The sequence below is a fragment of the Caballeronia sp. ATUFL_M2_KS44 genome, from assembly GCF_023630965.1.
In the GTDB taxonomy this organism is placed as follows: domain Bacteria; phylum Pseudomonadota; class Gammaproteobacteria; order Burkholderiales; family Burkholderiaceae; genus Caballeronia; species Caballeronia concitans.
The window spans coordinates 1-454,057 of sequence record NZ_JALQEA010000039.1 but is presented as its reverse complement, the minus strand read 5'-3'; the positions used below and the strand labels follow the sequence as shown (position 1 = coordinate 454,057).

The 454,057-nt window shown below is 63.5% G+C and carries 412 protein-coding genes, 2 tRNA genes, 6 pseudogenes and 1 riboswitch (1 of these 421 cut by a window edge); of the genes and pseudogenes, 185 read left to right on the top strand and 235 right to left on the bottom strand.

Annotated elements, in window-relative coordinates; genetic code table 11:
- From NCR39_RS17470 to NCR39_RS17460, 3 genes are all read left to right on the top strand, one after another.
- A protein-coding gene (locus NCR39_RS17470) for an efflux transporter outer membrane subunit (RefSeq protein ID WP_250453327.1) crosses the window boundary here: on the top strand, positions 1 to 1,148 show its 3' portion. Its footprint begins 322 nt before the window's first position; 1,148 of the gene's 1,470 nt are visible here — the last part of the coding sequence; the start codon falls outside the window, past its left edge; its stop codon occupies positions 1,146 to 1,148.
- A gap of 18 nt (positions 1,149 to 1,166) precedes the next feature.
- A complete protein-coding gene (locus tag NCR39_RS17465) occupies positions 1,167 to 1,880 on the top strand; it encodes a heavy metal response regulator transcription factor (protein WP_040052145.1) in 714 nt (237 codons plus the stop codon).
- A gap of 95 nt (positions 1,881 to 1,975) precedes the next feature.
- Positions 1,976 to 3,373, top strand: coding sequence for a heavy metal sensor histidine kinase (locus tag NCR39_RS17460; protein WP_250453664.1), 1,398 nt, complete (start codon positions 1,976 to 1,978; stop codon positions 3,371 to 3,373).
- A 12-nt stretch (positions 3,374 to 3,385) separates the two neighbouring features.
- On the opposite strand, the gene NCR39_RS17455 is transcribed toward NCR39_RS17460, so the two are convergent.
- From NCR39_RS17455 to NCR39_RS17435, 5 genes are read right to left on the bottom strand one after another with little or no spacing between them, the layout of a single operon-like run.
- A complete protein-coding gene (locus tag NCR39_RS17455; RefSeq protein ID WP_502800231.1) occupies positions 3,386 to 6,127 on the bottom strand; it encodes a molybdopterin-dependent oxidoreductase in 2,742 nt (913 codons plus the stop codon).
- A gap of 11 nt (positions 6,128 to 6,138) precedes the next feature.
- On the bottom strand, positions 6,139 to 7,395 hold the full coding sequence (locus tag NCR39_RS17450) for an NAD(P)/FAD-dependent oxidoreductase (RefSeq protein WP_250453325.1): 1,257 nt from the start codon (positions 7,393 to 7,395) through the stop codon (positions 6,139 to 6,141).
- A complete protein-coding gene (gene nirD, locus NCR39_RS17445; RefSeq protein ID WP_250453324.1) occupies positions 7,392 to 7,736 on the bottom strand; it encodes a nitrite reductase small subunit NirD in 345 nt (114 codons plus the stop codon). The genes NCR39_RS17450 and nirD overlap by 4 nt, the downstream gene beginning before the upstream one ends.
- Before the next feature lie 16 nt (positions 7,737 to 7,752).
- The gene (gene nirB, locus NCR39_RS17440) at positions 7,753 to 10,293 is read right to left on the bottom strand and encodes a nitrite reductase large subunit NirB (RefSeq protein ID WP_250453323.1); all 2,541 of its coding nucleotides are present in this window, start codon (positions 10,291 to 10,293) and stop codon (positions 7,753 to 7,755) included.
- Positions 10,294 to 10,307: 14 nt separating this feature from the next.
- A complete protein-coding gene (locus tag NCR39_RS17435; RefSeq protein ID WP_250453322.1) occupies positions 10,308 to 11,633 on the bottom strand; it encodes an MFS transporter in 1,326 nt (441 codons plus the stop codon).
- A gap of 641 nt (positions 11,634 to 12,274) precedes the next feature.
- Here NCR39_RS17435 and cobA point away from each other — a divergent pair.
- The 9 genes from cobA to NCR39_RS17390 all read left to right on the top strand — a co-directional run bounded on the left by cobA (position 12,275) and on the right by NCR39_RS17390 (position 23,770).
- Positions 12,275 to 13,030 carry a uroporphyrinogen-III C-methyltransferase gene (cobA, locus tag NCR39_RS17430; protein ID WP_250453321.1) on the top strand — a complete coding sequence of 252 codons (756 nt, stop codon included), beginning with the start codon at positions 12,275 to 12,277 and terminating at the stop codon, positions 13,028 to 13,030.
- A gap of 94 nt (positions 13,031 to 13,124) precedes the next feature.
- On the top strand, positions 13,125 to 13,700 hold the full coding sequence (locus NCR39_RS17425; RefSeq protein ID WP_040052138.1) for an ANTAR domain-containing response regulator: 576 nt from the start codon (positions 13,125 to 13,127) through the stop codon (positions 13,698 to 13,700).
- Between the two features lie 24 nt (positions 13,701 to 13,724).
- A complete protein-coding gene (locus NCR39_RS17420; RefSeq protein WP_250453320.1) occupies positions 13,725 to 14,852 on the top strand; it encodes a CmpA/NrtA family ABC transporter substrate-binding protein in 1,128 nt (375 codons plus the stop codon).
- A gap of 81 nt (positions 14,853 to 14,933) precedes the next feature.
- Positions 14,934 to 15,419 carry an adenosine-specific kinase gene (locus NCR39_RS17415; RefSeq protein WP_250453319.1) on the top strand — a complete coding sequence of 162 codons (486 nt, stop codon included), beginning with the start codon at positions 14,934 to 14,936 and terminating at the stop codon, positions 15,417 to 15,419.
- Positions 15,420 to 15,911: 492 nt separating this feature from the next.
- The gene (locus NCR39_RS17410; protein WP_250453318.1) at positions 15,912 to 16,496 is read left to right on the top strand and encodes a DUF2760 domain-containing protein; all 585 of its coding nucleotides are present in this window, start codon (positions 15,912 to 15,914) and stop codon (positions 16,494 to 16,496) included.
- Positions 16,493 to 18,376: an Hsp70 family protein gene (locus NCR39_RS17405; RefSeq protein ID WP_250453317.1), complete on the top strand. Its 1,884-nt coding sequence runs from the start codon at positions 16,493 to 16,495 to the stop codon at positions 18,374 to 18,376. The genes NCR39_RS17410 and NCR39_RS17405 overlap by 4 nt, the downstream gene beginning before the upstream one ends.
- Complete coding sequence (locus NCR39_RS17400) at positions 18,377 to 21,193, top strand: Hsp70 family protein (RefSeq protein ID WP_250453316.1); 2,817 nt, start codon at positions 18,377 to 18,379, stop codon at positions 21,191 to 21,193. It begins immediately after the preceding gene.
- Positions 21,194 to 21,345: 152 nt separating this feature from the next.
- A complete protein-coding gene (locus tag NCR39_RS17395) occupies positions 21,346 to 21,504 on the top strand; it encodes a hypothetical protein (protein ID WP_159459354.1) in 159 nt (52 codons plus the stop codon).
- 271 nt (positions 21,505 to 21,775) lie between these two features.
- Positions 21,776 to 23,770 carry a hybrid sensor histidine kinase/response regulator gene (locus tag NCR39_RS17390; protein WP_250453315.1) on the top strand — a complete coding sequence of 665 codons (1,995 nt, stop codon included), beginning with the start codon at positions 21,776 to 21,778 and terminating at the stop codon, positions 23,768 to 23,770.
- A gap of 14 nt (positions 23,771 to 23,784) precedes the next feature.
- On the opposite strand, the gene NCR39_RS17385 is transcribed toward NCR39_RS17390, so the two are convergent.
- The 5 genes from NCR39_RS17385 to NCR39_RS17365 all read right to left on the bottom strand — a co-directional run bounded on the left by NCR39_RS17385 (position 23,785) and on the right by NCR39_RS17365 (position 27,357).
- Complete coding sequence (locus tag NCR39_RS17385) at positions 23,785 to 24,462, bottom strand: alpha/beta hydrolase (RefSeq protein ID WP_250453314.1); 678 nt, start codon at positions 24,460 to 24,462, stop codon at positions 23,785 to 23,787.
- 16 nt (positions 24,463 to 24,478) lie between these two features.
- Positions 24,479 to 24,868 (bottom strand): MAPEG family protein, encoded by a 390-nt coding sequence (locus NCR39_RS17380; protein ID WP_250453313.1) that lies wholly within the window; start codon positions 24,866 to 24,868, stop codon positions 24,479 to 24,481.
- A gap of 49 nt (positions 24,869 to 24,917) precedes the next feature.
- Positions 24,918 to 25,790: a metallophosphoesterase family protein gene (locus NCR39_RS17375; protein WP_250453312.1), complete on the bottom strand. Its 873-nt coding sequence runs from the start codon at positions 25,788 to 25,790 to the stop codon at positions 24,918 to 24,920.
- The gene (locus NCR39_RS17370; RefSeq protein ID WP_250453311.1) at positions 25,787 to 26,797 is read right to left on the bottom strand and encodes a diacylglycerol/lipid kinase family protein; all 1,011 of its coding nucleotides are present in this window, start codon (positions 26,795 to 26,797) and stop codon (positions 25,787 to 25,789) included. The genes NCR39_RS17375 and NCR39_RS17370 overlap by 4 nt, the downstream gene beginning before the upstream one ends.
- A 119-nt stretch (positions 26,798 to 26,916) precedes the next feature.
- Positions 26,917 to 27,357, bottom strand: coding sequence for a CBS domain-containing protein (locus tag NCR39_RS17365; RefSeq protein ID WP_250453310.1), 441 nt, complete (start codon positions 27,355 to 27,357; stop codon positions 26,917 to 26,919).
- A gap of 297 nt (positions 27,358 to 27,654) precedes the next feature.
- Between NCR39_RS17365 and NCR39_RS17360 the strand changes: the two genes are divergently transcribed.
- Positions 27,655 to 28,614, top strand: a complete 960-nt coding sequence (locus tag NCR39_RS17360) for a chemotaxis protein (RefSeq protein ID WP_250453309.1) — start codon at positions 27,655 to 27,657, stop codon at positions 28,612 to 28,614.
- A gap of 106 nt (positions 28,615 to 28,720) precedes the next feature.
- On the opposite strand, the gene NCR39_RS17355 is transcribed toward NCR39_RS17360, so the two are convergent.
- The 3 genes from NCR39_RS17355 to NCR39_RS17345 all read right to left on the bottom strand — a co-directional run bounded on the left by NCR39_RS17355 (position 28,721) and on the right by NCR39_RS17345 (position 30,131).
- Positions 28,721 to 28,996: a hypothetical protein gene (locus NCR39_RS17355; protein WP_250453308.1), complete on the bottom strand. Its 276-nt coding sequence runs from the start codon at positions 28,994 to 28,996 to the stop codon at positions 28,721 to 28,723.
- A 295-nt stretch (positions 28,997 to 29,291) separates the two neighbouring features.
- Entirely contained in the window at positions 29,292 to 29,723 is a 432-nt protein-coding gene (locus tag NCR39_RS17350) for a response regulator (RefSeq protein WP_040052126.1), read from the bottom strand.
- Between the two features lie 63 nt (positions 29,724 to 29,786).
- The gene (locus NCR39_RS17345; RefSeq protein WP_250453307.1) at positions 29,787 to 30,131 is read right to left on the bottom strand and encodes a hypothetical protein; all 345 of its coding nucleotides are present in this window, start codon (positions 30,129 to 30,131) and stop codon (positions 29,787 to 29,789) included.
- Between the two features lie 181 nt (positions 30,132 to 30,312).
- Here NCR39_RS17345 and NCR39_RS17340 point away from each other — a divergent pair, with 181 nt between their 5' ends.
- Positions 30,313 to 31,335 carry a transporter gene (locus tag NCR39_RS17340; RefSeq protein ID WP_250453306.1) on the top strand — a complete coding sequence of 341 codons (1,023 nt, stop codon included), beginning with the start codon at positions 30,313 to 30,315 and terminating at the stop codon, positions 31,333 to 31,335.
- Between the two features lie 12 nt (positions 31,336 to 31,347).
- On the opposite strand, the gene NCR39_RS17335 is transcribed toward NCR39_RS17340, so the two are convergent.
- Positions 31,348 to 31,815, bottom strand: coding sequence for a nuclear transport factor 2 family protein (locus NCR39_RS17335; RefSeq protein WP_250453305.1), 468 nt, complete (start codon positions 31,813 to 31,815; stop codon positions 31,348 to 31,350).
- Between the two features lie 83 nt (positions 31,816 to 31,898).
- On the opposite strand from NCR39_RS17335, the gene NCR39_RS17330 reads away from it, so the two are divergent.
- Entirely contained in the window at positions 31,899 to 32,480 is a 582-nt protein-coding gene (locus tag NCR39_RS17330) for a TetR/AcrR family transcriptional regulator (RefSeq protein WP_250453304.1), read from the top strand.
- A gap of 6 nt (positions 32,481 to 32,486) precedes the next feature.
- Here NCR39_RS17330 and NCR39_RS17325 read toward each other — a convergent pair whose 3' ends face one another.
- The 10 genes from NCR39_RS17325 to NCR39_RS17280 form a co-directional block, all read right to left on the bottom strand.
- Complete coding sequence (locus NCR39_RS17325) at positions 32,487 to 33,818, bottom strand: TolC family outer membrane protein (RefSeq protein ID WP_250453303.1); 1,332 nt, start codon at positions 33,816 to 33,818, stop codon at positions 32,487 to 32,489.
- Positions 33,811 to 35,931, bottom strand: coding sequence for a peptidase domain-containing ABC transporter (locus tag NCR39_RS17320; protein ID WP_250453302.1), 2,121 nt, complete (start codon positions 35,929 to 35,931; stop codon positions 33,811 to 33,813). Before NCR39_RS17320 ends, NCR39_RS17325 begins: the two co-directional genes overlap by 8 nt.
- A gap of 1 nt (position 35,932) precedes the next feature.
- Positions 35,933 to 37,162: an HlyD family secretion protein gene (locus NCR39_RS17315; RefSeq protein ID WP_250453301.1), complete on the bottom strand. Its 1,230-nt coding sequence runs from the start codon at positions 37,160 to 37,162 to the stop codon at positions 35,933 to 35,935.
- A 31-nt stretch (positions 37,163 to 37,193) separates the two neighbouring features.
- The gene (locus NCR39_RS17310) at positions 37,194 to 37,931 is read right to left on the bottom strand and encodes a lysophospholipid acyltransferase family protein (RefSeq protein ID WP_250453300.1); all 738 of its coding nucleotides are present in this window, start codon (positions 37,929 to 37,931) and stop codon (positions 37,194 to 37,196) included.
- 1,324 nt (positions 37,932 to 39,255) lie between these two features.
- Complete coding sequence (locus tag NCR39_RS17305) at positions 39,256 to 39,774, bottom strand: fimbrial protein (protein ID WP_250453299.1); 519 nt, start codon at positions 39,772 to 39,774, stop codon at positions 39,256 to 39,258.
- Positions 39,775 to 39,850: 76 nt separating this feature from the next.
- Positions 39,851 to 40,933, bottom strand: a complete 1,083-nt coding sequence (locus tag NCR39_RS17300; protein WP_250453298.1) for a fimbrial protein — start codon at positions 40,931 to 40,933, stop codon at positions 39,851 to 39,853.
- 36 nt (positions 40,934 to 40,969) lie between these two features.
- Entirely contained in the window at positions 40,970 to 43,561 is a 2,592-nt protein-coding gene (locus NCR39_RS17295) for a fimbria/pilus outer membrane usher protein (RefSeq protein WP_250453297.1), read from the bottom strand.
- Positions 43,562 to 43,702: 141 nt separating this feature from the next.
- Positions 43,703 to 44,446, bottom strand: a complete 744-nt coding sequence (locus tag NCR39_RS17290; RefSeq protein ID WP_250453296.1) for a fimbria/pilus periplasmic chaperone — start codon at positions 44,444 to 44,446, stop codon at positions 43,703 to 43,705.
- Positions 44,447 to 44,553: 107 nt separating this feature from the next.
- Positions 44,554 to 45,099 carry a fimbrial protein gene (locus NCR39_RS17285; protein WP_250453295.1) on the bottom strand — a complete coding sequence of 182 codons (546 nt, stop codon included), beginning with the start codon at positions 45,097 to 45,099 and terminating at the stop codon, positions 44,554 to 44,556.
- 444 nt (positions 45,100 to 45,543) lie between these two features.
- Positions 45,544 to 48,084 (bottom strand): adenosylcobalamin-dependent ribonucleoside-diphosphate reductase, encoded by a 2,541-nt coding sequence (locus tag NCR39_RS17280; RefSeq protein ID WP_250453294.1) that lies wholly within the window; start codon positions 48,082 to 48,084, stop codon positions 45,544 to 45,546.
- A gap of 139 nt (positions 48,085 to 48,223) precedes the next feature.
- Here NCR39_RS17280 and mobB point away from each other — a divergent pair, with 139 nt between their 5' ends.
- On the top strand, positions 48,224 to 48,748 hold the full coding sequence (gene mobB / locus NCR39_RS17275) for a molybdopterin-guanine dinucleotide biosynthesis protein B (RefSeq protein WP_250453293.1): 525 nt from the start codon (positions 48,224 to 48,226) through the stop codon (positions 48,746 to 48,748).
- Here the strand turns inward: mobB and NCR39_RS17270 are convergent.
- Positions 48,745 to 49,242: a cupin domain-containing protein gene (locus NCR39_RS17270; RefSeq protein WP_250453292.1), complete on the bottom strand. Its 498-nt coding sequence runs from the start codon at positions 49,240 to 49,242 to the stop codon at positions 48,745 to 48,747. The genes mobB and NCR39_RS17270 overlap by 4 nt on opposite strands.
- 95 nt (positions 49,243 to 49,337) lie before the next feature.
- On the opposite strand from NCR39_RS17270, the gene NCR39_RS17265 reads away from it, so the two are divergent.
- The 3 genes from NCR39_RS17265 to NCR39_RS17255 all read left to right on the top strand — a co-directional run bounded on the left by NCR39_RS17265 (position 49,338) and on the right by NCR39_RS17255 (position 53,583).
- On the top strand, positions 49,338 to 50,078 hold the full coding sequence (locus NCR39_RS17265; protein WP_250453291.1) for an ABC transporter substrate-binding protein: 741 nt from the start codon (positions 49,338 to 49,340) through the stop codon (positions 50,076 to 50,078).
- A gap of 7 nt (positions 50,079 to 50,085) precedes the next feature.
- The gene (locus NCR39_RS17260; protein WP_250453290.1) at positions 50,086 to 50,505 is read left to right on the top strand and encodes a GNAT family N-acetyltransferase; all 420 of its coding nucleotides are present in this window, start codon (positions 50,086 to 50,088) and stop codon (positions 50,503 to 50,505) included.
- A 180-nt stretch (positions 50,506 to 50,685) separates the two neighbouring features.
- Positions 50,686 to 53,583 (top strand): sensor domain-containing phosphodiesterase, encoded by a 2,898-nt coding sequence (locus tag NCR39_RS17255; protein WP_250453289.1) that lies wholly within the window; start codon positions 50,686 to 50,688, stop codon positions 53,581 to 53,583.
- Between the two features lie 14 nt (positions 53,584 to 53,597).
- On the opposite strand, the gene NCR39_RS17250 is transcribed toward NCR39_RS17255, so the two are convergent.
- Positions 53,598 to 53,834 carry a hypothetical protein gene (locus NCR39_RS17250; RefSeq protein ID WP_250453288.1) on the bottom strand — a complete coding sequence of 79 codons (237 nt, stop codon included), beginning with the start codon at positions 53,832 to 53,834 and terminating at the stop codon, positions 53,598 to 53,600.
- A 127-nt stretch (positions 53,835 to 53,961) separates the two neighbouring features.
- Here NCR39_RS17250 and NCR39_RS17245 point away from each other — a divergent pair, with 127 nt between their 5' ends.
- From NCR39_RS17245 to pqqA, 3 genes are all read left to right on the top strand, one after another.
- Positions 53,962 to 54,195 carry a DUF2795 domain-containing protein gene (locus NCR39_RS17245; protein ID WP_250453287.1) on the top strand — a complete coding sequence of 78 codons (234 nt, stop codon included), beginning with the start codon at positions 53,962 to 53,964 and terminating at the stop codon, positions 54,193 to 54,195.
- Positions 54,196 to 54,215: 20 nt separating this feature from the next.
- Positions 54,216 to 54,416 carry a hypothetical protein gene (locus NCR39_RS17240; RefSeq protein WP_250453286.1) on the top strand — a complete coding sequence of 67 codons (201 nt, stop codon included), beginning with the start codon at positions 54,216 to 54,218 and terminating at the stop codon, positions 54,414 to 54,416.
- Positions 54,417 to 54,579: 163 nt separating this feature from the next.
- Complete coding sequence (gene pqqA / locus NCR39_RS29660; protein WP_008353049.1) at positions 54,580 to 54,654, top strand: pyrroloquinoline quinone precursor peptide PqqA; 75 nt, start codon at positions 54,580 to 54,582, stop codon at positions 54,652 to 54,654.
- Between the two features lie 63 nt (positions 54,655 to 54,717).
- On the opposite strand, the gene NCR39_RS17230 is transcribed toward pqqA, so the two are convergent.
- The 9 genes from NCR39_RS17230 to ehuR form a co-directional block, all read right to left on the bottom strand.
- Complete coding sequence (locus NCR39_RS17230; protein WP_250453285.1) at positions 54,718 to 55,041, bottom strand: hypothetical protein; 324 nt, start codon at positions 55,039 to 55,041, stop codon at positions 54,718 to 54,720.
- A gap of 130 nt (positions 55,042 to 55,171) precedes the next feature.
- Complete coding sequence (locus NCR39_RS17225) at positions 55,172 to 56,581, bottom strand: aspartate aminotransferase family protein (protein ID WP_250453284.1); 1,410 nt, start codon at positions 56,579 to 56,581, stop codon at positions 55,172 to 55,174.
- Between the two features lie 37 nt (positions 56,582 to 56,618).
- On the bottom strand, positions 56,619 to 58,097 hold the full coding sequence (locus tag NCR39_RS17220) for an NAD-dependent succinate-semialdehyde dehydrogenase (protein ID WP_250453283.1): 1,479 nt from the start codon (positions 58,095 to 58,097) through the stop codon (positions 56,619 to 56,621).
- 135 nt (positions 58,098 to 58,232) lie between these two features.
- Entirely contained in the window at positions 58,233 to 58,706 is a 474-nt protein-coding gene (locus NCR39_RS17215; protein ID WP_250453282.1) for an Lrp/AsnC family transcriptional regulator, read from the bottom strand.
- A 3-nt stretch (positions 58,707 to 58,709) separates the two neighbouring features.
- Positions 58,710 to 59,732 carry a N(2)-acetyl-L-2,4-diaminobutanoate deacetylase DoeB gene (gene doeB, locus NCR39_RS17210; protein WP_250453281.1) on the bottom strand — a complete coding sequence of 341 codons (1,023 nt, stop codon included), beginning with the start codon at positions 59,730 to 59,732 and terminating at the stop codon, positions 58,710 to 58,712.
- Positions 59,733 to 59,736: 4 nt separating this feature from the next.
- On the bottom strand, positions 59,737 to 60,954 hold the full coding sequence (gene doeA, locus NCR39_RS17205; protein ID WP_250453280.1) for an ectoine hydrolase DoeA: 1,218 nt from the start codon (positions 60,952 to 60,954) through the stop codon (positions 59,737 to 59,739).
- 11 nt (positions 60,955 to 60,965) lie between these two features.
- Positions 60,966 to 61,976: a cyclodeaminase gene (locus NCR39_RS17200; protein ID WP_250453279.1), complete on the bottom strand. Its 1,011-nt coding sequence runs from the start codon at positions 61,974 to 61,976 to the stop codon at positions 60,966 to 60,968.
- Between the two features lie 3 nt (positions 61,977 to 61,979).
- The gene (eutB, locus tag NCR39_RS17195) at positions 61,980 to 62,945 is read right to left on the bottom strand and encodes a hydroxyectoine utilization dehydratase EutB (RefSeq protein ID WP_250453278.1); all 966 of its coding nucleotides are present in this window, start codon (positions 62,943 to 62,945) and stop codon (positions 61,980 to 61,982) included.
- Between the two features lie 86 nt (positions 62,946 to 63,031).
- Positions 63,032 to 64,429, bottom strand: coding sequence for a MocR-like ectoine utilization transcription factor EhuR (gene ehuR, locus NCR39_RS17190; RefSeq protein WP_250453277.1), 1,398 nt, complete (start codon positions 64,427 to 64,429; stop codon positions 63,032 to 63,034).
- Positions 64,430 to 64,639: 210 nt separating this feature from the next.
- On the opposite strand from ehuR, the gene ehuB reads away from it, so the two are divergent.
- The 9 genes from ehuB to NCR39_RS17145 all read left to right on the top strand — a co-directional run bounded on the left by ehuB (position 64,640) and on the right by NCR39_RS17145 (position 70,936).
- Positions 64,640 to 65,491 carry an ectoine/hydroxyectoine ABC transporter substrate-binding protein EhuB gene (ehuB, locus tag NCR39_RS17185; RefSeq protein WP_250453276.1) on the top strand — a complete coding sequence of 284 codons (852 nt, stop codon included), beginning with the start codon at positions 64,640 to 64,642 and terminating at the stop codon, positions 65,489 to 65,491.
- 50 nt (positions 65,492 to 65,541) lie between these two features.
- Positions 65,542 to 66,225 carry an ectoine/hydroxyectoine ABC transporter permease subunit EhuC gene (gene ehuC, locus NCR39_RS17180; protein WP_250453275.1) on the top strand — a complete coding sequence of 228 codons (684 nt, stop codon included), beginning with the start codon at positions 65,542 to 65,544 and terminating at the stop codon, positions 66,223 to 66,225.
- Positions 66,222 to 66,890, top strand: a complete 669-nt coding sequence (ehuD, locus tag NCR39_RS17175; RefSeq protein WP_250453274.1) for an ectoine/hydroxyectoine ABC transporter permease subunit EhuD — start codon at positions 66,222 to 66,224, stop codon at positions 66,888 to 66,890. Before ehuC ends, ehuD begins: the two co-directional genes overlap by 4 nt.
- Before the next feature lie 79 nt (positions 66,891 to 66,969).
- A complete protein-coding gene (ehuA, locus tag NCR39_RS17170) occupies positions 66,970 to 67,794 on the top strand; it encodes an ectoine/hydroxyectoine ABC transporter ATP-binding protein EhuA (protein WP_250453273.1) in 825 nt (274 codons plus the stop codon).
- A 106-nt stretch (positions 67,795 to 67,900) separates the two neighbouring features.
- Positions 67,901 to 68,518 (top strand): UdgX family uracil-DNA binding protein, encoded by a 618-nt coding sequence (locus tag NCR39_RS17165; RefSeq protein ID WP_250453272.1) that lies wholly within the window; start codon positions 67,901 to 67,903, stop codon positions 68,516 to 68,518.
- Between the two features lie 13 nt (positions 68,519 to 68,531).
- The gene (locus NCR39_RS17160; RefSeq protein ID WP_250453271.1) at positions 68,532 to 68,915 is read left to right on the top strand and encodes a DUF3175 domain-containing protein; all 384 of its coding nucleotides are present in this window, start codon (positions 68,532 to 68,534) and stop codon (positions 68,913 to 68,915) included.
- Between the two features lie 61 nt (positions 68,916 to 68,976).
- Positions 68,977 to 69,144, top strand: coding sequence for a hypothetical protein (locus tag NCR39_RS17155; protein ID WP_250453270.1), 168 nt, complete (start codon positions 68,977 to 68,979; stop codon positions 69,142 to 69,144).
- Positions 69,144 to 70,463 carry a PQQ-dependent sugar dehydrogenase gene (locus tag NCR39_RS17150; RefSeq protein ID WP_250453269.1) on the top strand — a complete coding sequence of 440 codons (1,320 nt, stop codon included), beginning with the start codon at positions 69,144 to 69,146 and terminating at the stop codon, positions 70,461 to 70,463. The genes NCR39_RS17155 and NCR39_RS17150 overlap by 1 nt, the downstream gene beginning before the upstream one ends.
- Positions 70,463 to 70,936, top strand: coding sequence for a hypothetical protein (locus tag NCR39_RS17145; protein ID WP_250453268.1), 474 nt, complete (start codon positions 70,463 to 70,465; stop codon positions 70,934 to 70,936). Before NCR39_RS17150 ends, NCR39_RS17145 begins: the two co-directional genes overlap by 1 nt.
- 9 nt (positions 70,937 to 70,945) lie before the next feature.
- Here the strand turns inward: NCR39_RS17145 and NCR39_RS17140 are convergent, their stop codons facing one another.
- The gene (locus tag NCR39_RS17140) at positions 70,946 to 73,135 is read right to left on the bottom strand and encodes a hybrid sensor histidine kinase/response regulator family protein (protein WP_250453267.1); all 2,190 of its coding nucleotides are present in this window, start codon (positions 73,133 to 73,135) and stop codon (positions 70,946 to 70,948) included.
- A gap of 94 nt (positions 73,136 to 73,229) precedes the next feature.
- The gene (locus tag NCR39_RS17135) at positions 73,230 to 74,432 is read right to left on the bottom strand and encodes an ammonium transporter (RefSeq protein ID WP_250453266.1); all 1,203 of its coding nucleotides are present in this window, start codon (positions 74,430 to 74,432) and stop codon (positions 73,230 to 73,232) included.
- Between the two features lie 489 nt (positions 74,433 to 74,921).
- Here NCR39_RS17135 and NCR39_RS17130 point away from each other — a divergent pair, with 489 nt between their 5' ends.
- Positions 74,922 to 77,183, top strand: a complete 2,262-nt coding sequence (locus NCR39_RS17130; protein ID WP_250453265.1) for a TonB-dependent receptor — start codon at positions 74,922 to 74,924, stop codon at positions 77,181 to 77,183.
- 81 nt (positions 77,184 to 77,264) lie between these two features.
- The gene (locus NCR39_RS17125) at positions 77,265 to 77,948 is read left to right on the top strand and encodes a Fe2+-dependent dioxygenase (protein ID WP_250453264.1); all 684 of its coding nucleotides are present in this window, start codon (positions 77,265 to 77,267) and stop codon (positions 77,946 to 77,948) included.
- Between the two features lie 4 nt (positions 77,949 to 77,952).
- Here NCR39_RS17125 and NCR39_RS17120 read toward each other — a convergent pair whose 3' ends face one another.
- Positions 77,953 to 78,942: a LysR family transcriptional regulator gene (locus NCR39_RS17120; RefSeq protein ID WP_250453263.1), complete on the bottom strand. Its 990-nt coding sequence runs from the start codon at positions 78,940 to 78,942 to the stop codon at positions 77,953 to 77,955.
- A gap of 168 nt (positions 78,943 to 79,110) precedes the next feature.
- Here NCR39_RS17120 and NCR39_RS17115 point away from each other — a divergent pair, with 168 nt between their 5' ends.
- The 4 genes from NCR39_RS17115 (at position 79,111) to NCR39_RS17100 (ending at position 83,834) form a co-directional block, all read left to right on the top strand.
- Positions 79,111 to 81,204: an FUSC family protein gene (locus NCR39_RS17115; RefSeq protein WP_250453262.1), complete on the top strand. Its 2,094-nt coding sequence runs from the start codon at positions 79,111 to 79,113 to the stop codon at positions 81,202 to 81,204.
- Between the two features lie 126 nt (positions 81,205 to 81,330).
- A complete protein-coding gene (locus tag NCR39_RS17110; protein WP_250453261.1) occupies positions 81,331 to 81,501 on the top strand; it encodes a hypothetical protein in 171 nt (56 codons plus the stop codon).
- 343 nt (positions 81,502 to 81,844) lie between these two features.
- Complete coding sequence (gene scpC / locus NCR39_RS17105) at positions 81,845 to 83,341, top strand: succinyl-CoA:acetate CoA-transferase ScpC (RefSeq protein WP_250453260.1); 1,497 nt, start codon at positions 81,845 to 81,847, stop codon at positions 83,339 to 83,341.
- 136 nt (positions 83,342 to 83,477) lie between these two features.
- Positions 83,478 to 83,834, top strand: coding sequence for a host attachment protein (locus NCR39_RS17100; protein WP_250453259.1), 357 nt, complete (start codon positions 83,478 to 83,480; stop codon positions 83,832 to 83,834).
- A gap of 54 nt (positions 83,835 to 83,888) precedes the next feature.
- Here the strand turns inward: NCR39_RS17100 and NCR39_RS17095 are convergent, their stop codons facing one another.
- Complete coding sequence (locus tag NCR39_RS17095; protein ID WP_250453258.1) at positions 83,889 to 85,274, bottom strand: FAD-binding oxidoreductase; 1,386 nt, start codon at positions 85,272 to 85,274, stop codon at positions 83,889 to 83,891.
- 352 nt (positions 85,275 to 85,626) lie between these two features.
- Between NCR39_RS17095 and NCR39_RS17090 the strand changes: the two genes are divergently transcribed.
- Both NCR39_RS17090 and NCR39_RS17085 read left to right on the top strand, forming a co-directional pair.
- A complete protein-coding gene (locus NCR39_RS17090) occupies positions 85,627 to 85,998 on the top strand; it encodes a hypothetical protein (protein WP_250453257.1) in 372 nt (123 codons plus the stop codon).
- Positions 85,999 to 86,110: 112 nt separating this feature from the next.
- Positions 86,111 to 86,320 (top strand): hypothetical protein, encoded by a 210-nt coding sequence (locus tag NCR39_RS17085; RefSeq protein WP_250453256.1) that lies wholly within the window; start codon positions 86,111 to 86,113, stop codon positions 86,318 to 86,320.
- A gap of 9 nt (positions 86,321 to 86,329) precedes the next feature.
- On the opposite strand, the gene NCR39_RS17080 is transcribed toward NCR39_RS17085, so the two are convergent.
- Positions 86,330 to 86,827: an LEA/WHy family protein gene (locus tag NCR39_RS17080; RefSeq protein WP_250453255.1), complete on the bottom strand. Its 498-nt coding sequence runs from the start codon at positions 86,825 to 86,827 to the stop codon at positions 86,330 to 86,332.
- Between the two features lie 74 nt (positions 86,828 to 86,901).
- On the bottom strand, positions 86,902 to 87,408 hold the full coding sequence (locus NCR39_RS17075) for a metal-dependent hydrolase (protein WP_250453254.1): 507 nt from the start codon (positions 87,406 to 87,408) through the stop codon (positions 86,902 to 86,904).
- A 231-nt stretch (positions 87,409 to 87,639) separates the two neighbouring features.
- Between NCR39_RS17075 and NCR39_RS17070 the strand changes: the two genes are divergently transcribed.
- Positions 87,640 to 88,146 carry a YgjP-like metallopeptidase domain-containing protein gene (locus NCR39_RS17070; protein WP_040052081.1) on the top strand — a complete coding sequence of 169 codons (507 nt, stop codon included), beginning with the start codon at positions 87,640 to 87,642 and terminating at the stop codon, positions 88,144 to 88,146.
- Here the strand turns inward: NCR39_RS17070 and NCR39_RS17065 are convergent.
- From NCR39_RS17065 to NCR39_RS17055, 3 genes are read right to left on the bottom strand one after another with little or no spacing between them, the layout of a single operon-like run.
- On the bottom strand, positions 88,109 to 88,810 hold the full coding sequence (locus NCR39_RS17065) for a 4'-phosphopantetheinyl transferase family protein (protein ID WP_250453253.1): 702 nt from the start codon (positions 88,808 to 88,810) through the stop codon (positions 88,109 to 88,111). The two genes, NCR39_RS17070 and NCR39_RS17065, sit on opposite strands and share 38 nt — an antisense overlap.
- 11 nt (positions 88,811 to 88,821) lie before the next feature.
- Positions 88,822 to 89,208 carry a tautomerase family protein gene (locus tag NCR39_RS17060; protein WP_250453252.1) on the bottom strand — a complete coding sequence of 129 codons (387 nt, stop codon included), beginning with the start codon at positions 89,206 to 89,208 and terminating at the stop codon, positions 88,822 to 88,824.
- Between the two features lie 12 nt (positions 89,209 to 89,220).
- Positions 89,221 to 89,673, bottom strand: a complete 453-nt coding sequence (locus tag NCR39_RS17055) for a DUF3293 domain-containing protein (protein ID WP_250453251.1) — start codon at positions 89,671 to 89,673, stop codon at positions 89,221 to 89,223.
- 99 nt (positions 89,674 to 89,772) lie between these two features.
- Between NCR39_RS17055 and NCR39_RS17050 the strand changes: the two genes are divergently transcribed.
- Positions 89,773 to 89,982 (top strand): DUF1059 domain-containing protein, encoded by a 210-nt coding sequence (locus tag NCR39_RS17050; protein ID WP_250453250.1) that lies wholly within the window; start codon positions 89,773 to 89,775, stop codon positions 89,980 to 89,982.
- A 22-nt stretch (positions 89,983 to 90,004) separates the two neighbouring features.
- Here NCR39_RS17050 and NCR39_RS17045 read toward each other — a convergent pair whose 3' ends face one another.
- Positions 90,005 to 90,886 carry a GNAT family N-acetyltransferase gene (locus NCR39_RS17045; protein ID WP_250453249.1) on the bottom strand — a complete coding sequence of 294 codons (882 nt, stop codon included), beginning with the start codon at positions 90,884 to 90,886 and terminating at the stop codon, positions 90,005 to 90,007.
- A 126-nt stretch (positions 90,887 to 91,012) separates the two neighbouring features.
- The gene (locus tag NCR39_RS17040) at positions 91,013 to 91,252 is read right to left on the bottom strand and encodes a hypothetical protein (protein WP_250453248.1); all 240 of its coding nucleotides are present in this window, start codon (positions 91,250 to 91,252) and stop codon (positions 91,013 to 91,015) included.
- 443 nt (positions 91,253 to 91,695) lie between these two features.
- Here NCR39_RS17040 and NCR39_RS17035 point away from each other — a divergent pair, with 443 nt between their 5' ends.
- Positions 91,696 to 91,953, top strand: coding sequence for a DUF4148 domain-containing protein (locus NCR39_RS17035; protein WP_250453247.1), 258 nt, complete (start codon positions 91,696 to 91,698; stop codon positions 91,951 to 91,953).
- A 37-nt stretch (positions 91,954 to 91,990) separates the two neighbouring features.
- Here NCR39_RS17035 and NCR39_RS17030 read toward each other — a convergent pair whose 3' ends face one another.
- The 3 genes from NCR39_RS17030 to NCR39_RS17020 are packed head-to-tail and all read right to left on the bottom strand — an operon-like array spanning position 91,991 to position 94,584.
- Positions 91,991 to 93,163, bottom strand: coding sequence for an acyl-CoA dehydrogenase family protein (locus NCR39_RS17030; protein ID WP_250453246.1), 1,173 nt, complete (start codon positions 93,161 to 93,163; stop codon positions 91,991 to 91,993).
- A 57-nt stretch (positions 93,164 to 93,220) separates the two neighbouring features.
- Complete coding sequence (locus NCR39_RS17025; RefSeq protein ID WP_250453245.1) at positions 93,221 to 93,589, bottom strand: nucleotide pyrophosphohydrolase; 369 nt, start codon at positions 93,587 to 93,589, stop codon at positions 93,221 to 93,223.
- 11 nt (positions 93,590 to 93,600) lie between these two features.
- Positions 93,601 to 94,584 (bottom strand): 2-dehydropantoate 2-reductase, encoded by a 984-nt coding sequence (locus NCR39_RS17020; protein ID WP_250453244.1) that lies wholly within the window; start codon positions 94,582 to 94,584, stop codon positions 93,601 to 93,603.
- 253 nt (positions 94,585 to 94,837) lie between these two features.
- Here NCR39_RS17020 and NCR39_RS17015 point away from each other — a divergent pair, with 253 nt between their 5' ends.
- The 4 genes from NCR39_RS17015 to NCR39_RS17000 all read left to right on the top strand — a co-directional run bounded on the left by NCR39_RS17015 (position 94,838) and on the right by NCR39_RS17000 (position 97,094).
- On the top strand, positions 94,838 to 95,272 hold the full coding sequence (locus tag NCR39_RS17015; RefSeq protein WP_250453243.1) for an Hsp20/alpha crystallin family protein: 435 nt from the start codon (positions 94,838 to 94,840) through the stop codon (positions 95,270 to 95,272).
- A 21-nt stretch (positions 95,273 to 95,293) separates the two neighbouring features.
- The gene (locus NCR39_RS17010; RefSeq protein ID WP_250453242.1) at positions 95,294 to 95,698 is read left to right on the top strand and encodes an Hsp20/alpha crystallin family protein; all 405 of its coding nucleotides are present in this window, start codon (positions 95,294 to 95,296) and stop codon (positions 95,696 to 95,698) included.
- 134 nt (positions 95,699 to 95,832) lie between these two features.
- Complete coding sequence (locus NCR39_RS17005; RefSeq protein ID WP_250453241.1) at positions 95,833 to 96,612, top strand: ABC transporter substrate-binding protein; 780 nt, start codon at positions 95,833 to 95,835, stop codon at positions 96,610 to 96,612.
- Between the two features lie 179 nt (positions 96,613 to 96,791).
- The gene (locus NCR39_RS17000; RefSeq protein WP_250453240.1) at positions 96,792 to 97,094 is read left to right on the top strand and encodes a hypothetical protein; all 303 of its coding nucleotides are present in this window, start codon (positions 96,792 to 96,794) and stop codon (positions 97,092 to 97,094) included.
- Between the two features lie 4 nt (positions 97,095 to 97,098).
- On the opposite strand, the gene NCR39_RS16995 is transcribed toward NCR39_RS17000, so the two are convergent.
- The gene (locus NCR39_RS16995) at positions 97,099 to 98,505 is read right to left on the bottom strand and encodes an aminotransferase-like domain-containing protein (protein WP_250453663.1); all 1,407 of its coding nucleotides are present in this window, start codon (positions 98,503 to 98,505) and stop codon (positions 97,099 to 97,101) included.
- Positions 98,506 to 98,639: 134 nt separating this feature from the next.
- Between NCR39_RS16995 and aptA the strand changes: the two genes are divergently transcribed.
- Positions 98,640 to 99,968, top strand: a complete 1,329-nt coding sequence (gene aptA / locus NCR39_RS16990; RefSeq protein ID WP_250453239.1) for an omega-aminotransferase AptA — start codon at positions 98,640 to 98,642, stop codon at positions 99,966 to 99,968.
- Between the two features lie 113 nt (positions 99,969 to 100,081).
- Entirely contained in the window at positions 100,082 to 100,618 is a 537-nt protein-coding gene (locus NCR39_RS16985) for a carboxymuconolactone decarboxylase family protein (RefSeq protein WP_250453238.1), read from the top strand.
- Here NCR39_RS16985 and NCR39_RS16980 read toward each other — a convergent pair.
- Genes NCR39_RS16980 through NCR39_RS16970 form a run of 3 tightly spaced genes read right to left on the bottom strand, consistent with a single transcriptional unit; the run spans position 100,615 to position 103,299 of the window.
- Positions 100,615 to 101,394, bottom strand: coding sequence for a slipin family protein (locus tag NCR39_RS16980; RefSeq protein ID WP_250453237.1), 780 nt, complete (start codon positions 101,392 to 101,394; stop codon positions 100,615 to 100,617). The two genes, NCR39_RS16985 and NCR39_RS16980, sit on opposite strands and share 4 nt — an antisense overlap.
- Positions 101,395 to 101,407: 13 nt before the next feature.
- Complete coding sequence (locus tag NCR39_RS16975) at positions 101,408 to 102,766, bottom strand: NfeD family protein (RefSeq protein ID WP_250453236.1); 1,359 nt, start codon at positions 102,764 to 102,766, stop codon at positions 101,408 to 101,410.
- A gap of 29 nt (positions 102,767 to 102,795) precedes the next feature.
- Entirely contained in the window at positions 102,796 to 103,299 is a 504-nt protein-coding gene (locus NCR39_RS16970) for a BON domain-containing protein (RefSeq protein WP_250453235.1), read from the bottom strand.
- 83 nt (positions 103,300 to 103,382) lie between these two features.
- On the opposite strand from NCR39_RS16970, the gene NCR39_RS16965 reads away from it, so the two are divergent.
- Together NCR39_RS16965 and NCR39_RS16960 are read left to right on the top strand one after the other, a co-directional pair.
- Complete coding sequence (locus NCR39_RS16965; RefSeq protein ID WP_040052064.1) at positions 103,383 to 103,802, top strand: secondary thiamine-phosphate synthase enzyme YjbQ; 420 nt, start codon at positions 103,383 to 103,385, stop codon at positions 103,800 to 103,802.
- A 70-nt stretch (positions 103,803 to 103,872) separates the two neighbouring features.
- Entirely contained in the window at positions 103,873 to 105,111 is a 1,239-nt protein-coding gene (locus NCR39_RS16960; protein ID WP_250453662.1) for an aspartate carbamoyltransferase, read from the top strand.
- 10 nt (positions 105,112 to 105,121) lie between these two features.
- Here the strand turns inward: NCR39_RS16960 and NCR39_RS16955 are convergent, their stop codons facing one another.
- The 17 genes from NCR39_RS16955 to NCR39_RS16875 form a co-directional block, all read right to left on the bottom strand.
- A complete protein-coding gene (locus tag NCR39_RS16955) occupies positions 105,122 to 105,898 on the bottom strand; it encodes a CDP-diacylglycerol diphosphatase (protein WP_250453234.1) in 777 nt (258 codons plus the stop codon).
- Between the two features lie 164 nt (positions 105,899 to 106,062).
- Positions 106,063 to 106,389, bottom strand: coding sequence for a DUF4148 domain-containing protein (locus NCR39_RS16950; protein ID WP_250453661.1), 327 nt, complete (start codon positions 106,387 to 106,389; stop codon positions 106,063 to 106,065).
- 312 nt (positions 106,390 to 106,701) lie between these two features.
- Positions 106,702 to 107,514 carry an N-formylglutamate deformylase gene (gene hutG / locus NCR39_RS16945; RefSeq protein ID WP_250453233.1) on the bottom strand — a complete coding sequence of 271 codons (813 nt, stop codon included), beginning with the start codon at positions 107,512 to 107,514 and terminating at the stop codon, positions 106,702 to 106,704.
- Positions 107,515 to 107,617: 103 nt separating this feature from the next.
- The gene (locus NCR39_RS16940; protein WP_250453232.1) at positions 107,618 to 108,184 is read right to left on the bottom strand and encodes a HutD/Ves family protein; all 567 of its coding nucleotides are present in this window, start codon (positions 108,182 to 108,184) and stop codon (positions 107,618 to 107,620) included.
- A complete protein-coding gene (gene hutC / locus NCR39_RS16935) occupies positions 108,184 to 108,879 on the bottom strand; it encodes a histidine utilization transcriptional repressor HutC (RefSeq protein WP_250453231.1) in 696 nt (231 codons plus the stop codon). Before hutC ends, NCR39_RS16940 begins: the two co-directional genes overlap by 1 nt.
- Complete coding sequence (hutH, locus tag NCR39_RS16930; RefSeq protein ID WP_250453230.1) at positions 108,876 to 110,414, bottom strand: histidine ammonia-lyase; 1,539 nt, start codon at positions 110,412 to 110,414, stop codon at positions 108,876 to 108,878. The genes hutC and hutH overlap by 4 nt, the downstream gene beginning before the upstream one ends.
- Positions 110,415 to 110,545: 131 nt before the next feature.
- Positions 110,546 to 111,019 carry a GNAT family N-acetyltransferase gene (locus NCR39_RS16925; RefSeq protein WP_250453229.1) on the bottom strand — a complete coding sequence of 158 codons (474 nt, stop codon included), beginning with the start codon at positions 111,017 to 111,019 and terminating at the stop codon, positions 110,546 to 110,548.
- 127 nt (positions 111,020 to 111,146) lie between these two features.
- Positions 111,147 to 111,524 (bottom strand): fluoride efflux transporter CrcB, encoded by a 378-nt coding sequence (crcB, locus tag NCR39_RS16920; protein WP_250453228.1) that lies wholly within the window; start codon positions 111,522 to 111,524, stop codon positions 111,147 to 111,149.
- 9 nt (positions 111,525 to 111,533) lie between these two features.
- Positions 111,534 to 111,761, bottom strand: coding sequence for a hypothetical protein (locus tag NCR39_RS16915; protein ID WP_250453227.1), 228 nt, complete (start codon positions 111,759 to 111,761; stop codon positions 111,534 to 111,536).
- Positions 111,762 to 111,812: 51 nt separating this feature from the next.
- Entirely contained in the window at positions 111,813 to 112,646 is an 834-nt protein-coding gene (locus tag NCR39_RS16910) for a M55 family metallopeptidase (RefSeq protein ID WP_250453226.1), read from the bottom strand.
- Positions 112,643 to 113,665, bottom strand: coding sequence for a DmpA family aminopeptidase (locus NCR39_RS16905; protein ID WP_250453225.1), 1,023 nt, complete (start codon positions 113,663 to 113,665; stop codon positions 112,643 to 112,645). Before NCR39_RS16905 ends, NCR39_RS16910 begins: the two co-directional genes overlap by 4 nt.
- Positions 113,665 to 114,555 (bottom strand): glutathione ABC transporter permease GsiD, encoded by an 891-nt coding sequence (gene gsiD / locus NCR39_RS16900; RefSeq protein ID WP_250453224.1) that lies wholly within the window; start codon positions 114,553 to 114,555, stop codon positions 113,665 to 113,667. The genes NCR39_RS16905 and gsiD overlap by 1 nt, the downstream gene beginning before the upstream one ends.
- Positions 114,556 to 114,562: 7 nt before the next feature.
- Positions 114,563 to 115,483, bottom strand: coding sequence for a glutathione ABC transporter permease GsiC (gsiC, locus tag NCR39_RS16895; protein WP_250453223.1), 921 nt, complete (start codon positions 115,481 to 115,483; stop codon positions 114,563 to 114,565).
- A gap of 21 nt (positions 115,484 to 115,504) precedes the next feature.
- Positions 115,505 to 117,061: a glutathione ABC transporter substrate-binding protein GsiB gene (gene gsiB / locus NCR39_RS16890; protein WP_250453222.1), complete on the bottom strand. Its 1,557-nt coding sequence runs from the start codon at positions 117,059 to 117,061 to the stop codon at positions 115,505 to 115,507.
- A gap of 52 nt (positions 117,062 to 117,113) precedes the next feature.
- Complete coding sequence (locus NCR39_RS16885) at positions 117,114 to 119,015, bottom strand: dipeptide ABC transporter ATP-binding protein (protein ID WP_250453221.1); 1,902 nt, start codon at positions 119,013 to 119,015, stop codon at positions 117,114 to 117,116.
- Positions 119,012 to 119,980, bottom strand: coding sequence for an isoaspartyl peptidase/L-asparaginase family protein (locus tag NCR39_RS16880; protein ID WP_250453220.1), 969 nt, complete (start codon positions 119,978 to 119,980; stop codon positions 119,012 to 119,014). Before NCR39_RS16880 ends, NCR39_RS16885 begins: the two co-directional genes overlap by 4 nt.
- Entirely contained in the window at positions 119,977 to 120,930 is a 954-nt protein-coding gene (locus tag NCR39_RS16875) for a MurR/RpiR family transcriptional regulator (protein WP_250453219.1), read from the bottom strand. The genes NCR39_RS16880 and NCR39_RS16875 overlap by 4 nt, the downstream gene beginning before the upstream one ends.
- A 178-nt stretch (positions 120,931 to 121,108) precedes the next feature.
- On the opposite strand from NCR39_RS16875, the gene NCR39_RS16870 reads away from it, so the two are divergent.
- Entirely contained in the window at positions 121,109 to 122,374 is a 1,266-nt protein-coding gene (locus tag NCR39_RS16870) for a mechanosensitive ion channel family protein (RefSeq protein ID WP_250453218.1), read from the top strand.
- 132 nt (positions 122,375 to 122,506) lie between these two features.
- Positions 122,507 to 123,490, top strand: coding sequence for a LysR family transcriptional regulator (locus NCR39_RS16865; protein ID WP_250453217.1), 984 nt, complete (start codon positions 122,507 to 122,509; stop codon positions 123,488 to 123,490).
- A 13-nt stretch (positions 123,491 to 123,503) separates the two neighbouring features.
- Here NCR39_RS16865 and NCR39_RS16860 read toward each other — a convergent pair whose 3' ends face one another.
- Positions 123,504 to 123,800, bottom strand: coding sequence for a YciI-like protein (locus NCR39_RS16860; RefSeq protein WP_250453216.1), 297 nt, complete (start codon positions 123,798 to 123,800; stop codon positions 123,504 to 123,506).
- Positions 123,801 to 124,376: 576 nt separating this feature from the next.
- On the opposite strand from NCR39_RS16860, the gene NCR39_RS16855 reads away from it, so the two are divergent.
- Entirely contained in the window at positions 124,377 to 126,212 is a 1,836-nt protein-coding gene (locus NCR39_RS16855; protein WP_250453215.1) for an OmpA family protein, read from the top strand.
- Between the two features lie 86 nt (positions 126,213 to 126,298).
- Here the strand turns inward: NCR39_RS16855 and NCR39_RS16850 are convergent, their stop codons facing one another.
- A complete protein-coding gene (locus NCR39_RS16850; RefSeq protein WP_250453214.1) occupies positions 126,299 to 126,787 on the bottom strand; it encodes a hypothetical protein in 489 nt (162 codons plus the stop codon).
- Between the two features lie 223 nt (positions 126,788 to 127,010).
- Between NCR39_RS16850 and NCR39_RS16845 the strand changes: the two genes are divergently transcribed.
- Positions 127,011 to 127,265, top strand: a complete 255-nt coding sequence (locus tag NCR39_RS16845; RefSeq protein ID WP_040052043.1) for a GlsB/YeaQ/YmgE family stress response membrane protein — start codon at positions 127,011 to 127,013, stop codon at positions 127,263 to 127,265.
- A 44-nt stretch (positions 127,266 to 127,309) separates the two neighbouring features.
- Here the strand turns inward: NCR39_RS16845 and hutI are convergent, their stop codons facing one another.
- Together hutI and hutU are read right to left on the bottom strand one after the other, a co-directional pair.
- Positions 127,310 to 128,530: an imidazolonepropionase gene (gene hutI / locus NCR39_RS16840; protein ID WP_250453213.1), complete on the bottom strand. Its 1,221-nt coding sequence runs from the start codon at positions 128,528 to 128,530 to the stop codon at positions 127,310 to 127,312.
- Positions 128,527 to 130,200, bottom strand: coding sequence for a urocanate hydratase (hutU, locus tag NCR39_RS16835; protein ID WP_250453212.1), 1,674 nt, complete (start codon positions 130,198 to 130,200; stop codon positions 128,527 to 128,529). Before hutU ends, hutI begins: the two co-directional genes overlap by 4 nt.
- Positions 130,201 to 130,399: 199 nt before the next feature.
- Here hutU and NCR39_RS16830 point away from each other — a divergent pair, with 199 nt between their 5' ends.
- A complete protein-coding gene (locus tag NCR39_RS16830) occupies positions 130,400 to 130,609 on the top strand; it encodes a hypothetical protein (protein WP_250453211.1) in 210 nt (69 codons plus the stop codon).
- A gap of 33 nt (positions 130,610 to 130,642) precedes the next feature.
- On the opposite strand, the gene NCR39_RS16825 is transcribed toward NCR39_RS16830, so the two are convergent.
- The 4 genes from NCR39_RS16825 to NCR39_RS16810 form a co-directional block, all read right to left on the bottom strand.
- Entirely contained in the window at positions 130,643 to 133,600 is a 2,958-nt protein-coding gene (locus NCR39_RS16825; RefSeq protein ID WP_250453210.1) for an EAL domain-containing protein, read from the bottom strand.
- A gap of 185 nt (positions 133,601 to 133,785) precedes the next feature.
- Complete coding sequence (locus tag NCR39_RS16820) at positions 133,786 to 134,562, bottom strand: N-acyl amino acid synthase FeeM domain-containing protein (RefSeq protein WP_250453209.1); 777 nt, start codon at positions 134,560 to 134,562, stop codon at positions 133,786 to 133,788.
- A complete protein-coding gene (locus NCR39_RS16815) occupies positions 134,550 to 134,819 on the bottom strand; it encodes a hypothetical protein (protein WP_250453208.1) in 270 nt (89 codons plus the stop codon). Before NCR39_RS16815 ends, NCR39_RS16820 begins: the two co-directional genes overlap by 13 nt.
- A gap of 258 nt (positions 134,820 to 135,077) precedes the next feature.
- Positions 135,078 to 135,500, bottom strand: a complete 423-nt coding sequence (locus tag NCR39_RS16810) for a hypothetical protein (RefSeq protein ID WP_040052037.1) — start codon at positions 135,498 to 135,500, stop codon at positions 135,078 to 135,080.
- Positions 135,501 to 135,780: 280 nt separating this feature from the next.
- Here NCR39_RS16810 and NCR39_RS16805 point away from each other — a divergent pair, with 280 nt between their 5' ends.
- Complete coding sequence (locus tag NCR39_RS16805; protein WP_250453660.1) at positions 135,781 to 137,025, top strand: EAL domain-containing protein; 1,245 nt, start codon at positions 135,781 to 135,783, stop codon at positions 137,023 to 137,025.
- Between the two features lie 14 nt (positions 137,026 to 137,039).
- On the opposite strand, the gene pip is transcribed toward NCR39_RS16805, so the two are convergent.
- Positions 137,040 to 138,029 (bottom strand): prolyl aminopeptidase, encoded by a 990-nt coding sequence (pip, locus tag NCR39_RS16800; protein WP_250453207.1) that lies wholly within the window; start codon positions 138,027 to 138,029, stop codon positions 137,040 to 137,042.
- Between the two features lie 140 nt (positions 138,030 to 138,169).
- On the opposite strand from pip, the gene NCR39_RS16795 reads away from it, so the two are divergent.
- Positions 138,170 to 138,883: a lysophospholipid acyltransferase family protein gene (locus NCR39_RS16795; protein WP_250453206.1), complete on the top strand. Its 714-nt coding sequence runs from the start codon at positions 138,170 to 138,172 to the stop codon at positions 138,881 to 138,883.
- 31 nt (positions 138,884 to 138,914) lie between these two features.
- Here the strand turns inward: NCR39_RS16795 and NCR39_RS16790 are convergent, their stop codons facing one another.
- Positions 138,915 to 139,283 carry a response regulator transcription factor gene (locus NCR39_RS16790; protein ID WP_250453205.1) on the bottom strand — a complete coding sequence of 123 codons (369 nt, stop codon included), beginning with the start codon at positions 139,281 to 139,283 and terminating at the stop codon, positions 138,915 to 138,917.
- Positions 139,284 to 139,489: 206 nt separating this feature from the next.
- Complete coding sequence (gene pcaQ / locus NCR39_RS16785; protein WP_250453204.1) at positions 139,490 to 140,428, bottom strand: pca operon transcription factor PcaQ; 939 nt, start codon at positions 140,426 to 140,428, stop codon at positions 139,490 to 139,492.
- 112 nt (positions 140,429 to 140,540) lie between these two features.
- On the opposite strand from pcaQ, the gene pcaH reads away from it, so the two are divergent.
- From pcaH to NCR39_RS16770, 3 genes are all read left to right on the top strand, one after another.
- Positions 140,541 to 141,242: a protocatechuate 3,4-dioxygenase subunit beta gene (gene pcaH, locus NCR39_RS16780; RefSeq protein WP_250453203.1), complete on the top strand. Its 702-nt coding sequence runs from the start codon at positions 140,541 to 140,543 to the stop codon at positions 141,240 to 141,242.
- 4 nt (positions 141,243 to 141,246) lie between these two features.
- The gene (gene pcaG, locus NCR39_RS16775) at positions 141,247 to 141,837 is read left to right on the top strand and encodes a protocatechuate 3,4-dioxygenase subunit alpha (RefSeq protein WP_250453202.1); all 591 of its coding nucleotides are present in this window, start codon (positions 141,247 to 141,249) and stop codon (positions 141,835 to 141,837) included.
- An 84-nt stretch (positions 141,838 to 141,921) separates the two neighbouring features.
- Positions 141,922 to 142,245 (top strand): DUF2288 domain-containing protein, encoded by a 324-nt coding sequence (locus NCR39_RS16770; protein ID WP_250453201.1) that lies wholly within the window; start codon positions 141,922 to 141,924, stop codon positions 142,243 to 142,245.
- Here the strand turns inward: NCR39_RS16770 and NCR39_RS16765 are convergent.
- A complete protein-coding gene (locus NCR39_RS16765) occupies positions 142,242 to 143,324 on the bottom strand; it encodes an AI-2E family transporter (RefSeq protein WP_250453200.1) in 1,083 nt (360 codons plus the stop codon). The genes NCR39_RS16770 and NCR39_RS16765 overlap by 4 nt on opposite strands.
- A gap of 169 nt (positions 143,325 to 143,493) precedes the next feature.
- On the opposite strand from NCR39_RS16765, the gene NCR39_RS16760 reads away from it, so the two are divergent.
- Positions 143,494 to 144,018 carry an OmpA family protein gene (locus tag NCR39_RS16760; RefSeq protein ID WP_250453199.1) on the top strand — a complete coding sequence of 175 codons (525 nt, stop codon included), beginning with the start codon at positions 143,494 to 143,496 and terminating at the stop codon, positions 144,016 to 144,018.
- On the opposite strand, the gene NCR39_RS16755 is transcribed toward NCR39_RS16760, so the two are convergent.
- The 3 genes from NCR39_RS16755 to NCR39_RS16745 are packed head-to-tail and all read right to left on the bottom strand — an operon-like array spanning position 144,015 to position 148,818.
- Positions 144,015 to 146,009: an acetyl/propionyl/methylcrotonyl-CoA carboxylase subunit alpha gene (locus tag NCR39_RS16755; protein ID WP_250453198.1), complete on the bottom strand. Its 1,995-nt coding sequence runs from the start codon at positions 146,007 to 146,009 to the stop codon at positions 144,015 to 144,017. The two genes, NCR39_RS16760 and NCR39_RS16755, sit on opposite strands and share 4 nt — an antisense overlap.
- 10 nt (positions 146,010 to 146,019) lie before the next feature.
- Positions 146,020 to 147,627, bottom strand: a complete 1,608-nt coding sequence (locus tag NCR39_RS16750; RefSeq protein WP_250453197.1) for a carboxyl transferase domain-containing protein — start codon at positions 147,625 to 147,627, stop codon at positions 146,020 to 146,022.
- Between the two features lie 9 nt (positions 147,628 to 147,636).
- Complete coding sequence (locus NCR39_RS16745) at positions 147,637 to 148,818, bottom strand: isovaleryl-CoA dehydrogenase (protein ID WP_250453196.1); 1,182 nt, start codon at positions 148,816 to 148,818, stop codon at positions 147,637 to 147,639.
- Positions 148,819 to 148,985: 167 nt separating this feature from the next.
- On the opposite strand from NCR39_RS16745, the gene NCR39_RS16740 reads away from it, so the two are divergent.
- A complete protein-coding gene (locus tag NCR39_RS16740; protein ID WP_250453195.1) occupies positions 148,986 to 149,711 on the top strand; it encodes a TetR/AcrR family transcriptional regulator in 726 nt (241 codons plus the stop codon).
- On the opposite strand, the gene NCR39_RS16735 is transcribed toward NCR39_RS16740, so the two are convergent.
- Both NCR39_RS16735 and NCR39_RS16730 read right to left on the bottom strand, forming a co-directional pair.
- The gene (locus NCR39_RS16735; RefSeq protein WP_250453194.1) at positions 149,704 to 150,597 is read right to left on the bottom strand and encodes a ferritin family protein; all 894 of its coding nucleotides are present in this window, start codon (positions 150,595 to 150,597) and stop codon (positions 149,704 to 149,706) included. The genes NCR39_RS16740 and NCR39_RS16735 overlap by 8 nt on opposite strands.
- Before the next feature lie 85 nt (positions 150,598 to 150,682).
- On the bottom strand, positions 150,683 to 152,122 hold the full coding sequence (locus NCR39_RS16730) for an MFS transporter (RefSeq protein ID WP_250453193.1): 1,440 nt from the start codon (positions 152,120 to 152,122) through the stop codon (positions 150,683 to 150,685).
- Between the two features lie 424 nt (positions 152,123 to 152,546).
- Here NCR39_RS16730 and NCR39_RS16725 point away from each other — a divergent pair, with 424 nt between their 5' ends.
- Together NCR39_RS16725 and NCR39_RS16720 are read left to right on the top strand one after the other, a co-directional pair.
- Positions 152,547 to 153,338 carry an ABC transporter substrate-binding protein gene (locus NCR39_RS16725; RefSeq protein ID WP_250453192.1) on the top strand — a complete coding sequence of 264 codons (792 nt, stop codon included), beginning with the start codon at positions 152,547 to 152,549 and terminating at the stop codon, positions 153,336 to 153,338.
- A gap of 219 nt (positions 153,339 to 153,557) precedes the next feature.
- Positions 153,558 to 154,673 carry a succinylglutamate desuccinylase/aspartoacylase family protein gene (locus NCR39_RS16720; protein WP_250453191.1) on the top strand — a complete coding sequence of 372 codons (1,116 nt, stop codon included), beginning with the start codon at positions 153,558 to 153,560 and terminating at the stop codon, positions 154,671 to 154,673.
- A gap of 13 nt (positions 154,674 to 154,686) precedes the next feature.
- Here NCR39_RS16720 and NCR39_RS16715 read toward each other — a convergent pair whose 3' ends face one another.
- On the bottom strand, positions 154,687 to 155,055 hold the full coding sequence (locus tag NCR39_RS16715; protein WP_250453190.1) for a nuclear transport factor 2 family protein: 369 nt from the start codon (positions 155,053 to 155,055) through the stop codon (positions 154,687 to 154,689).
- A gap of 263 nt (positions 155,056 to 155,318) precedes the next feature.
- Here NCR39_RS16715 and NCR39_RS16710 point away from each other — a divergent pair, with 263 nt between their 5' ends.
- A complete protein-coding gene (locus tag NCR39_RS16710) occupies positions 155,319 to 156,491 on the top strand; it encodes a porin (protein ID WP_250453189.1) in 1,173 nt (390 codons plus the stop codon).
- 64 nt (positions 156,492 to 156,555) lie between these two features.
- Here the strand turns inward: NCR39_RS16710 and NCR39_RS16705 are convergent, their stop codons facing one another.
- The 5 genes from NCR39_RS16705 to NCR39_RS16685 form a co-directional block, all read right to left on the bottom strand.
- Complete coding sequence (locus tag NCR39_RS16705) at positions 156,556 to 158,199, bottom strand: bifunctional aspartate transaminase/aspartate 4-decarboxylase (protein WP_250453188.1); 1,644 nt, start codon at positions 158,197 to 158,199, stop codon at positions 156,556 to 156,558.
- Between the two features lie 65 nt (positions 158,200 to 158,264).
- Positions 158,265 to 159,956, bottom strand: coding sequence for an aspartate-alanine antiporter (gene aspT, locus NCR39_RS16700; protein WP_250453187.1), 1,692 nt, complete (start codon positions 159,954 to 159,956; stop codon positions 158,265 to 158,267).
- Positions 159,957 to 160,345: 389 nt separating this feature from the next.
- Complete coding sequence (locus NCR39_RS16695; RefSeq protein ID WP_250453186.1) at positions 160,346 to 161,407, bottom strand: alkene reductase; 1,062 nt, start codon at positions 161,405 to 161,407, stop codon at positions 160,346 to 160,348.
- 59 nt (positions 161,408 to 161,466) lie between these two features.
- Complete coding sequence (locus tag NCR39_RS16690) at positions 161,467 to 161,760, bottom strand: ArsR/SmtB family transcription factor (protein WP_040052016.1); 294 nt, start codon at positions 161,758 to 161,760, stop codon at positions 161,467 to 161,469.
- Positions 161,761 to 161,858: 98 nt separating this feature from the next.
- Positions 161,859 to 162,815 (bottom strand): LysR family transcriptional regulator, encoded by a 957-nt coding sequence (locus NCR39_RS16685; RefSeq protein WP_250453185.1) that lies wholly within the window; start codon positions 162,813 to 162,815, stop codon positions 161,859 to 161,861.
- Positions 162,816 to 162,952: 137 nt separating this feature from the next.
- On the opposite strand from NCR39_RS16685, the gene NCR39_RS16680 reads away from it, so the two are divergent.
- Positions 162,953 to 164,017, top strand: a complete 1,065-nt coding sequence (locus tag NCR39_RS16680; RefSeq protein ID WP_250453184.1) for an Ldh family oxidoreductase — start codon at positions 162,953 to 162,955, stop codon at positions 164,015 to 164,017.
- A 43-nt stretch (positions 164,018 to 164,060) separates the two neighbouring features.
- Here NCR39_RS16680 and NCR39_RS16675 read toward each other — a convergent pair whose 3' ends face one another.
- Together NCR39_RS16675 and NCR39_RS16670 are read right to left on the bottom strand one after the other, a co-directional pair.
- Complete coding sequence (locus NCR39_RS16675; protein ID WP_250453183.1) at positions 164,061 to 165,413, bottom strand: MFS transporter; 1,353 nt, start codon at positions 165,411 to 165,413, stop codon at positions 164,061 to 164,063.
- A gap of 200 nt (positions 165,414 to 165,613) precedes the next feature.
- A complete protein-coding gene (locus NCR39_RS16670) occupies positions 165,614 to 166,327 on the bottom strand; it encodes a DUF4396 domain-containing protein (protein WP_250453182.1) in 714 nt (237 codons plus the stop codon).
- Positions 166,328 to 166,477: 150 nt separating this feature from the next.
- Between NCR39_RS16670 and NCR39_RS16665 the strand changes: the two genes are divergently transcribed.
- Together NCR39_RS16665 and NCR39_RS16660 are read left to right on the top strand one after the other, a co-directional pair.
- Complete coding sequence (locus tag NCR39_RS16665; protein WP_250453181.1) at positions 166,478 to 166,894, top strand: MarR family winged helix-turn-helix transcriptional regulator; 417 nt, start codon at positions 166,478 to 166,480, stop codon at positions 166,892 to 166,894.
- Between the two features lie 201 nt (positions 166,895 to 167,095).
- Complete coding sequence (locus NCR39_RS16660) at positions 167,096 to 167,497, top strand: DUF6232 family protein (RefSeq protein ID WP_250453180.1); 402 nt, start codon at positions 167,096 to 167,098, stop codon at positions 167,495 to 167,497.
- A gap of 24 nt (positions 167,498 to 167,521) precedes the next feature.
- Here the strand turns inward: NCR39_RS16660 and NCR39_RS16655 are convergent, their stop codons facing one another.
- Positions 167,522 to 169,975: a glycogen/starch/alpha-glucan phosphorylase gene (locus NCR39_RS16655; protein WP_250453179.1), complete on the bottom strand. Its 2,454-nt coding sequence runs from the start codon at positions 169,973 to 169,975 to the stop codon at positions 167,522 to 167,524.
- 362 nt (positions 169,976 to 170,337) lie between these two features.
- Here NCR39_RS16655 and NCR39_RS16650 point away from each other — a divergent pair, with 362 nt between their 5' ends.
- Complete coding sequence (locus NCR39_RS16650; protein ID WP_040052009.1) at positions 170,338 to 170,529, top strand: hypothetical protein; 192 nt, start codon at positions 170,338 to 170,340, stop codon at positions 170,527 to 170,529.
- A gap of 91 nt (positions 170,530 to 170,620) precedes the next feature.
- Positions 170,621 to 171,511, top strand: coding sequence for a DMT family transporter (locus tag NCR39_RS16645; protein WP_250453178.1), 891 nt, complete (start codon positions 170,621 to 170,623; stop codon positions 171,509 to 171,511).
- Between the two features lie 7 nt (positions 171,512 to 171,518).
- Here the strand turns inward: NCR39_RS16645 and NCR39_RS16640 are convergent, their stop codons facing one another.
- The 3 genes from NCR39_RS16640 to NCR39_RS16630 form a co-directional block, all read right to left on the bottom strand.
- Entirely contained in the window at positions 171,519 to 172,715 is a 1,197-nt protein-coding gene (locus NCR39_RS16640; RefSeq protein ID WP_250453177.1) for a L,D-transpeptidase, read from the bottom strand.
- 117 nt (positions 172,716 to 172,832) lie between these two features.
- Complete coding sequence (locus NCR39_RS16635) at positions 172,833 to 173,360, bottom strand: hypothetical protein (protein ID WP_250453176.1); 528 nt, start codon at positions 173,358 to 173,360, stop codon at positions 172,833 to 172,835.
- Positions 173,361 to 173,471: 111 nt separating this feature from the next.
- Positions 173,472 to 176,708 (bottom strand): ATP-binding protein, encoded by a 3,237-nt coding sequence (locus tag NCR39_RS16630; protein ID WP_250453175.1) that lies wholly within the window; start codon positions 176,706 to 176,708, stop codon positions 173,472 to 173,474.
- 255 nt (positions 176,709 to 176,963) lie between these two features.
- Between NCR39_RS16630 and NCR39_RS16625 the strand changes: the two genes are divergently transcribed.
- The 3 genes from NCR39_RS16625 to NCR39_RS16615 all read left to right on the top strand — a co-directional run bounded on the left by NCR39_RS16625 (position 176,964) and on the right by NCR39_RS16615 (position 180,068).
- Entirely contained in the window at positions 176,964 to 178,121 is a 1,158-nt protein-coding gene (locus NCR39_RS16625) for a porin (RefSeq protein ID WP_250453174.1), read from the top strand.
- Positions 178,122 to 178,256: 135 nt separating this feature from the next.
- A complete protein-coding gene (locus NCR39_RS16620) occupies positions 178,257 to 178,760 on the top strand; it encodes a hypothetical protein (protein ID WP_250453173.1) in 504 nt (167 codons plus the stop codon).
- A 15-nt stretch (positions 178,761 to 178,775) separates the two neighbouring features.
- Positions 178,776 to 180,068: a DUF2325 domain-containing protein gene (locus NCR39_RS16615; RefSeq protein ID WP_250453172.1), complete on the top strand. Its 1,293-nt coding sequence runs from the start codon at positions 178,776 to 178,778 to the stop codon at positions 180,066 to 180,068.
- 36 nt (positions 180,069 to 180,104) lie between these two features.
- Here the strand turns inward: NCR39_RS16615 and terL are convergent.
- From terL to NCR39_RS16595, 4 genes and pseudogenes are all read right to left on the bottom strand, one after another.
- A pseudogene (terL, locus tag NCR39_RS16610) lies at positions 180,105 to 180,578 on the bottom strand (phage terminase large subunit); the annotation flags it as partial.
- A 662-nt stretch (positions 180,579 to 181,240) separates the two neighbouring features.
- Positions 181,241 to 182,662, bottom strand: coding sequence for a phage portal protein (locus tag NCR39_RS16605; protein WP_250453171.1), 1,422 nt, complete (start codon positions 182,660 to 182,662; stop codon positions 181,241 to 181,243).
- A 41-nt stretch (positions 182,663 to 182,703) separates the two neighbouring features.
- Positions 182,704 to 183,162 (bottom strand): anti-CBASS protein Acb1 family protein, encoded by a 459-nt coding sequence (locus NCR39_RS29800; protein ID WP_250453170.1) that lies wholly within the window; start codon positions 183,160 to 183,162, stop codon positions 182,704 to 182,706.
- Between the two features lie 177 nt (positions 183,163 to 183,339).
- Complete coding sequence (locus NCR39_RS16595; protein WP_250453169.1) at positions 183,340 to 183,738, bottom strand: hypothetical protein; 399 nt, start codon at positions 183,736 to 183,738, stop codon at positions 183,340 to 183,342.
- A 55-nt stretch (positions 183,739 to 183,793) separates the two neighbouring features.
- Between NCR39_RS16595 and NCR39_RS16590 the strand changes: the two genes are divergently transcribed.
- Positions 183,794 to 184,351 carry a hypothetical protein gene (locus tag NCR39_RS16590; protein ID WP_250453168.1) on the top strand — a complete coding sequence of 186 codons (558 nt, stop codon included), beginning with the start codon at positions 183,794 to 183,796 and terminating at the stop codon, positions 184,349 to 184,351.
- A 234-nt stretch (positions 184,352 to 184,585) separates the two neighbouring features.
- On the opposite strand, the gene NCR39_RS16585 is transcribed toward NCR39_RS16590, so the two are convergent.
- From NCR39_RS16585 to NCR39_RS16575, 3 genes are read right to left on the bottom strand one after another with little or no spacing between them, the layout of a single operon-like run.
- Complete coding sequence (locus tag NCR39_RS16585) at positions 184,586 to 184,978, bottom strand: winged helix-turn-helix domain-containing protein (protein WP_250453167.1); 393 nt, start codon at positions 184,976 to 184,978, stop codon at positions 184,586 to 184,588.
- Positions 184,979 to 185,002: 24 nt separating this feature from the next.
- On the bottom strand, positions 185,003 to 185,575 hold the full coding sequence (locus NCR39_RS16580) for a nitrogen fixation protein NifQ (protein ID WP_250453166.1): 573 nt from the start codon (positions 185,573 to 185,575) through the stop codon (positions 185,003 to 185,005).
- Entirely contained in the window at positions 185,572 to 186,045 is a 474-nt protein-coding gene (locus NCR39_RS16575; protein ID WP_250453165.1) for a molybdopterin-dependent oxidoreductase, read from the bottom strand. The genes NCR39_RS16580 and NCR39_RS16575 overlap by 4 nt, the downstream gene beginning before the upstream one ends.
- A 215-nt stretch (positions 186,046 to 186,260) precedes the next feature.
- On the opposite strand from NCR39_RS16575, the gene NCR39_RS16570 reads away from it, so the two are divergent.
- On the top strand, positions 186,261 to 187,250 hold the full coding sequence (locus NCR39_RS16570) for a molybdopterin-dependent oxidoreductase (protein WP_250453164.1): 990 nt from the start codon (positions 186,261 to 186,263) through the stop codon (positions 187,248 to 187,250).
- A gap of 42 nt (positions 187,251 to 187,292) precedes the next feature.
- On the opposite strand, the gene NCR39_RS16565 is transcribed toward NCR39_RS16570, so the two are convergent.
- From NCR39_RS16565 to NCR39_RS16550, 4 genes are all read right to left on the bottom strand, one after another.
- Positions 187,293 to 189,017: a S10 family peptidase gene (locus NCR39_RS16565; RefSeq protein WP_502800240.1), complete on the bottom strand. Its 1,725-nt coding sequence runs from the start codon at positions 189,015 to 189,017 to the stop codon at positions 187,293 to 187,295.
- Between the two features lie 56 nt (positions 189,018 to 189,073).
- The gene (locus NCR39_RS16560) at positions 189,074 to 190,675 is read right to left on the bottom strand and encodes a S53 family peptidase (RefSeq protein WP_250453162.1); all 1,602 of its coding nucleotides are present in this window, start codon (positions 190,673 to 190,675) and stop codon (positions 189,074 to 189,076) included.
- 219 nt (positions 190,676 to 190,894) lie between these two features.
- Entirely contained in the window at positions 190,895 to 191,815 is a 921-nt protein-coding gene (locus NCR39_RS16555) for a DUF72 domain-containing protein (protein ID WP_250453161.1), read from the bottom strand.
- Positions 191,812 to 192,210: a GFA family protein gene (locus tag NCR39_RS16550; protein ID WP_250453160.1), complete on the bottom strand. Its 399-nt coding sequence runs from the start codon at positions 192,208 to 192,210 to the stop codon at positions 191,812 to 191,814. The genes NCR39_RS16555 and NCR39_RS16550 overlap by 4 nt, the downstream gene beginning before the upstream one ends.
- 133 nt (positions 192,211 to 192,343) lie before the next feature.
- On the opposite strand from NCR39_RS16550, the gene NCR39_RS16545 reads away from it, so the two are divergent.
- The 10 genes from NCR39_RS16545 (at position 192,344) to NCR39_RS16500 (ending at position 203,751) form a co-directional block, all read left to right on the top strand.
- Complete coding sequence (locus tag NCR39_RS16545; protein ID WP_250453159.1) at positions 192,344 to 193,663, top strand: GNAT family protein; 1,320 nt, start codon at positions 192,344 to 192,346, stop codon at positions 193,661 to 193,663.
- Between the two features lie 400 nt (positions 193,664 to 194,063).
- Complete coding sequence (locus NCR39_RS16540) at positions 194,064 to 194,759, top strand: (2Fe-2S)-binding protein (protein WP_250453158.1); 696 nt, start codon at positions 194,064 to 194,066, stop codon at positions 194,757 to 194,759.
- Positions 194,760 to 194,768: 9 nt separating this feature from the next.
- On the top strand, positions 194,769 to 195,758 hold the full coding sequence (locus NCR39_RS16535) for an FAD binding domain-containing protein (protein ID WP_250453157.1): 990 nt from the start codon (positions 194,769 to 194,771) through the stop codon (positions 195,756 to 195,758).
- Positions 195,755 to 197,977 carry a xanthine dehydrogenase family protein molybdopterin-binding subunit gene (locus NCR39_RS16530; protein WP_250453156.1) on the top strand — a complete coding sequence of 741 codons (2,223 nt, stop codon included), beginning with the start codon at positions 195,755 to 195,757 and terminating at the stop codon, positions 197,975 to 197,977. Before NCR39_RS16535 ends, NCR39_RS16530 begins: the two co-directional genes overlap by 4 nt.
- A 118-nt stretch (positions 197,978 to 198,095) precedes the next feature.
- Positions 198,096 to 198,677, top strand: a complete 582-nt coding sequence (locus NCR39_RS16525) for a nucleotidyltransferase family protein (protein ID WP_250453155.1) — start codon at positions 198,096 to 198,098, stop codon at positions 198,675 to 198,677.
- Positions 198,678 to 198,794: 117 nt separating this feature from the next.
- Positions 198,795 to 200,315 (top strand): UdgX family uracil-DNA binding protein, encoded by a 1,521-nt coding sequence (locus NCR39_RS16520; protein WP_250453154.1) that lies wholly within the window; start codon positions 198,795 to 198,797, stop codon positions 200,313 to 200,315.
- Positions 200,316 to 200,466: 151 nt separating this feature from the next.
- Positions 200,467 to 200,961: a hypothetical protein gene (locus NCR39_RS16515; RefSeq protein WP_250453153.1), complete on the top strand. Its 495-nt coding sequence runs from the start codon at positions 200,467 to 200,469 to the stop codon at positions 200,959 to 200,961.
- A gap of 288 nt (positions 200,962 to 201,249) precedes the next feature.
- Positions 201,250 to 201,855: a glycosyltransferase family 9 protein gene (locus NCR39_RS16510; protein WP_250453152.1), complete on the top strand. Its 606-nt coding sequence runs from the start codon at positions 201,250 to 201,252 to the stop codon at positions 201,853 to 201,855.
- 19 nt (positions 201,856 to 201,874) lie between these two features.
- On the top strand, positions 201,875 to 202,036 hold the full coding sequence (locus NCR39_RS16505; RefSeq protein ID WP_187605169.1) for a hypothetical protein: 162 nt from the start codon (positions 201,875 to 201,877) through the stop codon (positions 202,034 to 202,036).
- Between the two features lie 173 nt (positions 202,037 to 202,209).
- Complete coding sequence (locus NCR39_RS16500; RefSeq protein WP_250453659.1) at positions 202,210 to 203,751, top strand: methyl-accepting chemotaxis protein; 1,542 nt, start codon at positions 202,210 to 202,212, stop codon at positions 203,749 to 203,751.
- 9 nt (positions 203,752 to 203,760) lie between these two features.
- On the opposite strand, the gene NCR39_RS16495 is transcribed toward NCR39_RS16500, so the two are convergent.
- Complete coding sequence (locus NCR39_RS16495) at positions 203,761 to 204,957, bottom strand: M20 aminoacylase family protein (protein WP_250453151.1); 1,197 nt, start codon at positions 204,955 to 204,957, stop codon at positions 203,761 to 203,763.
- Positions 204,958 to 205,236: 279 nt separating this feature from the next.
- Between NCR39_RS16495 and NCR39_RS16490 the strand changes: the two genes are divergently transcribed.
- Positions 205,237 to 206,532, top strand: coding sequence for a 4-aminobutyrate--2-oxoglutarate transaminase (locus NCR39_RS16490; RefSeq protein ID WP_350029682.1), 1,296 nt, complete (start codon positions 205,237 to 205,239; stop codon positions 206,530 to 206,532).
- Positions 206,533 to 206,542: 10 nt separating this feature from the next.
- The gene (locus NCR39_RS16485; RefSeq protein ID WP_250453150.1) at positions 206,543 to 208,003 is read left to right on the top strand and encodes an NAD-dependent succinate-semialdehyde dehydrogenase; all 1,461 of its coding nucleotides are present in this window, start codon (positions 206,543 to 206,545) and stop codon (positions 208,001 to 208,003) included.
- Between the two features lie 3 nt (positions 208,004 to 208,006).
- On the opposite strand, the gene NCR39_RS16480 is transcribed toward NCR39_RS16485, so the two are convergent.
- A complete protein-coding gene (locus NCR39_RS16480; RefSeq protein ID WP_350029681.1) occupies positions 208,007 to 208,621 on the bottom strand; it encodes a hypothetical protein in 615 nt (204 codons plus the stop codon).
- A gap of 252 nt (positions 208,622 to 208,873) precedes the next feature.
- Here NCR39_RS16480 and NCR39_RS16475 point away from each other — a divergent pair, with 252 nt between their 5' ends.
- Positions 208,874 to 210,034 (top strand): metallophosphoesterase, encoded by a 1,161-nt coding sequence (locus NCR39_RS16475; protein ID WP_250453149.1) that lies wholly within the window; start codon positions 208,874 to 208,876, stop codon positions 210,032 to 210,034.
- 208 nt (positions 210,035 to 210,242) lie between these two features.
- Here NCR39_RS16475 and msrB read toward each other — a convergent pair whose 3' ends face one another.
- From msrB to NCR39_RS16460, 3 genes are all read right to left on the bottom strand, one after another.
- Complete coding sequence (gene msrB / locus NCR39_RS16470) at positions 210,243 to 210,749, bottom strand: peptide-methionine (R)-S-oxide reductase MsrB (protein ID WP_250453148.1); 507 nt, start codon at positions 210,747 to 210,749, stop codon at positions 210,243 to 210,245.
- An 85-nt stretch (positions 210,750 to 210,834) separates the two neighbouring features.
- A complete protein-coding gene (locus NCR39_RS16465; protein WP_250453147.1) occupies positions 210,835 to 211,596 on the bottom strand; it encodes an ABC transporter permease in 762 nt (253 codons plus the stop codon).
- Positions 211,593 to 212,519, bottom strand: a complete 927-nt coding sequence (locus NCR39_RS16460) for an ABC transporter ATP-binding protein (protein WP_250453146.1) — start codon at positions 212,517 to 212,519, stop codon at positions 211,593 to 211,595. Before NCR39_RS16460 ends, NCR39_RS16465 begins: the two co-directional genes overlap by 4 nt.
- 117 nt (positions 212,520 to 212,636) lie before the next feature.
- Between NCR39_RS16460 and NCR39_RS16455 the strand changes: the two genes are divergently transcribed.
- Positions 212,637 to 213,122, top strand: a complete 486-nt coding sequence (locus NCR39_RS16455) for a 2,4'-dihydroxyacetophenone dioxygenase family protein (protein WP_250453145.1) — start codon at positions 212,637 to 212,639, stop codon at positions 213,120 to 213,122.
- 23 nt (positions 213,123 to 213,145) lie between these two features.
- Here NCR39_RS16455 and NCR39_RS16450 read toward each other — a convergent pair whose 3' ends face one another.
- Together NCR39_RS16450 and NCR39_RS16445 are read right to left on the bottom strand one after the other, a co-directional pair.
- A complete protein-coding gene (locus tag NCR39_RS16450; protein ID WP_250453144.1) occupies positions 213,146 to 214,303 on the bottom strand; it encodes a DUF2827 domain-containing protein in 1,158 nt (385 codons plus the stop codon).
- A complete protein-coding gene (locus NCR39_RS16445) occupies positions 214,300 to 215,436 on the bottom strand; it encodes a DUF2827 domain-containing protein (RefSeq protein ID WP_250453143.1) in 1,137 nt (378 codons plus the stop codon). Before NCR39_RS16445 ends, NCR39_RS16450 begins: the two co-directional genes overlap by 4 nt.
- A 214-nt stretch (positions 215,437 to 215,650) precedes the next feature.
- On the opposite strand from NCR39_RS16445, the gene NCR39_RS16440 reads away from it, so the two are divergent.
- A complete protein-coding gene (locus NCR39_RS16440) occupies positions 215,651 to 216,502 on the top strand; it encodes a 3-hydroxybutyryl-CoA dehydrogenase (RefSeq protein ID WP_250453142.1) in 852 nt (283 codons plus the stop codon).
- A gap of 13 nt (positions 216,503 to 216,515) precedes the next feature.
- On the opposite strand, the gene NCR39_RS16435 is transcribed toward NCR39_RS16440, so the two are convergent.
- The 3 genes from NCR39_RS16435 to NCR39_RS16425 are packed head-to-tail and all read right to left on the bottom strand — an operon-like array spanning position 216,516 to position 219,500.
- Entirely contained in the window at positions 216,516 to 217,169 is a 654-nt protein-coding gene (locus NCR39_RS16435) for an ankyrin repeat domain-containing protein (RefSeq protein ID WP_502800229.1), read from the bottom strand.
- A gap of 10 nt (positions 217,170 to 217,179) precedes the next feature.
- A complete protein-coding gene (locus NCR39_RS16430) occupies positions 217,180 to 217,758 on the bottom strand; it encodes a c-type cytochrome (RefSeq protein ID WP_502800228.1) in 579 nt (192 codons plus the stop codon).
- Positions 217,758 to 219,500 (bottom strand): pyrroloquinoline quinone-dependent dehydrogenase, encoded by a 1,743-nt coding sequence (locus NCR39_RS16425; protein ID WP_502800227.1) that lies wholly within the window; start codon positions 219,498 to 219,500, stop codon positions 217,758 to 217,760. Before NCR39_RS16425 ends, NCR39_RS16430 begins: the two co-directional genes overlap by 1 nt.
- A gap of 243 nt (positions 219,501 to 219,743) precedes the next feature.
- Between NCR39_RS16425 and ydiK the strand changes: the two genes are divergently transcribed.
- Together ydiK and NCR39_RS16415 are read left to right on the top strand one after the other, a co-directional pair.
- On the top strand, positions 219,744 to 220,916 hold the full coding sequence (gene ydiK, locus NCR39_RS16420; protein ID WP_250453140.1) for an AI-2E family transporter YdiK: 1,173 nt from the start codon (positions 219,744 to 219,746) through the stop codon (positions 220,914 to 220,916).
- Between the two features lie 185 nt (positions 220,917 to 221,101).
- Positions 221,102 to 221,668, top strand: a complete 567-nt coding sequence (locus NCR39_RS16415) for a DUF6572 domain-containing protein (RefSeq protein WP_250453139.1) — start codon at positions 221,102 to 221,104, stop codon at positions 221,666 to 221,668.
- A 77-nt stretch (positions 221,669 to 221,745) separates the two neighbouring features.
- Here the strand turns inward: NCR39_RS16415 and NCR39_RS16410 are convergent, their stop codons facing one another.
- From NCR39_RS16410 to NCR39_RS16400, 3 genes are all read right to left on the bottom strand, one after another.
- Positions 221,746 to 222,447: a hypothetical protein gene (locus NCR39_RS16410; RefSeq protein ID WP_250453138.1), complete on the bottom strand. Its 702-nt coding sequence runs from the start codon at positions 222,445 to 222,447 to the stop codon at positions 221,746 to 221,748.
- A 137-nt stretch (positions 222,448 to 222,584) separates the two neighbouring features.
- A complete protein-coding gene (locus NCR39_RS16405) occupies positions 222,585 to 224,312 on the bottom strand; it encodes an AMP-binding protein (RefSeq protein ID WP_250453137.1) in 1,728 nt (575 codons plus the stop codon).
- A gap of 13 nt (positions 224,313 to 224,325) precedes the next feature.
- Positions 224,326 to 225,459, bottom strand: a complete 1,134-nt coding sequence (locus NCR39_RS16400; RefSeq protein WP_250453654.1) for an acyl-CoA dehydrogenase family protein — start codon at positions 225,457 to 225,459, stop codon at positions 224,326 to 224,328.
- 187 nt (positions 225,460 to 225,646) lie between these two features.
- Between NCR39_RS16400 and NCR39_RS16395 the strand changes: the two genes are divergently transcribed.
- On the top strand, positions 225,647 to 225,805 hold the full coding sequence (locus NCR39_RS16395; protein WP_250453136.1) for a hypothetical protein: 159 nt from the start codon (positions 225,647 to 225,649) through the stop codon (positions 225,803 to 225,805).
- A 21-nt stretch (positions 225,806 to 225,826) separates the two neighbouring features.
- Here the strand turns inward: NCR39_RS16395 and NCR39_RS16390 are convergent, their stop codons facing one another.
- Both NCR39_RS16390 and NCR39_RS16385 read right to left on the bottom strand, forming a co-directional pair.
- Positions 225,827 to 226,504 carry a hypothetical protein gene (locus NCR39_RS16390; RefSeq protein ID WP_250453135.1) on the bottom strand — a complete coding sequence of 226 codons (678 nt, stop codon included), beginning with the start codon at positions 226,502 to 226,504 and terminating at the stop codon, positions 225,827 to 225,829.
- A gap of 206 nt (positions 226,505 to 226,710) precedes the next feature.
- Entirely contained in the window at positions 226,711 to 228,006 is a 1,296-nt protein-coding gene (locus NCR39_RS16385; RefSeq protein WP_250453134.1) for an MFS family transporter, read from the bottom strand.
- A gap of 293 nt (positions 228,007 to 228,299) precedes the next feature.
- On the opposite strand from NCR39_RS16385, the gene NCR39_RS16380 reads away from it, so the two are divergent.
- The gene (locus tag NCR39_RS16380) at positions 228,300 to 229,322 is read left to right on the top strand and encodes a DUF2891 domain-containing protein (RefSeq protein WP_250453133.1); all 1,023 of its coding nucleotides are present in this window, start codon (positions 228,300 to 228,302) and stop codon (positions 229,320 to 229,322) included.
- 23 nt (positions 229,323 to 229,345) lie between these two features.
- Here NCR39_RS16380 and NCR39_RS16375 read toward each other — a convergent pair whose 3' ends face one another.
- Entirely contained in the window at positions 229,346 to 229,663 is a 318-nt protein-coding gene (locus NCR39_RS16375; RefSeq protein WP_250453132.1) for a YnfA family protein, read from the bottom strand.
- A gap of 95 nt (positions 229,664 to 229,758) precedes the next feature.
- Between NCR39_RS16375 and NCR39_RS16370 the strand changes: the two genes are divergently transcribed.
- Both NCR39_RS16370 and NCR39_RS16365 read left to right on the top strand, forming a co-directional pair.
- Complete coding sequence (locus NCR39_RS16370) at positions 229,759 to 231,123, top strand: MATE family efflux transporter (protein WP_250453131.1); 1,365 nt, start codon at positions 229,759 to 229,761, stop codon at positions 231,121 to 231,123.
- Between the two features lie 460 nt (positions 231,124 to 231,583).
- Entirely contained in the window at positions 231,584 to 232,414 is an 831-nt protein-coding gene (locus NCR39_RS16365; RefSeq protein ID WP_250453130.1) for an FkbM family methyltransferase, read from the top strand.
- A gap of 360 nt (positions 232,415 to 232,774) precedes the next feature.
- Here the strand turns inward: NCR39_RS16365 and NCR39_RS16360 are convergent, their stop codons facing one another.
- Positions 232,775 to 233,824 carry an alpha/beta fold hydrolase gene (locus NCR39_RS16360; RefSeq protein ID WP_250453129.1) on the bottom strand — a complete coding sequence of 350 codons (1,050 nt, stop codon included), beginning with the start codon at positions 233,822 to 233,824 and terminating at the stop codon, positions 232,775 to 232,777.
- 182 nt (positions 233,825 to 234,006) lie between these two features.
- Here NCR39_RS16360 and NCR39_RS16355 point away from each other — a divergent pair, with 182 nt between their 5' ends.
- Genes NCR39_RS16355 through NCR39_RS16345 form a run of 3 tightly spaced genes read left to right on the top strand, consistent with a single transcriptional unit; the run spans position 234,007 to position 235,529 of the window.
- Positions 234,007 to 234,765, top strand: a complete 759-nt coding sequence (locus NCR39_RS16355; RefSeq protein WP_250453128.1) for a DNA/RNA non-specific endonuclease — start codon at positions 234,007 to 234,009, stop codon at positions 234,763 to 234,765.
- Positions 234,758 to 235,018 carry a hypothetical protein gene (locus NCR39_RS16350; RefSeq protein ID WP_040053699.1) on the top strand — a complete coding sequence of 87 codons (261 nt, stop codon included), beginning with the start codon at positions 234,758 to 234,760 and terminating at the stop codon, positions 235,016 to 235,018. Before NCR39_RS16355 ends, NCR39_RS16350 begins: the two co-directional genes overlap by 8 nt.
- Before the next feature lies 1 nt (position 235,019).
- Positions 235,020 to 235,529 (top strand): methylated-DNA--[protein]-cysteine S-methyltransferase, encoded by a 510-nt coding sequence (locus tag NCR39_RS16345; RefSeq protein WP_250453127.1) that lies wholly within the window; start codon positions 235,020 to 235,022, stop codon positions 235,527 to 235,529.
- 73 nt (positions 235,530 to 235,602) lie between these two features.
- Here NCR39_RS16345 and NCR39_RS16340 read toward each other — a convergent pair whose 3' ends face one another.
- Positions 235,603 to 236,145 carry an OmpA family protein gene (locus NCR39_RS16340; protein ID WP_250453126.1) on the bottom strand — a complete coding sequence of 181 codons (543 nt, stop codon included), beginning with the start codon at positions 236,143 to 236,145 and terminating at the stop codon, positions 235,603 to 235,605.
- Between the two features lie 100 nt (positions 236,146 to 236,245).
- On the opposite strand from NCR39_RS16340, the gene NCR39_RS16335 reads away from it, so the two are divergent.
- The 5 genes from NCR39_RS16335 (at position 236,246) to NCR39_RS16315 (ending at position 239,415) form a co-directional block, all read left to right on the top strand.
- Complete coding sequence (locus tag NCR39_RS16335) at positions 236,246 to 236,506, top strand: hypothetical protein (protein ID WP_250453125.1); 261 nt, start codon at positions 236,246 to 236,248, stop codon at positions 236,504 to 236,506.
- A 161-nt stretch (positions 236,507 to 236,667) separates the two neighbouring features.
- A complete protein-coding gene (locus tag NCR39_RS16330) occupies positions 236,668 to 236,946 on the top strand; it encodes a hypothetical protein (protein WP_250453124.1) in 279 nt (92 codons plus the stop codon).
- 206 nt (positions 236,947 to 237,152) lie between these two features.
- Positions 237,153 to 238,664: an ATPase domain-containing protein gene (locus NCR39_RS16325; RefSeq protein ID WP_250453123.1), complete on the top strand. Its 1,512-nt coding sequence runs from the start codon at positions 237,153 to 237,155 to the stop codon at positions 238,662 to 238,664.
- Positions 238,661 to 239,017, top strand: a complete 357-nt coding sequence (locus NCR39_RS16320) for a response regulator transcription factor (protein ID WP_250453122.1) — start codon at positions 238,661 to 238,663, stop codon at positions 239,015 to 239,017. The genes NCR39_RS16325 and NCR39_RS16320 overlap by 4 nt, the downstream gene beginning before the upstream one ends.
- Before the next feature lie 143 nt (positions 239,018 to 239,160).
- Entirely contained in the window at positions 239,161 to 239,415 is a 255-nt protein-coding gene (locus NCR39_RS16315) for a CsbD family protein (RefSeq protein WP_040053695.1), read from the top strand.
- A 97-nt stretch (positions 239,416 to 239,512) separates the two neighbouring features.
- Here NCR39_RS16315 and NCR39_RS16310 read toward each other — a convergent pair whose 3' ends face one another.
- From NCR39_RS16310 to NCR39_RS16295, 4 genes and pseudogenes are all read right to left on the bottom strand, one after another.
- Positions 239,513 to 240,292 carry a fumarylacetoacetate hydrolase family protein gene (locus NCR39_RS16310; RefSeq protein WP_250453121.1) on the bottom strand — a complete coding sequence of 260 codons (780 nt, stop codon included), beginning with the start codon at positions 240,290 to 240,292 and terminating at the stop codon, positions 239,513 to 239,515.
- Positions 240,293 to 240,345: 53 nt separating this feature from the next.
- A pseudogene (locus NCR39_RS16305) lies at positions 240,346 to 240,571 on the bottom strand (acetate--CoA ligase family protein); the annotation flags it as partial.
- A 139-nt stretch (positions 240,572 to 240,710) separates the two neighbouring features.
- On the bottom strand, positions 240,711 to 241,970 hold the full coding sequence (gene frc, locus NCR39_RS16300; protein ID WP_250453120.1) for a formyl-CoA transferase: 1,260 nt from the start codon (positions 241,968 to 241,970) through the stop codon (positions 240,711 to 240,713).
- A gap of 150 nt (positions 241,971 to 242,120) precedes the next feature.
- Positions 242,121 to 242,435, bottom strand: a pseudogene (locus tag NCR39_RS16295) (thiamine pyrophosphate-binding protein); the annotation flags it as partial.
- Between the two features lie 309 nt (positions 242,436 to 242,744).
- Between NCR39_RS16295 and sucC the strand changes: the two are divergent.
- Both sucC and sucD read left to right on the top strand, forming a co-directional pair.
- Entirely contained in the window at positions 242,745 to 243,947 is a 1,203-nt protein-coding gene (gene sucC, locus NCR39_RS16290) for an ADP-forming succinate--CoA ligase subunit beta (RefSeq protein ID WP_250453119.1), read from the top strand.
- A complete protein-coding gene (gene sucD / locus NCR39_RS16285) occupies positions 243,944 to 244,816 on the top strand; it encodes a succinate--CoA ligase subunit alpha (protein WP_250453118.1) in 873 nt (290 codons plus the stop codon). Before sucC ends, sucD begins: the two co-directional genes overlap by 4 nt.
- A 76-nt stretch (positions 244,817 to 244,892) precedes the next feature.
- On the opposite strand, the gene NCR39_RS16280 is transcribed toward sucD, so the two are convergent.
- The 5 genes from NCR39_RS16280 to oxlT form a co-directional block, all read right to left on the bottom strand.
- Positions 244,893 to 245,618, bottom strand: a complete 726-nt coding sequence (locus NCR39_RS16280; protein WP_040053689.1) for a GntR family transcriptional regulator — start codon at positions 245,616 to 245,618, stop codon at positions 244,893 to 244,895.
- Positions 245,608 to 245,829 (bottom strand): hypothetical protein, encoded by a 222-nt coding sequence (locus NCR39_RS16275; protein WP_250453117.1) that lies wholly within the window; start codon positions 245,827 to 245,829, stop codon positions 245,608 to 245,610. Before NCR39_RS16275 ends, NCR39_RS16280 begins: the two co-directional genes overlap by 11 nt.
- Positions 245,830 to 245,943: 114 nt before the next feature.
- Entirely contained in the window at positions 245,944 to 246,957 is a 1,014-nt protein-coding gene (locus NCR39_RS16270) for a 2-dehydropantoate 2-reductase (RefSeq protein ID WP_250453116.1), read from the bottom strand.
- Positions 246,958 to 247,113: 156 nt separating this feature from the next.
- Positions 247,114 to 248,061: a LysR family transcriptional regulator gene (locus tag NCR39_RS16265; protein ID WP_250453115.1), complete on the bottom strand. Its 948-nt coding sequence runs from the start codon at positions 248,059 to 248,061 to the stop codon at positions 247,114 to 247,116.
- An 11-nt stretch (positions 248,062 to 248,072) separates the two neighbouring features.
- Positions 248,073 to 249,425, bottom strand: a complete 1,353-nt coding sequence (gene oxlT / locus NCR39_RS16260; RefSeq protein WP_250453114.1) for an oxalate/formate MFS antiporter — start codon at positions 249,423 to 249,425, stop codon at positions 248,073 to 248,075.
- A 387-nt stretch (positions 249,426 to 249,812) separates the two neighbouring features.
- On the opposite strand from oxlT, the gene NCR39_RS16255 reads away from it, so the two are divergent.
- Both NCR39_RS16255 and NCR39_RS16250 read left to right on the top strand, forming a co-directional pair.
- The gene (locus NCR39_RS16255) at positions 249,813 to 250,757 is read left to right on the top strand and encodes a LysR family transcriptional regulator (RefSeq protein WP_250453653.1); all 945 of its coding nucleotides are present in this window, start codon (positions 249,813 to 249,815) and stop codon (positions 250,755 to 250,757) included.
- A 97-nt stretch (positions 250,758 to 250,854) separates the two neighbouring features.
- Positions 250,855 to 251,196, top strand: a complete 342-nt coding sequence (locus NCR39_RS16250) for a hypothetical protein (RefSeq protein ID WP_250453113.1) — start codon at positions 250,855 to 250,857, stop codon at positions 251,194 to 251,196.
- Between the two features lie 120 nt (positions 251,197 to 251,316).
- On the opposite strand, the gene NCR39_RS16245 is transcribed toward NCR39_RS16250, so the two are convergent.
- Positions 251,317 to 252,768: an aldehyde dehydrogenase family protein gene (locus NCR39_RS16245; protein WP_250453112.1), complete on the bottom strand. Its 1,452-nt coding sequence runs from the start codon at positions 252,766 to 252,768 to the stop codon at positions 251,317 to 251,319.
- Positions 252,769 to 253,035: 267 nt separating this feature from the next.
- Here NCR39_RS16245 and NCR39_RS16240 point away from each other — a divergent pair, with 267 nt between their 5' ends.
- Positions 253,036 to 253,434: an RcnB family protein gene (locus tag NCR39_RS16240; protein ID WP_250453111.1), complete on the top strand. Its 399-nt coding sequence runs from the start codon at positions 253,036 to 253,038 to the stop codon at positions 253,432 to 253,434.
- A gap of 65 nt (positions 253,435 to 253,499) precedes the next feature.
- Here the strand turns inward: NCR39_RS16240 and NCR39_RS16235 are convergent, their stop codons facing one another.
- Together NCR39_RS16235 and NCR39_RS16230 are read right to left on the bottom strand one after the other, a co-directional pair.
- Positions 253,500 to 254,237 (bottom strand): H-NS histone family protein, encoded by a 738-nt coding sequence (locus NCR39_RS16235; protein WP_250453110.1) that lies wholly within the window; start codon positions 254,235 to 254,237, stop codon positions 253,500 to 253,502.
- Positions 254,238 to 254,559: 322 nt separating this feature from the next.
- Positions 254,560 to 255,588 carry a DUF1214 domain-containing protein gene (locus NCR39_RS16230; protein WP_250453109.1) on the bottom strand — a complete coding sequence of 343 codons (1,029 nt, stop codon included), beginning with the start codon at positions 255,586 to 255,588 and terminating at the stop codon, positions 254,560 to 254,562.
- Between the two features lie 400 nt (positions 255,589 to 255,988).
- Here NCR39_RS16230 and NCR39_RS16225 point away from each other — a divergent pair, with 400 nt between their 5' ends.
- From NCR39_RS16225 to NCR39_RS16220, 3 genes are all read left to right on the top strand, one after another.
- Entirely contained in the window at positions 255,989 to 256,261 is a 273-nt protein-coding gene (locus NCR39_RS16225) for a putative hemolysin (RefSeq protein WP_350029680.1), read from the top strand.
- A gap of 115 nt (positions 256,262 to 256,376) precedes the next feature.
- Complete coding sequence (locus NCR39_RS29650; protein WP_284507241.1) at positions 256,377 to 256,511, top strand: hypothetical protein; 135 nt, start codon at positions 256,377 to 256,379, stop codon at positions 256,509 to 256,511.
- Positions 256,512 to 256,694: 183 nt separating this feature from the next.
- Positions 256,695 to 256,943 (top strand): hypothetical protein, encoded by a 249-nt coding sequence (locus NCR39_RS16220; RefSeq protein WP_250453107.1) that lies wholly within the window; start codon positions 256,695 to 256,697, stop codon positions 256,941 to 256,943.
- Between the two features lie 43 nt (positions 256,944 to 256,986).
- On the opposite strand, the gene NCR39_RS16215 is transcribed toward NCR39_RS16220, so the two are convergent.
- The 11 genes from NCR39_RS16215 to NCR39_RS16165 all read right to left on the bottom strand — a co-directional run bounded on the left by NCR39_RS16215 (position 256,987) and on the right by NCR39_RS16165 (position 269,851).
- Entirely contained in the window at positions 256,987 to 257,412 is a 426-nt protein-coding gene (locus NCR39_RS16215) for a PGDYG domain-containing protein (protein WP_250453106.1), read from the bottom strand.
- Entirely contained in the window at positions 257,409 to 259,352 is a 1,944-nt protein-coding gene (locus NCR39_RS16210) for a hypothetical protein (protein WP_250453105.1), read from the bottom strand. Before NCR39_RS16210 ends, NCR39_RS16215 begins: the two co-directional genes overlap by 4 nt.
- Before the next feature lie 99 nt (positions 259,353 to 259,451).
- Positions 259,452 to 260,159, bottom strand: coding sequence for a S1 family peptidase (locus NCR39_RS16205; protein WP_250453104.1), 708 nt, complete (start codon positions 260,157 to 260,159; stop codon positions 259,452 to 259,454).
- Positions 260,160 to 260,169: 10 nt separating this feature from the next.
- Entirely contained in the window at positions 260,170 to 260,676 is a 507-nt protein-coding gene (locus NCR39_RS16200) for an RT0821/Lpp0805 family surface protein (RefSeq protein WP_250453103.1), read from the bottom strand.
- Positions 260,677 to 260,715: 39 nt separating this feature from the next.
- A complete protein-coding gene (locus NCR39_RS16195) occupies positions 260,716 to 262,140 on the bottom strand; it encodes a TIR domain-containing protein (protein ID WP_250453102.1) in 1,425 nt (474 codons plus the stop codon).
- Positions 262,141 to 262,627: 487 nt separating this feature from the next.
- Positions 262,628 to 264,091, bottom strand: coding sequence for a purine-cytosine permease family protein (locus NCR39_RS16190; protein WP_250453101.1), 1,464 nt, complete (start codon positions 264,089 to 264,091; stop codon positions 262,628 to 262,630).
- Positions 264,092 to 264,094: 3 nt separating this feature from the next.
- Complete coding sequence (locus NCR39_RS16185; protein WP_250453100.1) at positions 264,095 to 264,883, bottom strand: creatininase; 789 nt, start codon at positions 264,881 to 264,883, stop codon at positions 264,095 to 264,097.
- 2 nt (positions 264,884 to 264,885) lie between these two features.
- The gene (glyA, locus tag NCR39_RS16180) at positions 264,886 to 266,169 is read right to left on the bottom strand and encodes a serine hydroxymethyltransferase (protein WP_250453099.1); all 1,284 of its coding nucleotides are present in this window, start codon (positions 266,167 to 266,169) and stop codon (positions 264,886 to 264,888) included.
- 80 nt (positions 266,170 to 266,249) lie between these two features.
- Entirely contained in the window at positions 266,250 to 267,461 is a 1,212-nt protein-coding gene (locus NCR39_RS16175; RefSeq protein ID WP_250453098.1) for a M24 family metallopeptidase, read from the bottom strand.
- Between the two features lie 171 nt (positions 267,462 to 267,632).
- Entirely contained in the window at positions 267,633 to 268,646 is a 1,014-nt protein-coding gene (locus tag NCR39_RS16170; protein ID WP_250453097.1) for a GlxA family transcriptional regulator, read from the bottom strand.
- Between the two features lie 80 nt (positions 268,647 to 268,726).
- On the bottom strand, positions 268,727 to 269,851 hold the full coding sequence (locus NCR39_RS16165; RefSeq protein ID WP_250453096.1) for a porin: 1,125 nt from the start codon (positions 269,849 to 269,851) through the stop codon (positions 268,727 to 268,729).
- Between the two features lie 308 nt (positions 269,852 to 270,159).
- Between NCR39_RS16165 and NCR39_RS16160 the strand changes: the two genes are divergently transcribed.
- From NCR39_RS16160 to NCR39_RS16150, 3 genes are all read left to right on the top strand, one after another.
- Positions 270,160 to 270,921 carry an N-acyl amino acid synthase FeeM domain-containing protein gene (locus NCR39_RS16160; RefSeq protein ID WP_250453652.1) on the top strand — a complete coding sequence of 254 codons (762 nt, stop codon included), beginning with the start codon at positions 270,160 to 270,162 and terminating at the stop codon, positions 270,919 to 270,921.
- A 157-nt stretch (positions 270,922 to 271,078) separates the two neighbouring features.
- Positions 271,079 to 274,054, top strand: a complete 2,976-nt coding sequence (locus NCR39_RS16155) for a putative bifunctional diguanylate cyclase/phosphodiesterase (RefSeq protein WP_250453095.1) — start codon at positions 271,079 to 271,081, stop codon at positions 274,052 to 274,054.
- A gap of 83 nt (positions 274,055 to 274,137) precedes the next feature.
- Positions 274,138 to 274,214: transfer RNA gene (locus NCR39_RS16150), tRNA-Val, on the top strand.
- Positions 274,215 to 274,315: 101 nt separating this feature from the next.
- Here NCR39_RS16150 and NCR39_RS16145 read toward each other — a convergent pair.
- The 3 genes from NCR39_RS16145 to NCR39_RS16135 all read right to left on the bottom strand — a co-directional run bounded on the left by NCR39_RS16145 (position 274,316) and on the right by NCR39_RS16135 (position 278,321).
- Positions 274,316 to 274,534: a hypothetical protein gene (locus NCR39_RS16145; RefSeq protein ID WP_250453094.1), complete on the bottom strand. Its 219-nt coding sequence runs from the start codon at positions 274,532 to 274,534 to the stop codon at positions 274,316 to 274,318.
- Positions 274,535 to 274,703: 169 nt separating this feature from the next.
- Complete coding sequence (locus tag NCR39_RS16140) at positions 274,704 to 276,902, bottom strand: TonB-dependent receptor (protein ID WP_250453093.1); 2,199 nt, start codon at positions 276,900 to 276,902, stop codon at positions 274,704 to 274,706.
- 195 nt (positions 276,903 to 277,097) lie between these two features.
- Complete coding sequence (locus tag NCR39_RS16135; RefSeq protein ID WP_250453092.1) at positions 277,098 to 278,321, bottom strand: PepSY-associated TM helix domain-containing protein; 1,224 nt, start codon at positions 278,319 to 278,321, stop codon at positions 277,098 to 277,100.
- 256 nt (positions 278,322 to 278,577) lie between these two features.
- Here NCR39_RS16135 and NCR39_RS16130 point away from each other — a divergent pair, with 256 nt between their 5' ends.
- The gene (locus NCR39_RS16130) at positions 278,578 to 279,489 is read left to right on the top strand and encodes a sterol desaturase family protein (protein ID WP_250453091.1); all 912 of its coding nucleotides are present in this window, start codon (positions 278,578 to 278,580) and stop codon (positions 279,487 to 279,489) included.
- A gap of 74 nt (positions 279,490 to 279,563) precedes the next feature.
- On the opposite strand, the gene NCR39_RS16125 is transcribed toward NCR39_RS16130, so the two are convergent.
- Positions 279,564 to 279,755 carry a hypothetical protein gene (locus NCR39_RS16125; protein ID WP_250453090.1) on the bottom strand — a complete coding sequence of 64 codons (192 nt, stop codon included), beginning with the start codon at positions 279,753 to 279,755 and terminating at the stop codon, positions 279,564 to 279,566.
- A gap of 265 nt (positions 279,756 to 280,020) precedes the next feature.
- Entirely contained in the window at positions 280,021 to 280,287 is a 267-nt protein-coding gene (locus NCR39_RS16120; RefSeq protein ID WP_284507240.1) for a DUF3253 domain-containing protein, read from the bottom strand.
- A 155-nt stretch (positions 280,288 to 280,442) separates the two neighbouring features.
- On the opposite strand from NCR39_RS16120, the gene NCR39_RS16115 reads away from it, so the two are divergent.
- On the top strand, positions 280,443 to 280,916 hold the full coding sequence (locus tag NCR39_RS16115; protein WP_250453088.1) for an Lrp/AsnC family transcriptional regulator: 474 nt from the start codon (positions 280,443 to 280,445) through the stop codon (positions 280,914 to 280,916).
- A gap of 8 nt (positions 280,917 to 280,924) precedes the next feature.
- Here the strand turns inward: NCR39_RS16115 and NCR39_RS16110 are convergent, their stop codons facing one another.
- The 3 genes from NCR39_RS16110 to NCR39_RS16100 form a co-directional block, all read right to left on the bottom strand.
- Positions 280,925 to 281,335, bottom strand: a complete 411-nt coding sequence (locus NCR39_RS16110; RefSeq protein WP_250453087.1) for a DUF2000 domain-containing protein — start codon at positions 281,333 to 281,335, stop codon at positions 280,925 to 280,927.
- Between the two features lie 440 nt (positions 281,336 to 281,775).
- Positions 281,776 to 283,089: a PQQ-dependent sugar dehydrogenase gene (locus NCR39_RS16105; protein ID WP_502800226.1), complete on the bottom strand. Its 1,314-nt coding sequence runs from the start codon at positions 283,087 to 283,089 to the stop codon at positions 281,776 to 281,778.
- On the bottom strand, positions 283,082 to 283,534 hold the full coding sequence (locus NCR39_RS16100; protein WP_250453086.1) for a DUF2231 domain-containing protein: 453 nt from the start codon (positions 283,532 to 283,534) through the stop codon (positions 283,082 to 283,084). The genes NCR39_RS16105 and NCR39_RS16100 overlap by 8 nt, the downstream gene beginning before the upstream one ends.
- 284 nt (positions 283,535 to 283,818) lie before the next feature.
- Here NCR39_RS16100 and NCR39_RS16095 point away from each other — a divergent pair, with 284 nt between their 5' ends.
- Positions 283,819 to 286,032: a GAF domain-containing protein gene (locus NCR39_RS16095; protein WP_250453085.1), complete on the top strand. Its 2,214-nt coding sequence runs from the start codon at positions 283,819 to 283,821 to the stop codon at positions 286,030 to 286,032.
- 11 nt (positions 286,033 to 286,043) lie between these two features.
- Here NCR39_RS16095 and NCR39_RS16090 read toward each other — a convergent pair whose 3' ends face one another.
- The 9 genes from NCR39_RS16090 to NCR39_RS16050 all read right to left on the bottom strand — a co-directional run bounded on the left by NCR39_RS16090 (position 286,044) and on the right by NCR39_RS16050 (position 296,269).
- Entirely contained in the window at positions 286,044 to 286,568 is a 525-nt protein-coding gene (locus NCR39_RS16090; protein WP_250453084.1) for a DUF4142 domain-containing protein, read from the bottom strand.
- 65 nt (positions 286,569 to 286,633) lie between these two features.
- Positions 286,634 to 288,148, bottom strand: coding sequence for an ATP-binding cassette domain-containing protein (locus tag NCR39_RS16085; protein WP_250453083.1), 1,515 nt, complete (start codon positions 288,146 to 288,148; stop codon positions 286,634 to 286,636).
- Positions 288,145 to 289,071 (bottom strand): branched-chain amino acid ABC transporter permease, encoded by a 927-nt coding sequence (locus tag NCR39_RS16080; protein WP_250453082.1) that lies wholly within the window; start codon positions 289,069 to 289,071, stop codon positions 288,145 to 288,147. The genes NCR39_RS16085 and NCR39_RS16080 overlap by 4 nt, the downstream gene beginning before the upstream one ends.
- 2 nt (positions 289,072 to 289,073) lie before the next feature.
- The gene (locus NCR39_RS16075) at positions 289,074 to 289,949 is read right to left on the bottom strand and encodes a branched-chain amino acid ABC transporter permease (RefSeq protein WP_250453081.1); all 876 of its coding nucleotides are present in this window, start codon (positions 289,947 to 289,949) and stop codon (positions 289,074 to 289,076) included.
- A gap of 106 nt (positions 289,950 to 290,055) precedes the next feature.
- Complete coding sequence (locus tag NCR39_RS16070; RefSeq protein WP_250453080.1) at positions 290,056 to 291,294, bottom strand: ABC transporter substrate-binding protein; 1,239 nt, start codon at positions 291,292 to 291,294, stop codon at positions 290,056 to 290,058.
- 215 nt (positions 291,295 to 291,509) lie between these two features.
- Positions 291,510 to 292,937, bottom strand: coding sequence for a cytochrome P450 (locus NCR39_RS16065; protein ID WP_250453079.1), 1,428 nt, complete (start codon positions 292,935 to 292,937; stop codon positions 291,510 to 291,512).
- Positions 292,938 to 293,315: 378 nt separating this feature from the next.
- Positions 293,316 to 294,638, bottom strand: coding sequence for an MFS transporter (locus NCR39_RS16060; protein ID WP_250453078.1), 1,323 nt, complete (start codon positions 294,636 to 294,638; stop codon positions 293,316 to 293,318).
- Positions 294,639 to 294,701: 63 nt separating this feature from the next.
- Complete coding sequence (locus tag NCR39_RS16055; protein ID WP_250453077.1) at positions 294,702 to 295,064, bottom strand: 5-carboxymethyl-2-hydroxymuconate Delta-isomerase; 363 nt, start codon at positions 295,062 to 295,064, stop codon at positions 294,702 to 294,704.
- A 26-nt stretch (positions 295,065 to 295,090) separates the two neighbouring features.
- Positions 295,091 to 296,269 (bottom strand): mandelate racemase/muconate lactonizing enzyme family protein, encoded by a 1,179-nt coding sequence (locus tag NCR39_RS16050; protein WP_250453076.1) that lies wholly within the window; start codon positions 296,267 to 296,269, stop codon positions 295,091 to 295,093.
- Between the two features lie 140 nt (positions 296,270 to 296,409).
- Between NCR39_RS16050 and NCR39_RS16045 the strand changes: the two genes are divergently transcribed.
- Positions 296,410 to 297,159: a GntR family transcriptional regulator gene (locus NCR39_RS16045; RefSeq protein ID WP_250453075.1), complete on the top strand. Its 750-nt coding sequence runs from the start codon at positions 296,410 to 296,412 to the stop codon at positions 297,157 to 297,159.
- A gap of 71 nt (positions 297,160 to 297,230) precedes the next feature.
- Here NCR39_RS16045 and NCR39_RS16040 read toward each other — a convergent pair whose 3' ends face one another.
- Complete coding sequence (locus NCR39_RS16040) at positions 297,231 to 297,683, bottom strand: SDR family NAD(P)-dependent oxidoreductase (RefSeq protein WP_250453074.1); 453 nt, start codon at positions 297,681 to 297,683, stop codon at positions 297,231 to 297,233.
- A gap of 124 nt (positions 297,684 to 297,807) precedes the next feature.
- Positions 297,808 to 298,686, bottom strand: coding sequence for an SDR family oxidoreductase (locus NCR39_RS16035; protein WP_250453073.1), 879 nt, complete (start codon positions 298,684 to 298,686; stop codon positions 297,808 to 297,810).
- Positions 298,687 to 298,861: 175 nt separating this feature from the next.
- On the opposite strand from NCR39_RS16035, the gene katE reads away from it, so the two are divergent.
- Positions 298,862 to 300,982: a catalase HPII gene (gene katE / locus NCR39_RS16030; RefSeq protein ID WP_250453072.1), complete on the top strand. Its 2,121-nt coding sequence runs from the start codon at positions 298,862 to 298,864 to the stop codon at positions 300,980 to 300,982.
- A 54-nt stretch (positions 300,983 to 301,036) separates the two neighbouring features.
- On the opposite strand, the gene NCR39_RS16025 is transcribed toward katE, so the two are convergent.
- Both NCR39_RS16025 and NCR39_RS29645 read right to left on the bottom strand, forming a co-directional pair.
- Positions 301,037 to 302,116 (bottom strand): catalase family protein, encoded by a 1,080-nt coding sequence (locus NCR39_RS16025; protein WP_250453071.1) that lies wholly within the window; start codon positions 302,114 to 302,116, stop codon positions 301,037 to 301,039.
- Positions 302,117 to 302,233: 117 nt separating this feature from the next.
- The gene (locus tag NCR39_RS29645) at positions 302,234 to 302,356 is read right to left on the bottom strand and encodes a hypothetical protein (protein WP_284507238.1); all 123 of its coding nucleotides are present in this window, start codon (positions 302,354 to 302,356) and stop codon (positions 302,234 to 302,236) included.
- Between the two features lie 229 nt (positions 302,357 to 302,585).
- Between NCR39_RS29645 and NCR39_RS16020 the strand changes: the two genes are divergently transcribed.
- Together NCR39_RS16020 and NCR39_RS16015 are read left to right on the top strand one after the other, a co-directional pair.
- Positions 302,586 to 304,073, top strand: coding sequence for a SulP family inorganic anion transporter (locus tag NCR39_RS16020; RefSeq protein ID WP_250453070.1), 1,488 nt, complete (start codon positions 302,586 to 302,588; stop codon positions 304,071 to 304,073).
- Positions 304,074 to 304,204: 131 nt separating this feature from the next.
- The gene (locus NCR39_RS16015; RefSeq protein ID WP_250453069.1) at positions 304,205 to 305,383 is read left to right on the top strand and encodes an acyl-CoA dehydrogenase family protein; all 1,179 of its coding nucleotides are present in this window, start codon (positions 304,205 to 304,207) and stop codon (positions 305,381 to 305,383) included.
- Here NCR39_RS16015 and NCR39_RS16010 read toward each other — a convergent pair.
- Both NCR39_RS16010 and NCR39_RS16005 read right to left on the bottom strand, forming a co-directional pair.
- Positions 305,374 to 306,693: an MFS transporter gene (locus tag NCR39_RS16010; protein ID WP_250453068.1), complete on the bottom strand. Its 1,320-nt coding sequence runs from the start codon at positions 306,691 to 306,693 to the stop codon at positions 305,374 to 305,376. The two genes, NCR39_RS16015 and NCR39_RS16010, sit on opposite strands and share 10 nt — an antisense overlap.
- 83 nt (positions 306,694 to 306,776) lie before the next feature.
- Positions 306,777 to 307,736 carry an MBL fold metallo-hydrolase gene (locus NCR39_RS16005; RefSeq protein ID WP_250453067.1) on the bottom strand — a complete coding sequence of 320 codons (960 nt, stop codon included), beginning with the start codon at positions 307,734 to 307,736 and terminating at the stop codon, positions 306,777 to 306,779.
- A 180-nt stretch (positions 307,737 to 307,916) separates the two neighbouring features.
- Between NCR39_RS16005 and NCR39_RS29915 the strand changes: the two are divergent.
- Positions 307,917 to 309,525, top strand: a pseudogene (locus NCR39_RS29915) (IclR family transcriptional regulator).
- 4 nt (positions 309,526 to 309,529) lie between these two features.
- On the opposite strand, the gene NCR39_RS15990 reads toward NCR39_RS29915, so the two are convergent.
- From NCR39_RS15990 to mntP, 4 genes are all read right to left on the bottom strand, one after another.
- Positions 309,530 to 309,751 carry a DUF2783 domain-containing protein gene (locus NCR39_RS15990; RefSeq protein WP_250453065.1) on the bottom strand — a complete coding sequence of 74 codons (222 nt, stop codon included), beginning with the start codon at positions 309,749 to 309,751 and terminating at the stop codon, positions 309,530 to 309,532.
- Between the two features lie 7 nt (positions 309,752 to 309,758).
- Positions 309,759 to 311,453, bottom strand: a complete 1,695-nt coding sequence (locus tag NCR39_RS15985) for an FAD-dependent oxidoreductase (protein ID WP_250453064.1) — start codon at positions 311,451 to 311,453, stop codon at positions 309,759 to 309,761.
- Positions 311,454 to 311,559: 106 nt separating this feature from the next.
- Positions 311,560 to 312,588 (bottom strand): YncE family protein, encoded by a 1,029-nt coding sequence (locus NCR39_RS15980; protein ID WP_250453063.1) that lies wholly within the window; start codon positions 312,586 to 312,588, stop codon positions 311,560 to 311,562.
- Positions 312,589 to 312,651: 63 nt separating this feature from the next.
- A complete protein-coding gene (gene mntP, locus NCR39_RS15975; protein WP_250453062.1) occupies positions 312,652 to 313,221 on the bottom strand; it encodes a manganese efflux pump MntP in 570 nt (189 codons plus the stop codon).
- 11 nt (positions 313,222 to 313,232) lie between these two features.
- Positions 313,233 to 313,398: riboswitch (yybP-ykoY riboswitch) on the bottom strand.
- Between the two features lie 130 nt (positions 313,399 to 313,528).
- Here mntP and NCR39_RS15970 point away from each other — a divergent pair.
- From NCR39_RS15970 to NCR39_RS15950, 5 genes are all read left to right on the top strand, one after another.
- The gene (locus NCR39_RS15970) at positions 313,529 to 314,131 is read left to right on the top strand and encodes a phosphatase PAP2 family protein (RefSeq protein WP_250453061.1); all 603 of its coding nucleotides are present in this window, start codon (positions 313,529 to 313,531) and stop codon (positions 314,129 to 314,131) included.
- Between the two features lie 352 nt (positions 314,132 to 314,483).
- A complete protein-coding gene (locus NCR39_RS15965; RefSeq protein ID WP_250453649.1) occupies positions 314,484 to 314,837 on the top strand; it encodes a TadE/TadG family type IV pilus assembly protein in 354 nt (117 codons plus the stop codon).
- A gap of 11 nt (positions 314,838 to 314,848) precedes the next feature.
- Positions 314,849 to 315,922 carry a TadG family pilus assembly protein gene (locus tag NCR39_RS15960; protein WP_502800239.1) on the top strand — a complete coding sequence of 358 codons (1,074 nt, stop codon included), beginning with the start codon at positions 314,849 to 314,851 and terminating at the stop codon, positions 315,920 to 315,922.
- Between the two features lie 191 nt (positions 315,923 to 316,113).
- Positions 316,114 to 316,554: a YsnF/AvaK domain-containing protein gene (locus tag NCR39_RS15955; RefSeq protein WP_250453059.1), complete on the top strand. Its 441-nt coding sequence runs from the start codon at positions 316,114 to 316,116 to the stop codon at positions 316,552 to 316,554.
- Between the two features lie 100 nt (positions 316,555 to 316,654).
- On the top strand, positions 316,655 to 317,563 hold the full coding sequence (locus tag NCR39_RS15950) for a YsnF/AvaK domain-containing protein (protein WP_250453058.1): 909 nt from the start codon (positions 316,655 to 316,657) through the stop codon (positions 317,561 to 317,563).
- Between the two features lie 86 nt (positions 317,564 to 317,649).
- Here the strand turns inward: NCR39_RS15950 and NCR39_RS15945 are convergent, their stop codons facing one another.
- The 3 genes from NCR39_RS15945 to NCR39_RS15935 form a co-directional block, all read right to left on the bottom strand.
- A complete protein-coding gene (locus tag NCR39_RS15945) occupies positions 317,650 to 318,105 on the bottom strand; it encodes a hypothetical protein (RefSeq protein ID WP_250453057.1) in 456 nt (151 codons plus the stop codon).
- A 91-nt stretch (positions 318,106 to 318,196) separates the two neighbouring features.
- Positions 318,197 to 318,706 carry a hypothetical protein gene (locus NCR39_RS15940; protein ID WP_250453056.1) on the bottom strand — a complete coding sequence of 170 codons (510 nt, stop codon included), beginning with the start codon at positions 318,704 to 318,706 and terminating at the stop codon, positions 318,197 to 318,199.
- Positions 318,707 to 319,408: 702 nt separating this feature from the next.
- Entirely contained in the window at positions 319,409 to 321,388 is a 1,980-nt protein-coding gene (locus tag NCR39_RS15935; protein WP_250453055.1) for a PhoX family protein, read from the bottom strand.
- 258 nt (positions 321,389 to 321,646) lie between these two features.
- Here NCR39_RS15935 and NCR39_RS15930 point away from each other — a divergent pair, with 258 nt between their 5' ends.
- A complete protein-coding gene (locus tag NCR39_RS15930) occupies positions 321,647 to 322,285 on the top strand; it encodes a LysE family translocator (RefSeq protein ID WP_250453054.1) in 639 nt (212 codons plus the stop codon).
- Positions 322,286 to 322,330: 45 nt separating this feature from the next.
- Here the strand turns inward: NCR39_RS15930 and NCR39_RS15925 are convergent, their stop codons facing one another.
- The 4 genes from NCR39_RS15925 to NCR39_RS15910 form a co-directional block, all read right to left on the bottom strand.
- Positions 322,331 to 322,711 (bottom strand): RT0821/Lpp0805 family surface protein, encoded by a 381-nt coding sequence (locus NCR39_RS15925; RefSeq protein ID WP_250453053.1) that lies wholly within the window; start codon positions 322,709 to 322,711, stop codon positions 322,331 to 322,333.
- Positions 322,712 to 322,757: 46 nt separating this feature from the next.
- Positions 322,758 to 323,699: a DUF2950 domain-containing protein gene (locus tag NCR39_RS15920; protein WP_250453052.1), complete on the bottom strand. Its 942-nt coding sequence runs from the start codon at positions 323,697 to 323,699 to the stop codon at positions 322,758 to 322,760.
- A gap of 10 nt (positions 323,700 to 323,709) precedes the next feature.
- Positions 323,710 to 324,945, bottom strand: coding sequence for a DUF3300 domain-containing protein (locus tag NCR39_RS15915; protein ID WP_250453051.1), 1,236 nt, complete (start codon positions 324,943 to 324,945; stop codon positions 323,710 to 323,712).
- 247 nt (positions 324,946 to 325,192) lie between these two features.
- Positions 325,193 to 325,882 (bottom strand): CBS domain-containing protein, encoded by a 690-nt coding sequence (locus NCR39_RS15910; protein WP_284507234.1) that lies wholly within the window; start codon positions 325,880 to 325,882, stop codon positions 325,193 to 325,195.
- 379 nt (positions 325,883 to 326,261) lie between these two features.
- Between NCR39_RS15910 and NCR39_RS15905 the strand changes: the two genes are divergently transcribed.
- A complete protein-coding gene (locus tag NCR39_RS15905) occupies positions 326,262 to 326,852 on the top strand; it encodes a BPSL1445 family SYLF domain-containing lipoprotein (protein ID WP_250453648.1) in 591 nt (196 codons plus the stop codon).
- 61 nt (positions 326,853 to 326,913) lie between these two features.
- On the opposite strand, the gene NCR39_RS15900 is transcribed toward NCR39_RS15905, so the two are convergent.
- The 3 genes from NCR39_RS15900 to NCR39_RS15890 all read right to left on the bottom strand — a co-directional run bounded on the left by NCR39_RS15900 (position 326,914) and on the right by NCR39_RS15890 (position 330,312).
- Complete coding sequence (locus NCR39_RS15900) at positions 326,914 to 328,254, bottom strand: ArsB/NhaD family transporter (RefSeq protein ID WP_250453049.1); 1,341 nt, start codon at positions 328,252 to 328,254, stop codon at positions 326,914 to 326,916.
- A 17-nt stretch (positions 328,255 to 328,271) separates the two neighbouring features.
- On the bottom strand, positions 328,272 to 329,309 hold the full coding sequence (locus NCR39_RS15895; protein ID WP_250453048.1) for an amino acid ABC transporter substrate-binding protein: 1,038 nt from the start codon (positions 329,307 to 329,309) through the stop codon (positions 328,272 to 328,274).
- 112 nt (positions 329,310 to 329,421) lie between these two features.
- A complete protein-coding gene (locus NCR39_RS15890; protein WP_250453647.1) occupies positions 329,422 to 330,312 on the bottom strand; it encodes a hypothetical protein in 891 nt (296 codons plus the stop codon).
- Positions 330,313 to 330,523: 211 nt separating this feature from the next.
- Here NCR39_RS15890 and NCR39_RS15885 point away from each other — a divergent pair, with 211 nt between their 5' ends.
- The 4 genes from NCR39_RS15885 (at position 330,524) to NCR39_RS15870 (ending at position 334,535) form a co-directional block, all read left to right on the top strand.
- On the top strand, positions 330,524 to 331,036 hold the full coding sequence (locus NCR39_RS15885; protein ID WP_502800225.1) for a hypothetical protein: 513 nt from the start codon (positions 330,524 to 330,526) through the stop codon (positions 331,034 to 331,036).
- Positions 331,017 to 332,126, top strand: coding sequence for an AI-2E family transporter (locus NCR39_RS15880; protein ID WP_250453047.1), 1,110 nt, complete (start codon positions 331,017 to 331,019; stop codon positions 332,124 to 332,126). Before NCR39_RS15885 ends, NCR39_RS15880 begins: the two co-directional genes overlap by 20 nt.
- A gap of 25 nt (positions 332,127 to 332,151) precedes the next feature.
- The gene (locus tag NCR39_RS15875) at positions 332,152 to 333,858 is read left to right on the top strand and encodes a SulP family inorganic anion transporter (RefSeq protein ID WP_250453046.1); all 1,707 of its coding nucleotides are present in this window, start codon (positions 332,152 to 332,154) and stop codon (positions 333,856 to 333,858) included.
- Between the two features lie 74 nt (positions 333,859 to 333,932).
- Positions 333,933 to 334,535 carry a VIT1/CCC1 transporter family protein gene (locus NCR39_RS15870; protein ID WP_250453045.1) on the top strand — a complete coding sequence of 201 codons (603 nt, stop codon included), beginning with the start codon at positions 333,933 to 333,935 and terminating at the stop codon, positions 334,533 to 334,535.
- A 29-nt stretch (positions 334,536 to 334,564) separates the two neighbouring features.
- Here NCR39_RS15870 and NCR39_RS15865 read toward each other — a convergent pair whose 3' ends face one another.
- A complete protein-coding gene (locus NCR39_RS15865; protein WP_250453044.1) occupies positions 334,565 to 334,726 on the bottom strand; it encodes a hypothetical protein in 162 nt (53 codons plus the stop codon).
- Between the two features lie 330 nt (positions 334,727 to 335,056).
- Between NCR39_RS15865 and ptsP the strand changes: the two genes are divergently transcribed.
- Positions 335,057 to 337,588, top strand: coding sequence for a phosphoenolpyruvate--protein phosphotransferase (ptsP, locus tag NCR39_RS15860; protein ID WP_250453043.1), 2,532 nt, complete (start codon positions 335,057 to 335,059; stop codon positions 337,586 to 337,588).
- 12 nt (positions 337,589 to 337,600) lie between these two features.
- Positions 337,601 to 339,391: a PTS glucose transporter subunit IIBC gene (ptsG, locus tag NCR39_RS15855; protein WP_250453042.1), complete on the top strand. Its 1,791-nt coding sequence runs from the start codon at positions 337,601 to 337,603 to the stop codon at positions 339,389 to 339,391.
- Between the two features lie 101 nt (positions 339,392 to 339,492).
- Here ptsG and NCR39_RS29910 read toward each other — a convergent pair.
- The 5 genes and pseudogenes from NCR39_RS29910 to NCR39_RS15830 form a co-directional block, all read right to left on the bottom strand.
- A pseudogene (locus tag NCR39_RS29910) lies at positions 339,493 to 339,600 on the bottom strand (AraC family transcriptional regulator); the annotation flags it as partial.
- Between the two features lie 255 nt (positions 339,601 to 339,855).
- Positions 339,856 to 341,226 (bottom strand): sigma-54-dependent transcriptional regulator, encoded by a 1,371-nt coding sequence (locus NCR39_RS15845; RefSeq protein ID WP_250453041.1) that lies wholly within the window; start codon positions 341,224 to 341,226, stop codon positions 339,856 to 339,858.
- Entirely contained in the window at positions 341,211 to 342,695 is a 1,485-nt protein-coding gene (locus NCR39_RS15840; protein ID WP_250453040.1) for a sensor histidine kinase, read from the bottom strand. The genes NCR39_RS15845 and NCR39_RS15840 overlap by 16 nt, the downstream gene beginning before the upstream one ends.
- A gap of 89 nt (positions 342,696 to 342,784) precedes the next feature.
- Entirely contained in the window at positions 342,785 to 343,450 is a 666-nt protein-coding gene (locus NCR39_RS15835) for an HAD family hydrolase (RefSeq protein WP_250453039.1), read from the bottom strand.
- A 403-nt stretch (positions 343,451 to 343,853) separates the two neighbouring features.
- Complete coding sequence (locus tag NCR39_RS15830; protein ID WP_250453038.1) at positions 343,854 to 345,107, bottom strand: right-handed parallel beta-helix repeat-containing protein; 1,254 nt, start codon at positions 345,105 to 345,107, stop codon at positions 343,854 to 343,856.
- Positions 345,108 to 345,761: 654 nt separating this feature from the next.
- Between NCR39_RS15830 and NCR39_RS15825 the strand changes: the two genes are divergently transcribed.
- The 3 genes from NCR39_RS15825 to NCR39_RS15815 all read left to right on the top strand — a co-directional run bounded on the left by NCR39_RS15825 (position 345,762) and on the right by NCR39_RS15815 (position 348,103).
- Positions 345,762 to 346,466 carry a hypothetical protein gene (locus NCR39_RS15825; RefSeq protein ID WP_250453645.1) on the top strand — a complete coding sequence of 235 codons (705 nt, stop codon included), beginning with the start codon at positions 345,762 to 345,764 and terminating at the stop codon, positions 346,464 to 346,466.
- A 97-nt stretch (positions 346,467 to 346,563) separates the two neighbouring features.
- A complete protein-coding gene (locus tag NCR39_RS15820) occupies positions 346,564 to 346,980 on the top strand; it encodes a ribbon-helix-helix domain-containing protein (protein WP_250453037.1) in 417 nt (138 codons plus the stop codon).
- A 34-nt stretch (positions 346,981 to 347,014) separates the two neighbouring features.
- Positions 347,015 to 348,103: an extracellular catalytic domain type 1 short-chain-length polyhydroxyalkanoate depolymerase gene (locus NCR39_RS15815; RefSeq protein WP_250453036.1), complete on the top strand. Its 1,089-nt coding sequence runs from the start codon at positions 347,015 to 347,017 to the stop codon at positions 348,101 to 348,103.
- Between the two features lie 92 nt (positions 348,104 to 348,195).
- Here NCR39_RS15815 and NCR39_RS15810 read toward each other — a convergent pair whose 3' ends face one another.
- Both NCR39_RS15810 and NCR39_RS15805 read right to left on the bottom strand, forming a co-directional pair.
- A complete protein-coding gene (locus tag NCR39_RS15810; RefSeq protein WP_250453035.1) occupies positions 348,196 to 349,293 on the bottom strand; it encodes a nickel/cobalt efflux transporter in 1,098 nt (365 codons plus the stop codon).
- Between the two features lie 13 nt (positions 349,294 to 349,306).
- Positions 349,307 to 349,579: a metal/formaldehyde-sensitive transcriptional repressor gene (locus NCR39_RS15805; RefSeq protein WP_250453034.1), complete on the bottom strand. Its 273-nt coding sequence runs from the start codon at positions 349,577 to 349,579 to the stop codon at positions 349,307 to 349,309.
- Positions 349,580 to 349,620: 41 nt separating this feature from the next.
- Here NCR39_RS15805 and NCR39_RS15800 point away from each other — a divergent pair, with 41 nt between their 5' ends.
- A complete protein-coding gene (locus NCR39_RS15800; RefSeq protein ID WP_250453033.1) occupies positions 349,621 to 350,835 on the top strand; it encodes an MFS transporter in 1,215 nt (404 codons plus the stop codon).
- Between the two features lie 14 nt (positions 350,836 to 350,849).
- Here the strand turns inward: NCR39_RS15800 and NCR39_RS15795 are convergent, their stop codons facing one another.
- On the bottom strand, positions 350,850 to 353,165 hold the full coding sequence (locus NCR39_RS15795) for a PAS domain S-box protein (RefSeq protein WP_250453032.1): 2,316 nt from the start codon (positions 353,163 to 353,165) through the stop codon (positions 350,850 to 350,852).
- A 424-nt stretch (positions 353,166 to 353,589) separates the two neighbouring features.
- On the opposite strand from NCR39_RS15795, the gene NCR39_RS15790 reads away from it, so the two are divergent.
- The 3 genes from NCR39_RS15790 (at position 353,590) to NCR39_RS15780 (ending at position 358,010) form a co-directional block, all read left to right on the top strand.
- Entirely contained in the window at positions 353,590 to 355,230 is a 1,641-nt protein-coding gene (locus NCR39_RS15790; protein ID WP_250453031.1) for an L-lactate permease, read from the top strand.
- Between the two features lie 117 nt (positions 355,231 to 355,347).
- Positions 355,348 to 355,749, top strand: a complete 402-nt coding sequence (locus tag NCR39_RS15785; protein WP_040053600.1) for a heme-binding protein — start codon at positions 355,348 to 355,350, stop codon at positions 355,747 to 355,749.
- Between the two features lie 92 nt (positions 355,750 to 355,841).
- The gene (locus NCR39_RS15780; protein WP_250453030.1) at positions 355,842 to 358,010 is read left to right on the top strand and encodes a malate synthase G; all 2,169 of its coding nucleotides are present in this window, start codon (positions 355,842 to 355,844) and stop codon (positions 358,008 to 358,010) included.
- 55 nt (positions 358,011 to 358,065) lie between these two features.
- Here NCR39_RS15780 and glcC read toward each other — a convergent pair whose 3' ends face one another.
- On the bottom strand, positions 358,066 to 358,821 hold the full coding sequence (gene glcC / locus NCR39_RS15775; protein WP_040053598.1) for a transcriptional regulator GlcC: 756 nt from the start codon (positions 358,819 to 358,821) through the stop codon (positions 358,066 to 358,068).
- Positions 358,822 to 359,056: 235 nt separating this feature from the next.
- Between glcC and glcD the strand changes: the two genes are divergently transcribed.
- The 7 genes from glcD (at position 359,057) to NCR39_RS15740 (ending at position 370,150) form a co-directional block, all read left to right on the top strand.
- Complete coding sequence (gene glcD / locus NCR39_RS15770) at positions 359,057 to 360,556, top strand: glycolate oxidase subunit GlcD (protein ID WP_250453029.1); 1,500 nt, start codon at positions 359,057 to 359,059, stop codon at positions 360,554 to 360,556.
- Positions 360,556 to 361,629, top strand: a complete 1,074-nt coding sequence (glcE, locus tag NCR39_RS15765) for a glycolate oxidase subunit GlcE (RefSeq protein WP_250453028.1) — start codon at positions 360,556 to 360,558, stop codon at positions 361,627 to 361,629. Before glcD ends, glcE begins: the two co-directional genes overlap by 1 nt.
- 26 nt (positions 361,630 to 361,655) lie before the next feature.
- Positions 361,656 to 362,873 carry a glycolate oxidase subunit GlcF gene (glcF, locus tag NCR39_RS15760; RefSeq protein WP_250453027.1) on the top strand — a complete coding sequence of 406 codons (1,218 nt, stop codon included), beginning with the start codon at positions 361,656 to 361,658 and terminating at the stop codon, positions 362,871 to 362,873.
- Between the two features lie 45 nt (positions 362,874 to 362,918).
- Complete coding sequence (locus NCR39_RS15755) at positions 362,919 to 364,247, top strand: MFS transporter (protein WP_250453026.1); 1,329 nt, start codon at positions 362,919 to 362,921, stop codon at positions 364,245 to 364,247.
- Positions 364,248 to 364,658: 411 nt separating this feature from the next.
- Entirely contained in the window at positions 364,659 to 366,146 is a 1,488-nt protein-coding gene (locus NCR39_RS15750) for a diguanylate cyclase domain-containing protein (RefSeq protein ID WP_250453025.1), read from the top strand.
- A gap of 65 nt (positions 366,147 to 366,211) precedes the next feature.
- A complete protein-coding gene (locus NCR39_RS15745; protein ID WP_250453024.1) occupies positions 366,212 to 368,545 on the top strand; it encodes a putative bifunctional diguanylate cyclase/phosphodiesterase in 2,334 nt (777 codons plus the stop codon).
- Positions 368,546 to 368,971: 426 nt separating this feature from the next.
- On the top strand, positions 368,972 to 370,150 hold the full coding sequence (locus NCR39_RS15740) for a porin (protein WP_250453023.1): 1,179 nt from the start codon (positions 368,972 to 368,974) through the stop codon (positions 370,148 to 370,150).
- Positions 370,151 to 370,299: 149 nt separating this feature from the next.
- On the opposite strand, the gene NCR39_RS15735 is transcribed toward NCR39_RS15740, so the two are convergent.
- From NCR39_RS15735 to NCR39_RS15695, 9 genes are all read right to left on the bottom strand, one after another.
- The gene (locus NCR39_RS15735) at positions 370,300 to 371,772 is read right to left on the bottom strand and encodes a mechanosensitive ion channel domain-containing protein (RefSeq protein WP_250453022.1); all 1,473 of its coding nucleotides are present in this window, start codon (positions 371,770 to 371,772) and stop codon (positions 370,300 to 370,302) included.
- Between the two features lie 99 nt (positions 371,773 to 371,871).
- Positions 371,872 to 373,161 carry an MSMEG_0569 family flavin-dependent oxidoreductase gene (locus NCR39_RS15730; protein ID WP_250453021.1) on the bottom strand — a complete coding sequence of 430 codons (1,290 nt, stop codon included), beginning with the start codon at positions 373,159 to 373,161 and terminating at the stop codon, positions 371,872 to 371,874.
- Positions 373,162 to 373,185: 24 nt separating this feature from the next.
- On the bottom strand, positions 373,186 to 373,470 hold the full coding sequence (locus tag NCR39_RS15725; protein ID WP_250453020.1) for an MSMEG_0570 family nitrogen starvation response protein: 285 nt from the start codon (positions 373,468 to 373,470) through the stop codon (positions 373,186 to 373,188).
- Positions 373,471 to 373,483: 13 nt separating this feature from the next.
- A complete protein-coding gene (locus NCR39_RS15720) occupies positions 373,484 to 374,671 on the bottom strand; it encodes an MSMEG_0565 family glycosyltransferase (RefSeq protein ID WP_502800224.1) in 1,188 nt (395 codons plus the stop codon).
- Complete coding sequence (locus tag NCR39_RS15715; protein WP_250453019.1) at positions 374,659 to 375,609, bottom strand: sll0787 family AIR synthase-like protein; 951 nt, start codon at positions 375,607 to 375,609, stop codon at positions 374,659 to 374,661. Before NCR39_RS15715 ends, NCR39_RS15720 begins: the two co-directional genes overlap by 13 nt.
- Positions 375,606 to 376,166: an MSMEG_0567/Sll0786 family nitrogen starvation N-acetyltransferase gene (locus NCR39_RS15710; protein WP_250453018.1), complete on the bottom strand. Its 561-nt coding sequence runs from the start codon at positions 376,164 to 376,166 to the stop codon at positions 375,606 to 375,608. The genes NCR39_RS15715 and NCR39_RS15710 overlap by 4 nt, the downstream gene beginning before the upstream one ends.
- A gap of 2 nt (positions 376,167 to 376,168) precedes the next feature.
- Positions 376,169 to 377,239 (bottom strand): MSMEG_0568 family radical SAM protein, encoded by a 1,071-nt coding sequence (locus tag NCR39_RS15705; RefSeq protein ID WP_250453643.1) that lies wholly within the window; start codon positions 377,237 to 377,239, stop codon positions 376,169 to 376,171.
- Positions 377,232 to 378,239: a Nit6803 family nitrilase gene (locus NCR39_RS15700; RefSeq protein ID WP_250453017.1), complete on the bottom strand. Its 1,008-nt coding sequence runs from the start codon at positions 378,237 to 378,239 to the stop codon at positions 377,232 to 377,234. The genes NCR39_RS15705 and NCR39_RS15700 overlap by 8 nt, the downstream gene beginning before the upstream one ends.
- Positions 378,240 to 378,244: 5 nt before the next feature.
- Positions 378,245 to 378,727, bottom strand: a complete 483-nt coding sequence (locus NCR39_RS15695) for an MSMEG_0572/Sll0783 family nitrogen starvation response protein (RefSeq protein ID WP_250453016.1) — start codon at positions 378,725 to 378,727, stop codon at positions 378,245 to 378,247.
- A gap of 381 nt (positions 378,728 to 379,108) precedes the next feature.
- Between NCR39_RS15695 and NCR39_RS15690 the strand changes: the two genes are divergently transcribed.
- The 9 genes and pseudogenes from NCR39_RS15690 (at position 379,109) to NCR39_RS15650 (ending at position 387,962) form a co-directional block, all read left to right on the top strand.
- The gene (locus NCR39_RS15690; RefSeq protein ID WP_250453642.1) at positions 379,109 to 380,500 is read left to right on the top strand and encodes an aminotransferase-like domain-containing protein; all 1,392 of its coding nucleotides are present in this window, start codon (positions 379,109 to 379,111) and stop codon (positions 380,498 to 380,500) included.
- Positions 380,501 to 380,585: 85 nt separating this feature from the next.
- Positions 380,586 to 381,290: pseudogene (locus NCR39_RS15685) on the top strand (GNAT family N-acetyltransferase); the annotation flags it as partial.
- Positions 381,291 to 381,347: 57 nt separating this feature from the next.
- Complete coding sequence (locus tag NCR39_RS15680) at positions 381,348 to 381,803, top strand: cupin domain-containing protein (protein ID WP_250453014.1); 456 nt, start codon at positions 381,348 to 381,350, stop codon at positions 381,801 to 381,803.
- 94 nt (positions 381,804 to 381,897) lie between these two features.
- Positions 381,898 to 382,893 carry a porin gene (locus NCR39_RS15675; RefSeq protein WP_350029686.1) on the top strand — a complete coding sequence of 332 codons (996 nt, stop codon included), beginning with the start codon at positions 381,898 to 381,900 and terminating at the stop codon, positions 382,891 to 382,893.
- Positions 382,894 to 383,162: 269 nt separating this feature from the next.
- Positions 383,163 to 383,558 carry a DUF2946 domain-containing protein gene (locus NCR39_RS15670; protein ID WP_250453013.1) on the top strand — a complete coding sequence of 132 codons (396 nt, stop codon included), beginning with the start codon at positions 383,163 to 383,165 and terminating at the stop codon, positions 383,556 to 383,558.
- A gap of 95 nt (positions 383,559 to 383,653) precedes the next feature.
- Complete coding sequence (locus NCR39_RS15665) at positions 383,654 to 384,568, top strand: hypothetical protein (RefSeq protein ID WP_250453012.1); 915 nt, start codon at positions 383,654 to 383,656, stop codon at positions 384,566 to 384,568.
- A complete protein-coding gene (locus NCR39_RS15660) occupies positions 384,565 to 384,939 on the top strand; it encodes a copper resistance CopC family protein (protein ID WP_250453011.1) in 375 nt (124 codons plus the stop codon). Before NCR39_RS15665 ends, NCR39_RS15660 begins: the two co-directional genes overlap by 4 nt.
- Before the next feature lie 308 nt (positions 384,940 to 385,247).
- Complete coding sequence (locus tag NCR39_RS15655; RefSeq protein WP_250453010.1) at positions 385,248 to 386,750, top strand: MmgE/PrpD family protein; 1,503 nt, start codon at positions 385,248 to 385,250, stop codon at positions 386,748 to 386,750.
- Positions 386,751 to 386,885: 135 nt separating this feature from the next.
- Entirely contained in the window at positions 386,886 to 387,962 is a 1,077-nt protein-coding gene (locus NCR39_RS15650) for a Kelch repeat-containing protein (protein WP_250453009.1), read from the top strand.
- 171 nt (positions 387,963 to 388,133) lie between these two features.
- On the opposite strand, the gene NCR39_RS15645 is transcribed toward NCR39_RS15650, so the two are convergent.
- Positions 388,134 to 389,987: a thiamine pyrophosphate-binding protein gene (locus tag NCR39_RS15645; RefSeq protein WP_250453008.1), complete on the bottom strand. Its 1,854-nt coding sequence runs from the start codon at positions 389,985 to 389,987 to the stop codon at positions 388,134 to 388,136.
- Between the two features lie 330 nt (positions 389,988 to 390,317).
- Here NCR39_RS15645 and NCR39_RS15640 point away from each other — a divergent pair, with 330 nt between their 5' ends.
- From NCR39_RS15640 to NCR39_RS15630, 3 genes are read left to right on the top strand one after another with little or no spacing between them, the layout of a single operon-like run.
- Positions 390,318 to 393,245, top strand: coding sequence for a molybdopterin oxidoreductase family protein (locus NCR39_RS15640; protein ID WP_250453007.1), 2,928 nt, complete (start codon positions 390,318 to 390,320; stop codon positions 393,243 to 393,245).
- Between the two features lie 11 nt (positions 393,246 to 393,256).
- Positions 393,257 to 393,991, top strand: a complete 735-nt coding sequence (locus tag NCR39_RS15635; protein ID WP_250453006.1) for a 4Fe-4S dicluster domain-containing protein — start codon at positions 393,257 to 393,259, stop codon at positions 393,989 to 393,991.
- A gap of 18 nt (positions 393,992 to 394,009) precedes the next feature.
- Complete coding sequence (locus tag NCR39_RS15630) at positions 394,010 to 394,948, top strand: dimethyl sulfoxide reductase anchor subunit family protein (RefSeq protein WP_250453005.1); 939 nt, start codon at positions 394,010 to 394,012, stop codon at positions 394,946 to 394,948.
- A 34-nt stretch (positions 394,949 to 394,982) separates the two neighbouring features.
- Here NCR39_RS15630 and NCR39_RS15625 read toward each other — a convergent pair whose 3' ends face one another.
- The 4 genes from NCR39_RS15625 to sauS all read right to left on the bottom strand — a co-directional run bounded on the left by NCR39_RS15625 (position 394,983) and on the right by sauS (position 400,044).
- Complete coding sequence (locus NCR39_RS15625; protein ID WP_250453004.1) at positions 394,983 to 395,459, bottom strand: GNAT family N-acetyltransferase; 477 nt, start codon at positions 395,457 to 395,459, stop codon at positions 394,983 to 394,985.
- A 46-nt stretch (positions 395,460 to 395,505) separates the two neighbouring features.
- On the bottom strand, positions 395,506 to 396,837 hold the full coding sequence (locus NCR39_RS15620) for an MFS transporter (RefSeq protein ID WP_250453003.1): 1,332 nt from the start codon (positions 396,835 to 396,837) through the stop codon (positions 395,506 to 395,508).
- A gap of 109 nt (positions 396,838 to 396,946) precedes the next feature.
- Positions 396,947 to 398,584 (bottom strand): AMP-binding protein, encoded by a 1,638-nt coding sequence (locus NCR39_RS15615; RefSeq protein ID WP_250453002.1) that lies wholly within the window; start codon positions 398,582 to 398,584, stop codon positions 396,947 to 396,949.
- Complete coding sequence (gene sauS, locus NCR39_RS15610) at positions 398,581 to 400,044, bottom strand: acylating sulfoacetaldehyde dehydrogenase (protein WP_250453001.1); 1,464 nt, start codon at positions 400,042 to 400,044, stop codon at positions 398,581 to 398,583. The genes NCR39_RS15615 and sauS overlap by 4 nt, the downstream gene beginning before the upstream one ends.
- A 213-nt stretch (positions 400,045 to 400,257) precedes the next feature.
- Here sauS and NCR39_RS15605 point away from each other — a divergent pair, with 213 nt between their 5' ends.
- Positions 400,258 to 401,019, top strand: coding sequence for an IclR family transcriptional regulator (locus NCR39_RS15605; protein WP_250453000.1), 762 nt, complete (start codon positions 400,258 to 400,260; stop codon positions 401,017 to 401,019).
- A 43-nt stretch (positions 401,020 to 401,062) separates the two neighbouring features.
- Here the strand turns inward: NCR39_RS15605 and NCR39_RS15600 are convergent, their stop codons facing one another.
- From NCR39_RS15600 to NCR39_RS15580, 5 genes are all read right to left on the bottom strand, one after another.
- A complete protein-coding gene (locus NCR39_RS15600; RefSeq protein WP_502800223.1) occupies positions 401,063 to 402,490 on the bottom strand; it encodes an amino acid permease in 1,428 nt (475 codons plus the stop codon).
- A gap of 122 nt (positions 402,491 to 402,612) precedes the next feature.
- A complete protein-coding gene (locus NCR39_RS15595) occupies positions 402,613 to 403,002 on the bottom strand; it encodes a nuclear transport factor 2 family protein (protein ID WP_250452998.1) in 390 nt (129 codons plus the stop codon).
- Positions 403,003 to 403,037: 35 nt separating this feature from the next.
- Positions 403,038 to 404,387 (bottom strand): NAD(P)/FAD-dependent oxidoreductase, encoded by a 1,350-nt coding sequence (locus NCR39_RS15590; RefSeq protein ID WP_250453640.1) that lies wholly within the window; start codon positions 404,385 to 404,387, stop codon positions 403,038 to 403,040.
- Between the two features lie 407 nt (positions 404,388 to 404,794).
- Complete coding sequence (locus NCR39_RS15585; RefSeq protein WP_250452997.1) at positions 404,795 to 406,528, bottom strand: cobaltochelatase CobT-related protein; 1,734 nt, start codon at positions 406,526 to 406,528, stop codon at positions 404,795 to 404,797.
- Positions 406,525 to 407,511, bottom strand: a complete 987-nt coding sequence (locus NCR39_RS15580; RefSeq protein WP_250452996.1) for an AAA family ATPase — start codon at positions 407,509 to 407,511, stop codon at positions 406,525 to 406,527. Before NCR39_RS15580 ends, NCR39_RS15585 begins: the two co-directional genes overlap by 4 nt.
- 150 nt (positions 407,512 to 407,661) lie before the next feature.
- Here NCR39_RS15580 and NCR39_RS15575 point away from each other — a divergent pair, with 150 nt between their 5' ends.
- The 11 genes from NCR39_RS15575 to NCR39_RS15525 all read left to right on the top strand — a co-directional run bounded on the left by NCR39_RS15575 (position 407,662) and on the right by NCR39_RS15525 (position 421,138).
- On the top strand, positions 407,662 to 408,414 hold the full coding sequence (locus NCR39_RS15575; RefSeq protein WP_250452995.1) for an IclR family transcriptional regulator: 753 nt from the start codon (positions 407,662 to 407,664) through the stop codon (positions 408,412 to 408,414).
- 115 nt (positions 408,415 to 408,529) lie between these two features.
- The gene (locus tag NCR39_RS15570) at positions 408,530 to 409,378 is read left to right on the top strand and encodes an IclR family transcriptional regulator (RefSeq protein ID WP_250452994.1); all 849 of its coding nucleotides are present in this window, start codon (positions 408,530 to 408,532) and stop codon (positions 409,376 to 409,378) included.
- Between the two features lie 213 nt (positions 409,379 to 409,591).
- Positions 409,592 to 411,433, top strand: a complete 1,842-nt coding sequence (gene xsc, locus NCR39_RS15565; protein WP_250452993.1) for a sulfoacetaldehyde acetyltransferase — start codon at positions 409,592 to 409,594, stop codon at positions 411,431 to 411,433.
- 63 nt (positions 411,434 to 411,496) lie between these two features.
- The gene (gene pta, locus NCR39_RS15560; RefSeq protein WP_250452992.1) at positions 411,497 to 412,510 is read left to right on the top strand and encodes a phosphate acetyltransferase; all 1,014 of its coding nucleotides are present in this window, start codon (positions 411,497 to 411,499) and stop codon (positions 412,508 to 412,510) included.
- A 7-nt stretch (positions 412,511 to 412,517) separates the two neighbouring features.
- On the top strand, positions 412,518 to 413,342 hold the full coding sequence (locus NCR39_RS15555) for an IclR family transcriptional regulator (RefSeq protein ID WP_250452991.1): 825 nt from the start codon (positions 412,518 to 412,520) through the stop codon (positions 413,340 to 413,342).
- Positions 413,343 to 413,563: 221 nt separating this feature from the next.
- Entirely contained in the window at positions 413,564 to 415,237 is a 1,674-nt protein-coding gene (locus NCR39_RS15550) for a GMC family oxidoreductase (RefSeq protein WP_250452990.1), read from the top strand.
- Between the two features lie 48 nt (positions 415,238 to 415,285).
- On the top strand, positions 415,286 to 416,590 hold the full coding sequence (locus tag NCR39_RS15545) for an MFS transporter (protein ID WP_502800238.1): 1,305 nt from the start codon (positions 415,286 to 415,288) through the stop codon (positions 416,588 to 416,590).
- A 182-nt stretch (positions 416,591 to 416,772) separates the two neighbouring features.
- Positions 416,773 to 418,290 carry a MocR-like pyridoxine biosynthesis transcription factor PdxR gene (gene pdxR, locus NCR39_RS15540; protein WP_250452988.1) on the top strand — a complete coding sequence of 506 codons (1,518 nt, stop codon included), beginning with the start codon at positions 416,773 to 416,775 and terminating at the stop codon, positions 418,288 to 418,290.
- Positions 418,291 to 418,446: 156 nt separating this feature from the next.
- Positions 418,447 to 419,304, top strand: coding sequence for an ABC transporter permease (locus tag NCR39_RS15535; RefSeq protein ID WP_250452987.1), 858 nt, complete (start codon positions 418,447 to 418,449; stop codon positions 419,302 to 419,304).
- Positions 419,305 to 419,328: 24 nt separating this feature from the next.
- On the top strand, positions 419,329 to 420,348 hold the full coding sequence (locus tag NCR39_RS15530) for a taurine ABC transporter substrate-binding protein (protein ID WP_250452986.1): 1,020 nt from the start codon (positions 419,329 to 419,331) through the stop codon (positions 420,346 to 420,348).
- Positions 420,349 to 420,400: 52 nt separating this feature from the next.
- A complete protein-coding gene (locus NCR39_RS15525; protein ID WP_250452985.1) occupies positions 420,401 to 421,138 on the top strand; it encodes an ABC transporter ATP-binding protein in 738 nt (245 codons plus the stop codon).
- 319 nt (positions 421,139 to 421,457) lie between these two features.
- Here NCR39_RS15525 and NCR39_RS15520 read toward each other — a convergent pair.
- The 6 genes from NCR39_RS15520 to fdhE all read right to left on the bottom strand — a co-directional run bounded on the left by NCR39_RS15520 (position 421,458) and on the right by fdhE (position 428,689).
- Positions 421,458 to 421,553 (bottom strand) — tRNA-Sec (locus NCR39_RS15520).
- 87 nt (positions 421,554 to 421,640) lie between these two features.
- Positions 421,641 to 422,255, bottom strand: coding sequence for a DedA family protein (locus tag NCR39_RS15515; RefSeq protein ID WP_250452984.1), 615 nt, complete (start codon positions 422,253 to 422,255; stop codon positions 421,641 to 421,643).
- A gap of 22 nt (positions 422,256 to 422,277) precedes the next feature.
- Positions 422,278 to 424,281: a VTT domain-containing protein gene (locus NCR39_RS15510; protein ID WP_250452983.1), complete on the bottom strand. Its 2,004-nt coding sequence runs from the start codon at positions 424,279 to 424,281 to the stop codon at positions 422,278 to 422,280.
- Positions 424,282 to 424,317: 36 nt separating this feature from the next.
- The gene (gene selB / locus NCR39_RS15505) at positions 424,318 to 426,246 is read right to left on the bottom strand and encodes a selenocysteine-specific translation elongation factor (RefSeq protein WP_250452982.1); all 1,929 of its coding nucleotides are present in this window, start codon (positions 426,244 to 426,246) and stop codon (positions 424,318 to 424,320) included.
- Entirely contained in the window at positions 426,243 to 427,682 is a 1,440-nt protein-coding gene (selA, locus tag NCR39_RS15500; RefSeq protein WP_250452981.1) for an L-seryl-tRNA(Sec) selenium transferase, read from the bottom strand. Before selA ends, selB begins: the two co-directional genes overlap by 4 nt.
- On the bottom strand, positions 427,679 to 428,689 hold the full coding sequence (fdhE, locus tag NCR39_RS15495; protein WP_250452980.1) for a formate dehydrogenase accessory protein FdhE: 1,011 nt from the start codon (positions 428,687 to 428,689) through the stop codon (positions 427,679 to 427,681). The genes selA and fdhE overlap by 4 nt, the downstream gene beginning before the upstream one ends.
- A 199-nt stretch (positions 428,690 to 428,888) precedes the next feature.
- Here fdhE and NCR39_RS15490 point away from each other — a divergent pair, with 199 nt between their 5' ends.
- Together NCR39_RS15490 and NCR39_RS15485 are read left to right on the top strand one after the other, a co-directional pair.
- Positions 428,889 to 429,140, top strand: coding sequence for an AbrB/MazE/SpoVT family DNA-binding domain-containing protein (locus NCR39_RS15490; RefSeq protein WP_250452979.1), 252 nt, complete (start codon positions 428,889 to 428,891; stop codon positions 429,138 to 429,140).
- On the top strand, positions 429,134 to 429,484 hold the full coding sequence (locus NCR39_RS15485; protein WP_250452978.1) for a type II toxin-antitoxin system ChpB family toxin: 351 nt from the start codon (positions 429,134 to 429,136) through the stop codon (positions 429,482 to 429,484). The genes NCR39_RS15490 and NCR39_RS15485 overlap by 7 nt, the downstream gene beginning before the upstream one ends.
- An 8-nt stretch (positions 429,485 to 429,492) precedes the next feature.
- Here NCR39_RS15485 and NCR39_RS15480 read toward each other — a convergent pair whose 3' ends face one another.
- From NCR39_RS15480 to fdnG, 3 genes are read right to left on the bottom strand one after another with little or no spacing between them, the layout of a single operon-like run.
- On the bottom strand, positions 429,493 to 430,143 hold the full coding sequence (locus NCR39_RS15480) for a formate dehydrogenase subunit gamma (RefSeq protein WP_040050248.1): 651 nt from the start codon (positions 430,141 to 430,143) through the stop codon (positions 429,493 to 429,495).
- Positions 430,130 to 431,062, bottom strand: a complete 933-nt coding sequence (gene fdxH, locus NCR39_RS15475) for a formate dehydrogenase subunit beta (RefSeq protein ID WP_250452977.1) — start codon at positions 431,060 to 431,062, stop codon at positions 430,130 to 430,132. The genes NCR39_RS15480 and fdxH overlap by 14 nt, the downstream gene beginning before the upstream one ends.
- Before the next feature lie 9 nt (positions 431,063 to 431,071).
- Positions 431,072 to 434,140: a formate dehydrogenase-N subunit alpha gene (gene fdnG, locus NCR39_RS15470; protein WP_250452976.1), complete on the bottom strand. Its 3,069-nt coding sequence runs from the start codon at positions 434,138 to 434,140 to the stop codon at positions 431,072 to 431,074.
- Positions 434,141 to 434,444: 304 nt separating this feature from the next.
- Between fdnG and NCR39_RS15465 the strand changes: the two genes are divergently transcribed.
- Both NCR39_RS15465 and NCR39_RS15460 read left to right on the top strand, forming a co-directional pair.
- Complete coding sequence (locus tag NCR39_RS15465) at positions 434,445 to 435,713, top strand: YihY/virulence factor BrkB family protein (protein WP_250452975.1); 1,269 nt, start codon at positions 434,445 to 434,447, stop codon at positions 435,711 to 435,713.
- A gap of 298 nt (positions 435,714 to 436,011) precedes the next feature.
- Positions 436,012 to 437,196: a porin gene (locus NCR39_RS15460; protein WP_250452974.1), complete on the top strand. Its 1,185-nt coding sequence runs from the start codon at positions 436,012 to 436,014 to the stop codon at positions 437,194 to 437,196.
- 174 nt (positions 437,197 to 437,370) lie between these two features.
- Here the strand turns inward: NCR39_RS15460 and NCR39_RS15455 are convergent, their stop codons facing one another.
- The gene (locus NCR39_RS15455) at positions 437,371 to 438,243 is read right to left on the bottom strand and encodes a proteasome-type protease (protein ID WP_250452973.1); all 873 of its coding nucleotides are present in this window, start codon (positions 438,241 to 438,243) and stop codon (positions 437,371 to 437,373) included.
- A 182-nt stretch (positions 438,244 to 438,425) separates the two neighbouring features.
- Between NCR39_RS15455 and NCR39_RS15450 the strand changes: the two genes are divergently transcribed.
- Positions 438,426 to 439,982 (top strand): 3'-5' exonuclease family protein, encoded by a 1,557-nt coding sequence (locus tag NCR39_RS15450; RefSeq protein ID WP_250452972.1) that lies wholly within the window; start codon positions 438,426 to 438,428, stop codon positions 439,980 to 439,982.
- Here the strand turns inward: NCR39_RS15450 and NCR39_RS15445 are convergent.
- Positions 439,979 to 440,722, bottom strand: a complete 744-nt coding sequence (locus NCR39_RS15445) for an SDR family oxidoreductase (RefSeq protein WP_250452971.1) — start codon at positions 440,720 to 440,722, stop codon at positions 439,979 to 439,981. The two genes, NCR39_RS15450 and NCR39_RS15445, sit on opposite strands and share 4 nt — an antisense overlap.
- A 144-nt stretch (positions 440,723 to 440,866) precedes the next feature.
- Here NCR39_RS15445 and NCR39_RS15440 point away from each other — a divergent pair, with 144 nt between their 5' ends.
- Positions 440,867 to 441,757: a LysR family transcriptional regulator gene (locus NCR39_RS15440; protein ID WP_250452970.1), complete on the top strand. Its 891-nt coding sequence runs from the start codon at positions 440,867 to 440,869 to the stop codon at positions 441,755 to 441,757.
- A gap of 96 nt (positions 441,758 to 441,853) precedes the next feature.
- On the opposite strand, the gene NCR39_RS15435 is transcribed toward NCR39_RS15440, so the two are convergent.
- The 3 genes from NCR39_RS15435 to NCR39_RS15425 form a co-directional block, all read right to left on the bottom strand.
- Complete coding sequence (locus NCR39_RS15435) at positions 441,854 to 442,321, bottom strand: HU family DNA-binding protein (RefSeq protein ID WP_250452969.1); 468 nt, start codon at positions 442,319 to 442,321, stop codon at positions 441,854 to 441,856.
- Positions 442,322 to 442,527: 206 nt separating this feature from the next.
- A complete protein-coding gene (locus tag NCR39_RS15430) occupies positions 442,528 to 443,286 on the bottom strand; it encodes an endonuclease/exonuclease/phosphatase family protein (protein WP_250452968.1) in 759 nt (252 codons plus the stop codon).
- Positions 443,283 to 445,583 (bottom strand): VTT domain-containing protein, encoded by a 2,301-nt coding sequence (locus tag NCR39_RS15425; RefSeq protein ID WP_250453639.1) that lies wholly within the window; start codon positions 445,581 to 445,583, stop codon positions 443,283 to 443,285. The genes NCR39_RS15430 and NCR39_RS15425 overlap by 4 nt, the downstream gene beginning before the upstream one ends.
- 233 nt (positions 445,584 to 445,816) lie before the next feature.
- Here NCR39_RS15425 and NCR39_RS15420 point away from each other — a divergent pair, with 233 nt between their 5' ends.
- The 4 genes from NCR39_RS15420 (at position 445,817) to NCR39_RS15405 (ending at position 448,473) form a co-directional block, all read left to right on the top strand.
- Entirely contained in the window at positions 445,817 to 446,845 is a 1,029-nt protein-coding gene (locus tag NCR39_RS15420) for an aldo/keto reductase (protein ID WP_250452967.1), read from the top strand.
- A gap of 143 nt (positions 446,846 to 446,988) precedes the next feature.
- A complete protein-coding gene (locus NCR39_RS15415; RefSeq protein WP_250452966.1) occupies positions 446,989 to 447,603 on the top strand; it encodes a LysE family translocator in 615 nt (204 codons plus the stop codon).
- Between the two features lie 290 nt (positions 447,604 to 447,893).
- Positions 447,894 to 448,064: a hypothetical protein gene (locus NCR39_RS15410; RefSeq protein WP_250452965.1), complete on the top strand. Its 171-nt coding sequence runs from the start codon at positions 447,894 to 447,896 to the stop codon at positions 448,062 to 448,064.
- A gap of 247 nt (positions 448,065 to 448,311) precedes the next feature.
- Positions 448,312 to 448,473, top strand: coding sequence for a DUF1328 domain-containing protein (locus NCR39_RS15405; protein ID WP_035967564.1), 162 nt, complete (start codon positions 448,312 to 448,314; stop codon positions 448,471 to 448,473).
- An 84-nt stretch (positions 448,474 to 448,557) separates the two neighbouring features.
- On the opposite strand, the gene NCR39_RS15400 is transcribed toward NCR39_RS15405, so the two are convergent.
- Positions 448,558 to 449,688 carry an MBL fold metallo-hydrolase gene (locus tag NCR39_RS15400; protein WP_250452964.1) on the bottom strand — a complete coding sequence of 377 codons (1,131 nt, stop codon included), beginning with the start codon at positions 449,686 to 449,688 and terminating at the stop codon, positions 448,558 to 448,560.
- Positions 449,689 to 449,932: 244 nt separating this feature from the next.
- On the opposite strand from NCR39_RS15400, the gene NCR39_RS15395 reads away from it, so the two are divergent.
- Complete coding sequence (locus NCR39_RS15395) at positions 449,933 to 450,268, top strand: hypothetical protein (RefSeq protein WP_250452963.1); 336 nt, start codon at positions 449,933 to 449,935, stop codon at positions 450,266 to 450,268.
- Between the two features lie 3 nt (positions 450,269 to 450,271).
- On the opposite strand, the gene NCR39_RS15390 is transcribed toward NCR39_RS15395, so the two are convergent.
- The 3 genes from NCR39_RS15390 to NCR39_RS15380 form a co-directional block, all read right to left on the bottom strand.
- Complete coding sequence (locus NCR39_RS15390) at positions 450,272 to 452,056, bottom strand: IlvD/Edd family dehydratase (RefSeq protein WP_250452962.1); 1,785 nt, start codon at positions 452,054 to 452,056, stop codon at positions 450,272 to 450,274.
- Between the two features lie 106 nt (positions 452,057 to 452,162).
- Positions 452,163 to 453,161 carry a LacI family DNA-binding transcriptional regulator gene (locus NCR39_RS15385; protein ID WP_250453638.1) on the bottom strand — a complete coding sequence of 333 codons (999 nt, stop codon included), beginning with the start codon at positions 453,159 to 453,161 and terminating at the stop codon, positions 452,163 to 452,165.
- 47 nt (positions 453,162 to 453,208) lie between these two features.
- Entirely contained in the window at positions 453,209 to 453,883 is a 675-nt protein-coding gene (locus NCR39_RS15380; RefSeq protein ID WP_250452961.1) for an SEN1982 family lipoprotein, read from the bottom strand.
- Positions 453,884 to 454,057: the final 174 nt, after the last annotated feature.

Genomic DNA, 454,057 nt, shown 5'->3' with positions numbered 1-454,057 from the left:
CGCGCTCGCGCATATCGAAGAATCGGCCGGCGAATAGCTATACGACGCTGAACATGTCCACGGTGCAGAACGACTTGAAGCTCGCGCCGACCATCGATTACGACATCGATCTCTTCGGGCGCATTCGTCGCGAAGTGGAAAGCGCGCAGGCATCGGCGGATCAGTCGCGCGACGATCTCGCCAACGCGCGGCTCGTGCTGACCACGGACCTTGCAAGCGATTACTTCTCGATGCGCGAACTCGATGCGGAGATCGACGTATTGAATCGCTCGGTGGACCTTCAGAAGAAAGCGCTCGACTATGTGACGACGCAGCATGATCTCGGCGCGGTATCCGGCCTCGACGTGCTGCAACAGCAATCGCAACTCGATTCCACACGCGTGCAGGCGCAATTGCTCGTCAATCAGCGCGCGCAATTCGAGCATGCGATCGCGGCGCTCGTCGGCACGCCTGCGCCGCAGTTTTCGCTTGCGCCCGTGGCCGACGACCACCCTATTCCTTCGATCCCGCTCGGTTTGCCGAGCGACGTGCTGCAACGCAGGCCCGATGTCGCATCCGCAGAACGCGCGATGGCCGCGGCGAACGCGCAGATCGGCGTCGCGAAGGCCGCGTTCTTTCCGAGCCTCACGCTCAACGGCACGATCGGCTGGGAAAGCACGGCCTTGGCGAGTCTCGTCTCCGCGCCTAGTCTCTTATGGACGATCGGCACGATGGCGAGCCAGGTCGTCTTCGATGGCGGCCGCCGTTCCGCAGCGGTGACGTTCGCAAGCGAGGGCTATCGCGCGACCGAAGCGAACTATCGTCAGACCGTGCTCAACGCATTCGAGCAAGTGCAGGACGGTATCGTCGGATTGTCGGTGCTCGATGGCGCAGCGAAGCAGTCGCATGCCGCTGTCGTCGATGCGCAGCGTCTTCTTTCGCTCGCGAACGATCGTTATTCGGGCGGTCTCGTGGCGTATCTCGACGTCATCACCGCGCAGCAGCAACTGCTCACGAGCGAGCGCCAGGACGTGCAGATACGCGGGCAACAGCATACGGTTTCGGTTGCGCTCGTGAAGGCGCTCGGCGGAGGATGGAACGTCGATGATGCGGCGAGCACGGCAGGCTCGTATAGTGTCGGAAGTAGTCATGTTGAAAGCACAAATTAAACACGCACAGGTGCAGGCATGAAAGTCCTGATAGTGGAAGACGAACACAAGGTGGTGGACTATCTGCGCTCGGGTCTGACCGAGCAAGGATGGGTCGTCGATATCGCGATGGACGGCGAAGAAGGCACGCATCTCGCCATCGAATACGACTACGACGTGATCGTGCTCGACGTCATGCTGCCGCGCCGCGATGGCTTCGCCGTGCTCAAGGCGCTGCGTCTGCAGAAATCGACGCCGGTCATCATGCTCACGGCACGCGATCACATCAACGATCGCGTGCGCGGACTGCGCGAAGGCGCGGACGACTATCTCACGAAGCCTTTCTCCTTTCTCGAACTCGTCGAACGATTGCACGCGCTTGCACGCAGAACGCGCGCGCAGGAATCCACGCTCATTTCGGTCGGCGATTTATATGTCGATCTGATCGGGCGACGCGCCACGCGCGATGGCGTGAGGCTCGATCTCACCGCGAAAGAGTTTCAGCTATTGAGCGTGCTCGCGCGCCGTCATGGCGACATTCTCTCGAAGACCGCGATTACCGAACTCGTCTGGGAAGTCGATTTCGAAAGCCATACGAATGTGGTCGAAACCGCGATCAAACGCCTTCGCGCGAAACTCGACGGCCCGTTCCGCACGAAACTGCTGCACACCGTACGCGGCATGGGCTATGTGCTCGAAGTGCGCGAGCCGCGTGACATGCGCGAAACGAGAGAAGACGCGAGGCCATCATGAACGTGCCGTGGGCGGCATTGCGCGAAGGTCCGCGCTCGCAGTCATCGCAAGGCTCGCAACGTTCGCAGCGTTCCATCGCGCGGCGGCTCGCGGTCATGTTCGCGCTCGTCGCGTTGTTCGTGTTTTCGCTCGTCGGCTCGGGGCTTTTTCTCGTGCTGCGCGTGCAGCTCGAACAGCATTTACGCGATTCGCTCGATAACCGCGCGGAGATTGCGCGGCTCATCGTTTCGCATGCGTCCAATCCGGACAAGTGGAAGATGGCGAAGGAAAAGCTCGCGGACATCACGCCGCGCGACGGCTCCACGCTCTTCGCGGTCACGAGCAACGATGACCGCTTCAGCTATGGATTGCCGCCCGCCGGCCACGTCGTGAAGGAAGTGCTCGGCGGCTATGTGCGCTTCAGGCCCGAGGACCGCGCCTATGACATGCTGATGACCACGCTCACCATTCCGCCCTACGCGGACCGCCCGCCGCTTCAGTTGTTCGTCGCCGTCGATTGCTCGCCGAACGTCCGCACGATGCGCGTCTTCGGCGTGGCGCTTGCGGCGTTGCTTGCGCTTGCCACGGTGACGGTGCTGCTACTGAGTTATTCGGTGGCGCGCCTCGGGCTTGCGCCGCTCACGCGGCTCACGCGCGATGCGCAGAACGTGCGGCCCAACAATCGATCGCAACGGCTCGATACACGTTCGTTGCCCTTCGAACTCGAAGACCTCGCGAAGTCGTTCAACGGCGCGCTGGAGCGGCTCGATCATGCGTATGGACGCCTCGAATCGTTCAATGCGGATGTCGCGCATGAACTGCGCACGCCGGTCACCATTCTCATCGGTCAAACCGAAGTGGCGTTGACGCGCGATCGTTCCATCGAAGAATTGCGTCACACGTTGCAGTCCAATCTCGAAGAGTTCGAGCGCGTGCGCGCGATCATCAACGACATGCTGTTTCTCGCGCGCGCCGATCAGGGCGAACGCGCGACGGGACTCGTCGAAGTATCGCTGGCGGGCGAAGTGCATCGCACGCTGGAATTCCTGGAGATTCCGCTGGAAGATGCGCAGGTGCGCGCCGTATCGAATGGCGATGCACGCGCGTTCGTCAACACGTCGCTGTTCGGCCGCGCGCTGTCGAATCTCGTGATGAACGCGATTCAGCATTGCACGCCGGGCGCCACGATACATGTGTCGATCACGCGCGAACATGGACGCGTTCGCGTGGCCGTCGCGAATCCGGGCGAGCCGATTGCGCCGCATATCATGGAGCATCTCTTCGATCGCTTCTATCGCGCGGAAAGCTCGCGCACGAATAGCCGCGAGAATCATGGGTTGGGACTCGCCATCGTGAAGGCGGTGGCGGAGATGCATCGCGGCACGGTAGCCGCGACGAGCGCGAACGGTATCAACACGTTCTCGTTTTCCATTGCACGCTTCGGCAACGAGCATCGACCCGTCGATGCCGTGCCTGTTGCGGGCGTGCCGCATAAGCGCGAAGCAAGCGCGTGATTCAACGAAACGTCATACGGTGCTCAACCGCGCCATCTCCGTTTCGACGATCAGCTTCTTCAACTCCGGCACGCACGAACCGCAGTTGCCGCCCGCCTTCACGCATGCGGTGACTTCAGCCGCTGTTTTAAGGCTCTTTTCGCGGATCGCGTTGCAGATCGTATTGCGGCCCACGCCGAAGCATGAACACACGGTCGGCCCGGTGTCCTCGCTCTTGCCGACGGGTTGACCGAGCAAGAGGCTCACGCGGTCTTCTTCATCTAGCCGATCCTTCGAGAACAAACTTGCAAGCCACGCGCGCGCCGGCAGGTCAGGACGCTCGGAGATGAACACGCAATGCTCGATGCGATCGTTCACCACATGCGCCGCGCGATACACGCCCGCGCTCTTGTCCTCGTATTCGATCCAGTCCGCATGCGGATCGTCGATATTGAAGAGCGCGCGCGCCCATTCACGATGATCCCCATGTGACGCATCGAATCGATTGCGCCCCGCGAGTTCATGACGCACGAAACGCGCGCCATGCACGCGCGTCCAGTGCGTGACGGCATCGAGCGCGGGAACGTCGCGCGAAAGCGAGAAGCCGTGCCATGTCACATGAAATTTTTCGATAGCGACGGGCGTGTGCTTGAACTCCGGCTCGCCGGATATTGGATCGACAACAGGATTCACCACCGCGCCCACGCGCGCATCCGATGCGACCTGATCGTTCCAGTGGATCGGCACGAACACACTGCCGCGCGGCATGCCGCCGCCATGTTGCACGCGCGCGATCATCGAACCCCATCGGCTCGTGATGCGCGCAAGCTCGCCCTCGCGAACGCCGCATGCAAGCGCATCTTGCGGATGCATGTCGATGAACGATTCGCTGATATGTCCCGCGAGTTTTTCTGAACGGCCCGTGCGCGTCATCGTGTGCCATTGATCGCGCACGCGGCCCGTGTTGAGCACGAGCGGATAGTCGGCATCGGGCGCGTTGACCGGCGCGCGCGGCGGAGTCGCGACAAAGCGTGCGCGGCCATCGGCGTGGCTGAAGCGGTGTGTTTCGAAAAGGCGAGCGTCGCCTGATTCGCCCTTCGAACGCATCGGCCATTGCACCGGCTCCAAAGCATCGTATTGCTCGCGATTCAATCCGCTCAAACCGCCGATATGAAACGCGCGATGCACGCCATCGGCCGCATCGTTGCGATACGCCGAGAGCCGCGCATGTTCGTCGAAGATCTGATGCGGGCCTTCGAAGTCGAAGCCATCGAAGCCCATGCGACGCGCTACATCGCAGATGATTCGCCAGTCCGCGCGCGCATGTCCCGGCGCGGGCAGAAACGCACGCTGCCGCGATATGCGCCGCTCCGAGTTCGTCACGGTGCCGTCCTTTTCGCCCCAGCCGAGCGCGGGCAAAAGCACGTGAGCGAACGCATTCGTATCCGTCTTCTCGATGATGTCCGAACTCACCACAAGTTCGCACTTATCGAGCGCGCGCTTCACGCGATCTCCATCGGGCAAGCTCACGACCGGATTCGTGCCCATGATCCATACAGCTTTCACGCGGCCCGCCTCGATTGCATCGAAGAGGTCGACGGCCTTCAACCCGGCGCGCTGCGCGATACGCGGCGAGTTCCAGAAAGTCTGCACCATCGCGCGATGCGCTTCGTTATCCAGTTCCAGATGCGCGGCAAGCGTGTTCGCGAGGCCGCCGACTTCACGGCCGCCCATTGCATTCGGCTGGCCGGTGAACGAGAACGGCCCCATGCCCGGCTTGCCGATACGCCCCGTCGCAAGATGGCAGTTGATGATGCTGTTCACCTTGTCGGTGCCCGCGCTCGACTGATTCACGCCTTGCGAATACACCGTCACCACGCGTTCGGTGCGCGCAAATAGGCGATAAAACGTCGTCAGGTCATGCGTATCGAGCTTGCAGTCCTTCGCGATCTGCGCGATATCGGCAGGCGTGGCCGATGCAAGCGCGGCATCGTAACCGTTCGTGTGGGCATCGATGAAAGCGGCATTCGTTGCGCCGTGTTCGGCGAGAAACGCGAGCAGTCCGTTGAAGAGCCGCACGTCGCTGCCCGGCTTCAGCGGCAAATGCAGATCGGCCATTTCGCATGTGGCCGTATAGCGCGGATCGATCACGACGATCTTCACATCGGGCCGCGTCTCCTTCATCTTCACCATGCGTTGAAACAGGATCGGATGACACCACGCCGTGTTCGACCCCACGAGCACGATCAGATCCGCGAGTTCGAGGTCTTCATAGTTCATCGGCACGAGGTCTTCGCCGAACGCGCGCTTGTGCCCCGCCACCGACGATGACATGCATAGCCGCGAGTTCGTGTCGATGTTCGCGCTGCCGATATAACCTTTCATCAGCTTGTTGGCGACGTAATAGTCTTCCGTGAGCAATTGCCCCGACACATACAGTGCGACCGCATCCGGACCATGTTCGTCGATGATGCGCGCGAAGCCGCTCGCGACGCTGCCAATCGCGTCGTCCCATGAGACATCGGTGAGTGCGCCCGTTGTCTTGTCGCGTATCTTCGGACTAAGCAGGCGCCCTTCGAGCCCGACGGTTTCGCCGAGCGCCGATCCCTTCACGCAGAGCCGCCCGAAGTTCGACGGATGGCGTTCGTCGCCCGCGATGCCGACATCGATGTCGCTGCGAGGCGTCGCCTTCACGCCGCAGCCCACGCCGCAATAAGGGCACGTCGTGCGCACGGAAGCCGGCTCGTTCGGGATGATGGGAATGCTCGCTTTCATATCCATGCCGTCTATGCGCCCGCTTCGCAAAGCGTCTTGCCGAACAACAAACGCCCGCGCAGATGCGATACATCCGTGCGGCTTTGAATGAGATCGAAGTACCACGCGCCGTCTTTCACGTCGCCATAAAGCACCGCACCGATCACGCGTCCCGCCTTAAGCACAACGCGCTTATAAACACCACGACGCGGATCGCGCAGCACGAGGTCTTCGCTATCGTCGCCGCCGATGAAATCGCCCGCGGAATACAGGTCCACGCCCGTGACCTTGAGCTTCGTTGCCGTCGCGCGCTGCACATAACGCCGATGCCCCGCGCCCGCGAGATGCGCGCCCGCCACGCGCGCCTGATCCCAGATCGGCGCAACGAGACCGAACGTGGCCGAACGATGCTGCACACATTCGCCCACTGCATACACGCGCGGATCGAAAGTCTGGAGCGTGTCGTCGACGACGATCGCGCGCTCGCAATAGAGCCCCGCCGCCTTCGCAAGCGCGATGTTCGGGCGCACGCCCGCCGTCATCACGACGAGGTCCGCGTCGATCTCCGTGCCGTCGGCGAAGCGCACCGCGCGAACGCGATCGTCGCCGACGATCTCCGTGGTCTGCGCGGCCATCGCGAAACGCAGGCCCTTCGCTTCGAGCGAACGCATGAGCAACGCCGATGCGCTCGCATCGAGTTGACGATCCATCAGGCTATTGCTCGCATGCACGACCGTCACCGACATGCCCTGCCGTTGCAGGCCGTTGGCCGCTTCGAGCCCGAGCAATCCGCCGCCGATGATCACCGCATCACGATGATCGCGCGCCGCGTTCAACATCGATTCGACATCCTTAATATCCCTGAACGCGATCACGCCGGGCAGACTGGAGCCAGGTACCGGAATGACGAACGGATTGGATCCGGTCGCAATGAGCAGCCGGTCGTAACGCGCCTCGACGCCCTTCTCCGATCGCACGATGCGCCTCGCCCGATCGATCTCGACGACCGCATCGCCGGCATGCAGCGTGATGCCGTTCGCGGCATACCATTCGCGTGTATTGATGATGATGTCGTCCATGCTCTTCTCGCCTGCCAGCACCGGCGAGAGCAGGATGCGGTTGTAGTTGCCATGCGGCTCCGCGCCGAACACGGTGATCTCGTACAGCTCGGGCGCGATCTTCAGCAACTCTTCGACGGTGCGCATGCCCGCCATGCCGTTGCCGATGACCACGAGCCGCTGACGCGCCACCACGCCCGCCGCAGCCGCAACCGCGTATTCGGTCTTCATGCCGCGATCCACACCTTGCCGCCCGCGACGCGCGCGCGATACGCGTTCACCGAACGCTCGGGCGCTTCGAGGCATTCGCCCGTGCGCAGATCGAAGTGCTGCTTGTAGATGGGCGACGCCACGACGATGCGCTCGCCCAGACTGCCGACGATGCCGCGCGAGAGCACCGCCGCTTGCGAATGTGGATCGAAGTTGTCGATGGCATACACGGACGACGATTCGCCCGCGACGTGAAACACGGCTACTTGTGCGCCGTTGACGAGCGCGCAGACGCCCGTGTCGGGCACGATTTCGTCGAGTGCGCAAATGGGCGTCCAGTCCTTTTCGATGCGGTCGTTCATGGCGTGTTCCTCTCGTTCAGACGGTTTCAACGGTGACGGGAATATCGATGCGCTTCATCGTGCGTTCTTCGAGCGTCGCGGGACGAATCTGGCCGCGCTCTTCGACGAAGCGCACGTTTTCATCGCTCTGTTCGCTGTTCACGAAGTGACGGAAGCGCTTGCGCGTGTCGGGATCGGTGACGGCCTTCTTCCACTCGTCCTCGTAGCTATCCACCACATGCTGCATCTCCGCTTCGAGTTCGGCGGCGATATCGAGCTTGTCGTTCACGACGACATCGATCAGATAATCGAGGCCGCCTTCGAGGTTGTCGCGCCACACGCTCGTGCGTTGAAGACGATCCGCCGTGCGCACATAGAACATCAGGAAGCGGTCGATGAAGCGCACGAGCATGGCCTGATCCAGATCGGATGCGAGCAGCTCCGCATGACGCGGCTTCATGCCGCCGTTGCCGCAGACGTAGAGATTCCAGCCCTTTTCCGTCGCGATGATGCCGATGTCCTTGCCTTGCGCTTCAGCGCATTCACGTGTGCAGCCCGATACCCCGAACTTGATCTTGTGCGGCGTGCGTAGACCTTTGTAGCGGTTCTCCAGTTCAACCGCGAGGCCGACGGAATCGCCGACGCCATAGCGGCACCACGTGGAACCGACGCACGACTTCACCGTGCGCAGCGCCTTGCCATACGCATGTCCCGATTCGAAGCCCGCTGCAATCAGCTCTTCCCAGATGAGCGGCAATTGCTCGACGCGCGCGCCGAACATATCGACACGCTGACCGCCGGTGATCTTCGTATAAAGACCGTACTTCTTCGCGATCTGTCCGACCGCGATAAGACCATCGGGCGTTACTTCGCCACCGGGCATGCGCGGCACGACCGAGTACGTGCCGTCGCGCTGAATGTTGGCGAGGTAATAGTCGTTCGAATCCTGAAGGCTCGCGTGTTCCTTCTTCAACACGAATTCGTTCCAGCATGAAGCGAGAATGTTCGCGACGGCCGGCTTGCAGATATCGCAGCCCAGTCCCTTGCCATGCTTCGCGAGCAACGATCCGAACGTGCGATGCCCTTCCACGCGCGCGATGTGATACAGCTCCTGACGCGAATACGGGAAGTGCTCGCAGAGATGATTGTTCACGGCCATGCCCTGACGCTGCATCTCCGACTTCATCACTTGCGTGACGAGCGGCACGCAGCCGCCGCATGTCGCGCCTGCCTTGCACGCGCTCTTCAACGCGCCGATGCTCGTCGCGCCCGCGCATACCGCTGCGCAGATTTCGGCCTTGCTGACGTTGTTGCAAGAACAGATTTGCGCGGCATCGGGCAATGCTTCGACGCCGAGCGCGGGCTTCGCCTTGCCATCGCTTTGCGGAAGAATCAGGAATTCGGGCGCTTCGGGCAACTCGATCCTGTTCAGCATCATCTGCAATAGCGTGCCGTATTCGGCTGCATCGCCGACCATCACGCCGCCCAGCAAATACTTGCCGCAATCGGATACCACGAGCTTCTTGTAGACCTGCTTGCGCTCGTCGCTGAACTGGTACGAACGGCTACCCGGTGTCTTGCCGTGCGCATCGCCGATACTCGCCACGTCCACGCCCATCAGCTTGAGCTTCGTGCTCATGTCGGCGCCCGCGAACGCGGCCTGCTCGCCCGTCAACTGCTTCGCGACGATACGCGCCATGTCGTAGCCCGGTGCAACGAGGCCGAACAATTGCCCTTTCCACAACGCGCATTCGCCGATGGCATAGATGTCGGCATCGCTGGTGCGGCATGCATCGTCGATGACGATACCGCCGCGCGGACCGATCTCGATACCCGCTTCACGCGCGATATCGTCGCGCGGACGAATGCCCGCCGAGAACACGATCATGTCCGTGTCGAGATGCGCGCCGTCCGCGAAATTCATGCGATTCACCGCGCCCTCGCCATCGACGATAGCGAGCGTATTGCGGTTCGTATGCACCGTCACGCCGAGTTCTTCGATCTTGCTGCGCAGTACGCGCCCGCCGCCTTCATCGACTTGCACGGCCATGAGACGCGGCGCGAATTCAACGACATGCGTGACGAGGCCCATGTCGCGCAGCGCCTTCGCGGCTTCGAGGCCGAGCAATCCGCCGCCGACCACCGTGCCCGTCTTCGCGCGTGCGCCGAAGGCTTGCATCGCTTCGAGATCTTCTATCGTGCGATACACGAAGCAGCCTTCGCGATCGCGTCCTTCGACGGGCGGCACGAACGGATACGAACCCGTTGCGATCACGAGCTTGTCATAGGCGAGCGTTTCGCCCGTCGATACCGTGACCGTGCGCGCCGCGCGATCGATCGACGTGGCCTTCGCATCGAGCTTCAGCGCATAACCCGAACGCTCGAAGAAGCCTTCTTCGACGAGCGAGAGATCGTCCGCGGACTTGCCCGCGAAGAATTCCGACAGATGCACGCGATCGTATGCGGCGCGCGGTTCTTCGCATACGACCGTGACTTGCAGCGCATCGTTGCCGCTTTCAGCGAGACATTCGAGGAACTTGTGGCCGACCATGCCGTGGCCGATGACGACGATTTTCATGACTGGACCTTTCCTCAATGGGCGACGCCGTTATTGACTGCAAGCGCGCTTTCGCGCAGCGCGGCTTCACGCGCCTTGTGTTCCGGCGAGAAGCGCACAGCGAGCGCGCAAAGCGCGGTACCCGCGACGATCACGCCGAGCAGCGAGAGCGTCTGCTGCACGTCGCCGACGCCTTTCATCAGGAAGCCCGCCGCCACCGCGCCCACGTTGCCGCCCGCGCCGATCACGCCCGCCACGCCGCCCAGCGCCTTGCGGTCGATGAACGGCACGAGCGCATACGTCGCGCCGCACGCCATGTGCGTGAAGAGACCGAACGCGAGCATCGCGATGACCGCGAGCGCCGCGCTGCCCGCATGCGCGAAGGCATAGAGGCCGATGCCTTCGCCCGCGATCAACGCGAAGAGCAAGCTCGCGCGAATGTCGAGACCGCGTTTTGCAGCGGCTTTATCCGAGAGCCAGCCGCCGAGCGCACGGGCGAACAATGCGAGCAGGCCGAAGCTGCCCGCTGCCATGCCCGCCTCGCCGAGCGTGAGCTTGAAGTGATCGACGTAGTACACGGCCGCGATGTTATGGATGAACACTTCGACGCCGAAGCACGCGCCATACGTCACGAAGAGCATCCACACGCGATAGTTCGCGCATGCGGTGACGAAGCTGTCCCAGCCGCCTTTCTTGCCGCCGTCGATGGTGATGCCCGCGCGTCGCAGTTGCGAGAAATCGCCTTGCGGGCAGTCTTGCGTATAGCGCCAGTAGAAGAAGGCCATGACCGGCATGACGATGCCCGGCACGATCAGCGCGATACGCCATGCCGATGCTTCTCCCGCGCCCAATGCGATCGCCGCCGCGACGAGCAAAGGCACGATGGCTTGCGCCGCGCCCGCGCCTGCGTTGCCCCAACCGGCGGTCGTCGCATTCGCGGTGCCGACGACGTTCGGCGCGAACATCACCGACGTGTGGTACTGCGTAATGACGAAGCTCGCGCCGATCGCGCCGATCGCGAGACGGCACCACAGGAAGCTCTCGTAGCCGGTGGAAAGCGCCGCGCCGATCACCGGTACCGCGCCTGCAACCAGCAGCGCGCTATAGACCTTGCGCGGACCGAAGCGGTCGCACATCGGACCGATCACGAGCCGCACGAGAATGGTCACGGCCACGGCCGCGATGTTGATGTTGGCGATCTGATCCGCATTGAGGCCGTATTCGCGCTTGATGAGCGGCATCAGCGGCGCGCACGCGAACCACGCGAAGAAGCACACGAAGAACGCCATCCATGTGAGATGGAAGGCGCGCATAGGCGCACTGCGCATGCTGAAGAGATCGATCCGGGTGGCTTTGTCCATTCTCTTTCCGCAAAAAGAAAGGCGTCCCGCGCAGCCAGCCGACTAAGCCAGATGCGGGGGACGCCGTTGTCCGATGCCCGTCTGACTCGCTGGAGCCGGGGCGCTATGTTCAGGACGGATCGCCGTTGATCCGATGGCACGACTAAAGGCAAGGGCTATGCCATGCGCATGGCATCGGCGCTTAAGCCGCGTGCAGCAAGGCTTTGCGGGATGCGTGCACTGCTTGCGGGCATCGCGTGAACGCTGCGTGATGATGCGGGCCGGCACAAGCATGGTGCGACGCAGCACTGATGCCGTGCGGGCATCCTTCATCGCGCGGTTATGTACGATCTGGTTAGCCCGCTTTCCCATTCACTCGATGAAGGCACGCACGCGCCGTGCAAGTGCCGTCACGCACATCGCTAGTGCTTCGTTAGGCGTGCAATGCATGGCGAAGCCTTATCGCGTTGAAATGGCCCGCTTATTGCATCGATGAAGACGTCACCGGCAACGGCGTCGGCGGCAATGGATCAGGCGTGCATCGCGCGCGCTCACATCGAAACACGGACAATGGCGTCCCTCGTGCCCGACACGAGCGGACGCTTTTTGCGTTTGCCGCGTCGACCCGCAAACAGCCCCGATAGAAGCAAAAGGACACGACGATGACCTCCGGAAAAGTCACCCTTCTCAGCGCAGGCCCCGGCGATCTCGACCTGCTCACGATTCGCGCCGCGAAGACGCTCGCCGCCGCCGATATCCTGCTCGTCGACGATCTCGCCAACGCGGACATCGTGACGCTCGCGCCGAAAGCACGCGTGATTCGCGTCGGCAAGCGAGGCGGCTGCAAGTCGACGCCGCAAGCGTTCATCGAGCGCCTCATGCAGCGTTATGCGCGAAAGGGCCTGCACGTCGTGCGCGTCAAGGGCGGCGATGCACTGCTCTTCGGCCGCGCGGGCGAAGAGATCGCGGCGTTGCGCGGCGCGGGCATCGAAGTGGATATCGTGAACGGCGTGTCGTCGGGATTCGCGGCAGCGGCGGGACTCGGCATCTCGCTCACGCATCGCGATCATTGCCAGGGCGTGACCTTCGTCACCGCGCACATGCGCGATCACAGCGAGCCGGACTGGCGCGCGCTCGCGGCCACCGGCATGACGCTTGCCATCTACATGGGCATGAGCCGCATCGCGGGCATCGCGCAGTCGCTGCTCGAAGCGCTGCCCGCGACGACGCCGGCCGCCGTCGTGCAGCACGCGGGATCGCAGGAAGAAAAGCGGCTCGTGACGACGCTCGCCCGTCTCGCCGACGATGCAGCCGCCGCCGGTCTCGGCAGTCCCGCGGTGATTTTCGTGGGCGCGGCGATCGGCGAAGCGGTCGCGTTTGCGGCGCACGGCGGGCGAAGTTTCGCGCACGCCGCGTGAGTCATGTGATTCGTCCTATGCCATTCGGCCAGGTTTCCAAGCCCGGTGCGTCGCGCTAAAGTCCAACGAACGATACACCGCTACCTGCCCGACCATGCTTCGCGTTCTTCTCGTCACCGACACCGACAAGCCCATCGGCGATCTGCGCGACAAACTCGCGCCGCTCGGCTACGAGATGCTCGCGGAAGTCGCCGCGCCCGCGCAATTGCATGCGGCCATCGAGAGCCAGAAGCCGGACGTCGTCATCATCGACACCGAATCGCCTTCGCGGGACACGCTCGAACAGCTCGCGGTCATGAACAAGGCCGCACCCCGTCCGGTGCTCATGTTCAGCAACGACGCGGACCAGCAGTTCATCCGCGCGGCGGTCGGCGCGGGCGTGACCGCGTATTCCGTCGAAGGACTCGCGCCCGAGCGGCTCGCGCCGATCATCGAGGTCGCGCTCGCGCGCTTCGCGCATGAGGCGCAGTTGCGTCAGCGGCTCGAACAAGTGGAGAACGAACTCGCGGAACGCAAGGTCATCGACCGTGCCAAGCGCCTCTTGATGGACCGGCGCGGCATGTCCGAGAACGACGCGTACGCCACGCTGCGCAAGCGCGCGATGGATCAGGGCGTGAAGGTCGCGGAGATCGCGCGTCAGCTTCTTTCGCTTGCGGACCTGCTGCGTTAATCATCGAATCACTCACATCAAGTCATGAATTCGCCCGATACCCCTTCTTCCGCGACGCTCACGCCCGAGCGGCCGCATGTGCGGCTGGGCTTCGTCGCCCTGAGCGATGCCGCGCCGCTCGCCGCCGCCGCACTGCGCGACATGGGACGGCGTCATGGCATCAGCATCGAACTGTGCAGACAGCCTTCGTGGGCTGCGGTGCGCGACAAGCTGCTCTCCGGCGAGATCGACGCCGCACACGCGCTCTACGGGCTCGTCTATGGCGTGCAACTCGGCATCGGCGGGCCGCAGGCGGATATGGCCGTGCTCATGGTGCTCAATCGCAACGGGCAGGCCATCACGCTGTCGAATCCGCTCGCGGATGCCATCGGGCAAGGCGTGAGCGTGAAGGACGCGCTGGCATCGCTCGGGCGCACGCCGGTCATCGCGCAGACCTTCCCCACCGGCACGCACGCGATGTGGCTCTATTACTGGCTCGCGGCGCAAGGCGTGCATCCGTTGCACGATGTGCGCAGCATCGTGATTCCGCCGCCGCGCATGGCCGATGCGCTCGTCGAAGGCACGCTCGACGGCTTCTGCGCCGGCGAGCCGTGGCACGCGGTGGCCGAGGCGCGCGGCGCGGGCCGCACGGTCGTTTATACGAGCGAAATCTGGCCGGATCATCCGGAGAAGGTGCTCGCGTGCCGGCGTGACTTCGTTGCGCTGTATCCGAACACGGCGCGCGCGCTCGTTCGCACGTTGCTCGACGCATGCGAATGGCTCGATGCGCGGGAGCATCGCGTGGAGATTGCCGGCGCGCTCGCTTCGCCCGACCTGCTCGGCGTGCCGCGCGAACTGATCGAGGCGCGGCTCGGCTCCGTGAGCGGCGCTGCACCGCTGCGATTCTTCGACGGCGGCGCGGTGAACTATCCGCGCGCTTCGGACGGATTGTGGTTCATCACGCAGTATCGGCGCTGGGGAATGCTCGATGCCGCACTCGACGACGCCGCCATCGCGCAAACGGTGAATCAGACGGCGTTGTACGCGCAGGCGGCGCGGGCGGCGGGAATCGCGCTCCCCGACGAAACGCAGACCGCGACGCTCTGCGACGGCCGCGTGTGGGACGGACGCGATGCGAAGGCTTATCTCGCGGGGTTCGACATGCACGCATAGCGCGTGGGTGGCGCGTCGAGATTGCGCCGGACCGCCTACCATTACCGTTGCAACCCAACGCTCTTGCAACGGAGGTGCGCCATGCAACTGCTCGCCATCGGCATCGAGAAGCCGGAAGACACGAACTTCATTCTCGGCCAGTCGCATTTCATCAAGACGGTCGAGGACCTGCACGAGACGCTCGTCGGCGCGGTGCCGGGCATCCGCTTCGGGCTCGCGTTCTGCGAGGCGTCGGGCAAGCGGCTCGTGCGCGCGTCGGGAACGGATGACGGGCTCGTCGATCTGGCCACGCGCAATGCGCAGAACATCGGCGCGGGGCACAGCTTTATCGTCGTGCTCGGGGACGGCTTTTTTCCCGTCAACGTGCTCAATGCGGTCAAGGCCGTGCCGGAAGTCTGCCGCGTGTTCTGCGCGACGGCGAATCCCACGCAAGTGCTCGTCGCGGAGACGGACCAGGGGCGCGGGATCATCGGCGTGGTGGATGGATTGCCGCCGCTCGGCGTCGAGAGCCGCGAGGACGTGCAGTGGCGCAAGGATCTGCTGCGGCAGATCGGGTATAAGGCTTGAGGCGTTTCGCGGCTTGCGGAGTCTTGATCGGCGCGTGCGAAGCAGGCTCGGGCCCGACGTTTGCCGCAGTTCCCAGCGCTTTTGCACCGGCGGACGATTCATTGTTAGCGCGAACGCTGAAGCCGTTCGCCAGGATTCGCCGCGCGCGCCTTGACTTGACCGCGCAAATCGCGAGAATGAGGCCCGCCCGGAACCGGGCAGCCGGGCAGCCAGGAACCCGCGCGCGCGTGGAGCGCCCGGAACGGCGGCCCACGCCCGGGTTTTCCCTCGCGATGCGCGACATCATGGACAATATCGGGATGCGGCGCGACGCCGCCGGCGCTTTTTCCGCCTGCGGGCGACGCGGCGCCGGCAAGCTGGAGCGCACCAGCAGCAGCATTTATGGCGATCGGCGGCATCCGCAGCCGATGCGTCACCGAACACGGCCACCCGCGCCGCCAGGGATAGGGTCGTCCTTTGGCGCGGTTTACAAGAACACCAGGAGCATCACACATGACCGACATGAATCCGTCCTTCTTTGGCCGGCTGTCCATCGCCTTCGGCGCCTTCTTCGGCATCTTGGGCAATAGCGCCTTCGCGGGCCGCGTCCAGCGCCTGCGCGAAGCGCCCCATGCGCCCGAAGCACCGGAAGCGCCCGTGCCCGCGGCGGCTCCCGTTGCGACGCCCGCCGCGCCCGCGCGGTCCCCGCTGAAGGAAGCGAGCCCGGTCGCGGCGCTCCAGTTGCTGGGCCTTCTGCAACGCGATGCGCGTTTCATCGACTTCGTCGAAGAGGACATCGTCAATTACAGCGACGCCGACATCGGCGCGGCTGCGCGTCTCGTCCACGACGGCTGCCGCGCCGTGCTGCGCGAGCACTTCACCATCAAGCCGGTGCGCAGCGAAGCCGAAGGCAGCCGCATCACGCTTCCGGACGGCTTCGACGCGAGCGCCGTGCGTCTCACGGGCAATGTCGTCGGCAAGCCGCCGTTCAACGGCAGCATCAGTCATCGCGGATGGAAGGTCGAGGAAACGCGCCTGCCGAAGCTCGTAGAGACGCACGACGCGAGCATCGTCGCGCCCGCCGAGGTGGAGCTATGAGCGATTTCAACGAACAACATCAGGCGCGCTATTCGATCGGCGTCGATCTCGGCACCACGCATTGCGCGCTGTCGTATGTCGACATGTCCGCGAGCGACGGCGAAAAAACCGCGCAGGGCGTACTGTCTATCGCGCAACTGACCGCGCCCGGCGCGGCGGAAGAGCGCGAATTGCTGCCCTCGTTTCTGTATCTGCCGCATCCGAACGAACTCGCGCCCGGCGATCTCACGCTGCCGTGGACGCAGGAACGGCCGTTCATCGTCGGCGAACTGGCGCGCAGCCGGGGCGCGGGCACGCCCATCCGCCTCGTGTCCAGCGCGAAAAGCTGGCTGTGTCATCCGGGCGTGGATCGCCGCGCGGCCATTCTTCCCGCCGATGCCCCCGAGGAAGTCGAACGCGTTTCGCCGCTGGAAAGCTCCGTGCGTTATCTGACGCATCTGCGCGAAGCGTGGAACCACGCGCATCCGGACGCGCCGTTCGATCGGCAGGACGTCACGGTGACCATTCCCGCGTCGTTCGATCCCGCCGCCCGCGAGTTGACCGCCGAAGCCGCCGCCGCCGCGGGCTACACGCGCATGACGCTGCTCGAAGAGCCGCAGGCCGCGCTGTATAGCTGGATTCAGAAGTCCACGGGCGGCTGGCGCAAGCAGGTCAAAGTGGGCGATGTGATCCTCGTCGTCGATGTCGGCGGCGGCACCACCGACCTGTCGCTGATCGCCGTCGTGGAGCGCGAAGGCAATCTGGAACTGCATCGCGTGGCGGTCGGCGAGCACATCCTGCTCGGCGGCGACAACATGGACCTCGCGCTCGCGCATGTCGTCGCCCGCAAGCTCGCGGCGCAAGGCACGCAGCCCGATCCGTGGCAACTGCGCGCGCTCACTTACGCGTGCCGCTCGGCCAAGGAAACGCTGCTGTCCGATCCGACCACCGACGCCGTGCCGCTCGTCGTGCCGAGCCGCGGCTCGAAGCTGATCGGCGGATCGCTGCGCACCGAACTCACGCGCGCCGAACTCACGCAGATTCTGCTCGAAGGCTTTTTCCCTCAGGTCGATGCCTCCGCGCGTCCCGTCAGCCGCGCGCGCGTCGGCCTGACGCAACTCGGTCTGCCCTACGCGCAGGACGCCGCCGTCACGCGTCATCTGGCCGCGTTCCTCGGCCGTCAGGTGAACGCGCTCGCCGAAGTGGAAGGCCTGCAGCACGAGACGCCGCCCGGCGCCACGCTCCTGCATCCGACCGCCGTGCTGTTCAACGGCGGCGTGTTCAAGTCGCCATTGCTCGTGGACCGCGTGATGACGACGCTCAACGCGTGGCTGTCCGGCGAGAACGCGCCTCCCGCGCGCCTGCTCGAAGGCGCGGACCTCGATCTCGCGGTCGCGCGCGGTGCCGCTTATTACGGCTACGTGCGGCGCGGCAAGGGCGTGCGCATTCGCGGCGGCACGGCGCGGGCGTATTACGTGGCGGTCGAGTCGGCGATGCCGGCGGTTCCCGGCCTGGAGCCGCCCGTGCAGGCGCTGTGCGTCGCGCCGTTCGGCATGGAGGAAGGTACCGAAGCCGCGTTGCCCGCGCAGGAATTCGGCCTCGTCGTCGGGGAACCGGTGCGCTTCCGCTTCTTCGGATCGTCGGTGCGCCGGCAGGATCAGGTCGGCACGCTGCTCGAATACTGGCAGCCCGACGAATTGCAGGAACTCGAAGAAATCGAAGCGTCGCTGCCCACCGAAGGCCGCACGCCCGGCGAAGTCGTGCCGGTCAAGCTCCACGCGCGCGTGACGGAAGCGGGCACGCTCGAACTCGAAGCGTTGCCGCGCAATTCGCCCGAGCGGTGGAAAGTCGAATTCGACGTGCGCGGCGGCGTGAGCGCGGATCAGGGCATGGGCGGCTAAGTGTCCACCCGCAAGAAAAAGCCGGTGGCCGGCGCGAAATACCGCGTCGGCATCGATCTGGGGACGAGCAATACCGTCGTCGCCTACGCGCCATCCGGTTCCGACGAGATTCGCGTCTTCGAGATCGATCAACTCGTCGGTGCGGGCGAGGTCGCCGCGCTGCCGCTTCTGCCTTCGCTGCGCTATCACTTCGCGCCCGGCGAACTCAAGAGCGCGGACCTGCAACTGCCGTGGGGCGAAATGGAAGCGCCCGCCGTGCTCGGCAGCTTCGCGCGCAAGCTCGGCGCGCAGGTGCCGGGCCGCCTCGTGTCGAGCGCGAAAAGCTGGCTGTCGCACGCAACGGTCGATCGTCTCGCGCCCATTCTGCCGTGGGGCGCGACCGACGACGTCGAGAAAATCTCGCCGGTCATCGCGAGTGCGAGCTATCTGGCGCACGTGCACGCCGCGTGGAACGAGCGCTTTCCGGATGCGCCGCTCGACGCGCAGGATGTCGTGCTGACCGTCCCCGCTTCCTTCGACGAAGGCGCGCGCGCGCTCACGCTCGAAGCCGCGCGCATGGCGGGTCTGGAAACGCTGCGCTTGCTCGAAGAGCCGCAGGCCGCGTTCTACGACTGGCTGTTTCATCATCGCGCGGCGCTTGCGGAAGAGTTGAAGGACACGCGCCTCGTTCTGATCGTCGATGTCGGCGGCGGCACGACCGACCTCACGCTGATTCAGGTCGAAGACGCGGACGGCGGCGGCGAGCCGAAGCTGACGCGCATCGGCGTGGGCAACCACCTGATGCTCGGCGGCGACAACATGGACCTCGCGCTGGCGCATCTGGTGGAGCGGCGTCTCGCGCCCGAGGGCGAGCGGCTGTCCGCCGCGCGTCTGTCGCAACTGGTCGAGCGCTGCCGCGCGGCCAAGGAACAGTTGCTCGACGCGAACGCGCCCGCATCCACGTCGATCACGCTGCTCGGCGCGGGATCGAAGCTGATCGGCGGGGCGCGTTCGACAGAGCTGACGCGCGACGAACTCGAGCGGATCATCGTCGAGGGCTTTTTTCCGCTCGTGTCGGGTGGCGAGCGGCCGGCGCGCACGCGTGGCGGCATCGTCGAATTCGGGTTGCCGTATGCGAGCGATCCGGCCATCACGCGGCACGTCGCGGCGTTCCTCGGGCGGCATGCGGGGCGCGCGGCGGAAGCGGGAGCCGGTGCCGAGCCGAACGTCGCGCCATCACCCGCGCTCCCCGACACGCTGCTCCTGAACGGCGGCGTCTTTCGCGCCGCCCCGCTCGCGCGCCGCATCGCCGAGACGCTCGGCCACTGGCGGGGCCAGCCTGTCCACATGCTCGCCAACGACGCGCCCGACGTGGCCGTCGCGCGCGGCGCGGTCGCCTATGCGCTCGCGCGCGCGGGTCATGCGCCGAAGATCGGCGGCGGATCGGCGCGCAGCTATTTTCTGCTGCTCGACGAAGACGGCGACGCCACGCGCGGCGTCTGCGTGCTGCCGCGCGGGACCGAAGAAGGCCAGGCCATCCATCTCGCGGACCGCACCTTCGCGCTGCGGCTCGGCTCGCCGGTGCGCTTCCACCTCGTGTCGTCGGTTGCGGACACCGCGTACCAGGCCGGCGAAATCGCGGACGTGAGCGCGTCGGCGGGCGACTTCGTGCGGCTGCCGCCAATCGCCACCGTCGTCGATCCGCGCGGCAACGTCCACGGCAACACGGCCAGACCGAGCGAAATCGCCGTGCAACTGACGACGTCGCTCACCGAAGTCGGCACGCTGGAAATGCACTGCATCGCCATCGACGATCCCGCGAAACGCTGGCTCCTCGAATTTCAGTTGCGCCGCGAAGAACCGCAGGCCGATGCCGGCGTCGGGCAAACGCATCCGGCGCTGCCGAAAGCCATCGAACTGATCGACCGCGCCTTCGGCACGCGCTCGCAGGACGTCGGCCCGAAGGAAGTCAAACGGCTGCGCGCGCAGCTCGAACAGGCGCTCGGCCCGCGCGACACATGGGACATCGCGCTGCTGCGCGAACTGTTCGGCGCGCTGTGGGATCGCGCGAAAAAGCGCCGCCGCACCGCCGATCACGAACGGCTCTGGCTCAATCTCGCGGGTTATTGCATGCGGCCGGGCTTCGGGCATCCGCTCGACGAATGGCGCGTCGAGCAGTTGTGGACGCTGTTCGATCAGGGCATCCAGTACGTCAACGAAAGCCAGATCTGGTCGGAATGGTGGACGCTGTGGCGTCGCGCGGCGGGCGGTCTCGACGAAGCGGCGCAACTGCGTCTGCTCGACGACATGGCGTTCGTGCTCCAGCCGCCCGGCACCAGCCGATACCGCCGCGCCGCCGGCGCCGCGCGCGCGGGCTACGAGGACATGGTGCGGCTCGCGGCATCGCTCGAACGCGTGCCGGTGGAGCGCAAGGTCGAGGCCGGCGAATGGCTGCTCACGCGGCTCAGGAAGCCTTCCGAGAACCTGCAAAGCTGGTGGGCGGTCGGGCGCATCGGCGCGCGGCAGCCGTTTTATGGCAGCGCGCACGGCGTCGTGCCGCCGGACATCGCGAGCGACTGGCTCAGGACGATCCTCGCGCTCGACTGGAAGAAGGTCGAGCCGGCGGCGTTCGCGGCCGTGCAGATCGCGCGCATGACGGGCGACCGCTCCCGCGACGTGCCCGACGACGTGCGCGCCGCCGTCATCGAACGGCTGGAGACGATGGGCGCCGCGCAGTCATGGATCGCGATGGTCCGCGAAACGGTCGCGCTCGATCGCGCCGATGAAGGCCGCGTGTTCGGCGAGACGCTGCCGGCAGGATTGAAGCTGATCGGCTGATGCGCCGAAGCGCAACGCCCGGCGCGCGCGAATCGAAATGCTTCGCTCTCACAAGCTTTTTCGCGCGCGCGAACGCGATCGCTTGAATAGCGGCTACCCGCATCCTATGGTTATCAGTGTGTCGCTTCGACACTCACTGAAGGAGGTCCATCATGCCGTCGTCACGCAAGGCTCAGGCGAGCCATCCCGCGGAAACCGAAATGTCGAGCCGCAAGAAAACGGCCGGCAGCAAAGCGTCCACCACCAAAAGCACCGGCGCCAAGGAAACCAGCGTCAGCAAGCGCACGACCAAGGCCAAACCGAAATCGTGAGCAGGCGCTGAGCAGCACGCTGCCCTTGATGGAGTGTGGGCATCGATCGTGGCTGTCCTTCGAAACGGCGAGCAGATGTCATGCGCTCGCCGTTCGGCATTCTTGATCTTCGCTCGTCGCGCGTTGCTTCGTGAATGCACGCAGAAACGCATAAAAACCGCTCTCATTTCCGCAATGAGTCCGCGCATCGCCAAAAAATACATTCCGATGCCACCGACGTAGCCTAAAGTAGTTAATTCTTCCGCTCTCGCCGCCCGACCGAGATCCGACGATGGCCGTTCCGCAACGCGCCGCCACCGTGCGCACCCGAGGCATGCTCGCCGCCGCCGCGCGTGAAGCCGGCGCGAGCCTCGTGCGCAATCTCTCGATTCCCGCGCCTTTCGCCGATCGCGCGCTCGAAGCGCAATTTCTCGAAGATCACAGTCAGCGTTTCTGCGCGTTCCGGCGCGCATCGGCGCTGCTCGCGCTCGTCATCTGGACGTGCTTCCTCTGGTGGGATTTCAGCTTCGTGCGCGGAAACAAGGCGCTAAACGTGCGCCTCGCCGATATCCTCGCGCTGCGTTTCGCGGGCGTGGCGTTGCTTATTTGCGTCGGCTTTCTGGTGCTGCGGCCGTCGTTCCGGTCGCACGCGACGGCGCATCGCGTCATTCTCACCGGCATCTACGGCCTGCTGTGCCTGATCCTGACGATGGTCGCCATCACGCCCGCGCCGTACAACTACACGCAATACTTCATCGGCCTGTATCTCGCGCTGTTCTTCCAGTTCAGCTTCTTTTACCTGCGCTCGCGCCTCGCGCTGATGGTCGGCGTGATCACCATGGCGTCCGTCGTCTTCCTGCAGATCACCGTACGTCTGCTCAACCCGGAAGATTTTTTCGCGGGCCTTTTCTATATGTTCAACGTGATCGTCGTCGGGCATGGCGTGTGTGCGCACGCCGAGCGCGTCTCGCGCGAGCGCTATTCAGCCGAACGCGCGCTGGCGTCGCTCAACGACGAGCTGCGTTCCGCCAACGTCTCGCTCGAACGCAAGAACCGCGAACTGGAGGTGTCGAAGAAGGATCAGGAAACGAAGACGCACGCGCTGCTCGCGCTGCGCGAACAGCAGATGCTCGCCGCGCAGAGCGCGAGCCGCGAGAAATCCAACTTTCTCGCCGCCGCGACGCACGACCTTCGCCAGCCGATGCACGCGCTCAACCTCTTCTTGCAGGCCGCCGCCGAAGCCATCCGCAACGGGGAGTTCGCTCAGGCGGAAAAGCTGATCGACGAATGCGGGCGCTCGTCGGCGATTCTCGCGCGCCTTCTGAACGCGGTGCTCGATCTGTCGCGGCTGGAATCGGGGCGCGTCGTGCCGCGCTATCACGTGTTCGACGTGCGGCAGATCGTCGAGGAAGCCGCCGAACAGATGCGCCCGTTCGCGGCGAGCCGCGGCGTCGATCTGCGTCTGCGGTTGCCGAAAAACGATGTCGTCTGCGTGCGCAGCGACTCGCACTGGCTATGCCGCGCGATCGCCAATCTGGTGTCGAACGGCATCAAGTACGCGGACACGGGCAACAAGGCGAAGCCGACGGTGATCGTCGGCGTGGTGCGATCGCCGACGCGCGCGCGCATCGACGTGCTGGACAACGGCATCGGCATTCCCGCCGATTATTTCGACGCCATTTTTCAGCCGTTCTTTCAGGTCGACAACCCGGAGCTGGATCGCGACAAGGGGCTGGGGCTTGGCCTTTCGATCGTCAACGCGGTCGTGTCGATGCTGGACGAGCACCGCATCGAACTGAAATCCGCCGAGGGGCGCGGTTCGCGTTTTTCGCTGGAAATGCCGCAATGCGGGCCGTCGCCGGACAAGCCCGCCGCGCGCGCGCCCGTGCGTTCCGAGGCGGCCGAAGCGGCGCAGCTGAACGGGCGCTACGTGCTGCTCGTGGAGGATGACGGCCTCGTGCGCGCATCCACCGAAGCGCTGCTCGCGCAATGGGGCGTGCTCTACGATTCCGCCGCGACGTTCGAGGAATTCGAGGACATTCTCGCGACGATCGAGCGCTTCCCCGATCTCATCATCACCGATTACCGGCTGCGCGATTTCAAGACCGCGCGCGAAGTCGCGATGCTCGCGGCGGTCAGGCTCGGGCGCCCGTGCCCTTGCCTCGTCGTGACCGGCGAACCATCGGCGACCATCGTGCCGCTCGCGTGCGAACACGATGTCCTCTCGAAGCCCGTGAGCCCGGCCGCCTTGCGGCGCGAGATGGTGTCGCTGATCGTCGGCGCCTAGTGTTCAGTTCGCGCTCAGCTCGACTTGAGCCGCGCGCCGAACCAGGCTCTCAGCGCTTCGACTTCTTCCATGCAGACCGTGTGCGCCATCGGGTACGCGTGCCATTCCACGTCGCAGCCCTGCTCCCGCGCGAATTCGCAGGCGTCTTCGCCGAGCTGGACGTCGAGCACGTCGTCGAACGCGCCGTGCGCGGCGAAAATCGGCGCATTGCGGTTCGCCTCGCTGAGCGATGCGTCGATTAGTCCTTTCGACGGAATGTAGCCCGACAGCACGATCAGCCCCGCAAGCCGCTCCGGATGCGTGAGCCCGGCCTGATATGTCATCGCGCCGCCTTGCGAAAAGCCCGCGAGAAAGATGCGCTCGGTGGCGATGCCGCGCGCGTTCTGCTCCGCGATCAGCGCGCGCACGCGTTTCACCGACGCCTCGATGCCCGCTTCGTCCACGCGCCGCACGATGCCCTCGAACGAGAGGATGTCGTACCACGCGCGCATCACGTAGCCGTTGTTCGCCGTCACCGCCATCTCCGACGCGTTGGGGAACACGAAGCGCACGGCGGGCGCGTCGGCCAGGCGCAGTTCGGGCACGAGCGGGACGAAGTCGTTGGCGTCCGCGCCGAGCCCGTGCATGAGGATCACGGCGAATTCGGGATTCGGCGCGGTTTCTACTTCGATGGTCGAGGGTGAATCGGTCATGCGGACTCCGTATGCCTCAAATGATGGGAACGAGCATCTGAACGATGCCCACGATCGAGATCAGCCACACCAGCGACCGCACGAACGGCACGCCCGCCGCGTACAGCGGCACGTAGATCAGGCGCGCGACGAAGTACGTCAGCGCGCCGTAATGCGTGAGCGCGTTTTCGCGCCCGGTCGCGTGAACGATCAGCACGGCGATCGCGAAAACCGGCAGCGTTTCGAAGAGATTGGCCTGCGCGCGCATCAGGCGGCCCGCGAGCTTGCCGGGCGGCGGCGCGGGACCGTCGCGCGGGCCGGCGTTGTACTGAATGCCGGTCTCGCGGTTGCGCACGAGCGCGGGCAGAAACACCTGCACGAGGGCGAGGACGAGCGTCCAGGCGAGCATCGTCAGTTCGAAGGTCATCGGGGCTCCGGGGCGGGTTGGCGTCGGAATTCGCTGCGTCGGGCGACGATCATTCTGTCACGTTGGATCGCGCATTGTCAGGCGTTGCTGCCGCCGATCGCGCCGCGTGATCCAGCGCCAGTTCATGCTGCGCGCGCTGCTCGAAACGATCGTCGGCGTCGGCGTAATCCCATCGCTCGACGACGACGCGCCGCGCGCCGGCATCGCTCGCATCGCATGAATAGCGGATCAGATTCACCGAATTGCCGATGCTTCCCCGCACGCGCGACGACAGCGCCGTGCCCGCCTGCACCGCCCACACGCGTCGCGGCAGATTCGCGAACGTATCGTGCAGCGGCAGCACGTAAGGCAAATGAATGTGCCCGCCGACGATCAGATCCGCGCCCGCGCGCGCCCAGCGCGGCACCGCGCGCTCGCGTCCGTGCAGCAAGTTGCGTTCGTCGTGCGCGCGCGTGACGGCCACCGGCTGATGCGTCACGACAATGCGCAATTGCCGCGCGCTCGCCGCCTCCAGCCGCGACGCGACGTGCCTGACCTGCTGCATCGACACTTCGCCGTCCTTGTGCCGATACGGCCGCGTCGTGTTGACGCCGAGCACGAGCACATCGCGCGATTCGAACGACGGCGCAAGCTCCGCGCCGAACGCGCGCTGATGATTCGCGTACGGCGCGAAGAGCCGCGCGAACACGTTGAAGAGCGGAATGTCGTGATTGCCCGGCACGACGAGCGTGGGCGTCGCGCCGAACGTATCGAAGAACGCGCGCGCCGCCGCGAACTGCCGCCTGCGGGCGCGCTGCGTGATGTCGCCGGACACGATGACGAGATCGGGCGGCATTGCATCGATGAGCCGCAAGAGCGCCGCCACGACCTGAGGCCGCTCGGTGCCGAAATGCGGATCGGAAATCTGCAGCAGCAAGGTCATGAGCGATTGGCTTCGGCCACGGCGGGCTCCGGCTTGAGCAACAAAAGCGGCCGCTCGGACACGCGAAATTCGAGCGGCATGTCGAGCCACGCGATTTCGCCATCGGTCGCGATCTTCACGCGGCGGCGTTTCGCCTTCGACGCACGAGGGCGCGTCACCGTGATACGGTCGAACGTGAAGCTCATCACGTGATCGGAATCGCTCAGCCGCCCCGCCGCGCCGTGCAGCGAAAGAATCAGATGCGCGAGCCGTCCGACGGGCCGCGGCGCAATCGCGACGAGCAAGCCATGTTCCACTGCCCGCGCCTCCGGCATGCCGATCTGCTCCAGTTGCAGCCGGTTGTTGCCGACGAAGAGCGTGGACGAGCGCACTTCGCGCGTGCGTCCTTCATGCTCTATATGTAAGTGCAAATGCCGATGCCGCCGCAGCAGCGTGTACACCGCCGACCATAACGCGACGAGCCGGCTGCGTCCGAACTGCTGCTTGTACGTCTCGCGGTCTTCGAGCAGCTTCGGATAGAGACCGAGGCTCGCGTTGACGATGAACATCCGGTCGTTCACGAAGCCGACCTGCACCGGATAGGCGCGCGCGTCGAGCAAGAGTTTCGTGGAGGCGTGGAGATCGGCGGGAATGCCGTGGTCGCGGCTGAAATAGTTGAACGTCCCGCGCGGCAGCACGGCGAACGGCACGCCGGCCACGAGCGCGGCCTGCGCGACCGTGCAGAGCGTGCCGTCGCCACCCGCGCCGACGAGCACGCCGTGGTTCGCGCGCGCCTTTTCGGCGGCATCGCGCGCGGCGGCGGCGAGTTCGCGGGGATCGTCGACCACGCACATCTCGAAACGACGCCCCGCCGCGCCGAGTTCGTCTTCGAGCACGGCGCGCGTTTCATCGGCCTGCTTGCGGCCCGAGCCCGCGTTCATCACGACGAAAAACGGCGCGTTTAGCGCGATCGTGCTTGCAATTGAGGCGGCCTCGGTGGAATCGGCGTTGGCGGCGTCGGTGGTCATCGGCAGCGCTCCTCGCGGTTCGTCGCATGATTGCGCGCGCCAGCGCAACAGGCCGGCGAGACCTGCCGATTATAACGATTAGCTTACAACTCCGATGATCGCCGAATATCCGAAGCCGCTCAGGTGTGCTCGCCCCGGATGTAGTACTCGAGTTGCTTGATGGTGAACTGCTGTTCGGAAATGATGTTCTTCACCAGATCGCCGATGGAAATCATGCCGACGAGCTTGCCGTTGTCGATGACCGGAAGATGCCGCATGCGCTTGTCGGTCATGAGGGCCATGCAGTCGTCCGTGGTCTGGTCGGGGCGCACGTAGCGCACGTGCGCGGTCATGATGTCGCGCACCGGCGTCTCTTTCGACGACCGGTCCAGCAGCACGACTTTGCGCGCGTAATCGCGCTCGGTCATGATGCCGACGATCTCGTCGCCCTTCGTCACGAGCACCGCGCCGATATGCTTGTCGGCCATGAGCTTGATCGCGTCGTACACCGGCGAGGTCTCCGCGACCGTAAAGACCGTCTGGTCGGGCTTCGAATTCAGGACTTCTGCGACTGTTGCCATCAAGCGCCTCCGTGGGCTTCGCGTGCTCGCCGGCCGTCGATGCCGGTGAGCGCGCGCTTCGTTGTATCCGGAAAACGTTGCTGCGCGTGCTATCGAGCGTAAGGCTTCGCGCGCGATGCCTTCATCGGCATTAACCCGACCATTCGCAAAAAGTATAGGACACGCCCGGCGGCGGAATGTGCGCTTTCCCCGACTTCAGTTTCGCGGATTGTTGCCGCTATTCAGGCATCGCGTGAAAACAACGTAGCGATCCGCGAACGCACGCAGCGCCAGAGGCGCACTGAATAGAGGACGAAAATGAGCAGTTCACAGCAGGATATCGAGCAGCGCGTACGGCTCGCGGGCAGCAACATGTTCGAGTTGCTCCTGTTCAGGCTCGGCGAGGCGCCGGGCTCGGAGCAGCGCGAGCTTTACGGCATCAACGTGTTCAAGGTGCGCGAGATTCTGGCGATGCCCGCGATCACCGCCGTCGCGGGATCGAGCGAAGAGATTCTGGGCGTCGCGGATATTCGCGGCCAGATCATTCCGGTGATCGATCTGGCGCGCATCACCGGTTGCCGTCCGAAAAACGGGCCGAAGATTCTGCTCGTCACGGAATTCGCGCGCACGACGCAAGGCTTCGCGGTCGAGGAAGTCGACGATATCGTGCGGCTGGAGTGGAATCAGGTGCTCTCGGCGGAATCGCATTCCGGCGGGCGCACGGTGACGAGCTTCGCGCGGCTCGACGGCAACGTCGACGGGACGCGTCTCGCGCAAGTGCTGGATGTCGAGCGCATCGTGCGTGACGTGCTGCCGGGACAGGACGCGGATATCAACGAGGCGAGCACCGGCCGGCTGCAACTTAAGCCCGGCGCGCGCGTGCTGGCGGCGGACGATTCGGGCGTCGCGCGGGCGCTCATCGAGCAAAGTCTGACCGCGATGGGCGTGCCCTTCGTGATGACGAAGACCGGTCAGGAAGCGTGGGACGTGCTGGAAGCGGCGCTCAAGAAAGCGAAGGAACACGGCACCGAAGTCGCCGATGAAATCGCGCTCGTGCTCACCGACCTCGAAATGCCGGAGATGGACGGCTTCACGCTCACGCGCCGCATCAAGTCCGATAGCGGCTTGCAGCACATTCCGGTGGTCATTCACTCGTCGCTGTCGGGATCGGCGAACGAGCAGCACGTGCGCAAGGTCGGCGCGAACGCGTATGTATCAAAGTTCGTGGCGTCCGAGCTTGCCAACGTGATGCGCGGCGCGCTCGTCGGCGCGGAGTAAACGCATCGGCGCCCGGTGCGGGCAGACCTCGTGAGTCTGCTGCAGCGGGCGCCGAAAGGTCGCTCAGTCTTGAAGGCCGGAGAGATGCCCGGCCAAACCGGTTCGATCAGTGACCGAAGTAGATCGAGTTCGTGTTGTTCGCAGCTTGCGCACGGCCGCCCGATTGGGCCAGCGAGTCACGCGAACCGCCGTATGCGCGGGCGTCGATGCCATGCGCGCTTTCTTCAGCGGCGATGGTCTGCGCGCTCGGCCCTTGCTGCGACGCCGGGGCGCCGACAGCCGGACGGTACGACGGAGCCGGACCGTAGCCGCTTGCGAAAGCGGGAGCAGCGATCGAGGCGGAAGCAGCGATAAGCAGGGTAGCGATGAGATTGCGTTTCATGGTGTGCTCCAAAGACGGTTGACGTTCGTATCAGAAGCGCCGCAGCTGATTGCGAGAAACTGTCTGCTACGTCGATGGAAAGCAGTGTATACCCCTACTATCGTTTTTTTATCTCAATATATTTCAATTCACTTTTCGCTGTGCGCCAACAATCATTGGCCGCACGATCGTGCGTGAATCGCGCTCAGTAAGGCCGTGTAAGGCGTTCAAGGCGATGACCGACGCCGCCTCGGGCAGCATCGATTCGCGGGGACAGAACAATAGTTTTCCGCACGACTGTGCGGAATGGACGAGATCAGTGAGCGAGCCGCTGCATCAGCGTGACCAGCGTCGCCGGTGAATTGCCCTTCTGGCAGTACGCATCGAAGCCCGCATGCAGGCCTTTCGTGCGCACCAGTTCCTCGCCGAGCGCCGTAAACGCGATGATTCCCGCATCGCGCGTCCGGGCGATGCGCCTCAAGACTCGCGCGGTCGCGAAGCCGTCGTGCTCCGGCATGCTGATATCGAGAATGACGATGTGGGGCGCCCAGCCGTCGACCGCGTGGAGCGCATCGACGCCGGAAAGCGCGACGCGCGTCTCGAATCCGTCCGCGTTCAGGGCGGCGGCGAGCGCTTCGGCGCTGGATGCGTTGTCATCGACGACCAGAATGCGCCAGCTTTGGACTTCCACATCGACACTACGGTTGGTCCAGACGGCGCAATGAGGGGAATGCAAGTTCACGGACATGGCGGTTCGATGAATAGATCGCCCGCCTCCCAGCACGTTTCGCGCCTGATTTCGAAATCCCTTTCAGGCGTTGTCTTCCTTTTTTCCCTTACGCCGTTTCGCGGGCGCTTCTTCGATCTCGCGCAACCGCGCGTTGGCTTCGACGAGCGAGGCCGCGTCGCGCTGACGCAGCGCCAGGTCGAGTTCGCCGATTGCCGCGAAAAGCGCATCGCGGGACGATTCGTCGGACGTTTCGTCATCGCGCTCGGCCACGCGGCGCGCTTCCTTGTCGAGCCGCTTGAACAGCTTTCCGCCGAAGCGCGTGTCGACCGCGCCGTCGCGCGCGAGCCCGGCAATCACCGATGCAAGTCGTATCAGGCCTGCCGCCGTCGTTTGCGTCACGCCATCAAGATCGTCTTGGTCGTCCACTGCGTTTCTCCCCTAGTTGACGCGGAGCCGGCGTCTTCGTCCGGCCCGCCTTGCATCGCGCCATCATACGCCGCCAATATGACAATCATTTTTTGCGCGATGAGCGCCGGACGCGCCGATCGTTTCGCCCGCGACCGATGGCACACTAGCGCCATTCCACCGAATCCCGCACGAAGCGCGCATGAATCCCGCTACCCTGCAACGACCGCCCTACGGTTCCGATTTCACCGGCCTCGTCTGCGGCTTTCGCTTTCGCGTCGATCAGCCCGGCGAGCCGATCGATGCCGAAGCGGCCAGCGCCTGGCTCGCCCGCGACGATACCGTGAAGGAGTTCATCTGGCTGCATTTCGATCTTGCGAACAGCGCATGCGAACGCTGGATGCGCACGCGCCTCGGCGTGCCCGACGAATTCTTCGACACGCTGCATGAAGGCTCGCACTCGACGCGCATCGAGCATCAGGAAGGCGCGCTCTTCGCCGTCATCAACGACGTGATGTTCAACTTCGAGCTGACGCCATCCGAAATCGCGACGCTGTGGGTGTACACGCGTCAGAAGCTGCTCATCACGGCGCGCATGAAGCCGCTGCGTTCGGTGGATTCGCTGCGCGAATCGGTGCGGCGCGGCGAGCTGTTTCGATCGCCCGCGGAATTGCTCGCGCATTTGCTGCGCGATCAGGCCGAGCTTCTCGTGCAGATCGTGCGGCGAACCAGCGTGGAAGTGGACGGCATCGAGGATCGCTTCCTGTCGGCGCATTCATCGCGGACACGCTCCGATCTCGGCGCGCTGCGGCGCGTGCTCGTGCGCCTTCAGCGTCTGCTCGCGCCCGAGCCCGGCTCCGTGTTTCGCCTGCTCGCGCGGCCGCCGCGCTGGCTTCACGCTCAGGACATTCAGGATTTGCGCGACGCGACCGAAGAGTTCTCGCTGGTGCTGAACGATCTGGCGGGCCTCGTCGAACGTATCAAGCTGCTGCAGGAAGAAATCGCGACGCGGATGGACGAGCAAAGCAACCGCACGCTCTTCACGCTGACGCTCGTGACGGTGCTGGCGCTGCCGATCAACATCGTGGCCGGCTTCTTCGGCATGAACGTGGGCGGCATACCGCTCGCGGAAAACCATCACGGCTTCTGGCTGCTCGTGCTGATTGTCGCGAGCTTCACCGTGCTCGCCGGATGGTGGGCTTTCCGGCGGCGGCGCAATATGTAATGCGCTTTTTACCTACAGCCCGAGGTCGCTCAGGCCGGGATGATCGTCGGGCCGGCGGCCGAGCGGCCAATGATATTTGCGCTCGGACTCCTTGATCGCAAGATCGTTGATGGACGCGTGACGATGCGTCATCAGCCCCGCTTCGTTGAACTGCCAGTTCTCGTTGCCATAGCTGCGATACCAGTTGCCCGAATCGTCGTGCCATTCATATGCGAATCGCACCGCGATGCGATTTCCCGTGAATCCCCACAACTCCTTGATGAGCCGATAGTCCAGCTCGCGCACCCACTTGCGCTGCAAGAACGCTTCGACTTGCGCGCGGCCCGTGACGAATTCCGCGCGATTGCGCCAGCGCGTGTCCTCGCTATACGCCAGCGCGACGCGCTTCGGATCGCGCGTGTTCCAGCCGTCTTCGGCCAGGCGAACCTTCTGTGCGGCGGTGTCTGCATCGAACGGCGGGAGAGGCGGTCTGCTTTCCATGTCGGCTCCTGGTTGATGTAGACAGGTCTGTCTACTTGCACCCACTCTAGCGCAGGTAGACGAACCTGTCTACAATCGTCCGCATGAATATCATCGACTATTCGGCGGATGCGGCGGAGCTTTCCCCCGACGCCCGCATTCTGCGCGCCGCCCACGAACTGTTTTATCGCGACGGCATTCGCGCGACCGGCATCGACCGCGTGATTGCGGAATCGGGTGTCGCGAAGAAGACGTTCTATCGCTATTTTCCGAGCAAGGACGATTTGATCGTCGCGTTCCTCGAGTTTCGGCACGAGAACTGGATGGCATGGTTCCGCGACGCGCTCTCGCGTCACGGCGGCACGCTTTCCGCGCTGGTGCCGGCGCTTGCCGAGTGGTTCGGCGGCGAGACTTATCGCGGTTGCGCGTTCATTAATTCGGTGGTGGAAGTCGGCGGCACGCTGCCGCAAGCGGTGGACATCGCGCGGCGGCACAAGCGCGACATGACCGCCGCCATTCGTGCGCTGATGCCTGCCTCGCGCACCGCGAAGGCCGACGCGCAGGCGCTCGCGCTTGCCGTCGATGGCGCGATCGTCGCCGCGCAATTCGCCGATGCCCCCGCCGATGCGCTCAAAGCACTCGCCCGCCTGGTGCGCGCAGTCAAGCGCGGGGCGAGCGCGGAGTAAGGCGCGTTAGCGCGCGTCCGCCTTGGCCACCTGCAACGCGCAACACAGCTTCGCGCTCGTCTCCGCGATGTCCTGCTCGCTCAACGTGGCGACATCGGCCTTGAGTTGCAGGAAGGCGACGAGCGCCGCATAGCGCGAGCGCAACAGATCGCGGCGCGCGGTGTACAAGGTATCGAGCGCGCGCAGCACGTCGCTGCTCGCGCGGCTGCCTACTTTGAAACCGACTTGCGTGGCTTGCAAGGTCTCGCGCGCGCTTTCGACGAGATGCGTGAGCGAACCGGTCTTCTGCTGCTCGCGGATGTACTTCGCGTAGTTGTCGCGCGCGGACGCCTCGGCTTGCGTCGATGCCAGCAGATAGCCCTGCTTCGCCTTGTCCTCCAATGCAAGCGACTGCCCGACGCGCGCCTGAATCTCACCACCGGAAAAGAGCGGAATCTGGATTTGCAACATGCCGGTCGTGGTCGTCGTCGGGCGCGCGTAGCCCGAGGCCGCGCCCGCGGGCGTGTAGCTGCCTGTGACGCTGACGACCGGATAATTCGCCGCGCGCGCCTTCGACGTATCGAACCTGGCGATTTCCAGGCCGAGTTGCTTCGACTGAACCTCGTAACCGCGCGTCTTCGCCTGCTCTGTCCAGCTTTCCTCGCCCTCGGCGAGCTTCGGCAACGCCATCTCAGGCGGCAACTGCGCCAGCGCCGAGAACGGCCGCCCGGTGACTTGCTCGACGGCGCGACGCTTCACGGCCAATTCCTGCGCCGCGTCCACTTGCTGAAGCTGCGCCTGTTCGAGCGCGGTATCGGCTTCGCTTTGGTCGATGACCGTCGCCTCGCCCGCCGCGCGCTTGCGGCGAACCTGATCGACCTGCGCCTGTATCGCCGCGAGATAGTCGGCGGCGCGCTTGACTTCGTCCTCGGCGGCGAGTTCGTCGAAATACGCCCGCACGGCGCGCAGAATCGACGCCTGTTGCGCGCCCGCGAAATCCACCGCACCCTGCGCCACGACGAAGTCCGCCTGCCGGTAAGCAGTCCATTTGCTCCAGTCGAAAAGCGGCTGCGAAACGGTCACCATCCAGCCGTTCTGCCAATACTTCTGACGCGGAAAGCCGTCCATGTCGATCCGGTTGTACGCGCGTCCCCAGCCGCCCACGATCTGCGGCAACAGCGCCGCGCGCGCGATGGGCACCGCCTGCTTCGCGGCCTCGTAGCCGGCGCGTGCCTGACCGAGTTCCGCGTCGTGATCGAGCGCCTGCTGAACGATGGCGATGAGATCGTCGGCGCGGGCTGCATCGACGAATAAGAGCGCACTCGCCAGCGCGCATATCGAGAGGCTTCGCTTAAACATGGAGCGCTTCGTCCGGCGTGATCTCGGTCTGCCCGATGCGGTCCCGCACGAGTCCGCCGCCTTCGAACCGGTAACGAACGTCGAACGACGAAGCCAGCGACATGTCATGCGTGATGACCACGACCGTGCGATCGAGACTCTGCAACAACGCTGCGATGTTCCGCACCGAAGCGGGATCGAGATTGGACGTCGGCTCGTCGAGCAGCAACAACTCGCGCTGCTGGTACAGCGCCCGCGCCAGCAAAAGCCGCTGACGCTGCCCCGCCGAAATATTCGCGATCGTGTCGCTGATGACGGTGCGCGTGCGCATCGGCAAACGCATGATGTCGTCGAGCAAGCCGACCTGATCGAGCAACTTGTGGATGCGGTCCTCGTCGGTCTGCGCGGCGAACAACGTGACGTTATCCGCAATCGATCCGTGCAGGATGATGTCGCCTTGCCGCATGTGCGCCTGATGCCGGCGGATTTCATCGACAGCCAGATTGGGCCATGCGATGCCGTTCAGCGCGATATGCCCTTCCTGCAGCGGTTCCGCCGCCGACAGCAGCTTGAACAGCGTGGATTTGCCGCTGCCCGAAGGACCGGTGATCGCGATCTTGTCGCCCTTGCGAATCTGGAAGCTCGCGTTCTTCAGCACGGGTTGATCGGAAATGCCGTAGCTGAATGTCAGGTCGCGCACGTCGATGCGATCGAACACGCGCACTTCCGTCGCGCGCTGCGTATCGGCAAGCGGCGTATAGCGTTCGTTCTCGCTTTCGACGATATCGTCGACGCGCGCGGTCGGCACGCTCAGCATGAAGTACTGAAACGTGGCGTTGATGGCGCTCGCGAGCCGCTCGGACATCAGCGATTTATAGATGAGGAACGAATAGAACACGCCCACCGACACCCTGCCGCCCAGCATCAGCCGCGCCGCAAGCCACGTGATGATGATGGTATCGGCGTAAGTGACGAGCTTGAGCAGCCCGTCGCGCGTGCACGTGAGGCGGCTGCTCTTCAGCAGCGCCGCCGCGTACGCCTTGTAGATAGTCATGTAGATGGCCGTGCGCCGCGTCTCGCCTTGCGCGAGCTTCAAGAGCGATGCGGCGCGTATGGTTTCGATCAGCGAGTCGTCGCACCGTGCGGACGTTTCGAGCACGAGCGCGTGGTTGTCGCGCATCGCGGCGAACATGCTGATGGCGAGCGCGATATACACGAGAAAAACGAGCAACGCGACGCCCGCGAGTTGCCGGCTTTGAATCAGCATAAGAATGAGCGCGATGATGCCGACTGCCAGATCGATGAACAGCGACACGCTGGTGCGCGTGGCGAACACGCTGATTTCGTCCTGCGCTTTCACGCGCGCGAACACGTCGCCGACGTGACGCTTTTCGAACCACGACATCGGATTGCGCAACAAGTGACGCAACAAGCCTTCGGTCGAATTGATCTGCGTGAGGTTGTAGAGCAATTCCGTGAGGTACTTCTGCACGAACTCGCTCAACGCGCCGAGGATGAAGATGCTCGCGAACGTGACCACGAGCACGTTCAGCAGGTTGCGGTTGTCGGCTGCGACCACGTAATCGAGCACGAGATTGCCGAAATACGGCATCGCGAGAATGGCGAACTGGCTGCCGAGCGCGACGAACAATATCTTGCCGATATGCGCCTTCAACTGCGGACTCAACGCGCGCACGCGCTTGAGCGCAGCCGGCACGCGCGACTTGGCGCGAATGCGCGGCATCTGCGGCGTCGGCGCGAACTCGAGCAGAAAGCCGGACACGGCCGAGCGGAACGTGTCCATGGAGACGCGACGACGGCCGGTCGCGGGATCGATCACGCGCACGTAACCATGTCCCGCCTTCTCGAACACGACGAAGTGCGCGCCGCCGAAATGGAGAATGGAGCCCTTCTTCACGGCCGACAGATCGGACGCGTCGAAACGATACGCCTGCACTTCCAGACCGAAATCGACGGCGACATCGTACAAGTCCATCAGCGAGAGGCCGTTCGCCGAGATCGGCTTATACGACGACAGTTCGCGCACTTCGGTGGCCCGCCCGAGATGCGAGAGCACCATCGCCAAACATGCATAGCCGCATTCGGCGACTTCGTTCTGATAGATGATCCGCACATCAACCTCTTAGCATTCGATACAACGGCGCCAGCACCCACTCGGCGAGCGTCCTTCGTTCCACGACGATGCTCGCCGTCGCCCGCATTCCGGGCAGAATCTTGAAGTGCTGGCCCTCGAATTCGAACGTGTTGCCGCGCAGCGTGGCCCACGCGAGGTAATCGCCCTCGGATTCCTTGGCGCTTTCAGTCTGCTCGGACGGATCGGGCGCGCCAGGCGTGCCGGGCAAGCCGAGCGGGCTCGCAGGCAGCACCGTGGTGCCGGATATCGAATCGATGCGCGCCTCGTACGTGCCGAACTTGGCGTACGGAAAGGCGTCGAATTTGAGCCGCACGACCTGCCCTTCTCTCACGAAGCCGCGTCGCCGCGAAGGAATGCTCAACGCTGCACGCAAGGGGCCACTGTCCTTCGTGGAAATGACCATGGCGACATCGCCCGCTGCGAGCATGCGGCCTGCGACCAGCCCCGAGAACGTGACCACGCCGCCCTTCGGCGCGGAGACGGTTGCGTCCTGGCGTTCGCGTTCGAAGCGCGCGCGGACATCCTGAATGTCGCGAGCGCGACGGGCATCGAGTTCGCGCAGTTGCGCTTCAAGATCGGCTTGCGTGCTATTCGATGCACCAATTTCGCCGGCCAGTTGCTGTCGCCGCGCCACGCCCTGCGCGACCGTCACCTTGCCTTGATGGATGTCCGCGCGCGCCTGCTCGATCTTGTCCGCGGTCACGTACTCCGACACCGCATTCAGCCGCGCGAGCCGCTGCTCGAACTCGCCCACCAATTGACTGTTCTGCGCAATCTGCGCATCCAGCGACCCGAGTTCTGCGCGACGGCTGGCTTCGGTAACGCGCGCGGTGTCGCGCTGTGCGTTCAACTGCGCGCGACGCTCGTTGTATTGCTCGTCGATGGCATGGATTTGGTCGTCGCGCATCTTCTCGTCGAATGCTTGCCGGCGCAGGCCGTCTGTCGTGAGCGAGAAATCGCGCTGCAAGCGAAACAACGGCGTCCCCGGTTCGACATGTTCCGACGGCCGCGCGTAGATCGCGGACACCATCCCGTTCAAGCCCTGAATCTTCACCTCCGACGGCGACACGATCTCGCCCGAGACGTCCTGCTTGAGCTCGATCTGGTGGACGAAGCCAAAGGCCAGCGCCGCGATGGTGAACACGGACGTGGCATAGGCGATCCAGCGCCATGGCACGTCCCTGAATTGGGGAAGATCGGTCGGTTGCATGAAGTCTTACGTGGTCGGCTGTTGCATTCGGCTATTTCGACGGGGCGAACGCGTACATTGCGGGATGCCCGGCCGGAAGCCACTGTTCATAATTGTCGAGAAGCGCCGTCTCGATATAGCCGGCGAGCCGCTGCGGCGACTCGGCCGCGTCGAGCGGGAGAGGATCGAATAGCCGCGCCTCGAAGTGTCCGCGCGAGAAGCGCAGGTAAAACGGCAGCAGCACGGCGCCGAAGGTTTCTCCCATGCGAAACACGCCGTTATGGATGCGCGCGCTTTTGCCGAACATCGATACCTCGACCGTTTCCATCGGATAACGATGCATGGTGAAAGGCGGGACATCGGAAAAGAGCACGGCAACGCCATCGCGTTTCAGCGAGCGCGCGACGCGTACGCCGAGGCCATTGCGATTCGTGTCGCCGTAGGTGTAGAGCACCTTGATGCCGGGAATGAGCGCGTGGTCGTCGCCATATTGATTCCTCGGCACGCCGGAGACCACGGACATGGACTGCAAGCCGAGCAACGCGGCCACGCGCTCGACGATATAGATGTTCGCGTACTGTGATACGAAGTGGAACGGGGAAATGAACACCGGCCGCCCAGGCGATTCCTTTCTCAGCCTTGCGACTTCGGCGGTAAGCGCCCGCGCGATCTGTTCGAGGTCAGGCCACGCTTCGTGTTTTCGAATGTCGCGGCCAAAGTAGATGCGCTGATCGATCAGCTTTTCGATATACGCGCCCGCACACGCTCGACGCGCTCTCGCCGGAGGCAAGTTCAGGACGTCAAGGCCGATTTCCGATCGCACTCGGCCGCTTGCTCTACATGTTGCGTCGTACATGCTGCGCGTGCGCCAAACACAATGAGCAAGCGTTTCCACCGAACTCATTGGAATTCGACCGAAGAAACTACGCCGCACGCGATGCTTTCGCAGCGCGAGCCATTTCTTTAGCGCGGAACGCAGAGCGGGCATTGATTTTCGTGGGGATGGACGGACATGGATAAGTCTTCCGGACTACGCTGGCTTCGGCACTCACTAACCGACTTCTTCGAACAATCGATTCATCCGCGAACGTTTCAGTGCCTTGACCGATCGACTTCGAAACTCGGTCATCTTGGATATTCAGTTCAAGGCGGCTCCATGTGGGACGCTGCCTCGCACTGAGAGGATCGCATAAGCGGCAACCGCGCCTTAACAACTGACGCTAGAGCCGCTACGCGACCCCCTGGAGGCACATTTAATTGACCGGACTCAGCGCTGAGTCCGGCTAATGACACAGCGCCTTAACTTTGCTTCAGGTTGATGATGACGGTCGTGGTCGACGAAGACTTGCTGCTAGCCTTGTGGCAGCCGCCAGCCAGCGATGCCTGAGCCAAAGCAGTGCGTTCGATCTTTTGCATTTTGAATTTTCCGATGTTTCTTTCAATAACAACCGAGCAGCTCATCATGAGCCGACGCGGTCACCTTCCTGATTCACTCAGGAGTCCGTCTGAAGTGGAACACTCCAAGACCGGGCAGATGGTAGGTTCTTTCTCGGTGCCGGTAAACCGCGATAAATCCTAAATAAGGGACGGTTGGTAATAGCGCTTGTTCATTCGAGCAAAATGGCAGCAAAAAGGCCGATCAGGACCTAGAAGAATGTTAGCAAGGGAATACGCATGGTCTCGTTTCAACTGCTATTTGACAAACTCATGCGTCCGCGCCTTATCCCGTCATCTCTAACGATGAAGCAAAGCCTCTTGACGATTTTTATCTATGAAAACGAAAAGGCCGCCCTAGACTGAGGCGGCCCTAGTTGACCCGTCTGGCCCAACGACAACAGTGGCGAGCTATTATGGTTTTTGGTTGTTATTGACCTGGACGGACGACACGGAAATGTTCACGGTCGTTGACGTCGAACTGCTCGATGAAGCCTTCGCAGCGCCACCCGCGAGTTGGGAATATTTCAATGCAATGCGGTCGATTTTTTCCATCTCTAACTCTTCCAGATTCTTGAGAAAAATGAAATAAGCACGAACGGTTTTATTCGCTCGTTTCGTTATCCTATCAAACAATCCGCTCCGAATTCAATCGGAATTCGCGGATGCACTGTCGGGACTCAGTTGTATCCGAAGTTCACCGTCGCCGTTGCTGCAACCGTCCCGCCAGTCATGGTTCCGAGCCGGTAGAACTGAGCGACCATCGGAATGGTCATGGTGTTGGTGGCATCCACGGCGCCGATAGTCGTCTGCGTGTTGAGCGGGAACGGCGTTCCCGTCGTGTCGCCGGCATTAACCGCCTTCAACAACTGCACGCCAACCTGACTCGCTGTACCCGTGTTCTTGAGCACGCTTTGCACGGTATCGACGGTTCCGTTAATGGTCATCGAGACGTTCGTGTTGACGGCGCAGTTCTTCAACAGCAGACTGAACGGCGTTGCATTGTTCGTCGCATTCACTGAAAGGAAATCCGTTGTTTTAGCCGTCTTAAGATCAATCGTCTGCGAGACGGAACCCGAATCGACGGTGCACGTGGGCAATATGATTGTGCCAGTGAAATTCAGCGTGGCATCGACGGCGAAAGCCGGGCCCGCACTCATGAGCCCAAGCACCGCAAGCCCGCTTATCAACCTCTTCATGTTTTCTTCTCCTTCGTTTCGTGGTGGTTCCAGTCTGACGGCAGTCTGCCCCTCGCGCAGACCGCCACCGTGGCAATCACTGGTATAAGACGGTCATCGTCATGGTTGCGTTTGCGGGTCCGGCGGTCAGCGGGCCGGTGCGGTAATAGCGCGCTGTCATTGGTATGGCATAGCTGCCGCCGTTTGAACTATCGAAGCCATTCAGCGTCCGAAGGGTACCGAACGGAAACACGGCTCCAGTGTTGTCATAAAGTTGGACGCCCACGCCGCCCGCCGCCGGGCTACCGCTCAACGCCGCAACGTTGCTGAACCCGGACACCTGACCGTTCGATGGATCGATCTGATACTGAATGCTGTGAATCTGGCCCGCGGATGTCCCGGCTACCGGCACGCCGCCCGGACAGTTGTTCAGACTCAGGTTGAACGATGCGACTTTGCTCGGAGCAGGCCCCACGTTCGGCAGATCCGCTGGTCCCTGGATGCCCATCGGAACGTTGACGTCAGGCGTCTGGCAGGTGAGCACGGTGATTACAACCGGCGTGATATAAAAATTGATGATGCCGGCTGACGGCACGTCCCCTGCGGGCGGTGGCGTCAGCGTTTGCCACGAGAACGCCTGTGCGATCATGCCTGTCGCCGTGCCCGGCGTAATGTCACCGGTTTTGACCAGTGCAACGATCAACTGCCCCCCATTCTGGATGGTGCCATTTCTGTTCCATTGGCGGCCCATGGTGCGAAATGTCTGAGGACCATAGGGCGTGCTGTCCGGGATGGTATAGCCGCCCATTGCAATGCCTACGCCGGGAACGTTCGTCGGATAGACCTGAAACGCAACGCCCTGGTACGTCGCGTTATAGGTCGTTGGCCCCGCTGTGGTGATGCCCGCCGTTTCGAAGTCGGTTCCGTTATAGACGCTTCCCGAAATGATGCAGGTCCAATAATCGTTCTTCGACGGCGACGAGGACCATGTCGTCAGAACCGAGCCATTAGGTAAGTCCCGCGCCACCGCGACGGTTGAAGGCAGCGTCAACGTGAAAGACGTGTAGTTCGCAGTACAGCTCGCGGTCGCCCATGCTGAAGAAGGCACGAAGATCAGCATCGCAAGCCAGCACATCACGCGCCGCAACAGCGTAAGTGCAAGCCGGTTCATGTTATTCATTTGTTCCTTTCCCGATGAATTAGCTTTGACGGCCCTTCACTGACAGACCGCGTCCGAAACGCTGATCGAATTTGGCTTCGCGGCGTCCACATTCGGCGGCAGTTGATATCGGACCGCGCACCGCTGCTCGGGTGCATCGCCCCATTTCACGTTCAACGTGCCGGCATCGGCCTTGAGGCCCGTCGCGATGATGCGGCTGCCTTGCGCCACCGTGCCCACCGTGTGACTTTCGCCATCGAACACTTCGGCGCCAAACGGCAAGGACTTGCCATCCGCTTGCATGACTCGCATGACAGCCGGCTTGCCCAGGTTCTCCGTTTCGAACTGCACGCGGACGACGGCGCCAGCCGTAGGCGCGGTGCGCTGCACGGTGGACTTCAGCGAAACGTTGATCGGCAGGCCCTTCGGATCGAGTTCGATGTCATTGTTCGAATACGGCTGGATGCCGGATACGACCGCATGTCCCCAGCGATCGACACGCAAGCCCGCGCCGCTCGCCAGTCTGGCGCCCGCCGCGTCCTTGGCCTCGATGACGGCCACGGTATCGCCCATGTTCGGCGTGAACGCGACGCCGTTTTGCCACGCCACCACACCGCCCGACACGCCTGCGCCGACCTGCGAATAATTCCGCCCGACGCTCGCGTTCGCGGTAAGCAACGCAACCGGCGACACATAACCGATGTTGCCGCCTGCGCCGACCGAGCCGCTTTCGTCGTGACCGCCGTCGGTCAAGGTCGCATTGACGCCGTAGCTGAATGCATTGTCGACGCCCAGCGTGCCGGTGACCGACTGCTGAATCGTCGAGCGGCCGTCGCTCGTGTCGTGCTGGAAGTTGGTGGACGACAACGGTGCATGCGCGCCGAAGCCGAGCGGGATCGACATATTCAGCATGATCCGGTTGTCCCACCGGTTCGTGTTCACCTGATACTGCCGCACCAGTGACGCGCCATACGTCATGCGTTTCCAGCTGTTGTTGTAGCCGATCTGGAATTGCGTATCGTGGTCGGAGCGGTTCCAGTAAGTCTGCAACGAGCCCATCGCGTAGATTGCGCCGTAGCGCCCGCCCTCGCCGAGGCTCTGATTCAGCACGAACTGTAAGCGCGACTTCTGAAGCGAAGTCATCAAGCCCGGCTGATGATCTTCGTTGAGTTGCCGCATCATCACCGCGTCGGGTAGCGTGAAGAAGCCGTTCGTCGAGTAGCGATATGCGGCGATCGCGATGTTCGTGTTCGTCGGTTCGAACAGGCGTGAATAGCTGAGTCGAACGCTCGCGCCGTTACGCGTGCCGTAGCCCTTGAAGCTGGCGATCGCATCCGTGACATCGAGGCCGAACGCGCCGACGCTCGTGTTCAGCGCCGCGCCGATCATCGACGAGAAGTACATGTCGGCGCCGGTCACGCCGCCATACAACGTCAACAGATTGTTGATGCCGCGCTGCACGGTGAATTGCGAAACGAACGGATGAATATCGACGGTCGGATCGCGGTACTGGCCGATCATCGCGCTATAACGCAGCACTCCGGGACGCAGTGCATTCACCGCCGCCGCGTACGGCACGGTTGAGACATGCTGCGAGCCATCGGCTTCGGTCACGATGATATCGAGGTTGCCGCCGTAACCCGTCGGATACAGGTCGTCAATCTCGAATGCGCCCGGCGCGACCGTCGTTTCATAAATGATGTTGCCGTTCTGCCGGACCTGCACCCGCGCATTGCTGTTCGCGATGCCGCGCACCACCGGCGCGTAGCCGCGCTGCGACTCCGGGTACATGCGGTCGTCGGTGGCGAGCGTGACACCGCGCACACCGAAGCTGTCGAACAGCGCGCCATCCGTAAAGGTGTCGCCAACCGTGAACTGGCTCTTGATGTCCTTGAACGCACGCTGCGCGTACGTCTGCACGTTCTGGTAGTGCTGCCCCGTGAGGTTGTTGTGCGTCAGGTTGCCCTGATAGCGGAACCGCCAGGCACCGACGTTGACACCGCCGATCAGCCCGAGATATTGGGAATCGTTCGCGTATCCGCCGGCCGAGCTGTGATAAACGTTCGCGTTGTATTGCAGCGTGGCGGCGTTGATGCCGTCGTCCCAGTATTTCGGATCCACATAGCCGCGCGCCCGTGTGCTCATGGCGATCTGCGGAACGCTGACGTCGAGACGCTGTTCGCCGCCGTCGAACACTGCCGTCGCGCTCGGAATCAGCTCTTCCAGCGTCAGGCACCCGTTCGCGGCGGATTCCAGCTTCGCGGCGGATTCCGGCGACAGCTTGCGCAAATCCACACCGAAACGCTCGAGCAAGTCGATAGTGACGCACGCCTGCACCGTGCCCGGATGCTGCGCGGAATCGCGAATATCGACGTCGAACTTGCCACGCCATACGTTATTGACGTAGGTATCCGCGCGATACGTCCCCGGCAGCACAGGTTGCCCGTTGTTGAACCGCGAGATGTCCAGCTTCCCGCCGCCACCCGACTCCAGGAATTGCTCATTGAACTGCACGGGCCCAGGCTGCTGAGATGCGTCTGCCCATGCGTGCCCGCTGACGCCCATGGCGGCAAAGGCCTGGATGGCGAGCAACGTGACCGGCTTCAATCGCATGCCGGACATATGCGCGCTATAGGAGTGCGTTTTCATTTAGTTATACCAACTATTCGAAGACAGCATGCCCCGGCATGCTGCGTGGTATGCGAGCTAGTACATCTTTACCGGATCATTGCGGCGCGCAGAATGCGCAGCCGCCGATGATGGAACGACGCGGCGACAGGATTTCGCCTCTTAGGGCGCGAGCTTCGCGTCGCCGGCTTGAGGTCCGCCGTAGTCGTTGATTGCCGTGTAGTGAACTTTCGCGCCGGCTGCGGGTAGATCGCCCTTGACGGGAAATGCTTTGCTTTCCCCCGGCCCGACCATTCCGCCGTCGGTGAATGCTGCTATGTGCGTGCCGTCGGTGACTTCGATACGGTCGAACGACACGTGATACTGAGTGGGGTTATCCGCCACGATCAGATTCTTCCCGCCCTCGTGCTTCAGATGCCAGACGATGCCATCCGGCGCGTCGGTAGCCTGCCCTTTTATCCCCGTCGGACGATAAAAGAACTTGATACGCGTCCGAAATGCTAGCTGCAGTTGGTTGGCGCTGGCTTCGTCGCCCGTAGGCTTCGGCGGCACTTCCAGCACGTTCAAATAGAGCACCGTTTCCTTGTCCCCGGGCATCGGCTCACCGGTGGACATGATGCGCAAAGTCTGCGACTTGCCCGGATCGATACGCATCATCGGCGGATTGATCGTGAACGGCACGTCGATGGTGTCGGGCTTCGCGTCGGCATCGCCCTTGTCGATCCATACCTTCGTGAGCCCCGGCAGCTTGCCGTTGTTCGTCAACTTGACGGTGACTTCGGAATCGCTCTGGTTGTATACGACACGTGTGCCCGCGATGACAACTGACGCGTGGGCCTGCTGTCCAACGCTCTGGATGGCGACAAGCAACACGGCGGCGGAGACGAGTCGGCTGAGAATTTTCATGTTGACGACGAATTGCACAACGAAGCACGGATTCAAAGTGAGGCGGACTTTCACCCGCCTCTTGCACCGGAACTTCAAAACCGGAAGTTCCGCTTTTGCGACACCGCTTATTGGTAGTCGATGCTGTACACGACCGACGAATTCGCCGCGCCTGCGCTCGTTGCGCCGGTCGCATAGTAGCGAACCATGTAGTTCAGCGTAGCGGCGCCAGACGAGATGTCTGCCGGCTTCGAGTTCTGAAGGTCACGCGAGTAACCGGCCTTGATCGTCGATGCATCCTGGTTCAACAGTTCGAGCTTGACGTTCTGCGCGCCGCCGGTCGCCACCATCAGACGGCCATCCGCCGGATCGACGGTGGTACCCGCTTCGTAGAACACCGATGCCTTGCTGGTGCTCGTCACCGGTGCGCACTCCGTCAGTGCGATGTTGTAGGACGTGGAGCCAGCGGTGTCGCCTAAACCCTTCAGGTTCGTTGTCGAGACCGTCGGAAGCGTGACCGTGAAGTTCTTGGACGACGTGCCGTTGCCGTTGATCGTGCAGGTGGTGGCAGTCAGCGCGCCATTGAAGTTGATGGTGCCATCGGACGCGAACGCGCCGCCGGCGGCGAAACCCATCACGGCGGCAAGCAGTGCCGAGACAAGGGATTTCTTCATGTTATGGACTCCAGTTAATTTTGAACAATCGGTTTCATTTGGAGTGTGGCGCCGCATGCAGTTGCCGCTTCGACCACCCTTGACGCCCGATCACGCATCTCGTCCACCGGACGCTGTCGCAAGGACAGCCTGGGGCACGGCCCTCGGTTTAGCTTTGTCCCAGCCAGTTGAACAGCAGCGATTTTGAATGGAACCTGTAACAAATTAAACCCCCGATTTTTCTTATTTTCGTAAGGTCTATTTAATAATTGATTCGGAGTAGTGTTACTAGAAGAGTGCCTGCCTGGAGGCAAATCTGCGGGCTTACCAAGGTGCGAATGGAGGCCCGCCAGCGTGACCCTGAAGGGGTCATCGCTGGCGGTGAGAGGAGAGTGGATCGCGGTGCGGAAAGTGCGCCGGGCTAGCGTGCGATGCGCCCGAGTACGCCGAATTTTGCTGGGAACGCTAGCCGCACGCGCCGATTTCCCCGCATGCGGTGCAGAAGTCGCAACCGTCCTTGCGAATGACGGCGTTCGCGCCGCAAGTCGCGCATTTGCGCCCGTGCATCAGCGCCAAGCCGCTCGCTTCGTTCGCATCACCGGCGGATGCATCGGGTGGATCGGCGTCGTCGGCTGCGACTTCGTCATCCGCCGTCAACGCACGGACCGGCTGCGCGCTCTCGGTCCGCCTTTTAGCCAGCACGCGCGAAGGCACCTGATTGCCTTCTGCGTCGAGAAAGCCACGGCGATGGAGAATCTGTTGAATCGCGTAAGCAAGCGCCGCGACTTCCGAGTCATGCCAGCGCGGACTGCGATGACCGTCGATCCGCTCGACATCGCCGAGACGCACTTGCCCGCGATCCCACGACACCTTGCGCATATCCTGCAGCGTGCGCGCCGCAAAACCGCCGCGCGCGGCGAGCGAAAGCGAACGCATCGTCGCGGTGATCCATTGCTGCGATTCGTCGCGCTGTCCCGTTGGAATGAAGAATTCGATGGGACGCTCGATCGTCACGTCCTCGCCCGCAATGCGCCCCGTCACTTCGATAAACGACACCGCCAGATAAAGCGACTTCTTTCCCGCCTGCGTCAGATATTCGACCTTCTCGATGATCGCGGGCAACTCGCCACGCGGCCGATGATCGATTGCAATGCGCAAAGGATCGAGGTCCAGTTCGGGATCCGGCGAATCGCTCGGCGTCTCTTGCGGCGTCACGGAAAGCACCGCGCCGAGCGTCTCGTTCGGGCGATATGTCGCGAGACCCTTGAGGCCACGTCGCCATGCTTCGAAGTAAAGGTCCTGAAACTTGTCGAACGGATAATCGGCCGGCACGTTCACCGTCTTCGAGATCGACGTATCGACGAAAGGCTGCACCGCCGCCATCATTTCGAGGTGATCGTGCGCGGACATTTGCAGCGCGTTCACGAAGTAATCCGGCAATGCGTTCACGTCGCCGCCCATCTCGCGATACAAACGGTACGCATGATCTTCGACGGCAAAGCTCTGACGCGAGCCGTCCGCCATGCGCTTCGTGCGCTGATACGTCCATGAAAACGCGGGCTCGATGCCGTTCGATGCATTGTCGGCGAACGCAAGACTCACGGTGCCTGTCGGCGCGATGGAAAGGAGATGACTGTTGCGAATGCCATGCAGGCGAATGGCGCTCTTGATGTCGTCGGGCAAGCGCGATGCGAACGTCCCTTCCTCGAGATAACGCTTCGCATCGAAGAGCGGAAACGCGCCGCGCTCGCGCGCCAGTTCGACCGATGCGCGATACGCTTCGTCGCGCATCGTGCGGCCCACGCGCGCGGCAAAATCGCGGCCTTCCTGCGTGTCGTAACGAAGCCCGAGCATCACGAGCGTGTCGCCTAGGCCCGTGAAGCCCACGCCGATACGACGCTTCGCCTGCGCCTCGCGCGCCTGTTCCTGCAGCGGCCAGAGCGTGACGTCGAGCACGTCATCGAGGAAACGCACTTGTGTCCTGGTTGCGCGCGCAAGGCCGTCCCAGTCGAAAGTCGGCACGCCGCCACGCATCTGCGCGAATGGGTCGAGCACCAGACGAGTGAGATTGATCGGGCCGAGATTGCAGCAGCCGTAGGCGGGCAACGGCTGCTCGCCGCATGGATTCGTCGCGCGAATGGACTCGACCGCGCGCAGATTGTTGTCCCCGTTCATGCGAGAAATGAACACGACGCCCGGCTCCGCAACATCGTAAGTAGAACGCATGATCGTGTTCCACACTTCACGCGCTTCGACCTCGCGATAGACCCATAGGCCGTCTTCGCGTTGCCGGATATCCGCCGATGTGCGCTGCGCCGGCGACGGCTCCGCCTTGTGCACAAGTTGCCACGTTGCACCGTCGGCGACGGCCTGCATGAATTCGTCGCTGACCGCGACCGACACGTTGAAGTTGTTCCAGCGCCCCTTCGTATGCTTCGCCGCGATGAATTCGAGCAGGTCAGGATGCGTGCAATCGAGTATGCCCATCTGCGCGCCGCGACGTGCGCCCGCGCTTTCGACCGTGCGGCACGATGCATCGAACACATCCATGTAGCTGCACGGTCCCGATGCGGCCGAGCCCGTTGAATGCACGCGCGCGCCACGTGGACGGATTGCCGAGAAGTTATATCCCACGCCGCCGCCGCGTCGCATTGTTTCGGCTGCTTGCAGAAGCGCCACGTAGATGCCCGGCAAGCCATTGTCGTCGACGCCCTGAATGGCATCGCCCACGGGCTGCACGAAGCAGTTGATGAGCGTGGCGTCGATGCCCGCGCCCGCCGCGCTCATGATGCGCCCGGCGCCCAACGCGCCGCGTTTGAAGTTGTCGACGAACTCCGCTTCGATCTTCGCGCGCAATTCGGCGGGCTCTGCAAGGGCCACGCCACGCGCGACGCGTCGATGAATGTCTTCCACGCGCGTCTCGTCGCCCTTGGCATATTTCTCGAGCATCACGTCGATGGAAAATTGCTGCGGAGCGAGCGCCGTGCTCGGATTGTCTTCGGCCATGTCTATTCCTCTGGAATGTCGCGGGCTTGCCGTCGTTCGCAAACACGATGCCCGACGATAGCGCGATTTCACTGCGCTCGCCACGGAACCGCTAAACTCGCTTGACCCACTCCGTCTGACATGACTTCATAACCATCGCATGAATTCGCCGCATCCGCCGTTCTTCGGCATTTCGGGCCGCTCCGGTCAAGGAAAGACCACGTTGATCGAAGCGTTGTTACCCTGGTTTCGCGCGCACGGCCTCAAGGTCAACGTGATCAAGCACAGTCATCATTCCATCGAACTGGAACCGCCCAGCAAGGACAGCGCGCGATTTCGCCGCGCGGGCGCAGGTGAAGTGTTGATCGCATCGCCTTATCGCTATGCAATCGTCCATGAACTGAACGATGAACCCGAGCCGCCGCTTGCCACGCTCGCCGCGCGTCTTTCGCACGCGGACTTCGTGATTGTCGAAGGCTTCGCGCGCGAGGCCATGCCACGGCTAGAAGTCGTTCGGCCGTCGGTTTCCAGAGAGCCGCTCTACAAGACCGATCTGGAAATTCTTGCGGTCGCAACCGACGACGCCACCGCACTCGATACGACCCTTCCCGTCTTGCCGCTGAACGACATCGCGCGCATTGGCGCATTCATCTGCGCAACGCTCGGCATTGCATTGAACGGCTAAGCGAGCCGGTCGATCAATTCTCGATGTTGCGGATACCGCGCTTGCAATTCCCCCGGCGCGGCTAATTCGAACTCACTGAATTCGAAGCCCGGCGCAACGGTGCAACCAACCAGCGCCGCGCCCGATATATCGCGGCATTCGGCGGCGAACCAGTCGCCTGCTCTGACGACGGCCTGAAATGCGGTGTCCGCATGCACGAGCGCGTTCCCCAACCGATGCGTGGTCAGCACACCGCTTGCATCGAGCACATGGACGTCGACAGGATCGCCGGCATAGAAATGCCAGACTTCGTCAGAGCGAATTCGATGCCACGCCGAATGCGCGCCATCGCAAAGAAGAAAATAAATAGCGGTGGAGGCCGTGCGTGTTTCATTCGATCCATCCCGCGTCACGCGCTGTTCCGCGCGATACGTCTCGCGGAAATAGCCGCCTTCCGGATGCGGTTGCAATTGCAGGCGCGCAATCAGCGCGTGACTGTCGATGGTGTCAGGCATTCTCACTCCTTGTTTGCAAGAGCCTTTGCGATTCGCGTATTCTGCATGCTCATGCTGCAAACAGATTTTCTTGCAACCACCGGGACCGCGCAAACATGACTCTTTCTTCAACCTTGCTGAAAGCCTTTGCGCCGACTGGCGTGCTGCGCGCATCGATCAATCTCGGCAATCCGATCCTCGCGCATCGCAATGCGTCAGATGGCGAACCCGGCGGCGTATCGGTGGATATCGCGCGCGAACTCGCGTCGCGGCTAGGCGTCGGCATCACGTTCAGCGCCTTCGATACCGCTGCGAAATCCGTCGAAACGGTCACGAACGAAGCGGCCGATATCGGTTTCTTCGCGATCGATCCGCTGCGTGGCGCGGGCATCGCCTTCACGGCTCCATACGTGCTGATCGAGGGCTACTATCTCGTGCGCGATGACTCGCCCCTTACGCGCAACGACGAAGTGGACCGCGAAGGCAACCGCATCATGGTCGGCAAGGGCAGCGCGTATGACCTGTTCCTGACGCGCGAAATCAAACGCGCGCAGATCGTGCGGACCGAGTCGTCGCAAGCGGTCGTCGAAGCGTTTCTACGCGATGGCCTCGAAGTCGCGGCAGGCGTCAAACAGCAACTGGAAGCCGATGCCGCGCGCACACCGGGCCTGCGCCTTCTTGACCAACGCTTCATGGTCATTCAACAGGCAATGGGCCTTCCCAAGAGCCGTGGCGATGAGGCCGCGCACTTTCTCAGGGAATTTGTCGAGGACGTGAAGCGCTCGGGCTTCGTCGCCAGCGCGCTGTCGCGCCACGGCATCAAAGGCGCGTCGGTTGCGCCGCCTTCGCAGAAGTGAAAGTGACATGTCGGACGTCACGTTATCCGTCACTGACTGGATCGACGAATCGTTCGAGGCGGAAGTCGCGGGCGGGCTCGCCGCGTTCAACGCGTCGCAACTCGGACCGAGCGGGCATCGGGATCTGGCGGTATCGCTCTATGTCAGCGACGACTTCGTCGGCGGGCTTGCCGGATTTACCGCATGGGGCTGGCTTTTCGTTAAATGGCTATGGATTCGCGAAGACATGCGCGGACGCGGGCTGGCGGCACGCGCACTGGAAGCTGCCGAACTCGAAGCGAAACAACGCGGTTGCCGCGCCGTCTGGCTCGACACGCTCAGCACGCAAGCGCGTAATCTTTACGCGCGCTGCGGCTACGAGGCGTTTGGGGAACTCGAAGATTTCCATGGCGGCCGGTCCCGCTATTTCATGCAAAAGCGCTTCTGACGAGGGAAATACCGTCGCGCATCAATTCGTTTTCTCTGAGCGTCTTACATTTTTTTTTCGGCGATGCTCAAGCCTGTATGCTCGCTGCCGTTAGCCCGGTAGGAGCGATTGCTTGAGCAACGACCCGGACCGCCGGCGAGGCGGCCTCAACGCCCTTAAAGAGAATGGCCTGGAGCGCCGATGAGTGTGTTTTCCGCATATAACGCGACGCCGGGTTCGGCTTCCGCCGCGGCCGATACGGCTTTGACGGATGTGACGGAAGTGACCGATGCGCAGCCTGTCGAAACGCTGCTGCGCGACGCCGCCTCGATCAATTGCTGCCGCGAATGGGCGTGGTATCGCGCGGGCGAGCAGTTGCATCTTGCACACCGTGGCGACGCGCCGTTGCATTGGCCGCGCAGTATTCCGGAAGAAGGGCTCGAAGCGCAGTGCGCCGCGCACGGCTGGCATCGCTGGCCGACCGGGCGCAGTGAAGGCGTCCTCGGATGGCTGCTCGCGCCGGCCGTACATCGACACAACAGAGAGTTAGCGAGCCTCGCGCGGCGCCTTGGCGAACGCGTGCAGGCCGAGGCGTTGGCGCGCGCACAACTGACGCAGCGCGTGTTGTACGAAATTGCCTATCTGGCAAGCTCGGTGCGCGACCGCGCCGAATTCTTGCGTTGCGTGCATGAACGGCTCGGCACGCTCATCGATGCGGAGAATTTTTATCTCGCGCTCTACGACCGCAAGACCGGCAAAATTACTTACCCGTATTACGTCGATGTCATTGATACCGATGTACTCGAGGCCGACAATTACGACATTCTCGATCCTTCGCATCTTTCAATGACCGGCCGCGTGCTGACGAGCGGCCAGCCGCTGTTCGTCACGCGCGCCGACATCAACGCCGCCGAACGCGACGGGCGCTTCTTTTGTCTTGGCGACCGCCCCGAGTTCTGGATGGGCGCGCCGCTCAAGAATGCATCCGACGACGTGTTCGGCATGCTGGCCATGCAGGTCTACGACGTATCGCGCATCTACACCGCCGAAGATCGCGCGCTGTTTCTGGTCGTCGCGCGACACGTGGCGATGGCGCTCGACCGCATCTTGCACCGCGCCGATCTCGAAGAGCAGGTCGCGCGGCGCACATCCGAACTCTCGCAGCTCAACGCGGCCTTGCGTCACGGCATTGCGGAGCGGGAGCGTTCCGAGCACTTGCAGGCTGCGCTTTATCAGATCGCGGAATTGTCGAGCCGTCCCGGCGACATGATGGAGTTTTTTCGCAGCTTGCACGGCATCGTCGGCGAATTGCTCTATGCACGCAATTTCTACATCGCCTTGTTCGAAACCGAAACGGGCGAGGTTTCCTTCCCTTATTACGTCGATGAAATCGTGCAGGAACGCCCCGATCCGCGGCGCGGCCAGCGCGGACTCACGGAATATGTCATCGGCGAGCGGCGCGCGCGGCTGATCGATCATCAGGAAGCGATGCGCCTCATAGACGAAGGCGCGTTCGATACGGAAACGGGCAGCGTGCGCCTGCGTTCATGGCTCGGCATTCCGCTTTTCGATGGCGACGTCGTGCGCGGCGTGCTTGCCGTGCAAAGTTACTCGCCGCTCGTGCGCTATTCGTTGCGCGATCAGGAATTGCTTACGTTTGTATCGCGTCATATCGATACGGCCCTTTCGCGCCGCCGCGATGCAGAAGCTCTGCACGCAGCTAATCTGGAACTCGAAGCACGCGTGCAGGCGCGCACGCGCGAACTCGATGAAGCCAACGCACGTCTTCTCCACGAGAACGCTCATGACTCGCTAACGGGCTTGCCTAACCGTAGTCATCTCATGCAGCGGCTTTGCGGCGCGTGGAACGACTATCGCACGCGCGGCCAGGAACTCTCGGTGATGTTCATCGACCTTGACCGTTTCAAAGTCGTGAATGACAGCCTCGGGCATCACTTCGGCGACATGCTGCTCGTGCAGGCCGCTGCGCGCCTGCGTGATTGCGTGCGCTCGACGGATCTGCTCGCGCGTCTCGGCGGCGACGAGTTCGCCGTGCTATCTGCAAACGCGCCGGTGCAGGACGCAGTGGCGATCGCCAAGCGTGTTCTCGCTGCATTCGATTTGCCGTTTCACATCGAAGAACATGTGGTGTTTTCGTCGTGCAGTATTGGCATCGTCACGGCGGACAGTCAGTTTCATACCGAGCCTGTCGATCTTTTGCGCGATGCGGACACGGCCATGTATCGCGTGAAGAATGCGGGGCGCGACAGCTTTATCGTGTTCAATCAGGAATTGCGGCGTGAAGTGTCGGATCAGGTGGAACGCGAAGGCGCGCTGCGCAATGCAATGAAGCGCGACGACGAATTGGTGCCCTATTTTCAGCCTATCGTCGATGTGAAGAGCGGCGAAATCGTCGCACTGGAAGCATTGATACGCTGGCGTCAGGCTGATGGAAGCATCGTGGGGCCGGGGCAGTTCCTGCCCTCGGTGGAAGGGCTTCGGCTTATTGGCCGGCTTGATCTTTACATGCTCGAACGCGTTGCCGCCATTCTCTCGAATGCGCATTACGCGCATTGGCCGCCGGTGCATGTGAATTGTTCGAGCTACAGCATGACGCGCCCCGAATTCGCGGATGACGTGCTCGCGCTGCTGCGGCGATATCGCGTATCGCCGTCGCGTCTTTGCCTCGAATTGACCGAAGGCGCGCTGGTCGCCGAACCCGATCTCGCACGCCGCACCATGCAACGTCTTGCCGATAACGGCATGTCCGTGGTCCTCGACGATTTCGGCTCGGGGTTTTCATCGCTGAGCTATGTGCATCAATACCAATTCAGCGGCCTCAAAATCGACAAGTCGTTCATTCTCGAACTGACTGAAAGCGCACGCAGCCGCGCAATCGTGCGGGCGATCGTGCGCATGGCGGAGTCACTCGACTTGACGCTCGTTGCGGAAGGTGTCGAAGACGCAGCAACGCTCGCCGTGTTGCGCGATATGGGCGCAGCACAGGCGCAAGGCTATTTTTTCGATCACCCTCTTCCGCTCGACGCGCTCACGCGCGCCTCTCTCGCGCCGCGCGCGACGAATAACGCGGCGCTATAGAGGCTGGCTAAGACTCACGGCATGCCGCCCATCGACGGCGAAATGATGCTGCCCGGCTCTCCGCCGAGCGGCGCGCTATCGCTCGTGGCGGCGCGTGTCGATACGGGCGCGTGATCGGTCTTGCAAGTCTCGACGCTATCGCCGCCCAGGCATTGCTGGAACGCGTCGGCTCTCTCCTTGCTGTCGAACGTATAGATCGTGTTCTCTATCTTGACCTCGGTGTCCGATAGGCGGTCTGCGGCTATGGTCATCTGCATTTCCTCCTTTCTTTGATACTCACTCGAGCATCGGAGCATCAATCGCGCCCGGCGATGGGCACGGCCGTTGCTGCCATTCAAGCGTTTGCGAAGTAATCGTCACATCGAACAAGGAGGCGTTATGTCCCAACATCCCGCGCATTCGCAAGATCAACGGCACGAGGACGAACCGCGCATGGAAGAAGTGGCCCGCGCGCTCAAGGGCGCCGAGTATCCAATGGGCAAAGAGAAGTTGATGGCGCTGGCGGAAAGCAACGGCGCGGACGGCGAGATACTCGCGCTGCTCAGAAAAATGCGCGATCACAAGTACGACAGCGACGCAGCCGTGCTGCGCGAAGCCTCGCGCGCCGAGTGAATATCAAACGAGGAAACGCAATGGCTCAAACTCCTGAAGCGCCCGATACGCACGACAAGCCGCGCGCGCCGGGCGGTAATGATCTGAACAACATCCGCGATGACGAAATAGATAGGGTAATCCCGCGCCCCGGCGAAGCTTTGGAGCGCGATGACGCAACGGATCCGGACAAACTACGCATTAACCCTGATGACTCGGGAAATCGTCCCAGGCCGCTATAAAAAAATTAAATGAACGCGTACGCAATTTCCAATCATGCAAGCGACAAAGTCCGCTAGGATTTAAGGGCGTCGATTTGGGGGCGCAGTTTTGCACGGCGCTTGCAGGAGATCACTGCGCAACGGCCCGGCATCCGTCAGGCCACTTATCGCACAAGGAGGCTTTATGAAGTGGGAAACCCCTAGCTTCACCGATATGCGTTTTGGCTTCGAAATCACGATGTATATTGCCACCCGCTAATCGGCATAAAGAAGCGGCCGCGATGAGCGGCCGCTTTGCTTTTGGCTTGCAGTTACTAACGTTTTAATTTCCGCGCGGCGGTACGTTCTGCTGCTTATTCTCTTGCGCGTCTTGCGGTCCCAGGCCGCCCTTTCCCGGCGGGTCCGGCCGATCCCCCGAGCCGAGCGGCACCTCTGCCGTCTGATGAGGATGCTGATCCAGCCGCCTGTTTTCCGGTTCGACTTCACCTGCATTCGGTTGACGCACGCCTTGCTTAGGGTCGGCGCCTGTGGCCGCGCCCGGTCCCGGCAGATTGCCTATCGATCCGCCACCGCTTGCTCCACTGCCTGCATCGCCGAGCGGCTTGTCCGTGCTTCCTGGTCCTTCCAAACGATCGTCATTGTTCATTGCATGCCTCCTGTCGAATTGATTGACGGGATAAGAGCAACGCACATTCCACTTCGTTGCCACACGTCGAAAAAGAAAGGCCCGCGACAAGGCGGGCCTCGTTACTGCGGCTGACTCAGGCCTTAGTGATTCAGCCGGCGACAGTCGAGCCAATCACTTCGTTAGCGACGGCATCCACTGCCTGCTTCACGACGCCGACGATCTCATCCACCTCTGCGCGTGTCGTGACGAGCGGCGGCGCAAAACCGAGGATATCGCCATGCGGCATGGCGCGCGCGATCACGCCGCGTTCGAGCGCCGCGGCTGATACTTTCGGGCCGACTTTCAACGCGGCATCGAAAGGCTTCCGGCCTTCCTTGTCCGCCATGAATTCGAGCGCCGCGAGCATGCCTGCGCCGCGCACTTCACCGACGAGCGGATGCGCATCGAATGCAGCGTGAAGTTGCGCATTCAAGTAGCCGCCCACATCGGCCGCATTTTGCGTGAGATTTTCGCGTTCGAGGATATCGAGATTCGCCAGCGCTGCCGCAGCACAAATCGGGTGGCCCGAGTAGGTCCAGCCATGACCCATCGCGCCGTATTCCTGCGAGCCTTTCTCGATCACATCCCATACGCGCTCATGCACGATCACGCCCGACAGCGGCGCATACGCGCTCGTCAGACCCTTTGCAACCGTGATGAGATCCGGCTTGATGCCGAAATGCTGCGCACCCATCTTCGAGCCGAGACGGCCGAAGCCGCACACCACTTCGTCGGAAATGAGCAGGATGTCGTGCTTTTTGAGCACTTGCTGGATGGCTTCCCAGTAGCCTTGCGGCGGCGCAATGATGCCGCCCGTGCCCATGACCGGTTCGGCGATGAACGCGGCGATCGTACCCGCGCCTTCCTTCGCAATGAGCTTCTCCAGCTCTTCGACGCAATACGCGGTGAATTGCGCTTCGCTCATGCCGGCCGGCGCCTTGCGATACCAATGCGGACACACCGTGTGCTTGACGCGATCGATCGGCAGATCAAAGTTTTGATGAAAGCTCGGCAAACCGGTCAGGCTGCCCGTGACGATGCCCGACCCGTGATAACCGCGCTCGCGCGAGATGATCTTCTTCTTGTTCGGCCGGCCCAGCACGTTGTTGTAGTACCAGACAATCTTGATCTGCGTTTCGTTCGCATCCGATCCCGACATGCCGTAGTAGACCTTCTTCATGCCCTCCGGCGACCAGTCGATGATGCGCGACGACAGTTCGATGATCGCATCCGTGGAATGGCCCACATACGTGTGGTAATACGCGAGCTTCTTCGCCTGCTCGTAAATGGCATCGGCGACTTCAGTGCGTCCATAGCCGATATTCACGCAATAGAGGCCGGCGAATGCATCGATATAACTCTTGCCTTGATGATCTTCGATGCGGATGCCCTTAGCGCCCGTCACGATCTTGCCCGGCAATGCACCGCTCGCGTGATCATGCGCATGCGTCGACGGATGCATGAAGTGGGCGCGGTCTTCGGCGAATTTTTGTTCGAGCGATTGGTTCTGTTGGCTCATGTGTTTCTCCTTGTTGCGTATCTTGAGAGTCGTTCGTTCAGGCTGCGCTTGACAGCGGCAAGCCGAGATTGCCCAGGCAAAAATATTTGGTTTCGACGAAAGGCTCGAAGCCTTCCGCACCGCCTTCACGTCCGAGTCCCGAGGCTTTCATGCCGCCGAAGGGAATCGGCGCGCCAGTGAATTTGACGCCGTTGACGGAAACCATCGCGAATTCGAGCCGGCGCACGAGTTGAAAGATCGTGTCGATGCGCGTCGCGCACACATAAGCGGCCAGACCATATTCGGTGTCGTTCGCGCGCTCGACCGCTTCGTCCAGCGTATCGAATGAGGAAACGGCGGAAATAGGCGCGAAGTTCTCTTCGTCGTAGATGCCCATGCCCGCTTTGGCATCCGCGACGACCGTCGGCTCATGGAACCAGCCGCCAAGTGCATGCGGCTTGCCGCCCGTGGTGATGCGCGCGCCTTGCGCTTTGGCGTCTTCAATGCGTGCGACGGTCGAATCGAATGCGGCTTGATGCATCAACGGGCCGACGTCGACATTGGCTTCGAATGCGCTTCCTACTTTCAATGCCTTGACCGCTTCCGTATAGCGTTCGACGAATTGCTCATACAGCGGACGCGCCACCAGAATGCGATTCGCGGCGCAGCAATCCTGTCCCGACGTTTGAAACTTCGCGCCTACCGCCACGCGCACCGCCTGTTCGAGATCGGCGTCTTCCGTCACGATGAAAGGCGCGTTGCCGCCCAGTTCCAGAGCGAGTTTCTTGATGCCCGATGCCGCCGCAGTCTTGGCAACGAGGCCACCCACACGCGTCGATCCGGTAAAACTCACTGCGCGCACGCGCGTGTCGCTGACCAGCGTTTCCATCGCCATTTGCGGTTCGCCGATCACCACGTTGAACACGCCCGGCGGAAAGCCCGCCTCTTCTGCGAGTTGCGCCAGTGCGATAGCGGAGAACGGCGTCTCGTGCGCAGGCTTGACGACCACCGTGCAACCCGCCGCGATCGCCGCCGCAGCCTTTCGCGTGATCATCGCGACCGGAAAATTCCAGGGCGTGATGAGCGCCGCGACGCCGACCGGCTCCATGACGGTGCCGAGATGCGCGCCGTCGATGTGCGTCGGTATCGTGCGGCCAGCAAGACGCTTGGCCTCGTTCGCGAACCATTCGACGAAGCTCGCCGCATAGGCAATCTCACCACGCGATTCCGCAAGCGGCTTGCCTTGCTCGAGAGAAAGAATGCCGGCGAGATCGGCCTGATGACGCATGATCAACTCATGCCAGCGCAGCAGCAATGCGCTGCGCTTTTGCTGCGGCATCCAGCGCCATGACTGAAATGCGCGATCCGCTGCATCGACGGCGCTTTCGATCTGCGCTTGATCCAGCATCGGCACATGGCCGATCACTTTCTGATCAGCAGGATTGACGACTGCGATGGACGCAGCGCTGTCGCTATGCACCCAACGATTGTCGATATAGCAAAGCGATTTGAATAGAATGGGATGACCGAGCAACATGATCGATATTCCTTGCGTGGGCTTTCGTTCGTGATCCGATGAACTCACTTTAAGCCCTTTGCCACTGATGAATTTTTCGTTGTCGGTATCGCGCGATGCGTTTTTTTCTGTTTGGCCGGCGCAACAAAGGCGTTTCTAAACGTCTATCCACTCGGGCACGCCATCGCTGCCACTCTTCACGACCTTGGTCACGATATAAGTGAAATATCGCTCGATGCCAAGTTCCTCGACAAGCAGCGAGTCGATGAAGCGCTGATAGTGATCGATGTCGCGCGCGACCACATGCAGCACATAATCCACGCCGCCGCCCGTGGCAAAGCATTGCACGATTTCATCGGCCTGAGCCACGCGTTCCTCGAAGCGCCGCATGTCCTGTGCCGTATGCCGCGAAAGCGTCACCTCGACGACGATACGGCTGCCCTTCGCGACCGCCGTCCAGTCGATATCCGCGTGATAACCGCGCACGATGCCGCTTTCTTCGAGCTTCCTGACGCGCTCCCATGCAGGCGAGACCGAAAGATTGATCTCTTCCGCAAGGCGCGATTTCGTAATGCGCCCATCGCGGGCGAGAATGCGCAGGATGCCTACGTCATAGCGGTCGAGTTTCATCGGTCAGATGGCGACAGGGATGTTGCGCTCGACGATATCGGCGACGACGGCAACCGTATCGCCCGTCTGCACGAGGCCGGGAAAATGACGCGCCGCAAGCAGTCCCGCACGTTTCGCGCGATATTCGACGGGAACCGCGCCGGAACGCGTGATGTCGTGGACGCGCGCGAGGACATCGCCTTCTTTCACAATATCCCCTAAATCAAGGCACATTTCGAGCAAGCCCGCGTGCTCGCTCGTCGTGTAGCAGGAGCCATCGGGCATATCGAGCAAGGTCGTCGCGCGGGCTTCGCCTTTTACAACTTCCTTTTCTATCACGCCTGCGTATGCGAGGAATCCATGCACGCCGCGCTCGGCGATCGCCACGCTCGCGGCGGTGGACGTTCCGCCGCCGCCCAGTTCCGTCGATACGAACACCTTGCCCGCTTCTTCCGCTGCGCTGTCGTAGAGACCGACGCTATCCAGTTCGAGCATGCGCATCGAATACGGCGCACCGAATGCGCGCATCGCGGCTTCGCATCGCGCTTGCTGCGCGGCATCCGGCAATAGATGGATGGCCGCGAACGGCAGAAAGTCCAGCGTGCGGCCGCCCGCGTGAATATCGAGCACGTAGTCCGCAAGCGGCAACAAATGGCGCTGAAAATAGTCCGCGATCTTCTCGGTCACGGTGCCGTCGGGCTTGCCGGGAAAACTGCGATTCAAGTTACCCGCATCGATAGGCGACGTGCGCGCGCCCGCCTTGAACGCCGGATAGTTCATGAACGGCACGATGATCACGCGGCCGTTCACGTCCTTGGCTTTGAGCGTCGAAGCGAGCTTTGCCAGCGCGATCGGCCCTTCGTATTCGTCGCCATGATTGCCGCCGGTGAGCAGCGCGGTAGGACCATCGCCGCGCTTGATCACGGTGATGGGAATCATCACCGCGCCCCATGCGGAATCGTTGCGCGAGTACGGCAGCTTGAGAAAGCCGTGCTGTTCGCCTTCCGCCTCGAAATCGACGGTCGGGCTCATCGGTGACGCGCGCATCGTGCTACTCCTTCACGAACAGTTTGCGTGGCGTATTGCAGAAGGTCTCGACGCCGGTATCGGTAATCAGGATGCTTTCCGTGATTTCAAGGCCCCAGTCGTCGAGCCACAGGCCCGGCATGAAGTGAAACGTCATGCCGGGTTCGAGGACGGTCTTGTCCCCTGGACGCAGGCTCATCGTGCGCTCGCCCCAATCCGGCGGATAACTCGCGCCGATCGGATAACCACAGCGGCTGTCCTTTTCAATGCCCGACTTGCGCAGCACCGAGAAGAAAGCATTGGCGATGTCCTCGCATTTATTGCCCGGCGTGGCGGCCGCAAGCCCGGCCTCGATGCCTTCCACCACGGCCTTTTCCGCATCGATGAAATGCTGCGGCGGCTTGCCGAGATACACCGTGCGCGATTGCGGACAGTGATATCGCTTGAAGCATCCTGCGATTTCGAAGAACGTGCCGGCATTCGCGGTGAATGGCGAGTCGTCCCAGGTAAGATGCGGCGCCGCTGCATCGGAACCCGTGGGCAAGAGCGGCACGATAGCCGGATAGTCGCCGCCATATCCTTCGACGCCCGTAATACCCGCTTCATAAATATGCGCGACGAGGTCGCTCTTCTTCATGCCGGGCTCGACCTTGTCGAGAATGCGCGCATGCATCTTCTCGACGATACGCGCTGCAATGCGCATATATTCGATCTCGCGCGGCGACTTGACGGCGCGTTGCCAATTGACGAGCGCGGTCGCATCCTTGAACTGCGCATTCGGCACGTGCTGAACGAGGGACGCATACGCCTTCGCACTGAAGTAGTAATTGTCCATCTCCACGCCAATGCGCTTCGTGTCCCAGCCGCGCGCAGCGATCACTTCGGTGGAGAGGTAATCCATCGGATGACGCACTTGCGATTGCACGTAGTGATCCGGGTAGCCGACGATATTGTCATGCCCCATGAAAACAGTGCGTTTCGCGCCGTTCGCGTCCTGACCGCGGCCGAACCATACCGGCTCGCCTTCCATCGAAAGCAGCACGCATTGATGCACATAGAACGACCAGCCGTCGTAGCCGGTGAGCCACGCCATGTTGGTCGGATCGGTCACGATCATCAGATCGATGCCCGCCTGCTCCATGGCGCGCCGTGTCTTTGCAATGCGTGCGTCGTATTCACTTCGCTCGAACGGCAAGCGCACGGCAGGCGCTTCGCTTGAGCCCTGTTGCTTGATTTCTGACATCGTCCCCTCTATCAGAGCGTCACGTCGTTATGAAAAATGGTTCCGGCCTGCGCTTTTCGCGCACGATCGAGTGCAAGCGTTGCAATGGCGGTGTCTTGCGCGCCGGTGCCGGTGAGATCGCACACGGTCACTTCGTCATCGCTCGTGCGGCCGGGTGCCTGTCCTGCAATGACTTCGCCCAGCTCGGCGAAAGTCGCATCGGCTGCGACGACTCCCGCCTCGATCGCGTGATGCAGTTCGCCCAGCACGCGTGTTTGCTGCAAGCGATCGCACACGTAGCGCGCGGCGTTGAATACATCCGGTGCGATTTCGTTCTTGTGCTCCGCGTCCGATCCCATTGCCGTGATATGCAGGCCGGGATGGAGGTCACGCGCATGAATCAACGGCTCGCGGCTCGGCGTCGTAGTGATGGCGATATCGGCGCGCTCGAGCGCATGGCTCACGCTATCCGCGACTTCGCATGCAATGCCTCGCGCTTCGCAATCGCGCACGTACTGCAGCGCGCGCTCACGCTCACGCGCCCATACGGTCACATGGTCGATGTCGCGCACGAGACGCAGCGCATCGAGTTGCAAACGAGCCTGCTCGCCCGCACCGATGATCGCGACGCGCTTCGCATCGCGCCTTGCAAGCCAACGCGCGGCGACTGCGCCAGCCGCTGCGGTACGCACTGCAGTGAGATATCCGTTATCGAGCAGCACGGCTTCGGTGAGACCGGTGCGCGCGGACAACACGAGCATGAGTCCATTGAGACTCGGCAATCCGAGCGTTGGGTTGTTGAAGAACCCCGGACTCACTTTGATTGCAAAGCTGGAAAAGCGCGGCAAATAAGCGGTTTTCACGTCGACTTCTCCAGCGTGCTCACGAATGTCGAGGCGAAGGATAGGCGGCATCGCGACGGCTTCGGTTGCAAGCGAACGAAACGCGGCTTCCACTTGCTCTATCGCGTCGAGATCGAGCGGCACGAGCGTGCGCAAATGCGCTTCGCCCAGAAGAACAGTGGATCGGTCGATGGCGGACATGTATCAGGCTCCGATCAAACGGCGATGCGCGTCGATGTCGATGTTGCAGCCGCTGATGACAATGACGATAGGGTTCGTGCCGCGCGTTTCGACGGCGCGATCGAGCACGGCCGCAATGCCGACCGCCGCCGCGCCTTCGATAACGAGCCGCTCTTCGCGATACGCATGCACGATGCCGCGCGCAATGGACACTTCATCGAGCAACACGACATGGTCGATCAATTCGCGCGTCATGCTGAACGTATGTCGGTTATCGAGCCCGATGCCGCCGCCGAGCGAATCGGCAAGCGTCTCTAGCTCATCGACGAAAATGGGCTTGCCCGCTGCGAGACTCGCATGCATGGCAGCGCCGCGTTCCATGGATACGCCGATCATCGCGATGTCGGGCCGCACGCATTTGGACGCAAACGCAACGCCGCTGAAGAGTCCGCCGCCTGAAAGCGGCACGATGATGGTCGATGCATCCGGCAGCGCTTCGAGAATCTCGAGGCCGATGGTCGCCTGTCCCGCGATCACGCGTGGATCGTCGAAAGGAGGGACATACGCATAACCTTCTTCGCGCACGAGACGTTGCGCTTCGACTTGCGCATCGTCCTGACTCTTGCCGCTAATGACGACGCGCGCACCCAATGCAGCGACTGCATCGACCTTGTTTTTGGGCACGAGCGACGACATGCACACGGCCGCTTCCATGCCGAGGGCGCGTGCAGCATGCGCGACCGCGCGCCCATGATTTCCCGTCGATGCCGTCACGACACGCTCGCAGCCTTCTTCCGCGAGTTGTGCAAGCGCATTCGTCGCGCCGCGCAGCTTGAAGCTGCCCGTAGGCTGAACCGTTTCGAGCTTGAGATAAACCGGTACGCCCGCGATGCGCGACAGCGTCATCGAATGCACGAGCGGCGTAGCGACCACGCGTCCCTTGATGCGTTGTCGCGCGCGATAAACATCGGCAAGCGTGAGTTCTGACATGACGCGGTTGCGATTTCGAGTAGCAGTGCAACCGAGTCTAATGTCCTAAAAAATCAAATCGGATTGTCCTAGTTCAATCCGGACGATCAATTGAAGTCATGCACGTGCGGATATTGCTCGAATACCTCGCGAATGGTTTCGATCGCCGTGCGGAACGTGGGCTCGTTGACTTCCGCGCCGACGCAAAGGCGCACTGCATTGGGCCTGACCGCGCCGCGCACGAGGAACGGATCGGGCGATGTCACCGCGATATTGCGATTGCGCAGCTCGCGCGTGATGCGTTCCGCTTCCCAGGCGTCCGGTACGCGCAGCCACGCGGAAAGCGCATTGGGATGACTCCCTAGAACGTACTCGCCGAGAATCTCGCGCACGACACTCTGGCGCGCCGCCACACGCTCGCGTTGAATCTGCACGAGCCGTTGCGCGGTGCCGTCCATGATCCATCGCGCAGTGACTTCCGCGATCGGCGATGTCGCCATCCAGCTCGACACGCGCAATACGCTTTCGGCACGCAACGCAAGGCGGCGCGGCACGGTCATGAAGCCGGTGCGCAAGCCGCTCAATACCGACTTCGTCATGCTGGTGCAGTAAAACGCGAGTTCGGGAATCAGGCTCGCAATAGGCGTTTGGGCTTTAGCGGGCAGCGCGCCATAGACATCGTCCTCGATGACGTACACGCCATAGCGCTCGGCAATGCGCGCAATCGCACGACGGCGCGAATCGGGCATCACGGCGACAGTGGGATTATTGAGCGTCGGCGTGCAGACGAGCGCGCTCACGCGTTCGCTATCGCAGACTTCTTCGAAATGCTCGGGACGTATGCCGTGCTCATCTATTTCGAGTCCTTTAAGCGTAAACCCGAGCACGTTAGCGGAGCCGATCACGCCATGATCGGTCAGGCTCTCGCACAAGACAGTGTCTCCAGGTCCGACGATCGAAGCGAGCGCCAAGAATATGCCGTGCGCCACGCCGTTCGTGACGAGCAACGTGTCGACGCTTGCGGGCATGTTGAGCGATTCGAGCCACGTCACGCCCGCTTGCCGATGATGCTCGAAGCCCGCGATGGGACGAAACGCGCGTATCCACGGCTGATCCTCGACGGTCGCGAGCGTCGCGCAGACCTTGCGCCACATGGCATCGTGCTCGGGCGTATGCACGATCCGCGCGATGGAAAAGTCCACGACGGAGCGCTCGGCGTTATCGAGCATGTAATTGGACATGGTCTCAGTGACGCGCGCCGCGACGAAGCTTCCACGCCCTACTTCACATCGGATCAGCCCTTGCCGCTCCAATTCCTTATAGGCATTGGTCACCGTTTGCACGCTGATTTCCAGATCCGCCGCGACTTCGCGTTGCGGCGGCAAGCGTGCGCCTTCGGCAAGTTCGCCGCTTTCGATATCGCCGGCCATCGCCTTGACGAGCCGCTTGTATTTGGATTGCACGCCTTGCACCGCGCGCACGGCCTCGCGCCATCGTTCGTTCAATTGCTGCTCCCTTCCGCCTAGTCCATGCGCAATAGTGGCGCAAAACGGCACGCGAAAATAATTGTCCTAGAGCAATCGGAACAAATATATGGCTTTGTATTCTGCGTTCGTGACTGCGCGTCGAGCGCGGAAAACATGCGGTTCTTAAGGGTTTTTACTTGAATCGCGTTCCCGACCACACGACAAACGAACCATACGAACGGAAACCCCATGAAGACCAAACGACTCTCCGGATTGCTCTTAGCGGCTTGTGTGGCTACTGCGAGCTTCGTTGTCACGACGAGCGCCAGTGCGGAAACGACGTTGCAGCGCATCCAGCGCACCGGAGAGGTGCGTATCGGCTATGCGAACGAAACGCCTTTTGCCTATACGACTCCCGATGGCACCGTCACCGGTGAATCGCCCGAAATCGCCAAGAAGGTTTTCGCGAAGCTGGGCGTCAAGAAAGTCGATGCGGTTCTCACCGAATGGGGCGCGCTTATTCCGGGTCTGAAGGCAGGCCGCTTCGATGTGATCGCGGCGGGCATGTACATCACGCCGGAACGATGCAAGCAAGTGGCGTTTGCCGATCCGCAATACCAGATTCCCGACACGCTGCTCACGATGAAGGGCAATCCGAAGAACCTTCACAGTTATGCCGATGTCGCCAAGCAAACGGACACGAAGCTGGCGATCATGGCCGGCACGGCGGAACTCGGTTATGCACGAGCAGCGGGCATCAAGGACGACCAGATCCTTCAGGTTCCGGACACCACTGCGCAATTGCAGGCCGTGCGCGCGCGCCGCGCCGATGCCGCCGTAGGCACCGCGCTCACGATGAAAGGTCTTGCATCGAAAGGCGGCCCGCAAGTCGAAGCGGTCAGTCAGTTCAACGACGATCCGAAGCACATCGGCTACGGCGCGCTCGCCTTCCGTCCGGAAGATACCGACTTGCGCGATGCGGTGAACAAGGAACTTCATGCGTGGCTTGGCACGGAAGATCATCTGAAGACGGTCGGACCGTTCGGCTTCGACAAGACGAACCTGACCGACAAGAAAGCGCCCGAGCTTTGCGGCGGCTAAGGCTTGAGTAATGCGTGCGCGCCGCGTTCTGAAACTAGCGAGGAACCGTCATGAGTGACCTCAATGAGCTTCTGCCTTTATTGATGCAAGGCACGCTCGTTACGATCGAAATAGCTGTTTGCAGCATTCTGCTTGCGATCGTGATGGCGGGTTTCGCCACGACGCTGCGCGCCGCTCCTTATCGCATCGTGCGATGGACCGGGAATGTCTATGTCGAGGTTTTTCGCGGCACATCGCTGCTGGTCCAGTTGTTCTGGTTTTTCTTCGTGTTGCCGCTGCCGCCATTCAATGTTCACCTGACGCCGTTCACGGTCGCCATCGTCGGACTTGGGCTTCACTACGGCGCGTATGGCTCGGAGATTCTGCGCGGCGCGCTGCGCTCCGTGCCTGGCGGTCAATTCGAAGCAGCGCTCGCGCTCAACATGCCGCCCGCGGCGCGCATGCGGCGCATCGTCCTGCCTCAGGCGATGATCAATGCATTGCCGCCCGCCACGAATCTCATGATCGAATTGTTGAAGGGCACGTCTCTCGTATCGCTCATCACGCTTTCGGACTTGACATTCCGTGCGCGCCAGCTCGACGAAGCCACCTTCAAGACGGCTGAAATATTCGGGCTGACCTTGCTGATTTACTTCGTGCTTGCGCAAGTCATCGTTGCGGTGATGCGTTATTTCGAGCGTCGCGTAAGCGGCCATGTCGTCGTGCGCCGCGCCGTTCCGAGGGCTGCATCATGAACTCTCTAGGCCAATTATTCGACATCAAATACGCGCTGCATATTCTTCCCGAGCTTGCACGCGCGGCGACTTACACCATCGGCATCACGCTCGTCGGTTTTGCAATCGCGCTGGTGCTTGGCCTCGTGCTCGCGATCATGCGACGCAGCGACTTTGCGCCCGTTGCGAAGACCACAGCTTTCTTCATCGAATTCATTCGCAGCACGCCGCTTTTGATTCAAGTGTATGTGCTCTTCTATGTCGCACCGCTTTACGGCCTCACGATGTCCGCGCTCACTGCCGGCACCATCGGCATTGCAGTGCATTACGCGTGCTATGTGTCGGAGGTGTATCGCGCGGGACTCAATGGCGTTGCGCGCGGTCAGTGGGAAGCGGCGTGCGCGCTTTCACTTTCACCGTGGCGCACGTATAGCGGCGTGATTCTTCCGCAAGCCATTCGTCCGGTGATTCCCGCGCTGGGAAATTACCTTGTCGCCATGTTCAAGGACACGCCGGTGCTCTCCGCGATAACCGTCGTCGAATTGATGCAGCAAGCCAAGAACATCGGCTCGGAGACGTTCCGCTATCTGGAGCCCATCACGATGACCGGCGTATTCTTTCTCATCATCAGCGTGACGTTCGCTTCCGGCGTGCGTCATCTCGAACGGCGCGTGAGGTTGCCATGATGCACGGCGCTCATGTATCGATTAATACGACCTCGCTGGACGGCGCACGGTAATGGAACTCAGGGAAAAGGAACAGCAGATGAAACGAGACCTCGACCCGGCGCTGTCCGCTGCCGCCGATGACCGCGCCAATGCGCCGATCGTACGCTTTCGCAACGTCACCAAGCGCTATGGCGCGCTGACCGTGCTCGATGGACTCGACCTCGACATCGTGCGTCACGAGAAGGTGGCGATCATCGGGCCGAGCGGCTCGGGCAAATCCACGCTATTGCGCGTATTGATGACGCTCGATCCGCTCAGCGATGGCGTCATCGAAGTCGATGGCGAACCACTCACGCACGAAATGCAAGGCGGCAAGCTCGTGCCTGCGTCCGCACGTCATGTGCGTCAGGTACGCAGCAAGATCGGCATGGTGTTTCAGAGCTTCAATCTCTTTCCGCATATGACGGCGCTCGCCAACACCATCGAAGCGCCCATGCGCGTGCTCGGCTTATCGAAGAAAGAAGCCACCGAGCGCGGCCGCGAACTGCTTTCCATGGTAGGTCTCGCCGAGAAGTGCAATCACTTTCCATCGCAATTGTCGGGTGGACAGCAGCAGCGCGTCGCGATTGCGCGCGCACTCGCCATGCGGCCGAAGATCATGTTGTTCGATGAAGTCACTTCCGCGCTCGATCCCGAACTCTGCGGCGAAGTGCTCAACGTCATTCGCAAACTCGGCGATGAACACAGCCTCACGATGCTGATGGTCACGCATCAAATGGGCTTCGCCAAAGAGTTCGCCGATCGCGTTTGCTTCTTCTCGCAAGGAAAGATCATCGAGCAGGCGCCGCCGCAGCAATTCTTCTCCGCGCCGCAACATGAGCGCACGCGACAATTCTTGCGCGCAGTTACCGAAGCACTGTAATCGGGGCGCGGTCCGTTAATTGCTTCGCACTTTTCGCTCATTCAGGGGAGAGTGCGATGCCTTCGATTCCGCTTAGACCGCTCTGCGGGCCAAGCGCCTGACGCTCATGGCGACGAGCAAGGAACCCGGCGTCGAACCGGATCAAACGCCGGACTCACTCGATACGTGCCATCGTTGCGCGCTCTATAAGGACGCGACGCAAGGCGTGCCCGGCGCGGGGCCGCGTCATGCGCCGTTGATGATCGTCGGCGAGCAGCCCGGCGATCAAGAGGATCTGCAGGGCAAGCCTTTCGTCGGTCCAGCCGGTGCCATGCTCGATCGCGCGCTCGAAGAAGCGGGCGTCGCGCGCAAAGAGGTGTACGTCACCAACGCGGTCAAGCACTTCAAGTGGGAACCGCGCGGCAAGCGCCGCATGCACAAGACGCCTGCGCAGCGTGAAATAAACGCCTGTCATTACTGGATGGATCGTGAGACTACCGATATCGATCCGCAGGTCATCGTCGCGCTCGGTGCAACCGCGCTCAAATCCGTTCTTAGCGATTCAAAAGCCAAGCTGCAGGCGTCGATGGGCCATCCCATCGACCATGACGGACGCGTGATCGTCGCGACTTATCACCCGTCATACGTTTTGCGCGCGCCCGATCCGCAGACGCGCCAGGCCGCCTATCGGGCGATCGTCGATGCGCTAAGCGAAGCGCATCGTTTGCTCAAGAAAAAACGTTAGTCGAGAACCCGCCATGCCAACGACACGAAAGACGACGAAGACAGGCAAATCCGGCAACACGCGGCAGCGCCATACGCTTGCCAGCGATCGCAAGAAAAAGCCGAGTAAGTCCACGAAGAAAACATCGAAGCGCTGGTCGCATCACGTCATGGAAACGAGCGATGCGATGGATATCGAACGCGATATCTTCAAGACGGGCAACGCAGAAGAAATTGCCCAGTCGCTCAAGCATTCGTCGACGAGCAGCAAGCGGCGCAAAGGCTCGCCGTTTCAATCGGCCATGTCGATGCTGAATTTCTATATCAATCGCGCCGGACGCAATCTGCCCAAGACGCGGCGCAACACACTAGAGCGCGCGAAGAAGCACTTGCGTGAAGCGTTCGGGCGCAAGCCGTGACCGCGTTTGCAAGACGGGAATATTCCTTGCTCGAAGGCGTTGAACCTACCAGGAGACGACCATGGCGCAAGAACCTCCTCTCAGTCCCGGCGATGAAGCCGAGCCCGGCGCGCCCGGGACCGGCGAAGATATCTGCCCCGATTGCAACGGCAGCGGCAAGCGCGATGGCGCCGAATGCCCGACATGCGACGGCACGGGCAAGGTAACTCAAGGCATCGGCGGGGGCTAATGAAGCGCCGCATCGAACGTCTCGCCGCAGCGGTCATCGCCGCCCTCGCCTGTTCAAGCAGCGCGGTCATCGCCGCGGATTATCCGCAGGGTTTCGGCCCGGATCCGACGCTGCCCGCGCCGAAACGAGCGCTGTTGCCGACCGTGAACGTCGCGCCTGCAAAGCCCTGGGCGCAGGGGCAAAAGCCTATTGCGCCCGAAGGCTTCAGCGTGACGGCCTTTGCTTCCGGCCTCGATCATCCGCGATGGCTTGCTACCTTGCCCAACGGCGACGTGCTCATCGCCGAAAGCAACGCGCCTGCGCAACACGACGAGAACGCGGGCATCAAGGGCATGATCGCGAAGAAGGTGATGAAGCGCGCGGGCGCTTCGGGCACGAGCGCCGATCGCATTACATTGCTGCGCGATGCCGACGGCGACGGCATCGCGGAAACGCGCACCGTGTTCATCGATCAATTGCACTCGCCGTTCGGCATGGCGCTCGTCGGCGATGATCTTTACGTTGCGAATACCGATTCGATCATGCGCTTCAAATATCGCAGCGGCGAAACGAAGATCGAATCGCCGGGCGAGAAATTCATCGACTTGCCAGCGGGACCGATCAATCATCACTGGACCAAGAACGTCATCGCAAGTCCGGACGGCAAGCGGCTTTACGTGACGATCGGATCGAACAGCAACGCGGCGGAGAACGGCATCGACGCGGAGAACGGGCGTGCGGCGATCATGGAAGTGGACATCGCCACGAAAGAATCGCGGCTCTATGCAACGGGCTTGCGCAATCCCAACGGCCTTGCATGGCAACCGCAGAGCGGCGCGCTGTGGACCGCAGTGAACGAGCGCGATGAACTCGGCAACGAGCTTGTGCCGGACTATATGACGGCCGTAAAGGACGGCGGCTTTTACGGCTGGCCTTATAGCTATTTCGGGCAGCATGTCGATGAGCGCGTGAAGCCGCAACGTCCCAAACTCGTGGACTCGGCCATCGTGCCCGACTATGCGCTCGGCGCACATACGGCATCGCTCGGCCTCGCGTTTTACGATGCCAAAGCGTTTCCGCAGCATTACTGGAACGGCGCGTTCATCGGTCAACACGGATCATGGAACCGCAAGCCGAGAAGCGGCTATAAGGTCGTGTTCGTTCCCTTCGAGAACGGCAAGCCATCAGGTCCGCCTGAAGACATGCTGACCGGTTTTCTTTCATCGGATGGTCACGCGCTCGGGCGACCCGTCGGCGTCGTGGTCGATCATACGGGCAGCCTGCTCGTCGCCGACGATGTGGGCAATGTCATATGGCGGGTCGCGCCCGCCGGCAAATAATGGCCGCGCGCAAGCCCAAGGCCGCGCCGCAGCCTTCGCTCTTCGCGCTTGCAGAGCGGCAAATAGTCGGCCTTTACGATGCAGGCGTGTTATCGCCTGCGGTGCTGCATCATGTGATCGCGGCGTATGCGGATAGCGGTATCGACTGGAATGAAGCGGGTTCGTTGCATACGGTCGATGACCGCACGGTGCACGAAGCAGTCGTGCTCATCATGATGCCGGGGCGCGCGTTGCGTTCCGCGCAGAAGGATTTCATATCGGTAGTCGAGCATCTCGCGGGCGAGAATCAACCCCAAGCGCGCGCCGTCGCCGATACCGAAGAAGAACCCACCGATGACGAAGACTTACTCAGTCAATTAGGCGGCAATAGCAAGGCGAAGCGCAGCGACAAGCAAGAGACAACATCGAGCAAGTCTGCAGGTTTCAATCCATTGGTCGGCGCGCGAGCCGTGCCGACGCATAACAAACGCTGAACATCGCGCTCAATGCGGCACGCCGTCCGCCATCAGATCGCGCAGATCGTCCATGTCGAAGGGCTTTGCAAGGATCGGCACGCCGAGATGCTTCGCGCGTTCTATCTCATCTGCATAGCCCGTCATCAGCACGACCTTTTGCGAAGGCAGCCGCTTCGTGATCTGCTCCACCAGATCGATGCCGTTCATGCTGCCGGGCATCTGCACATCGGAGAGCACGAGGTCGAAGCCATAGCCTTCGCCCAATAACGCAAAGGCAGCGTCCGCGCTTTCTTCGTGATGCACGGTGCAGCCGAAGACTTCGAGCACCGCCATGACGCCCGCCGCGACATCCGCGTTATCTTCGACGAGCAGCACCGACATTCCGCGCAACGGATGATCGTCATCGATAAGCGGCGGTGATATCGGACGTTCGCGGTTCACGACTACTTCGGGCTTCGACGACACCATCGGCCCCTGATAACGCGGCAGATATAAGCGCACCGTCGTGCCCGCGCCCGGCACGCTCGTGATGCGCGCCGTGCCGCCCGCCTGCTCGCAAGCGGCAAGCACTTGCGCAAGGCCGAGCCCCGTGCCGGCACCGTGCTCCTTCGTCGTGAAGAGCGGTTCGAACGCGCGACGCAATACGGACTCGTTCATGCCCTCGCCGTTGTCCGTGACGGAAATCAGCACGTATTCGCCATCAGGCAAGTCGTTTTCCGCGCCGCGCAAACGCACGTTCTGGCAGCGAATCACAATGCGCCCGCCGTGCGGCATCGCATCGCTCGCATTCACCGCGATATTGACAAGCGCGAGTTCGAGCTCGACCGCATCGGCCATGACGTTCCACAAGTCGGTGGAGAACTCCACGGTCAGCGAGATCGATGGGTGCACCGCGCTCTTCACGATATCCAGCACGCTTCTCAGCCATGCAGCGGGTTCGATGACTTCCTGTTTGCGCGGATGCTTGCGCGCCACGCTCATCAGTCTGCGCGCAAGCGACTCTGCGCCGGCCGTGGCGCGTTCCACTGCAAGCACTTCACTTTCGACATCGTTGAAATGCTTGCGACGTGCCAGCGCCATGTTCGACGACACGACCATCAACAGGTTATTGAAGTCATGCGCGACGTTCGCGACGAGATTGCCGAGCGCGCCCATGCGCCGCAACTGACGGCTCGATGCCTCAATGGAAAGGCGCGTCGCGACCTCGGCTTGCCAGCGTTCCCATGCGGCACGCTCCGCGTCGAGGCGGCGTATCGAGAATGCGATCAGCAGCCATACCGCGATGCACGGCAGCGCCGCAATGGCCGAGACGAGCGTGAGGTTCTGCCGCCAGCGCGCCCGCACGACGGAAGTCGCATAGCCGGTGGACACGTAAAGCGGAAAATCGCCGACACGACGGTAAGCGAGCACGCGTTCCACATGATCGACGGTCGATGTCATGCGCAAGCGGCCATACAGTTCGTTGTTGCGGAATGCGTTCGTGAACGGCGTATTGTTGGCGGGCTGCGCAGCGTCCTTCATGAGCGGATAGCGCACCAGCACACCGCCGTCGCGCCTGTAAAGGCCGATGACCAGCGCGTTATCGCCCGCAGCGATCTCGTGATAGAAGTCGGTGAAGTAATCGCGCTTCAACGCAATCGACACGACGCCGAGAAACTGACCGCCCTGACTGATGCGGCCCATGGTCGTCGTGAAGACATCGGAATTGGCGACCTTGCCGCGCAAAGGCAGCGAGAAGTAAGTCACGGGTGCGACGGCGCGCGCGGAGAGAAAGTCGTCGCGATCGGCAATGGACACTTGCGGCGCCGGATACCAGCGGCTATTCGCAAGCAATGCGCCATTGGCGCCGAACACGGAAATGGCGGCCACTTGTGCAAGCGTGCCGCTCATGGCGTCGAGCGCATGATGCAGCGCTTCCTGACGACCGGAGATGTTGGCATCGTCGCTGTCGCCCAACATGTCGACGACGCGCGTTTCGAGTTGCTGATTGAGATCGAGTACTTTCAGCGCATGCTCGTTCGCGACGCGCGCAAGGCGCTCGGTCAATTCTTCCGCATCGGCGAAACGGCGCTGAAAATCGTAATAGCCGTAAATGCACAAGCACGCGAGCGGAACCAGCACCGATGCTGCGAGCACGAGCAGGAGCACGCGCCGCGTCAACGCGAAGTTGCGCGACGGAAGCGGTAAATCCAGTGTCCCGTTCTCGATAGGGTTCAAGCGTTCGGCCTTGTGGTGAGTCGGCCGTATATCGTAACCGGCGGGCGCGCATGGCGTATAGCGAACCGTGCGCCCGCCTTACATCAGCCACGCATTATCCCGCCATTTCGCGATCCGGCGTGGACGATATGCGATGGATCGCGAGATCCGCGCCGTTGAATTCGTCCTCGCGTTCGAGGCGCAGGCCGACGGTCAGCTTGATCGCGCCATACACCGCGCCGCCGCCCGCGAGCGCCAGCAACACCGCGCCGATCGTGCCGATGCATTGCGACCACACCGACACGCCGCCGATACCGCCGAACGCCTTCTGCCCCAACACGCCCGCCGCGATGCCACCCCACGCGCCGCACATGCCATGCAAGGGCCAGACGCCGAGTACATCGTCGATGCGCCAGCGGTTCTGCACGCAAGTGAACATCTGCACGAACAACACGCCCGCCACCGCGCCGACGATCAGCGCGCCGAGCGGATGCATCAGGTCCGAGCCTGCGCACACGGCGACCAGTCCGGCGAGCGGCCCGTTGTACGTGAAGCCCGGATCGTTGCGGCCCGCGAACCACGCGGCGAGCGTGCCGCCGACCATCGCCATCAGCGAGTTGACCGCGACGAGGCCGCTGATCTTGTCGACGGTCTGCGCGCTCATCACGTTGAAGCCGAACCAGCCGACCGCAAGCACCCACGCGCCCAGCGCAAGGAACGGAATGCTCGAAGGCGGATGCGCGGCGATGCGTCCGTCCTTGTGATAGCGCCCGTGACGCGGCCCGAGCAGCAGCACGGCCGGCAGCGCGACCCATCCGCCGAATGCATGCACGACCACCGATCCCGCGAAATCATGAAACGGTGCGCCGAAGGTTTGCGTGAGCCACGCCTGAATGCCGAAGCGCTCGTTCCATGTCACGCCTTCCAGCAGCGGATAAATGAAGCCGACGATCACGCACGTCGCGAAGAGCTGCGGGTTGAACTTCGAGCGTTCCGCAATGCCGCCCGACACGATCGCAGGAATCGCCGCCGCGAACGTCAACAGGAAGAAGAAACGCACGAGCGCATAGCCGTTGTGCTCGGCGAGGATGTCCGCGCCGTGCATGAACTGCACGCCATAAGCGATGTTGTAGCCGATGAAGAAGTACGCGAGCGTCGATACCGCGAAGTCCACGAGGATCTTCACGAGCGCGTTCACCTGATTCTCGCGACGGACGGTGCCGAGTTCGAGAAACGCGAACCCGGCGTGCATGGCAAGCACCATCGCGGCGCCTAGCAGCAGAAAGAGTGTGTTGGTTCCGGATTGAAGTGCCTGCATGGGATCACGGCTTTCTCAAAAAAGCGGCGCTTTTCGCAAGTTCCGGGCCAAGCTGGGGCATTTTGCATGCAATCGGTGCTGGCCGTGGCGCGGCCGCGCTTCGGATCAGTGCAGCATCGTTGCACCGATTTGCTCCTCCGGCTCGCATGTGGTGCAGACAGCCCTCTCATGTCGCATCGGTCGCACCGTTGCAGTGCAGATCGAATATTGCATTTCGCATTCAACTGCCGTTCCGGCTTGCCGCTCATCCGTCGCAAAAATGTCACGGCAGCGCGTGGTTCCCCTACGCATCGACCGGGCTTTATTTCCGAATCTTACTGAGATATGTAATGATAGTGATTCGCATTTATCCATGCGGGAATAACTGGATTCAACAACGCGGACGCGATTCAGCGCAGGCATGCGCGAGACCGGCCGCGTCTCCACTTCTCGGCGACGAAATCCCGTTTCGCGCCGGTCGGAATTCACTAACAAGTATCGGGGAACGACATGTTGAGGAAAACGCCGCTTGCCGCGGCACTGGTCACCATTGCCGCCGTGCCGATGGCCGCGCCGCTCTACGCACAGACGGTCGCACAAGGCGCGCAAGCCGCACAAGCAGCGCAAGCAGCACAAGCAGCACAAGCAGCGCAACCTGCATCGCAGGCCACTCCCGCCGGCGGCGCGCCCGACACCGCCACCCTGCCCGCCGTCACCGTGACCGGCCAAAGCGATACGGCCACCGACTTCCAGCCGGAAACGTCGAGCGTCGGCGCGAAGGTGCCGACCGCGCTGCGCGACATTCCGCAAGCGGTCGTCGTGGTGCCGAAGGCGGTGCTGCAATCGCAAGCAGTGAGTTCGTTCTCCGACGCGCTGCGCAACGTGCCGGGCGTCACGCTCGGTGCGGCCGAAGGCGGGCAGATCGGCAACAACATCAACCTGCGCGGCTTCACGGCGCGCACCGACATCTATCTCGACGGCTTTCGCGATCGCGGCCAGTACTATCGCGATACGTTCAATCTCGAATCGATCGATGTGCTGTACGGTCCGTCATCGCTTTACTTCGGACGCGGTTCGACGGGCGGCGTCATCAATCAGGTCAGCAAGCAGCCCAACCTCAAGCCGCGCGCCGACGTGTCGTTGCAAGCGGGCACGCATGACCGCTATCGCACGACCGTCGACATCAATCAGCCTCTGACCGATACCTCCGCGTTTCGCATCAACGCGTTCGGTCAGTCGCTCGGCTCCACGCGCGACGAGATGAAGAACAAGGACTACGGCATTGCGCCCGAAGTGAAATTCGGCATCGGCACGCCGACGCAAATCACGCTGTCCGCACTCATTCAACATAACCGCGATCAGCCCGACTACGGCATTCCGCCGCTGAACGGACATCCGGCGCCCGTCGATCCTAAAACCTTCTACGGCTTCACCGACGACCGCACCATTCAGGACGTGCAGACGTTGAACGCGCGCGTGGAGCATCGCTTCAACGACATGTTCACGGTGCGCAACCAGACGCAGTTCAGCCACTACAGCACCGAAGCGCGCGCGACCAATGCGGCGGCCGTGCTGACCGGGCCGCTCGGCACGTCGACCGCGCTCACCAACGGCAATTACACGACGCTGCCGCTCTCGTCGCTCTATGTGCGGCTGCAAGGCAAGGACCGCAACATCAACGATCACTCGGTCTATAACACGACCGACTTCCAGGGCAAGTTCGCGACGGGCTTTCTCAAGCACGACATGCTCGTCGGCGTGGATCTGAGTCACGAGACGTATAGCAATCAGAGCTTCACCGCGACGACGCCCGGCTTGCCGTCGAACACGCTCGCTATCGTGCCGCTGCTGGATCCGGCTTATACGACGCGTCCGTCGAACTATCGTGAGGTCGCGACCAATCTCGCGGAATCGAGCGCTAACGGCATCGGCCTCTATTTGAACGATACGATCTCCATTGGCGATCAATGGAAGTGGATTGGCGGCGTGCGCTGGGACCGCTATGAAGCATCGATCCACAACTCGATCAATGCGCCCGGCTATGCCACGCAAACGAATTACTTCACGAGCGTGCGCACCGGCATCGTGTGGCAGCCGACGGAATGGCAGTCCTATTACGTGTCGTATGGCACGTCGTTCAATCCGTCGCTCGAAGCGCTCACGCTGACCAACAATCAGCAGAACACGCCGCCCGAGAAGAACCGCTCGTATGAAATCGGCTCGAAGTGGGATCTGCTCAACGGCGGGCTTTCGGTGACGCAGTCGCTCTTCAACATCGAGAAGACCAACGCGCGCACGCAGGTATCGACCGGCGAATACACGCTCGATGGCGATGTGCGCGTGCGGGGTTATCAGCTCGGCGTGGCGGGTCACATCACGAACAAGTGGCAAGTCTTCGGCGGCTACACGTACATGGACGGCACCGTGGAGAAGGCGCTCGACGGCACCACGGGCAACACGCTCGCCAATACGCCGCACAACATGGTCACGCTGTGGTCCACGTATAACTTCACGCCCAACTGGGAGCTCGGCGGCGGGCCTTCGTATGTGTCGTCGCGCTATGCGGCGAACAACAATCTCGTGAAAGTGGGCGGTTATACGCGCTGGGACGTGATGGCCGCGTATCATCAAAAGCGCTACGATATCCAGTTCAACGTGTGGAATATCACGGACAAGAAGTACTACGACGCCCTGATTCCATCCGATGGCGGACGCGCGGTGCCGGGCATCGGCCGCACGTTCCTCGCAACGTTGAATTACCGCTTCCGTTGATGCACGCGCGCGCCGCTTCATCGCTTGTAACGTTCATGATGCATGCATGATCGGCGCGCCTGTCACGATGAAACCCGCACCATGATTCTCTCGATACCGAACGTACTCAGTCCCGAAGACGCCGCCACCATGCGCGCGCGCCTGGAAGCAAGCGACGCATGGGTCGACGGTCGCGCGACCGCCGGCTATCAGGGCGCGCCGGTCAAGCGCAATCAGCAGATCGCGGAAGGTTCGCCCATTGCGCATGAACTGGGCGACGCGATCGTCGGTGCGCTCGAACGGCATCCGCTCTTCATTAGCGCCGTGCTGCCGAATCGCGTCTATCCGCCGCTCTTCAATCGCTATGAAGGCGGCATGCACTTCGGCAGTCATGTGGATGGCGCGATTCGCATCGTGCCCGGACATGGCGCGCGCGTTCGCACCGATGTATCCGTCACGCTGTTTCTTTCGCGGCCTGAAGACTATGACGGCGGCGAACTCGTCATTGAAGACACTTACGGCGTGCAGGAAGTCAAACTGCCTGCGGGACATGCCATCGTTTATCCGGCCACGAGCTTGCATCAGGTGCGGCCCGTCACGCGTGGCGCGCGCGTGGCGAGCTTCTTCTGGACACAAAGCCTCGTTCGCGACGATGCGCAACGTGCGTTGCTATTCGACCTCGACAACTCCATTCAACGCCTGAATGCGACCAACGGCGATGAAGCCGCCAAGCGTACGCTCGTCGGCTGCTATCACAATCTGCTGCGCATGTGGAGCGATACGTGATCGCCTAGCGGCTGGCGCGCGCTTTCTTCTCTGAAGGCGCAGCGCTTTTTTCCGAAGTCTGGTGCTGCGTGATGTCCTTGAGCAGCGCTTCATCGCGCGCGATGACATCCGGAAGATGCGCGCGCAAAAACTCCACCCACGTGCGCGTCTTGGCATCGACGAATTTACGCGATGCATAGAGCGCGAAGAGATTCGTGTGCTGCAGCGTGTGTTGCGGCAGCACGCGCACGAGCGAACCGTTGCGCAAGCCGTCGATGGCTGCATATAGCGGCAACATGCCGATGCCCATGCCTTCGCGTATCGCCACCACGAGCGATTCGGCAATGTTCACCTGCACCGGCCCGCTTATTTGCAGCGTCTCGCGCCCGTTCGGTCCCTCCAGCGTCCATTCGCGCGCGGGAAACGCAGGCGTCTGCAACGTGAGGCAGTCGTGGCTGGCGAGATCGGCGGGCGTAGCGGGCGTGCCGCGCGCATCGATATAGTCCGGCGATGCACAAAGAATGCTGAACGTGCTGCCAAGCCGATGCGAAATGACTTCCGAATCCGACAACGTTCCCGCCGATACCACGGCGACATCGCTGCTGCCTTCGAAGAGATCGGGCATGCGCTGCGATAGCGTCAATTCCACCTTCACGTCCGGATGAAGCGCGCGATATTTGGCGATGGCCGGAAGAATATAGTGCTGTCCCACGCTTGCGAAACTGAACATGCGCAAGGTGCCCGATGGATGCTCGTGCGCCCCGCTTGCTTCTTCTTCCGCCCCGTCGATATCCGCGAGAATCTGCGAGACGCGCTTCAAATAGCGTTCTCCCGCGGACGTGAGCGCAAGACGCCGCGTCGAGCGGTTCATCAGGCGGGTGCGCAAATGGGCTTCAAGTTCCGATACCGCGCGCGACATGGCGCCGGTCGTTGAATTCATCGATAGGGCCGCGGCGGTAAAGCTGCCGGCTTCGATCACGCGGGCGAATACCCGCATGTTCTGTAGGGTGTCCATCAAACCTTCACAATTGCCAGAGAAGCGACATTGTCCGCTCAACGGCCAAAGGGATTGTTATTGAATCTGGAAAGAATGTTCCCTGATTCCCTCATTAATCCATGATGCGGCGCTGCCTACAATCGGCTCCTTCACGAGAAGGATGTACCGGGCAACAGGATGTCGTTCATGGATCAGCCGCGTGCGGGCAATGCTTTCGCACGAGAAGTCATCGACGGCCTGCGCGACTGGCTCGCCACCGATGGCGCCGTCTGGCTGCATCTCTTCAAGACGCTTCTTGCCGCGTTCATCGCGATGGGTCTTGCCATGCGTTTCGAGCTTTCGCAGCCGCGCATCGCCATGACGACCACCTTCGTATTGATGCAGCCATTCTCCGGGATGGTACTCGCAAAAAGCGTCTATCGCTTCGCGGGCACCGCGCTCGGCATGCTCGCGGCGCTCGTGATCGGCGCGCTATTCGTGCAGCAAGCAGAACTCTATGCACTCGGACTCACGGTCTGGGTCGCGGCATGCACGGCGCTTGCTGTGCGGCATCGGCAATTTCGCTGGTACGGCTTCGTGCTCGCGGGATACACGGCTGCGCTGATCGGCGTGCCTGTCGTCACCGCACCGGACCAATTGTTGCTCGCGACGCTCACGCGCGGCGCGGAAGTGATGATCGGCATTCTTTGTTCGAGCGTCGTCAGTGCGCTTGTCTTGCCGCGCCATGCAAGCGCAACGCTCATGACGGCGCTTGCACAACGCGAAGCGAGCTTCAATGCGTTTGCCGCGAGCGTGTTGCGCGGCAGCCTCGAACGCCGCGCGCGCGAACGGCGCTATGCAACGCTCGTCGATGAGATCGTGAGCTTCGAATCGACGCGACGTGTGGCGGCTTACGAAAACCCCGCGTTACGCCGTCAACGCACGCTGCTCGCGCAACTCAACAACGCCTTCATGGATGCATGTGCGCGACTGCATGCGCTCGATCAAGCCATCAAGCGACTGCGCGCGACTGACAGCCATGCGGGGCTGACGGTCTTCCTCAACGAACTTGCGGACCTGCTCGATTCATCGCGATGCGACGAACAAGCGCTCAAGCGCTTTGGAACAACGCTAAGCGAACGTCTCGCCGAGCCATCGCATATCGATGTCACGACCTGCGTCGAACTGCTTTGCCGCTTTACGAGCGATGTCGTTCGCCTCATGCGCATGCGCGCATCCATTGCAAGCGGCGAACCACAACGCTCTTCACGCGATGACCGCGCGGGCCCGCGCTATGCCGCCACGACACATCGCTACGTCGTGGCCGCGACGTTCGTGCGCTCGGGCATCGTCATCGCGGCAGTCGCATGGTTCTGGATAGCAACCGCATGGCCGAGCGGCGGCCTCGCGGTCATCGCGGCGACGCTTGCTTGCGCATTGTCGTCGGCACAGGCGAGGCCCGCGAAATTCGTCACGCAGATGGCGGCGGGCGCGGCCTTCGCAACGATGCTCGGCTACCTCTATCTATGCCATGTCTATCCCGCTATCGATGGCTTCCCGCTCTTGTGCGCCATGCTCGCGCCGCCGCTTGCAGCAGGCGCTTTCGTCGCGGCGCGTCCCGCTACAGCCGGCTATGGCGTGGGCTTCTGCGTGTTCTTCTGCCTGCTCGCCGCGCCCGACAACGTCATCGTCTACGACCCCGGCCTCTTGCTGAACAACGGCATCGCGATTGTCGTGTCGATGCTCGTCGCGGCCATTGCATGCGCCGTGATCGTGCCACCGCATACACCGTGGCTCGTCGGCAAGACGCTCGCGGCACTGCGCGCTCAGGCATCGCTTGCATGCGAAGGAAGGTTGCCCGAACTGAGCGAGCGCTTTCACTCGGGCACGCACGATCTGATGTCTCAATTGCTCGGCTTGCTGGCGCCGCGTTCGCGCGAACATCGAAGAGCGCTTGCATGGATGCTCGTCACGCTCGAAGTCGGACAAGCGATGATCGACCTTCGCATGCTACGCGCCGCATTGAATATGAACTCCGCGCCCGCGCCGTTGCGCAGCGCGTGGTCATCGTCGATTGCGCAATTGCTGCATGACATCGCGATGCTGTTTCGCACGCCCTCCACTGTCACGTTGCGTCGTGCGATCAGCGCAGTCGTCTCCTCGATCTTCGCAACCGAGGCATTGCTCGAACGCTTGCACGCACCGCACGAGGCGCGTGACGTTCGACGCATGCTCGCGTGCCTGCATTTCATTCGCAGCGCGCTTGTCGATCCCAACGCGCCGTTCGATGCGCACCGCTAAGCCGATCCTTCCTTGGCCTGGAAATGTGCCTTCCGCATCCGGCGATTAATTCGCTCTACAGCACGCCCTATAGTTCTCTCGTGCCCGTATATCCGACGCATGGCACGCGTCAATCAAGGAAATATCATGAAGCCGTTGAAGTTCGTCATTGCCGCAATCATGTTGTCGAGTGCATCCCTCGCCATTGCACAAACCTCCGCGCCTGCAGCCGATCAACAAACGAAGCAAGTGCCGCACGACTCGCAAGAATGCGTCGGTCCTGCAAGCTATTGCACCGTATTCTTCGGCGGCAGTTGATTCATCGCGCTTCGCTATTCGGCGTGCTTGCCAGGCTTTTGCGCGCCGAAATTAGACAAAGCGCAAAGAGTCGCATGGTCAGGAATGGCCTTTAAGCGTTGCGCCTATGAAAACGTCAAGGGATAACTAATAATTGCGCCGTTGCCCGCAAGTCTCTGTCCGCAGTATCCGAGCATCGCGCATTGCCGCGACATCATCGAAGCCTACGCAAGACATACTCGATCGACGCGCCGCATACATGCACGCTGAATGAAGCGTGCGCGCCTCGTTGCGCGCCGGCCCGTTCAGCATACGACGAGACGCAAGTCAGGGCACAAGGCAATCAGTGTTCGTGGAGATATCGATGTTGGATGACCGTATTCGTTGTGCCGCCCTGCGCGGAAAGATCACTTCCGCCGCCGACGCCGCGCAGCTCGTACGCAATGGCATGCGCGTGGGTACGAGCGGTTTCACGCGTGCCGGCGATGCCAAGGCCGTGCCGCTGGAAATAGCGCGGCGCGCACGCGAGGAAAGCGAGCCTTTGCGCATGACGCTCATGACGGGCGCATCGCTTGGCAACGACACCGATCGCATTCTCACCGAAGCGCGCGCGCTCGAACGCCGCCTGCCCTTTCAGGTCGATGCCACCTTGCGCCGCGCGATCAATCGCGGCGAAGTCATGTTCGTCGATCAGCATCTCTCGGAGACCGTCGAGCTGTTGCGCGACAATCGCCTCGGCGCGCTCGACCTTGCGATCATCGAAGCGGTCGCCATCACCGAAACGGGCGGCATCGTGCCGAGTACGTCGGTGGGTAATTCGGCGACATTCGCCGCGCTTGCGCAGAAGGTTATCGTCGAAATCAATCTCGCGCAGCCTCTCGCGCTCGAAGGCTTGCACGATATCTGGTCGCCCGCCGCGCGGCCCGGGCGCGCGCCGCTGCCGTTGATGCGCGTCGAAGATCGCGTGGGCACGCGTTGCATCGAGATTGCACCGGAAAAGATCGCGGCCATCGTCATCACGAATCAACCCGACAGTTCATCCACCGTATTGCCTGCCGATGCGGACACGGCGCTCATTGCCGGCCATCTCGTCGAATTCTTTCAGCATGAAGTGTCGCGCGGGCGTCTGCCTAAGCAACTGCCGCCGCTGCAAGCGGGCATTGGAACGATCGCGAATGCGGTGTTGTCGGGCTTCGCGGCATCGCCCTTCGAAGCGCTCACGCTCTATTCGGAAGTGCTGCAGGATTCCACGTTCGATCTCTTCGATGCAGGCAAGCTCGCCTTTGCATCGGGCGCATCCGTGACGCTCTCCGCCAAGCGTCACGAGCAAGTTTTCAACGATATCGCGCGCTATCGCGATCGCCTCGTTCTGCGTCCGCAAGAAGTCAGCAACCATCCCGAAGTCATTCGCCGCCTCGGTCTTATCGCCATCAATACGGCGCTGGAGGCCGATATTTATGGCAACGTGAATTCGACGCATGTCGGCGGCACGCACATGATGAACGGCATCGGCGGCTCCGGCGACTTCGCGCGCAATGCGTCCTATGCGGTGTTCGCAACGAAGTCCATTGCGAAGGATGGCCGCATCTCGAGCATCGTGCCGATGGTTCCACATTGCGACCACAATGAGCACGATGTGGACGTCATCGTGACGGAGCGCGGTCTTGCGAATCTCACTGGACTTGCGCCGCGCGAACGTGCTCTGACGGTCATCGAACATTGTGCGCATCCGCTATATCGCGACGTCTTGCGCGATTACTATCGCGATGCAGCAGCGCTTGGCGGACATACGCCGCATCGTCTCGATGCCGCATTTGCTTTACATACGCGCTTCGCACAAACCGGCTCCATGCTGCCCTGAAACTTACTCATTAACGATTGCTGCAGTGCGAGAGCGTCAAGCTCTCGCGAAGCACGTCAAGCAAGCCGCTTCAAGAAGATTTGGCGCACAATGCCTGAACGTCTTCGCTCGAACATGAGCGGACAGGAGGAGCATCATGACCGCCATTACGTGGGTTCTCGCCGGCGACGGCAACCGCGTCCGAATCTTTGAAACGCGAGGCCTGAAGCTCGATCTGCAACAGGTCGAGGACATCAGGAACCCTGCGCTGCGTATGGCCGATTCCATCGATAAAGACCGAGATAATTTCGCCAGAACGGTGGCGGCGTTTCTTGAGCAAAGCCGCTTGCGTCATCGTTTCGATCGCTTGCGGCTTGCAGTGGAGCCTCAGTTTCTGGGCCTGCTGCGAGAACATCTGAGTAGCGAAACGCGCAAGCTCGTCTATGAAGAACGAAGCAATGACGCATCAAAGCCGGATGATATAGACATGCAGCGGCAACACGAACGGCCTTAGGTCTTTGCGCGCCGCCAAGCGTTCTTTAAGACGCTATAGCGGCGCGCGCTCTCACTACGCCGGCTTGATGTTCTGATTGCTGCGGAACACATTGTGCGGATCGTAGCGGCGCTTGACATCGGCAAGCCGATCATAATTCGGTCCATACGCGGCCTTCACGCGATCGCCTTCATCGCCCGTCAGGAAATTCACGTAGACGCTTCCAATTGCATGCGGCGTCATTGCCGAAAACATGTCGCGCGCCCATTGCGTGCATTTCTCGTCATCCGCGGCTTCGGTCCATCGTCCGTGAATGTTGATCGTATAAACGGAATCGCGATTCGCGTACGCGGTTGCATCCACGGGAACGCGGTTCGTCTGGCCCGCCATCGCGCCGATGAATACTTCGCAATGCGGCGACGGCACCGCCAGGACCGCCTTCGTGAGAATGTCGAATGTCTCGTCGGACAGGCGCGCGAAGTTATGCGACTTCCAATAGTTGCGCGCGCCCGGCGTAAGCAATGGATCGAAAGCCTTTTGCCATGCAGTGAAAGGCATAGGCCCCAGATGTTCGCCATACGGCGTGCCGAACGAGCGCACGGGTTCGAGCGCGTTCGGGCCGTCCTCCACCGCGCCGATATAACAGCACGCGAGCGCAATCACCGGCTTGCCGTGCACGTTCTCCGGCAAGAAAGGCAAAGGCGGCGCGAGGCGCATGACAGCCCACACGGTCAACTCATCGGGACTCGCCTCTATAAACTCGCGATAGCGCGGCAACACCTGATCTGCCTGCTCTAGCGGATAAACGACAAGCCCGCCATACACTTGCGGCCCCACTTCGTGCAGGCGGAATTCGAACAGCGTAACGACGCCGAAATTGCCGCCGCCACCGCGCAACGCCCAGAACAACTCGGGCTCCGACTCCGCGCTCACGCGCTGCCACTTGCCATCCGCCGTGACGATTTCCGCAGCGACAAGATTGTCCACCGTCACGCCGTACTTGCGGCTGATCCATCCGAATCCGCCGCCGAGCGTGAGACCGGCAACGCCTGTCGTGGAATTGATGCCGAGCGGTGTCGCGAGTCCGAATGCCTGCGCTTCGTGATCGAAATCGGATAACAACGCGCCCGGCTCGACATACGCGCGCTTTGCTTGCGGATCGATGCGCACGGATTTCATCGCGGACAGATCGATCATCAATGCATCGTCGCTGACCGCGCTCCCGGCGATGTTGTGCGCGCCGCCGCGTATCGAGAGCAGCACGCCGTTGTCGCGCGCGAACGTAAGCGCCGCGATGACATCGGCCGCGCCCGCGCAACGCACGATCAATGCCGGGCGCCTGTCGATGGTGGCGTTCCAGACCTTGCGCGCTTCGTCGTAATCGGAATCGGCCGGACCGATGACACGGCCGCGCACCGCTGTCTTGAGGGTATCGATTGCTTCGACGGGAATGTTGTTCATGGAAGACCTCGCTGCATGAGAACGCGCCGCGACGTGCCCGACCCTGCCAATTGGAACGCGAGAGCGCGAGGATTCCGCTTCTGCGACTTGTAGTTTGGAGAAATGGTCGCAGGCTGCTTTGAGCAAAGCGGAACTGGGACGGCGAACCGAGAAGTCCGCTCGTTGATTAAAGGTCCGACATTGCAGAATGTAAAGTCCGGCATCCGCCAAATTACGCGTTGCATCTAGCATGCATCGGCCAAGTTTTCCGATCAATGCTTTTAGCACTTCGACACAGCTAAAAAGCAAGTGACTCCTGCTTACGCGCTTAAATGACTCCGGCATTTCGGACCGATTTGCCAAGAAATGTTGAATGTCCTTACACCAAAGCGACAGTCGTCAACGTGCGATTAACGCAGCCGTTGGTGTGGCATGCAGATCATCCCGATCTGCTTCCTTAGATAAAGGCCGTTCCATGACGAAGAAACTGCTTGCCGCCGCTCTCATTGCTTGCCTTTCGGCGGGCGCGTATGCCGAATCGCACGAATACAAGCACTACGAGCAACACGAGCGCAAGGAGCAACACGAAAAATTCAAGCACGAGCAACGCGAAGAGCGTGATCGCCACGAAGCGCGCGACGAACACAAGCGCGCTGAAGAGATCGCTCATCACGACGCAGCGCCGGGCAATGCGCACGTCGAGTTCCATCACGACGGTGTCAATGGCGCGCAATTCACGCACTAAGCTGCGCGATTCAAAGAGTCGTTAAGGAAACGAGCGTCGTTCGGCGCTCGTTTCCTTCGCAGGCATACAACCTGCATCCGCCGACGCCTGATGATTACGTCAGGAGCGCGGCATGAAGAATCCCTGGACGAAGAAAAATCCTTTCCTGAGCATGTGGCTTTCTGGAGCCAATGCAATCGCGGGATCGGCGCGCGGGCACGCGACTGCCGCCGCCAAGCGGCAGGCGACCACCGCTGCGCGGCAATCGCAAAAGCAGGTGATGGACTTATGGACCGCCGCGCTGACGCCGCCGAAAACATCGCGGCGAAAAAAGCGCCGTTAGTAAATTCGATTAGTCATTGAAGGCGCTGCCGCCGGTCGGAAAGTCGATCGCACCCTTATCCGAAAAGCTCGCGCCGCCAAACGCGCCGCCTGCAAGCCGGCCGCGCACCGCATAGGCAACCCTGGTCGATGCATCGCCGCTTGCCAGTCCCAGCGCCTGGCGCGCCATCGACCACGCCGATACCGTCACCGGCACCGACAGCACCGTCTCGCCGAAACGCGGCACCGTGCCACGCTGCGGACTCACGCCGCTTGCAAACGGGCGGCCATTGAGATCGAGATCGAGTGATACGCCGTCGAAATCGATCGGCGCGTCGTTAGGGTTTTGTACACGCAGTTTCACCGCGAAGCGCATTTCCAGACCTTGTCCTTCGAGCGGCTCGATGCCCGCGACATTCACCCGCATGGGCTCGCGATTCAGGAAGCCCGCGCAACCGCCGAGCGTCATCATGGTGACGAATACGAAAAGCGTAACGAACAGCCGGCGAAGCACGTGATTCGATTGCATGGAAGACATCCTGTTCCCGTTTGGCATGAAGAAAGCAGCGCACATTCTAACGACGCAAAGCCAAGGACATTCGCTCAGGCGCGCAACGCGTGAAGCAGCATGCGGCCATACTCATGATGAAACCAGATACCGTCGGCGACATAAAAGGCCGCCATCCACGCCGCACCGACGACGAACAGATCGCAATGGCCGCTCGTCCACAGCTTGAGCGAATGACGTCCGGCAATCCACGGCACGCCCAGCGGATTCGGCCAGTCCGCCAGCAGATGCATGATGCCGCCGCACGCGAAACCGAATGCCAGCGGCACAGCCGGATGCTGTCCGAGAAAATGCCAGCTCAATGCAAACAACGCGGCCCAGCCGATGCCCCAATGCGTCAGCGTTCGATGCGTGATCCACAACTTGCGCTTTCTCGTCCACCACGCCACTTCGAGCCAGTCGGGCGCGGTTGCGCCCACCACGCCTCCAAGAACCGCGAGCGCACACGATAAATAACCTGCGCTTGCCGCCTTGCTGACGAGGGCCGCCGCAATGATGCCCGCTGCCCATCCGGTCGCGTGATGGGCCTTGCTCGATGCCATGTGAACCTGCCTTGGAACGCTTGCTAAAGAAGAAACCGCGCATGTTCGCACGGCGCCCGCATTCCTGCTGCACGCGGATACATAAACTTACGCAAATGCAGGGGCAGAAACTCACTTTCGCGCACATCGCGGGCGAGGCGGCGCGCCTATGACTAAAATGATTGGAAGCACTGTTGCGCAGCAAGCCAGCGCAACGGATATGTTGAACAGCCTTTCGATGACAACGCCGTCATGCAACACCTGAAATACCTGAGCGCCTATCCGAACACGCTGCAGGACAAGGTGCGCCGTCTTATCGCCCAGCAGCAACTCGGGCCGTACCTCGACGCGCGCTATCCGAACAGACACTCGGTGCAGTCGGACCGCGCGCTGTATCAGTACTGCACGGACCTGAAGAATGAATTTCTACGCGTGGCGCCTGCCATCGACAAGGTCTTCTACGACAGCAAGCTCGACGTGCTGCGTCATGCGCTCGGTCTTCATACCGCCATCTCGCGCGTGCAAGGCGGCAGGCTCAAGGCGAAGAAAGAGATCCGCGTCGCATCATTGTTCAAGGACACGGCACCCGAGTTTCTTCGGATGATCATGGTCCACGAGCTTGCGCATCTGAAGGAAAGCGAGCACAACAAGGCGTTCTATCGACTGTGCGAAACGATGCAGCCCGGCTACCATCAGATCGAATTCGATCTGCGGCTGTATCTCACGCATCGTGATTTGATTCGCACGAAAACCGACTAGCGCGAGACCACGCGAGCGCCGCTGCATAACCGTCAGGCGCCGCGAGCGATACGGCTTCGAACGCTCCCGCTTCGGCCGATACCGCATAACGCGCGCCATCGCGTGGCAAGACGGAAAAGCTGGTCATCGTGAGCGCCTTTCCGCCGATGCCATCGCCGTGCGCCTTCAGCAACGCTTCCTTCGCCGTCCAGCAGGCAAAGAATGCGCCGCTGCGTCGAGCGTCCGGCGTCGCGTCCATCACGCGCTTGTCCGCGTGGTGCAGCACCGAGGCTTCGAGTTCTCGCCAGTCGAACGACGGCCGCGCTTCCTCGATATCCACGCCCACGCGCCGCTCGAATGAAATGGCGATCAATCCCTGCGCGCCCGAATGCGACACGTTGAAGTCAGGAGCATGGGGCATCGAGAATAAGGGGCGGCCGTTTGTATCGATGTCGAGCTGGAGTTGCGACGGCTCGATGTCGAGTGGCGCAGCAAGCAAGCGACGCAAACATGCTCGCATCGTCACGAAGCGCGCGGCATCCTCATGACGGATGAAGCGATGCGCCCGCGCCATTTCGTTCGCGTCGAGCAGTCCCGCGCCGGCCCGTTCGAGCGGCGCATCGAGGTCGATATCGACGCGCCACACGCGCACGTCGGCGGGTGCATCGACTGCTAGAAGGTGCATCTGCATTCGTATTACGTTGCCGCGTATTGCGCTTCGCCGTTTCCGAAGGACCAGTTTTCCTTCTTCACTTCGACGAGACTGATAAAGACGTCTTCGCGACGCAACGCAAGGCGCTCGTGCAGGCCATCGGCAACGGCTCGATAAAACGCGCGCTTCTTTGCCAGATCGCGGCCTTCGTTCAATGTCACTTGAATAATGATGCACTCGTCCGTGCGCGTGATGCCGAGATAACCGCGATCGACGATGAAGTCCCGCGCGCCATGTTCCGCGACGATCTGAAAGCGGTCATTCTCCGGCACATCGAGCGTGGCGCGCATGGCGTCGTACACCACTTCCCCAATCGTCGCGCGATAGGTCGCATCTTTTCCCTGCATCAAATCGATTCGAACGAGCGGCATATGCTTTCTCCTTCAGGCGTGGCGATATCGCGGATGAAAGCGCAAGCGAGGCACACCATCCGCGTCCAACATGACGACCGCATTTTGCTCGAACGCGGTCATGAATTCGTCTGCAATCTCTTCGCCGGCGCCGAGCACGAGGAGGCTCGTTTCGGCCGTCCATGCACCCTTCGGATCCATGCCCGCGCCCGGCAACGCGCGCAGTCCCTTTTGCGCGACATATGCCGCGAGCGCCTGCTGCCTCGTGGCGTTTTCGTCGTGCTCCAATTCCCGTCCGAACGGATTAAATGCCGTCACGAACACGGCGCTCATGACACGGTGCCGCGCGAGCAGCGACGCGGCGGCGTCATTGCTTACGTCGATCGTCATGTCGATGGGCGGTTCATCGTCGATGCGATAAATGGCCGAACGATAAGCGACGAGTGTCTCAACGGGAATCGAATGCACGGGAAAAAGTGGGTTCATGGCGACACGTTACCGAAGTGTGCAGACGCACGCAAACGCGGCTTTAAAGCACTCGACATTGCCTATACTGAATTCAGCGTCTCATGCGAGGAGGATGCCATGGCACGCAAATTCATCGATTGCCGCGAGTTTCCGAGCGACACGAATTGCACGGTGGCGCTGTCCGCCGACTCCGAAGACGAATTGATGGAAGCCGCCGTGCAACATGCGGTAAGCGTTCATCGGCATGAAGATTCGCCGGAATTGCGCACGGCGCTCAGGAAGCTCTTTCATGACGGCACGCCGCCAATCGAGAGACCAAGCGCATAACGTACGTAATGTAGACAACGCGCTAACCGAGTTCGAACGTCGTCACGCCGAAGACATGATCGAGCGGCGCCGCGAGTGGCGCTCGCGTGTACATGCGTGCCGTTTCGAAGACGCTCGTCATGTCGTGCTCGATCGCAAGCGCGACGGCTGACGCATTGCTTTCGGGCACATCGAGAAAGACGGTCTCGCCTTCAATCGATGAAACGAGCCTTTGGTACAGCGCGCGTGCAATGCGTAAGTCATCCGCGAAGAGCGGTCCGATCTTGTATCCGCTGAGGCAACGGCGAATCACGCCGTATCCGCACACTTCATCGCCATCGAGCGCGGCGAATAATCGCGCGTGTTCTTGCGCGAGCCACGCGCGCAGAAACGCAGCGCGCACCGATATGAAGCAACGTGTGTCGTAGGCGAGCAGGCTATTGAACGGCACGCTCGACGCATCCACAACGGTCATATCCGCCAACCGTTCGACGCAATCCGCCGCGACGCCTTGATAACGCACATTGCGATAAGCCAGCACGAAACCCGATTTGCGGTAATTGGCTTGCTGCGCAATGACTCCATCCAGCCCGACATTACGTTCGCCCAGATACGCCATTGCTTCATTCCACAAGCGCATGCCCAAGCCTTTGCCGCGCCATGCCTGCCGCACGATATAAAGGCCGATGAAACCGAACGCATCGTCATAAGCGACGGCGGAAATGCAGCCGACGGGCCCGCCGTCCCATGTGCCCATGAAGAAGCCATCGGGGTCGGCGGCGAGAAAGCAGCGGGCATCGTCGAGGCCGGGATTCCAGCCTTCCGCCGCCGCCCAGTCGAGCGCCGTGCCGAGATCGGCCAGACTCATGCGGCGAATGGCGAAGCGAGCGTTATCGGGGGATGCGTGAAGGGAAGCGGGTGGCATGCTGCGCGCCTCGTTCGAATGGGCGGTGCATGCAGTGTCGCGCGTTTGCGAGTGGGAGAAAAGACGGGAAGGTGAAAAGGTGAAAAGGAGAAGAGCGAAGCGATTGATGGACGACTATCGCTTCGCCTACGTGCAACCGGGACGCCGTTCGCTGCGGCTGAAACTCTGGCGCGCGCGCCAGTCTTCCGAGCGCAGGACATGTTCGCCGTCCTCGCGCGCTTCGTCTTCCGAATCGAAGCCCTCGTCGCTATAGGCGACCACCTTCATGCCGCCGCCGGCCGCGCGTTCAACGGTGATGCCCCAATGCCAGCCGCCTTCCTGATGGAAGACGTGTAGCGTTGGATTAGACGATGCGATCAGTTCCATACATGCGGCTCCTGCAAGTGACGTTCATCTGGCTACGCTTCCGCCTCGACGAACACTCCTGCTTACGGGCGCTTCGTTAGCCCTTTGTAGGGCAATAGTTTCATGCGGCATTGCCGGCTGCTCAAAGCATCATAGTCAACGGATTGCTGCGTCGCAACACGGGCTTTCCCCAGCGTGGTGTCGATGAAACGCTTAGCGTCAAAAGTGATAACGATCGCAGTCAATCGCTACCAGATGTAACGAAATCGTCGATGCATTTACGATGCGTTGCCGTCGTGACGACCTCTTGTTCAAGCAAGCTGCGTGTCTGATCAATCATTAGGCTGACGCGCTTTGCTGAAACAAATTCGTTAAGGCCGATTCATCGCGGTTTACCCTGAAAGTCGACGATCTGTCGCCTAGAATGAGTAGACCCGCCTTTAAGCGAGTACAAGGGGATTTTCATGAAAGTACTTTGCCAACTCATCCTCGGTGCGCTCGCCGCATGTTGGGCGGCGTCCGCTTTTGCGCAACCGCTTTCCGATAATTCGCCCAAGACGCGCGAGCAAGTGCGGCAGGAAACGCTCGCCTGGTTCGCGGCCGGCTATGACCCCACCGACTGGGTGCACTATCCCGAGAATGCGATTCGGGCAAGCCGCGTGCTTGCGCAACAACGCGCACCGCAAGGCCAGCATCAGGGCCTGGGCAACAACGCATATTGACCGACTGCGCGTCGAGACGCGCAACCGGACGATGCATCTATGCGCGTGGCTTCTCCCCGCGCAGGATGCGCCGTGCAATGCTCCATCGATGCACCTCGGAAGGGCCATCGTAGATGCGGAACGCGCGCATGTCCGCGAAGATTCGCGCCACCACTGTCTCATGCGTGACGCCCTGCCCGCCCAGCACTTGCACCGATCGATCGACGACTCGCCACAGCGCTTCCGACGACACCACTTTCGCAATGCTCGATTCGTGCTTGCCGAGCACGCCCTGATCCAGCACCCAGGCGCAATGCCAGATCGCCAGGCGCGTGATGTGCAGATCCATCTCGTTGTCCGCGAGCATGAAGCCGACGCCTTCATGTTCGCCAAGCGTCTTGCCGAAAGCCTGACGCCGGCGCGCATGTTCGCTCGCGACATCGTGCGCTCGACGCGCCGCGCCTAACCAGCGCATGCAGTGCGTGAGGCGCGCGGGCGACAACCGCACCTGCGCATAACGAAAGCCTTCGCCCGGCTCGCCGAGCACGTTCGCGGCGGGCACGCGCAAGCCTTCGAAGCGCACGACGCCGTGGCCGCCGGGAAAACAGGTATCGAGCGAATCCATCGAGCGCTCGATCACGATGCCGTCGCTCTTCATGTCGGCGAGAAACATCGTCGCGGGGCCATCCGCGAATTTCGCCATGATGATCGCGACCGCCGCGCCTTCCGCGCCCGTGATGAACCACTTGCGGCCGTCGATCACGTAGTCGTCGCCGTCGCGCGTGGCGATGGTCTGAAGCATGGCCGGGTCCGCGCCCGCCCCCGGCGGCGGCTCCGTCATGCAAAAGCACGAGCGAATCTCGCCCGCAGCCAAAGGCCTGAGCCAACGCTCTTTTTGCTCGGGCGTCGCAATGGCTTCGAGCAGATGCATGTTGCCTTCGTCGGGCGCGGCAATATTCAACGCCACCGGTCCAAGCGGCGAATAACCGGCTTCTTCGAAGAGAATGGCTTTAGCGACGTGTCCCAATCCAAGCCCGCCGAATTCCGGCGAAACATGACTCGACAGCAATCCCGCCTTGCGCCCTTTGGCGATCAGCTCCGCGCGCAGGGCCTCGTTCGGGCCATGCGGCGTGCAGCGCGGATCGCGTTCGAAAGGCACGATTTCATCTGCAATGAACGCGCGCACGCGTGCTTGCAATTCAGTGAGTTCGGGCGTAAGCGAAAAGTCCATCGGTTATCCCTCGTGTTCGTTCGATTCAGGCGAGCTTAACGGGATACGCGCCTTTCGTCATTCATCGTATTCGCTGTATTTGCGGGCATCGCCGCGAACCTTGTGCGCCGGATACTTCGTGCGGTTGATCGCCATCTTTTCCAGGAGCGCGCTGTGAAGATCGACATCGAGTGAATCTGCGAGCATCACGAGATACGCGAGCACGTCGGCCATTTCGTGGCGAATGGCGCGCAGCTTGGCGTCGTCGAGTTCGGTTTTGTCGCCGGTTGCGAGCCACGTGAACGGCTCGAGCAACTCACTCGCTTCGACGCTCAGCGCCGCCGCCAGATTCTTGGGCGAATGAAAACGGCTCCAGTCGCGCTCGCTGACGAATTCACGCAGCAGGTCGCGCATGGCGAGCAACTCACTTGGCTTTTGATTGTCCATATCGATTCAACTCACTGCGCGGGATAAAGGCCCAAGGTACGCGCGTGCAGACGTGCGAGTCCAAGCAGCGCATCGGTGAAAGGCGTGGGCACGCCGGTCATTTCGCCGAGTTCTCTTACCGATGCGACGAGCGCATCGAGTTCCACGGCCTTGCGTGCTTCCACGTCCTGCAGCATGGATGTTTTCATCGCGCCGAGCTTGAGCGTGACCGCGTGCCGGTCTTGCGGCTCCTGTTCGATCGGAATGCCGAAGCGCGCGCCGATTTCCTTCGCTTCCAGCATGATGCGGGTGACGAAGCCACGCACGAGTTCATCGCCGAGAATGCGATCCGTCGTGGCGCCCGTGATGGCGCTGATCGGGTTCATCGTCATGTTGCCCCACAGCTTGAACCATACGTCGCGCTGAATGTGCGGCGAATGCGACGCATCGAAACCCGCCTTGGCAAAGAGCGATACCAGCGATTCCACGCGCTCGCTCTGCTTGCCGTTCGCCTCGCCGAGAATGAGGCCCTTGCCCTGATGATGGCGAATGACGCCCGGCGCTTCGACGAAGCAGCTTGCATGCACCACGCAGCCGACCGTTTGCGCGACGGGAATCGCCGCTGCAATCGCGCCATGCGGGTCCACCGACGAAAGGCGCTTGCCCGCGAACGCTTCACCCAGGCCTTCGCAGAACCACCACGGCACGCCGTTCATTGCGGTGAGCACGATCGACTGCTTGCCGACGAGCGGCGCGATATGCGCGGCCACCGATTCCATCGCCGGCGCTTTGACGGCTACCACGACAAGGTCTTGCTCGCCGAGATCGGCGGGCGACGCGCTCGCTTCGACCTGCACGGTATGCGTCGCGTCCTTCTCGACGAGTTGCAGACCATGCGCCTTGAGCGCGTCGAGCGTCGCGCCGCGCGCCACCACGCTGACATCGCACCCTGCCTGCGCGAGCTTCACGCCGATCCATCCGCCGATAGCGCCTGCGCCGTATATGCATACCTTCATCGTGCCGTCCTCGTGAGGAACCGTGAAGCGCTCATTGTAAGAGCAGCCGCGCACTTTGCACGCGCGGCGCATTCGGTCGAATCTAGGCGCCGCGAAGCGCTTTTCAAGAGCCTCATAGCGAATAAAAAATCACGCTGAAAATGCGTCGTCCGCTATTGAAACGATAGTCCGCGCTCCTATTTTCGATGCAATGGCAGCGGCAATGAACGCTGTCTCGATCGATCAACTTATTCGCGTTATCGGAGGCTGGACCATGAGTGACTTTTACTTTGGCGGCGACCTGTTTCAGGAACTCGACCGCATGCAGCGGCAAATGTCGACGGTGTTCGGCAATCTCCCTTCGAGCATTCGTTCGAGCCGCACCGATGTCTTTCCGCAATTGAATATCGGCAGCACCGACGACGCAGTGGAAATCGTCGCGTTTGCACCGGGCGTCGATCCGGCGTCGATGGAAGTCACCGTCGACAAAGGCACGTTGACCATCAGCGGCGAGCGCAAGGCAGAGACCTTTGCCGAAGGCGCGCGCACGTATGCGAAAGAGCGCTTCACGGGCAGCTTTCGCCGCGTGATCGAATTGCCGCAAAACGCGGACGTCGACAAGGTCGAAGCGCGTTATGAAAACGGCACGCTGTCCATTACCGTCGGCAAGCGCGAAGCGTCCAAGCCGCGCGCCATCACCATTCAGTAAGAGAAGACCCGGGAGCAGATCATGACCGACAACACGCAGATCGCACAACGCAACGAAGGCGAAGTCACTCGCAAGACCGACGACACCGCGCGCCGCCCGGCGATCACGCCCGCCGTCGATATCGTCGAAGACAGCCACGGCATCACGCTATGGGCGGACTTGCCCGGCGTGCCGCGCGAGCGGCTCGACGTGAAAGTGCACGACGCACGGCTCTTTATCGAAGCGGAAGCGGTCATCTCCGCGCAGGCCGGCTTGCGCGTGCATCACGCCGAAGTGCGCGCGCCGCGCTTTGCCCGCGCGTTCACCGTGAGCGATGACTTCGACACCACGAAGATCGACGCCAATCTCACGAATGGCGTGCTCAAGCTGACCATTCCGCGTCGCGAAGAAGCGCGTCCGCGCCGCATCGAAGTGCGTTCGAACTAAACGTTCTGCCTCAAGCATCGAATGGCCGCGTGAATCGCGGCCATTTTTTTATTCGGATCGAGCGTCCCTTTATAATTCTTTAGCGTCGGTTTAAAACTATTCGAATTCATTGCTAAAGAAGGGAAGAGACAATCGTGAATAAGCTGTTGAAGGTGGTGTTGGGCTCCTTGCTGGCCGTATCCGTCAGCGCGCACGCGAAAGACTGGTCGACCATCCGCTTTGGCGTCGACGCAAGCTATCCGCCGTTCGAATCGAAAGCGCCGGACGGCACGCTCGTCGGCTTCGATATCGATGTCGGCAACGAACTGTGCCGACGTCTGAATGCGAAATGCGTGTGGGTCGAAAATGCATTCGACGGCATGATTCCCGGCCTCAAATCGCGCAAATTCGACGGCGTGCTGTCCACCATGTCCATGACGCCCGCGCGCGTCAAGCAGATCGCCTTCTCCAGCAAGCTCTTCCACGTGCCGACGCGTCTCGTCGCGCGGCGAGATTCGAAAATCCAGCCGACGGCGGAATCGCTCGCGGGCAAATCGGTGGGCGTCGAACAAGGCTCCATGCAGGAAACTTACGCCAAAGCGCATTGGGGCGCGAAAGGCGTGACGGTCGTATCGTATGCGGATCAGGATCAGGTTTATGCGGACCTGCTGACCGGCCGCCTCGATGCATCGCTGCAAAATGCGGTGCAAGCGGAACGCGGCTTTCTCGATACCCCGCGCGGCAAGCCCTACGACTTCGCCGGTCCCGCGCTCGAAGACAGCGCGATTTTCGGCCCCGGCACGGCTATCGGCCTGCGCAAGGAAGACACCGACTTGAAGGAAAAGCTCGACGGCGCGATTGCCGCGATGATCAAGGACGGCACGTACAAGCGCATCGAAAAGAAGTACTTCGACTTCGACATTTACGGCGAGTGACGTGTCCGCTTTTCTCCGACGATAACGCCGTCTCTTAACGGGCACTGTCGTTATTTCACGAACGCCACGCTGAAAATTACACGCTGGAACGCGGTGTTTTCGGCGTTGCGCGGAAAGCCGCCATCGGCATGGTGTTTGCATGAGGTGGCGGCACATGGAGAACTGATTCCGGGGACATCATGCATCACTCGATCGAACCTCACGAGCTTGGCAAAATCGACCTCGCACGCTTTCAGGTCGTGCAGGTTTCGGATGGCACGCATACCGTGGTGCTGTGGGAAGCGCCCGAGCCGGATGTTGCGATGCCGCTGCACGTGCAAGCCGCGACACTCACCATTCGTCTGTGCGATCCGCTCAATCCCGTGCGCAGAAAAGATGTGTGCGAGCGCTTGCAGGCGCATCTGGCCGCATCGCGCCATGACAAGCGCGCGGCGCGTCAGCAAGCGCTTGTTCATCGCGCGGGCGCGCAAGCCGCCGCTTGATTCGTTAAAGCGACTCGCTCAGGAAATTCCAGAGCGCATCGTCGACGGAATAAGGCACGTTGAAGCGAAAGCACGCGCTCGGCGCATCGCCCGGACGGAAATACGAGCCGGGCGCGAGCCAGATGCCGTGCTCGAGCGCGCGCGTGGCGACATCGCTTGCGTCTGACGGATCGATCGGCAAGGACGCCCACACGAATAGCCCTGCACGCGGACGGCGAAACAGTGTCACGCCCAGCGCGTCCATGCGCGCTTCGACGAGCGCGTGCGCGTCCTTCAGCTTGTCCACCACGAATTCGACGTGGCGCGCGTAACGCCCTTCCGTGAGCACTTTTTCGACGATGCGCTCCGTCGCCTCCGACGACGTCAAGCCGACCGCCATCTTCGTGCGCGCCAGTTCGCGCAGCACGTCGCGCTCGGCGATGACATAACCGCATCGCAGCGACGGCGTGATCGTCTTCGCAAAACCGCCGACATACAGCACGCGATTGAGCCCTTCCATCGCCGCGAGCAAGGGCGCGCCGGCCGGCGCGAGTTCGCGGTTCACATCGTCCTCGACCACCCACAGGCCGTGCCGCTCCGCGATCTGCATGAGCCGGAACGCGGACGCCATGTTGAACGTCGCGCCCGTCGGATTCTGCAAGGTCGTGTTGAGAAACACGGCTTTCGGTCGATGCGCGATCACGATGCGCTCGAACACGTCCGTATCGATGCCCGCCTCGGTGCGCGGCACGCCATGCACGTCGAGACCGGCGAGCTTGAGAATCTGCAGGAGATTGCAGTAGCCGGGATCTTCGACGACCACTGTGTCACCGGGGCGCAGCAAAGTGCGCACGATGAGATCGAGCGCCTGGGTCGCGCCCGCCGTCAACAACACGTTCGATGCGGCATCCACGGGCAAGCCGTATCGATCCAGTTGCTCGGCAATGCGCTCGCGCAGCGGCGCGAAGCCGTACGGATGCCCGTAATCCGCGATGCGCGCGGCGGGCACGCGGCTCATCGCGCGCAACGCATGCTGCAGGCCGCTCTCGTTGACCCATTCGTTCGGCAGCCAGCCGCAGCCGGCCTTGATCGGCACCGAATGATCCGCGAAGACATCGGAGAGCAGCCACGTCGCGGTGAGACTCGGCGGCTGCCACTCGACCGCGCGCGACTGTTCCCGATGACCGCGCTGCGCCACGCGATACCCCGATCCGCGCCGCGCGGTGACGAGCCCCATCGACACGAGGCGGCCATAGGCTTCGGTCACCGTGAAGGTGCTCAGGTTCTGATCGTCGGCAAGACGGCGCACGGAAGGCAGCAACGCGCCCGCGCGCAAGGTCTCGCCTTCGATCGCCGACGAAAACGCGCGCACGAGTTGTTCGACGAGCGTCGCCCCCTGCCGCGAGCCGCGTTCGAGCTTGAGTTCGATCATGGTGTCCATCGCCGATTGGTGGCCAGCACAGTTTGCCGCATTTTGCCAGCACAGTTGGCAGCGCAGTGAAACAACTGTATATGCCGCGTGATTTTGTTCGGAATAGAGTGACCGTTCTTCCCTGGAGACCCGTTATGAATGCTCGCCCCGTCATCGACGATCTGTCGTCGTTCTGGATGCCCTTCACCGCGAATCGTCAGTTCAAGGCCGCGCCGCGCCTGCTCGAAAGCGCGAAAGGCATGTACTACCGTTCGACCGATGGCCGCGACGTGCTCGACGGCTGCGCGGGCCTCTGGTGCGTGAACGCGGGCCATTGCCGCGACGAGATCGTCGATGCCGTGCAGAAGGCGCTCGCCACGCTCGACTTCGCGCCGACGTTCCAGATGGGGCATCCGCTTGCATTCGAAGCCGCGTCCAAAGTGGCCGCGCTGATGCCCGAAGGACTCGACCGCATCTTCTTCACGAACTCGGGCTCCGAGTCCGTCGATACCGCGCTCAAGATGGCGATTGCGTACCATCGCGCGCGCGGCGAAGGACAGCGCACGCGGCTCATCGGACGCGAGCGCGGCTATCACGGCGTGGGCTTCGGCGGCATTTCGGTGGGCGGCATCGCGCCGAATCGCAAGACGTTCTCGGGCGCGCTATTGCCGTCGGTCGATCATCTGCCGCATACGCACGACCTCGCGCACAACGCGTTTTCGAAGGGCCAGCCCGCGTGGGGCGAGCATCTCGCGGACGAACTGGAGCGCATCGTCGCGCTACACGATGCATCGACGATTGCGGCCGTCATCGTCGAACCGCTCGCGGGTTCCACCGGCGTGCTCATTCCGCCGAAGGGCTATCTGCAAAAGCTGCGCGAGATCTGCACGAAGCACGGCATTCTTCTGATCTTCGATGAAGTCATCACCGGCTTCGGGCGTCTCGGCAAAGCGACCGCGAGCGAGTTCTTCGGCGTGACGCCCGATCTCATCACGATGGCGAAGGCGATCAACAACGCCACGATTCCGATGGGCGCGGTCGCGGCGCATCGCAAGGTGCACGACGCGATCGTCGATGCGGGCGCGGCCAATGCCATCGAACTCTTTCACGGCTACACGTACTCCGCGCATCCGGTGGCGACCGCGGCGGCCGTCGCCACGCTCGATCTCTACGTGCGCGACAAGCTGTTCGACCGCGCGGCGTCCAAGGCGCAGAAGTTCGAAGACGCGGTGCACGCGTTGCGCGATGCGCCTTACGTCAAGGACATCCGCAATCTCGGGCTGGTGGCGGGCATCGAACTCGAATCGCGCGAGGGCGCACCGGGCGCGCGTGCCTACGAGGTCTTCGTGAAATGCTTCGAAGCGGGCGTGCTCGTGCGTTATACGGGCGACATCCTCGCGTTCTCGCCGCCGCTCATCATCGAGGACGAGCAGATCGATCACATCTTCGGCACCGTGCGCAAAGTGCTCGCGAGCGTGAAGTAATCTGAGACGATCGCGCGTGTTCATGAGACGCGCGCGCATTCACGCCGGCGACGTGTGCTCCTACAGTTGAGCCATGCCATGCAGATGGCCAACCAACGAATCAGGAGCACACCATGTCACGTCTTTCCCAAGTGAACGTCAACGAAGCCACCGGCAAGACCGCCGAACTTTTCGGCGCTATCAAGAAGGCGATGGGACGCGTGCCGAACGCGTACGCGACGATCGGCACGCATAGCCCCGGCGCGCTCGGCGCCGCGCTCGCCAACGATGCAGTGCTCGCGCGCAGCAGCCTCGACAAGGCCGATGCCGAAGCGATCAAGCTCGCCGTGAGCGAACTCGCGGGTTGCGATTACTGTGCTGCGGCGCATACGGTCGTCGGCAAGATGGTCGGCTTGACGCAAGCGGAAACGCAGCAGATTCGCGCGGGCGATGCGACCGGCAACGCGAAGCGCGATGCCCTCGTGCGCTTCGTGCGGCACGTGGCGGATTCGCGCGGCACCGTCGATGCCCGCGTGCTCGCCGATGTGCGCGAAGCCGGCTATTCGGAAGCGCAAGTCATCGACGCGCTGTTCGCGATGAGCGTCATCCACTTCACGAATCTCGTGAACCGCGTGAACGATACGACGCTGGACTTCCCCGCGCTCGTCTAAGCCGCGTCGCCGGCTTTTCCCCTGCTGAAGCGTTCGATCACCGCGCTCACCAGATCGATCGGCACGGGGAAGACGATCGTCGAGTTCTTGTCGGCGGCGATCGTCGTCAGCGTTTGCAGATAGCGAAGCTGCATTGCTTGCGGCGCCTGCGCGAGCATTTGCGCCGCCTGAAGCAGCTTTTCCGATGCCTGCAGTTCGCCTTCCGCATGAATGATCTTCGCGCGGCGCTCGCGCTCGGCTTCGGCCTGCCGGGCGATCGCGCGGATCATCGTCTCGTTGATGTCCACGTCCTTGATTTCCACGTTCGATACCTTGATGCCCCACGCATCGGTCTGCGCGTCGAGCACGCGCTGGATGTCGCTGTTCAGGCGCTCGCGCTCGGACAGGAGTTCATCGAGTTCATGCTTGCCGAGTATCGCGCGCAACGTGGTTTGCGAAAGCTGGCTCGTCGCATCCAGAAAGCGCGCGACCTGAATCACGGCCTTTTCCGGATCGACGACGCGAAAGTACACCACGGCATTCACCTTCACCGAGACGTTGTCGCGCGTGATGACGTCTTGCGGCGGCACGTCGAATACGACGGTGCGCAGGTCCATGCGCACGACCTGCTGCACGACCGGAATGATCAGCACGAGCCCCGGCCCTTTCACCTTCCAGAAGCGCCCGAGCATGAACACGACGCCGCGTTCGTATTCGCGAAAAATGCGCACCGCCGACGCCAAAATGAAGATGACGAACGCAATGACGACGCCGCTAAAGCCGTAAGTAAGCCCCATGTTCCTCGCCTCGTTAAGCTGCCTGTTGACGTTGATCTTCGAGCGGTTCGACGGTGAGCGTGAGCCCGTCGCGCGCGACGATCCGCACGCGCGCACCCGCGCCCGGCAGCGAACGCGCGCCTGTCGGCTGCACGCGCCAGCGTTCGCCGTGCACGCGCGCCCATCCGCTCGCGCCGCCGTCGTCCAGCATGACGCCGACGCTGCCGAGCATCGCCTCCGCGCCGCTCACGACCGGCCGCCTCCGCGCCTTCAACGCGACGCCGGACACCGCGAACACGAAGAGCGCGGTGATCGCCGCGAGCGCGAGCACGACGCCAATCGGGATGCCGAAGCCGGGCACGTCGGTATCGATCAGCATCAGCGCGCCGATGGCGAACGCCACGATGCCGCCGATGCCGAGCGCGCCGAACGTCGGCAAGAACATCTCCGCGACGAGACAGCCGATGCCGAGCACGATCAGCCCCAGCCCGACGTAGCTGATCGGCAGCAGTTGCAGCGCGAACAGGCCGACGAGCAGACAGATCGCGCCCGCGACGCCCGGCAGCACGAAGCCGGGATTCGCGAACTCGAAGAAGAGCCCGTACATGCCGATCATCATCAGGATGAGCGCGACGCTCGGGTTCGTGATGGTCGCGAGAAAGCGGCTGCGCCAGTCCGGCTCCACGCCGACGACGCTCGCCGTGCGCGTCGCGAGCACGCGTTCGCCTTGTGCCGTGCGCACGTGCCGGCCGTCGACTTTGGCGAGCAGATCGGGGATATCGGTCGCGGTCAGGTCGATCACTTTCTGCGCGAGCGCCTCGTTCGCCGAGAGCGCGACCGCTTCGCGCACCGCCCGCTCCGCCCATTGCTCGTTGCGGCCGCGCAATTGCGCGAGACCGCGAATGTAGGCGGCGGCGTCCTGCATCGCCTTGCGCGATTCGGCCGACGACGCATCGGACGCCGCGCGTTCTCCGCCGCCCATGCCGAGCTGGATCGGCGTGGCCGCGCCGAGATTCGTGCCGGGCGCCATCGCGGCAATATGACTCGCATAGACGATGTAGGTCCCCGCGCTCGCCGCGCGCGCCCCGCTCGGCGCGATGAACGCGGCGACCGGCACCGGCGACGCCAGCATCGCCTGGATGATGGCGCGCATGGAAAGATCGAGGCCGCCGGGCGTGTCGATACGCAGCACGACGAGTTGCGCGCGCTCGTCGGCGGCGCGCGCCAGCGACCGCACGACGAAATCCGCGCTCGCCGGGCCGATCGCGCCGGACAACGGAATCACGACGACCGGCGCGGCGGCGTCCGCACGAAGCGCGCACAAGGCGAGCGCGGCCGCCAGCAGGAGGCGTCGGGCGAACAGGCGCAGCCAGTCAGCGCGATTCGTTGTCATCGGTCATCGCCGGCCAGCGCCGGCGTCGCTCACGGTCTCGCTTTCAGATTAGGCGATAGAACCGTCGTGCGGTCGATGATCTTCTCGACATCGGCCGTCTCGCCCAGTTCGGCGGCGAAGCGGGCCTTGTCGAAATCGCGCGACACGCAGCCGTCGATATAGATGAAGCGCCGCTGCAGCGTGAGCCACAGGCTCGTTTTCTCGCGCCATTGCAGCGATGCGTTCAGCGCGTTCAGGCGGCGCGTCACGCTTTCGGAGATTTCCTTGTCGTATTCGTAGCTGTTCGAAAGACGGCAGCGCCCCGCGATCCAGCAGCTATTGCCGCGTTCGATGCGGTAATGCGCTTCGTCGAGCCATTCCTGCTGCGTTTCGAACGGGCCGCGCGGCGCGGGGCAAGCAGGAATGGCGTTCGATACGTGCAGGAAAGGATCGTTGCCGCGATTGGCGAGCGGTTCGTCGGCGCGAGCGATCAGCGAGAACAGCGCGAGAGCGAGCACGCACGTTGCATTCGGAATCGGCAAGAATGAGCGCATGGGCGCGTCGTCCGTGAACCCGCACTCGGGAAGCATAGTCCATCAGGCTGAACCCTCCACTCGCCACGAAATACGAGATCGACATGAAACAGGCACTCCACCACTTGAGGCTCGCCACGCACGCGCGCGGGCTGCACGAAGTCACGCGCGAAATCGATCGCTGGATCGACATGCAGGACATCCGCACCGGCCTTCTGACCGTGTTCTGCCGGCATACGTCGGCGTCGCTGCTGATTCAGGAAAACGCCGATCCCGACGTGCGCGCGGACCTCGAACGTTATTTCGAGACGGTCGCGCCCGAAGCGCCGGGCCGCTACATCCACGACGCCGAAGGCCCCGACGACATGCCCGCGCATCTGCGAACCGCGCTCACGAACGTACAGCTTTCGATTCCCGTCGAAGCCGGGCGCATGGTGCTCGGTACGTGGCAAGGCATTTACGTGTTCGAGCATCGGGCGTCGCCGCATGACCGCGAACTGGTCTTGCATCTGATCGGCGAGTAACCTACTATACGCTCCGCGTACACTTCGGAGCGTCACCGTGACCCAGCAACAAACCGTGCTTCGCGACGCCATGCGGCGTCTTAACATGACCCGCGACGCGTTCGCCGCGCGCATCGGCGTGTCGCGGCGGGCGCTCGACACCTGGCTTCTGCCGGACGAGTCGCCCGAATCGCGCGCGATGCCGGAAATCGCGGCGCGTTACGTCGGCGAAATACTGGCGGGCTTGCCGGAAGGCAGCGCATCTACGCAGAGCGCATACTCGATCGAATTCGAAGGCCGGCCGCAATTGCTGTCCATCGACCAGTTTTCGCGCGAATCCGCCGAAGCGCTTTTCCGGACGGCGGACATGATGCAGCCCATCGCGCGCCGCCGGAAAATCACGCGCGTGCTGGAAGGCGCGGTGCTCGCCAATCTGTTCTTCGAGGCGAGCACGCGCACGCGCGTGAGCTTCGGCGCGGCGTTCTGCCGCCTGGGCGGTTCCGTGTGCGATACGACCGGCTTCACGTTTTCGTCGATGGCGAAGGGCGAGTCCATCTACGACACGAGCCGCGTCATCAGCGGCTACGCGGACGCCATCGTCGTGCGGCATCCGGAGCAAGGCTCGGTCGCGGAGTTCGCGCGCGCGACGAACATTCCCGTCATCAACGCGGGCGACGGCCCCGGCGAGCATCCGAGCCAGGCGCTGCTCGATCTTTACACCATCCAGCGCGAGTTCTCGCGGCTCGGGAAGATCGTCGATGGCGCGCATATCGCGATGGTCGGCGACCTCAAGTACGGGCGAACCGTGCATTCGCTCGCCAAGTTGCTTTCGCTGTACAAGGGGCTGAAGTTCACGCTCGTTTCGCCGGCTTCGCTGGAAATGCCGGCGCATATCGTGGAGCGCATCGGGCGCGGCGGGCATGCCATCGAGCAGACGAGCGACCTGCGCGCGGGCCTCGCGAACGCCGACGTGGTCTATGCGACGCGCATTCAGAAAGAGCGATTCGCGGATGAATCGATCGAAGGCTATACGCCGGATTTCCAGATCAACCGCGCGCTCGTCGACGATGTCTGCGGGCGCGACACGCTCATCATGCATCCGCTGCCGCGCGACAGCCGCCCGGGCGCGAACGATCTCGCCACCGATCTGAATCACGATTCGCGGCTCGCGATTTTCCGCCAGACCGACAACGGCATCGCAGTGCGCATGGCGATTTTCGCGGCGCTATTGGGCGTCGAGAATCAGGTGCGGCATTCCATGCGCGACGCGACGTGGAAGTCGCCGGCATCGGTCGGACCGGACGACGCGGTGTTCCACGGATTCGATTGACGCGCAACGGTCACGGCTTTTCGATTTCCCGATTCACCCGTCCGCACGTGTGATCCTGCAGCTCTTCCGCCGACGCCCAGTTGCCCACGCCGACGTGATCGTTGAGCAGATAAAACGCGGGCGCGCCGTCGCGGCGGACGGCGCCGGCGAGCAGGAGCGTCTGGTCGCCCATCGCGCCGCCTTCGCGCGCGAGGGCCGCCGCGAGCAGCTTGAACGGATCGGTGTGCGAGAGATCCGCGTCGTCGATACGCATCGCGCGGTAGCGATGCCCGCGCAGGCGCATCGGCAGCGGCGACCATTCCGTGCCGATGTCCGGCCCCGCTTCGCGCAGCGCGTCGGCGACATCGGCGGCGAGGCAATCGATGTGAATATGCAACTGGTTCTGCGTGCGCCCGCTCGCCGAATTGATCGCCAGTGAAATTTCGTCGCGCGGCAGGCGGCTGCGCAATGCATCGTCGACGAAATGGCGGCTTTGCCACGCGTCGCGCCAATAATTCGGTGCGTTGGCGTCGAGCAATTCCGGGCTTTCGATGCCGCTCACGCGCGCCGTCGGAATCAGCAAATACTGCGCGACGCCCACGATGTCTTTCAGCACGGCATAGCCCGCCGCGAGATTCACGTCCGCGCACGGCTGCCTGGTTGCAGCGCCCTCGGCGGCGGGCACGCACTGTCCATCGACGATGTTCCACAGCGCATTGGGATTCGCGGCGCGGGCGCACGGCAGCGCGAAGCCGAGCGTCGCGACGACGCTGGCCAGAACGAGATTCCTGATGAGTCGCATCGGCATGAATACGGAGTCGCATGGAGAAAAGACGCTCCGGATTATGCTTCACGCGTGTGACGCCAAGCTGCGCGCCGCGTTTCGAACGAGCGCGCACGAAAAAGCGCCAGCCGCGAACATCGCGACTGGCGCTGCTTACTGCCTGCTGCTTGCTGCTACTGCCCTTCGCCTTAATGGCCGAAGTAGACGGCGTTGCGATCCGACATCGAGATGGCCGAACGCGAAACCGGACGCGCGCCGGACTGTGCCGTACCGGCGGTCGACGCACCGTAAGACGTCGCCGAAACGCCTTGCTCGGCGTTCACGCGCGCTTGCGCGGCCTGGAGGCTTTCCGGATACGTCACGCGATCTTCAGCCGGGTTGTAGCCCGCCTTTTCCAGTTGGACCAGTTGCGCGCGCACTTGCTCGCGGGTGACGGGAGCGTTGTTCTGAGCGAAAGCGAAAGTCGGAGCGACGAGAGCCGAAGCGATAACGAGTGCAGGAACGAAAGACTTGATCATGATGAACCTCCAGTAATCTTGTTTTGAGATCGAAACCGGAATCGGAAGCTCTTTAAGCGCTGTCTGATTTCGTTTCGTTGAAAGCAAGTTTAAGAGGGCATCGACCTAGGGGAAACCCCTATTTGAGCGAAAGATATTTGTTGAAATGACAACAATCTATTTTTGCAACGATCGGCGGTCATTGAATCAACGAATAAGCTAACCAGTTGATTCACAATTGTTTTTGTCGCCACAAGCGCGCTGATGTCGCGAATCAGGCTGAAAGCGTCATTACGTGGATGCCAGCCAGCCGTCATCGCCACGCCACGCTTATGCCGCGCGGACATGTTCCACCGCCGCTTCGAGCAGTTCGCGCAACAACGGCTGCACCTGGCTCGCGCGGCTTTCGTCGTAGGCGTAGGGCGACGACTCCTCTATGTACGTCGCCTGCGTGAGTTCGAGCTGAACGGCATGAACGCCATTGGCCGGCTCGCCGTAGCGCCGCGTGATGTAGCCGCCCTTGAAACGACCATTGGCGACGGTCGAATACCGCCCGTCGCGTTCCACGATTCCCGCCAGCCGCTCCGCCAGCCCCGCCGCCGCCGATGCCCCGTCCACCGTGCCGAAGTTGAAATCGGGCAAACGGCCGTCGAAGAAGCGCGGCACGACCGAGCGGATCGAATGCGCCTCCCAAAGCAGCACGCGGCCATGCGCGTCGCGCAGGGCGGCGAGTTCGGCGGCGAGTGCATCGTGATACGGCTGCCAGTACAGCGCACGGCGCGCCTCGATCTGTTCGCGCGACGGCACATGTCCCGGCAGATACAGAGGCTCCTTCTCGAACGTATCGACGGGACAGAGGCCGGTCGTGTCGCGGCCCGGATAAAGATTCGCGTCGTCGGGCGGCCGGTTCAGGTCGATCACGTAGCGCGCGAATTCCGGCAGCAGAATCGACGCGCCCATCTCGCGCGCGAACGCGTAGAGGCGTTCGAGATGCCAGTCGCAATCATCGACGCGCCGCGCAACCGGCGTCATCTCCTCCGCGAGCGCGTCCGGAATGCGCGTGCCGCGATGCGGAATCGAAATCAGAAGCGGCGCGCTGCCGCGCTCGAGCGTGTAGATCGAGCAGTCGTTGATGATTTCCATGTCGGCGGCCTCGTCGATTGAACGTCACGCGGGCAGCGCATCGCTGTCCGGCAGGTGCGCGTGTGCGGCGAAGAACAAGTTCATGTCGTGTCTCCCGATGCCCTCAAAGCAGATCGATGCCGATGTGCAGCCACGCGCAATCGACCGCGGCTTCGACGCCCAACGCCGCGCGATCGGTGCGCAGCGTATCGCCGGGGCCGAGCGTGATTTGATCCACATCTACCGCGAGACTGCCGCTCACGCAATGAACGAACGTGAGATCGTGCTCGGCGCCGATCCCGCACCGCGCGCCGCGCCGAACCTCCACCAACGCCCGCGCCCGGTCGCGCCGCACCATCACGTTGAAATCGCGCGTCGGGCCGTCGATCAGGCTCGCGTGAATCGGCGTTTCGCCGGCAAAGCGCGCGATTGCGAGCGGCTCTTCGAGCACATGCGCGCGCCCGCCCGCTTCGGCGAGCCGCATCCCGGCGCCACCCAGCAGCACGAGCACGCGGTCCACGCCGGCGAAGGCGGAAAACGCCCCATCCGCCGATACATCCGCGACCGACAGCCGCCACGCGAACGCATCCAGCGACGCGCCCGGCGGACCCGCCGCGATCTCGCGCGTGACGCCGCCGCCGTTCTTCCAAGGCACGTCGGCGAGCGAAGCGGCGCGGAGGATCGTCGGCATCAGAAATGCCCCGTGAACTGGTAGCGGTCGCCCGGATGCCAGAGATTAGCGACCGACGCCACCGCGTCGCGCGACCACGTCCGCCGATGCAGCATGAGACACGGCTCGTGCTCGGCCATCGCGAGCGCCTGACGAATTTCCGCCGACGGCACCGCCGCCTCGATCCGGTACTCCACGCGCTGCAGCGGCGCGGCGGTCATCAGGTACTGATTCGGCGTGATCGTCGTGAAATCCTGCCGCGCGTATTCCGGCGCGAGCGTGGGACTCACGTAACGCTCCTCGAGTTGCACCGGCTCGTCGTTCTCGAAGTGCAGCACGCGCGAATGGAACACGGGACTGCCGGGCGCGAGCTGCATTTCGGCGGCGAGCGTTTCATCGACGATGGATGCCCCCAGATGCAGCACCTCCGCGCGATACGCATGCCCGCGCGCGACGATTTCATCGGAAATGCTGCGAATCTCCACGAGCGTCGACGCGTACTTCGGCTGCGCGACGAACGTCCCCGCGCCCTGCACGCGCGTGAGCACCTGCTCCGCCGTCAGTTCGCGCAGCGCGCGGTTCACCGTCATGCGCGCGACCTTGAATTCGCGCGCAAGCTCGTTTTCGGAAGGCACCTGATCGCCCTCCTTCCACTCGCCGACGTGAATGCGCCCGAGGATGTAATCCTTGATTTCCTGATACGCGGGCGTGTTCATGCGCTCGCTTCCACCGCTTCGGATGCAAAGGAAAACGGGCTGTGCTTCGCGATCTCGCCGTCCTGAACGAGCGTCGCAATGGCGGCGATGTCGGGCGCGAAGTAGTGATCCAGATCGTAATGCGCGACGCGACCGCGCAGCGTGTTCATCACGTCGGCGAGGCGCGCGCTCGTCTTGTGCGGCGCGCGCAGATCGACGCCCTGCGCCGCCGCGAGCAGTTCGATCGCGAGAATGTTGGCCGTGTTGCTGGCGATGTCGCCGAGCTTGCGCGCGGCGAACGTGGCCATCGAAACGTGGTCTTCCTGATTCGCGGAAGTCGGCAAGGAATCGACGGAAGCGGGATGCGCGAGCGTCTTGTTCTCCGATGCCAGCGCCGCCGCCGTCACATGCGCGATCATGAAGCCGGAGTTCACGCCGCCGTCGCGCACGAGGAACGGCGGCAGGCCGGACAGCGTCGCGTCGATCAGGAGCGCGATGCGGCGCTCGGCCAGCGCGCCGATTTCGGCTGCGGCCAGCGCGAGATTGTCGGCGGCGAACGCAACCGGCTCCGCGTGGAAATTGCCGCCGGACAGCACTTCGCCGGTATCGGGGAAGATCAGCGGATTGTCGGAGACGGCGTTCGCTTCGATCATGAGCACGTCCGCCGCGTGGCGCATCTGGTCGAGGCACGCGCCCATCACCTGCGGCTGGCAGCGCAGGCTGTACGGGTCCTGCACCTTCTCGCAATCCGCATGCGACAAATTGATGCCCGAGCCTTCCAGCAACGTGCGATACGCCGCTGCCGCGTCCATCTGCCCGCGATGCCCGCGCAGTTCGTGGATGCGCGCATCGAACGGAACGACGGAACCCGCCGCCGCATCCACCGAAAGCGCGCCCGCGACGAGCCCGGTGCGGAACAGGTCTTCGATCGCGAAGAGGTTGTAGAGCGCGAGCGCCGCCGACGCCTGCGTGCCGTTCAAAAGCGCGAGCCCTTCTTTCGCCTGCAGCGTGAGCGGCTTGAGGCCGGCGACCGCGAGGCCGTCGAGCGCGCTCGCCCGCTCGCCGCGCACCATGACTTCGCCGATGCCGAGCAGCACCGTCGACATATGCGCGAGCGGCGCGAGATCGCCCGATGCGCCGACCGATCCCTTCACCGGGATGACCGGCAGCACGTCGGCGTTGAACAGCGTGATGAGCGCGTCGATGACTTCGCGGCGGATGCCCGAATGACCGCGCCCGAGGCTCGACAGCTTGAGCGCCATCAGGAGCCGCACGACCGGACGGGACATCGGCTCGCCGACGCCCACCGCGTGCGACAGCACCAGGTTGCGCTGCAGCAGTTCAAGTTGATCGGCGGGAATATGCGTGTTGGCGAGCCGCCCGAAGCCCGTGTTGATGCCGTAAGCGGGATCGCCCTTGGCGGCGATGGCCGCGACGGCGCGCGCGCTCGCGTCGATGGCGTCGAAGCTCGCCGGATCGAGGCGCAGCGAGTCGGAGCCGCGCGCGATGCGGCGCAGTTGCGGCAGCGTGAGTTTTCCGGGCGTCAGCGTAATCATGTTCCGTCCTGTCTATACAAGTCAGACGCCAGTCTAAACGGGCATAAACGGCGAAACAAGGGGAAATCCGGGAATCCACCGAGAAGAAACCCGGAGTCGGGATCGCCTTGTCTATACAGATGACGCGAGCGTCACAGCATCTTCTCCATGACGAACTGCACGAAGCGCTGGCCGCGCACGGTGACGGCGCGCGCGAGCAGCATCTTGAAGCCGCAGTATTCGAAGAACGGCTGGGCGGTCGCGCTGGCGTACGTGTGCAGAACCTGAATGCCGGCTTCGTCCGCTTCCGCTTCGATGCGCGCGAGCAGCGCGGTCGCCACGCCTTTGCGCTGGTGCTCCGGGTGCACGAACATCATGTCGATGAGCCCGGTGCTTTCCAGATCGGCGAAGCCCGCGAGCTGGCCGTCCGTGAACGCGACCCACGTCGGGCGGTTTGCACGGGCGAGCGCCCATTCGTCGGGGTCGGCTTGCGCCCACACGTCGATCTGTTTCTGGTTGTAATCGGCCGATGCCGTCTCGCGCACCGCGCGCAGAAACAGATCGATGACGCCGTCGAGATCACTCGCCCGGTACGGTCTGATTTCGATAAGCGGGAACTCGGGCATGTATTTCACCATCTTCTTGCGGTCAAGGATAAAGCCGCTGCAGGCGCAGCGAAGCGTGGAGCGTCGAGGACGCGGGAGGCAATTGTAGGGAACATGCGCGGGGCAATCGCCAAAAGGTGTGGCGAAGTCAGCTCGCGGCGGCGACGGTCGCGATGCCGAGCGCCGTCATCACGAGCGACGCGCCCACGTGCGCCGCGATTTCGACGAGCGCCCAGCCGAGCCGTCCCTGTTCGAGATGCGCGACGACTTCCGCGGAAAACGTCGAGAACGTGGACAGGCCGCCCATCAATCCGGTGATGACGAAGAGCCGCCATTCGACCGGGATATCCGGAAAGCGCGCGAAGAAGGCGACCGCCACGCCGATGATGTACCCCGCGACGACGTTCGCCGTGAAGGTGCCGAGCGGCAGGTTCGGAAAGACTGCGTTCAGGCGCAGACCGAGCGCCCATCTGAGCAGCGAACCGAGGCCGCCGCCGATTCCCACGGCGATGATCGACAGGTACATGAATTAAGCTTAGTTATCTGAATGAAAGTGGGCGAGCCGCTCGATGAGCGCATCGCGGCTTTGCTCGACAATCCATCCTTTCTCATGCCGCAGATGCGCCGCCCACGTGCCGTCGCGCCGCGCTTCCCATGAGCCTGCCTCGTGGCCGTCGATGATGAGCGAGCCGCGCATCACGAGATCGGGATCCGCGGGATCGAGCGCGCTGTCGTCGTTGTGTTCGAGCTTCACGTGATGCATGTACGCCGCCTGCGAAAGCCAATATCGGCATTCTAACGATACTTCGGCCTGTCACCGTAACATGAACGACATTGCCGAGAGGCAATTGAGCGTGCGGATCACGTCTTCCGCGCTCGCTGCGTCGAACGCGATCGTGACGGCGTCGATACGTTCCAGCGCCGGCCACTGGCTGAAGAGATCGGCGAGCGCCGTGGTTTGCACGCGCACTTCGCAGCGCGTTTCGATGAGCGTGTCCGGTGCGCGCGGCTTCGTCGCGGGAGACGCAAGCCCCGATTCGACCACTTCCCGCGCCGCGCGGCGAATGGCTTCGCATGCGGCGGCGGGCGTTTCGGTCACGCCGCTCGAATAGCCGTGCGCGGTCTTCACGCACAGAAAGCGCGCGCCGGGAAACGCGGGCAAGGTCTCGCCGCCGAAGACGTCGTCGCCCGTGAGGAGCGCCACGCGCGCGCCGCGTTCCTGCGCGAGCCGGCCGTAGAGCGCCGCTTCGCCGGCCTCTTCGCCATTAATCGTCACGCGCGCGAACGCGAAGCTGTTGATGGTGTGCGCGAGGATGCCGAGGCTCTGCGCCCGCGCGTGATAGCCGATCATGAACACGAGATCCGGCGATGCCTCCAGCCCCGCCATCATGCCGAGCATGCGCGGCTTGCCGAGCACGATCCGCACGCGTGGATCGAGCGCATCGGGCAACAGGTTGCGAAAGCCGCCGTGCGAATCGTTGATCCAGACTTGCGTTGCGCCCGCATCGAAAGCGCCTTGCGCGGCGGCGTTGGCTTCGTGCGTCATCCAGCGGCGCGCCTGTTCGTACTCGGCGTTGCCGGGCCGCGTCTGCTCCGGATGAAAGACGCCCGCGATGCCTTCGATGTCCGTCGAGATGAGCACTTTCATGATTGCGTCTTCAATGCATCCGTTAGCGATATCCGGCGATGACCGTCGCGGCCCGTCACGCTTTCCGCGCTGAAAAGCGCATCGAGAATGGCCTGTTCGATGCTGTCGGCGGCGGCCTGAAACAGCGGATCGATGAACGCGTCGCCGAGCAAGGGCGGCATCGCGATGAACGCGGCGTCATGCGCGATGGTGTATGCGGTCGAGAACGCCAGCGCGATATCGCCGCTGCCGTGTCCATAAACGGAGCCGGTGCGCGCGAGGCCGGCGGCGGCACGCATCGCGAGGCGGCGAAGCTGGCGCGAATCGAGCGGCGCGTCGGTGGCGATCAGCATGATGATCGAGCCTTGTTCGGGCGCGATCTTCGTTTGCTTCGCCGCGTGAAGGCGGCGTCCAATGCAATCGCCCGCGATAGCAAGTTGCGGCAGGCGCCCGAAATTGGCGAGCACGAGCGCACCGGTGGTGTACGTGCGCCCTTCGATATGCGCGACACGCGACGCGGTGCCGATGCCGCCCTTCAGCTCGAAGCACGACATCCCGCGTCCTGCGCCGACCGCGCCGCGTGCGAAGTCCTGCGAACAGGCGGCGAGCGCATCGCGGTAATGCGCTTCTTCGACGGCGAACGCCTGCATGTCGTTCAGATAGCCGTCGTTGCATTCGAAGACGAGCGGATTCACGCTGGGCCAGTCGCGCCCGATCATCGCATTTATTTCGCATGCCGAACTAATCTGCGCATTCGCCACGGTGCCGACGCCGAACGTATTGGTCAGCGCGATAGGCGTTTCGAGCACGCCGAGTTCATCGACCTGAACGAGACCGGTGCTCTTGCCGAAGCCGTTGATCACGCACGACGCGGCGGGCACCTTGTCGCGATACACGTCGCCTTCATGCGGACGCACGACGGTCACGCCGGTCTGCACGTCGCCGTCATTCAACGTGCAATGCCCGACGCTCACGCCCGCGACATCCGCGATACTGCCGCGCGCACCCGCTTCCATCGAGCCGATATGCGGTGCGTGCATCACGGGCGATCGAGCTTCGGATCGAGCGCGTCGCGCAAGCCGTCGCCCAGCAGATTGAACGCGAGCACCGTCAGGAAGATCGCGAGGCTCGGGAAGACGGCGACGTGCGGGGCCATCGTCATGTCGGCGCGCGCTTCGTTGAGCATCGCGCCCCACTCGGGCGTCGGCGGCTGCGCGCCCAGACCCAGGAACGAGAGGCTCGCCGCCGTGATGATCGACGTGCCGATGCGCATCGTGAAGTACACGACCACCGACGATATCGTGCCCGGCAAAATGTGCCGCACGATGATGGTCCAGTCCGACGCGCCGATGCTGCGCGCCGCCTCGATATACGTGAGATGTTTGAGCGCGAGCGTGTTGCCGCGCACGAGCCGCGCGAACGCGGGGATGCTGAAGATGGCGACCGCGAACACCACGTTCACCATGCCGTTGCCGAGAATGGCGACCACGCCGATGGCGAGCAGAATGCCGGGGAACGCGAACAGCACGTCGGATATGCGCATGACGATGCGATCCCACCAGCCTTCGTAATAGCCCGCGAGCAGGCCGAAGAACGTGCCGATGATCGCGCCGATCACGACGCTCACCAGACCCGCCGTCAACGAAATGCGGCTGCCGACGAGAATGCGGCTCAGGATATCGCGGCCCAGCGAATCGACGCCGAACCAGTGCGCAGCCGATGGCCCCGCGTTGAGCGCGTCGTAATCGAAGTAGTTCTCGGGATCGTAAGGCGCGATATACGGCGCGATGATCGCGATCACCACGAGCAGCAGCACGAACACCGCTGCGATCAGCGCGACATGCTGCTGCTTGAACTTGCGCCAGAACTCGGTCCACGGCGTGCGGACTTCCTGCTGCGCGTTCTTCGCGATGGGGGCGGTGACGCTCATGCGGTCCTCACTTGAATCGGATGGTCGGGTTGATGACCGCATACAGCACGTCCACCACCAGATTGATGACGATGAACTCCAGCGAAAACAGCAGCACTTCCGCCTGGATCACCGGATAGTCGCGCATTTCGACGGCATCCACGAGCAGACGTCCGAGCCCCGGCCAGTTGAACACCTTCTCCACGACGATCGAGCCGCCGAGCAGGAAGCCGAACTGCAGGCCCATCATCGTGACGACGGGAATCATCGCGTTGCGCAGACAGTGCTTCACGATGACCATCGGCTCATGCACGCCCTTCGCGCGCGCGGTACGCACGAAGTCTTCGCCCAGCACTTCGACGAACGATGCCCGCGTGAAGCGCGCCATGACGGCGGCCACCGCCGCGCCGAGCGTGAGCGACGGAAGCACATAGCTTTGCCACGTGCCGTCGCCGACGATAGGCAGCCAGCCGAGCTTCACCGAAAAGATCTCGATGAGCAGCATGCCGAGCGCGAACGCCGGAAACGATATGCCCGACACCGCGAGCGTCATGCCGATGCGATCCGGCCATTGGTTGCGCCACACCGCCGACACGATGCCGATCGCCATGCCGAACACCACGGCCCACGCCATGCTGGCGAGCGTGAGCCATAGCGTCGGCATGAAGCGTTCCGCGATTTCCGTGCTGACGGGCCGCTTGCTGCGCGTCGACATGCCGAAGTCGAAATGCACGACCTTGCTGAAGAAGTTCACCAGTTGCTGCGGCAAGGGCTTGTCGAGACCGAGATCGGCACGCACGAGCGCCACCGTCGCTTCGTCCGCTTCGGCGCCCGCGGCAAGCCGCGCGGGATCGCCGGGCAAGAGGTGAACGAACAGAAAGACCAGCACCGCGACGATGAAAAGCGTCGGCAGCAGACCGAGCAGACGTTTCGCGAGAAAGTTGAGCATCGTGTCGGACGGCTATAACGGTTACTTGAGGGCGATTTCGTCGAAATTGAACGAACCGTCGGGCATCACGTACGCGCCGGACAGCCGCTTGCTGCGCGCATAGACCACTTTCTCCGTGACGAGGAAGATCCACGGCGCATCGGCCCAGATGCGCTTTTGCGCGTCGGCATAGAGCGCGGCTTTCTCGGTGCGGTCGGTCGTGGCGAGCGCCTTCTGCAAGTCGGCATCGACGTTATCGTTCTTGTAGTAGGCCGTGTTCGCGAGCTTCGGCGGCATCGACGAACTGCCGAGCAGCGGCGATATCGCCCAGTCCGCTTCGCCTGTCGACGACGACCAGCCGATGTAGTACATGCGCACGGGCGCCGTGGCCGGATCGGGCGCGCTATCGACACGCTGCACGCGCTGCCCCGCTTCGAGCGCCTCGACCGACGCCTTCACGCCCACTTGCGCGAGCTGCTGCTGCACGAACTGGATGATCTTCTGCGCGGTCGTGTAGTTGTAGCCGGACCATAGCGTCGTTTCGAAGCCGTTCGGATAGCCCGCTTCCTTCAGCAACTCGCGCGCCTTCGCCGGATCGTATTTCCACGGACCGAGCTTCGTCGCGTAGTCCACGCCCGGCGGCACGACGCCCTCGGACGGCACCGCGTAGCCCGCGAACGCGACCTTCACGAGCGCTTCCTTGTTGATCGCGTAGTTGAGCGCCTCGCGCACCTTCGGGTTGTCGAAGGGCTTCTGGTTCATGTTCATGCTGATGTAGCGCGCAATGATGGAAGGCGCGGCGATCAGATCGACCTTCGGGCTCGTCTTGAGCGCGGCGGCCTGCTCGAACGGCACCTGGAACGCGAAGTCCGCTTCGCCCGTCTGCATGAGCGCGGCGCGCGTGTTGTTATCGACGACCGGCTTCCAGTCGATCATGTCGATCTTCGGATAGCCCTTCTTCCAGTAGCCCGCGAACTTCTTGACCTTGAGATCGTCGGTCTGTTTCCATTCCACGAACTCGAACGGTCCCGTGCCGACCGGATGAAACGCGATGTCCTTGCCGTACTTCTGAATCGCGGCCGGCGACATCATCACCGCCGACGGATGCGCAAGCACGTTGATGAACGCGGAGAACGGAATCTTCAGCGTGATTTTGACCGTGTACGGATCGATGACTTCGGTCTTGTCGATCTTGTTGAACAGGTTATAGCGCTTGAGCTTGTTCGCCGGATCGATCACGCGATCCAGCGATGCCTTCACCGCTTGCGCATTGAAGTCCGTGCCGTCGTGGAACTTCACGCCCTGGCGAAGATGGATGGTGTAGACCTTCGCGTCGGGACTCGCTTCGTAGCTCGTCGCGAGGACATTCTGGATCTTCATGTCCTTGTCGAAGCCGAAAAGCCCTTGATAGAACGACTTCGCCACGGCTTGCGAGAGCGTGTCGTTGGCATCGTAGGGATCGAGCGTCGTGAAGGTCGAGGCGACCGCCATGACCGCGGTGCTTTGCGCATGCGCGGTCACCGGACCGAGCGCGATGATCGAAGCGACTGCGCTTGCGGCGACGAGCGTGCGCAGGTTGAAGGGACGAGAGGACGGCATCGTGAACTCCTTTGCTTGATTTATGGTTCGCTACGATGTGCTTCTGGAAAACCTAATAGGCGCCGCCGACATGATGTTCGGCGACGTAATGATCCGGCCCGACCGCGACGAGCTTCGCGACGATCGGCTCGTCGCCGAGCTGGCGTATGGGGCTCGGAATCTCATCGGCGGCGAGCATGCGCTTCGCATGACGGCGCGCGGGATCGGCAACGGGCACCGCGCTCATCAGCTTGCGCGTGTACGGATGACGCGGCGCTTCGAACACGGCGGCGCGCGGCCCGATCTCGACGATCTGCCCGAGATACATCACCGCGACGCGATGGCTCACGCGTTCCACCACCGCCATGTCGTGTGAGATGAACAGATACGCGACGCCCAGTTCGCGCTGCAGATCGAGCATGAGATTGACGATCTGCGCGCGCACGGAGACATCGAGCGCGGAGACGGATTCATCGGCGATGACGACCTTCGGATTCAACGCGAGCGCACGCGCAATCGCGATGCGCTGCCGCTGTCCGCCGGAAAACTCATGCGGATAACGCTGCGCGGCTTCCGGCGGCAAGCCGACTTTATCGAGCAGCCAGTCGACGCGCGCCTGCGCTTCCTTTCCGCTCGCGACGCCATGCACGAGCAGCGGCTCCATCACCGAGAATCCGACCGTGAGACGCGGATTCAGCGACGCGAACGGGTCCTGAAAAATGAACTGGATATTGCGGCGCAGAGCCTGCAATTCAGGACCGTGCAACGCGCTGATGTCGCGTCCGTCGAATTCGATGGAACCGCTCTGGCTTTCGACGAGCCTCAACAGCGAACGTCCCGTCGTCGATTTTCCGCAGCCCGATTCGCCGACGAGCGCAAGCGTCTCGCCCTGACGCAAGTCGAAGCTCACGCGTTCGACCGCATGAACCGCGGCGGTCGTGCGCCCGAAAAGCCCTGTTTTCACGGGAAAGCGCGTGACGAGATCGCGCACGCGCAGAATGGGCGGACTGCTTTCGTCGACGGCCGGCTGCACCTGATGCTCCACCGCCGCCGATGGCCGCAGCGCGCTCGCATCGTCGGGCGCGGCATCCACCGGCTCGACTTCGACGATCGGAAACTTCGCGGGACGATCGGTGCCCTGCATCGCGCCGAGCGTCGGCACGGCGGCGAGCAGCGCGCGCGTGTACGGATGTTTCGGCGTCCGAAATACTTCATCGGATGCCGCCTCTTCCACTTTTTGCCCGCGATACATCACGAGCACGCGATCCGCCACTTCGGCAACCACGCCCATGTCGTGCGTGATGAAGATCACACCCATGTTCATTTCATCCTGCAGGCCGCGCACGAGTTGCAGAATCTGCGCCTGAATGGTCACGTCGAGCGCGGTCGTCGGCTCGTCGGCGATCAGGAGTGCGGGCTTGCATGAAAGCGCCATCGCGATCATCACGCGCTGACGCATGCCGCCCGAAAGCTGATGCGGATAGCGCCCGAACACGCGGCGCGCTTCGGGAATGCGCACGAGATCGAGCAGACGCAAGACTTCCTGACGCGCTTCCGAATGGCTCTTGCCCTGATGCAGGGAGATGGCTTCAGCGATCTGATCGCCCACGGTGAAGACCGGATTGAGCGATGTCATCGGCTCCTGAAAGATCATCGCGATGTCCGCGCCGCGCACGGTTCGCATCGTCGCGGACGACGCGCGCGCGAGATCGAGCACGTTGCCATTGCGTCGCCTGAACGCGATGCTGCCCGACGCAATCGCGCCGCCGCCGTGTTCGACGAGGCGCATCAGCGCAAGCGATGTCACCGACTTGCCCGATCCCGATTCGCCGACGATCGCGAGCGTCTCGCCGCGATCCACCGCGAACGAGATGCCGCGCACGGCTTCGACGGTCCGCGAGCGCGAACGGAACGTGACCGACAGATCGCGCACGTCGATCACGCGCGAATCAGGCATGTTGGGCGTCGTGGTCATGAGCGGTAGATCGCCGTGACGGGTTCTTCACCCACGCGCGCGTAGCCGCGATACATGCCCTCCGTATTGAACGGCAGCGTGACGTTGCCCTTCCCATCGACGGCGACGAGACCGCCGCGTCCCTCGATGCGCGGCAGCTTGTTCATCACGACATCGCGCGCGGCGTCTTCAAGCGTCGACCCGCGATACTCCATCTGCGCGGACACGTCGTAAGCGGCGAGCATGCGGATGAACATCTCGCCCGTGCCGGTCGTCGATACGGCGCAGGTCGCATCGTTCGCATAGCAGCCCGCGCCGATCAACGGCGCATCGCCGACGCGCCCGGCCTGTTTGTTCGTGACGCCGCCCGTCGATGTCGCGGCGGCCAGATGACCGTTCGCATCGAGCGCGACGGCGCCTACCGTGCCGAACTTCTTCGTCGGATCGATGACATCGTCTTCGCCCGCCGCCTGCGACGCCGCATCGTGATCCAGCAGCGTGCGCGACGTGCCGCGCGCCTTCAGCCATTGCTGATAGCGCGCATCGGTATGAAAGTACGACGGCTCCACGAAATCGAGTCCATGTTCCAGCGCGAACGCTTCCGCGCCTTCACCGGTGAACATCACGTGCTCGCTCACGTCCAGCACGCGGCGCGCGGTCAGCACCGGGTTCCTCAGGCGCGTCACGCAGCTGATCGCGCCGGCGTCGAGCGTGGCGCCGTCCATGATCGATGCGTCGAGTTCATGCGTGCCCGCCGCCGTGAACACCGCGCCGTGGCCCGCGTTGAAAAACGGACAGTTTTCGAGCAGGCGCACGGCTTCGGTGACGGCATCGAGCGCGCTGCCGCCATCGGCGAGAATGCGTTCGCCCGCGCGCAGCACGTCGGCCAGCGCCGCGTGATAGCGCGCTTCGGTCTCGGGGTTCATGGCCGAGCGCAGGATGGTGCCCGCGCCGCCGTGAATGGCGATGACTGGAATGGCGCTCATGTTTCGCGCGGCTCCGTTTGAAGTTGTCGTTTGGAAGATGCGCTCGCGCCATGCACGACGGACGGCGCGGCAAGCCACGGCAGCACGAATTCCGCGAGCCCGGACGCCGCTTCGACCGATCGTTTCGCGCGATGCGCAACCGCGTCGCACAGCGCTTCGATGACCGCGAGCACGGCCGTATCGCAATTCGCGGCGAGCCGGCGTTCGGCGCGGATCGTGAGCACGAGATCCGCGATGCGCACGAGCGGCGACGCGGCGCTGTCGGTCAGCGCGACGACGCGCACGCCATGTTCGCGAGCCTGTCGCGCGAGCGTGATGGTGTCGTCGACATAACGCGGGAACGCAATCGCGACGAGCAGATCGTCGCGCGTCGCGGTGAAGAGCCGCCGCGCCGCGTGCGACGGGCCGCCGCCCAGCGCCAGCGACTGCACGTTCGCGCAATACGGCGTGAGGCCGTGCTCCATCAAGCCCGCGAGAAACGCGCTCGCGCCGTAGCCGAGCACGAACACGCGCTGCGCCTTGAGAATGGCGTCGACGAGCGCGTCGGCCTTCGCGGCATCGACCGATGTCTGCGCAAGCCGCACGTTCGACGCCGCCTGATCCAGCGACGCCTCGAACACCTGTGCGCCGTTCGCGGGCGTCTGAACCGACGAGCGCAGCCGTTCGACCGGCGCGATGGTCGCTTCGAAGCCGCGCACGAGCGCATCGCGAAACGCCGGATAGCCGGAGAAGCCGAGCGCCCGCGCGAAGCGGTTCGCGCTCGCGATCGACGCGCCGACCGCGGCGGCGAATTCGTCGATGCGCATCGTCGCCGAGCGAAACAGATTGGCCGTCACGAACGCGCCCATGCGCTGATGAATCGGCGTGAGCATCGGCATGGCGGCGGCGATGCGCGCCGAAATCGATTCATCGGCGCTGATCGGCGGGAGGACCGGGGAACGGCGGGACATGATGCGGCGGCACGCTCATCGGAAGTCGCAATGAAAGCATGTTTACCCAAAACCGCCGCCGAAAAAAATTCATTTTCATCGAACTGGGGTTTTCGATAAGGCCGCGCGCCCCGCCGATTCCTCGCCGCACGTTCATGCACAATACGGGACGCATCGTTTTCCGCGCTCACATTCACGCATGAACTTCGACTTTCTTCCCGACGCCGTTTCGCAACATCTTCCCACGCAGCCGTGGGCGCAATTCATCGTGGGACTGGCCGCGCTCGTCATCGTCGCGGAGTTCGTGCAGTGGATCATCGCGCGCGTGCTGCTTCGTTTCGCGCACCGGCTGCTCGTGCTCGCCGGGCATTCGGCGTGGGATCAGGCGTTCATCCGGCATCGCGCGTATCACCGGCTCTGGTACGCGGCGCCGTTTGCCGTGGTCGCGCTCGGCATCGGAGAAGTGCCGCATATCGGGCGATGGGCCGTTCCGATCGAACGCATTGCGCACGGCGCCGCGTGGATCTGCGTGTTTCTCGCGACGGGCAGCGCGCTTTCGGCCTGGCAGGACGTCTATGCCGCGAGCAAGGAAGCGCAGACGCGATCGATCAAGGGCTATATCCAGATCGGCAAGCTCGCGCTCGCGCTGGTGTGCGGCGTGCTGGTGCTGTCGATCCTCATCGACCGCTCGCCGCTCTGGATGCTCTCCGGCTTAGGCGCGCTGTCCGCCGTGCTGCTGCTCGTGTTCAAGGACACGCTGCTGTCGCTCGTCGCGAGCACGCAGCTCACGTCGAACGACATGCTGCGCATCGGCGACTGGATCGAGATGCCGCAAGCGCTCGCCGATGGCGCGGTGAAGGACATCGCACTGCATACGGTCAAGGTGCAGAACTGGGACAACACCATCACGACGGTGCCCACGTACAAGCTCTTTTCGGAGAGCTATCGCAACTATCGGCACATGTTCGAATCGGGCGGAAGGCGCATTAAAAGGACGATGCGCATCGACGCGCAATGCGTGCGCTTTCTCACCGATGAAGAGACCGAGCGCATGCTGCGCTTTCGCCTGCTGCACGATTATCTCCAGCAGAAGCAGACCGAAGTGGAACAGGCGAACCGCAATCTCGGCGAACTGGCCGCCGAGCCGGCGAACCGCCGGCGGCTGACGAACATCGGCACGTTCCGCGCGTACGGGCTCGCGTATCTGCAGCATCATCCGGAGATACGGCAGGACATGGCGATCATGGTTCGCATGCTGGAGCCGGATTCGCAAGGCATTCCGATCGAGGTCTACTGCTTCACCGCGACGACCGCGTGGACGCAATACGAGCGCATTCAGGGCGACGTGTTCGATCATCTGCTGTCCATTCTTCCCGAAATGGGCCTGCGGCTTTATCAGGCGCCTTCGGGCACGGACTTCTCGGGCGTCGCCGGACGGCTGCGCGGCGAAATGCCGACGCTCTGATTTCCACGCGGAAGAATCAGGCAAGAATCGTCGATTTTTGTGTATTCACGGATGCCGGTCCGGTCCCTACGATGATGTCATCGCCGGTGCGCCCTGCGCATCGCCAGTCATCGGGAACAAGGAAAACTCATCGTGATCGATCGCGTCCATGCCATGCGTGTCTTTACGCGTGTCGTCGATACGAACAGCTTCACGCGCGCCGCCGAGTCGCTCGGCATGCCGCGCGCGAGTGTTTCGACGACCGTGCAACAACTCGAAGCGCTCGTCGGCGTGCAACTGCTCGCACGCACGACGCGGCGTCTCAATCTCACCGTCGACGGCGCCGCCTACTACGAGCGCTGCGCGCAGATCCTCGCCGACATCGACGAGCTCGACTCCGGCTTCGCCGCGGGCGAAGAGCGGCTGCGCGGACGGCTGCGCGTCGAGATGCCGGATGCGGTCGCGACGTCGATCGTCGTGCCCGCGCTGCCGAAGTTCCATGCGCGGTATCCGCAGATCGAGCTGTCGATCGGTATCGGCATGCGTAACGTCGATCTCGTCGGCGAAGGCGTGGATTGCAGCGTGCAGCTCGGCGAACTGCCGGATTCCGGGCTGATCGCGCGGCGGCTCGGCATGCTCGAACAGGTCACGTGCGCGAGTCCCGCGTATCTGGACAAACACGGCACGCCCGCGAGTCTCGACGAGCTTGCGCGGCACGTCGCGGTGAACTGCCTGCCGGAGAAAAGCGGCCGCCCCGCCGACTTCGAATTCGACGTGAACGGCAAGCCCTACACGATGAGCATGCGCGGCTTCGTGCAGGTCGCCGACGAGCACGCGTATCTGGCGTGCGGTCTGGAAGGTCTCGGGCTGATTCAGCCGCTGCGGATCGCGGCGCAGCCGTACTTGCGTTCGGGGCAGTTACGGGAGGTGCTGCCGGAGTGGAAATCGCCGCCGCTGAAGGTGTCGGTCGCGTTCCTGAAGAGCCGGCAGGCGACACCGCGCGTTTCGGCTTTCGTCGACTGGCTCGCGGCGCTTTTCGAGCGTTCGCAGCAAGTCGACGATACGCTCACGAGCCTGTACCGCGCGGCGCGGCGGCGTTCCGACGACCAGCGCTCGGAAGAAACCGCCGGCGCGTGACGCGTCTAGCCGTCTAGCGGACGGGCGTGGCCGCGTCCTCGCCCACCACCGTGTTCCATTTGCGCACTTCCCAGCGTTCGACGAGCTTGTTCGTCACGTACGGATCGGCTTTCGCGAACGCCTCGGCGGCGGCGGGAGAATCGCCCTCGAAGAGCAGCATCGCGCGATCGGCGGGGCTATCCAGCGCGCCCGCGAGCACGATATCGCCGCGTTCGACGGCGTTCCACGCCAGCTTCAGATGTTCGTCGCGGAATTGCGCCCGGCGCTCCAGATAGTCGGAAGCCAGTTCGTAGATCAATAAATAGTGCATTTCCATCTCCGTGTTGGTGCGCTGTTTGTTTCGCTGCTTCTTTCGCGCTTGCATCGGCCGAATGGCTATCCGAGTGTTTCTTGCCGTTTTTCATGGCAATTCTCAGAGCCCTTCGGAACCGTCTGATCGTCAATCGTTACAGAATCGCACATGATGCGCAGGTACCCGAATCTGGACCTTCCCATGCATCGCGATCAACCTCCCTGCAATACCTGCACGAAGCACGATTGCCGCACGTGCGCCTGGACGTCGCCGCTCGACGCATCGTATCGCAGGTTCGTTCCGCCACGCTCCGTGGTGTCGCTCGCGGAACGCCCGGCCTGCAGCGCAGAGCGCCACGTCGAGCCGTGCTGGCTCGCGGCCGCCGCCCGGCGCTTCGCCCGGCTGTTCTCGGATTCTTCGCGCCCGCACTGAAACGGCCGCTGTCAAGCGCGCGCCGCGCCATCCTCGATCGAGTGGCGCGCAGACGGCACTTGTGTAAAGAAATATGCACGCGTCTTTTCAGGATACCTGCACATATAGAATGCACGCGTCATTGCGCCCGCGTCTGGCGTCACAGTAAAAGGATAGCAGTCGATGAGTATCAATCTGGTTCACGCGGTCAAGCTCGCGATCTCGAGCGAGATCGCGGAACAGCTGTCGCAGAAGTTCGGCATTCCCGCGCAGATCGTGCAGCAACTGGCCGCGCGGGCGGCTCCCGGGCTGGTGGCGTCGATCATGGATCGCTCGGCAATCGCCGACGGCGCGCGGTCCGTGTATTCCGTCATCATGTCGCCCGAGGCGAACGCGTTCGTCGTCGAACAATTGGGGAACGTCATCACGACGACGGCCGGCCTCAAGCATCTCGAATCCTCCGGTCATTCGCTCGCCGCGCGCGCCACCGGTCAGCGCATCGACGCGCTGACGGACGCCGTGTCGGCGGAAACCGGCGTGCCCGTCCAGGCGACGTCGGCGCTCTCGGGCATGCTGGCCGCCGTGCTGTTCGGCATTCTCAAGCATCACTTTCTGCTTGCGCAGGCGACGGTGTTCAATCTGCCGGGCGTGTTGCGCGACCAGATCGGCGAGATGCGCGCTTCGCTCTCGCATGGCATCGCGGGCGCGCTCGGACTCGGCAACGTCGATGGTTTCCTGAGCAGCATCGGGGCGCGGCTCGACTCCGTCGGTTCCATGCTGGAAGCGCCGGAAGAGGCTGCTGTCGCGGCTTCTCCGGCTGCCGCCGTCGGCGGATATGCGCAGGCGAACGTGCCGCAACGTGTCGCTCCGGTCATGCCGCCGCCCGCTATTCAGCCTGTGCCGGCTGTGGCCGCGCAAACACCCATGCGCGCGCGTCCGCGCCAACCCGCCGCCAAGCGTTCGAACAAATGGGTCTGGCTGCTGTTCGCGGCGCTCGCGGCCATCCTCGCGCTCGTCTATTACCGCGGCTTCACGCACAAGGACAGCGTCGATCTCAATTCGAGCGTCAGCACGCCGCTCGCGACTGTCGGCCAGGCGGCGCCGGTTGCGGGTTTCAATGACGGCGCATCGGCGCCTGTCCAGGCTTCCGCGCCCGCTTCGGCCTCGAGCATCGAACCGGCATCGAGCGCCGCGCCGGCCTCATCGGCTGCAACGACGGCATCGACCGCGGACTGGAAAGATGCGCGTCTCGTGTTCAACGTCAGCGAGGGCGGCGTTCCCTCCGTGCAGGCGACTGTCGGCACGGACGCCGAAAAGCAGCAGTTGATCGACGCGCTCAACCGCCGTTTCAGCAACGGCTATAGCGCGAACGTTTCGGTGATTCCCGCGACGCGTCCGGCCACGTGGCTTTCGCGTCTGAAGGACCTCACGCCGCTGATGGCGGTGCCGGGTGCCGAAGCGAAACTGACCGGCTCGAAGGTGGAACTGAGCGGCGCCGCCGCCGACGCGAAGCTCGGCTGGACCGAGCGCCTGAAGAACGCGCTCGGCGGCATGTTCCAGGTCAGTTCCTTCGATGTGGACAACGCCGTCGCCAGCGCAACGCAGTCGTTTCGCGGCGCGATGAAGTCGCTGCTCGCCTCCGACGACGCCTGCTCCGGCGACAAGCTCACGAAGGTGCTGGACCTGCAGGTGGTCAACTTCGCGCGTTCGAGCGCCACGGTGCCGCAAGGCGCCTACGCGACGCTCGGCGAAACCGCGCAACTGCTGAAGAACTGCGCGGCGAAGGGCTCGATGGTGAAGCTCGATGTCGCCGGCTATTCGGACGGCACCGGCACCGCGCCGGCCAAGATGGAAATGTCGAAGGAGCGCGCCTCGGCCGTTCGGGCCTTCCTGGTGAAGAACGGCGTGCCGCCCGAGTCGCTCACGGCAACGGGTTATGGCGACGCCAACCCGGTCGCCGACAATGAAACCGAGAGCGGACGTTTTGCGAATCGTCGAATCGAATTCGTCGTGAAATAAAGCGGCTGATTTACTCGCCAGAAAGAAATGCCGTCGCGTTTTTGCGCGACGGCATTTCTATTTGCACGACGCTCGCCTTTAAAGCGTCAATTGGGCTTGGCGAAGTCGTTCTCGGCCCATCGCTCGGCGCTCGCCTTCGTGAGCTTGAACGCGGGCGACACGCGCACATGCGCGAGCTGCGCGCCGAACGGATCGAAGGCCTTGAGGTCGGCGTAGGGATCGTCGTCGTCCGGAACGATGTCCAGCGTCACCGTGATGTCGTCGCCGCCCACGTCGATCGTCACGTTCTTGTGCAACATCGCGTGGCGCTGCTGCTCATGACGTCGCAAAACCTCGGATGCCGTCTTCACCAGCGTGCGGAACGCGGCGGAATCGAGCGGCTTGGGGTTCTTCTTGTCGCGGCCCATGGTCCACGGGCCGACGAGCGCGGGTTCGGCCTCGCCCGCCTGAATCATCTCGACGGCCCAGCCGTCGTCGTCCTCGTTCTTGATCACGCGAGCGGTCCAGCCGTCATCGCGCCAGAGGCGGTCTTCGTGGATGGCGTCGTCGGTCGAGGGGAATTCTGAGTCGGTCATAGCGTTGCAGTGCTTGTTCTGCGATGTGAAGCAATGCAACGGATTCTACCTTGCTGATCGCGCGTGGCACTCCACGTGCTAGAACGCCTGGCCGAACGGCCTACCCTGCGCGCAGGCTCGAGTGTCATACCCAAAGCGGGCCGCTCGTGCTACTTTGAAACTGCCGGAAGTCGCTCCGGCAGCAATCGCCAATAAGCAGCAAACCTAGTCAAGGAGCAACCGCATGCTTGCATTCATCGGTACTTTGATCGTCGGACTTGTCGTCGGTCTGATCGCGCGCGCCATCAAGCCGGGCGACGACAGCATGGGCTGGATCATGACCATCGTGCTCGGCATCGCTGGCTCGCTGATCGCGGGTTACGTCGGCCGCGCGCTCGGCTGGTATCAGCCGGGGCAGCCAGCGGGATGGATCGCGTCGGTCGTCGGCGCGATCATCCTCCTCGTCATCTATGGAATGGTGCGCGGCCGCCGCGCTTAACGTAACGTAACGCTGCGTCGTGCTGGCGAGGCGTCGTGTTCGCGTCATCGCTCCATCGACGGCAACACGACTTCCTCGCCGCTTCGCACGATGCGATTCGGCAGCACGCCGCCCAGCCAATAGGCGAGTTCGGCGGGGCGATCGATTCGCCATGCGACGAAATCCGCCGCCTTGCCCGCTTCGAGCGATCCGTGCGTCTCGCGCAAGCCGAGCGCTCGTGCCGCGTGAATCGTGACGCCGGCGAGCGCTTCTTCCGGCGTCAGGCGAAAGAGCGTGCAGCCCATGTTGAGCATCATGCGCAGCGAAAGCGCCGGCGACGTGCCGGGGTTCAGGTCGCTTGCAAGCGCGATCGGAACGCCATGCCGGCGCAGCAGATCGACAGGCGGCGCTTGCGTTTCGCGCAACATGTAGAACGCGCCGGGCAGCAGCACGGCGACAGTGCCGGCTTGCGCCATCGCGATGGCGTCGTCTTCCGTCATATATTCGAGATGATCCGCCGACAACGCGCCATACCGCGCCGCCAGCGCCGATCCATGCAGCGACGACAACTGTTCCGCGTGCAGCTTGACCGGCAGCCCAAATTCGCGCGCAGTCCGAAACACCTGCTCGACCTGTTGCGGCGAGAACGCGAGGTGCTCGCAGAAGGCATCGACGGCGTCGACGAGATTTTCTTCGACGAGCGCCGGCAATATCCGCTCGCAAACATGCGCGATGTAATCGTCCGCGCGGCCCGCGAATTCGGGCGGCAGCGCGTGCGCCGCGAGGCACGTCGTGCGCACGGTCAGCGGCAACGCGTCGGCAAGACGCCGCGCCACGCGCAGCGTCTTGCGCTCGTTCTCGATATCCAGCCCGTAGCCCGATTTCACTTCCAGCGCGGTCACGCCTTCGCGCATCAAGCCGATGGCGCGCGCCTTCGCCGTTTCGAACAACGCGTCCTCGCTCGCCTCGCGCGTGGCCCGCACGGTGCTCGCGATACCGCCGCCGCGCGCCGCGATTTCCGCGTAGCTCGCGCCTTGCAGACGCGCCTCGAACTCGCCGCTGCGATCGCCGCCGAAGACGAGATGCGTGTGGCAATCGATCAGGCCGGGCGTCACCCAGGCACCGTTCAGGTCGATGCGCTCGCCGTCGAAACGAAGCGGCGCATCGGCGCGCGGCCCGATCCACTCGATACGCGCGCCGTCCGTCACGATCGCCGCGTCCTCGACGATCGAGTACTGGCCGCCTGTCATCGTGGCGGCGTGGCAGTGGTGCCAGAGCTTTTTCATCGCGTGATCATCGGCAGGTCGAGGCCCTGTTCGCGCGCGCAGTCGACGGCGATGTCGTAGCCCGCATCGGCATGGCGCATGACGCCGGTGGCCGGGTCGTTGTGCAGCACGCGGGCGATGCGCGCGTCGGCTTCGCGGCTGCCATCGCACACGATGACCACGCCCGCGTGCTGCGAAAAGCCCATGCCGACGCCGCCGCCGTGATGAATCGACACCCACGTCGCGCCGCTCGCCGTGTTGAGCAGCGCGTTCAGCAGCGGCCAGTCCGAGACGGCGTCGGAGCCGTCCTTCATCGCTTCCGTTTCGCGATTCGGACTCGCGACGGAACCCGAATCCAGATGATCGCGGCCGATCACGACGGGCGCCGACAACTCGCCGTTGCGCACCATCTCGTTGAACGCGAGGCCGAGCTTCGCGCGCTGCCCGAGCCCGACCCAGCAAATGCGCGCGGGCAGCCCCTGAAACTGGATGCGCTCGCGCGCCATGTCGAGCCAGCGATGCAGATGCGCGTCATCCGCGATCAGTTCCTTCACTTTGGCGTCGGTCTTGTAGATGTCGTCCGGATTGCCCGACAACGCCGCCCAGCGGAACGGCCCGACGCCACGGCAAAAGAGCGGCCGGATATACGCGGGCACGAAGCCGGGGAAGTCGAACGCGTTGTCGACGCCCTCTTCCTTCGCCATCTGGCGGATATTGTTGCCGTAATCGAACGTCGGCACGCCTTGTTCGCGAAAAGCGAGCATCGCGCGGACGTGCGCGGCCATCGACTGCTTCGCGGCTTTCACCGTTCCCGCCGGATCGCTCTGCGCGCGGTCGCGATATTGCGCCCATGTCCAGCCTTTCGGCAGATAGCCGTTGAGCGGATCGTGCGCGCTCGTCTGGTCGGTGACCATGTCCGGGCGCACGCCGCGCCTCACCAGTTCGGGCAACACGTCCGCCGCGTTGGCGCACAGCGCGACCGAAACCGCGCGTCCCGTCGACGTATGGCGCGTAATGCGCGCGAGGGCGTCGTCGAGATCGCTGGCTTGTTCGTCGACGTAACGCGTTTTCAGCCGGAAGTCGATGCGGCTCTGCTGGCATTCGATATTCAGCGAGCACGCGCCCGCCAGCGTCGCGGCGAGCGGCTGTGCGCCGCCCATGCCGCCGAGCCCGGCGGTCAGCACCCAGCGCCCTTTCAGATCGCCGCCGTAATGCTGCCGCCCCGCTTCGACGAACGTCTCATACGTGCCCTGCACGATGCCCTGACTGCCGATATAGATCCAGCTTCCGGCGGTCATCTGGCCGTACATCGCGAGGCCTTTGGCGTCGAGTTCGTTGAAGTGCTCCCAGTTCGCCCAGTGCGGCACGAGGTTCGAATTGGCGATCAGCACGCGCGGCGCGTTTTCGTGCGTTCGGAAGACGCCGACCGGCTTGCCCGACTGGATCAGCAGCGTCTCGTCGGCTTCCAGGCGCTTGAGCGTTTCGACGATCTTGTCGTAGCACGCCCAGTCGCGCGCCGCGCGCCCGATGCCGCCGTAGACGACGAGTTCGTTCGGATTCTCGGCGACGTCCGGATCGAGATTGTTCATCAGCATGCGCAGCGGCGCTTCGGTCAGCCAGCTTTTTGCGTTCAGCTGATTGCCGCGCGGCGCGCGAATCTCGGTATCGCGAAAACGGGAAGATGAAGTCACGGTGGCTCCTGCGCATCGGTTCGTGGAATGCGCCCCATGTTCTTGTATATACAAGTCGCGTTGTATTGGGGAATTCCCGAGGCTCGTCGCGCTGCACGCTGACGAGCGTCACCGCATCTTGTCTAGACATGACGCGCTTTATTTTTCCGCTTTTTTGGCCGGTTAATTTCTCGGCAGACCTTTCGACACCCCGAGCCACATGAGCACACTGGAAGCCCTGCACGCCATCGTCAACGACGAGACCTCGCCGCAAATCATCCGCGATCACGTCGTCGATGCGCTTCAATACGCGCTGCGCAACCATCCCGGCTATTTCACGCGCAAGGAGATTCAATGGCTCGCGCAATGGGACGACGCGCGCCTTCCCATCGCGGCGGGAAAAATCCTGAACGGGATGAACGCAGCGTAAGCCGCTGTCGAACGGACGAGCGTCAGCGCCGCGTCACGCGCGGGCGCGCCGCTCGAAATCGACCGCGATAGCCGGCGCGGGATCCGACAGAGACTGGACGAAGCTCGCCACGTCGGGATCGCTCACGAAGCTCGCGGCCGAGCGCGCCGCGAAAATCGCCGAGCTGTCCTGCGGGCGCGCGATCACGAAGCCCTGAACGTGATCCACGCCGATTTCCCGCAGCGCGCGCAGCGTGTCGGCGTCCTCGACCCATTCCGCCACGCTTTGCATGCCGAGATTGCGTGCCAGCGCGACGATCGCTTCGACAATCGCGATATTCGCCGGATGCGTGCACATCGAGCGCACGAATTCGCCGTCGATCTTGAGCGCATCGGCGGAAAGCGCCTTCAGATACTTGAACGACGTGTAGCCCGCGCCGAAGTCGTCGAGCGCGATCTTGCCGCCCATCTCGTGCACGCGCGCGATGAAGCGCTGCGTATTTTCGAGATCGTGCAGCGCGACGCTTTCCGTGATTTCCAGACACAGATACGGCACGACCGACCGATGCCGCGCGAAGAGCGCGAAGATGTCCTCCATGAACTGCTCGTCGTTGAGCGAGCCGCCCGAGAGGTTGACGCAGACGAACTGCGTGTTGCGCAACTGATCGCGATGCGCCTCGATCCATTCGAGCAGCGTCGAAATCACCCAGCGGTCGATGGTCGCGATATTGCCCGATTCCTCCGCCGCGACGATCACCTTGCCGGCGGGCAGCGTCGTGCCGTCGGGCGCGCGCATGCGCAACAGCACTTCGAAATTGAGCGATTCGTTCGGCTTCTTGAGCGACATGATCGGCTGCATCACGAGAAAAAGCCCCGCAGGCAGCCGATTCCCGCCGAGCGTCTCGACGAGCCTCAGTTCTTCCGCGCGCTCTTCGAACGCGGCCGCGCCCTTGCGATACGTGACGAGGTGCGTGTGCGCGACCTTCTTCGCCTCGCGACACGCGCGATCCGCATGCGAAAGCGCATCGGCGACGCGCACGCCCGGCGAGCACTCGACGAGCCCGATCGACGCCTTCACCTGGAACGCGCGGCTGCCGACCTGATACGGCGCATCGCTCAGAATGGAGATCAGCTCGCGGCATTGCGCGATGGCGTCGTCGATCGGCGTGTCGTTCATCACGCAGACGAACTCGTCGCCGCCGATGCGCCCGACCGGATAGTTGCGCGCGAAGTGTGCACGCGTGCGCGCCGCGACCTGGCGCAGCACTTCGTCGCCGGCGCGGTGGCCGAAGAGATCGTTGACGAGCTTGAAGCGGTCGAGGTCCACATACGCGAGCGCCCACGGCAGCGCTTCCTCGCTCTGCAACGCGATCGTCTTCTCCACGCCGCGCCGGTTCAGCGAGCCGGTCAGCGGGTCGTGCTCGGCAAGAAAGCGCAGCCGCTCGACCGCTTTCGAGCGCTCGGTCGTGTCCTGCAGCGAGCCTTCGATCCATCCGTTCGAGCGGATCGCCTTCAACAGATAACGGCGCTCGCCGGTGCCGCGCTCCACCGAGCCGCTCATTTCCAGCTCGCCGTCGCTGCCCTTCGACGCCAGCGCCTCCAACGCGCCCCACGCGCCGGCTTCGAAGTAATCGTGCCAATGGCGCAGTTTGTACTCGGACTTTTGCAGATCCAGCATCGCGCGCAAGGCGGGATTGGCGCGCACGAAGTGGCCGTCTTCGTCGAGCGTGAAGAGGCCGATGGGTGTCACCTCGTACGTGTTGCGCAGTTCCATCTGCGCCTGACGGCGGAAGTCGCGTTCGGCGCGCATCTGTTCGGCGATCGCGAACGCGGCCATCATGCTCGACGACAACGCGGCCATCACCGTGTTGACGCCGCCGAGCAGCGCCTTCACGCCGAACGCCGCGCCGAGCACTTCCGAGAACGTGGCGAACAGCACCACGGTCAGCGAGCCGACGTACCAGAGCACCGTGCGCGAGCGCGTGATCCAGACGAGCCGCGCGAGAAAGAACAGCAGCACGCAGATGCCGAAACCGGCGATAACCCACAGCGTCGGAATGAAAAGCGCGTAAGGCAAGACGAGCGCCGCCGCCAGCAGCACGATGCCGACGTACTGAACGACGCGCAGCAGCCATCGGTAACCGACGACGCGAAGCTCGCGCCGAAACAGATGCGTGAAGAGCGCAGCCGTCAGCAGATAGTAGACGGCGAACGTGATCTGCCGCAGCGGCAGCAGGAATTCCGACGGCAGCACGCGGCCGAGCCATTGCATGTCCCAGCCCATCGCGTTCGCGCACAGGCGCAGATTGCCGACGAGCCACACCGCGAAAATCACGTACGTCCATTCCCGATTGATGATCGCCGTGACGAACACGAAGACGGCGAGCGTCAGCAGGCCGCCCGCGATCAGCCCGGAGCTTTCCTGAAAGTCGAGCGCGGATCGGCGCAGGCCCTGCCAGTCCCACGCGAGCACGGTCACCTGCGCCGGACCGGAAAACGTGCCGCGGCAGAGCATGGTTTCGGGCCCCGCCAGGTGCCCGGCCTGCACGAAGAAACCGGCTTTCACCGGATGCATCGCGCCGCTCGCGCCGTCGCGGTCGGCGCTGCCGATCGGCTTCAAAGTGGCTGCATCCCAGCAAGCAACCGTTTGCGCGTGACGCGACGGTAATTCGATCGCGGTCGACAGATCGCCCCCCAGACGGGGCGCGGTGAAGATGAACCAGATGGGCTTTTCGGAGAGCCGCGTGCCGTAGCTCGCGACGGGCGACGCGCCGCGCAGTTTTTCGAGCGCATCGGCGGGACGCAGGCGGTCGCCGGCATCGACGATCACGCGCAGTTGAAGCGGCACGGCGCCGTGCGATTCGTACTGGCGCGGCAGGAAATAGAGCGTGGCGAGGGTGCCGATCGCGATCAGGACGGGCACGGCGTAGACGGCGACCGCGTACAGGGCGTCGTCGATCCACGAGCCGGATCGTCTGAATCTGGATAAGGAAGCTGGAATCACCGACGCCATTTGTGGACAACCCCCGTTCACGTCGCCAGCTTCTGTTGCGCCAGCGCAGGACGGCAGCGATGCGGAGCGCGCCCCGCCATCGCTGCGTTTGGCCGACCGGACCGCGCCGGGGTCCGGCTTATTTGCTATTCGCTTATGTGGTGCTTGCTTGGTGCCTGGGTGTTGCTAGTCCGGAACGGCGGTGGTCAACAACCGTAAGCCATCAGCGGAGCCTCTGGGCATCCTACCGGTTCCCAGGCAAAAGATAAATCTGGACATTCCACATCGATGTCCGGATGGTGCGTATGCACCATGTAGTTCAGCAACGGATGACGCGCGTCCGCCCAGCGCTCGCGCGCGACGGCGACTTCCTTCGCCAGCACGCGATGCGGCAGGCCGCCCACATGCGGCATCGGGCGGAATTCGTGCGGGCCGAAGACGTCTTCGAAGAGCATCGCTTCGTATTCGCGGTCGAGCGGCGCGCGCGCGGTGATCACCATCCAGTCGATCCCGCGCAACTCGCAAAAGCGCCACAGCGCCTTGCAGAGCGCCACTTTCACGACGCGCCCGACCACGCCGCCCGCCACGCCCAGCCGCGTGGCTTCCGCGAGCCGGCTCCCAGCGAGGCGAGGCGGCAGCGTGACCGACTGCTCGACCGCCAGCGGCCCGCAGACGTTGGTCTGAATGCGCAGCGTGCCGAGCGGCGCGCCGTCGAGCTTGGATTCGGCGAGCAGCACGACCGTGCCGGCGTCGCGATCGCAATGCTCGACCGACATGCTTTCGGCGAAATCGGGCAGGTGCCGCGCATACGCGGAACGTCTGATGGTGAGGGCTTTGCGCAGCCCGGCTTCGTCGCGGACGATGCGAACGGTGAACGGCATCCACTCGGTCTTCGAAAACGCGGGCACCACCTTGAGCGTTGCACGAAGCGCCGTATCGTCGTGGTGAGCGGCGGCGTTCGCGGCAAGGTTCAGACGTTCCATTTTTGAGACCCCATGTTTTTCTTGGCGATTGGGAAAGCCGCGCGACGGTGAGGCAGGCAGGAACGGCCCGCCGCGCGGCGTGTCGAGCCTCTTGCGAAGCCGATCGACGGTGTGCCCGCCAGCCGCGCGTCCGGCGGTTTTCTGCCCGAAACGCCGGGAGAAAGCGCCTGATCGGCGAAAGACTTGCCGGTAGGCACGCGTTCGAAGACGCATTTGCCGTACGGAAATGTGCGTGCGCGATAGAGGACGACGGACAACGACGAGCAGACCGCCACGAATCAGGCCAGAGGCATTTTCAAGAATAGCGGGCCGCGACGCGTTCTCAAATATTTCTTAAGCGGCTGAATAAACGACGATCCCGCCGCGCGTCAACGTTTGCGCATCGCAGAATCGGCGAAAGCGGGTTGAATGGACGGAGCGCCGGTCCCGCGCGCCAAAACGAAAGCGCGGAAGCGAGCCATTCGGCCCGCTTCCGCGCTTCGCGTGCTGCGGCATCGACCGCGGCCGTTGGGTTGTCAGTCTTCTTCGTCGAGCCAGGGAATGTCGACGTCCGTGATGAACGCGACCATCGCGAGCGGCCGGCCTTCCTGCCGCCCGATGTTGCCGTCCGCGCGCTGCCATTCGCAGCGAAAAATGGTGCCGGGCGTGTCGGCGAGCAGCGTGACGGTGCGGATTTCGTCCGGATCGTTGTCCTCCACCGGGCCGTCGAGCGACACGAGCAGTTGCTGCGGCCAGGCGCCGTCGGCGGGATCGTAGATCTTGTCGCCGTCATGGATGACCACGTGCGCCTCGACGCCGATCGTCGACGACGCCTCGACGATCATCTTGCCGAGCGCCCGCAGCACCGCCGTGGCGCGGCCCGAGTTGGCCTGACGGATCGCGAGATCGCCGCGCGTCAGCGCCTGCTCGAGTTTGGGATTGGTTTTCTGTTGCGCCATCGATGTCTCTCTTGAGGTTCAATGCAGGTCCGACGAGCCGCGCGCGGCTAAGTTGCATCGCGATCGTATCATCGCCTCCTAATAATAGGACGCAGTCTGGCGCACGTTGCGCCCGGCGACACGCACTCAAGTTTGCTGACGGCAGGCCGATAAACGGATCATCGCCCTTTCACGCCCGCGTCATTGCCGTGCTGCCGTTCTTCGACTCGTGTGCATCCCTTGCGGACCGTCAGGCCGCGCGCGCCCGCCGCGCCCGCCGCCTATGGATGCCGGCGTGCTGATGCGCGGCGCCGAAGTCGTCGACGGCATCGCGCTCGCGACGCATCTTCAGCCGATCTACAGCCTTCCCCATCAACGCGCAATCGGCTATGAAGCGCTCTTGCGCGGCCGTCCGGAAGGCGCCGGCGCCGACGATGCCCCGCTCGTCGGACCGTTCGATCTCTTCGCCCGCGCGATCGTCGCGGGAACGCTGACCGAACTCGACCGCATGAGCCATCTCACGCACCTGCGCAACGCGGCGACGCGTCTGCCCGGCGCGCACTGGCTCTTCGTCAACATGAACCCGGCCACGTTCACCGCCGCCGGCTACGCGAAGGAATTCGCAGCGCGCACGCGCGAAGTCGGGCTCGCGCCGGAGCAGCTCGTGATCGAAGTGCTGGAGTCGGGCGGCACCGACGTGGAGCGCATCGCCGCCGCGACGCGCGCCTTTCGCTCGCAAGGCTTTCTCGTCGCCGTCGACGATTTCGGCGCGGGACACTCCAATATCGACCGGCTGCTCACGCTGCAGCCGGACATCGTGAAGCTCGATCGCAGTCTCGTGCGCGCGCAGAGCGCCCTGAAACACGCTCATCTGCGCGATGCGTTGATGCCGAAGCTCGTCGATCTGCTGCATCAGTCGGGCATGTTCGTGGTCGCGGAAGGCATCGAGACGCGCGACGATCTGCTGCTCGCCGCGCGTTCCAACGTCGATTTCGTGCAGGGCTTCCTGTTCGGCCAGCCGTGCGAGGAACCCGCCCCGCGCGGCGCGGCGACACCGCTGATCGAAGACGCGTTCGACGCGCTCGCGCACATGCGCCGCAACGAGCGCCTCGCCGCCGATTTGCTGCTGATGCCGTATCGCGCGAATCTTTCGCAGGCGGCGCGGCGGATCGCGGGTGGCGCGGGCACCGAGCCGGCCTGCGCCGACATGCTCGCGCTGCCGGGCACGGTCAGTTGTTTCTTTCTCGACGAAGCCGGCCGCCAGTTCAGCGCGACGCTGCCCGGCGCGGGCGAAAGGCGGCGCAGCGCGCGCTTCGCGCCGATCGCGGATGCATCGACCGGCCGCTGGGACAATCGCGGCTATTTCGTCGAAGCCTGCGCGCAACCGCAGCAGGTCGTCGCGAGCGCGCCGTATCTGTCGGTCACGGGCACGTTGTTGTGCGTGACGCTCACCGTCGCGATACGGCGCGGCGACCGCACGCTCGTCGTCGGCGCGGATCTCGACTGGCGACGCATCTCCGATACCGCGCCGGCACGGCTTCCGTAAGAATCGCCCGCCCGTCAGCCGCGCGCGATGAGCCCCGACAGCGCCAGCGCGCCCGCGCGCAGCGCCGCCAGATTGCCCGGCTCGAAGGTCCAGTGCCCCGCTGCGTTCACTACTTTCAGTTCCGCGCCGGGCCAGTGCGCGGCCAGCGCGACGGCCTGATCCGCGGTGCAGACCATGTCGAAGCGGCCATGCACGATGCGGCACGGCAGATGCGCGATTCGCGCGACCAACGGCAGCAACGGCGGCGGCGGCAATTCGTTCGCCATGTAGTGACGCTCCAGCAGCGCCATGGAAACGGCGGCGGCGTTGGCTTCGGCGCTCGGGCGCTTCTCTTCGTCGGCGGGTTCCGGGGCCGGCTTGTTGACCACGGACAGCGTCGTCTCGTACTGCGTCCACGCGCGCGCGAGTTGCGCGCCCGCTTCGTCGAAACGCGCAAGCGGCGCTTCCGTCATCGTCAGAATGTCCTGTCCGCTCGCGGGGCGCGTGCCGCTCGCCGCCTCGATCGCATCGAGAAACGCGCGGTGCGCTTCCGGGAACACGCGACGCACGTCCCACAGGAACCAGTCGATGTCCTCGCGGCGCGCGAGAAACACGCCGCGCAGCAGAAAGCCCGTGCAGCGCTCGGGATGCGCGATGCCATACGCGAGCCCGAGCGTCGTGCCCCACGAGCCGCCGAAAATCGCCCATCGCTCGATATTCAGCGCGACGCGCAGCTTCTCCATGTCGCCGACGAGCGCGTCGATGCCGTTGTGCTCGAGCTTGCCGAACGGCTTCGACTTGCCGCAGCCGCGCTGATCGAAGAAGACGACGCGCCACGCCGCGGGTTCGAGCGCATCGGCCCATTTCACGTTCATCGCGCCGCCCGGCCCGCCGTGCACGACGAGCATGACAGGCGCGTCGCGCGGCCCTTGCGCACGCCAGTAGATCGCGTGTCCGTCGCCTACGTCGAGCATGCCTTCGTCGACATTCACCGGCTGCTGGCCGTGTTGATCCTGTTGATCCATCGCGCGTGTCCTGGCTGTTAGGTCGAATGCTCAATTGTTGCATCGCGCGGTGGCGCGCGCATGAAAGCTCAAGAAAGACCGATACGCTATGCTTGCAGCTTGCCCGTTACCCCTTGTCGACACCGACTCCGCCACGCTCGATGCGCCGCACCCTCGTCAAGTGGCTCTTCGCCATCTATCTGCTCGGCAGCGGCACGCTATGGTCGATTCTGATCCTGCCGCTCTTTCCGTTCGTCGGCCGCGACGGGCGCTACTGGCTCGCGAAGCTCTGGTGCCGCGCGATGGTCGCGATGATGCGCGTCATCGCCGGCGTGACGACTTCCGTGGAAGGGCTGGAGCATCTGCCGCAAGGACCGTTCATCATCCTGAGCCGCCACGAATCGACGTGGGAAACGCTCGCGTTCATGGCGCTTTTCCCGCGCCGCATCAGCTTCGTGTTCAAGCACGAGTTGATGAATATTCCGTTCTTCGGCTGGGTGCTGCGCGGTCTCGACATGGTGAGTCTGGATCGCGGATCGATTCGTCAGGCGCATCAGGCCGTCACGCGCGAATGCGCCGCGCGGCTCAAAAAGGGCGATGCCGTCGTGATCTTTCCGGAAGGCACGCGCGTCGCGCACGATGCGCCGCTCAAGCTCGCATCAGGCGGCGTGCGGCTCGCCTGCGCGACGAAAGCGCCGGTCGTGCCGGTCGTGCATGACGCGGGCAAGGTGTGGCCCGCGAAGGGCTGGCCGGATCACGGCGGGCATATCCGCGTGATCGTCACGCCGCCGCTGCCGCTCGAATGCGATATTCCACAGGAATTGAACCGGCTCGCGCAGACGCAAATGGACGAAGCGCTGGCCGAACTGCGCTGAAACAGGCGCTGAGACTGTACCTAAGCGCGGCTCAGTACATCGGCCGCTTCTTGGCGGCACACAGCCGGTTGACCGCCGCGACCAGCGTCTCGAAGTCGACGGGCTTGCGCAAATAGCCGTCGTAGCTGACAAAGGCCGGCGGGTTCGGATGCCCCGAAATCATCAGGAAAGGAATGTGCGCGAGCGTGGCGTCGTTCTTCATCGTCTGGCAGAGCAGCGCGCCGCCGAGGCCAGGCATCATCCAGTCCGACACCACGATATCCACCGCCTGCGCGCCCAGTATGGACAGCGCGCCGTTGCCGTCCGCCGCGCACAAGACGTTGCAATCCTCACCCTGCATGCAGAGGGACCAGGCTTCGATGGTGGCGGGATCGTCGTCGACGAGCAGTACGGTCTTCATCTTGCAAACGGGGCGGGCACGGTTGAGAGCGGGCAAAAGCGGCGGGCAACGTCCGTTGTGACCGAAAACGGCTCTTTTCGTTGCCGCCACGTTCTTTCGATGCCTTTCGTCATAGTATTGTGTTCGCGCGAAACTTGCGCGGTAAATGCTGCTTGAGCAAGCGGCGGGCCGCGCGGGGGCGTCGGTCAATTGAGCGCCCGATGCGCTTACTTCGTGCCGGCGCGCGAGCGGCCCGCCTCGCGGATCGCATCGACGAGCGATTCTTCAACCGGCGTGCGCGCCGCGTCGTTGCGGCGGATCAGGCCGATGGGCTCGTCGGTGCCGGCGAAGGGCATCGGCAGCGCGGTGAGAAGACCGAGCGCGATGTCGTGCTCGACCGCGCCGGCCGGCACGAACCAGACCGCGTCGTTGTGAAGCGCGAGCGAGCGCCCGAGCGACACCGACAGCGTTTCGACGAGCGCCGTCAGCGCATGCGCGCCGAACGCGGTCAGCACGCTTTCAGCCGACTGCCGGATGAGCGTGCCGAACGGCGGCACGACAATGGCGAAGCGCGCGAGCAGCGCGGGCGTGAGCGGCGTTTCGAACGCGAGCGGATGATCGCGGCGCACGACGACGGCCAACGGCTCGCGATAAATCTGCTCGAAGGAAAGCCCGTGCATCGCTTCCGGCTCGGACAGCCTGCCGACGACGAGATCGACATCGCCCGCCTTCAGCTTTTCCAGCAGCGACGCGTTCGAATCGGTCGCGACGCTCAGCGAGATCGCCGGCCATTGCTGCCGAAAAGCCGCGAACGCGGGCGGCAGCAGCGCATTGGCGACCGTCGGCAACACGCCGATGGACACCGCGCCCGGCATGTCGCCGCGCTCGCGCAGCAGCATGTCGACGCCCTCGCGCAGCGACGCCACGCACGCGCTCGCATGCGGCGCGAAGAGCCGGCCTTCGCGCGTCGGCACCGCGCCGCGCCGTCCGCGCTCGAACAGCCGCACGCCTAGAATGGACTCGAGTTCGCCGATCGTCTTCGACACCGCCGGCTGCGTGATCGAAAGACTGTCCGCCGCGCGCTGCACGCTGCCCAACTGCGTGACGGCCAGAAAACACTGGAGATGGCGGAACTTGACGCGCGTATTCGTGAAGTCGGTATCCATGAGTAGCCGTTATGTATCGACGCACAAAACGTCATTTTCCATAACTCGATGCGTTCGATAAAGTAGCTGCCAGAAATATCCTATTCACGTCACATCATCAGGAGACAGTGACATGACGTCCCCCATCCTCACGCCGCGCGACTGGGAATCCCATCCGCCGTATCTGTCGCCGGGCTACCGGTCGTCGATTTCGCGCAGCCCGTCGCTGCCGCTCATCCCGCTGAAGGAAAACCTGCGCAATCGCCGCGTGCCGGTCTACGGCGCCGACGACCTCGGCACGCTCGACAACGACCTCACGCGCAACGCGGCCAAGAACGGCGAGCCGCTCGGCGAACGCATCATCGTGACGGGACGCGTGCTCGACGAAGGCGGCCGGCCGGTGCGCAACACGCTCGTGGAAGTCTGGCAGGCGAACGCCGCCGGGCGCTATGTCCACAAGGCCGATCAGCACGACGCCCCGCTCGATCCGAACTTTCTCGGCGCGGGCCGCTGCCTGACGGACAACGAAGGCCGCTATCGCTTCATGACCATCAAGCCGGGCGCGTATCCGTGGGGCAATCACCCGAACGCGTGGCGTCCGAATCACATTCACTTCTCCCTCTTCGGCGAATACTTCGGCTCGCGTCTCGTCACGCAGATGTACTTCCCCGGCGATCCGCTGCTCGACCTCGATCCGATCTACCAGGGCATTCCGGAGCACGCGCGGCATCGGCTGGTATCGCGCTTCTCGATCGATACGACGCAGGAAAACTACGCGCTCGGCTACGAATTCGACATCGTGCTGCGCGGCCCGGACCAGACCCCGACGGAGTGACGACATGACCACCCTCAAGCAAACGCCCTCGCAGACCGTCGGACCGTACTTCGCGTACGGCCTCGTGCCCGAGCAGTACAACTTCGATCTGAAGAGCCTCTTCACGGCATCGGCGGCGGATCGCGAAGTGCCGGGCGAGCACATTTCCGTCGTCGGCAACGTGTTCGACGCGGAAGGCAAGCCGATCGGCGACGCGCTGATCGAAGTCATGCAGGCCGACGCGAACGGCCGCTACGTGCAGAGCGTGGAAGAAGCGCGCGAGTCGGGATTCCGCGGCTTCGCGCGCGTGGGCACCGGCACGGATCCGAAGCTGCGCTTCGTCGTGGATACGGTGAAGCCCGGCAAGACCGACGACGATTCCGCGCCGCATCTGGACATCATCGTGCTGATGCGCGGCATGCTGCTGCACTCCTACACGCGCCTTTATTTCGACGATGAAACCGATGCCAACGCGAAGGACACCGTGCTGCAAAGCGTGCCGGCCGAACGCCGTCACACGCTGATCGCGAAGCGCGAGCCGGACACGGCGGCGACGGTGTATCGCTTCGACATCCATCTGCGCGGGCCGAACGAGACCGTCTTCTTCGATCTCTGAGCGGTATCGCTGTCAGCAGGAAGCGAAGGCGTCCGGCACTGCGCTATAGTGTCGGACGCCTTTCGTTTTTATCGCATGCACGTTATGACCGACGCCGCCAATCCCAGCCCGCTCTATGTCAAGCTCCTCGCCGAAACCGCGCAGATCGGCTGGTCGGAACTCGAGCGTTTCTTCGCGAAGGGCGTGCTGATCTGGGTCAAGGGTGATCTCGATCTCGTGAGCGTGGCCGAAGCCGTCGCCGGCGACGATACGCAACAGGTCACGCAATGGCTGTCGGCCGGGCTGATCGAGCGCGTTCAGGCGGAAACCGCCGCCGATCTCGCCGCGCGCGATCCCGAGTTGTGGGCGGTCGTGGTATCGCCATGGGTATGCGTGCAGGAACGCGGCAATCGCTCGAACGCGAATTAAGCGCGCACCCAGTCGGTCCAGAGCACGACGAGAATCGTCATCAACGCCGGACCGATGAAGAGGCCGATGAGGCCGAACGTCTCCGCGCCGCCGAGAATGCCGAACAGCACGAGCAGGAACGGCAGCCGCGACGAGCCGCCGATCAGCACAGGCCGCACGAAATGCTCGGCCACGAACACGACGACCAACCCGAAAACAGCGACGCCCACGGCGGCCACCGTCGATCCTTGCACGAGCAGCCACAGCGCTGAGCCGAGGAATACGATCGGCGCGCAGAACGGCAGCATCGCGGCGACGGCTGTCAGCATGCCGAGCAGCGTCGCGTGCGGCACGCCGGTGATCGCATACGCGATACCCAAAAGCGCGCCCTCGCCCAAACCGACGACCACGAGCCCCACGACCGTGCTGCGGACCGCATCGGCCATGCGCTGCAACAGCGCCGCGCCGTCCGCGCCGAACGCGCGGCTCGATCCCGCGAGCATTTGCCGGCCGAGCTTCGCGCCCGCCTGGAAGATGAAGAAGAGCGTCATCAGCATGAAGCCGAAGATGACGAGGCCATGCACGACGCGCCCGCCGAAATGCCGCGTCATCGCGACGAACGTGGCGCTGTGCAGGTTCTTCACCGCCGGCGACGATTCGAGCGGCGTCGCGAGATTGTCGTGCCACCAGCGCGCGGCCTGCTCGGAGCCGGTCGGCAGATGTTCGATGAACGCGGGCATCGGGATGCCGGTCCGGAGCACGTCATGGAACCAGCGCATCATGTCGCGCGCTTCATCGATGGTCTGCCCCGCGACGATGCCGAACGGCACCACGAACAGCAAGCCGATTGCAAGCGTCAGCAGGACGGCGAGCAGCGTATGGCGCTTTCTGAAGAGCGGCCGCCGTTCGAGCCAGCCGAACGCGGGCCACAACGCAATGGCGATCACCACGGCCCATACGACAGCCGGAATGAAGGTGCGCGCCGTGTAGAGCGCAATGAGCACGAGCACCGCATACAGCGCCGCCGATGCCGCGCGTTGAAACCGGCGCGTGCGATCGGCGGAATCGGATGCATTCTCGTTGCGCGAAGGAATACCCATGAACGGAGCCTCTGGTGGAATCGACTGAAAGCGAAGCGATAGAGCCGCGTGCATTGTAAGCGCACGATTCATTCCACTTCCTTACTGCCACCATTGCACTGTTCTTTACAACGCGACGTTATGTCCTCCCTATAATCGCGAGTCGGGCATCAACGCAAGGAATCCGGGAATGCTGGGTAAAGGCTGGGTGGCAATGGGAGCATGCGCGTCGATCGCGCTGTTGGCAGGCTGTTCGACGAAACTCAACCGATCGGACGAAGAGAAGCTGAACGCGCAATACGGCATCGCGATGCAGGCCGTCAAGGGCGGCGTGGAAATGCGCCTGCCCGAAGTGGCGCTGTTCGATAGCGACGAAGCGACCATCCGGCAAGGCAGCCTGCCCGCGCTGGACCGCGCCGCCACGGTGCTCAAGCGCAGCATGCGTCCGGTGCTGATCGAGGGCCACACCGATAACGACGGCCCGCTCGCCTACAACCAGAGCCTCTCGCAGGCGCGCGCCGAAGCGGTGGCGCGCGCGTTGATCGCGCGGGGCGTGCCGGCCGAGCGGCTCACGACGAAAGGCATGGCGTATCTGCGGCCCATCGCGAGCAACGACACGCCGCAAGGCCGCGCATTGAACCGGCGCGTCGAGTTACTCGTGCGCGCCGAAAGCGAAGACACGCTGCTCGGCCCCGTGCCGAAGAAAAAGCGCTAGCTTCCTTCCGCTTCGAGCACGAGCAGTTGCGAGCCATCGGCGACCTGATCGCCGACATCGAAGAGAATCTCGCCGATTCTGCCGGTGGCCGGCGCGACGATCGTGTGCTCCATCTTCATCGCTTCCATCACGATCAGCGGCGCGCCCTTCTGCACCGACGCGCCCGCCTGCACCAGCACCGCGACCACCTTGCCGGGCATCGGCGCGGTGAGACGGCCTTCGTGCTCGGCGTCGCCGGCATGGGCCATCAGGTTCTGCCATTCGAACGCAAACGCGGCGCCTTCCAGAAAGACGTGGAAGACATCGCCGTCGGTGAAAACGTGGCCTTTCACGAGCGCATCGTCGAGCTGAACGGCGAACGCCGTTTCCCCGCGATGCGACCATTCGAAGCGCGCGCTTGCTCCGTTCAATTGCAGATGCATCGCGCCGTTCTTCGTGAAGACGGCCTTCAGCGCCTCGTCCGAACCCACCGCGCGCCAGTTCAGGTCCTGGCTATAGCCGCCGGCCATGCGCCAGTGCGAGAGCGCATCCCACGGCGAGCGGCCGTGCGCTTCGCCGCCCTCGCGCGTGAGCAGGGCCGCGCACGCGAGCGCCAGCGCCTTCTCGCGCGACACCGATGAAGCCGCGAAGAGCGCATCGTGATGACGCTCGATCAGGCCGGTGTCGAGTTCGCCTTGCGAGAACGGTTCGCTCTTCACGATCCGCTGCAGAAACTCCACGTTCGTATGCAGCCCGACGATCTCGCATTGCGCGAGCGCACGCGCCATGCGCGCGAGGGCATCGCGACGGTCGCGTCCATGCACGATCAGCTTCGCGATCATCGGATCGTAGAACGGCGTGATGGCGTCGCCCTGACGCACGCCGCTGTCGATGCGCACGTGGCCGTCGATCGTGAACTCCACTGCATCCGGCAACGCAAGATGCTTCAGCGTGCCCGTCGACGGCAGAAAGCCGCGCGACGGATTCTCGGCATAGATGCGCGCTTCGATCGCATGGCCGTTCACGTGCAGCTCGTGCTGCTGCAACGGCAGCGGCTCGCCCGCCGCCACGCGCAATTGCCATTCGACGAGATCGAGCCCGGTCACCATCTCCGTCACCGGATGCTCCACTTGCAGGCGCGTGTTCATCTCCATGAAGTAGAACTGGCCGTCCTGCGTCATGATGAATTCGACCGTGCCCGCGCCGACGTAATTCACCGCGCGCGCCGCTGCAACGGCGGCTTCGCCCATCGCGCGGCGGGTTTCATCGGAGAGGCCGGGAGCCGGCGCTTCTTCCAGCACCTTTTGATGGCGGCGCTGCACGGAGCAATCGCGATCGAAGAGAAAAACCGCGTTGCCGTGCTTGTCCGCGAAGACCTGCACTTCCACGTGCCGTGGCCGCAGCAAATACTTTTCGATCAACACGCGATCGTTGCCGAAGCTCGACGCCGCCTCGCGCTTGCACGACGCCAGCGCCTGCGCGAAGTCCTCGCTTTTCTCGACGACGCGCATGCCCTTGCCGCCGCCGCCCGCGCTCGCCTTCAACAGCACCGGATAACCGATGCGGTCGGCTTCGCGCTGAAGCAGATCGGGCGATTGATCGTCGCCGTGATAACCGGGCACGAGCGGCACGGACGCCGATTGCATCAGCGCCTTCGCTGCAGCCTTGGAACCCATCGCGCGAATGGCTTCGACGGGCGGCCCGATGAAGACGAGACCCGCCTCTTCGCACGCGTTGGCAAACGCTTCGTTCTCCGAAAGAAATCCGTAACCGGGATGAACAGCTTGCGCGCCGGTCTTCTTCGCTGCATCGACGATGCGCTCGATGCGCAAGTAACTCTCCGACGCCGCCGATCCGCCGACGTGCACCGCTTCGTCGCATACGTCGACGTGTTTGGCTTTCGCGTCGGCGTCGGAATAGACGGCCACGCTGCCGATGTTGAGGCGCTTCGCCGTCGCGGCGACGCGGCACGCGATTTCGCCGCGATTTGCTATGAGTATCTTGTCGAACATGGCTTCCCCGTCACATCCGGAACACGCCGAAGCGCGTGTCTTCGATAGGCGCGTTCATCGTCGCGGCGAGGCCGAGGCCCAGCACGTCGCGCGTCTGCGCCGGGTCGATCACGCCGTCATCCCACAGGCGCGCGCTCGCGTAATACGGATGCCCTTGCGCCTCGTATTGATCGCGGATCGGCGCCTTGAACGCTTCCTCGTCCTCCTTCGACCACGTGCCGCCCTTCTTCTCGATGCCGTCGCGCCGCACCGTCGCGAGCACGGATGCGGCCTGCTCGCCGCCCATCACCGAGATGCGCGCGTTCGGCCACATCCACAGGAAGCGCGGCGAATATGCGCGCCCGCACATGCCGTAGTTGCCCGCGCCGAACGATCCGCCGATGATGACCGTGAACTTCGGCACCTTCGCCGTCGCGACCGCCGTGACCATCTTCGCGCCGTTGCGCGCGATGCCTTCGTTCTCGTACTTGCGCCCGACCATGAAGCCCGTGATGTTCTGCAAGAACACGAGCGGAATCTTGCGTTGCGCGCACAGTTCGATGAAATGCGCGCCCTTCAACGCGGACTCGCTGAACAAGATGCCGTTGTTCGCGACGATGCCGACCGGATGCCCCCAGATATGCGCGAAGCCGCAGACGAGCGTGGTGCCGTAACGCGCCTTGAATTCGTCGAACGCGGAATCGTCGACGATGCGCGCGATCACTTCGCGCACGTCGAAGGGCTTGCGCGTATCAATGGGAATCACGCCATACACGCTCTGCGGGTCATAGCGCGGCGGCAGCGGCTCTTTCAATGCAAGCGGCGCTTCTTTCACGCGATTCAGATTGCCGACGATGCTGCGCGCGATGCCGAGCGCATGCGCATCGTTTTGCGCGAGATGATCGACGACGCCTGACAGACGCGTATGCACGTCGCCGCCGCCCAGGTCTTCGGCGCTGACTTCCTCGCCGGTCGCGGCCTTGACCAGCGGCGGGCCGCCCAGAAAAATCGTGCCCTGATTCTTCACGATGATCGATTCATCGCTCATTGCAGGCACATACGCGCCGCCCGCCGTGCACGATCCCATGACCACGGCGATCTGCGCAATGCCCTGCGCCGACATGTTCGCCTGGTTGTAAAAGATGCGGCCGAAGTGATCGCGATCGGGGAAAACATCGTCCTGATTCGGGAGATTCGCGCCGCCGGAATCGACGAGATACACGCACGGCAAGCGGTTCTGCTCGGCGATTTCCTGCGCGCGCAGATGCTTCTTCACCGTGACCGGATAGTACGTGCCGCCTTTGACAGTCGCGTCATTGCAGACGATCACGCACTCCTGCCCCGCAATGCGCCCGATGCCCGTGATGATGCCCGCGCCCGGCGCTTCGTCGTTGTACATGCCGTAAGCCGCGAGCTGCGACAGCTCGAGAAACGGCGTGCCTGGATCGAGCAGTTGCGCGATGCGATCGCGCGGCAGGAGCTTGTTGCGCGACAGATGCCGATCGCGCGCCGCCTGTCCGCCGCCTTCCGCGATCTTCGCGACCTTGTCCTTGAGATCCGCGACGAGCGCTTCGAGCGCCGCCGCGTTGTTGCGGAAATCCTCGCCGCGCGGATTCAGTTTCGTTTCGATGATCGCCATGACGCGCCCTCAAGCCGTCTCGGCGAACAGTTCGCGACCGATCAGCATGCGGCGGATTTCGCTCGTGCCCGCGCCGATTTCATAGAGCTTGGCATCGCGCCAGAGCCGTCCGACCGGATATTCGTTGATATAGCCGTTGCCGCCGAGAATCTGAATGGCTTCGCCGGCCATCCACGTGGCCTTTTCGGCGGTGTACAGAATGACGCCCGCGCAGTCCTTGCGCACTTTCCGCACGTGACCGGTGCCGAGCGTATCGAGCTGACGTCCGACCGCGTACAGATACGCGCGGCACGCCTGGAGCGTCGTGTAGAGATCCGCGACCTTGCCCTGAATCAGCTGAAACTCGCCGATGGACTGCCCGAACTGCTTGCGATCGTGGATATACGGCACGACCGCATCCATGCACGCGAGCATGATGCCGGTCGGGCCGCCCGCGAGCACGGCGCGTTCGTAATCGAGGCCGCTCATCAGCACTTTCGCGCCGCCGTGCAATGCCCCGAGAATGTTTTCTTTCGGCACTTCCACGTTTTCGAACACGAGTTCGCCGGTATGCGAGCCGCGCATGCCGAGCTTGTCCAGCTTCTGCGCGACGGAAAACCCCTTCGTGCCCTTCTCGACGATGAACGCGGTGATGCCCTTCGCGCCCGCTTCGATATCCGTCTTCGCATAGACGACGAGCGTGTCGCAATCCGGGCCGTTGGTGATCCACATCTTCGTGCCGTTGAGCACGTAGTGATCGCCCTTTTCGTCGGCGCGCAGCTTCATGCTGACCACGTCCGATCCCGCGTTGGGCTCGCTCATCGCGAGCGCGCCGACGTGTTCGCCGGACACGAGCTTCGGCAGATATTTGCGCTTCTGCGCTTCCGTCCCGTTGCGATGAATCTGGTTCACGCACAGATTCGAGTGCGCGCCATACGACAACCCGACCGACGCCGACGCACGCGAGATCTCTTCCATCGCGACCATGTGCGCGGTGTAGCCCATGTTCGCGCCGCCGTATTCCTCGGAGACCGTCATGCCGAGCACGCCCAGATCGCCGAACTTTTTCCAGAGGTCCATCGGGAACTGGTCGGTGCGATCGATTTCGCCGGCGCGCGGCGCGATTTCCTTCGACGCGAAGTTGGCCAGCGAATCGCGCAACATGTCGATGTCTTCGCCCAGTGCGAAGTCGAGGCCGGGTACGGTGCTCATGGGTGTCTCCTCCAGAGGCGAATGTTTTCGGCGCACCCGTAAATGAGTGATGCTCACACCGGGCGCGAAACCGCAGAATGGGCCAATTTCACGCTCAAATCGTCTAGCCGTCAATAGGTTTTTGAGCTACGCTCACATTTATTCCGCACTGCCGCCACGTCACGCCCATGTCGACTCATTCCACCGCGCCCGGCCGCCGCACGCCCGCCGGCGTCAAATCGCAGCAACGCGTGCGCGACATCCTGCAGGCGGGTCGCGACGTGTTCGCCGAAAAAGGCTACGACGCCGCGACCACCGCCGAGATCGCGCAGCGCGCGGGCATTTCCGAGGCGACCGTGTTCAGCTATTTCAGCGGCAAGCGGGAATTGTGCGCGCGCGTGATCGCGGACTGGTATGACGAAATCATCGATGCCTTCGAGAGCGGCCTGCCGCGCGAGGGATCGGTGCGGCAGCAGTTCGCGTTCATCGTGCGGACGCATCTTCGGCTGATGCTCGTGAACGGCACGGGACTGTGCTCGCTCGTCTTATCGGAAGGCCGCACGAAGCAGCACGATCTTTCGGACACGCTCACGGAACTGCAGCGCCGTTACACCGCGCCGCTGATGGAAGTGCTCGCGCGCGGCCAAGCGCTCGGGCATGTGCGCGCGGATGTGCCGCTGCGTCTATTGCGCTCGCTGGTTTTCGGGCCGATGGAACACGTGCTGTGGGATGCGACGCTGGCGAAGCGGAAACTGAGTCAGACTCAGATCGACACCACGGCGGATGAACTCGTGGATGTGCTGTGGGCGGCGCTGCAGCCGCCCGATGCGAAACTGGCCGCGCTCATGCAGTTCCGGCAGGACGTGGAAGATGCGTCGCGGCGGTTCGAGGAGAGCGGGAAGCCTTCTACTTGACGAACCGCCGCGCCAGCCGCGCCAGCCTCGGCACGGTATTCGGCCGCAGAAGCCGCGCGTCATAACCGCGCATGCGTCGATCGTTTTCGACGAGACACAGGTCGATCAGCGCGCCCACGGACACGTCCCCGGCCACCGAATCGCCGACGTTCGCCGGGAAATTCGCATCCTGCGCGGCGCCGCTTTTATCGAACCCGCGCGCAAGCGATATCCGGTCGCGAATCAGCGAAAGCCACACGCCCGCGGTCTTCAGCATGAACGCAGGCTTCCGATACCACGGCAGACTCCGCCGATACCACGCCACCCAGTTCGCGAAAAAGAGAATGTGCCGCGCTTCTTCCTGAATGACCGGCTCGAACGTTTCGACGAGCGCCTCCGGAAAGTACCCCGACTGACGCGCCGCCTCGAACAGCCCGAACGCGAAGAAACTGTCGATGCACTCGCTATACCCCGTCAGCATCCACGCGCGCAGGGCGTCGTCGGGAGCGGGATACGGCGGCTCGGGCGCGAGCGCGATGCCATACGCCTCCACCAGCTTCGAGAGCACCACCTTGTGCCGCGACTCCTCGCCGCCGTTCATGCTCAACGCTTCGCGCAAGAGCGGGTCGGCGACGCTCGCCGCATACGTCGCCACGCGGATCGACGCGCGGCCTTCCGTCTGCACCGCGATGTCCCAGATCGGCAGCGACGTGACGCGCCTGTGCGCGGCGGGATCGAGCTTCGGCCAGTCGATGACGGCGGGCTTATAAGGATTGTGCGTCGTCAGCAGCATCTCGCAGAACATGCGCTTGTGCTCGTCGGACCCGGCTGCAATCCTGCCTTGCCGTCGATACGTCCAGTTGCGCATCGCATGATCTGCTTCGGCTGGGGTGAGCGTGTCGGACATATTCGAATAGTGAGCGGCTATTGGGAACGACCTGCGGATTTTGGCACACAGGACGCCGCCACGCAGCAATCCGCACGCATCGCGCTCAGTGCGAGATCTTTTCCAGCGCGATATCGCGCGTGCGCGGTCCCATGAAACCGATCGCCGCCATCACGATCAGCATCGCCGCGGCGATGAACACGAACACGCCCGTCGTGCCGAATCCCTTCAGCACGCCCGCGATGATGAACGACGTGAAAATCGCCGAAAAGCGGCTCCACGAATACACGAAGCCGACCGCGCGCGCGCGGATGCTCGTCGGGAACAATTCGGCCTGATACGCGTGGAAGCTGTACGACATGATGTTCGACGACAGCGTGAGGCCGACGCCCATCGCGATCAGAAACGCCGCATCCGACGACTGGCTGAACAGCAGTCCGCACACGATATTCGCCGCCGCCATCGTGACGATGGCCGTCTTGCGCTCGATCCTGTCGGCGATCGCGAGACCGATGAGCGGCCCGATCGGCGCGGCAATCGCGATGATGCTCGAATACATCAGGCTCGACGTCACCGTGACGCCCTGCTTGATGAGCAGCGTCGGCACCCAGTTCGCGAAGCCGTAGAAACCGACCGTCTGAAACACGTTGAAGATGATCATCATCGTGGCGCGCTTGCCGTAGGGCGGCCGCCACATGCCGGCGAAGGAACCGGTACCGCGCGCATCCGTCACGGGTTCCGGCGCGCCGGGCGGCGGCAGCGGCTTGCCGTACTCGCGCTGCACCTTCGCTTCGAGCGCGGACATCACGCGGTCGGCATCGTCGAGCCGGCCTTTTTGCGCGAGCCAGCGCGGGCTTTCCGGCAGATTGCGGCGAATCCACCAGACGAAGAGCGCACCGTGCGCGCCGATCACGACGACCCAGCGCCAGCCGTCGATACCGAACGGCGCGCGCGGCACGAGCAGATACGCGAGAAACGCGACGATCGGCACCGCCATGAAGCCGACCGCCTGCTCGCACGCGAACGCGCGTCCGCGAATGTGCTTCGGCGCAAGTTCCGAGATATACGTGCCGATGGTCACCAGTTCCACCCCGATGCCGATGCCCGCCACGAAGCGCCAGAAGTTGAGGCCCGTGGCCGTCTCCTGGAACGCCATCACGAGATTCGCGACCGTGTACCACAGCAGCGAGTACGTGAAGATCGCGCGGCGGCCGTAGCGGTCGGCGAGAAAGCCGCATGCGACCGTGCCGATGAACAGCCCCGCGAACAGCGATGCGATGAAGCTCGCCACGCCCGTCATGCCGAAGAAGCCCGACGTGGCGGGCGTCAAAATGCCGCTTTTGACGAGGCCGGGCGCGACGTAGCCCGAATACAGCAGGTCGTAAAGCTCGAAAAAGAAGCCGAGGCTCAGCATCACGATGAGCTTCCAGACGCTGCGCGTCGCGGGCAGGCGGTCGAGCCGCGCCGAGATGAGGCCGGCGGAAAGCACGGGCGTGGCCGCATCGGCGGGGGCGCGGCTCGTGGCGGCCGCGGGTGAGGTGGTCATCGGTGTCGTCTCCTGTCGGCCGAAGCGGGCGCTTCGTTCCGGCTTCATGCAAAGTTCTTCGGGCCGCGCTTCGGGCCGCGCTTTGTGCCGCACGTTGCGTGCTCCCCGCTCGCGCGCGCAAAAACGTGTCGGCGCGCGAAACGAAGGCCGCATTCTAACCGTGCGAATCGGGATTTCCCGGCGCATCCTTTTCCGAAGCGGATGCGTCTTTAAGCGAGGAAATGTTCTAAAGCGCCGCTATCCGTGCTTTCACTAGGTCCCGTAGTATTTTGGCTTGGTAACCTTCTGCCGATTCCGCGCGGACACGATCCGCCGAATGCCCGCCGTCCGGCGCTCTCACCAGCGATCACGACCGATCGCCTGCGCCGGGCGCACCCGGAACGAGACCTTTCGGGCTGAACCGACCATCCTTTGGAGTTAACAAGTGAAGAAACTGCTTGCCGCTTTGTCGATGTCCCTTCTCGCCGCCACGTCGTTTACCGCCGTCACGGCGCACGCCAAGGACTATTCGACGATCCGCTTCGGCGTCGATGCAAGCTATCCCCCGTTCGAATCGAAGGGTTCGGACGGCAAGCTGGTCGGTTTCGACATCGATCTCGGCAATGAAATCTGCACGCGCCTGAAGGCCAAGTGCGTGTGGGTCGAAAACGACTTCGACGGCATGATTCCCGCGCTGAAGGCCAAGAAGTTCGACGGCGTGCTTTCGTCCATGTCGATGACGCCGCAACGCGCCGAGCAGATCGCTTTCTCCAACAAGCTCTTCAACACGCCGACGCGCCTCGTCGCGAAGAAAGGCAGCAACATCCAGCCGACGGCCGAAAGCCTGAAGGGCAAGAACGTGGGCGTCGAACAGGGCACGATCCAGGAAACGTACGCGAAGACCTACTGGGCGCCGAAGGGCGTGACGGTCACGCCGTACCAGAACCAGGACCAGGTCTACGCCGACCTGACCTCGGGCCGTCTGGACGCCGCGCTGCAAGACGCGGTGCAGGCCGAACTCGGCTTCCTGAAGACGCCGCGCGGCGCGGGCTTCGACTTCGCGGGCAAGGATCTCGTCGATGCGAAGATCCTGGGCAACGGCGCGGGCATCGGTCTGCGCAAGGAAGACACCGACCTGAAGGCGAAGATCGACAAGGCGATCGCCGACATCATCAAGGACGGCACGTACAAGAAGCTCGAGAAGAAGTACTTCGACTTCGACGTGTACGGCGGCTAATCGCTTCCTGAGCGTTCAACAAGCGGGCTCCGCGTTTCCCGACGCGGAGCCCGTTGTCTTTTGCAGGCGCCGAAACCGCCCGCTTCCGGCATTTCGGATTTCGGCTAAGATCGAACGTCCGGGGCCGCGCTCGCGGGCAGAGACACCGCCGCGCCACGCCCCGTCCGGATCAGCAACCCACAGAGGCAAGACCCGCGCACCCGTGTGCGCGCGAATACTATGCAGACTAGAACTCATCAACTGATCTCGCCGACGCTCGGCACTTCCCGCAGCATCACGAGTTTTCATTACGGCCCGGGCGGCGGACAGAAAATCTATATTCAATCGTCGCTCCACGCCGACGAACTGCCGGGCATGCTGGTCGCGTGGAAACTGCGCCGCCATCTCGCCGCGCTCGAAACCGCCGGCAAGCTGCGCGGCGAAGTGGTGATCGTGCCGGTGCCGAATCCGATCGGCCTGAGCCAGTTCCTGCACGGCAATCTGCTCGGCCGCTTCGAAACCAACACCGGCCACAACTTCAACCGCAATTTCTACGATCTCGCCGCGCTGATCGCGCCGCGCGTCGAAGCGCGTCTCGGCAAGGACGCCGACGCCAACAAATTCGCCGTGCGCGCCGCGATGAAAGAAGCGCTCGACGAACAGACGCCGCGCACCGAACTCGAATCGCAACGCCTCGCGCTGCAGAAGCTGTCGTTCGACGCCGATGTCGTGCTGGACCTGCATTGCGACCTGGACGCCGCGCTGCATCTGTACACGAACCCGGACATCTGGGACGAAGTCGAGCCGCTCGCGCGTTATCTCGACGCGAAGGCGTCGCTGCTCGCGCTGAATTCGGTCGGCAATCCGTTCGACGAAATCCACAGCTTCTGCTGGTCGGACCTGCGTGCGCGCTACGGCGAGCGCTTTCCGATTCCGAACGGCGGCATTTCGGTGACGGTCGAATTGCGCAGCCAGCATGACGTCACGCACGAACTCGGCGATAAAGACGCGCAGGCCATCGTCAACTACCTGATTCACCGCGGCGTGATCGACGCCCCCGCCGTCGAGCAGCCGCCGCTCGCGTTCCCGGCCACGCCGCTCGCGGGCGCGGAGCCGATCGTCGCGCCGGTGTCGGGCGTGCTCGTGTTTCGCGCGCAAGTGGGCGCGTTCATCGATGCGGGCGAAGCCATCGCCGATATCATCGATCCGCTCACGGACACCGTCACCACGCTCAAGTGCACGACCTCCGGCGTGATGTACGCGCGGCAGATCATGCGCTTCGCGCCGGCGGGCATGGAAGTGGCGCGCATCGCGGGAGCGACGGCGTATCGCACGGGCTCGCTGTTGTCGGCCTGACGCGCGCCTCGATTCAAAACGCCACGAGACCGCACTGCGCGGCGACGACGCGCCAGCCGCCCGCGGTCTCTCCCCACGTTCGCGTGTAGCGCAGGCTGCCCGCGAACGGCGCGCCGGCGAACGTGCCGGAAAGCGCCACGCGCGTGACGGTCACGGCGAACGCGCCGTACACGCGAATGCTCTGCTCTTCCACCTCCAGCTTGTCGATGCGCTGCATGCCATAGCGATGGCCGTTCAAATCGTCCGACTTGCTCCAGACCTTGCCGGCGGCATCGACGAATGTCAGGTCGTCGGCGAGCAGCGCGTCGAGCGCCTTCACGTCCGATGACGTCATCGCCTGCCTGAGTTGCTCTTCCAGTTCGCGGATTCCTTTCTCGTCCATGTTCTCGCTCGCGGTGAATGGAACCGCCAGCATACCGCGCGCGTGCGCGTGCTCACACGCGGCCGCGATGCGCCAGCCCCGTTGCATGCGCGACACAGCGGCAACCTTCGAAACCGCTGTCACATTTCTTTCTTCAGCGACCGCTAAATTTGCGCCCGTCGCCGCCACGCGCCGTTCAGAGCGCGACGCGCCGCCGACACGCGCTGCCCATGCACTCTCTCGCAGCGCGGCCACACACCGCGAACCAACTCACGGAGCTTGTTTTGAAGAAGAACCTTTTGGCAGCCGCCGCGCTTGCCGCATTCGCCTGCATCGCGACTTCCGCCCACGCACAGAGCAGCGTGACGCTGTACGGCATCATCGACGCCGGTATCAGCTACGCGAACAACAGCGCCACGCGCACCGGCAGCGATCATCTGTTCAAGTACGACGACGGCGTGGCCCAGGGCAGCCGCTGGGGCCTGCGCGGCTCGGAAGATCTGGGCGGCGGTCTGAAGGCGCTCTTCGTGCTCGAAAACGGCTTCAATAGCGGCACGGGCGCGCTCGGTCAGGGCGGCGCGGAATTCGGCCGTCAGGCGTACGTCGGTCTCGCGAAGAACGATGTCGGCTCGCTCACGTTCGGCCGTCAGTACTCGTTCTCCACCGATTACCTCGGCTCGGCCTACTCGATCGGCGGCCAGACCGTCGCGGGCAACTACGCGTATCACATCAACGACGTCGACCAGCTCACGTCGAGCCGCATCAACAACGCGGTGAAGTTCAGCAGCGCGAGCTTCTACGGCGTGACCTTCGGCGCGATGTACGGCTTCTCGAACCAGGCAGGCGCATTCGCCGGCGCGCCCAACACGACGGTCGGCACGACGACCGTCGCGGGTTCCTCGCGTGCGTACAGCTTCGGCCTGAACTACAAGGCGGGCCCGCTCGGCATCGGCGCGGCCTATACCGACATCCGCTTCCCCGGCGCGGCGACGCCCGCGTTCAGCACGAGCATCGCGAACATCGCGACGGGCGGCGCGAAGGACCTGCGCACGTTCGGCATCGGCGCGAACTATGCGTTCGGCGCGGCGACGGTGTTCGGCCTCTGGACCAACACGCGCTTCGAACCGGTCACGGGCGGAAGCTCGAAGTTCAACGCGTATGAAATCGGCGGCAAGTACGCATTCACGCCGGCGATCACCGCGGGCCTCGGCTACACGTACATGAACCTGTCCGATGCGTTCCAGGGTCACTGGCATCAGATCGACGCGAGCGCCGACTACGCGTTCAGCAAGCGCACCGACGTGTACGTGCTCGCGATTTACCAGAAGGCGTCGGGTGCGAATCGCGGCGTCGAGAATCAGGCGCAGATCGGCTCCGCGACGAGCTACTTCGGCACGTCGGGCGCGGGTGAAAACAATCAGCTCGCGTTCCGCATCGGCGTGCGTCACAAGTTCTGATCGCGCGTTGAAGCTGTCGCATCACGCATGAAAACCGGGCCGCGAATCGCGGCCCGGTTTCTTTTTACTTGCCCTTCTTGCCGTTCTTTTCCGCATTGAACTGCGCGACGCGCTCGTCCATCATCTTGCGGATCGCGCGGCCGATCTGCCTGTAGTCGCTCTCGTTGAGATTCGCGAGCGACACGCGTCCCGACGGATGCTGCGTGCCGAATCCGCGCCCCGGCAACAGCACGACGCGCGCTTCCTTCGCGAGCCTGAAGAGCAGCTCGGACGGCTGCGTGTTCTTCATGAGCCATTCCACATACTCGCGTCCGTGCATGCGCTCGCCGATGTATTCGGCATCGAGAATCGTGTAGTAGTCCACGAGATTCTTGTCGTCGTCTTCGAGCGGAATGCCGAGTTCGCGATACAACGCCTGCTTGCGATTGCGAATGAGCCGCTTCAGCGCGTTCTTGTAGGCGTCGGGCGTATCCATCAGCGCGAAGAGCGAGAACAGGACCATCTGCACTTGCTGCGGCGTCGACAAACCCGCCGTGTGATTCAGCGCGACGGTGCGGCTATCGGCCACCAGACGGTCGATGAACTTCAGCTTGTCCGGCTCCGTGGTGATGGATTCATAGCGTTCGTGAAGGATCGCTTTCTCGTTGGCGGGCAGCGCGGCGAGCTGCTCGTCGAAGATGTTCTCGCGATGCGTCGCAATGGTGCCGAGCCGCCAGCCCGTCGCGCCGAAATACTTCGAATACGAATAGACGAGGATGGTGTTCTTCGGGCACAGCGCGAAGAGCGAGACGAAGTCGTCGGCGAAGGTGCCGTAGACGTCGTCGGTCAGCAGAATGAGATCGGGCCGTTCCTCCACGATCTCCGCGATATACGCGAGACTTTCGTCGTCCATTTTCACCGACGGCGGATTGCTCGGATTCACGAGGAAAAACGCCTTGACCTTCGGATCGCGCAGCTTGTCGAGTTCCTCCTTCGAGTATTGCCAGCCTCGCGCGACATCCGCGTTGAGGTTCACCACTTCGAGCTTGTAGTCGTTGAGACGCGGGATCTCGATATACGGCGTGAAGATCGGCACGCCGAGCGCGATCGTATCGCCGGGCTTGATGAGGAAGTTCTCGCGCATCGTGTTGAAGATGTACGTCATCGCGGCGGTCCCGCCTTCGACCGCGAAGATGTCGAACTCGCCGACGAACGGATGCTTGCCGATCATCTCGCGCCGCAGATATTGCCCGACGATCGCTTCCGACAGCTTCAGCATGCGGTCCGGCACCGGGTAATTCGACGCGAGAATGCCTTCGCACATCTCGTAGAGAAAGTCGCCGGCATTGAGGCCGAGCTGATCGCGCACATACGACACCGCGCCGACCAGAAAGTCGATGCCCGGCGTGCCCTTGTTGTCGCGCGCGAAGATTTCGAAGCGCTCTTCGAGCCCTTCGTGCTTCGGAAACCCGCCGATGCCTTCGGGCATGTACGCAAACGAGCGCTCGGACTCGCGCATCGCAAAGAGGCCGAGTTGCCAGAAACCGTGACGCGGAATCGTCGCCAGGAAATTCGGATTGCCGCGCCCCGCGTTGAGCATGGCCACATTGGCCGGGCGATCCACCACGCCGCCGCCTGCCGCCTTGATGAGTTCGTCCTTGAGTTCGAACGGACTGAGCGATGCCATCGCGGCGCGGCCGTCGGAACCGGACTTCGAGGACTTTGACATCCAACACCCCCAGGAAATGAGCAATCAAACGGGAAGACACGAAGAGACGCGCGCGCGTCCCACTCTCAAGTCAGAAGCATCACCATGACCATCCCCCAGATGGTCAGCAGCGTGTTGCCGACGGCATACGTGACCGTGTAGCCGAGGCCCGGCACCTGGCTCTTCGCGGCGTCGCAGATCATGCCGAGCGCGGCGGTGGTCGTGCGGGCGCCCGCGCAGATGCCGAGCAGCAGCGCGGGATGAAACTTGAACACGTACTTGGCGATATACATGCCGATGATGAGCGGCACCGACGACGCGAAAATGCCCCATAAAAACAGGCTCACGCCGAGCTTTTGCAGGCCCGCGACGAAACCCGGCCCCGCCGATATCCCGACCACCGCGATGAACACGTTGAGGCCGACGGAGTTCATGAACCAGATCGTCGGCGACGGAATGCGGCCGAAGGTCGGATGAATGGCGCGCAGCCAGCCGAACACGATGCCCGCGATCAGCGCGCCGCCCGCCGTGGACAGCGTGATCGGAATCGCGCCGAAGCGGATGACGATCGCGCCGATCAGCGCGCCCAGCGTGACGGCGAGGCCGACGAACGCCATGTCCGCCGCGTCGCTCGGCCGGTCGATCACGCCGACCGCGTTCGCCACGGCGGTCGTGTCCTGCGTGCGGCCGACGATCGTCACCGTGTCGCCGCGATACAGCTTGGTGCTCGGCAGCACGGGAATCGGCGTTTCGGTGATGCCGCGCTTGATCTTGCGGATGAACACGCCGCGCGCGCCCGGCGTTTGCGCCAGTTCCGCGAGCGTTTTGCCCTCGATGCGCTTGTTCGTCAGATAGATGTCGACGCCTTCGACCGGCACGGACAGCAGTTCGGCATCGTCCACTTCTTTCGCGGCCGAGCCGAGCACATCGACGAGCTGCTCGCGCCGCCCGACGACCGCGACGATATCGCCCGCCTGGAGCACGTCGTCGAGCTTCGCTTCCTGAATCGCGCCGTTGCGCCGGATTCGCTCGATGAAAAGCCGTGCGCCGCCGGGCAGCACGGCTTCCGCCTCGCCCACGGTCATGCCGACGGCCCGCCCCTGCTCCGCCACGCGATACGCCCGCAACGAGAACTGATGCCAGCCCATGCCCGCGCCGCCCAGTTCCGCCGATCCGCTCAGTTGTTGCTCGTAGTCCTTGCACGCCGCGACGAGATCGATGCCGAGCAGCTTCGGCCCGAGCATTGCGAGAATCAGCGCGGAGCCGATCGTGCCGTAGATGTAGGTGACCGCGTAGGCGGTGGGCATCGCGTCGAGCAGCGCCTTGGTCTCGGCGGGCGGCAGGCCGAGGCGGTTGATGGCGTCGGTGGCGAGGCCCATCGATGCCGATATCGTCTGCGATCCGGCGAAAAGGCCGGCCGCCGAGCCGATGTCGTAGCCCGCTATCTTCGCGGCGGCATAGGGCGCGGCGAGACAAAGCACGCATTGAATGACGGAGAAAAGCGCCTGCGGCAAGCCGTCTTTCGCAATGCCGCGCACGAATTGCGGACCGACGCCATAGCCGACGGCAAAAAGAAACATGAGAAAGAAAACGGCTTTGACGTTCGATGAAATAGTGATGCCGAGTTGCCCGATTGCGATAGCTGCAAGCAAGGTTGCCGTAACCGCGCCGAGGCTGAATCCTTTGAAACTTTTTCCGCCGACCCAATACCCGATTCCAAGCGAAAGAAAAATGGCGATTTCCGGGTACGCGCGCAGCGTTTGTGTAAGCCACGACATATGCACTCCTTTGCGCGAAGATTCTCGCGACGTTACGTGCTCCCCGAGCACGAGGGAAACGCAGGGAATGAGCGGGCGGAGCGGCGCGCGCGCGTCGATGCCGACGGACGATGCGCGTCCACCAAATGTCGAAGATGCGTTGGATCGTTCATGGAAACGAATCGCGGCATGGAGGCTTAAAGCAGATTGGCAGTCACCAATACACCATTTCGGCGATGCAGTTGAGACCAATTTCGATAATTTCGATGCGCGCGCGTATGAGCGTCATCGTTTCATGAAGCGATACCAATTCACTCACATTTCATTTCGGATGCCGAACTATATTGACGCGCAAAAAAACAGCGGCCGAAGCCGCTGTTCTCATACTCACGCAAAAAGCCGACGCGAACTTACTCCGCCGTTTCCAGCAGCGGATAATCCGTATAACCTTTCTCGCCCGGTGCATAGAACGTCGACGTGTCCGGCTCGTTCCACTGCGCACCGATTTCCAGGCGGCGCACGAGGTCCGAATTCGCGATGAACGGCTTGCCCCAGGCCACCGCGTCGGCATCGCCACGCGCGATGATCGCTTCGGCGCTTTCCTTCGTGAACTTTTCGTTGACGATATACACGCCGCCGAACGCCTTCTTCAATTGCGGGCCGAGGCTGTCCGCGCCTTCCGCCTCACGCGCCGCGATGAACGCGATCTTGCGCTTGCCGAGTTCGCGCGCGACATAACCGAAGGTCGCGGCGCGGTCGCTGTCGCCCATGGTGTGGGAATCGGCGCGCGGTGCGAGGTGCATGCCGACGCGGTCGGCGCCCCACACTGCGATACACGCATCGGTCACTTCGAGCATCAGGCGCGCGCGGTTTTCGACCGGGCCGCCGTATGCGTCGGTGCGCTTGTTGGTGCTGTCCTGCAGGAACTGGTCGAGCAGATAACCGTTCGCGCCGTGCACTTCGACGCCATCGAAACCGGCGCGCTTCGCATTCTCCGCGCCCTTGCGATAAGCCGCGACGATGCCCGCGATTTCATCGAGTTCGAGTGCGCGCGGCGTGACATACGGACGCTGCGGACGCACGAGGCTCACGTGACCTTCCGCCGCGATCGCGCTCGGCGCAACCGGCAATTCGCCGTCCAAAAAGACCGGATCGGAGATGCGGCCCACGTGCCACAGTTGCAGCACGATCTTGCCGCCTGCGTCGTGCACCGCCTTCGTGACGAGCTTCCAGCCTTCGACTTGTTCGTCGGACCAGATGCCCGGCGTATCGGCATAACCGACGCCTTGCGGCGTGACGGACGTCGCCTCGCTGATGATGAGACCGGCCGATGCGCGGTCGGCGTAATACTGCGCCATCAACGCGTTCGGCACACGTTCCACGCCCGCGCGCTGACGCGTGAGCGGCGCCATGACGATGCGGTTCTTGAGCGTCAACGCACCGGCTTGAAACGGATCGAAAAGAGTCGGCATAACGGAAGGCATCCTAAGTAAATTGAAAGTTTGCTGTCACCAGGACGGTACTCGAAGGCTCAAAGATTTCCGATGGAATCGCGGAACGCCTGGATAACCGCTTCGTCGCGCTTGAAGAACACCCATTGCCCGACGCGCTTCGTGGTGACGAGCCCGGCCTTATGCAAGGTCGCGAGATGCGCGGAAACGGTGGACTGCGACATGCCGCAGCGCCCATCGATCTGACCCGCGCAAACGCCATGCGACAGCGGCAATTCCTGATTCGGGAAGTGCTGCTCCGGCTCCTTCAGCCACTCGAGAATCTCGCGGCGAAGGGGGTTGGCGAGGGCCTTGTGAATTGCGTCGATGTCCATTTCGTTGCTCAAACGTCTGACGGTTCATCCATGCTGGCTCGTATCGAATCGTCTTGAACCGAAGTATATATCGCAAATGTCCGATATACAAACTGTCGTTATGCGCGGTCCCTGAACTGCCCGGCGAGCGCAAGAAGAATGGAGATGAACTCGTCCATCGCCTGCGACGACGCTTCGTTCTTCCGCGTGATGACGCTGTAGTTCGTCAGTGTCCGCCGGATCGGCACGCTGACGTATCCCAGGAGGCCGTTCCTGACGTATCGGTCCATTGCGGCTTGCGGCTGCAGGGAAAGCATGTCGGTGGCCTGCAATAGCTCCAGCGTCGAGAAAATGGAAGGCGTCTCCACGATCCCCACCGGCGCGACGATGCCCGCCGCCGCGAACGTCTCCTCGAAGAGCTGCCGCATCGCGGTGCCGGGCGGATACAGAATCCACGGCCATTGCCCGAGATCGGCCATCTCCACATGCGCTTGTGCAAGCAACGGATGATGCTGCCCGACAACCGCGCGCGCGGGCTCCGCCAAGAGATCGACGACATCGAAGAGCGCGCCGTGCCTCGGCTCCGTCGGGCGGCCGACCATCACATCGAGCCGCTTTTCTTCGAGCCATATCGCGAGTTGATCGCTGCTCTGTTCGACGAGCTTGATGATGAGCCGCGGCCGCCGTCGCTGAATCTCCTTCACGGCGGCGATGACGAGCTGCGCGGCGGAAGCCGGAATGAATCCCACCGTGAGATGGCCGTAGCCGCCGTTCTTCAGCGTGGCGAACTCGCCCGAGAACTTGCCGAGATTGGCGAGCGTCGTGCTCGCGTATCGCACCGACAATGCACCGAGATTCGTGGGCCGCATTTCGCGCGGCAGCCGTTCGAAGAGCGGCGCGCCGAACATCGCTTCGACGTCGCTCAGGATCTTGGTCGCCGCCGGCTGTGTCACGTGCATCTGTTCAGCCGCAATGCGCAGGTTGCGAGTGCGGCCGAGCAGTTCGAGCAATTGCAGATGCCTGAAGCGCAGCTTCGTCAGGACTTGGGACGTCGAGATGGCGGAATCGTGCGACATAAGGGTAAACGCAGACGACCTCATAACCGGATGGAATCGATTCTACGCAATTAGCGATTGGACGCTTATCGAATGGCCAACGGACAATCGAGCAAAGTATTGGATCCAAACTCACTCTTTCTACTCAAGCGAAACCGATGAACGAAAAAGTCCGCTATTCCGCTACCGAACTGCAACACTTCGCACAGGCTTTATTGAGCAAAGCGGGTCTCGACGAACCGAAGGCGCAAGCCGTGGCGATGACGCTCGTCGACGGCGACCTCATGGGACACGACACGCACGGTCTCGCGTTGCTCGCGCCGTATGTCGGTGAAATAGAGCGCGCAACGATGACCTGTACCGGCGAGCCGGACGTGATCTCGGATCGCGGCGCGAGCCTGTTATGGGATGGCCGGCGTCTTCCCGGTCCGTGGCTGGTGCTCGCGGGCATCGAAACGCTCGCGCCGCGCGCGAGAGAGTTTGGAAGCGCGACGCTGGTGATTCGCCGCAGTCATCACATCGCCTGTCTCGCGAGCTATCTGGAGAAGGCCACCGCCGACGGGTTCATGATCGTGCTCAGCAGTTCCGATCCGGCGGTGCAGAGCGTCGCGCCGCACGGCGGCACGCGTTCCGTCTTCACGCCCAATCCGATCGCGGCCGGCATTCCGACTTCGGGCACGCCGTTCCTGATCGACGTTTCGTCATCGACGGTGACCAACGCCATGACCGCGCGCCTGCACAAAGCCGGGCAACGCTTCGACGAAGCCTGCTTCATCGATGCGAACGGAGAGCCGAGCCGCGATCCCGGCGTTCTGTCGGCGAATCCGCCGGGGTCCATTTTGCCGGTCGGCGGCTTGACGTGGGGACATAAGGGATTCGGCCTCGCGCTGCTGATCGAGGCGATGACGGGAGGACTTGCGGGTCACGGTCGCGCCGATCCCGCTGACGGATGGGGCGCCACCGTGTTTCTATCGCTCTACGATCCGGCGGCTTTCGGCGGCCCCGAAGCGTTCGCGAAACAGATGGACTGGATCGGCGATGCATGCCGCGAAAATCCGCCACGTCCGGGCTTCGCGAATGTGCGGATGCCGGGCGATCGCGGCCTGAGCCTCAAACGCGATCAACTGCGCGATGGCGTTGCGCTGCATCCGACCATCGCGCCCGTGCTCGAAGCCTGCGCCGAGCGCTATGACTTGCGGTTTCCCGCTGCACTGACCGAGTGATTCATACGATGCACCCGCGACGATCATCGCGGGTGCATTGCGTTCAACTATTGCTGCCCTGCACTGCCGCCGGAATCGGATCACGCACGAGCAACCAATAGCCGATGACCGCGACACCCGCCACGCCCGCGCCAACGAACAACGCAGGATGGAACGAGTGCGTTTGCTGCACGATGAAGCCGGTGATCACCGGTGCCAGTGCGCCTCCGAAATAGCCCCCGAAATTCTGCATCGAGCCGATGGATGCGGTGCAGTTCGCCGGCGCCGCGACGGAAGCCATCGCCCAGGCCGCGCTGCTCGATACGTACAGCAGCAGCATCGAGATCGAGATGAAGACCACCGCGAGCGTCGCGCTGTGCGTGAGGCCGGTGAGAATCGTGAAGATCGCCACGCCGAGCAGCGATGCAGCCATCGGGTACTTGCGGCTGTTGATCGCGGAGACGCCGCGCTTCGCGAGCACATCGCACACCTTGCCGCCCGACAGGCTGCCCACCACGCCGAAGAGATACGGAACCGCCGCGACCCATCCCGACTTCGAGATGGTGAGGTGAAACTCCATCTGAAGGTACGTCGGCAGCCACGCGTTATAGAGCCACAGAACGTAGATCGTGCCGAAGAAGCCCAGCAGCATGCCCCACGTGGTGCCGAATCCGAACAGACGCCGCCAGTCGTTCCACGTGGGCCGCGACGCGACTTCGCCATCGACATCGGTCAGATAGGCGCGCTCGCGCTGCGTCAGATTCACCTGATGCGGATCGCGATGCACGAGGTAGAACGCCAGTGCGAGCACGAGTCCGGCAATGCCCATGATGCCGAACATCCATCGCCAGCCGACCGTCAGCATCACGACGGTCAGCAACGGTGCGGATATCGCGGTGCCGAGTGTCGATGAGCTGTTCCAGATGCCCGTGGCCGCGCCGCGCTCTTTCTTGCCGAACCAGTCACGCACGACTTTCGCGCTCGTCGGAAATTGCGGCGCCTCGCCGACGCCGAGGACCATGCGCGCGGCGAAGAACTGTCCGAAGCTGCTCACCACGCCGCCGAACGCCTGCGCGACGGACCACGTCGCGAGACTGACGGAGAGCATGACGCGCGCGCCGAAGCGATCGACGAATGCGCCTGCCGGCAATTGCGCAAACGCATAGGCCCATAGAAAAGCCGAGAGCAGCAAACCCATTTCCGCGACCGAAAGCCCGAGGTCTTGCCGAATGAGTGGGTTCGCAATGGAAAGGGTCGCGCGATCGATATAGTTGACGATCCCACTTAGTAGGAGCAACGCAAGCGCGGTACGTTGTATTCTCCGCACTCTCGCCGAAGCCTTGTCACTGCTGGCGATGTCATGAGCGCCGCTTGCGTCCGGCTGCGGCACGCCCGAAACGGGGGACGACTGCTCCATATGAAAGTCTCCTGGGAAGGTCTGTTCTTGGCGAATCTGTTTTTCAATTTCACGTGCGTGTAAGGCAGTCGTGAACTGACGCACGATATGACCGCTTCCATCAGAAATCCAATCAAATTTACCCGCAAACCGATTCCATTTGTTTATCGCGCGGTAGGTGCAAACCCGTGGACCGCCGCCTTTAATATGCCGACGGCGAATCACATCTTTTCTTTGACGCCGCGCTGGATGAGCCAATAGTTCACGGGATACGTCGTCGCGAAACCGGCGACCATTGCGACCTGCATGCGTACCCAATAGGCAGCGTCCGTTGGCTTTAGCGGCGAAGCAAGTTTGGCGAACGCAATCATGCAGCCGAACATGCCGACTTCATAGGCAACGAGCGAAAGGGTGTCGGCTTTCACCGCTGCGACCAGTCCGTCGCGAAGCCCCAGACCGCGCATCGGTGCAATGGAGAAGTACTGAAAAGCCACGCCGATCAGATAAGCCAGCACGAATGCCGCAGCGAGCCGCCCAGTGAGTTCCGAGCCTGCAATCGTCAGCGTCAGCGCAAAGGCCAGCCACTCTCCGATGAAGTCCCCAAGGGCGCACCCGGCACCGCAATGCGTGGCGCCGAGGAACGTGGCCTTCCACATCGGCGGATCGGGCTTGTTTTCGTCGCGCGTCGCACGGCCGAATGAGAAATAGAAGAAGAGGCCGAGCGGTCCCCAGTAGAGCATGGTCAGCGGCCAGACGACGGACATGATGGCCATCTTCTGACGATGATCCGCCAGCCACATGTCGAACACGACGACGAGCGCCGACATCACGGATAAGGTGAGCCAGATCGCCGGCAGCGACGCCGGCCAGGGCTGTTGCATCGTGGATTCTCCGTTTACGTCCGACGTATCGCGCGCAGGCGCTTCGGACAGCAATCGATATTCCAAACGCAACGAAGACCCGTTCCTGTCACGGCATGCTATTTTTCGGTTTGAAAGACGTCACATCGTCAGCACCTTATCAGGCTGAGATGCACGAGCGTCGAAGTATCAGGTTAATGATTCCCCGGTTATCGAGAAACACGTATGAATGCTCAAAAGGCACCTGGCAAGAAAGGCTTGCCGTCGAAGAAAGATCTGGAGGCGATGTCGAATTTCCGCTATCAGTTGCGTAAGTTCCTTCGCTATTCGGAAGAAGTCACGCAAGCGGCCGGAATTACACCGCTGCAATATCAGATGCTGCTGCATGTGCGCGGAATGCCGGGAAAGTCATGGGCGACTGTCGGCGAACTGGCCGAACGTCTGCAGGCGGCGCCCAACGGAACCGCCGCGCTGGTGAGCCGATGCGAGGCCGCCGGTCTCGTCGTGCGCAAGTCCGGCGAAGCAGACCGCCGGCAAGTCGAAGTGCACCTCACGCAGAAAGGCGAGCAATGCCTGCTCACGCTTGCGTCGCGCCATCTCACGGAGATTCAGACCTTCGGCTGGCTTGCCGGCAGCGTGTAGCGCCGGGGCCGCGCATGAATGCATAGATCGGTCACGTTGTGACATAACGATGACGTCGGCCGCCTCTCGCGCGAACCGGAGCGGTTAAAAAGCGCACCTCGAGCGCGCCCCAAACGTCGATGTCACCGATTTATGCGTTCTCCGACAACGGTCTGGTAATCTCCGCGATTTCCTCTGCCGTCAATTTGGAACGATCGAAACATGGATACACCCTTCAACGAACGCGGCGTCACGTTGTCGCGCGCAGGCCTTTCGGCTTCGGGCCAAATGATTCCGATGCGCGAATTGCGCACCGCGCGAGTCGTGAAAATCGAGCGCAAGAAGCCGCTGCCGATCGGCCTCGCGGTGATCGGGCTCGTCGCATTCGGCGCGGGCATCGCAACCGGCCTGGGCGCGGCGCTCGTGCTGGGCGTGATGATCGTCGTGGTCGGTTATCTGTCGTGGATCACGCAGGACGTCATCTATCAGTTGATGGTGTCGACGCCCGATGGCGAACGCGAAGTGCTCATCACGAAGGATCAGGAATTCGCGGACCGCGTGGCCGCGCTCGTCGGCGAAGCGGTCGCGAAACATGCGCAAACCGCCGCGCGCCCGCAGGCGTGATGCAAGGCGCGCGGCGATCGGCGGTCACTTGAAGTCCAATGGCTCGACGTGCCAGATCTCGCGCGCATACTCCGCGATCGTGCGGTCCGATGAAAATATCCCCATGCCCGCGACATTTTCAATGGCGCTCTTCGTCCACGCGTCCTTGTCGCGGTACTTGAGATCGACTTCGGTTTGCGTCTTGTCGAAGCTGTCGAAGTCGGCGAGCACCATGTAGTGATCGCCCCAGTCCACGAGCGTGTGGAAGATGTCATAGAAACGATGCGGCTCTTCCGGCGAAAAATGCCCGAGCCGGATCTGATCGAGCGCGAGCTTCAACTCCGCGTTCTCTTCGTAAATCTGCCGCGGCCGATACCCCGCCGCGCGCAGCGATTCGATCTCGTCCGTCGTGTGCCCGAAGATGAAGATGTTCTCGCGCCCGACGGCATCGCATATCTCGATGTTCGCGCCGTCCAGCGTGCCGATGGTCAGCGCCCCGTTCAACGCGAGCTTCATGTTGCCGGTGCCGGACGCTTCGGTGCCGGCCATCGAAATCTGCTGTGACAAATCCGCCGCCGGAATGATGAGTTCCGCCACGCTCACGCCGTAGTTCGGAATGAAGCCCACTTTCAGGCGGTCGCCGATGAGCGGGTCCGCGTTGATGCGCTTCGCGACATCGTTGATGAGCTTGATGATGTTCTTCGCCATCTTGTACGCGGACGCAGCCTTGCCCGCGAACATCACCACGCGCGGCGTCCAGTCCTTTTCCGGATTCTCGCGAATGCGGTTGTAGCGCACGATCACATACAGGATGTTGAGCAACTGCCGCTTGTATTCGTGGATGCGCTTCACCTGCAGATCGAACAGCGCCTCGGGATTGATGATGGCGTTGGCCTCGCGTTTCGCGCGTTCGACGAGCCGCATCTTGTTCGCGAACTTCGCTTCGTGAAATGCCTTGCGAAACTCGGGATCGTCACGCCATTCGCGCAGCCGCGCAAGCTCGAACAAATCGGTGCGCCAGCGCGTGCCGAGCCGCTTGTCGATCAGCGACGACAACGAAGGACTCGCCTGCGCAAGCCAGCGGCGCGGCGTGATGCCGTTCGTCACGTTGGTGAAGCGCTCGGGATACATGCGCGCGAAGTCGGAGAAGATGTTCTGCACCATCAACTGCGAATGCAGCTTCGACACGCCATTGACCTTCTGGCTCGCGACGATCGCGAGATGCGCCATGCGCACGCGGCGCTGGCCGTATTCGTCGACGAGCGAAATGCGGCGGATCAGATCGACATCGCGTCCAAACTTCTCCGTCACTTGCTTCAGGAACTGCGCGTTGATCTCGAAGATGATCTCGAGATGCCGAGGCAACAAACGCGCGAGCATTTCGACGTCCCACGTTTCGAGCGCCTCCGGCATGAGCGTGTGATTCGTGTACGAGAACATCTGCTGCACGAGTTTCCACGCCTTGTCCCACGGAACATGATGCGTATCGACGAGCAGGCGCATCAGTTCGGGAATGGCGAGCACCGGGTGCGTGTCGTTCAGATGCACGGCGACTTTTTCCGCGAGCCGCCCGAAATGCGTGTGCGTGCGCTGATAGCGGCGAATCAGATCCTGCATCGTCGCGGAGACGAAGAAATATTCCTGGCGCAGGCGCAGTTCGCGTCCGGCTTGCGTGGAATCGTCGGGATAAAGCAGACGCGATACGTGCTCCGACGTGTTCTTCGCCTCCACCGCGCGACGATAATCGCCCTGATTGAACGCGGAGAGATCGAATTCGTCGGTGGCGCGCGCGGACCACAGGCGCAGCGTGTTGGTCGCGGTCGTCGCGAAGCCGGGGATGACCGTGTCGTAGGCCATCGCGTTCACGTGCTCGGTATCGATCCATTCGGTGCGATCGCCGTGCTGCACCGTGCGCCCGCCGAAATGCACGGTGTACACCACTTCGGGCCGCGGAAATTCCCACGGATTGCCCGCGCGCAGCCAGTAATCGGGCATTTCGACCTGATTGCCCTCGACGATCGTCTGCCGGAACATGCCGTATTCATAGCGGATGCCGTAGCCGAAGCCGGGCACGCCGACCGTCGCCATCGAATCCAGAAAGCAGGCCGCGAGCCGCCCGAGGCCGCCGTTGCCGAGCGCCGCGTCCGGCTCCAGATCTTCGAGCGTGGCCAGATCGACGCCCAAGCTCGCGAGCGCGTCGCGCACTTCGTCGTGAATGCCGAGCGCGAGCAGCGCATTGGTGAACGTCCTGCCGATGAGAAATTCCATCGACAGGTAATAGACGCGTTTCACGTCCTGTTCATATTGCTGGCGCGTGGTGCGCATCCAGCGCGCGACGAGGCGGTCGCGCACGGCAAGCTCGGCGGCGTGCAGCCAGTCGCGCGGCTGCGCGGTCGCCGCATCCTTGCCGACGCCGTACATCAGGCGGTTCGAGATGGAGCGCCGCAGCGCATCGACGGTGCTGTTGAGCTGGTCGAATTCCAGGTCGACGGATGTCATCGGTACCTCCGGTGTTTGCATCTTGAGCAACGACCGTCAAAGCGCGCCGATAGTTCGGCGCCGCGCCCGTGGCGATCGATTCGGGGCGCGAATGACGGCCGTGCGCGCCCTGCGGGGAATCTCCGCAGGGGCAAAAATGCAGGTTACGCCACTTTTATTTTTTTTGGTACGACGATCCGCGCGATGGTTCCCGAGCCTTGCATTTCCGCCACAATCGGTAAATATTATTTCGGCATCCGAATGATTTATATGACAACTGCATGAACGTGCGGGCAATGCATTGTTTCCGCTCGGTGCGCAATATGTGGGAAAGCATCCGCTAGACTCGCTGCTTTGCGTGCAAGCATTCGAAGAGGCTATCGATGTACAAGAAAGGCGTGGTGATCGAAATTCAATTCCCGCCCGAGCGCCTGAACGACGCCGCCGGCGATCCTTACTGGATCGATCTCACGCTCGACGAAGCGCGCCGCCTGCATGCGCAGCTTTCGCGGCGCTTCGCCACCGAAAGCGATGCCCGCGCGAATCAGCCGCTCGACACGTTCTCCATCGAATAGCGGATTAGATAGCTAGCGCAGTGCACGGTTGAACAAGACGAAGCGGCCAATCGCGCCGATACTGCGCGGTTTCAGGCTCAACGCTTCGCTCATGTTTCCGTTGCTCACCGCGTCCGTTTTCGTGTTTCTCTGGTCGACGGGCTTCATCGTCGCGCGGGCGATCACGCCTTACGTCGATCCGAATCTCTACCTGCTCGCACGCTTTTGCGGAACGGCGATGCTGTTCGTCGCGTGCGCGCTCATCGCGCGGGTGCGCTGGCCGACGGGCCGCGACGCCATTCGCCAATTGTTCGCGGGCGCGCTGCTGCAAGGCGTGTACCTCGGCGCGAGCTATTGGGCCGTGGCGCGCGGACTCGGCGCGGGCGTCATGGCGCTGCTCGGCGCGCTGCAGCCGCTTCTGACTGCGGCTCTCGCGGCGCGTCTTTTCGGCGAGAAGCTTTCGATGCGCGCCTGGAGCGGCCTCGCGCTCGGACTCGCGGGCGTCGCGCTCGTGCTCGCGCCGAAGATCGCGGAAAGCGTGGCTCCGGCCGCGAATGCAGCGAATGCAGCGAATGCGGCGCCGCAATGGCTCGTGGTGACGGTCGCCATCCTCGCTGTCTTCGCGATCACGGCGGGCACGCTGTATCAGAAGACATCGCTTGCAAACGCGGACATTCGCAGCGCGAGCGCCCTGCAGAACGCGGGCGCGGCGATCGTCGCGGCGGTGCTGGCCGTATCGCTCGGGGAACATCGCTTCATTCCCTCGATCACGACATGGGTCTCGCTCGCGTGGGGCATCGTGATGCTCTCCGGCGTCGCCACGACGCTGCTCGTGTGGATGGTCCGGCGCGGCGATGCATCGCGTGCGACGGCGCTGCTCTTTCTCGCGCCGCCGCTCGCCGCCATCGAAAGCTACATCGCGTTCGGCGAAACGCTCGGCGCCATTCAGATCGCGGGCTTCGGCGTCGCGCTGGCGGGCGTGCTGCTCGCGCGGTCGCAGTAGTGCACCGTCAATCGACGTTGTTCGCCGCCGCCGGCACCTGCTGACGCGCGGCCTTGCCCGGCCGTGGCGACCACGCGGGCCGCGCCTTCTTCGCCGTATCGATGACGACGAGATAACGCCCCGCCCACGGCGTCGTCTGCCGGTTGGACTTCAGCACCCACATCGATTGCCCTTCGGACGCGCGCGCTTCGTATTGCGCGTCGATGATGCCGTGGTGATCGAAGAACGTGTTCAGCGTCGCCGGAATGCGCACGCAGCCCTTCGAATGACGCATGCCGAGCACGGATTCGAGCTTCTCGGGGTCCGTCGCGTGCATCTGGAAGCGCATCGGCGAGACGCCGCCCTTGCCCCAGCCGCGTTCGCCATCGGCCCAGCCGAAGTCGTAGATGCGCATGTCGCGCGCGCCGTAGCCGCGAATCCCGAACTCGTTCAGCGTGCCTTCCGCGCGAAAGTCCATGTTGCCGGGCATGTGCTGGAACACGCCGAGCGGCGTCAGGAAGTGATCGTAGGTGCCGGGGCGTCCCGTCGATACGGGCGATGCGCCGATCATCGACCACGCCTCGCCGGGCTTTGCCCGGAAGTAGACGAAGAGCGCCTGCGCGTTCTCCGCGCGATCGACGAGCACGACGAATTCGTTCGCGAGATCGCCCTGACCGTGCGCGTCGAGCGCGTGCTGGAGCGCGCGGCCATAGGCTTGCTGATCGGCGGCCGGGACGTCGAGGCGGCGATTGACTTCCTTCGCGAAGGTCTGCCGCATCGCGTACGCGCCCTTCGGCGCGAGTCCCGTGCGTTGCGCGACGTTCGGCACGTCAGGCTCGGGCGGCAGCGGCACTTCGGGCACGGCGGCCTCCGATGCGGCGCTCGCAGCCGACGCCGCTTCGGCTGCGGAAGCCGCCGATGCCGCCGATGCCTCGGACGCTTGCGACGCCGCCGATGCCGCTTGCGGCGCGATCGGCACGGGCATCGCGGGAAGCGCCCGCGCGGGCGCGCTTGCGTTTTGCGGCAGCGGCGGTGTCGGCAATATGGGCGGCATCTCGGCGCGCTTCGGCGCCTCGCTCGCCTGCGATGCCCCCGACGCCGCCGATCCCGCCGATCCCGCTTGCACAGCGCTTGCCTGCGTCGTCGTCAGAAGAAGGACGGCGAGCGCCGCGACCCCGGTTATTCGTGCGCCGAATGGCGTCTTGTTGTTTCCTGCGTGCTGCATTGATTGATCCGCTTGGCCTTCAGACGACGGACGATCGAGACGATCCTCCGCTTCGAACGATGGACGCTTCGCACATCCATCGCGGTTCGTCTGAGCAATGTTCGTTCCGGGACGGCGTCAGAGTCCCTTGCATGACATGCTCGACAGATTAGGATAAAGATTCGGCCAGTCGCCGGTAATGGCGGATTGCGCGGCCTTGAGCGTGATGTCGCCGGTGCAGACGCAACGCTTCAGATAGACCGCGAGCCGCTCCTTGCGGCGCTGGCCGGCGCGGCCTTCCCAGCGTCGCAGATCGAGATTCGCGGGCGAATTCGGCGAGCCGCCGAGAATCACCGGCACGCGGTGATCGAGCGCATATTCCGCTCCGAACGATGCATCGACGCCGCGCTGCTTCAGCAGCCGGTCCTTCTGATGCATCTGCATTTCGAACGACGGCAGCACGCGATCGGCGTAGCCCGGCACGCAAATGGTATCGACGATAGTGGACTGCGTGACGCGCGCATCGAGCCAGTCCGCCCGCTGGGCGCGCGCCGTGCCGCCGCCGAACATGGCGACGAGCGCGACTGCGGCCAGCGACGCCGCGCGCGCAATGCATCGGCGCTTCGCGAAGACGCGTTCGATAACGAATGTGTCGCTTCGATTCATGCCTCGATGGGTCAAACGGATCGCGCGGCCATCGCGAGGCCGCCGCTTGGGTGATCAACGGAGGTTCAATTAGAACACACGCGCGCGCGGGAGCGCCTCGACCGATGCGCGTCAGACGGACAAGCGCGCGACCGCGGCATCGAGCGCCGCATCGAGTGCGCGAGCTTCGCGCGCGAAAGCCGCGAACGACACGGCGATGTCCGCGTCGTCCTCGCCGTTGCGGTCTTCGTCGACGGCGCGCTCGCAATCACGCTGAAGCGCGACGCACGCCTGAACGAACGGCGACGCGCCGATGACCGCCGCCGCGCCTTTCATCCGATGCGCGAGATCGCGAAGCAGCGCGTGGTCGCAGGCATTCATCGCGGCGTGGGCGTCGTCGAGGTCGCGAGCGTTCGCGGCTCTCAACGTATCGATGAGCGTGGCGGTCTGATCGCCGAAAGCGGTCAGCATGGCTTCGTCGAAGAACGGCGCATTTCGTGGCTTCACGGCGTGCTGCGTGGCTCGCGCTTCACGCGTGCCCGGCACGGACGACACGGCGCGCCTCAATTCATCGAGGCCGATGGGCTTGACGAGACACATCGTCATTCCCGACGCCACCGCCCGCTGCGCCGCCTCGGGCTGCGCGTTGGCCGTGAGGCCGATGATCGGCGTCGGCCGCATCGGCGGATCACGCTGCGTTTCGTCGGCGCGAATGGTCCGCGCCAGTTCCTCGCCGCTCATCTCGGGCATCGAACAATCGGTGACGATCACGTCGAACCCGTTGGGATCGCTACGCCAGCGCGCGAGCGCCGCGCGGCCGTCCGCTTCGCAATGCGTCGCGCAGCCGAGCAGCCTGAGTTGTCCATCGAGCACGATGCGGTTCGCCGGATGATCGTCGACGATCAACACGCGCACGCCGCCCAGCGCCTGCTGCACATCGCAAGCCGCGACAGGCGGCGCGGCCGCTTCCTGAACCGCCTGCGCTTGCGGAAGCTCGACACGCACCGTGAACCGCGTGCCCTTCCCCGGCTCGCTCGACACGTCGATGCTGCCGCTCATCATCGTGACGAGCCGTTTGCAGATGGTGAGCCCGAGCCCCGTGCCGCCGAAGCGCCGCGCGCCGCCGTCGTGGGCCTGCACGAACGGCGTGAACAGCGACGCCTGGCGCTCCGGCGCAATGCCGATGCCCGTGTCCGATACGGCGAGCGTCAGCGCACGCATGCCGTCGCGTGGCGGCGCGACATCGTAGGCAAGCGTGACCGCGCCGCGATCCGTGAACTTGATCGCGTTCGACAGCAGATTGCCGACGATCTGCCGCAAGCGCTGTCCATCGGCCAGCACCCACGCGGAACCGCCCTCGCCCGTCCGCTCGATCGAGAGCGCCACGCCCTTCGCGCGCGCGGCCGGCTCGTAGATGGACGCGACGCTCGCGATCCACGCTTCGAGGTCCATCGGCGCGGGCGCGAGCACGAGGCGCTCGGCTTCGATCTTCGCGACGTCGAGCAGATCGTCGATCATGCCGAGCAGGTCGCGCGCCGCGTGATGCGCGGTCGATAGCGCGCGCTTCGTCGCGGCGGCATCGCCCGGTGCGCGCAGTTCGAGTTCCAGCAGCCCGAGCACCGCGTTCATCGGCGTGCGGATTTCGTGGCTCATGGTCGCGAGAAAGGTCGATTTCCCACGGTTCGCGGTTTCGGCTTCCTCCTTCGCGGCGCGCATCGCGTTTTCGGCGGCGATGCGTCGCGTGATCTGCACGCGCAGCGAAACGCCCCACGCCGCGAGCAGCAGCACGAGCGCGCCGCCGAGCGCCGCGGCCAGTTCGACTTGCGGCCGTCTGCGCTCCCATAATGCTTCGGGATGCTCATCGATTTTCCAGCGCGCGCGGATCGCTTCGAGTTCGTAGGGCGGCAGCGCGGCGATCGCGCGGTTCAGGATGCCGAGCAGCACCGGCTGATCGCGCGCGACGAGCAGCACATGCGGCGCGGGCTTCGCCGACAGCACGCCGCTGATGTCCAGCTTGCCCCGATACGGATTGCCGATCCAGTAGTTCGCGAGCTTCATGTCCATGAGCGTCGCGTCCGCGCGTCCGCTTGCGACGGCGCGCAGTTGTCCGTCGATCGGACTCGTTGCGACGATGCGCGTCGCCGGCGCGAGTTCGTGCAACAGCAAGCGCGCCGGAAACTCCGACGGCAACGCGAGACGCTTGCCCGCGAGCGCGGCGGCATCGCGCAACGGCGGCGCACCCGCGCGCGTGACGATGGCGACGAGTCCATCGCCGAACGGCACGGAAGCGACGAGATGCGCATAGCCGGGATCGCGCGGCATGCCGAACGGCAGGAACGCGGACGCGCCGCTTCGCACGTCGCGCTCGATCTGCGCGATGTCGCTTCGCAATCGCGTTTCGAAGCGCAAGCCCGTCAGACGCGATATCGCCGCGAGCACATCGGGCGCGAGTCCGGCGGGCTCGCCTTGCGCGTCGCGGAACATGAGCGGCGGCGCGTGCGCGAGCATCGAATAGCGAACGACAGGATGCGCCGCGATCCACGCCTTCTCTTCGGGCGTCAGTTCGAACGCGCGTTCGGTCGATATCGTGGCCATCGCCGAATCCCAGCGCGCCCGCGCGACGATCATCACGCGCGGCGGCAGCGACGCGAGCGCGGCATCGACACGTTGATGCAGCGCCTGTGCGCCCGGCCGCGCCGATGCGAACGCGAAGCTGTAGCCGGCTTGGTCGAACGGCGCGGCGCCCGTCACGACGAGACCGGGCAGGTCGAGATGCCCGATCGAATAAGCGACGGCGGTCATGTCGCCGGCGAAGGAATCGGCTTCCCCGAGCGATACGGCCAGCAGCGCCGCGACGACATCGGGGTACGCGGCGGGCGTCATCGACGGATACGCGGCCTTCAGGCGAACCGGCGACGTCTGCGCATTGACATACGCGATGCGATGCGTCGGCGGCGCTTTGCGAAGCGGCTCGACGAGCACCGTGCGGGTCGGCAAATAGGGCCGCGAAAGGGTGAGCGTGGGCGTGAGCGTGGGGGCGGCGTCCTCGCCCGTCGCGCCGGTGGCCATGTCGATTTCGCCGCGTGAGAGCGCGTCGATGAGCGCGGCGCGATCCGGATAAAGCCGCCATTGCGGCTGCATGTCGAGCGCGCTGGCGACCGCCTGCGCGAATTCGGCGGAGATGCCGCGCGGCGCGGTGCTCGTCGTGGAATCGGCCATGTCGAGCGGCGGCACGATGTTCGGCACCGCGCCGATCACGAGCGGCTGCGGCGCGCGCGCATCGGCGTGACTGGCCGCGACGCAGACGATGAGCCACGCGATCGTCAATACGTAGCGCACCACGTTTCGTGGCGTTGCGGAATTGGACAAGCTGCACTCCTCGATCGAGCGATCCCAGTGTGTCAGAAACGGCCGGGCGCGCCAATCGGAGCGGGTCGCGGGTCAAGTTTCCGCGCGACGTTGATCACGTTTGTTACGCGCATCGAAACGAAGCGACGCAAAGCCATTGTGTACGAAAGGCGACACCACGTTTACGAATGCCTGACCGTGCGCTATATTTCTGCCGCTATAACGCAACGCCATCGACACGAACGAAGCGGCAGACGCATCCACACAGGACAAACAATGAAAAAAACCATCATCGCAGCGGCGGTTCTGAGCTACGGCGTGATCGCGCACGCGCAAAGCAGCGTGACGCTGTACGGCATCATCGATGCCGGCGTCAGCTACGCCACCCATAGCGGCGCTGCCGGCGATCACATCTTCAAGTACGACGACGGCATCGCTCAAGGCAGCCGCTGGGGCCTGCGCGGACAGGAAGACCTGGGCGGCGGCCTGAAGGCCATCTTCACGCTCGAAAGCGGCTTCAACAGCGGCAACGGCACGCTCGGCCAGGGCGGCGCGGAATTCGGACGTCAGGCATATGTGGGTCTCGCGAAGAACGACGTCGGCTCGCTGACCTTCGGACGCCAGTACAGCTTCAATACCGACTATCTCGGCGGCGCGTATTCCATCGGCGGACAAACGGTCGCGGGCAACTACGCGTATCACATCAACGATGTCGATCAACTGACGGCCAGCCGCGTCAGCAATGCGGTGAAGTTCAGCAGCGCGAGCTTCTACGGGCTGACGTTCGGCGCGATGTACGGCTTCTCGAATCAGGCCGGCGCATTCGCGGGCGCACCGACGGTCGGCACCACGACCGGCTCCTCGCGCACCTACAGCTTCGGCGTGAACTACAAGTCGGGGCCGCTCGGCATCGGCGCGGCCTACACGGACATTCACTATCCGAACGCCGCTGCCCCGACCGCGTTCAGCACCGCGCTCGCGAACATCCAGACCATGGGCACGGCCGCCAACGCGAAAGACCTGCGCAGCTTCGGCGTGGGCGCGAACTATCAGCTCGGCGCGGCGACGGTGTTCGGCCTGTGGACCAACACGCGCTTCGAGCCGATCACCGGTGCGAGTTCGCGTTTCAATGCGTTCGATATCGGCGGCAAGTACGCCTTCACGCCCGCGCTCACGGCGGGCCTCGGCTACACCTACATGGACCTGTACGACAACCTGAGCGGCCACTGGCATCAGGTCGATGCGAGCCTCGACTACGCGCTGAGCAAGCGCACCGACGTGTACGCGCTCGCGATCTATCAGAAGGCGTCGGGTTCGAATCGCGGTGTCGAGAATCAGGCGCAGATCGGTTCATCGACGAACTACTTCGGCACCTCGGGCGTGGGCGAAGACAATCAGCTCGCGTTCCGCGTCGGCATCCGGCACAAGTTCTGATCGCCGCGTATCGAACGTTTCGAACGAAGCACGACAGGGCCGCATCGCGCGGCCCTGTTTTTTTGGGCGCGCCGTTTGCCAATCGTTATGTTCCGCCGTATATTACGCCAATGATGCATTGAGGCTGAAATGGCGATGATGTCCAAACCCGCGGTTCTTCTTAGGCCCGACAACGGCAATCCCGGCGCGCACGGCTTTCGCGCATCGATCACCGTGCTCCGGTCGTCCGCAAACAACCGGCGTTCCGAGGACATCCGGCGCGTCGTCGATGGGTATCGGCGTTTGCGTGACACCGTATGCCGCTTTCTGTCGATGCTCGCGGATTCGCTCGGCGACGCGCAACCGCTCGAAGCGTTGTCGTCGCGTTCGTTCGACGAATTGATCGCGTCGGTCATCGAGCACGCGCGCGCGGCCGATTTCCGGCGTATCGACGAATTGCTGATCGTTGCCGAGGAAGCGCGGCTCGCGAAGCATCGGCGCAACATCGTGTTCATGCACGACGCAGCGCGTGACGGCACTGCGATGCGCGATGCCGCGCTCGTCTTCGAGTATCTCGACGCGCGGTTCGCCGGCTTGTGCGTGGATCATCTGATGGACGTGCGTTCGAGACTCGCGCACGCGAATGCTTACCTCGACTAGCAGGCAGCCGATCCCATGACCGAGAATCCGCCCTTCCGCTTGGTGCGCGCACCGAATCCGCTCGTCGCGGACCTTTACGGCGGCCACGTGAAACCGCACGGCGATGCGTGTTGTCAGCCCGCGAAGGCATCGCCGAAAGCGTTACATCGGCGTGTGAAGCTGGGCGAACTCGATTCGCATCTGCATTGCTCGATCATCGGCACGTGTCTCGGCACGAACGAGTTGAGGAAGCTCGTGCCGAAGTTCACCGACATCGATCGGTACGAGGCAAGCGACCTTCAGATTCATCACGCGGCGGTCGAACTCGCCATCGCCGATGGCGCCGGCTGCAAGGCGCTTCAGAAAGCGCTCGATCAGCGTTATGCGGGCGCGATCAAGCGTTTCGATCAGGCGCGCGATCCGGATGCGGTTCTCGCGCTATGGAAGGAAGCGCTCAAATCAGGCGATATTCCGCCGGCGTACTGGGCGTTGATGACGCATCCGCAGTCCACCATCGAAGTGAGGCAGTCCGCGTTCGGCGAGCTGCACATGCTTTCGCATCTGGTGGGCGCGGCCAATCGCGCGGATATTCGGCGGCTCGTCGCGCTGGAAGAAGAGAACATCGCGCTCAAGGACAAGGTCGAGCGCCAGCAAAGCCGCATCAACACGATGGCGCTCGAACGCGATGCAGCGTTGCGCGAGGTCGCCCGGGAAGCGCTCAGCAATGCTGCGTATCCATCGGACTCCGAACTATATCGTGAAGTAATCGCGCTGAAAGAGAAAGTCGACGATTGTGAGCGGCGTCTGGCGTTGCATGCGAGCCGTCGCGATGCAGCGGAACAACGGCTCTTGCACGAGCAGCAGGTTTCGCTCGGCCTGCGCGATCGTCTGCGCGACATCGAAGCCCTGTTGCACGTAACCGCAGCCGAATGCGATGCGCTGGAGCGCGCGATGTCGGAACAATCGCGCGAGTCGGAGAACGATCGTCATGCGCTCGACTGGACTATCGGCCGGAAGATACTCTACGTGGGCGGCCGGCCCGGATCGAATGCGGTGTTGAAGCAACTCGTCGCATCCGCGGGCGGAGAATTGATCGTCCACGATGGCGGCATCGAGGATCGCAAGGGCTTGCTCGCGGCCGTGTTGCCGCGCGCGGACCTGGTCGTGTTTCCCGTCGATTGCATCGATCATGATTCGATGAACACGCTCAAGCGCATCTGCGACCGGCATCAGATCAGCTATTGCCCGTTGAGAACGGCAAGCGTGGCGAGCTTCGTCGAGTCGACGGCGCATGGGCCGGCGCGCGATCAGCAGTGCGAACGCCCGTGACAGCGCATCGACCTGGTCATCGTGCGTGCCGAACGGAAAGCTGCGCAACTCAGACACCAGCGCGGCGTTCCAGTCGCCGCGTAGCATCAACACGTTGCCCACGTTCACCTGCGCGGCGAACGGCTCGGCGCGCGTCACCTTGTCGCCCGTCTCAGGGCTGCTCGTCACGCGGTAACCCGCGAGCTCGCGCGTCAGATACAGCACCTGCGTCCGGCCGGCCTGACCTGGATCCTGCGGCAAGCCAACACGCGTGCCCACGCCGTCAAGCTGCGCCGTGGCAGCAATGATGGCATCGCGCCGGTCCGGCCCCCACCGTCCGCGCGTCATGTCGCCGATCACGTAACGTCCGTCTGCGAGCCGCCCCAGCTTCGCGCCGGCCGTCCAGTCGCCGTCGCCCTCCACGCTCGCCAGATCCCAGCCGCGCACCCATTCGATGTAGGTGGTCGGCACGATGTCCACGATGCCGATCCGCTCGGGCTTGAACAGATCGCCCTCGGGCGGCACCGGCATCTGCTGATACAGCGACGCCCATGTGCGCGGATTCGATTCGTACTGCGCCCAGTGTTTCCGGTCGAACCACTCGGGCCACAGATACTCTCCTTTCTCACGATCCAACGGATCGGTGTCAGTCTCGCACCGCGCCTGCAGGCACAGCACCTCCCACGTGTTGCCGTCGCGGCACGCAATGCGACCGCTCTCGCCGTGCCAGCCCTCGGGCAGGATACGACCGGCCAGATCATCCTCGTGCCAGCGCGTACCTGCCATTTCAGTTCGGGCCAACTTGATGATTTTCCTTCAACAGCAAGCTACCCGGTAAGAACCGCTAACAATTAAGACAAATTTTTCCTATTGAATCGTGAGGCTTGCGGGCTAAAACTCTTATCAACGTCGAAAACCTTTCTGCAGACAGGCGATTGTTCCCCGTTCGTTGCACCTCGTTAGGTACAAGCGACGTACCCGTTCAGGGCGCTTCATCAAGCAAGACCAGCACGGGCCGAGCGCCGTTCTTAAGGTTTCGACAACTTCCGGGCCTCCTTGGCGCAAACCGAGCATCAGCTGGTACACCAGACGCTATTGGCGGTCGACGCTCGCCGATCGCCGTCGCCTTGCTGTTTTGGTCACGCGCGATAAACGCGGCACGGCGACGCGTCAACGCATAACGCGCCTGCAGCTCATCGGTCAGGCCACCGAGATTGCGTCCGGTCTGCACGCTGCGCATCACCGCGCCCTCGACATCGGCGAGGTGCTTGGCGGCAATTGAAAGGATCAGCCCGACGTTCTCGCCGATGGTCGCCTGCCGCGTCGTTGGCCTCGCGCGTGAGCCGGAAGTCCACCGCGAAACCGGCGCGCCCGAGCGACGACCGGAACGCGCCATCGGCCCGGCCCATTGCGTCGTCAGCAAACCGCTGCGCCAGCGCCGGCGCGATGTCGTCGAAGCGCCGCTGCCAGCGCCGGGCGAGCTTCGCCATGGTCCGGCGCAGCATCATCGCGGAACTGGCGTCGGCCGCGAGCTCGGGCATGAGTTCGGGTTGATTGGCCCGATAGCACGCCCGCAGCCAGTACACGAGATTGGCCTGCATCAGGTCGATTAGCCGCACGAGCCGTCGTCGATACGCCGCCTCCACGCCTTGATTCGGGCGCACGGAAACCAGCGTCAAGGACTGCGCGGTCGGTGCGAAAATGGAACGAGGCGCCGCACGATGCAAGCGGTCATGACACATCTGGAATTTCAGTTCGGCGCCGCCCGCTGTACGCAGTTGCTCCAGCGGTGGCTCGGGCATCTCTTCGTTTAGATCCAGTGACGCATACGGGCCATCTTCCTGCGCGGCCAGCCGAGCGCGCGCCTCTTCCGCGCTGATCACGCCCGCGTTGATCAAGCCGATGTCGGTGTCCGCCTCGACCTTGCGCATGTTGGCAAGTTGTTCTTCCGACAGCGTCCACAGCGGTACATAGCTGACGCCGATGTCCGGATCGATCGCGCCGAACAGCGACAACTGGATCACCTTCAAGAGACGCGACAACGGTGCCGTGAACAGCGCCTCCTGCTGCGCCTCGATCCACGCATAGAGGGTGCGCAACTCGCCCTCGCTGGTCGCATTCAGCCCCGAAGGCGTGATGCCAAGCAGCACGATCAGCGGAATGCCGGTCACGGCCGCCATATGCTCCTGAGACTGCGCCTGCAGACGATCGAGACTGCCGAGCGGCGCCGAGACGTTGGCGAAGTCCTCCGTGTCGCGGTCGATCATCATCAGATGCCAGTTGTCGCGCGCCTGGTTGAACAACACCGCGCGCCGCAACATCTGCTCGGCCCCCTCGGCGTTGAGCACCGCCGCGAGGTTCGTCTTGAGCACCATCGTGCTGAACGAATGCAGCAGATCCGACACGCTCTGCCGCGTCCTCAGCCAGTTATTGACGTAGGGCTTGGCGATCTGCGACAGACTCAAGCCGTCGAACGCATAGGCGGGTTTGAGCGTGTCCGGTACCGGGCGCGACACGAACGTGAGCAGCCGGCTGGCATGCACCTGCCGGTTCATCACGAACCACGTCTGCGGCTGGTAAAAATCGCCGCGCAGCGGATCCGTCGAGTTGTACATGCCCGGATACGTCCAGATCGGCTCGACGATGCGCAGGCCCTTCAGCCCGCCGACGCCATTTTCACCGTGCTGTCGGCCAGCGGCGCGATCAGCTCCTCGGGGCGGTCGTCGCACATGTCAAGGAAGAGCTGCGCGCGTCCGAAAAAGCCGTCCTGCTCGGCGACCTTGCGAAATACTGCCTGCACGGAGAGGCGCTTCATCTCAGCGTCGATGGCCGCGATCTTCTCGCTCTTGTCATCGTCCCCTGCGCCCTGCAGCCGAATCCACTTGCGCGTCATCTCCTTGGCGAGAATCTCAGCAGGTCGGCAATATTCGGGCCGCTGCGTGAGTTCGGCCAGATACGGATAGCCGAGGAACCCAAGCCCTTCGGCGAATGCGCTGGAAAGCGCCCAGCGGAAGTTCGCGTCGCATGCCGAATCGCATGCGAGCTGGCGTCCTGCGCGATGACGCCGGGCGCAGCCTGCGGCAGCGTGAACGCTTGCGCACGCGCAGCGGCGCACCGAGCGCGCCCAGCGCCGACTCGCGAATCTCGCGTGTGTCGCGGGTAGTTGGTTCTGTCAGTGTGGACGAATCCAAATCGGCGACATAGGGCTTTCTGCGCCGCCCGAGGAGCCAAAACTGCCTAGCACCCGTAAACCAACAAATTTCCGACACGATGATGTCAAATTTATTGCTGTTCAAAAACAGACAGAGGATTTTCCGCGATACTCCCGCGCACTGTCGAAATCAATCTGCAAAGAAAAATCAGGCATGACTCTCGGAAAACATACCGCCTTATCCTTAGCTCTCAGCAGCATGGTCTTGCTTTCCGCCTGCGGCGGAGGCGGCTCCAGCAATGCGGCCGACAAAAGCTCACCCGCCAGCGCTCCCAGTCCCGCCTCAAGCGCCGAGGCGCCGACCAGCGCATCGACAGCGAGTGCTTCGACTGACTTACCCACCAGCGCAAGCGCGCCTTCGGCAGCTTCATCACCGACCGTGGTAGGCGAAGCCCTGCCCAGTCTGGCAAATCCCGAAGCAGGGTCGACAGCGTTGACAGGAACAAACGCGGAAGGAATCTGGACGTCGTCGTCGATCACTGACCGCAGCATCGCACTCGTTGATCCAGCCGGTAACATCTCGTCGCTGAATGCGATGGCGTCGATTGTTAATAGCGAACTTTACGGCGTCATCTCCTCCACGCCACAGACTTGGACACTTACCTCGGGATGGGCTTTCAGCCAGTTCGCGTTCGCCTATCCGACTACGTCGGGAAGCGGCACATACTCTGCCCAAAAGACCTTCGCCGGCAGCTATGTCTCCAACGGAACGACGACGAACCTTTCATGGAATTACGATGCGGCTAACGCACTGGCCGTGACGCAAGAAAGCGTTGCTGGCACATGGTCGCAATCTTCAACGTCCATGACCATCGCCAGCGACGGTTCCTTTACAGGCACATTGAGCCGCTGCAACGTCAGCGGAACGATGCTGCTGGCGGCACCCGGAACCAATCACAACATGTACACGGTAACCATGAGCGCAGCACCGGGCACGTCCTGCTCGATGCCTGCCGGGATGACCTTCACTGGCAATGCCGCGATTCTGTTCGTGCCGATTAACGGCAGCAACGGTTATCAGAGAACGATTCTGTACAACGTGAAGAACCTGGACGATTTGCGAGTCGCCTATGGTCAATTGACGAAGCAGTAACGTTACGAACCGAGCCGCAAAGCAAATCCAGCGATGGTGGCATCAAAGCTTCGTCGAACCTTGGCGATGCGGCTCAAAGGGCTGAGCCGCCTCATTGAAGCTGGCGCGGTTACCACACTGCCGCGAGCGCCGCATCCGAAATCCGCGCCTCGAAGCCGGTCAGCACGATTGCGCGACGCATCGGCCGCAATCTGCATTTTGCTTGCGGCACGGTTGAGACGTGCGAGATGAGCGTTAGCGGATCAGTTTGGTCAACGCGGTAATCTGCGCCGCGCAAGCCTTGTTCGCTTTCTCTTCCACTTCGCGGTAGAGGCGCACGATGTTCTCGCCGGTCGATGTCAGCGTGCAGCCGCCGCCGTGCTCGCCGCCTTGCGCGGATTCGGTGGCCGGCGATTTGAGCGATCGATTGAGTTCGTCGATCAGCATCCACGCGCGACGATACGACATGCCGAGGCTGCGAGCCGCAGCCGATATCGAGCCGTGCTCCTGCACCGCGGCGAGAAGCGCCACTTTCCCCGGTCCGATCGCGACGGTATCGCCCGTTCGGATTCGCATTCTGAAACGCACTTCGGGTCGCGCGGCGGCTGCTTGTGTGTTTTTGTTCGACGTAACCATGGCGCAAAGCATACACGAACGCACTGCCCCGGCGATTCATCCGTCTTCTCGCGCCGGATAGCAGTGCGCGTAGTCCTCGCAACCCGGGCAGCCGGGCGCGAAGGTCACGGCGCGGCCGTGTGCCAACGCGACTTCCTGCGCCAGAAATTTCTTCCAGCGCATCGCGTTCGTGTTGCGCGCGACGAGCGCGGGATAGTGACGCTGCAGGATCGCACTGACGTCGTCGCGTCCGCGCAAGCCCAGATCGCGCCACAGATGATCGGGGCGCTCGCACGCCGTCGCGATGATCGTCGCGAGACAATGCGCGTCGGCGGGATGCGCGGCGGCCGTCACGTCCAGCGACCACAACAACGCGCGCAATTCACCGATGAATTCCCGATGCGGCGATGCCCGCAGCGCAGTCGGAAGCCGCACGCCGAGATGCGGGCGCTCGAAATGACGATCGAGCAGCGCCGCGAGTTCTTCAGCGCCGAGACCCAGCAGGATCAGATCGTCGGCGTCGAGTCTCGCGCCGATGAGACGCGCGAAGGTGATCGCGTCAGGGTCATTGGCGTCGCGCGCGCATGCGATGAGCCGTCGCGCCGCGCCCTCTTCCTGCGACATGTTCATCGAAGCACGATGGCATCGATACGTGCGAGACGCTTCACATGCCGGGGCGCGCGCACGGTATCCGCGCCGGCGACCAGCACGGGCAGACCGTCGTCGATATCCAGTGGCCGGTCGTCGCACGCGTACGCAACCAGCGTGCGCGCGCCGATCGGCGTGTTGAACAGTTCGTGCCACGAGAACGTGACCGCATAGCCATCGTGACCGTGCGCAAGAAACACCGTCCGCTTGAAATCCGTGTTTCCGGGGCGGCGCACGCCCGCCGCGTCGAGCAATACGCGCAGCGGCACGCCGCGATATTCGCCGATGCGGCGAATGAATCTCCCAGTCGTGAAGCAGCGGAGATCGAACGGTTCGAGCGATGCGCTCTCGAAGCCGCGCAATGCAGCGGCATCGAGGCGCAAGGGCCACTCGACCTGCCCGCCGATGGCGAGGACGGGTTCGATTGAAACTGTTGCAAGGGTATCGTCCATTTGCACGCTCGCCTCTGAACCGTGATTGACCGCGATCTTCAGCATTATGCACGGAAGAATATAACGCATGGCAAGACGCGACATCGGTTTTGCGGCATGAACGCGATGCCGGATCGCGCATGAGCCGATGCTCGAATTCGGTTCGCCGCGCTATATATCGGCTAACATAACGGATCGACGGCTAACCGATAGCGATGACCGAGAGGAACTGAACGATGATGGCGAAACGTGATCCGGTGAGCCGCGTGCGGCTCATCTTCGCGGCGGCGTTGCTTTGCATCGGGACGGCGTCCTGCGGCGGACACGACGCTTCCGCGCCGCCTTCGAAAGCGGTGCTGTCGGTGTCGGGCGAAGTCAGTGCGCCCGTGAGTTTCTCCGTCGCCGATCTTCAAGCGCTGCCTTCGGGCACGCAGACGGTGTCGTTCGCGAGCGGTAACGGCGCGCAAACGCACACGTACACCGGCGCAAACGTCTGGACATTGCTGAATCGCGTCGGCATCGCGACTAACCCGGCCGTTCACAACGACGTGTTGAGCAAGTACGTGATCGCCACCGGCGCGGACAACTATCGCTCGCTCTTCGCGATGGGCGAGCTTAGCCCCGACTTCGGCAATCGCGGCAACGAAGTGGCGTACGCCGAAACGATCAACGGCGCGAGCGCGGCGCTGCCCGTCGCCGATGGTCCGCTTCGCATCACCGCGCCCGGCGATATCAAGGGCGGACGGTACGTATCGAATCTGGTCAGGCTCGACGTCCGCACGGTGGTATCGACCGCGACGGCGAGCGGCGGCGGGCCGAGCACGCAGCTTCGAATTTCCGGCGCGGTGGCGAAACCCGCAACGTATGACCTCGCGGCGCTCGAACAGCTTCCCGCGATCACACGTACCGTGGGAACGAGCACTTATACGGGCGTGAGTCTCTGGAGCCTGCTCAACGCCGCCGGCATTCAGACGAACGCCGGCATCAAGAACGACATCCTCGGCTTTTACGCCGTCGCCACGGGCAGTGACGGTTATCGCGTGGTGATCTCGCTTGCGGAGATTTCGCCCGACTTCGGCAACCAGCCGGACATGGTGGCGTATGCCGCCAACGGCGCACCGCTGGCTGCGAACGGCTTCGCGCGCCTCGTGATTCCCGGCGACGCCAAAGCCGGACGTTACGTGTCGAATCTGATTGCGATCGAAGTCGTGTCGCCTCCCCGATGAAGCCGCGCCCGTCCATCGAGCGCGGCTTCGTTCATGACGCGGCTACCCCGCGCTCTCCGGCGAAAGCGCCGCGCCGATCTTGTCGGCGGTCGTCTTCTGCAGCGTGATGATCCGGCTCATCGCCGCATGGTTCGACGTCGCTTCCTCGTACATCTTCGCGAGATCGGCCTTGAGCTGCGTGCGCGACCCGCCGTCGAGATAGACCATGTGCCCGGACGGATAAAACGCCGCGGACAGATTCTGCCGCACGGTCTTGTCGATGAGCGGCATGCGCTGAAGATCGATGATCGTCTGGTAGAACGGCGTCACGAAGTCGTACATGCCGTTCGCGGACAGCACCTTCAGATCGACGTTCAGCGCCATCACCGCAGCCAGATCGCCCGCCGTGTAGAGCACGATATCGCCCTTCGAATCGACGCCCTTCTCCGCGCCCGTCGGGTCCTTATGCTTGAAGTCCCAGTTGACGAACGCCTGATCGTTGAGATCCGTGAACGACGACGTGGACGTGAACTGCAACTGCTCGTTCAGATAGCTGTTCCACATCGACGTATAGACGCCGCTCACGGCGGTCATCGTCGGGTCGTTGCCGCCGGAGTTCGGATCGATCTTTCCCGCGATGCCCGTCGATATCGCCGTCACGCGGCCATCGTATGAACCGAGCGCTTCGCCCTTCGATTTCAGCAGCGTCGTGAGAAAGAGCGAGTTGCCGCGGCTGTCGTAAGCGGCGATGTCGAGGCTCCACGCAAGCAGCGTCACCTTGTCGATGCCCGTGTATTCCGAGAGCTTTTCGACGACTTCGTCGTCGGTCTGGGGAAACTTGCGCAGCGCGTTCAAGTAATCCGTGCGCGAGAATTCCGCCACTTCCTCCATGAAGTTCAGGAGATTGGTCGGCGTGGGATGCACGCCGAGCTTCTTGTGATACCACGCATCGGCGGCGGCGGTCGGCAGCGCGCCCACGGGGTTGCCCGCCTGGCTGTAATCGAGAATGGACGATTGCAGCGTGATGCCGTTCAGATCGACGCCGTCTTCATGCAGCCGGTACGCGAGGACGCAACTGCGCGCCGTGCCATACGATTCGCCGAACAGAAACTTCGGCGAATTCCAGCGATTGTTCTTCGTCAGATAACGCTTGATGAACTGCTTGATGGAATCCGCGTCCTGATCGACGCCCCAGAAATCGCGATTCTTGTTCGGCGCGATCGCAGCCGAATAGCCCGTGCCGACCGGATTGATGAAGATGAGATCGCTCTTGTCGAGCAGGCTGTCGGGGTTGTCCTCCATCTCGTACGGCGCGGGCGGCGTGAAGCCCGGCATCGATGTCTTGATGCGGCGCGGCGCGAACGATCCGAGCAGCACGAACACCGAAGACGACCCCGGCCCGCCGTTATAGAAGAACGTGAGCGGCCGCTCTTCTTCCTTCGCGCCGTCCTTCGTGAACGCGACGAAGAACATCTTCGCTTCAGGCTTCGAACTGCTCGGATCGACGGTGACGAGATGGCCGACCGTCGCCGTGTACGCGATCTTCTCGCCGCCGATCGACACCGTGTGATGCGTGATCGCGGCGTTCTCGTCGGCTTCGCCCGGATCGATGGCGTCGTCGGGGCCATTGCCGTACGCGACCGGATCGAAATACGGCTGATCCTGCTGATGCTTCTTGCCCGCGCTTTTCGCGGGCGCTTTCGCTGCGTGCTCCTCGGCCGCAGGCGGCTGTTTGATGCCGCCCGGGTCGGGCGCGACGCCAGTTCCCGTAGCGGGAATGCGCTTCATTTCCAGTGGATCGGAGTTCATCGTGGTCGCTCCAGAATCGTCGTCGTGGTTGTTGTTCACTGACTTGCCTTGACTCGTGCGTGACCGGCGGCGGGCGCGAGCGCCGCGGCGATCTTCCCGCCGTCCGGACTGCCGAGTCCCGTGCAGGCGTCCCATCCCGACGCCGCCGCAAAACTGCCGTTGTCGCCCTTCGTGATGTCGCGAAACGCGCTCGCCGCCTTGTACAGCTTCGGATTGACGAAGCCGGACGGCGATCCGTTGATCGCGTTGATGCGCGCGATCAGCGCGGCCCAGAGCGGCGCGACCGCGCTCGTGCCGCCGACGACCGTATCGTCGCCGTCGATCAGCACTTCGTAGCCGGTGACCGGCGATGCGTCGGCGGCCACGTCGGGCACGCCGCGCTTCGCCAACGGCGTCTGCCGGCCGCCCGCGCGCGCGACCTGCAAGCCCGTCTGCCACACGGGCAGCGCGAACACGCTGCTCACGCCGCCGCCGCCCGCGCCGCCCTGATCGCCGTCGTTCCAGACCACTTCCTGCGTGATGCCCTGCGCGGTGGCCGTGACGCTCGTGCCGCCGCAGCCGAGCACGTACGGGCTCGATGCCGGGAAATCGACGTGATCGGCGCCATCGCCGACGCCGTCCGACGATCCGCTGTCGCCCGACGCCGCGCACACGGTCACGCCGAGCGCGGCCGCGCTTTGCAGCACGTCGTTGAACGCGCTGATGGATTGCGACGACCAGTTCGATTCCGGCCCGCCCCAGCTGATCGACACGACCGACGGCTTGTTCGTGTTGTCGTGGATCGCGCGATTGACGGCATCGACGAAACCGGCGTCGCTGTTCGGCGCGAAGTACACGGCGATGCGCGCACCCGGCGCGACCGCGCCCGCGATTTCGATATCGAGCGTCACTTCGCCGTCCGGGCCGTTCGGATTTCCGGTCGGCGCGTTCTTCGCGCTGTCCACGCTGACGGCCACGACATTCGGCGCCTTCACGCCGAGCTTCGAGAAATAGGCCGAAAGATCGCTGTCGCGATAGCCGCCGCCCAGTTCGACGATCGCGATGCACTCGCCCGCGCCGTCGCTGTCGGGAAAGGCGTAGAGGCGCGCGAGATCGACCGGAGAAAACGACGCCGGCGTGACGCCGCGCAACGGCTTGAACGGCGGACGGAAGCGGAAATGCGGACGCGCCTGCGGCTTGCTGTCGAGGCCGAGCACGGCGGTGACGGCGTCGTGGATGTCGTCGGGCACGTTGACCGGCCCGGTGCGCCCGCGATACTCGCCGATGTTGTGATGCTGAAAGCGTTCGAGCTTGACATCGAAAGCCTTCTGGAAAGCGTCGATGCTGCCCTTGAGCACGACGCTGCGCGTGCTTGGATCGGCGCGCACGACCGTGAGGCCGTATTGCGCGGCGAACTGCTTGACCTTCGCGACGTCTTCGTCGGATGCGCCGAAGCGCTTGTCGAATTCATCGCGCGAGACGGATTGCGCGGGCGCGTCGCCTGCGTCGATGCGCGCCATCATCTGCCGGAAGCCTTTGGCGTCCTTGCGCCGCAGCATCACGACCACTTCGATCTGTTCGCCGGGATCGCAAGCGCCGATGCACTTCGCGCCTTCGGGATGAATCTTGTCGGTGCCGCTGACCGGTTGCTTCGCCATGGTATCGATGCTCCTCGTGGGCTTTGGAGTGTAGAAGTTCTCGATCCTGCCGCTCGCCGCGCATCCGGCGCGCTTCGCCACGAATGATCGTTGCGCGAAGCACGCCGCTTATCGTCTTATTTTCCTGGCGCGATTGCAATCGATTGAACCCGTTTGCAATCGCCTGGACCGTCGAGTGAAGAATGCGACGCCGCCGGGACAAATGCTGTCCCGGTCGGATCACGGTTGCGCGCCGCCTGATGGAACGCCTTCGGGCGCGATGCCGAGGCGTTCCATCAGGCGGCGCGCGTCGAAAGGCGCTTTCACTTTCTGGTCGTTGTCGAAGTAGCAGAACACGTCGCGCGATGCCCGGCGGCGCGGCGCCGTCTGCGTGATGAGCCGCGCATCGTCGATCTGTCCGCCCGCCGCCCAGCACTCGATGCGCCGCGCCCAGCCGTCGAGCGCATCGTCGGAATACGCGCCGCCGTAGAGCGTTTCGGCGCCGTGCAGACGCATATAGACGAAGCCGGAAGTCAGGTCTTCGGCGTACGGCCAGTCCATGACCGAATCCGATACGACGAGCGCCGCGCCATGTTTGCGCAACAGGCGCACGAAGGCATCGGTGCAAAAGCTCGCGTGGCGAATCTCGACCGCGTGCCGCAGCGCGCACTTGCGTGGCGCTTCGAACCACGGGTCTTTCACGCGCGTGTCGTGCTGCTGGGCGAGCGCGGCGGCGGCGTGGGTGTCCTTCGGCAGAAGCTGAAGGAATCGCTCGAACGGCTCCGGCTTGAAGCCGAAGTTCGGCGGAAACTGCCACAGGAACGGCCCGAGCTTGTCGCCGAGCGCGAGCACGCCCGAAGCGAAGAAATTGGCGATGGCGGGCAGCGCGGTTTCATCGCGAAAACGCAGCATGTGCGTCAGGTAGCGCGGCCCCTTCACGCTGAAGACGAAGTGCTCGGGCGTGGCGTCGTGCCACGCGCGATAGCTGGACAGCGTCTGCAGCGAGTAATGCGAGCCGTTGATTTCGACCGTCTGCACGGCCCGCGAGGCGAATTCGAGTTCGCGCGCCTGCGCGAGTTTCGCGGGATAGAACACGCCGCGCCAGCCGGCATAGCGCCAGCCGGAAATGCCGATGCGAATACGCCCGGCCGCCGCGCTCATTTCGGCCGGTCTTCCGGGTATTCCGTGCGCACGCCGGCGGGCAGCCACGGCTCGCGGTGCGTGCACCACAATTCGTACGCGGGCTCGAAGAGGCCGGTTTCGTCGAATGCGCCGAGCGGCAAATCCACTTCCGCGTGACTCGCGTACTCCATGTACGCCACCGATCCGCACACCGGACAGAAATGCCGCCGCCCTTCCTCGGAGCTGCGCCAGGTTTCGAGCCGGCCGCTCATCTCCACGTTCTCGCGCGCGAAGATCGCATACGCGCCGAACGCGGAGCCGTGCACGCGACGGCACGTCATGCAGTGACACAGCGACACGCGTCGCGGTTCGCCGCTCGCGCGGAAACGAAACGCCCCGCACGCGCAGCCGCCTTCGTGGATCCCGGTGTTCATCGCGTTCTCCGCAATCGAAGTCGAAGTCTCCTGCGCGAAGCACATCACGCGCCCGGCCGCCCGAGCGCGAGACGCCTTCTCGCGGCGTCGCACGGTTTGTTACGATAGCCCATCACGATCGGAGGCGGCACTCATGACGACATCGGGCATCACAGGCGGCAGCACGTTATCCCTTCTGAAGCTTCTCCCCGGACCGGGTTCCGAGTTCGGTCCCGCGGCGTCCGATCTCGCCGCGCATGTGCTTTCGCATCATCGTTTCGATACGGCGGCGAACGCCGCCCTGCCGCGCGAAACCTTCCACGGCGTGAGCGTCGACGAAGCCATGTCCGACGAGTACGTGTTCCCGCTCGGCGACACCGGACAGTCCATCGTGCTGTCGGGATATCGCATCGCGGCGGGTTTCATCGCCGAGCGCGCCGCCGACGAGTGGCTCGACATCGCGCACAAGGAACGCGCGGCGCGCGGCCTGCCCGCCGCGCCGCAAGCCGACGAGCCGCCGCTCGCGCCCGATCCCGCCGAAGCCGATCAACTGCTCGACCGCGCGCTGGAATGCGCGCAACGCATTCTCGATCCGGTCGCGGGCGAGCCGCTTGTGTCGCTGTTCGAGGCGCACTATCGCGGCGGGCGGGAATTTCTGCGCCTGAGTTGGGAAGGCTTGCCGGAAGACCTCGTGCCGGAGTCGCGCCGGCCGCTCGCGGCGCTGGCTTCCGCGATGGACGATGGCGAGCGACGCGAGAAGCGCGACTACGATCCCTACGGCCTCATCGGCACCGACGATTACGACGTGGACCGGCCGCTCGCGTATCGCGAGAAGATCGGGCCGTTTCTTTTCACGATGACGTATCGCCACGAGTATCCGCAAGTCGACGACGAGCGTCTCGGCACCGCCTTCGCCGTGTTCCACGAAGCGGGCAGCGATATCGTCGCGGCCGCGGTCGAACTGAAGCTCGTGAAGGTGCCGCCGCTCACGAAGAGCGCCGACCTCGTCTATACGCTCGACACGTATTCGGGCGAGATGCTGTCGCTCGCGCTGGCGTCGACGGAAGCGCTCGGGCACGAGCGGCTGCGCGACGTGTACGGCACGCATCGCGTGATCTATATCAGCATGTGGGAAGTGCGCAAGCCGTGGCGCGGCGAAGGGCTCGGCGTCGCGCTGCTGCATCAGGCGCTGGAGCGTCTTCCCGTCGATGTCGATGGCCGCCCGAACGCGCTGTGCGTCGCGCCCGAGCCGTATCAGATCGACATGCGCCACTTCGACAAGCTGCCCGCCGTGCTGCGCGAGGAACTGAAGGCGCCGGGCCGGCGGCTCGAAGCGCACCTCACCGGCTGGCTCGAACGCTCGAAGCTGCCGATCGCCACGCATTTCTTCGTGCCGATGGCGCGGCACGCGGGCATCGGGTCGGCGGGCGAGAACGCGCGATGGATCGACAGGATCATGGAAAGCGAGGCGTGACGTGGACAAGCGGCGTGCTTTCTGACGCGGCGGTCATCAAGCGAAGGCCCGCATGAAGGCCGTTTGAAACCGTCGCGCGCCGACGGCAAACGCGAATTTACGAAGTCATGCAGCTTTTACTTGCTTCGTCCATGACATCCGCGTAAGTCGGCGCAACTCGCCGCTCCCAGGCTGATCGCACTGCGCTTGGCATCCAAGTTGCTGTGGATGACGGTCGCGCGCGGGCGAACGTTCGGTCGTCTTACGGATGGCGAACATCGCTCGCGCGCACCCGCCACGCCCCACGGACTCGGGCATCGGCGCATCGCGGACCGACGTCGCATCGGCCGCGATGCGGACAGCCTCACAAGACCCGAGCCGCATGGCGCCCTTCCGAACGAGCGAGGAGCCTTCTTTCGCCATGTCCCCAGACAACACGCATTCTTCCGGCCCCGACGACGCGGCTAAAAAACCGTCGCGCAGGCGCTTCCTGCAATCGGCAGCAGCGGCGGCGGCCGTGACCGCCGCACCGCTCGCCCACGCGCAGCAACAGAACGCGGGCGCGCCCGCCGCCGCGCCGATGCCGCCTTCCGCCGCACCGACGATGCCCGTCAAGCTGACCATCAACGGTCATCCGTATGAGTTGCAAGTCGAAGCGCGCACGACCCTGCTCGACGCCCTTCGCGAATACGCCGGTTTGACCGGCACGAAGAAAGGCTGCGATCGCGGCCAGTGCGGCGCGTGCACGGTGATCGTCGCGGGCAAGCGCATCAATTCGTGCCTGACGCTCGCCGTGATGCACGACGGCGAATCCGTCACGACGGTCGAAGGCCTCGCGCCCGCCGCCGATACGCTGAGCGCCATGCAACGCGCGTTCATCGACAAGGACGCGTTCCAGTGCGGCTACTGCACGCCGGGCCAGTTGTGTTCGGCGACCGCGCTCATCGACGAATACCGCGCGGGCGATGCGAGCGCCGCGACCGCCGACGTGCGCTACCGTCCGCCGCAACTCTCCGACGACGAAATCCGCGAGCGCATGAGCGGCAACATCTGCCGCTGCGGCGCATATCCGAACATCGTGGCGGCGGTGAAAGTCGTCGCCTCGACGCGCAGCTAAGGAGACGACATGGACGCGATCTCCTATCAGCGCGCCGCCGACATCGGCTCGGCGATTCAGGCGGGCAGCCAGCCCGGCACGGTGTACATCGGCGGCGGAACGAATCTGCTCGACTTGATGAAGGGCGGCGTCGCGCGGCCCGCGAGACTCGTCGATATCACGCATATCGGCGGACTCGACACCATCACGACGCTGCCGGACGGCGGCCTGCGCATCGGCGCGCTCGTGCGCAACAGCGACGCCGCCAATCACACGTGGGTGCGCGAGCGTTACCCGCTGCTGTCGCAGGCGTTTCTCGCGGGGGCATCGGCGCAATTGCGGAACATGGCGACGGTCGGCGGCAATCTGATGCAGCGCACGCGCTGCTATTACTTCTACGACACCGCCTTTCCCCAGTGCAACAAGCGCAATCCCGGCAGCGGCTGCGCGGCGCTCGAAGGCAACACTCGCATTCACGCGATTCTCGGCGCGAGCAACCAGTGCATCGCGACGAATCCGTCCGACATGAGCGTGGCGCTCGCCGCGCTCGATGCCGTCGTGCGCGTGAGCGGCCGCGATGGCGAGCGCGCGATTCCGTTCGCGGAGTTTCATCGGCTGCCGGGCGACCGGCCCGATCTCGACACGACGCTGAAACCCGGCGAACTGATCACATCGGTCGATCTGCCGCCGCCGCTTTTCGCCGATCACTCGAAGTATCTGAAGGTGCGCGACCGCGCGAGTTATGCGTTCGCGCTGGTCTCGGTCGCGGCGGCGTTGCAGATGGACGGCAACACGGTGAAGACCGCGCGCATCGCGCTCGGCGGCGTCGCGCACAAGCCGTGGCGCGCGAACGCGACGGAAGCGGCGCTCGTCGGCAAGACGCTCGACCGCGCGACGCTGCAAAGCGCCGCCGCGCTCGCCGTGCAGGGCGCGAAGCCGCAGCGCGACAACGCATTCAAGGTGACGCTCGCGCAGCGGGCGATCGTACGCGCCATCGAACAGGCAGGAGGTGCCGCATGAGTGTCATCGGTCAACCGCTCGACCGCACCGACGGCGTGCTGAAAGTCACCGGCCAGGCGCGCTATTCGGGCGACAACAGCGAATCGAAGCTCGCGCATGCGGTGCTCGTCACGAGCACGGTGGCGAAGGCGCGCATCGCTTCCATCGACACGAGCCGCGCGCAAGCCATGCCCGGCGTGCTGCTCGTGATGACGCATCAGAACGCGATGCGACTGCCGAACGGCGGCGTCCCCGACGCGCAGCCGCCCGCCGTGCGCAAGCTCACGCTCTTGCAGACGAACGAAGTGCGCTACAGCAACGAGCCGGTGGCGGTCGTCGTCGCGGATACGCTGGAGCACGCGCAAGGCGCGGCGCGTTTCGTCGATATCCGCTACGAAGCGACGACGCCCAACGCGGATTTCGCGCGCGCCCGGGCGTCCGCGTATCAGCCGGAAAAGATGATGGGCCGCGCGATCACGACGCAGCGCGGCGATGTCGAAGCCGGCCTGCGCCAAGGCCCGACGCGCCTCGACGCCGTCTACACGACGCCCAACGAGCATCACAATCCGATGGAGCCGCACGCGACGCTCGCCCGCTGGGACGGCCCGAAGCTCACGCTCTACGACGCGACGCAAGGCGTCTCCGGCGCGAAGAGCGCGGTGGCGAAGTTCTTCGGCATCCCGGACGACAACGTGCGCGTGATCTGCCCGTTCGTCGGCGGCGGATTCGGCTGCAAGGGCTCGGCGTGGTCGCACGTCGTGCTCGCCGCGATGGCGTCGAAGCAGACGGGGCGGCCCGTCAAGCTCGTGCTCGAACGTCCGCAGATGTTCGGCATGGTCGGCAACCGGCCGTTCACCGAGCAGCGCGTCCAGGTGAGCGCGCGCGCCGACGGCACGATGACCGGCATGCGCCACGACGTCATCTCGACGACTTCGACGTTCGAGGACTGGACGGAAAGCTCGGCCATCCTCACGCGGATGCTGTACGCGGTGCCGAATCAATCGACATCGCACAAGCTCGTGAAGCTGGATGTCGGCACGCCGACCTTCATGCGCGCGCCCGGCGAGACGAGCGGCTCGTTCGCGCTCGAATCGGCGATGGACGAAATGGCGTATCGGCTCGGCATGGACCCGCTCGCGTTCCGCATCAGGAATCACGCGAACATGGAGCCGCAGGAAAAGAAGCCGTGGTCGAGCAAGGCGCTCGTCGATTGCTACCGGGAAGGCGCGGAGAAATTCGGCTGGTCGAAGCGCAATGCGGCGCCACGTTCCATGCGCGAAGGCAATACGCTCGTCGGCTGGGGCATGGCGACGGCGACATATCCGGCCAATCGCAGCGAGGCGTCGGCGGTGGCGCGCATTCTGCCCGACGGCACCGCGATGGTCGCCTCTGGCACGCAGGATCTCGGCACCGGCACGTACACGATCATGACGCAGGTCGCCGCCGACGCGCTCGGCTTTCCGCTCGATTACGTGAGCTTCGCGCTCGGCGATTCGTCGCTGCCGAAAGCGCCGGTGTCGGGCGGCTCGCAATCGGCGGCGAGCGTGTCGCCGGCGGTGCAGGCAGCCGCGAAACAGGCGCGCGATCAGCTCATCGCGATGGCCATCGCCGATCGCGGATCGCCCGTCGCCGGCCTTCCGCGCGAGGACGTGACCGTGAGCAACGGCTGGGTCGTGAGCGTGTCCACGCCCGACAAGCGCGATCCGGCCGCAGCGATCATCGCGCGAAACGGCGGCAAGCCGATCGAGGCGATCGCCACCGCGCGCCCCGGCGACGAGAAGAAGGAGTACTCGTTCCACTCGTTCGGCGCGGTGTTCACGGAAGTGCATGTCGATGCCGATCTCGGCGTCATCCGCGTGCCGCGTATCGTCGCGGTGTACGACGTCGGAACGCTCCTCAACGAAAAGACGGCGCATAGCCAGTTGATGGGCGGCATCGTGTGGGGCGTCGGCTCGGCGCTGCTGGAAAAGAGCGAACTCGACGCGCGCTACGGCCGTTATACGAACGCGAATCTCGCGGAGTATCACGTGCCGGTGAACGCGGATATCGGGCTGCTGGACATTTCGTTCGTCGGCAAGCCGGACCCGCATATCAATCCGCTCGGCGCGCGCGGGATCGGGGAAATCGGCATCACGGGCGTGGCGGGGGCGCTCGGAAACGCGATTTATCACGCGACGGGCGTGCGCGTGCGCGATTTGCCGATCACGCTCGACAAGGTGATGGGACCGACGATGGCGTAAGCGCGGGCAACGATGCGCCGTCCGCGTGACAAGCGCGGGCGGCGCGATTTTTTGCGCGCTTGCCGCCATCTTCGACGCGCTGCACAATCGGCTTCTCCCTTTTTCCTCGAGCAGCGCGATGACCTATTCGTCGAACGCGACCGGCATCCTGCTGGCGGCGGGCCTCGGCACCCGCTTCGACCCGTCCGGCCTGCGCAACAAGCTGCTCGCCCCGCTGCCGAACGGCACGCCGGTCGTGTTTCAGTCCGCGCGGCGGCTGCTCGCGGTCGCGACGGAAGTCGTCGCGGTCGTGCGGCCGGGCGCGGAAAAGCTGGCCGACGTGCTCAACGAAGCCGGCTGCAACGTCATCTTCAGCGTGGACGCGGAGCGCGGCATGGGCGCGACGCTCGCCGCCGCCGTGCGCGCGACATCCGAGGCGGACGGCTGGATCGTCGCGCTCGGCGACATGCCGTGGATCGAGCCCGCGACGATCGAAGCCGTCGCGCGGGCGCTCGACGGCGGCGCGGAACTGGTCGCGCCGTTCTATCGCGGCTCGCGGGGGCATCCGGCGGGATTCGGCATGGCGCATCGCGAGGCGCTCGTTTCGCTCGACGGCGACGCCGGCGCGCGCGGCATCTTCGCGAACGTGAAGCCGCTCGCCATCGATGTCGACGATCCCAACGTGCTGCGCGACGTCGATCTGCCAGCCGATCTGCAATAAAACCGTCGCGGCAAAAGGGCACGACCATCCCAAAAAAGTTGCCGCGAAGCCAGAGTCATCGCTAGAATACTGTATGGATATACAGTACTTTTCAGCCTTTTCTGGTTCCGGTTTCCGATGAAAAGCGTCATCCTCGACCCATCGTTCGCTGCATGGCGCACCGTCGCGCGCTCCCTCGTCACCGAGGGCGTGGCGCCGGAAGACGTGCTCTGGCGCGAGTCGGCTGCATCGGCCACGGTGTTCGGCACCATCGCCCCGCCCTGCGGCCCGGTGGACCCAAACGCGCCCAAGCCGGTGAAGATCGCCCGCGAATTCCTGGCCATGCTCGAAACGGCCGCGTGTTACCGCGCGCGGGACCGCTGGCCGTTTCTCTACAAGGTGCTGTGGCGCTGGACGCAGGGCGACCGCGCGGTCGCATCGCCGGAAGACGCGGACGGGCATCGGCTGAATCGCATGATCGAAGCCGTGCAGGTAGAGGAAAGCAAGATGCGCAAGACGCTGCGCTTCCGGCATCGGGACGCGTCGCTCGGGCCGCCGGAGTTCATCAGTTGGTGCGAGCCGGTGCACGACCTGCTGGAACACGCCGCCATGCACTTCGCCACGCGCATGGGCAGCGCCACGTGGATGATCGCCACGCCGCACGGCGCGGCCTTCTGGGACGGCGCGCTGCTGCGCGTGGACCGCACGAGCGAGCCGGAAGAAAAGCCGATGGATTTCGGCGAGAGCGCCGATTCCATGAGCGGCGAGGCGGTGAGCGGCGACGCCATCGAGGCGCTGTGGCTCGCCTATTACGAGAGCACGTTCGCGCCGGCGCTGGAAAACGCCGTCGAAATGGCGTCGCACATGCCGGTGCGCTACTGGAAGAGCCCGCCGAACGAGCGCGCCGATCCCGCGCTGATCTCCCGCGCGGACCCGTATACGCGGCGCGACCGCGAACCGCGCAACGTGCCGGACGACATGGAAGTCCCGCTCAATACGGACCTGGAGCCGCTCAAGGGCACGTCGCTGAAGGCGCCGCCGTCGCTCGACGCGTGCAAGCGCTGCTCGCTCTGGCGCAATGCCACGCAGGCGGTGCCGGGCACGGGGCCGGACAACGCGCGCGTCATGCTGGTCGGCGAGCAGCCGGGCGACAGCGAAGACCGCGAGGGCAAGCCGTTCGTCGGCGCGGCGGGCAAGCTGCTCGACGACGCCATCCGCGAGGCGCAGTTGACGCGCGAATCGCTTTTTCTGACGAACGCGGTGAAGCACTTCAAGTGGGACGAGCAGGCGCAGGAAGCCGGCGGCGACAAGGAACGGCTGCTCGTGACGCCGTCGCAGCGCGAGCGCGAGGCGTGCCGCTACTGGCTCGACGAAGAGCTGGCGCGCATTGCGCCGAAGGTGGTCGTCGCGCTCGGGGCGACGGCGCTGAAGGCGCTGACGGGGCATCGCACGGCGCTGTCGGAGTATCTCGGCAAGACGATCGAGCACAAGGGGCGCATCGTCGTGCCGACCTATCATCCGTCGTATTTGCTGCGCCTGACCGACGAAAAAGTGCGCGAGGAAGTCTTCGGCACGATCGTCGAGGCGCTCGTGTTCGCGCAGCAGATCGCCGACGGCACCGCCACGGTCCGCACGCCCGTGAAGGATCGCACGCGCTGACGGCGTGCCGGGCATCGGCATCGGCGAATGCAACAGGAGGCAACAGGACGAAACAGGAAGCAACAAAACGAAAGGCTAGTCAACGATCGTGTAAGCCATGCGTTGAACCGATGTCGCGCCTTTCGGCGCCCATTCGTCGAGACGATATTCCATGGCCGCTTTGCCGCTCGAAGTTCTTCGCCAGCAACACACCCTGACCGCGCTCGTGCCGAAATCGGCCGGGCAATTGCATAGCGAACGGGAGCGCCTCATCGCGCGCGCCGGCTGGCTGCTGAACGCGACCATCGCGCTGGCGCTCGTCGGCGCGGCGTTCGTCGCGTGGCTCACGTTCTCGCCCGTGCCGCACGAGTTCCGCTTCGGCGCGCAGGAAGTGCTGGGCGTCGCGGTGTTCGCGTCGTGCCTGTTCCTGCTGCACGAGCGCGCCGAACTTCAGCTCGCGCTCTACGACTACGAGCCGGTCGAGCAGACCACGCAGGGCGAACTGCGCGCGCTGCTGCATCGCGTGCCGGAAGGCGCGTCGTATCAGCAGGCGCTCGCGGCCGACAACCGCACTTTCGTGACCGGCGAAGTCGACGGCATTCGCCGCCGCGCCGAAGCCTTCACGCCGAAGACGCTGCCCGCCGAGGACGGCCATTCGGAGACTTGAGCGCCGGACTCCCTTCCGGCGTCGAAAAACCGCCGCTCCTGCATGCGCAGGGCGGCGGTTTTTGCTTTTCGGGCCGACAAGCAGCGACAAGCCGCGACAGGCGCGCCTTGACGATCCCCGCCCCACCACCTTCAATACCGATGAGATGACATGATCCGTCCCGATAGTCCCGACAGCCGCGATAGGCACGATAGGCACGAGGCGTGCTGAACCTAATGCCTCCCACGCCCGCCGCGCGCCCGTCATGCGCGGTCGAAACACGAGGCCACGCCATTTGCAGGAGTCAGGATGCGAGCCAATCCCTTTTCCCAGCTAGCCGAAGCGCTGTCCCCCGAACTGTCGCTCGCCCCGGCGCTGATCCCCGATTCGCCCGGCGGCTCGCCGTCCGACGACGCGCTGTCGGATGCCGAATACGACGAGCTCGTCGCGTTTCACGGCATCGAACGGGAGCGGCTGGTGCTGATCCATCCCGGCAGCCATCATGCCGCGCCCGCGTGGCCGGCCGACCGGTACGCCGACGTCGCCGACCAGCTCGCCGCCGATGGCTGGCAGGTCGCGATCATCGGCGACGCGCCCGATCCCGAGCGCACCGCCGGCGTGCTCGGCGCGATGCAGACCGCCGCGCTCTTTCTGGCCGGCGCTATCGGGCCGCGCACGCTGCCGCGCCTGATCGCGGATGCGCAGCTTCTCCTCTCCGACGACGCCGCCGCGCCCTCGCCCGTGGCCGTCGCGCGGGCGCTCGGCACGCCGCACATCGTGCTGGAGGAACATCCGCGCGACACCGCGAGCGACGCGATCACGCGCCGCGCCCGCGCCGAACTGTCGGACATGGAGCACGCGCATCCCGGCCGTCCTTTCACGCTGCACATGCCGGCCGCGCACGATGCGCTCTGACTTTCTTTCGGGAGCCAAAATGAAATTCGACATGCAAACGAGTCCCGTCCCAGATCCGATCGCGGACCCGAACCGCGATCCCGAAGCCGATCCGCTCACGCCGCCCTCGCCGGGGCATCGTCCGGACGAGCCGCAGCATCCCGACGCGCCGCCCGACAAGGATCCGATCCGGCGCTTCTGACGCCCGCTTCCCCGATGCCGCCGCGCCCGCGGGCATCGGGTAATCCCCGCCTATAGTCCGCCGCCCGCCCGCCGTAAAGCAGGCATGCGGCGGCACGCGCCGTCGCATCGTCGAAAAAGACGATTCGAGACCTTGCAAAGACCGGAAAGAGAGCGGGCGCACACATGAACGGAATGACCCTGAACAAAAAGCTCGGCTCGCTGATTGCCGTGCTGTGGATCGGCCTGATCGCCATTGGCGTGATCGGGGCGTGGCAGAACCGATCGTCGATGATCGACGACCGCAAGGAGCAGCTGAAAACGCTCGTCGGCGAGGCGCACGCGATTGTTTCGCACTACGCGGCGCTCGCCGCCAACAAGACGCTCACGGACGACGAAGCGAAGAAAAAAGCGCTCGAAGTCGTCGGCGCGATCCGCTACGGCACGGACGGCTATCTGTCCATCAACGATTCGCATCCCACCATGGTGATGCACCCGATCAAAGCCGCGATGATCGGCCAGGATCTTTCGGCGTACACCGATCCGGCGGGCAACCGGCTGTTCGTCGATATCGTCAAGGCGGGCGATCAGCCGGGCGGCGGCTTCGTCAACTATCTGTGGTCGAAGCCGGGCAGCGACAAGCCGGTCGCGAAGCTCTCGTATGCGCAGCGCTTCGCGCCGTGGGACTGGTATCTCGTGACCGGCATGTACATGGACGACGTGCAGAGCGCGTTTTACGCAAGCGCGCTGCGCTGGCTCGCGATCACCGCGATGCTCGGCGCGGCGGCGACCGTGGCGATGCTCGTCGTTCTGCGCAGCATCAAGCGCCATCTCGGCGGCGAACTGGAACTGGCGGTCGGCGCGGCGCACCGCATCGCGCGCGGCGACCTGACGGCGACCGTCGACGTGCGCCCCGGCGACACCACGAGCCTGCTCCACGCGCTTTCGACGATGCAGCGCGGCCTCGTGCAGACCGTCGCGCGCGTGCGGGACGGCACGGAGAACATCAACGTCGGCGCGTCGGAAATCGCGGCGGGCAACACCGATCTGTCGCAGCGCACCGAGGAACAGGCGGCGGCGCTCGTGCAGACGGCGTCGAGCATGGACGAGATGACGGCCAACGTGAAGCACAACGCCGAGAGCGCGGCGCAGGCGGCGCGGCTCGCGGAACAGGCGGCCGACGTGGCGACGCGCGGCAGCGGCGTGGTCGACGACGTGATCCACACGATGACGCGCATCACCGAAAGCTCGCAGCAGATCGGCGACATCATCGGCGTGATCGACGGCATCGCGTTCCAGACGAACATCCTCGCGCTCAACGCGGCCGTCGAAGCGGCGCGCGCGGGCGAACAGGGACGCGGCTTCGCGGTCGTCGCGGCGGAAGTGCGCAGCCTCGCGCAACGTTCCGCGACGGCGGCGAAGGAGATCAAGGCGCTCATCGAAACGTCGACGCAGACGGTGCACGAAGGCGCGTCGCTCGTCTCGAACGCGGGCGCGACGATGGGCGAGATCGTGCAATCGGTGCGGCGCGTGAACGAAATTCTCGACGAGATCAGCAACGCGTCGCGCGAGCAGAGCGCGGGCATCGAACAGGTGAACCGCGCGGTCGTCGAAATGGATCAGGTGACGCAGCAGAACGCGGCGCTCGTCGAAGAGGCCGCCGCCGCCGCGCATTCGCTGAAGGATCAGGTGGATGGGTTGCGCGAGGCGATCGGGAGTTTCAGGCTTCCGGCGTGACGCGTCCGGTCACGCGAGGAATCGCTCGACGAGGCGCGCCCAGTACGCCGCGCCGACCGGCAGATTCTTGTCGTTGAAATCGTAATGCGGGTTGTGGACCATGCAGCCGTCCTCGCCCGCGCCGTTGCCGATGCGCAGGAACGTCCCCGGCCGTTCCTGCAGCATGAACGCGAAATCCTCGCTGCCCATCAGCAGGTCCGCGTGCGCGACGACGTTCTCGTCCCCGACCAGTTCACGCGCCACTTCGGCGGCGAATTCCGTTTCGGCATCCGAATTGACGACGACCGGATAGCCTTCCATATACGACACCGTCGCCTTCGCGCCGTAACTCGCCGCCTGCGATTCGACCAGTTCGCCGATGCGCCGCTTCAGCAGCGCGCGCACCTGCGGGCTGAACGAGCGCACCGAGAGTTCGAGCGTCGCGCGATTCGGAATGACGTTGTTGACCGTGCCCGCGTGCATCGAGCCGACGGTGACGACCGCGGGCTGCGCCGGATCGACATTGCGCGCGACGATCGTCTGCAACGCCATCACGATGCTCGCCGTGACGACGACCGGATCGACCGAAAGATGCGGCCGCGCCGCGTGGCCGCCTACGCCTTCGATCACGATCGACACCTGGTCGCCCGCCGCCATGAACGGCCCCTTGCGGAAGAGGAACGTGCCGGGCTGCGCGCCCGGATGGTTGTGCACGCCGAACACGGCGTCGCAATGAAAGCGCTCGAACAGGCCCTCTTCGATCATCCGCTGCGCGCCGCTCGGCACGCCGTGCTCCTCCGCCGGCTGAAAATACAGATGCACCGTGCCGCTGAAACGCCGCGTGCGCGCGAGATGGCGCGCGGCGCCGAGCAGCATCGTCGTGTGGCCGTCGTGGCCGCACGCGTGCATCTTGCCGTGCGTCGCGCTCGCGTACGGCTTGCCGGTCTGCTCGATGATCGGCAGCGCATCCATGTCCGCGCGCAAACCGATGCTCTTCGTCCCCTCGCCCGCCTTCAACGTGCCGACGACGCCCGTCCCGCCGACGCCGCGCGTCACCTGCCAGCCCCATTCTCCGAGCTTTTCCGCGACGAGCGCGGCGGTGCGCGTCTCTTCGTAAGACAGTTCCGGATGACGATGGATGTCATGGCGAATCTCGCGCAACGAGGGCGCGTCGTCGGAGAGATCGGCGATTTCGGTGAAGCGGAAAGCGGACGAAACGGTCGTCATTGAAAGAATGCCCTTGCTGATTGACCACGCGGCGAACGGACGCAGCGTGAAAAGGCGCACATGATCCTCCACTCGCGCGCCGCTTGCCAGTTTCGCCGATGTGACTGTGCGTTTTTTGCACGTCGCAGCGAAGCGCTCGGCAAAAATGGCTCCCCCGCATTTAATGAAATGGCTCTGAACGGAAGAGCCAAATCTCACTATAGTCGGCGCTGTATCGGGGCTGCCGCCACGATAGACACCAAACCGACCGCCGCGCCGACGCGGAAAAGGAGATTCGCTGTGAACGCCCCTCTCAAAAACGCCGACCTGCAAGCCCGCAAGAACGCCGCGACGCCGCGCGGCGTGGGCATCATGTGCGACTTCTACGCGGCGCGCGCCGAGAACGCGGAACTGTGGGACGTCGAGGGCCGGCGCTTCATCGATTTCGCGGCGGGCATCGCGGTGTGCAACACGGGGCATCGGCATCCGAAGATCGTCGAGGCCATCCGCGCGCAGCTCGATTGCTTCACGCATACCGCGTATCAGGTCGTGCCGTACGAGTCGTATGTCTCGCTCGCCGAGAAGATCAACGCGCGCGCGCCGGGCAAGCAGCCGAAGAAAACCGCGTTCTTCACGACGGGCGCAGAAGCCGTCGAGAACGCCGTGAAGATCGCGCGCGCGGCGACCGGGCGGCCCGCCGTCATCGCTTTCACGGGCGGTTTTCACGGGCGCACGCTGATGGGCATGGCGCTGACCGGCAAGGTCGCGCCGTACAAGATCGGCTTCGGGCCGTTCCCGTCGGACGTTTATCACGCGCCGTTCCCGAATCCGCTGCACGGCGTGTCGGTCGAGGATTCGCTGCGCGCCATCGAGCATCTGTTCAAGGCCGATGTCGAAGCGAAGCGCGTCGCCGCGATCATCTTCGAACCGGTGCAGGGCGAAGGCGGCTTCAATCCCGCGCCGGTGGAATTCGTGCGCGGCCTGCGCGAAATCTGCGATGAACACGGCATCCTGCTGATCGCCGACGAAGTGCAGACCGGCTTCGCGCGCACCGGCAAGCTCTTCGCGATGGAGCATTACGGCGTCGAGCCCGACCTGATGACGATGGCCAAGAGCCTCGCGGGCGGCATGCCGCTGTCGGGCGTCGTCGGCCGCGCGGACGTGATGGACGCCGCCGCGCCCGGCGGTCTCGGCGGCACGTATGCGGGCAATCCGCTGGCGGTAGCGGCGGCGCACGCGGTGCTCGACATCATCGACGAGGAAAAGCTGTGCGAGCGCGCCGTGCAACTCGGCGACACGCTGAAGGCGAAGCTCGAAGCCATGAAGCGCGAAGTTCCGCATATCGCCGATGTGCGCGGCCCCGGCGCGATGATCGCCGTCGAATTCTGCAAGCCGGGCACGCGCGAAGCGGACGCCGACTACGCCAAGCGCGTTCAGGCACGCGCGCTCGAACGCGGGCTGCTGCTGCTCGTGTGCGGCGTGTACGGCAATGTCGTGCGATTCCTGTTTCCGCTGACCATCCAGCAAGCCGTGTTCGACGAAGCGCTCGGCATTCTGGACGAAGCGCTGCGCGAGAAGATCGGCGCGGCGGCCTGAAGGAAACGACATGAGCCTGCGCGACCAACTGAAAGACGCGGCGCTGCTGCGTCACGAAGCCTATATCGACGGCGAATGGCAACACGCCGACGATCACGCCACGTTCGAAGTCCGCGATCCGTCGAACGGCGAGACGCTCGGCCGCGTCCCGCAAATGGGCGCGGCTGAAACGCGCCGCGCCATCGAAGCCGCGAACGCCGCGTGGCCCGCGTGGCGCAAGAAGACCGCGAAGGAACGCGCGGCCGTCATGCGCCGCTGGTACGAGCTGATGATGGAAAACGCCGACGACCTGGCGCTCATTCTCACGACGGAACAGGGCAAGCCGCTCGCCGAAGCGAAGGGCGAGATTGCGTATGCGGCGTCGTTCATCGAATGGTTCGCGGAGGAAGGCAAACGCGTCGCGGGCGATACGCTCGCCACGCCCGCCGCCGACAAGCGCATCGTCGTGACGAAGGAGCCGATCGGCGTCTGCACCGCCATTACACCGTGGAATTTCCCGGCCGCGATGATCACGCGCAAGGTCGGCCCGGCGCTCGCGGCGGGTTGTCCGATCGTCGTGAAACCCGCCGAGGCCACGCCATTCTCCGCCCTGGCGCTGGCCGTGCTCGCCGAGCGCGCGGGCGTGCCGAAGGGCGTGTTGAGCATCGTGACCGGCGACCCGAAAGCCATCGGCGGCGAAATGACGGCCAATCCGATCGTGCGCAAGCTGTCGTTCACCGGATCGACGGCCGTCGGACGCTTGCTGATGGCGCAAAGCGCGCCGACGGTCAAGAAGGTCACGCTGGAGCTGGGCGGCAACGCGCCGTTCATCGTGTTCGACGACGCCGATCTCGACGCCGCCGTGCAAGGCGCGATTGCGTCGAAGTATCGGAATAGCGGACAGACGTGCGTGTGCACGAACCGCTTCTATGTACACGAGCGCGTCTACGACGCCTTCGCGCGCAAGATGGCCGATGCCGTCGGCGAACTGAAAGTGGGGCGCGGCACGGAAAGCGGCGTGGCGCTCGGGCCGCTGATCAACGAGGCGGCGGTGCAGAAAGTCGAATCGCATATCGACGACGCGCTGGCCAAAGGCGCGGCCGTCGCCGCCGGCGGCAAGCGTCACGCGCTCGGCCACGGCTTTTTCGAGCCGACGGTGCTGACCGGCGTCACGCCCGGCATGCGCATCGCGAAAGAAGAGACCTTCGGGCCGCTCGCGCCGCTTTTCAAATTCTCATCCGACGACGAAGTCATCCGCCTCGCCAACGACACCGAATTCGGACTCGCCGCGTACTTTTACAGCCGCGACATCGGCCGCGTGTGGCGCGTGGCGGAAGCGCTCGAATACGGCATGGTCGGCATCAACACCGGGCTGATTTCGAACGAAGTCGCGCCCTTCGGCGGCGTCAAGCAGTCGGGGCTGGGCCGCGAAGGATCGCACTACGGCATCGACGATTATCTCGTCATCAAGTATCTGTGCATGGCGGTGTGACGCTTACTCCTGTGCGTTCGCGTCGGTGGGCGTCACCTTGACGGCCGCCGCCGACACGAACACCGCGTGCACCGTGTCGCCCTTCTTCAGCTTCAGCGCTTCGGAATCCGGCGGAATGTCCAGCGTTTCGGTGCGCCACGGACCGCGCAGCGTGATGGTGTGCCGCTTCGTGTCGACTTTCTCGACCGTCGCGAGCACTTCCATTTTGCGCGACGACTCGAAGCCGCTCACGCCACCCGCGTCCGATGCCGGCGTGTAGGTCTGCGTATCGACGCGCTTGCGCACGCCCTTGCCGCTTCCGCTGACCTTATCCGCGGTCACGAGCAGCGCGTTCTTGTAGAGCACGTCCACCTTGTCGCCGACGCGAAGCTGATCGAAGTTCGTCACCTCCTTGCTGACGAGCACGGTCGCATCGCCGCGCGGGCCGCGAACCGTCACCATGCGGCTCGACGGATCGATGCCCGTGATCGTCGCCTGAACGTGTATCGGCGGCACTTCGGCAATCACCTGCTGCGCCTGTTTGTTGAGATCGTCGCTGTTTTGCGCCGATGCCGCCCCGCCGGCTGCGGCGATGGACGTCAAAAAGAGAATCGAAAGTGCCCGGCGTTTCATCGTCATGTTCATTGATTCCTTGTTGGTCTTGGTCGTGCCACGCATTCAATATCACTTTGTCGGCGCGGTGAAAATCGAATCCCGCTATGCGTCGTGGGCGGCTCAGAGAAATGTCTAATCGATTGTGAAAGATCGTGTATCTCGACGCCATTCACAGTGACTACGGCGTGATTGATAGTGAAACGGTAGAATCGGCTGCTGGCGGAACCTTGCACTGACGTGCATCGCCGCCGTTTCATCGATTCCCACAGGGGCGCTATGCGACGTTCCGCATTCTTTCTTCGTTTCATCGGCATCGGCGTCTTGTTTCATCTTTACGTGGGCGTGCGGCTCATTCCCGCCGCGCCCGTCGGCATGCCGCTCAAGGTGCTCGCGGCGGCATGGCTCGTCGCGTCGCTCGTGCTCATTCCGCTCGGGATGATGGCGCGCAACATCGAACCGCAGCCGCTCTCCGACCGCCTCGCGTGGTTCGGCCTGACCGCGCTCGGGTTCTTTTCGTCGCTGCTCTTGCTGACTTTCGCGCGCGATGTATTGCTGCTCGTCGTGCATCTCGTCGACTGGATGCGGGGCGCGCCGATCGGTTCGCCCGCGCTCGTCGCCTATAGCGCGCTGGCGGTGCCGCTGCTCGCGGTGCTGTCGTCGGCGATCGGCTTCTACAACGCGCGGCGGCGCGCGCCGGTCGTGAGCGTCGATGTGCCGATCGACGGTCTGCCCGCCGCGCTCGACGGCTTCACCATCGTGCAGATCAGCGACATCCACGTCGGACCGACGATCAAGCGGCATTACGTGGAGCGCATCGTCGCGGCGGTGAACGGCCTCGCACCGGACGTGATCGCCGTCACCGGCGATGTCGTGGACGGCGCGGTGCCGAATCTCGCCGACCATACGCGCCCGCTCGCGCAACTGAGCGCGCGTCATGGCGCGTTTCTCGTCACCGGCAACCACGAATACTATTCGGGCGCGGACAAGTGGATCGCGGAGTTCCGGCGGCTCGGGCTCAACGTGCTGCTGAATCAGCACGTGGTGGTGAATCACGATGGCGCGCAGGCCGTGATTGCCGGCGTCACCGATTACAGCGCGGGCAGCTTCGACCCGGCGCATCAAAGCGACCCGGCGAAGGCCATCAGCGGCGCACCCGCCGAAGCGACCGTGCGCGTGCTGCTCGCGCATCAGCCGCGCAGCGCGACGGCCGCCGCCGAAGCCGGCTTCACGTTGCAGCTTTCCGGACACACGCACGGCGGCCAGTTCCTGCCGTGGAATTTTTTCGTGCGGCTGCAGCAGCCGTTCGTCGCGGGACTCGTGAAGTTCAACGGACTTTGGGTCTACACGAGCCGCGGAACGGGATATTGGGGACCGCCGAAGCGGCTCGGCGCGCCCTCGGAAATCACGCGCGTGCGGCTGGTTTCGCCGACGGCATGACGGGCAGAAAAACAAGAAGAGGATGACTGAGGAAGTGGACGCGCGCCGATGGGACGCGCGTCCGGCGCTTGGGGAAAAGCGCGGCGCCCGGACACGGGAATGAACGAACGCCCTTCATCGACGAGCGGGATTCCCGCCGACGAAGCATTGACAAGTTAAAGAAGCGGGCCCGCAGCGACCACTAGAACAATCCTAATTATGGTTGCTTTCAGGCCAGTTGAAAAACGAGCGCCGCTCCGTTGATGCAATAGCGCAAGCCGGTCGGTTTCGGACCGTCGTCGAACACGTGGCCGAGATGCCCGCCGCAGCGCCGGCAATGCACTTCATTGGCCAGCGTGACGGATGAATCGCTCGCCTCCGTGCCGACCGCGCCGTCGAGCGGCTTCCAGAAGCTCGGCCAGCCGGTGCCGCTGTCGAATTTCGCACCGGACGAAAAAAGCGGCAGGCCGCATCCGGCGCACGCGAAGCTGCCGTCGCGCCGTTCATGCAGAAGCGGACTGGCGAACGGCGGCTCGGTCGCGCCGCGCCGAAGCACGCGATATTGCTCGCCGGAAAGACGCCGCCGCCAGTGCGCCTGACTGTGCTCGATCTCGTATGACGGTTGCAGTCCGCCGCGCGCCTGGGCCGCTCCGGCATGCCACGGCGCGACGCCGCCCGCGAGCGTCGCGGCCATCGCGCCGAGAAAATTGCGTTTCGTGCGCCTCATGATTTTCATCGGATGAACGCCCTCTCATTTCTCGTCGCGCTTCTCATCGCACTTTTCATCGCACTTTTCATCGCGCTTGACCTCGCGTCACGACTCACGCCTTCAGCCGATACCCCGTCTTGAAGATCCACGCGACGATCGCGACGAAGACTGCAAGGAACACCAGCGTCATCGCAAGGCTTATGCCGACATCGACATCGGCCAGTCCGTAAAAGCTCCAGCGAAAGCCGCTGATCAGATAGACGACCGGGTTGAACAGCGCAACCGTCTTCCAAAACGGCGGAAGGATGTTGATCGAGTAGAAGCTGCCGCCCAGAAACGTGAGCGGCGTGACGATCAGAAGCGGAATGATCTGCAGTTTCTCGAATCCGTCCGCCCATATGCCGATGATGAACCCAAGCAGGCTGAACGTCACGGATGTCAGCAGCAAAAACAGGATCATCCATACCGGATGGTCGATGCGCAGCGGCACGAACAGCCGCGCCGTCGCGAGGATGATGAGGCCGAGGATGATCGACTTGGTCGCCGCCGCGCCCACGTAGCTGATGACGAGTTCCAGATACGACACCGGCGCCGAGAGCAGCTCGTAGATCGTTCCCGTGAACCTCGGAAAATAGATGCCGAAAGACGCGTTGGCGATGCTCTGCGTGAGCAGCGACAGCATCACGAGGCCGGGCACGATGAACGCGCCGTAGCCGATGCCGTCGACTTGCGGAATGCGCGAGCCGATGGCCGCTCCGAACACGACGAAGTAAAGCGACGTGGAAATGACGGGCGAGACGATGCTCTGCATCAGCGTGCGGCCGGCGCGCGCCATCTCGAAACGGTAAATTGCGCGTACTGCGTGTAGATTCATTTGGCTTCCCTGACAAGGCTCACGAAGATGTCTTCCAGCGAGCTTTGCGTCGTTTGCAGGTCCTTGAAGCGCACGCCGGCTTCGTCGACATGGCGCAACAGCGCGATGATCCGGCCCGGCTCGTCATGCGCGTCGTAGGTATAAGTGAGTTCCGCGCCGTTCGAAGACAGCGTGAGCGCGTAAGGCGCGAGCGGCGCGGGAATGGCGGCGAGCGGCTGTTCGAGCTGCAGCGTGAGCTTTTTCTGCCCGAGCTTGCGCATCAGTTCGGCCTTCTCTTCCACGAGCACGATTTCCCCGCGATTGATCACGCCGATGCGATCCGCCATCTCCTCCGCCTCCTCGATGTAATGCGTCGTCAGGATGATGGTCACGCCGTCGGCCTTCAGTGCGCGCACGAGGTTCCACATGTCGCGGCGCAGCTCGACGTCGACGCCCGCCGTGGGTTCGTCGAGAAAGAGAATCTCCGGTTCGTGCGCCAGCGCCTTCGCAATGAGCACGCGCCGTTTCATGCCGCCCGAAAGCGTCATGATCTTGTTGTCCTTCTTGCTCCACAGCGACAGCGACTTCAGCACCTTTTCGATGTGCGCCGGATTCGGCGCGCGGCCGAAAAGGCCCCGGCTGAAGGAGACGGTCGCCCAGACGGTCTCGAACGCGTCCGTGGTGAGTTCCTGCGGCACGAGACCGATCATCGCGCGGGCGGCGCGGTAATCGGTGAGGATATCGTGCCCCGCGACCGTGATCGTGCCCTCGCTCGCCCGCACGATGCCGCAAACGGTGGAGATGAGCGTCGTCTTGCCTGCGCCGTTCGGCCCGAGCAGCGCGAAAATTTCGCCGCGGCGAATCTCCAGATTCACGTCCTTGAGCGCGGAAAAGCCCGACGCGTAGGTCTTGTAGAGGTTTGATATAGCGATGATGTTCGGCATGGCGTGGACGATAGCAGATAGCGCGCCAGTCGGCTCAAATGGCGAGGGTCGTCCGAATGGCTAATGTTCGCGGCTCGCGCGGCTGCATAGAATAAGCGGTCAAGCCAAGGAGCCATCATGTTGTTCGAACGCATACACACCGCCTGCATCAACGACTCGGACGTGCCGTGGATACCCTTCACGCCCTATAGCGACCGCGTGTTCGTCAAATACTTCAAGCTCGATCCCATTCGCGGCGAAACCATCGCGCTCCTGAAAGCGCCGGCGAAAGGCCAGATGCCGCGTCATCGGCATACGGGCACGGTCATCGTTTATACGGTTGCGGGGCGCTGGAAGTATCGCGAGCACGAGTGGATCGCGGAGCAAGGGAGCATCGTGTACGAGACGGCGGGATCCACGCACACGCCCGAGGCCGTCGCGCCGTCCGCTGAGGTTGCTTCGGACGATATCGTCACGCTCAACATCATTCACGGCGATCTCGTTTTCGTCGACGAAAGCGGACGCACGCTCGCCACGGAAAGCTGGCGCAGCGGCTGGGACCGTTACGCCGCCTATTGCCGCGCGCAGGGCATCACGCCGCGAGACCTCACGGCGTTCGGCTAACGCGCGGGGCTTGCCTGCGTCGATCACGACTTCCGGAACAGCGCATCGAGTGCGTCCGAATACGCGCGGACGTTGGCCTCGTAGAGCGGGTCCAGCGTGCGCAGAAACGCCTGCGCCGTCGCGCGATAGGCTGGCAGATTCGCGTCGTGCCGTTCGAATGCCGTGCGCAGCACGCGCCCGGCATCCTCGCAGTCGAAGCCGTCGTAGCGGTAGCCGCAATCGCCCATCAAATGCGAATTGTGGATCAGCGGATAGCCGCCGTGCAGCGCCTCGTAATACAGATAGTTCTGCGCGTTTTCCCACTGATGGCTGACGACGGCATCGACTTCGCGCGGCACGATCTGAGCGAAAGGAAAGCGCGCCTCGAACGACGCGAGGCCGTGCCGGACGACATCCAGACTGCGAGCGAATTCGACGAACGTCGGCTGATCCTTCAGTTTCATCGTGCCGTAGACGCGCACCGCGTCGATCACGTCCGGGTCGGCACGATGCGCGCATTCGCAAGCGAGAAGCGGCACATAGCTCGTTTTGACCATCGACACGTTCGGCTCGAATATGCCGACGCGCCAGCGCCGCCTGCCCGGCACGTAGCCGAAGCGCAGTCCTTCGGGCAGATTGCGCGCGTCCTTGTCGAGCAGCATGGGGCTCCAGATGTGCGGCACGATCGTCACCGGCGCGCGGCCGAGCGCCTGATAGTACGGCTTGCAGGACCGTTCGTACTCGGGCAGCGTCCACATGGCGTCGTACGGAACCTGCGGCACGAGGCCCGCCGGCGGCAATCCGAACACCATGCGCTCGATGTCGAGCACGTAGTCGTTGCCGACGCGCATCGACACGATCTTGCCGCCGCGCTCGCGAAACTTCAGCACCCATTCGCGATCGAGTTGCGCGGCGAATTCGATCATCACGTCGAGCCGTCCGAGCGCGGATTCCGGTTCGATGATGGGCGCGGGCGCATCCGCCATGAAGCGCTTCGCGTCTTCGCGCGTGCCGCCGCCGCTCGCGACGATATACACCGCCTCCACGCGCGGCGATCGCGCGAGCAGCATCACGAGGAACAGCGCGTTCTGCGCGATGCCGCTCTCGAACATCGACTGTCCGCCCGCGCGCACGTGCACGGACACGCCGACGCGCAGGCGGCGCGAGACAGTCTTCTTGCTTGCGTGGCTGACGGAGGTCATCGTGCGGCGCTCCGATTCGGGCGATTCCAGAGATGCATGAGGCGTTGCGCGTAGGCGTCGAGATTGGCCGGGCTGAACGGATTCACGGCGTCGATCACGCGGCGGCTGCGCGCGTGGTAATCGTCGAGATTCGCGTCGTGCTCGCGGACCGCGCGCAGCAGTTGCCGCGCGCCTTCCTGCACGTCGAAATCGGGATAGTAGTAGCCCGCGTCCTTCAGCCACGGCGAGTTGTGGATGAGCGGATAGCCGCCGTGCAAGGCGTCGAGATAGACGTAATTCTGGTCGTTCGCCCATTGATGCGACACGACCGCGTCGCCGTGCATCGCCATGAAACTCACGATGTCGTGACGCCCTTCGAACAGCGCACGATGATCCCGCACGAGGTCGAGCGAGTTCGCGAGATACAGCAGCGTCGGGTGGTCCTTCATGTGGAACGTGTTGAGCGCGATCATCGACGCGATGCTTTCGCGGTCCGCACGATACGCTTCGTCGCAGATGAGCATGGGAATGCTCGATGTCTTCTGCACGGAAATGTTCGGCTCGAAAATGCCGGCGCGCAGCGCCCGCGTGCCCGCTTCCGCGCGCGGCCGGTAGCCGTAGTGGTGGCCGTGCTGCGCGACCTCCGCCATGCGCCGTTCGAGAAACTGCGGATGCCAGATATACGGCACTTCGAACACGTCGCAGCGATGCAGCGTGCGCATGACCGGCGCGGACGGCGCGTCCTTCGACAGCAGCCAGACTTCGTCGCAGCGATCCGGGCGCGGCATGTGGCCCGGCTTTTCGAACACGGCCGCCTCGGTGAGCCCGAGATACGGCTGCCCGACGACATGGAACGCCACCTTGCGCCCGCGTGCGCGCATCAGGTCGAGCCAGCCGACGTCGAGCGCGCCGCCCAGCTCGATGACGACATCCACCGCGTCGGTGGCTTCGCGCATGTTCATCACGCGCAGCTTCTTGCCGGCCACGTCGACTTCCTGCGGCATCGCGGCGAGCGCGCCGACATCGATCAAATCGACCGACGCCACGAAAGGCAGGCGCTGAAACAGTTCCGCGAGAAAGACGATGTTCTGGCCCATCCCGTTGGACCAGATGCTCTGCCCCTCGTAACTCGCCATCGAAATGCCGATTCTCATAGACACCACTTTCAATACTCCGAAAAGACCCGCCGCAGAACGCGCTTCGACGGCGCGGGATTCTATCAACTGGCCCCGAGCCCTCGTTTGACGAATCGGGCGTCCGTGGAACTTTCGGAAAACTCGCAGCGATCGGACGGACGCGCACGCCACGTTCGACGAATTCGCTGGGTAAAATCAGGCATCGCACCAATCACGGAACAGGAGGAGATCAATGGGCATTCAGAAGGTCGGTATCGTCGGCGCGGGAACGATGGGCAACGGCATCGCGCAGGTCGCGGCCGTCGCGGGATTGCAGGTCGTGATGATCGATGTCGCCGACGCCGCGCTCGCAAAAGGCGTGGCCACGCTGACCAACAGCCTCGAGCGGCTCGTCGCGAAGGACAAGCTCGACGCCGCCGCGCGCGATGCGGCCGTTGCGCGTATTGAAACGTCGACCGATTACGCGCGCCTCGCCGAAGCGGACATCGTGATCGAAGCGGCGACCGAGAACGCCGAGCTCAAGCATCGCATCCTGAAGCAGATCGAAGCCGCCGCGCGGCCCGACGCGATCATTGCAACGAACACGTCGTCCATTTCGATCACCGCGCTTGCCGCGACGCTCGCGGACCCGGCGCGCTTCATCGGCATGCACTTCTTCAATCCGGTGCCGCTTCTGCCGCTCGTCGAAGTGATACGCGGCGTGCGCACCAGCGACGAAACCGCCGAGACCGTGCGCGCGCTGACCGAGAAGCTCGACAAATCGCCGATCGGCGTGCGCAATTCGCCGGGCTTCGTCGTCAACCGCATTCTCGTGCCGATGATCAACGAGGCGTTCTTCGTGCTGTACGAAGGCGTGGCGTCGGCGGAGGAAATCGACGCGGGCATGAAGCTCGGCGCGAATCATCCGATCGGCCCGCTCGCGCTCGCGGACCTGATCGGCCTCGACGTGTGCCTGTCCGTGATGGACGTGCTCTTCAAGGACTTCGCCGATTCGAAGTACCGCGCGTGTCCGCTGCTGCGCGAGTACGTCGCGGCCGGGCGGCTCGGGCGCAAGACGCGGCAAGGCGTGTTTCGCTACGACTGAAGCGCCCGCGCGTTCAGGGCTTGGCGAGCAGCGTCGCGACCTTGTCCGAATGGGTTTGCTGCGCGATGTCGCGGGCGGTCATGCCGCGGTCGTCGCGCAACGCGGGGTTCGCGCCGCGATCGAGGAGCATCGAAACCGTCTGCGCCTGATCGTAGCCCGCCGCCCACATCAGCGCGGTCAGATGATTGCGATACACCGCGTTGACATCGACGCCCGCATCGAGCAGGCGCTGCACGATCGCGGTATGACCGCCGCCCGCCGCATATTCCATCGCGGTCTTGCCGACGCGATCCGTCGCCGTCACGTTCGCACGATGCGCGAGCAAGAGCGCGGCGATTTCCTCGTTGCCGTCGAACGCGGCGGCCATCAACGGCGTGATGCCCTGCACATCGGCCTGATTCACGTTCGCGCCGCGATCGATCAGCGTGCGCGCGAGCGGCGTCATGCCCTTCTTGCATGCGCTGATGAGCGGCGTGTCGCCGATGCGGTTGCGCGAATCGATGGACGCGCCTTCGTCGAGCAAGCGCACGACGGTGTTCGAGTCGCCGTTGCGCGTCGCCAGGAGCAGGCGTTCGTTGAGCGCGTAGGCGTCGTCGTCGGCGCGGGCGGGCGTGAGCATCGTCGAAAGCGCGAGCGCGATGCAGCCGGATAACGCGGCGAGTTTCATCGTGTGACCGCTATTGAAGATTGGCGACGTAATTCGCCAGATTTTCGATGTCCGCGTCCGACAAGGTCTTCGTCACGCTCGTCATGTTGCCCGCGTCGTTGGTGCGCTTCTTCGCGCGGAAATCCTGCAACTGCTTGACGATATACGCGTACTGCTGCCCCGCCACGCGCGGTATCTCGTTCTGCCCGGTGAAGCCGCCGAGATGGCACATCGTGCACAGCAGTTCCTCCGACTTCTTTCGGCCCGCCTCCACTTTCGCCGCGTCGGCCTTGAAGTCCGTGGCGGTCAGCTTTTGCGCGGCGAAGTAATCGGCCAGATCGTGCATGTCGTCGGGTGAAAGATTCGCGGCCATCGGCGACATGCGCGGATCGCTGCGGCGGCCCGCCTTGAAATCGCGCAGTTCCAGATAGATGTAGCGCGCGCTCTGTCCGGCAAGCGACGGATAATCGCCGTTCGTCGAATTGCCGGTCAAGCCGTGACAGGCCGCGCACACGGCGGCCTTCGTCGCGCCGGCTTGCGCATCGGCGTGAGCGAGCGACGGCATCGACCATACCGCGCAGCAGAGCAAAAATGCGCGCAGGCTCCGCATCAGGGCAGCGCGAACACGAGCACGCTGTTGCCGCGCTTGTAGTCGAGCTGCGTGTTGCCGCCCGCCGCGACCGCGATGTACTGCTTGCCGTTGACCATGTACGACACCGCCGGCGCGTTCACGCCCGCGCCGCACTGGAATTCCCAGAGCTTGCGGCCGCTCGCGGCGTCGAAGGCGCGGAAGAGACCGTTGCCTTCGCCGTTGAACACGAGCCCGCCCGCCGTCGCGAGCACGCCGCCGATCAGCGGCTGGTCTGTCTTGTAACCCCACGCGATCTTGCCGGTATCGACATTCACCGCGACCAGCCTGCCCCACTGCTGCTCCGACGGAATCACCTTGAACGCGCCGCCGAGCCAGATCTTGCCGCCGGGATACGCGGCTTCTTCGACCTGATACGTCATCGGCTGATGCAGGTTCGCCGCGTACGCCATGCGCGTCTTCGGGCTGAAAGCCATCGGCGACCATTCGACGCCGCCGTTCGCGCCCGGCAGCATGCGCGCGCCGGTGGGCGTCGGCAATGTCCAGACGTCTTCCTGCGGGATCATCGCTTCGGATACGCGGATGAGATGCCCGTCGCGGCGATCGTGCACATAGACGAAGCCCGTCTTTCCGCCGTGGATGATGCCGGGAATGGTCCGGCCGTTTTCGTCCTTCACGTCGATGAGAACCGGCGGGCTGACCGCATCGAGGTCCCACACGTCGTGCGCGATGTACTGGTAATGCCACTTGTACTTGCCGGTGTCGAGATCGACGGCGACGAGCGAATCGGTGTAGAGATTGTCGCCGGGACGGATCGCGCCATACAGGTCCGGCGACGGATTGCCGACCACGAAGTACACGGTGCGCGTCGCGCGATCGACCGCGGGCGCCATCCACACGCCGCCGCCGAGCGTCTTGTAGAAGTCGCCGCCCTTGTCGGCGAGCGTCTTCTTTTCAGCCTCGATATCGCGCTTCATGTTGCGGCCGACGGCGTCCTTCTCGGCCCAGACGCCTTCGCTGCCGGTGTCGGGAATCGTGTAGAACGTCCATAGCAACTGGCCGGAGTTCGCGTCGTACGCCTTCACGAAACCGCGTATGCCGTACTCGCCGCCGTTCGTGCCGATGAGCACCTTGCCGTCGACGACCACGGGCGCCATCGTTTCCGAATAGCCGTCTTCCGGATCGGCGATCTGCGACGACCACAGCACGTTGCCGTTCTTCGCATCGAGCGCGACGAGCTTCGCGTCGAGCGTGCCCATGAAGAGCCGGTCGCCCGCAATCGCGACGCCGCGGTTGTTCGGCCCGCAGCAGAACGTCGTCACCGGTCCCATCTTGTGCTTGTAATGCCAGAATTCCTTGCCGGTGACGGCGTCGATCGCGTAGACGTGGTTATAGGACGTCGTCAGGAACATCACGCCGTTGCTGACGATCGGCGCGGTTTCCATCGATTCCATCACGGCGGTCTGGAAGATGAACGCGGGCTTGAGCTTCGCCACGTTCTTCGTATTGATCTGCGATGCGGGCGCGTAACGCGTTTGCGCATACGAGCCGTTCGAATGCAGCCACGATGACTGGTCGCTCATGGCGGCGTCGAGCTGCTGCTGCGAGACGGAGCGCAGGGAAGAAGGCATCGGCGATGCCTGCGTCGTGTTGCTGTTCTGGATTTCATCGGCGGCGCGCGATGAAGGCGATGAAAGCATCGCAAACGCGCCGAAAGCAAGGGGAAGGAGCGGAGCAAGCGACGTACGGGAAAAACCGGCCATGACAGTCTCCCAAATCGTTCTTGTTGTGCGACGGGGCATTGTTGCGCTCTGTGCGTCCGAAGAAGGATAGGCAATTTAAGTGAGCATTTCCAGCCATAACAAACCCGTAATTCGCACGCGCGCTTTTTAGTACTATGGATCGCATGCCGTATCATTCCGCCGTTCTTTCGCGCGACGCCGCTTGCCCGCACGCGCGCTTTGGCTTATCGCTTGACTCCCAACTCTTCACGAAACACACGCACCATGTCCACACCCTCCAACGGGCAGCCGAATCTGAACCCGCGCCAGCCGGTCGACATCGCCCGCATTCTGCTCATCATCGCGATTCTGCTGGCGCTCACCGTCGGCAGCCTCTATATCCTGCGGCCGTTCATCCCTGGTCTCATCTGGGCGACGACCATCGTCATCGCCACCTGGCCGCTGATGCTCGGCGTGCAGCGGCGCTGCGGCAATCGCCGCTGGCTCGCCACAGCCGTGATGCTGCTCGGCCTGTTGGTCGTGATCGTGCTGCCGCTTTATCAGGCCATCTCGACGCTCGCGCTGCATGCCGGCGACATCATGTCCGCAATCAAGAGCCTGCCGACTTACGCGCTGCCGCCGCCGCCGACCTGGGTGCATGACGTGCCGCTCGTCGGCCAGCGCGTGTCGACGGAATGGCAATCGCTTTCCGATGCCGGTCCCGGCGGCCTGCTCGCCAAGCTCGAACCGTACGCGACCGTCGCCGCGCGATGGATGCTCTCGCACGCGGCCGTCGTCGGCGTATTCGTCGTGCATATGATCGTCACGCTCATCATCTCGGGCATTCTCTATAGCCGCGGCGAAGCGGCCGCGAACTTCGTCGTGCGCTTCGCGACGCGCATCGCCGGACTGCGCGGCGCGGAAGCGGTCAAGCTCGCCGGCCTCGCGGTGCGCGCGGTCGCGCTGGGCATCGTCGTCACGGCGGTCACGCAATCGGCGCTCGGCGGCATCGGGCTTTACGTGGCGGGCGTGCCGGCGGCGGGCATCATCACCGCGGTCATGCTGATGTTGTGTCTCGCGCAGATCGGGCCGCTGCTGCCGCTGCTCGGCGGCGTCGCGTGGCTTTTCTGGCACGGCTCGCACGTCGCGGCATCGCTGCTGCTCGTGTGGTCGCTCATGATCGCGATGCTCGACAATTTCCTGCGGCCGCTGCTCATTCAACGCGGCGTCAATCTGTCGATGCTGCTGATTCTGTCCGGCGTGCTCGGCGGCATGTTTGCATTCGGAATAGTCGGATTGTTCATCGGGCCCGTTATTCTCGCCGTCACGTCGACGATTCTCGAAGCGTGGATCAACGAACAACCGCCTTTGCCGCAAACCGTCGCGTTATCGAACGAAGAGAACGTGAAAGCCGTGCCGGGACACGATCTCGCGGATGCGTCGCGCCGGCGGCCGTGATTATCTCGAAATAGATTTCGACAAATCCGATTTCAGATTAATCGGATTTGTTCCAATTCAATGCTTTCGGACTCTTACGAAAAGCGTTTTATGGCTGTTGGTATACAGCGTTTCACGGCTTTTCGACCCGACAAACCCGTTACAATGCGGACCTTTAATACTTGCCCACCTGAGGGCGTAGGGGAATGACCATGTCTTTGCGCGACGTGGACGTCATCGATTACATCGGAATCAATATCCTGTTCAAGCAAGTGTATGTCGGCATTTTCGATGATCTCGACTGGCAAGACGAACCATTGCATCAGGAATTGCTGACGAAGAAAATCGACCACTACAGCCGGTATATTCGCTCGGGTCAATTGCTGTCGAGTTATCCGAAAGTGCGCGGTTATGAAGTCATCGTGGAATATGTTTCGATGCACGCCATGTCGCCTTCCGCAACCGCGTTCTGGAAGACCCGCGAGCAGATCATTCGCGCGGCCGGTTTCGGCGTGCGCACACGCGGCGTGAACGTGCGCCGTTCGCTCGGATTGAGTGTCGAAGAACCGGCCGAGGCGATGGATCGAGCGGTCGCGAGCGAGTTGGTCGAACCGCCCGCGCTCGAAGTGCTGGATGCCGAGCCGAATGCACGGGCGCACGTTGCCGGCGTCACCGATATTTCTGTTGTGCCGCCGGTCGCCTCGATGCGGCAGCGCTTGCAAACCCTGCCGGTGCTCAGCCGGCTGTCGATGCGCAAATCGGCGACGATGTAAGCCACGCATCGCGCAAAAAAAAGCGGCGAGCTCACACGAGGCTCGCCGCTTTTTTTCGTCCCTCGAAACTTCACGCGCTATTGTCCCGCGCCGAGCGCCGACGTCGCGATGGCCGGCACCGAAATGCCGTTGGTCTTGGCGTACTGCACCGCTTGCGTCAGCGTCTGCACGAGCGATTGCAATTGTCCCGGCGCGGATTGCGCGATATACGACGCCGCCTGCGCCGTTCCCGGGTTCGTTCCGGCCTGAAGCAGCGACGACATGTTCATCGTGTTCTTCACCGCGCCCAGGTCCGATTGCAGACCCGCGTATTGCTTCACGCCCTGCCCGAGCGACGCGAGTCCGTCCGTGAACGTCTGCTTGCTGGCGGCGGTCGGCGGCGTGGCGGATTGGCTGGAGAACGCCTGCATCAGCGATTGCGACACGCTCTGCTGCGTGCCGCCCAGTTGCGAGAGCACGTTGGTATTCGGCACGCCGCCGCTCGACGCCCCCGACAGCAAGCCCGCCGCCGACTGCGCCTGGCTCGCGACGCTCGACATGCCCATCGCCGATGCGAGGCTCGACTGTCCGCTCAGCACTTGCTGATTGGCGCCCAGGTAGTTCTGTACGAGCGAGTTCAGCGCGGACGGCTGCGCCGCGCCGTTCGCCGCCGATGAATCCGACTTGTTGCCGAAGCCGAATTGTTGAAGATTGATCTGTGCGTAAGACGCGGCCGGGGCCGCAAGCGCACCCGCGAGGCCAGCCGTCAGAAGCGCGATCCTGAGCGAGCGATTCGGCATGATCGGGTCCTCCTTGAATTGATCCGACGTGAATGGAGCCGTTTCGACCAGCGGCCCTTCAGACGGTTCGCCGCGCGGGCACCCGCGTTACATTTGCTTTCCATTTCCGCCGCCGGCGCGCGAACCGGCGACGCGGATCATTTCACGGAATCGGCGTCGTTTCGCTGACGCAGTTCCGGAAAGTCTTCCTCCCAGTATTCGTGTTCGCCGCGATTCGCGTCCTGCGTGCGCGATGCTTCGTGCCTGCGCAAATCGACGCGCCGGATCTTGCCGGAAATCGTCTTCGGCAATTCGGCGAATTCCAGCCGACGGATGCGTTTATACGGCGCGAGCCGCTCGCGCGAAAACGCGAACACGCTGCGCGCGACGTCCGGACCGATGGCAAAGCCGTGGCGCAACGTCACGAATGCCTTCGGCACGGACAGCCGCAACGCATCGGGACTCGGGACGACGGCCGCTTCCGCGATCGCCTCGTGCTCGATCAGCACGCTTTCCAGTTCGAACGGACTCAGGCGGTAATCGGAGGATTTGAAAACATCGTCGGCGCGGCCGATGTACGTGAAATAGCCATCCGCGCCGCGCGCCGCGACATCGGACGTGCGATAGAAGCCACCGCGCATCGCGTTTTGCGTCGCGGCGGGATTGTCGGCGTAACCGGTCATCAGGCCGAGCGGCGGCGGATCGAGCGCGAGCGCAATTTCGCCTTCGTCGGCGAGATGACCGTCGGGATCGAGCAGCACCACGCGATAGCCCGGCAGCGGACGGCCCATCGAACCGGGCACGAGCCGCTGGCCCGGCGTGTTGGCGATCTGCGCGGTGGTCTCCGTCTGGCCGTAGCCATCGCGGATGGGCACGCCCCACGCCGCCTGCACGCGTTCGACGACTTCCGGATTCAGCGGCTCGCCCGCCCCGACGATCTCCCGCAGCTTCACGCGATACGACGCGAGCGGCTCCTGCACGAGCATCCGCCAGACGGTCGGCGGCGCGCACAGCGTGGTGACTTCGTGCTGCACGAGCGCATCGAGCGTGCGCGCGGCGTCGAATCGGCTGAAGTTGTAGATGAACACGCACGCCCCGGCATTCCACGGCGCGAAGAAGCAACTCCATGCGTGCTTGGCCCAGCCGGGCGAACTGATGTTCCAGTGCACGTCGCCGGGCTGAAGGCCGATCCAGTACATCGTCGAGAGATGCCCGGCCGGATAGCTCTCGTGCGTGTGCGCGACGAGCTTCGGCTTCGATGTCGTGCCCGACGTGAAGTACAGCAGATACGGATCGCGCGCATTTGTTTCGGCATCCGAAACACATTCCGGCGATGCGCCGTACGCGTCGTCGTAAGCGAGCCAGCCTTCGCGCGCGCCGCCGACGGACAGCCGCACGCCGGGAAGATCGATGCCATCGAACTTGTGCGTTTCGCCTGCATCGGCGATGACGTGCTGCACGCTTCCCAGCGCGATGCGTTCGCGCAAGTCGCCGCTCGCGAGTTGCGTCGTGGCGGGCAGCACGATCGCGCCGAGCTTCATCGCGGCGAGCATCGTTTCCCATAGCTCGACGCGATTCGGCAGCATCAGCAAAATGCGCTCGCCGCGCTTCACATTCAGCGCGCGCAAATGATTCGCGACCCGCGCGGACCGCTCGCTCATCTGCGCGAAAGAAAGCCGCGTTTCGTCGCCGCTTTCGCTCACGATATGCAGCGCGGGCGCATCGTTGCCGCGCGCCATCGGGTCGAAATAATCGAGCGCCCAGTTGAAGCGATCGAGCACGGGCCATTTGAAATCGCGATACGCGGTGTCGTAATCGGTGCGATGACGCAGCAGAAAATCTCTTGCTTCGATAAACGAATCGATGAACGGCTCAGCCCGGCTCATAGCGTCTCCTCGCTCAAACGTTCCGCGCGATCACCATCCGCTGCACTTCGCTGGTTCCTTCGTAAATCTGCGTGATGCGCGCATCGCGATAATGCCGCTCCACCGGATAATCCTGCAGATAGCCGTATCCGCCGTGAATCTGGATCGCGTCGGAACACACGCGCTCGGCCATTTCCGATGCGAACAGCTTCGCCTGCGACGCCTCCGACAGACACGGAACGCCTTCGGTCCGCATGCGGGCCGCGTGCAGCACGAGCAGGCGCGCCGCGTTGATCTGCGTCTGCATGTCCGCGAGCATGTTCGCGACCGACTGATGCTCGATGATCGGCTTGCCGAACTGCACGCGTTCGCGCGCGTAGGCACGCGCCGCATCGAAGGCCGCGCGCGCGATGCCGAGCGCCTGCGCCGCGATCCCGATGCGCCCGCCTTCCAGATTCGACAGCGCAATGCGCAAGCCTTCGCCGCGTTCGCCGAGCAGATTGGCGGCGGGAATCGCGCAGTCGTCGAAGGTGATCGGGCAGGTATCGGATGCGCGAATGCCGAGCTTGTGTTCCGGCGGCCCGACGTTGAAGCCCGGCGTGTTCGTCGGCACGATGAACGCGGAAAGGCCGCGCTTGCCGAGGTCCGGATCCGTCACCGCGAACACGATCGCGACGCCCGCGCGCCGTCCGTTCGTCACGAACTGCTTGCTGCCGGAGAGAATCCACTGGCCGTCGCGCTCGACCGCGCGCACGCGCAGATTGTTCGCTTCCGAACCCGCGTGCGGCTCGGTCAGGCAGAATGCGCCGATCACTTCGCCGCTCGCGAGCTTCGGCAGCCATTCGGCCTTTTGCGCGTCGTTGCCGTACGCGAGGATCGGCCCGCAGCCGACGGAATTGTGCACGCTCATCATCGTCGCGCACGAGGCGCAGCCGGCCGCGATCTCCTCCATCGCGAGCGCGTAGGCGGTGTAGTCGCTGTACGTGCCGCCGAAATCGGCGGGAACGATCATGCCGAGCAAGCCGAGTTCGCCGAGCTGCCGCACGACGGCGTCGGGAATGGCGGCGTCCTTGTCCCACTGGCCCGCGTTCGGCGCGAGCACTTCGGCCGAGAACTGGCGCGCCGCGTCGCGGATCATGCGTTGTTCTTCGGTGAGAAAACTGTCGATCATGAATGAGTCCGGTGAGGGCCGCGTGCGGACGCTTCGTCCGACGTTAGCCGATGACCAGAACGATCACGCGAACCGCGCGCTTTCGCCACCTAGTGTCAACCCGAATGCAAGGAACGAGGATCGCGCGCGCCGGAAGGGACACTGCGATATATTGAGATACTTCCACTGGCATCCGGAGCGCACCATGACGCAGCGAACGCCCGACGCATCCAAAGAACCGCCCCACGAAAGCGAAGAAGATTTGCTGGATGAAGCGCTGGAAGAGACGTTTCCCGCCAGCGATCCGATCGCCGTCCATCCGGAACCCGAATCCACCGACGACCGCAAGACGCCCCGAAAATAAGCCGGGGCTTCTTCACGAGGCTCAGTTCGCGTCGTTCGATTCCGGCTCGTCGGGCGCGGTGAGCAGCGCGACGAGCTTTTCCACGTGTTGATGCAAGAGCTTCACGTGCTTGTCGATCTGTTCGAGCCGGCCGGAGAGATCGGCCTTCGCCGCTTCGCTCATGCGGTCGGAGGCGATGAGTTCATCGGCTTTCGGCAGCATCGGCTCGACTTGCAGAAGCCCGAGCTGGCGCTCGAGGCGTCGCAGATCCTGCGACAGCAATTCGCGATTCTTCCTGAACAGCAGATCGCGCCGATTGGCCTCGGCTTGCTGCTGCGCGAGATCGGCGACGCGCCGCGTGGCTTCGGTCTGCGACAACAGCGGCTCGGGGCCGCGCAGCACCGAACGCTTCGGCGCGGGATGCGCCGTGCCGCGAAATACCGCGAACGGCCGTTCTTCATCGAGCGCGCGCCTGACTTCGGCCGGCACGTCGGCGGGTGCGCGGCGCTCGTCCATCCAGTGCGGCGGCAGACCCGACACCAGTTCGATGCCGCGCACGAATTCCTCGTTGAAATCGCGCTGCCCCGCGACGATCAGCTTCATGAACGACGGCGAGAAGTTCATCATGCGCGCGAGACGCGTCGCGCCGCCGGGCGAGCCGGTCAGCACGTTCATGTTCGCTCGCCACACGACAAATAGCGTTTCGTCGAAATCTTCCATGGACAGGCTCCTGGCAGACCGATGCGCCCGAATGCGCTCATCGCCATGGCGCGCGAGCGGGCCGCGCGCATGTGTATCCTGTTTCCGATTGCTGCTGTGCGCCGCACCGGGCGCGTTCTCTAACGATACATACCGCATAAAACACCATACTACCGTCAACGGCAAGCGGCGCGAGGCCCGAAGTCCGCGCGCCGCACGCCCATACCTTACGGTTCGTTGCGAAGATACCCTTCCTTGCTCGGATCCATCATTCGCCAGGACACGACGAACGAGATCGCGCACAGCACGGTCACGTACCAATAGAACGCCGATTCGTTTCCGGCGCTTTTCAGGAACAGCGCCACGTATTCCGCCGATCCGCCGAACACCGCGTTCGCCACCGCATACGAGAGCCCGACGCCGAGCGCGCGCACTTCGGGCGGGAACATTTCGGCCTTGATGAGACCGCTGATCGACGTATAGAAGCTCACGATGGCGAGCGCCACCACGACGAGCACGAACGCCATGACCGGGCTCGTCACGTCGCGCAGCGCGTGCAGCAGCGGCACCGTGCAGATGGTCGCGAGCGCGCCGAAGAACAGCATCGACCGGCGGCGGCCGATGCGGTCCGACAATGCGCCGAACAGCGGCTGCAGCAGCATGTAGACGAAGAGCGCCGCGGTCATCACGTTGCTGGCGGTCTTGGCGTGCATGCCCGCCGTGTTGACCAGATACTTCTGCATGTACGTGGTGAACGTGTAGAAGATCAGCGATCCGCCGGCCGTGAAGCCCACCACCGTCATGAACGCCTTCTTGTGATGCATGAGACCGGCGAGCGTGCCCGCTTCCTTGCGTTCGCGCGTTTCGGCGGTCGTGGTTTCATCGAGCGAGCGGCGCAGATAAAGCGACACCAGCGCCGCGCACGCGCCGACGAAGAACGGAACGCGCCAGCCCCACGCCTTCAGTTCTTCCGTCGACAGGAAAAGCTGCAGGATGACGAGCACGAGCAGCGCGGCGAGCTGTCCGCCGATCAGCGTCACATATTGAAACGACGCGAAGAAGCCGCGCCGGCCGCGCAGCGCCACTTCGCTCATGTACGTGGCGCTCGTGCCGTACTCGCCGCCCACCGACAAGCCCTGAAAGAGCCGCGCGAGGAGCAGCAGCACGGGCGCCCACGCGCCGATGGTCGCGTACGTCGGGAGAAAAGTGATGACGAGCGATCCGCCGCACATCATCAGCACGGAGATCATCATCGCGTTGCGGCGGCCGTGCTTGTCGGCGATGCGGCCGAAGAGCCATCCGCCGATCGGACGCATGAGAAAGCCCGCTGCGAACACGCCGGCCGTGTTCAGCAATTGCGTGGTCGAATTGCCGCTCGGAAAGAACGCCGCCGAAAAATACAGCGCGAGGAACGAGTAAATATAGAAGTCGAACCATTCGACGAGATTGCCCGACGATGCCCCGACGATGGCGAAAACGCGTCGCCGGGTGTCCTCTGCGGTATAGATGGGAAGGTCGGTCATGATGTGCTGAAGTCTTTTATGTCTCTATCGGGATGAAAACCCGGCGCGTGGGCTCCGGATGGCACGCTCTGTCGGCGTTCGGGCGCAAGTTTAAACGACGCTTTCATCGCCGGCGCGCTTATTCCGGCTTCATCGCGTGTCATTCCGGGCGTCGCGCCTTGCGTTTAAAGCCTGCGCGCGCGTTGAAACCCGCGCGACTAGGTAATTACCCCGACACGACACTTTCTCGATTATTTATCGATAAAGTCTCGTGATAGATTCCTGTCCCGCTTTCACGAACCCGCGAGGTCCGCATGAACAAGCAGAACGCGACGGCGCTGGACGCCGCGCTGGCATCGAAATTCGCGCAGGTCGCGCTCGGCCATCTGACGCGCGAGTATCCGAACAAGCTCGATCACGTGCTCGCAAGCGACGCCGACGCGCAAAGCCCGCGCGCGCTGCATCCGATCTTCTACGGCAGCTTCGACTGGCATTCGTGCGTGCACGGCTACTGGCTCATCGCGCGCCTGTACGACCGTTTCCCCGACCTGCCCGAGGCCGCGCGCATTCGCGCCGTCATCGACGAGCATTTCACCGAGGCCAACGTCGCCGCCGAAGTCGCTTACTTGCAGCGGCCGGCGTCGCGCGGTTTCGAGCGGCCCTACGGCTGGGCGTGGCTGCTCGCGCTCGCGGGCCAGCTTCGTTCGATGCGTTCCGCCGACGCCGAGCGCTGGGCGCGCACGCTGCAGCCGCTCGCCGATGCCTTCGCCGATCGCTTCAAGGACTTCCTGCCGAAATCGACGTATCCGCTTCGCGTCGGCACGCACTTCAACATGGCGTTCGCGCTGACGCTGTCGCTGGGTTATGCGCGCATCGTTGGCGATACGGCGTTCGCGCGCCTGCTCGAAGACACCGCCATGCGCTGGTTCGAGCACGACGCCGCGTGCCAGGCGTGGGAGCCTGCGGGCGACGAATTTCTCTCGCCGTCGCTGATGGAAGCCGTGTTGATGCGTCATGTGCTGCCGGCGGAGCGCTTCGTCGGCTGGTTCGATGCGTTCCTGCCGCGCATTGCCGATCGCGAGCCGGCTACGCTCTTCACGCCTGCCACCGTCACGGATCGCAGCGACGGCAAGCTCGCACATCTCGACGGCCTCAATCTGAGCCGCGCGTGGTGCCAGCGGACGATCGCGCGGGCGCTGCCGGCGGGCGATGCGCGCATCGGCGTGCTCGAAGCGGCGGCCGAGGCGCATCTGGCGTCGGGCATCGCGCACGTCGCGGGCGACTACATGGGCGAGCACTGGCTCGCGACGTTCGCGTTGCTCGCGGTCGAAGCGTGATCGATCAAATACAGCGCGATGGATCAGCGCGGCTGGAACGCGATCACGCACATGCCGATCAGCGCGATTGCCGCGCCGCTCACATCCCACGCGGTCGGCCGGATGCGGTCGACCGCCCATAGCCACGCAATCGCCACGCCGATGTACACGCCGCCGTACGCGGCGTAGATGCGGCCAGCGGCGGTATCGTGCAGCGTCAGCAGCCACGCGAAGAGCGCGAGCGACAGCGCGCCCGGCACCACGAGCCACGCCGATCCGCCCGCCTTCAGCCATCGATACGGAAAATAGCAGCCGGCGATTTCGGCGACCGCGGTCACGACGTAGAGCAGGAAGGTTTTCATGGCGTGCATTATCGGTTGCCAGGGAAGTTCGGTGGCGGGTTGCGCCGCCGGCCGGTGCTGACGACAATGTCGCCTTTGCCTGCCGACGCGCTTCCTTGACCGATTCCCCGGACCTTCCCTACCGCGACGCGTTGCCTGTGCGCTGGCATCGCCGGGTGCTGACGCTCGCGTTCCCTATCGTCCTCGCGAATCTCACGCAGCCGATTCTCGGCGCAGTCGATACCGCCGTCGCCGGTCATCTCGACGGTCCGCAATATCTGGGCGGCGTCGCGCTCGGCGGGCTCGTGTTCAGCTTCGTGTTCTGGGGCTTCGGCTTCTTGCGCATGGGCACGACAGGCCTCGTCGCGCAGGCGTTCGGCGCACGCGATGCCGCCGCCGTGCGCGCGAGCGTGCTGCGCGCGCTGATGCTCGCACTCGCGATCGGCGCGGCGGTGCTCGTGTTGCAGGCGCCGATCATTCGTTACGCGCTGCAAGCGCTCGGCGGCAGCGGCGCGGTGCACGACACGGCGAGCGCGTATTGCCACGCGCGTATTTGGGCCGCACCGTTCGCGCTCGGCAATTACGCGGTGCTCGGCTATCTGCTCGGCTGCCAGCGCGTGCGGCTCGCGCTGCTCACGCAGGTGTTCATCAACGCTGTGAATATCGTCGCGGTGCTGCTGTTCGTGTATCGCTTCGGCTGGGGTATCGCGGGCATCGGCGCGGCGACCGCTTTCGCCGATTTCTGCGGCTTCGCGCTGGGCGCGGCGATTCTCTGGCGACTGCGCGAACGCGGCCTGCCGCCGATTGCGCTCGCCGCGCTCTTCGATCTGCGCGCGATTCGCCGTCTCGTCGCGATCAATCGCGATATTTTCATCCGCACGCTGTGTCTGCTCGGTTCGTACGGCTGGTTCGCGCATATGGGCGCGCGTCAGGGCGATGCGGTGCTCGCCGCCAATGCGCTGCTGCTCAACTTCCAGACGTTCATGGCCTTCGGACTCGATGGCTTCGCGCACGCCGCCGAAGCGCTCGTCGGTGCGGCGATAGGCGCGCGCGACCGACATGCGTTCCGCCAGGCCGTCAAGGTGACGATGCTGTGGTCGGTCATCGGCGCGGCGGGGTTTTCCGCCGTGTACTGGATGAGCGGCGAATGGATCATCGGGCGGCTGACGGATCAGGCTGCCGTGCGGGCGGCGGCGGTGCGGTATCTGCCGTGGGCTGCGGTGCTGCCGCTTGTGTCCGTCGCGGGATTTCTGTTCGATGGCGTGTTCATCGGCGCGACGCGCACGCGGGAATTGATGATGGCGATGGCGGTATCGCTTGCGGTTTTCATGGGCGCGGCTTGGACGCTCGTGGGTCCGCTCGGGAATCACGGGCTTTGGGCTGCGATGACCGCGTTCATGGTGGCGCGGGGGGTGACGTTGTTCTTGCAACTGCCGTCGGTCGAGCGCGGGATGTGTGAGAGTCGCACGGCAGCGCGCTAGTTATTGCACGGCTGTGACAGGCTCGTGTCGGCCCCGAGCACCGGCATGCATCTAGCGAAACTGCCGTTTCGTCACATGATAAAGACGCTTACTTCAGACAACCAATCGGTGCTTGTCTAGTAAGGGTGATGATGGTCTGCATTTGAAGTTGACGCATTCGACATTTCTCGCCAAAAGCGGCAGACTTTGCGCTAGAGTTTTCCCGATGCTGCAACGGCGCAGTACAAGTCAGAGCGCGTCGGTAAATTGCGCGTAAGCATCGAGTTAGATGGGCATGCCGGCGAGCCTTACGGCCTTCGCTAGATGCAGATTATTCGACCTGCTGGCATCGTGCTGACGTAGCGCCGAATGGGTAATGTGTTCAATCCGTCGTGTTCCATCTGTCCATGCCCCGGCGAAACGGGACAGACTCGTCAGGCAGATCTGCTGTGCTTACCAACTCACACGGGAGTAGGTTCTTATGCAGGCCGTCGATCGAACCTTGTTGAGCACCATACGAGTTCTGTCCTTCATCAAGCACATGGCGATCATCGACAGGCGAAAGCTCTATCAGGTCTGGGAGCAGTCTCATTTGGCCAGACTCCTCGCCTATCTGGAAGTCGATTGCGTGTTCGACATCGGGGCAAACCAAGGCCAATATGCCGGGATGCTACGGCGCAATGCCGGCTACGAAGGTTTCATTTTTTCATTCGAACCGAATCCACACGATGCTCGCATCGCTCGCGCGCAGTCCGAAGGCGACAACAAGTGGATGGTGATCGAGACGGCGATTGCCGAAGCGGATGGGACGGCGGAGTTAAACATAATGCACTCGAGCGAATTCAGTTCGCTCAGTACACCGAAGCATGACGACAGCGAACTGTTTCGCGAGATGAACGCCATCGTCGGGACAGTAACGGTGAAAACACAGCGTCTGGAAACTGCTTTGCGCGAATTGCAGGCCGAACACGGATTCAAGCGGCCATTCCTGAAGATGGATACGCAAGGATTCGACGTGAAGATCGTCAAAGCCTCGGGCGATATCATGCGCAATTTCGTCGGGCTGCAAAGCGAGCTGGCGATTGCGAAACTCTACGCGGACTCGGTCGACTTCCGCGACGCGCTTACAGAATACGAACGGTGCGGATTTTTGCTTAGTGCGTTCGTGCCGAACAATGCCGGACATTTTCCACGTCTGCTGGAAACGGATTGCGTGATGATCCGCTCCGATCTGGCGGGAGTTGTGAGTGACAAACGGCGCACGAAAGTGGATGCCTGGTTGACATCGGTGCGGCAGCTCGTCGCCCGATAGCGAACAATCGCGCCCACGCCGTCGCGAGGTGGTCCGAGCCTGTCGCAGCCGATGGACCCGCAGGGAAGGACTATTCGTGCCTGCATAGTCGCGAGATAACGCAAATTGCACCGCGATACCGCTCGATCCGCTTGTCTTCTACCCCGCGCCGAGGCCGAACGAACAAGTGAATCTATCGAATTACGTGAAGCCCAAGCGAGACGGGACTTGAGCACTGCGGCTAAGGCGCGGTCATGGTGGGCTTCTGGGCCATCGTATGTAGAGCATGTGGGAGCCGACGTTCGAACGTACGGTGGAACGCGAAAGCGAACGGCCGTAGTGGGCCGCCTCCCGTCATTCGGCAGTCGATCTCAACACCCCTCACCGCTCCCCCAACCCCTCCAACAACGCCTTATGAAACGCCGCCGGGTCCTGCATCTGCGGCGCGTGCCCCAGCTCGGGAAACTCAACAAGCCTCGCCCCTTCGATCCGCTCCTTCGCCAGCTTCGCCAATTCGGGGTATCGGCCGAGCGTCGCGCGAATCTCCGGCGGCGCCAGATCCTTACCGATAGCCGTCGTGTCCTTATCGCCGATCATCAGCAACGTCGGCGTCTTCAACTGCTCGAACTCATACACGACCGGCTGCGTGTAAATCATGTCGTACAGCAACGCCGAATTCCACGCGACAACATCCTTCCCCGGCCCGCGATACATCCCCGCGAGCATCTGCACCCACGGCTCGTAATCGTCGCGCCAGTGGCCCGCGTAGTACGTGTTCATCTCGTACTTCCGAATGCCGTCGGCGCTCGTCTTCAGCTCGCGCGCGTACCAGTCGTCGATTGAAATCGACGGCACGCCCTTCGCCTTCCAGTCCTCCAGCCCGATCGGATTGACGAGCACGAGCTGCTCCGTCTCGCTCGGATACATCAGCGCGTACCGCACCGCGATCATGCCGCCCGTCGAATGCGCGATGAGCGTCGGCCGGCTCACGCCCAGCGCCGCGAGCAGCGCGTGCGTGTTGCGCGCGAGTTGCTGGAAGCTGTACTGATACCGCTCGGGCTTCGTCGACTTGCAAAAGCCGATCTGATCCGGCGCGATCACTCTATACCCCGCATCGCGCAACGTATCGATGGTGTCTTTCCACGTCGCCGCGCAAAAGTTCTTGCCGTGCAGCAACACGGCGGTCCGCCCGTTCGGATGCGCCGGATGCACATCCATGTAAGCCATCCGCACGACCTGCCGCTGCGACGTGAACGCGAAGCGCGCCACCGGATACGGATAGTCGAAGCCCTGCAGCTCGGGGCCATACGCGGGACCGTCGTTGCTCGCGGGCGGCTGAGCGGCATCGGCGGCGAAGGCATGCGGCGCAAGCGTCAGCGCGATGCACGAAGCAAACGAAAGCAACATCGATCGAAGGAAACCGGGCGTCATAGGCGTTCTTCTTTTTCAGGATGATGGAGGCCCGAGCGATTCTAGCTCGCTGCCACCAATTGCGTTTCGATGGCGTTTCGATGCCGGCACGCAGCCTTTATACTGTGCCGCCTCGCGGACGGCGCTTTCAGGGCGTCGCATCGGCGGGTATCAGGCATCGCAATCAGTTCGGACTTTCAAGCATGCAAGCAAGCATCAAGGCACTCGTCGCCGCGCTACTCGGCGCCGTGTGCATCAGCGCAGTCGCAAGCGACTGCCCGCAGTTCAGCCCGGCCGGCCTCGCGCCGGTCGTCGCCAATCCGAAGATGCGCGCGTCGGCGCAGCAAATCTGCTATTCGGATTTCACGCTGCTGCATTCGGGCATCACGCACGGGCCGCTGTGGTCGGCGGAACATCTGACGGCCAAAAGCGTCGACGACGCCAAGGACAACACGCGCACCAACCGCTTTTTCGTGGAGAAGCGGCTGCCGCCCGGCGACAGCGCCCGGCTCGACGACTACAAGCGCAGCGGCTACGACCGCGGCCACATGAGCCCCGCCGGCGACCGCGCGACGAAGAAAGGCATGGCCGAATCGTTCTCGCTGGCGAACATCGTGCCGCAGGATCCGTCGAACAACCGCAGCATCTGGTCGCGCATCGAGGAAGCCGTGCGCCGGCTCACCGAGGAATCGGGCGAAGCGTATGTCGTCACCGGACCGCTGTTTTCAGGCCGGCAATTGCAGACCATCGGCGAATCGCGGGTGCTCGTGCCCACGCAGTTGTACAAGGTCGTGTATTTGCCGCAGCGGCAGATTGCGTTCGCGGTGGTCGTCGAGAACACGCCGACCAAAACCTATACGATGAAGACCGTGCGCGAACTCGAAGCCATGAGCGGCCTCGCGTTTCCCGGCATTCCCGACGCACTGAAAGACAAACGAATTGGAGGACTGAGCGGTGTTTAAGCCATTTGCCAACGATACCGACGCGATGAACATCGCGGGCGACGCCATCAACATCGTCAACGGCAAGACGCGCGTGACGGTCAGCGGCGACCTGACCATCGCGCGGGACCAGGCGGGACTGGCCGCCGCGCAGGCGCTCCACGACGCGCTGGGCGCGATCGTCGAGGCGCTGAAGAAGGAATCGAACCTACCCGCGAAGCTGCCGGACGAGCCGCCCGCGCCCACCGGCACCGCCGACAATCCGTTCATCTGACGTGATCGAATGCCACGTGCGCCCGAGTCCGCTCGGGCCGATTCTCTATCGCGCGGAAAACGACTGCCTGACCGGGCTTTTCTTCGTCGGGCAGAAGCATTTTCCGCCGGGCGTCACGATGCCCGCCGACGATCGCCCCGCGCCGCGCGTGATCGATCAGGCGCGCGAGGAGATCGGCGAGTACTTCGCGGGCGAGCGACGGGCGTTCTCCGTGCCCACGCGGTTGCACGGCACGGCGTTCCAGCAGCAGGTGTGGGAGTTGTTGCGCCAGATTCCTTTCGGCGATGCCTGGACCTACGGCGATCTCGCGCGCCGGCTGGGTTTGCCGCCGGGCGCATCGCGGGCCGTGGGCGGCGCGAACGGGCGCAATCCGGTGGCGATCATCGTGCCGTGTCATCGCGTGATCGGCGGCGACGGCGAACTGACGGGCTATGCGGGCGGCGTCGATCGCAAGCGCTGGCTGCTCACGCTCGAAGGTGGTCCGGGCCGCGAGCAATTGCTGCTGTTCTGACTATCCCAATTGCATAAAAAAGCTCGCGGCCATGCGGTCCGCGAGCTTTTTTCCTGGCGCCTTGCGATGCGGCTTATTGCTTCAGCACGATTTCCACGCGACGGTTCTCGGCGCGGCCATCGCTCGTCGCGTTCGATGCAACCGGGCGTGCCTTGCCGTAGCCCTTCATCGCGAACGCCTGCGCCTGCATACCGTGGCTCTTCAAATAGCCGAGCACGGCTTGCGCGCGGTGCTCCGACAACGCGACGTTATATTGCGCGGGACCGACGGCGTCGGTGAAGCCTTCGACCGTGACCGAAGCGAACGTCACGTCGCGGACTTCGGCGATGAGCCTGTCGAGAATGGTCCGGGCATTCGGCGTCAGTTGAGCGCTATCGAAGGCGAAGTTGGTCTTTTCATCGAGCGTGACCTTGCGGGTGGACGCCGGGGCCGGCGCGACGGGCGCCACCACAGGCGCCGGCGCTGGCTGAGCGGCCGGTGCAGGTACGGGCGCAGGTTGCGCGGGCGCGCCGCACATGAAAACGACTTCGCGTGCATCGCCCGGTGCGCGCGTGCCCGCGACGTTTTGCAGCACGGTGTACGGCTGATTGCCGCACGCGCTTTGCACGGCCTTCATGCAGGCGCTGCCGCTTTCGAAAAGGCCGTAGCATTCGGCGCGAAACGCCTGCTGCCCGCTCGACGTTTTGATCGGCTGAATATTGAACGTTGGCCCGGAATTGGACGCGCAGCCCGAAAGCACGGCAGAAACAGCAAAGACAGCGGCGACGGTTTTCTTGAACATCTCGATTGTGATCAGGGAAGCGCAACGCGTCCGCGACGACACGTTTTTATTGAGAGCGATGCTTGCCTTGCCCGCCTGGTACGGCAACGCGGGCGTTCATGAGCGGGGCGATTCTACAAGCGCGATCGCGCTCGTCGCAGAAGATAAATCCCAATTTATCGAACTAATCCGATGCTCGATTAATGAGATTAGCTAGCGCGTTTTTCGGCGCTTCGAATCGGCTTGAGAGAATTGCGACGACGGGTTCGCATCGAGCGATTCACGCGGCGCGATCATGCGCGAATCCGCTGGCGGTTCGGACAAGCGCGAGAAAATTCCCCTGTCCGCCTGAAATCTGAATGGCGTGCTCGAAAGAATATGCGGATCGATCAACGGTTCGGCGGCCCGCGCCAGAACGGGCGACAACAACAGGGAAACGAAAAAAGCGGCGGCGGCCGGAATCGAATACGAACGGTGCATGGCGTGAAAGGCAAAGACGGGCGCAGCGCGCCGGAAGGACGGCCGGAAGGCTCGCGGCGTCCACGAAAAACGATGCCCGCCATTTCACCAGCCCGCACGCTCGCGAACCATGAGAAGCATCTCAAATCGATCTGTCCACGACGAAACGCCGCATGCCGCCCGAGCGGGCGCGAATAATGCAGCATCGATGCGCGAGATTGCGCCTGCGATTCCGAGATTCGCAGCGCGACGACGCGTCCGGTTCGTGCGCAACCGACGCCGAAGCCTTGCAAAACGGCATCGCGGCGAGCGAATTTATGCATCGAACGGCGACAGTCTGCCTTTCGTCAGCCATAATTCGCCATCTCGAAAAAAGCGGTCCGCCGGGTAAAAACGAAAATTTCATGAACCAAGACGACAATCTCCCGCCCGATCCATCGCCGCAACCGGTCGCCAGCGACGGCAACGTCACGACGGGCGTGCCGGGCCTCGACGATATCCTCGGCGGCGGTCTGGTCGAAGGCGGTCTCTATCTGATCGAAGGCATGGCGGGCGCCGGCAAGACGATTCTCTCGTCGCAAGTCGGCTTTCATCGCGTCGCGAAGGGCGACAAGGTGCTGTACGTCACGCTGATCGCGGAATCGCACACTAAGCTGCTGTCGCATCTGCGCGCGCTGTCGTTCTACAACGCCGACGCCATCTCGGACCGCATGCTGTTCGTGAGCGGCTATCACGAGTTGATGCGCGACGGCCTCTCGGGCTTTCTCGCGCTCATCGCCTCGACGATCAAAACGAGCCGCCCGCGCTTCATGGTCATCGACGGTTTTCGCAGCGCACGCGAATTCAGCTCGACCGAACTCGAACTCTCGCAGTTCATCCACGAGTTGTCGGCGTTCGTGTCCGCCGCGCGCTGCACCACGCTGATCCTCGCGCCGCTGTCGGGCAACGAGCCGCATCCGGAGCACACGCTGGTGGACGGGCTCATCGAGCTGAACCGGTTCAACACCGGCATGCGCCGCGCGCGCGAAATCGAAGTCCACAAGCTGCGCGCCCGCGATCATCTGCTCGGCAAGCATTTCTTCAATATCACCGAGAACGGGCTCGTCACGTTTCCGCGTCTGGAAGCATCGCGCGGACAGTCGGGCAACCCGTCCCATTTCGATGGCAGGCTCGACTTCGGCTTCCCGAGCTTCGACCGCATGCTCGGCGGCGGCGTGATGCGCGGCTCGACCACGACGATCATCGGGCCGTCGGGCGTCGGCAAGACGCTGCTGGCATTGAAGTTCCTGCAGGCGGGCGTCGATCGCGGCGAGCGCTGCGTGTACTTCGGGCTTTACGAATCGCCCGAGCGGCTCGTCGCGAAGGCGCAGTCGGTGGGCATCGATCTGACCGCGGCCATGAACGACGGACGCCTCGCGATCCAGTGGCATTCGGCGGTGGAACTCGCCATCGACGAACTCGCCTCGGAGCTGATGGCCGTCGTCGCGCGCACGAACGCGACGCGGCTCGTGGTGGACGGCATCGACGGCTTTCTGCAGTCGGCGAACCGCACCGAGCGCTTCGGCCTCTTCATCAACGCGCTCACGCAGCGGCTGCGCAATGCCGGCGTGACCGCCTTGCTGACCGAGGAACTGCCGCTCTACAACGAATTCGCCGCGCCCGCGACGCTGCGCGCCTCCGCGATGACCGAGAACATCGTGCTGATGCGTTACGTCGAACTGAATTCGGCGCTTCATCGCATGGTGGCGGTCGTCAAGCAGCGCGAAGGCGCGCACGATTCGGCGATCCGCCGGCTCACGATCGATTCGCGCGGACTGCACTTGAGCGAGGGATTCATCGGACCGACGGGCATCCTGTCCGGGCATCCGTCGCTTTCGCCCGCGCTTTCCGTGTCGGATCCCGGCGCGCGCGCATGAAAAAGATCCTCGTCGTCGACGACGAATTCGACATCCTGACCACCTGGCGGCTCGTGCTCGAAATGGAGGGCTACGAGGTGACGACCGCGTCCAACGGACGCGTCGCGCTCGAAGCCGCGACCATGAACGCGCCCGATCTCGTCATCACCGACTGGATGATGCCGCACAAGGACGGCGTCGAATTGATCCGCGACCTGGCGGCGAGCGAGTCGCTCCGCAAGGTGCCCGTGATCCTGATGAGCGCGGCGGCGAATGCGCCGGAGCTGAATCATCCGGCCGCGCGGTTTCGCCGCAAGCCGTTTTCCATTGACGATCTGATCGCGCTCGTGAACCATTTGATCGGTCCGGCCTGAAATCGCCGAACGCGTGCGATGAAGCGCCGGGCACGAAGCGTGCTCAATCGTCCGCTCCGGCACTGCCGGTTGAATCGAAGCAGCATCGACGCAGTTTCGAGGCAATTCCAACGCAAACCGCTTCAACCAGAATGGGAGGCACCATGGTGCAAGATCAAGTGGAAGGCACGGCACAGAACGTGGTCGGCAAGGTGCAGGATGCGGTCGGCGCGCTGACGGGCGATGCGGGCGCGCAGGTCGAGGGCAAGGCCCGACAGGCGTTCGGCTCGCTGCAGGAGAGCTACGGGCAGACGCTCGACAACGTGCGCTCCGCCGTGTCGAATCAGCCGATCAACGGCGTGCTGATCGCGGCGGCTGTCGGCTTCGTGCTCGGCGCGTTGTGGAATCGCGATCGCTGAGCATGCCATGCGCCGGCTATCGGCGCATGAAGGTGCGCAGCGTGCAAAAAAACAAAGCCGACGCAACGCGCGTCGGCTTTGTCGTATCTGGGTCGCGCTACACGGCCAGCACGTTAGACAGCATGCCGATTCCCGCAATCGATACATCCACGCGCGCCCCATCCTTGATCGATCCGACGCCGACCGACGTGCCGCACGCAATGACATCGCCGGGAACGAGCGTCATGTCGTGCGAGATCAGGCTCACCTGCTCGGCGGGCGAGAAGATCATGTCGTCGAGCGGATAGTTCTGCCGTTCGACGCCATCGACCGTGGTCGTGAGATTCGCGCTGCGCCAGTCGAAGCCGCTCACGATAGCCGGCCCCAGGCACGTGAACGTGTCGAAGCCCTTCGAGCGGCACCACTGCGCGAAGTTGGGATCTTCCTGCAGCAGTTCGATCGCGGTGACGTCGTTCACGCAGGTGTAGCCGAAGATCGCGTCCTCGGCCTCTTCCACCGACGCCCCCGACACCGTCTTGCCGATCACGATCCCCAGTTCGCCCTCATACGCGATCTTGCCGTGATAGCTGCGCGGACGCCTGATCGACTCGCTCGGCCCGATCACCGACATCGGCGGCTTGATGAGAAAGAGCGGATGCTGCGGCGGCGCCTTGTCGAGCTTCTGCGACAGCGCGTAATAGTTGTTCCACAACGCGACGATCTTGCTCGGCTCGCACGGCGCGAGCAGCGTGAGGTCGTCGGCGGCGAAGGAGATGTCGGTCGGGCGCGGACGATCGAAGAGCGCGCCGTCGTGCTGCACGACGCGCCCCGAGTGCGGATCGAGCGTGCCGAAGCCGATGCGGCCGTCGCCATCGCGAAAGCGTATCCAGGTGGTCACTTATACGGTCCTCATTGGATGAGGCAGCGCGGGCCGCGCTCCCTCGTTTCACATCAGATCAAACCCGCGGCACGCGCCCACTTATATTTCGCACCGAGCACCGCAACTGGCAATTCGGTCGAATACGCATAGGCCGGCACGCCGTGCTCATGCAGATATTCGGCGGCTTTCCGCCTGCACGTCGCCCGCGAGCGACGCCACGATCGGCTTCTCGATGCCGCGCGCCTTCATTTCCTCCTTCACTTCGATGACGAGCTTCGCGAAGACCATCGGCGGCGTTCTCGCCCTTCGGCGTCGGCAGCTTCGGAATGCCGCGCTCGACGGTGCTGTTCATTCGTTATGTCTCCGTGTGCAGGCGCGTGCCGGTCCGCGCCGCCCCTTTTGCGGGGGCGGCGGCGTCAACATCGAGTGAGGCGGGTCAGATCGCGCCGAGGCTTCTCAGCGTCGCGACCTGGTCGGGCGAGTAGCCGAGCTCGGCCATGACTTCTTCGGTGTGCTCGCCGAGCAGCGGGGAGCGCACCACGTCGGTCGGGCTATCGGACAGCTTGATCGGATTGCCGACCGTCAGGTACTTGCCGCGCACCGGATGATCGACTTCCACGACCGTGCCCGTCTTTCTGAGCGACGGCTCTTCCGCGATCTCCTTCATCGACAGAATCGGACCGCACGGAATGTCGTGCTTGTTGAGGATTTCCATCGCCTGGAACTTGGTCTTCGTCATGGTCCAGCGTTCGATCTCGGCGAAGATGTCCTTCAGATGCGGCAGCCGCGCGTAGGGCGTCTTGAAATCCGGATGATCGATCCATTCCTCCTTGCCGATCACCTTGCAGATTTCGCCCCACACCGGCGCCTGCGTGATGAAATAAATGTACGCGTTCGGATCGGTTTCCCAGCCCTTGCACTTCAGGATCCAGCCCGGCTGACCGCCGCCCGATGCGTTGCCCGCGCGCGGCACCGCTTCGCCGAACGTGCCGTTCGGGTATTGCGGATACTCCTTCATCACGCCGGTGCGTTCGAGCCGCTGCTGGTCGCGCAGCTTCACGCGGCAGAGGTTGAGCACGCCGTCCTGCATCGCCGCGAGCACCTTCTGGCCGCGTCCCGTGCGGTTGCGCTGATAAAGCGCCGTCACGATGCCGAGCGCGAGATGCAGCCCCGTGCCCGAATCGCCGATCTGCGCGCCGGTGACGACGGGCGGGCCGTCGTCGAAACCGGTGGTCGATGCCGCGCCGCCCGCGCACTGCGCGACGTTCTCGTAGACCTTGCAGTCTTCGTACGGGCCCGGGCCGAAGCCCTTCACGGACGCGACGATCATCGCCGGATTCAGCTCCTGGATGCGCTCCCACGTGAAGCCCATGCGATCCAGCGCGCCCGGCGCGAAGTTCTCGACGAGCACGTCGCACTTCTTGACGAGCGCTTCGAGCACTTTCTTGCCCTCGGGATTCTTCGTATCGATCGTGATCGACCGCTTGTTGTGGTTCAGCATCGTGAAGTAGAGGCTGTCGGCGTCGGGAATATCGCGCAGTTGCTCCCGCGTGATATCGCCCGCGCCGGCGCGCTCCACCTTGATGACGTCCGCGCCGAACCAGGCCAGCAATTGCGTGCAGGTCGGGCCCGATTGAACGTGCGTGAAGTCGAGAATGCGCACTCCGTCGAGTGCCTTGCCCGAGGTGTTGCTCATGGCTGTCTCCTTAAATCTGTCCGTTCGCGTCGTGATCGCTCGTTATTTGTACATGGTTTGCGCCATCGTGCCAGGGGCATAAACCGCAGGATCGACCCAGGCATTGATGACCGCGCTCTTGCCCGTCTTCGCGATCGACTCGCGCGCCCGCTGCAACGCGCCCATCTTGTGCTGCGCGAGCGCGCCCTGACCGCCAATATGGATGATCGGGCTTTCCGAGCGGAACGTCGTGGCGACGCAGCCGAGCTTGCCGGTCTGACGCGCGTAGCCTTCGGCGGCGTGGGCGGCGACCTGCTCGTGACGAACGTCGACGATGCGGATGCCTTCATCGACGCGACCGTCATAGATGTCGACGATGTGGCCGCCCGAAACGACGCCCGCGCCGCGTGTTTTCTGTTTGAGCGTGTCTTCGGCGGTGGTGCTGGCGGCAGCGGTTTCCGGACGTCTGCTGACGACTTCCGACATTGTTGTCTCCTCCTCGATGGGGTTGCGTGCGATCTCGGCGTCGCGCCGCCGCCCGGTTTCTGTGATATACAATATTCCACACACAGTATTAGTCAAGCGTTCAGCGAGGGGCGAAAACCCTGTGATGCAGTGCGTCATTGGCCATGAGCCTTTTGACAGCTTGAATGCGGCTATTCTTGTGTTGCGTCGCAGCAATATTCTTGGCGCTGGTCGTCTTTTTTGATCGCCGTGAAATGTGATATATCACATACAACGCGAAACTGCCCCGCTCGTCCTTCTCGCGCCACAGCCATCAAAACAGGAGACGCAATGAACATCCATGAGTATCAGGCGAAGGCGCTGCTGCGAAAGTACGGCGTCGCGGTCCCGCAAGGCCGCGTCGCCTTCAATGCGCAGGAAGCCGCGGACGCCGCGACCGCGCTCGGCGGTCCGGTGTGGGTGGTGAAATCGCAGATTCACGCGGGCGGCCGGGGCGCCGGGCGCTTTTCGAACGATCCCGGCGGCAAGGGCGGCGTGCGCGTCGTCAAATCGGTCGATGACGTGCGCGCGAACGCGCAGAAGATGCTGTCGTCCGTGCTCGTGACCAAGCAGACCGGCGCGGCCGGCAAGGAAGTGAAGCGGCTCTATATCGAGGAAGGCTGCGACATCGCGCGCGAGCTGTATCTCGGCATGCTCGTCGATCGCGCCACGTCGCGCATCACGATCATGGCGTCGACCGAAGGCGGAATGGAGATCGAGGAAGTCGCGCATCGCACGCCGGAGAAGGTCCTGAAAGTGGCGATCGATCCGGCGACCGGCCTCCAGCCGTTTCATACGCGGCAAGTCGCGTTCGGGCTCGGGCTCACCGGCAAGCAGGTCGCGGCGGCGTCGAAGTTCATCGCGGCGCTGTATCAGGCGTTCGTCGATCTGGATGCGTCCGTCGTCGAAGTGAATCCGCTCGTCGTGACCGGTTCCGGCGACGTAATGGCGCTCGACGCCAAGCTCAATTTCGACGACAACGCGCTCTACCGGCATCCGGACATCGAAGCGCTGCGCGACGAGGACGAGGAAGATCCCGCCGAAATCGAAGCGGCGAAGCACGGCCTGAACTACGTGAAGCTCGACGGCAACATCGGCTGCATGGTGAACGGCGCGGGCCTCGCGATGGCGACGATGGACATCATCAAGCTCTACGGCGGCGAACCCGCGAATTTCCTCGACGTGGGCGGCGGCGCGACGCAAGAGCGCGTCGCGACCGCGTTCAAGCTGATCCTGCGCGACCCGAAAGTGCGCGGCATCCTCGTCAACATCTTCGGCGGCATCATGCGGTGCGACGTGATCGCGCAGGGCGTCGTCGCGGCGGCGCGCGAGATCGACTTGCACGTGCCGCTCGTCGTGCGTCTCGCGGGCACCAACGTCGACGCCGGCCGCGAGATTCTCCGCGACTCGGGCCTCGCCATCATCCCGGCAGAAAATCTCGCCGATGCCGCCGACAAGATCGTTTCCGCCGTTGCCGTGGGAGAGTCGAAATGAGCGTTCTCATCAATAAAGATACGAAGGTCATCTGCCAGGGCTTCACCGGCGCGCAGGGCACGTTCCATTCCGAGCAGGCGATCGCGTACGGCACGCGCATGGTCGGCGGCGTCACGCCCGGCAAGGGCGGCACGACGCATCTCGACCTGCCGGTGTTCGACACGGTGGCCGACGCGGTCGCGCGGACGGGCGCGGAGGCGTCCGTGATCTACGTGCCGCCGCCCTTCGCCGCCGATGCGATCCTCGAAGCCATCGATGCGGAAGTGCCGTTCATCGTCTGCATCACGGAAGGCATTCCGGTGCTCGACATGCTGCGCGTGAAGCGCGCGCTCGCGGGATCGAAGAGCCGGCTCGTCGGGCCGAACTGTCCGGGCGTCATCACGCCGGGCGAATGCAAGATCGGCATCATGCCGGGGCATATTCACCGGCCGGGGAAGATCGGCGTCGTGTCGCGTTCGGGCACGCTGACGTACGAGGCCGTCGCGCAGACGACCGCCGCGGGGCTCGGGCAGACGACGTGCATCGGCATCGGCGGCGATCCGGTGAACGGGACGAACTTCATCGACTGCCTCGCGCTCTTTCTCGCCGATGACGCCACCGAGGGCATCATCATGATCGGCGAGATCGGCGGATCGGCGGAAGAAGAAGCCGCGCAGTTCCTGAAGGACGCGCAGTCGAGGAAGCCGGTGGTCGGATTCATCGCGGGAACGAGCGCGCCGCCGGGACGACGCATGGGCCACGCGGGCGCGATCATCTCCGGCGGCTCGGGGACGGCGAGCGCGAAGATCGACGCGATGCGGTCGGCGGGGATTCATGTCGCGGATTCGCCCGCGACGCTGGGGGAAACGATGGTGCGGGCGCTGCGGTAGCGTTCCAGGGCACGCAAGCAAAAGGCCGCGCGGCAAACACCGCGCGGCCTTTTTCTTACTGACTCGCTAAACCGCTTCAATCCAGAAAATCGCAATTCGCCTCGACGAACGCCGCCAGATCGAGCGAATGCTGCTTGACGAGCCGCTCGACGAGTTCGGTATCGCGCTTTTCCAGCGCTTCGATGATCCGCATGTGATCGACGATCGAGCGCGACGCGCGGTCGCTCTGCGAGATCGTCATCTTTCGGATCGCGCGCACGTGCACGAAGATGTTCTTGATCGTGTCGAAGATGATCTGCGACTTCGAAAGCCGCACGATCGCCTGATGAAACGCGATGTTCGCTTCCGAATACTCGTCGATATGCTCGGCGGGCGTGGAATCGCGGAAATTGTCGAACATGTGGCGGAGATGGGCGATTTCCTCGTCCGTCGCGCGCTGCGTGGCAAGGCGCGCGGCCATGCTTTCGAGCGCCGCCCACATGTGAATCATCTCGACGATCTCGCGCTTGGTCTTGCGCAAGATATAGACGCCCCGGCGCGGCACCGTGCGCAGAAAGCCTTCCTGCTCCAGCAGCGTCATGGCCTCGCGAATGGGGGTGCGGCTTACCCCGAGCGCTTCCGTCAGTTCTTTTTCGTCCAGACGGATTTCCTCGCGCGAGCGGTAGATATCCGCCTCCGCGATAGCCTGCCGCAGTTTCGCGTACGCCTGGTCGCGCAGCGAAACCGTGGCATTGATCGGCTCCAGCGAGAGCGTGAGCCCTCGAACTTCCGGCCGTTCTACGGATTGAGTATCAGATGGCATTGATGGCTTGATTTCCCATTTGCGGCCGGTTTGCAGCGACGCGCTTGCCCGAACCGCCGTTCCGCTCGTCCGCCGCGAGACCGGCGAAACGACCGTGTTCCTGTGCGCGCTGCAGCATGTCCTGCGGCACCGCGGACGCAATCATAAAGGTAACGCCCACACCAACGGCCACCAACGCGATTCCGATTACTACCAACAAGGCGATGCTCATCTCAGGCTCCGGTTAAATCACTCAAGAGCCCCTAGTATATGTTGCGTCGCAGCAGGACGCAACATATTTTGCATCTTGTATATCAGAAACAACGCGTGGGCCGTCGAGTGCAGTTTATGCCGCTTTCTGCGCTTGCGGGAGTGGAAGCGCACGCGCCGTGCCTTGGTTCACCGCCTCGCGCAGTTTGATCAATGCAAGGACGGCATCGATCATCGGCGTGTCGATCTTCACCAGACGACCGATTTCCTGCACGACGGTGATGAGCGGATCGATTTCCATCGGGCGGCCCGCTTCGCAATCCATCAGCATCGATGTCTTGTGCGCGCCGACCGCGCCCGCGCCGTTGATCCGCCGCTCCACGTCCACGCGGAAATTGACGCCGATCCTGTCGCCGATGGCCTTCGCCTCCAGCATCATCGCCTTCGACAGCGCGCGCGTGCCGGGATCGCTCGTGAGGAGGTCGAGCGTCGCGTGCGTGAGCGCGCTGATCGGGTTGAAGCAGAGATTGCCCCACAGCTTCAGCCAGATTTCGTCGCGGATGTTGTCGCGCATCGGCGCTTCCATGTCGGCGGCGGCCATGATGTCGTGCAGCGCCTGCAAGCGCGGCGTGATCTGGCCGCTCGGCTCGCCGATCGGAAACTTCTTGCCGTAGTGATGCTCGATCACACCCGGCTCCGCGATTTCCGCCGCCGGCAGCAGCACGCAGCCGATCGCGCGTTCCGGGCCGAAGACGTCCCATTGCCGGCCGCCCGGATCGATGCTCTGCAGCTTCGTCCCGGCGAACTCGCCGCCGTGCTCATGGAAGTACCAGTAAGGCAGGCCGTTGACGGCGGTCACGATGGCCGTGTCGGGGCCGAGAAGCGGCGGAATCAGATCGACCACGCCCGGCACCGAATGCGCCTTCAGCGCGATGATCACGTAATCCTGCGGGCCAAGCTCGGCGGGATTGTTCGTGCAGCGGACCTTAACCGTGTGCTCTTCCCCGTCGATCCTCAGGCGCACGCCGTTCGCCTGCATCGCCGCCAGATGCGGCCCGCGCGCCACGAAGCTGACATCGGCTCCGGCGCGCGCGAGTTGCGCCCCCATGTAACCGCCGATGGCGCCGGCGCCGTACACGCAGATTTTCATGGTTCGTCTCCTGAGTAAGTAGCCTGATAGCTTTCTGATATACCAGATACTACATTCCAGATGCACGCCGAACAAGGCGATTCGCACGAGCGGAAACCCGCACGCGGCGTCTTGCGATGCGCACGTCGACAAGCAATAAGGGAAAAAAGCGCGCGCTCAGGCCTCGATAGCCTGAGCTGCAATGAGAGTATGCGTCGATGAAGCGATGAAGTGGGACCAGACGCCCGCCGCGCTCGCACGCAGCGCGCGACCGCGCCGGCGCACGAGCATGATCGTGCGCGATTCGTCGGGTTCGAGCGGGATGAAGCGCACGCGATCGCTTTCGGATGCGCTGCGCGCGTGCATCGGCAGAACGCCGATACCGAGGCCCGCTTCCGCCATCCGCGCGACCGCCGCCGGCTGCGTGAGCCGCTGCCGCACCGCGCCCGTCACCGCGTGGCGCGTGAGCGCGGCTTCGATGGCGGCGAGGCTGCCGGTGTCGTCGTCGAGAAGAAGAAGCGGCATGCCGCGCAACTGCTGCCAGTCGATGCGCGCCGCCCCGGACAGCCGATGCGACGCGCCGACCACGGCGGCGAGCCCATCGGCGAAAAGCGGCTCGGTGGCGAGACCGTCGAGATTGTCCGGCGCGATGACGACGCCCAATTCCGCCTCGCCGGATCGCACGAGCTGGAGCACGGCGTTCTGCGGCCGGTCCATCAGCACGATGGTGGTTTCCGGAAGCCGCTCGCGGCACGACGCGAAGAGCGGCGGCAACACGCTCGCGGTCAGCCCGCAACTGCACGCGAGGTTCACGACGCCCGGCTCGCCCGATTCGTGCGCGCGGGGCCGCAGCGTCGCTTCCAGTTCCTCGACGAGCGGCGCGACGCGCGAAAGCAGTCTGCGCCCGGTGTCGGTGAGCGTCACCTGACGCGTGGTGCGATCGAAAAGCCGCAGCGCGATTTCGTCTTCGAGTTCTCGAATACCGCGGCTGACCGCCGACTGCGTGATGCCGAATTCATCGCCCACGCGCGTGAAGCTGCGGTAGCGCGCGAGCGTGATGAACAAACGCAATTGATGCAGCGAAACGGAAGGCGCATGCGCGGGGTCGAGCGTTCGATCGCGCATGCCCGGCTTCCTTATTGAACCGACGGATTGCGCGGCGTTTCCGACCATCCCGCCTGGAACGACGCGTTCATCGGCGAATCGTCCGACGTCGCGGCGACCGTGTTCTCGATCCAGCGCTTGCGCATCGGCGCGAGCACGAACTTCGCGCACAGCCCCGCCGCAATCGACGTCACCGCCGCCGCGATGAACACCGCGTTCCACGAGCCGACCGACGCGAGCACCGAGGCCAGCGGCACGAGCATCGAAGCCGTGCCCTTCGCCGTGTAGAGCGTGCCGGCGTTGGCCGCTGCGTACTTGCTGCCGAAAGTATCCGCGCAGGTCGCGGGGAAGATCGAGAAGATCTCGCCCCAGCACAGGAAGGTCAGCGCGGCGAACAGCATGAAGAGATACGGGTTATGTCCGAACTCCATCAGCCCGAGCAGCGCGATGCCTTCGCCCAGGAAAATGATGAACATCGTGTTCTCGCGGCCGATCTTGTCGGAGACGAAGCCGCACAGCGGACGCGTGAAGCCGTTGCAGAGGTTGTCGATGGAAAGCGTCATCGCGAGCAGCGGCAGCGTCACGCCGAGCAGGTTCACCGGCATCTTCGCGAAACCGTATTCCTTCGCGATCGGCCCGAACTGCGCCGTGGCGATCACGCCGCCCGCCGCCACGAACACGAACATCAGATACAGCACCCAGAAGAGCGGCGAGCGCACCATCTGGCCGGTCGTGTAATCGATCTTCGTCGACACGATGCGCTTGGCCGGCACCACGTTCACCGGCGGCTTCGGACGCACGAGCGCCATCGCGAGAATGAAGATGCACACGCCCTGGAAGATGCCGAAGAACATGAACGCGTGCTCGTAGCCGGAGCTTTGGATCATGTTCGAGATGGGGATGACCGTGACCGCCGCGCCCGCGCCGAAGCCCGCTGCCGTCAGGCCCGCCGCGAGACCGCGCTTGTCCGGGAACCACTTGAGCGCGGTGCCGACGCATGTGCCGTACACGCATCCCGCGCCGATGCCCGCGATCACCGCCGCGATGTAGAGATGCACGAGGCTCGTGGCGTGGGCGTCGATGACCCAGCCGAGCGCGGCGCACACCGATCCGCCGATGACCACCGGCCGCGGACCGAACTTGTCGACGAGCCAGCCTTCGACGGGCACGAGCCACGTTTCGGTGACGATGAAAATGGTGAAGGCCGTCTGGATCGCCGCTTGTCCCCAATGATGCTTGGCATCCATTGGAACGACGAAAAGGGTCCAGGCGTACTGCAGGTTCGCGACGAGGCCCATGCATGCAATGCCGATCGCTAGCTGAATCCACCTGTTGTGATGACGCCCGTGCGACTGCCCGGACACAACCGTGTCTGCGCTTGCCATGTCTGTCTCCATTATCTGTTTTCGGCGCTCGTGCGGCGCCTGATGCACTGCGAGAAACGCGGGCGCTTAGCGCCTGCGGGCGAGCGGTCGGTCAGGGAAGATGCTCGGGCCACGCGGCGCGGGCGAGCCGGCGCGTGTCGAAGAGGTCGATGCGGTTGCACATCTGGCCAACATCCGCGTCAGGCGATCGAAGAAACATTTCAAGCGATTCCCAATAGAGTCCGGATGGTCGATGAGCCTGGACAGGCTCTCGTGTGCTGCCGGCGTTGCCGCTGCCTTACAGCTGCAACGGGCGTGAAAGCATCGTGGGGGAGAAAAACGATTAGGGAAAGTTAAAAAAATTTATTGTATAAATTAGCTATCGTGAATGGATGAGGGCCTGCCGTGCTGCGTAACGCCACACTGCGTCAACTGAAGATCTTCGAAACGGTCGCGCGCCGGCTCAGCTTTTCCCGGGCTGCGGAAGAGCTCTATCTCACGCAGCCTGCGGTTTCGACGCAGGTGAAGCAGCTCGAGGAACATGCAGGCTTACCGCTTTTCGAGCAACTCGGTAAAAGAATCTACCTGACTTCTGCTGGCAATGAAATGCTCCATTACAGCAGGGCGATCCTCGAACAGTTTCGCGAAGCCGACGACGCCATGGCGCGCCTCAAGGGCATTTCGGGCGGCACGCTCAACGTGGCGGTGATCAGCGCGGGCGACTATTTCTTTCCGCGCCTGCTGGCGGCCTTCACCAGGCGCAATACGGATGTCCGGCTGAATCTCGCGGTCCACAATCGCGAGGAATTGCTGCACCAGCTCACCGACAATCTCACCGATCTCGCCGTGATGGTCCGTCCGCCGCGCGACATGGATACCGTCAACGTTTCCTTCGCGCCGCATCCCTATGTGATCGTGGCGCCGCCGGATCATCCGCTCGTCGGACGAAAGAGCCTCCCGCTGGAGGCACTCGCCGATGAGCCGTTCATCGTCCGCGAGCGCGGCTCGGACACGTGGAACTCGATGGAAGAAGGCTTCGCGGGGAAGCTCGCCAATCTCAATGTCGCGATGGAAATCACCAGCACGGAGACGATCAAGCAGGCGGTCATCGCCGGAATGGGCGTGAGCTTCTTGTCTGCACATACCATCAGCATGGAATTGCAGGTCGGCAAGCTGGCCGTGCTGGATATAGAGGGTTTTCCCGTGATGCTCAACTGGTTCGTCGTGCATCGGAACAACAAGCGCCTTCCGCCCGTGGCGCTCGCGTTCAAGGAATTCCTCATCGAGGAAGGCGCGGCGCAGATCGAGGCGATCACGCATATCGTCGCCAAGACCGGAAAGCCGGACTTATAAGCAAAACCGAATGGATAGTAGAAGAAAGTTTAACTGTCCTGTATGGATGATGTTCCCTATTCTGCATTGAAGCCCCCCGGCCATTCAGGAGACGAACATGATCCACTCTCATAGCGACGACCGCGAAATTCAGGCGCAAGTGTGCGCGTTCAATACCGCTTTCGAAGAACTCGACCTGATGTTCCGCTGGGACGCACAAACGTATCGCGCGCTGGCATCGGCGGATAGCGACTACGGCAAGCTCGCGCAGTACATCGGCGCGCATTGTCCGCATCTGTTGACCGCGTATAGCGCCGAGTTTCTTTGCCAGGCGATCATCGAGCGGAAGAATTCGACGATCGAGGCTTGCCGCCAGAACACGGTCCAGTACGAGGACAGCACGCAACGCGCGCGGCTCTGGCGTTCGCGTCACGAAGACTCACAGCGCGTACCGGTCTGAGCCTGCTATCAGGCTCGCGGGCGGGAGGATGGGCGGCGGCAGCCGCCCTTTGCGTTTTATTCTTCGATGCCCGCAGCCCATCGCGACGCCTGCCGCGAAGGGCCACCGGCCTTCGATTCTTCAAGGCGTCAACGACACCCACACGGCTTTCGGCTCGGTGAAGTTCTCGATCGCGACGTCGCCGTGTTCGCGGCCGAAGCCCGAATCGCCGGAACCGCCCCACGGCAGCCGCACATCCGTATAGCCGTACGTGTTGACCCAGACCGTGCCGGCCTTCAGTCCCGCCGCCATGCGATGCACCCGGCCGATGTCCGCGCTCCACACGCCCGCCGCGAGGCTGTACGCCGTTCCGTTGGCGATGCGCAGCGCGTCGGCTTCGTCGTCGAACGGAATCACGCTCGCGACCGGGCCGAAAATCTCCTCCTGCGAAATCCGCATCTCGTGCTCGACGTTCGCGAACACGGTCGGCTCGACGAAATAGCCGCGCTCGCCCGAACGCCGTCCGCCCGTCACGAGCGACGCGCCCTCGCCTTTCCCGATGTCCACGTAATCCAGCACGGTTTTCATCTGCTTCGCGGAAATGAGCGGCCCCATGTTGGTCTCGCGTTTCGACGGATCGCCGAGCTTGATGCTTTGCGCGCGCTGCCCGAGGCGTTCGACGACATCGTCATACACCGCGCGCTGCACCAGCACGCGCGATCCGGCGGAACACACCTGCCCCGCGTTGAAGAAGATGCCGGAGGCCGCGGCGCGCACGGCGCTGTCGATGTTCGCATCCGCGAAAATCACGTTCGCCGATTTGCCGCCGAGTTCGAGCGTCACGCGCTTGAAGTTGCCCGCCGCGCCCTGCAGAATCCCGCGCCCGACCGATGGCGATCCGGTGAACGTCACCTTGTCGACGCCCGGATGCGCGACGAGCGCATCGCCGACGACGGAGCCCTTTCCCGTCACGATGTTGAGCACGCCCGGCGGCACGCCCGCTTCGAGCGCGAGCCGACCGACCATCAGCGCGGAAAGCGGCGTAATTTCGGCGGGCTTCACGATCAGCGTGCAGCCGCACGCGAGCGCGGGCGCGATCTTCCACATGCCGATCATCAGCGGGAAATTCCACGGCACGATCGCCCCGACGACGCCGACCGGCTCGCGCACCGTGTAGGTCAGCGCATCGGGGCGCGCCGGCACGACCTGGCCGTTGATCTTGTCGCACCAGCCGGCGTAATAGGCGAGCGTATCGATGGCCGCGGGCACGTCCTGACGCTGCACGCCCGCGATCGGCTTGCCCGCGTCGAGGCTTTCCAGCGCGGCAAGCTCTTCCTGATTCTCGCGCAGCAGTTCGGAGAGCCGCATCAGGATGCGACCGCGTTCGGCGGCGCGGATCGCGTTCCACGGCGTGAGCGCCGCCCGGGCCGCCTGAACCGCGCGATCGACGTCCGCCGATGTGCCCTGCGCCACGTACGCGATCGCGTTTTCGGTCGCGGGATCGAGATTCGTCGAATACTCGCCGCCGCTCGGCGCGACGAATTCGCCTCCGATCAACAGTTCGTAACGCTTGAGATCCGCAGTGCTTTCCATGTCTTCCTCCAGCCTTTATCGAATCGCTTCATGGTGTGCCAGAAAGACCATTCACGATAGCAAAACATTTTTATTGTTCGCATTCAGCTGAACGCATGGACCGCGTCAGCTGCCCGCGACGCGCGGCGAGTAATACGAAGTAAGCGTTACTTACACAATCTCACGGCAGCGCGCGCTGGCAGCACGTAGAGTGGCGGCAGGCCGCGCGGGAAGGCATCGCATGCCGGAGGCGCGGCCGGCAATTCAGCTATCGAGGAGAAGAGTTTGATGAAGAAAAATCGAATCGTCGCGGCGCTTCTGTGCGCAAGCCTGGGTCTTGCAGCGAGCGCGAGCTTCGCGCAGCCGTCGCATAACGGCCCGGACTGGAATCAAGAACACGGGAACGATCACGGACCGGATCACGGCCCCGCCCACGGCCCCGCGATGAACGGCCACGACGCGCCGCGCCCCGAGCAACACGCGGAGCACGACCGCGGGCATCCGGACTGGCACAAGGGCGATCGCCTGTCGGGGGATTACCGGAACCGTCAATATGTCGTCGACGACTGGCACGGCCACGGCCTGCGTCAGCCGCCGCGCGGTTATCAGTGGGTCGGCGTGGGCGCGGATTATCTGCTCGTGGCCGTCGGCACGGGCCTGATCGCGCAGGTGGTTCTGTCGCAGTAAGCGGAGCCGGACGGGGGCAGCGTCTCTGGTGGCGTAGCAGGTGCGCCCCGCTCGCCCGCGCCGATTTACTCTTCGTCTGCGAACAATGACGCCTGTGCAGCCCATCGCGACGCACCGGCCGCTGGGCGGCTGGCGAGAAACGCATCCCGGTCTTTTCCGGCAATCCAGTGCGGCGCGCGGCCGCGTCCGCTCCACGTCGCGCCGCTCGCCGGATCGCGGTACTTGATCGCGACGTCCGGCGCAGCGTGCGGCGCCTCGGGCTTGCGGCCCAGCAACTCGTTCAACGTGATGCCGTATTCGCGCATCTTTTGCACGATTTCTATTAGCGCGAGCCGCTCTTCCTTGCGCCGTGCTTCGGCGAGTTCTTTTTCCAGCGATTCTCTTTGCGCCATCAACTCGGCGACTTGCGGACTTCTGTACGTCATGTTCGTGATGTGCGTCGGGTGTTCGATGTCGGCGCCCGCATCTGGCGGGGCGAGAAATGTCGATGCAGACGGCGCGGGGGTTGCGCCATCCGGCGCGGCCTTGGCGTCCGCGCGGAAACGAGAGGCTAACATGAACTGCGACAGTGCGTCGCGGCAGGCGGGTTCCGATGCAGGCGGCGGCATGGCGGCTCTTTGCCCGAAGGAACGCGCTTCTCTAAACCAGACACCATCCATCTGTTCAGAGAAAAAGAGGCGGGCGGGAACAATAGCAGGGTTAGCAGACCGGACCGTTGAACCATCACCGGCGAGCCTTGCGGCTCCCCTGTCACTTCCCGCCCATTGACAAGCGGCAGCATCGCCGGTCAGGCGCAGGCGCACGAGGTCAGCGCTTTTTCGAAAACCGCTCGGGCATCGAAGCATCGAAGTTGATTCGATCTACTAACCTGTTCCAGCGCGACTACGCCGAAGGCATCGAAGCTTACGATATCTCGTCGCGGCAGAAGCTTTCGAACGTGTAACGTTTTGTTCCGCACGATTTTTCAATCGACGAAGTTCTAACCCGCTTGCAATGACTGGCGATAACGTCCCGCTCAAAGGCGCTGGCGATCATCCAGCGGCGACGAACAGAACGAGTCAGCGCGAAGAACGACTTCGCGCCGACCACGAGCCGCTCGCTCAAACGAGGCGAGCGATACCGGGCTTACTTAGGCTGTGCTTCGGGAAACGTCCACTTCCCGCTCACGATCTGCGCACGCGGACGATATAAGCGAACCGTGTAGTTCCATCCCGATGCGATGGGCAGGCAGTTAGGCACTTTCCCGTCGCACGCGCCGAACTGAATGTCGACGGACCCGTCGGTATTCTTGTGTGCGGTCGTGTTGTTCAGGGAATAGGCGTTAAGCGGATTCGGGTCGATCAAACCGGCCGCGTTGTACACGGTGATCGACCAGAAACCATCGACGGGCACGTCAGGATTGACGTGAATCTTGTAGACCGTCGAGCCGTCGTTTTTCTGGGGAACGCGGGTCAGATAGAGCGCGTCTTTCTCGGGATTGCCGCCCCACAACGTCGCAGCGCCGATCAGATGGCGGACGGGATCCACTTCGTTCTTCGGGCCGAACGACTTGCGCGTGTCCGGAATGGTGGAACCGAGGACCAGCAGCGCGTCGCGAACCTTCTTCTGACTGACCGAATCCCAGTTCGGCACTTCGAAGGTGCCGAGCTTCTTCTGGTCGATCTTGATGGCGTCCTGCAAGGCGTGAGCCTTGGCGACGTCGCTCGGATCGGCCGAATTCACGAGCGTGCGAACCGTGGCGAGCACATAGCGCGTGCCGATCTTCTGCTTGTCCAGCGTGTACTTGCCGGCGTTGTAGACGACTTCCTGCGCGTAGTGATCTTCGTTGATGACGATCATCGAACGGAAGCGCTTTCCGGCATCAGGCAGCGTGATCGTCACTGGGCCGGCGTCGAGGTCGAACACTGCCGACGAGTACAGCGTGTCCCGATTCACGCGCACCACGATCTGCTGGTCGACAGGCGCAAGTTCCCGATTATGAAAGAACTTCCCGAATCCGTCGGACTTGACCACTTTGGCCAGCTCCTCGTCCGATTCCGCGCGAACGAAGTTGTCGGCGGTGACCGGAATAGGATTCGGCTGCGCATGGGCTGCGTGGATCGCTGCCAGGAACGACAGTGTCGCAAGCGACGAAATGAATTTGCTTTTCCCCATTTCTTTTCCGTTAGTGCTGATGTGAGTGAAAGCCTGTTCCGACTGCGAAACGATAGTCAGCCGTAGGCACACGGGGTCAGCGCTTCGCCCCAATCCTCGGGCGTCGCGGGTTCGAACGGTTACAGGCTGCTAAACCTGCTCCTGCGCAACCACGCGCGGGGATTCAAAGAATACGGCATACGAACGCATACAGAACTTTCTGATCATGTAAATTTTTGTTGCCGATTTTGGCTCATAAATTTTCTATTTCACGCGTGCAACGATCGTTCGATTAACAGCGGTTTCCGATATAAAAGGCACTGCGCCCGCTGATGGTTCGAACGTCGCCATCAGACTCTAATATCACTAACGACCGTTGGTATAGTCGAAATTCTGGAATTTCAATCGGACATAGCCCGCCATGCGTAAGCTTTTTACTGCCTTGTTTGCCGCCCTTTCTTTAATGACGGCCTGCGCGCAGCCTTCACCATCTCGCACGGAACCACCGACTTCGCAAACAGGACGTGCCAATCCGGCGTCCGTGAATTGCGTCCGGGAAGGCGGCACGCTGCAAATCGTCGATACCGCCGACGGACAGATCGGCATGTGCAGGTTGCCCGGCGGCCAGTCGTGCGAGGAGTGGGCGCTGCTTCGTGGCCAATGCGCGGCGGCGCGGGATCCGCGCCAGGAGTGACGCGTCGCTCGCGCAGGTCGCGGGTTTGAGATTATTGAGATACGTCCGATAGCAGTCGCGGAGCGTCTATCTCAAAATTAATCCTGTCCGAAACGCAACCGAATGTGAGGAAGTCATGAGCCCGTTCTTTCTGATCGATGTCGCCGCATTGACCCGCCAGACCGCACTGCCGCGCAATCCGCTACAGGAAGCAATTCCGACCACGATTATCGAAACAATGGTGCGTCTCTTCACTTCACTGTTTCATTAATCGATACCGTTATCAGGCACGTAATCTTCGTCATGCAACGTTACTGAAGTTTAGGTTTTTTCTGATGGGACGCAGATGCCGGGTTGATCAGAATTTTTAGCTCAAACCCGCTCTGCGTATCGCGGCGGCGATAGCATCAATCGCCGCCTTTGCGCCCGCGTCCCACGATGGAAAGAGAGTAACGTGTATCTGACATCCGACCAACGTAAATCGCTGATGCAAATCGCCGTGCTGCGTGATGCGCGTCGGCGCATGGCTGAAATCGATGCCTTCATCGCACGGCTTCGCCACGAAAATCCCCACGCATTTCACACCGTCACATCGCTCGAGGAACGCGTGTTCTTTCACGCGCCGGGCAGAGATATTCCGCATCTCGCTGCCGTCAAACCGCAGACTCAGCCAGCGCAAGACGAGGACGAATCGGCTGCGTGAGGTACGTCTGCACTTTCAAGCGCGGCGGTTCAATCGCCCCGGCCTACGCCTCATCCGCTTCTTCATAGACACGCGCAAACACTTCGGCATCGACGATGCCATATTCACCTTTCTCGTATTGAATCAGCCAATCGCCCGGTTGGCCTTCGATCACATCGCTTTGAGCGCCGACCCGCACGTTCACCGATGACTTCAGCAACACCGCATACGCCACCACCGGCCGCTTGCGATAGACGCCTTCGCTCACGCGTTCGTAGGTCTCGTCGAAACGGTCCCGGCTCACCGGCCATTGCTCGTTCAGGGTTCCGGTGACGATCGCATCGCCGGCGCGAAAGCGCACCGGTCCTTCGAGCGTCTCGCAGGTTCCGTCGCTGTCCGCGAATCGCACGGCGACAGGCACGGGCCGCTTGATGACCCGCCGCGCGTCGGGATCGCGAGTGAGGTCCGGCATCGAAAGCTCGTCGCTCATGGAAGCTCCGTCCTCTGATAGTTGATCAAGTCCCGCCACTGTACGTTCTCGTCGGCAAGCAGGTTGGCAATCTCGATCGCATCGTCGCGCAGATCGACCATCGGCTGCCAGCCCGTCAGTTCCGGCCTCGTCATCTCGGAGCGGACGACTTCGAGCATCGTTTCGAGGCTCGCGTGCACCTTGCTCGATTGCTCCGCGATACGCCCGAACTCCAGCTTCGTCATCACGCCGTGCAATGCCGCGCCCAGCGCCGGAAGCGTGGCGCTGAAAAGCGGCAGCCATTCGAGGGCTTCGATCAGCACCTCCTCGATCCGGTTGACGGAAACCGGAGACGGCTCGAACCAGTGCATCGCGATGTGAGTGGCCGTGCTGAGGCCCGCGATGATGAACAACGACGTCGCGAGAATCTCCATCCGTCGATGCAACGTATGCGCGTGCTCGTGCTTCTTCCGGTGAAAGCTGAATTGCGCCTCGACATCTTCTTCCAGCCGCCTGCCAAGCTCAGGCACGGTTTTCGATGCAAGCTCATATGCCTCATATCGCGGCGGCAGTCCACCCGCGCTGAGCGAACGCTGCAAGAGCCATAGCTCGGCGCTGCATAGCCAGTATTTGCCCTGACGGTACAGGAAGAGCGGCTGCGTGAACGGCGCGGGAATCGCGAGAAACGGTTCGAGCATCTTCAGATACCGGATCTGCTCGGCCACGAAGCGATGCCCGAGCCAGAGGCGGTGCCAGTGCGACTGACTCGCGCGCATGAACGAGTAGAGAATGACGCCGATGAAAACCAGTTCGATGATCGGCCACGTCGTCTTCCAGTGGTCGTGGCATGCGGTCAACCAGAAGTGGCAGCTCAGATCGAAGCCATCCACGTCCAGTCCGGCGGCCGCCGCGAACACCGCCGCGGACGAAAGCATGTACAGCAGCCAGGTGCCGCTGCCATGCCTGCGGCCCGCGATGTTCGCCCGCGCATCGCTCCATTCGTACCGTGGCGCGAGCGGTCCTGACAGCGGTGTTTCCGGTGCCTGGTACCGCTCCGTGCAAATTCGCTTGCCCAGCACGAGCCTCGAGAGGCTGTTCACGAAGTCGCACGGGCGCGCGCGAAACATCGCGGTCATGAACTGCTCGAACCAGCCCACGCGCGCCTCCAGCCACGGCAAAGCGCGCGCTTCTCCCGCGTAGGACCGCAGGATGTCCGTTTGCAGGCCCGGCCAGACGTTGTCTCTGGAGAGCGGATTCAGCCGCCGCCGCAGAGACTCGGTCACCACGCCCTTCTTGAGGTCGTATGTCTGGAACAGGCCCCTGAGCAGGCCTTCCTTCAGCGTCGGCCGCTGCAGCAGATGCAGCCAGTGCCGCGTGACGCGATGATCCGCGATCGTGCGGACGGTGCCGTCCAGATCGATCCACAGCACGGGCAGGCCCATCGCCACGGCGCGCTGAATGAGCCACACGACGCCGCCCGGCGCACCGGCGGGCGTGTCGCCGTCCCAGACTGCGACGAGCACGTCGGCGTAGCTGAGCGCGAGTTCGTCGCGCGTGGCGAACGGCTTGTTGTCCTGCTCCATCACCGATGGCGGGCATCCGAATGCGACCACACGCTCGGGTTTCGCCCCGACCATTGCATGCTTCTCCCCCAGCACGATCAGATCGAGGTGCAAGCCGAGCGCCCACGCCTTGCGGATCGCATGCCGGTCGACCGTGTCCGCCTGGCCCGTCATGACGCGCACCGTCGTCGAGCCGGGAGCGTACAGCTCCGGCGGAAACAGCTTCTCGACATCCGGCCCGCCCTCCTGAAGCTGCGCGAACCGCGTGAGAACACAGTCGAGCGTCGCGAACGCGTGATGCAGATCGGCGCCGCCGAAAAAAGACAGCTTGCGCCTGCGCCGATGACCGGACACGAGCACCGAAATGGAACGCGGCAGGAGCGGAAAGCTGGCTTGCATATCGATGTGCCTGACTGTCGTGGGCCGAACGCGCAGGGGCGCTTCAACGAGCGAACGCTTTCATGATGTCGCCGGGACCGGGCGGGTCCGCTGCGACGCCTAATCGACGCACTGCACGAGCGCCGATATGTCCCGCAACGTCTGTCGCGGCTCGTCACCGGACGGGCGATCCGCCGCACTTCGCGGCGCCCGAGCGCTCGCATCGAGAAAACGCGCCAACTCGCTCGCGCGAACCGCGACGCCCAACTCCGGCCGATCCGCATAGCGGCCCACGACCATGCCGATCACGAACCCGCGCTCGTCGAGCACAGGCGCGCCGCTGTTGCCTTCGTAGAGCATCGCCTGCAAGACGAGAAGCCGGCGCGCCTTCGCGTGTGCCATGCCGTTCACGCGGCCGCGGGTGACGACCGGCTGCAGCGGCGTCGATGCCGTGAGGCCGTAGCCGATGGTGAACACCGTGTCGTTTCTCGCGACGCGTCCGTCGCTCAGCACGGCGATGCGGCTCACGCGCCGATGCGTCGCGAGCAGGGCGACATCCAGCCGCGTGTCGATCGCTTCGAGCGACGCGGCGAGTCCCGCATCGTCGTCAGGCCACACTTCGATGCGCCGGCAGCCGCGCACGGTATGGCCGCTCGTGAGCAAGTCGCCCGCTTTCGTGACGAAGAAGGCCGTGCCGCTGCGAAGAAGCGGCGCGGGACGCTCGTCGTCGGCGCTGAACGTGGCCGGGTCGGCCTTGCCCCCGAGCATGCCCGCCGCGACGATCGTGCAGATCAGCGACGAGCGGCACCGTTGCCCGCGCGGACGCATGCGGCGCGCGTCATTGATCGGCCAGTTGCCACTCCCCTTTCGAATTGCGGCACGCATGCGCGGTCTGCTCATAGGTCTTCCCTTCCTTGACGTAGGACTCGGTGAAATCGCGGCATGTCTTCGCGCTCGCCGATGTCGTGTAGCCGTTCAGCGGCTTGATGGTGCCCGAGTTGCCGGTCTTCGCATTGCGCCAATGTTTGGGCTGGCTGTTCTTCGAGCTTTGCAGCGCCTCCTGAAGCGCCTTGTCGCGCGCCTCGCGATCCCGCTCATCCATTTCATGACCGATGACGCCGCCGAGCAGACCGCCCGCGAGTCCGCCCGCGACGATCGCGCTCGCCTTGCCATGCCCGAAAATGCCGCCGAGCGCGGCGCCCGCGCCGGCGCCGAGCAGCGCGCCGGACGTCGTCTTGTTCATTCCGCTCGATCCGGACGCCGATCCCGAGCCGTTATCGGCGCATCCGGCCGCGATCAGCGTCGCCACGCACGCGCAAGCCACGGCGGACAGAGTTCTATTCATCGCTTATCTCCTGCAACGACCGGTGGCGGCCGATGGCGGCTATTTGCTCCACACGCCGGCGCGTGCGCGCCGCGCTTCGTCTTCGGCAGCGTCGTATTGCGGCGGCGCGCCTTGCCGCGTGCGCGCCCAGCCGAGGCGAACCGCGTGCACGGCGACGTCGTGACCGTTGGCGAAGCATTGATAGGCCTCCTCGTGCGCGAAGCAGCGGACCATGTTTCCTTCGCTCTGCAGATAACGTTGCATCGCGCGAGCCGGGCGGCCGTCTTCTCCTCGAATGCCGTAGAGATTGACGATCTTTCCGGACACGATGAACCCGGCCGAATCGAGAACCTGATCGACGCTGCCTTCGAGGTCGGGCGCTTTCGCGGGCGGCGTCGCGTTGTTGCTTGCGGCGGGCGGGGATGGCGCGGGCGGCGTGGGGGTCGTTATCGTGGCCGACGCAGGCGGCGCCACCGCCGATGCGGGAGGCGCGATCATCGGCGCGGATGCCGGGACGACCGTCGGCGCTTGCGGCGCTTCGTGACGCAGAAACACCGCGACCAGCGATCCCGCCACGATGACGAGTCCGCCCGCCGACACGGCAAGCACGCCGATCCGCCTTTGTCTGACGGGCGTGGCAGCGCCCCGGCCGACATACGATGTCACCACGGCCGTGCCCGATGAATCGACGGACGAAATCACGTCCGGGTGGGGATCGCTGACCTCGGGCCGCGCGGGCTTTTGCGCCGCTTCACGCGCCCGCGCCTGCTCCGCCGCCCGCACCGCCTGACGTTGGCGCTCGCGTTCCTTCTCGACCGCTTCCTGCTGACGCGCCTTTTCGACCGCTCGTGCCGCCGCTTCCTGCTGCCGCGCTCGTTCGGCCGCGCGTGCCGCTTCGCGCTGACGGTTCTCGTCCGTCGCCGTCGATGCCGAACCCGCCTGCCCGATGGCCGCCGCTGCCGCCGCGTGCTCCGCCTTCGACACGGGCACGGCCACTTTCAGTATGTTCTCGGCGAGTCCGTCGACCCAGGTCCAGACATCGTGCGACCGGCAATCGGCGTGACGCAACGGGCGGAAGTCGATCCACTGATGCCGGCGCAGCGTCTCGAGGTCCAGCCCGAAGGCGGTGTCGTCGGCGGTGATCTGATCCACGTTGACGTAGTGGATCGGAAAAATGAGGTCGTCGCGCCCCAGGTCGATCATGCGCTGACGAAACGACTGGAATTCCGCGAGGCAGTTCGTGCTCTTCAGATAGCGCGGCGTGACGATCGGCATGAAGAACACGGTCTGGCCAATCGTTCGTTCGATGGAAGCCGCCCAGTCCGCGCCCGGCGGAATGGCCTGGATGTCCTGCCAGATCGTGATGTCCGCACCGTACTGCAGCGCGATCGCCTTGCCCACGATGGTGCGAAGCTGACTCAGGTGGCCGTCGCTGTGCGCATCGTCGCTGCGGGCATAGCTCCAGAAACCCACGGGGCTGGACATGTGCGGTTGCTCCGATGAAGAGAAGCGAGGCGTCTGTTTTTCTACTGTCAACTGATACCGATGAACCTCACGATGCCGGACCGCATGCTTCCGAAAAACGCTGGCGACAGACGCGCGCAAGAAGCCGTCGCCCGCCCGCTTCTTGCAGAGGAATCCTTATTTCATCGCGCGATGTTGGTGCGTTGCCGGGAACGTCGTTAGTGCTGGAGCGTGTTATCGGACCTTTTAGGTATAGGCAATCGATGGTCCGTTAGCAAGATTCGAAACATTTCGCGTTTCGCTATGTCGTGCTTTGCGATGGAGAGAACGATCGTGCTCGAGCTTGCCACTTCAAAGCTTGCATAAACCATACGTTTTCATTACTTCAAATTGACGAACGAGATGTGCGGCAAGTTCGGTCGTCGGCATATAGCTGAACACGAGACAGAACGAGACTCGCATGACTGCGGGCACCGCTCTTCTCGTGCTCACGACCTCGTGATAGCGCTCAAATGGAAGTGGAACGCGCATCGACATGAATCCGCTCGACGCCGGACGCGGCCTGAAACAGCGGATGCCGCCGCGCGAGAAGAAAGTATGCGAGGCCGCCCACGACGAGCGAACACTCGAAGCTCAGGTCGCCCCAGCCGAGCACGTCGCGCATGAGCGGACTCGCGAAGGTCGGCGAATTCGAGAACGCGAGCGATGCGCCGATGCCGAGCAGCCACGCGATCATTCCCGGCCAGAACACGCCCTTCGTGTACCAGTACGCGCCGCCGCCCCACTTCATCCAGTCATCGGTGCGGTAACGTCCGCCGCGCAGGAAGTAATCGACGACGACAATCGCGGCCCACGGCGCGGTCCAGAACACCATGTAGTTCAGGAAGACCTGATACATGCCGAAGAACTCGCCATAGAACACGGTGACGACGCGAAACGACAGCGTGAAGAGCGCGATGATCGCAAGCGACGTGACGCGGTTGATCGGAAAGCGCATCGCGAGCAGACCGAGTCCGGCGGTATAGCCGTTCGGCACGTTGGCCGCGATGCCGCCGAGAATGATCGCGAAGAGCAGCGGCACGATGAACCATGTCGGCAGGAAGCGCGAAAGCTGGCTCACGGGATCTTCGCCCAGCGTGCCGCCGAGCGCGGTGGCGAACAACACGCCGATCACTTCGCAGAACATCAGCGCGACGAACTGGCCGCCTCCCGCCGCGAGCACGATCTTCTTCCAGCTCGTTTCCGCCGGGAAATAGCGGCTGTAATCGGATGCGAAGTTGGCCCAGCCGATGGGATACGAGAACACGATGCCCATTGCGATGAGCCATGTGCTGAACGAACCGCCGCCATGATTCACGCGCGATGCGATCTCGAAGCTCGTATGCGGCAACACGAACCACGCAAGCCCCGCGAAGAGAATGGCAAGCACCAGCGCAATCCATTTCTCCGCCGCGATGATGGTGGCATGCCCGAAGATTGCGAGCACGATCTCGGCCGCGAGAATGATCGCGAGCGACACCCACACCACCATGTGGCTATGAAAGCCGCTCATTTTCAGGAGCGTTTCGAGCGCCTGCGTCGCGACCACCGAGTTGATCGAGAACCAACTGAGCGCGGAAATCAGGCTCACCGCTTTCGGCAGAAATGAACCGGCCTGTCCGAACGAACTGCGCGAGGTCATGATGCCCGATGTGCCCGTCTTCGGCCCCATGATGGTCGTGAGGCCGAGCACGAGACAGCCGAACACGTTGCCCACGAGAATCGCGAGCAGCGCCTGCCATAGCGACAGCCCTTGCGATAGCGCGAGCGCGCCCGTCACCACGACGACATAGTTCGTATTCGCGCCGATCCACATCTTGAAGAGTTCGGCGGGCGTGCCGTGCCGGTCTTCGCGCGGAATCGGCTCGATGGCGTGCTGCTCGATGCTCCACGCCTTGTCGGCGCTGACTTCCTTCCCTTGATGCGTGCTCATGGCTTAGCTCCGGGTGGATCGCGCGTCGTATGCCTCGCGCAGCGCATTGACAATGCCTTCGACGCACACGTCGAACAGCAGCCTGCCCTTCTCCGCCGTCGCGTTTGCCGCGGACGAGAGGCATCCCGAAGCGGGCGTCCATTCGGGGATCGGCGGGAACACGTCATAAGGCGGGAACGTCGCGGCGTCGTGCGTGGGCACACGCGACATGTCCACGAGATGCGGATGAAGATGCAGCATCAGCGATGTCTCCAGCACGCCGCCATGCTCCACGGCCCAGCCCGGAAAGCCGTCCGGATAGATGCGCGCGATGGTGGCGTCGGTGACGAAGTCCCAATACGACAGCATCACCACCTGAAAGTCGTGCACGCCTTCCCAGCGCAACTCGCGCAAGGCGAGATCGACGCCTTCGACAGCGAACATCGAGTTCTCGAAGTGGCCGTTGATGAGACAGACCTTGCGTGCGCCGTGCCGCGCGAATTCCTTGAGGATGTCTTTCACCGTCGATGACAACGTGTGGCCGTCGAGACTCGTCGTGCCGCACAGATGATTGCCGCCGCCGCTTTTCTGCTGCGACTTGTAGCCATACGCGATGGCTGGCGCGACCAGCGCGCCGCTCTTCTGCGCCACCGCGACACCGATCGCGCTCGGCAACAGCACGTCGGGGTTCATCGACATGTGCGGACCGTGCTGCTCCAGCGCGCCGATCGGAATCAGCACGGGCTGACCCTCGCCGATCCGGCGCGCGTACTCGGGCCACGCGAGTTCGCCTATCAATACGCTCTCTTGCATCGTCAATCTCCTCTTGCGTTGTATGGCTGCATGCCGCGATACACGGGCCGGCGCTTGCAGAGTTGCGCGACTTGTTCCCGCACGCGCGCTTCGACGTGTGCATCGCCGGGATGATCGAGCACGTCGCATACGAGCGATGCGGTGAGCTTCGCATCGTCTTCGTCGAAACCGCGCGTCGTGATCGCGGGCGTGCCGATGCGAATGCCGCTCGTGACGAACGGCGATTGCGGATCGTTCGGCACGGCGTTCTTGTTCACCGTGATATGCGCGCGGCCGAGCGCCGCGTCCGCGTCCTTGCCCGTGATGCCGCGGCCCACGAGATTCACGAGGAAAAGATGATCGTCCGTGCCGCCCGAGACGATCGTGTAACCGCGCGCGATGAACACGCTCACCATCGCGCGTGCGTTCGCGAGCACCTGCTTCTGATAGTCGATGAACTCGTCGCCAAGCGCCTCGCGCAACGCCACCGCTTTCGCTGCGATGACATGCATGAGCGGGCCGCCCTGCGTGCCGGGAAAGACCATCGCATTGAGCTTCTTTTCGATGGCATCGCTTGCGCGCGCGAGAATCAGGCCGCCGCGCGGGCCGCGCAAGGTCTTGTGCGTGGTGGTCGTCACCACATCCGCGAACGGCACCGGATTCGGATAGAGCCGCGCCGCGACGAGCCCCGCGACGTGCGCCATATCGACGAAGAGATACGCGCCCACGCTATCCGCGATGGCCCGGAATCGCGCGAAGTCGAGCACGCGCGAATACGCGGAGAAGCCCGCGACGATCATCTTCGGGCGATGCTCCAAAGCCAGCCGCTCGACTTCGTCGTAATCGATGAGACCGGTCTCTTCGTTCACGCCGTACTGCACCGCGTTGAACACCTTGCCCGAAAACGACACCTTCGCGCCGTGCGTCAGATGCCCGCCGTGCGCGAGACTCATGCCGAGAATGGTGTCGCCGGGCGTGAGCAGCGCGAGATAGACCGCAGCGTTCGCCTGCGATCCGCTATGCGGCTGCACGTTCGCGTAGGCGGCACCGAACAGCGTCTTCGCGCGCTCGATGGCGAGCGTTTCGACGATATCGACATGTTCGCAGCCGCCGTAATAGCGCTTGCCCGGATATCCTTCGGCATACTTATTGGTTAGCACCGATCCCTGTGCTTCGAGCACGCGCGGGCTGGCGTAGTTTTCCGACGCGATCAGTTCGATATGATCTTCCTGACGCTGCCGCTCGCCCTGCATCGCCGCATGCAACTCGGGATCGAAGCCCGCGATGGTCTGTTCCTTCGAATACATGAATCACTCGTTTTCGTCGTGCTTCGTCGTGCTTCAGCAGTCCGCGACGTGCGCCGCGGACCTTCGTTTAGAGCTGATCGTCAGCCCGCGATGATGTTGTGCGCCGGCCCATATGGGAAGCCGGTGATATTGGTCGCGCCCTTCTCGCCGACGACGAGGATATCGTGCTCGCGGTAACCGCCCGCGCCCGGCAGACCTTGCGGCAGCATGATCATCGGCTCCATGGAAACGACCATGTTCGGCTCGAGAATCGTGTCGATGTCTTCGCGAAGTTCGAGACCCGCCTCGCGTCCGTAGTAATGCGAGAGCACGCCGAACGAATGACCGTAGCCAAACGTGCGGTATTGAAGCACGCCGTACTCCGCGTAGATCTTGTTCAGTTCATGGGCGATATCGCTGCAGCGCGCGCCCGGCTTGATGAGCTTCAGTCCCGCTTCGTGCACTTCCACGTTGATCTTCCACAGGCGCAGATGTTCGTCCGAGCAGTGATCGAAGAACATCGTGCGTTCGAGCGCCGTGTAATAGCCCGCGATCATCGAAAAGCAGTTGAGGCTCAGGATGTCGCCGCGTTGCACCTTGCGCGTCGTGACGGGGTTATGCGCGCCGTCCGTGTTGATGCCGGACTGGAACCACGTCCACGTGTCCATCAATTCCGAATCGGGAAAGCGCCGTGCGATCTCGCGCACCATCGCCTGTGTCGATGCGAGCGCCACTTCGTGTTCGGGCACGCCTTCATGCACCGCTGCCCTGAGCGCCGCCCCGCCGATATCGCACACGTTCGCGCCATGCTTGATGACTTCGATCTCCTCAGCCGACTTGATCATGCGCATGCGCATCGTCGGCGCGCCGATATCGACGAACTCGACATCGGGCAACGCGGCCTTCAGCTTCGACAGCATCTCGACGGGAAGCTGATCGAACTCCACGCCCACGCGCCCCTTGTTTTCGATTTCGCCCTGCACGGCGCGAAAGAAGTTGTCGCGCTGCCAGTCGGTATAGACGACGTTGTAGTCGCCCACCGTGCGACGCCACGGCTGGCCGCCATCGATATTCGCCGAAATCGACACGACCTTCTTCGGCGTCACGACGAGCCCGTACTTGCGGCCGAACGAGCAATAGAGGAAATCCGCGTAATAGTTGATGTTGTGATACGACGTGAAGAGCACGGCATCGATATTTTCGCGCGCCATCAGATCGCGCAGCTTGCCTTGGCGGTTCGCGTATTCGGCATCGGAGAAGGTGTGCTTGACCTTGTCGCCGTTCTCGATCCGGATGAGGTTCTCCATTTTCATTCGCTTGGCTCCTTGTTGAAAAAGTGGGCGGGTGAAGTGGATGGTAGAAGCCTCGTGAATTGAAACATTTCCAGATTCGACGACGAACTCTCTCTTTTCGACATCGAGGGTTAACGACTAGCGAAAACTCGCACGAGCGTGCGAGCGGACTTACTCACTCTGGAGAAAGCGCTAAAGCGCCTTCTGATAGCGCCTGCGATCGGCCATCGGAGAAATGTCGAACTGCGCTTTATAGCGCGTGGAGAAATGCGTGAGCGATGTGAAACCCGTGCGCGTGCAGACTTCTTCGAGTGATTTCGCCGTGCGATAAAGCAACTGGCGGGCGCGCAAAAGACGGATCTCCAGATACGCCTGCGCGGGCGTCTTGCCGAGCCGCTCGTGAAACCATCGTTCGAGCTGCCGTTGCGATACATCGAGAAAGCCGGCGATCTCCGCAACCGACAGCGTTTCCTCGACGTTGCTTTCCATGAGTTGCAGGGCTTCGTCGAGCTTCGCGTGTTCCGCGCCGATGTATTGCCTGAGCGATGTCACCTGTCGCTGCTCGTGACTGCGCCGCTCGGCGACGAGCAATTCGAGCACGCGCGCGGCGAGCGAATGACTGCCGGGCGGCATGCCGAGCAGATGCACCATCAGATCGAGTGGCGCGACGCCGCCGCTGCACGTATAGCGGTCGCGATCCACTTCGTACAGGCGATTGGACACGGTCAGTCCGGGGAACTGTTCGAGCAGCACGTCCTGGTCTTCCCAGTGAATCGTGCATCGATAACCGTTTAAAAGACCCGCTCGCGCGAGAAAGTAACTGCCGGTATCGAGCCCGCCGAGCGCGGTTCCGCTGCGTGCGTGATACCGCAGCCAGTCGAGCACGGCACCGATCTTTCTGCGCGGAATGGGATTCGGACCGACGACGAACACGGCATCGAACCGGCCGGCGTCGGCCATCGAAACGTCGGGCATGACGCGGATGCCGTCGCTCGAACACACGAACTCATTGCTCGCGCCGATCAGTTGATACTCGTACACCTTGCGTTCGACGAGCATGTTCGCGATACGCAAGGGATCGACCGCAGTGCCGAGTGCGATGAGCGAAAAGTTATCGAGCAGGAGAAAGCCGTATCGCGTGACGCGAAGATCGTGCACGCCCGCATCGATACGGCTGTGAGTACGTTGCTCAGGGGTCGACGACATGGCCGGCCGTATCGGGCGATGGTTGGGATAACGTCATCTTAGCTTGCGCGGCGCCGAGCGAAACGACGCTAAAACTTGCGTCAGAAACTATGCCGCATGCCGCCCATGACAGCGAGCTGAGTCGACCCACTCGCTGCGCTAACGCCACTCACTCCCTGCAATTGCGCGCCGATCAATCCACCGCGATACAGCGAGTAATCGGCTTCGATATAAAAACTCGTGCGACGCGACACGCCATGATCCGCGACCACCTGAAATTGCGTCGCGTTGCCGTTTCCACTCGCGGTCTTGCCGACCTGAAGCGTGCGCCACACGTTGGCGGCCACATGCGTGCGCGTTCCGATCAACTGCGTCACGCCGCCGAAGAACATCTCGCGCGATGACAATTGCGTGAATCCCAGCGCCGTGAGTTGCGCGGGCGTGTACGGTCCGTTCGGCGCATTGCCGAGATAAGCACGGTCTTCGCGATTCATCGCCCAACCGGCGCTGACCGTCGTGTTGCCGAACGTATACGCGCCGCCCGCGGTCCACGATTTCAAGTGCGCGGAAGAATTCACTGCATCGCGCGTATCGAGATAACCGGCCCCGAGCCGCAACGGCCAGCCCGGCGCATACGACACCGATGCACCAATCTGGCTCCCCGCGCCGAATGCCCCGGCCGCGCCGCCGAACGCATACGAGAGTTCCATCGTCACGTCCTGCCAGCGCACCGTGTACTTCGCCATGTTGCTGGTCCACACGCCCTGCGCCATGCCGACTTCGGGCCTGAACAGATAGACCGTCGGCAGCCACGCATTGGTGACGTAGCTTCTCAGCACGGCCGACGCAAACGGATTGACTTGCCGCCCCAACGTCAGCCGACCCCAAGTCGAAGAACGAATGCCGACAAACGCCGTGTTGAAGAACGGATAAGACGGATCGCTCGTGCCGCTGTTCGGAAAGAAGCGGTTCTCGAGCTGAAACACGACGCTGTTTCCCCCGCCGATGTCTTCCGTCCCGAGCAGGCCCCAGTGACTCTCACCGAGACCGCCGTTAGCGAGTTGCAGCCGGTCGTTGCCCGCCGCGTCCGCATGAGTGGTGTAGCGCACGGCCGTATCGACGAGTCCATACAGCGTCACCGAAGACTGCGCGCGCGCCGCCTCCGTTGCGCCGTAAAGCGCGAGGCCCGTCAAGAACACTCTCAGCGGCCGCGGTCCGCGTGTCATCACCAGGTTCATTGTCTGTCCGTGTGCGTGCGAAGGCCGCAGACTACCAGCAACGCATGAACGCGCGTAACTCTCTCGGAGTGAATCGAAAACGACTTGACTTTTTCCGGTTGAGTCCGCGCGTCAAAAAAGCCGATTCGCCATCCCGCATGTAAAACCTACTCGCCTCTTTTTGAAACGCTGCTTTCGCTCGAACGGCAAGACACATCACGTCCTTAACGTTCGTGAGAATCTAGTTGGTCGCGCTCAGAGCCCCTATGCCCTTGGCGCGACGTACTTTTTTCCTCCTCCAACAACGGGATAAAAAAATGGATCGCATCGATTCAGCGCTTTTGACGCAACATATGGGATTAACGGCACTCCAACCGGACTGGCCTGCGGACACAGTCAAGAAAACGGAAAGACTGCCGTTTACGATAAAGGTGGTGAGTGATCAGGCCGAACTCGGCAAAGCCGTCGAAATGCGCCGCGCCGCCTACGGGCGACACTTGCCGGAGTTCGCGGAAACAATGGGCGTCGAAGCGCTGGACGCAGCGCCCGGCACTGTCGTGCTGCTCGCGCAATCGCGGCTGGATGGCGGCCCGCTCGGCACCATGCGGATCCAGACGAACACGTTCGGACCGCTCGCGGTCGAGCAGTCGGTCCGTTTGCCGGACTGGCTCGCCGATGCGAACCTCGCCGAGGCGACGCGGCTCGGCGTCGCGCGCGGCGGGATCGGCCGGATGGTCAAGGTGGCGCTATGCAAGGCGTATTACCAGTATTGCGTGCAGAACGGTATCGACTGGATGTTGATCACGGCGCGTTCGCCACTCGATCGGGAATATGAAGCGATGCTTTTCGGCGATGTGTTCGGCCAGAACGAATTCCTGCCGATGACGCACGTCGGCGGCATGCCTCATCGCGTGATGGCGAAGCCGGTGGCGCTCGTGCGTCAGCGCTGGGCGGCGGTCAATCACTCGTTCTATGGCTTCTTCTTCGAAACGGATCACGTCGACATCGATGTCAGTGTCGCCTCGAAACCGGTTGCAGTGGCGGCGACAACCGCAAGCGCGCCGGGTGTAATGGCCTGAAATCGCTGAGCGACGTGTAAGGTGGCAAACTTCTGCCCGGAGCGATCCGGGCGGACTCGCAGTTCCGCAGCGCCGGCGCGTTCGTGCCGTCGCTGCCGGCTGCCGCAGCAATGGAACGGACGGGACGGAAGGCGCAGTTAATGGGAAAGGGCGGCAAATGACAAGCGACAAGCGGGCGTTTCGGGACCGGCTGACCAGTTGGGCGTTCCTGCGTTTCTCGGTGTACGTGGCGCCGTGCGTGATCGCGCTCGGCACGCTCGCCGTCATGCTCTGGGCGCCGCGTCAGTTCGATACGACCGGCACCGTCCCCCTCGGCTTTCACGTGATCGCCGATCCCTCCGCGAAGCTCCAACCCGCCGATGCCATCGCGCGCCTGCAGGGTACGCCGCGCACCGCGCGTTACAGCACGCATCTCGCGGAAACGCCCTTCTGGTTCCTGCTCGACGCGCCTTCGCTCGGCCCTGAAGCAAGCACCTTCATCGACCTTCCGTCGCGGCACGCGCAAACGATCTCCTGCTGGAAGACGAATCCCGCCCCGACGCTTCTCGGCGCCGGCAACCGCTACGGCACGAGCGGCGAAATCCGCTTCAACAAGGCCGGTTTCGCGCTCAGGCTCGACGGAGATTCACGGCAAACGCAGGTGCTTTGCCGCGGCACGTTCTCCGGCCCCGCGTACATCACCGCGACCGCGCTCAGCCGCGACAAGCTCGAAGAAAGCACGCTCAATTTCCACCAGGGCGCATCGCTGATCACGGGCGGCCTGCTGACGCTCGCGATCTTCGTGTTCGTGACGGCCATCATCAATCACGAATGGACGTACGTCATTTTTGCCGCGTGGCTCGTCGGCAATCTGCGCCTGACGGCCAACGCAATGGGTTTCGATACCGAATGGATGGGCCGGCTCATTCCGCCCGGCCATATCGAGTTCCTGCGGGAATTCACATTCGCGTCATATTACGTGCTGACCACGACGCTCTTCGTCGAACTGTTCCGGCGCGAGCTGAAAGCCATCGGCCTGCGCTGGACGCTGCACGCCGTGCGCTATGGCGGCTGCCTGCTGATGGTCGCCGCATTCACGCTGAGCTATGCCCATTTCATTCCCGTGCTGTGGGCGAGCGCGAGCTTCTGCATTCTGGTGCTGACGTATTTCCTGGCGCAACTCGTCATCAAGGCGCGATCGCGCACGGTGCTCTGGTATGTCGCGTCGATGGGCATCGTGCTCTTCGCGACGCTCTCGGAAGTGCTCGCCGCCGCGTTCGGGCTCAAGGGACTCGCGGGCACGCATAGCCCGGTCGTGACGGCGCTGTCGTCGAGCATGCTGTGCGCGTTCGCCATCGCCGAACGCATGCGCGACGAGCGCGAGCGCCGCCGGCAGATGCAGATCGAACTGCGCAACACCTACGACGTCACGCCGATCGGCCTCTTCACGCTGAACGGCGACAACTGCTTCGTTCGCGCGAACCCGGCGCTGCATGCCATGCTCGGTCTCCCGCAAGGGCGATACGGCACGCATCGCTGGGCCGACTACTTCGCGCCGGGCGCCGAGCGTGCGCTCAACGAACTGCTCGAAGGCGACGATTCGGCGTCGATCGAAATCGAAGGCGCGCCGGGTGCAGCGGGTCTATCGGGCGCGAGCGCCGACGTGCGCCGCTATTCGCTTCGGGCCATCCGCGCGAACGGTTTCATCGAAGGCTCGCTGGAAGACGTCACGGACCGTTCGAAAGCGGTCGAGCGGCTCCATTTCCTGGCCGAGCACGACTCGCTCACGGGCCTTCTGAACCGGCGCGGCATCGAGCACGCCATCGCGCGGCAATGCGGCGAAGGCGGCACGTGGGCGCTCGCGTATCTCGATCTCGACCGCTTCAAGGTGTTCAACGACCTGTTCGGCCACAGCACCGGCGACGAAATACTTCGGCATGTCACGGCGCGGCTCGTGGAACGCCTGGGCTCGCATGTGCCGATCGGGCGCATCGGTGGCGACGAGTTCGTGTGCGTGCTCGTGGGCATGACCATCGACGAGGCCATCGCGCGCTGCCGCGAACTCGTCACCGCGCTGAACGCGGCGCCGTTCGTCGTGGATACGCGCGCATTCCAGGTCAGGGGATCGATCGGCGTCGTCGAATGCTCGCAGGACGAGCGTGGACAAGACGCCCTCGCCTACGCGGACCGCGCGTGCCGCGCCGCCAAGCGCGGCGGCAATGCGCGGCTCGTCGCGCTGCGCCGGGGCGCGCCGGCGTTCGAAGAGCGCGCCGCCGAAATCAGCCTCATCGAGGCGCTGGGCGAAAGCCGCCTGCCCGACGGCCTCTTCCTCGTGATGCAGCCGATCATGTCGATGCACGCGCCCAACGAGGCGCTCGACTTCGAAGTGCTGCTGCGCCTGCGCACGCAGGACGGAGCGGTCGCGACCGCCGGCAAGCTGATCGCCGCCGCGGAAGATTCGGGCACCATCGTGCAGATCGACCGCTGGGTGTTGTCCACGACACTCGCGTGGCTCGCGGAGAACCGCGCGTCGCTCACGAAGACGCGCTTCGTGTGCGTGAACCTGAGCGGCGGCTCGCTCAACGACGAGCACTTCCTCGACGAGCTCTTCGCGCTCTTCTCGCGTTACGCGGATGTCGTGCATTACCTGTGCATCGAGATCACGGAGAGCGTCGCGCTGCACGACCTCGAACACACGGAGCGATTCATCGCGCGCGTGCACGACATGGGCGCGAAGATCGCCATCGACGATTTCGGCGCGGGCCAGACGTCGCTGCGCTACCTGAAGAAGCTGTCGGCGGATGCGCTCAAGATCGACGGCGAGTTCGTCCGCACGATGTGCAACCATCCGGCCGACATCGCGATCGTCGAGGCGATCATCAATCTCGCGCGCAATCTCGGCATGCGCAGCATCGCCGAATGGGTCGAAGACCTGCAGACGCTGGATGCGCTGAAGGAACTGGGCGTCGATTACGTGCAGGGCTTCGCGATCGCGAAACCGCAGGAAGCCCGCGACATTCTCACGGCGTCGTCCGCTGCGAGCTTCGTGACGAACGCCGAGGTCAAGCGTTATCTCGATGCGGAAGACGCGCCGGGCGGCGGCGCCAACACCGACGGCAAGCACGCACGCATGCAGCAGGAGAACGCGATCTAAGGCGCGTCTCATTGGCCTCGGAAAGAATTTGCGCGGCCGGGCTTGTATATCGCGTTGGGGCTCTCTATAATGCGCGGCTCAACAGGCTCGTAGCTCAGCTGGTTAGAGCACCACCTTGACATGGTGGGGGTCGTTGGTTCGAGTCCAATCGAGCCTACCAACGCATATGCATCAGAAGCAAATCGCATCAAAACAAATCGCCGCGTATATCGCGGCGATTTGCTTTTGTGCTTCAAGTTTCCATCGTCGATCGAACGATCGCTAGTCCCACATGTTCCTGAACGCCACGGCCGCGATCACGGGCACCGTCAGCACGAGCGGAATGGCGAAGTACGGCACCTCCAGATCGACGATCCAGCTATGGATCAGCCAGCCGACTCCAAGCGCCAGCGTGCCGATGCCGACCAGCGCCGAGAGGACATTGAGCGAGCGCTTCGACAAGCGCCGGCGAGACGGTTCTTTACTCGAGGTCGGTTCCATGATGATGTGCGCCTGACGCGCAAGGCAGATACGACGAATTTTATACCGCGACCGATGCCGCGTCGGGCCGATATGCATCCATTTCAGGCAAAAACGCCGCCGGTTCGCGACATGAACCGGCGGCGTTCGTCCTTGCTGCTCTCGTACAGAAGCTGTCAGGCGACGGTAATCAGAAGTCCGTCGTCATCGAAAGGAGCACCGTGCGCGGCGCGCCTTGCGTCAGATAGCCGCCGATCGTCGACGACCAGTACGACTTGTTCGCCACGTTGAGCACGCTCGCGCGGAACGTCGTCGGCTTGCCGAACAGCACGGTCGCATAGCGCGCGCCGAGATCGAACCGGTCCCATGCGGGAATCGACAGCGTATTCGTCACGTTCAGGTATTGCGAGCCGGTGTGGATCCAGCGCGCCGTCAGCGTGAGGCCGTTCAGCACCGGCACGTCGTATTCCGCGTTGACGTTGAACATGAAGGTCGGCACGCCGATGGGCATGTTGCCGTCCGTCGTCGCGCTGCCGGTGTCGAGCTGCGTGCCGTGGATATACGTCGCGCCCGCGATCAGGCGCACGCCGCGCAACGGCTCGCCATAGACCGACGCCTCCACGCCGCGATGCCGCTCGCGTCCGTTATCGACGAAGAAGCCCGCGCTGTTCGTGTACGTCAGCGGCTTTTCGATCTGGAACAGCGCAAGCGATGCGCCGTACTTGCCGTTGTCGTACTTCGCGCCGACTTCGTATTGCTTCGACTTCTCGGGCGGCAATTGCTCGCCGAAGTTCACGGCCGTGTTCGGCGCGGAATCGCCGATGGCCAGCGCCTCGCTGCGGTTCGCGAAGAACGCCACGTTCTGCCACGGCTTGACGACGAGGCCGAAGAGCGGCGTCGTGAGCGAATCGTTGTAGGCGCGCGTCGGCTTGCCGGTGTAGTCGAACGTGTCGGTGTGCAGTTCCTGATAGCGCGCGCCGACCGTGAACAGCACGCGGTCGTTCAGGAAGCCGAGCGTGTCCGACACCGATGCGCTGCGCATCAGGTTGAGGCCGACCGTGCCCGGACTCGCGAGATTACCGGCCGACAGCGTGCTCGCCGGATACGGCACCTGCGGCGTGTCGTAGAGGCTCGTCGGGAACGCGCCGGCGAACGTGTACGCCGACATGGAATCGACGCGCACGATCGACGCGCCCGCCGTCACGAAATGCGAAACCGGCCCGGTGTTGAAGTGGCCGCGCACGCCGGCTTCGGCCGAGCTGCCGTCTTCCTTGTGCGGCACGCCGAGGCGCGATGCCGTCGTGCCCGTGGCGGAAACCGTCGGCGACGAATATTCGCCGTGCTCGTCCGTGTGGCGCATGCCGCCCGCGACATAGGCGGTCCAGCCCGGCAGGAAATCGTATTCGGCGCGCAGGATGCCGACCGTATCCTCGATCGAACTGTAGCTCCAGGTCTGCGCGTAGTTGTACGTGGCCGAAGGCGTCTCGGGAATGAAGCCGCCGCTCACGTTCACGGTCGGCCGGCCGTCGTTCACGCGCTGGCGCTGATACAGGAAATCGCCGTACAGGCGCAGCTTGTCGCCGCGCCAGTCGAGCGAAACGGCCGTCGTGTTGTCCCGGCGATGTTCGCCGTCGATGCTCGTTTCGCCGTCGTGATTCGCCTGATTCACGCGGATGCCGAACTGCCCTTCGCTGCCGAAACGCCGGCCCACGTCGACATGCGCGCCGATTTCGCCCGACGCCGTGCCTTCCAGCGTGACGCGCGTGAGCGGCTTGTCGTCGGCGCGCTTCAACTGCAGGTTCAGTCCGCCGCCCACCGCCGATCCGTTCGGCGATGCCCCGTTCAGAAACGTGTTCGCGCCCTTGAAGACGTCGACGCGCTCGAGCGCATCGGTGGCGACGAGCTGGCGCGGCGTGATGCCGTAAAGGCCGTTGAGCGAGACATCGTCGCCGTCGAGCTGGAAGCCGCGAATGATGTACGTCTCCGCGAAATTGCCGAAGCCGTAGGCGGTACGCACGGCGGGATCGTTCGCGAGCACGTCGCCGATGGTGCGCGCCTGCTGGTCTTCGATCAGCTTCGACGTGTACGTCGTCATGCTGAACGGCACGTCGAGCGTGCGTTGCTGGCCGAGCACGCCGAAGTCCGCGCCGCGCGCGACCTGGCCGCCCGCGAACGTCGGCGCGAGTTCGCCGGGAAGCTGCTCCTTGCTCGCCTGAACCTTGACGGCCGGCAGCGCGTTGTCAGCGGACGGAGCGGCGTCCGGCGCAGCCGCGCTCTGCGCGTAGGCGGAAGAAGAGAACGCGACGGCAATCGCCGCGACGATGACGGCGCGATGCGCCAGCGCCTGTGCAGGCACGGCCTGCAAGGTTTGCGAACGGAGAACGGGCATGAATCGGAGAAACGTCGGTGATGGTCGGTTCCGTCCCGGGGCATCGTTGGAATCCGGGCGGCATTTTTCTATGTCGTTCGTCCGTCCTGTCCGGACGGCGGCTCGACTTTGCGCGGAATTTTAACGTAAATGATAGTTGTTATCATTTAAAAATACGTTCGATTTGCGATTGCGCAACGCCGCAGCCGTTCACGCTCAAGATGACAACGACCGCCCTCGCGCCGCCCGCGCATCCGCTGCCGCCGCCGAATGCCGGCGTGCCGCGCGTTTTCGCATCCAGATGAGCAGTCCGGTCGCACTCAGAATTGCGACGGCGACGCCCACCGCGCTCACCAGAATGCGCCCCGCGATCCCGACGATGCGTCCCGAGTGCAGCGGAAACTGCGCCTGCATGAAGATGTCGCCGGCCGAGCCGCGTCCCGGAATCGACGATCCCGCGAGCGCGCCCGTGTGTCCGTTGTAGTAGAGCCACGCGTTGCCGAGGCCGCCGTCGCCGTGATCGCGCCCCGGCGCGAAAAAGCCGACGCCGTATGCCTGCATCGCGGGAACGTAGTACAGCGCGCCCATCGGCTCGGCGATGTTCTCGCGCTTCGCGTCGCGCGCGGCGGTTTCGAGAATCTGCGCGGGCGTCACGGTCGCGTGGCCCGTCGGACCGGCGCGAACGAGTTCGGCGTTTTCCAGGAACGATGGCGTCAGCTTCGAGAACGCGGAAACGATCGGCCGCACGACCGGATCGCTCAGATTCATCGAGACGGACGTGAGCGCCATCACCAGCAGCAGGCCCCAGATCCAGACGCCGCCGGAGCGGTGCAGATCGAACGTCAGCGCGTAGCCGCCGCGCCGGAAGCGGAACGCGAGCGACTTGCGCCACGCCTTCACGCTCGGAAACGACAGCACGAGCGCAATGCCGCTGTCGAAGAACCAGACGATGCCGACAATGCCAAGCAGCCACGTTCCGACATCGAAGCCGCCGAGCACGGGCAGATGCAGCGTGTAGTGGAGCTTGTAGAGGAACGGCATCAGATCGATGCGCGCGAGCGAGACCGCGCCCCACATGCGGCGCGCCTGCACGTCGCCGGTGGCCGGATCGACGGCGATCTGGTTGTAGTCGACGGCATACGGCGCGCCCGTCGACGGATTCGTGCGCGGCCAGACCATCATCTGCGCGGTATGGCCCGGCTCGACGGCGAGCGGCAAATACGTCACTTCGACGCGCGGATCGGCGGTCTCCACGCGGCGCGCGAGTTCGAGCGGCGGCAGCGGCGCGCCGTCCGTGCGCGCGTGGAAGAACGATGGATTGAGGACCGCGTCGATCTCGTGATCCCACGCGATGATCGCGCCCGTGAGCCCCGACACGAACAGAAACAGCGCGGTGGCGACGCCGAACCAGCGGTGCAGTCGAACGAGAACCGGCCTCATGCCCGGAATGCCTTGAACGGGAGATGCGGGACGGCTGCGCTCATTTGGTGCTCATCTAGGTAAATGCGAATTATTCGCAATCTTATAGGGGACACGAGATGCCGGCAAGCATTTCGTAAGGTGCGCCGGAGCCGCGCGGCTGCACGGCGCGCCGCATGTGCGAAAGGCGCGACATCGCGCGACATAAATCCTGCGTGGTTTTTAACCCGCCCGATCACTACAGTGCGTGCATCCGCAATTCACCGAGGGCGACATCATGGAACTGATCGGAAAATTATCGATATACGTGCTGGTCATCGTGCTGGCCGCGTCGATGCTCGAAGCGTTCGTCTTGAGCCGCATGCACAAGGGCACCGACAAGGCGTTCGACTGGCACGAAGTCTGGATTTCTCTCGCCGATCTCGTCGGCCGCAAGCTGCTCGCGTTTCTCCCGCTTTCGCTCGCGACGCCGGTGTTCGCGTTCGCGTGGGAGCATCGCATCCACACGGTCACGACCAACTCGGCGCTGACCGTGATCCTGCTCTTCATCGGCATGGAGTTCTGCTACTACTGGTATCACCGCGTATCGCACACGGTGCGATTCTTCTGGGCGACGCATGCCGTGCACCATTCGCCCAACCAGTTGACGCTCTCTTCCGCGTACCGGCTCGGCTGGACGAGCAAGATCACCGGCGCCGCGATGTTCTTCACGCCGCTCGTCTGGTTCGGCGTGCGGCCGGAAGTGGTGCTGGCGGCGCTGTCGATCAACCTGCTCTATCAGTTCTGGCTGCACGCCACGTGGATCCCGAAGCTCGGCTGGCTCGAATACGTGCTCAACACGCCTTCGTCGCACCGCGTGCATCATGCGTCGAACGCGGCTTATCTCGATGCCAACTTCGGCGGCGTGCTGATTATCTTCGATCGCCTGTTCGGCACGTATATCGAGGAACGCGCCGATGAACCCTGCCGCTACGGACTGACGACGCCGACGACATCGCGCAATCCGATCGTCGTCGAAACGGAGCACTGGAAGAGCCTCGCGAAGGACGTGGTGAACGCGAAGAGCGTGTCGGACGCGGTGGGCTTCGTGTTGCGCCCGCCCGGCTGGCTGCCGAACGGCGAAGGAGAGACGACGGAAGAATTGCAAAAGCGCGCGAAGCGCGGTGACAAGGCGATCGAGGCTTCCTGAGCCGGGAACGTCGCAATGAAAAAGGCGGATCGATTGATCCGCCTTTTGCTTTCTCGACTATCGGCTGACAGCGATCAGAACGTGACCGTCTGACTGATGACCGTCTGACCGTTCACGGTGATGGTCGAACTGGCCGAGCCGCTTTGCGTGGTGGTGCCGGCAGCCGGCACGCTCGCGCCGCCAGCCGGAAGGGTGAAGGTAGCGCTCTTCGCGGCGCCGCCAGCGATGTTCGCGTGAGCCAGTGCGTTGCGCTCGATCTTTTCCATTGTCAAAGTCCTCTTCATGATGTGATGCGGCCGATTCACCGCGTTCCGACAACTCTTCGGCCTTGGCCGGCGTCGTTCCACGTCGATACCGTGGGACCGCAAGCATCGATGATAGGTTTGAGTCGATCGCATTTGAACCATTAAATGTCCTAAATATGCTTTACGAAGGGCATTGTTCCGCTCACGCACGGCTGCGAATTCGGCGCAAAAGCTGCTGTCAGGCACGTTCAAGCGGCGTGGTCGTGCCGTGCGGCATCGAACGTGACTAGAACTTCGGGCCGCGTCGCAAGCGGATCGGGCCATGATCGATTCGATCCGGCGTCAACGTCTCGCTGCCCTGCGTGATCGAGATCCTTTCCTCGCGCGCCAGTTTCGCGGCCGCTTGCCGCACGGAAGGCATCAGTGCGCGCCACGCGTCTTCATCTGACACGAGCGTGCGCGCCACATCCGACGGGCAAATGGACGCCGTTGCCGCACGCCGGCTCAACAATTCGATCATGCAACGCTCAATGTCCAGGTTCGATACGGTCATCGTGGAACGGCTCGCTTGATGTAGTGACCATGACGCGCTTTCCTTCGCCAGGCCGATTGGGAACGCCGGCATCTTTGCTAGAGTCGATGTTCCTACGACACAACGGGACATTCAACAACACAATGCCTGATGCCACGACTCCGAAGGCGCAGCGCATGCGCAAGCCTTACTCGCCGCCCGCGCGTCTCGACGATACCGACCGCAAGCTGCTCGCCCTCCTCACCGCGGACGCCACGCGCAGCTACGCGGAACTCGGCGAAGCGCTGCATCTGTCGCCGCCGGCGGTTCATGAACGCGTGAAGCGGCTCAAGCGCGAGCGCGTGATCACGGCCACGGTCGCGTCGCTGGATGGCGCGAAGCTCGGGCGTCCGCTGCTCGCGTTCGTCCACGTCGACACGACCAGTTGGAACGTCACGCGCCAGTTGCTCGCGCTCAAGGAGTTGCCGGATGTCGAAGAGATTCACACCGTGACGGGCGAAAGCGCCATGCTGCTCAAAGTGCGCACCCGCGATACGCAAACGCTCGAAGATCTGCTCGAACGCATCCATTCCATCGAAGGCTTCACGGGCACGCGCAGCTATATCGCGCTCTCGACGTATCTGGAGCGCGGCCCGAGTCCCGCCGAATAGCGATCGCCCTAGTCGTGCAGGGTCAGTCCTTTCACGGCCTTGTCGACGCTCTTTTTCGGCCCGCGCATCGCGATACCCACGAGGTCCGGCGCGTCAGCCGGTTCCTGACGAAAGGCGTCGCGATTCGCCTGATCGTGGCCGGTCGCGAACATCGCGCGCACGTACACCGCGCGCATCAATTCCCGCTCGATGCTTTGCCGCCATGCGCGCAGCAGGCCGGCGGGATCGGCCTTGTAGATCATCATCGGCTGGCCGAGCAAGCGCGCGTGGCTGCGGCCCACGGCGTCCTCGTACGGCTCGCCCATCGCTTCGGGCGCCGCGCCCGCGATGCCCGTCGCGAGGAACGCGGTGACGTTGAGCTTCTGCCAGACCGCGAGTTCGTCCAGCACGACGATGGATACCTTCGTTTCGAATTCCATTGCTTGAGTCTTGTTCGGTTCGTGAATGGAAGACGATGTTAGGCGCCGCGAGGCCCGCGTGCGCGGGGGCGTCGCAAAATGCGAACGCGGTTTGGAAAGGCGGCGCGGCTCCGGATGCGCGGCGCCGCTTTCGCCGAACGGCATACGGCGCGTTCGCGCTTGAAGAAGGTGCAGCGCCGGCCGTTGCTCGTGATCCTCGGCTCTCTCTCAGGTTCTAGCTGGCCGAAACGGTTTCCAACGCTGCGCGCGCAGAATACATTGGAACCGGTTCCAACGTCGCATCGTTTTTTGCAATAACCTTATTACCGTCGATGATTAGGGGCAAAAAAAAGCCGGCTTCGAGAGCCGGCTTGAAAGTTCTGGCCGATCCGGGGGGCCGTGCCAGAACCTGAGAGAGGAATGCCGCGCGGTTTGAGGCGCGGCAATGTTCTGCGAAGGCGTCACCCTCCCGCTTTCGTCACCCGCCAGACGGCGTTGCCCGCGTCGTCCGCGATGATGAGCGCGCCGTCCTTGTCCTGCGCCAGTCCGACGGGCGCGCCGCGCAGTTCCTTTTCGTCGTCGGAAACGAACCCGGTGACGACCGGCTTCGGCGCGCCGACCGGTTTGCCGTTCTCGAACGCCACGTACGCGACCGCATAGCCCGAGAGCGGCGAGCGATCCCAACTGCCGTGCTCGCCGATGAACGCGCCGCCGCGATACTGCGCCGGCAGGTTGTCGCCGGTATAGAACAGGAGGCCGAGCGGCGCGACGTGCGAACCGATCGCGTAATCCGGCTTCAGCGCCTTCGACACCAGATCCGGCCGCTGCTGATGCACGCGCTCGTCGACATGCTGCCCGTAGTAGCTGTAAGGCCAGCCGTAGAAACCGTGCTCCTGCACCGACGTCAGATAGTCGGGGACGAGATCGGCGCCGATTTCGTCGCGCTCGTTGGCGACCGCCCACAGCTTGCCCGTCTTCGGCTCCCATTGCAGGCCGGTCGGGTTGCGAATGCCCGCGGCGAACACGCGGCTGCCGCCCGTCGCGATATCCACTTCGAGCACGACCGCGCGGCGATACTCCACTTCGAGACCGTTCTCGCCGACATTACTGTTCGATCCGACGCCCACGTACAGCTTCTTGCCGTCGGGACTCGCGAGCAGCGCCTTCGTCCAGTGATGATTGACCGTGCTCGGCAGATCGGTCAGCTCGACGCCCGGCTGCGCGATGCTCGTCGCGCCGGTCTGATACGGGAAGGAGAGGATCGCGTCGGTATCGGCGACATAGAGCGTATTGCCGATCAGCTGCATGCCGAACGGCGAATGCAGATGATCGATGAACACGTGCTTTTCCCACGCGCCGCCGCTGCCCCGGCGCAGCAGCGTGATGCGATTGCCGCCCTTCGCTTCCTTGCCCGAGCGGCTCTGGACCATGCCCGCGACCAGTTGCTTCGGCGTGGTGACGGGCTCCTCCTGCGGGCTGCTCGATTCGGCGACGAGTATGTCTCCGTTCGGCAACCCGAGCACCTGGCGCGGATGCTCCAGCCCCGACGCGATGTTCTCGATCTTCAGGCCGTCGGCGACCTTCGGCGCTTCACCGCTTTTCCAGCCGACGTGCTTCGGCACCTGCATCGGCGGCTTCAAGAAGTTGTGCGGGCTCGGCAACGGCGGATTGCCGCCCGCCTGATGCGCGGAATCGTACGAGGCGCGTTCGTCGCATCCGGCGAGGCACGCGGCAATGGCCATCGAAAGGACGCCGGTCAACATGGCTTTATTCACGGGCGGCCTCCGGCAGGCTGAAGCGGTTGTACTTGTCCAAAGCGAGCGCGACCTGCGCGATGCTCAGCAGCGCAACGGTGACCACCGAGAGAATGACGGCGAGCGGAATGATCCCGTAACCATCGCGCGAATGCACGAATGCATTGACGATCGCCGCGACGATGCCGAGGAGATTCAGCCAGAAGTCGGTACGTTCGAGGCCCGTGACCGAGCCGCGAGGACCGAACCATACATGACCGAGATTGATGAAGCGCGGAACGATGGCGAACAGAAGTCCGACAGTCACGAGCCAGGCCGCCGCCTTGGCCCACAGGACCACGGCGGTGTTCGCATAGATGATGTCGAAGATCAGTGTGCCGACGAAGAGGCCGTACGGGACCGGATTGAGCCAGTCGAAGAGCGCCGTGGCCAGTCGCGAACGGTATCGCGGGCGAAGCGGAGTCATGGGCGAATCCTTTGAAATGAACCTGGTTGAACTCTTTTGGGTGGAAGGAAACGGCCATGTCGAAGTGCATCCCACGTGCCTGACGAATTGCCTTCGTTCGCGTACGATGCATTGCTTGCACCGCGCCTCTCTTCGCCCGACACGATGCCCACGCGGGCACGCGACTTGCGCAATGACCTGCTTACGCCATCAAGAACATCGACGGTCGCACTGCCTGATCATCAAAGAGCCCGCGGTCACCGCCTCTTTCAGCGAAGGAGCCCGTGAAACCGCATCGCCATCCAATGAAGAATCCCACGCTCCCAGAAAACGTAGCGAACTGCGATCAGGAACCCATTCATGCGCTCGGTCTCGTGCAGCCGCACGGCGCGCTGCTTTGCTTCGACCGCAACGGCGCGCTGATCGCGCAAAGCGAGAACGCCGCGACGCTGCTCGGGCCGCTGCCCGCGCTGCGAAATGCGCTGTCGGAAGACCATCTCGACCGCTGCGCGCGTCTTGCGATCGACAAGGCGATGGTCGAGCGCAACGAAAGCCTGGAGAGCGTCGAATGCATGGCGCAATCCGGCGAGCGTTTCGATCTCGTCATGCACTGGTCGGGCGATACGCTCGTCGTCGAGTTCGAGCAGGTTCCGCCGGATACGCCGGGCGCATCGCAATTCGCGATGTATTCGCAGCGCGCCATTCAGCGCCTGCAAGCGCGCCAATATGCCAACGTGGCCGACTTGCTGCAGGAGACCGCCGAGGCCATCCGCACGATGACCGGCTTCGACCGCGTGATGGGCTATCGCTTTCTCGGCGACGGAAGCGGCGAAGTCATCGCGGAAGCGCATCGCGACGATCTTTCGCCGTATCTGCATCAGCGCTATCCGGCGAGCGATATTCCCGCGCAGGCGCGGCGTCTCTATCTGCTCAATCCCATTCGACAGATCGCATCTGTAGCGAGCAAGCCGGTGCCGATCGTGCCGAGCATGAATCCTCACACGCACGCCCCGTTCGATTTGAGTCATTCAGTATTGCGAAGCGTTTCTTCGGTGCACATCGAATATCTGAAGAACATGGGCGTGTGCGCGTCGATGAGCGTGTCGATCATCGTCGAAGGCAAGTTGTGGGGCCTGTTCGCGTGTCACCACATGAGCCCGTATCGCGCATCGCATGCGGTGCGGCTTTCGTGCACCGTGCTGACACAGGTGGTGTCCATCCTCGTATCGCAGACCGAGGCGCGGCTGAGTCTGTCGCACGATCATCGCACGCATGAATCCGCGCAACGCATCATGTCGGAGCTTGCGCACGCCGACGATTTCGTATCGGGACTCGTGCGCGCGGGGCCGGCTATCGTCGATCTCGTCGATTGCGACGCGGCGTTCGCCGTTGTCGATCACGAAGTGCTGCCGCTCGGCGGCTCGCGGCTCGTGCATCGCACGGAGCTTTGCGCACTCGCCGCGCATATGATCGACACGCGCACCGACACGCTCGTGACCGACTCATGGCAACGCGATTTCCCCGCTCTCGCGCCGATTCCCTCCGCGAGCGGCGCGGCCGCGGGATGCATGGCGGTTCATGTCGGCGGCGATGCGCCGGTCACGATCGTGTGGCTGCGCGACGAACTCGTCGAAACGATCAACTGGGCCGGGCCGCCGGAGAAGGTCATCGCTCAGGGGCCGAACGGTCCACGGCTCACGCCGCGTGGATCGTTCGAAGTATGGAAGCAGACCGTGACGGGTTCGAGCCGCGAATGGAGCGATGCCGACCAGCGCGCCGCGCGAGAACTGAAGGCGGTCTTGCAGGACGTCGCGCTTCAGCGCATGCGTGAAGCCGAACGCGCCCGCACCACGCTGCTCGCCACGCTCGGCCACGATCTGCGCAATCCGCTGCAGGCCATCAACATGGCGATGCTGCTGATGGGGCGCGGCCTCGCCACGTCGACGGACACCGCGAAGCGCGTGGAAGGTTCGACGCGGCGCATGCAGTCGCTCATCAACTACATACTCGATGTGAGCCGCATTCGTTCGGGTCTGGGTCTGGGCCTGAGCCGCGAGGTCGTCGGCTTGAAGGAAGTGATCGAGAGCACTGTCGAGCAGAATCGGCTCGCGCATCCGGGCGTGACCATCTGCGCGCATGTGACGGATGACATCGGCGATGCGTATATCGATGAAGACCGCTTCAGTCAGGCGCTCACGAATCTCATCAGCAATGCGCGCCAGCATGGCGACATCTCGCATCCGATCGAACTGAACGCGCGCGCCGAAGGTTCGATACAGGTCGTCGAAATCAGCAACCGGCTGCGCGAGCGTCCCGGCACGAGCTTTCAGCGGCTGCTCGATCCGTTCAAGAGCGGCTCGCTCAACAACACGAACAATCGCGGCGGACTGGGGCTTGGGCTTTATATTGCCAACGCCATCATCAAGGGACACGACGCGCAACTCGACGGATACTTCGACGCAACCCATGCGCGCGTGGTCATTCGCCTTGCACGCCTCGCCGAACAGCGCGCGGCGTAACGGCGGCCATTTCATCGTCGGCGCAAGGCCCATTCGAGCCTTTGCGCCTGATCGAGATGCAATATGCAAGCAGGCCGCGACGCAGCCAGCAGCGCCTTGACGTCGGCGCTCGTCGTCGTGCGGATAAAACGCTCGATCGTCGCGATCCATTGCTGATGCCACGCGATTTCGTGCTGCAGATAGGCGAGATCGAAATCGCGGCTTTGCACGTCGTCGAGCGCGGAGAGATCGTCGCGTGTCTGTCTCGCGAGCGCGTCGCTCATCGCGCTGGGGCGCGCCTGCTCATCGAGCCGATCGAGCATGACGGCCACCTGACGATTCACGTCGTCATGCTCGGCAATGAGCCTGCGCGCGTAGCTCTGAACGCTGCGCGATTGAGATCGGCGCAAGGCAAGCTCGCCCGCTGCAACGTCGGCCTGATTCGCGACGATGACGACGCCGACCATTTGCGCATCCGTGAGACGCATATCCTGGCCGTGCGCGCGCAAGCTGCACGCGATCAGCAGCAACGCGAAGAATTGCGATGCGACCTTCATGCTCTGGCCTCGTGAGTACCAGAGGCCAGCGTATCACGCCAAGGACTTCGATGATGTGAGACGCGTTACGCCTTCGCGCGCGACGCCGGCGCCGGTTCCGCCGGCGGCGCTTCGAGGAAGCCGCGCCCCATCTCCTTCTCGAAGCGCGAAGGGCTGCCTTCCCACACGATGCGCGCATGCTCCAGCACATATACCCGGTCCGCATGAGGAAGCGCGAAGGTCACGTTCTGCTCGCCGAGCAGCACGGTGATCGGCGTGGTCTTCTGCATGAGTTCCATCGCCTTCGACAATTGCTCGAGAATCACCGGCGCAAGGCCGAGCGTGGGTTCGTCGAGAATCAGCAGCTTCGGCTGCATCATCAGCGCGCGTGCGATGGCGAGCATCTGCTGTTCGCCGCCGGATAACGTGCGCGCCGTCTGCTTCTCACGCGATTCGAGTATCGGAAAAAGCTCGAAGAGCCACTTGAGCTGATCGGCGCGGACCTTGTCGGCGAGATGATAGCCGCCGAGATCGAGGTTCTCGCGCACGGTCATGTCGCCGAAAAGCTCGCGCGTTTCCGGGCATTGCACGATGCCCCCGCGCGCGATCGCCGCGCCGCTCATGCCCTTCAGTTCCTGCGATCCGTAGCGAATGGTGCCTTCATACGGCACGAGCCCGGAGATGGCATTGAAGAGCGTCGTCTTGCCCGCGCCGTTCAGGCCGACGACCGACACGAACTCGCCTTCGCGCACATGCATGCTGACGCTATCGAGCGCGCGCGCCTTGCCGTACAGCACGCCGACGTTATCGACCTGAAGAATCGGCGGCCTGTTGCTCGCGATTTCTGCGCCGCGCTCTCGTGCCTCGATCTTGCCGCCGAGATACACGCGACGCACGGTCTCGTTGCGCATCACCTCTTCCGCCGTGCCCTCGGCGACATGCTCGCCGAGATACATCGCGAGCACGCGATCGGCGAGCGCCGCCAGGCTCTTCACATTGTGATCGACGAGCAGCACCGCGCGCCCTTCCGCGCGAAAGCCGCGAATGAGATCGGCAAATACTTCGGACTCCGCAGCGGTCAATCCCGCGAACGGTTCGTCAACGAGAACCACGCGCGGATCGCGTGCAATGGCCTTCGCCATCTCCATGCGGCGCAGATCGGCGAAGGGAAGCGTCGCGGGATGACGATGCATCACGCGGGCAAGGCCCACGCGCTCCGCGATCTCCCGCGCGCGACGGTTCACGTGCGGATCGGCGGCGAGCTTGATGAGCGAATCGGGCAGCAACGCGAGCTTGATATGTTCGAGCACCGTTTGACGATGCAACGGCCGCGAGTGCTGAAACACGATGCCCACACCCGCACGCGCGATGCGATGCGGCAGCCAGCCGGCCATCTCGACGCCATCGACCTTGACCGATCCCGCATTGGGCCGCTCGATGCCCATGATGAGCTTCATCACCGTGGATTTGCCCGAGCCGTTCGGCCCGATGAGACCGAGTATCTCGCCGGCCTGTATATCGAAGCCGATGTCCTTCACCGCGACGAGGCCGCCGAAGCGCTTCGTGAGGCCACGCACGGAGAGCAGCGCACTATCGTTCATTCACGCTCCCTCACGCGCAAGAGGTTGCCGAGCAATCCATCCGGAAAGAACAGGATGACCGCGAGCGCGACGGCCGCGACGACGAAGGTGTTGATCTGCCCGAGAGGCCGCAGGAACTCGCCTGCAACGATCAGGAAGATCGAGCCGAGCACCGCGCCGAGTATCGTGCGTCTTCCGCCGAGCACCGCCGCGATGATGATCTGCACGCCGATGCCGATATCGACCACCGTGCTCACCGACGCCGTGCCCTGATAGAACACGAGCATCGCGCCCGCGACGCCCGAGAACAACGCGCTGATGCAAAACGCCGCGAGCTTGTGCTTCACGATGTTGAAGCCGAGCGCCTGCGCGCCGACCGTATCCTGACCGCTTGCCTGCAGAATGAGACCGATGGCCGAGCGCGACAGGCCGAACAGGATGATCGCGCAGACGATCAGGAACACGAGCGCGATCCAGTAGTTCACGCTTGCATCGACGGACATGACATCGGGCACCATCATGCCGATCTCGCCGCCCGTGATGCCCGCGAAAATCACGATCGCGTTTTGCAACAAGAGGACCGCGACCAGCGTGACGAGACCGAAGTACGGTCCTCTTAATCGCAACGCGGGCACCGCGAGCAGCAGGCCGCCGACGAGCGCGACGAGTCCGCCCGCGATCACGCATACGGGTATCGGCGCGGCGGCGTGCGCGTTGAGTATCGCGGCGGAGTATGCGCCGAGACCGATCAGGAATGTCGGCCCGAAATTGACTTCACCCGCGAAGCCGAAGAGCAAGTCCCATGACATCGCGAAGACGCCGAAGTAATACGCCACGGTCAGCACGCCGAGGATGTATCCGGTGAGCCACCACGGCAGCGTCATGGCGACGATCGCGAGCAGCACGGCTGCCCATGTCAGACGCGAACGAACGATGTCTTTCATGATTAGCGCCGTCCGAGAAAGCCTTGCGGCCGCACATACACGACGAGCACGAGCAGCAGCAGCGCGGGCAGCGGCCGCAACGTCGGCGCGATGAGATACGCGGTGACGGTCTCGAGATAGCCGACGACGTAAGCGGCCATCAGCGAGCCGGACACGCTTCCCAATCCGCCCAGCACCACGATGGAAAATGCGCTCGCCGTGAGTTGCCCGGTGTTGTTCGTGCTCACGCCGAGAAACGACGCGAGCAGCACGCCCGCGACGCCGGCCAGCACGCCATAAAGCGTCCACGCAAGCAGATAGATGCGCGAAAGCTCGAAGCCGAGCAGCGTGAGACCGCGCGGATTCATCGACGCCGCGAGCAGCGCCTTGCCCGCTTTCGTGCGATTCACGAAGAGCCACAACAAGCCGATGACGACCCAGCATACGAGCGCGATCATGATCTCGTTGTAAGGCACGCGCACGCCCGCGATGCTCAGCACGCCGGGAATGAGCGGGCGCATCGTGATCGGGTTGTCGGAGAAAAGATAGGCCATGCCCTGCTGGATCATGATGCCCCACAGCAGCGTGCCCGTGAGCACGAAGATCTCTTTCTCTTCACGAGGGATGGCAGCCGAACGCTGAATGGGCCGCACCACCATGAAATAGGTGATGAACGCGGCGATCATTCCGCAGATCACGCCGAGCAGCGTGCCGAGATACGTCCCCAGCCCCGCTTCGCCTGCGAGCGCCCAGCCAAGCAGCGCCGCAACCAGCATGACGCCGCCGTGCGCGAGATTGAGCACGCCGGACACGCCGAAGATCAACGTGAAACCGATCGCGCCGAGCGCATAGAGCGAGCTGATCGCGAAGCCGTCGATCAGTATTTGCAGTGGCAACATAACGGCCCTTCATGTGTCGGTGTCGATGCAAAGGGAAGCGGTCCCCGCCGCTCGCGCGAACGAGCGAGCGAGCGCATCGGGACGCATGCGCTCGCCTTCGACGCGCTCAGTTCGCGGCGGACTGCACCTTCACGAAGGCCGGAAACTTCACCTTCGCGTTCGCCACCGACTTGGGCCAGATCGCCACTTGCTTGCCGTTTTGCCATTGCAGGTTGATGCCGGTGATATAGCCTTCACCGTACTTCAGCGCATGCGTGAACTGATCGTTCTTGCCATAGAACTGCCAGCGCCCGATCGTGCCGACATAGTCGGTCTTTTCGAGCGCATCGACCATCTTGTCGGGATCGGTCGAGCCCTGGTTGCGATGAATCGCATCCGCGATGATGTACACGAGGTCATAGCTCGTGAAGCCGTCATAGGCGGGCGATACCCCGGCGAAGTGGTTCTGATACGAATCGACGAAAGGCACGGTCTTCGGCGTCACCGCGACGCCCGGCGCCGCCGCCGATGCCGTGATGACGCCTTCGGTCGCGCCGTTGGTGTCTTTCCAGAAGCTCGTCGTCGTGGCTTGCGAGCTTTGGCCGGTCATCGGAATGGGCACCTGCTGATCGTGCCATTGCACGGTCGGCTGCACGCCCACGTGACTGATACCCGTGGTGATCGTGTCCGGATGCTTCGCTTCGATCTGGTTGAAGATCGGCGTGAAGTCCGACGTATCCGGATTGAAGCGGATATGGTCCAGCACCTTGAGGCCCGCTTTCGGCAGGCATTCGAGGTAGCGTTCGTCGAGCGGCTTGGTCCACGCGGCGTCCTCGCTCATCACGACGGTCGTCTTCATCTTGAACTCGCCGACGAGCACGTCATGCGAGAAATCGCAGATGGACTGCGCGATGAACGCCGATGTCATCCAGCCGTGGAACGTGTACTTGTAGTTGTTGTAGTCGTCGTGAACGCGCTTGGAGATTTCGTTGCTCGCCGCGCCCGGCGTGATGAACGGCATCTTGAGACGCGCGGACCACGGCTCCATCGCGAGCGCGACTTCGCTGATATAGCTGCCGATGATCGCGACCACCTTGTCCTGGCTCGCCGCGCGCTGGAATGCGCGCACGCCGTCGGACGCCGATGAATGATCGTCATACGCGATGATCTGTATCTGCCGGCCGTCGACGCCGCCCTTCGCGTTGATCTCTTCCGCCGCGAGTTGCGCGGCCTTGCTGATGGAAGCGCCCGCGACCGCGGACTCTTCGCTGATGACGCCGATCTTGATCGGCTCTCCTGCCGCGTGCGCCGCGACCGATAGACTCAGCCCCGCCATTGCCGTACCGGTTGCGATAACCGTACTCATCCCCCGCCACGTCCTGCCCTTTGACATCATCCGTCTCCTCTTTGTAGTCCATCGTGGAGCGACGCCAGCCAGACACATCACGTTCAGCAATTAAGGATCTGCCGACAAACAGTAACACTCGCGTGTCGCGCGCTAAATCAGTAGTTACGATAAAAGACGGTCATGCGGAAATGTCATGAATGCGTAAGGTGTTCGGTGTTTCGCGTCGAACGAGTTCAGCTTCGCGTCATGAGCTTGATAGGCATCCGGTTCGGCACCATCGTGAACGCCGATACTTCCTCGATGCTTTCCGGATCGGCATCCAGTTCGATCTCGAATCGCCTGACCATCATCGATATGACAAGCCGCATTTCCACCGCTGCCAGATAGCGTCCCGGACACACGCGCGGCCCCGCGCCGAACGCCAGATAAGCCTTCTGTTCATGCGGTCCGTTGCCTGCGGTTCGCGGCTGGAGCCAACGTTCCGGCAAGAATGCCTCCGGTTGCCTGAAGTGCGTCGGGTCGAGCATGGCAGGACGCGTGAGATAAAACATGCGCGTGCCGGGCGGTATCAGCACGCCACCGACGTTCACCTCGCTTAGCGGCTCGAATGTCTGTATCGCGGCCACGGGGCGCAAGCGCAGCGCCTCGCTGCACACGGCTTCGCAAAGATCGAGGCCCTTCAGCGCTTCGAAGTCCGGACATATGCTGCTATAACCCATCGTCGCGAACGATTCGTCGAACAAGCGCTTTTGCAGGGACGCATCCGTTGCAATGTACATGAGCGCCCACGCGATGGCGTTCGCTGTCGTATCTTCGCCCGCCACGAGCAACGTCAGCACGTTCGCCGCAATGAGTTCGTCAGTGACTTTCGATGCGTGCTCATCGTGCGCCAATAGCATCGCTTCCAGTAAGTTGCCGGGAGGCGAATCCGGAGAATCGGATAATCGCGTTCGCGCGCGCTCGATTATTCGTTCGATGTACTCATGAATTCGCACCATCGCACGCTCAAGCCGCCTATCCTGCGGAAGCCTCACATAGCGCCAATACGGAAAGAGCGCCGAGACGCGCCGCATCAACGCAGGCGGAATGAGCGCGAGCTGTTCCTGTATGACGCCCCGCTCTTGTTCCAGCGTGTGCGGATCTTCGCCGAACGCGAGCGTGCTCGTTACATCCACTGTGAAGCGTTTGAGTTCGTCGGTCATTTCGAGCGTTCTGCGAGCGGCCGCAGCGTCCTGCAAACGGACGAGAAAACGTTCGGTGATAGCCGCGAGCGTCGGAAAGAACGACTTGATGTTCGATGGAGACAACGCATGCATCACCAGCCGTCGCTGCGGCGCCCATGCCTCGCCTTCCGCGGAAAACAAGCCGTTTCCGCCGAGTTCGGCCATCACGGATTCCATCGGCTCGATGCGTCTGTAGATATGAGGACGCTCGCGCATCACGGTCTGAAAGAGATCGGCTTGCGTCCACACGGTGATCGGAATGGTCCCCAATTGCACGCGATAAGGCGATCCCAAACGCTCGGCCCAATGCTCGAGCGTCAGATGCAGCTTTGCCGGCTTTAACTGGAAAAGATTGCCCAGGAGAGGCAGACCGGGCGGGCACGGAAGATCCCTCAAAGTGCGCAACGTTCCGTTCGCGCCATGCTGAAGGTAGGCCATTACGCACCTCCGTTTTCCAGACGCGATTGGATTCGCGCGCGGCAAGCCTTATAGCAGAGAATAGAGCATATCTCCCGGGCAGCCGCAGTCACACTTGCGCCGAACGTTCGTTTATCTTCTTCAATGATGCTTGAACGTTTCGACCCAGGCGCGCGATTCGTCTTCGCTTGCATATAGACGGAAGGTTCGCGAAGAACGCGAGCAGGCGCACCGAGGTCGGATCGGCGCAATGCAGGTCGTCGAAGATCAGGAACACGGGCTGCCGTCGCGCGGCGTGCGGCCAGAATCGCGTGGTCGCATCGAACCATTCGAAGCGCCTGGGCCGTGTCCAGCATCGCAGGCGCGCGCCCTCGCCCGCGATAAGCAGCAAGCGCTTCGTTACTTGGCTTCGCCTTGTTGCCGCAAGCCCGCGTCGGCGTATTGCGGTTCGCGTTCGGCCCGCGTCCTGGACAACGCAATCGCCACGCCGCCCGCCACCGCCGATACCCCCAGCGCCAGCAGCGACAACTTGTAGTCCGACGACATCGATCGCACGTAGCCCACCACGAGCGGCCCGAGAAATTGCCCGATCAGATTGCCGACGCCGCTCACGAACGCGACGGCGGGCATCGCCTTGCGCATCGGCAGAATCTCGGTGAGACGCGCGAAAACGAGCGGCATCAGCATCTTCAACGTGAAGCCGAGCGCAATGAAGAGCGCGATCTGCAGCCAGAAGAGCGACGCCGGGACGTACGCCGCGCAGATCATCAAGAGACCGGTGAGCATCGTCGGCACGGCGGCGTGCCAGCGGCGTTCCTGGCCGTGACGGTCGGAGCGGCGGCTGATGTAGTAGATGCCGAGCATCGACATCACGAAGGGCGCGCCCGCCAGAAAGCCGATGGTCGTTTCGCCGAGCGTGCCGTACGACTTCAGCACGGTCGGCAGCCACAGCGTCGTGCCGTAAAGCAGAATCGTGTTGAGACCGAAGCCGAGCGTCAGCAGCCACACGGCCGGCTCGCTGAAGATGGTCCACCACGGGTCGCTTTCCGGCTTGGCATAGGCGGCCTGCTCATCCGCCAGATCGCGCTGGATGAACGCGCGGTCTTCGCCGCCGAGCCAGCGCGCGAGGTCGAGACTTTGCGGAATCGCCTTGAACCAGACGATGCAGAAGATCCACGCGGGCAAGCCTTCCGCGATGAGCATCACGCGCCAGTCGTAATGCGAGATCAGCGCGCCGGAAATCGGCCCCGCGAGAAAGCCGCCGAGCGGCGCGCCCAGATTCCAGATGCCGAATGCGCGCCCGCGCTCGGCCTTCATGAACCATTGCGCGAGAAGCATGGACGTGGCCGCATAGACCGGGCCTTCCGCGCAGCCGAGCAGAATGCGCACGGACAGAATCTGCCAGAACGAATGCGCGAAGCCCGTGAGCATCGCTGCGCCGCCGAACAGCACGAGGCAGATCGCGACCAGCCGGCGCGCGCCGAACTTCAGCGCAAGCCATCCGGCGAGCAGTTGCGTGAACGCGTAGCCCCACGCGAACGCGCCGCCGATCCAACCGGCCTGCACCGACGTGAGGCCGAGTTCCTTCGACATGTGCGGCAATGCCATCGCAATGTTCACGCGGTCGAAGTACGACAGCATGTAGACGGCGAACGTCATCGGCAAAACGATCAGCCAGCGATTCCTGCCGACGCCCTGGACCTCTGCTGTAGTGTGGTTCATGGCGGTCTCCTGTTGATTTGTATTGATGTTGCGGCTCGCGAGAAAGAGCGCGGGCCGCGCGCGTCAGAGCGTTTCCTTCACGTACGAGCCGCCGTCCATTTCGACGATCTCCACGCTCAGCTTGACGACCGTGTCCGGCAACCGGCGGCAGCGCGCGCGCAGCACATCCGCAATCAGCGATGCAAGCCGCGCCCGCGTCTGCACGTCGCGTCCGGGCAGCAGGCGCAACTGCGCATGCACGTAGCCGCGCGCATCGTTCGCGGTGCCGACGCGCATCGCCGTGCCGCACACGACGCGCGATTTCAGATCGGCTTCGTCCTTGATCGCGCCGCTTCCGACGAGCGCTTCGTTGAGCGCGGCGAGCAAGGGCGCGTGATCGCTGTCTTCGAAGACGCGCGGCGAATGATCGATGATCAGATGAGGCATGGCGGTCCTTCGTGCGTTCGGGTGCGTTATTGATCCATCGGCGCGCCGTCGATGGTGCGGCGCATCGATACCGGCCGATACAGCGGCTCGCGCAGCGTTTCGACATCGTCGTGCAATTCGACGCCGATGCCCGGCGCATCCGTCACCGTGATGAAGCCCGCTTGCGGCACCGGATGGCTCTTCACGAGATCGGAGCCGAGCAGCTTCTGCCCGGACTTCAGCACGAGGTTCTCGAAGCCGGTCGGATACTCCTGGATGGCGAAGTTCGGCACGGCGGTGGCGACCTGCATGCACGCTGCGAGACTGATCGGCGAGAGCGGATTGTGAGGCGCGATATCGACGTTCTGCGCCTCCGCGAGCGCCGCGATCTTCTTCGCCCCGGTGATGCCGCCGCACACGCACACCGACGTGCGCGCGTAACGCACGCCGCCGCCCGCGAGTTGCATGTGGAATTCGGCGGGCGTCGAGAAGCGCTCGCCCGTTGCGATGGGAACGCGAATCGCGTGGCCGACCGTCGTCATTTGCGGATAGAACTCGGGGCGCAGCGGGTCTTCGAGCCACATCGGCGTGAGCGGTTCCAGCACTTGACCGATCGCGATGGCTTCGGCCGGCGACAAACGCCGATGCATCTCGATCAGCAGATCGACATCCGGGCCGACCGCTTCGCGGAACGCCATCACGCGCTCCTTGGCGTCGCGCACCTTGCCCGCATGCGAGCGGAAATACGCTTCGCCTTCGGGTTCGTCGAGGAACGGGTTGATGTGGCCGACCGCCGTGAAGCCTTCGCCGCGCAGACGCCGGCAATCGGCGAGCACCTCTTCCAGCGTCTCGGCATACACGTGGCCGTACACGCGCAGCTTGTCGCGGTAAGCGCCGCCGAGCAATTGCCACACGGGCGCCTGCAGGCGCTTGCCGAGCAAGTCCCACAATGCGATATCGATGGCCGACACCGCCGCGTTCACCGCCGTGCCGCGAAAGTGCGAGAAGCGCTGCATCACGTTCCAGTGCAGTTCGATCTGATTCGCATCCTGACCGACGAGATACTTGCCGAACTTTTCGAGCGCCGCCTTCGCCGCTTCGATATGCCCCCACGATCCCGCTTCGCCGTAGCCGGTGAGACCGGCTTCGGTGCGGATGCGTGCATAGAGGAACTGGCCGATGTGCAGTGCTTCGACTGAGGTGATGCGATGGACGTTTCGATTCATGAAGGGTCTCGACAGCGTGAAAGTCGTGTCGCGGACGGGCAAGCCGGCCTGCGAGCGTCGAGATGAACTTTATGAAGAAGTCGAGGACTTGGGAATCAAATTCTATAGAGTTGCTTCTACATTCTGTATAGAATTCGCGCATGGACTCTCTCGACTTAAGCCCGGCTTTCGTGCGCCTTGCACGACATATTCGCGAACGTATCGTCGGTGGCGAATGGCTGCCGGGGCAATTGCTGCCGGGCGAAGAGGCGCTCGCCAAAGAATTGAAAGTCAGCGTGGGCACCGTTCGCAAGGCATTCGACGTATTGAGCGGACAAGGTCTGGTCACGCGGCATCGCGGGCGCGGCACCTTCGTCGCGCGCGCCACCAATGAGCGCGCGTTCACGAGCTTCTTTCGTCTCGTCGATCGAGCAAGCGGCGCGAAGCGCCTTCCCGTCGATACCATCCTGCTGCGCGAACGCAGCACCGCCAATGCCGACGAATGCGCGGCGCTGAAGCTCGCTGCGGGATCGCTGGTTTATCGCTTGCGGCGGCGGCGCGCAATCGACGACATTCCGCTCGTCGTCGAGACCATCGCGTTTCCTTACGCGCGCGTCGGCGAACGCGAATGGGGCGACGATTGCGCGAGCGCGCATCTCGTCTATTCGTTCCTCGAACAGCAATGCGGTGTATCGGTGAGCCGCGTGGAAGACCGGCTGCAGGCGTGTCTCCTGCCAGATGACATCGCGGAGGACTTCGGCTTGCCTGCCGGACATCCGGTGTTGCTATCCATTCGAACGGCGTTCGACTTGCGCGGCGCGCCCGTGGAGTATCGTCGTTCATGGATGGTCACGGATACGCAGGACTATTTGAGCGAACTGCGCTGGGTCGCGGGCGACGACGGCCCCTGACCATTTAGTTAGGCATCCGATTTATTTGAAACGCGTGATGCCCGTTCCAGCCGTCATGTGATTTTTTCTCCTCACACGCGGAGATCATTTCGTTTGATGCGCGCCGAATCGAAGCCTATATTTCTGCGGCGTTCGACCATCAGCCGCGCGGCGTGCTGCGCACAAAGCAGCGTGCCGGTCACGTTGACCTGCATCGTGTCGAGGAAGGCATCGAGCGGATAGTCGATGAACGGAACCAGTTTGGCGATGCCCGCGCCGTTCACGAGAACGTCACATCGTCCATGCGTTTTCGCGATCTGCCCGAACGCGGAAGCGATGGACTCGGGCTTGCCGACATCCATCTGCACCGCCGAAATCGACAACTCCTGCGCGTTGAGGCGCGCGGCGGTTTCTTCGGCGCTCTCCCTGTTGAGATCGGCGAGCACGACGTGATAGCCACGCTTGCCGAGTTGCTCCGCCGTTTCCGCGCCAATGCCCATTGCGCCGCCCGTCACCACCGCGACGCGTCCGCTCGTCTTCTCCACGTTGTCTCCCGTTTGTAGTCTGCCGTGTGTGCGGCTCATTATGGGAGACGTGCCGGGGCGGCTCAATGGATATTAATGCAGCGCTGTGTGAGGAAAGGTCACTGAAGCGGCGGCGTTCGGGACTTTATTTGCCGCCCCACTCGCTTGCCGTGGCGCGCGCGAAATCGCGGTAGTTGCGCGGCGCGCGCCCGAGCAGTTGACTGAACCTTTCGATCTCGCCAGCGGATGCCACGGCTCCATTCTGCTGATAACGCTGCAGCATCAGCCGCATGTCATACGCGAGCCACGGCGGCGTCATCGTCTTCATAGTCGATTCGAACCGGTCCAGATCGTCGCCGCTGTATTTCACATCGCGCCCGAGCGCTTCGGACCAGATCGCCGCGACGCTTGCCGACGTGATCGCGTCCGGGCCGACGAGCGCGTATGTCTCCGACGGCAGCGGCACATCCGATCGCTCGCGGCGCAGAAGCTCGCGCGCGGCTGCATCGCCGATATCGCGCACATCGACCATCGAGATGCCCTTGCTTCCGATCGGCATGCCGAAGATGCCTTGCTGCTGCATCGGCTCCTTCTGACCGATGTCGTTCTGCATGAAATACGCGGGACGGAGAATGGTCGCGGGCATGTCGAACGCCTCGATCATGCGTTCGGCGGTGCGCTTGCAACTGAAGTGCGGAACGTCGACATATTCGTCGCCCTTGAACACCGACAAATAAACGATGCCGCGCACGCCTGCCTCGCGCGCGATGCTCAACGCCTGCAGCGATTGCGTGAACTCGTCGGCGGCGACGGGCGCAAGCAGGAACAGCGTGGTCGCGTCTTGCATCGCGCGGCGCAGTCCATCGACATCTGCAAGTTCGCCCTGCACCGGCGTCACGCCTGCCGGAAAATGCGCGCGCTCGGGCGAACGCGTCAGCGCGCGTATTTCCGCACCGCTGTCCTTGAGATGGTCGAGAACCTGCGTGCCGACGATGCCCGTGCTGCCCGTGACGAGAATGCTCATGTCCGCTCCTGGAAGGTGAAGGCTCGTTGCGAGCCGGTGACTCCTACGATAGGCGTTCTGAAAATCCTGCGAAAGCTCCGCCGCCGACGTGAATTCGTGAATTCGCGACGCGAAGCGCCTGCGGGAACGGAGTTTGCAACTGCGCAGCAAATCCCCGCTCACAGGAGGAGCTTCCATGCCCAAGAATTCTTCGCCGAGCGAAGTCGCTCGCACGCCTTCGCAAAGCAACACCAACGCCAAAGTCGACGCACTCGAAGCCTCGAAAAGCGATGCAACCGGTCAGGCGCTCACGACCAACCAGGGCGTGAAGATCGCCGACAACCAGAACACCTTGCGCGCCGGCGAGCGCGGACCGTCGCTGCTCGAAGACTTCATCATGCGCGAGAAGATCACGCACTTCGATCACGAGCGCATTCCCGAGCGGATCGTCCATGCGCGCGGCTCGGCGGCTCACGGCGTGTTCAAGGTCTACGAGTCGCAAGCCGATCTGACGAAAGCGTCGTTCCTGCAGGATCCGTCGAAGGAAACGCCCGTCTATGTGCGCTTCTCGACCGTGCAAGGCTCGCGCGGTTCCGCCGACACCGTGCGCGATGTGCGCGGCTTCGCGGTCAAGTTCTACACGGACGAAGGTAATTTCGATCTCGTCGGCAACAACATGCCGGTGTTCTTCATACAGGACGCGATCAAGTTTCCGGACTTCGTTCACGCGGTCAAGCCCGAGCCGCACAACGAGATGCCGCAAGGCGGATCGGCGCACGACACGTTCTGGGACTTCGTTTCCCTCGTGCCCGAATCGGCGCACATGGTGTTGTGGACCATGTCGGACCGCGCGCTTCCCAAGAGCCTGCGCACGATGGAAGGCTTCGGCATTCACACGTTCCGCTTCATCAACGCGCAGGGCAAAGGGCGGTTCGTGAAGTTCCATTGGCGTCCGACCATCGGCTCGGCGTCGCTGCTGTGGGACGAAGCGCAAAAGCTCGCGGGAAAGGACTCCGACTTTCATCGGCGCGATTTGTGGGACGCGATCGACATGGGCGATTACCCGGAGTGGGAACTGGGCGTGCAGATCATCGAGGAAGAGGATGAACACAAGTTCGACTTCGACCTGCTCGATCCGACCAAGATCGTTCCCGAAGAGCTGGTGCCGCTCAAGATGATCGGCAAGCTCACGCTCAACCGCAATCCGGACAATTTCTTCGCGGAGACCGAGCAGGTCGCGTTTTGTCCGGGGCATATCGTACCGGGCATCGACTTCACGAACGACCCGCTTCTGCAAGGCCGTTTGTTCTCGTACACGGACACGCAGATCAGCCGTCTCGGCGGCCCGAACTTCCACGAGATTCCGATCAATCGCCCGCTCGCGCCGCTGCATAACGGCCAGCGCGATGCGATGCATCGGCAGACGATCGACAAGGGTCAGGCATCTTACGAACCCAATTCGATCGACAACGGATGGCCCAAGGAAACCGCGCCTTCGGCCGCGGGCGGTGGATTCGAAAGCTACACGGAGCGCGTGGAAGGTTCGAAGATCCGCGTGCGCAGTCCGTCTTTCGCCGACCACTATTCGCAAGCGACGCTCTTCTGGAACAGCATGACCGAGCCCGAGAAGGATCATATCGTCGGCGGTTATTCGTTCGAGTTGTCGAAGGTCGAACGCAAGCACATCCGCGAGCGTCAGTTGGGCATTCTCGCCAACATCGATGAAACATTGGCGGCGCGCGTCGCGGAGAATCTCGGCCTTCCGGCGCCGAAGAAAAACGCGAGCGCGGAAGAACTCGGCAAGTCGTCCGTGCAGGACTCGCCCGCGTTGTCCATCGTCGCGAAGGCCGTGCCTTCGGTGAAGACGCGCAAGGTGGCCATCCTCGCTGCGAAGGGCGCGGACGCCGCGAGCATCAAGGCGGTGAAGGATGCGCTCGAAAAAGAAGGCGCGCACGCCAAGGTCATCTCGCCGACGCTCGGCTCGCCCGCAGCAGGCGTCGAGGCCGATGCCACGCTGCTCGGCATGCCGTCCATCATGTTCGACGGCGTGATCGTCGCGGGCGGCGCGGCCAGTGCGAAGATGCTCGCCGATTCGGGCGACGCGCGCCATTTCGTGCTCGAAGCGTACAAGCATCTCAAGGCGATCGGTGCGGTCGGCGACGGCAAGACCTTGCTCGATGCAGCGCAAGTGCCGACCGGCGAAGAAGGCATCGCGACGGGAAGCGATGCGGCGGCCATGATGACGAGCTTCATCGAAGCGATGAGCAAGCATCGCGTCTGGTCGCGCGCGCAAAAGGCAGAGGCGGTGCCGGCGTAATCGATCGACGTCAGGGCGCGATTGCTGCGCCCTGACGTTTCATGACGCTATGGTTTATCGATGCACCGGGCACTTGTTGAACGCGCCACGGTATTCCGAGGACATCTCGTAGGCAGGCTTGCGCGAACGCATCACGCCGCCCAGGGGCCGATGCTCCGCGATGCCGTTCCATGGACTGAACAGCAGGCCGTCGTCGATCGAACGCGAGCGGTCGTCGGTCCACGCGGGCTGACGATTCGCGCGCAGACGCGCAACCGCGACGTAAGGACTTTCGTCCTCCGGCCATTGCACCGACGCGTCTTCCACCGGCATCTTGTCGATATCGGTCGCGAGTTGAACGCGCACTTCCCACTCTGCGGCATTGCTCGCAAAGAACGCGTTGACCGCATCGCGCAAAGCATCCGGATGACCGTTCACGTCGAGTGGCGCGTCAGTCAGTGCGGTCAGCTCCGGCGATATCGGCACGATACTTAGCTTTGCGAAGTATCTTCCGTAAAGTACCGGCACGCACGTGTAGAACGTTTCGCCGAGAATATGCGTTTCCGGGTGACCGCCAAGGCTCTTGAGCGTCGCGCTTTCGCCGCCCACTGCTTCCACCACTTTCTCCGCTCCTCGCAACACGGCCGACAGCACCTTCTTTCCCGTCGGCGCGCGATCAGTAGTCTTCGCAAGCAGCTTCAGGTTCTTGAGAAATGCTTTCGGCGTCGGTGCGGTGAATGCCGGTGCGTTGATCATCACGAAGTCCTGGCTCGTTTGCCCTTCGCTGCCGGGCAATCGCGCGCCTTCCACTCCGGAAATCTTGATGGCAAGTCCGCGTGGCGTCGATACGCTGTCCGCAAGCACGTCGCCCGGGTTCGTCGAGAGGCGCATCTGAACGGCATAGGTACGGGGACGAGCAAAGAGTCCTTGTGCGAGTTCGGGCGACAGACCATCCAGCACGGTCAGTTCGGCGTCCAGCAATCCATGGCTTTTCGCGTGGACGCTGCGCACGGCGTGCCCATAATCATGGGATGTCTTTTCCGTGATGGACCGCATGGTCTCGACCAACTCGCGTGTCGTTTCGGCTTCGTCCTCGGGTATCGCTTCGAAAGATGGATCGAACGGCAAGGGCGAAATATGGGTTGGCTGGTTCACGTGTGCTCCGATTGTGTGAGTGCGTTGGCGGTTCTGCTTCATTACTTTTCCTAGCGAGCGCAACGAGCGTGCCGTCACTCACGCGCATGACGTATTCTCGCGAGCGCTGACGCTCGATCAAAGCGCCCGCACGTTCACGCGATGCTTCAGCCGGAAGTAACTCATTGCCGACAACATCAGCCGATCCTGATTCGGATCCTGCATGTGATGCACGGCGATGCGCGGATCGGCGCGCAGCATGGCATCTTCGACTCGCAAACGCGATGACGTGCCTTAGGGTAAACTACGACCCGCTTTCGTCGGCAGCTTGTCCCGCCGCTTGCCGATGTCGCTTATCGAGCACCGCTCGGCCGCTTGCGCCGACACGCCACCATCACCGGTTATCCGAACACCGCCTGCCGCGACGTCACGAACCTGACCGTTACGCGAAACGGCGTGACCTGTATTTTCGACCGCAAAACAGACTTCGATGAAGATTCCGACGACTCGAGAGCAGTGGCTCTCGAATATTCCTGGCAATTTCCTTGCGGGCCTCACTTCGTCTTTCGCGCTCGTTCCCGAGTGCATTGCCTTTGCGCTCGTTGCACACCTCAACCCGTTGATGGGCTTATACGGCGCTTTCATCATCTGTGCATTGACCGCGATTCTTGGCGGCAGGCCCGGCATGATTTCGGGCGCGGCGGGTTCCATGGCCGTGGTCATCGTCGCGCTGGTCGTGCAACACGGCGCGCAATATCTGCTGGCAACCGTCGTTTTAAGCGGCGTACTCATGATGCTTTTCGGTCTCATGCGACTCGGCAAGCTCATCCGGATGGTGCCGCATCCGGTGATGATCGGATTCGTGAACGGTCTCGCTATCGTCATTGCAATGGCGCAATTGAGCCACTTCAAGGAAGCCACACCGCAAGGCGAAGCGTGGCTTCATGGCATCCCGCTACTCATCATGTGCGGTCTCGTCGGTGTGACGATGCTTATCGTCTATGTGCTTCCGCGCATCACCAAGGCGGTGCCGCCTGCGCTCGTTGCGATCGTGGGCGTCGGGCTGATCGGTCAGTTCTTTCACTTGCCTACGCGCACACTGGGCGACATGGCGCACATCGCAGGCGCATTGCCGGCGTTTCATGTCCCGACTATTCCCTTCGCTATCGCGACATTCAAGATCGTCTTTCCCTACGCTTTGCTGATGGCAATCGTCGGCTTGCTTGAAACACTGTTGACCTTCAATCTCACTGACGAAATCACTGAAACGCTCGGTCAGCCCAATCGGGAATGCCTTGCACTCGGGCTTGCGAATGTCGTGTCCGGCTTGTTTGGCGGAATGGGCGGTTGCGCGATGATCGGTCAAACCATGATCAATCTGAGTTCGGGCGGGCGCAGTCGCATTTCCGGCGCGACCAGTGGAATCATGATCCTGTTGTTCATTCTCTTTCTTTCGCCGCTCATCGAGCGTATTCCGCTAGCGGCACTCGTCGGCGTGATGTTCGTCGTTGCGCAACAGACGTTCGCGTGGGGATCGCTTCGGGTGCTCGGTAAAGTGCCGCGTCACGATGCCCTGGTCATCGTGCTCGTAACGGTCATCACGGTCTTCACTGATCTGGCCGTCGCGGTGCTGTGCGGCATCGTCATTGCAGCGTTGAACTTCGCCTGGCAGCATGCGCGTGAAATTCGTGCCGACGTCGAGAAAGGCGCCGATGGCTCGTCGGTTTATACGCTGCATGGCACGCTGTTTTTTGCATCGACCGCTAATTTTCAGGGCCTTTTCAAGCCGCTAAGCGACCCGCAATATGTCACCGTGGATTGCCGGCATCTGCATGTTGCAGACCATTCGGCGATCGCTGCGTTCGAAACGCTCAAGGAGCGCTATCAAAAGGCGGGCAAGCAGCTAAGATTCGCGAATCTGTCGGCGCGCAATCTGCATTTGCTGGAACGGGCTGGAGTCGCGCTCGCTTACGCTTGATCGCGCTGCCAATCGCCGGTCGCGAGTTGCTCCTCCTTACGCTGAAAAAATAGTCGTTGTACGCTTGCAGTCACGCCGCGTGTCGAACGGGTGACAGAAAAGCGAAACGATCAACGTCAGGAGGCACTGCAATGAGCCAAATGAGTCATGCCCCGTGGACCGAGCCACTCGATGCCGTCCTGCGCGAATGGTCGCAAACCGCCGCCGCGCGCGACAAAGCCGGCGGCACTGCGTTTCACGAGCGCGCTCTACTGCGCAGAAGCGGCCTGCTTCGTCTGTCGATACCCACGGAATACGGCGGCGATGGCGCTCCGTGGTCGACCACGCTCGATATCGTTCGACGCATGGCGCAAGTCGACAGCTCGCTCGCGCATCTCTTCGCGTTCCATCATCTGCAACTCGCGACCATCCGCCTCTTCGGCCGCGACACGCAAGTTCGCCATTGGCTGAGCGAGACGGTAAAACAAGGCTGGTTCTGGGGCAACGCGCTGAATCCGCTGGACAAGAGCACGCGCGTGCTTCCCGATGATGCCGCCAACGGCTATCTCTTCGATGGCCGCAAGAGCTTCTGTTCCGGCGCGCGCGACTCCGATCGATTGCCCGCCTCCGCTTTCGATAGCGAGGGCAAGCTGCTCATCGCCGTCACGCCGACGAACCGCGAAGGCATCACCGTGCTCGACGACTGGGACAACATGGGCCAGCGTCAGACGGATAGCGGCACGGTCATCTTCGAGCGCGTACGCATTGCGCAGGATGAGTTGCTGAACGATCCCGGCCCGCTATCCAGTCCTTTCGCGTGCCTGAGGCCGCTGCTCGCGCAAGTGATTCTGAGCCACATCTATCTCGGCATCGGCGAAGGCGCGTTACAGGCCGCGCGTGAAGCGACGCTCGCGCAGACGCGTCCGTGGATTGCATCGCAGGCGGAGCGTCCATCGGAAGATCCGTATGTGATCGCGCATTACGGCGATTTCCACGTTGCGCTCGAAGGCGCGCGTCTGCTCTGCGAACGCGCCATGCAATCGTTCGATGCTGCATGGCAACGCGGCCTCGCACTCACCGAAAGCGAACGCGGCGAAGTGGCGATCGCGGTGGCCACGTCGAAGGTCGCCGCGGCGCGCGCCGGGCTGGAAGTCGCGAACCGCATGTTCGACGTGACCGGCGCGCGTTCGACCACAGCGGCGCTGCGCCTCGATCGCTTCTGGCGCAATGTGCGCGTGCATACGCTGCACGATCCCATCGACTACAAAGTGCGCGAACTCGGCGACTGGGCGCTGAATGGACGCGTGCCGAAGCCATCGTTCTATTCGTGATTCGCGCGCACGCCCGCCATTAGCGCGATGCCGCTCATAAAAAGCAATGCCGCCAGCAGATACACCGCGAGATCCATGCTGCCCGTACTCGTGCGAATCATGCCGATGACCCACGGACTCACAATCCCGCTCGTGATGCCGATGCTACTGATCAACGCGATGCCGCCCGCCGCCGCATTCCCCGAGAGATAGCTCGGCGGCACGGCCCAGAAGATCGGCAGCGCGGCGAAGATCAGCACGGCGGCGGCTGAAAGAATGGCGAGCATGGCGGGGAAACTGTCGAGATGCAGCGTCAGCGCCGCGAGCGCGATGCCGCCGCCGATGGTGCAGAACGCGAAGTGCCTGCGCCGCTCGCCCATGCGGTCGGATCGGCGCGCAATGAGTATGAGTCCGACCGCGCCGATCGCATTCGGTATCACGGTATAGAGACTCACTTGCACGACGTCCTTGATGCCGAAGTCGCGGATCATCAGCGGCATCCAGAAGTTCAGCGTGAGCGATGCGCACGTCAGCGAAAAATAGATGAACGCGAAGAGATACACGCGCGGATTGAGAAGCGCGGCTGCGAAACTGCGGGCATCGTGACCCTTCTTCACGTCGCGATCCTGCGCGCAGAGTGCGATGAGCCGCGACTTGTCCGCATCGGAAAGCCAGTGCGCATGCTCTGGTCTATCGACCAGATAAAACAGCGCGACGAACGCGAGCAACACGGCGGGCGCGCCTTCGATGGCGAACATCCATTGCCAGCCGTAGAGGCCGAGCACGCCGCTCATGTCGCGCATGATCCAGCCGGAGATGAGTCCGCCGAGCACGCCTGCAATGGCCACGCCCGCGAAGAACACCGACATTACCGCCGCGCGGCGATTCGCGGGAAACCAGTACGTCAGATACAGCACGATGCCGGGAAAGAAGCCCGCTTCGAACACGCCGAGCATGAAGCGCAGCACGTAGAAATGCGACGGCTTGCTCACGAACATCATGCCGACCGATGCAATGCCCCACAGCAACATGATGCGCGTGAACGTGCGGCGCGCGCCGTACTTGGCAAGCAGCATGTTGCTGGGCACTTCGCACAGCACGTAGCCGATATAGAACACAGCCGCGCCGAGCCCGTACATGGCGTCGGAGAAGCCGAGGTCGTGCTTCATCTGCAACTGCGCAAAGCCGATGTTGATGCGGTCCAGAAACGACACGACATAACAAAGAAACAGAAACGGAATGATGCGCCACGCGACTTTCGCGACGATGCGGTCATCGTCCGCGATATTATTCGTGAGTCCTGACGATTCTATATCGACGGAATTGTGCATTGTCTCTCTCCACGGCGGCCGCGCCTTCTATGGACGCATGCCCGGTTCTGAAAAGGGCCCGAAAAGGGCCCTCGTGCGATGACTCAGTCCTGCAGCGCGGTCCACATTTCCTTGTCGCGCTCCGCCGTCCAGATGCGCGGATGCCTGATGCCGCTCGCTTCGTCGTACGCGCGGGAGACATCGAACGGCAGACAGTGTTCGTAGATGAACACCTGGCCGAACTTCGGGTCCATCGACTTGCGCGTGAGCGCCATCGCGCCCTTCAGGTCCAGCTTCTGTGCGACGGCTTCGCGCCCCGCTTGCAGGAGCGTCGTCACGAAGTCCTTCGTGTAGTCGATACCCTTGTCCACGTCCGCCGGATTCAGCAGCGCGGGGCCGCGTCCCGGCACGAGCTTGTGCGGCTCCAGCTTGCGCAGCGCTTCGAGCGTCGCGGGCCATTCCTCGAGTTGCGCATCGCCGCAATAGCAGGCGGCGTCGTATTCCACGAGATCGCCGGAGAAAAGAACCTTCTGCGACGGCAGCCACACGACGGTATCGCCCTTGGTGTGACCCGAGCCGAGATGTGCGATCTTCACTTCCAGCTTGCCGAGCCACAGCGTGATTTCCTTCTCGAACACGAGCGTCGGCCACGTGAGGCCCGGCACGGTTTCCACGCCCGCGAACAGACGCGGAAAGCGCTCGATTTCCGACTTCATGTCCTGCTCGCCGCGCTCGACGATCATTTCATACGTGCCGCGGCTCGCGATCACCTGCTGCGCGCCTTCCTCGAAATACGCCGATGCACCCAGCACGCGCACCGCGTGATAGTGCGACAGCACGACGTACTTGATCGGCTTGTCCGTCACGCTGCGAATCTTCGCGATGAGGTCCTGCGCCATCGCGGGCGTCGCGGTCGTATCGACGATCAGCACGCCGTCGTCGCCGATGATCACGCCCGAGTTCGGATCGCCCTCGGCCGTGTAGGCCCATGCGTTCTCGCAAAGCTGCGTGAAGCTGACCTTCTTCTCTTCGAGATCGGCCTGGGATGCGAATGCCTTTGCCATGTCTGTCTCCGTTCGATCGGCAGTGGATGATGCATGGTCGCGTCGCGGTTGATATTTGTCAATAGCAAATCGCCTTGCTATAGTTGAACTACGGGAAAACCCCGGTTCTAGGATGGGGCCGCCGGATGCGCTAGCATCGAACGATCGGACTGCGGCAGGAGCGAAGCACCCTTGAAAGAAGTGACAGACAAGCCGCAACGCGGCATTCAGAGCGTGGAAGTGGCCGGGCGCATTCTCGAAGCGCTCGCACGCCGCCGCGAGCCGGTGGCATTGAGCGAACTCGCCAGCGCCGCCGCGCTTTCGACTGCGCAGGCGCACACGTATCTCGTCAGCCTGACGCGGCTCGGCCTCGTCAAGCGCGATGCGCTCACAGGCTACTACGAGCCCGGCCCGCTCTCGCTGCGTCTCGGGCTGATGTTCGTCGAGCAGCAGGAAGCGTATCGCGTGGCCGCGTCGCATGCGGCGGGGCTGGCCGAGCGCGTCGGATATAGCGTCGCGGTGTGCGTGGCGGGCGCGCAGGGCCCGACCATCGTGCGATACGAACGCGGCGGCTATCCGCTCCATGTGAACCTGCACGTCGGCACGGTGATGTCGCTGCAAACCACGTCCACCGGGCGCGTGTTCAGCGCGTTCCTCGATCCTGTTCAACTCGCGGCGATGATGCAAGGCCAAGGCATCGACGGGCCGCGCATCGGCATGGACGAATCCGCCGCGCCCGATCACGCCGTCCGGCAGGCGAATATCGACGACACGCGAAAGCGCGGCATGGCGCGCAGCGTCGATATGCCGAGTCCCGGCATCAGCAGCCTGAGCGTGCCCGTGCTCGACGCCGACGGCCGCTTGCAGCTCGCGCTGACGGTCATCGGGCCATCGGGCGCGATGGACGTCACCTGGACCGGCGACATCGCGCGCGAACTGCGCGACGTCGCGCGGCGCATCACGCAAGCGCTGACTCAACCGTCATCCATTCATGCCCTCTGATTTTTCCCCGAACACGAACGACGCCGCCTCCACCGAAGCGAAGGCGCAGCGCGGCATCAACGCGCTCGACAGCACGGGCGACCTGCTGAACGCGCTGGCATCCGCCAGTCAGCCGATGAACCTGCGCGATCTCGCCGCCGCCGCGGGCATGCCGCCCGCCAAGGCGTTCCCGCATCTCGTCAGCTTGCAGAAGATCGGCCTCATTTCGCGCGACGACGACGGCTGTTTTTCCGCCGGTCCGCTCGGCTTCGAGCTGGGCCTGATCGCGCTGCAACGCCTGACGCCCACGCGCGACGCTGAACCCGAAATCGTCGCGCTCGCCGCGAAGACGCATTTGAGCGTCGCCGCCGCCACGCTCGGTCCGCTCGGGCCGACCATCATCCGGCTGGAGGAATCCGCGCGGCCGCAGCACATCAGCTTGCGCGTCGGCACCGTGATGTCGTTCGTGAATACGGCGATCGGGCGCGTGTTCGCCGCGCATATGTCGGAGGACGTGCTGGAAGGATTGCTCGCGCAGGAGCCGATACGGCTCGCCGGCGCCGCCGAAAAGCCGCCGCTCGACCGCGCGTATCGCGAGCGTTTGAGCGGCATTCGCGAGCGCGGCCTCGACGATGCATTCGATGCGCCGGTTCCCGGCATCGGCACGTTCGCCGCGCCGATCTTCGACCATACGGGCAGCATCCGGCTGGTGATCGCGGTGATCGGCTCGTCGCGCGACATTGAGCGCGATGACGACGGCCCCGTCGCGCGTGCGCTGCTCGCGGCGGCGCAGCGCTTGTCCTGGCGATTCGGCGCGATCGGCGTCTGAGCGCTCAGGCGCCCGCGCAATCCGACGCGGCGATCACGCCCGAGCGCGCTTTCGCGAACGCTTCGGCGAGCACGTCCATATCGCCGATATGGTTCGCCAGCAAGAGCACGAGTTTGGCATTGACCATCTGGCTGTCGGTATCGGAGAGACCGTTGTGGGTGTCGATCAGACGCTCGTAGAAAGCGTCCATATCCGCGATGTTGGGTTCGAGATTCAGGTGGCTCATGATCCGTTCATCCGTTCGGGTTGGCGTTGCACGTGGCGCGGTCCACGGCGGCGGAAATCGCGGCGGCGTCGAGCGCGCGCCAGCGTGCGCACACGTGCTGATCCGGGCGCACGAGATAGAACGTGCCGGGGCGCGCGTCGAAGCGATGCGTGACGATGCCTTCGGCGTCTTCCACCACGTTCACGCCGGCCATCGGCGGCACCTTCACGCCGCGCGGCGCGACGATCAATGGACGCACCGCCACCGGCAGACGCGCGAGCGCCGCGAGTTGCGCGGCCGTCTCGCCGATGTCGTCGTGAAGGCCGCAAAAGTAGACGCCCGTGAACGCGCCGCCGGAAAGCTGATGCAGGAACCAGGCGTCCTTGCCATCGGCGACGACGGGCGCGTCGGTGCAGACGGAGCCGGGCACCATCGCGCAGGAGAATGAATCGGCGGGATCGTCGGGCGTATTCAGCGACGAATCGCGCAGCACCGCGGGAACCGACAATCGCCCGCTATTGACGATGCGCCGCGCGAACGCGCAGTCCTTCGCGAGCTTGAGCGTCGCGTCGCGGAACAGGCGCGAAACCGCGCTCTTCGGCGTGATGAAATCCGTCGCACGCGTCGAGTTGAGGATGTTTTCGTCGGCCGCGAACTCGCGCTCGGACGCGTAGGTGTCGAGCAGCGCGGACGGTGCGTCGCCGTTCACGACGAGCCGCAGCTTCCACGCGAGATTGTCGGCATCCTGCACGCCGCTGTTCGCGCCGCGCGCCCCGAACGGCGACACGCCGTGCGCCGAATCGCCCGCGAAGAGCACGCGGCCATGACGGAACGAATTCATGCGCAGGCACGAGAACGTGTAGACGCTCACCCATTCCAGTTCGAATTCGACCTCCTCGCCGAGCAGCGCCTTCACGCGCGGAATGACGCGCTCGGGCGCTTTCTCCGCGACGGGATCGGCGTCCCAGCCGAGCTGGAAGTCGATACGCCATACGTTGTCCGGCTGGCGATGCAGCAGCACCGACTGATTGCGGTGAAACGGCGGATCGAACCAGAACCAGCGCTCGGTCGGAAACGACGCCTTCATCTTCACGTCCGCGATCAGAAAGCGGTCCTTGAACGTGCGGCCCCGGCTATCGAGACCGAGCAGGCCGCGCATGGCGCTGCGTGCGCCGTCGGCTGCGACGACGTATCGCGCGCGCAGCGGATACGCGCCGTCGGGCGTCTCGATCTGCAATTCGACGTGATCGTCGTGCTGCGTCAATCCGGCGACGCTGCTTTTCCAGCGCATCTGGAGGTTGTCGAGCTGCATCGCGCGGTCGGCGAGATAGCCTTCCACGTAGTACTGCTGGAGGTTGATGAACGCAGGCCGCGCATGGCCCGTTTCCGGCAGCAGGTTGAACGTATAGATGAGTTCGTCCTGAAGAAAGACCTTGCCGACGTTCCAGCTCACGCCCTTCTCGACCATGCGATCGCCGCAGCCGAGGCGATCGAAAATCTCCAGCGTGCGCTTCGCGAAGCAGATGGCGCGCGAGCCTGAGGAAAGCGTGTCGTCGTTATCGACGAGCACGACTTTCACGCCCTGCTGCGCCAGATCGACGGCAGTGGAAAGCCCGACCGGCCCGGCTCCGACGACGACGACCGGATGCACCGCGCCCGACGGCGCATCGTGCTCGGCCGCGCGAGTGTAATCGAACCGCAACTTCTGATAGTCGGTCTGCATGCCGCGTCTCCTGACAGCTTCAATTTATGTATAGCAACTTCGCTTGCTATACGTGAATTGATTGTCATTGTAGGAAGAGCGGGAAAATTGAAAATCTGTGTAAACCCTAGGGCAAGCGCAGCGGCGCCACGATGCGAAGGACCGGATGGCCGTCGACATTCTTGAGGGGGAAATACGAGCGATGCGTCGCGTCATCCACATAGACGACGTGCGCGTCAGGCCCCAGAAAACCTTCGCCCACTTTCGTCATGCGAGTCCCGTCGTGGCGGAGCATGGAGACCACGCCCGCCTCGCCCGCCACATACAGCGTGTTCGCGGAAGCATCGAACGCCAGCACGTCGGGCGCGCGTCCCACGTCGAACGATTGCGTCACGCGCATCGTGCGCATGTCGAGGACAAGCAGTTTGTTGTTCCCTTCGCAGGCGATGAACGCGAGCCTCAGTTGCGGCACGATGAGCAAGCCGTGATTCCCGTTCGCGCCGGCCACGTCGATGCGCGCGACGATCGCATCCGTCGATGGATCGATCTCTATCAGCTGGCGACGCGTCTGTACGTTGACGAAGATGTGCCGCGAGACGGGATCGTATTGCGTGTTGCCGGCCTCGCCGTCCAGCGCGATGGTTTTCAGGCGGCGGTTCGTCGAAACGTCGATGACGGTCTCGGTCTTGCCGGTCTCGTCGGAAACGTAGAGCTTGTGCGCGTCGGGCGCGTAGGCCATGCCGTCCGGATACACGCCTGCCGGCATGCGCGCGATGACCTTCAGCGTGTTCTCGTCGATAGCGACGACTTCGTTCGTTCCGGTCGCCGAGGCGAACACGCGCGACCACTCCGGAATCACGAGCACGCCGTGTACGGACGCGACGTTCTTTATCGTGCCGATAACCCGCGCATCGTGCGTATCGAACACGACGATTTCGCTATCGCCCAGATGCGCGATCATCAAGAGATGACGCGCGGGATCGCCGCTTTCGTAATCGAAACGAGACGTGCGTCCGGGCATGGGAACATCCGCGACGTGCTGTAGCGGAAGATGCGTCGCATCGCCCTGTTCCGTTGCCGATACATCGTCAGGCCACGCGAACAACGCTGCCACGGCGAGACAGGCGAGAAGGCGCATCGGTCGCAACGCTGTCATGATCGGTCTCCGTTGAAACGGACATGCCGAAACGCGATGAGCCGGGTTCGATGCGTCCTCGCTTCAGCTCATCAAGCCGAGGTGCTCCACGAGAATGGCGCTGCCGACGCCGATCAGAACGAGGCCGCCGGCGATCTCCGCGCGCTTGCCGATAGTCGCGCCGACGAGCCGCCCGATCATCACGCCGATCGTCACCATGAGCATGGTCGCGATGCCGATGGTCGCCGCGGTCGAAAAGATATCGACATCGATGAACGCGAGGCCCGCGCCGACCGCCATCGCGTCGATACTGGTGGCGAAGCCGGTGGCCGCGAGTACCCAGAACGAATGCGAGTCGGGCTTCTCGTGGCCGTGCTCGGGTTGGCCGAAGCCTTCGCGTATCATGCGCGCGCCGAGCAAAAAGAGCAGGCCGAACGCGATCCAGTGGTCCCACGCGGTGACGTACTGCGCCGCCGACCGTCCCACTGCCCAGCCGACGAGCGGCGTGATGGCCTCGATGATGCCGAAGATGACGCCGGTTCTGAGCGCTTCGGCAATACGCGGCTTGTGCAGGCTCGCGCCTTTTCCGACGGCTGCCGCGAAGGCGTCCGTCGACATGGCGAAGGCGAGGAAAATGGTCGATGCGAGATTCATTGAGTAGCGCTCTGGTCGGGCAAGAAGATGCGACGGAAGACGCCTCCCGACCTTCAGGCGCGTTCCATCGATGGTCTTGCCAACCTGTTCTGGCTGCTCACGCCACGGCCCGATGGACCGAGTGTGTTGACGTGAGCGCTTCCCGCGATGCGGAAAGCCGGCTACTCCCCAGCGAAGAACCGAGAGAGTAACACGAGTGAATTCACGTTCAGCGTGAAGATGCGCAATCGCGTGCTCAGGCGCGCTAAGCCTTTCATAAGCGTCCGCGAACTAGCATGTCGCGCTACTCCCGTTCGAGGACCGCCGCATGACCCGACTTGAAGCGCTCAACCGCGCGTTGTTCCTTCTGATCAACGCACGCGCCGATTCACCGCAATGGCAGATCGACATTGCACTCGCCATTGCGAACGATCTCGTCTATCTGATTCCCGCCGTGCTGGCTTTCATGTGGCTGTTCGGCGATCGCCGTCAACGCGACGCAGCCGTGCGCGGCTTTTGCGTCAGCTTTCTCGCGCTCGGCTTCAATCAGTTGATCGGTCTCGTCTGGATGCATCCACGGCCGTTCATGATCGGCCTCGGCCATACGTTTATCGAACACGCGCCGGATTCTTCGTTTCCTAGCGATCACGTCACGGTTTTCGCGAGCATCGCGTTGACCTTGCTTCTTGCCGGACTCGTCCGCACGGGACTGCTTCTGGCGCTCGCGGGCGCGGCGGTCGCCTGGGCGCGCGTGTGCATCGGCGTGCATTTTCCGCTCGATATGGTGGGTGCGGCCGGCGTCTCGTGCGTGGCGTATGCGCTCCTTGCACCGCTGTGGGCGCGTGCGGGCGATTCCTTCGTGCGTGTGCTCGTCGCACTTTATAGAAGGACTTTTTCGTGGCCGATCCGGCGCGGATGGCTCGCGCCTTAAGCCGCTTGCATCGCTCATTTCGCTTAAGCAAGCCTTAAGCAACGCGCATCTACGATCTCACGCCGTCGGGTTCTTCAGAAGAATCGAACCTGCGTGGCGTCGCTCATGCAATGCACTATCGGCACGTCAAGAACAGACACCATGGACCAATCCCGCCTGACGAAAGCCCGCAATACGTGACCTCTCGTCCACTACAAGCGTAAGCAACGTCTCTCGAAGGAATCGCATGAAGCCGGATGCACGTCATCCCTCGCTCCTCCGTCGAAGCAGCGCTGGCAAGTCGCGGGGTCGGCGCGTCAGCGTCAGGGAAAACGGCAGCGTGGCAATCGAGTTCGTCATCGTGCTGCCCTTTATGTTGCTCGTTCTTGTCGGGATTATCGACGTCACGCTCATGCTTTACGACAAGGCCGCGATTGCAAACGCTGCACGCGTTGCCGCGCGCGCGGGAACATGCGTGAGCGTTCCACCGCTTACGACGAGCCAGGTTTCCGCAACGGCAACGGCGGCACTGAACGGCGTTCTGGTCAGTGGCAAATCGAGCAACGTTCCCACGGTGACCGTGAATCAGTCGAACGGCACGACGACGGGCAGCCCGCTCTCAGTCACCGTCTCGTATCCTTATCAGGGACTATTCGTCGGTTCCGCATTCACCACGCTCACCGGTCCGATATCGCTTTCCGCGACCGCCGTGATGAATTACGAGTGAATAAGGTCGTAATGTTGAATCGGCCCATTCCGCCCGGACGGGAAACTTCATCACCAAACTCACTCCGTCGCGGCCGCCGTGCGTCGTCTCTTCGCCGGCAGCGCGGCTCGATGGCGATTGCCATGCCGATTGCGCTATGCATGACGCTTGCGGTCGGCGCGCTTGCTGTCGATATCGGCCATCTTTTTCTCGCCAGGACCGAACTGCAAACGGACGCCGACGCTTCTGCGCTCTCGGGCGCCGCGCATCTTCTGACTATCGGAAGCGGTGCGAACTGGAGCGGCGCTCATGATGCAGCCGCGCAAGCCGTCACGCTGAATTCATCCGATGGCATCGCGCTGAAAGACGCGGCCATCGCAACGGGCTACTGGAATCTCGCGCGAGTGCCTTTGGGCTTGCAGAGTCAAAGCATCACGCCCGGCGCCAACGACGCGCCCGCCGTCCAAAGCACCGTCGCACGCGCGACGGGCAGCAACGGCGGTCCGGTCAACTTCTTTCTTGCTCGCATGCTTGGCATCGACAGCGGCGCGGCCAGCGCGAGCGCCGTCGCTATCGTGGCGGCGCCGGGATACGTCGCGGCGAACGCGCTGTTTCCGGTGGCCATCGGACGGTGTATTTACAACCAATACTGGAACGCGCAAACCGGCACGCCCGTCGTTGATTCGAGCGGAAACCCTCCGCAGGTCGAGATCGGCAACGCCCAGACCTACAACGGCTGCGAAGCCGGTCAGTGGACTTCTTTTCAGACCACTAACAACGACGTCCCCACGGTGCGCGGACTGATTGCGAACGGCAATCCTGCGGGCTTGCGCATAGGCGATTCCATTTGGATTCAGTCCGGCGTCAAGACGACGATCTATTCGTCTGTCCCATGGAACGTCGACGTGCTCGTACCCGTTGTAGACGACGTGACGAGTTCCGCGCAGCCGATCGTCGCTTTTGCAGCCTTTCATATCGACACCGCTAACGGCGCCAGCGACAAGTACATTCATGGGCACTTCATCGCCGGTTACAAGATCGCATCCGTAGGCGGCGGCGTCGGTCCCTATTACGGCGCTTACGTTCCGCCGCGCCTCGCGTATTGATGCGTCGCGGGCGATAGCCGCCCCATCTTGCCATCGCCGCTTCAAAACTGATTCAAAACTGATTCCCATTTGGACAGCCATGCCGCGTGCCCGCGTTCGGCACGGCGTTTGCGCATTCATCGCGCGGGCATCAACGCCGCAGCTTATTTGGAGGCGTCTTTCGATGATCGTCTGTACCAACGGAGAAACCGATGAGCACCGATGACAAGCCCGCGAATCCATCCCACGCGCCCGACGAAGTCCGGCTCGCCGCCGTGCAGGAAGAACTGTCCGTCGGCGTGACGACGACCGAGACGGGCGCCGTGCGCGTTCGCAAGGTGGTGCATGAAGAGATGCATCCCGTTTCCATGCGATTGCGCAGCCAGGAAGTCGACGTCAGGCGCGTGGCGGTGAATCGTCCGGTGGAAGAACGCGCGGAGCCGCGGCGCGAAGGCGACACGCTCGTCATTCCTGTGTACGAATACGTGCCCGTCGTTCGCATGCAGCTTACGTTGAAAGAAGAGGTGTATGTGACGACACGCGAGCAGCAGCAGGACGTCGTCCACCATGTTCTTTTGAACTCCGAAGAATTGGTGGTCGAGCGCCGCGACGGCACGAGCGGCGAGTGGAAGCCGGACCCTGACGCCAGTTGAATTCATTCAGGCGCGCAGCGCGGGAACGACCGTTGCGACTATGACCGCACGCGTTTCAATCCCGGCTTGCGTATGCCTAATTTCTTACGGAGATGCTGCAATGACTCAGACCATCATCGGTGTATTCAATACCCTTCAGGATGCAGAAGTCGCCCGGACTCGCCTGGAAACAGAAGGCATCGCCCGCACGGACATGAACGTGCACGCCAACGATGCAGGGACGACGTCCATGACCGGCGATCTCGCCACGCGCGATGCAGTCGCGGACCGTCGCGTCGGCGAAGAGCACGAGGGCGCGATGGGGCGCATCGAGCATTTCTTCAAGAACCTGTTCGGCGATCACGATCGGCCCGAGGAAATCGGCCATTATCAGGAAGCGGTACGTCGCGGCGGCGCGCTGCTGTCGGTGGATGTCACCGATGAAACGTCCGTGGAACGCGTGCGCGATGCGCTCTATGCAGCCGGCGCCATCGATATCGACACGCGTGTCGCGCAATGGCGCAACACCGGTTATACGGGCTACGACAGCAACGCGCCCGCTTATACGGCGGATGAAATCGCGGCTGAACGGCAGGCGTTCCCGGTGGTGCAGGAATCGCTCGATGTCGGCAAGCGCGAAGTGCAGACGGGCGGCGTGCGCGTCTATTCGCGCGTGACGGAAACGCCGGTGAGCGAATCGGTGAATCTGCGTGAAGAGCATGCGAGCATCGAACGCAGGCCGGTGGATCGCCCGGCGACGGCGGCGGATCTGAAGGAAGGCTTCGTCGAGATCAGAGAGACCGCCGAGGAGCCTGTGATCGCGAAGACGGCGCGCGTCGTCGAGGAAGTCGTGGTCGGCAAGGAAGCATCGAACCGCACGGAAACCGTCCGTGACACCGTGCGCGGCACCGAAGTGGAAGTCGAGAGAACGGCCGGCACGGAAGGCGTCGGCGGCGTCGCGGGGACGCGCGGCGTGGCGAACGTCGACGACATCGGCACGGTGACGCCGGGAAAGAAGACGCCGCTTTGATGTGAGCGAATCGGCCGCCCGCTGCGCTTGGTTTTTAGCGCGGCGGCGCGTGCCGTCTGCGTCTTTATCGCTGAGTTATCGCTGAATTACCGCCGAGTTGTCGCGAGCGGAACGATCTTGTCCAGCTTGTCGAGCAGAATCTCTTTCTGCTGTTCGTTCAACGCGGCCAGCCCCGGATACATGTTGATCAGTTGCATCCGTTGCGACGGCGATTTGGACGGAAGCAGCATCAGCAGCCCCGCTTTCTCAGGCTCCGACAGCGATGACATTTGCGGCAACGCGCTGAGTTGCCTCATTCCGGGCGATGCCGCCGTCGGCACGTTTTCATCCGCCGCCTTCGACGGCGCGGATAGCTTCCGTGCTTGCGACGCAGCTTCCGGGTTTTCCGAATCCAATCGGTTCTGTTCCGACGCGTTCTGCGTAGCGGCCACCGATGCAGGCGCGGACTCGCCGCCGCCGCATCCATAGACCAGCAAGCCCGACGCAAACATATAACCGGCCGCGAGAAAGCGACGGTAACTGGCATCAACGTTCGATTTCACGATCAAGCATCCGATCATTCAATGACGACATCAACCGCAGCGCAGACGTGCCAGCGAGTGCCGGCACGCACGAAAGACTACACGGGTTCCATCAAGCGCTCACGATACTGATATACGGCTGAGTAAAGCCCTTGAAGATGAGCGTGTACGCAAAGCTCGTCAGCGTCACTCCCCCGAGCAACTCCTTGGTCCAATTGCCATTCGGGCAGGTCGCCGAGGCGAGTAAATCCTGCGTGCCTGGCGCAGTCGTACCGAGCGACGGCACAATCAGTTGCCCGTTCCTGGAAGGTGTTAGCTGGCCCGATGAGGACGACGCCACGGTCTGCGTCTTCACATTCACGATCTGACCGCCGTGATTGCGGCACTGGACAGTGGCCGAGTAAGTCGCTGACAGCGTCGCTACCGCGTTGGTATGGCCGACTCCTCCTATCGTGGTCCCGGTGCAGGATACGTCCTGAGTGGCTGGATCGACGGTGCATACCGGTTCTGCGGAGCCGTTCGCATAATGCGCTCCGCTGGGTCCGTTGGACGCAATGGTCTCGGCCCAAGCCGGGGAAGCAGCTAACGCGGCAAGCAATGCCGCTAAGGCTAGATTCTTCATGTTTGCCTCCTGAATAAGGTCTAACGAGAGATGACTGGAAGACAACGCTTCCTGAAAACTGCCGATTAGGCTCTCGCCTAAGTCATCCGCTTTGCCTTGGACACAATGAAACGATCGATTCGCGCGCCGACGCCTTGTCTTTAATCCGATCCGATATGCGCGCAGGAAGCCTCGCTGAATGCAGCGTTTCGCACGCACTAATACGATTTGAGGACCCCGCATATGGCACGGTCCGGCGATATCAATCTGCCGCCGGGAAAAGGAGATCCGGCGCACACGAACCCCTGACGGGGAAGCGACGGCCTTTGCTTTGAGAGAAAGCCGTTCGGTATCGCAAGTATTTTCTGTTTGGGGAATAGAAGTGAGATCGCCCCGCGTTGACGAGCGACCGAGCATCGACAGTTGACTTTCAAAGTAAACTTACAATAAGGAATGCTTAAGTCAAGCTGTATCTTTCAATGCGCGGCAGTTGCCTCTCATGCAAGAACAAAACGGGTCGCATTTCGGATGCAATGCTTCTCGCGTTATTAAACGAACGAATACAGATTCATTAAAACGCCTGAACGCCGACTTAACGCTTCGCTCATTTTTTAATTCTCTTGGCGATCACGCTAAAGCGGCTAAGACAAGAATCATTCACCCGCACCGCGACATTGGCGACGAAAGCGAAGCGCGATGCTTCGCTCTCGTCGCATCACGCCGTCAACTCAGTTTGATCGAAGCCGGATCGGCGGTGAGATAACCCACCGCTGCACCGTAGCGATCCTTGTAGTTCGCGCGGATGAGCGGATCGAGCGTCGCCTGCACCTTCGCATGCAGCGGCGCTTCCCAGTCGCCCGCGTGCTGGAAGTTGCTCATGATGTAAGTCCAGCCGTTGATCTCGTCGACCGCGTGCAGGCCCGTCGATTCCGCGCCCGACGGCGCCGACAGAATGCGCGACAGCGTCTTCGTATCGACGTTGTACGCCCACAGGAAGTTGTTGACGTGCCGGCCGCTGTCTTCGCCGATGAACAGCGTGCGCAGCTTCTCGGAGAACTTGAGGTTGTCGGGATTCGCGATGCGTTCCGGATTGCCGATGTTGCCGAGCGCGTCCGCCGAAATGTCCTCGCCCACGAGCGCGGCGGGCGCGGCCATGTCGACCGGCACCCATTCGCTGTTGATCGCAGCGCCGGACAAGTCGCGCTGGCCGCCCTTCAGGTTGAACGCGTACACCGCGCCCGAGTTGATGGTCTTGTCGACCGCGAATTCGGCTGCGTGCGCGTCGCCCTTCACCATCGACTTGACGATCTGCGACATCGCCGAATACACGATCTTGTCCTTCGCATCGACCGTCGTGCCTTCGAGCTTCGTGAAGCACATGCTCGCGCCGCGCAATGCCGCGTAGCGATGCGTCTCCAGGAACGCGGCCGCTTTCTCCATGCCCGGCTTGATGCGAATCCAGTTGAACGCGCCGTTGTAGTTGATGCGCGTGTAGCTGGCATCGAGCGTCGCGCCGACCGTCGCGTCGCTCACGACGTCCATGATGTCGGCGAGCGTCAGCGTGTTGGCGAGATTTTCGATTTCATCGCTCGTTGCGTGGCCGAGATTCATCCACGTGAGGTTGGCCGAACCCGCGCCCGCCGACGATGTCATCGCGCACTTCGCGACGTACAGCGTGCCCGCAGAAAGATCCGCTTCCTTGTCCGCGACGAACATGAAGACGCCGCCGTTGGTGGCGTCGTCGCCCATCATCACGGTGCGCTTGTCGGGCATGACCTGAATCAATTCATGCGAGATGCGTCCGAGGCAATAGTGTTTCCTGATGCTGCCCGTGCCGTCCGGATTCACGGTGACTTCGGGCACGTGACCATAGTGATACGGACGCGCTTTCGTTTCGTCGCCGTAGAGGTTCTTGCTGTATGCGAGGAACTGCGCGTCCTTCGCGCCGAGCGCCGCATCCGGCTCGTACTCTTCGCTCGACAGATGCGTGTTCCACGGCGAAAGGCTCGCGCCGCAGGTGATCCACAACCCGTTTGCCTTCGACGTATCGACGTTCGCGTAGCTCACGAGCGACAGCTTGCCGGTGGCCGGATCCTGATCGAGCGTGAGAACGGCGATCGGCGATGGCAGGCGGCCATACATGCTGGCGGCGTTCTGATCGCGCGTGGTGTATTCGAACTGCACGACCGCGAACACGGCGTTGCCCTTCACGCCCTTGACGTTCGGCTTGTCGAGCTTGATGAGCGACGTGCCGTCCGGGCAGTCCGAGAAGAACTGGCGCTCCTTGCCCGCCACCGAGCGGTCGATGATCGGCTGATTGTCGATATCGACATATCCGCCCGCGACGATGGTGCCGCCGGCCGTGTTCGGCACGACATCGCCCGTCACGAAGAACGGCTGATACGCGAGCTTGTAGGCGCGGTTGCTGCCGTCGCTGAAGTTCACGGTCATCGTCGAGGCGACGGAAGTCGTGGCCATCGCGGCGGGATTGGCGAGCGTGGGCGCGGCCATGCTGCTGAACGTGGCCGTGGTGAACGCCGCCGTCGACGCAGGCGCGGATACGGCGGGCGCCGCGTTGCTGTCGCTGCCGCCGCATGCGGTGGCGAGCAGCGAAGCGGCGGCCGAACCGCCGAGCGGCAGCATCGGCGCGCCGGCAAGAATCTTGAGGGCCTTGCGGCGGGAAAGGTCGAGGGGCAGCGCCATGTGGTTTCAAGTCCTTGATTGCGGGTTGTGTACCGGCTGTGCGAGTCTTTCTTCAGACCGTTGCGATCTGAACGTGCCGGTTGACGCGCTACTCTAGGAAATGAATGTGAAATGCATTTGACAGGCGCGCGTAATTGTTTCGTGGTTCGCTTGAAAGGCGGCAGACTGGCCTGCACGCACGATGAAGAACCGTCCCTGTTCGCGAGCGTCGTTGCTGCCCGATACTCGAACGCGTTATCGAGACCTCGAAAAGCCACCATGACCGCACACGCCTTCATCGACGCCAACCTTCTGCTCGCGTGGTCGGCCTACTTCGTCGGCACGGCGAGCCCCGGCCCGAGCAATCTGGCGATCATGTCTATCGCGAGCACATCGGGACGGCGCGCGGCGTTATCGTTCGCGGCAGGCGTGATGTCCGGCTCCTTCTTCTGGGCGATGCTCGCCGCGCTCGGCCTGTCCGCCGCGCTAACGGCGTATTCGGGCTTCCTCGTCGCGGTCAAAATCTGCGGCGGCGTCTATCTCTTGTGGCTCGCGTTCAGATCGGGCCGCTCGGCATGGCGTCCGCGAGTGCGCGCATCGTCGGCAAATGCGGCTGAGCACGGCGTGCGACGGCTCTACGCGCGCGGCGCGCTGCTGCATCTGACCAATCCGAAAGCGATTCTCGTATGGATGTCCGTGGCCGCGCTCGGCTCATCCGCGAGTCAGGGACCGATGCACATGTTGAGCGTCGTCGCGGGCTGTCTTTGCATCGGCTTGAGCGTGTTCGGCGGCTACGCGGTGCTGTTTTCGATGGCATCGGCACGGCGCATCTACGCGCGCGTCCAGCGTTATTTCGATGCATGTCTCGCAATCGTGTTCGGCGCGGCGGGCATTCGGTTGCTGGCATCGCGTGTGTGATTGCGCGTTGCGCGCGTGAATCGTCTCGCCGACGTTATTCGCAACTCACTGCTTCTTGATGCGCCAATCGCCGCTGGCCGTCTTGCACGCAATCGGCGTCCACGTCTGCGTCTGTCCCTTCGCCACGGCGACGAGCGTCACGCGACGGCACTTGTCGCCGTGGCTCGATGTCGTATCGCGGGGCGTGACGGTGCCTTCGATATGCACCGGATTGCCCGTGCCTTCGTTGCTCCAGCGCATCGTCTCGCCGTCCTTCTTCGTTTCGAGCGCCTTCTGCGCCGCGCGATTCAACGCCTGGCGATCGGCCGGCTTTATGTAGGCGATCGGCGTGTCCTTCAGGAAGTTCAGGTTGTTCGCGAACGCGCCCGCGCACGACAGCGCGCTCGCGCCGGCCACGATGCATCGCAGAATAAGGCGTGCTTTCATCGTCGATGTCCTCTCGTCACACGTCCCTTCATGTGGACATCGCGAATCATGGCCCCGAAACGCGCGTCCACGATGAATCCGGATCGAACTCCGTCAGAGGCGGCGCGGATGCGCCCCGGCTCTTCTGATACACCACGCCGTTGTTATTGACGATGAACGTCATGACGCCGCTTTTGCCGTATTGCGCGGGATAAGCGGCCATCGCGAAGCCCGCGAGCATGCGTCCGTTGATGAGATAGCTGAACGCGCCGCCCGGTGCATGCTTGCCCTGCTTCGTGAGAATGCGGAAGTAGTAGCCGTGATAAGCGTCGCCCGGCTTGTGGCTTTCGAAGTAACGCGAACTCGCGGCGATCAGCGGTCCGAACGGGCTTGGCTCGTCGCCATTCCCGGCATCGGCGGGCCAATAGAGACCGTCCTGCTTGCCGGGCGAACTGCCGAGCTTGCGCGCGTATTGCAGCACGCCGTCGCCCATGCGGTCGCGCGTCGCGTATTCGCGCTGCGCATCGAGATAAGCGTGCAGCACCTTGATGGCCTCGCGTTCGTTCGCGCCGATACGCCGGTCGAGCACCTCCTGCACGCCCTCTTCGGTCGCGAAACGCCATGCGCCTTGCTCGCGAACGAGCGGGATCGGCATGGGCCACGCTTCGTCGCCGATGCGCAAGGTGCGCCGGTCCGGCGCCGTCTCCACGAGAGTATGAAACGTCTTCATTTCCTTCAGCGCGTTTTCGCGCAGCTCGCGGTTTTCCGCTTCATCCGGCGTCACGACGAGCTGCTTGTGCGCTTCGCCGAAGATGGCGATGAGCGCGTCGTCATCGTTCGATTCGAGCGCCTGTTCGAGCGCGCTGACGGCGTCGTCGGGCGTCGCGAACGTTCTTTGCGCGGTTGCCGCGACGGCGTGCAGCGGGACGAGCGTCGCAAGACAGAGCGCGATGGCCGCGCAGACGCGCTGCGATTCGCGCAATGCGCCGATGATGATGTGAGCGTGCATCGCGCGTCTCCTAGCGTCGTCCGCCGCCGCCGCGCCCGCCGCCGAAGCTGCGTCCGCCGCCGCCCGAAAAGCCGCCGCCGCCCGAGAAGTTGCGTTGACCGCCCGAGAAGTCGCGGCCGCCTTGCCCCGCGCCCGACATGGACTGCCGGCTCGCCGCGCCGCGCGCACTGTCCGCGCGCGCGGTCTGTGCCGAGCCGTAGCCGCTGAACGCATCGCCGCCCCGGCTTTGCACGTTGCCGGCATTCGCCGCGCGCGGTGTACCCGATGTGTTCGATGGCGTGCGCGCGTTGACACGCTGCGCGCCGCCCGTCCCGGTGGCGTTGCCGCCCGCCGTGCGCGACGGCGCATCGCCCACGCGTTGCGTCGATGCCCGCGTCGTGCCGCCCGATACCTGCCCCGGCTTCTTCTCCGAACGCCACGCGCTCGACTGCGATGTGTTCGTTCCGCGATTCGCCTGCCGCTCGGTTTGTCGATTGTTGATATTGCTCTGCACTTCGCTGCGGTTGATGTTCTGCTCGCGATTGACGTTGATCGTGTTGTTGCCGCCGTTGTAGTTGGTTTCGTAGTGTCCGCCGTGCCAGGCGGCGGTGATCGCGGCGCCCCAGACGAGACCCGTTGCGAACGCGGCCCCGGGCGCATACGGGTAGTAGTACACCGGATAGGGCGCGGGCGCATACGTATAGACCGGCGTCGGGCTGCTGACCACGACCGTCGACGGGTTGTATTGCGGCACGTAGATCACTTCGGGATTCGACGGCACGATCTTGATCACTTCTTTCTCGACCACGACCGTCTGCTTGTCGTCGGTCTTGAGATTGCCGACCGACTGCGTCTGCCGCCTGAAACGCTGCACGCCTTCGAGCACGGCGTTCTGATCCGCGACGACCGCTTCGCCGAGTGCGACGGTCCAGTCCAGATCGCCGCTCATCTTCTTCACCACTTCGGGATAGTTGAGGAGCGCCTTCACGGAGTCGTGCCACGCTTCGTTGACGGGCAGGCTCGTGTCCGTCTTTCTGCGGTCGATGAAGCGATCCGCCTGCACGACTTCGATCGGATAGGTGGACGCGGGAAGAATGATCGCGATGAGATCGTCGGGATACAGCGCGATGGGACCGACGAGCTTGTCCACTTGCGCGGAAGTCAATGCGGCCGGTGCCGCGCCGCTCGCTGCCGGAGCCTGAGCGTATGCGCCCGCATTGCCGACGAGCGCACACACGACGATGAACACGCTGATGATGTCACGCATTGTTCTCAACTCGCGAACGTCGCCCTGGCGGGAACGCGTCGATTGCGCCGTGCCGCAGTGCTGCGTCTGCATACATCGCGGAGTCGCGGCGCGTTATGTATTTGCTTCGTCGAATGTTCTCTCGTATTAAGCGTGTGGCTTTTCATGTCGCGCGGCGCAATGCACTTCGAAGATATGCAAACGCCATCGCGATTTCAAGGCATGCATGTCGCCTGGCGGATGCATGCGATCGTCCCATTCGGTCGTCTCATTCGGCCGGGGCTTGTCCGAAATGCACGACGACATCCTTCACGCCCGGCGTATTCTCCGCCGCGACGCGAATGGCGTGACCTTCTTCGGCCCCGACGACCGGCCCCCAAAGATGGACCACGCCGTTCTCGACAATGACGTTCTCGCGCGCCATCGCCCAGGGCTGGTCTTTCATGCTCGCGAGCACGTCTTCGCGAATCGCGTGATCGCCGTTCTCGGCCGACGAAGGCACCTCGGGCGCCATGGTCACGAGCGCGCGAATAAGATTGGAGCGGCTGACGACGCCGACGATCTTGCCGTCGCGCATTACCGGAACGCGCTTGATTCTTCGACGCTCCAGAATCTCCGCGATGTCGCCGACCGGACACGATTCCGTCACCGTGGTGACGTTCGTGCTCATCACGTCCTTGACCTTTCTCGCATGCTCCCTGACGTACTGGCTAGCCCGTTCCTCCGTCGATGCCACCATTTCGAGCCACCACGCACGTTGCCTCACGCCGGTCCCGATCTCCGCGCGATGCATGAGATCGCCTTCCGTGATCATGCCGAGCAGCTTGCCGGACTCGTCGACCACGGGCATGCCGCTGATGCCCGCGAACACCATCATGCCTGCTGCGTGCTGAACCGACATATCCGGCTCTGCGGTAATGATCCTGGTGGTCATGATGTCGGAAGCTTTCACGTTCATCTCCTTCGAAAGGCGGGTACGTCCCGGCCGATTGTTTCGATTTGGTGAGTGTCGATCCAGTATGCAGGCAGTGACTCTTCATGCGCCCGTTCTTAACGCGAACGCGAACCGCAATTCACTTGATTCTAGGTTAAGCAGCAGACGCTCGATAAGCAAACGTCAGTGAAATGGAACGTTCACAACAGCCGGTCTAGCGCCTATCTTGATGTAGAAAGTAGAGAGCGGCCGAACGTTGTCATGCGCGTCTTGCTCTTGAATTAGGTGTCAGTGCGTGATATCGACTGTGAGTTGGAAAGAAGACGTTGCTGTCCCAGTAACTATCAGAGCGCCGCTCGCTAAAACCGGGTTGGTGACTTAAGCGTAACAGTGGAGAAGAATGATGCAAAGACGAAACTTCATCATGAAGTCAACCGCCGCTCTCGCATTCGGCTGCCTCGTGCTCGCCGGCTGCACCACCAACAGGAACGCAGGCGCCGAGCAAGCCGCAGGCTCCGCCGACCAGCGGCGTTCCATAGACGCGGACGTCGACAGCACGATCCAGCGCCTCTATACGACGGTCCCCGGTTCCCGCGAACTGGTCGCCAAGTCGCGCGGCGTGCTCGTCTTCCCGTCGGTGCTTCAGGCAGGCTTCGTCGTCGGCGCCGAGTATGGCAAGGGTTCGCTGCGCGTGGGCGGAAGCACCGTCGGCTACTACAGCACGACGTCGGGATCGTTCGGACTGCAGGCGGGCGCGCAATCGAAAGCGCTGATCTTCCTGTTCATGACGCAGGACGCGCTCGACAAATTCCGCCAATCCAGCGGATGGTCGGCCGGTGCGGACGCTTCCGTCGCGCTTCTGAAGATGGGCGCGAACGGCAAGATCGACACGTCCACCGCAACGAAGCCCGTCACGGCGATCGTGCTGACGAATGCGGGGCTGATGGCCGATGCGTCGCTGCAAGGCACGAAGGTATCGAAACTGAGCGAGTGAGTTTGACGGGCCGTGCGGCATCGTCGCCATGGGAACGGTCGGCTCGACTGTCCCGTGGCGGTCAGCGGAGAAAGCGCGCAAGCGCGAGCACATAGACTGCCGTGACCGCCAGTTGACATGCCGTGAATGGCAGGCCGTATCGAAAGAAGCGGCCGAAACTGACGGGCACGCCTTCCTGCGCGCAGATGCCCGCCGCGACGATATTGGCTGCCGAGCCGACGAGCGTGGCGTTGCCGCCGAGCGTCGCGCCGTACATCATCGCGATGAAGACGGGAATGACGTGCTCCGGCCATTGCGTGAACTGCTCGGACAACGCGGACTCGGGAACGAATTCGGCCATGACGAGATAGCCTTTCACCATCACGACGGACGCAGCAGCGACGGGCACGTTGGCCAGCAACGAAGACAGGAGGCCGATCCCGCAGATCATCGCAAGCGAGATCAGCGTGACGTGCGTGCCGAACACCTCATAGAGCCGCATCGACATGACCTGCAGCAGGCCCGTCTTCGTCATGCCCTGCACGAGACAAAAGATGCAGCTCAGGAACAGCAGCGTCTTCCAGTCGATATCGCGCAGCACGCGCTCGGTCGGCTCGACCTTGAACGCATACGCGACGAGCAGCGCAAGCGCGCTCGCAATGACCGCGACGACCGGCGGCACGATTCGCGTGGGCAGTTCCTCGCCGAGAACGAAGAGCACCATCATCAGCGCGAGCACGGCCAAGGCGAGCGCAGCATAGACCGGACGCTTGAGCTTCGCATGCGGGCTGCGTGGCGCGAGCGGCGTGACGCTTCGCCATATGCCGCGCATCAGGAGCGGCAACAGCGGAATCACGACCGCGATGGCAAGCACGCCGCCGAGACTGGCGCGCCGCAAGTACTCGCCGAATGTCATGCCGATGGAACTGCCGACGAGAAAGGTCGCCGGATCGCCGACGAGCGTCAACAGGCCGGCCGCATTGCTGACCACGGCAGTCAGGATCATCGGCGGGACGATATCGATTCGAAGCGCACGCGCGACGCGAATGATGATCGGCGCGAGAAGAATCACCGTCGTCGCGTTCGGCAGCAGTGCGCACAGCGGTGCGACGATCACGATCAACAGAAGCAGAAAGCGCTTTCCGCTTCCCGCCGTCGCGCGCAGAAAGAGGTCGCCGACGAGATCGAACAGTCCTGTCGTCGCCAGGATTCTTGCGACGACCATGCCGCCGAACAGCAGGCTGATCGGCCCCGCCGCCGTGCGCGCGGTGGCGATCAGGTCCGTGTCGTCGATGATGCCGAGCGCGATCAGCAAGCTCGCGCCGACGAGCGCTGCGACGGCCATGTCGATCAGATCCAGCGCGATCACGATGATGACCGCCGAGAACACGCCGATGACGAGATAGATCTGCCAGTCGCTCATGGCCTAAAGCGCCGTCGCTATTGCATCGGCGGTGCGTACATCAGGCCGCCGCGCGTGTAGAGGTCGTTGAGTCCGCGTTCGATCTTGAGCGTACTGCTCGCGCCCAGATTCCTGTCGTACATTTCTCCGTAATTACCCGCGCTTTTCAGCGCACGAAGCGTCCATCCGGCATCGATGCCGAGCGATGCCGTGACCGTCTCATCCGGAACGAGCGCACGCGCGACGTTGGGATCGCGTATGCGCTCCGATACGTTCCGGCGCGTCACGGCCAGTTCCTCCGCGCCGATCAGCGTATAGAGCACCCAACGCACGATCACGAGCCACGCGATATCGTCGTCGCGCACGGCCGGCGCGTGAGGTTGCCGGGAGATGCGCTCGGAGAGAATCGTCATGGACGCGGGGCCATCGGGTGCGCGGCGCTTGAGCGTCGCCAGGAGAGACGCATCGGCCGTCATGGCGCTGCATCGGCCCGTGATGAAACTCTGCATGAGTTCGTTGACGGAGCCGACGCGCAAAGGCTTCAGATCGAGCCCGTTCGCATTCGAATAACTGACGAGATTCGTTTCGCTGGACGTATCGCGCTGCACGCAGACAGCCGCGCCCTTGAGCGACGAGAGCGTGCGAACGCCGCTTTTCGTCGACACCATGAAAGCCTGCGCGTCGTAAAAGAGCACGCCTGCGAACTGCACGCCGACCGTGGCTTCGCGCAGCAGCGTCCACGTAGTGTTGCGCGCGAGCAGATCGATGCGGCCCGTTCTCAGCGCAGGAAAACGGGCCGACGTCCTGAGCGGAACGAAGGCGACCTTGTTGCCGTCGCCGAGCGTCGCGGCGGCGACCGCGCGGCAGAAGTCGGCATCGATGCCGGACCAATGACCCGATGCATCCAGCTCGGAGAAACCGGCGATGCCTTCACTGACGCCGCATCGCAGGATGCCTCTTCCCTTGACCTGCGCGAGCGTTTCCGATCCCGTTGCGCGGCCGATCGCGTGCGAACTCGACAGCGCGAGCAACAATGCGCCGGCAATCGCCGCGATGCAACGCGTTGGTCGTTTCATGGTCTGTCAGTGTCGAGTGGTTCGGGCCGCTTCGACCGCGCTCATGCATGATTTGAGTTGTAGATGAAACACCCGTCAGTTCAAGCAGACTTTGGACGCGCAATCTCGCGAGTCAAAAGCTGACGGCGAAACCGAATGAAACTCCATGCACGTTGTGGCCGAACACATAGCGCACCATCGCCCGCGTGCGTGTGATGACAACCGGATACCGGCTGCTGTCGAGTTCGAGACCCACGCCTACCGATGTCAGATCATTGAAGCCCAACACGCCCGCGCTCTCGCCGAAGTAATGCGAGTACGCGGTTTCGAGGACATAGCGCACAGGACGGTCGAGCGCGGAAAGACCCGTCGGCGCGCGCCACCGCGCCCACAAGCTGAATTGCTGCGCGGTCGCCGAACCCTCGACTGCCGAAGACGATCCGCCGAAGCTGCGTAAATAGATATCAGTCGCGCGGAGTTCGAGGTCGATCTCATAGTGCTCGCGATAATGCTCGAGATCGAGCATGAGCGAACCGCCTACGCCGTATGCGTTGAGCGCACCGTCTTCGAGAAACTGAAGGTTCGCGTCGGCGACATGATTGAAGACCGTCTGCGCAATGCGCAGATCGCTCGCGACGCGGCCGAGCATGCCGTTGATGATCGGCCTGAAGCGCAGTTCGCTCGTGATCGGAAAGTCCCAGCCTATGCCGACAGTCGTGCTTGCTGTGTTCCACTTCGCCGGTACAGGGCGTGCCTGTCCGCCGTCACTTGCAACGAAGGTCGGATCGTAGCGGCTATATGCAACAGTGCCTTCCAGATAGAGCGGAAAGGACCGGCTGAGCGTGAAGCCGCCGCCCAGTTGCGTCTGGCCGAAGCCCGGGTTGCCGGTCGCGCCGCTGTTGATCGAGAGCGAACTCGTGGTGACGTCCGGCACCGCGGTGTAGGACATGACCGCCAGCACGGCATCCGCATAGCGCTTGACGTTGGTGCCGACGACCGTGCGATCGGGCGCGCCTTGCGCCATCGCGGCGTCCCATGCGACGGCGGCGAGAAGCACGAGCACTCTGACGATACGCAGCCGCCACGATGAGAAGGTCGGATTTCGCATGCACGGAGCCCGGTTCGATAGAGAACGGCCATCGCATGGAAAAAATGTAGCGCACCGATCGTCGGACGCCAAGCAGTCGTGACGGAGAGCGTTCGCCGATCGATGCAATGACGGTCGAACTCCGTCGATGATGTACTACGCTATAAAGATTCGGCCACAAGGCGGTAAGCGGTTGTTTAGTGAAGGACCGGAGGACTCAATGAATGCTCACGTCCCGCTGTCCGTGCTGATGCTTGCCGTTCTCATGGCGGGCTGCAACACGCCGCCGATCCCTCCCGGAAAGTCAGTCGATATACCGACTGCACTCGAAAACGTACTCGACGGGCTGTGTCGTTTCAAAAAAGCGCAGGCTGACAGCAAACAGAACTACGGCGTCGCCGTCGATTCGGTGACCGTGCAGCTCGATCTCACTGTCGACGGTGGACAGACGCCGCCCGTATCGGTCGCGCCCGATATCAAGTTCATCCCGACGGTCAGTTACGGGCACATCATCACGGCGACCACCGGCAGCCGGCTGATCGTGACGCTCAAGAATATCGACGGTGTAAGCGGCTCCGTCATTCGATGCGATGCATCGGCGGCCGCGACCGGGCGTTCCAGTGAATCGACGGAGGGACGAAATGCTGTCGCCGATCACTGAACGCACCGTATCGAGAGAACTGCTCGACGTGCTGATCCGCGCGGGACTCGTTGCCGTGCTCGCCGTTTTCTGTTTTCGCGTATTCGTCCCGTTTCTCAATCTGATGGTGTGGGCGTTGATTCTCGCGGTCACGCTCTATCCGCTGCAGGCGCGGCTGCGCCGTCCATTCGCGGGCCGGGAAGGATTGATCGCCACGCTGATCGTCGTCGCTGCGTTCGTCATCATTCTCGCGCCGACTTATCTGCTCGGCGTTGCAGTGGCCAACTCGATCGAACGTGCAATGGCCGTCTTCAGGAGCGGCAGTTTCCGCATTCCACCGCCCGCCGATTCGGTGGCCGCGTGGCCGCTCGTCGGGCAACGGGTGTACGACTTCTGGACGCAGGCATCCACCGACATGACGGGACTCGCGCAGAAGTTCGCCCCGCAACTGAAGGAAGCGGGGCTTACGGTGCTCGGCACGGTCACGGGTCTCGGTGCGGGCCTGCTCGTGTTCTTCGTCGCGCTCGTCGTCGCGGGCATCTTCATGGCGCACGGAGAAAAGGGCTATCAGAGCGCCGTGCAGATTGCCTCGCGAATCTCCGGACCGGGAAACGGCCAGCAGATCGCCGACCTGTGCACCGCCACCATTCGCGCCGTCGCGCAGGGCGTGGTCGGCATTGCATTCATCCAGATGCTGTTGATCGGCGTCGCATTCATCGTCATGGGAATTCCCGGCGCGGGCCTGCTCGCACTCGCGATATTGCTCATCGGAATCATGCAACTGCCGGCGACGTTGATCACCTTGCCCGTCATCGTCTTCGTGTTCCTCACGCGAGGCGTCAGCACGACGGCGATCCTCTTCGCGATCTATGTCTTCGTCGCGGGTCTCGCCGATAACGTGCTGAAGCCGCTGCTGCTCGGACGCGGCGTCGCGGTCCCGATGCCGGTCGTGCTGATCGGCGCGCTCGGCGGCATGGTGACGGGCGGCGTCATCGGCCTGTTCATCGGTCCTGTCATGCTCGCCGTGGCTTACAAGCTCTTCTGGCGCTGGGTGAGAGACCAGCCGGAAGCGGACCCGGCGATCGACGATCAACGGCCTGTCGCCCACTGAAGCGTCTTGCGGAGGGCGCGCGATCATGTCGACCGATACACCCGTACACGCGCGCGCCCGCTTCCGCATGCCGGTGCTCGAATGGGTTCGCGGCTACCGGAGCGCGTGGCTCAAGCCGGACATCGTCGCGGGAGTCACCGCCGCGGCGGTCGTCCTTCCCAAAGCGATGGCTTATGCCACGGTGGCCGGGCTTCCCGTCGAGGTCGGGCTTTACACGGCCTTCGTTCCGATGGTGATCTACGCGCTATTCGGATCGTCACGGCCGCTGAGCGTCAGTACGAGCGCGACGCTCGCGATCCTCACCGCCGCCGCGATAGGCGAGGTTTCTTCCGGCGGCGGGACCACCGCGCTGCTGACCGCGACCGCGACGCTCACGCTTCTGGTCGGCGTGATTCTCGCGCTTGCGTCGCTATTGCGACTCGGATTCGTCGCCAATTTCATATCGGACCCCGTACTGACGGGCTTCAAAGGCGGCATCGCCGTGGTCATCGTCCTCGACCAGTTGCCCAAGCTGTTCGGCGTGCACTTCGCGAAAGGCAGCTTCTTTCACAACATCTGGGCGCTCGTCACCGCCCTTCCGCATGCGTCGATCAACACGGTCGCCGTGGCCTTCGCGACGATCGCGATTTTGATCGCGCTGGAACATTTCTACCCGAAGTCGCCGGCTCCGCTGATCGCGGTCGGATGCGGCATCGGTGCCGTCGCCGCGCTCGGCTTGCAGGCGCACGGCGTCGAGATCGTGGGGCATATTCCAACCGGACTGCCGCCGCTCATGAAGCCGGACCTCTCGCTGATCGAAGCGCTCTGGCCTGCGGCAGCGGGTATCGCGCTCATGAGCTTTACCGAAACAATCGCTTGCGGACGCGCGTTCGTGCAAAGCGGGGAGCCGCTGCCATCGCCGAACCGGGAACTGCTGGCGACGGGCTTAAGCAATATGGCGGGCGCCCTGTTCGGTTCCATGCCCGCAGGCGGCGGAACGAGCCAAACGGCATTGAACCGGCAGGTGGGCGCGCGTTCGCAACTCGCGGAGCTGGTGACCGCCTGCGTCACGCTCGGCACCATGATTCTCCTCGCACCGCTGATCGGTCTCATGCCGCACGCGACGCTCGCCGCAGTGGTCATCGTCTACTCGATCGGGCTCTTCAAGCCAGCGGATTTTCGCGCGATTCTCGCCGTCAGGCGCACCGAATTCGTCTGGGCGATCGTCGCGCTCGTGGGCGTGGTCTTGCTCGGCACGTTGAAGGGCATTCTCATTGCGATTGTCGTTTCGCTCGTGGCGCTCGCCCACCAGGTCTCCGATCCGCCTGTTCACGTCTTGCGGCGCAAACGCGGAACCAACGTGTTTCGCCCTGTCTCGGACGAGCACCCCGACGACGAACAGTATCCCGGCATGCTGCTTTTGCGGCCCGAGGGAAGGATCTTCTTCGCGAATGCATCCAACATCGGGCACAAGATAATCGCGTTCATCGAGCAAACGCGTCCCGAATTGGTCGTGCTCGATATGCGTTCGGTCTTCGACCTCGAATACTCGGCCTTGAAGATGCTGACCGAAGGCGAGAAGAAATATCGCGAAGCCGGAGTCAGTTTATGGCTCGTCGGACTCAGCCCGGCGGTATATGGCGTCGTGCAGAAGTCGCCGCTCGGAAAAACCTTGGGCCGCGAGCGCATGTTTCTCAATCTCGAACAGGCCGTTGCCGCGTGGCTCGACTTGCAGAAACGGCGTGCGCAGTGAAGCTGGTCGGACGCGAGCGGGAGCACATCATGTCGCAAAGCGAGCCGGGTCCGGTTCTCGATCCAATCGACAGAGTGTCCGAGATCGTCTTCGGTGTCCTCATGGCGCTTTCGTTCACGGGCGCGCTCAGCGTTTCAACCGCCGGGCGACAGGAAATCCGGACCTTGCTGTTCACTGCGCTCGGTTGCAACCTTGCGTGGGGACTCGTCGATGCAGTCATGTATCTTCTTCGCACCGCCACCGACCGGCGCAGGAAGAAAGCGCTTCTCGCGCGACTAAGGCGCACCGAGACCGAGCCCGAGGCATGCCGCCTGATACAGGATGCGCTGCCGCCACTCATTTCCGATGTCATTCGCCCTCAAGCGTTACAGGCGCTTCATCAATCGCTGCTAGCGGTGCGCGAGCCGCCTCATCGACTGGTATTCAGGGATTACTCGGCTGCAGCCGGAATCTTTCTTCTCGTGGTTCTTGCGACTTTCCCGGTCGTCGTGCCGTTCATCTTCATACCGAAGATCGCCGTCGCGCTGCGTGTCTCGAACTTGCTGGCGATCGCGACGTTATATATAGGCGGCGCGATGCTCGGGCGTTACGCCGGCGGCAGACCGTGGGTGTATGGTCTCGCGTTGTCTGCAATAGGCGTCGGACTGCTTTCCATCATCATCGCGCTGGGGGGATGATTGCGCGTTACGTCGATATACACGCGTGTTCACAATGCCGCTATTTGTTTCTCGCGGACGGAATCAGCCGCAGGTTCACTTTCGGCGGGTGCCGTCGGCGCAGTCGCCGCTGGCGGAGCTTGCGACACCGATCCTTTAATGAGGTAGCCAGTCGAAGTCAGAAAGATGGCGAGCAACAGGACGAATTCCATAGCGGTCACCTTGAACGTGATTCGCCAGCACACGAAAGGCATGCGTCTTCGCTGCAATAGATGCATAGGAGTGTAGACATTCCTTATTGCAATAAAAAGGATGCGATGAAGAGGCCGAATACGTTTTTAAATGAGAGAACCATACAAACTCACTGATCCGACTCTCAAGCCAAGTCAAGTAACCGACACGAACCCGAAAGTGGAAACATACATCAGCGAATCGTCGTCGCTTTGCCTATGATCTACGTTAGGTGATTCGCGTCCCTGCAATGTGTGGTCCAACGTCTAGGGTATCGACCTCGAACCGTCAAGGGACAAGGAGTCGTTCACATGAAAGCTCCGCGACGTTTGGAGCGGATCGAGTTGATGGCGCCGGTATCGGGCGTGATGGTGCAACTCGAATCCGTGCCCGATCCGGTCTTTGCGCAGAAGATGGCCGGCGACGGCGTCTCCATCGATCCCACTTCCGACGAACTGCTCGCGCCGCTTTCCGGCACGGTCACGCAGTTGCATCGCGCGGCGCACGCAGCGACGATCACCGGCGAAGGCGGCTTGCAGGTGCTGATCCACATCGGTCTCGATACCGTGATGCTGCGCGGCGAAGGCTTCACGCCGCTCGTCAAGGAAGGCGATACCGTCACGACAGGCCAGCCGCTGATCCGCTTCGATCCCGTTATCGTCGGTGCGAGGGCCGTGAGCCTGCTCACCGAGATGGTCATCGCCAATGGCGAACTCGTCACCCGCTACATGCCCGCGACCGGCCTCGTCACGGCGGGCAAGGACGTCGCGCTGTCGGTGGAATTCGTCGGCGGCAAAAGTGCCGATGCCAACGGCAGCGCGGCCGATGCGACCGTCTCGGACGAAGTCACGCTGCCGAATCCGCAAGGGCTGCACGCGCGCCCCGCCGCCGTGTTCGCCGCCGAAGCCAAGAAGTACAAATCCGAGATCCGCGTCTTGCGAGGCGACGACAGCGCCAACGCGAAATCCATCGTCGCGCTGATGGCGCTGGCGACCGCGTTCGGCGACAAGCTGCGCGTCGAGGCGGCCGGTCCCGATGCGGGCGAAGCGGCCGCCGCGCTCGCACGCCTGCTCGCGTCGGGTTCGGGCGAGAAGCCCGGCGATGCGCCCGCGCCCGCCGCTTCCGCAGCGGAAACGGTCGCGCCGAAGCCCGCCGCGTCCACGGATGCGAACGAATTCAGCGGCGTTTCGGCGTCGCCGGGGCTCGCGGTCGGCAAGATCCTGCAGTTCCGTCGCGAGGTCATCGACGTGGCGGAGGCCGGAGAATCGCCACAACGCGAGCGCGCACGGCTCGACGCCGCGCATCACGAAGCGCATCAGCAAATCGAGGCGTTGAAGGCGAAACTGACCGATCCGTCGAAAGCGCAGATTCTCGACGCGCATCTCGAACTGCTCGACGACCCGGATCTCAACGACATGTCCATCGCCGGCATCAGCGAGGGCAAGAGCGCGGGCTTCGCGTGGCGCGCCGCCTTCGAAACGCACGCGAGCAATCTGGAGCGTCTCGACAACGCGCTCTTGCGCGAACGCGCGAGCGATATCCGCGATGTCGGCCGGCGCGTGCTCGAGCTGCTTACGGGCGTGAAAGAGGCGCATATCGACGTGCCCGAGGAATCCATTCTGATTGCCGAAGAACTGTCGCCTTCCGATACCGCCTCGCTCGATCGCACCAAGGTGCTCGGCTTCTGCACGACGACGGGCGGCGCGACGAGCCATGTCGCGATTCTCGCGCGCTCGCTCGGCATTCCGGCGATCTGCGGTATCGACGAAGCCGCGCTGCAATTGCCCGATGGCGCGCTCGTCGTGCTCGACGGCTCGAACGGCACGCTGCGGCGCAACCCCGGCGCGGACGATCTCGCGAAGGCACGCGAGCGCATCGCGCGGCAGACGAAGAAGCGCGAGGAAGAGAAAGTCGCCGCGAGCAAGCAGGCGATGACGGCGGACGGGCATCGCGTCGAAGTGGTGGCGAACATCCGCAATGCAAAGGAAGCGCGCGATGCGGTCGCGGCGGGCGCCGAAGGCGTCGGCCTCTTGCGCTCCGAGTTTCTCTTCGATAACCGCGACACCGCGCCATCCGAAGACGAACAGGCCGCCGAGTATTGCGCGGTCGCCGAAGCGCTCGGCCGCGAAAGGCCGCTCGTCGTGCGCACGCTCGATGTCGGCGGCGACAAACCGCTCTCCTATCTGCCGCTGCCGAAGGAAGACAACCCGTTCCTCGGGCTGCGCGGCGTGCGCGTGAGCCTCGATCGTCCCGACTTCTTCCGCGTGCAGTTGCGCGCGATTCTGCGGGCCGCGCCCATCGGCAATCTGCACGTCATGTTCCCGATGGTCGCGTCCATCGAGGAAGTGCGCGCGGCAAGACGGATGCTTCAGGAAGAAGCAGGCGATCGCATCGGCAGCGTGAAGATCGGCGTGATGATCGAGGTGCCGTCCGCCGCGCTCATCGCCGAGCCGCTCGCGCGCGAAGTCGATTTCTTCTCCATCGGCACCAACGATCTGACGCAATACGCGCTCGCGATGGATCGCGGGCATCCGAAGCTCGCCAAGCAGGCCGACGCGCTTCATCCGGCCGTGTTGCGCCTCATCGGCATGACGGTGGATGGCGCGCATCGGCACGGCAAGTGGGTAGGCGTGTGCGGCGGCATTGCATCGGACGCGATGGCGGTGCCGGTGCTCGTGGGCTTAGGCATCGATGAACTGTCGGTCAGCGTCCCTGCCGTCGGTTCGATCAAGGCGCAACTCGCGCGTTTCACGATGGACGAAGCCCGCGCGCTCGCGTCGAAAGTCGTCACGCTCGGCACGGCTGCCGAAGTGCGCGCGCTGCTCGCGCCGTACGCGGAATGATCGGAGAACGACATGTTCAAGAACGCATTCGGCGTGGTGCAGAAAGTCGGCAAATCGCTGATGCTGCCGGTCGCGGTGCTGCCCGTCGCGGGCCTGCTGCTCGGCCTCGGCGCGACCGATTTCCACGGCTACGTGCCCGCCATCGTGCTCGCGCTGATGAAGAACGCGGGCGACGTGATCTTCGGCAACCTGCCGCTCATCTTCGCGATCGGCGTCGCGCTCGGCTTCACCGAAAACGACGGCGTATCGGGCATTGCCGCGACCATCGGCTATCTCGTGATGACGGCGACGCTCGGCGTGATCGCGAAGGTCGAAGGCGTCGAGCCGGACATGATCATGGGCATTCCGTCCATCCAGACCGGCGTGTTCGGCGGCATTCTCGCGGGCGGCCTCGCGGCGTGGATGTTCAACCGCTACTACAAGATCGCGCTGCCGCCGTATCTCGGCTTCTTCGCGGGCAAGCGCTTCGTGCCCATCGTCACGGCGATCGGTTCCATCGTGCTCGGCGCGATCCTTTCCGTCGTGTGGCCGCCTATCGGCAGCGCGATCAAGGCGTTTTCGCAATGGGCCGCCGTGTCCGATCCGCGCACGGCGGCGACCGTGTACGGCTTCGTCGAGCGTCTTCTGATTCCGTTCGGTCTCCATCACATCTGGAACGTGCCGTTCTTCTTCGAAGCGGGCAGCTTTCTCGATCCGACGACCGGCAAGGTCGTGCACGGCGACATCAACCGCTTCTTCGCGGGCGATCCCACCGCTGGCATTCTGGCGGGCGCGTTCATGTTCAAGATGTTCGGCCTGCCCGCCGCCGCCATCGCTATCTGGCATTGCGCGAAGCCCGAAAAGAAGAACGCGGTCGGCGGCATGATGGTGTCGGCGGCATTGACTTCCTTCCTCACCGGCATCACCGAGCCGATCGAGTTCGCGTTCCTGTTCGTCGCGCCGGTGCTGTATTTCATTCACGCGTGTCTCGCGGCATCGGCGCAATTCGTCGCCAATACGCTGAACATGCACATGGGCTTCACGTTCTCGCAGGGCGGGATCGACTTTCTGATGTTCAACCTCATCGGCAACAAGGCGACGCACGCGTGGTACGTGTTCATCCTCGGGCCGATCTACGCGGCGATCTATTACTGCGTGTTCCGCTTCGTCATTACTCGCTTTAATCTCAAGACGCCGGGCCGCGAAGACGATACCGTGGATACCGCTCCGGTCAGCACCAGCGGCGAAGGCGGAAGATCGCGCGATCTCGTGCTGGCCTTCGGCGGGCGCTCGAACATCAAGAGTCTCGATGCATGCATCACGCGATTGCGCATCACGGTGAACGATCCCGCGCTCGTCAACGATGCGCGGCTGAAGGCGCTCGGCGCGGCGGGCGTGGTGCGCGTGGGCAACGGCGTGCAGGCGATATTCGGGCCGCTGTCGGAGAACATGAAGACCGACATGCAGGAGTATCTGAAGACCGCGGGCAGTGATGCGGATTTGCCGGCGGCGGGCGTTGCTGCCGCCGCTGCCGCTCCTGATGCGGCGGCCACGGCTGTCGTGGCTACCGCGCAGGATACGGCGCAATACAAGGCGCGCGCCGAGAAGATTCGCGCGGCGCTGGGCGGCGCGAGCAACATCGTCAAGCTCGAACCGCTGGCGGCCACGCGCTTGCGCGTCGCACTCGACGATGCGTCGCGTCTCGATGACAACGCGCTCAAGGCAGCAGGCGTGCCCGCGAAACAGACGCTTTCCAGCGGCGAAGTCGATCTGCTCGTGGGACTCGAAGCGCCGGATCTGGCGAGCGCGATGCAAGCGGCTTAACTGGAAGCGGTTCGCGTCCAGCAGGCGCTCGACGACCCGCTTGCCATCAACCGTTCACTCTCAATTCACGCACGCCGCGACCGAGTTTCCGGCGAAGCAGAGAACGCCAGCGGCGATTTGCCGAGCACGAATTCCGTCCGGCGCTGCAACGTGCGCGTGTGGACGTGAAGCGCATTCGCCGCATCCTGTAACGAGAAGCCGTTCGAGAGACGCGAGCCTGAGATCGTGTGCCGAACCGCGCGACCAAGTCCTTGGCGAATCGTCGAGCCACGGGCGGCGGGAGCTTGATGACCGCGCCGTCGGAAGGATCACGCCGTCGGCTCGCCGCGAGGCGCGGTCGTGACGTGCGCCACCTGCCCTTGCGCGCTCGCACGCGACAGCCCTTCTCCGCGTGCGGCGCGCGCCAAGGCGGTGAGATGTGCAGAAACCCGACAGCGCGTGTCCGATTCCTTGACGGTTCGCGGCTATACGGAAGCGTCGGACATGCCGAGCGCCGCCATGCGCGTGTACAGCGACTGCCGGCTGATGCCGAGCCGGCGCGCCGCCTCCGCGCGATTGCCGCCCGATGCACAGAGCGCATGAACGATCAGCGCACGCTCCAGCCGCGCCACCGCTTGCGGGAGCGGAAGTTCGAGCAGCGTCGGGGGAATCGCGTCGTCCGCGCTGTCTTTCGTCGCGGCCAGAAACGCGAAGTCATCGCGTGTGAGCACCTGTCCGGGCGCGAGCGCGCTCGCCCGTTCTATCGCGTTCGCAAGCTCGCGGACATTGCCCGGCCAGGCGTAGGTGGCGAGCAGGCGCTGAGCATCGGCGGAAAGATGCTTGCGCGCGGCATCGGACGATGCGCCTGCAAGGAAATGCTCCGCGAGCGGCAGGATATCGGCGACCCGCTCGCGCAGCGGCGGCATGTGCAACGGAATCACGTTGAGGCGAAACAGCAGGTCCTGACGAAACGTGCCCGCCTCGACCATCGACGCGAGATCGCGATGCGTGGCGGCGACCACGCGCACATCGACCGTCACGACGCGATTCGTGCCGAGCGGCGTGACTTGCCGTTCCTGCAGCACGCGCAGGAGTTTGGCCTGCATCGGAAGCCGCATGTCGCCGACTTCATCGAGAAAGAGCGTGCCGCCATGCGCCGCTTCGACCCGCCCTCGCCTGTCGCCCTGCGCGCCGGTGAAGGCGCCCTTGCCGTGCCCGAAAAGCTCGCTCTCAAGCAGATCGTCGGGAATGGCCGCGCAATTCACCGCGACGAAAGGCCCGTTCGCGCGCGACGACGCCCGATGCAGCACGCTCGCCGCGACTTCCTTGCCGGTACCCGTTTCGCCGGTGATGAGCACGGTCGAATCCGCGCCCGCCGCGCGGCCGAGGCGCTTCTGCACCTCGCGCATGGCTTCGCTCACGCCGAGCAGTTTCGGCTCGGCAGACGCGGCTTCGTCGGCGAATACGCGCGCGGCAGGCGCGCCCGCCTCTGCCGACAAAATGCGCCCGAGCAGCGCGGCGATCTCGTCGCGTCCGACCGGCTTGGTGAGATGCTCGAACGCGCCGAGCCGCATGGCGCCGATGGTGTTGTCGCTCGTCGCGTGCGCGGTGAGCATCACGACCGGCACGGTCTGCAGCGCCGCCGTCTTGCGCAGCGTTTCGAGCACGGCGAGTCCATCCGCGCCCGGCAAGCGGAAGTCGAGAAAGATGCAGTCCGGCGCGGGACGCGCGCGCAACTGCGCGAACGCTTCATCGCCGGAGCGCGCTTCGAGCGGCGAATGACCGAGGTCCTGCACCGTCTCGGCAAGGCCTTCGCGAAAAGCGTCGTCGTCGTCGATGATCAGGATGGTCGCCATGGCAAGTCGATCACAAAGCACGTCACGTTGGAATCGTCCGCAAGGAAAGCGCGGCCACCGTGCGCCGACGCAATCTCGCGCACGACGGCAAGACCGAGGCCCGATCCTTCCGGGCGGCCCGTCACGAACGGCTCGAAGATGCGCTCGCGCTCGGACGGACTGACGCCGGGACCATTATCGACGACTTCGATTCTGAGCCTCGCGCCTCCGTCCGACGCCGCGCAGCACGCGCGAACCGTGACGTTGCCGCCTGACGGCGCGTGCCCGAGCGCGTTCACGATGAGGTTGTCCAGCGCGCGCGCCAGTTGCGCGGGATCGAAGACCGGCTGTGTCCCGCTTTGCGCGACGTCCGCGCCGAGCGAAACATGTCTCGCTTCGGCGCGCGATTCATGCGTATGAACGATATCGTCGATCCACGCGCGAAGATCGACCTCGCGTGCGCGGACCGTCACCGATTGCGTGAGCGCGAGCAGGCTCGTCACCTGCGACTCGATGCGTCCCACCTGCTCGATCACCGTCCTCAACGCGGCTTCCCGGCGCGCGCCGTCGCCTGCGAGCGCGTTTTCGGCCTTGAGACGCATCGCGCCCGCCGGATTGCGGATCTCATGCGCGATCTGCGCCGCCATCTTCCCCAGCATGCTGAACCGTTCTGCCTGCGCGAGCTGCTGGTTCAGCGCGTGGGCATCGCGCTTGAGCCGCTCGGCACGCTCGCCATAACGGTTGAGCGCATCGACGATCGGGTCGAGATCGCGTTCGCCGAATCGGTCGAGCCGCTTGCCGTGCTCGAAATCGCCGCCGGGCGCGAGCGCGTGTTCCAGCAACATGAGGTTGCGCCGCCATCGCCTGAGCGTCAGCGCCAGGAACAGCGCGAGCACGACGATGAGCGCGAGCACGCTCGCAAGAATGGCCGTGGCGCGCTCGCCGTAAGGTCCGAGCGGAGGGCGCGCGCGCGTGAGCGTCCACGCGAGCAGGCCGGCGTGATGCGGCACGGGACAGGCCACCGCGAGCACGGCATCGGTTCCGCTCGACACGACCTCGGCCTGCAACTGTCCGGCACCCGATGCGCTCTTCAGCGCGCGCAGAATGAGCGGCGTCTCGGCTTCGGGAATGTCGCGCTTGAGGCCGCTGCCGCCGTAGGTAGGAAACGCGTACGCGACGAAACCGCTCGACGCTTTCGAAGGCGGATCGGTGGTCCAGAAGCCGCCTTCGATGCCATCGGTCTGGATCAGCACGAGATCGAGCACGGCGTGCATCAGGTCGACATTGGTTTCGCCGGAATGCTGCATCGACAAGTCATAGCGCGAAGCAACCGCCGTGCAGGCGGCCGCGGCTTGCTGCTTCGCGGCGACGACGCGCTCGCCCAGCGCCGACGACAACATGAGCCATACCGCGACACTCAGCAAGCCGCAGAGCGCGGCGATCAGAATCCAGAGCGTGAGAAGCTGAGTGGAAAACGACGGTTTCGGCATGAAAGGATCATGAGCGAACGGAGGTGTCGGACTCTGATGCAAATCCTCTGCCAAGGGCACGCGCAACGGAGCGCGGACCGGGAAACGCCTCAGCCGAGCTTCGACAGCGAGAATGTTTCAAGCCCGAGCTTCGCGGCCAGTTCTTCGGGCGACCGCACGATCTGCGCTTCGGAAGAAAAGAGCGCGGCGGCTTCGTCATCGACGGGCCAGCCGATCACCCGCATGTTCGCGGCGATGGCGCCGCCCGCGCCGGTCGGACTGTCTTCGACCGCAACGACCTCTTCCGGCGCGAGACGCAGGAGCCACGCTGCGCGCTCGTACGGCTCCGGACTCGGCTTGCCGTGACGCACGTCGTTGACGCTGACCGAGATGAGCGAAGGCTCTTCGATACTAAGCGCGCGCAGGTTCGCTTCGAGCAACATGCGCGACGCGTTCGATACGATCGCCTGCGTGATGCCCGCCGCCTTCGCCGCGCGATACACCTCGAGCGCGCCGGGACGCGGCACGAGCTTGGGCGCGCCGTTCAGATACGCCCGCGCACGAAACGCCGACCATTCGCTGTAATCGACGGCGAGCCCGAAGCGATCGCGCACGAGCGCATGCACTTCGCGCCCGGTCTTGCCGAAGACGAGCGGATGCATTTCATTGCCGGCTTGAACGCCGTGATGCGCGAGCGCCTCGACGAGCGTCGCCAGATGCAGCGACTCGCTCTCGATGAGCGTGCCGTCCATGTCCCACAGAATTGCCTTGATCAAAGCGTGATTGTCCTTGTGCATGCGCTCTGCACGCGTGTGCGTGGAGCGCGTCGTAGAACTGCCGTGCGTTCGGGTGATGTCGCTCGCGATGCGCGCAAACCGTCCGCGTGCCGTTGCCGCGAGGACAGCGCAGCGTATCACGTTGCATTTGGGGTTGGCAGGGGCGCGTATCGGCGTGCGATAGAAAGCAAAAATCGGCCTTGGCGGACGTCGCGAGGCCGATTGCATTTGGCGTCAGTGAGCCTGGCAGCTCGTTGACCTTTGCGGTCGAAGAAGATCGATGCGATGTGTTCCCTCCGCGCGCCGCCAAGCGGCCGCTACGCAAGCTCGGCCGACCAGGCCTTGTGTATTTTTTCTAGCTGGTCGGCAAACGCGAGCGGCACATCTCCGGGCTTAAGCGGGCTTAGCCCACCTTCGGATTCACGACCGACACCTTCGGGCCGTTGCTGTCCCAGTCGGCGAGATACCAGTTCTTCTTCCACACCGGGTTCGTGCTGGTGATCGCGCCCGTCACGACGCAGCCATTCAGCCGAAGACCCTGGACGTCGAATGAATCGGTGGTGCAGGTGTCGGTATGGTTCGTGATCTGGATGTCGACGTTCTTCGCGACCGGTCCCGGGAAGGCGCCGAGATAGACCAGAATGCCGCCGCCGGCGCAACCCCGAGTCGTCGGGCTGACGATCTTGATGGCCTGCAGCACGGCGTTGTTGTCGTTCGGCTCGATGTCGAGACCGCACGCCGGCGAAGTGCCCGCAATGTTTTCCCACAGCGGATTCGTGAACGTGATCCCGCTGCCGGACGTGATCGTCGCGCCCTGACGGCGGCAGCCGTTCGCGTGATGGCCGCTGATCGACACGTTCGAGCTGGGCTTGTTCGAGCCGCTCTGGCTATTGCCGATGTAGACGCCGTCGCCCCAGCAGTTGATCGTCGTCGGGTTCGTGATCGTGACGCCGGTCGAGCCGTTGATCGATATGCCCATGCCCCATTCGCCCGACGTGGCGGAGTTCAGTTCCTTGCTGCCGTCGAGGTACGGTGCTTCGATGTTCACGTTGCTCACGTCCCACACACGCATCATCTGATACGAGCCGGTGTTGTGCGCGAGCATCTTGATCGACGCGCCCTGCGCGAAGCGGATATGCGTGTTCGTGTGCAGCGTGAGACCGGTCGTGTCGATACGGCTCTGGCCCGTGATGAGGAGAATCTGACCGACCGAGCCGTCGATGGCAGCCTGAAGCGCCGCGCGGTCGTTGGTGGTGCCATCGCCCTTCACGCCGAACGACTTGTCTTGCAGCACGCCGCTGGTGCTGGTGTTGCTGGCGCCTTGCGAGCCGGTGCTTGCCGCGGTGCCGCGCGGGTCAGCGGTGCCGAGGCTTTGCCACGGCGAGGTTCCGTTCTTGAACCAGTTGCCGGCCGAGTTCTTGCCATAGACCGCGCCGTTGAAATACAGGAGCGTCGTGTACGCGAGCGGGGAACCCGTCCCCATGGTCACGCCGTTGCGCGTCGCGTGGCCGCCCACGAGCGTCCAGATGGCGCCCGAGCTATCCGTGATGGACGCTGCCGGCGGAATAACCGTTCCGCTCGAAGAGGCGGCTTTTGCCACGGCCGCCGTGTTTGCCGCGTCGGCGCCGGCTTCGCTGCCGCCACCGCAGGCGGCCAAGGCGGCGCTTCCTGCGCCTGCCATCATGTAAGACAAGAAATTTCTACGCGTCAAAGGTGCGTTGATTTTATTGGCGACGCTAAACAGGGAATTTTTGTCCTGCGTTTTGGTAAGAGTATTCGAAGACACAGAAAATTATTCACGTTTGCTTGAGGAGGTCGAAGTATAGAGTCCTAAAACGACCGCAAACGTTTCTGGATGTAACACTCTGAAATTAGAAGAGGCTGCCTTTTATTCATACCGTAGGCGGAAAAAGCGCCCGCAATCGTTTGCTTTTTCGAAAAGACTGGACGCCTAATTTCAGAAAATAACCCTATGTCGGTAAATGATTTATCAGCTTTTAGCGATATAAGGTTTCAACGCCGTATATATTGCCGAGTAAAACTCGAACGGTCGTAGTAATTTCTAAGCAATACCAACCAACTCAATCGATTCGCATCCGCGTCGACGTTTCGTCATACGGCAACACGCGCAGTCGTCTCTACCGCTCTGCTTCGCACGCAGAGCAATACTTTCTGCGCGCGTTTACCCCGAATGTGCAGACGAAGCGGCCGAAGCCGGGGCGGAAAAACGCGCTCTTTGGACGTGACACGCGGCGGCGAAGGTGGCCGCTACAATCTCTCGACGATCCATCAACAGCATCGAATGCGAGACATGCTGACTTCCTTCTTCCGAAGCGGCGACGCCATCCGCAGCCGACGCCTGAGCGACATCGTTCTATCCGGCACGCTCGATTTGCCCGCGCCTTCTGCGGCCGTGCTTGCGGATTGGCGAAGAGAGACGTCGGCGCAACTCGCTCTCGAACCTGGTGACGTCGAGGCGATGCATCTGCCGCGCACGCAAGTGCGCTGGCCGGATTACAAGCGCTGCGTGAACGCTCTGTCCGACTGGCTAGGCGACCTGGGACTGTCCGCTGCGCTTGCCGATAGCCACATGGCGCTCATGGCCTGTCGTGGCGCGAGATATCACCATGACGGCGAGCAATACGGCGGCGCCGCCTTCTGCAATCTCTTCCTCAGCGAAGACAAGGGCCTCGATTTGCTCTTTCCCTCGACGGGCCAACGCATCGCCCTCGAGCGGGGAACCGCCGTGGTTTTCGATCCCGTTCAGCCGCATGGAGTCATTCTTCGCGGCAGGGACACTTTTTCTTCGGCCGACTTCGCCCCGGACCAGGACTTCACCCAGATCTTCCTGACGTGGGAATTGCCCATCGAAGACACCGGTATCTCGAATGCGCTGAAGATCGTCTTCGATACCGACCGCTCGACGTCGCTGCATCTCGATGACGAACAAGTCCGCCTGAACGGCTCACGAGCCGCCGTGTGCCCGGAATCGGGCCGGTGGCTCCGCGTCGGCTAGCGATCGACGTCTCTTCGGCTTTAGAAATCCGCGTTGACGCCCTCTTGAAATCAGCCTATAACCATCCACATGGATGGTAAGAGGAGGATATCGACAGATGGCAAAAGAAGTGCCGGATCGCTCACGAGGCAGCGAAACCGAAAAGATCACGATCAATCTCGGCCCGATCGACCTGGGCCAGATCGACTTGCTCGTCGAAGAAGGTTTTTATTCGAACCGCACGGATCTGATCCGGACGGCCATTCGCAACCAGTTGTCGATTCATGCTCCGGCCGTCAAGGACACCGTGACGCGGCGTGAATTCGTCCTGGGCCTTCAGCATTTTTCGAAGCAAGACCTCGAGGCGGCGTGCGCGGCCAATCAGCGTCTCAGGATTCAGGTGCTGGGATTGGCGAGCATTGCCACGGACGTCTCACCCGAACTCGCGCTGGCAGCGATCGACTCGATTCTCGTTCGAGGCGCGCTCCATGCATCACCGGCGGTCAAGGCCGCGTTGGCGGATCGCATCCGCTAATGCGCCTGACTCTTTTCCCGCTACCGGAAGACACATGAAACTCAATGAAGGATTTCTCGACTCGATGAAAGAGGCGTTCACCCTCTTTCGCAACAACGATCCCGCTGCGGCCGCGGAAATCGTCAAGCGCGCCATGCGTGGCGAACCGACGGACGCGGCAACGACGCATGCACACCCGCGTGACGACACGACCACGACGCGCTTCGCCGATCTCCTGCAACCTCGGCGTCCCGTTCATGCGACGCACACCGAAGCGGACGTGCAGGATCGCGGGCACTTCAGCACGCGGCGCTACGCGAACGCCGCTGGCCAGCGCGATTACAAGGTCTACGTTCCCGCCCAATATCGCAGTGAACCGCTGCCTCTGATCGTCATGCTGCACGGCTGCACGCAGGACGCCGACGATTTCGCAGCCGGCACGAAGATGAACGCGCTTGCCGAAACAGAAGGCTTCATCGTCGTTTATCCGATCCAGCCGCAAGGCGCGAACACATCGAAATGCTGGAACTGGTTCAGACCTGCCGATCAGCGGCGCGACCAGGGCGAGCCGTCGCTGATCGCGGGCATCACGCGAGAGGTCATGGCGAACTACAACGTCGATCCGAAACGCGTCTTCGTTGCGGGTCTTTCGGCGGGCGGTGCGATGGCGGCGATCGTCGCGCAAACCTATCCCGATCTCTACGCGGCAGCGGGCGTTCATTCGGGCCTGCCGGTAGGATGCGCGCACGACCTGCCGTCCGCGCTGGCGGCCATGCGCGGCGGCAAGGTGAAATCGAAAGCGAAGGACACGCATTACGCGCAGGCGTCGCAATGCCCGCTGATCGTTTTTCATGGCGATGCCGATGCCACCGTGCATCCTGCCAATGCCAACGAACTGGTGCGCGCGTTTTCCGCGAGTGAAGCGATACCCGTTCGCGCGTCGAGCAGCGATAGCCGCGCGAGAAAACACACGGTCCGGCACATGAAGTCGCAGACCGGCGCCGATGCCGAACTATGGATCATTCACGGCGCGCCTCATGCGTGGGCAGGAGGCTCATCGACGGGAAGCTATACCGATCCTTCCGGCCCCGATGCCAGCGCCGAGATGGTGCGATTCTTTCTCGAACATGCGCGTCGTGAGTGAGAACGATTTCGTTGAATCGCTCGGGTCGTGTGAATCGGCTATCCGCAATTCACACGCCGTCGGAAAGGCATCACGCGCGTATCGATCGATCATCAAGAGTGAACCGGCAGCGCCTGCCAGCCCGACCACGCCATATAAAACCCGACGCACAGAATAAGCATCGACGAGACATAAGGCGCGCGACGAGCCAGGTCGGAGAATCCGGACCAGCGCTTTTCGACATGCCGCACGCTGAGCGCCGCGAGCACGCCCGCCGATACCATCGTCACGGCAAGCCCGACGCTGAAGCACATCACAAGCAGGAAACCGAGCGAGAGTTGCTTGAGCTGAATGCACAAAAGCAGAACCGTGATCGCAGCCGGACAAGGAATGAGCCCGCCCGTCAAGCCGAACAACATGATTTGCGCGGTCGTTACGGTTCGGCCTTGAAAGCGTCGGCGAATATCGTCGGCATGCGCGCGTGCGTGCGCGTCGTCTTCGTCGCCGAGATTCATGTGGCTGTGATCGTGATGATGCTCGCTGAATGCGACGTCATAGTCGTGCGAGTGATCGCGATGCCCGATCGACACGCGCGCCGTGAATTCATGCGGCTCAGGAATGTCTTCGACCGATTCCAGATACTCGCCTTTGCTCGCCAAATGGAAGTGCTGCTGCGTGCCGTCCGCGCGAATGGTGCGAATGCCGATCGACTGTTCTCGAGGCGCACGAACCGCATGCTCGAAGCGGACACGGAAGCGCGGCGGCACGTTGTCTTCGAAGACTTCGAGCGCAATGACGCCGTGCCCCGTGTCGATCCTTCGCACTTCATCGTCATGATCGTGATGATGATGCGCATGATCCCTCTTTCGCTCGCGCCATGTCCGCCACAGCATCCATAGCGCGATGACAAGAATCAGTGCAGCCGATGCCATCTGCAGATACGGCTCCGTCGCCTCGCTGCTCCAGTCGCGGCCGAAATATTGCCCGCCTAAAGCGATGATCCAGACAATGGCCGTATGCGATACCGTCGCGCACAATCCGAGAAGAACCGCTTGCAGAACCGTTCCGCGAATAGCGATGATGAACGCGGCCATCATCGTCTTCGAATGACCGGGTTCGAGCCCATGAAGCGCGCCCAGCATGATGGCGCTCGGAATAAACAGCCAGAGGTGCGTTGTCCCCTGCTGCAACATGTCGGTAATCGAAATCATGGTGAATCGCTTGTTACTTGATGTAAGTGCGCAAGACGTCGATGAGTTCGGCCGCGCCGCGTGCCTGACTCGAATTGTCGCTAGCGGGATCGACGATGTGATGGCGAATATGATCTTCCATCACTTCCGCAGTCAGGCCGTTCACCGCCCCGCGCATCGACGCGACGAGCATGAGCACTTCCGCGCAACCGACTTCGTTTTCGAGCGCGCGCTCCAAGGCTTCGGCTTGTCCCTTGATGCGGCGAATGCGCGCCATGAGGCGCGCTTTATCCTTTGCTGTATGCATGACGATGTTTTCATATAAGGTAGGGGGGTATACTAACAGCCATGACGCAAAGCCAACAGCGACCCGGCATTCTTCGCCAGATACCACGAAGCGTCTGGGTGCTCGGGTGCGTGAGCCTGCTCATGGACGTATCGTCGGAAATCATCCATAGCCTTCTTCCGATGTTCATGTTCGCGAGCCTCGGCGCAAGCGCCACGACCATCGGCCTGATCGAAGGCATCGCGGAGGCCACCGCGCCCATCGTCAAGGTGTTTTCAGGCGCGCTGAGCGATTACCTTCGCAATCGCAAATGGCTCGCCGTTGCCGGCTATGCGCTCGGCGCATTGAGCAAGCCGCTGTTTGCGATAGCGCCGACGATAGGCGTCGTCATGACCGCGCGCGTCATCGATCGCATCGGGAAAGGCATCCGCGGCGCGCCACGCGACGCGCTCGTGGCCGACGTCACGCCGCCTCACCTGCGCGGCGCTGCATACGGATTGCGTCAGTCGCTCGACACCGTCGGCGCATTCCTCGGGCCGCTGCTCGCCGTCGGCATCATGCTCGCCTGGTCCGACAACTATCGCCTCGCATTCTGGATCGCTGTCATACCGGGATTGCTCGCGGTCGCGCTGCTGGCTATCGGCATCGAGGAGCCCACGCATGCGCACCATGCCGAAGGCACGAAGCGCGCGAATCCCATTCGCTGGCGCAAGCTCGTCGAACTCGGCAGCGGCTACTGGTGGATTGTCGCCATCGGCGCGGTGTTCTCGCTGGCGCGCTTCAGCGAGGCGTTTCTCGTTCTCCGCGCGATGCAAAGCGGCGTGCCCACGGCGCTCGTTCCACTCGTCATGGTCGCGATGAATGTCGTGTACGCGCTCTGCGCCTACCCGTTCGGCAAGCTCGCGGACAGAGTCAGTCATACGCGGCTGCTGATCGGCGGACTTGGCGTTCTCATCGCCGCCGATCTCGCGCTCGCACACGCGACGCATTGGGGGCTGGTCGTCGTGGGCGTCGCGCTTTGGGGCATGCATATGGGCATGACGCAAGGCCTGCTCGCGACCATGGTTGCACAGGCGGCGCCGCCTGATTCGCGCGGAACGGCGTTCGGTTTCTTCAACCTGTTCAGCGGCGGCGTGACGTTGCTGTCCAGCATTCTCGCTGGAGCGATTTGGGATCGCGTCAATCCGGCCGCCACGTTCTATGTCGGTGCAGGGTTTTGCGTCGCGACTATCCTGCTGCTTGCTTCGGTTCGCCAACGCCGCCATACGCTGCCTTAAGAGAAGCCATAACCTCAGCCCGGAAAGGTTTCCGCTGAATGCGGCGCGAAGTGATAGTTGTTTCTGCCCTTTCGTTTGGCTTCGTACATTGCCATGTCGGCGGCGGCCAATAGCGTGGCCGGCGTCGCTTGCACCGTTGCATCGCACAGTACGACGCCCACGCTCGTGGCTATCGTGACGTCGTGCTCGGACAATCGAAACGGGCTGTTCAGCGCAATGCAGATCGATTCGGCGATGCTTCTCGCAACGGCCTGATCGGCGACATCATGGCAAACAATGACGAATTCATCGCCTGCGAGACGGCTCGTGAAATCGCTGTTGCGCACCGTTTCCTTGAGGCGATGGCCGACTAGCCGCAATAGCTCGTCGCCTGTTTCGTGACCGTATGCATCGTTGACGGGCTTGAAGCCGTCGAGGTCCAGAAAGAACACGGCAAGCGCTTGCCGTTTCGCCGCATCGAGCCCGATGTGCTGCGCCAGATGCGCCAGCAGCGCACGACGATTCGGCAGGCCGGTAAGCGGATCGCGCAGTGCTTGCACCCTGAGTTCGCGTTCGGCGAGCCGACGCGCGGTGACGTCCTGCGCCAGCATGTAGAAGCCGATCACTTCGCGGCCACGCGTGTCCGGCACGAGCGAAACGCTCCACGTGCGCCCTTCGACTTCGCGGTCCTCGACATCATCGTGTTGCACACGCTCCCCCGCGAGCGCGCGGCGAAACGAAGGCAGCAGCGTGCGATACACCGCACGCGGCATGACCGTGGCCACGGGCTGTCCGCGCATCGATGCGATGTCGCGGTTCAGCAGCCGCCGATAACCCTCGTTGTTGAATTGATAGCGCAGCTCGCGATCGACGTAAGCGATCAGAACCGGCAAGCTGTCGGTGACCTTTTGAATCGCTTCGCGGCTTTCGATGATTTCGGCTTCGACACGCTTGCGCTCGCTCACATCCGTGATGAACGCGAAGAGCGTCTTGCCGCTCGGCGTGGCCGCCGTCGAGATACGCAATTCCGCCGGGAACGTATCGCCTGAACGGCGCAGCGCCAGGACTTCGATAGCCTTGGAGAGAATGACGGCGACGCCCGTGTGCATGAAGCGCCGCATGCCCGCATCGTGCGCGTCGCGCCACGTCGGCGGAATGATCGTCTCGACCATGGGCCGGCCCAATGCCTCGTGCCGGGCCCAGCCGAACATGTGCTCTGCCGCGTCGTTCCATTCGGTGATGTAGCCGTCGCCGTCGATTGCGACATACGCGTCCTGCGCATTGTCGATCACGGCCTGAAGGTGATGGTTCTGCGCACGCAGCATCGCTTCCGATGTCTCGCGGCGCGCGACTTCGCCGCGCAGTTGCACGTTCGTCGTGCGCAATTCGTCGGTGCGCTTCGCCACTTGCTCTTCGAGCGCGGCGCGATACTCGCGCTGAAACCGCTCGTTTTCCTTGCGCGCCTCGATGTCCTCGACCACGGCGATGACATGCAAAGGATCGCCGTTGTGAGTTCGCACGAGCGCGACATGCAACTGCACCCACAAGTGAGTGCCGTCCCTGCGCACATAACGCTTTTCGATCGTATAGGTAGCGATGACACCCGCCACCAACTGCCGCAGATGCTGCAAATCCTCCTCCAGATCCTCCACGAAGGTGATTTGCTGGAACGTCAGCGCTAGCAGTTCGTCGGCGCTGTAGCCGAGCATCTGGCACAGGTGCGAGTTCACTTCGATAAAGCGCCCGTCCAGCGCGACGATCGCGGTGCCGGTCGGCGTCTGCTCGAAGATGGTGCGAAAGCGCGCTTCGGAAAGACGGATGGCTTGCGCATCCGCTTGATGCAGCGCCCGCGCCGAGTGAGCCGTTTCACGCGTTGCCAGTTCGCGCTCGACCGTGTGCGCGAGATCGCGCATGGCGGCGCGCGCGTCGGTCGATAGTACGCGCGGCACGGTGTCGATCGCGCAAAGCGTACCGATCGCGTGACCTTCGGCGGAACGCAGCGGCACGCCGGCATAGAAGACGATCGACAGCGGTCCGGTGACAAGCGGGTTGTCGAAAAAGCGCGGATCGTTACGAGCATCTTCGACGACGAGCATGTCGCTTTCGAGCAGCGCGTGCGCGCAGAAAGCGATGCCACGCGGCGTCTCGCAGGCCTCCAGTCCCACGCGCGACTTGAACCACTGCCGATGTTCGTCGATCAGCGAAACGAGCGCGATGGGCACGCCGAGCATATGCGCCAGCACGCGCGTGATGCGGTCGAACGCTTCTTCTGGAGCAGTGTCGAGAATGGCGAGCCTGTGCAATACGCGCAGACGTTCGGTCTCGTCGGGCGGCAACGGAGCGACTTGCATGAATTGTCTTGTACGGCGGTGCAGGTGCGAGCAGTTCATTCTAATGCCAGTCGCCCGATGGCAACGGCCTGTACCGTGACGTGGCACGGCGCGGCCCTTTCCTGACAATCAGCTATCAAGTTCAGCGCGAGCGTCGCTGGTATGACCACGTCGTAGCGCGCGTGCTTCACCGCGCGGCATGGCGCTTCGAGTCGTGCTACCCGGTCTCTTATCGTCGAGTGTCTCTTCGCGTACCAAAAAAACTGGTATTACCAGCTGATGTGAGATGGACAGTTGCAGCGGGTTGCTGCAAGAATTCGCGGCGTTCAGGCGTTGGATGCGTGCTCTGCATCCGCTCTGTGGCGAACGTCGGAAACGGCGACCGCCCTAACGAACATAAATCGAGACCCGGTTCGCGAAATCAGGGTCCGCACAAGGAGACACGATGACACCCGCGGTACCCGCCATTCCGGCTACAGCTTTTTCACAGCCGCTCACGCCAGTTGGGCACTCACTCCTGCTTTCATTCCTCGTCGCGGCCGTGCCGATCGCCGTGGCGCTCGTCATGCTCGGTCTGCTGCGCCGTCCCGCATGGCAGGCTTCGCTGGCCGGCTTGATCGCCGGGCTCGCCATCGCGGTAGGCGTGTGGAAGATGCCCGTCGGCATCGCGCTCGATTCTGTCGCCGCGGGCATGGCGCTCGCGCTCGTGCCGGTGATGTGGATCGTGGTCAACGCGCTTCTGCTCTATAACATCGCGGTGAAATCCGGGCGCTTCGATCAATTCCGGCAGTGGATGCTCGATCATTTGCCCAACGACCGGCGTCTCGTGCTGCTCGTCGTCGCCTTTTCGTTCGGCTGTCTGCTGGAAGGGATTTCGGGCTTCGGCACGCCTATCGCGATCACGAGCGCGCTGCTCGTCGGATTGGGCTTTCCGGCGCTGGAAGCCCTTACCTATACGCTGATCTTCAACACCGCGCCTGTCGCGTTCGGCGCGCTCGGCGTGCCGATCACCGTGCTGGGTGCGGTCTCGTCGCTTCCGGCGCCGACGCTCGCCGCGATGGTCGGCCGACAACTCCCCTTCTTCGCGTTGCTGCTGCCGTTCTATGTCGTCGGTGTCTACGGCGGCTTTCGCTCCATCCGCAAACTCTGGCCGGCCCTTCTTGCGTCGGGCGGGAGCTTCGCGGCGGCTCAGTTCGTCACGTCGAACTTCCTCGGTTACCAGTTGACGGACGTGCTTTCGTCCCTTACGTCGCTCGTGGTCACGATCGGCTTCCTGAAAGTGTGGCGGCCTGAGCCGGACCCCGAGTTCGCGGTCGTGCGCAGCGCGGGCGCGGAAAAGCCGGGCAAGCCTGTCGGCTTTGGCGGCTGGCTGCCGTGGATCGTGGTGTCGGTCGTCGTGATCTTCTGGGTCCATGCCGACGTTGCATCCATCGGCGATGTGAAGGTGCAGTGGCCCGGCTTGCATAACGCTGTCTTCGTGACGCTCTACAACAAGCCTTACGCAGCAGTGTGGGACTTCCAGCCGCTGGGAACGGGCACGGCCATTCTGGTTGCCGCGCTGATCACGGCGCTGTGGACGCGCACCGGCGTCGGCGCCTTCTTCGAGTGCGTCGTGAAGACGTGGCGTCAGACGCGCATCGCCATCATGACCGTCATGATGATCGTGGGCCTCGCCTACCTGTTGAACTACTCGGGCATGAGCTACACGCTCGGCATGGGCGTCGCGTCGACGGGCGCACTGTTCCCGCTCGTCTCGGCATCGCTCGGATGGATCGCGGTGTTTCTGTCGGGCAGCGATACATCGGGAAATGCGCTCTTCGGCAATCTGCAAGTCGTGGCGGCTCGCCAGGTCGGTCTCGATCCGGTGCTGATGGCAGCGACCAATTCGTCGGGCGGCGTGATGGGCAAGATGATCTCGCCGCAGAACATCGCGACCGGTGTGTCGACGACCGAACTCAAGGGCAAGGAAGGCCTCGTATTCGCCCGCACGTTCTGGCATAGCGTGTTTCTCACGCTTCTGCTCGGCGTGCTGGTCTTCCTGCAGCAGCACGTGCTGAGCTGGATGATTCCCGCGCTGCCGCATTGACCATCGAGCGGTAAGCCTTTCGTTGCATGGTCCGATTGTTCTTCGCGCGTCGAGGGCGCTTCAACACGAAGCGCTTTCGACGCGCGGCTGTTTTAGTTATCGAAAGAGAGATTCCTTATGCAAACGAAACCTGTGATTTCCATCGACGACGTGACCCGCGTGCTTTCCGCTGCACAGGCCGAGGCAAACAAGCAGAACTGGCCGGTCGCGATCGCCGTGGTCGACGACGGAGGCCATTTGCTCGGCATGTTGCGTCTGGATGGATGCGCGCCGATCGGCGCCGAAATCTCGATCGGCAAGGCCCGCACGGCAGCCGTGGGACGCCGTGAATCGAAGGCTTACGAAGACATGGTCAACGGCGGACGCACCGCCTTCACCACCGCGCCGATCGTCACCGCGCTCGAAGGCGGCGTTCCCCTGATCGCGGACGGCCACGTGGTCGGCGCCATCGGCGTCTCCGGCATGAAGCCCGCCGAAGATTCGCAGATCGCAAAGGCCGGCGCGGCAGCACTCGCCTAAAGCGCATCCATTCTTCCCGAGCATCGAGTCCCTGCCGAGCGTGCGCGCTCGCAGCGGCCAGCCTCGAATCGCAAGTCACCTTGGAGCAGTACATGACGGAAATGACTCAGCGCGACCGCCTCCGCGTCGCTGAGAAGCTCGCCCATTTCATCGAGACCGAGGCATTGCCCGGCACCGGTGTCGACGTAGAGCAATTCTGGCGCGGATTCGCCGCCATCGTTCACGACCTCGCACCGAAGAATCGCGCGCTGCTCGCCGAACGCGACCGGCTGCAAGCCGAACTCGACACATGGCACCGCGAGCATCCGGGCCCCGTGCGCGATCTGAACGCGTATCGCAGCTTCCTGGAGAGCATCGGCTACATCGTGCCGGTGCCGGCCAAATCGCAGGCGAGCACGACCGGCGTGGATCGCGAAATCGCCGAACAAGCCGGCCCGCAGCTCGTCGTGCCGCTGTCCAATCAGCGCTATGCGCTCAACGCCGCGAATGCGCGCTGGGGCAGCCTCTACGACGCGCTCTATGGCACCGACGCGATCGACGACGCCGACGGCGCCGCCCGCTCGTCCGAGTACAACCCGAAGCGCGGCGCACGTGTCATTGCGTTCGCGCGCCGCTTTCTGGATCAGGCCGCACCGCTCGCTGACGGCTCGCATGCGGAAGCGACGAGCTACACGATCGAGAACGGAAAGCTGGCCGTGTCCGTCAATGGACGCACGACCGGCCTGAAGGATCCGGCTGCGTTCATCGGCTTCGTGGGCGATGCGAACGCGCCGTTCGCCGTGCTGCTCAAACACAACGGCCTGCACTTCGAGATTCAGTTCGACGCGAACGATGTCATCGGTAAAACGGATGCCGCGCATGTGAAGGATGTGCTCATGGAAGCCGCCGTGAGCACGATCATCGACTGCGAAGATTCGGTTGCCGCCGTCGATGCCGACGACAAGGTGCAGTTGTATCGCAACTGGCTCGGCCTGATGACCGGCAAGCTCACCGAAGAAGTGACGAAGGGCGGCAAGACCTTCACGCGCCGCCTGAACGCCGACCGCGAATACATCGGCGCCGACGGCAAGCCCGTCACGTTGCATGGCCGCTCGCTGCTGTTCATCCGCAACGTCGGCCACTTGATGACGAACCCTTCGGTGCTCGACGCCGAAGGCCGCGAAATTCCCGAAGGTATCCTCGATGGCGTCGTCACGACGCTCTGCGCCTTGCATGACCGCACGCACAAGCTGAACTCGCGCACCGGCTCCATCTATATCGTGAAGCCGAAGATGCACGGTCCCGCCGAAGTGGCCTTCGCGAGCGAGCTGTTCGGGCGGATCGAGGACGTGCTCGGCCTTCCGCGCAATGCCATCAAGATGGGCATCATGGATGAGGAGCGCCGCACGAGCGTGAACCTCGCCGCGTGCATCGACGCAGCCGCTGCGCGCGTCGCGTTCATCAACACGGGTTTCCTCGACCGCACCGGCGACGAGATGCATACGTCGATGGAAGCGGGCCCGATGATGCGCAAGGGCGACATGAAGTCGAGCAAGTGGATCGCCGCCTATGAGCGCAGCAATGTGCTGACCGGTCTTGCCGTCGGCCTGCGCGGGCGCGCGCAGATCGGCAAGGGCATGTGGGCCATGCCCGACCTCATGCACGCGATGCTCGAACAGAAGATCGCTCACCCGAAGGCGGGCGCGAATACCGCGTGGGTTCCGTCGCCGACCGCTGCGACGCTGCATGCGCTTCACTATCATCAGGTCGACGTGCAGGGCGTGCAGAAGGCGCTGGAGAGCACCGATCTCGCCGGCGTGCGCGACGAACTGCTCGATGGTCTGCTGACGATTCCCGTCGTCGAGCGCGCAGAGTGGACGCAAGACGAGATTCGCAGCGAAGTCGAGAACAACGCTCAAGGCATTCTCGGTTATGTGGTGCGCTGGATCGATCAGGGCGTGGGCTGCTCGAAGGTGCCCGATATCCACAACGTCGGCCTCATGGAAGACCGCGCCACGCTGCGCATTTCCAGCCAGCACATTGCGAACTGGCTGCGTCATGGAGTCGTGACGTCGGAATTCGTGCGCGAAACCTTCGAGCGCATGGCCGAAGTCGTGGACAAGCAGAACGCAGGCGATCCTCACTATCAGCCGATGGCGCCGGCTTACGACAACTCACTGGCGTTCAAGGCTGCGTGGGCGCTGGTGGTCGACGGGCGCGCTCAACCGAGCGGCTATACCGAGCCCCTGCTGCATGCGTTCAGAACGCAGCAAAAGCACTGAAGCGAAGCCCTTCGGGGTAAGTCTGACCTCGAAGGCTGGGTGAACCAGCCTTCGATCAGGACCATCCTTCGAGCCGCAGTGTCGATCGCACCAGCCGCTGCTCTTCCTGCTCGATCTCCGAAAAGCCGTCGCGCACGCTGCGAATATGCTGGCTGGCTGCGCGCCGCGCCTGCTCCGGCAACTGACCCGTGACCGCGTTGTAGAGCCGCGCGTGCTGCCTGTCGATCACCCGTTTATGCGGCTCGCGATGATAGAGATTGTTCACGGACGCGAACACGGAACTCAACATCAGGTCGTTGAGAAAGGACAGCGTATGAACGAGCACCGGGTTATGCGATGCCTCGCAAATCGCCAGATGAAAGGCGTGATCGAGCCGCGCATGGGTTGAGGCATCGGTGTCTTCGGAATCCGCCGCCAGCATGGCTTCATAGCGGCGCTTGATCAGCAGGTGGTCGGCTGCCGTGCCGCGCAATGCTGCCAGCCGGGCCGACTCCGCTTCGATCATCTCGCGCACCTCCAGCAGGTCGTACAGCGTGCGCGGCTGCGAACTCAGCAGATGCATCATCGGCGTCTGGGCGGGTTCGACAGTCAGGTTCGCCACGATCGATCCCTTTCCCTGCGATGTTTCGATCAGTCCGCGCGCACGCAAGACTTTCAGGCCTTCACGCAACGCCGTACGCGAAACACCGAGCTTTTCCGTGAGACGACGCTCGGAGGGAAGCGCCTGGCCCTCTTTCAGCACGCCGTCGACTATCAATCGCTCGATGCGTTCGACCACGACATCGGCAAGATTTCGCTTTGTCTCTTCCATATCGCCTCGACCCTCTGACTGGTATTACCAGCCCTGATCGTATCACGCCTAAAAGCACGAAACGGCCATCTGAGCCGCAAATTAGCGCGTGGACGGCGAATCTGGCGCGGACGCACCGTCGACAAACTGGTATTACCAGCTTGAAAAGCGTCGACAAACCGTCACGGACCCGCAAGAATCTTCGCCAATATGCGCTTGGACAGGGATCGCTACGCTGTCCGCAAGGAGACACCGCATGACCTACGCTTACGATGAACGTATCGACGGCCCACTCGTCGATCAGGACAAAGCCAAGATCGTCCGCGAGCTGCAATCGCTGTCGCCCGGTCTTCAGCTCTTGCACGAAAAAGAAGACCTCCGTCCTTTCGAATGCGACGGACTGTCCGCGTACCGCATCACGCCGATGCTCGTTGCCTTGCCCGGCACGGTCGATGAAGTGCAGACGCTGCTCGCCTATGCGTCGGCGAATCGCATTCCGGTCGTGGCGCGCGGCGCGGGCACGGGGCTTTCCGGCGGCGCGCTGCCGCTCGAAAAAGGCATTCTGCTCGTGATGGCGCGCTTCAACCGCATTCTCGAACTCGACCCGGAAGCGTCCGTCGCGCGGGTGCAGCCCGGCGTGCGCAATCTCGCGATCTCGCAGGCAGCGGCGCCGCACGGCCTTTATTACGCGCCCGATCCATCGTCGCAAATCGCATGCTCGATCGGCGGCAATGTCGCGGAAAACGCAGGCGGCGTGCACTGCCTCAAGTACGGGCTCACGGTCCACAACATCCTGAAGGTGGACATCGTGACGATCGACGGTGAACGCGTGACGCTCGGCTCCGAAGCGCTCGATTCGCCGGGATTCGATCTGCTCGCGCTCATCACCGGATCGGAAGGCATGCTCGGCGTGGTCGTCGAAGTCACGGTCAAGCTGCTCGCGAAGCCGCAGAGCGCCAAGGTGCTGCTCGCGAGTTTCGACGACGTGGAGCGCGCAGGCGACGCCGTCGCGCAGATCATCGGCGCGGGCGTGATTCCGGGCGGCCTCGAAATGATGGACAACCTTGCCATCCGCGCCGCCGAGGACTTTATCCACGCGGGCTATCCGGTCGATGCCGAAGCGCTCCTGCTGTGCGAAGTGGACGGCGCGGAGTCGGACGTGCAGGAAGACTGCGAGCGCGTCGAAGCGCTGCTGCGGGCTGCGGGCGCGACCGACATCCGCCTCGCCGCGAACGAAGCAGAACGCCAGCGATTCTGGGCGGGCCGCAAGAACGCGTTCCCGGCGGTGGGCCGCATTTCGCCGGACTACTACTGCATGGACGGCACGATTCCGCGCCGCGAATTGTCGCGCGTGCTGCGCGGCATCGCAGCGCTGTCGCAAGAATACGGTCTACGCGTGGCGAACGTCTTCCATGCGGGCGACGGCAACATGCATCCGCTGATTCTGTTCGATGCGAACGCGCCCGGCGAAACCGAACGCGCCGAAGCCATCGGCGCACGCATTCTGGAACTGTGCGTCGAAGTGGGCGGCAGCATCACGGGCGAGCACGGCGTGGGGCGCGAGAAGATCAATCAAATGTGCGCGCAGTTCAACGCCGACGAATTGACCTTCTTCCACGCGGTCAAGGCGGCATTCGATCCCGCCGGCCTGCTCAATCCCGGCAAGAACGTGCCGACGCTGCATCGCTGCGCCGAATTCGGCTCGATGCACGTTCATCACGGCGCACTGCCCTTCCCCGAACTGGAGCGTTTCTGATGCGGCGCGATTCCATCTCCCACGACGATAGCGCGCGTCTCGTCGAAGAAGTGCAGGCCGCGATTGCGTCGAAAGAGCCGCTCTTCATTCGCGGCGCGTCGAGCAAGGCGTTCCTCGGACGTCCGGCCGCGCCGCGCTCGCGAGAAATCGACACGCGTTCGCACCGCGGCATCGTCAGCTACGACCCGAGCGAACTCGTGATTACCGCGCGCGCGGGAACGCCGCTCGCCGAACTCAACGCCGCACTCGACGACGCCGATCAGATGCTGCCCTGCGAACCGCCGACTTATGGCGGCCAGGCGACGGTAGGCGGCGCGGTCGCCGCAGGTCTCTCCGGGCCGCGTCGCCCGTGGTCCGGCTCCGTGCGCGACTTCGTGCTGGGATGCCGCGTCGTGACGGGCGAAGGCAAGCATCTGCGTTTCGGCGGTCAGGTGATGAAGAACGTCGCGGGCTTCGACGTTTCGCGGCTCATCAGCGGCAGCTTCGGCTGTCTCGGGCTCGTCACGGAAGTCTCGTTGAAGGTGCTGCCGAAGCCGCGTGCATCCGCGAGCCTGGCTATCGCGATGGAAGCAAGCGACGCGATGCAGGAACTGTCGGCGTGGCGGCGCGCGGCGCTGCCCTTGAGCGGCGCGTGCTTCATCGACGGTGCGCTGCATGTGCGCCTCGAAGGCGGCACGGGACTGGTGCGATCCGCCGTCGATCGCATCGGCGGAAAGGAACTCGATGCGCGCTTCTGGGACGACCTGCGCGATCAACGGCTCGCTTTCTTCGACGATCCCCGCCCGCTCTGGCGTCTGTCGTTGCCCAACGCGACGCCGCTCGCCGAACTGCCGGGCGCCGTGCTGCTCGACTGGGCCGGCGCGCAACGCTGGCTCAAGAGCGATGCGAGCGCAACCGACATCCGCGCAATCGCAAGCGCGGCCGGCGGTCATGCCACCTGCTTCACTCCGCACAGCGGCGTCGAACCGTTCCATCCGATTCCTTCGCCGCTGATGCAACTGCATCGGCAATTGAAAGCGCGCCTCGATCCGCACGGCATCTTCAATCCGGGCCGGATGTACGCGGACTATTGAATATCGAGCGCCGGAGACTTCACACCATGCAAACGAATCTCAGCAATCAGGCTCTCTCACTGCCGCGCGCGAAAGAAGCGGAGGACATTCTTCGCACGTGTGTGCATTGCGGCTTCTGCAACGCGACGTGTCCGACGTACCAACTGCTCGGCAACGAACTGGACGGCCCGCGCGGACGCATCTATCTCATCAAGCAGATGCTCGAAGGCGAGCCCGTCAGCGACAAGACGCAACTCCATCTCGATCGCTGTCTCACCTGCCGCAATTGCGAAACGACGTGTCCGTCGGGCGTGAAGTATCACTCGTTGCTCGATATCGGCCGCGACATGCTGGACCGGAGCGTCGAGCGACCGCTGGCGCAACGCGTGATGCGTAGCGGGCTGCGCAAGGTCATTCCGCGCCCGCGCATGTTCGGCGCCATGCTCAAGGCGGGTCGGCTTTTGCGCGGTGCGCTGCCTTCGACCATCGCCGACAAGATTCCGCATAACGTCATCAGCGAGGGAACGCGCCCGCCGGTGCGTCACACGCGCCGCATGCTGATGCTCGAAGGCTGCGCGCAGCGCGCGCTTTCGCCGAACACCAATGCGGCGACCGCGCGCGTGCTCGATCGTCTGGGCGTGAGCATCGAAGCGGTGTCGGAGGCGGGTTGCTGCGGCGCCGTCGACTATCACCTCGATGCGCAGAACGCGGGGCTCGATCGCGCGCGGCGCAACATCGACGCATGGTGGCCGAAGATCGCGGCCGGCGCGGAAGGCATCATTCAGACCGCGAGCGGCTGCGGCGCGTTCGTCAAGGAATATGGCCATTTGCTGCGCGACGATCCTGCCTATGCGGAGAAGGCGCGTCGCGTGAGCGAGCTGGCGTGCGACATCGGCGAAGCGCTCGCGCGCCTGCCTATCGAAAGTCTTTCGGTCAAACCGGACAAGCGCGTCGCGTTCCACTGCCCTTGCACGCTTCAGCATGCGCAGAAACTCGGCGGGTCCATCGAAGGCTTGCTGACGCGGCTCGGATTCACGCTCACGGGCGTGCCCGACGCGCATCTGTGCTGCGGATCGGCGGGGACGTATGCATTCACGCAACCCGAGCTTTCGCGCCAGCTTCGCGACAACAAGCTCGATGCGCTCGAAAGCGGCAAGCCCGATGTCATCGCGACCGCGAACATCGGATGTCAGACCCATCTCGGCGGTGCGGGCCGGACGGCGGTACGTCACTGGATCGAGATCGTCGACGAGGCCATCGCGTGAACGCCGGATCACCTTAATGACCACCCTAGCGAGAGACTGGAGACAATGACACACAACGGACGTCCTGAGAAAACCGCGAGCGACCGCGCGGCGCTCGAAGACCGCGCTTATTCGAAAGCCGCATGGCGGCTTCTGCCCTTTCTGTTCCTGTGCTATGTCGCGGCGTATCTCGACCGCGTGAACGTCGGCTTCGCGAAGCTGCAAATGCTCAGCGACCTCGGGTTCAGCGACACCGTATATGGCCTCGGTGCGGGTATCTTTTTCATCGGCTATTTTTTGTTCGAAGTCCCAAGCAATATCATCATGCATCGCGTGGGCGCGCGGCTGTGGATCGCGAGAATCATGATCACATGGGCCGTTATTTCGGCGGCGTCGCTTTTCGTGAAGACGCCCACGATGTTCTACGTCATGCGTTTTCTGCTCGGCGTGGCCGAAGCGGGCTTCTTTCCGGGCATCGTGCTGTATCTCACGTACTGGTTCCCCGCCGTGCGGCGCTCGCGCATGAACGCGCTTTTCATGATCGGCATTCCGGTGGCCGGCGTTGTCGGCGGGCCGCTGTCGGGCTGGATCATGTCCGCGTTTCAGGGCGTGGGCGGCTGGTCGAACTGGCAATGGCTGTTCGTGCTCGAAGCGATCCCGTCGGCTCTGCTCGGCGTCGTCACGTTGATCTGCCTGCCGGACAGCATCGCGGCGGCCACATGGCTGACCGAAGAAGAAAAGCGCCTGCTCGAAGCGAACATCCAGCGCGACGATGCAGGAAAGAACCATCACGCTGTGAGCACCGTGTTTTCGGATCTGCGCATCTGGAAGATGGCGATCATCTACTTCTGCTGCATGATGGGCCTCTACGGCATCAGCTTCTATCTGCCAACGCTCGTCAAGGCGACCGGCGTGCAGAGCGCGCTCGAAGTCGGCCTGCTCACGGCCATTCCTTATGCATGCGCCGTTGCGAGCATGTTGTTCGTCGCGCGCAGTTCGGACCGCACGGGCGAGCGCCGCTGGCACTTCGCCATTCCTGCGGCGCTTGCGGGCATCGGGCTTTTCGTGAGCACGCAGGCGAACACCAACGTTGCCGTTGCGATGCTCGCGCTCACCGTCGGCACGGCCGGCATGCTTGCCACCATGCCGGTCTTCTGGACCTATCCCAGCGCGATCCTCGCCGGAGGCTCGGCGGCTGCGGCGATCGGCATGATCAATTCGATCGGCAATCTCGCGGGATTCGCGAGTGCATCGATCATCGGCTGGCTGAAGGACGTCACGCACAGCACGAACGCCGGCATTTACTGCGTCTCCGGTGCGCTGATTCTCGGCGCCGTGCTTGCGCTCTTGGGCAAGCGGCAGGCGCTCAATGCTTCGCCTACGGTCGCTAGTTGAGGCGTAGCGGCTTGGGATCTGTGCCGGGAGGCCAGATCCCTTGTCATTGTTGTCCGCACATCCCACTCTGACGATTCAGCCGTTTTCACCGCATCAGCGAGACGGCTTCTCAACGCTCCGCGCGTGTCTTATCGTCGTTGTTCCCCGTCTAAACGCAAATCAATCGCGCTCTCCTGCTGCGTGCCGATTCCGCTCGACCGCACGCGTCCAAAGAAGACTTCAGAATTCCTTGCAGCGCTGCGCCCGGCGCGGCACGGCTGTCCAGAAAATGACCATCAACTTTGATGCGATGCTGCCGTTATAACGATGCAGCGAAGCGCGGGGAGACCCGACCTTCCATTGAGGATGCGTTGAAGTGCCAGCAGCGTCAGCCAGCAATTGCTGAAGCTCGCACAGGAATCGGAATCGGACGTGAGCAGATTGCAGACAATTTCCAGGAGCCTCGGGCGATTCGTCTCCGCCCGGAGCGGCGCGCCGTATCGCGCGCTCATCCTGCTGCCCATGCTGACCGCGCTGATCCTTGCCGTGCTGTGGGTGACGATCCTGGACAGGTTGCGTGCAGAGAAAGCCGCCGCGATTCACGACGCGCACGTCGCGGCGCGAATAGAAGCAAGGGCGCTGGAAACGCACACGCTGAAAACGATCCACGACGTCGACGAGATCGCCCTGTTCGTGAAGTACGGGTACGAGACGTCGCCCGCCACGTTCGACCTCAAGAAGTATCAGGCCTACGGACTCGTCACGGCCGACACCGCGTTGCAGGTGACGATCGCGGGCGCGGACGGGCACGTGATCGTATCGACCCTGCCGTTTTCCGGCGACGTCGACCTGAGCGACCGCAGCCACTTTCGCGTGCATCGCGAACGCGCGGATGTCGGGCTTTATCTGAGCCCGCCGGTCCTCGGCCGAATCTCGCGCCAAGTGTCGATACAGGCGACGCGGCGCATCACGCGCCCGGACGGCAGCTTCGGCGGCGTCGTGGTCGTGTCGGAGGATCCGGCGTGGCTCACCGACGGCTTCTATACGCGCACGGCGCTCGGGCAACGCGGCATGATCGCGGTGCTGTCGAACCGTGGCTTCATGCTGTCGCGCCGCGCGGGCGATGCGCCCAGCCGCACCGGCGATGCATTGCCGAACGGCTACATCGGTGCGCGCACGGACAGCGAGCAAGCCATCGACCCGATCGACCACGTCGAACGCATCGTCGCGACCCGCGTGATCGGACAGTATGGCTTGACGGTGGTAGCCGGCCTGTCAGTGTTGGAAGCGCTCGACGACTACACCCGGATGCGCAACGTCTACGTGACGATGGCGGCCGTCATCTCCGTGATTCTCGTCGGGTTGTCGATGTGGATCACGGCACTCATCGTCAAGCTGGTCAATGGACGGGAAGCGTTGCGGCGACTCGCGCACACCGACCGGCTCACGGGCCTGCCGAATCGCGGCCGGATCATGGACCGGCTCGACGCGGCCATTGCGAGACCGCATTCTGCCGGGCGCGTTGCCGTCATCTTCGTGGATCTCGACCGCTTCAAGGAACTGAACGATACCTTCGGGCATCAGCTCGGCGATGTCATCCTCGGCGAGATCGCGCGGCGTCTGACCGATGCGACGCGAGGCCGTGCGCAAATCGGGCGGCTGGGCGGCGACGAGTTTCTCGTCATCGTGGAAGACGATCGCGCGCGCGAAGCGGCGTCACGGATTGGCGCTAGCATGACGTCCGCGCTCGAAGCGCCCTTCGATGTGCACGGCGCCGACTACAGCGTGAGCGCCAGTCTCGGCGTGGCGGTGCTTCAGCCCGGCGACCGCGCGTTCGATCTGGTGAACACGGCGGACCGGGCAATGTACGCCGCGAAGGAGCGCGGCCGGACGAACCAGCTTGCCGTCGATGTCGGCTGAGCGTGCCGGGGCGCTCAGCCACCTGTGAACCGTACACGCGGCTTTCGCGTGCATTCCGAAAAACCATGTTTCGAATCATCAGTTCGCTTCTTGCCAAGCCGGCGCTGTTCATCTACGCCGGCATCGGAATCACGCTCGCGACTACGGGCGTCACGGTCTTCTCGCTCTACGAAATGAGGCTCGATGCCATGGCGCAGGCGCGCGATGCCGCGCAGAACCTGGTCATTTCGCTGCAGAAGGAAATCGAGCACAACCTCGACGTCTACCAGCTCGCCATGCGCGACGTCGCGGCGAGCGTCCAGACGGCCAACATCGCGCAGCTTCCTCCGAGAGTCCGTCAGCGCGTGGCGTTCGGATCGCTGCGCGATGCAAAGGAACTGGGCGTGCTGTTTGCGACGGACGCCGCCGGCAACCTCGTGCTCGATTCACGTTCGATCGAGCCGCGCAAGGTCAGTGTGAAAGACCGCGATTACTTTCAGATTCATGAGCGGCAGAAGAACGCCGGTCTCTACATCAGCGCGCCTTTTCTGCCTTACGTGCCCGAGCACGCATCGCCGCGGATCGCACTGAGCCGGCGGCTCGAAGACAAGAACGGCGAATTCGCGGGCATCGTCGCGGGGACGTTGCGGCTCAGTTATTTCAGGCAGCTTTTGGAAGATTCGATACTCGGCCGGCACGACACCATTACCCTGCTCCGGACTGACGGAACCGTGCTCATGCGGCAACCGTTTCATGAGTCGGACATCGGCCAGTCGCTCGCGGGCGGCCGCGCGTTCCCGCCTCTCGTGCAATCCGACAACGGCATTTATATCGGCATGGCCGTGCTGGATCACATCGAACGGCTCTATGCCTTCAGGCGGATCGGCGGCTATCCGATCATCGTCGTCGTGGGCTTTTCGACGGACGATATCTATGCGGGATGGCACAAGCGAGCCATTGCCATTGGCGTCGTCAGCGCCATTCTCAATGCGCTCTTCATCCTGTTGTCGCTCATGTTCAGCAGGCAACTGAGCAAGAGACTGACGATGGAGCGCCGCTTGCAGCGACTCGCCTGGTTCGATTCGCTCACGGGCGTGCCCAACCGGGCGAAGCTGCACAAGGAAGCGCTGCGGATTCTGGGCGACGCCAATCGCAACGGCTCGACGCTCGCGGTGTTGTTCATCGATCTGGACCGCTTCAAGCGCGTGAACGACACGCAGGGTCACGCCGCCGGCGACGAGGTTCTGACCGAAATCGCACGACGCCTGCAACGCCTGCTGCAAATTGGCGATGTAATCGGACGTCTTGGCGGAGACGAGTTTCTCGTTGTCCTAGCCGATTGCGACGTGCTGAAAGCCAAACAGATCGCGGGCCGCATTCTGCACGCCGTGTATCAACCCATCGTCATCGACTCGAAGCAGGACACCCGCATCACGATCAGCGCGAGCATAGGCATTGCGCTCTCTCCGCACGACGGCGAAGAAACCGACATCCTGCTTCGCAACGCGGACCTGGCGATGTATCAGGCCAAGAGCGCGGGACGCAACCAGGTGCGCTTCTATGCGCCGGAGTACGAGCGCGAGGCGAGGGAGCAGCTCGAACTGGAAATAGCGCTGCAGCGGGCATTGCGAGGCAACGCATTGAGCGTGGCTTACCAGCCGAAGGTCGATGCCGCAGGTGCGCTCTGTGGCGTCGAAGCGCTCGTGCGATGGAACAACGACGGGCAGAACAGCGTTGCGCCGGATCGGTTCATCGCCATCGCGGAGGAAAGCGGCCTGATCTCCGAGATGGATGCGTGGGTGATGGTCGAGGCGTGCAGGCAGCTTGCCGAGTGGCGAGCCGACGGCCTCGATGTTCCGAACATCTCGGTGAATGTCTGCGCCGCTGATTTCAAGCGTCCGGATTACCCGAGTTTTCTCACCGATGTGCTCCAGTCTCACGGTCTGGTCGCAGCCGACCTCACGCTCGAATTGACCGAGCGCGTTCTGTTCGACGAATCGGCTGACGACATCCGCAAGTCGCTCGATGCGATTCATGCGCTCGGCATCGCGCTCTCTATCGATGATTTCGGCACGGGCTACTCGTCGCTGAGTTATCTGCACCGGTTCGCGGTGAAGGAACTGAAAATCGACAAGAGCTTCGTGCAGAGTATCGGCAGCGACGAGAAGGCGGAATCGCTGGCGCAAACGCTGATTCACATCGGCAGGATTCTGAAGCTGACCGTGACAGCCGAAGGCGTGGAGACGCGTGCGCAGCGCGACTTTCTCGATACGCACGGCTGTCATCTGTATCAAGGATTTCTGTTCTCGCGGCCGCTCGCGCCGCGCGACTTCGCGTGCTGGTTGCGGGAGCGTCGGCGGGGTGTGTCGCTTGGCGAATGCGATTGTCGCGTCATTCCGATAGAGAGTGCTCTTGGGTAGAGAGCGTGGTAGTCGCGACAGACGACGAAAGTCAAAGCCGATATCGACGACGCATCACGAAACCCGAACCAAGTCTCATCGTACAGCCGCGAGAATGCACGGAGATAAATCCAGATCATCTCCTTGCGAATTAGGCACATGCAAGTTATGTCCAGAATAAAAACAGTAAACGCTCCGTTGCCGCCGAGCCGGACGCGCAGACATTACATGCGTGCGTGTTGTTCAAAAACGGAATCCTGACGTTGACGATCGCAGAGCCATTTTTAAGTTGGCAGATCTGACTGTGGTCGCATAAAGTGAGTGAAAGCACATCGCGCCTTTTCGTATCGATGACTCGCACGGCTACGCGCCGGGAAGCCATCGAGGTCCGTGTAGAAAGCGTTCCCAGAGAATGTATCTCCCGGTCTTGGCTGCTGGAGCAGGCAAATGAACAAGATGCTTAAGATGGGTGCGGCAACGATCATCACCGTCAGCGGAGCAGCGCATGCGCAAAGCAGTGTCACGCTCTACGGGCTAATCGATGCGGGTCTGACCTACACGAACAGCCAAATCAGCGGGACTGGCGGCGGGCACAGCAACTGGGAGATGACGAGCGGCGCAGTCCAGTACAGCCGCTGGGGTTTGCGCGGGGCTGAAGACCTCGGCGCGGGCGTAAAGGCCGTCTTCACCCTGGAAAGCGGCTTCAATCTGAACAACGGGCAGTACACGTCGAACAATCGCATCTTCAATCGCCTGGCGTATGTCGGTCTATCGAGCCGCGATTACGGCACGGTCACGCTCGGCCGCCAAACCGACAGCATGGTCGATTTTGTCGCGCCGCTTGCATTGACGGGTACGGAGTTCGGCGGCACGCACTTCGCGCATCCGCTAGACAACGACAATCTGAACGATTCGTTTCAGATCAACAACGCGGTGAAGTATCTGAGCCCGAACATTGCGGGTTTCAGGGTCGGCGGGCTGTACGGCTTCTCCAATCAGGCGGGCGGATTCGCGAACAATCGCGCGTATAGCTTCGGCATGTCGTATGTGTTGGGGGCGTGGAACTTCGGTGCGGGTTACCTCGCGCTCAGCAGTTCCGCGCGCACGCCGGCACAGCTGAATGCGAACGGCGCAGTCACCGATACGACCGGCGCGTCCCTGCAAGGCGCGCTGGCGCCGACGGGCGTGCCCTTGGGCGTGCTGGCCAGCACTCAGAAGACCTTTGGCGCCGGTGTGAACTACACCTTCGGTCCAGCCGTCGCAGGCTTCGTGTACTCGCACACCAAACTCTCTCAATTCTTTCAAACCGGGCTGAGTGGAACTTTCCAGAACTTCGAAGGAAACATTCGTTATGCGCTGACGCCGGCGGTCGAGCTTTCGGGCGCGTACACCTATTCGCGCGCCGGCGGAAACGGCGGCGGCGGGCTTCCACATTGGAATCAGGTCAGTGCGATGGCCGATTACCGCTTCTCCCAGCGCACCGACGTGTACATTCAGGGCGCGTGGCAACGGTCGAGCCCCAGCGGCACTTCGCCATTGGGCGTGGCATGGATTAACGGCGTCACCGCCCCGTCTTCCACGACCAATCAACTCGAGGCGGCCGTTGGCTTGAGGCATCGCTTCTAATGCCTTCGAATCAGCCGAAAGCGTGAGACCGGGACGAAGGAGACTCTTCGCACGAACGTCACTGAATGTCGGTTCACGGCCGGCTTGGGTGCCGTATCGGGCTGCAATCATCTCTCTGCACCGATGACGCGACTTCATCCCGCTGCCGCTCAACCGCCTTTAGACTCATCGTGCAGCGCATGCAGGTTCCAAACTTTCCCGACCAGCCATTGAAACAGCGAGTGACCTTTCTCGTGATCGACAGGAATTGGTGTCGCAAGTTCACCGAGCTTGTCTTGCCGATACGCGAGCAACTGACACATCTGCTTCGCGACTTCAGGATGGTCCTTGAGGAACGAAGTCATGTCGTCCTTGCCGAGCTGAAACAGGACCGACGGTGTGAGCGTCGAGATGGACACATGCATCGCGAGCCCGGCGAGCAGCCCCGCTTCCCCGAACGCTTCTCCTGGTCCAATGCGCGCGATTTCGCGGCTGTCCTTCGCTTCGATGATGGAGACCGACAGCACGCCGGAGCGCACGATGGACAGATTGTCCGGCACGGTGTCAGGCGCCAGAATCTGCTGATTCGCGTTGTACTCGCGCCGGAAAAGATGTTTCGCCAGCCGGGTGATTTCTTCGCTTGTCAGGCTGTCGAACAAACTCACTCGCTTTAAAAGCGCTTCTTTCTCATTCAATACGCCCGTGGCCGGAGCGGGTACGCCGAGCGTGCGTAACGCGACGCCTGCAGCAGCGAGATGGCGGTAACTGAGATCAAAGAGCTCGTTGGATATCGCGAGCTTTTTGTTCATGTCGTCGACGAAGGCAACCACTTCATACTGCACGGAGTTCACGGTCGTGCGCTTCATGCGCGCGTAGGGAGCCGGCGTCGCGAGGATGCCGTTGCAGCCCGTGAGCGCGCGCCCCAGGGCGTCCAGCACGGTCTTCGGCCGCGCCTCGGGTTCGATCTCCAGAACGAGCGATAGCCCGTGGACGTCGCCCGGCCTGTTGCTGTTGGTAATCTTCGCCTTCGCCGCGACAGCGTTCGGCACGATAAGCAAATTGCCCTGCCCGGTCAGCAAATGCGTCGCGCGCCAGTTCATCTCGACGACCTTGCCCTCGACGTCATCGATCGTCACCCAGTCGCCTATCGCGTACGGCTCCGTCGTGTTGATGACGATGCCGGCGAAAACGTCGCTGAGCGTGCTCTGGATAGCGAGACCCAGCACGATGGCGAGCGCGCCCGACGTCGCGACGAGTCCACGCACGGGCAGTTCGAGCACGAACCCGAGCGCCGCCACTGCCGCAGCGAGAAAGACCACGGCGCCGAACACGTCCGAGAACAGACGCTGCTTTCTCCAGGCACGCGGAAGCAGCAGCGTGTCGAGCGACAGGGTGAGCAAACGCGCACCCATCAACCACCAGATGATTTCGAGGATTTGCCCGAGCCAGTGCAATTCGACCACGTCGGCGTAAGGCGCCTGCGTGAAAGGACTCAACCCGAACGAAAAAAGCACCCAGCTCAACGCAAAGAAGAGGCCGAGCCGTATGAAGAGCCGCGCCAGGTCGTTCGCGGGCAGTCTCCCACGCCACACGATCACGTCCACGGCGACAATACCGAAGCCCAGAATCAGGGGGTATTTCACGGGTGCTCCTCTCGAGGAACGTCTTCGAGAGAATACACATTTAGTGGCAGATGCGCGCCGATTCTCCGACAGCCCCGCGAAGTTCGATTGACAACAAGCTCACGCACACGCGGTAGACACGCGATCCGTCGCGCTCGCGCGCTCCGCACTGATCGCATCGACGATGTAATTGGCATCGCGCGCAATGCCCGAGAAGCGCCCCGAACCCCAGGTGTGCAGCCACGGCAAGCCGACGAAATAGAGCCCCGGCACCGCCGTCACGCCGCGCACATGCGACGGATACCCGCGTCCGTTGAATACCGGCGCGTCGAGCCAGCCGAAGTCCGGCGTGAAGCCGATGCACCACACGATCGACGTAATGCCGCTCGCCTGCAGGTCGAGTTCCACGCGCTCGCTCTGCGGTTGCCAGAGCGGCGCGTAACGCGCGGCGGACGGCGCATCGATACCGTGTTTCGCTATGAATCCGTCGATGCTCGCGTTGATGCGGTTATAGGTATCGTCGGCATCGTCGAGATTCGCGCGCAGATTCGCCGCGAAGCGCAGCTTGCCGTCGCGATAGTCTTCCAGCCGCCCGAACAGTTCCATGCCCTCGAGCGCGAAGCGGCGCAGATCGATGTCGCGTCCGCCGTCGCGGCCCGTGACGTAGTGATTGGTGTTGTCGCGCACGCCTTCGCGCAGCGGATGATCGGTCACGGGCATGTCGTAATAGCGCATGTCCGCGAGCCAGTCGACCACATCGCGGCCGCGATAGAAGCGCGCGCAACGCGGCGCCTCGCCCACCGCGAGATGCACCTTGCGGCCCGACAAATGCAAGTCCTCCGCGATCTGCGCGCCCGACTGGCCCGATCCGACCACGAGCACCGCGCCCGGCGGCAGCGCATCCGCGTTGCGATACGCCGACGACTGCACCTGCTCGATGCTCTGCGGCAAGCGCTCGGCCATGCGCGGCACGATCGGCGTGTGATAGCCGCCCGACGCGACCACGATCTGGTCCGCCGTGAACTCGCCGCGCGTACTCTTCACGACATAGCGTCCATTCGCGTCGCGAGTCACGCGCGTCGCGGCGGCGCCTTCGAGCACCGGCGCATTCACCTTCGCGATGAACGCATCGAGATATTCGATGATCTCGTCCTTCTTCATGAAGCCGTGCGGGTCCGCACCGTCATAGGCGTGTCCGGGCAACGCGCATTGCCAGTTGGGCGTCACGAGACAGAATGTGTCCCAGCGCTGCGTGCGCCACGTATGCGTGACCGTGTGCTTCTCCAGCACGAGATGGCCGATGTTCGCCTGCTGCAAGAAGTGGCTGACCGACAGCCCGGCCTGCCCGCCGCCGACGACGATCACGCTGTAATGCACCGGCGCGGCCTGAGTCGAATCCATGTTGGACATTTCGCTTCCCCTTCCACAAGATCGTCAATCGAGCGCGAGCACGGTCACGCGCGCGCCGTGCGCTTCGCTGAAACGGCTCGCATCCTCTTCGATGCGTGCAAGCTGATCGAGCGCAGCCGAGCACGCGAAGCCATACTTCTCGCGCACGCGTTCCGAGCCGATGTTCAATGCCTCGCGCGAACGTGCCACGAATTCGTCGACGGAATAGCTCTTGCCCGCCGCGAAGTATTCGCCGACGACCGTCGAAGGCGAATAGCAGTTCGCCTCCACGCCGTCCGGCCAACGAATCAGGAAATGCATCACTGGCATGTTCGTGCCTCGGTCATGGGTTGAGCGCAAGCGGAGCGCGGACGATCCACTCGCCGTAGATGTCGAGATGACGCGCGGCGCTCGATTGCCATGTGAAGCGCCGCAACAGCGCAGGCACCGCATCAAAGAAGTCGATGCCGCTGTCGCCGTCGATCGCCTTGCCCAGCGCGGCGGCGATACACATGGCGTCGTCGGGATCGGTGAAGACGCACGTGCGCTCGTCGAGATACTCGGTGAATGGCGCGATGCGCGACACCACGACGGGACGTTCGCTCGCGAGCGCTTCGAGCACGACGAGACCGAAGCCTTCGCGAAGCGAGATCATGGAGACGACATCGGCGAGGCGGAAAAGCGCGGGCATCGAGGCATCGGGCAGCGTGCCGGTCACGATGACCGGCGTGCCTTTGCCGCTGACGTCGAGTTTCAGTTCGGCGGCGCGGGCGAGGAAGCGGCGCGTGTAGGCATCGTGATCGAGCAGGCTCGCGCCGCCTGCCAGCACGAGTTGCGCGGCCGGATATCGCGTGCGCAGCGAAGCGAACGCTTCGAGCAGCATCAAAGTGTTCTTGCGTTCCTCGATGCCGCCTGCCGCGAGCACGACCGGTCCCGCGCCGACGCCGAAGCATTCGCGAAGCGCGTCTTTGCCGATGTCCGCGCAAGCGCCAAAGCGCGTCCTGTCGATGCCGTTCGCGACCGTTCGAGCCTCGACGCCATATGTCGAGCGCATCGTTCGCGTCCACGCTTCGCTCACGCAGAGCACGCGATCTGCGTCCTCCCATGCGCGACGCTGCCAGTGCGCGAGTTGCGCGTCATCGAAGTGATCGAGATGATGAACGGTGCGCACGAAGCCGCGAATCGCGCCCTCTTCTCTCAGCTCCGCGAGCGCATTCCCGCCGATGCTGTCCTGCGCATGCAGCACATCGAAACGGCTCGCGTCTTCGTCCAGCAGCGCGCGCTTCAATGCGCCGATACGTTGCTCGACCATGCGAACCGTGCTTCGCTCGTCCCCTTCGACCCGCGCGAGCACGACGCGACATGAAGACGCGCGAAACATCGTCTCTCCGATGCGCGCCGGCGCGAACACCGTGACGTCGTGACCGAACTCATGCAACGCGCGCCCGAGTTCCAGCGTATGCACGACGCCGCCGCGCGGATTCACGGAATGCGTCAGCAACGCGATGCGCAGTCTGTTCATCGCGCGCATATGAACGGCTCCTCGCGCAGATTCCACAGCAATGCGGCCTCGCCGCCGCGCGTCACGACGACTTCACGCGATGCATTCACCTCGCCGATCACGGCCCCCGAAATCTCGCGCGATGCGAAGCGCGCGAGCACTTCGCCGACGTGTTCCTCGCGCACGGACAGCACGAAGCCGAAGCTCGGAAACGCCGTGAGCCAGCGTTCGATATCGACATTCGCGGGACACGGCAAGGCATCGAGATCGATGCGCGCGCCCGCGTTCGAGCATTCGAGCAGCATCAACGCGGTGCCGAGCGCGCCCGCCATGCTGATGTCCTTCGCGGCATCGCACAGGCCGTCTTCCGCGAGCGCGGGCAACAGTTCGAAATCGGCGCGAGCGCGGCCTGCGGGCGCTCCGACCGACGCATTCCAGAACGGATACGGCTCCTCGAATCTGCCGCGCAGATCGACGGCCATCACGAGCGCGTCGCCGGGACGCGCATCGAAGCTCGTCAGGAGCTTGCGCGCCCGTCCGACGATAGCCACCGCGAGTTGCGCGCCGTCGCTGCGCACGTTGCTGTGTCCGCCGACGACCGGCACGCCATACGCCAGCGATGCCGCCGTCATGCCCGCGAGCACTTCGCCCGCGTCTTCGGCATTGCCGCTCCACAACGCATCGACCACGGCGAGCGGACGCCCGCCCATCGCGTAGATGTCGCTCACGTTCACCATCACGCCGCTGTAGCCGGCGAACCACGGCATCGCGCGAACGAAGTCGCTGACCATGCCTTCGATTGCGAAGAGCAGATAACCGTCGCCATCGGGAATCGCGGCACAGTCGTCGCCGATGGCAACCGATTGCGCCGCCGAAGGCAGACGCGAGAGCACATGCGAGATATCGCGCTTGTGGTGAAAGCCGCGACTCTCGCGCAAGCGTTCGACGAGGCCGGTCAGCGCATTCACGGCAGCCTCCGCGCCAGCGCGACGAAGCCGCTCTGCGGCGTGACACAGGGCGGATAAGCATCGAGTTGCGCCTGCATCAGATGATGCGCGCGGCCGAAGAGCATTTCCTCCCGCAGCGTGTCCCAGCGCAGGTGCCTGAAGAGCGGAACGTTCTGAGCCTGCACGTGCGCGAGAAACGTTTCGCAGCCGAGTGCATGCGCGCTCGATACCGCGAGACGGATGAGCGTCGAGCCGATCCTTCCATGCGAGCGGAACGCCGCGTGCACCGCGAGCCGCGAGCCGAGCCACACGCGCGGCTCGGTCTCGTGAATGCGCACCGTGCCGACGATCTGGTCCGGCATGCCCGCGACGCAACTCAGCGCGACCAGCAGTTGCGCGCGCTCGTCGGTCTCGTCGCGATCGTCGCCGACGAACACGCCCTGCTCGATGCAGAACACCGCGCGGCGCAGCTTGTACGCTTCGTCCGCTTCCCATGGCAGCGTCGCCCATTTGACGCGATACTCGACCGGCGTGTAGTCGAGATCCAGCGCATCGCCTTCGATGGCTTCGACGAACATGGTCACCCCTCGTACGATGAAAGCGACGAACACGCGCCGCACTTGCCGCAGCCCGCCTTGATATCGGCGGAACGCATGCCTGCATCGGCGAGCATCTTTCCGATGGGCGCGAGCACGGAGCGCATGAAGTCGGGCGTCGGCGCGGGATGATCCTCGAGCGGCGTGCCGCTGATCGGCACGAACGGCACGACGAACGGATACACGCCGATCGCGATCAGCTCGCGCGCCGTATCCACGATGGCCCGCGCGCTGTCGCCCAGTCCGGCGAGAATGTACGTGCTGACCTGCGCGCGTCCGAACACCGCGACTGCCGCCTCGAATGCCGCCATGTAGCGCGACACCGGCACGGTCGCCTTGCCGGGCATGATGCGTTCGCGCACAGCGGGCGTGACCGCTTCGAGATGCATGCCGAGCGTATCGATGCCGCTCGTCTTCATGCGCTCGAACCAGCGGTCGTCGTCGGGCGGCTCGCATTGCGCCTGGATCGGCAGATCGACCGCGGCCTTGATCGCGAACGCGCTTTCACAAAGAATCTGCGCGCCGCGATCCGGCGTGGGCGGCGTGCCCGTCGTCAGCACCATATGCTTCACGCCGTCGAGCAATACGGCCGCGCGCGCCACTTCCGCGAGCTGCTCCGGCGTCTTGCGTGCGATCGTGCGCCCCGCCGCGAGCGATTGCCCGATCGCGCAGAACTTGCACGACTTGCGGCGGCTTTCGTAGCGGATGCAGGTTTGCAGCACGGTCGTCGCGAGCACGTCGGCGCTGTGCAGCGTCGCGATGTGCGAGTACGGCACGCCGTCGAGCGTCTGCATGCCATAGAAGCGCGGCGCCTTCGGAAAGCGGATGCTGGCGACGGGAATCGCGTTGCGCGTCAGCGCGCTGGTGCCGTTCGCATCCGGCTGCCCGGCGACGAACGGCGAGTCCCATGCGGTGCTCGTATGCACGGGCACCATGATGGTCACGCCGTCCACGGTCACCGCTTTGTGATCCGACGGTCCCGCGCCGCCGCGCCGGCTCGACACGCCCGCGCGCGGATCGACGAGCCGCAGGCCCGTCGACTGAAGCTCAGTCATCAATTGCCGGCTCGATGCCGGCACGTTCTCGCGGGCGTTCATCGTCGTAGCTGTCCTTGAAAGAAGTGACGGGCGATGCCGGGCGATCGTTGATCGCGAGGCTCAGCAACTCGGGCCGCGCGTAGTGACCGACCGAATCCATCATGCGTTTGCGCTTCGTGATGAGCGACATGTCCAGATCGGCGATCACCATGCCCTCGCCTTCGCGCAACGGCTCGGCGAGATGCTGGCCTTCGGGCGAAACGATCGCCGTGTTGCAGCCGCCGCGCAGCGCGCGCTGGAGGTTCGGGTCGGGCGTGACGGCTTCGATCTGCGCATCGGTCAGCCAGCCCGTCGCGTTGACGACGAAGCAGCCCGATTCGAGCGCGTGATGACGGATCGTGACTTCGATCTGCTCCGCGAATATCGGACCGACGAGCGAGCCGGGAAACTGGCTGCAATGGATCTCTTCGTGCTGCGTCATCAATGCATAGCGCGCGAGCGGGTTGTAGTGCTCCCAGCACGCGAGCGCGCCCACGCGGCCGATACCCGTCTCGACCACCTTCAAACCCGCTGCATCGCCTTGTCCCCAGATCATGCGTTCGTGAAACGTCGGCGTGATCTTGCGGCGCTTGAGCAGCAGCTTGCCGTCGGTATCGAAGACGAGCTGGGTGTTGTACAGGCTGCCGTGATCGCGCTCGTTCACGCCGAGCACGACGACCATGTTCGCGAGCCGCGCATGTTCCGCGACCGCCTGCGTGACCGGACCCGGCACCACGACGGCCTGCTCGTACAGTTTCATGTGGTCGGCGCCCGATGCCACCGGCGCGCGCACGAACGAGAAGTACGGGTAATACGGCACGAAGGTTTCGGGGAACACGATGAGCTGCACGCCCTGCTTGCCGGCTTCGTCGATGGCCGTGCATACGCGGTCGAGCGTGCCGCCCGGGCGCTCGAAGTCCGGCGCGATCTGCACGGCCGCCGCGCGCACGATGCGCTTGGTCGAAAGGGCATCGGACATGATCGTCAGACGGTCCACGTATGGATGACGAGCGCGTTCTCCTTGCGATGGAGCAACTGGAGATCGAGCACGTCGAGCGGGTTGATCGGCCGGATGCCTTCGATGAGCGATGCCTCACCGTGACCGTAAAGCGCCTGCAACGCGAAGCGGCATGCGTACACCTTGCCGCCTTCGGCCATGAACTTCTGCAGTTGCTTGTTGAAGTTGAGATGGCCCGGGAACGCTTCGTCGCCGAGCGTGGGGAAGCCGCGTTGCAGGCCGAGCGTCACGCCGGGGCCGTAGAGCAGCACGGAGGTATCGAAGCCCTTGCGTTGCAGGCGCGTGGCTTGCAGCAGATTCACGAAGCCGATCGAGCCTTCGAACGCGACCGTATGAAACGTGACGAGCGCTTTCTCGCCGGGTTCGGCCTTCACGTCTTCGAAAACCTTCTCTTCGTAGTCGACCAGATAATCGCCGTTCTTGTGAAGCGGTTGACTGACTGCGGGCATGGCATTCTCCGGTTTGAGGTTCAGGTCGATACCGTCTCGCTTCATCGCGACGGCGAACGCTCAAACGCAACGGATATGCCAATGATTGGCCCGCGAAATGCAATCACTTTGCGATCAAGCAAAACGAACTTGCATGCGCGACGCGAAAAAATATCGTTTGGACCCTTCCAGAAGGGCTTTCGTCGCGATGCGCGAAAGCCACGCACGCGTTATGTGCGCACGCTTTCAGCGCAGAAAAACCTGTGCGTGGTGCGCGGCACACCGAGGCTGTGCATCCATGCGATCAATGCAATCAATGTCGATCGGCGCATGCGATCTCTTTTCTTTCGATTCATTTGGCATGCTAAGGTGAATCGAACCATCGCCCAGGACATCGCGGTCATGAATCAGCCGGCGCATCACTGGATCAGAAAGCTCGAAGAGAGCAGAAAGCCCGCTTATCTGACAATTCCCGATCTGATCGAAGAAGACCTCGCGAGCGGGCGATTGCGCCCGCGTGACCGGCTGCCTGGTTTGCGCGATCTCGCCGACCTGCTGAGCCTGAACTACACGACCGTCGCGCGCGCGTATGCGGAAGCGCGCAAACGCGGCCTGCTCGATGCGCGCGCGGGCAGCGGCACCTTCGTTCGCGGCAGGACGCAGACGTTGCCGCTCGCGGGAGGCGGCAGCGTCGAAATGACGATGAACATGCCGCCGGAACCGTTGGCGCTGGCGGCGCGACTGCGCGCGTCGGCGGCGCATCTGATGGAGCGTGCCGATCCGTTTCAGTTGCTGCGCTATCAGGATTTCGGCGGCACCGCGACGGATCGCGCGGCCGCACGCGAGTGGCTTCGCAAGCGCGTTCCGGATTGCGATGCCGATACCGTGCTCGTCTGTCCCGGCATTCACGGGGCGCTCGTTGCACTCGTCTCGCAGCTTGCGCGGCCGGGCGAAATCGTTTGCCTCGATTCACTCGCCTATCCCGGCATCAAGGCGATTGCATCGCAACTGGGCGTGCGCTTGCAAGCCTTGCCGCGCGACGACGAAGGACCGCTGCCGCATGCGTTCGAGGCGTTGTGCAAGACGGAGCGTCCGGGCGCGTTCTACTGCAATCCGACCTTGCAGAACCCGAGCACGCTGACGTTGACGCGGCAGCGGCGCGAAGCGCTTGCGGATGTGGCCTTGCGATATAACGTGCCGATCATCGAAGACGAGCCTTACGGCATGCTGCCTTCCGATGCGCCCGTCACGCTCGCCGAACTCGCACCGGAACTGACGTATCACGTGACCGGTTTGTCGAAGACGCTCGGCGCGGGACTGCGGGTCGCGTATCTGAAGGCGCCGACGTCGAGGCAGACCCAGCGCATCGCGGGAGCACTGCGTGCAACCACGGTCATGCCGAGTCCCTTCACGGTCCTGCTCGCCACGCAATGGGTCAACGACGGCACGGCATCGGACGTGCTCGAAGCGATTCGCGACGAGGCATCGGCGAGGCAGGCGATCGCGTCGGCGGAGCTTCAGCGCTTCCCGTTCGACGCGGACCCGCACGGGTTTCACCTCTGGCTGCCCGTGCCGCCGATGTGTGACTGGAGCGCGCCGGAACTGGCTCTGCAGTTGCGCAATCAAGGCATCGGCGCGGTGGCGGGGGCCGCGTTTTCCACGGATGGGAATCCGCCGAATGCGTTGCGCCTGTGTCTTGGCGGGCCTCAGGATCGCGACGATTGCCGCGAAGCGCTGAGGCGCGTGGCGGATATGATGGCCGATCCGCATCATCTGCATGTGGTCATGCTCTGAGGCGGCGCTCCCGGCGCATGCACGCAAGCCGATTGATGTATCGTGGCGAGTGCCATCCGCAAACCACGACAGGAACCAGCACGACATGACGAGAACCAACGGATTCGGGCAAGGCATCGGCGAGCCGGTGGACGGATGGACGCCACGCGAGCGGCCCGCGCGCATCGTCATCGACGGGGCGCATTGCCGCATCGAACCGCTCGATGCCGCACGTCACGCAGCGGGTCTGTACGACGCATACGGTCAGGCCGCCGATGGCCGCGACTGGACCTATCTGTTCGCCGAGCCGTTCGCGGATCGCGAGTCCTTCGACCGCTATCTCGCGCAGGCGGCGGCATCCGCCGATCCGCTGCACTATGCGGTCATCGATCGCGCGAACGACAAGGCGGTCGGCACTTTTGCGCTGATGCGCATCGAACCCGTGCATGGCGTGGTCGAAGTAGGCAGCGTGACCTTCTCGCCGTCTCTCAAGCAGACGCGCATCTCGACCGAAGCGCAGTATCTGCTGATGCGTTACGTCTTCGACGATCTGAAGTATCGCCGTTACGAATGGAAGTGCGACAGCCTCAACGCGCCTTCGCGCAAGACCGCGCAACGGCTCGGCTTCGAGTTCGAAGGCATCTTCCGGCAGGCGATCGTCTACAAGGGACGTAATCGCGATACCGCGTGGTACGCGATCATCGATCAGGACTGGCCGCGCATCAGGCAGGCCTTCGAGCGCTGGCTCGCCGACGACAACTTCGATTCGCAAGGCCGGCAGCGCGCCTCGCTCGCGCAACTCAGAGGTGCATAGAGCGCGTCACGCACCGTGCGCCCGATTCATCGTGAAACTCCGCGAGGCTTCGCCATGCCCAGGATCGATGTCGCGAACGTGCCGCAACACGAAGGCTCGGGGTATCCGGCACCGTTCGATGCCGTCTGCTTCGGCCGTATCCGCCAGCGCTTAGGCGATGCCGGCGGCCTGACCGGTTTCGGCGTCAATCTCATGCATCTGCCGCCCGGAAAATGGTCGAGCCAGCGTCACTGGCATTCGCACGAGGACGAGTTCGTCTACGTGCTCGACGGCGAACTCGTGCTGGTGGAAGACGAAGGCGAGACGCTGTTGCGCGCGGGCGATTGCGCGGCGTTCCCGAAGGGCACGGGCAACGGTCATCACATGATCAACCGCTCGTCGCGCTTCGCGGTGTATCTCGAAGTCGGCGCGCGCGTCCACGAAGATTTGACGACCTGTTCCGATGTCGACATGATGAGCGCCAACGCCGATGGCCGCTTCGTCCACAAGGACGGCTCGCCGATCGCCTGACTGGTCATCCCCGGCGCGCTTGCCTGGAATGCGCGAGTCCGAACGCCCACCAAGAGACCCAGACTTGCGCTTCGCTTTCAACTCCCTCGCGCCGGTGTTTTGCGCCGCGCTGGCGCTGCATGCCATGTGCGCCGATGCGCAGAGCAGCGTCACGCTCTACGGCACGCTCGACACGAGCATCGAAGTCACCAATCCCGGCGCGGGCTGGGTCGCGCGCATGGATTCGGGCGCGTATCGCGGATCGCGCTGGGGCATGCGCGGCGCGGAAGACATCGGCGGCGGCAATCGCCTGTTGTTCGACCTCGAAAGCGGCTTCAGTTCGGCCGATGGCACGCTGGCGGTCGCCGATACCCTCTTCAATCGCCAGGCGTGGATCGGCGTAGACGGCGCATGGGGCACCGTGCGCGCGGGCCGGCAATATTCGCCGATCTACATTCCCTTCAAGGGCGGGCTGGATGCGTTCGGCGCGGGCACCATTGCATCGGGTCTCGACAATCTCTCGAAGATCACGCCGTATGAAAGCAATGCGATCACGTATCTGTCGCCGGACTTCCACGGCTTCTCGACCACGCTGATGTTCCCGCTGCGCGACGGCACGACCGACGGCAACGGACTCGCGGGTGCGATCGAAACCTTCGACTATCACCGGGGCCCGCTGCGCGTGTCGTATGCGCATCAGCAGACGCACGGCGACGGCGCCTTGCGCGCGAACCTCGGCGGCGTGTCCTACGTCTATGGACCGGTGACGGGCTACCTATCGTTCTTCAATGGCGATGGCGGCACGCCGCGCTATCACAGCGACGGCGCATCGATATCGGCGCGCTATGCGCTGAGCGCGCGCTTTCGCGCATCGCTCGGCTATACGTATCTGCGCGATCGATCGGGCGGCGACAACGACGCCGATCAATTCGGCGCCGCGTGCGAATACGACATGTCGAAGACGCTGCTCTTGTATGCGAGCGCGGGCTGGTTGCGCAACCACGGCGAAGCGACCTTCACACTGCGCGGCGTGAACGTCGTCGGTCTCACGCCTTCGTATGCAGGCGCGCCGGTGCGCGGCGTGCAGATCGGCATGCTGGAGCGCTTCTAGCGCGCTTGGCGATTCGCGTCGCGGTCAAGGAGCGGGGATCGTTCGGGAATATCGTCGTGCAGAGGCGAGAGCGATACATGAAAAAGGAAAGCTGCGCGATCACAACGCACTGTCCGTACCAGTGAGGACTTTCGCTTTTGAATCGCAGTGTTGCGAGGATGCGTCGAGGCTACCGACCTTTAGCGCAGATCTCCAACGCCCAACCGGTCACCCTGTAGGCCCTTGCAGCCGTGTCATAATCCGACGCACCCGACTCATACGACAGACCGATGAGAAGCCGCCTGCTCAGGATGTTTGGTAGCTTTCTCGGATTGCTTGCAATCCTGATGGTCACGCTCGCGCCTGTCGTTTCTCATTTGCTCGACACACCGCGCAGCGATGGCGGCCAAAGCGCCATGCATTGCGCGATGCCGTCGATGCCGTCGATGCCGTCGATGCAGCACGATCATGCGCAGACATCGCATGCGCCCATGCACGATGCGTCCGACGCATGCGGCTATTGCAGCCTGTTCGCCCACATGCCGGCGGTGACCACGCCGCCCGTGCTTTTCGCGCAAGTCGTCGAAGCGTTGCTGCTGCCACGCGTGACACGCTTCGAGAGCGTGCGGCTCGTCGAACCGCTCAGGGCAGCCCAGCCGCGCGCCCCTCCCGTCCTGCTTTCCTGATTCCGTTGGCTACGTTGCGATGCGTCACACGCATCGCGCGTCCTCGTGCACGCGCACGAAGGGCGACGACCGCAATTCAGAACACAGGATGGGACATGAACACTGTTTCCACGCTCCGCGCGTGCTCACGCGCCGCGCTCTCCGTCACGGCAGCAGCGCTCGCCGCCGTCTCGATGATGCCGCAGCACGCGCACGCTCACTCGATTGCCGGCGACCGCGTCTTTCCCTCGACGATGGCCGTCGACGACCCCGGTGTCGGCGACGAAGCGAATCTGCAGTTCGGGCACCTTCGAGTCCCCGGCGACAACGGCGACCAGAGCATCAACACGTTTCAGTTCGAGTACGACAAGCTCGTTACGTCGCGGCTCGCGCTTTCAGTCGGAGGGACGTATGCGATGCAGAACAACCCGACCGCGCATGGCTTCGATAACGTCGAAGTGGGCCTCAAGTATCTGTTGTACGTCAACGAGGCCCACGAGTTCATGACCTCGGTCGGTGTAAACGCGGAGCTGGGTGGAACGGGCAGCCGCGCCATTGCGGACAATTTCTCCACGATCTCGCCGACCATCTTCGTCGGCAAAGGCATGGGCGATCTGCCCGATTCGCTCGCGTGGCTGCGCCCCGTCGCGATCACGGGCGAAGCCGGCCCGGCGCTCACCACCGGCGCAGGCCAGCCGAACGCGTTCAATTACGGTTTCACGGTGCAGTACAGCCTCCCGTATCTGGAGCAGCATGTGCATTCGCTCGGCTTGCCGCAGCCGCTCGCGAGCATCATTCCGTTGGTCGAGATTCCGCTCTCGCGCAGTCAAGGTCAGACGACGGGCACGGTCAATCCCGGTTTCATCTGGATCAATCGCTACGGGCAGTTCGGCATCGAGGCACAGATCCCGATCAACCGGGCGAGCGGCTCACACGTCGGCGTGCTGGTGCAGGCGCATATCTTCTTCGACGACATCGCGCCGACGACCATCGGCAAGCCGCTTTTCGGCGGTAGCGGGAGCATGAAATGAACTCACGACACATTCCGAACCGTCGCGTGGCTCGCGCCGCCTGCGCGCTCGGGCTCGTCTGGTCCGTCGCGGCTTCGGCCCACGTCTTTCCACGCACGCAGGTTCCGGCGGCAGGCGCCACCGTCGCGCCGCCTGCCGAGGTGCGGATCGACTTCGATGGTCCGCTCGAACCCGCGTTCTCCTCGCTCGTCGTCGACGACGCGAGCGGCAAGCAGGTCAACATCGCCAAGTCGGGGGTGGATGCGCAGCATCAGGAAGCCATGGCAGTCGCGCTGCCGCCCTTGCAGCCGGGGCATTACACGGTGCACTGGGTCGCCGTCGCGTCCGATGGACACCGAACGCATGGCAACTATGGCTTCGACGTGAAGTGAAAGAACCGCTCGCCCTTGCTGCGGACGGCCTTCGCATGCAGGGGCGCTCCGCGTCGGCGCGCGTCGATGTCCGGTCGGTGCGCCTGTCGTCACGCAGTTAGTTGGCTACACTGTCGCTTCACCAGGAAAGAGACAATCTCTGGCCGACTACCGTACTCACGGGCAGCACGCTCGTGGAACTCACGATAGCGTCGCCATCGGTGATACGCGTGAAGTCAAGGCTCGCGACTTCACGCGCAGTTCTTCGCCCGCATGAAGGGCGGCAGGTCCACAAACCCACGCATTCAAAGAGACAAGGAGACGAACTCATGGCAGCAATCGACCGGCGCTATTTCCTCAAGGCAGGTGCGGCGGGTGCGCTTACCTCCGCGACCGCAGGAACAGCCGCGCTCGCGCAGGGCAACGATGCCGCATCGAATGCTTCTTCAGTCGCTTCCGCGCCCTCGTCCGCCGCCAAAGGCAACGCGCAGCCGCCGAAAGTCACGCGCATCCTCGCCGAATTCATCCATCAAACGGCTTATCAGGACTTGCCCGCGAACGTGCGCCGGGAAGGCGTGCGAACGCTCATGAACTGGGTCGGCGTCGCGGTCGGCGGGTCGCACGATGAGACCGTCGATCGCGCGGTGGCGGCGCTCTCGCCGTTCTCGGGTCCGCCGCAAGCCAATCTGCTCGGCCGCAACGAGCGCTTCGACATCATGAACGCGGCGTTCATCAACGGCGTGAGCAGCCATATTTTCGATTTCGACGACACGCATCTGAAGACGATCATCCATCCGGCCGGTCCGGTGGCGTCCGCGATTCTCGCCTACGCGCAATATCGGCCCGTGACGGGCAAGGATTTTCTCAACGCGCTGGTACTCGGCGTGGAGACGGAATTGCGGATCGGCAATGCGGTGTACCCGAATCATTACGATGTCGGCTGGCACATCACCGGCACATGCGGCGTGTTCGGCTCCGCCGCCGCGATGTCGAAACTGATGGGCCTGAGCGTGCAGCAGACGGTCTGGGCGCTCGGGCTGGCAGCGTCGCAGCCGGTCGGTCTGCGCGAATCGTTCGGCTCGATGAACAAGAGCTTCAATCCGGGGCGCGCGGCCGCCAACGGCATGTTCGCGGCGATCCTCGCAGGCAAGGACTACACGAGTTCCGACGGGATGATCGAGGCGAAGCGCGGCTGGGCCAACACCATCAGCACGAAGCAGGATTACCGCGAAATCACCGACGGTCTCGGCACGCACTGGGAATCGACGCTCAACACATACAAGCCCTTCGCATGCGGCATCGTGATTCATCCCGCGCTCGATGCGGCCATCCAGCTTCGCAACGAGAACCATCTGAGCCCCGATCAAATCGAGCGAATCGATTTACGCGTGCATCCGCTCGTCATCGAACTGACCGGAAAGAAGACGCCGAAAATCGGTCTCGAAGGCAAGTTCAGCATCTATCACGCGGTGGCGATCGCGATCATCGACGGCGCCGCCGGCGAGAAGCAGTTCAGCGATGCCAAGGTCCGCGACCCGCAAACCGTTGCGTTGCGCGAGAAGGTGAATACCATCGTCGATCCGGCCATCAAACCGGAGCAGGTGGACATGACCATCACGCTGAAGGACGGCCGCAAGCTGCACAAGTTCATTCAGCACGCGATCGGCAGCACCCAGGTGCCGATGACCAACGAGCAACTCGAGAAGAAGTTCTCCGATCTCGCGGACGGCATTCTGCCCTCTGACCAGACTCGCACGTTGATCGACAAGTGCTGGCACGTCGAGCAACTCGACAGCGCGGCCGATATCGCGCTGGCGGCAATTCAGCGGTAGGCGCCAGCGGCGGCTTCGCAAGCAGCGTAGGCAATGCACCGATCTACTAAACTGGGCTGAAGACGTCTTCGTCAGCCAACGTAGAACCCCTTGCGCGAGCCTCCCGTGAACAGTCATCGACGCAGAACCTTGCAAATGGCCGCGAGCGCCGGCCTTTACACGCTATTGCGCGGCGCCCGCGCGGCCGGCATGCCGGGAACCATGCCGACGCCCGAGGAAATGGAGGCCATCCAGCGCGGCGGGTTGTATAGCGCCCTGCGCGATCCCGCCGCGACGCAGCTTCCCCCCGACGTCTACGCGCAGCGCTTCACTTACTCTCCGGCTGCGGCCGCCTCGGACCAGGGCCACTGGACGACCGCGCCGCCACTTCCGTTGCCGCGCAGCGAAATGGCCTGGGCCACGAGCGAAGGCGACCGCATGCACGTCATCGGCGGCTACGGCGCAGGCGACGTCGCGCGCCCCTACCATCACGTCTTCGACGCGGCTCGCAATCAATGGCTCGAAGCCGCACCCCTTCCACGCGGCGCGAATCATGTCGGCGTCGCCGCGCTGGATGGCGTCGTCTACGCGTTCGGCGGCTTCGTCGAACAGAACCGCATCGCCGTGCCCGACTGCTATGCGTATGTCGTCGCGGACAATCGATGGCATGCGATCCGTCCGCTGTCGCGCGGCTCGCGCGGGGCCATCTCCGTCGTTGCGCACGATGGCCTGTTGCACGCGATCGGCGGACGCGACACGCGCTCGGTCGACTGGCACGAAGCCTACGACCCCAGGCGCGACAACTGGACGACGCTCGCGCCCGTGCCCGGTCCGCGAGACCACTCGGCGGCCGTGTCCCTCGCCGGGCGCATTCACGTGGCAGGCGGACGCATGGATACGTTCGATTTCAACACCGGCATGCACGTCGCTTATGACGTGAAGACGGACGCCTGGCAAGAGTGCGCGCCGATGCCGACGCCCCGTTCAGGCCACGGTGGCGTGGCGTGGCGCGGCAAGCTCTTTTGCATGGGCGGCGAAGGAACGCGGCGCGTGTTTGGCCAGAACGAAGCCTACGATCCGGCGTCGGACGCATGGCAAGCCTACGCGCCGATGCTGACGCCAAGACATGGCATGGGCGCGGCGATCGTCGGCGACGCCATTCATGTCGCGGGAGGCGGACCGATGAACGGCGGGCGGTTTCAGACTTCCGTTCACGAGGTCTTCGCGATGTGACCGGCAGCAACGAAGCCGAATCGGGCCGATTCTGCCGCATGCCCGTCAAACGTCTCGAAACACCGCAGCGCCTGTATGCAAAAAGGCCGACGCCTTCCCAGCTCTCCCGCTATCGACGTCTCGCGTCATGGCGGAAATCCGACTCTCACTCGATCGGGCACCATGGTTCGATCAGATTTTCAGCTCGTAAGGTTTGGTGACCACTTCGTTCGGGTCGACGCGCAGTTCGAGCAGAGCCGTGTGCGCGGAGTGGAGCGTCGCCTCGACCGCGCCGCGCAGATCGGCGAATGCCTGACATCGCCGTGCTTCCGCGCCGCATGCCGACGCGACCTGCGCATAGTCGATTGCGCCGAGTTCGCAGCCGTACACGGGGTTGCCGAGTTCCCGCTGCTCGAACACGACTTCGGCGAGCGCGTCGTTGCGCAACACGAAGACCTTGATCGGCAGCCCGTAACGCACGGCCGTCGACATCTCCGCCATCAGCATGCCGAAGCCGCCGTCGCCCACGATCGCCACGACCTGCCTGCGCGGATACGCAAGCTGCGCGGCTATGGCGAACGGCAGGCCCGGCGCCATCGTCGCGAGCATGCCGGTTGCGACGAGCCGCTGCTCCCGCCGCAGCGTCAGGAAGCGCGCCGCGAAGTGCGTGTTCGCTCCGCAATCGAGGCAGACGATCGCGTCGGGCGCGAGCGCATCGCTGATCGCGCGGATCGCGCTTTGCGGACGAAGCGGCGTACGCTCGACGCCCGCCACGCGGTCCAGCAGTCCGTTCCACTTCACGACTTCGCGCTGGATGTCGTGCAGGAACGCGTCGTCTTTCTGACGCAGCATCGGAAGCAGCGCTCGCAGCGTCGCTCCCGCGTCGCCGACGAGCCCCGCTTCGACCGGAAAGCGCAGGCCGATGCGCTCGGCCGCCACGTCGATCTGCACGCCGCGCGCCGCTCCCGGCTTCGGATATGAATCGATCCACGGCATCGTCGAACCGACGATCAGCACCGTGTCGCAACGATGCATCGCCTCTTCCGACGGCACGGTGCCCAGATGCCCGATGCCGCCGGTCGAAAACGGCGAATCGTCGGGCAGCGCGGCGCGTCCGAGCAACGCCTTCGCAACCGGCGCATTCAGACGCTGCGCGACCTGTTCGAGTTCTTCACGCGCGCCCAGCGCGCCCTGTCCCGCGAGAATCGCGACGCGCTTGCCCGCGTTGAGGATGTCGGCGGCCGCAGCGAGATCGTCGCGCGACGGCGCGCCGGCAGCGACAGTCCACGCGCTCGACGTGCGCAAGCCGTGGTTTTCCATCGACGCCTTGTCGTCGCCGAGCGGGCGGTTCTGGATGTCCTTGGCGATGGTCAGATGCGCGACACCGCGCCGGCCGAGCGCATGACGGCAAGCGAGATTCGTCACGACGAGCGCATGACGCGGCCCGGTGACGGTCGTGTTGTACAGCGCGACATCTTCCATCAACGCGCGCGTATCGACGCTTTGCATGAAGCGCGTGCCTTGCAGGTCGTGGAACGTCAGGCCGGTGATGGCGAGGACGGGCGCGCCATCGAAGTGCGCGTCGTAGAGACCGTTCATCAGATGCACGGCGCCGGGACCAGTCGTGGCCATGCACACGCCCAGGCGGCCCGTCGACTTTGCCCAGCCCGAGGCCATGAACGCCGCCGCCTCTTCGTGCCGCACGCCGATGAACGCGATCCGGTCGCGACGCTTGCGCAGTGCTTCGATCAGCGGGTTGATGCCGTCGCCGACCATGCCGAACACATGGTCGACCTTCCACGCGAGCAGCGTCTCGACGATGAGGTCCGCGGTGGTCGCGTCGGCGGCGGCGTCGAATTCCGGCTGTTCATGACGATCGACGGGCTGACCGGCAAGCGCGGGTGCGTCACGCGGCGAAGGCGAGGCCGCTTGCGACCACGCCAGGCCCGCGTTCACGAGCCCCGCGCCGCCGATCGCCGCTGCCTGCAACAGCGAGCGGCGCTGCACCGATTGGGGCTTTTCGAAAGCATCGTGAGAATCGGACATGGTCGGCCTCCGGCACGCATGAACCCTTCGTTGCGCAAGCGCGATGCCAGCGAATCGACGAATCCGGCGGCACGACGCGAGCAGACTCCGTACATATGCGGTGCTGGCGCACGGCCATGCTGCCATTGAGCGCATGCTGTCCGTCAGCCAGAAGTCACCTTCACGAAATATCAGCCGCCCCGATGGTGTCGATCCTAAATTACGATTTTTCATACCCTTATATCGGCAATAGGATATGGGAGTGCGGCGATTCCTGGCGGCGAGCCAGCCATGCATCCGCGCCGCGCGGGAACCGCCCCGCGCGACTTCGTTCGGACCCAAGGATCTCCCATGGAACACGACGCTCGTACCCAGAACGAAAAGCTCGATGTCAAAACCACCACCTGCTACATGTGTGCCTGCCGCTGCGGCATACGCGTGCATCTGCGTGATGGCGAAGTGCGTTATATCGACGGCAATCCCGAGCACCCGCTGAATCAAGGCGTGATTTGCGCGAAGGGCGCATCGGGCATCATGAAGCAGTACTCGCCCGCGCGGCTCACGCAGCCGCTGATGCGCAAGAAAGACGCGCTGCGTGGCGAAGCCCAGTTCGAGCCGGTCTCGTGGGACGTTGCGTTCGACGTGCTCGAAAAGCGCATCGCGCATTTGCGCGCCACCGATCCGAAGAAATTCGCGCTCTTCACCGGCCGCGATCAGATGCAGGCGCTGACCGGACTCTTCGCGAAGCAGTTCGGCACGCCGAACTACGCGGCGCACGGCGGTTTCTGCTCGGCCAACATGGCCGCGGGCATGATCTACACGATAGGCGGCTCATTCTGGGAATTCGGCGGTCCCGACCTTGACCGAGCCAAGCTGTTCTTCATGATCGGCACCGCCGAAGATCATCATTCGAACCCGCTGAAAATCGCCATTTCGAAGTTCAAGCGTGCGGGCGGCCGCTTCATCGCGATCAATCCCGTACGTACCGGCTATGCAGCGATCGCAGATGAGTGGGTGCCGATCCGTCCCGGCACCGACGGCGCGCTCTTCATGGCGTTGATCCGCGAGCTGATCGTCGCCGATGCTTACGATCACGAGTTCGTCGCGCGTTACACGAATGCAGGCGAACTGCTCGACATGAACGAGGCGAGCGAGACGTTCGGCCTCTTCGTGAAAGACAGCAACGCACCCGATGAGAACCCGCTCTTTCCGCAGAATCATCTGTGGTGGGATCGCGTGACCAACCGCGCGGTCGCGCATCATGCGGACGACGCCGAACCGGCGCTCGATGGACGCTATACCCTCGAAGACGGAACACCGGTCGCGCCATCGTTCGCGTTACTGCGCGAGCAGGTGGCGTCGTGCACGCCCGAGTGGGCGGCGGATATCACCGGCATCCCCGCTGCAACGATCAGGCGCCTCGCCGCCGAGATGATGCAGGTCAGCCGCGACCACAAGATCACCCTGCCCATTCCGTGGACCGATTCCTGGGGCAAGACGCATGAAACCGTGACCGGCAATCCCGTCGCCTTTCACGCAATGCGCGGTCTCGCCGCGCACTCCAACGGCTTCCAGTCCATTCGCGCACTGGCCGTGCTCATGTCGCTGCTTGGCACGATCGATCGCCCGGGCGGCTTCCGGCACAAGTCGCCTTATCCGCGCGCGGTTCCCCCTTCGACCAAACCGCCGAATCACCCGGACAAAGTAAGGCCCGACACGCCGCTCGCCGACGGTCCGCTCGGCTGGCCGGCTGCGCCCGAGGACCTGTTCATCCACGACGACGGCACGCCGGGGCGCATCGACAAGGCATTCTCCTGGGAGTATCCGCTCGCCGTGCATGGCGTGATGCACAGCGTGATCACCAACGCGTGGCGCGGCGACCCGTATCCGATCGACACGTTGATGATGTTCATGGCCAACATGGCCTGGAATTCGTCGATGAACACGATCGAGGTGCGCAAGATGCTCGCCGACAAGCACGCCAACGGCGAGTACAAGATTCCTTTCATCGTCGTGTGCGACGCCTTCCAGTCGGAGATGACCGCGTTCGCGGATCTGGTCCTGCCGGACACGACTTATCTCGAACGCCACGACGCCATGTCGATGCTCGATCGCCCGATCTCCGAGTTCGACGGACCGGTCGACTCCGTGCGCGTGCCCGTCGTGCCGCCGACAGGCGAGTGCCGGCCGTTTCAGGAAGTGCTGATCGAGCTTGGCAGCCGTCTCAGGCTGCCGGCGTTCACGACGCCCGATGGCCAGCGGAAGTATCGAAACTATCAGGAATTCATCGTGAATCACCAGACCGCGCCGGGATCGGGCGTGGGCTTTCTGATCGGCTGGCGCGGCAAGGATGGACAGGACGCGCTCGTGGGCGAGCCGAATCCGAACCAATGGGAGCAGTACGCGAAAAACAACTGCGTCTATCACTACGTGCTGCCCGAGACCATGCAGTACATGCGCAACTGCAACGGCCCGTATCTGCAGTTCGCCGTCGAAAAGGGCTTTCGCAAGTTCCCGCAGCCCATCGTCATTGCGCTCTATTCCGACGTGATGCAAAAGTTCAGGCTCGCAGCACAAGGAAAGACGAAGGGTCGCCAGCCGCCCGATCATTTGCGCGCGCGCATCGAGCAGTACTTCGATCCGCTGCCATTCTGGTATGCGCCGCTGGAACTCGGCGCCACGGACCGGAAACACTATCCGCTCGCGGCGGTCACGCAGCGCCCGATGGCGATGTATCACTCATGGGACTCGCAGAACGCATGGCTGCGGCAGATTCACGGCGAGAACCTGTTGTACATGAATCCGCGCATGGCGCGGGAAAACGGTATCGAGGACGGCGGCTGGATCTACGTCGAATCGCAGTGGGGCAAAGTGCGCTGCATGGCGCGTTACAGCGAAACCGTGGAACCGGGCACCGTATGGACGTGGAACGCGATCGGCAAGGCGTCCGGGGCGTGGAGTCTCGGTCCGGATGCGAACGAATCGCAGCGCGGCTTCCTGCTCAATCACCTCATCACCGACGAACTGCCGGCGTCCGGGCGTGAAGGCGTGCGTTTCTCCAACTCCGACCCGATCACGGGGCAAGCCGCATGGTATGACGTGCGCGTGCGCGTCTACCCCGCCGAGGCCGATGCGGATCACACGCTGCCGCAATTCCCGCCGATGCGCGCGGCGCCGGGCGTGACGGGCACCATCCAGCGCGTCGTTCAGACGTACTTTGCCGGGCGCGGCCAGTTCGCGGCGCGCCTGCGCAACGCGGCCAAACGAACGAATAGCTGAAGGAGACCGCCATGACCCAAATGGCTCTGGTCATCGACCTGAATGTCTGCGTCGGTTGCCACGCATGCGTGACGAGTTGCAAGGAATGGAACACGTCGGGTGAGGCAGGCAGCCTCGCGGATCAGCGCCCCTATGACGCCGACCCGTCCGGCACGTTTTTCAACCGCGTGCAGACCTACGAAGCGGGCGAGTTCCCGCTTGCCGACACCATCCATTTTCCGAAATCGTGCCTGCACTGCGAGGACCCGCCGTGCGTGCCCGTCTGCCCGACCGGCGCGAGTTACAAGCGCAAGGAAGACGGGCTCGTGCTGGTGGACTTCGACAAGTGCATCGGCTGCAAATACTGCGCGTGGGCCTGCCCTTACGGCGCGCGTGAACTCGACGAAGCGCGCAAGGAGATGACGAAGTGCACGCTCTGCGCCGATCGCATCGACAACGAGGCGCTTGCCGAGCGCGATCGCAAGCCGGCTTGCGTGCTCGCGTGCCCGACCTCCGCGCGGCTTTTCGGCGATATCCACGATCCGGATTCGGTGGTCTCGAAGGCGATCAGGGAGCGCGGTGGCTATCAGTTGATGCCGGAGTGGGACACAAGGCCCGCGAATCACTACTTGCCGCGCAATCCGGTGACGTCGTGCAGCACCGGGGGTTCCTGCGGCTGCAAGTCGAACGCCGCCCCCGACGTCTCGCCCGAAGCGCAGTTCGAGCGCGGCGAGATCAATCTTGCGGCGATGGCCGCGCGTACCTGATCTTTACTGGAGCCCGTCATGAAACCCGCGTTTTCCGTCGTGTTCCTCACGACCCTGAGCGGCGCCGCGCAAGGCCTGCTGATCGCGCTCGTCGGGGTTGAACTTTTCGCGAAGCTGGGTTTGTTCAACGCGCCTTCGCAGACGTTTTTCATCACCGGCGCGGCGCTGTCGGTGGTGCTCGGCGGCCTGGGACTCGTCGCTTCCTTCTTTCACCTCGGTCATCCCGAGCGCGCGTGGCGCGCCATCGCGATGTGGCGTACTTCGTGGCTGTCTCGCGAATGCCTGTGCCTGCCCGCGTTTCTCGCGTCCGGCACGCTTTATGGCATCGCGCATTGGCTCGGTACACCGTGGTCGCTTGCGCTCGGCGTGATCGGAGTCGCATCGTCGGCCGCGCTGTTCGTCTGCACCGCGATGATTTACGCCTGCCTGCGGTTCCTCCAGGAGTGGGCGACTCCGCTGACGATGGCCAACTTCGTGCTGCTCGGCTGCGCCTCGGGGTTCACGCTCGCGACCGCGTGTGCAGCATGGCTCGCCCCTTCGCTCGCGGCGGGTCTCGCCGCCTGCGCCTGCACGCTCACACTCGCGGGCTGTGTGACGCGCGTTGCCTCGCTGCGGCGCAATGCGCGCCTGCGTCCGAAGTCGAGCGTGCAGAGCGCAACGGGCATCAAGGCACCGAACGTCGTACAGAAATCGCGTGGCTTCACGGCCGGCGCCTTCAATCTGCGCGAGTTCTTTCACGGTCAGTCGGCCGAGACGATCAGGCTGGTCAAGTGGACGTTTCTGATCGCCGCCTTCGGCGTGCCGTTCGCGCTGATGCTGCTCGGAATCGTTTCGCAATCGGTCGCGGCGTTTTGCCTCGCGTTCCTGACGCAATACCTCGGGCTGATTGCGGAGCGCTGGTTCTTTTTCGCCGAAGCGCGGCATCCCCAGAACATCTATTACGCGCGGGCGTCCTGATCCCTGCGAACGCGTTCTGCCGAAGGGATGGAAATCAGACCTTCGCCCGAAGATGTCTCGTCATGCACAGAAACGCTGAAGCAACGGCCCGCTGATCGAGATCGACCGTCAACGGATGGCCGATCTCGCGGCAGACGAAGCCGATCAGCGTGTGCGCGATCCCACTGGCGCGGCAGGACGGTTCGATAAAGATATCGAAGAGCCGCGTCTCGCATTCACCCGTTTCGAATTCCGCATAACCCACTCGTTCGCCCCGGTGGAACGCGACTACTTGGGACGCGTCGTCATCGAGTACGAGTTGGATGACGCGAGCCTGCCTGTCCCTGAATACGTAGGCTTTCAACGCTCGTCTCCTTCGGCCCCGATTCGGGGCGCGCACGCGTTGCGCATGAGCGATGCTGTCGCGCCCGCGAACGAAATCGACCGCAAGCCCGGATGAAAGGGACTTGCAGTCTGCGTTCATCGCGATCCGCGCGCCTGCGGCGGTCATGATGCCGCCGGCCCGCTGCATGCCCGGCGGCTCATGAAAGATGGCGGTTCGAATCTCGCTGATATCGTCAGTGTTTCGCGCCGCCCGCGAATGCCGGAACGCCTCCCTCCTCCCGATTGACTCTGACCCGCGCCTCGTCGGCTTCGACCGTCTTGCTCGTATCGATAAACAGGGCGGCGACAGCGCCGACCGCAAGCAGCCCGGCGGAAATCGTGAACGGCACGTTATAGCTTCCCGTCTGTTGAATCAGATAGCCGAAGACCACCGGCGAGGTCATGCCCGCGATACCGAAGCCGGTGTTCATCATGCCGCCCGCCGTGCCCGCGTACTTGCCCGCGATATCGAGCGGCAGGGTCCACAACACCGGATTGGTGATCTCCAGGAAGAAGAACGATCCGGTCAGGAACCACACCGCGGCGATGGCGCTCGGCGCATTGACCATCGGCAGCAGGAAGGCGAGCGAGCCGCCCATGCCCACGACCAGGATGCTGCAGCGGGCGAGACGCAGCCGCCCCGTCATCTTGTAGATGCGGTCGGAGATGACGCCGCCGAGCGTATCGCCGACCACGCCCGCGAGCAGCGGCAGCGCGGTGAAGAGCGCGAGATGCTTGAGGTCGAAGCCCCGCGATTCCCTGAGATACGACGGCAGCCACGTCAGATACACCCACAGCAGCCATCCGTAGCAGAAGTCGACGAAGGTCACGAGCCACATGCGGCGAATCAGCTTTCGCCACGGCGTCGCACTCTTTCTCGCCCGTGCGCAGTCTCCCGCGCGATAGCCGATTTCAGCCGTTTCTTCCGGCGTGATGCGGCGGCTTTCATCGGGGGAGTTCGTGAATACGAAGAGATACAAGACCGTCCACGCCAGGCTTGCCACGCCCAGCAGGATGAACGCCTCCCGCCAGCCGCTGGCGGCGACCACGGCCAGCACGAGCGGCGGCGTGACCGCGCCGCCCAGCCGCGAGAAGCTGTGCGTGATGCCTTGCGCAAAACCGCGTTCGTGCACGGGCATCCAGTAAGTGAATGCGCGTGTCGCGGTGGGGAACGCGCCGCCTTCGCCGATGCCCAGCGCCAGGCGCAGCAGGACGAGCGTGACGATGCTCCCCGCGAAGCCGGTCGCGAGCGTGGCGGCGCCCCAGATCAGCGAGAGCACGGTCAGCACGAGCTTGGGACCGAACTTGTCGGCGAGCCAGCCGCCGACGATCTGCATCACCGCATACGGATAGGCGAACGCGGAAAACACGAGTCCGAGCTGCACGGACGTCAGACCCATCTCCTGGCGAATCAACGGACCCGCCACGGCGATGTTGACCCGGTCGATGTATGAAATGAAGTACATCACACACATCACGCCGAGAATGATATGGCGCGTCTTCACGCGCGGTCGATGCTGGTTCATTGTGTCTCCTTGTCGGCCGGAGCCGTCGCGAAAGCGACCGACGCGGCCGGGTATGTCTCGATCCATCTGATGTGGAATGGTTGAGGCGTGTCAGCGGCGGAGCATGCGGCTATCCGGGGGGCTGAGGCTTCTGCAGGAGCTTCAGGCGCTGCACCTTGCCGGACGGGCCTCTCGGCAGCGCGTCGATGAAGCGGAACTCGCGTGGCGTCTTGTAGCGCCCGAGTTCGCGCAGGCAGTGCGCACGCAGCTCGGCCACATCGACGGACGCCGCGCCGCCGCTCGGCACGATGAAGGCGACGATGTCCTGCCCGTACGCCGCATCCGGCACGCCGACGGCTGCCGCCTCCAGCACGCCGGGATGACGCAGCAGCGCCTCGTCGATCTCGCGCGGCGCGATGTTCTCGCCGCCCTTGATGATCAGTTCCTTGGCCCGCCCGTTGATGTAGAAGAAGCCGGCTTCGTCGCGATAACCGAGGTCGCCGGTGCGCAGCCATCCGTCGGGTGTGAACGAGTCGCGGGTCTCCTCGGGCCGCTTGTAGTAACCGCTCATCAGTTGCTGGCCGCGCAGGACGAGTTCGCCCGTTTCGCCCGGCGCGCACTCGTTTCCGTCCAGACCGACGATCTTCGCCTCGCCGCCCGACGGCACGCCGATGCTGCCCACACGCCGCATCCCCGGCTCGTAGGGATTGCTGAACGCGGGCGCGGCGGTTTCCGTCATGCCCATCGTTTCGATGACACCGATGCCGAAGCGCGCCTCGAACGCGCGATGGTGATCGGCCGGCAATGCCGCGGATGCGCTGCGGCAGAACCTGAGCGCCGAGAGATCGCAGCCCTGCGCGCCGTCGCCATTGAGCAGATACGCGACGATGGTCGGCACCACGTTGATCCACGTGCAGCCGGACAGCGAGGCCTCGCGCCAGAACGTGCGCGCGGAGAAGCGAGGCGTCATCACCGCGGAGCCGCCGTGATACAGCGGCGTGAGCAGCGCCACGACGAGGCCGTTGATGTGATAGAGCGGCAGCGAGACGAGCACGCGGTCCTGTTCCGAAAGCCGATGCTCCGCGCTGATGTTGCGCATGTTCGCGATCAGGCTGCGATGACTCAGCAGCACACCCTTGGGCAGCCCAGTCGTGCCCGAGGTGTACATCAACAACGCGGTGTCGCCGGCGTCCGGCACGCCCGCCCCGCTCGCGACGATATGCGTGCCGGCCGCCGCATCGTCGCGTCGCAGCGCAATGGCGCGTGCGGAAAGCGCGTCGATATCGGGCAACGCGCGCGCATCTGGCGATGTGCGCACCACCGCGATCTCGCGCAGCATGCCTTCGGCGCGCAGCGTATCGACGGCTTCGACGATCGTGTCGTACGTGTCGTCCGCCGTGAAGATCGCCCGCGTATCCGAATGCTCGACGATGTAGCGCACCTGCGACGGCTGGCACAGCAGATTCATCGGATTGGCGACAAGCCCGCTGTACATCGTCGCGAGCAAGAGACGCGCGGTCTGGATGCCGTTGCCCATGAAGACGGAAACGACATCGCCCGCGCGCAGGCCCGCCGCCTTGAAGCGCGCTTCGAGCGCGCGGCAGTCGTCGCGCAACTCGCCAAACGTCAGCTCGCCCGCCTGCGTCGCGGACAGCAGGAACGGCGTGTCCGGCGCATGCGCGGCGCGGGCGTCGATCAACGCGCGCAGCGTCTCGGCTTCCAGCGGCGAACCGCCCGGACGAATGATTCGGTCGGCCAGCGCGCTCATTGTCCGACCCTCCGGAAGTAGTCGCCGAGAAGCGCGTCGACTTCGGGCACGCGCTCCGCGATCGGATAAGCGACGCGCGTGACGTTGAGGTATTGCCGGAAGCCCAGATTCGAAGAGAAGTTGTTGCCGCCCCAGGTTCCGCAGCCCATCGAGAGCGAGAACGGCAGGCCGTTGTCGAAGTTGCCGCCGGTCGCCAGGCAGTGCGCCTGATCCACGATGACCCGCGCCACCGGCAATTGCGTGCCGAGCCTGACGGCGAGCGCATCGTCGGCGCCGTGCACGCCCACCGAATGACCCGCGCCCATGTAGCCGTAAATGCCGCTCACGATCCCGATCGCTTCGCCGATGTCGCGTGCGCGATAGACCGTCAGCACGGGCGAGAGCTTCTCGCCGGAAAACGGATGGTCCGCGCCATAGCCGCTCTCCTCGACCATCAGGAATTTCGGCTCGCGGGCGGCGATGTCGTCGAGGCCGGCTTCGCGCGCAATGGTCGCGGCCGGACGCGCCGTGCAGCGCGCGGAGAGCTTGCCGTCCTGCCACATCGCCGCCTGCAATTTCGCTTTCTGTCCGGCGTCGAGCAATACGCCGCCCTGCTTCGTCAGCGCGTCGAGCATGCGCGCGTAGATGGCGTCCTCGATCACGACGCTGTTTTCCGATGAGCAGCTCGTCGCGTTGTCGAACGTCTTGGACACGGCGATCTTGCGCGCCGCATCATCGGGATCGGCTTTCGCGGTGACGATCGAAGCGACATTGCCCGCACCCACGCCGAAGGCCGGCGTGCCGCTCGTGTAGGCCATGCGCACGTTGGCCTGCGAGCCGGTCGCGACGACCAGGTCCGCCTGACGCATCAGCGCGGCGGTGGCGGCCTTGCCGATCGGCGCCGGCAGCATCTGAACCAGATCGGGATCGAGACCCGCCCTGGCGAACTCCGCGTGAATGAATTCGATCAGCAGCGCGCACGAGGAATAACCCTTCGGCGAAGGCGCGACGATGACCGCGTTGCCGCACTTGAGCGCGTTGATGATCTTGTTGGCGGGCGTCGCGGCCGGATTCGTCGATGGCGTGATCGCCGCCACCACGCCGGCCGCACGTGCGATCTCGACGATGCCGTGCGCCTCGTCGCGCGCGATCACGCCCGTCGTCGCGACGCCGTGCAGATCGCGCAGCAGCCCGAGCGTCTTGCGATGATTCTTGCGGAACTTGTCGTCGGCGTTGCCGAGGCCGGTGTCGCGCACGGCGAGGTCCGCGAGCCGCCGGTTGCGCTGCGGCTCCATGATGGCCCAGGCGGCCGCAGCGGCCGCGGTATCGAGCGTCTCCTGCCCCGCTTGCTCGAAGCGGCGCTGCGCAGCGCGCGCCCGCTCGACGAGCGCGCCGACGACGCGCGCCTCATCGGCTTGTCGTTGATCCGGCGCCTGTGCGTGAGCACGCTCGAGCGTGGCGCCGCTTGCCATGTCGTTCATTCGATAAACCTCGGCTGTGGAAAGAATTGGAAGTGCTATCCAATCTAGTCAGCCGCGTTCATCGCGCGGTCCCGTTTTGTGACGTAACGCATGCTGCCAGGCAGTCAGCATCGGAAAAGCATGATTTCGGGACTTTCCACAGTCCCGAAAACCGCTGTTTTCGACGCACAATGAGACCAAATATAGAAAGTACGCAGACGGAGACAGGACAGCGTGACGTCGAATCAATCGAATGCCGCCGCGGTGCGTGCGTTTCGCGTGTTGGAGGCGCTCGCGAAGGCCAATCGCCCGCTATCGATGACCGAGCTCGTCGATGCGCTCGGCCTGCCCAAGCAGACGGTGCATCGCATCCTCGTGCAATTGATGGATGCCTGGCTCGTGACGCGCGGCGCCAACGACAAGCTCTACGAATGCTCGGCGCGCGTGCGCACGCTGGCCATCAACGTGCTGATGCATGCGGGGCCTGCTGCGGCGCGTCATGCGTTGCTCGAACAACTCGTCGTGCGCGTGGGCGAGACCTGCAATCTGACGATGCTCGCGGGCAACGACGTGGTCTATGTGGATCGCGTGGAAACGGGCTGGCCGCTGCGCATGCAGTTGCAGCCGGGTTCGCATGTGCCGCTGCATTGCTCGGCGAGCGGCAAGGTGCTGCTGAGCTTTCTGCCGAAGGAGCGGCGCGAGCGCATGATCGAGCGCATGCCGTTGCGCGGATACTCCGAGCGCACCATCACCGACCGGGACACCCTGCGCCGCGAACTCGCATTGACGCGCCGCCGCATGCTCGCCATCAACGACCAGGAGCATTTGCAGGGGCTCGTGGCGATCGCCGTGCCGGTGATGCTCGATCGCAATCGCGCGTGCGCGGCCATCGCCATTCAGGCGCCGGTGGGTCGCGTGGCGCTCGATCAACTGCTCGCTTTCGAGCCCGATCTGCGCCGCACCGCCGAAGAAACGGCCAGGACGTTCAAGGAATGAAGGGCCGGCTCGCGTGGTTACGCGCCGGCCGAAGCTTCAATGCTCACCGTTCGACTGCCTGCACCAACTGCTTCGAATACTCGTCGGTTTCCATCGCGGTCTCCTTGCGGCCGCGCTTGAACACGACATACGCGGCAATCAAAATGCCGAGACTCGCGACACCCAGCCATAACGGCTTGCGTTGATCGGGAATGAAGGCCATCGCGATGAGAATGGCCAGCATTCCGAAGATCGCGAGCCACGTGAGATACGGGAAACCCCACATGCGCACCCGCAGGTCGCCGACTTCGAAACTGGTCATGCGGCCGCGCAGACGCAACTGCGAGCAGGCGATCAGCAGGTACACGAAGATCGCCACGGTGCCGTATGAATTGACCAGGAACGCGAAGACCGTGTCCGGCGACACATACGACATCACCACCGACACATAGCCGAATACCGTGCCGAGCAGAATGGCGCGCGTGGGCACGCCACGCTTGTTGACCTTCGCGAGACCGAGCGGCGCATCGCCGTGACGCGTCAACGCGAACAGCATGCGCGACGCGGCATAGAGACCCGAGTTGAGCGCCGACAGCACGGCCGTGAGCACGATGGCGTTCATCACGTTGGCCGCAGCCGGCATGCCCATCACGTCGAGCGCGCTCACGTACGGCGTCGACATCTGATGAGAATTCCACGGCACCAGCGCGACCACGAGCGCCACGGAGCCGACGTAGAACACCAGCACACGCGTGATGACCGAATTGGTCGCCTTCGCCACCGCCTTCGCAGGTTCCTTCGCTTCCGCCGCCGCGATGGTCACGATCTCCGCGCCGAAGTAGAAGCCCGTCGCCGCGACCGCGCCCGTCATCACCGGTCCTATGCCGTTGGGCATGAAGCCGCCATGCCCGAGGAAGGTCGTGGCGACATCGGTCGTGTGCATCGACGCGGGCCACAGGCCGCATACGTAGAGACCGCCGAGGAACAGGAACACGATGATCGCGCCGACCTTGATCGACGAGAACCAGAATTCGAACTCGCCGTAGCTGCTGACGGAAATCAGATTGGTCAGCGTGAGCACCACGAGCAGCACGAGACTGATGATCCACGAGGGCACGTCGGGTATCCAGAACTGCACGAGCTTCGCGCCCGCCACGGCTTCCAGCGCGATCACGATCACCCAGAAGTACCAGTACATCCAGCCGGTGAGAAAGCCGGCGAGACGTCCCGGTCCGCGCTGCGTCGCGAACGCGAGGCGCGCATATTCGTAGAACGAGCCGACGGCCGGCATGGCGCAGGCCATCTCCCCGAGCATGCGCATGACGAGCACCACCAGTCCGCCCGTGATGAGAAAGGAGAGAATCGCGGCGGGTCCGGCCTGCTGGATCACCACGCCGCTACCGACGAAAAGTCCTGCGCCTATGACGCCGCCCAGCGCGATCATCGTCATGTGGCGCTGCTTGAGGCCACATTTGAGATCGCCTTTGTCCATGCTCGAATGCATATCGTCTCCTGATCTGCTGTGTCGTGCTCGTTCGCGCCTCCGCCCGCCGGTCCGTTGCCGGCGGGTCGGGGCGTTTCATTGCATCACGCCGTGCCGGTCTTCTGCATCGCTCACAGTGCCGGGCGGTCCTTGCGGAAAGCGTTCTTGACGGCGATCTTGCCGTCCCTGAAGGTGAAGACGTCCACCATGCGCGCCTCGATGCGCGACCCGTCGGCCTTCGTGCCGCGGAATGTCGATTCCGACACGCCCCGTTCGCCGCTCACGAAATGCTCGCCCTCTTTCCACGACGCGTCCGGGCAGGTTTCCCATGCGAGCGCGAAGCCCTTGCGCACTTCGTCCCGGCCGCTGAACGTGCGGCCCAGCGCATCGGGTCCGGCCACGCCGTGAAAGACGCATTCGTCGGCCATGCAGTTCATCAGTGCGTCGATGTCGTGACGGTTCCAGGCGTCGTTGAACGTCTCCAGAAGACGGATGTAGTCCTGATTCGTTTGAGTGCTCATGTGTCGATATCGCCGTTTCGTTGCCAGAAAGTGGTTCAGCGCTTCTCGTCCTGCGCCAGATACTTGTGATACAGAAAGCGTTGGCCGACACGGCGGAACGGCGCGAAGCCCTTCCACCGCACCACGCCCATGACGTTCGGATATTCGAGCGCGGATTCGTAGATCGGCAGGTCGTCGCGACTCTGCTGCCATTTGCCGGCGATGCGCTCGGCCATGCGCCGCCCCGCATGCGCGGAGAACGAGACACCGTTGCCGCCATAACCCACCGCGTAAAAGAGGCTTTGCGCCGGGTCCGGCTGCGCGACGCGCGGCATCATGTCGTGGCTCACGTCCACCCAGCCCCACCACGAATAGTCGATGCGGATGCCCTTCAACGCAGGGAACTTGCGATGCAGGCCTTCGACGAGCACTTCCATGTGCCGCGGATCGGCTGCCTCCGCGCCGGTGATCGCGCTGCGGCTGCCGATCTGCAGGCGGTTGTCCGGCAGCAGGCGATAGTAGAAGCGCAGGGTGCGCGTATCGGTAATGACCTGGCGCGTGACGAAGTTCGTCGCCGCCAGCTCTTCCTGCGTCAGCGGCCGCGTGACCAGCGAGTTCGACAGGATGGGCATGATCTTCGCGTCGAGCGCGCGATGCATGTCGTTGCGGGTATAGCCGCCCGTCGCGAACGCGACGGCCTTCGCGCGGATCGTGCCGCGCGGCGTGCGGACGTGATGCACGCCACGGATCGTCTCGACGTTCAGCACGGGCGTGCCCGGATGCACCTTGACGCCGAGCGATCGCGCCATGCGCAGATAGCCGAACGCGAGCTTGAGCGGATGCACGCCGATGCCGTCCGGCTCCAGCAGCGCGCCACAGCTTTCGCGATCGTCGACATACGATTGCGCGACATCCCTCGCGCTCAGCATGCGCGCGTCGTAGCCGAAGACGTCGCGCATCACCTTGCATTCGTGGGCGAGAAAGTCCATCTTGCGTTCGCGGTGCGCGATATACAGATGCCCGCCCGGCTGCGGATCGCACGCGAATTCGCCGATCAGGTTCTTGAACGTGTCGAAGCCTTCGCGGATCTCCGCATCGAGCCTGAGCGCGGTCTCTTTGCCCCAGCGCTCGATCCATTGCGATCGATACAGACGCCCGCTCGCATTCTGGCCCTGCCCGCCGTTGCGGCTCGTGCAGCCCCAGGCGGTACGGTTCGCATCGACGATCGTCGCGCGGATGCCGTGCTCGCGCGCGAGGAACAGCGCGGTGGACAGGCCGGTGAATCCCGAGCCGACGATCAGCACGTCGACGTCCGCATCGCCCGGCAAGGGGCCGTCGTCTTCGGGCGGCTCGCCGGCGGTCGCCACCCAGTAGGTGGGCGCGTAGTCCATCGCCTGACGGCCCATGGGGGACACGAGTGGATCGTAGAGCGGATCGTATGGGGCGCACGCGCCACGAAAGGCCGGCGCAACGAAGTCGAGAGTAGCCACCGATAACTCCTTGAAAAGTGCCTTCAGTCTGCACCGAAGTCCGCGCGCCGCTTAGTACCAGCCCCGACCCTTCGTTAGTGCCAGCGCGGAGTCCCGCAAGGTGGCGTGGCTGCGCCGCTGCGGACGCAGCGAACGGCGCTCTCCGGCAGCGGGACGGGCTATTTTTTCTGCTCGAACGCGTCGCGGCGGGGGGGGCGTGTGGGACGCGGCGCCCGCGGGAGATCGTCGTCGCGGCGGATGCCGAGCGCATCGCGCAGACGCTTGCTTCGTGCGTCTCTATGACGGTACGTGCGCGATGTTTCCGGGACGCGGATCGTGTTGGTCTAAGTGCTGCTTCTGCGCCGCGCGCCGAGCCATCCCGCGAGCCTGGCGAACAGCGTCATGTCCGGCGGCACCGAAAGATCGACGGCAAAGTGATGCCGATAGAAAGGACTCAGATCGAGTCCGACGCCGAGACCCAGCACTTCCACCGTGCCCGCCGCTTCGTGCTTCGCGACGACCTCGCGCAGATGCTGGTCGAGATAGTTCGGGTCGTTGGCCTGCGCGGTGGCGCTGTCCATCGGGCTGCCGTCCGAGATCACCACGAGGATGCGCCGCGCTTCGTTGCGCGCGATGAGCCGCGCGCATGCCCAGTCCACCGCTTCGCCATCGATGCCTTCGCGGAACAGGTCGGCCTTGAAGAGCGATGCGATGTCGCCGCGCGCCGCGCGCCAGCCGGCATCGCCTTCCTTGTAGATCATGTGGCACGCCTCGTTGAGCCGGCCGGGATATTTCGGCCTGCCCTTCGCCAGCCATTCCAGCTTCGCGCGCCCGCCGTTCCACGCACCGGTCGTGAAGCCGAGCACTTCGGTCACGACGCCCGCCATGCCGAGTGCGCGCACGAAGACGTCGACCATCATCGCGACGGTCTCGATGCTCGCTTTCATCGACCCGGAACAGTCGATCAGAAAGCTCACCGCGCAGTTCGCCGTGGGCCGCTCGCGTTCCCGCCTGAACAGCCGCCGCTCGCTGGGCGATGCGACGACTTGCGCGAGCCGCCTGCCGTCGATGCGCCCTTCTTCCTCGCCGAACGACCAGCCGTCGCGCTGCGGCACGGCGATCGACGCCTGCAGCATGCGCGCGAGGCGCGGCACGTTGATGTGTCGCGCGGCGATCAGGCCGTCGAGACGTTCGCGGTATTCGCGCAGCAGCGCCGCGCGAATGCGAGTCGCGGGACGAATGGTCGTGTCGTGGCGCGCGGTGAAAATGCGATAGTCCTCGCCCGATGCCTTGCGCGCGCTGCTCTCCGCGCTCACCGCAAGCGCCAGCCGCTCGGCTTCGCCCTCTTCGTCGTCGATATCGAACCATGTGCCGAGCATCGTGCGCGCGGCATCTTCGTCGTCATCGTCGGACGATGCGTGGGTTTCCACGAACGCGCTCCGCACGTCCCGCACCATGCCGCCGATCCGCGCGGCAATATCGAGCGCGTGAACGGCATACGCGCGCTGATCGGCGCACTCGCGGCGCAAGCCCGCGAGCGCGTGCCCAAGCGATGGCGCAAGCGCCGCGCGCGTCGCTTCGATCAGCCCTTCGGTTTGCTCCAGCACGGCGCGTCCCGACAAACGCGATGCCACCATCTGCGCAACCGTGTAAATCAGCAATCCGATATCGCTGTCGAGCAAGCCCGACCGGTAACACGCGAGCGACCATGTATCGAAGCGATGCCGGACGTTGTGCCTCACGCCTTCCATTCCGGCAGGCACGCGCGTTTCGCAGCGCAGTTGTTCGAGCATGTCGAACAGCATGCGCTCGACCGGCTCTTGCGGCGCGAGCGACTGGTGCAGCGCCGGATCCGAATGCGCGATGCGCAGCGCGGATGCATCCGCCGCGCCGCGTGTCGAATCGAAATCCTCGTCTTCGCGGCGCTCGCCGCGCAAATGCGGCGCATGCAGCGGCACCGGCCGCAAGTGGCGATACAGCCTGCCGCCCCGGTAATGCAGCGCTTCGTCGCCCGTCAGCGCGCGCACCGCCGCCGCGCACAGCGCATCGCGCCGCGCGAGCTCACGCGGCCCGCTCATTGGGCCGGCTCGTCATGCCATTGCGACGGCGTGTCCAGTTCCTCGCCGAACGCCCGCTGAAAATATTCCGCGACGATAGGCCGCTCGGCTTCATCGCATTTGTTCAGGAACGTGAGCCGCAGCGCGAGCTTCACGTCGTGGAACACTTCACAGTTTTCCGCCCAGTTGATGACGGTGCGCGGCGACATCAGCGTGGAGACATCGCCCGCCTGAAATCCGCGCCGCGTGAGTCCGGCCATGCTCACCATCGCGTCGACGAGCGTGCGCCCCGTGTCGTGATCGAGTTGCGGCACGCGCGCGAGCACGATGCGCGCCTCTTCCTCGCGTGACAGATAGTTGAGCGTCGCCACCACGTTCCAGCGGTCGATCTGCGCGTGATTGAGCATCTGCGTGCCGTGATACATGCCGTTCAGATTGCCGAGGCCGATGGTGTTGGTCGTCGCGAAGAGACGGAAGAAGCGGTGCGGCTGGATCACGCGGTTCTGATCGAGCAGCGTGAAGCTCCCTTCCCGCTCCAGGATGCGCTGGATGACGAACATCACGTCCGGGCGGCCGGCATCGTATTCGTCGAACACGAGCGCGAAGGGCCGCTGCAATGCCCACGGCACGATGCCTTCCTGAAACTCCGTGACCTGAACGTCGTCACGTATGACGATGGCGTCCTTGCCGACGAGATCGAGACGGCTCACGTGGCCGTCCAGATTCACGCGCATGCAGGGCCAGTTCAGACGCGCCGCCACCTGCTCGATATGCGTGGATTTTCCCGTGCCGTGCAGGCCCTGCACCATCACGCGCCGGTTGAACGCGAAGCCCGCGAGTATCGCCAGCGTGACCTCGGGATTGAAGCGATATGCCTCGTCGATCTCCGGCACGTGCGGATCGCGCGTGCTGAACGCCGGCACCTGCAGGTCCACGTCGACGCCAAACAGCGTACGCGCGGACACGCTGCGGTCCGGCTCATCTATCCATGTGTCGCGCATCATGATGCTCGTCTCCGGTTGCTGAGGCTGCAGCATAGCGTCTATTTTTTTCCGGAACAATTCATTTCGTTTAATTCGCCTGTTTTGTCGATGCCGGCGATGCTCGGGACCTCATTTAAAATAATGTCGAACGAATTCAAACGGGAAACGCCGATGGACAAGTCCGACACGCCCACCCTGCGAGCCTTTGCTCTGCTCGAATACCTCGTGCAGGCGGGCAGCCCCATGTCGCTGACCGACATGGCCGAGGACATGGGCATGCCCAAGCCTTCGCTGCACCGGATGCTGGCATCGCTCGAAGCGGGTGGCCTCGTGATCCGCGAGCCGGGTGACAAGAACGCTTATGTCGTCGGGCCGCGGCTCGCGCAACTGGGACTCAACGTGATGACGCATGCAGGCGCGCGCCGGCTGCGTCACGCAATCCTCACGCGGCTCGTCTCGGACCTGGGCGAGACCTGCAACCTCACGATGCTGCACGAGAACGAAGTCCTGTATCTGGACCGCGTGGAGGCGCCCTGGCCGCTGCGGCTGGACCTGAAACCCGGCTCGCATGTGCCCGTGTGGTGCAGCGCGAGTGGCAAGCTGCTGCTGGCGATGCTGCCGCGCGACGAGCGCAACGCGCTGATCCGCTCGATGAAGCTCGAACGTTTCACCACCAACACCATCACCGATACCGAGATGCTCGAAGCGGAGCTGGACCGCATTGCAAAGAAGGGCGTGGCGATCGACAACGAGGAGTTCGTGCAGGGCATCGTGTGCGCAGCCGCGCCCATCGTCGATTCGAAGGGCGCATGTATCGCGGCCATCGCGGTTCACGCGCCGGTCTCGCGGGCACCGCTCTCCCGTGCGCTCGACATGGTGCCGCGCCTCAAGCAGGCCGCCAAGGAGTTCGGCAAGACATTCTGACGGCACGCACTTAAAACACAAATCTGCAACCGGACGTTCCGAAAAATATGACGTGCGAGGCGAATCTGACGTAAAGTAGGTCATCATTCGAAACCCGACGCTCCGGTTCCCGTTCATGCGCGACGTATCCCAGCCCGATCCCGCCGAACCCGCCGGCGATGAAGCGCGGACGCTTCGTCCACTCGCCGTCCTCGAACAGCTCGCCGCAGCCGGGCACGCCTACACGCTGTCCCAGCTTGCCGCGCGCCTGCGCATTCCGAAGGCGACGCTGCTGCGCCTCGTCGATGCGCTCGAAGCCCAGGGCTATGTCACCCACATGCCCGACTCGCGCGGCACCGAGCGGGGCATCGCACTCGGCCCCCGCGCCGCGCAACTCGCGCTCGCCACGCTTGCCAACAACGCCTTCACGCGCGCGTGCCGGTCGATTCTGCGCTCGCTCGTCGACGTGATCGGCGAAAGCTGCAATCTCACTGCCCTCGACGGCGACACCGTGCTCTATATCGAACGTGTGGAGACCGCGGAGCCGTTGCGCCTGAACATGCAGGCCGGCATGCGCGTGCCGCTGCACTGCACCGCGAGCGGCAAGCTGTTCCTTTCGCAGATGCCGCTCGCGGAGCGTCGCCAGATCCTCAACCGTCTCACGCTGACCCGAAAAACCCATCGCACGCTCACCGACCGCGCGCTGCTGGAAGCCGAACTCGACCGGCTGGCGGCGCGCGGCATCGGCATCGACAACGAGGAATTCGTGCTCGGCATGGTGGCGGTCGCGGTGCCCATCACCGACGCGGCGACCGGCCGCGTCCTCGCCTGCCTGGCCGCCCACGCGCCGACCGCCCGCGCGAATCTGAACGATATTCTCGAAGCCGTTCCGCATTTGCGTGCGACGGCCTTGAAGCTGGCGACGCTCATCGACGCCTCCGATGGTCTGACGCTCATGGCGCGGCAGCGTCATCACGCGCGCTAAATCCCTTTCCCGCTACTGCTTTTTTGCCACCGCGCTGCGCGAAAAGCCGTCCGTGTCGCAACACGGCACGCGGCTCAGGCTCTATTTTTTAGAGACAAAACGTTCCGTTTTCGTGAAAAACAGGTTGACGCGCGAATCGCCCGGTTCTACGATGTGCTCACGATACATATTCCGGAACACTTCGTTCCGTTTTGTAATCAACGGAGACATTTCATGAGCGAGCACGACCCAGTCCGTTCTTCCAAGACCACTTCCGCCGATCCCGGCGCGCAGACCGGTCCGCAGGCCATGACCCCATCGGAAGCATTCGTCGAGACGCTCGCCGCCAATGGCGTGACCGAGATGTTCGGCATCATGGGATCGGCATTCATGGACGCGATGGACATCTTCGCGCCCGCCGGCATCCGCCTGATTCCCGTCGTGCACGAACAGGGCGCGGGCCACATGGCCGACGGCTATTCCCGCGTGTCGGGGCGTCACGGCGTCGTGATCGGCCAGAACGGTCCGGGCATCAGCAATTGCGTGACGGCGATCGCGGCGGCGTACTGGGCGCACAGCCCGGTGGTGATCGTCACGCCGGAAGCGGGCACGATGGGCATCGGCCTCGGCGGTTTTCAGGAAGCGAAGCAATTGCCGATGTTCCAGGAGTTCACGAAGTATCAGGGTCACGTCACGCATCCGGCGCGCATGGCCGAATTCACCGCGCGTTGTTTCGATCGCGCGCTGTCGGAAATGGGCCCGACGCAACTCAACATTCCGCGCGATTACTTCTACGGCCAGGTCAAGGTCGAGATTCCGAAGCCGCAGCGTCTGGACCGCGGCCCCGGCGGCGATCAAAGCCTGAACGAAGCCGCCGATCTGATCGCCGAAGCGAAATTTCCCGTCATCATCTCGGGCGGCGGCGTGGTGATGTCCGACGCCATCGAGGAATGCAAGGCGCTCGCCGAGCGACTCGGCGCGCCGGTGGTCAACAGCTATCTGCACAACGACTCGTTCCCGGCAAATCATCCGCTGTGGTGCGGTCCGCTCGGTTATCAGGGCTCGAAGGCCGCGATGAAGCTCCTGAGCCAGGCCGATGTCGTGATCGCGCTCGGCTCGCGTCTCGGACCGTTCGGCACGCTGCCGCAACACGGCCTCGACTACTGGCCGAAGGAAGCGAAGGTCATCCAGATCGATGCCGACCACAAGATGCTCGGCCTCGTGAAGAAGATTTCCGTCGGCATTTGCGGCGATGCGAAAGCGACCGCCATCGCGCTTACGCAACGTCTCGCGGATCGCAAGCTCGACTGCGATGCGACGAAAGACGCCCGCGCGAAAACGATCGCCGATGAAAAGGCCGCATGGGAAAAGGAACTCGACGAGTGGACGCACGAACGCGACGCGTACAGCCTCGACATGATCGAGGAGCAGAAGAACGAGAAGCCCTTTAGCGGCGGACAGTACCTGCATCCGCGCCAGGTGTTGCGAGAACTCGAAAAGGCGATGCCGGAAGACGTGATGGTGTCGACCGATATCGGCAACATCAACTCTGTCGCGAACAGCTATCTGCGCTTCAACAAGCCGCGCAGCTTCTTCGCGGCGATGAGCTGGGGCAATTGCGGCTATGCGTTCCCGACGATCATCGGCGCGAAGGTCGCGGCGCCGCATCGTCCGGCCGTTTCGTATGCGGGCGACGGCGCCTGGGGCATGAGCCTGATGGAAACCATGACCTGCGTGCGCCACAACATTCCGGTGACGGCTGTCGTGTTTCATAACCGCCAGTGGGGCGCGGAGAAGAAGAATCAGGTCGACTTCTACAATCGCCGCTTCGTCGCGGGCGAACTCGACAACCAGAGCTTCGCCGAGATCGCGAAGGCGATGGGCGCGGAAGGCATCGTCGTCGACAAGCTGGAGGATGTCGGCGCGGCGCTGAAGAAGGCCATCGATCTGCAGATGAATCACGGCAAGACGACGATCATCGAGATCATGTGCACGCGCGAACTCGGCGATCCGTTCCGCCGCGACGCGCTCTCGAAGCCCGTGCGCATGCTCGACAAGTACAAGGACTACGTTTAAGTCCGACGCCGCGCCGCTCCGCGCCCGGAGCGGCGTTTTCTTTCTGATGACAGTGAGCCCGCCATGAAAGCCATGCATCGCATCATCGATCAGGCTCGCGACATGCCGATGCGCATCGTCCTCTCCGAAGCCGAAGACACGCGCGTGCTTCAGGCGGCGGAACGCGCGCAGAAGGAAGGCATTGCGCGCGTCGTGCTCGTGGGCGCACGAGCGCGCGCGTTTCAGGTCGCGGATGGCGCGGGCATCGATCTCGAAGGCATCGACCTGATCGATCCTTCTCATTCACCGCATTCCGAACGCTTTGCGCAAGCGCTGTTCGCGCTGCGCGAGAAAAAAGGCATGACGCCCGATCAGGCGCGCGCCGCCGTGCTCGATCCGCTCTGCTTCGCAAATCTGATGGTGCGCACGGGCGAAGCGGATGGATCGGTGTCCGGCGCGGTCAACACGACAGCGGATGTCGTGCGCAACGCCATTCAGATCATCGGCGTGAGGCCGTCGTTCAAGCTCGTTTCCAGCTTCTTCCTGATGATGCTGTGCGAGCCGTTTCATACGATGAAAGGCGGCCTCATCTTTTCCGATTGCGCGCTCGTGGTCGAGCCGAACGCGGAGCAACTCGCCGAAATCGCCATGGCCGCCGCCGACAGCGCGCGCAGCCTGTTGATGGAAGATGCGCGCGTCGCGATGTTGTCCTTTTCGACGAGCGGCAGCGCCCACCATGCGGCCGTCGATAAAGTGATCGACGCGACGCGGCGCGTGAAGGAAGCGCGCCCCGGTCTCGCCATCGACGGCGACGTGCAGCTCGATGCCGCGATCGTCTCCGAAATCGCGATGCGCAAGGTGCATCATTCGCAGATCGAAGGCCACGCGAACACGCTGATCTTCCCGAGTCTCGAAGCGGGCAACATCGGCTACAAGCTCGCGGAGCGCATCGGCGGGGCGAAGGCAATCGGACCGTTGCTGCAAGGCCTCGCCAAGCCAGCCAACGATCTCTCGCGCGGCTGCAGCGCCGACGACATCTATTACGTGATCGCCGTGACCTGCGTGCAGGCGCAGGCGGCGCGGCATCAGCCGGTCTGAGCGCATCATGGATACGCGAGTCGATATCGAAGCGTTCGTTCAACCTGAACCGACGGAAAGCGCGCCGCTCACCGACAACGCCGCGCGCGCCGATACGCCTACGCTGCGCGCCTTCAGCGTGCTCGAACATCTCGTCGCGGCGAGGGGCGCGCTGTCGCTCGCGGAGCTTGCGAATATCGTCGAGCAGCCGAAGGCCTCGCTGCATCGCATGTTGCAATCGCTCGAAGCGGGCGGTTTTGTCGCGCGCGAGCCGGGGCAAAAAAACGCCTACGTGATCGGCCCGCGCCTCGAGCGGCTCGGCGTAGACGTGATGATGCACAGCGGCGCGCGCCGCCAGCGTCACGCCATTCTGGAGCGGCTCGTCGCCGACCTCGGCGAGACCTGCAACCTGAGCATGCTGCACGACACGCAGGTCCTCTACCTCGACCGCTGCGAATCGCCGTGGGCGCTGCGGCTGGAACTGAAGCCCGGCTCGCACGTTCCCGCGCACTGCAGCGCGAGCGGCAAGCTGCTGCTCGCGATGATGCCGCGCGACGACCGCTCGGCGCTCATCCGCGCGATGCGGCTCGAACGCTTCACGCCGAATACGCTCGACGACCCCACGATGCTGGAAGCCGAGCTGGACCGGATCGCCTGCAAGGGCATCGCCGTCGACAATGAAGAGTTCGTGCTGGGTATCGCCTGCGTGGCGGTGCCGGTCTTCGATTCGCGCGGCAAGTGCATCGCGGCCATCGCCGTGCACGGACCCGTATCGCGCATGCCGCTGTCACGCGCGCTGACTTGCGTGCCACGTCTTCAGCAAGCGGCAAGCGAACTCGCGACGACGTTCTGACGCGTTGCAGCATGATTGCTTCGCATAGCGAAGCACGATTCGAAAACCCCTCCGTGACAACCCGAATCGGGCCTCGATTCTGAATCGGTTTGCGCAGTTTCCGTTTCACTTTCCCGCTCTTCCGCGCTTTTCTCTTGGCTTCGCTCGCCGCTTCTTCCACATTGAACGAAACGCAAGCAAGAACGAATCGTTCCAGAAGAAGACTCCAGGAGACACGTCTCATGCAGCAGGAAGTCGATTACGTCATCGTCGGTGCGGGTTCGGCAGGCTGCGTGCTCGCCAACCGTCTGAGCGCGAATCCGTCCAATACCGTGTTGCTTCTCGAAGCAGGCGGACCCGATACGAATCCGTGGATTCACATTCCCGTCGGCTACTTCAGGACCATGCACGATCCCGAGCTGGACTGGTGCTATCGCACGGAGCCGGACGACGCGGTCGCGGGCCGCAGCATCGACTGGCCGCGCGGCAAGGTGCTCGGCGGCTCCAGCTCGCTCAACGGGCTGCTGTATGTGCGCGGCCAGCACGAGGACTACGATCGCTGGGCCGAACTCGGCAACGCAGGCTGGAGTTTCAGGGATGTTCTGCCCTACTTCAGGAAATCGGAGGACCAGGAACGCGGTGCGAGCGAGTATCACGGCGTGGGCGGCCCGCTCAAGGTGTCCGATCTGCGCCTGCGCCGTCCGATCGCCGATCACTTCATCGCGGCGGCACAGGAAACAGGCATTCCCTTCAACGAGGACTACAACGGCGCGACGCAGGAAGGCGTCGGCTATTTCCAGCAGACGGCGTACAGGGGTTTTCGCTGGAGCACCGCGAAGGGCTTTCTCAAGCCGGTGCGCGGCCGCCGCAATCTGATCGTGCAAACGCGTGCGCAGACGCGCAAGGTGCTCTTCAACGGCCGCGAGGCGATCGGTCTCGAATACATGCACGACGGCGTGTGCAAGACGGTGCGCGCGCGCGTCGAAGTGATCCTCGCCGCCGGCGCGATCGGCTCGCCGCAGATTCTGCAGAACTCCGGCATCGGACCCGCCGACGTGCTGGCGAACGCGGGCGTGCAGACGCGGCACGAACTTCCCGGCGTCGGCCGCAACCTGCAGGATCATCTGCAAGTGCGGCTCGTCTTCAAGACGCGCGAGCGCACGCTCAACGACGAGGTCAACAACCCGCTCAAGAAGGCGCTCGTGGGGCTGCAATACGCGATGTCACGCACGGGTCCGCTCACGCTCGCCGCAAGCCAGGTGGTGATCTTCACGCGCTCGTCGCCGGATGTGTCGCGTCCCGACATTCAGTTTCACATGCAGCCGCTCTCCGCCGACAAGCCGGGCCAGGGGCCGCATCCGTTTTCGGCGTTCACGTCGTCGGTGTGCCAGTTGCGGCCTCATAGCCGGGGCAGCGTCGAAATCCGCTCGAACGATCCGCTGCAGTATCCGGCGATTCACGCGAACTATCTGTCGGACGCGCGCGATCACCCCGTCGTGATCGGCGGCATCAAGGTCGCGCGACGCATCGCGGCGGCGCCGTCGCTCGCGAAGCACATCGTGTCGGAGTTCATTCCGGGCCGGGAATACCAAAGCGATGCCGATCTGCTGGAGGTCGCGCGCAAGTTCAGCCAGTCGATCTATCACCCGGCCGGGACCTGCAAGATGGGCAACGATGCGCTCGCGGTCGTCGACGAGCGCCTGAAGGTGCGCGGCGTCGGGCGCCTGCGCGTGGTCGATGCGTCGATCATGCCGGAGCTGGTGTCGGGCAACACGAATGCGCCCGTCATCATGATCGCGGAGAAAGCCGCCGACATGATCCTCGAAGACCAGCGCTATCAGCATGTCACGCGCGTGGAAGAAGCACCCGAAGCCGTTGTTGAAAAGCGCATGGCCCATGCAGGTCAAAGAGGCTGAATACAAGCCTCGCACACACCCGGACATACGGAGACAACCATGAACGCACTGCCCAAAACCGATGGCAAGCAGATGAGGAAAGTCGTCGTCGCCAGTCTCATTGGCGCGACCATCGAGTGGTACGACTTCTTTCTATACGGCGTCGTTGCCGGCATCGTCTTCAACAAGCTGTATTTCCCGAGCAGCGATCCGCTCATCTCGACGATGCTCGCCTACGGCACATTCGCCGTCGGCTTCCTGAGCCGCCCGCTCGGCGGCGTGATCTTCGGACACTTCGGGGATCGCATCGGCCGCAAGAGCATGCTGGTGATGACGCTCACGATCATGGGCGTGGCGACCGTGCTGATCGGCGTGGTGCCGACTTACGCGCAGATCGGCATCTGGGCGCCCTCGCTGTTGTTGCTGCTGCGCGTGCTGCAGGGCATCGGGCTCGGCGGCGAATGGGGCGGCGCGGTGCTGATGGCGTTCGAGTATGCGCCGGAGAACAAGCGCGGCTTCTATGCGAGCATTCCGCAGATCGGTCTCGCGCTCGGACTGTGTCTCTCCTCGGGTGTCGTGGCGGGACTCTCGCTCAACCTCACGGATGCGCAGTTTCTCGCATGGGGCTGGCGTGTGGCGTTCTTCCTCTCGTTCGCCCTCGTCGCCATCGGCATGTATATCCGGCTCAACGTGATGGAAACGCCGGAGTTCGCCCGCATCCGGAAGACGGGCACCGAGGCGCGCATGCCGATCGTCGACGTAATCGCGAAGTATCCCGGCAATACTATCGCGGGCATGGGCGCGCGCTTTATTGACGGCGTATTCTTCAACGTGTTCGGCGTATTTTCGATTTCGTATCTGACGGGCACGCTGCATATGCCACGCACCGACGCGCTGCTCGGCGTGATGCTCGCCGCGTTCGTGATGATCTTCACGATTCCGTTCTTCGGACGGCTGTCGGATCGTGTCGGGCGCGCTCGCATTTATTTCTGGGGATCGCTGGCGACAGGGATCTCGGCGTTCCTCGGCTTCTGGCTGATGAAGAACAGCGGCGGCAACACGATGGTCGCATGGCTCGCGGTCGTGATTCCGCTGGGCGTGGTGTACGCATCGATCTATGGTCCGGAGGCGGCGCTCTTCTCCGAACTCTTCGATGCGAGAGTGCGTTACTCGGGCATCTCGTTCGTCTATCAGTTCTCGGGCATATTCGCGAGCGGCATCAGCCCGATCATCGCGACGTGGCTCTTGCAGCGCAGCGGCGGCGAGCCTTGGATGATCGCCGGGTACTGCCTCGGGGCGGGGATCATCAGCGCGGCATCGGCGGCGTGGGTCGGGTTGCGGCAGCGTCGCGAACTGGCGTTTTCGATGGGTTGACCGTGCTGGCAGGAAGCGTACGGAGCCGCCGCGCCGACCCGTCGGCGCGGCGGTCTTTCATGGGATCTTTCGGTAGATGAAGCCAGGGGCCGCGCCCCGCAGGAGCCGCATCTGCGCTGCGAACTTCGCGTGCGCATGGGCCACGCGCACGCGCCGCCTCACTCTCTTTGCAGGAGACATGCATGCCCACACGCCCGACCGCCACGCTTTGGGCGCAGCTTTTCGAACGTTCGCGGGTCTCGGGCATGAGCCTGCAAAATCAAATCCGCCAGATGATCGTCAACGCGATTCTGAGCGGTCATATCGCACCCGACTCCGCGCTGCCGTCCAGCCGCGAGCTTGCCGATCAGCTCAACGTCTCGCGCAACACCGTGGTGCTCGCCTATCAGCAGCTCGTCGAGGAAGGCCATCTCGTATCGCGCGAACGCAGCGGGCATTTCGTGAATCCGGCGACCGATGAATTACAGCGCGGCTTCACCGCGGCCGGCGCCGCGGAGGCGTCAGCCGTTCAAACGCAGCAGGGTCAGCCTGACTGGAGCGCCCGCATCCAGCATGCGCCGTCGAATCAGCGCAACATCGTCAAGCCCGCCAACTGGCAGACCTACGAATATCCCTTCATCTACGGGCAGTTCGATACGGAGCTGTTTCCGACGTGCGACTGGCGGGAGAGCTGCATGCACGGCCTCTCGGTCATGGAGATTCGCAACTGGGCGCCCGACCTGATCGAGCGCGACGACGAGACGCTCGTCGAACAGATCCGCACGCGTGTACTGCCGCGTCGCGGCGTGTTCGCAATGCCCGAGGAGATCGTCGTCACCAACGGCTGCCAGCAGGCGCTCTATCTGATCGGCGACCTGCTCTGCGGGACGCAGACGAAAGTGGGCATGGAGAACCCCGGTTATCCCGACGCGCGCAACATCTTCCAGCATCACAACGCGCAAATGGTGCCGCTCGACGTGGACGAAGACGGCGTGGTGATCGACGATGAAGACGTTATCGCGCCATGCGATTACGTCTATGTCACGCCGAGTCATCAATGCCCGACGACCGTGACCATGTCGATCGAGCGCCGCAGAAAGTTGCTGGACCTTTCGCTCAAGCACGACTTCATCATCATCGAAGACGACTATGAGAGCGAGAACTCGTTCACGGGTGCGCCCTATCCCGCGTTGAAGAGCCTGGATACGGCGGAGCGCGTGATCTATATCGGCTCGTTGTCCAAGACGCTCGCGCCCGGCTTGCGGCTCGGCTATATCGTCGCGCCGCGCTCCCTCATACGCGAGTTGCGGGCGTTGCGGCGGCTGATGATCCGGCATCCGGCGGCCTATATCCAGCGCGCCTTCGCGACCTTTCTCGCCCTCGGCCATCACGACACGCTGCTGCGCAAGCTGAGCCGCGTCTACAAGGAGCGCGCCGAAGCCCTGACCGCCGCGCTCACCACGCGTCTGCCGGAGTTGCACACATCGAAGGTGACCGGTGGCGCCTCATGCTGGGTCGAAGGACCTTCCTGGCTCGACGCGACGCGCCTCGCCAAGGATGCTCAAGCCCTCGGCGTGCTGATCGAGCCGGGCAGCGTGTTCTTCGCCGATCCGGCCGACGGCCAGCGATGCTTCCGCATGGGCTTTTCAGCGATACATGCGGAGCGGATCGAACCCGGCGTGATCGCTTTGGCGCAGGTGACCAAGCAGCATCGGCCGTGAGCGCGACGAGGAGGGATGGCGCGCGCCGTCGGCCATCCGGGCTGGACCTAACGAATCTCTCGACCTGGTACTACCGGGGCCTTTATTGATTGATGATGCTGGCCTCAACGCATGTCATGTCGCGGACAATCCAATCTGGAACTTGAGGAGACGGCAGTGAGAGTGAGAGCCCTACTCGAACACGGCAAGACCATTCAGCGTTCCACCGTGCCGGGCGAACCCGGACTCGGGCTGCGTCGTGTCCGCGCGCGCATGAATTCATACTGGCTGACCGCCGCCGTGCTGTTGATAGCGGTCCTGCTGTGGCAGGCCGTCTCGATGGCGGGCGTCTTTCCTGCGTTCGCACTGCCGTCGCCGGTGGCGGTATGGCAATCGTTCGTCGATATTCTGCGCAACGGGTATGGCGGACAGTCGCTGATCGGCGACATTTTGATCAGCTGCTTTCGCGTCGCGACCGGATTCGTCGGCGCGGTCGCGATCGGCGTTCCGGTCGGCCTCATGATGTCGCGCAACAAGATCGTGTTCGACATCATCGACCCGTTGCTGCAATTCATCCGTCCCGTCCCGCCGCTCGCCTACATTCCGCTTCTCGTGGTGTGGTTCGGCATCGGCGAATTGCCCAAGGCCATTCTGATTCTCGTGGGCACGATTCCGGTCATCATCATCGGGACCATGTCCGGGGTGAAAAGCACGCCGCCGCTGAGAATCGCGGTAGCGCGGACGCTGGGAGCCACCAACGCGCAAATCTTCCGCAGAATCGTGCTGCCTTCGGCGCTGCCGGAAATTTTCACCTCGATGCGCGTGGGGATCGGCGTGGCCTGGACCTGCCTCGTCGCAGCCGAACTGATCGCGGCGAGCAGCGGGCTCGGGTGGCTCGTGCAGTTCGCGGGGCAGGCGCTGCAGGTCGCGATCGTCATCGTGGGCATCATCATCATCGGGCTGATCGGCTATGCCATGGAACTGGTGATTCGCAAGCTCGAGAGCTGGATCGTTCCGTGGCGCGGACACGACTGAAATCAACATCAAAGGAGACCAGACGTGAACACGAAATACTGGAATCAAGCCGCAGCCGCCGCCCTTTTCATCGGCAGCGCCGCGATGGCCGGGGTCGCCGGTGCGCAGGGCAAGCCGCAAGTCGTCATCGGATATGAGGACAACGGCGCCGATCCGTACATGGTGTCGATGGCAGAACACCTGTTCGAACGCCACATGAATGCCGACGTCGAATACAAGCTCTTCAGCTCGGGGCCGGCGGCCATGAGCGCACTGGCGTCGAACAGCTTGTCGTTCATGTGCGGCCTCGGCGTGCCGCCGCTCGTCACCGCGATCGCGCAGGGCTTGCCGATGACCATCGTGTACAACCAGGAACGGTACACGGACGCGGCTGGCATCGTCGTCAAGCCCGACAGCGGCATCACCAACGTCGCGGGCTTGCAGGGCAAGAAGATCGCGATCGTCGCGGGCTCGCAGGCATCGTTCGAACTGGCGACGTTTCTCGCCGAGGCGCACGTGCCGTACACGTCGGTCACCCAGATCAACATGGCGCCGCCGCAGATGCGCACGTCGTGGGTAACGGGCGCGATCGACGCGGCGATCGTATGGGACCCCGTGTTCAGTGCGTTGCGTGCGGCCGGCGGCAAGGCGATCAAGACCGACGGCGACCTGCCGCGCGGCGCGTCGAGCTACAACGTCTGCATTGCGAACGCCGACTGGGCGAAGAGTCACCCGGATCTCGTGCGCGGCTTCGTCGCGGCGCTCGACGAGGGCTATCAGATCACCCGCAAGGACCCCGACAAGGCGATCGCGGAAATGGCTCGTCAGACCGGCGTCACCGTGGATGTCGCGAAGAGCGAGCTGGCCGGCTACGAGCTGTTTTCCGGGGCCGACCAGACCACGCCGAAAGTGATGGGTTCCGGTGCCGGGGTCAAGACGTCGGCGACGTACGAAACGCTGGTCAATACCGCCAAGGTGCTCAACTCCATCGGACGCATTCAGTCGGTGCCGTCGAGCTTCGAGACCAACGTCGCGCCGCAGTATTCGCAGCCGCTGGCCCATTGAATCGTCGAGTCATTGCGCCGGGGGCAACGCGCTCGCCAGGCAGGAGACTGATTTGAACATCGTCATCGATTCCCTGTACAAGTCCTTCGGCGGGACGTCCGCGCTGGAGAATATCAATCTGCAATTCCAGGGCGGCGAGTTCGTCACCGTGCTCGGTGCATCCGGCTGCGGCAAGACGACCTTGCTGCATCTTCTGGCCGGCCTCACGTCCCCCTCGCGCGGGAGCATCTTTATCGACGGCGAAGTCAAGGACCGACCCGGTGAAGACCGCGTCGTCGTATTCCAGCAGGCCGGGTTGTTCCCATGGCTCAGCGTCGAAGAGAATATCGAGTTCGGTCTCTCGCTGCATTCGGTTTCGAAGGCCGAACGCCGGCGCGCGTCGGCGGACATTCTGCGTACGATCGGTCTCGAAGGCTTCGCGCAGCACAAGCCCTACGAACTGTCCGGGGGCATGCAGCAGCGCGTGGCGATTGCGCGAGCGCTCGTCATGAAGCCGAAGGTCCTGCTGATGGACGAGCCGTTCGGCGCACTGGATGCCCAAACCCGCAGCGCGATGCAGACGTTCTTGACCGCTCTGTGGGACCAGTTGCGATGCACCATCGTTTTTATCACGCATGACATAGACGAAGCGATCTTTCTCGGCACGCGGCTCGTCGTGCTTTCGTCGAGACCGGGACGCGTCGCGATAGACGTGCCGATAGAACTGGAACGGCCGCGCACGCCCAAGGTCGCCTTCGAACCGCGCTTTCTCGAACTCAAGAAATGCGCGATGGGCATTCTCGCGCATTGAGTTCGATGGCGGTGGGTTCATGCGCTGGGGAAGCGTACTTACGACGCGGGTCCAAGTACAGCGGGATCGCACATTACGGCGCGCCATCGCTGGAATGCACGCGCTTCATGGAGGCATCGCACGGAGATACTTCGCGATCTGCAACGCACTCAATCGATGAAGCAGACGCCCCGCCATCTCTACCCCTACCCGCACAAGACGGTGCAATTTCGCGGGTAGAGGCGAGAGCGAGCAAGAGACTTTTTACCCGCAAACCCCTATCGCGCAAGGTATGTGCGGGTGACCGTGAGAGCGTGCGAGAGTACTTGAGACCGCGCATTGGCGGAAGGCAGCAGGAGTCGAACCTACCTGGGAGTGTCTGACACCCCCAACTGGGTTTGAAGCCCAGCCGCACCACCGGATACGGATGCCTTCCTCGAGGAGCGAAAAACGAGGATGAGAAGAGAGAGCAAGCGATTATAACGGCGGCATGCATCGAACGCAGGAAGCGCATCACCGCGCATCACTCGCCGGCGCGATCACGCGGCTGTCGCCGGCGCAGCAGCCGATACGCGCACACCAGAAACGCAAGCAGCACCAGCAAGTCGATCATCGTCGCGCCGTGCGTCTGCAATTCGCCGAGCACGACGTGCAATTCCCGCTGAAACAGCGCGCCGCCCAATATCCAGAACGCCGCCCACAAAACGATCCCCGCCGCATCCCAAAGAAAGAAGACGGGCGCGGCGATCTGCGTCGTGCCCATCAGCGGCGGCGTGACGAGCCCGAGTCCCGGCACGAACTTCGATACCGCCACGATCGGCGCGCCGTGCCGCCCGAAAAGCTCGTTCGTCGTGCGCATGCCGGTGTCCAGTGCATACGACCGCCGCGACAACGCCGCGACGAGCCGCCGCCCATATAGACGCCCCGCCGAAAACCAGACGGCATCGCCGAGCAGCGCGCCGCCCATCGCTGCGAGCATCACGTGCCAGAACGACAACTGCCCGCCCGCGATCACGGACCCCGCGAACACGAGCAGCGGCGCGGACGGCAACGGCACGCCCAGGCGCGTCAACAGCACGTTGACGAAAACCGCCGCCGCGCCCCACTGCGTTATCGCCGATGGCGGAATCTGGATCAACCCGCGCCTCCGCCTCGTACGCTCATTTCGGTCTCGATTCGACAAGCATCACCGGCACGCTGCCGCACCCCGCGCTCGTCGCAATTTCGATGCCGCGCCACGGCGATGCATCGCCATGATCGAGCGCCATCGGATCCACGCGACGGTCCGGCCGCAGCACGTTGAACGGCCACGAAGGCCGCCGCAGCCGTTCATGCACCACCGATCCCAACCAGACCGGCGCCGGCGTCGCGCCCGCGTGCGCGCGCACCGCATAGTTCGTCGGCCAGAAACGCAGCACGTCGCGCTGATCCGGCCCGCGCGGCGAACGCGTGAACACGAGCTTCGACGGCTCGCCGTTGTTCAGGCGCGGCAGCGCGGGCAGCGCGGTCGCCGGCGCATTCGGCGACACCACCGACATCACGCTTTTCATCGTCACGCCCGTGACCTCCGTCCAGCCGCGGCTCGTCAACTGCGCGCGAATTTCGGCGGGCGTCGCGGCCCATTGCACGGTGATCGGTTCGCGCCGGTCGCCGTCCAGACTCGACCGGTAACACGAAAACTGCCGCCAGACCGTGTCCATCCATTCGATCGGCGTGATGACGACCGTCGCGGGCGCCGCGCTGTGCGCCTCGGTGTCGTCGCTCACTTGAAGCGCGACGCTCGCGGAAATCACGGCCAGCACCGCGAACGGCATCAGCGGACGCGGCTTCGGCTTGCCCGGATTACGCCACACGGCGGTCAGCGCGATCAGGAACACCCAGCTCGCGGCGAGCGCGGCGCTGCCGAGCGCGTCGGATATCGTGAAGCGGCCGAAGTACAGGCCCGCCAGCGCGACCGCCGTGACGATGCCCGATGTCGCCGTCGCGATGAACACGCCCGTCAGCATGCCGACGCGCCGCAGCAGCAGAAACGCGAGAAAGCCGTAGATGACGACGGTCGCGGCGAGATGGCTGCTCGGGAACGTGCGTCCGGCGGGCGCGAACGAGATCGGCAGCGGCTGATGCGTCGTGAAGCGGATCACCGCGACGAGCAGTTGCGAGAACACGACCGCCGCGAGCCAGTACGCGACCGTGCGCCAGCGCCGCTCTAGAACCATCCATACGATGACCATCGCGGCGAGCGCGAGCAGCGTCGGCATGCTGCCGAGCGCGGCGGCGGCATCGAGAATGGAATCGGCCCACGTCGAGCGGAACGATTGCAACAGGCGATAGATGGACGCATCGACCTGAACGAGCGACGATCCGCGCGTCACATTCGTCAGCACATAGAAGAACAGCACCGCCGACGCGAGCAGCAGCACCGAGATGATCGCGATGAGTCCGGTCGCCGGATTGCCGGGATCGAGCGCGCGGGCGGCGAGCCGCGCGGGCAACGCGTCCCTGCGTTGCGCCCACGCCAGCAGGCGCTCGCGCGAGGCGACGGTCCATTCCTTCGCATGCGAGACGGCGACGCGCGCGAGGTTGAACACGAGCCACGCGAGTGCCGTCACGACGATGAGAATCACGACGAGCCGGATCGACACCGCGCCCGCCAGTTCGATCGACGCGCCGAACACGACGCCCGGCAGGATATGCAGCGGCGCCCAGATCAGCGCGCTCACGACGTTGACCACGAAAAAGCGCGCGGGCGGCATGCCCGAAATGCCCGCGACGACCGGCACCACCGCGCGCATCGGACCGACGAAACGCGCGAGCACGACGCTCTTCGCGCCGTGCGCCTCGAAATAGCGCTTGCCGGCGGCGAGCGCGCCGGGATGCCGCCGAAACGGCCACATCTGCGTGATCGTGGCCGCATGGCGCGCGCCGAGCCAGAAGCTGGCGGCATCGCCGGCAATGGCGCCGACGATCGCGCAGACCATCACCCAGCCGAGATTCAGCGCGCCCGCGCCGACGAGCGCACCGGCGACGAACATCGCCGTGCTGCCGGGCACGAAAGTGCCGATGAACGCGAGCGATTCGAGGAACGACGCGAGCAGCACCACCGCGAGCGCCCACTCGGGATGGCCCGACAGCAGATGCAGCAAGTGGTAGTAGGCATGCTCCATCGTTCGCCCTGGCGCGGGAGCGGCCCGTGCGGCCGGTCAGACTGACTCGTGCCAGCGGCTATCGGCGCGCAACAGGTGAAGGTCGCGGTGAAAGCGAGTGTAACCAACCCTGTCGAAGAACTCCAAAACCTGGATCGCGCGCTTGCGGCCGAGGCCGGTCGCATCGCGGAATTCGGCCGCGCCGATGGCGTCCGCCGCGCCGTCGCGAACCCGCGCGTGTTGCGCCGCGAGCCGCGCCAGTTCCGCGATCGACGCCCGCGAATAGAACAGGTCCCGCACCACCTGGAACAGATCGCCGCGCCGCGCGAGCTTGCGCAAGAGGCGCCGCATGTCGTCTTCCTGCGCGCCGTGCGCCTTCGCGAGATCGCGCATCCACGGCGGATCGAAACGGCCGCGCTCGATCGATTCCAGCACCGCGCCGGCCAGCGCTTGCTCGGCGGCATCGAGCGCCACCGTATGCGATGGCAAATGCAGCCACGGCCCGCTGCGCGCGATGGCGCCGCTCGCCACGGCATCGTCGATGAGCGCGCGCCATAGCGCATCCGGCGCGAGCGGCGCGGCCATGCGGCGCAGGCGCGCCGCGTCGGGGCCTTGTTCGTCGGGAAAGCGTTCGTGGAAGGCGGCGAGCGCATCGGTCAGGCGCGCGGCGAGCGCGTTCCAGTGCGCGGCGGAAATGAAGAGCGCGTCGTCGTGGACGGGCACGCGGCGCAAATCCGCCGGCAACGCGACCGATGCCGCCGGCTTCCCGCACAAGTGTTCGACGAGCGAGCGCGGCAAACCGAACGGCGACTGGTCGAAGAGCGCATCGGCGCGCGCCGTGTCGAGCCAGAGCGCGAGCGCATCGAGCCACGCGCGGCGCTGCGGCGTGCGGCGCTTGCGCGCGGGCGCGAACGGATCGAGCACGCGTCCGCCGCCTACCGTCCGGCTCGCCTGCGCATTGCGCACGATGAAGCGATCGCCCGGCAGCGCGCACGCCGGCTGCTCGAACACGAGCTGCACGCGCGCCGCCTGCCCCGCCGCGAGCGTGTCCGCTTCGAGCAGCGCGACGTGCGCCACGCGATGCGTCGTGCCGAGATGCACGTGCAGCGGCGCCCAATGCGTGAGCGTGATGCCGGCATCCGCGAGCAGCGTCAGTTCGACATCGATCCGCTCCGACGCCCGCGCGATCCGCGCATCGACGATCCAGTCGCCGCGCGAAAGCGCGTCCTTCTCGATGCCCGCGAGATTGAGCGCGCATCGCTCGCCCGCGCGCCCGGTCTGCGCCGCGCGGTTCTGCGCGTGAATGCCGCGCACGCGCACCGGCTCGCTGCCGGCCTCGCGCGGCGCGAGCGCGATCACGTCGCCGACGTTCGCGCGGCCCGCGAACACGGTGCCCGTCGCGATCGTGCCCTGCCCCGACAGCGTGAACACGCGATCCACCGCCAGCCGGAAAAAGCCGTCGTCGCGGCGCATGGCCCAGTGCGCGGCGGCGTCGCGCAGATACGCGTCGAGCGCGGCGACGCCGGCATCGTCGGGCGTGGTGGCGTTCGTGTCGAAGAATGGGGAATCGTGCAGCGGCGTGTCGGCGAGCAGCGCGCGGATTTGCGCATGCACGTCGCGCACGCGGGCTTCATCGACGCGATCGGCTTTCGTCACCGCGACCGCGCCGCGCGTCACGCCGAGCAGTTGCAGAATCGCGAGATGCTCGCGCGTCTGCGGCATCACGCCGTCGTCGGCGGCGATCACGACAAGCGCGAAGTCGATGCCGCACGCGCCCGCCGCCATCGTGTGCACGAGCTTTTCGTGGCCGGGCACGTCGATGAAACCGAGCATGCCGCCGCCTTCGAGCGGCACGTACGCGTAGCCGAGTTCGATGGAAATGCCGCGCGCCTTCTCTTCCTTCAGGCGATCCGTATCGACGCCCGACAGCGCGCGCACGAGCGTGGTCTTGCCGTGGTCGATGTGCCCCGCCGTCCCGACGATCATGCGCCCTCGCCTTCGAACTGGGCGATGAACGCGGCTTCGTCGAATTCTTCGAGGCAGCGCAGATCGAGCCACAGCGCGCCATCCGCGATGCGTCCGATCACCGGGCGCGGCAACGCCCGCAGCTTCTTTTCGATGCGGTTCAGGTGACCGCCCGCGCGCTTGCCGCCCACGAGCCGCACGGTGAGGCCGTAGCTCGGCAACACGTCGACGGGCAACGCGCCGCTGCCGATCTGGCTGAACATCGGCTCGCACGCGACGGCGAACGCATCGCCCGTCATGCGCTGCAGCGCGGGCTGGATGCGTTCGGCGGCGAGCCGCATGGCGTCGGCGGGACGCGTGAGCAGGCGCAACGTGGTGAGGCGCGTCTGCAGCGTCTCCGGCGAACGATAAAGCCGCAGCACCGCTTCGAGCGCCGCGAGCGTCAGCTTGCCGACGCGCAGCGCGCGCTTCAGCGGATGCTTCTTGATCTTCGCGATCAGATCCTTGCGCCCGACGATCAGCCCCGCCTGCGGCCCGCCGAGCAGCTTGTCGCCGCTGAACGTGACGAGATCCGCGCCCGCCTCGACGGTTTCGCGCACGGTCGCTTCGCGCGGCAAGCCCCATTGCGCGAGATCGACGAGCGTGCCGCTGCCGAGATCCACCGCGACGGGCAGGCCGCGTTCGCGCGCGAGCGGCGCGAGTTCGGCGGTCGTCACTTCCTTCGTGAAGCCGCTCACCGCGTAGTTGCTGCAATGCACTTTCATGACGAGCGCGGTCTTCGCGTTGATCGCTTCGTCGTAATCCTTCAGATGCGTGCGATTCGTCGTGCCGACTTCGCGCAGCTTCGCGCCCGCGCGGCTCATGATGTCGGGAATGCGAAACGCGCCGCCGATCTCCACCAGCTCGCCGCGCGAGACGATCACCTCCTTGCGCGGCGCGAGCGCGGACAGCGTGAGCAGCACCGCCGCCGCGTTGTTGTTCACGACGGTCGCGGCTTCCGCGCCCGTCAGCTCGCAAATGAGTTCGTTGACGAGGTCGTCGCGATCGCCGCGCGCGCCGGTATCGAGATCGAATTCGAGATTCGCGGGCCGCGTGAGCACGTCGGCGACCGCGCGCACCGCTTCGTCGGGCAAAAGCGCGCGGCCGAGATTCGTGTGCAGCACCGTGCCCGTCAGATTGAACACGCTCTTCACGCGGCTTTGCGTGTGCTTCGCGAGCCGCAGGCTGACGGCGTGGCCGAGCATGGTGTCCGTGAGCGCTTCGACGGACGCGCGGCCGGCTTGCGCGTCGGTGCGCCAGGCGTCGAGCGTCGCGCGCAGCATCGTGAGCGTCTGCGTGCGCCCGTAATCGGCGATGAGCGGCTCGAACACCGCCGACGCCATCACGCGCTCCACCGACGGCACCCGGGCCATCAGCGCGCGCAGTTCGCTTCCGTCGCCGCCGGTCACGTCGCTCATGCTTCTTCGTCCGATGCGCCCGGTCCGTTCGCCTCGCCCGGCTGCTCCGGCCAGAGCCACGGATGCGGCGACGCGCGCTGGAAACCGGCGTCGCTCATCAGCAGGTCGAGCGTGAGGCTCGCGAGGTCGTCGGCGAAGGGTTCGAAGTCGTACGCCTTGTCCTGATAGCCGATCTTGCGATACGTGCCGCATTCGTCGCACGACTCCGCCTTCAGCGGCGCGTTGCGCGCGCGCTCGGCCCTGGCCTGTTCCTCCTCGGGCGCCTGCTCGGCGGCGTCCATCGCGTGATAGGCAATGCCTTTCGTCGAATCGCAGTTGGAGCACTTCGCGCGGACCACGTGCCATTCGGTCGAGCAGAGGCCGCATTGCACGTAGCGATAGCCATCGTGCACGCCGCCGACGCGCACGATGCTCGCGACCGGCATGGTGCCGCACACGGGACAGACGCCGGGCGCGTCGACGTACGGCACGTCCGTTGCGGCGATGCGGCTCGCGACATCGGTCCACAGCACTTGCAGCGCGGCCATGATGAACGGCGCGCCGGCCGGCTCGATGTCGGCGAGACGCAGCGAGAGGATGGCGTCGGCCTGGGCGTCGAGCGCGGCGGCTTCGGTCGTGCGCAGACGCGCGACGAGTTGCGCGAGCGCGGGCGTGAGCGCGCCGGCCGTCTCGATGCGCTCGAGCAGCATGAACAGCACGTCGCGCCAGGCGGGATCGCGCGCGTCGGTGAGCGCGGGCACGATCGGCATGGAATGACGCTGATTCAGCTCGATCGATTCGCGCGAGGGCATGGGCGCGGAGAAATCGGCGAGCACGCGTTGTTGCGCATCGGCGAGCGCGGCCATCAGGCGCAGATAGCCCGAGATGGGATTGTTCGCGTCGGCGAGTTGCCGCAGGCGCGCGGCGCGCGCGCTGAAAACGGTTGCGCGTTCCGGCATGCGCAGCCGGGGAATGGCCGACTGATCGAGCGATTCGATCGAGCCGGCTTCGAGTATGCGTTGAACCACTTGGGTGTGTCCTCGGAATGCCTGGGGGCGCCGCGGGCGCGTGCGGTCGTCGGCCAAGCATAGCAGTTAATCGGCGGACGATCACAGCGCGGAAACCGCCCTCGTCCGTTCGGCTAACGTATCTACAAAGTAGATACAATTGGATTGACTGGCGTCCCCCGCGTTTCTACAATGCGTAGCCATTACGGAGGACGTTCTCATGGAACTCGCGATTCAAAAATGGGGCAACAGCGCCGCAGTCCGGTTGCCTGCCGCCCTGCTCGATCAGGTTCATCTCGCGTTGGGCGACAAGGTCACCGTGGACGTGCGGGCGGACGGAATCATGCTGACTCCGGCCCGGCATAAATATTCGCTGGAAGAACTCGTCGCACAGTGCGATTCGAAAGCGCCCCTGCCGGAAGATCTGGGTGCCTGGAGCGAAGCCAGGCCGGTGGGACGCGAAGCATGGTGAGGCGTGTCAAGTTCGAGCGCGGAGATATCGTCCGCGTCAATCTGAATCCCGTCGTCGGTCACGAACAGCAGGGCGATTTCCGCCCCGCGCTCGTACTTTCTCCGGCGGCATTCAATGCGCTAGGCACCGCGCTCGTCGCCCCCATCACGCAAGGCGGCAACTTCGCGCGGTTCGCCGGCTTCGCGGTTCCGCTGTCGGGATCGGGATGCGAGACGCAAGGCGTCGCGCTCGTCAACATGATCCGCACGCTCGATCTCGAAGCACGCGGCGCACGCAAGATCGAGCGCACGAGCGCCGAGGTGGTCAGCGACGCGCTCGCGCGGTTGCAGACCATCCTCGACTGAAGCGCCCGTTACTTCCCGATAATCTCCTTGAACCACCGCGTGTGGTGCTTGCGCGCCCACCCGTAGGTGACCGTGCCGCGCACCATCGCGCTGATCGAGCCCTTCACCCACAGTCCCGCATAGATGTGGATGATGATCGACACGATCAGCACGAACGCCGTCGCCGCGTGCACCACCGCCGCGAGGCGGATCACCGTGATCGGGAAATAGAACGCGAAGTACGCGCGCCAGATCACGATGCCGGAAGCGAGCAGCAGCAGGAGACTCGCCACCATCACGTAGAACACGAGCTTCTGACCGGCGTTGTACTTGCCGATCTCGGGCAGGCGGTCTTCGCGGTTGGCGAGCACGTCGTTGATCTGCTTCATCCACTGGACGTCGCTCTTGTCCAGGCCGTTGTGATGCCACACGCGCAGCGCCAGCACCATGAACGACAGGAACATCACGCAGCCGATGAACGGATGCAGGATGCGCGTCCATTGCCCGCCGCCGAGCACGGCGTAGAGCCATGACATCGACGGATGAAACATCGCGAGCCCGGACAGCGCGAGCAGCACGAAGCTGATCGCGGTGATCCAGTGGTTGGTGCGCTCGTTCGGCGTGTAACGGACGATCAGGCGGTTGCCCCGCACGTCGCGCAAATCGCTATCGTGTTTCATTCGAACGCTCCCTTTCGCTGCGTGCATCATCCGCTTCCTGCTGCGCCTCGGCTTCCTCTTCCGCGCTCACCTCGTTCGGACCGACACGGGTGTAATGGAAGAATCCGGCGAGCGCCGCCAGCGCCATGCCCGCGACTGCGAGCGGCTTCGTCACACCCTTCCAGACCGACACCAGCGGGCTGATGCGCGGATTCTCCGCGAGCCCGTGATACAGCCCCGGCTGATCCGCATGATGCAGCACGTACATGACGTGCGTGCCGCCCACGCCGGCCGGGTTGTACAGACCCGCGTTCTCGAAACCGCGCTCCTTCAGGTCTTCCACGCGATCCGCCGCCTGCTGGATCATGTCCGTCTTGGTGCCGAACATGATCGCGCCGGTCGGGCACGTCTTCACGCACGCGGGTTCCTGTCCGACAGCCACGCGATCCGAACACAGCGTGCACTTGTATGCACGGTTGTCTTCCTTCGAGATGCGCGGAATGTTGAACGGGCAGCCGGTCACGCAATAGCCGCAGCCGATGCAGTTTTCCTCGTGAAAATCCACGATGCCGTTCGTGTACTGAACGATCGCGCCCGGCGACGGGCACGCCTTCAGACAGCCCGGGTCCTCGCAGTGCATGCAGCCGTCCTTGCGGATCAGCCATTCGAGGTCGCCCTTCGGGTTCTCATACTCCGTGAAACGCATCACCGTCCACGAATGTTCGGTGAGGTCGCGCGGGTTGTCGTAGACGCCGGTCGTATGGCCGACCTCGTCGCGCAGGTCGTTCCACTCCATGCACGCCGTCTGGCAGGCCTTGCAGCCGATGCACTTCGACACGTCGATCAGCTTCGCGACGGTGCCCGTGACCGGCTCGCGAACCTGCGGCGGCGGCGTGGTGGTGGCGGAGACGCGCTTCACATCCAGTGATTGCAGAGCCATGTCTCCCCCTTATGCCTTTTCGACCTTGACGAGGAACGACTTGAACTCAGGCGTCTGCGAGTTCCCGTCGCCCACGGAAGGCGTCAGCGTGTTGACGAGATAACCCGGCTGCGTCAGGCCCTTGAAGCCCCAGTGCAGCGGCAGGCCGACGGTTTGCACCTTCTTGCCCTCCACGGTCAGCGGTTTGATGCGTTTGGTGACGACGGCCACCGCGACGATGTGCCCGCGATTGCTCGACACCTTCACGCGGTCGCCCGCGACGACGCCGACTTCGTTCGCCAGATCCTCGCTGATTTCCACGAACTGCTGCGGCTGCACGATCGCGTTGAGCCGCGCGTGCTTCGTCCAGTAGTGGAAGTGCTCGGTCAGACGATACGTCGTTGCCGTATGCGGGAACTTGTCCGCGGTGCCGAACTGCGCGCGATCGTCCGCGAACACACGGGCGGCCGGATTGCTCGTGGCTGCCTTGTTGTCCGGGAAGAGCGGGTTGTAGCCGAGCGGCGTTTCGAACGGCTCGTAGTGCGTCGGGAACGGTCCTTCGTTCATGCCGTCGCGGGCGAAGAAACGCGCCACGCCTTCCGGATTCATGATGAACGGATTCATCCCGTTCTCGGGCGGCTCGTCCACCTTGAAGTCCGGAACGTCCGGGCCCGACCACGTCTTGCCGTTCCAGCCAATCAGCTTGCGCGACGGATCGAACGGCTTGCCGTTCACATCGCACGATGCGCGGTTGTACAGCACGCGGCGGTTCACCGGCCACGCCCACGCCCAGTTGAGCGTCTGGCCGATGCCCGTCGGGTCCGAGTTGTCGCGGCGGCCCATCTGATTGCCCGCCTGCGTCCACGCACCGCAATAGATCCAGCAGCCGCTCGCGGTCGATCCGTCGTCGCGCAGCAGCGCGAAGCTCGGCAACTGCTCGCCCTTCTTCGCGAGCACCTTGGTCTTGTCGGCGGCATCCGTCACGTCGGCGAGCGCTCGGCCGTTGAACTCCATCGCCAGTTCTTCGGGCGTCGGGCTTTCCGGATCGGCGTACGGCCACGTCAGCTTCAGGATCGGATCGGGATACGCGCCGCCCTTTTCCTGATAAGCCTTCCGCATGCGCAGCCAGAGTCCCGACATGATGTCGATGTCGCTGCGCGCTTCGCCCGGCGGCTGCGCGCCCTGCCAGTGCCACTGCAGCACGCGCGACGACGAGACAAGCGAACCGCGCTCTTCCGCGAAGCACGTCGTCGGCAAGCGGAACACTTCGGTCTGGATCTGCGATGCATCGACGTCGTTGAACTCGCCGTGATTCTTCCAGAACTCCGACGTTTCCGTGGCGAGCGGGTCCATCACGACGAGATACTTCAGCTTCGACAGCCCGAGACCGATCTTCGCCTTGTTCGGCGCGGCGGCGAGCGGATTGAAGCCCTGACAGAAGTAGCCGTTCATCTTGCCCGCGGCCATCAGTTCGAAGGCTTGCAGCAGGTCGTACGACTTGTCGAGCTTCGGCAGGAAATCGAAGCCGAAGTTGTTCTCGGCGGTCGCGTTGTCGCCCCACCAGGACTTCATGAAGCTCACGTGGAACGCGCGATAGTTCTTCCAGTAGCTGAGCTGGTTAGGCCGCAGCGGCTGGGTCGCGCGCTTCTTGATGTACTCCTCGTAGTCCTGTTCCGCTTCCATCGGCAGCGTCATGTAGCCGGGCAGCAGGTTCGACATCAGGCCCAAGTCGGTCAGGCCCTGGATGTTCGAGTGCCCGCGCAGCGCGTTCATGCCGCCGCCCGCAATGCCGATGTTGCCGAGCAGAAGCTGCACCATCGCGCCCGTGCGGATCATCTGCGCGCCGACCGAGTGATGCGTCCAGCCGAGCGCGTAAAGGATGGTGCCGGCGCGGTTCGTCGCGGCCGTCGATGCGAGCATCTCGCAGACCTTCAGGAACTTGTCGGTCGGCGTGCCGCACACCTTCGTCACCATTTCGGGCGTGTAGGCGGCGTAATGCTGCTTCATCTGGTTGTAGACGCAGCGCGGATGCTGCAGCGTCGGATCGACCTTCACGAAGCCGTCGTCGCCGCGCTCGTAGTCCCAGCTCGTCTTGTCGTACTTGCGATGCTCGGCGTCGTAGCCCGAGAACACGCCGTCCTTGAACGCGAAGTCCTCGCGCACGATGAACGACATGTCCGTGTAGTTCTTTACGTACTCGTGCTGGATCTTGTCGTGCGTCAGCAGATAGTTGATGACGCCGCCCAGGAAAATAATGTCCGTGCCGGTACGAATCGGCGCGTAGAAATCCGCAACCGATGCCGTGCGCGTAAAGCGCGGGTCGACGACGATCAGACGCGCCTTTCTATGCGCCTTCGCCTCGGTCACCCACTTGAAACCGCACGGGTGCGCCTCGGCCGAATTGCCGCCCATTACCAGAATCACGTCCGCGTTCTTGATGTCGACCCAATGGTTCGTCATCGCTCCACGGCCAAACGTCGGGGCAAGACCTGCCACCGTCGGGCCATGTCAGACACGCGCCTGATTGTCGAATGCGAGCATGCCAAGACTGCGGACAGTCTTGTGCGTCAGATATCCGACTTCATTGCTGCCCGCCGACGCCGCGAGATAACCCGTGCTCAGCCAGCGGTTGACGGTCTTGCCGTCCTGCGTCTTTTCGACGAAGTTCGCGTCGCGATCTTCCTTCATCAGCTTCGCGATGCGGTCGAGCGCTTCGTCCCACGACATGCGCTTCCACTCGTTCGAGCCGGGCGCACGATATTCGGGGTACAGCAGCCGGCTCGGGCTGTGAATGAAGTCGATCAGCGAGGCGCCCTTCGGACACAGCGTGCCGCGATTGACCGGATGGTCCGGATCGCCTTCGATGTGGATGATGCTGGCCTTGGCGTTCTTGGCGTTGTCGCCGAGGCCGTACATGAGGATGCCGCAGCCTACCGAGCAATACGGGCAGGTGTTGCGGGTTTCAGTGGTGCGCGACAGTTTGTATTGCCGGACTTCGGCAAGCGCGGGAGCCGGTGAGAAGCCCAATGCAGCCAGGCTGGAACCGGCGAGCGTGCTCGCGGAGACCTTGAGGAACTGTCGCCGTGACATTTGCGGCATGGTTGCCTCGGCGCGTCGTGTAAGTGGGTGGTCTGAATTATAGGTACGCGGTACGGCCCCAACGCCTTGCCTTTCATGGGGAATGCACTGATGGGCCGTCCGTTCTTGCTTCCTTGCCGCAATCCGCAGACGGATGCGCATTTCGGCAAAGGCGGGATCATAACAACGAACTTAAGCATACGCTGAGCCCGTCGCGGCTGCCGTTGGAACGGAATCTGCTCAATCGGTTGCATTTACCGCAAGCGAAGGCGCCGCAACGCCGGACCCTTGCCGATATTGATCCGATCGACCCGAGAGGACCGCGATGAGCTCCGTTTCCACGCAAAGACTAGAGGCAGCCGTCAAAAAAGACGCGTCGTGGGCGCTGAGCGCGCTCAAGCAATTCTCCGAGAACCGCTGCGCCGCGATGGCCGCGAGCATCGCGTTCTATTCGGCTTTCTCGCTCGCGCCGACGCTCGTCATGGTCATCGCGGTCGCCGGCTGGGTGTTCGGCCCCGAAGCGGCGCGCGGGCAGTTGTTCCATCAGGTCAACGGCATGATCGGCGATCAGGCGGCGGCGGGCGTGCAAAGCATCGTCGAGAACGCGCATCGCAGCGGCGGAACGGGAATCGCGGCGATCATCTCGTTCGTGCTGCTGGCGGTCGGCGCATCGGCGACGTTTTCATCGCTCAACACGGCGCTCAATATCGTCTGGCCGATGACGGGCGAGCAGCGTTCGAGCGTCATGGCGATGGTGCGCGTGCGGCTCGTGTCGTTCGGGCTGGTGCTGGGCGTCGCGTTTTTGCTGATCGTCTCGCTCGTGCTCGATACCGCGATCCAGGCCGTCGGCATGTGGCTGTGGGGCAATTCGCCCTTCGTCATCATCGGCGACATCGTGCAGTTGGTTGTCGGGCTCGCGATTCTGTCCGTCGCGTTCGGCGGCCTGCTCAAGTTTCTCCCCGATGCCCCCGTGCAATGGCGCGATGCGCTCGTCGGCGGACTCATCGCGGCGCTGCTGTTTTCGGCGGGCAAGAAGCTGTTCGCGTTCTATCTGACGCACGCGGGCACGGCGAGCGCGTTCGGCGCGGCCGGATCGCTCGCGGTGCTGCTCATGTGGCTCTATTTTTCGGCGGCGGTGCTGTTGCTCGGCGCGGAATTCTCGGCGGCGCGGGCGCGCATGCACGATCCGCGCGGGCCGGGCGGCGTGCAGACCGGCGCAAACGTGCCGCCGGGCAGCCGCGCGAAGATTGGTTCGATGCTCGCAGGCTCGACGCGCGTCGCCGTGCCGCGAGCCGCGTTCGCCCCGAACGATGCGGCATCGCCTTCCATCGCTCCGGCCGCTGCCGGCGCGCGGCAACCGGCGCGCAGCAAGGCATCGACGGTGGCGCGGGCGATCGACCTGTCGCGCAAGATCGCGCGCGCGGAATCGACGGCCACGCGCGCGACCGCCATCGCGATGGTCGGCGCGGGCCGCAAGGCATCGAATGCGAACGCCGCCGTGAAACGCCATCCGTGGCGCGCGGTGCTCGTAGCGGCGAGCGCGGGCATGGCGGTCGCCATGCTGTCGAAGCGCGATCCGTCGCGTAAGGACTGATGGCCGCTCTGGCCGAAAGCCCGCATCGCGCCGCGGCCGTTTGTCGTCGAATTTGCTATTAATCGATGCGGGAAGAAGTACCGTAAGTTCCTCGGGAAATTTCTTGCGGAACTTTACGCGAAGCCATCTGTCGTTCGAAATCCCCCTGCTGAATCGCCGGAGACCGTTTGCAGGCGGGCATCCGGCTGCTGTGTGTGTTTTTCGAGACACTCTTATTTTTTCGTTTTTTAAGTTACGAAACGTTGCGTTATTCTCTGCGCCGGTAACAACGATATTAATCATTCGCGTGGAGAATTCGATGAAACGATTCGCACTGACGTCCCTCTCGCTGGCCTTGCTCGGCGCAGCCGGCGCAGCACAGGCACAAACGAGCGTGACGCTGTATGGCGTGATCGATACGGGCCTGGCCTATGTGAGCCACGCCAACGCTGCTGGCGATCACCTGTTCGGCATGGTCAACGGCACGCTGTCCGGTCCGCGTTGGGGCCTGAAGGGTCAGGAAGACCTGGGCGGCGGTCTCAAGGCGCTGTTCCAGTTGGAAAGCGGCTTCGATCCGGGCACGGGTCGTCTGAACCAGGGTGGCCGCGAATTCGGCCGTCAGGCGTTCGTCGGTTTGAGCGGCAACCAGTGGGGTACGGTCACGCTGGGTCGCCAATATGACCCGTCGGTCGACATGGTTCAGGGCCTCACGGGCGACAACTACTGGGGCGCAGCATTCGCAACGCCGGGCGACGTCGACAACTACGACAACAGCCTGCGCGTGAGCAACGCCGTCAAGTACGTTTCGCCGGTGTTCTCGGGCTTCCAGTTCGAAGGCATCTACGGCTTCAGCAACCTGGCGGGCACGACCGGCCAAGGCCAGACCTGGGGCGGCGCAGTCACGTATAACAATGGCCCGCTCGGCGTCGCCGGCAGCTACCTGTACGTGAACAACCCGAGCGCAGGCCGCACGCCCCTGACCGGTACGAACACCGGCTGGAACAGCCCGTCGTCGGATTCGCTGTTCAACACCGTGATCAACGGCGGCTACTCGACGGCTCACGCCATCGGCATCGCTCGCGGCGCTGGTCAATACGTGTTCGGCCCGTTCACGGTCGGTGCATCGTACAGCTTCGCGCAGTACAAGAACGACGGCAACTCGCTGTTCCAGGAACAAGAGAAGTTCAACGTCGGCAACGGCTACGTCAACTTCCAGTTGACGCCGGCTACGCTGCTGGGCCTCGGCTACACCTACACGCACGCAAGCGGCGATACGTCGGCGAACTATCACCAGGTCAGCCTGGGTGCCGACTACGCGCTGTCGAAGCGTACCGACGTCTACGCGGTCGGCGCTTACCAGCACGCAAGCGGCACGCAGCGCGTGACCAACGCCGACGGCACGACGTCGCGCGTCGATGCAACGGCTTCGATCAGCGACTTCGGCTTCGACAGCGGCCGCAGCCACCAGGAACTGGTCCTCATCGGCCTGCGCCACAAGTTCTAATAACAACCGACCGGCGTGGCACGCAAGTGCCGCGTCAGCGGACAAGCAGCATCTCGAACAGCCATCGGTTTCCGATGGCTGTTTTTTTGTTTGATTGGATATTACGGGATCCTGATTAATTCGATCGCAACACTTCGTCTTGATACACGAAGTGGCTTCTGTTCCGACCCGCGCTCAGTCCCGCGGCGCGTTGCCCGTTGCGTCGACGTTCTGCGCAAGCGTCTGCGCCGGTGCATCCGATCCGCCCGGCGGCAGATCGCCGATGACGAGCCGCGGCACCATCGCGCGCGATTCGCGGGGACGCAGCGGCACATCGGCGAGATCGGTCCACGACGGGTTCGGAATCTCGCCGAAAAGCTGCCGCAGACGCTCGCCCCAGGTGCGGTTGATCATCTGGTAGTACGCGCTGTTGTTGTCGAGCGTGGCGAAGCGCGTGACGCGCAGCGAGTCCTTCTCGTAGACCAGCAGATCGAGCGGCAGCCCGACCGAGAGATTCGAGCGCAGCGTCGAATCCATCGAAATGAGCGCGCATTTGGCCGCTTCGTCGAGCGGCGATGCGGGCGTGATCACGCGATCGATGATCGGCTTGCCGTACTTCGACTCGCCGATCTGAAAATACGGCGACACACGCGTCGATTCGATGAAATTGCCCGCAGCGTAAATCATGAACATGCGCGGGACTTGCCCGGCGATTTGTCCGCCGAGAATGAAGCTGCAATTGAAATCGACGCTGAATTCCGCGAGCGAAAGCGCGTCGCGTCGATGCACCTCGCGCACCGCATCGCCCACGATGCGCGCCGCTTCGGCCATGTTCGCGCAGCTATAGAGCGTCGGCGCGTCGGGGCTGGAAGGTTCGGCGAGCAGTTGCGTCACTGCTTGCGTCAGCGCGAGATTGCCGGCCGCGAGGAGCACGATCACGCGCTCTCCGGGCTGCTCGAAAACGGCCATCTTGCGAGCGGCGCTGACGTGGTCAACGCCGGCGTTGGTGCGCGTGTCCGACAGGAACACGAGGCCCTCGTCCACGCACATGCCCACGCAGTAAGTCATGTCGATATACCCAAAATCAAAAACCAAGCCGCCATTGTATAGATCACGCTCGCCCGACGCAGCGTGCGCGCCGGATTTCCGGATTAACGGCAAGCACGGGCGTTCGCTTGAGAAACGCATGCCTTCGCGCTTTTCGCGCTAGACTCGGCGCTCATTCGCGTTTTATGTTGCCGCCGCCGTTCATGCAAGAAGATTCCCTCGCCGATGCCCTGCTCGCCGGTCTCGCGCGCCCGATCGTGTTCGTCGATCTGGAGACCACGGGCAGCGACGCCACCGTGGATCGCATCACCGAAATCGGCGTGGTGGAAGCGAGCACGGCGGGCATCGAGCGCTGGAGCGTGCTCGTCGATCCGGGCATGCCGGTGCCGCCGTTCGTCGCGCGCCTGACGGGCATCGACGACGCCATGCTGCGCGGCCAGCCGAGCTTCGAATCGCTCGCGCCGGCGCTGGCCGAACGGCTCGAAGGCAAGCTCTTCGTCGCGCACAACGCGCGCTTCGACTACGGCTTTCTGAAGAACGAATTCCGTCGCGCGGGCATCGCGTTTCGCGCGGATACGCTCTGCACGGTGCGGCTGTCGCGCGCGCTCTTTCCGTCGGTCGAACGGCATGGCCTCGACGCGCTCATCGCGCGCCTGAATCTCGCGCCGCAAGGACGCCATCGCGCGCTCGCGGACGCGGATCTGCTCTGGCAATTCTGGCAGAAGCTTCACGAGCTTTACTCGCAGGAACTCGTCGATGCCGCCGTCAAAGCGCTCGTGAAGCGCGCGAGCCTGCCCGCCGCGCTGCCCGAAGGCGCGCTGGATGCGCTGCCGTCGTCGCCCGGCGTGTATCTCTTTCATGGCGATGACGACGTGCCGCTCTACGTCGGCAAGAGCATCAATCTGAAGCAGCGTGTGGGCGCGCATTTTTCGGGCGATCATCGGCTGGCGAAGGATCTGTCGATATCGCAGGCGATACGGCGCATAGAATGCCGCGAGACGGTCGGCGAACTGGGCGCGCTGCTGCTCGAAGCGAAGCTCGTGAAGGACTTGCAGCCGGTGCACAACCGGCTGCTGAAACGCGCATCGGCGACGTGCGCGTGGCAATGGCTGCCCGGCGCGCCCGCGCCCACGCTTCTGCGCGCGAACAGGCGCGATCTGTCGCGCGAACATCATCTCTTCGGCGTGTTCGCATCGCGTGCGAAGGCGCATGCGTTCATGCGTCATCTCGCCGATGAACACACGCTCTGTCCCGCGACGCTCGGCATCGAGAAAGCGCCGCCGGGGCGCACGCGCGGCTGCTTCGGTTATCAGGTGCGGCGCTGCCTCGGCGCGTGCGCGGGCGCGGAATCGCTCGCGGATCACGCATCGCGCGCGCTGGATGCGCTCGAACACGCGCGCGTCGTGCGCTGGCCGCATGACGGTGCCGTCGCCATCGCGGAACGCGACGCGCATACGGGCCGCGAAGCGTGGCATGTGATCGACCGATGGTGCTACGTGGGAACGTGCGACACGCGCGATGACATCGCCGCCTTGCTCGCCGGCGCGCCCGAACTGCGCCCTTTCGATGCCGACGTCTACGCGCTCATCGCGAAGCGTCTCGCGTCAGGACAGCTCGAATGGATCGCGTGCGATGCGCGTCCTGCGTTCAGTCTCGTCGTGCAGGAAGCGCCGGGTGTCGTCAGCGCGCCGCCTGCGAAGCGTGCAGCCGCGCGAAGACACGCGCCTGCGAGCACCGACCAGCTCGCACTGCTCGTCTAGGCGAGTCCGCCGTTCGCGCGCAACACCTGTCCGTTGACCCACGCGCCATCTGCGCCGACGAGAAACGCCACCACTGACGCGATATCGTCGGGCTGTCCGAGGCGCTCGAGCGGTGGCATCTTCGCGAAGCTCGCGATCTGCTCGTCGGTCTTGCCGTCGAGAAAGAGCGATGTCGCCACCGGCCCCGGCGCGACCGCATTCACGGTGATATTGCGCCCGCGCAACTCCTTCGCGAACACGTGCGTGAACGCTTCGACGGCGGCCTTCGTCGCGTTATAGATCGCGTAGCCGGGCATGTTCAACGCGAGCGTGGTGCTCGAAAAGTTGACGATGCGCCCGCCCGCGTTCATTCGCGACGACGCTTCACGCAGCGTGTTGAACGTGCCGCGCACGTTGATGCCGAAAGTCTGATCGTAGAGCGCATCGCTCGTATCGGCGAGAGGCGCCGCTTTCAGCACGCCCGCGTTGTTGATGAGCGCATCGACTTTGCCGAGTTCGGCTTCGACGGTATCGAAGAGATGCCGGACATCGCCGGCATTCGCGACGTCCGCCTTCACCGCGATGGCCGCGCCGCCCGACGCGCGCAGTTCTTCGACGAGCGCATCCGCTTCCTTCGCGCTCGACGCGTAATTGACCGCAACCGCGAAGCCCTCGCGCGCGAGCCGCCGCGCAATTGCCGCACCAATGCCGCGCGACGCACCCGTGACGATCGCCACTCTCTTCGCTTGCATGTGACTCATGACCTGCTCCTCAAACGTGGTTTGCCTGCGAAGCATCATGAATCATTCGCTTTCCGCGATCATCGTGCGCGGCTGAGTATCATCGTTCCAGTTGCTTCAACAATCGAACGCATTCCGCGAACATCACGAAAAAGCCCTTGAATCATGGATCGCTTTCAGGAAATGCAGGTCTTCGTGCGCATTGCCGAGCGGCACAGCTTCACGCAGGCCGCCGACGACTTGCAGATGCCGCGCGCCACCGTCACCAATCTGATGAAACGCATGGAGGAGCGGCTCGGCGCGCGCCTGCTCGAACGCACGACGCGCACCGTGCGCCTCACGCACGATGGCGAAGCGCATTACCAGCGCTGCGTGCGCCTGATTCAGGACCTCGAAGAGGCCGAAGGATCGTTCCGGCATGCAGCGCCGAAGGGACTGTTGCGCGTGAACCTGCAAGGCACGCTGGCGCGGTATTTCATCATGCCCGCGCTGCCTGCGTTTCTCGAACGTCATGCGCAAATCGAGCTGCATATCGGCGAGGACGACAGGCTCGTCGATCTCGTGCGTGAAGGCGTGGATTGCGTGCTGCGCGCGGGCACGCTGCAGGATTCGTCGATGATCGCGCGGCGCGTCGCGATGCTCGAACAAGTGACGGTGGCGAGCCCTGCGTATATCGCGCGATACGGCATGCCCGCAAATCTACAAGCGCTCGCGGCGTCGCATCGCGCGGTCGATTACATATCGAGCGCAACGGGCAAGGCCGCGCCGCTCGAATTCGCGGTGAACGGAAGCATCGAATCGATCGAGCTTGCATCGGCGATATCGCTCACCGGCGTCGAGCTTTACACGCAAGCGGCGCTCGCGGGACTCGGCATCGTTCAGGTTCCGCGTTATCACGTGAACGATGCACTCGCCGATGGACGCCTGCAATGCGTGCTTCCCGCGCTGCCGCCGCCACCGATGCCCGTCTCGGTGCTTTATCCGCAGAGCCGTCAATTGTCGGCACGTGTGCGGGTTTTCGTGGATTGGGTCGCGTCGCTGTTCGAAGGCGCGTGATGAAAAGCACGCGATGCAACAAAGCAAAAGAGGCCAGCTTCCCCTCCAAGGGAAGCTGGCCTCTTCACGCATCCGGCCGCTAGACCGAATTAACGCTTAAGCCGCTGCGTCCTTCAGCTTTTTCAGCGCGCGTGCCTTGATGCGCACGCTTGCCGGCTTGGCCGGGAACCAGCGCTCTTCGCCGCTGAACGGGTCCTTGCCGAAGCGCCTCTTCTTCGCCGGGACGGCTTGCGCGGAGATCTTCAAGAGGCCCGACAGCGTGAATTCGCCAGCGCCCTTCTTGTGCACCGAACCGAGGATGGTGTCTTCCAGCGCGACCAGCACGGCCTTGACCGCCTTGACGTCCACGTCGGCGCGCTCTGCCAGATGCACGGCGAGCGATGCCTTCGTGAAGGTGTCCTTGATCGGCGACAGTGCGCCCGCGGTCTTCTTCACGGCGACGCTCTTGGTGGGTACTTTCTTCGCGGCAACCTTCGATGCTGCTTTCTTTGCCGGTGCAGCAGTCTTCACCGTGGCCTTCTTGGCCGTGGCTTTCTTGGCAGCGGTTTTTGCGGAAGTCGGCATGTTTCTCCTACCTGTTTTGGTCAGTGATATCGGAATACGTCAGCACCGATGCGTTCGTATCAACGCCGGATTCTACATAGCCCTGAAGCGTTCGTGCGAGTCTTTTGCGTTTTTATATCGCTTTTATAGGGGTTTTTCGTAGCGTGGCGCTGACACGCAAGCCGTTCGTCATGCATGGCATGCGTTTCGATGCATGCCGATGCGCTTCAAACGTGACGTGACGAACGCCGTGCGATGTGCGCGATCAGCGGATAGTGATCCGACGCGATGCGTGAAAGCGGCGTGCGATGCACATCGACACGCATGAGCCGTTCGCCCGGATGCACCCAGATTCGATCGAGCGCGAAGAGCGGCCAGCGCGTCGGAAACGTGCGCAACGCGCTCGCACGATGAAAGCGCGTGACGAGCCGCCGCAGCGTGCGGCCATAAACGAACCACTCGTTCAGATCGCCGAGCAGGATGACGGGAAGCGCGGGCGTATCGAAGCTCTGCAGCACCTGATCCACCTGCGCGCGACGCTCGCTCGATGCGAGTCCCAGATGCGTCGCGACCACGCGCCATAGTTCGCCGCCGCAGTCGATGTCCGCATCGAGCGCACCGCGCGGCTCGCGGCTTCGAAAAGAAAGATCGAGCGTGCGCACCGCGCGAACCGGATAACGCGTGAGCACCGCGTTGCCATAACGGCGCTCGGGCGTATCGAGCGTCGGCCCGGCAACGGCATGCAGTTCCGTCATGCGTTGCAGCACGTCGAGCACATCGGGATGACCGTTGCCGCCGAGCGGCACTTCCTGCAGCGCGAAGATGTCCGCATCCATTTCGGCGAGCACGCCGGCAATGCGCTCCGGTGCGAACTTGCCGTCGATGCCCACCGCGCCGTGCACGTTGTACGTCGCGATGCGCAGTTCCTTCGCGCGCGCCGCGCTCATGTCGTCGATATCGATTGCGGCCTCGTGCATCAACGTCATGGGCTGACCTCGTCGTGATTGCGCGACGATGCGTCGTCGGCGGTATCGCGCGGCATGGCGCGCTGTTCGCGCAGGCGGCTCGCGCGTTGTGCTTCGTCGCTTGCGCGCGCCTTGTCGGCATCGCTCGGTGCGCCTTCGGGCGCCTTGTCTTCGTGTTCGTCGCGACGGCCGAGAAAGCGCTGCAGCAGGATCGATACGCCGATCAGCACCGCGCCGATGCCGATCAGCACCGCGAACGAGCCGACCGTCGGATGACGCAGCGACGCCACCAGTTGATGCGCGAACGCGACCGTCAGCAGAATGCCGGGGCCCATGCCGAGCAGCGTGCCGATGAGGAAATCGCGCATGCGAATATGCGATGCACCGGCCACCAGATTCACGATGGAAAACGGCGCGACCGGCAACAGCCGCAGCACGACGACCGCGACAATGCCGCGCCGCGCCACGCGTTCCGAAAGCCGGTTCACGCGCGCCCCCGCGAGCTTGCGCACCGCGTCGCGGCCGAGCCACTGCCCGAGCATGTACGACACGGCCGCCGCGATGATCGTGCCCGCGAACGCGTATGCGCTGCCCCATCCCGCGCCGAACACGAGACCCGTCGTCGCGATCAGCAGCGTGATCGGCACGGCGATCACCGCCGCCGCGACATAGCAAAGCAGAATCCAAAGCGGGGCGAGCGGCAGCGCATCGATGCGACGCGTCGCGTTGGTCAGCGACTTCAGGTTCACGTAATCGCCGAGCGGCGTCCAGTGCCACACAGCGGCCACGCCGACTATCAACAGCGCGAGCACGCCGAGCAGCGCGAAGCGGCCGATCAGCGGACGCGTTCTTTCCGCAGGCACGAATTGATCGACGAGTTCGTCGGCGGCAATCGGCGTTTCGGGATCGACGAGCGCTTCGGGCGGAATGAGCTGATCGAGTTCGCGCGACACTTCGGGATCGAGCGGGACCAGCGTGCGATGTTCGTTGCGATCGCGCGAGAGCGCCTGAATCGTGGCGTTGAGGCCGCCGCGCGCTTCGCGCTCGCGCACGATGTCGGCGACCTGACAGCCGAGATGTTCGGCGAGCAGCGTGTCGCGCATCGTGGCGATCGCGCTTCGCAGGCGCTTGTCCGCGCCGGCATCGATCGATACGTTGCACTCGCTGTCGAGCACCATCGACCGATTGTTCAGATTCGCGGAGCCGACGATCAGCAATTCGTCGTCGACGATCATCAGCTTGCTATGCACGTTGACGATCTGATCGCCGAGATCGGGCACGGTCGGGCACAGCAGCCGATAGCGTCCATGACGGTCCGCGCTTTTCAGAAGCTTGTGCAGGCGCGCGCGCAACACGCCCATCGTCCCTTCCTGCAGCCATCCGCTCTGATTGCGCGGCGCGACGATCGCGATGTCGGGACCGTCTTCGCGCTCGAGCGATTCGGAAAGCGCCGCGCCGATGGTGCCCGACGTGAAGTACTGGTTCTCGATGTAGATGCTGCGCCGCGCGCGCGCAATCGCATCGAGATATTGCGTGCGAATCTGCTGCACGGCGGCGCGGCCCGTGAACGCGGGCTCGGTAAGAGAAATGGCGAGCTGGACATCTTCGATATCGACGGCGCGCGAAGGCGGCCACGGATCGTTTTGCAGCGCCACGCGATGCGCGCGAATCGCGAGCCGCCTGCCGCATGCGCGCGCCCATCGTTCGCGTGCGAGCAGGCCGATTTCGCGTGCGGCCTCGCCGTCGAACATCGTGTGGACATCGTGAAACGGCTGGTATTTCGCGCCGTTCGCATCGCGTCGATGCGCGTCGTCGGGCGAATGCGCAGGCGTGTCCCAGCGCGAGCGCGTGAGGTCGAGACCGCCGACGAACGCGAGCCGGTCGTCGATCACGACGATCTTCTGATGCTGCGAGCCGCCCGTCGGATGCTTGCCGTCCATCTGAAACGCGATGCGCCGATGCGTGCGCCAGCCCATCTTGTAGACCGGCAGCCATTCGCGTTCGAATGCGTAGAGCATCGCGAAATCCCACGCGAGAATGTAGATGCGCAGGCGGCGCTTTTCAGCGGCGATCGCATGCAGGAAGTCGCCGAGCGCATCGGGATAGCCGTCGTCCGAGCCTTCGGGCGTGAGCTTCATGCGGCTGTCGATATCCCAGCCGAGAATGAAGACGGTGCGCTCCGCGCGCGTGATGGCCTCGCGCAGCACGCGGAAATAATCGGAGCCGTCGATCAGCAGGCTGAAGCGATCCGCATGACGCACGCTCGCGCAGTTGCGTCCCGGCTCGAAGAAAGATTCGTCGCGTTTCTCCGATGTCATCGCATTCGCGCGGGAATCGCGCAGGGGAATGTCGTTCAAGCGCTCTCCGTCATGCATGCATGGATGTCGCGCATTCGCCGCGACCTATGCGTCAGCAATTTGCAAGCAGCGTGCCCGCGATGCCGCGCATCCTGCGTTCCCTGCACGCGTGAGGCCGTTGCGGTAGTCTCGTCATCGCATATCACGCGCGTCATGCTTCGATAACCGTAGTTCGACTATTCAGAGGACATGCGATGGAATATCGACATCTGGGTGCTTCCGGCTTCAAGGTGCCCGTGCTGAGCTTCGGCACCGGCACGTTCGGCGGCAAGGGCGAGTTCTTTCAGGCGTGGGGCGAGACGGATGTGAGCGAAGCGCGTCAGCTCATCGACATCTGTCTCGATGCGGGCGTCACCATGTTCGATACCGCCGACATCTATTCGAGCGGCGCATCGGAATCCATTCTCGGCGAAGCGCTGAAGGGACGGCGCGACAAGGTCATCGTCTCGACGAAAGCCACCTTTCGTTTCGATGCGGACGAGCCTAACAGCGTCGGCTCATCGCGCTTTCATCTCATCAACGCGGTCAACGATGCATTGAAGCGCCTGCAGACCGACTACATCGATCTGTTCCAGCTTCACGGATTCGATGCGAAGACGCCCGTCGAAGAGACGCTCTCCACGCTCGACGATCTCGTGCGCGCGGGCAAGATCCGCTATACGGGCGTGTCCAATTTTTCGGGCTGGCATCTGCAGAAATCGCTCGATGTCGCGGAACGTTATGGTTATCCGCGCTATGTCGCGAATCAGACGTATTACTCGCTGATCGGCCGCGACTACGAATGGGAACTGATGCCGCTCGGAATCGATCAGGGCGTGGGCGCGGTCATCTGGAGTCCGCTCGGATGGGGACGTCTCACGGGCAAGATTCGGCGCGGACAGCCGCTGCCCGAATCGAGCCGTCTGCACAAAACCGCCGACATGGGGCCGCCCGTGCCCGACGAGTATCTGTATCGCGTGGTCGATGCGCTCGACGCCATCGCGGCGGAAACGGGCAAGACCGTGCCGCAAATCGCGTTGAACTGGCTGCTGCAGCGTCCGACCGTCGCGACCGTGCTGATCGGCGCGCGTAACGAAGAGCAGTTGCGGCAGAACCTTGGCGCCGTCGGCTGGAATCTGACGCCGGAGCAAGTGAAGAAGCTCGATGAGGCCAGCAAGGTGCGGCCGGCTTATCCGTACTGGCATCAGGAAGGGTTTTCGGAGAGAAATCCGTTTCCGGTGTGATATGTCGCGCGGCGCGCGCTTCAGCTGAAAACGGCTTGTAGGCGCGCGTGCCGTACCGGGATTCATATGTCGATGTGTACCGGTACTGTACAGATGCGAGCGCTTAAACTGGCCGGAATCGATTCAACTTGCCAGAGCGCGCCATGCCTTCCGAACTCCTCAACGCCCTGCCCGCCGCCGCGCTCTTCGTGCTCGTGACGAGCATCACGCCCGGCCCCAATAACACCATGTTGCTCGCCTCGGGCGTCAACTTCGGACTCAAGCGCACGGTGCCGCATGTGCTCGGCATCAGCGCGGGCGTCGCACTGTTGATGCTCGCGGTGGGACTCGGGCTCGCGCAGGCGTTCGATCGCTTTCCGTGGCTCTATACCGTGCTCGAAACGCTGAGCGTGATGTATCTGCTGTATCTCGCGTGGAAGATCGGCACGTCGTCGTCCGTGCAGATGCGCGACGGCGAGCGCCGTCCCATGCGCTTTTATGAAGCGGTCGCGTTTCAGTGGGTGAATCCGAAAGCCTGGATGATGGTGCTCACCGCCGCGACGACCATCCACTTGCACGCGAGCCTTTCGCTCAACGCGGCGCTGATGGCCGTGATGTTCGTCGTGATCGGGATGCCGTGCATCGTCGCGTGGGCGGCGTTCGGCATGTCGCTGCGGCGCTTTCTCGCGCGTCCGCGACTGTTGCGCGCATTCAACGTAACGATGGCCGCGCTGCTCGTGCTCTCGCTCTATCCCATCGTCGCGCATTTCCTTGCATAGCTGGAACGTCGATCGCTGAGTCGATAAAGCACTTTGCCCCGCTGTGGGACCCGTGCATACTTGGCTTACGCGCCGGCCACGCAAAAAGTGCTTTCCCGCTTGCAAGAATGGGACGGCAACTCAGCACCCTCCGCTTTTTGCGTTGAACGCTGCCGTCATGAACGACTCTCAGCGTATGCCGCGTCGAATATCCTTCGAGGCGGTTTCATCATCCGGTGTGTTTAAGCCTGATCGTTCCCCGGTTCGCGCCGGTTTCGGCGCGGCTTTGCAATCTGTTCAAGGAGTACGCCATGTCTGGAGCCAACCGCCCGTCCGGTCCCGCCACGCGCAAATCCCTCGAGTTAGCCGATCAAATCGAGCGCGATGAACTGAAGAGCCATCTGATGGATGCGCAAAACAGCGTCGAGGACGACGAAGACGAGGACGACGAAACCGACTCCGATCGCACGCTAGGCCGCTAGACACGACACCGCAACCGCGCGCCCTCGAAGCGCGCAACTGACGCCGCAATGCCTGTTTTTAAGGGCTTGCGGCGTTTTTGCTTTGACCGCGCGAAAAGCGACGCGCCGCGTTGGGCACACGGGTTGCTTTGACCCCTCGTACCGCGCCACCTTGAACAAAAGCGCGGCACGACCGATGAGCGAAGGCGGCGACAGTGTCTTGTCCGCATGCGAATCGAACCACCAACCGATCCTCGTGGGAGGCTTCATGCTCCGTTACGCTGTCATATTCTTCATCATCGCGCTCATCGCGGCCTTTTTCGGCTTCGGCGGGATTGCGACGGGCGCGGCGGAAATCGCCAAGATCCTGTTCTTCATCTTCATCGTGATCTTCCTTGCAACGTTGTTGCTCGGCGTGTTCAGGCGATGACGCTGATTGCCTTGCACGTGCTGCAATGAATCACGCGCGGACCTGGCAGTCCGCGCGTTTTTCTTTGCGGCGAGAATTCAGCCGCTACTTTGCAGGCGCATTCAGATGGATTGTTTCGCCATGTTCGAGCACCGTGAATGCATCGGCGGGAAGGCCAGCATGGCGCACGGCGTCGGCGAGACGGCGCGGCGGTTCGTCGAGCGGTTCGTCAGTCAGTTCGAAGGTGCCCCAGTGAATGCCGATCGCTTTCTTCGCATGTAGATCCTCGAATAGGCGCACGGCTTCCTCGGGATCGACATGCTGCGCGTGCATGAACCAGCGCGGATCGTAAGCGCCGATCGGAATCAGCGCGAGATCGAAGCCGCCGAAGCGCGCGCCGATGTCGCGGAAATCGGGCGAATAGCCGGTGTCGCCGGCAAAGAAAAATGAATACGGATGCGCGGCGTCCTCGCGCGTCTTCACGACCCAACTGCCCCACAGCGTCTTCGCGCGATCGAACGGCGTGCGCGCCGACCAATGCTGCGCCGGCGCAAACCAGATATCGAGTCCGGCGGCGTGCGTTTCATCGCCCCAGTCGAATTCCTCCGCGCTCGTCACGCCGATGCCCGTCATCCACGCCTTCACACCGAGCGGCACGAGAAAGCGCGGCGGCCCGCCGGACTGCCGGTTGAGCGCCTCGATGCTGGGCTTGTCGAGATGATCGTAATGATTGTGCGAGATCAGCACGACATCGATATGCGGCAATTGATCGAGCGTCATGCCCGGCGGCGTCTTGCGCTTCGGCCCCGCGAACGAGAACGGCGACGCGCGTTCGGAGAACACGGGATCGGTGAGGATGTTGACGCCGTCGATCTGCACGAGCGCGCTGGCGTGACCGATCCACGTGAGCGTATCGACGGTGCGATTCGCCTTTAGAAACGCGACATCGGGATGCGTCATCGGGAAGCGATAGCCGTTCGCCGGCGGCTTCGGCAAGCCCTGCGTGATGCGCTCCCACTGCCACTTCAGAAAGGACTCGCGCGGCAGATCGCCATAATTGTTTTCGAAGCCCGCCGACGTGTGCCTCGCATGATGCAGCGGCTGCGGCTCGCCCGATACGGCCCGTCGCGGCTCTTCGTTGTGTGACGAGCATCCATGGAGCAGCGCTAGCGCGCATAACGCGATGCAAGCGTTTCGCGATGGGTTATCGAATATTTCAACAAGGCGTTGGCGCATGGACGTGACACACCCTAACGTTCCTTCATACGACATGTAGAAAAGGACGCCATTCGATATCGACGTATTCAGCCCGGCGCCCCGCGGACATGCTGCTGACAAGGCGCCGCAGCAATTTGCGCACCTTCGGCCCGCTTCTTGCGTTATCCGCGCGACGCCGCGACAAAGCGGCGATCGAAATAACCAGCGGCGGCGCGCGTCCACGTAAAGACGCGGCACGCCGGCATCGACCACGGGGGGCCTCATGGCCGGCAGCAGATTCAGAAGTCACGCAGCGCGCACGTTCAACCCGCAATTGCATCCGATGCACGCGATGCTCGTTTCGCGCACCGCATCGCATGTCGCGAGCGCGTTCACATCGCACGGACGCGACGAGGCGCTTGCGGAAGGCATCGTGGATGTCATCGCGCATTGCGGACGCGCGGGACTCGGCCTCTTTCTCGCCGCCGTGTGGCATTGGCTCGACGAGCGCCGCTACTTCGACGCCGCCGATGCCGTGCAGCATCACATCGAAAGCGGCACCATGCCGACGCTGAAAACGACGCCGCGCATCGCGCCGCGCCGCGATGCGCGCGTGTGACGCTCAGTGCGAATGACGCGGATTGCCGCGCGTCTCGATGACCTTCAGATAGAGCGTCGCGGGTTCGAGGCATCCGCCGGTCGATAGCTGTCCGACCGTCTGCCGATACAGTTCCTGCCACGGCGTCTGCGCAGCGGGCGCCGCGAACGCGGCCTGATCGCGACGGCTCGCGAGTTCGCCTTCGTCGAGCAGCACGTCGACGGAGCGCGCGTTCAGATCGACGCGAATGCGGTCATTCGTGCGCAGCAGCGCGAGGCCGCCGCCGACCGCGGCTTCCGGCGACATGTTGAGAATCGACGGACTCGCGGACGTGCCGCTTTGCCGGCCATCGCCCATGCAGGGCAGCGAATCGACGCCGCGCTTGATCAGTTCCGCCGGCGGCGCCATGTTCACCACTTCCGCGCTGCCCGGATAACCGACCGTGCCGCAACCGCGAATCACGAGAATGCAATGCTCGTCGATTTCGAGCGCGGGATCGTTGATGCGGTCGTGATAATCCTCGGGGCCGTCGAACACGATCGCACGCGCTTCGAACACGTTTTCCGCGCCCGGCTCGCTGAGATACGTCTTCGTGAAGGCTTCGCCCACGACCGACATCTTCATGATCGCGCTGTCGAAGAAATTGCCCGACAGCACCATGAAGCCCGCGCCGTGCTTCAGCGGTTCGTCGGCGGTGCGGATGACGTCGCGGTCCGCGACGGTCGCTTCGTCGGCAATCTCGCCGATCGTGCGGCCCGAAACCGTGTGGCAATCGCGGTGCAGAAGGCCGGCTGCATCGAGTTCGCGCAGCACGGCCGGCACCCCGCCCGCGCGATGGAAACTCTCGCCCAGATATTCGCCCGCGGGCATGCAGTTCACGATGAGCGGCACCTGCTCGCCGTCGCGCTGCCAATCGTCCAGACTCAATTCGATGCCCATGTGCCGCGCGATCGCGATCAAATGCGGCGGGCAATTCGTCGATGCACCCAGCGCCGACGCCACCACGATCGCGTTACGGAACGCATCGCGCGTCATGATCTTCGACGGGCGCAAGTCCTCGCGCACCATATCGACGATGCGCTTGCCCGTTGCATACGCCATCTGCCCGCGCTCGCGATACGCAGCCGGAATGCTCGCGCAGGTCGGCAACGACATGCCGAGCGCCTCCGCGAGGCTGTTCATCGAGAGCGCGGTGCCCATCGTGTTGCAATGTCCGATCGACGGCGACGATGCCGTCGTCAGGCGCATGAAGCCTTCGTAATCGATCTCGCCCGCCGCGAGCAGATTGCGCGCGTGCCAGATGACCGTGCCGGAGCCGACGCGTTTGCCTTCATACCATCCGTCGAGCATCGGGCCGCCGGACAGCACGATGGCGGGCATATCGACCGTGCCCGCGGCCATCAGGCACGCGGGCGTGGTCTTGTCGCAGCCGGTCGTGAGCACGACGCCATCGAGCGGAAAGCCGTGCAGGATTTCGACGAGACCGAGATACGCGAGATTGCGATCGAGCGCGGCGGTCGGCCTGCGGCTCTGCTCCGCGAGCGGATGCACGGGAAACTCCATCGGAATGCCGCCTGCATCGCGGATAGCGGCTTTGGTGCGCGCGGCCAGCTCGATGTGATGCCGATTACACGGCGCGAGATCGCTGCCCGTCTGCGCAATGCCGATGATCGGCCGGCCCGACTGCAGTTCTTCGCGCGTGAGGCCGTAGTTCATGAAGCGCTCGACATAAAGCGCGGTCATGTCGGCATGCGAAGGATCGTCGAACCATTCCTGGCTGCGCAGACGGCGGGGTGTTTGCTGGGACATGTCTCTCTCCGTGGGGATTGCTCATGCGACGCAAGGCCTTTTGACGCACTTGCGTTACCGGTAACATTTCGTGCATGGTAGCACGCAAATTCCGGCACCCGCTGGCTTATGCGCTGTCGCGCGCAATCACTTCATAATCGACGCGGATGCGCTTGCCCGCGTGCCGCACGATGCCCTGCTCGTACGCTTCGAGCGCAGCCAGCAAGGCCGCGCCGGTCCGCAGGCCAATGCCGTATGCGTCGACGGAAATCGTCGTGATCGACGGCACGCAGCAGGCGGCCACTTCGAAGTTGCCGAAGCCCGCGACCGCGATGTCGTCCGGCACCTTGATCCCGCGCCGATGACATTCCATTATCGCGCCGAACGCGGACATGTCGCTCACGCACATCGCCGCTTGCGTGTCGGGCCAGGCTTCGAGCAGCGCGGCCATCGCGGGACCGCCATGACTCATCGTGATCGGTGAATCGCCCAGACGAATGACGCGCTCGGCATCCAGCCCGAGCGCTTTCATCTCCATGCGAAAACCCTTCAGGCGATCGAGGCCGCGCCTGTCCAGCTCGCTTGCACCGCCGATGAAGCCGATGCGCGCGTGACCGCGCCCGGCGAGATAGCGCACCATCTCGCGCGCGGCGTTGACGTTGGAAAAACCGACGGCGGCACCGATCGGATCGGACGGGAAATCCCACATCTCGACGACCGGCACGCCCGCGCGGCGCAACAGCGTGCGCGTCGCTTCCGTGTGACGCGATCCCGTCAGCGCGATGCAGCGCGGCTGGTGGCGCAGCATCGAGCGCACGAGATTTTCTTCGCGGTCGAGGTGATAGTCCGTGTCGCCGATGAGCAGTTGCAGCCCGTGCGGTTCGAGCGCGGCGGACAGGCCGCGGACGGTGTCGGAGAAGTTGGAGCTTGCCAGCGACGGCACGAGCACCGCGACGAATTCGGAGCGCCCGGACGACAGCGCGCCGGCTGCGGCATCGGCCACATAACCGAGGTCATCGATGGCTTTTTGCACCCGCTCGCGCGTCGCCGGCGCAACGCTGTGGCCGGCGAGCACGCGCGAAACGGTCATCTTCGAGACGCCGGCGAGCCGCGCGACATCCGACATGCGCGGCGGGCCGGAAGCGAGATCGTCGATAGAAACGGACACGTGCCTCAATCCACCCTGGCCCAGCCGTCGGGCCGCTGCTCGAGCGTGACATGCAGCTTCGTTTCGCCGGCTTCGCGATCGGCGGCGACCAGGTCGGTGAACGCGCGCTTGATGTCGCGATCGTCGGCCCACGGCGCGACGTTGTCGAGCTTGTACGTGTAAGTCACGTCCGTGCGATGCGCGTTCGGATCCGGCTCCGTCCAGCCGACTACCTTGTCGAGCTTGACGCGCGCATAGCAGAGCATCCAGACGCGGGAGTCGGCGGTGGCGTTGGGATCGCCCGCCTGCCTCACGGTCTCGACCGCGTACTTCTGGCCTTCGCCCGTCAGGCTGTACGCGACGGCGTTCTGCTGCGTGCTGGTGTTCGCGTTTGCGTTCGCGTTGGCGTTGGCGTTGTTCGGCGTGGCTGGGGCCCGCGCGATCAGACCGCTCTTCTCAAGTGCTGCCAATTGCTCGCGCAATGCAGCAGCCGAGTATTCGTTGAGGTCGCGCGCCGAATATGTCGATGGAAATGTGAAAGGACCGCGTCCGCTGCGATTGAGGCATAGCAGACCGCGATTCGTCTTCATGTCGGCAGTGATAGCGTCGCCCAGGCTGGACTCGCTCGCATCGTTCTTCTTGCCACACGCCGTCGCCAGCAACGCGATGCTGACAGCGGCAATCAACAGGCTCGTTCTCATGTGCGCTCCGATGGGGTCGGCATTGCGCCATTTTACCGACAGATCGGTCCCGTCCGGATGCTGCTTGTGTCGAGATATGCGCTGATTCGCCGACTCAAACGCAAAAACCCCACCTTTTCGGGGTGGGGTTTTTGTTTGCGGCATGAGGAGCCTGACGATTACCTACTTTCACAC

What these genes read in the sequence shown, in the direction of transcription:
- NCR39_RS17465 (WP_040052145.1), top strand. Translation starts at nt 1,167, where the DNA reads ATGAAAGTCCTGATAGTGGAAGACGAACACAAGGTGGTGGACTATCTG.
- NCR39_RS17460 (WP_250453664.1), top strand. Translation starts at nt 1,976, where the DNA reads ATGTTCGCGCTCGTCGCGTTGTTCGTGTTTTCGCTCGTCGGCTCGGGG.
- NCR39_RS17455 (WP_502800231.1), bottom strand. Translation starts at nt 6,127, where the DNA reads ATGAAAGCGAGCATTCCCATCATCCCGAACGAGCCGGCTTCCGTGCGC.
- NCR39_RS17450 (WP_250453325.1), bottom strand. Translation starts at nt 7,395, where the DNA reads ATGAAGACCGAATACGCGGTTGCGGCTGCGGCGGGCGTGGTGGCGCGT.
- nirD (WP_250453324.1), bottom strand. Translation starts at nt 7,736, where the DNA reads ATGAACGACCGCATCGAAAAGGACTGGACGCCCATTTGCGCACTCGAC.
- nirB (WP_250453323.1), bottom strand. Translation starts at nt 10,293, where the DNA reads ATGAAAATCGTCGTCATCGGCCACGGCATGGTCGGCCACAAGTTCCTC.
- NCR39_RS17435 (WP_250453322.1), bottom strand. Translation starts at nt 11,633, where the DNA reads ATGGACAAAGCCACCCGGATCGATCTCTTCAGCATGCGCAGTGCGCCT.
- cobA (WP_250453321.1), top strand. Translation starts at nt 12,275, where the DNA reads ATGACCTCCGGAAAAGTCACCCTTCTCAGCGCAGGCCCCGGCGATCTC.
- NCR39_RS17425 (WP_040052138.1), top strand. Translation starts at nt 13,125, where the DNA reads ATGCTTCGCGTTCTTCTCGTCACCGACACCGACAAGCCCATCGGCGAT.
- NCR39_RS17420 (WP_250453320.1), top strand. Translation starts at nt 13,725, where the DNA reads ATGAATTCGCCCGATACCCCTTCTTCCGCGACGCTCACGCCCGAGCGG.
- NCR39_RS17415 (WP_250453319.1), top strand. Translation starts at nt 14,934, where the DNA reads ATGCAACTGCTCGCCATCGGCATCGAGAAGCCGGAAGACACGAACTTC.
- NCR39_RS17410 (WP_250453318.1), top strand. Translation starts at nt 15,912, where the DNA reads ATGACCGACATGAATCCGTCCTTCTTTGGCCGGCTGTCCATCGCCTTC.
- NCR39_RS17405 (WP_250453317.1), top strand. Translation starts at nt 16,493, where the DNA reads ATGAGCGATTTCAACGAACAACATCAGGCGCGCTATTCGATCGGCGTC.
- NCR39_RS17395 (WP_159459354.1), top strand. Translation starts at nt 21,346, where the DNA reads ATGCCGTCGTCACGCAAGGCTCAGGCGAGCCATCCCGCGGAAACCGAA.
- NCR39_RS17390 (WP_250453315.1), top strand. Translation starts at nt 21,776, where the DNA reads ATGGCCGTTCCGCAACGCGCCGCCACCGTGCGCACCCGAGGCATGCTC.
- NCR39_RS17385 (WP_250453314.1), bottom strand. Translation starts at nt 24,462, where the DNA reads ATGACCGATTCACCCTCGACCATCGAAGTAGAAACCGCGCCGAATCCC.
- NCR39_RS17380 (WP_250453313.1), bottom strand. Translation starts at nt 24,868, where the DNA reads ATGACCTTCGAACTGACGATGCTCGCCTGGACGCTCGTCCTCGCCCTC.
- NCR39_RS17375 (WP_250453312.1), bottom strand. Translation starts at nt 25,790, where the DNA reads ATGACCTTGCTGCTGCAGATTTCCGATCCGCATTTCGGCACCGAGCGG.
- NCR39_RS17370 (WP_250453311.1), bottom strand. Translation starts at nt 26,797, where the DNA reads ATGACCACCGACGCCGCCAACGCCGATTCCACCGAGGCCGCCTCAATT.
- NCR39_RS17365 (WP_250453310.1), bottom strand. Translation starts at nt 27,357, where the DNA reads ATGGCAACAGTCGCAGAAGTCCTGAATTCGAAGCCCGACCAGACGGTC.
- NCR39_RS17360 (WP_250453309.1), top strand. Translation starts at nt 27,655, where the DNA reads ATGAGCAGTTCACAGCAGGATATCGAGCAGCGCGTACGGCTCGCGGGC.
- NCR39_RS17355 (WP_250453308.1), bottom strand. Translation starts at nt 28,996, where the DNA reads ATGAAACGCAATCTCATCGCTACCCTGCTTATCGCTGCTTCCGCCTCG.
- NCR39_RS17350 (WP_040052126.1), bottom strand. Translation starts at nt 29,723, where the DNA reads ATGTCCGTGAACTTGCATTCCCCTCATTGCGCCGTCTGGACCAACCGT.
- NCR39_RS17340 (WP_250453306.1), top strand. Translation starts at nt 30,313, where the DNA reads ATGAATCCCGCTACCCTGCAACGACCGCCCTACGGTTCCGATTTCACC.
- NCR39_RS17335 (WP_250453305.1), bottom strand. Translation starts at nt 31,815, where the DNA reads ATGGAAAGCAGACCGCCTCTCCCGCCGTTCGATGCAGACACCGCCGCA.
- NCR39_RS17330 (WP_250453304.1), top strand. Translation starts at nt 31,899, where the DNA reads ATGAATATCATCGACTATTCGGCGGATGCGGCGGAGCTTTCCCCCGAC.
- NCR39_RS17325 (WP_250453303.1), bottom strand. Translation starts at nt 33,818, where the DNA reads ATGTTTAAGCGAAGCCTCTCGATATGCGCGCTGGCGAGTGCGCTCTTA.
- NCR39_RS17315 (WP_250453301.1), bottom strand. Translation starts at nt 37,162, where the DNA reads ATGCAACCGACCGATCTTCCCCAATTCAGGGACGTGCCATGGCGCTGG.
- NCR39_RS17305 (WP_250453299.1), bottom strand. Translation starts at nt 39,774, where the DNA reads ATGAAGAGGTTGATAAGCGGGCTTGCGGTGCTTGGGCTCATGAGTGCG.
- NCR39_RS17300 (WP_250453298.1), bottom strand. Translation starts at nt 40,933, where the DNA reads ATGAATAACATGAACCGGCTTGCACTTACGCTGTTGCGGCGCGTGATG.
- NCR39_RS17295 (WP_250453297.1), bottom strand. Translation starts at nt 43,561, where the DNA reads ATGAAAACGCACTCCTATAGCGCGCATATGTCCGGCATGCGATTGAAG.
- NCR39_RS17290 (WP_250453296.1), bottom strand. Translation starts at nt 44,446, where the DNA reads ATGAAAATTCTCAGCCGACTCGTCTCCGCCGCCGTGTTGCTTGTCGCC.
- NCR39_RS17285 (WP_250453295.1), bottom strand. Translation starts at nt 45,099, where the DNA reads ATGAAGAAATCCCTTGTCTCGGCACTGCTTGCCGCCGTGATGGGTTTC.
- NCR39_RS17280 (WP_250453294.1), bottom strand. Translation starts at nt 48,084, where the DNA reads ATGGCCGAAGACAATCCGAGCACGGCGCTCGCTCCGCAGCAATTTTCC.
- mobB (WP_250453293.1), top strand. Translation starts at nt 48,224, where the DNA reads ATGAATTCGCCGCATCCGCCGTTCTTCGGCATTTCGGGCCGCTCCGGT.
- NCR39_RS17270 (WP_250453292.1), bottom strand. Translation starts at nt 49,242, where the DNA reads ATGCCTGACACCATCGACAGTCACGCGCTGATTGCGCGCCTGCAATTG.
- NCR39_RS17265 (WP_250453291.1), top strand. Translation starts at nt 49,338, where the DNA reads ATGACTCTTTCTTCAACCTTGCTGAAAGCCTTTGCGCCGACTGGCGTG.
- NCR39_RS17260 (WP_250453290.1), top strand. Translation starts at nt 50,086, where the DNA reads ATGTCGGACGTCACGTTATCCGTCACTGACTGGATCGACGAATCGTTC.
- NCR39_RS17255 (WP_250453289.1), top strand. Translation starts at nt 50,686, where the DNA reads ATGAGTGTGTTTTCCGCATATAACGCGACGCCGGGTTCGGCTTCCGCC.
- NCR39_RS17250 (WP_250453288.1), bottom strand. Translation starts at nt 53,834, where the DNA reads ATGACCATAGCCGCAGACCGCCTATCGGACACCGAGGTCAAGATAGAG.
- NCR39_RS17245 (WP_250453287.1), top strand. Translation starts at nt 53,962, where the DNA reads ATGTCCCAACATCCCGCGCATTCGCAAGATCAACGGCACGAGGACGAA.
- NCR39_RS17240 (WP_250453286.1), top strand. Translation starts at nt 54,216, where the DNA reads ATGGCTCAAACTCCTGAAGCGCCCGATACGCACGACAAGCCGCGCGCG.
- NCR39_RS17230 (WP_250453285.1), bottom strand. Translation starts at nt 55,041, where the DNA reads ATGAACAATGACGATCGTTTGGAAGGACCAGGAAGCACGGACAAGCCG.
- NCR39_RS17225 (WP_250453284.1), bottom strand. Translation starts at nt 56,581, where the DNA reads ATGAGCCAACAGAACCAATCGCTCGAACAAAAATTCGCCGAAGACCGC.
- NCR39_RS17220 (WP_250453283.1), bottom strand. Translation starts at nt 58,097, where the DNA reads ATGTTGCTCGGTCATCCCATTCTATTCAAATCGCTTTGCTATATCGAC.
- NCR39_RS17215 (WP_250453282.1), bottom strand. Translation starts at nt 58,706, where the DNA reads ATGAAACTCGACCGCTATGACGTAGGCATCCTGCGCATTCTCGCCCGC.
- doeB (WP_250453281.1), bottom strand. Translation starts at nt 59,732, where the DNA reads ATGCGCGCGTCACCGATGAGCCCGACCGTCGATTTCGAGGCGGAAGGC.
- doeA (WP_250453280.1), bottom strand. Translation starts at nt 60,954, where the DNA reads ATGTCAGAAATCAAGCAACAGGGCTCAAGCGAAGCGCCTGCCGTGCGC.
- NCR39_RS17200 (WP_250453279.1), bottom strand. Translation starts at nt 61,976, where the DNA reads ATGTCCGCCATCGACCGATCCACTGTTCTTCTGGGCGAAGCGCATTTG.
- eutB (WP_250453278.1), bottom strand. Translation starts at nt 62,945, where the DNA reads ATGTCAGAACTCACGCTTGCCGATGTTTATCGCGCGCGACAACGCATC.
- ehuB (WP_250453276.1), top strand. Translation starts at nt 64,640, where the DNA reads ATGAAGACCAAACGACTCTCCGGATTGCTCTTAGCGGCTTGTGTGGCT.
- ehuC (WP_250453275.1), top strand. Translation starts at nt 65,542, where the DNA reads ATGAGTGACCTCAATGAGCTTCTGCCTTTATTGATGCAAGGCACGCTC.
- ehuD (WP_250453274.1), top strand. Translation starts at nt 66,222, where the DNA reads ATGAACTCTCTAGGCCAATTATTCGACATCAAATACGCGCTGCATATT.
- ehuA (WP_250453273.1), top strand. Translation starts at nt 66,970, where the DNA reads ATGAAACGAGACCTCGACCCGGCGCTGTCCGCTGCCGCCGATGACCGC.
- NCR39_RS17165 (WP_250453272.1), top strand. Translation starts at nt 67,901, where the DNA reads ATGGCGACGAGCAAGGAACCCGGCGTCGAACCGGATCAAACGCCGGAC.
- NCR39_RS17160 (WP_250453271.1), top strand. Translation starts at nt 68,532, where the DNA reads ATGCCAACGACACGAAAGACGACGAAGACAGGCAAATCCGGCAACACG.
- NCR39_RS17155 (WP_250453270.1), top strand. Translation starts at nt 68,977, where the DNA reads ATGGCGCAAGAACCTCCTCTCAGTCCCGGCGATGAAGCCGAGCCCGGC.
- NCR39_RS17150 (WP_250453269.1), top strand. Translation starts at nt 69,144, where the DNA reads ATGAAGCGCCGCATCGAACGTCTCGCCGCAGCGGTCATCGCCGCCCTC.
- NCR39_RS17145 (WP_250453268.1), top strand. Translation starts at nt 70,463, where the DNA reads ATGGCCGCGCGCAAGCCCAAGGCCGCGCCGCAGCCTTCGCTCTTCGCG.
- NCR39_RS17135 (WP_250453266.1), bottom strand. Translation starts at nt 74,432, where the DNA reads ATGCAGGCACTTCAATCCGGAACCAACACACTCTTTCTGCTGCTAGGC.
- NCR39_RS17130 (WP_250453265.1), top strand. Translation starts at nt 74,922, where the DNA reads ATGTTGAGGAAAACGCCGCTTGCCGCGGCACTGGTCACCATTGCCGCC.
- NCR39_RS17125 (WP_250453264.1), top strand. Translation starts at nt 77,265, where the DNA reads ATGATTCTCTCGATACCGAACGTACTCAGTCCCGAAGACGCCGCCACC.
- NCR39_RS17120 (WP_250453263.1), bottom strand. Translation starts at nt 78,942, where the DNA reads ATGGACACCCTACAGAACATGCGGGTATTCGCCCGCGTGATCGAAGCC.
- NCR39_RS17115 (WP_250453262.1), top strand. Translation starts at nt 79,111, where the DNA reads ATGGATCAGCCGCGTGCGGGCAATGCTTTCGCACGAGAAGTCATCGAC.
- NCR39_RS17110 (WP_250453261.1), top strand. Translation starts at nt 81,331, where the DNA reads ATGAAGCCGTTGAAGTTCGTCATTGCCGCAATCATGTTGTCGAGTGCA.
- scpC (WP_250453260.1), top strand. Translation starts at nt 81,845, where the DNA reads ATGTTGGATGACCGTATTCGTTGTGCCGCCCTGCGCGGAAAGATCACT.
- NCR39_RS17100 (WP_250453259.1), top strand. Translation starts at nt 83,478, where the DNA reads ATGACCGCCATTACGTGGGTTCTCGCCGGCGACGGCAACCGCGTCCGA.
- NCR39_RS17095 (WP_250453258.1), bottom strand. Translation starts at nt 85,274, where the DNA reads ATGAACAACATTCCCGTCGAAGCAATCGATACCCTCAAGACAGCGGTG.
- NCR39_RS17090 (WP_250453257.1), top strand. Translation starts at nt 85,627, where the DNA reads ATGTCCTTACACCAAAGCGACAGTCGTCAACGTGCGATTAACGCAGCC.
- NCR39_RS17085 (WP_250453256.1), top strand. Translation starts at nt 86,111, where the DNA reads ATGAAGAATCCCTGGACGAAGAAAAATCCTTTCCTGAGCATGTGGCTT.
- NCR39_RS17080 (WP_250453255.1), bottom strand. Translation starts at nt 86,827, where the DNA reads ATGCAATCGAATCACGTGCTTCGCCGGCTGTTCGTTACGCTTTTCGTA.
- NCR39_RS17075 (WP_250453254.1), bottom strand. Translation starts at nt 87,408, where the DNA reads ATGGCATCGAGCAAGGCCCATCACGCGACCGGATGGGCAGCGGGCATC.
- NCR39_RS17070 (WP_040052081.1), top strand. Translation starts at nt 87,640, where the DNA reads ATGCAACACCTGAAATACCTGAGCGCCTATCCGAACACGCTGCAGGAC.
- NCR39_RS17065 (WP_250453253.1), bottom strand. Translation starts at nt 88,810, where the DNA reads ATGCACCTTCTAGCAGTCGATGCACCCGCCGACGTGCGCGTGTGGCGC.
- NCR39_RS17060 (WP_250453252.1), bottom strand. Translation starts at nt 89,208, where the DNA reads ATGCCGCTCGTTCGAATCGATTTGATGCAGGGAAAAGATGCGACCTAT.
- NCR39_RS17055 (WP_250453251.1), bottom strand. Translation starts at nt 89,673, where the DNA reads ATGAACCCACTTTTTCCCGTGCATTCGATTCCCGTTGAGACACTCGTC.
- NCR39_RS17050 (WP_250453250.1), top strand. Translation starts at nt 89,773, where the DNA reads ATGGCACGCAAATTCATCGATTGCCGCGAGTTTCCGAGCGACACGAAT.
- NCR39_RS17045 (WP_250453249.1), bottom strand. Translation starts at nt 90,886, where the DNA reads ATGCCACCCGCTTCCCTTCACGCATCCCCCGATAACGCTCGCTTCGCC.
- NCR39_RS17040 (WP_250453248.1), bottom strand. Translation starts at nt 91,252, where the DNA reads ATGGAACTGATCGCATCGTCTAATCCAACGCTACACGTCTTCCATCAG.
- NCR39_RS17035 (WP_250453247.1), top strand. Translation starts at nt 91,696, where the DNA reads ATGAAAGTACTTTGCCAACTCATCCTCGGTGCGCTCGCCGCATGTTGG.
- NCR39_RS17030 (WP_250453246.1), bottom strand. Translation starts at nt 93,163, where the DNA reads ATGGACTTTTCGCTTACGCCCGAACTCACTGAATTGCAAGCACGCGTG.
- NCR39_RS17025 (WP_250453245.1), bottom strand. Translation starts at nt 93,589, where the DNA reads ATGGACAATCAAAAGCCAAGTGAGTTGCTCGCCATGCGCGACCTGCTG.
- NCR39_RS17020 (WP_250453244.1), bottom strand. Translation starts at nt 94,584, where the DNA reads ATGAAGGTATGCATATACGGCGCAGGCGCTATCGGCGGATGGATCGGC.
- NCR39_RS17015 (WP_250453243.1), top strand. Translation starts at nt 94,838, where the DNA reads ATGAGTGACTTTTACTTTGGCGGCGACCTGTTTCAGGAACTCGACCGC.
- NCR39_RS17010 (WP_250453242.1), top strand. Translation starts at nt 95,294, where the DNA reads ATGACCGACAACACGCAGATCGCACAACGCAACGAAGGCGAAGTCACT.
- NCR39_RS17000 (WP_250453240.1), top strand. Translation starts at nt 96,792, where the DNA reads ATGCATCACTCGATCGAACCTCACGAGCTTGGCAAAATCGACCTCGCA.
- NCR39_RS16995 (WP_250453663.1), bottom strand. Translation starts at nt 98,505, where the DNA reads ATGATCGAACTCAAGCTCGAACGCGGCTCGCGGCAGGGGGCGACGCTC.
- aptA (WP_250453239.1), top strand. Translation starts at nt 98,640, where the DNA reads ATGAATGCTCGCCCCGTCATCGACGATCTGTCGTCGTTCTGGATGCCC.
- NCR39_RS16985 (WP_250453238.1), top strand. Translation starts at nt 100,082, where the DNA reads ATGTCACGTCTTTCCCAAGTGAACGTCAACGAAGCCACCGGCAAGACC.
- NCR39_RS16980 (WP_250453237.1), bottom strand. Translation starts at nt 101,394, where the DNA reads ATGGGGCTTACTTACGGCTTTAGCGGCGTCGTCATTGCGTTCGTCATC.
- NCR39_RS16975 (WP_250453236.1), bottom strand. Translation starts at nt 102,766, where the DNA reads ATGACAACGAATCGCGCTGACTGGCTGCGCCTGTTCGCCCGACGCCTC.
- NCR39_RS16970 (WP_250453235.1), bottom strand. Translation starts at nt 103,299, where the DNA reads ATGCGCTCATTCTTGCCGATTCCGAATGCAACGTGCGTGCTCGCTCTC.
- NCR39_RS16965 (WP_040052064.1), top strand. Translation starts at nt 103,383, where the DNA reads ATGAAACAGGCACTCCACCACTTGAGGCTCGCCACGCACGCGCGCGGG.
- NCR39_RS16960 (WP_250453662.1), top strand. Translation starts at nt 103,873, where the DNA reads ATGCGGCGTCTTAACATGACCCGCGACGCGTTCGCCGCGCGCATCGGC.
- NCR39_RS16955 (WP_250453234.1), bottom strand. Translation starts at nt 105,898, where the DNA reads ATGCCGATGCGACTCATCAGGAATCTCGTTCTGGCCAGCGTCGTCGCG.
- hutG (WP_250453233.1), bottom strand. Translation starts at nt 107,514, where the DNA reads ATGGAAATCATCAACGACTGCTCGATCTACACGCTCGAGCGCGGCAGC.
- NCR39_RS16940 (WP_250453232.1), bottom strand. Translation starts at nt 108,184, where the DNA reads ATGCCGACGATCCTCCGCGCCGCTTCGCTCGCCGACGTGCCTTGGAAG.
- hutC (WP_250453231.1), bottom strand. Translation starts at nt 108,879, where the DNA reads ATGAACACGCCCGCGTATCAGGAAATCAAGGATTACATCCTCGGGCGC.
- hutH (WP_250453230.1), bottom strand. Translation starts at nt 110,414, where the DNA reads ATGATTACGCTGACGCCCGGAAAACTCACGCTGCCGCAACTGCGCCGC.
- NCR39_RS16925 (WP_250453229.1), bottom strand. Translation starts at nt 111,019, where the DNA reads ATGCCCGAGTTCCCGCTTATCGAAATCAGACCGTACCGGGCGAGTGAT.
- crcB (WP_250453228.1), bottom strand. Translation starts at nt 111,524, where the DNA reads ATGTACCTGTCGATCATCGCCGTGGGAATCGGCGGCGGCCTCGGTTCG.
- NCR39_RS16915 (WP_250453227.1), bottom strand. Translation starts at nt 111,761, where the DNA reads ATGCATCACGTGAAGCTCGAACACAACGACGACAGCGCGCTCGATCCC.
- NCR39_RS16910 (WP_250453226.1), bottom strand. Translation starts at nt 112,646, where the DNA reads ATGAAAGTGCTCATCTCGACGGACATCGAAGGCATCGCGGGCGTCTTT.
- NCR39_RS16905 (WP_250453225.1), bottom strand. Translation starts at nt 113,665, where the DNA reads ATGCACGCACCGCATATCGGCTCGATGGAAGCGGGTGCGCGCGGCAGT.
- gsiD (WP_250453224.1), bottom strand. Translation starts at nt 114,555, where the DNA reads ATGAGCGTCACCGCCCCCATCGCGAAGAACGCGCAGCAGGAAGTCCGC.
- gsiC (WP_250453223.1), bottom strand. Translation starts at nt 115,483, where the DNA reads ATGCTCAACTTTCTCGCGAAACGTCTGCTCGGTCTGCTGCCGACGCTT.
- gsiB (WP_250453222.1), bottom strand. Translation starts at nt 117,061, where the DNA reads ATGCCGTCCTCTCGTCCCTTCAACCTGCGCACGCTCGTCGCCGCAAGC.
- NCR39_RS16885 (WP_250453221.1), bottom strand. Translation starts at nt 119,015, where the DNA reads ATGACCACGACGCCCAACATGCCTGATTCGCGCGTGATCGACGTGCGC.
- NCR39_RS16880 (WP_250453220.1), bottom strand. Translation starts at nt 119,980, where the DNA reads ATGAGCGCCATTCCAGTCATCGCCATTCACGGCGGCGCGGGCACCATC.
- NCR39_RS16875 (WP_250453219.1), bottom strand. Translation starts at nt 120,930, where the DNA reads ATGTCCCGCCGTTCCCCGGTCCTCCCGCCGATCAGCGCCGATGAATCG.
- NCR39_RS16870 (WP_250453218.1), top strand. Translation starts at nt 121,109, where the DNA reads ATGAACTTCGACTTTCTTCCCGACGCCGTTTCGCAACATCTTCCCACG.
- NCR39_RS16860 (WP_250453216.1), bottom strand. Translation starts at nt 123,800, where the DNA reads ATGCACTATTTATTGATCTACGAACTGGCTTCCGACTATCTGGAGCGC.
- NCR39_RS16855 (WP_250453215.1), top strand. Translation starts at nt 124,377, where the DNA reads ATGAGTATCAATCTGGTTCACGCGGTCAAGCTCGCGATCTCGAGCGAG.
- NCR39_RS16850 (WP_250453214.1), bottom strand. Translation starts at nt 126,787, where the DNA reads ATGACCGACTCAGAATTCCCCTCGACCGACGACGCCATCCACGAAGAC.
- NCR39_RS16845 (WP_040052043.1), top strand. Translation starts at nt 127,011, where the DNA reads ATGCTTGCATTCATCGGTACTTTGATCGTCGGACTTGTCGTCGGTCTG.
- hutI (WP_250453213.1), bottom strand. Translation starts at nt 128,530, where the DNA reads ATGAAAAAGCTCTGGCACCACTGCCACGCCGCCACGATGACAGGCGGC.
- NCR39_RS16830 (WP_250453211.1), top strand. Translation starts at nt 130,400, where the DNA reads ATGAGCACACTGGAAGCCCTGCACGCCATCGTCAACGACGAGACCTCG.
- NCR39_RS16825 (WP_250453210.1), bottom strand. Translation starts at nt 133,600, where the DNA reads ATGGCGTCGGTGATTCCAGCTTCCTTATCCAGATTCAGACGATCCGGC.
- NCR39_RS16820 (WP_250453209.1), bottom strand. Translation starts at nt 134,562, where the DNA reads ATGGAACGTCTGAACCTTGCCGCGAACGCCGCCGCTCACCACGACGAT.
- NCR39_RS16810 (WP_040052037.1), bottom strand. Translation starts at nt 135,500, where the DNA reads ATGGCGCAACAGAAAACCAATCCCAAACTCGAGCAGGCGCTGACGCGC.
- NCR39_RS16805 (WP_250453660.1), top strand. Translation starts at nt 135,781, where the DNA reads ATGCGCGGCGCCGAAGTCGTCGACGGCATCGCGCTCGCGACGCATCTT.
- pip (WP_250453207.1), bottom strand. Translation starts at nt 138,029, where the DNA reads ATGGATCAACAGGATCAACACGGCCAGCAGCCGGTGAATGTCGACGAA.
- NCR39_RS16795 (WP_250453206.1), top strand. Translation starts at nt 138,170, where the DNA reads ATGCGCCGCACCCTCGTCAAGTGGCTCTTCGCCATCTATCTGCTCGGC.
- NCR39_RS16790 (WP_250453205.1), bottom strand. Translation starts at nt 139,283, where the DNA reads ATGAAGACCGTACTGCTCGTCGACGACGATCCCGCCACCATCGAAGCC.
- pcaQ (WP_250453204.1), bottom strand. Translation starts at nt 140,428, where the DNA reads ATGGATACCGACTTCACGAATACGCGCGTCAAGTTCCGCCATCTCCAG.
- pcaH (WP_250453203.1), top strand. Translation starts at nt 140,541, where the DNA reads ATGACGTCCCCCATCCTCACGCCGCGCGACTGGGAATCCCATCCGCCG.
- pcaG (WP_250453202.1), top strand. Translation starts at nt 141,247, where the DNA reads ATGACCACCCTCAAGCAAACGCCCTCGCAGACCGTCGGACCGTACTTC.
- NCR39_RS16770 (WP_250453201.1), top strand. Translation starts at nt 141,922, where the DNA reads ATGACCGACGCCGCCAATCCCAGCCCGCTCTATGTCAAGCTCCTCGCC.
- NCR39_RS16765 (WP_250453200.1), bottom strand. Translation starts at nt 143,324, where the DNA reads ATGGGTATTCCTTCGCGCAACGAGAATGCATCCGATTCCGCCGATCGC.
- NCR39_RS16760 (WP_250453199.1), top strand. Translation starts at nt 143,494, where the DNA reads ATGCTGGGTAAAGGCTGGGTGGCAATGGGAGCATGCGCGTCGATCGCG.
- NCR39_RS16755 (WP_250453198.1), bottom strand. Translation starts at nt 146,009, where the DNA reads ATGTTCGACAAGATACTCATAGCAAATCGCGGCGAAATCGCGTGCCGC.
- NCR39_RS16750 (WP_250453197.1), bottom strand. Translation starts at nt 147,627, where the DNA reads ATGGCGATCATCGAAACGAAACTGAATCCGCGCGGCGAGGATTTCCGC.
- NCR39_RS16745 (WP_250453196.1), bottom strand. Translation starts at nt 148,818, where the DNA reads ATGAGCACCGTACCCGGCCTCGACTTCGCACTGGGCGAAGACATCGAC.
- NCR39_RS16740 (WP_250453195.1), top strand. Translation starts at nt 148,986, where the DNA reads ATGTCGACTCATTCCACCGCGCCCGGCCGCCGCACGCCCGCCGGCGTC.
- NCR39_RS16735 (WP_250453194.1), bottom strand. Translation starts at nt 150,597, where the DNA reads ATGTCCGACACGCTCACCCCAGCCGAAGCAGATCATGCGATGCGCAAC.
- NCR39_RS16730 (WP_250453193.1), bottom strand. Translation starts at nt 152,122, where the DNA reads ATGACCACCTCACCCGCGGCCGCCACGAGCCGCGCCCCCGCCGATGCG.
- NCR39_RS16720 (WP_250453191.1), top strand. Translation starts at nt 153,558, where the DNA reads ATGCAGACTAGAACTCATCAACTGATCTCGCCGACGCTCGGCACTTCC.
- NCR39_RS16715 (WP_250453190.1), bottom strand. Translation starts at nt 155,055, where the DNA reads ATGGACGAGAAAGGAATCCGCGAACTGGAAGAGCAACTCAGGCAGGCG.
- NCR39_RS16705 (WP_250453188.1), bottom strand. Translation starts at nt 158,199, where the DNA reads ATGTCAAAGTCCTCGAAGTCCGGTTCCGACGGCCGCGCCGCGATGGCA.
- aspT (WP_250453187.1), bottom strand. Translation starts at nt 159,956, where the DNA reads ATGTCGTGGCTTACACAAACGCTGCGCGCGTACCCGGAAATCGCCATT.
- NCR39_RS16695 (WP_250453186.1), bottom strand. Translation starts at nt 161,407, where the DNA reads ATGCCGACTCTTTTCGATCCGTTTCAAGCCGGTGCGTTGACGCTCAAG.
- NCR39_RS16690 (WP_040052016.1), bottom strand. Translation starts at nt 161,760, where the DNA reads ATGGACATCGACGCAATTCACAAGGCCCTCGCCAACCCCCTTCGCCGC.
- NCR39_RS16685 (WP_250453185.1), bottom strand. Translation starts at nt 162,815, where the DNA reads ATGTCGCACGATTCCGCCATCTCGACGTCCCAAGTCCTGACGAAGCTG.
- NCR39_RS16680 (WP_250453184.1), top strand. Translation starts at nt 162,953, where the DNA reads ATGAACGAAAAAGTCCGCTATTCCGCTACCGAACTGCAACACTTCGCA.
- NCR39_RS16675 (WP_250453183.1), bottom strand. Translation starts at nt 165,413, where the DNA reads ATGGAGCAGTCGTCCCCCGTTTCGGGCGTGCCGCAGCCGGACGCAAGC.
- NCR39_RS16665 (WP_250453181.1), top strand. Translation starts at nt 166,478, where the DNA reads ATGAATGCTCAAAAGGCACCTGGCAAGAAAGGCTTGCCGTCGAAGAAA.
- NCR39_RS16660 (WP_250453180.1), top strand. Translation starts at nt 167,096, where the DNA reads ATGGATACACCCTTCAACGAACGCGGCGTCACGTTGTCGCGCGCAGGC.
- NCR39_RS16655 (WP_250453179.1), bottom strand. Translation starts at nt 169,975, where the DNA reads ATGACATCCGTCGACCTGGAATTCGACCAGCTCAACAGCACCGTCGAT.
- NCR39_RS16650 (WP_040052009.1), top strand. Translation starts at nt 170,338, where the DNA reads ATGTACAAGAAAGGCGTGGTGATCGAAATTCAATTCCCGCCCGAGCGC.
- NCR39_RS16645 (WP_250453178.1), top strand. Translation starts at nt 170,621, where the DNA reads ATGTTTCCGTTGCTCACCGCGTCCGTTTTCGTGTTTCTCTGGTCGACG.
- NCR39_RS16640 (WP_250453177.1), bottom strand. Translation starts at nt 172,715, where the DNA reads ATGCAGCACGCAGGAAACAACAAGACGCCATTCGGCGCACGAATAACC.
- NCR39_RS16635 (WP_250453176.1), bottom strand. Translation starts at nt 173,360, where the DNA reads ATGAATCGAAGCGACACATTCGTTATCGAACGCGTCTTCGCGAAGCGC.
- NCR39_RS16625 (WP_250453174.1), top strand. Translation starts at nt 176,964, where the DNA reads ATGAAAAAAACCATCATCGCAGCGGCGGTTCTGAGCTACGGCGTGATC.
- NCR39_RS16620 (WP_250453173.1), top strand. Translation starts at nt 178,257, where the DNA reads ATGATGTCCAAACCCGCGGTTCTTCTTAGGCCCGACAACGGCAATCCC.
- NCR39_RS16615 (WP_250453172.1), top strand. Translation starts at nt 178,776, where the DNA reads ATGACCGAGAATCCGCCCTTCCGCTTGGTGCGCGCACCGAATCCGCTC.
- NCR39_RS16605 (WP_250453171.1), bottom strand. Translation starts at nt 182,662, where the DNA reads ATGTACAACTCGACGGATCCGCTGCGCGGCGATTTTTACCAGCCGCAG.
- NCR39_RS16590 (WP_250453168.1), top strand. Translation starts at nt 183,794, where the DNA reads ATGGCGTCGATTGTTAATAGCGAACTTTACGGCGTCATCTCCTCCACG.
- NCR39_RS16585 (WP_250453167.1), bottom strand. Translation starts at nt 184,978, where the DNA reads ATGCTTTGCGCCATGGTTACGTCGAACAAAAACACACAAGCAGCCGCC.
- NCR39_RS16580 (WP_250453166.1), bottom strand. Translation starts at nt 185,575, where the DNA reads ATGAACATGTCGCAGGAAGAGGGCGCGGCGCGACGGCTCATCGCATGC.
- NCR39_RS16575 (WP_250453165.1), bottom strand. Translation starts at nt 186,045, where the DNA reads ATGGACGATACCCTTGCAACAGTTTCAATCGAACCCGTCCTCGCCATC.
- NCR39_RS16570 (WP_250453164.1), top strand. Translation starts at nt 186,261, where the DNA reads ATGATGGCGAAACGTGATCCGGTGAGCCGCGTGCGGCTCATCTTCGCG.
- NCR39_RS16565 (WP_502800240.1), bottom strand. Translation starts at nt 189,017, where the DNA reads ATGAAGCGCATTCCCGCTACGGGAACTGGCGTCGCGCCCGACCCGGGC.
- NCR39_RS16560 (WP_250453162.1), bottom strand. Translation starts at nt 190,675, where the DNA reads ATGGCGAAGCAACCGGTCAGCGGCACCGACAAGATTCATCCCGAAGGC.
- NCR39_RS16555 (WP_250453161.1), bottom strand. Translation starts at nt 191,815, where the DNA reads ATGAGCGCGGCGGCCGGGCGTATTCGCATCGGCATTTCCGGCTGGCGC.
- NCR39_RS16550 (WP_250453160.1), bottom strand. Translation starts at nt 192,210, where the DNA reads ATGAACACCGGGATCCACGAAGGCGGCTGCGCGTGCGGGGCGTTTCGT.
- NCR39_RS16545 (WP_250453159.1), top strand. Translation starts at nt 192,344, where the DNA reads ATGACGACATCGGGCATCACAGGCGGCAGCACGTTATCCCTTCTGAAG.
- NCR39_RS16540 (WP_250453158.1), top strand. Translation starts at nt 194,064, where the DNA reads ATGTCCCCAGACAACACGCATTCTTCCGGCCCCGACGACGCGGCTAAA.
- NCR39_RS16535 (WP_250453157.1), top strand. Translation starts at nt 194,769, where the DNA reads ATGGACGCGATCTCCTATCAGCGCGCCGCCGACATCGGCTCGGCGATT.
- NCR39_RS16530 (WP_250453156.1), top strand. Translation starts at nt 195,755, where the DNA reads ATGAGTGTCATCGGTCAACCGCTCGACCGCACCGACGGCGTGCTGAAA.
- NCR39_RS16525 (WP_250453155.1), top strand. Translation starts at nt 198,096, where the DNA reads ATGACCTATTCGTCGAACGCGACCGGCATCCTGCTGGCGGCGGGCCTC.
- NCR39_RS16520 (WP_250453154.1), top strand. Translation starts at nt 198,795, where the DNA reads ATGAAAAGCGTCATCCTCGACCCATCGTTCGCTGCATGGCGCACCGTC.
- NCR39_RS16515 (WP_250453153.1), top strand. Translation starts at nt 200,467, where the DNA reads ATGGCCGCTTTGCCGCTCGAAGTTCTTCGCCAGCAACACACCCTGACC.
- NCR39_RS16510 (WP_250453152.1), top strand. Translation starts at nt 201,250, where the DNA reads ATGCGAGCCAATCCCTTTTCCCAGCTAGCCGAAGCGCTGTCCCCCGAA.
- NCR39_RS16505 (WP_187605169.1), top strand. Translation starts at nt 201,875, where the DNA reads ATGAAATTCGACATGCAAACGAGTCCCGTCCCAGATCCGATCGCGGAC.
- NCR39_RS16500 (WP_250453659.1), top strand. Translation starts at nt 202,210, where the DNA reads ATGACCCTGAACAAAAAGCTCGGCTCGCTGATTGCCGTGCTGTGGATC.
- NCR39_RS16495 (WP_250453151.1), bottom strand. Translation starts at nt 204,957, where the DNA reads ATGACGACCGTTTCGTCCGCTTTCCGCTTCACCGAAATCGCCGATCTC.
- NCR39_RS16485 (WP_250453150.1), top strand. Translation starts at nt 206,543, where the DNA reads ATGAGCCTGCGCGACCAACTGAAAGACGCGGCGCTGCTGCGTCACGAA.
- NCR39_RS16480 (WP_350029681.1), bottom strand. Translation starts at nt 208,621, where the DNA reads ATGACGATGAAACGCCGGGCACTTTCGATTCTCTTTTTGACGTCCATC.
- NCR39_RS16475 (WP_250453149.1), top strand. Translation starts at nt 208,874, where the DNA reads ATGCGACGTTCCGCATTCTTTCTTCGTTTCATCGGCATCGGCGTCTTG.
- msrB (WP_250453148.1), bottom strand. Translation starts at nt 210,749, where the DNA reads ATGAAAATCATGAGGCGCACGAAACGCAATTTTCTCGGCGCGATGGCC.
- NCR39_RS16465 (WP_250453147.1), bottom strand. Translation starts at nt 211,596, where the DNA reads ATGAATCTACACGCAGTACGCGCAATTTACCGTTTCGAGATGGCGCGC.
- NCR39_RS16460 (WP_250453146.1), bottom strand. Translation starts at nt 212,519, where the DNA reads ATGCCGAACATCATCGCTATATCAAACCTCTACAAGACCTACGCGTCG.
- NCR39_RS16455 (WP_250453145.1), top strand. Translation starts at nt 212,637, where the DNA reads ATGTTGTTCGAACGCATACACACCGCCTGCATCAACGACTCGGACGTG.
- NCR39_RS16450 (WP_250453144.1), bottom strand. Translation starts at nt 214,303, where the DNA reads ATGACCTCCGTCAGCCACGCAAGCAAGAAGACTGTCTCGCGCCGCCTG.
- NCR39_RS16445 (WP_250453143.1), bottom strand. Translation starts at nt 215,436, where the DNA reads ATGAGAATCGGCATTTCGATGGCGAGTTACGAGGGGCAGAGCATCTGG.
- NCR39_RS16440 (WP_250453142.1), top strand. Translation starts at nt 215,651, where the DNA reads ATGGGCATTCAGAAGGTCGGTATCGTCGGCGCGGGAACGATGGGCAAC.
- NCR39_RS16435 (WP_502800229.1), bottom strand. Translation starts at nt 217,169, where the DNA reads ATGAAACTCGCCGCGTTATCCGGCTGCATCGCGCTCGCGCTTTCGACG.
- NCR39_RS16430 (WP_502800228.1), bottom strand. Translation starts at nt 217,758, where the DNA reads ATGCGGAGCCTGCGCGCATTTTTGCTCTGCTGCGCGGTATGGTCGATG.
- NCR39_RS16425 (WP_502800227.1), bottom strand. Translation starts at nt 219,500, where the DNA reads ATGGCCGGTTTTTCCCGTACGTCGCTTGCTCCGCTCCTTCCCCTTGCT.
- ydiK (WP_250453140.1), top strand. Translation starts at nt 219,744, where the DNA reads ATGTCCACACCCTCCAACGGGCAGCCGAATCTGAACCCGCGCCAGCCG.
- NCR39_RS16415 (WP_250453139.1), top strand. Translation starts at nt 221,102, where the DNA reads ATGACCATGTCTTTGCGCGACGTGGACGTCATCGATTACATCGGAATC.
- NCR39_RS16410 (WP_250453138.1), bottom strand. Translation starts at nt 222,447, where the DNA reads ATGCCGAATCGCTCGCTCAGGATCGCGCTTCTGACGGCTGGCCTCGCG.
- NCR39_RS16405 (WP_250453137.1), bottom strand. Translation starts at nt 224,312, where the DNA reads ATGAGCCGGGCTGAGCCGTTCATCGATTCGTTTATCGAAGCAAGAGAT.
- NCR39_RS16395 (WP_250453136.1), top strand. Translation starts at nt 225,647, where the DNA reads ATGACGCAGCGAACGCCCGACGCATCCAAAGAACCGCCCCACGAAAGC.
- NCR39_RS16390 (WP_250453135.1), bottom strand. Translation starts at nt 226,504, where the DNA reads ATGGAAGATTTCGACGAAACGCTATTTGTCGTGTGGCGAGCGAACATG.
- NCR39_RS16385 (WP_250453134.1), bottom strand. Translation starts at nt 228,006, where the DNA reads ATGACCGACCTTCCCATCTATACCGCAGAGGACACCCGGCGACGCGTT.
- NCR39_RS16380 (WP_250453133.1), top strand. Translation starts at nt 228,300, where the DNA reads ATGAACAAGCAGAACGCGACGGCGCTGGACGCCGCGCTGGCATCGAAA.
- NCR39_RS16375 (WP_250453132.1), bottom strand. Translation starts at nt 229,663, where the DNA reads ATGAAAACCTTCCTGCTCTACGTCGTGACCGCGGTCGCCGAAATCGCC.
- NCR39_RS16365 (WP_250453130.1), top strand. Translation starts at nt 231,584, where the DNA reads ATGCAGGCCGTCGATCGAACCTTGTTGAGCACCATACGAGTTCTGTCC.
- NCR39_RS16360 (WP_250453129.1), bottom strand. Translation starts at nt 233,824, where the DNA reads ATGACGCCCGGTTTCCTTCGATCGATGTTGCTTTCGTTTGCTTCGTGC.
- NCR39_RS16355 (WP_250453128.1), top strand. Translation starts at nt 234,007, where the DNA reads ATGCAAGCAAGCATCAAGGCACTCGTCGCCGCGCTACTCGGCGCCGTG.
- NCR39_RS16340 (WP_250453126.1), bottom strand. Translation starts at nt 236,145, where the DNA reads ATGAAGGCCGTGCAAAGCGCGTGCGGCAATCAGCCGTACACCGTGCTG.
- NCR39_RS16330 (WP_250453124.1), top strand. Translation starts at nt 236,668, where the DNA reads ATGCGGATCGATCAACGGTTCGGCGGCCCGCGCCAGAACGGGCGACAA.
- NCR39_RS16325 (WP_250453123.1), top strand. Translation starts at nt 237,153, where the DNA reads ATGAACCAAGACGACAATCTCCCGCCCGATCCATCGCCGCAACCGGTC.
- NCR39_RS16320 (WP_250453122.1), top strand. Translation starts at nt 238,661, where the DNA reads ATGAAAAAGATCCTCGTCGTCGACGACGAATTCGACATCCTGACCACC.
- NCR39_RS16315 (WP_040053695.1), top strand. Translation starts at nt 239,161, where the DNA reads ATGGTGCAAGATCAAGTGGAAGGCACGGCACAGAACGTGGTCGGCAAG.
- frc (WP_250453120.1), bottom strand. Translation starts at nt 241,970, where the DNA reads ATGAGCAACACCTCGGGCAAGGCACTCGACGGAGTGCGCATTCTCGAC.
- sucC (WP_250453119.1), top strand. Translation starts at nt 242,745, where the DNA reads ATGAACATCCATGAGTATCAGGCGAAGGCGCTGCTGCGAAAGTACGGC.
- sucD (WP_250453118.1), top strand. Translation starts at nt 243,944, where the DNA reads ATGAGCGTTCTCATCAATAAAGATACGAAGGTCATCTGCCAGGGCTTC.
- NCR39_RS16280 (WP_040053689.1), bottom strand. Translation starts at nt 245,618, where the DNA reads ATGCCATCTGATACTCAATCCGTAGAACGGCCGGAAGTTCGAGGGCTC.
- NCR39_RS16275 (WP_250453117.1), bottom strand. Translation starts at nt 245,829, where the DNA reads ATGAGCATCGCCTTGTTGGTAGTAATCGGAATCGCGTTGGTGGCCGTT.
- NCR39_RS16270 (WP_250453116.1), bottom strand. Translation starts at nt 246,957, where the DNA reads ATGAAAATCTGCGTGTACGGCGCCGGCGCCATCGGCGGTTACATGGGG.
- NCR39_RS16265 (WP_250453115.1), bottom strand. Translation starts at nt 248,061, where the DNA reads ATGCGCGATCGAACGCTCGACCCCGCGCATGCGCCTTCCGTTTCGCTG.
- oxlT (WP_250453114.1), bottom strand. Translation starts at nt 249,425, where the DNA reads ATGGCAAGCGCAGACACGGTTGTGTCCGGGCAGTCGCACGGGCGTCAT.
- NCR39_RS16250 (WP_250453113.1), top strand. Translation starts at nt 250,855, where the DNA reads ATGATCCACTCTCATAGCGACGACCGCGAAATTCAGGCGCAAGTGTGC.
- NCR39_RS16245 (WP_250453112.1), bottom strand. Translation starts at nt 252,768, where the DNA reads ATGGAAAGCACTGCGGATCTCAAGCGTTACGAACTGTTGATCGGAGGC.
- NCR39_RS16240 (WP_250453111.1), top strand. Translation starts at nt 253,036, where the DNA reads ATGAAGAAAAATCGAATCGTCGCGGCGCTTCTGTGCGCAAGCCTGGGT.
- NCR39_RS16230 (WP_250453109.1), bottom strand. Translation starts at nt 255,588, where the DNA reads ATGGGGAAAAGCAAATTCATTTCGTCGCTTGCGACACTGTCGTTCCTG.
- NCR39_RS16225 (WP_350029680.1), top strand. Translation starts at nt 255,989, where the DNA reads ATGCGTAAGCTTTTTACTGCCTTGTTTGCCGCCCTTTCTTTAATGACG.
- NCR39_RS29650 (WP_284507241.1), top strand. Translation starts at nt 256,377, where the DNA reads ATGAGCCCGTTCTTTCTGATCGATGTCGCCGCATTGACCCGCCAGACC.
- NCR39_RS16215 (WP_250453106.1), bottom strand. Translation starts at nt 257,412, where the DNA reads ATGAGCGACGAGCTTTCGATGCCGGACCTCACTCGCGATCCCGACGCG.
- NCR39_RS16210 (WP_250453105.1), bottom strand. Translation starts at nt 259,352, where the DNA reads ATGCAAGCCAGCTTTCCGCTCCTGCCGCGTTCCATTTCGGTGCTCGTG.
- NCR39_RS16205 (WP_250453104.1), bottom strand. Translation starts at nt 260,159, where the DNA reads ATGCGTCCGCGCGGGCAACGGTGCCGCTCGTCGCTGATCTGCACGATC.
- NCR39_RS16200 (WP_250453103.1), bottom strand. Translation starts at nt 260,676, where the DNA reads ATGAATAGAACTCTGTCCGCCGTGGCTTGCGCGTGCGTGGCGACGCTG.
- NCR39_RS16195 (WP_250453102.1), bottom strand. Translation starts at nt 262,140, where the DNA reads ATGTCCAGCCCCGTGGGTTTCTGGAGCTATGCCCGCAGCGACGATGCG.
- NCR39_RS16190 (WP_250453101.1), bottom strand. Translation starts at nt 264,091, where the DNA reads ATGAGCACGCATCAAGGGAAGGAAGTCAGCGCCGACAAGGCGTGGAGC.
- NCR39_RS16185 (WP_250453100.1), bottom strand. Translation starts at nt 264,883, where the DNA reads ATGCAAGAGAGCGTATTGATAGGCGAACTCGCGTGGCCCGAGTACGCG.
- glyA (WP_250453099.1), bottom strand. Translation starts at nt 266,169, where the DNA reads ATGTATTCGAAGGAACAGACCATCGCGGGCTTCGATCCCGAGTTGCAT.
- NCR39_RS16175 (WP_250453098.1), bottom strand. Translation starts at nt 267,461, where the DNA reads ATGAAAATGGAGAACCTCATCCGGATCGAGAACGGCGACAAGGTCAAG.
- NCR39_RS16170 (WP_250453097.1), bottom strand. Translation starts at nt 268,646, where the DNA reads ATGTCGTCGACCCCTGAGCAACGTACTCACAGCCGTATCGATGCGGGC.
- NCR39_RS16165 (WP_250453096.1), bottom strand. Translation starts at nt 269,851, where the DNA reads ATGACACGCGGACCGCGGCCGCTGAGAGTGTTCTTGACGGGCCTCGCG.
- NCR39_RS16160 (WP_250453652.1), top strand. Translation starts at nt 270,160, where the DNA reads ATGGATCGCATCGATTCAGCGCTTTTGACGCAACATATGGGATTAACG.
- NCR39_RS16155 (WP_250453095.1), top strand. Translation starts at nt 271,079, where the DNA reads ATGACAAGCGACAAGCGGGCGTTTCGGGACCGGCTGACCAGTTGGGCG.
- NCR39_RS16145 (WP_250453094.1), bottom strand. Translation starts at nt 274,534, where the DNA reads ATGGAACCGACCTCGAGTAAAGAACCGTCTCGCCGGCGCTTGTCGAAG.
- NCR39_RS16140 (WP_250453093.1), bottom strand. Translation starts at nt 276,902, where the DNA reads ATGCCCGTTCTCCGTTCGCAAACCTTGCAGGCCGTGCCTGCACAGGCG.
- NCR39_RS16135 (WP_250453092.1), bottom strand. Translation starts at nt 278,321, where the DNA reads ATGAGGCCGGTTCTCGTTCGACTGCACCGCTGGTTCGGCGTCGCCACC.
- NCR39_RS16130 (WP_250453091.1), top strand. Translation starts at nt 278,578, where the DNA reads ATGGAACTGATCGGAAAATTATCGATATACGTGCTGGTCATCGTGCTG.
- NCR39_RS16125 (WP_250453090.1), bottom strand. Translation starts at nt 279,755, where the DNA reads ATGGAAAAGATCGAGCGCAACGCACTGGCTCACGCGAACATCGCTGGC.
- NCR39_RS16120 (WP_284507240.1), bottom strand. Translation starts at nt 280,287, where the DNA reads ATGACCGTATCGAACCTGGACATTGAGCGTTGCATGATCGAATTGTTG.
- NCR39_RS16115 (WP_250453088.1), top strand. Translation starts at nt 280,443, where the DNA reads ATGCGCAAGCCTTACTCGCCGCCCGCGCGTCTCGACGATACCGACCGC.
- NCR39_RS16110 (WP_250453087.1), bottom strand. Translation starts at nt 281,335, where the DNA reads ATGGAATTCGAAACGAAGGTATCCATCGTCGTGCTGGACGAACTCGCG.
- NCR39_RS16100 (WP_250453086.1), bottom strand. Translation starts at nt 283,534, where the DNA reads ATGACTCCGCTTCGCCCGCGATACCGTTCGCGACTGGCCACGGCGCTC.
- NCR39_RS16095 (WP_250453085.1), top strand. Translation starts at nt 283,819, where the DNA reads ATGAAGAATCCCACGCTCCCAGAAAACGTAGCGAACTGCGATCAGGAA.
- NCR39_RS16090 (WP_250453084.1), bottom strand. Translation starts at nt 286,568, where the DNA reads ATGAAGGTCGCATCGCAATTCTTCGCGTTGCTGCTGATCGCGTGCAGC.
- NCR39_RS16085 (WP_250453083.1), bottom strand. Translation starts at nt 288,148, where the DNA reads ATGAACGATAGTGCGCTGCTCTCCGTGCGTGGCCTCACGAAGCGCTTC.
- NCR39_RS16080 (WP_250453082.1), bottom strand. Translation starts at nt 289,071, where the DNA reads ATGAAAGACATCGTTCGTTCGCGTCTGACATGGGCAGCCGTGCTGCTC.
- NCR39_RS16075 (WP_250453081.1), bottom strand. Translation starts at nt 289,949, where the DNA reads ATGTTGCCACTGCAAATACTGATCGACGGCTTCGCGATCAGCTCGCTC.
- NCR39_RS16070 (WP_250453080.1), bottom strand. Translation starts at nt 291,294, where the DNA reads ATGAGTACGGTTATCGCAACCGGTACGGCAATGGCGGGGCTGAGTCTA.
- NCR39_RS16065 (WP_250453079.1), bottom strand. Translation starts at nt 292,937, where the DNA reads ATGGCCTACCTTCAGCATGGCGCGAACGGAACGTTGCGCACTTTGAGG.
- NCR39_RS16060 (WP_250453078.1), bottom strand. Translation starts at nt 294,638, where the DNA reads ATGAACCACACTACAGCAGAGGTCCAGGGCGTCGGCAGGAATCGCTGG.
- NCR39_RS16055 (WP_250453077.1), bottom strand. Translation starts at nt 295,064, where the DNA reads ATGCCTCATCTGATCATCGATCATTCGCCGCGCGTCTTCGAAGACAGC.
- NCR39_RS16050 (WP_250453076.1), bottom strand. Translation starts at nt 296,269, where the DNA reads ATGAATCGAAACGTCCATCGCATCACCTCAGTCGAAGCACTGCACATC.
- NCR39_RS16045 (WP_250453075.1), top strand. Translation starts at nt 296,410, where the DNA reads ATGGACTCTCTCGACTTAAGCCCGGCTTTCGTGCGCCTTGCACGACAT.
- NCR39_RS16035 (WP_250453073.1), bottom strand. Translation starts at nt 298,686, where the DNA reads ATGAGCATTCTCGTCACGGGCAGCACGGGCATCGTCGGCACGCAGGTT.
- katE (WP_250453072.1), top strand. Translation starts at nt 298,862, where the DNA reads ATGCCCAAGAATTCTTCGCCGAGCGAAGTCGCTCGCACGCCTTCGCAA.
- NCR39_RS29645 (WP_284507238.1), bottom strand. Translation starts at nt 302,356, where the DNA reads ATGCTGCGCGCCGATCCGCGCATCGCCGTGCATCACATGCAGGATCCG.
- NCR39_RS16020 (WP_250453070.1), top strand. Translation starts at nt 302,586, where the DNA reads ATGAAGATTCCGACGACTCGAGAGCAGTGGCTCTCGAATATTCCTGGC.
- NCR39_RS16015 (WP_250453069.1), top strand. Translation starts at nt 304,205, where the DNA reads ATGAGCCAAATGAGTCATGCCCCGTGGACCGAGCCACTCGATGCCGTC.
- NCR39_RS16010 (WP_250453068.1), bottom strand. Translation starts at nt 306,693, where the DNA reads ATGCACAATTCCGTCGATATAGAATCGTCAGGACTCACGAATAATATC.
- NCR39_RS16005 (WP_250453067.1), bottom strand. Translation starts at nt 307,736, where the DNA reads ATGGCAAAGGCATTCGCATCCCAGGCCGATCTCGAAGAGAAGAAGGTC.
- NCR39_RS15990 (WP_250453065.1), bottom strand. Translation starts at nt 309,751, where the DNA reads ATGAGCCACCTGAATCTCGAACCCAACATCGCGGATATGGACGCTTTC.
- NCR39_RS15985 (WP_250453064.1), bottom strand. Translation starts at nt 311,453, where the DNA reads ATGCAGACCGACTATCAGAAGTTGCGGTTCGATTACACTCGCGCGGCC.
- NCR39_RS15980 (WP_250453063.1), bottom strand. Translation starts at nt 312,588, where the DNA reads ATGACAGCGTTGCGACCGATGCGCCTTCTCGCCTGTCTCGCCGTGGCA.
- mntP (WP_250453062.1), bottom strand. Translation starts at nt 313,221, where the DNA reads ATGAATCTCGCATCGACCATTTTCCTCGCCTTCGCCATGTCGACGGAC.
- NCR39_RS15970 (WP_250453061.1), top strand. Translation starts at nt 313,529, where the DNA reads ATGACCCGACTTGAAGCGCTCAACCGCGCGTTGTTCCTTCTGATCAAC.
- NCR39_RS15965 (WP_250453649.1), top strand. Translation starts at nt 314,484, where the DNA reads ATGTTGCTCGTTCTTGTCGGGATTATCGACGTCACGCTCATGCTTTAC.
- NCR39_RS15960 (WP_502800239.1), top strand. Translation starts at nt 314,849, where the DNA reads ATGTTGAATCGGCCCATTCCGCCCGGACGGGAAACTTCATCACCAAAC.
- NCR39_RS15955 (WP_250453059.1), top strand. Translation starts at nt 316,114, where the DNA reads ATGAGCACCGATGACAAGCCCGCGAATCCATCCCACGCGCCCGACGAA.
- NCR39_RS15950 (WP_250453058.1), top strand. Translation starts at nt 316,655, where the DNA reads ATGACTCAGACCATCATCGGTGTATTCAATACCCTTCAGGATGCAGAA.
- NCR39_RS15940 (WP_250453056.1), bottom strand. Translation starts at nt 318,706, where the DNA reads ATGAAGAATCTAGCCTTAGCGGCATTGCTTGCCGCGTTAGCTGCTTCC.
- NCR39_RS15935 (WP_250453055.1), bottom strand. Translation starts at nt 321,388, where the DNA reads ATGGCGCTGCCCCTCGACCTTTCCCGCCGCAAGGCCCTCAAGATTCTT.
- NCR39_RS15930 (WP_250453054.1), top strand. Translation starts at nt 321,647, where the DNA reads ATGACCGCACACGCCTTCATCGACGCCAACCTTCTGCTCGCGTGGTCG.
- NCR39_RS15925 (WP_250453053.1), bottom strand. Translation starts at nt 322,711, where the DNA reads ATGAAAGCACGCCTTATTCTGCGATGCATCGTGGCCGGCGCGAGCGCG.
- NCR39_RS15920 (WP_250453052.1), bottom strand. Translation starts at nt 323,699, where the DNA reads ATGCACGCTCACATCATCATCGGCGCATTGCGCGAATCGCAGCGCGTC.
- NCR39_RS15915 (WP_250453051.1), bottom strand. Translation starts at nt 324,945, where the DNA reads ATGCGTGACATCATCAGCGTGTTCATCGTCGTGTGTGCGCTCGTCGGC.
- NCR39_RS15910 (WP_284507234.1), bottom strand. Translation starts at nt 325,882, where the DNA reads ATGAACGTGAAAGCTTCCGACATCATGACCACCAGGATCATTACCGCA.
- NCR39_RS15905 (WP_250453648.1), top strand. Translation starts at nt 326,262, where the DNA reads ATGCAAAGACGAAACTTCATCATGAAGTCAACCGCCGCTCTCGCATTC.
- NCR39_RS15900 (WP_250453049.1), bottom strand. Translation starts at nt 328,254, where the DNA reads ATGAGCGACTGGCAGATCTATCTCGTCATCGGCGTGTTCTCGGCGGTC.
- NCR39_RS15895 (WP_250453048.1), bottom strand. Translation starts at nt 329,309, where the DNA reads ATGAAACGACCAACGCGTTGCATCGCGGCGATTGCCGGCGCATTGTTG.
- NCR39_RS15890 (WP_250453647.1), bottom strand. Translation starts at nt 330,312, where the DNA reads ATGGCGCAAGGCGCGCCCGATCGCACGGTCGTCGGCACCAACGTCAAG.
- NCR39_RS15885 (WP_502800225.1), top strand. Translation starts at nt 330,524, where the DNA reads ATGATGTACTACGCTATAAAGATTCGGCCACAAGGCGGTAAGCGGTTG.
- NCR39_RS15880 (WP_250453047.1), top strand. Translation starts at nt 331,017, where the DNA reads ATGCTGTCGCCGATCACTGAACGCACCGTATCGAGAGAACTGCTCGAC.
- NCR39_RS15875 (WP_250453046.1), top strand. Translation starts at nt 332,152, where the DNA reads ATGTCGACCGATACACCCGTACACGCGCGCGCCCGCTTCCGCATGCCG.
- NCR39_RS15865 (WP_250453044.1), bottom strand. Translation starts at nt 334,726, where the DNA reads ATGGAATTCGTCCTGTTGCTCGCCATCTTTCTGACTTCGACTGGCTAC.
- ptsP (WP_250453043.1), top strand. Translation starts at nt 335,057, where the DNA reads ATGAAAGCTCCGCGACGTTTGGAGCGGATCGAGTTGATGGCGCCGGTA.
- ptsG (WP_250453042.1), top strand. Translation starts at nt 337,601, where the DNA reads ATGTTCAAGAACGCATTCGGCGTGGTGCAGAAAGTCGGCAAATCGCTG.
- NCR39_RS15845 (WP_250453041.1), bottom strand. Translation starts at nt 341,226, where the DNA reads ATGGCGACCATCCTGATCATCGACGACGACGACGCTTTTCGCGAAGGC.
- NCR39_RS15840 (WP_250453040.1), bottom strand. Translation starts at nt 342,695, where the DNA reads ATGCCGAAACCGTCGTTTTCCACTCAGCTTCTCACGCTCTGGATTCTG.
- NCR39_RS15825 (WP_250453645.1), top strand. Translation starts at nt 345,762, where the DNA reads ATGCTGACTTCCTTCTTCCGAAGCGGCGACGCCATCCGCAGCCGACGC.
- NCR39_RS15820 (WP_250453037.1), top strand. Translation starts at nt 346,564, where the DNA reads ATGGCAAAAGAAGTGCCGGATCGCTCACGAGGCAGCGAAACCGAAAAG.
- NCR39_RS15815 (WP_250453036.1), top strand. Translation starts at nt 347,015, where the DNA reads ATGAAACTCAATGAAGGATTTCTCGACTCGATGAAAGAGGCGTTCACC.
- NCR39_RS15810 (WP_250453035.1), bottom strand. Translation starts at nt 349,293, where the DNA reads ATGATTTCGATTACCGACATGTTGCAGCAGGGGACAACGCACCTCTGG.
- NCR39_RS15805 (WP_250453034.1), bottom strand. Translation starts at nt 349,579, where the DNA reads ATGCATACAGCAAAGGATAAAGCGCGCCTCATGGCGCGCATTCGCCGC.
- NCR39_RS15800 (WP_250453033.1), top strand. Translation starts at nt 349,621, where the DNA reads ATGACGCAAAGCCAACAGCGACCCGGCATTCTTCGCCAGATACCACGA.
- NCR39_RS15795 (WP_250453032.1), bottom strand. Translation starts at nt 353,165, where the DNA reads ATGCAAGTCGCTCCGTTGCCGCCCGACGAGACCGAACGTCTGCGCGTA.
- NCR39_RS15790 (WP_250453031.1), top strand. Translation starts at nt 353,590, where the DNA reads ATGACACCCGCGGTACCCGCCATTCCGGCTACAGCTTTTTCACAGCCG.
- NCR39_RS15785 (WP_040053600.1), top strand. Translation starts at nt 355,348, where the DNA reads ATGCAAACGAAACCTGTGATTTCCATCGACGACGTGACCCGCGTGCTT.
- NCR39_RS15780 (WP_250453030.1), top strand. Translation starts at nt 355,842, where the DNA reads ATGACGGAAATGACTCAGCGCGACCGCCTCCGCGTCGCTGAGAAGCTC.
- glcC (WP_040053598.1), bottom strand. Translation starts at nt 358,821, where the DNA reads ATGGAAGAGACAAAGCGAAATCTTGCCGATGTCGTGGTCGAACGCATC.
- glcD (WP_250453029.1), top strand. Translation starts at nt 359,057, where the DNA reads ATGACCTACGCTTACGATGAACGTATCGACGGCCCACTCGTCGATCAG.
- glcE (WP_250453028.1), top strand. Translation starts at nt 360,556, where the DNA reads ATGCGGCGCGATTCCATCTCCCACGACGATAGCGCGCGTCTCGTCGAA.
- glcF (WP_250453027.1), top strand. Translation starts at nt 361,656, where the DNA reads ATGCAAACGAATCTCAGCAATCAGGCTCTCTCACTGCCGCGCGCGAAA.
- NCR39_RS15755 (WP_250453026.1), top strand. Translation starts at nt 362,919, where the DNA reads ATGACACACAACGGACGTCCTGAGAAAACCGCGAGCGACCGCGCGGCG.
- NCR39_RS15745 (WP_250453024.1), top strand. Translation starts at nt 366,212, where the DNA reads ATGTTTCGAATCATCAGTTCGCTTCTTGCCAAGCCGGCGCTGTTCATC.
- NCR39_RS15740 (WP_250453023.1), top strand. Translation starts at nt 368,972, where the DNA reads ATGAACAAGATGCTTAAGATGGGTGCGGCAACGATCATCACCGTCAGC.
- NCR39_RS15730 (WP_250453021.1), bottom strand. Translation starts at nt 373,161, where the DNA reads ATGTCCAACATGGATTCGACTCAGGCCGCGCCGGTGCATTACAGCGTG.
- NCR39_RS15725 (WP_250453020.1), bottom strand. Translation starts at nt 373,470, where the DNA reads ATGCCAGTGATGCATTTCCTGATTCGTTGGCCGGACGGCGTGGAGGCG.
- NCR39_RS15720 (WP_502800224.1), bottom strand. Translation starts at nt 374,671, where the DNA reads ATGCGCGCGATGAACAGACTGCGCATCGCGTTGCTGACGCATTCCGTG.
- NCR39_RS15710 (WP_250453018.1), bottom strand. Translation starts at nt 376,166, where the DNA reads ATGTTCGTCGAAGCCATCGAAGGCGATGCGCTGGATCTCGACTACACG.
- NCR39_RS15705 (WP_250453643.1), bottom strand. Translation starts at nt 377,239, where the DNA reads ATGACTGAGCTTCAGTCGACGGGCCTGCGGCTCGTCGATCCGCGCGCG.
- NCR39_RS15700 (WP_250453017.1), bottom strand. Translation starts at nt 378,239, where the DNA reads ATGTCCGATGCCCTTTCGACCAAGCGCATCGTGCGCGCGGCGGCCGTG.
- NCR39_RS15695 (WP_250453016.1), bottom strand. Translation starts at nt 378,727, where the DNA reads ATGCCCGCAGTCAGTCAACCGCTTCACAAGAACGGCGATTATCTGGTC.
- NCR39_RS15690 (WP_250453642.1), top strand. Translation starts at nt 379,109, where the DNA reads ATGAATCAGCCGGCGCATCACTGGATCAGAAAGCTCGAAGAGAGCAGA.
- NCR39_RS15680 (WP_250453014.1), top strand. Translation starts at nt 381,348, where the DNA reads ATGCCCAGGATCGATGTCGCGAACGTGCCGCAACACGAAGGCTCGGGG.
- NCR39_RS15670 (WP_250453013.1), top strand. Translation starts at nt 383,163, where the DNA reads ATGAGAAGCCGCCTGCTCAGGATGTTTGGTAGCTTTCTCGGATTGCTT.
- NCR39_RS15665 (WP_250453012.1), top strand. Translation starts at nt 383,654, where the DNA reads ATGAACACTGTTTCCACGCTCCGCGCGTGCTCACGCGCCGCGCTCTCC.
- NCR39_RS15660 (WP_250453011.1), top strand. Translation starts at nt 384,565, where the DNA reads ATGAACTCACGACACATTCCGAACCGTCGCGTGGCTCGCGCCGCCTGC.
- NCR39_RS15655 (WP_250453010.1), top strand. Translation starts at nt 385,248, where the DNA reads ATGGCAGCAATCGACCGGCGCTATTTCCTCAAGGCAGGTGCGGCGGGT.
- NCR39_RS15650 (WP_250453009.1), top strand. Translation starts at nt 386,886, where the DNA reads ATGGCCGCGAGCGCCGGCCTTTACACGCTATTGCGCGGCGCCCGCGCG.
- NCR39_RS15645 (WP_250453008.1), bottom strand. Translation starts at nt 389,987, where the DNA reads ATGTCCGATTCTCACGATGCTTTCGAAAAGCCCCAATCGGTGCAGCGC.
- NCR39_RS15640 (WP_250453007.1), top strand. Translation starts at nt 390,318, where the DNA reads ATGGAACACGACGCTCGTACCCAGAACGAAAAGCTCGATGTCAAAACC.
- NCR39_RS15635 (WP_250453006.1), top strand. Translation starts at nt 393,257, where the DNA reads ATGACCCAAATGGCTCTGGTCATCGACCTGAATGTCTGCGTCGGTTGC.
- NCR39_RS15630 (WP_250453005.1), top strand. Translation starts at nt 394,010, where the DNA reads ATGAAACCCGCGTTTTCCGTCGTGTTCCTCACGACCCTGAGCGGCGCC.
- NCR39_RS15625 (WP_250453004.1), bottom strand. Translation starts at nt 395,459, where the DNA reads ATGCAGCGGGCCGGCGGCATCATGACCGCCGCAGGCGCGCGGATCGCG.
- NCR39_RS15620 (WP_250453003.1), bottom strand. Translation starts at nt 396,837, where the DNA reads ATGAACCAGCATCGACCGCGCGTGAAGACGCGCCATATCATTCTCGGC.
- NCR39_RS15615 (WP_250453002.1), bottom strand. Translation starts at nt 398,584, where the DNA reads ATGAGCGCGCTGGCCGACCGAATCATTCGTCCGGGCGGTTCGCCGCTG.
- sauS (WP_250453001.1), bottom strand. Translation starts at nt 400,044, where the DNA reads ATGAACGACATGGCAAGCGGCGCCACGCTCGAGCGTGCTCACGCACAG.
- NCR39_RS15600 (WP_502800223.1), bottom strand. Translation starts at nt 402,490, where the DNA reads ATGGACAAAGGCGATCTCAAATGTGGCCTCAAGCAGCGCCACATGACG.
- NCR39_RS15595 (WP_250452998.1), bottom strand. Translation starts at nt 403,002, where the DNA reads ATGAGCACTCAAACGAATCAGGACTACATCCGTCTTCTGGAGACGTTC.
- NCR39_RS15590 (WP_250453640.1), bottom strand. Translation starts at nt 404,387, where the DNA reads ATGGGCCGTCAGGCGATGGACTACGCGCCCACCTACTGGGTGGCGACC.
- NCR39_RS15585 (WP_250452997.1), bottom strand. Translation starts at nt 406,528, where the DNA reads ATGAGCGGGCCGCGTGAGCTCGCGCGGCGCGATGCGCTGTGCGCGGCG.
- NCR39_RS15580 (WP_250452996.1), bottom strand. Translation starts at nt 407,511, where the DNA reads ATGATGCGCGACACATGGATAGATGAGCCGGACCGCAGCGTGTCCGCG.
- NCR39_RS15575 (WP_250452995.1), top strand. Translation starts at nt 407,662, where the DNA reads ATGGACAAGTCCGACACGCCCACCCTGCGAGCCTTTGCTCTGCTCGAA.
- NCR39_RS15570 (WP_250452994.1), top strand. Translation starts at nt 408,530, where the DNA reads ATGCGCGACGTATCCCAGCCCGATCCCGCCGAACCCGCCGGCGATGAA.
- xsc (WP_250452993.1), top strand. Translation starts at nt 409,592, where the DNA reads ATGAGCGAGCACGACCCAGTCCGTTCTTCCAAGACCACTTCCGCCGAT.
- pta (WP_250452992.1), top strand. Translation starts at nt 411,497, where the DNA reads ATGAAAGCCATGCATCGCATCATCGATCAGGCTCGCGACATGCCGATG.
- NCR39_RS15555 (WP_250452991.1), top strand. Translation starts at nt 412,518, where the DNA reads ATGGATACGCGAGTCGATATCGAAGCGTTCGTTCAACCTGAACCGACG.
- NCR39_RS15550 (WP_250452990.1), top strand. Translation starts at nt 413,564, where the DNA reads ATGCAGCAGGAAGTCGATTACGTCATCGTCGGTGCGGGTTCGGCAGGC.
- pdxR (WP_250452988.1), top strand. Translation starts at nt 416,773, where the DNA reads ATGCCCACACGCCCGACCGCCACGCTTTGGGCGCAGCTTTTCGAACGT.
- NCR39_RS15510 (WP_250452983.1), bottom strand. Translation starts at nt 424,281, where the DNA reads ATGGAGCATGCCTACTACCACTTGCTGCATCTGCTGTCGGGCCATCCC.
- selB (WP_250452982.1), bottom strand. Translation starts at nt 426,246, where the DNA reads ATGATCGTCGGGACGGCGGGGCACATCGACCACGGCAAGACCACGCTC.
- selA (WP_250452981.1), bottom strand. Translation starts at nt 427,682, where the DNA reads ATGAGCGACGTGACCGGCGGCGACGGAAGCGAACTGCGCGCGCTGATG.
- NCR39_RS15490 (WP_250452979.1), top strand. Translation starts at nt 428,889, where the DNA reads ATGGAACTCGCGATTCAAAAATGGGGCAACAGCGCCGCAGTCCGGTTG.
- NCR39_RS15485 (WP_250452978.1), top strand. Translation starts at nt 429,134, where the DNA reads ATGGTGAGGCGTGTCAAGTTCGAGCGCGGAGATATCGTCCGCGTCAAT.
- NCR39_RS15480 (WP_040050248.1), bottom strand. Translation starts at nt 430,143, where the DNA reads ATGAAACACGATAGCGATTTGCGCGACGTGCGGGGCAACCGCCTGATC.
- fdxH (WP_250452977.1), bottom strand. Translation starts at nt 431,062, where the DNA reads ATGGCTCTGCAATCACTGGATGTGAAGCGCGTCTCCGCCACCACCACG.
- NCR39_RS15465 (WP_250452975.1), top strand. Translation starts at nt 434,445, where the DNA reads ATGAGCTCCGTTTCCACGCAAAGACTAGAGGCAGCCGTCAAAAAAGAC.
- NCR39_RS15460 (WP_250452974.1), top strand. Translation starts at nt 436,012, where the DNA reads ATGAAACGATTCGCACTGACGTCCCTCTCGCTGGCCTTGCTCGGCGCA.
- NCR39_RS15455 (WP_250452973.1), bottom strand. Translation starts at nt 438,243, where the DNA reads ATGACTTACTGCGTGGGCATGTGCGTGGACGAGGGCCTCGTGTTCCTG.
- NCR39_RS15450 (WP_250452972.1), top strand. Translation starts at nt 438,426, where the DNA reads ATGCAAGAAGATTCCCTCGCCGATGCCCTGCTCGCCGGTCTCGCGCGC.
- NCR39_RS15445 (WP_250452971.1), bottom strand. Translation starts at nt 440,722, where the DNA reads ATGAGTCACATGCAAGCGAAGAGAGTGGCGATCGTCACGGGTGCGTCG.
- NCR39_RS15440 (WP_250452970.1), top strand. Translation starts at nt 440,867, where the DNA reads ATGGATCGCTTTCAGGAAATGCAGGTCTTCGTGCGCATTGCCGAGCGG.
- NCR39_RS15435 (WP_250452969.1), bottom strand. Translation starts at nt 442,321, where the DNA reads ATGCCGACTTCCGCAAAAACCGCTGCCAAGAAAGCCACGGCCAAGAAG.
- NCR39_RS15430 (WP_250452968.1), bottom strand. Translation starts at nt 443,286, where the DNA reads ATGACGTTGATGCACGAGGCCGCAATCGATATCGACGACATGAGCGCG.
- NCR39_RS15425 (WP_250453639.1), bottom strand. Translation starts at nt 445,583, where the DNA reads ATGACATCGGAGAAACGCGACGAATCTTTCTTCGAGCCGGGACGCAAC.
- NCR39_RS15420 (WP_250452967.1), top strand. Translation starts at nt 445,817, where the DNA reads ATGGAATATCGACATCTGGGTGCTTCCGGCTTCAAGGTGCCCGTGCTG.
- NCR39_RS15415 (WP_250452966.1), top strand. Translation starts at nt 446,989, where the DNA reads ATGCCTTCCGAACTCCTCAACGCCCTGCCCGCCGCCGCGCTCTTCGTG.
- NCR39_RS15410 (WP_250452965.1), top strand. Translation starts at nt 447,894, where the DNA reads ATGTCTGGAGCCAACCGCCCGTCCGGTCCCGCCACGCGCAAATCCCTC.
- NCR39_RS15405 (WP_035967564.1), top strand. Translation starts at nt 448,312, where the DNA reads ATGCTCCGTTACGCTGTCATATTCTTCATCATCGCGCTCATCGCGGCC.
- NCR39_RS15400 (WP_250452964.1), bottom strand. Translation starts at nt 449,688, where the DNA reads ATGCGCCAACGCCTTGTTGAAATATTCGATAACCCATCGCGAAACGCT.
- NCR39_RS15395 (WP_250452963.1), top strand. Translation starts at nt 449,933, where the DNA reads ATGGCCGGCAGCAGATTCAGAAGTCACGCAGCGCGCACGTTCAACCCG.
- NCR39_RS15390 (WP_250452962.1), bottom strand. Translation starts at nt 452,056, where the DNA reads ATGTCCCAGCAAACACCCCGCCGTCTGCGCAGCCAGGAATGGTTCGAC.
- NCR39_RS15385 (WP_250453638.1), bottom strand. Translation starts at nt 453,161, where the DNA reads ATGTCGGATGTCGCGCGGCTCGCCGGCGTCTCGAAGATGACCGTTTCG.
- NCR39_RS15380 (WP_250452961.1), bottom strand. Translation starts at nt 453,883, where the DNA reads ATGAGAACGAGCCTGTTGATTGCCGCTGTCAGCATCGCGTTGCTGGCG.